General features: G+C 41.4%; 455 protein-coding genes, 1 tRNA gene, 1 other RNA gene, 7 pseudogenes, 2 riboswitches and 1 other annotated feature (2 of these 467 running past the window's edge). Of the genes and pseudogenes, 110 read left to right on the top strand and 354 right to left on the bottom strand.

The genetic code is table 11. From position 1 onward, the window contains the following. Nucleotides 1–942 carry the 3' portion of a Gfo/Idh/MocA family oxidoreductase gene (locus NST57_RS15415; protein WP_142155857.1) on the top strand. 48 nt of this gene lie to the left of the window's left edge, so 942 of the gene's 990 nt are visible here — the last part of the coding sequence; its start codon lies off the left edge, out of view; the stop codon is at nt 940–942. 55 nt (nt 943–997) lie between these two features. Here NST57_RS15415 and NST57_RS15420 read toward each other — a convergent pair whose 3' ends face one another. The 8 genes and pseudogenes from NST57_RS15420 to NST57_RS20400 form a co-directional block, all read right to left on the bottom strand. Continuing rightward, nucleotides 998–1,522 carry a DJ-1/PfpI/YhbO family deglycase/protease gene (locus NST57_RS15420; RefSeq protein ID WP_142155858.1) on the bottom strand — a complete coding sequence of 175 codons (525 nt, stop codon included), beginning with the start codon at nt 1,520–1,522 and terminating at the stop codon, nt 998–1,000. 90 nt (nt 1,523–1,612) lie between these two features. Continuing rightward, nucleotides 1,613–3,601, bottom strand: coding sequence for a methyl-accepting chemotaxis protein TlpB (tlpB, locus tag NST57_RS15425; RefSeq protein ID WP_341298811.1), 1,989 nt, complete (start codon nt 3,599–3,601; stop codon nt 1,613–1,615). A gap of 369 nt (nt 3,602–3,970) precedes the next feature. Beyond that, nucleotides 3,971–4,918, bottom strand: coding sequence for a methyl-accepting chemotaxis protein (locus NST57_RS20375; RefSeq protein WP_445818824.1), 948 nt, complete (start codon nt 4,916–4,918; stop codon nt 3,971–3,973). Next, nucleotides 4,910–5,947 (bottom strand): annotated as a pseudogene (locus NST57_RS20380) (HAMP domain-containing protein); the annotation flags it as partial. The gene NST57_RS20375 and the pseudogene NST57_RS20380, both read right to left, overlap by 9 nt. A 376-nt stretch (nt 5,948–6,323) precedes the next feature. Next, nucleotides 6,324–7,274: a methyl-accepting chemotaxis protein gene (locus NST57_RS20385; RefSeq protein ID WP_370529239.1), complete on the bottom strand. Its 951-nt coding sequence runs from the start codon at nt 7,272–7,274 to the stop codon at nt 6,324–6,326. Then, a pseudogene (locus NST57_RS20390) lies at nt 7,269–8,312 on the bottom strand (HAMP domain-containing protein); the annotation flags it as partial. The gene NST57_RS20385 and the pseudogene NST57_RS20390, both read right to left, overlap by 6 nt. 126 nt (nt 8,313–8,438) lie before the next feature. After that, on the bottom strand, nt 8,439–9,389 hold the full coding sequence (locus tag NST57_RS20395) for a methyl-accepting chemotaxis protein (RefSeq protein ID WP_445818825.1): 951 nt from the start codon (nt 9,387–9,389) through the stop codon (nt 8,439–8,441). Next, nucleotides 9,381–10,430: pseudogene (locus NST57_RS20400) on the bottom strand (cache domain-containing protein); the annotation flags it as partial. The gene NST57_RS20395 and the pseudogene NST57_RS20400, both read right to left, overlap by 9 nt. Nucleotides 10,431–10,586: 156 nt before the next feature. On the opposite strand from NST57_RS20400, the gene NST57_RS15445 reads away from it, so the two are divergent. Further along, a complete protein-coding gene (locus tag NST57_RS15445) occupies nt 10,587–11,327 on the top strand; it encodes a protein-glutamine gamma-glutamyltransferase (protein ID WP_142155863.1) in 741 nt (246 codons plus the stop codon). A 21-nt stretch (nt 11,328–11,348) separates the two neighbouring features. On the opposite strand, the gene NST57_RS15450 is transcribed toward NST57_RS15445, so the two are convergent. The 6 genes from NST57_RS15450 to NST57_RS15475 all read right to left on the bottom strand — a co-directional run bounded on the left by NST57_RS15450 (nt 11,349) and on the right by NST57_RS15475 (nt 15,525). Further along, nucleotides 11,349–11,597, bottom strand: coding sequence for a hypothetical protein (locus tag NST57_RS15450; RefSeq protein WP_142155864.1), 249 nt, complete (start codon nt 11,595–11,597; stop codon nt 11,349–11,351). Nucleotides 11,598–11,621: 24 nt separating this feature from the next. Beyond that, nucleotides 11,622–12,653 carry an NAD(P)H-dependent flavin oxidoreductase gene (locus tag NST57_RS15455; protein WP_341298813.1) on the bottom strand — a complete coding sequence of 344 codons (1,032 nt, stop codon included), beginning with the start codon at nt 12,651–12,653 and terminating at the stop codon, nt 11,622–11,624. A gap of 14 nt (nt 12,654–12,667) precedes the next feature. After that, on the bottom strand, nt 12,668–13,069 hold the full coding sequence (locus NST57_RS15460; protein WP_008345770.1) for a secondary thiamine-phosphate synthase enzyme YjbQ: 402 nt from the start codon (nt 13,067–13,069) through the stop codon (nt 12,668–12,670). A 135-nt stretch (nt 13,070–13,204) separates the two neighbouring features. Next, nucleotides 13,205–14,497, bottom strand: a complete 1,293-nt coding sequence (locus NST57_RS15465; RefSeq protein ID WP_007500537.1) for a hemolysin family protein — start codon at nt 14,495–14,497, stop codon at nt 13,205–13,207. Nucleotides 14,498–14,545: 48 nt separating this feature from the next. Then, entirely contained in the window at nt 14,546–15,220 is a 675-nt protein-coding gene (locus NST57_RS15470; protein ID WP_024719711.1) for a zinc metallopeptidase, read from the bottom strand. Between the two features lie 80 nt (nt 15,221–15,300). Next, nucleotides 15,301–15,525, bottom strand: coding sequence for a hypothetical protein (locus NST57_RS15475; protein ID WP_008345775.1), 225 nt, complete (start codon nt 15,523–15,525; stop codon nt 15,301–15,303). Between the two features lie 126 nt (nt 15,526–15,651). Between NST57_RS15475 and NST57_RS15480 the strand changes: the two genes are divergently transcribed. Next, nucleotides 15,652–16,638 (top strand): potassium channel family protein, encoded by a 987-nt coding sequence (locus tag NST57_RS15480; RefSeq protein ID WP_019744050.1) that lies wholly within the window; start codon nt 15,652–15,654, stop codon nt 16,636–16,638. On the opposite strand, the gene NST57_RS15485 is transcribed toward NST57_RS15480, so the two are convergent. The 5 genes from NST57_RS15485 to NST57_RS15505 all read right to left on the bottom strand — a co-directional run bounded on the left by NST57_RS15485 (nt 16,635) and on the right by NST57_RS15505 (nt 21,542). Continuing rightward, nucleotides 16,635–17,036: a YugN-like family protein gene (locus NST57_RS15485; protein ID WP_024719713.1), complete on the bottom strand. Its 402-nt coding sequence runs from the start codon at nt 17,034–17,036 to the stop codon at nt 16,635–16,637. The two genes, NST57_RS15480 and NST57_RS15485, sit on opposite strands and share 4 nt — an antisense overlap. 29 nt (nt 17,037–17,065) lie before the next feature. Continuing rightward, a complete protein-coding gene (locus NST57_RS15490) occupies nt 17,066–17,284 on the bottom strand; it encodes a hypothetical protein (protein ID WP_341298814.1) in 219 nt (72 codons plus the stop codon). Between the two features lie 319 nt (nt 17,285–17,603). Further along, on the bottom strand, nt 17,604–18,959 hold the full coding sequence (locus tag NST57_RS15495) for a glucose-6-phosphate isomerase (protein ID WP_024719715.1): 1,356 nt from the start codon (nt 18,957–18,959) through the stop codon (nt 17,604–17,606). Nucleotides 18,960–19,085: 126 nt separating this feature from the next. Further along, a complete protein-coding gene (locus tag NST57_RS15500; protein ID WP_142155871.1) occupies nt 19,086–20,258 on the bottom strand; it encodes an iron-containing alcohol dehydrogenase in 1,173 nt (390 codons plus the stop codon). Nucleotides 20,259–20,378: 120 nt separating this feature from the next. Beyond that, nucleotides 20,379–21,542 carry an iron-containing alcohol dehydrogenase gene (locus tag NST57_RS15505; RefSeq protein WP_142155872.1) on the bottom strand — a complete coding sequence of 388 codons (1,164 nt, stop codon included), beginning with the start codon at nt 21,540–21,542 and terminating at the stop codon, nt 20,379–20,381. Between the two features lie 143 nt (nt 21,543–21,685). Here NST57_RS15505 and NST57_RS15510 point away from each other — a divergent pair, with 143 nt between their 5' ends. Further along, the gene (locus NST57_RS15510) at nt 21,686–21,922 is read left to right on the top strand and encodes a DUF378 domain-containing protein (protein WP_008345792.1); all 237 of its coding nucleotides are present in this window, start codon (nt 21,686–21,688) and stop codon (nt 21,920–21,922) included. Between the two features lie 66 nt (nt 21,923–21,988). On the opposite strand, the gene yugI is transcribed toward NST57_RS15510, so the two are convergent. The 3 genes from yugI to NST57_RS15525 all read right to left on the bottom strand — a co-directional run bounded on the left by yugI (nt 21,989) and on the right by NST57_RS15525 (nt 24,274). Beyond that, nucleotides 21,989–22,381, bottom strand: coding sequence for a S1 domain-containing post-transcriptional regulator GSP13 (yugI, locus tag NST57_RS15515; protein WP_008345795.1), 393 nt, complete (start codon nt 22,379–22,381; stop codon nt 21,989–21,991). Nucleotides 22,382–22,579: 198 nt separating this feature from the next. Further along, the gene (locus NST57_RS15520) at nt 22,580–23,773 is read right to left on the bottom strand and encodes an aminotransferase (protein ID WP_142155873.1); all 1,194 of its coding nucleotides are present in this window, start codon (nt 23,771–23,773) and stop codon (nt 22,580–22,582) included. After that, nucleotides 23,774–24,274 carry an Lrp/AsnC family transcriptional regulator gene (locus NST57_RS15525; RefSeq protein WP_007500517.1) on the bottom strand — a complete coding sequence of 167 codons (501 nt, stop codon included), beginning with the start codon at nt 24,272–24,274 and terminating at the stop codon, nt 23,774–23,776. Between the two features lie 178 nt (nt 24,275–24,452). On the opposite strand from NST57_RS15525, the gene NST57_RS15530 reads away from it, so the two are divergent. Continuing rightward, nucleotides 24,453–25,277, top strand: a complete 825-nt coding sequence (locus NST57_RS15530; protein WP_445818796.1) for an alpha/beta fold hydrolase — start codon at nt 24,453–24,455, stop codon at nt 25,275–25,277. Here the strand turns inward: NST57_RS15530 and NST57_RS15535 are convergent. Then, on the bottom strand, nt 25,274–25,534 hold the full coding sequence (locus NST57_RS15535; RefSeq protein ID WP_142155875.1) for a DUF1871 family protein: 261 nt from the start codon (nt 25,532–25,534) through the stop codon (nt 25,274–25,276). The two genes, NST57_RS15530 and NST57_RS15535, sit on opposite strands and share 4 nt — an antisense overlap. Nucleotides 25,535–25,617: 83 nt before the next feature. Here NST57_RS15535 and NST57_RS15540 point away from each other — a divergent pair, with 83 nt between their 5' ends. Next, the gene (locus tag NST57_RS15540) at nt 25,618–26,793 is read left to right on the top strand and encodes a MalY/PatB family protein (RefSeq protein ID WP_341298816.1); all 1,176 of its coding nucleotides are present in this window, start codon (nt 25,618–25,620) and stop codon (nt 26,791–26,793) included. 133 nt (nt 26,794–26,926) lie between these two features. Next, the gene (locus NST57_RS15545) at nt 26,927–28,219 is read left to right on the top strand and encodes a HAMP domain-containing sensor histidine kinase (protein WP_341298817.1); all 1,293 of its coding nucleotides are present in this window, start codon (nt 26,927–26,929) and stop codon (nt 28,217–28,219) included. On the opposite strand, the gene NST57_RS15550 is transcribed toward NST57_RS15545, so the two are convergent. Continuing rightward, nucleotides 28,220–28,396, bottom strand: a complete 177-nt coding sequence (locus NST57_RS15550; RefSeq protein ID WP_008345810.1) for a hypothetical protein — start codon at nt 28,394–28,396, stop codon at nt 28,220–28,222. It lies immediately after the preceding gene. A 93-nt stretch (nt 28,397–28,489) separates the two neighbouring features. Between NST57_RS15550 and NST57_RS15555 the strand changes: the two genes are divergently transcribed. Then, complete coding sequence (locus NST57_RS15555; protein ID WP_017358956.1) at nt 28,490–28,882, top strand: kinase-associated lipoprotein B; 393 nt, start codon at nt 28,490–28,492, stop codon at nt 28,880–28,882. Here NST57_RS15555 and kapD read toward each other — a convergent pair. Beyond that, entirely contained in the window at nt 28,879–29,496 is a 618-nt protein-coding gene (gene kapD / locus NST57_RS15560) for a 3'-5' exonuclease KapD (protein ID WP_008345814.1), read from the bottom strand. The genes NST57_RS15555 and kapD overlap by 4 nt on opposite strands. A gap of 218 nt (nt 29,497–29,714) precedes the next feature. On the opposite strand from kapD, the gene NST57_RS15565 reads away from it, so the two are divergent. The 3 genes from NST57_RS15565 (at nt 29,715) to NST57_RS15575 (ending at nt 33,332) form a co-directional block, all read left to right on the top strand. Beyond that, on the top strand, nt 29,715–30,893 hold the full coding sequence (locus NST57_RS15565; RefSeq protein ID WP_220482436.1) for an MFS transporter: 1,179 nt from the start codon (nt 29,715–29,717) through the stop codon (nt 30,891–30,893). A gap of 108 nt (nt 30,894–31,001) precedes the next feature. Further along, nucleotides 31,002–32,903 (top strand): transglycosylase domain-containing protein, encoded by a 1,902-nt coding sequence (locus tag NST57_RS15570; RefSeq protein ID WP_142155878.1) that lies wholly within the window; start codon nt 31,002–31,004, stop codon nt 32,901–32,903. 18 nt (nt 32,904–32,921) lie between these two features. Beyond that, complete coding sequence (locus tag NST57_RS15575) at nt 32,922–33,332, top strand: thiol-disulfide oxidoreductase DCC family protein (RefSeq protein ID WP_017358953.1); 411 nt, start codon at nt 32,922–32,924, stop codon at nt 33,330–33,332. Between the two features lie 43 nt (nt 33,333–33,375). On the opposite strand, the gene NST57_RS15580 is transcribed toward NST57_RS15575, so the two are convergent. Further along, nucleotides 33,376–33,933 (bottom strand): YufK family protein, encoded by a 558-nt coding sequence (locus tag NST57_RS15580; RefSeq protein WP_008345822.1) that lies wholly within the window; start codon nt 33,931–33,933, stop codon nt 33,376–33,378. 185 nt (nt 33,934–34,118) lie between these two features. Between NST57_RS15580 and malK the strand changes: the two genes are divergently transcribed. The 7 genes from malK (at nt 34,119) to NST57_RS15615 (ending at nt 43,105) form a co-directional block, all read left to right on the top strand. Then, nucleotides 34,119–35,720, top strand: a complete 1,602-nt coding sequence (gene malK / locus NST57_RS15585; protein ID WP_341298818.1) for a malate sensor histidine kinase MalK — start codon at nt 34,119–34,121, stop codon at nt 35,718–35,720. Further along, nucleotides 35,713–36,420, top strand: coding sequence for a response regulator (locus NST57_RS15590; protein WP_142155880.1), 708 nt, complete (start codon nt 35,713–35,715; stop codon nt 36,418–36,420). The genes malK and NST57_RS15590 overlap by 8 nt, the downstream gene beginning before the upstream one ends. Before the next feature lie 395 nt (nt 36,421–36,815). Beyond that, a complete protein-coding gene (locus tag NST57_RS15595) occupies nt 36,816–37,898 on the top strand; it encodes a BMP family lipoprotein (protein ID WP_341298819.1) in 1,083 nt (360 codons plus the stop codon). A gap of 159 nt (nt 37,899–38,057) precedes the next feature. Beyond that, on the top strand, nt 38,058–39,593 hold the full coding sequence (locus NST57_RS15600; RefSeq protein WP_341298820.1) for an ABC transporter ATP-binding protein: 1,536 nt from the start codon (nt 38,058–38,060) through the stop codon (nt 39,591–39,593). Further along, a complete protein-coding gene (locus NST57_RS15605; protein WP_025207902.1) occupies nt 39,586–40,632 on the top strand; it encodes an ABC transporter permease in 1,047 nt (348 codons plus the stop codon). The genes NST57_RS15600 and NST57_RS15605 overlap by 8 nt, the downstream gene beginning before the upstream one ends. Further along, nucleotides 40,633–41,592: an ABC transporter permease subunit gene (locus NST57_RS15610; RefSeq protein ID WP_142155882.1), complete on the top strand. Its 960-nt coding sequence runs from the start codon at nt 40,633–40,635 to the stop codon at nt 41,590–41,592. A gap of 175 nt (nt 41,593–41,767) precedes the next feature. Beyond that, nucleotides 41,768–43,105, top strand: coding sequence for a citrate:cation symporter (locus tag NST57_RS15615; RefSeq protein ID WP_142155883.1), 1,338 nt, complete (start codon nt 41,768–41,770; stop codon nt 43,103–43,105). A gap of 274 nt (nt 43,106–43,379) precedes the next feature. Here NST57_RS15615 and NST57_RS15620 read toward each other — a convergent pair whose 3' ends face one another. Then, nucleotides 43,380–43,589: a hypothetical protein gene (locus NST57_RS15620; RefSeq protein WP_019744044.1), complete on the bottom strand. Its 210-nt coding sequence runs from the start codon at nt 43,587–43,589 to the stop codon at nt 43,380–43,382. A 219-nt stretch (nt 43,590–43,808) separates the two neighbouring features. Here NST57_RS15620 and NST57_RS15625 point away from each other — a divergent pair, with 219 nt between their 5' ends. Genes NST57_RS15625 through mnhG form a run of 7 tightly spaced genes read left to right on the top strand, consistent with a single transcriptional unit; the run spans nt 43,809 to nt 49,585 of the window. Then, nucleotides 43,809–46,220: a Na+/H+ antiporter subunit A gene (locus tag NST57_RS15625; protein ID WP_341298821.1), complete on the top strand. Its 2,412-nt coding sequence runs from the start codon at nt 43,809–43,811 to the stop codon at nt 46,218–46,220. Further along, complete coding sequence (locus NST57_RS15630) at nt 46,217–46,648, top strand: Na(+)/H(+) antiporter subunit B (protein ID WP_073412601.1); 432 nt, start codon at nt 46,217–46,219, stop codon at nt 46,646–46,648. Before NST57_RS15625 ends, NST57_RS15630 begins: the two co-directional genes overlap by 4 nt. Next, the gene (locus NST57_RS15635; protein WP_003213576.1) at nt 46,648–46,989 is read left to right on the top strand and encodes a Na(+)/H(+) antiporter subunit C; all 342 of its coding nucleotides are present in this window, start codon (nt 46,648–46,650) and stop codon (nt 46,987–46,989) included. The genes NST57_RS15630 and NST57_RS15635 overlap by 1 nt, the downstream gene beginning before the upstream one ends. Further along, a complete protein-coding gene (locus NST57_RS15640) occupies nt 46,982–48,460 on the top strand; it encodes a Na+/H+ antiporter subunit D (RefSeq protein ID WP_341298822.1) in 1,479 nt (492 codons plus the stop codon). The genes NST57_RS15635 and NST57_RS15640 overlap by 8 nt, the downstream gene beginning before the upstream one ends. 6 nt (nt 48,461–48,466) lie before the next feature. Beyond that, entirely contained in the window at nt 48,467–48,946 is a 480-nt protein-coding gene (locus NST57_RS15645; protein ID WP_008345848.1) for a Na+/H+ antiporter subunit E, read from the top strand. Beyond that, nucleotides 48,946–49,227 (top strand): Na(+)/H(+) antiporter subunit F1, encoded by a 282-nt coding sequence (locus NST57_RS15650; protein ID WP_142155886.1) that lies wholly within the window; start codon nt 48,946–48,948, stop codon nt 49,225–49,227. Before NST57_RS15645 ends, NST57_RS15650 begins: the two co-directional genes overlap by 1 nt. Beyond that, complete coding sequence (gene mnhG, locus NST57_RS15655) at nt 49,211–49,585, top strand: monovalent cation/H(+) antiporter subunit G (RefSeq protein ID WP_035701201.1); 375 nt, start codon at nt 49,211–49,213, stop codon at nt 49,583–49,585. Before NST57_RS15650 ends, mnhG begins: the two co-directional genes overlap by 17 nt. Before the next feature lie 90 nt (nt 49,586–49,675). Here the strand turns inward: mnhG and NST57_RS15660 are convergent, their stop codons facing one another. The 6 genes from NST57_RS15660 to degQ all read right to left on the bottom strand — a co-directional run bounded on the left by NST57_RS15660 (nt 49,676) and on the right by degQ (nt 54,483). After that, nucleotides 49,676–50,065, bottom strand: coding sequence for a hotdog fold thioesterase (locus NST57_RS15660; protein ID WP_017358943.1), 390 nt, complete (start codon nt 50,063–50,065; stop codon nt 49,676–49,678). A 23-nt stretch (nt 50,066–50,088) separates the two neighbouring features. Then, nucleotides 50,089–50,730, bottom strand: coding sequence for a response regulator transcription factor (locus NST57_RS15665; protein WP_007500477.1), 642 nt, complete (start codon nt 50,728–50,730; stop codon nt 50,089–50,091). Between the two features lie 80 nt (nt 50,731–50,810). After that, the gene (locus NST57_RS15670; RefSeq protein WP_142155887.1) at nt 50,811–53,102 is read right to left on the bottom strand and encodes an ATP-binding protein; all 2,292 of its coding nucleotides are present in this window, start codon (nt 53,100–53,102) and stop codon (nt 50,811–50,813) included. 13 nt (nt 53,103–53,115) lie between these two features. Beyond that, nucleotides 53,116–53,289, bottom strand: coding sequence for a competence pheromone ComX (comX, locus tag NST57_RS15675; protein ID WP_142155888.1), 174 nt, complete (start codon nt 53,287–53,289; stop codon nt 53,116–53,118). Continuing rightward, the gene (locus NST57_RS15680; RefSeq protein WP_142155889.1) at nt 53,267–54,190 is read right to left on the bottom strand and encodes a polyprenyl synthetase family protein; all 924 of its coding nucleotides are present in this window, start codon (nt 54,188–54,190) and stop codon (nt 53,267–53,269) included. Before NST57_RS15680 ends, comX begins: the two co-directional genes overlap by 23 nt. A 152-nt stretch (nt 54,191–54,342) precedes the next feature. After that, nucleotides 54,343–54,483, bottom strand: coding sequence for a degradation enzyme regulation protein DegQ (gene degQ / locus NST57_RS15685; RefSeq protein WP_003213123.1), 141 nt, complete (start codon nt 54,481–54,483; stop codon nt 54,343–54,345). Between the two features lie 505 nt (nt 54,484–54,988). On the opposite strand from degQ, the gene NST57_RS15690 reads away from it, so the two are divergent. Then, nucleotides 54,989–55,342, top strand: a complete 354-nt coding sequence (locus NST57_RS15690) for an inner spore coat protein (protein WP_142155890.1) — start codon at nt 54,989–54,991, stop codon at nt 55,340–55,342. Nucleotides 55,343–55,378: 36 nt separating this feature from the next. Here the strand turns inward: NST57_RS15690 and NST57_RS15695 are convergent, their stop codons facing one another. From NST57_RS15695 to NST57_RS15735, 9 genes are all read right to left on the bottom strand, one after another. Next, a complete protein-coding gene (locus NST57_RS15695) occupies nt 55,379–56,605 on the bottom strand; it encodes an HDOD domain-containing protein (protein ID WP_142156192.1) in 1,227 nt (408 codons plus the stop codon). A 140-nt stretch (nt 56,606–56,745) separates the two neighbouring features. Further along, a complete protein-coding gene (locus NST57_RS15700) occupies nt 56,746–58,215 on the bottom strand; it encodes a nicotinate phosphoribosyltransferase (protein ID WP_007500472.1) in 1,470 nt (489 codons plus the stop codon). A 17-nt stretch (nt 58,216–58,232) separates the two neighbouring features. Next, nucleotides 58,233–58,784 (bottom strand): cysteine hydrolase family protein, encoded by a 552-nt coding sequence (locus NST57_RS15705; RefSeq protein WP_025207909.1) that lies wholly within the window; start codon nt 58,782–58,784, stop codon nt 58,233–58,235. Nucleotides 58,785–58,844: 60 nt separating this feature from the next. Continuing rightward, nucleotides 58,845–59,252 (bottom strand): DUF1694 domain-containing protein, encoded by a 408-nt coding sequence (locus NST57_RS15710; RefSeq protein ID WP_142155891.1) that lies wholly within the window; start codon nt 59,250–59,252, stop codon nt 58,845–58,847. Nucleotides 59,253–59,279: 27 nt separating this feature from the next. Continuing rightward, the gene (locus tag NST57_RS15715; RefSeq protein WP_142155892.1) at nt 59,280–59,528 is read right to left on the bottom strand and encodes a YueH family protein; all 249 of its coding nucleotides are present in this window, start codon (nt 59,526–59,528) and stop codon (nt 59,280–59,282) included. A 93-nt stretch (nt 59,529–59,621) separates the two neighbouring features. Continuing rightward, nucleotides 59,622–59,843 carry a spore germination protein gene (locus NST57_RS15720; RefSeq protein ID WP_008345878.1) on the bottom strand — a complete coding sequence of 74 codons (222 nt, stop codon included), beginning with the start codon at nt 59,841–59,843 and terminating at the stop codon, nt 59,622–59,624. A 102-nt stretch (nt 59,844–59,945) separates the two neighbouring features. Beyond that, nucleotides 59,946–60,167 (bottom strand): spore germination protein, encoded by a 222-nt coding sequence (locus NST57_RS15725; RefSeq protein ID WP_142156193.1) that lies wholly within the window; start codon nt 60,165–60,167, stop codon nt 59,946–59,948. A gap of 68 nt (nt 60,168–60,235) precedes the next feature. Further along, nucleotides 60,236–61,339 carry an AI-2E family transporter gene (locus tag NST57_RS15730; RefSeq protein ID WP_142155893.1) on the bottom strand — a complete coding sequence of 368 codons (1,104 nt, stop codon included), beginning with the start codon at nt 61,337–61,339 and terminating at the stop codon, nt 60,236–60,238. Between the two features lie 184 nt (nt 61,340–61,523). Beyond that, nucleotides 61,524–61,760, bottom strand: a complete 237-nt coding sequence (locus NST57_RS15735; RefSeq protein ID WP_003213721.1) for a YuzF family protein — start codon at nt 61,758–61,760, stop codon at nt 61,524–61,526. A gap of 180 nt (nt 61,761–61,940) precedes the next feature. Between NST57_RS15735 and NST57_RS15740 the strand changes: the two genes are divergently transcribed. Continuing rightward, nucleotides 61,941–63,425, top strand: coding sequence for a PGAP1-like alpha/beta domain-containing protein (locus tag NST57_RS15740; protein ID WP_142155894.1), 1,485 nt, complete (start codon nt 61,941–61,943; stop codon nt 63,423–63,425). On the opposite strand, the gene NST57_RS15745 is transcribed toward NST57_RS15740, so the two are convergent. The 8 genes from NST57_RS15745 to NST57_RS15780 form a co-directional block, all read right to left on the bottom strand. Continuing rightward, nucleotides 63,422–63,955, bottom strand: coding sequence for an HD domain-containing protein (locus NST57_RS15745; RefSeq protein ID WP_007500462.1), 534 nt, complete (start codon nt 63,953–63,955; stop codon nt 63,422–63,424). The genes NST57_RS15740 and NST57_RS15745 overlap by 4 nt on opposite strands. A 144-nt stretch (nt 63,956–64,099) precedes the next feature. Beyond that, on the bottom strand, nt 64,100–64,843 hold the full coding sequence (locus NST57_RS15750) for a (S)-benzoin forming benzil reductase (protein WP_341299230.1): 744 nt from the start codon (nt 64,841–64,843) through the stop codon (nt 64,100–64,102). Between the two features lie 97 nt (nt 64,844–64,940). After that, a complete protein-coding gene (essA, locus tag NST57_RS15755) occupies nt 64,941–65,438 on the bottom strand; it encodes a type VII secretion protein EssA (protein WP_341298823.1) in 498 nt (165 codons plus the stop codon). Next, nucleotides 65,419–68,316 (bottom strand): type VII secretion protein EsaA, encoded by a 2,898-nt coding sequence (gene esaA / locus NST57_RS15760; protein ID WP_341298824.1) that lies wholly within the window; start codon nt 68,314–68,316, stop codon nt 65,419–65,421. Before esaA ends, essA begins: the two co-directional genes overlap by 20 nt. Further along, nucleotides 68,313–72,788 (bottom strand): type VII secretion protein EssC, encoded by a 4,476-nt coding sequence (essC, locus tag NST57_RS15765; protein WP_341298825.1) that lies wholly within the window; start codon nt 72,786–72,788, stop codon nt 68,313–68,315. Before essC ends, esaA begins: the two co-directional genes overlap by 4 nt. Before the next feature lie 51 nt (nt 72,789–72,839). Beyond that, complete coding sequence (essB, locus tag NST57_RS15770; RefSeq protein WP_142155899.1) at nt 72,840–74,153, bottom strand: type VII secretion protein EssB; 1,314 nt, start codon at nt 74,151–74,153, stop codon at nt 72,840–72,842. Nucleotides 74,154–74,167: 14 nt separating this feature from the next. Beyond that, on the bottom strand, nt 74,168–74,407 hold the full coding sequence (locus NST57_RS15775) for an EsaB/YukD family protein (protein ID WP_341298826.1): 240 nt from the start codon (nt 74,405–74,407) through the stop codon (nt 74,168–74,170). A gap of 95 nt (nt 74,408–74,502) precedes the next feature. Next, nucleotides 74,503–74,796 carry a WXG100 family type VII secretion target gene (locus NST57_RS15780; RefSeq protein ID WP_003213769.1) on the bottom strand — a complete coding sequence of 98 codons (294 nt, stop codon included), beginning with the start codon at nt 74,794–74,796 and terminating at the stop codon, nt 74,503–74,505. A gap of 405 nt (nt 74,797–75,201) precedes the next feature. On the opposite strand from NST57_RS15780, the gene NST57_RS15785 reads away from it, so the two are divergent. From NST57_RS15785 to NST57_RS15795, 3 genes are all read left to right on the top strand, one after another. Then, nucleotides 75,202–76,431: a PucR family transcriptional regulator gene (locus NST57_RS15785; RefSeq protein ID WP_341298827.1), complete on the top strand. Its 1,230-nt coding sequence runs from the start codon at nt 75,202–75,204 to the stop codon at nt 76,429–76,431. 110 nt (nt 76,432–76,541) lie between these two features. Next, on the top strand, nt 76,542–77,678 hold the full coding sequence (gene ald / locus NST57_RS15790; RefSeq protein WP_341298828.1) for an alanine dehydrogenase: 1,137 nt from the start codon (nt 76,542–76,544) through the stop codon (nt 77,676–77,678). A gap of 116 nt (nt 77,679–77,794) precedes the next feature. Then, the gene (locus NST57_RS15795; RefSeq protein WP_341298829.1) at nt 77,795–78,391 is read left to right on the top strand and encodes a biotin transporter BioY; all 597 of its coding nucleotides are present in this window, start codon (nt 77,795–77,797) and stop codon (nt 78,389–78,391) included. A gap of 258 nt (nt 78,392–78,649) precedes the next feature. On the opposite strand, the gene NST57_RS15800 is transcribed toward NST57_RS15795, so the two are convergent. The 3 genes from NST57_RS15800 to NST57_RS15810 all read right to left on the bottom strand — a co-directional run bounded on the left by NST57_RS15800 (nt 78,650) and on the right by NST57_RS15810 (nt 82,053). Further along, nucleotides 78,650–79,978, bottom strand: coding sequence for a Na+/H+ antiporter family protein (locus tag NST57_RS15800; RefSeq protein ID WP_341298830.1), 1,329 nt, complete (start codon nt 79,976–79,978; stop codon nt 78,650–78,652). 336 nt (nt 79,979–80,314) lie between these two features. Beyond that, the gene (locus NST57_RS15805) at nt 80,315–81,805 is read right to left on the bottom strand and encodes a leucyl aminopeptidase (RefSeq protein ID WP_341298831.1); all 1,491 of its coding nucleotides are present in this window, start codon (nt 81,803–81,805) and stop codon (nt 80,315–80,317) included. 56 nt (nt 81,806–81,861) lie between these two features. Continuing rightward, on the bottom strand, nt 81,862–82,053 hold the full coding sequence (locus tag NST57_RS15810; RefSeq protein ID WP_341298832.1) for a hypothetical protein: 192 nt from the start codon (nt 82,051–82,053) through the stop codon (nt 81,862–81,864). A gap of 78 nt (nt 82,054–82,131) precedes the next feature. On the opposite strand from NST57_RS15810, the gene NST57_RS15815 reads away from it, so the two are divergent. Next, entirely contained in the window at nt 82,132–82,608 is a 477-nt protein-coding gene (locus NST57_RS15815; protein ID WP_142155905.1) for a divergent PAP2 family protein, read from the top strand. 40 nt (nt 82,609–82,648) lie between these two features. Here the strand turns inward: NST57_RS15815 and NST57_RS15820 are convergent, their stop codons facing one another. The 4 genes from NST57_RS15820 to NST57_RS15835 all read right to left on the bottom strand — a co-directional run bounded on the left by NST57_RS15820 (nt 82,649) and on the right by NST57_RS15835 (nt 85,273). Further along, nucleotides 82,649–83,293: a 3D domain-containing protein gene (locus tag NST57_RS15820; RefSeq protein WP_142155906.1), complete on the bottom strand. Its 645-nt coding sequence runs from the start codon at nt 83,291–83,293 to the stop codon at nt 82,649–82,651. Nucleotides 83,294–83,392: 99 nt separating this feature from the next. Then, nucleotides 83,393–83,713: a YuiB family protein gene (locus NST57_RS15825; protein WP_003212933.1), complete on the bottom strand. Its 321-nt coding sequence runs from the start codon at nt 83,711–83,713 to the stop codon at nt 83,393–83,395. Nucleotides 83,714–83,794: 81 nt separating this feature from the next. Continuing rightward, the gene (locus tag NST57_RS15830; protein ID WP_008346797.1) at nt 83,795–83,920 is read right to left on the bottom strand and encodes a YuiA family protein; all 126 of its coding nucleotides are present in this window, start codon (nt 83,918–83,920) and stop codon (nt 83,795–83,797) included. 135 nt (nt 83,921–84,055) lie between these two features. Next, nucleotides 84,056–85,273, bottom strand: coding sequence for an NAD(P)/FAD-dependent oxidoreductase (locus NST57_RS15835; RefSeq protein WP_162149727.1), 1,218 nt, complete (start codon nt 85,271–85,273; stop codon nt 84,056–84,058). Nucleotides 85,274–85,663: 390 nt separating this feature from the next. On the opposite strand from NST57_RS15835, the gene yumC reads away from it, so the two are divergent. Continuing rightward, entirely contained in the window at nt 85,664–86,662 is a 999-nt protein-coding gene (gene yumC / locus NST57_RS15840) for a ferredoxin--NADP reductase 2 (protein ID WP_039181175.1), read from the top strand. Nucleotides 86,663–86,708: 46 nt separating this feature from the next. Here the strand turns inward: yumC and NST57_RS15845 are convergent, their stop codons facing one another. Next, nucleotides 86,709–86,915 carry a hypothetical protein gene (locus tag NST57_RS15845; protein WP_008346803.1) on the bottom strand — a complete coding sequence of 69 codons (207 nt, stop codon included), beginning with the start codon at nt 86,913–86,915 and terminating at the stop codon, nt 86,709–86,711. 197 nt (nt 86,916–87,112) lie between these two features. Between NST57_RS15845 and NST57_RS15850 the strand changes: the two genes are divergently transcribed. Next, complete coding sequence (locus NST57_RS15850) at nt 87,113–87,529, top strand: hypothetical protein (RefSeq protein WP_341298833.1); 417 nt, start codon at nt 87,113–87,115, stop codon at nt 87,527–87,529. A 124-nt stretch (nt 87,530–87,653) separates the two neighbouring features. Here NST57_RS15850 and NST57_RS15855 read toward each other — a convergent pair. The 34 genes and pseudogenes from NST57_RS15855 to NST57_RS16015 form a co-directional block, all read right to left on the bottom strand. Further along, nucleotides 87,654–87,752 (bottom strand): annotated as a pseudogene (locus tag NST57_RS15855) (iron-sulfur cluster assembly accessory protein); the annotation flags it as partial. 198 nt (nt 87,753–87,950) lie between these two features. After that, nucleotides 87,951–88,286, bottom strand: coding sequence for a hypothetical protein (locus NST57_RS15860; protein ID WP_341298834.1), 336 nt, complete (start codon nt 88,284–88,286; stop codon nt 87,951–87,953). Nucleotides 88,287–88,380: 94 nt separating this feature from the next. Next, nucleotides 88,381–88,620 (bottom strand): phage holin, encoded by a 240-nt coding sequence (locus NST57_RS15865; RefSeq protein WP_224563052.1) that lies wholly within the window; start codon nt 88,618–88,620, stop codon nt 88,381–88,383. After that, complete coding sequence (locus NST57_RS15870; protein WP_341298835.1) at nt 88,617–89,459, bottom strand: peptidoglycan recognition protein family protein; 843 nt, start codon at nt 89,457–89,459, stop codon at nt 88,617–88,619. Before NST57_RS15870 ends, NST57_RS15865 begins: the two co-directional genes overlap by 4 nt. A gap of 72 nt (nt 89,460–89,531) precedes the next feature. After that, nucleotides 89,532–89,735 carry a BhlA/UviB family holin-like peptide gene (locus tag NST57_RS15875; RefSeq protein ID WP_033881227.1) on the bottom strand — a complete coding sequence of 68 codons (204 nt, stop codon included), beginning with the start codon at nt 89,733–89,735 and terminating at the stop codon, nt 89,532–89,534. Between the two features lie 3 nt (nt 89,736–89,738). Continuing rightward, complete coding sequence (locus NST57_RS15880) at nt 89,739–89,927, bottom strand: XkdX family protein (protein WP_341298836.1); 189 nt, start codon at nt 89,925–89,927, stop codon at nt 89,739–89,741. Continuing rightward, nucleotides 89,927–90,214 (bottom strand): hypothetical protein, encoded by a 288-nt coding sequence (locus NST57_RS15885; RefSeq protein WP_341298837.1) that lies wholly within the window; start codon nt 90,212–90,214, stop codon nt 89,927–89,929. Before NST57_RS15885 ends, NST57_RS15880 begins: the two co-directional genes overlap by 1 nt. A gap of 13 nt (nt 90,215–90,227) precedes the next feature. After that, nucleotides 90,228–91,688, bottom strand: a complete 1,461-nt coding sequence (locus NST57_RS15890) for a phage baseplate upper protein (protein ID WP_341298838.1) — start codon at nt 91,686–91,688, stop codon at nt 90,228–90,230. Between the two features lie 12 nt (nt 91,689–91,700). After that, nucleotides 91,701–93,584, bottom strand: coding sequence for a right-handed parallel beta-helix repeat-containing protein (locus NST57_RS15895; protein ID WP_341298839.1), 1,884 nt, complete (start codon nt 93,582–93,584; stop codon nt 91,701–91,703). 17 nt (nt 93,585–93,601) lie between these two features. After that, nucleotides 93,602–95,107 carry a phage tail protein gene (locus NST57_RS15900; protein WP_341298840.1) on the bottom strand — a complete coding sequence of 502 codons (1,506 nt, stop codon included), beginning with the start codon at nt 95,105–95,107 and terminating at the stop codon, nt 93,602–93,604. Nucleotides 95,108–95,112: 5 nt separating this feature from the next. After that, the gene (locus tag NST57_RS15905) at nt 95,113–95,940 is read right to left on the bottom strand and encodes a phage tail family protein (RefSeq protein ID WP_341298841.1); all 828 of its coding nucleotides are present in this window, start codon (nt 95,938–95,940) and stop codon (nt 95,113–95,115) included. A gap of 4 nt (nt 95,941–95,944) precedes the next feature. Continuing rightward, entirely contained in the window at nt 95,945–101,224 is a 5,280-nt protein-coding gene (locus tag NST57_RS15910) for a phage tail tape measure protein (protein ID WP_341298842.1), read from the bottom strand. A gap of 248 nt (nt 101,225–101,472) precedes the next feature. After that, nucleotides 101,473–101,781 carry a phage tail assembly chaperone G gene (gene gpG / locus NST57_RS15915; protein ID WP_341298843.1) on the bottom strand — a complete coding sequence of 103 codons (309 nt, stop codon included), beginning with the start codon at nt 101,779–101,781 and terminating at the stop codon, nt 101,473–101,475. Nucleotides 101,782–101,933: 152 nt separating this feature from the next. Next, nucleotides 101,934–102,509, bottom strand: coding sequence for a major tail protein (locus tag NST57_RS15920; protein WP_341298844.1), 576 nt, complete (start codon nt 102,507–102,509; stop codon nt 101,934–101,936). 12 nt (nt 102,510–102,521) lie between these two features. After that, nucleotides 102,522–102,860, bottom strand: coding sequence for a hypothetical protein (locus NST57_RS15925; RefSeq protein WP_341298845.1), 339 nt, complete (start codon nt 102,858–102,860; stop codon nt 102,522–102,524). After that, complete coding sequence (locus tag NST57_RS15930; protein ID WP_341298846.1) at nt 102,860–103,279, bottom strand: HK97-gp10 family putative phage morphogenesis protein; 420 nt, start codon at nt 103,277–103,279, stop codon at nt 102,860–102,862. Before NST57_RS15930 ends, NST57_RS15925 begins: the two co-directional genes overlap by 1 nt. Next, nucleotides 103,279–103,620 (bottom strand): phage head closure protein, encoded by a 342-nt coding sequence (locus NST57_RS15935; protein ID WP_341298847.1) that lies wholly within the window; start codon nt 103,618–103,620, stop codon nt 103,279–103,281. The genes NST57_RS15930 and NST57_RS15935 overlap by 1 nt, the downstream gene beginning before the upstream one ends. A gap of 10 nt (nt 103,621–103,630) precedes the next feature. Then, a complete protein-coding gene (locus NST57_RS15940; protein ID WP_341298848.1) occupies nt 103,631–103,888 on the bottom strand; it encodes a head-tail connector protein in 258 nt (85 codons plus the stop codon). Nucleotides 103,889–103,890: 2 nt separating this feature from the next. Beyond that, a complete protein-coding gene (locus tag NST57_RS15945) occupies nt 103,891–104,181 on the bottom strand; it encodes a fibronectin type III domain-containing protein (protein ID WP_341298849.1) in 291 nt (96 codons plus the stop codon). After that, nucleotides 104,165–105,292: a phage major capsid protein gene (locus NST57_RS15950; RefSeq protein WP_341298850.1), complete on the bottom strand. Its 1,128-nt coding sequence runs from the start codon at nt 105,290–105,292 to the stop codon at nt 104,165–104,167. The genes NST57_RS15945 and NST57_RS15950 overlap by 17 nt, the downstream gene beginning before the upstream one ends. Before the next feature lie 2 nt (nt 105,293–105,294). Next, nucleotides 105,295–106,047 (bottom strand): head maturation protease, ClpP-related, encoded by a 753-nt coding sequence (locus NST57_RS15955; protein ID WP_341298851.1) that lies wholly within the window; start codon nt 106,045–106,047, stop codon nt 105,295–105,297. Continuing rightward, nucleotides 106,034–107,266 carry a phage portal protein gene (locus tag NST57_RS15960; protein WP_341299231.1) on the bottom strand — a complete coding sequence of 411 codons (1,233 nt, stop codon included), beginning with the start codon at nt 107,264–107,266 and terminating at the stop codon, nt 106,034–106,036. Before NST57_RS15960 ends, NST57_RS15955 begins: the two co-directional genes overlap by 14 nt. Nucleotides 107,267–107,287: 21 nt before the next feature. Further along, entirely contained in the window at nt 107,288–109,075 is a 1,788-nt protein-coding gene (locus NST57_RS15965) for a terminase large subunit (RefSeq protein WP_341298852.1), read from the bottom strand. Continuing rightward, nucleotides 109,050–109,373 carry a P27 family phage terminase small subunit gene (locus tag NST57_RS15970; RefSeq protein WP_341298853.1) on the bottom strand — a complete coding sequence of 108 codons (324 nt, stop codon included), beginning with the start codon at nt 109,371–109,373 and terminating at the stop codon, nt 109,050–109,052. The genes NST57_RS15965 and NST57_RS15970 overlap by 26 nt, the downstream gene beginning before the upstream one ends. Before the next feature lie 101 nt (nt 109,374–109,474). Next, complete coding sequence (locus tag NST57_RS15975) at nt 109,475–109,831, bottom strand: HNH endonuclease (protein WP_341298854.1); 357 nt, start codon at nt 109,829–109,831, stop codon at nt 109,475–109,477. 786 nt (nt 109,832–110,617) lie between these two features. Then, nucleotides 110,618–111,085 (bottom strand): hypothetical protein, encoded by a 468-nt coding sequence (locus NST57_RS15980; protein ID WP_341298855.1) that lies wholly within the window; start codon nt 111,083–111,085, stop codon nt 110,618–110,620. Between the two features lie 219 nt (nt 111,086–111,304). Then, nucleotides 111,305–111,535: a hypothetical protein gene (locus NST57_RS15985; protein ID WP_341298856.1), complete on the bottom strand. Its 231-nt coding sequence runs from the start codon at nt 111,533–111,535 to the stop codon at nt 111,305–111,307. A gap of 599 nt (nt 111,536–112,134) precedes the next feature. Further along, nucleotides 112,135–112,887: a hypothetical protein gene (locus NST57_RS15990; protein WP_341298857.1), complete on the bottom strand. Its 753-nt coding sequence runs from the start codon at nt 112,885–112,887 to the stop codon at nt 112,135–112,137. Nucleotides 112,888–112,916: 29 nt separating this feature from the next. After that, nucleotides 112,917–113,186: a sigma-70 family RNA polymerase sigma factor gene (locus tag NST57_RS15995; protein ID WP_341298858.1), complete on the bottom strand. Its 270-nt coding sequence runs from the start codon at nt 113,184–113,186 to the stop codon at nt 112,917–112,919. Between the two features lie 114 nt (nt 113,187–113,300). Next, entirely contained in the window at nt 113,301–113,495 is a 195-nt protein-coding gene (locus NST57_RS20405; RefSeq protein WP_445818826.1) for a helix-turn-helix domain-containing protein, read from the bottom strand. A 390-nt stretch (nt 113,496–113,885) separates the two neighbouring features. After that, complete coding sequence (locus NST57_RS16000) at nt 113,886–114,422, bottom strand: hypothetical protein (protein ID WP_341298859.1); 537 nt, start codon at nt 114,420–114,422, stop codon at nt 113,886–113,888. Nucleotides 114,423–114,439: 17 nt separating this feature from the next. Further along, nucleotides 114,440–114,985 carry a hypothetical protein gene (locus NST57_RS16005; protein ID WP_341298860.1) on the bottom strand — a complete coding sequence of 182 codons (546 nt, stop codon included), beginning with the start codon at nt 114,983–114,985 and terminating at the stop codon, nt 114,440–114,442. A 223-nt stretch (nt 114,986–115,208) separates the two neighbouring features. Further along, nucleotides 115,209–115,688 carry a hypothetical protein gene (locus tag NST57_RS16010; RefSeq protein ID WP_341298861.1) on the bottom strand — a complete coding sequence of 160 codons (480 nt, stop codon included), beginning with the start codon at nt 115,686–115,688 and terminating at the stop codon, nt 115,209–115,211. 296 nt (nt 115,689–115,984) lie between these two features. Next, the gene (locus tag NST57_RS16015; RefSeq protein WP_341298862.1) at nt 115,985–117,157 is read right to left on the bottom strand and encodes an AimR family lysis-lysogeny pheromone receptor; all 1,173 of its coding nucleotides are present in this window, start codon (nt 117,155–117,157) and stop codon (nt 115,985–115,987) included. Between the two features lie 92 nt (nt 117,158–117,249). Between NST57_RS16015 and NST57_RS16020 the strand changes: the two genes are divergently transcribed. Beyond that, nucleotides 117,250–117,477 (top strand): helix-turn-helix domain-containing protein, encoded by a 228-nt coding sequence (locus tag NST57_RS16020; protein ID WP_341298863.1) that lies wholly within the window; start codon nt 117,250–117,252, stop codon nt 117,475–117,477. A gap of 200 nt (nt 117,478–117,677) precedes the next feature. Here the strand turns inward: NST57_RS16020 and NST57_RS16025 are convergent, their stop codons facing one another. After that, nucleotides 117,678–117,989 carry a hypothetical protein gene (locus NST57_RS16025; protein ID WP_341298864.1) on the bottom strand — a complete coding sequence of 104 codons (312 nt, stop codon included), beginning with the start codon at nt 117,987–117,989 and terminating at the stop codon, nt 117,678–117,680. Between the two features lie 531 nt (nt 117,990–118,520). Between NST57_RS16025 and NST57_RS16030 the strand changes: the two genes are divergently transcribed. Then, a complete protein-coding gene (locus NST57_RS16030) occupies nt 118,521–118,769 on the top strand; it encodes a helix-turn-helix domain-containing protein (protein ID WP_341298865.1) in 249 nt (82 codons plus the stop codon). A gap of 16 nt (nt 118,770–118,785) precedes the next feature. Here NST57_RS16030 and NST57_RS16035 read toward each other — a convergent pair whose 3' ends face one another. From NST57_RS16035 to NST57_RS16055, 5 genes are all read right to left on the bottom strand, one after another. Then, nucleotides 118,786–119,517: a helix-turn-helix domain-containing protein gene (locus NST57_RS16035; protein ID WP_341298866.1), complete on the bottom strand. Its 732-nt coding sequence runs from the start codon at nt 119,515–119,517 to the stop codon at nt 118,786–118,788. A 162-nt stretch (nt 119,518–119,679) separates the two neighbouring features. Next, nucleotides 119,680–120,708 carry a tyrosine-type recombinase/integrase gene (locus NST57_RS16040; protein ID WP_341298867.1) on the bottom strand — a complete coding sequence of 343 codons (1,029 nt, stop codon included), beginning with the start codon at nt 120,706–120,708 and terminating at the stop codon, nt 119,680–119,682. Between the two features lie 231 nt (nt 120,709–120,939). Beyond that, entirely contained in the window at nt 120,940–121,302 is a 363-nt protein-coding gene (erpA, locus tag NST57_RS16045; protein WP_341298868.1) for an iron-sulfur cluster insertion protein ErpA, read from the bottom strand. Nucleotides 121,303–121,375: 73 nt separating this feature from the next. Then, nucleotides 121,376–122,230, bottom strand: a complete 855-nt coding sequence (dapF, locus tag NST57_RS16050) for a diaminopimelate epimerase (protein ID WP_142155909.1) — start codon at nt 122,228–122,230, stop codon at nt 121,376–121,378. Nucleotides 122,231–122,500: 270 nt separating this feature from the next. Beyond that, a complete protein-coding gene (locus NST57_RS16055; RefSeq protein WP_008346813.1) occupies nt 122,501–122,737 on the bottom strand; it encodes a YuzB family protein in 237 nt (78 codons plus the stop codon). A 255-nt stretch (nt 122,738–122,992) separates the two neighbouring features. On the opposite strand from NST57_RS16055, the gene NST57_RS16060 reads away from it, so the two are divergent. Beyond that, the gene (locus tag NST57_RS16060) at nt 122,993–124,060 is read left to right on the top strand and encodes an NAD(P)/FAD-dependent oxidoreductase (protein WP_057079128.1); all 1,068 of its coding nucleotides are present in this window, start codon (nt 122,993–122,995) and stop codon (nt 124,058–124,060) included. 48 nt (nt 124,061–124,108) lie between these two features. Here NST57_RS16060 and NST57_RS16065 read toward each other — a convergent pair whose 3' ends face one another. Next, complete coding sequence (locus NST57_RS16065) at nt 124,109–124,339, bottom strand: WYL domain-containing protein (RefSeq protein WP_057079127.1); 231 nt, start codon at nt 124,337–124,339, stop codon at nt 124,109–124,111. A 100-nt stretch (nt 124,340–124,439) separates the two neighbouring features. Further along, nucleotides 124,440–124,769: a YuzD family protein gene (locus NST57_RS16070; RefSeq protein WP_008346819.1), complete on the bottom strand. Its 330-nt coding sequence runs from the start codon at nt 124,767–124,769 to the stop codon at nt 124,440–124,442. A gap of 121 nt (nt 124,770–124,890) precedes the next feature. Between NST57_RS16070 and NST57_RS16075 the strand changes: the two are divergent. Then, nucleotides 124,891–125,190: pseudogene (locus NST57_RS16075) on the top strand (NifU family protein). A gap of 219 nt (nt 125,191–125,409) precedes the next feature. Here NST57_RS16075 and NST57_RS16080 read toward each other — a convergent pair. The 6 genes from NST57_RS16080 to yutH all read right to left on the bottom strand — a co-directional run bounded on the left by NST57_RS16080 (nt 125,410) and on the right by yutH (nt 133,080). Further along, nucleotides 125,410–127,380: a S9 family peptidase gene (locus tag NST57_RS16080; RefSeq protein ID WP_341298869.1), complete on the bottom strand. Its 1,971-nt coding sequence runs from the start codon at nt 127,378–127,380 to the stop codon at nt 125,410–125,412. A 102-nt stretch (nt 127,381–127,482) separates the two neighbouring features. Next, complete coding sequence (thrB, locus tag NST57_RS16085; protein WP_142155913.1) at nt 127,483–128,415, bottom strand: homoserine kinase; 933 nt, start codon at nt 128,413–128,415, stop codon at nt 127,483–127,485. Further along, a complete protein-coding gene (gene thrC, locus NST57_RS16090) occupies nt 128,412–129,473 on the bottom strand; it encodes a threonine synthase (protein WP_048002236.1) in 1,062 nt (353 codons plus the stop codon). Before thrC ends, thrB begins: the two co-directional genes overlap by 4 nt. After that, nucleotides 129,473–130,774 (bottom strand): homoserine dehydrogenase, encoded by a 1,302-nt coding sequence (locus NST57_RS16095; protein WP_341298870.1) that lies wholly within the window; start codon nt 130,772–130,774, stop codon nt 129,473–129,475. Before NST57_RS16095 ends, thrC begins: the two co-directional genes overlap by 1 nt. 222 nt (nt 130,775–130,996) lie before the next feature. Next, nucleotides 130,997–131,965, bottom strand: coding sequence for a 2-hydroxyacid dehydrogenase (locus NST57_RS16100; RefSeq protein ID WP_025207920.1), 969 nt, complete (start codon nt 131,963–131,965; stop codon nt 130,997–130,999). Between the two features lie 74 nt (nt 131,966–132,039). Beyond that, on the bottom strand, nt 132,040–133,080 hold the full coding sequence (gene yutH, locus NST57_RS16105) for a spore coat putative kinase YutH (protein WP_007500419.1): 1,041 nt from the start codon (nt 133,078–133,080) through the stop codon (nt 132,040–132,042). Between the two features lie 113 nt (nt 133,081–133,193). Here yutH and NST57_RS16110 point away from each other — a divergent pair, with 113 nt between their 5' ends. Next, nucleotides 133,194–133,694 carry a phosphatidylglycerophosphatase A family protein gene (locus tag NST57_RS16110; protein WP_029575457.1) on the top strand — a complete coding sequence of 167 codons (501 nt, stop codon included), beginning with the start codon at nt 133,194–133,196 and terminating at the stop codon, nt 133,692–133,694. Nucleotides 133,695–133,736: 42 nt separating this feature from the next. On the opposite strand, the gene NST57_RS16115 is transcribed toward NST57_RS16110, so the two are convergent. The 3 genes from NST57_RS16115 to NST57_RS16125 are packed head-to-tail and all read right to left on the bottom strand — an operon-like array spanning nt 133,737 to nt 135,258. Then, nucleotides 133,737–134,507: a TIGR01457 family HAD-type hydrolase gene (locus tag NST57_RS16115; RefSeq protein ID WP_142155916.1), complete on the bottom strand. Its 771-nt coding sequence runs from the start codon at nt 134,505–134,507 to the stop codon at nt 133,737–133,739. A gap of 21 nt (nt 134,508–134,528) precedes the next feature. Continuing rightward, a complete protein-coding gene (locus NST57_RS16120) occupies nt 134,529–134,963 on the bottom strand; it encodes a HepT-like ribonuclease domain-containing protein (protein ID WP_142155917.1) in 435 nt (144 codons plus the stop codon). A 19-nt stretch (nt 134,964–134,982) separates the two neighbouring features. Then, entirely contained in the window at nt 134,983–135,258 is a 276-nt protein-coding gene (locus tag NST57_RS16125) for a YutD family protein (RefSeq protein WP_008346837.1), read from the bottom strand. A gap of 120 nt (nt 135,259–135,378) precedes the next feature. Here NST57_RS16125 and NST57_RS16130 point away from each other — a divergent pair, with 120 nt between their 5' ends. Next, the gene (locus tag NST57_RS16130; RefSeq protein ID WP_007500413.1) at nt 135,379–136,014 is read left to right on the top strand and encodes a YhcN/YlaJ family sporulation lipoprotein; all 636 of its coding nucleotides are present in this window, start codon (nt 135,379–135,381) and stop codon (nt 136,012–136,014) included. Nucleotides 136,015–136,053: 39 nt separating this feature from the next. On the opposite strand, the gene lipA is transcribed toward NST57_RS16130, so the two are convergent. Then, complete coding sequence (gene lipA, locus NST57_RS16135; protein WP_008360456.1) at nt 136,054–136,950, bottom strand: lipoyl synthase; 897 nt, start codon at nt 136,948–136,950, stop codon at nt 136,054–136,056. A 324-nt stretch (nt 136,951–137,274) separates the two neighbouring features. On the opposite strand from lipA, the gene NST57_RS16140 reads away from it, so the two are divergent. Further along, nucleotides 137,275–138,219, top strand: coding sequence for a M23 family metallopeptidase (locus NST57_RS16140; RefSeq protein ID WP_341299232.1), 945 nt, complete (start codon nt 137,275–137,277; stop codon nt 138,217–138,219). A gap of 70 nt (nt 138,220–138,289) precedes the next feature. On the opposite strand, the gene NST57_RS16145 is transcribed toward NST57_RS16140, so the two are convergent. After that, nucleotides 138,290–138,520 carry a hypothetical protein gene (locus NST57_RS16145; RefSeq protein ID WP_142155919.1) on the bottom strand — a complete coding sequence of 77 codons (231 nt, stop codon included), beginning with the start codon at nt 138,518–138,520 and terminating at the stop codon, nt 138,290–138,292. A gap of 190 nt (nt 138,521–138,710) precedes the next feature. Between NST57_RS16145 and NST57_RS16150 the strand changes: the two genes are divergently transcribed. Further along, nucleotides 138,711–139,175, top strand: coding sequence for a DUF2691 family protein (locus tag NST57_RS16150; protein ID WP_142155920.1), 465 nt, complete (start codon nt 138,711–138,713; stop codon nt 139,173–139,175). Nucleotides 139,176–139,253: 78 nt separating this feature from the next. Here the strand turns inward: NST57_RS16150 and yunB are convergent, their stop codons facing one another. From yunB to NST57_RS16170, 4 genes are all read right to left on the bottom strand, one after another. Continuing rightward, a complete protein-coding gene (gene yunB, locus NST57_RS16155; protein ID WP_007500406.1) occupies nt 139,254–140,024 on the bottom strand; it encodes a sporulation protein YunB in 771 nt (256 codons plus the stop codon). A 69-nt stretch (nt 140,025–140,093) separates the two neighbouring features. Further along, a complete protein-coding gene (locus NST57_RS16160) occupies nt 140,094–140,399 on the bottom strand; it encodes a YunC family protein (protein WP_007500404.1) in 306 nt (101 codons plus the stop codon). Nucleotides 140,400–140,466: 67 nt separating this feature from the next. Beyond that, nucleotides 140,467–141,840, bottom strand: coding sequence for a bifunctional metallophosphatase/5'-nucleotidase (locus NST57_RS16165; protein ID WP_341298871.1), 1,374 nt, complete (start codon nt 141,838–141,840; stop codon nt 140,467–140,469). Between the two features lie 63 nt (nt 141,841–141,903). Then, nucleotides 141,904–142,755, bottom strand: a complete 852-nt coding sequence (locus NST57_RS16170) for a DUF72 domain-containing protein (RefSeq protein ID WP_008346854.1) — start codon at nt 142,753–142,755, stop codon at nt 141,904–141,906. A 317-nt stretch (nt 142,756–143,072) separates the two neighbouring features. On the opposite strand from NST57_RS16170, the gene NST57_RS16175 reads away from it, so the two are divergent. Together NST57_RS16175 and NST57_RS16180 are read left to right on the top strand one after the other, a co-directional pair. Beyond that, the gene (locus tag NST57_RS16175) at nt 143,073–144,245 is read left to right on the top strand and encodes a helix-turn-helix domain-containing protein (protein WP_142155922.1); all 1,173 of its coding nucleotides are present in this window, start codon (nt 143,073–143,075) and stop codon (nt 144,243–144,245) included. A 64-nt stretch (nt 144,246–144,309) separates the two neighbouring features. Next, nucleotides 144,310–145,456, top strand: a pseudogene (locus NST57_RS16180) (oxalate decarboxylase family bicupin). 48 nt (nt 145,457–145,504) lie between these two features. On the opposite strand, the gene NST57_RS16185 reads toward NST57_RS16180, so the two are convergent. Together NST57_RS16185 and NST57_RS16190 are read right to left on the bottom strand one after the other, a co-directional pair. Next, nucleotides 145,505–146,698 (bottom strand): MFS transporter, encoded by a 1,194-nt coding sequence (locus tag NST57_RS16185; protein WP_142155923.1) that lies wholly within the window; start codon nt 146,696–146,698, stop codon nt 145,505–145,507. 163 nt (nt 146,699–146,861) lie between these two features. Further along, nucleotides 146,862–148,097, bottom strand: a complete 1,236-nt coding sequence (locus NST57_RS16190) for a pyridoxal-phosphate-dependent aminotransferase family protein (protein ID WP_341298872.1) — start codon at nt 148,095–148,097, stop codon at nt 146,862–146,864. A 173-nt stretch (nt 148,098–148,270) separates the two neighbouring features. On the opposite strand from NST57_RS16190, the gene NST57_RS16195 reads away from it, so the two are divergent. Beyond that, the gene (locus tag NST57_RS16195; RefSeq protein ID WP_142155925.1) at nt 148,271–149,149 is read left to right on the top strand and encodes an endonuclease; all 879 of its coding nucleotides are present in this window, start codon (nt 148,271–148,273) and stop codon (nt 149,147–149,149) included. 15 nt (nt 149,150–149,164) lie between these two features. Here NST57_RS16195 and NST57_RS16200 read toward each other — a convergent pair whose 3' ends face one another. From NST57_RS16200 to NST57_RS16215, 4 genes are all read right to left on the bottom strand, one after another. After that, nucleotides 149,165–149,908, bottom strand: coding sequence for an IucA/IucC family C-terminal-domain containing protein (locus tag NST57_RS16200; protein ID WP_341298873.1), 744 nt, complete (start codon nt 149,906–149,908; stop codon nt 149,165–149,167). Nucleotides 149,909–149,929: 21 nt separating this feature from the next. Beyond that, on the bottom strand, nt 149,930–150,967 hold the full coding sequence (locus NST57_RS16205; protein ID WP_341298874.1) for a FecCD family ABC transporter permease: 1,038 nt from the start codon (nt 150,965–150,967) through the stop codon (nt 149,930–149,932). Then, a complete protein-coding gene (locus NST57_RS16210) occupies nt 150,960–151,976 on the bottom strand; it encodes an iron chelate uptake ABC transporter family permease subunit (protein ID WP_142155928.1) in 1,017 nt (338 codons plus the stop codon). Before NST57_RS16210 ends, NST57_RS16205 begins: the two co-directional genes overlap by 8 nt. 72 nt (nt 151,977–152,048) lie before the next feature. Further along, nucleotides 152,049–153,002 (bottom strand): ABC transporter substrate-binding protein, encoded by a 954-nt coding sequence (locus tag NST57_RS16215; RefSeq protein ID WP_025207929.1) that lies wholly within the window; start codon nt 153,000–153,002, stop codon nt 152,049–152,051. A 243-nt stretch (nt 153,003–153,245) separates the two neighbouring features. On the opposite strand from NST57_RS16215, the gene NST57_RS16220 reads away from it, so the two are divergent. Then, on the top strand, nt 153,246–153,548 hold the full coding sequence (locus NST57_RS16220) for an LCI fold-containing protein (RefSeq protein ID WP_142155929.1): 303 nt from the start codon (nt 153,246–153,248) through the stop codon (nt 153,546–153,548). Nucleotides 153,549–153,724: 176 nt separating this feature from the next. On the opposite strand, the gene psiE is transcribed toward NST57_RS16220, so the two are convergent. Genes psiE through NST57_RS16235 form a run of 3 tightly spaced genes read right to left on the bottom strand, consistent with a single transcriptional unit; the run spans nt 153,725 to nt 156,181 of the window. After that, nucleotides 153,725–154,153, bottom strand: coding sequence for a phosphate-starvation-inducible protein PsiE (gene psiE, locus NST57_RS16225; protein ID WP_142155930.1), 429 nt, complete (start codon nt 154,151–154,153; stop codon nt 153,725–153,727). 38 nt (nt 154,154–154,191) lie between these two features. Further along, on the bottom strand, nt 154,192–155,499 hold the full coding sequence (locus tag NST57_RS16230; protein WP_341298875.1) for a HAMP domain-containing sensor histidine kinase: 1,308 nt from the start codon (nt 155,497–155,499) through the stop codon (nt 154,192–154,194). Further along, nucleotides 155,486–156,181 carry a response regulator transcription factor gene (locus tag NST57_RS16235; RefSeq protein WP_341298876.1) on the bottom strand — a complete coding sequence of 232 codons (696 nt, stop codon included), beginning with the start codon at nt 156,179–156,181 and terminating at the stop codon, nt 155,486–155,488. Before NST57_RS16235 ends, NST57_RS16230 begins: the two co-directional genes overlap by 14 nt. 237 nt (nt 156,182–156,418) lie before the next feature. Here NST57_RS16235 and NST57_RS16240 point away from each other — a divergent pair, with 237 nt between their 5' ends. Continuing rightward, nucleotides 156,419–157,624, top strand: coding sequence for a DUF418 domain-containing protein (locus NST57_RS16240; protein WP_142155933.1), 1,206 nt, complete (start codon nt 156,419–156,421; stop codon nt 157,622–157,624). An 86-nt stretch (nt 157,625–157,710) separates the two neighbouring features. Here NST57_RS16240 and NST57_RS16245 read toward each other — a convergent pair whose 3' ends face one another. Next, on the bottom strand, nt 157,711–158,643 hold the full coding sequence (locus NST57_RS16245) for a helix-turn-helix transcriptional regulator (RefSeq protein WP_341298877.1): 933 nt from the start codon (nt 158,641–158,643) through the stop codon (nt 157,711–157,713). A gap of 83 nt (nt 158,644–158,726) precedes the next feature. On the opposite strand from NST57_RS16245, the gene NST57_RS16250 reads away from it, so the two are divergent. Then, entirely contained in the window at nt 158,727–159,371 is a 645-nt protein-coding gene (locus tag NST57_RS16250) for an FMN-dependent NADH-azoreductase (protein WP_341298878.1), read from the top strand. Nucleotides 159,372–159,449: 78 nt separating this feature from the next. Here the strand turns inward: NST57_RS16250 and NST57_RS16255 are convergent, their stop codons facing one another. Further along, a complete protein-coding gene (locus NST57_RS16255; RefSeq protein WP_341298879.1) occupies nt 159,450–161,306 on the bottom strand; it encodes an alpha/beta fold hydrolase in 1,857 nt (618 codons plus the stop codon). Between the two features lie 57 nt (nt 161,307–161,363). Then, nucleotides 161,364–161,930: a TetR/AcrR family transcriptional regulator gene (locus tag NST57_RS16260; protein ID WP_341298880.1), complete on the bottom strand. Its 567-nt coding sequence runs from the start codon at nt 161,928–161,930 to the stop codon at nt 161,364–161,366. Between the two features lie 403 nt (nt 161,931–162,333). Between NST57_RS16260 and NST57_RS16265 the strand changes: the two genes are divergently transcribed. After that, complete coding sequence (locus NST57_RS16265) at nt 162,334–162,762, top strand: hypothetical protein (RefSeq protein WP_341298881.1); 429 nt, start codon at nt 162,334–162,336, stop codon at nt 162,760–162,762. A 972-nt stretch (nt 162,763–163,734) separates the two neighbouring features. Here the strand turns inward: NST57_RS16265 and sufB are convergent. From sufB to NST57_RS16360, 19 genes are all read right to left on the bottom strand, one after another. Next, nucleotides 163,735–165,132 carry a Fe-S cluster assembly protein SufB gene (gene sufB, locus NST57_RS16270; protein WP_007500362.1) on the bottom strand — a complete coding sequence of 466 codons (1,398 nt, stop codon included), beginning with the start codon at nt 165,130–165,132 and terminating at the stop codon, nt 163,735–163,737. A gap of 17 nt (nt 165,133–165,149) precedes the next feature. Then, nucleotides 165,150–165,596, bottom strand: a complete 447-nt coding sequence (gene sufU, locus NST57_RS16275) for a Fe-S cluster assembly sulfur transfer protein SufU (RefSeq protein WP_003212941.1) — start codon at nt 165,594–165,596, stop codon at nt 165,150–165,152. Continuing rightward, nucleotides 165,586–166,806: a cysteine desulfurase gene (locus NST57_RS16280; protein WP_008347019.1), complete on the bottom strand. Its 1,221-nt coding sequence runs from the start codon at nt 166,804–166,806 to the stop codon at nt 165,586–165,588. The genes sufU and NST57_RS16280 overlap by 11 nt, the downstream gene beginning before the upstream one ends. Continuing rightward, on the bottom strand, nt 166,806–168,119 hold the full coding sequence (gene sufD / locus NST57_RS16285) for a Fe-S cluster assembly protein SufD (RefSeq protein ID WP_341298882.1): 1,314 nt from the start codon (nt 168,117–168,119) through the stop codon (nt 166,806–166,808). The genes NST57_RS16280 and sufD overlap by 1 nt, the downstream gene beginning before the upstream one ends. A gap of 18 nt (nt 168,120–168,137) precedes the next feature. Continuing rightward, nucleotides 168,138–168,923 (bottom strand): Fe-S cluster assembly ATPase SufC, encoded by a 786-nt coding sequence (sufC, locus tag NST57_RS16290; protein WP_341298883.1) that lies wholly within the window; start codon nt 168,921–168,923, stop codon nt 168,138–168,140. Between the two features lie 211 nt (nt 168,924–169,134). Continuing rightward, nucleotides 169,135–169,272, bottom strand: coding sequence for a hypothetical protein (locus NST57_RS16295; protein WP_162835676.1), 138 nt, complete (start codon nt 169,270–169,272; stop codon nt 169,135–169,137). Between the two features lie 215 nt (nt 169,273–169,487). Next, on the bottom strand, nt 169,488–169,856 hold the full coding sequence (locus NST57_RS16300) for a carboxymuconolactone decarboxylase family protein (protein WP_003212803.1): 369 nt from the start codon (nt 169,854–169,856) through the stop codon (nt 169,488–169,490). Between the two features lie 152 nt (nt 169,857–170,008). Beyond that, complete coding sequence (gene metQ, locus NST57_RS16305; protein ID WP_341298884.1) at nt 170,009–170,830, bottom strand: methionine ABC transporter substrate-binding lipoprotein MetQ; 822 nt, start codon at nt 170,828–170,830, stop codon at nt 170,009–170,011. Between the two features lie 14 nt (nt 170,831–170,844). Continuing rightward, on the bottom strand, nt 170,845–171,513 hold the full coding sequence (locus NST57_RS16310) for an ABC transporter permease subunit (protein WP_142155941.1): 669 nt from the start codon (nt 171,511–171,513) through the stop codon (nt 170,845–170,847). After that, the gene (locus NST57_RS16315) at nt 171,506–172,531 is read right to left on the bottom strand and encodes a methionine ABC transporter ATP-binding protein (protein ID WP_024719778.1); all 1,026 of its coding nucleotides are present in this window, start codon (nt 172,529–172,531) and stop codon (nt 171,506–171,508) included. Before NST57_RS16315 ends, NST57_RS16310 begins: the two co-directional genes overlap by 8 nt. Nucleotides 172,532–172,686: 155 nt before the next feature. Next, nucleotides 172,687–172,795: riboswitch (SAM riboswitch) on the bottom strand. Nucleotides 172,796–172,897: 102 nt separating this feature from the next. After that, nucleotides 172,898–173,239, bottom strand: a complete 342-nt coding sequence (locus tag NST57_RS16320) for an SCP2 sterol-binding domain-containing protein (RefSeq protein WP_017368016.1) — start codon at nt 173,237–173,239, stop codon at nt 172,898–172,900. A 120-nt stretch (nt 173,240–173,359) separates the two neighbouring features. Next, complete coding sequence (locus tag NST57_RS16325) at nt 173,360–173,662, bottom strand: thioredoxin family protein (protein WP_007500346.1); 303 nt, start codon at nt 173,660–173,662, stop codon at nt 173,360–173,362. Nucleotides 173,663–173,673: 11 nt separating this feature from the next. Then, the gene (locus NST57_RS16330) at nt 173,674–174,018 is read right to left on the bottom strand and encodes a toprim domain-containing protein (RefSeq protein ID WP_008347035.1); all 345 of its coding nucleotides are present in this window, start codon (nt 174,016–174,018) and stop codon (nt 173,674–173,676) included. A 127-nt stretch (nt 174,019–174,145) separates the two neighbouring features. After that, entirely contained in the window at nt 174,146–174,382 is a 237-nt protein-coding gene (locus tag NST57_RS16335) for a YusG family protein (protein ID WP_008347037.1), read from the bottom strand. 44 nt (nt 174,383–174,426) lie between these two features. After that, entirely contained in the window at nt 174,427–174,810 is a 384-nt protein-coding gene (gene gcvH, locus NST57_RS16340) for a glycine cleavage system protein GcvH (RefSeq protein ID WP_341298885.1), read from the bottom strand. 66 nt (nt 174,811–174,876) lie between these two features. Beyond that, entirely contained in the window at nt 174,877–175,233 is a 357-nt protein-coding gene (locus tag NST57_RS16345; protein WP_341072023.1) for an arsenate reductase family protein, read from the bottom strand. Nucleotides 175,234–175,343: 110 nt separating this feature from the next. Continuing rightward, nucleotides 175,344–177,125, bottom strand: coding sequence for an acyl-CoA dehydrogenase family protein (locus tag NST57_RS16350; protein ID WP_341298886.1), 1,782 nt, complete (start codon nt 177,123–177,125; stop codon nt 175,344–175,346). A gap of 14 nt (nt 177,126–177,139) precedes the next feature. After that, nucleotides 177,140–178,315: an acetyl-CoA C-acetyltransferase gene (locus NST57_RS16355; RefSeq protein WP_142155944.1), complete on the bottom strand. Its 1,176-nt coding sequence runs from the start codon at nt 178,313–178,315 to the stop codon at nt 177,140–177,142. A gap of 12 nt (nt 178,316–178,327) precedes the next feature. Next, nucleotides 178,328–180,715, bottom strand: a complete 2,388-nt coding sequence (locus NST57_RS16360) for a 3-hydroxyacyl-CoA dehydrogenase NAD-binding domain-containing protein (protein WP_341298887.1) — start codon at nt 180,713–180,715, stop codon at nt 178,328–178,330. Nucleotides 180,716–180,914: 199 nt separating this feature from the next. Here NST57_RS16360 and NST57_RS16365 point away from each other — a divergent pair, with 199 nt between their 5' ends. The 3 genes from NST57_RS16365 to NST57_RS16375 are packed head-to-tail and all read left to right on the top strand — an operon-like array spanning nt 180,915 to nt 181,674. Beyond that, the gene (locus NST57_RS16365; protein WP_008347049.1) at nt 180,915–181,052 is read left to right on the top strand and encodes a YuzL family protein; all 138 of its coding nucleotides are present in this window, start codon (nt 180,915–180,917) and stop codon (nt 181,050–181,052) included. A 10-nt stretch (nt 181,053–181,062) separates the two neighbouring features. Next, the gene (locus NST57_RS16370) at nt 181,063–181,314 is read left to right on the top strand and encodes a hypothetical protein (protein ID WP_060698253.1); all 252 of its coding nucleotides are present in this window, start codon (nt 181,063–181,065) and stop codon (nt 181,312–181,314) included. Nucleotides 181,315–181,326: 12 nt separating this feature from the next. Continuing rightward, complete coding sequence (locus NST57_RS16375) at nt 181,327–181,674, top strand: spore coat protein (protein ID WP_007500333.1); 348 nt, start codon at nt 181,327–181,329, stop codon at nt 181,672–181,674. Nucleotides 181,675–181,906: 232 nt separating this feature from the next. Here NST57_RS16375 and NST57_RS16380 read toward each other — a convergent pair whose 3' ends face one another. The 3 genes from NST57_RS16380 to NST57_RS16390 all read right to left on the bottom strand — a co-directional run bounded on the left by NST57_RS16380 (nt 181,907) and on the right by NST57_RS16390 (nt 183,653). Continuing rightward, complete coding sequence (locus tag NST57_RS16380; protein WP_142155946.1) at nt 181,907–182,158, bottom strand: DUF2573 family protein; 252 nt, start codon at nt 182,156–182,158, stop codon at nt 181,907–181,909. Nucleotides 182,159–182,230: 72 nt separating this feature from the next. After that, nucleotides 182,231–183,061, bottom strand: coding sequence for an ABC transporter ATP-binding protein (locus NST57_RS16385; RefSeq protein WP_008347057.1), 831 nt, complete (start codon nt 183,059–183,061; stop codon nt 182,231–182,233). Between the two features lie 145 nt (nt 183,062–183,206). Continuing rightward, complete coding sequence (locus tag NST57_RS16390) at nt 183,207–183,653, bottom strand: YusW family protein (protein ID WP_196297682.1); 447 nt, start codon at nt 183,651–183,653, stop codon at nt 183,207–183,209. Nucleotides 183,654–183,766: 113 nt separating this feature from the next. Here NST57_RS16390 and NST57_RS16395 point away from each other — a divergent pair, with 113 nt between their 5' ends. Next, nucleotides 183,767–184,609 (top strand): SDR family oxidoreductase, encoded by an 843-nt coding sequence (locus tag NST57_RS16395; RefSeq protein WP_142155947.1) that lies wholly within the window; start codon nt 183,767–183,769, stop codon nt 184,607–184,609. A gap of 244 nt (nt 184,610–184,853) precedes the next feature. On the opposite strand, the gene NST57_RS16400 is transcribed toward NST57_RS16395, so the two are convergent. Further along, nucleotides 184,854–186,224 carry a S1C family serine protease gene (locus NST57_RS16400; RefSeq protein ID WP_341298888.1) on the bottom strand — a complete coding sequence of 457 codons (1,371 nt, stop codon included), beginning with the start codon at nt 186,222–186,224 and terminating at the stop codon, nt 184,854–184,856. 337 nt (nt 186,225–186,561) lie between these two features. Between NST57_RS16400 and NST57_RS16405 the strand changes: the two genes are divergently transcribed. Next, entirely contained in the window at nt 186,562–187,236 is a 675-nt protein-coding gene (locus NST57_RS16405) for a response regulator transcription factor (RefSeq protein ID WP_341298889.1), read from the top strand. Then, entirely contained in the window at nt 187,233–188,564 is a 1,332-nt protein-coding gene (locus NST57_RS16410; protein WP_142155950.1) for an ATP-binding protein, read from the top strand. The genes NST57_RS16405 and NST57_RS16410 overlap by 4 nt, the downstream gene beginning before the upstream one ends. Nucleotides 188,565–188,584: 20 nt before the next feature. On the opposite strand, the gene spxO is transcribed toward NST57_RS16410, so the two are convergent. Continuing rightward, on the bottom strand, nt 188,585–188,749 hold the full coding sequence (gene spxO, locus NST57_RS16415; RefSeq protein WP_008347070.1) for an anti-adapter protein SpxO: 165 nt from the start codon (nt 188,747–188,749) through the stop codon (nt 188,585–188,587). A 192-nt stretch (nt 188,750–188,941) separates the two neighbouring features. Here spxO and NST57_RS16420 point away from each other — a divergent pair, with 192 nt between their 5' ends. Continuing rightward, nucleotides 188,942–189,820, top strand: coding sequence for a TetR family transcriptional regulator (locus tag NST57_RS16420; RefSeq protein WP_142155951.1), 879 nt, complete (start codon nt 188,942–188,944; stop codon nt 189,818–189,820). Between the two features lie 117 nt (nt 189,821–189,937). Here the strand turns inward: NST57_RS16420 and fumC are convergent, their stop codons facing one another. After that, entirely contained in the window at nt 189,938–191,332 is a 1,395-nt protein-coding gene (gene fumC, locus NST57_RS16425; protein ID WP_142155952.1) for a class II fumarate hydratase, read from the bottom strand. 87 nt (nt 191,333–191,419) lie between these two features. Next, nucleotides 191,420–191,587, bottom strand: coding sequence for a YvzF family protein (locus NST57_RS16430; RefSeq protein WP_003213147.1), 168 nt, complete (start codon nt 191,585–191,587; stop codon nt 191,420–191,422). A gap of 113 nt (nt 191,588–191,700) precedes the next feature. Here NST57_RS16430 and NST57_RS16435 point away from each other — a divergent pair, with 113 nt between their 5' ends. Genes NST57_RS16435 through NST57_RS16450 form a run of 4 tightly spaced genes read left to right on the top strand, consistent with a single transcriptional unit; the run spans nt 191,701 to nt 195,730 of the window. Continuing rightward, entirely contained in the window at nt 191,701–193,125 is a 1,425-nt protein-coding gene (locus NST57_RS16435) for a spore germination protein (RefSeq protein WP_142155953.1), read from the top strand. Next, entirely contained in the window at nt 193,112–194,206 is a 1,095-nt protein-coding gene (locus NST57_RS16440) for an endospore germination permease (protein ID WP_142155954.1), read from the top strand. The genes NST57_RS16435 and NST57_RS16440 overlap by 14 nt, the downstream gene beginning before the upstream one ends. After that, on the top strand, nt 194,203–195,324 hold the full coding sequence (locus tag NST57_RS16445; protein WP_142155955.1) for a Ger(x)C family spore germination protein: 1,122 nt from the start codon (nt 194,203–194,205) through the stop codon (nt 195,322–195,324). The genes NST57_RS16440 and NST57_RS16445 overlap by 4 nt, the downstream gene beginning before the upstream one ends. 37 nt (nt 195,325–195,361) lie before the next feature. Further along, a complete protein-coding gene (locus NST57_RS16450; protein WP_007500307.1) occupies nt 195,362–195,730 on the top strand; it encodes a hypothetical protein in 369 nt (122 codons plus the stop codon). A 42-nt stretch (nt 195,731–195,772) separates the two neighbouring features. On the opposite strand, the gene NST57_RS16455 is transcribed toward NST57_RS16450, so the two are convergent. From NST57_RS16455 to NST57_RS16480, 6 genes are all read right to left on the bottom strand, one after another. Then, nucleotides 195,773–196,408, bottom strand: coding sequence for a response regulator (locus NST57_RS16455; protein ID WP_142155956.1), 636 nt, complete (start codon nt 196,406–196,408; stop codon nt 195,773–195,775). Continuing rightward, entirely contained in the window at nt 196,405–197,469 is a 1,065-nt protein-coding gene (gene liaS, locus NST57_RS16460; RefSeq protein WP_142155957.1) for a two-component system sensor histidine kinase LiaS, read from the bottom strand. Before liaS ends, NST57_RS16455 begins: the two co-directional genes overlap by 4 nt. Next, the gene (gene liaF / locus NST57_RS16465) at nt 197,466–198,230 is read right to left on the bottom strand and encodes a cell wall-active antibiotics response protein LiaF (RefSeq protein ID WP_341299233.1); all 765 of its coding nucleotides are present in this window, start codon (nt 198,228–198,230) and stop codon (nt 197,466–197,468) included. The genes liaS and liaF overlap by 4 nt, the downstream gene beginning before the upstream one ends. Nucleotides 198,231–198,260: 30 nt before the next feature. Next, the gene (gene liaG, locus NST57_RS16470; RefSeq protein WP_445818797.1) at nt 198,261–199,139 is read right to left on the bottom strand and encodes a LiaG family protein; all 879 of its coding nucleotides are present in this window, start codon (nt 199,137–199,139) and stop codon (nt 198,261–198,263) included. A 102-nt stretch (nt 199,140–199,241) separates the two neighbouring features. Then, nucleotides 199,242–199,907, bottom strand: coding sequence for a stress responsive protein LiaH (liaH, locus tag NST57_RS16475; RefSeq protein WP_341298891.1), 666 nt, complete (start codon nt 199,905–199,907; stop codon nt 199,242–199,244). 15 nt (nt 199,908–199,922) lie between these two features. Then, nucleotides 199,923–200,318 (bottom strand): hypothetical protein, encoded by a 396-nt coding sequence (locus NST57_RS16480; RefSeq protein WP_341298892.1) that lies wholly within the window; start codon nt 200,316–200,318, stop codon nt 199,923–199,925. Nucleotides 200,319–200,595: 277 nt separating this feature from the next. On the opposite strand from NST57_RS16480, the gene NST57_RS16485 reads away from it, so the two are divergent. The 4 genes from NST57_RS16485 (at nt 200,596) to NST57_RS16500 (ending at nt 205,149) form a co-directional block, all read left to right on the top strand. Next, the gene (locus NST57_RS16485) at nt 200,596–201,390 is read left to right on the top strand and encodes a helix-turn-helix domain-containing protein (protein WP_142155962.1); all 795 of its coding nucleotides are present in this window, start codon (nt 200,596–200,598) and stop codon (nt 201,388–201,390) included. 274 nt (nt 201,391–201,664) lie between these two features. Beyond that, entirely contained in the window at nt 201,665–202,969 is a 1,305-nt protein-coding gene (locus tag NST57_RS16490; protein ID WP_142155963.1) for an NtaA/DmoA family FMN-dependent monooxygenase, read from the top strand. A 41-nt stretch (nt 202,970–203,010) separates the two neighbouring features. Then, nucleotides 203,011–203,997 (top strand): ABC transporter substrate-binding protein, encoded by a 987-nt coding sequence (locus NST57_RS16495; RefSeq protein ID WP_341298893.1) that lies wholly within the window; start codon nt 203,011–203,013, stop codon nt 203,995–203,997. Nucleotides 203,998–204,099: 102 nt separating this feature from the next. Then, the gene (locus NST57_RS16500) at nt 204,100–205,149 is read left to right on the top strand and encodes an FAD-dependent oxidoreductase (protein WP_142155964.1); all 1,050 of its coding nucleotides are present in this window, start codon (nt 204,100–204,102) and stop codon (nt 205,147–205,149) included. A 299-nt stretch (nt 205,150–205,448) separates the two neighbouring features. Here NST57_RS16500 and NST57_RS16505 read toward each other — a convergent pair whose 3' ends face one another. The 11 genes from NST57_RS16505 to NST57_RS16555 all read right to left on the bottom strand — a co-directional run bounded on the left by NST57_RS16505 (nt 205,449) and on the right by NST57_RS16555 (nt 219,125). Beyond that, a complete protein-coding gene (locus NST57_RS16505) occupies nt 205,449–206,018 on the bottom strand; it encodes a cob(I)yrinic acid a,c-diamide adenosyltransferase (protein ID WP_142155965.1) in 570 nt (189 codons plus the stop codon). Nucleotides 206,019–206,152: 134 nt separating this feature from the next. Next, a complete protein-coding gene (locus tag NST57_RS16510; RefSeq protein ID WP_341298894.1) occupies nt 206,153–207,439 on the bottom strand; it encodes a heme ABC transporter ATP-binding protein in 1,287 nt (428 codons plus the stop codon). After that, nucleotides 207,436–208,494, bottom strand: a complete 1,059-nt coding sequence (locus tag NST57_RS16515) for an iron chelate uptake ABC transporter family permease subunit (RefSeq protein WP_142155967.1) — start codon at nt 208,492–208,494, stop codon at nt 207,436–207,438. The genes NST57_RS16510 and NST57_RS16515 overlap by 4 nt, the downstream gene beginning before the upstream one ends. Then, nucleotides 208,460–209,410 (bottom strand): ABC transporter substrate-binding protein, encoded by a 951-nt coding sequence (locus tag NST57_RS16520; protein ID WP_341298895.1) that lies wholly within the window; start codon nt 209,408–209,410, stop codon nt 208,460–208,462. The genes NST57_RS16515 and NST57_RS16520 overlap by 35 nt, the downstream gene beginning before the upstream one ends. 171 nt (nt 209,411–209,581) lie before the next feature. Then, nucleotides 209,582–210,973, bottom strand: coding sequence for a glycoside hydrolase family 28 protein (locus NST57_RS16525; RefSeq protein ID WP_341298896.1), 1,392 nt, complete (start codon nt 210,971–210,973; stop codon nt 209,582–209,584). Nucleotides 210,974–210,993: 20 nt separating this feature from the next. After that, on the bottom strand, nt 210,994–212,487 hold the full coding sequence (locus NST57_RS16530; RefSeq protein WP_341298897.1) for a UxaA family hydrolase: 1,494 nt from the start codon (nt 212,485–212,487) through the stop codon (nt 210,994–210,996). After that, complete coding sequence (locus NST57_RS16535) at nt 212,484–213,935, bottom strand: tagaturonate reductase (RefSeq protein WP_341298898.1); 1,452 nt, start codon at nt 213,933–213,935, stop codon at nt 212,484–212,486. The genes NST57_RS16530 and NST57_RS16535 overlap by 4 nt, the downstream gene beginning before the upstream one ends. A gap of 58 nt (nt 213,936–213,993) precedes the next feature. Further along, nucleotides 213,994–215,004: a LacI family DNA-binding transcriptional regulator gene (locus NST57_RS16540; protein ID WP_341298899.1), complete on the bottom strand. Its 1,011-nt coding sequence runs from the start codon at nt 215,002–215,004 to the stop codon at nt 213,994–213,996. Nucleotides 215,005–215,071: 67 nt separating this feature from the next. Further along, on the bottom strand, nt 215,072–216,508 hold the full coding sequence (gene uxaC, locus NST57_RS16545) for a glucuronate isomerase (RefSeq protein ID WP_142155973.1): 1,437 nt from the start codon (nt 216,506–216,508) through the stop codon (nt 215,072–215,074). 136 nt (nt 216,509–216,644) lie between these two features. After that, on the bottom strand, nt 216,645–218,399 hold the full coding sequence (locus NST57_RS16550; protein ID WP_142155974.1) for an ATP-binding protein: 1,755 nt from the start codon (nt 218,397–218,399) through the stop codon (nt 216,645–216,647). A gap of 3 nt (nt 218,400–218,402) precedes the next feature. Beyond that, entirely contained in the window at nt 218,403–219,125 is a 723-nt protein-coding gene (locus NST57_RS16555; protein WP_142155975.1) for a response regulator, read from the bottom strand. 241 nt (nt 219,126–219,366) lie between these two features. On the opposite strand from NST57_RS16555, the gene NST57_RS16560 reads away from it, so the two are divergent. Next, nucleotides 219,367–220,529 (top strand): IS3 family transposase gene (locus NST57_RS16560; RefSeq protein WP_341298083.1). Its coding sequence is split into 2 segments (ribosomal slippage): nt 219,367–219,643 and nt 219,643–220,529, totalling 1,164 coding nucleotides; the frame shifts between segments, so codons are not numbered across the junction. Nucleotides 220,530–220,595: 66 nt separating this feature from the next. On the opposite strand, the gene NST57_RS16565 is transcribed toward NST57_RS16560, so the two are convergent. The 3 genes from NST57_RS16565 to NST57_RS16575 are packed head-to-tail and all read right to left on the bottom strand — an operon-like array spanning nt 220,596 to nt 223,508. Then, a complete protein-coding gene (locus NST57_RS16565) occupies nt 220,596–221,411 on the bottom strand; it encodes an ABC transporter ATP-binding protein (protein WP_017359249.1) in 816 nt (271 codons plus the stop codon). A 21-nt stretch (nt 221,412–221,432) separates the two neighbouring features. Then, nucleotides 221,433–222,455: a FecCD family ABC transporter permease gene (locus NST57_RS16570; protein ID WP_142155976.1), complete on the bottom strand. Its 1,023-nt coding sequence runs from the start codon at nt 222,453–222,455 to the stop codon at nt 221,433–221,435. Further along, complete coding sequence (locus NST57_RS16575; RefSeq protein WP_142155977.1) at nt 222,456–223,508, bottom strand: iron chelate uptake ABC transporter family permease subunit; 1,053 nt, start codon at nt 223,506–223,508, stop codon at nt 222,456–222,458. Nucleotides 223,509–223,767: 259 nt separating this feature from the next. Here NST57_RS16575 and NST57_RS16580 point away from each other — a divergent pair, with 259 nt between their 5' ends. Continuing rightward, nucleotides 223,768–224,706 carry an ABC transporter substrate-binding protein gene (locus tag NST57_RS16580; protein WP_142155978.1) on the top strand — a complete coding sequence of 313 codons (939 nt, stop codon included), beginning with the start codon at nt 223,768–223,770 and terminating at the stop codon, nt 224,704–224,706. A gap of 86 nt (nt 224,707–224,792) precedes the next feature. Here NST57_RS16580 and NST57_RS16585 read toward each other — a convergent pair whose 3' ends face one another. From NST57_RS16585 to NST57_RS16595, 3 genes are all read right to left on the bottom strand, one after another. Continuing rightward, entirely contained in the window at nt 224,793–226,196 is a 1,404-nt protein-coding gene (locus NST57_RS16585; RefSeq protein ID WP_142155979.1) for an amino acid permease, read from the bottom strand. Between the two features lie 192 nt (nt 226,197–226,388). Next, nucleotides 226,389–226,567: riboswitch (Lysine riboswitch) on the bottom strand. A gap of 122 nt (nt 226,568–226,689) precedes the next feature. Then, entirely contained in the window at nt 226,690–226,833 is a 144-nt protein-coding gene (sspJ, locus tag NST57_RS16590; RefSeq protein ID WP_008347117.1) for a small acid-soluble spore protein SspJ, read from the bottom strand. Nucleotides 226,834–226,915: 82 nt separating this feature from the next. Further along, nucleotides 226,916–227,344 carry a MarR family transcriptional regulator gene (locus NST57_RS16595; RefSeq protein WP_142155980.1) on the bottom strand — a complete coding sequence of 143 codons (429 nt, stop codon included), beginning with the start codon at nt 227,342–227,344 and terminating at the stop codon, nt 226,916–226,918. Nucleotides 227,345–227,515: 171 nt separating this feature from the next. On the opposite strand from NST57_RS16595, the gene NST57_RS16600 reads away from it, so the two are divergent. The 4 genes from NST57_RS16600 to modB all read left to right on the top strand — a co-directional run bounded on the left by NST57_RS16600 (nt 227,516) and on the right by modB (nt 231,538). Beyond that, nucleotides 227,516–228,007: a metal-dependent hydrolase gene (locus NST57_RS16600; RefSeq protein WP_142155981.1), complete on the top strand. Its 492-nt coding sequence runs from the start codon at nt 227,516–227,518 to the stop codon at nt 228,005–228,007. Nucleotides 228,008–228,130: 123 nt separating this feature from the next. After that, complete coding sequence (locus tag NST57_RS16605; RefSeq protein WP_341298900.1) at nt 228,131–229,981, top strand: LTA synthase family protein; 1,851 nt, start codon at nt 228,131–228,133, stop codon at nt 229,979–229,981. A gap of 115 nt (nt 229,982–230,096) precedes the next feature. Continuing rightward, on the top strand, nt 230,097–230,873 hold the full coding sequence (modA, locus tag NST57_RS16610) for a molybdate ABC transporter substrate-binding protein (protein ID WP_341298901.1): 777 nt from the start codon (nt 230,097–230,099) through the stop codon (nt 230,871–230,873). Continuing rightward, nucleotides 230,873–231,538 carry a molybdate ABC transporter permease subunit gene (gene modB / locus NST57_RS16615; protein ID WP_058213607.1) on the top strand — a complete coding sequence of 222 codons (666 nt, stop codon included), beginning with the start codon at nt 230,873–230,875 and terminating at the stop codon, nt 231,536–231,538. The genes modA and modB overlap by 1 nt, the downstream gene beginning before the upstream one ends. A gap of 222 nt (nt 231,539–231,760) precedes the next feature. On the opposite strand, the gene NST57_RS16620 is transcribed toward modB, so the two are convergent. From NST57_RS16620 to NST57_RS16650, 7 genes are all read right to left on the bottom strand, one after another. Continuing rightward, nucleotides 231,761–232,606: an aldo/keto reductase gene (locus tag NST57_RS16620; protein ID WP_017359243.1), complete on the bottom strand. Its 846-nt coding sequence runs from the start codon at nt 232,604–232,606 to the stop codon at nt 231,761–231,763. A gap of 68 nt (nt 232,607–232,674) precedes the next feature. Next, nucleotides 232,675–233,544, bottom strand: a complete 870-nt coding sequence (locus tag NST57_RS16625; protein WP_341298902.1) for an ROK family protein — start codon at nt 233,542–233,544, stop codon at nt 232,675–232,677. Between the two features lie 63 nt (nt 233,545–233,607). Beyond that, entirely contained in the window at nt 233,608–235,623 is a 2,016-nt protein-coding gene (locus NST57_RS16630) for a Na+/H+ antiporter (protein ID WP_142155987.1), read from the bottom strand. A 321-nt stretch (nt 235,624–235,944) separates the two neighbouring features. Next, entirely contained in the window at nt 235,945–236,556 is a 612-nt protein-coding gene (locus NST57_RS16635; protein WP_142155988.1) for a TRIC cation channel family protein, read from the bottom strand. Between the two features lie 148 nt (nt 236,557–236,704). Beyond that, entirely contained in the window at nt 236,705–237,118 is a 414-nt protein-coding gene (locus NST57_RS16640; protein ID WP_007500241.1) for a disulfide oxidoreductase, read from the bottom strand. Continuing rightward, complete coding sequence (locus tag NST57_RS16645) at nt 237,115–237,801, bottom strand: DsbA family protein (protein WP_445818798.1); 687 nt, start codon at nt 237,799–237,801, stop codon at nt 237,115–237,117. The genes NST57_RS16640 and NST57_RS16645 overlap by 4 nt, the downstream gene beginning before the upstream one ends. Nucleotides 237,802–237,948: 147 nt before the next feature. Continuing rightward, nucleotides 237,949–240,048 carry a heavy metal translocating P-type ATPase gene (locus tag NST57_RS16650; protein WP_341298904.1) on the bottom strand — a complete coding sequence of 700 codons (2,100 nt, stop codon included), beginning with the start codon at nt 240,046–240,048 and terminating at the stop codon, nt 237,949–237,951. 423 nt (nt 240,049–240,471) lie between these two features. Between NST57_RS16650 and NST57_RS16655 the strand changes: the two genes are divergently transcribed. Genes NST57_RS16655 through NST57_RS16665 form a run of 3 tightly spaced genes read left to right on the top strand, consistent with a single transcriptional unit; the run spans nt 240,472 to nt 243,039 of the window. Beyond that, nucleotides 240,472–241,215 (top strand): metal ABC transporter ATP-binding protein, encoded by a 744-nt coding sequence (locus NST57_RS16655; protein WP_341298905.1) that lies wholly within the window; start codon nt 240,472–240,474, stop codon nt 241,213–241,215. Continuing rightward, entirely contained in the window at nt 241,215–242,087 is an 873-nt protein-coding gene (locus tag NST57_RS16660) for a metal ABC transporter permease (protein ID WP_007500236.1), read from the top strand. The genes NST57_RS16655 and NST57_RS16660 overlap by 1 nt, the downstream gene beginning before the upstream one ends. A gap of 13 nt (nt 242,088–242,100) precedes the next feature. Next, on the top strand, nt 242,101–243,039 hold the full coding sequence (locus tag NST57_RS16665) for a metal ABC transporter substrate-binding protein (RefSeq protein WP_341298906.1): 939 nt from the start codon (nt 242,101–242,103) through the stop codon (nt 243,037–243,039). 39 nt (nt 243,040–243,078) lie between these two features. Here the strand turns inward: NST57_RS16665 and NST57_RS16670 are convergent, their stop codons facing one another. Next, entirely contained in the window at nt 243,079–243,627 is a 549-nt protein-coding gene (locus tag NST57_RS16670; RefSeq protein ID WP_142155993.1) for a hypothetical protein, read from the bottom strand. An 88-nt stretch (nt 243,628–243,715) separates the two neighbouring features. On the opposite strand from NST57_RS16670, the gene NST57_RS16675 reads away from it, so the two are divergent. Beyond that, nucleotides 243,716–244,324 (top strand): TetR/AcrR family transcriptional regulator, encoded by a 609-nt coding sequence (locus tag NST57_RS16675; protein ID WP_056702737.1) that lies wholly within the window; start codon nt 243,716–243,718, stop codon nt 244,322–244,324. Here the strand turns inward: NST57_RS16675 and NST57_RS20410 are convergent. The 12 genes from NST57_RS20410 to NST57_RS16730 all read right to left on the bottom strand — a co-directional run bounded on the left by NST57_RS20410 (nt 244,319) and on the right by NST57_RS16730 (nt 256,435). Beyond that, nucleotides 244,319–244,468, bottom strand: a complete 150-nt coding sequence (locus NST57_RS20410) for an IS3 family transposase (protein ID WP_445818827.1) — start codon at nt 244,466–244,468, stop codon at nt 244,319–244,321. The genes NST57_RS16675 and NST57_RS20410 overlap by 6 nt on opposite strands. A gap of 558 nt (nt 244,469–245,026) precedes the next feature. After that, complete coding sequence (locus tag NST57_RS16680) at nt 245,027–245,305, bottom strand: hypothetical protein (RefSeq protein ID WP_142155994.1); 279 nt, start codon at nt 245,303–245,305, stop codon at nt 245,027–245,029. A gap of 183 nt (nt 245,306–245,488) precedes the next feature. After that, nucleotides 245,489–246,424 carry a response regulator gene (locus NST57_RS16685; RefSeq protein ID WP_142155995.1) on the bottom strand — a complete coding sequence of 312 codons (936 nt, stop codon included), beginning with the start codon at nt 246,422–246,424 and terminating at the stop codon, nt 245,489–245,491. Continuing rightward, nucleotides 246,421–247,737, bottom strand: coding sequence for an ATP-binding protein (locus NST57_RS16690; RefSeq protein WP_142155996.1), 1,317 nt, complete (start codon nt 247,735–247,737; stop codon nt 246,421–246,423). The genes NST57_RS16685 and NST57_RS16690 overlap by 4 nt, the downstream gene beginning before the upstream one ends. A 117-nt stretch (nt 247,738–247,854) precedes the next feature. Then, the gene (gene aspA, locus NST57_RS16695) at nt 247,855–249,300 is read right to left on the bottom strand and encodes an aspartate ammonia-lyase (RefSeq protein ID WP_142155997.1); all 1,446 of its coding nucleotides are present in this window, start codon (nt 249,298–249,300) and stop codon (nt 247,855–247,857) included. 16 nt (nt 249,301–249,316) lie between these two features. Beyond that, a complete protein-coding gene (locus tag NST57_RS16700) occupies nt 249,317–250,594 on the bottom strand; it encodes a cation:dicarboxylate symporter family transporter (RefSeq protein ID WP_142155998.1) in 1,278 nt (425 codons plus the stop codon). Nucleotides 250,595–250,711: 117 nt separating this feature from the next. Then, nucleotides 250,712–250,900 (bottom strand): hypothetical protein, encoded by a 189-nt coding sequence (locus NST57_RS16705; protein WP_142155999.1) that lies wholly within the window; start codon nt 250,898–250,900, stop codon nt 250,712–250,714. Next, nucleotides 250,897–253,332: a heavy metal translocating P-type ATPase gene (locus NST57_RS16710; protein WP_341298907.1), complete on the bottom strand. Its 2,436-nt coding sequence runs from the start codon at nt 253,330–253,332 to the stop codon at nt 250,897–250,899. Before NST57_RS16710 ends, NST57_RS16705 begins: the two co-directional genes overlap by 4 nt. Nucleotides 253,333–253,416: 84 nt before the next feature. After that, nucleotides 253,417–253,623: a copper chaperone CopZ gene (copZ, locus tag NST57_RS16715; RefSeq protein WP_142156001.1), complete on the bottom strand. Its 207-nt coding sequence runs from the start codon at nt 253,621–253,623 to the stop codon at nt 253,417–253,419. A gap of 83 nt (nt 253,624–253,706) precedes the next feature. Further along, nucleotides 253,707–254,012 carry a metal-sensing transcriptional repressor gene (locus tag NST57_RS16720; protein ID WP_065461079.1) on the bottom strand — a complete coding sequence of 102 codons (306 nt, stop codon included), beginning with the start codon at nt 254,010–254,012 and terminating at the stop codon, nt 253,707–253,709. Nucleotides 254,013–254,109: 97 nt separating this feature from the next. Then, nucleotides 254,110–254,565, bottom strand: a complete 456-nt coding sequence (locus NST57_RS16725; RefSeq protein ID WP_341298908.1) for a DUF6376 family protein — start codon at nt 254,563–254,565, stop codon at nt 254,110–254,112. 277 nt (nt 254,566–254,842) lie between these two features. Next, nucleotides 254,843–256,435, bottom strand: coding sequence for a histidine kinase N-terminal 7TM domain-containing diguanylate cyclase (locus NST57_RS16730; protein WP_341298909.1), 1,593 nt, complete (start codon nt 256,433–256,435; stop codon nt 254,843–254,845). A gap of 247 nt (nt 256,436–256,682) precedes the next feature. On the opposite strand from NST57_RS16730, the gene NST57_RS16735 reads away from it, so the two are divergent. Together NST57_RS16735 and NST57_RS16740 are read left to right on the top strand one after the other, a co-directional pair. After that, nucleotides 256,683–256,922 (top strand): hypothetical protein, encoded by a 240-nt coding sequence (locus NST57_RS16735; protein ID WP_341298910.1) that lies wholly within the window; start codon nt 256,683–256,685, stop codon nt 256,920–256,922. A 228-nt stretch (nt 256,923–257,150) separates the two neighbouring features. Next, nucleotides 257,151–258,506: pseudogene (locus NST57_RS16740) on the top strand (IS1182 family transposase). Between the two features lie 285 nt (nt 258,507–258,791). Here the strand turns inward: NST57_RS16740 and NST57_RS16745 are convergent. From NST57_RS16745 to NST57_RS16780, 8 genes are all read right to left on the bottom strand, one after another. Then, the gene (locus NST57_RS16745) at nt 258,792–259,625 is read right to left on the bottom strand and encodes a hypothetical protein (RefSeq protein WP_341298911.1); all 834 of its coding nucleotides are present in this window, start codon (nt 259,623–259,625) and stop codon (nt 258,792–258,794) included. Between the two features lie 340 nt (nt 259,626–259,965). Further along, nucleotides 259,966–260,328, bottom strand: a transfer-messenger RNA (tmRNA) gene (gene ssrA / locus NST57_RS16750). A 181-nt stretch (nt 260,329–260,509) separates the two neighbouring features. Beyond that, nucleotides 260,510–260,980: an SsrA-binding protein SmpB gene (gene smpB, locus NST57_RS16755; protein WP_157292082.1), complete on the bottom strand. Its 471-nt coding sequence runs from the start codon at nt 260,978–260,980 to the stop codon at nt 260,510–260,512. 139 nt (nt 260,981–261,119) lie between these two features. Beyond that, nucleotides 261,120–263,459, bottom strand: coding sequence for a ribonuclease R (rnr, locus tag NST57_RS16760; RefSeq protein ID WP_148942830.1), 2,340 nt, complete (start codon nt 263,457–263,459; stop codon nt 261,120–261,122). Between the two features lie 19 nt (nt 263,460–263,478). Beyond that, on the bottom strand, nt 263,479–264,225 hold the full coding sequence (locus tag NST57_RS16765; protein WP_142156010.1) for an alpha/beta hydrolase: 747 nt from the start codon (nt 264,223–264,225) through the stop codon (nt 263,479–263,481). Nucleotides 264,226–264,349: 124 nt separating this feature from the next. After that, a complete protein-coding gene (gene secG / locus NST57_RS16770; RefSeq protein ID WP_003212746.1) occupies nt 264,350–264,583 on the bottom strand; it encodes a preprotein translocase subunit SecG in 234 nt (77 codons plus the stop codon). Nucleotides 264,584–264,770: 187 nt separating this feature from the next. Further along, nucleotides 264,771–265,061 (bottom strand): AbrB/MazE/SpoVT family DNA-binding domain-containing protein, encoded by a 291-nt coding sequence (locus NST57_RS16775; protein WP_056702767.1) that lies wholly within the window; start codon nt 265,059–265,061, stop codon nt 264,771–264,773. Nucleotides 265,062–265,098: 37 nt separating this feature from the next. Beyond that, on the bottom strand, nt 265,099–265,332 hold the full coding sequence (locus NST57_RS16780) for a helix-turn-helix domain-containing protein (protein ID WP_008347669.1): 234 nt from the start codon (nt 265,330–265,332) through the stop codon (nt 265,099–265,101). 154 nt (nt 265,333–265,486) lie between these two features. On the opposite strand from NST57_RS16780, the gene NST57_RS16785 reads away from it, so the two are divergent. From NST57_RS16785 to NST57_RS16795, 3 genes are all read left to right on the top strand, one after another. Next, a complete protein-coding gene (locus NST57_RS16785) occupies nt 265,487–265,891 on the top strand; it encodes a helix-turn-helix domain-containing protein (protein ID WP_007500204.1) in 405 nt (134 codons plus the stop codon). A gap of 130 nt (nt 265,892–266,021) precedes the next feature. After that, a complete protein-coding gene (locus NST57_RS16790) occupies nt 266,022–266,423 on the top strand; it encodes a helix-turn-helix domain-containing protein (RefSeq protein WP_142156011.1) in 402 nt (133 codons plus the stop codon). Nucleotides 266,424–266,505: 82 nt separating this feature from the next. Then, entirely contained in the window at nt 266,506–266,826 is a 321-nt protein-coding gene (locus tag NST57_RS16795; RefSeq protein ID WP_007500199.1) for a winged helix-turn-helix transcriptional regulator, read from the top strand. 252 nt (nt 266,827–267,078) lie between these two features. Here the strand turns inward: NST57_RS16795 and NST57_RS16800 are convergent, their stop codons facing one another. From NST57_RS16800 to NST57_RS16815, 4 genes are read right to left on the bottom strand one after another with little or no spacing between them, the layout of a single operon-like run. Continuing rightward, nucleotides 267,079–267,768 carry an ABC transporter permease gene (locus tag NST57_RS16800; protein WP_142156012.1) on the bottom strand — a complete coding sequence of 230 codons (690 nt, stop codon included), beginning with the start codon at nt 267,766–267,768 and terminating at the stop codon, nt 267,079–267,081. Nucleotides 267,769–267,789: 21 nt separating this feature from the next. After that, nucleotides 267,790–268,707, bottom strand: coding sequence for an osmoprotectant ABC transporter substrate-binding protein (locus NST57_RS16805; RefSeq protein ID WP_060781422.1), 918 nt, complete (start codon nt 268,705–268,707; stop codon nt 267,790–267,792). A 13-nt stretch (nt 268,708–268,720) separates the two neighbouring features. Further along, a complete protein-coding gene (locus tag NST57_RS16810) occupies nt 268,721–269,374 on the bottom strand; it encodes an ABC transporter permease (RefSeq protein ID WP_008347681.1) in 654 nt (217 codons plus the stop codon). A gap of 13 nt (nt 269,375–269,387) precedes the next feature. Then, complete coding sequence (locus NST57_RS16815) at nt 269,388–270,536, bottom strand: betaine/proline/choline family ABC transporter ATP-binding protein (protein WP_017359222.1); 1,149 nt, start codon at nt 270,534–270,536, stop codon at nt 269,388–269,390. A gap of 269 nt (nt 270,537–270,805) precedes the next feature. Here NST57_RS16815 and NST57_RS16820 point away from each other — a divergent pair, with 269 nt between their 5' ends. Then, nucleotides 270,806–271,342, top strand: coding sequence for a MarR family transcriptional regulator (locus NST57_RS16820; RefSeq protein WP_142156013.1), 537 nt, complete (start codon nt 270,806–270,808; stop codon nt 271,340–271,342). A gap of 54 nt (nt 271,343–271,396) precedes the next feature. On the opposite strand, the gene NST57_RS16825 is transcribed toward NST57_RS16820, so the two are convergent. Continuing rightward, entirely contained in the window at nt 271,397–272,032 is a 636-nt protein-coding gene (locus tag NST57_RS16825) for a MarC family protein (RefSeq protein WP_142156014.1), read from the bottom strand. A gap of 117 nt (nt 272,033–272,149) precedes the next feature. Here NST57_RS16825 and NST57_RS16830 point away from each other — a divergent pair, with 117 nt between their 5' ends. Then, nucleotides 272,150–272,614: a hypothetical protein gene (locus NST57_RS16830; protein ID WP_142156015.1), complete on the top strand. Its 465-nt coding sequence runs from the start codon at nt 272,150–272,152 to the stop codon at nt 272,612–272,614. 16 nt (nt 272,615–272,630) lie between these two features. Beyond that, a complete protein-coding gene (locus NST57_RS16835) occupies nt 272,631–273,095 on the top strand; it encodes a GNAT family N-acetyltransferase (protein WP_142156016.1) in 465 nt (154 codons plus the stop codon). 19 nt (nt 273,096–273,114) lie between these two features. Here the strand turns inward: NST57_RS16835 and NST57_RS16840 are convergent, their stop codons facing one another. The 13 genes from NST57_RS16840 to NST57_RS16900 all read right to left on the bottom strand — a co-directional run bounded on the left by NST57_RS16840 (nt 273,115) and on the right by NST57_RS16900 (nt 286,821). Beyond that, nucleotides 273,115–273,396, bottom strand: coding sequence for a hypothetical protein (locus tag NST57_RS16840; RefSeq protein ID WP_142156017.1), 282 nt, complete (start codon nt 273,394–273,396; stop codon nt 273,115–273,117). Then, nucleotides 273,397–273,762, bottom strand: a complete 366-nt coding sequence (locus NST57_RS16845) for a hypothetical protein (protein ID WP_142156018.1) — start codon at nt 273,760–273,762, stop codon at nt 273,397–273,399. It lies immediately after the preceding gene. Beyond that, entirely contained in the window at nt 273,759–275,156 is a 1,398-nt protein-coding gene (locus tag NST57_RS16850; protein WP_341298912.1) for a hypothetical protein, read from the bottom strand. Before NST57_RS16850 ends, NST57_RS16845 begins: the two co-directional genes overlap by 4 nt. Next, on the bottom strand, nt 275,128–275,895 hold the full coding sequence (locus tag NST57_RS16855; protein WP_341298913.1) for an ABC transporter ATP-binding protein: 768 nt from the start codon (nt 275,893–275,895) through the stop codon (nt 275,128–275,130). The genes NST57_RS16850 and NST57_RS16855 overlap by 29 nt, the downstream gene beginning before the upstream one ends. Nucleotides 275,896–275,954: 59 nt before the next feature. Further along, nucleotides 275,955–276,224, bottom strand: coding sequence for a hypothetical protein (locus NST57_RS16860; RefSeq protein WP_034316726.1), 270 nt, complete (start codon nt 276,222–276,224; stop codon nt 275,955–275,957). Nucleotides 276,225–276,504: 280 nt separating this feature from the next. Then, a complete protein-coding gene (eno, locus tag NST57_RS16865; RefSeq protein ID WP_003212752.1) occupies nt 276,505–277,797 on the bottom strand; it encodes a phosphopyruvate hydratase in 1,293 nt (430 codons plus the stop codon). 29 nt (nt 277,798–277,826) lie between these two features. Then, complete coding sequence (gpmI, locus tag NST57_RS16870; RefSeq protein ID WP_341298914.1) at nt 277,827–279,362, bottom strand: 2,3-bisphosphoglycerate-independent phosphoglycerate mutase; 1,536 nt, start codon at nt 279,360–279,362, stop codon at nt 277,827–277,829. Then, nucleotides 279,355–280,116 carry a triose-phosphate isomerase gene (gene tpiA / locus NST57_RS16875; protein WP_341298915.1) on the bottom strand — a complete coding sequence of 254 codons (762 nt, stop codon included), beginning with the start codon at nt 280,114–280,116 and terminating at the stop codon, nt 279,355–279,357. Before tpiA ends, gpmI begins: the two co-directional genes overlap by 8 nt. Before the next feature lie 30 nt (nt 280,117–280,146). Then, nucleotides 280,147–281,331: a phosphoglycerate kinase gene (locus tag NST57_RS16880; protein WP_034660025.1), complete on the bottom strand. Its 1,185-nt coding sequence runs from the start codon at nt 281,329–281,331 to the stop codon at nt 280,147–280,149. 213 nt (nt 281,332–281,544) lie between these two features. Next, nucleotides 281,545–282,552, bottom strand: a complete 1,008-nt coding sequence (gene gap / locus NST57_RS16885) for a type I glyceraldehyde-3-phosphate dehydrogenase (RefSeq protein ID WP_012011304.1) — start codon at nt 282,550–282,552, stop codon at nt 281,545–281,547. A 31-nt stretch (nt 282,553–282,583) separates the two neighbouring features. Beyond that, nucleotides 282,584–283,621 (bottom strand): sugar-binding transcriptional regulator, encoded by a 1,038-nt coding sequence (locus tag NST57_RS16890; protein ID WP_008347711.1) that lies wholly within the window; start codon nt 283,619–283,621, stop codon nt 282,584–282,586. A gap of 483 nt (nt 283,622–284,104) precedes the next feature. Then, nucleotides 284,105–285,490, bottom strand: coding sequence for an amino acid permease (locus tag NST57_RS16895; protein WP_341299234.1), 1,386 nt, complete (start codon nt 285,488–285,490; stop codon nt 284,105–284,107). Between the two features lie 137 nt (nt 285,491–285,627). Continuing rightward, nucleotides 285,628–286,821 carry an ornithine--oxo-acid transaminase gene (locus tag NST57_RS16900; protein WP_341298916.1) on the bottom strand — a complete coding sequence of 398 codons (1,194 nt, stop codon included), beginning with the start codon at nt 286,819–286,821 and terminating at the stop codon, nt 285,628–285,630. Between the two features lie 209 nt (nt 286,822–287,030). Here NST57_RS16900 and NST57_RS16905 point away from each other — a divergent pair, with 209 nt between their 5' ends. After that, entirely contained in the window at nt 287,031–288,470 is a 1,440-nt protein-coding gene (locus NST57_RS16905) for a sigma-54 interaction domain-containing protein (RefSeq protein ID WP_341298917.1), read from the top strand. A 30-nt stretch (nt 288,471–288,500) separates the two neighbouring features. Here NST57_RS16905 and NST57_RS16910 read toward each other — a convergent pair whose 3' ends face one another. Further along, nucleotides 288,501–289,238, bottom strand: a complete 738-nt coding sequence (locus NST57_RS16910; protein ID WP_341298918.1) for a FadR/GntR family transcriptional regulator — start codon at nt 289,236–289,238, stop codon at nt 288,501–288,503. Nucleotides 289,239–289,411: 173 nt separating this feature from the next. Then, entirely contained in the window at nt 289,412–290,710 is a 1,299-nt protein-coding gene (gene rpoN / locus NST57_RS16915) for an RNA polymerase factor sigma-54 (protein ID WP_341298919.1), read from the bottom strand. A gap of 70 nt (nt 290,711–290,780) precedes the next feature. Here rpoN and yvfG point away from each other — a divergent pair, with 70 nt between their 5' ends. Then, nucleotides 290,781–290,996: a protein YvfG gene (gene yvfG / locus NST57_RS16920; RefSeq protein WP_017359206.1), complete on the top strand. Its 216-nt coding sequence runs from the start codon at nt 290,781–290,783 to the stop codon at nt 290,994–290,996. Nucleotides 290,997–291,020: 24 nt separating this feature from the next. Here the strand turns inward: yvfG and NST57_RS16925 are convergent, their stop codons facing one another. The 19 genes from NST57_RS16925 to NST57_RS17015 form a co-directional block, all read right to left on the bottom strand. Further along, nucleotides 291,021–292,346 (bottom strand): MATE family efflux transporter, encoded by a 1,326-nt coding sequence (locus tag NST57_RS16925; RefSeq protein WP_142156028.1) that lies wholly within the window; start codon nt 292,344–292,346, stop codon nt 291,021–291,023. Between the two features lie 63 nt (nt 292,347–292,409). Then, entirely contained in the window at nt 292,410–293,225 is an 816-nt protein-coding gene (locus NST57_RS16930; protein WP_142156029.1) for an ATP-binding cassette domain-containing protein, read from the bottom strand. Nucleotides 293,226–293,238: 13 nt separating this feature from the next. Further along, nucleotides 293,239–294,054, bottom strand: a complete 816-nt coding sequence (gene nikD, locus NST57_RS16935) for a nickel import ATP-binding protein NikD (protein ID WP_200831242.1) — start codon at nt 294,052–294,054, stop codon at nt 293,239–293,241. A 4-nt stretch (nt 294,055–294,058) separates the two neighbouring features. Next, nucleotides 294,059–294,892, bottom strand: coding sequence for a nickel ABC transporter permease subunit NikC (gene nikC, locus NST57_RS16940; RefSeq protein WP_142156031.1), 834 nt, complete (start codon nt 294,890–294,892; stop codon nt 294,059–294,061). Then, entirely contained in the window at nt 294,889–295,833 is a 945-nt protein-coding gene (gene nikB / locus NST57_RS16945; RefSeq protein WP_341298920.1) for a nickel ABC transporter permease subunit NikB, read from the bottom strand. The genes nikC and nikB overlap by 4 nt, the downstream gene beginning before the upstream one ends. An 18-nt stretch (nt 295,834–295,851) precedes the next feature. Continuing rightward, entirely contained in the window at nt 295,852–297,471 is a 1,620-nt protein-coding gene (gene nikA, locus NST57_RS16950) for a nickel ABC transporter substrate-binding protein (RefSeq protein ID WP_341298921.1), read from the bottom strand. 164 nt (nt 297,472–297,635) lie between these two features. Then, the gene (locus tag NST57_RS16955) at nt 297,636–298,799 is read right to left on the bottom strand and encodes a DegT/DnrJ/EryC1/StrS family aminotransferase (protein WP_341298922.1); all 1,164 of its coding nucleotides are present in this window, start codon (nt 298,797–298,799) and stop codon (nt 297,636–297,638) included. Next, nucleotides 298,796–299,485, bottom strand: a complete 690-nt coding sequence (locus NST57_RS16960) for a NeuD/PglB/VioB family sugar acetyltransferase (RefSeq protein WP_142156035.1) — start codon at nt 299,483–299,485, stop codon at nt 298,796–298,798. The genes NST57_RS16955 and NST57_RS16960 overlap by 4 nt, the downstream gene beginning before the upstream one ends. Continuing rightward, a complete protein-coding gene (locus NST57_RS16965) occupies nt 299,448–300,041 on the bottom strand; it encodes a sugar transferase (RefSeq protein WP_142156036.1) in 594 nt (197 codons plus the stop codon). Before NST57_RS16965 ends, NST57_RS16960 begins: the two co-directional genes overlap by 38 nt. A 20-nt stretch (nt 300,042–300,061) precedes the next feature. After that, nucleotides 300,062–301,591: an oligosaccharide flippase family protein gene (locus NST57_RS16970; protein WP_142156037.1), complete on the bottom strand. Its 1,530-nt coding sequence runs from the start codon at nt 301,589–301,591 to the stop codon at nt 300,062–300,064. A gap of 28 nt (nt 301,592–301,619) precedes the next feature. Further along, entirely contained in the window at nt 301,620–302,648 is a 1,029-nt protein-coding gene (locus NST57_RS16975) for a polysaccharide pyruvyl transferase family protein (protein WP_341298923.1), read from the bottom strand. Continuing rightward, nucleotides 302,648–303,676, bottom strand: a complete 1,029-nt coding sequence (locus NST57_RS16980) for a glycosyltransferase (protein WP_142156039.1) — start codon at nt 303,674–303,676, stop codon at nt 302,648–302,650. Before NST57_RS16980 ends, NST57_RS16975 begins: the two co-directional genes overlap by 1 nt. Before the next feature lie 27 nt (nt 303,677–303,703). Next, nucleotides 303,704–304,807, bottom strand: a complete 1,104-nt coding sequence (locus tag NST57_RS16985; protein ID WP_341298924.1) for an EpsG family protein — start codon at nt 304,805–304,807, stop codon at nt 303,704–303,706. Between the two features lie 14 nt (nt 304,808–304,821). Then, nucleotides 304,822–305,952: a glycosyltransferase family 1 protein gene (locus NST57_RS16990; protein ID WP_341298925.1), complete on the bottom strand. Its 1,131-nt coding sequence runs from the start codon at nt 305,950–305,952 to the stop codon at nt 304,822–304,824. After that, the gene (locus tag NST57_RS16995; protein WP_341298926.1) at nt 305,945–306,784 is read right to left on the bottom strand and encodes a glycosyltransferase family 2 protein; all 840 of its coding nucleotides are present in this window, start codon (nt 306,782–306,784) and stop codon (nt 305,945–305,947) included. The genes NST57_RS16990 and NST57_RS16995 overlap by 8 nt, the downstream gene beginning before the upstream one ends. Nucleotides 306,785–306,786: 2 nt before the next feature. Further along, on the bottom strand, nt 306,787–307,926 hold the full coding sequence (locus NST57_RS17000; RefSeq protein WP_341298927.1) for a glycosyltransferase family 4 protein: 1,140 nt from the start codon (nt 307,924–307,926) through the stop codon (nt 306,787–306,789). Further along, nucleotides 307,892–309,766: a polysaccharide biosynthesis protein gene (locus NST57_RS17005; RefSeq protein ID WP_341298928.1), complete on the bottom strand. Its 1,875-nt coding sequence runs from the start codon at nt 309,764–309,766 to the stop codon at nt 307,892–307,894. Before NST57_RS17005 ends, NST57_RS17000 begins: the two co-directional genes overlap by 35 nt. Nucleotides 309,767–309,931: 165 nt before the next feature. Then, entirely contained in the window at nt 309,932–310,615 is a 684-nt protein-coding gene (locus NST57_RS17010) for a polysaccharide biosynthesis tyrosine autokinase (protein ID WP_142156045.1), read from the bottom strand. Continuing rightward, nucleotides 310,605–311,336, bottom strand: a complete 732-nt coding sequence (locus NST57_RS17015) for a Wzz/FepE/Etk N-terminal domain-containing protein (RefSeq protein WP_142156046.1) — start codon at nt 311,334–311,336, stop codon at nt 310,605–310,607. The genes NST57_RS17010 and NST57_RS17015 overlap by 11 nt, the downstream gene beginning before the upstream one ends. A gap of 257 nt (nt 311,337–311,593) precedes the next feature. On the opposite strand from NST57_RS17015, the gene slrR reads away from it, so the two are divergent. Next, a complete protein-coding gene (gene slrR / locus NST57_RS17020; protein WP_142156047.1) occupies nt 311,594–312,064 on the top strand; it encodes an HTH-type transcriptional regulator SlrR in 471 nt (156 codons plus the stop codon). Between the two features lie 283 nt (nt 312,065–312,347). On the opposite strand, the gene NST57_RS17025 is transcribed toward slrR, so the two are convergent. The 4 genes from NST57_RS17025 to NST57_RS17040 form a co-directional block, all read right to left on the bottom strand. Beyond that, nucleotides 312,348–312,572 carry a phage holin gene (locus NST57_RS17025; protein WP_008347764.1) on the bottom strand — a complete coding sequence of 75 codons (225 nt, stop codon included), beginning with the start codon at nt 312,570–312,572 and terminating at the stop codon, nt 312,348–312,350. A gap of 144 nt (nt 312,573–312,716) precedes the next feature. Further along, the gene (locus NST57_RS17030) at nt 312,717–313,613 is read right to left on the bottom strand and encodes an ABC transporter substrate-binding protein (RefSeq protein ID WP_142156048.1); all 897 of its coding nucleotides are present in this window, start codon (nt 313,611–313,613) and stop codon (nt 312,717–312,719) included. A 16-nt stretch (nt 313,614–313,629) separates the two neighbouring features. Next, nucleotides 313,630–314,631 (bottom strand): iron chelate uptake ABC transporter family permease subunit, encoded by a 1,002-nt coding sequence (locus NST57_RS17035; protein ID WP_142156049.1) that lies wholly within the window; start codon nt 314,629–314,631, stop codon nt 313,630–313,632. After that, nucleotides 314,628–315,680: an iron ABC transporter permease gene (locus NST57_RS17040; RefSeq protein WP_142156050.1), complete on the bottom strand. Its 1,053-nt coding sequence runs from the start codon at nt 315,678–315,680 to the stop codon at nt 314,628–314,630. The genes NST57_RS17035 and NST57_RS17040 overlap by 4 nt, the downstream gene beginning before the upstream one ends. A 309-nt stretch (nt 315,681–315,989) precedes the next feature. On the opposite strand from NST57_RS17040, the gene NST57_RS17045 reads away from it, so the two are divergent. Continuing rightward, the gene (locus tag NST57_RS17045) at nt 315,990–317,399 is read left to right on the top strand and encodes a polysaccharide deacetylase family protein (protein WP_048001963.1); all 1,410 of its coding nucleotides are present in this window, start codon (nt 315,990–315,992) and stop codon (nt 317,397–317,399) included. 15 nt (nt 317,400–317,414) lie between these two features. On the opposite strand, the gene abc-f is transcribed toward NST57_RS17045, so the two are convergent. The 9 genes from abc-f to NST57_RS17090 form a co-directional block, all read right to left on the bottom strand. After that, nucleotides 317,415–318,974 carry a ribosomal protection-like ABC-F family protein gene (gene abc-f / locus NST57_RS17050; protein WP_341298929.1) on the bottom strand — a complete coding sequence of 520 codons (1,560 nt, stop codon included), beginning with the start codon at nt 318,972–318,974 and terminating at the stop codon, nt 317,415–317,417. 334 nt (nt 318,975–319,308) lie between these two features. Continuing rightward, nucleotides 319,309–320,079: an ABC transporter ATP-binding protein gene (locus tag NST57_RS17055; RefSeq protein ID WP_341298930.1), complete on the bottom strand. Its 771-nt coding sequence runs from the start codon at nt 320,077–320,079 to the stop codon at nt 319,309–319,311. Beyond that, entirely contained in the window at nt 320,073–320,888 is an 816-nt protein-coding gene (locus NST57_RS17060; RefSeq protein WP_341298931.1) for an ABC transporter ATP-binding protein, read from the bottom strand. The genes NST57_RS17055 and NST57_RS17060 overlap by 7 nt, the downstream gene beginning before the upstream one ends. Further along, nucleotides 320,851–321,738, bottom strand: a complete 888-nt coding sequence (opp1C, locus tag NST57_RS17065) for a nickel/cobalt ABC transporter permease (protein ID WP_341298932.1) — start codon at nt 321,736–321,738, stop codon at nt 320,851–320,853. Before opp1C ends, NST57_RS17060 begins: the two co-directional genes overlap by 38 nt. A gap of 5 nt (nt 321,739–321,743) precedes the next feature. Then, nucleotides 321,744–322,673 carry a nickel/cobalt ABC transporter permease gene (opp1B, locus tag NST57_RS17070; RefSeq protein ID WP_142156056.1) on the bottom strand — a complete coding sequence of 310 codons (930 nt, stop codon included), beginning with the start codon at nt 322,671–322,673 and terminating at the stop codon, nt 321,744–321,746. 15 nt (nt 322,674–322,688) lie between these two features. Next, nucleotides 322,689–324,332: a nickel ABC transporter substrate-binding protein gene (nikA, locus tag NST57_RS17075; RefSeq protein ID WP_142156057.1), complete on the bottom strand. Its 1,644-nt coding sequence runs from the start codon at nt 324,330–324,332 to the stop codon at nt 322,689–322,691. Between the two features lie 322 nt (nt 324,333–324,654). Next, nucleotides 324,655–325,824: a macrolide family glycosyltransferase gene (locus tag NST57_RS17080; protein ID WP_142156058.1), complete on the bottom strand. Its 1,170-nt coding sequence runs from the start codon at nt 325,822–325,824 to the stop codon at nt 324,655–324,657. A gap of 362 nt (nt 325,825–326,186) precedes the next feature. After that, complete coding sequence (locus tag NST57_RS17085) at nt 326,187–326,651, bottom strand: DinB family protein (RefSeq protein ID WP_341298933.1); 465 nt, start codon at nt 326,649–326,651, stop codon at nt 326,187–326,189. Nucleotides 326,652–326,951: 300 nt separating this feature from the next. After that, nucleotides 326,952–327,027 (bottom strand) — tRNA-Arg (locus NST57_RS17090). A 253-nt stretch (nt 327,028–327,280) separates the two neighbouring features. Here NST57_RS17090 and clpP point away from each other — a divergent pair. Then, nucleotides 327,281–327,877 carry an ATP-dependent Clp endopeptidase proteolytic subunit ClpP gene (gene clpP / locus NST57_RS17095; protein ID WP_024719872.1) on the top strand — a complete coding sequence of 199 codons (597 nt, stop codon included), beginning with the start codon at nt 327,281–327,283 and terminating at the stop codon, nt 327,875–327,877. Between the two features lie 55 nt (nt 327,878–327,932). Here the strand turns inward: clpP and NST57_RS17100 are convergent, their stop codons facing one another. Continuing rightward, nucleotides 327,933–328,511, bottom strand: a complete 579-nt coding sequence (locus NST57_RS17100; protein ID WP_341298934.1) for an LOG family protein — start codon at nt 328,509–328,511, stop codon at nt 327,933–327,935. 136 nt (nt 328,512–328,647) lie between these two features. Here NST57_RS17100 and NST57_RS17105 point away from each other — a divergent pair, with 136 nt between their 5' ends. Further along, nucleotides 328,648–328,989 carry a MazG nucleotide pyrophosphohydrolase domain-containing protein gene (locus tag NST57_RS17105; RefSeq protein WP_142156061.1) on the top strand — a complete coding sequence of 114 codons (342 nt, stop codon included), beginning with the start codon at nt 328,648–328,650 and terminating at the stop codon, nt 328,987–328,989. A gap of 29 nt (nt 328,990–329,018) precedes the next feature. On the opposite strand, the gene NST57_RS17110 is transcribed toward NST57_RS17105, so the two are convergent. Next, nucleotides 329,019–330,641, bottom strand: a complete 1,623-nt coding sequence (locus tag NST57_RS17110; protein WP_341298935.1) for a SulP family inorganic anion transporter — start codon at nt 330,639–330,641, stop codon at nt 329,019–329,021. A gap of 37 nt (nt 330,642–330,678) precedes the next feature. Continuing rightward, a complete protein-coding gene (locus NST57_RS17115) occupies nt 330,679–331,260 on the bottom strand; it encodes a beta-class carbonic anhydrase (protein ID WP_341298936.1) in 582 nt (193 codons plus the stop codon). A 563-nt stretch (nt 331,261–331,823) separates the two neighbouring features. On the opposite strand from NST57_RS17115, the gene NST57_RS17120 reads away from it, so the two are divergent. Both NST57_RS17120 and NST57_RS17125 read left to right on the top strand, forming a co-directional pair. After that, complete coding sequence (locus tag NST57_RS17120; protein ID WP_341298937.1) at nt 331,824–332,801, top strand: 2-hydroxyacid dehydrogenase; 978 nt, start codon at nt 331,824–331,826, stop codon at nt 332,799–332,801. A 230-nt stretch (nt 332,802–333,031) separates the two neighbouring features. Beyond that, complete coding sequence (locus NST57_RS17125) at nt 333,032–333,472, top strand: ribonuclease (RefSeq protein WP_445818828.1); 441 nt, start codon at nt 333,032–333,034, stop codon at nt 333,470–333,472. A 167-nt stretch (nt 333,473–333,639) separates the two neighbouring features. Here the strand turns inward: NST57_RS17125 and NST57_RS17130 are convergent, their stop codons facing one another. The 20 genes from NST57_RS17130 to NST57_RS17225 all read right to left on the bottom strand — a co-directional run bounded on the left by NST57_RS17130 (nt 333,640) and on the right by NST57_RS17225 (nt 353,634). Then, nucleotides 333,640–334,881, bottom strand: a complete 1,242-nt coding sequence (locus tag NST57_RS17130; RefSeq protein ID WP_341298938.1) for a dicarboxylate/amino acid:cation symporter — start codon at nt 334,879–334,881, stop codon at nt 333,640–333,642. Between the two features lie 13 nt (nt 334,882–334,894). Further along, the gene (locus tag NST57_RS17135) at nt 334,895–336,205 is read right to left on the bottom strand and encodes an aminotransferase class V-fold PLP-dependent enzyme (protein WP_341298939.1); all 1,311 of its coding nucleotides are present in this window, start codon (nt 336,203–336,205) and stop codon (nt 334,895–334,897) included. Between the two features lie 601 nt (nt 336,206–336,806). Continuing rightward, nucleotides 336,807–337,679 (bottom strand): SIS domain-containing protein, encoded by an 873-nt coding sequence (locus tag NST57_RS17140; RefSeq protein ID WP_160141251.1) that lies wholly within the window; start codon nt 337,677–337,679, stop codon nt 336,807–336,809. A 248-nt stretch (nt 337,680–337,927) separates the two neighbouring features. Then, nucleotides 337,928–338,680 (bottom strand): arylamine N-acetyltransferase family protein, encoded by a 753-nt coding sequence (locus NST57_RS17145; RefSeq protein ID WP_341298940.1) that lies wholly within the window; start codon nt 338,678–338,680, stop codon nt 337,928–337,930. A 39-nt stretch (nt 338,681–338,719) separates the two neighbouring features. After that, entirely contained in the window at nt 338,720–338,977 is a 258-nt protein-coding gene (locus tag NST57_RS17150) for an HPr family phosphocarrier protein (RefSeq protein WP_008348124.1), read from the bottom strand. 26 nt (nt 338,978–339,003) lie between these two features. After that, complete coding sequence (gene whiA / locus NST57_RS17155) at nt 339,004–339,954, bottom strand: DNA-binding protein WhiA (protein ID WP_008348125.1); 951 nt, start codon at nt 339,952–339,954, stop codon at nt 339,004–339,006. A 17-nt stretch (nt 339,955–339,971) separates the two neighbouring features. After that, nucleotides 339,972–340,931, bottom strand: a complete 960-nt coding sequence (locus tag NST57_RS17160) for a gluconeogenesis factor YvcK family protein (RefSeq protein ID WP_341298941.1) — start codon at nt 340,929–340,931, stop codon at nt 339,972–339,974. Next, on the bottom strand, nt 340,932–341,819 hold the full coding sequence (gene rapZ / locus NST57_RS17165) for an RNase adapter RapZ (RefSeq protein ID WP_187442216.1): 888 nt from the start codon (nt 341,817–341,819) through the stop codon (nt 340,932–340,934). Nucleotides 341,820–341,858: 39 nt separating this feature from the next. Continuing rightward, entirely contained in the window at nt 341,859–342,323 is a 465-nt protein-coding gene (locus tag NST57_RS17170) for an 8-oxo-dGTP diphosphatase (protein WP_341298942.1), read from the bottom strand. A 359-nt stretch (nt 342,324–342,682) separates the two neighbouring features. Next, nucleotides 342,683–343,633, bottom strand: a complete 951-nt coding sequence (gene trxB, locus NST57_RS17175; RefSeq protein WP_142156072.1) for a thioredoxin-disulfide reductase — start codon at nt 343,631–343,633, stop codon at nt 342,683–342,685. 234 nt (nt 343,634–343,867) lie between these two features. Next, nucleotides 343,868–345,244 carry an NlpC/P60 family protein gene (locus NST57_RS17180; protein WP_142156073.1) on the bottom strand — a complete coding sequence of 459 codons (1,377 nt, stop codon included), beginning with the start codon at nt 345,242–345,244 and terminating at the stop codon, nt 343,868–343,870. A 363-nt stretch (nt 345,245–345,607) separates the two neighbouring features. After that, nucleotides 345,608–347,068, bottom strand: a complete 1,461-nt coding sequence (locus NST57_RS17185) for a tetratricopeptide repeat protein (RefSeq protein ID WP_341298943.1) — start codon at nt 347,066–347,068, stop codon at nt 345,608–345,610. A gap of 130 nt (nt 347,069–347,198) precedes the next feature. Continuing rightward, nucleotides 347,199–347,828, bottom strand: coding sequence for a bifunctional phosphoribosyl-AMP cyclohydrolase/phosphoribosyl-ATP diphosphatase HisIE (gene hisIE / locus NST57_RS17190; RefSeq protein ID WP_142156075.1), 630 nt, complete (start codon nt 347,826–347,828; stop codon nt 347,199–347,201). Further along, nucleotides 347,825–348,583 (bottom strand): imidazole glycerol phosphate synthase subunit HisF, encoded by a 759-nt coding sequence (hisF, locus tag NST57_RS17195; RefSeq protein ID WP_142156076.1) that lies wholly within the window; start codon nt 348,581–348,583, stop codon nt 347,825–347,827. Before hisF ends, hisIE begins: the two co-directional genes overlap by 4 nt. Next, complete coding sequence (gene hisA, locus NST57_RS17200) at nt 348,580–349,317, bottom strand: 1-(5-phosphoribosyl)-5-[(5-phosphoribosylamino)methylideneamino]imidazole-4-carboxamide isomerase (protein ID WP_142156077.1); 738 nt, start codon at nt 349,315–349,317, stop codon at nt 348,580–348,582. Before hisA ends, hisF begins: the two co-directional genes overlap by 4 nt. Continuing rightward, nucleotides 349,314–349,952: an imidazole glycerol phosphate synthase subunit HisH gene (gene hisH / locus NST57_RS17205; RefSeq protein WP_142156078.1), complete on the bottom strand. Its 639-nt coding sequence runs from the start codon at nt 349,950–349,952 to the stop codon at nt 349,314–349,316. Before hisH ends, hisA begins: the two co-directional genes overlap by 4 nt. Beyond that, nucleotides 349,952–350,536, bottom strand: a complete 585-nt coding sequence (gene hisB, locus NST57_RS17210; protein ID WP_017368110.1) for an imidazoleglycerol-phosphate dehydratase HisB — start codon at nt 350,534–350,536, stop codon at nt 349,952–349,954. The genes hisH and hisB overlap by 1 nt, the downstream gene beginning before the upstream one ends. After that, nucleotides 350,533–351,822, bottom strand: coding sequence for a histidinol dehydrogenase (gene hisD / locus NST57_RS17215; RefSeq protein ID WP_341298944.1), 1,290 nt, complete (start codon nt 351,820–351,822; stop codon nt 350,533–350,535). Before hisD ends, hisB begins: the two co-directional genes overlap by 4 nt. Further along, nucleotides 351,819–352,466: an ATP phosphoribosyltransferase gene (gene hisG / locus NST57_RS17220; protein ID WP_007500071.1), complete on the bottom strand. Its 648-nt coding sequence runs from the start codon at nt 352,464–352,466 to the stop codon at nt 351,819–351,821. Before hisG ends, hisD begins: the two co-directional genes overlap by 4 nt. A 1-nt stretch (nt 352,467) precedes the next feature. Beyond that, complete coding sequence (locus tag NST57_RS17225) at nt 352,468–353,634, bottom strand: ATP phosphoribosyltransferase regulatory subunit (protein ID WP_142156080.1); 1,167 nt, start codon at nt 353,632–353,634, stop codon at nt 352,468–352,470. A gap of 233 nt (nt 353,635–353,867) precedes the next feature. Between NST57_RS17225 and NST57_RS17230 the strand changes: the two genes are divergently transcribed. Beyond that, the gene (locus NST57_RS17230; protein WP_142156081.1) at nt 353,868–354,659 is read left to right on the top strand and encodes a C39 family peptidase; all 792 of its coding nucleotides are present in this window, start codon (nt 353,868–353,870) and stop codon (nt 354,657–354,659) included. A 29-nt stretch (nt 354,660–354,688) separates the two neighbouring features. Here the strand turns inward: NST57_RS17230 and NST57_RS17235 are convergent, their stop codons facing one another. The 7 genes from NST57_RS17235 to hprK all read right to left on the bottom strand — a co-directional run bounded on the left by NST57_RS17235 (nt 354,689) and on the right by hprK (nt 359,812). Further along, nucleotides 354,689–355,330 (bottom strand): NAD(P)-dependent oxidoreductase, encoded by a 642-nt coding sequence (locus NST57_RS17235; protein WP_341298945.1) that lies wholly within the window; start codon nt 355,328–355,330, stop codon nt 354,689–354,691. Between the two features lie 87 nt (nt 355,331–355,417). After that, nucleotides 355,418–355,846, bottom strand: a complete 429-nt coding sequence (locus tag NST57_RS17240) for an Rrf2 family transcriptional regulator (protein WP_341298946.1) — start codon at nt 355,844–355,846, stop codon at nt 355,418–355,420. 69 nt (nt 355,847–355,915) lie between these two features. Beyond that, nucleotides 355,916–356,434 carry a DapH/DapD/GlmU-related protein gene (locus tag NST57_RS17245; protein ID WP_142156083.1) on the bottom strand — a complete coding sequence of 173 codons (519 nt, stop codon included), beginning with the start codon at nt 356,432–356,434 and terminating at the stop codon, nt 355,916–355,918. Between the two features lies 1 nt (nt 356,435). Further along, complete coding sequence (gene ppaX, locus NST57_RS17250) at nt 356,436–357,086, bottom strand: pyrophosphatase PpaX (protein ID WP_142156084.1); 651 nt, start codon at nt 357,084–357,086, stop codon at nt 356,436–356,438. Further along, nucleotides 357,083–358,027: a nucleoside recognition domain-containing protein gene (locus NST57_RS17255; RefSeq protein WP_056702882.1), complete on the bottom strand. Its 945-nt coding sequence runs from the start codon at nt 358,025–358,027 to the stop codon at nt 357,083–357,085. Before NST57_RS17255 ends, ppaX begins: the two co-directional genes overlap by 4 nt. Before the next feature lie 16 nt (nt 358,028–358,043). After that, nucleotides 358,044–358,868: a prolipoprotein diacylglyceryl transferase gene (gene lgt, locus NST57_RS17260; protein WP_035701537.1), complete on the bottom strand. Its 825-nt coding sequence runs from the start codon at nt 358,866–358,868 to the stop codon at nt 358,044–358,046. Nucleotides 358,869–358,879: 11 nt separating this feature from the next. Next, nucleotides 358,880–359,812: an HPr(Ser) kinase/phosphatase gene (hprK, locus tag NST57_RS17265; protein ID WP_142156086.1), complete on the bottom strand. Its 933-nt coding sequence runs from the start codon at nt 359,810–359,812 to the stop codon at nt 358,880–358,882. A 175-nt stretch (nt 359,813–359,987) separates the two neighbouring features. Between hprK and nagA the strand changes: the two genes are divergently transcribed. The 3 genes from nagA to NST57_RS17280 are packed head-to-tail and all read left to right on the top strand — an operon-like array spanning nt 359,988 to nt 362,647. Further along, on the top strand, nt 359,988–361,178 hold the full coding sequence (nagA, locus tag NST57_RS17270) for an N-acetylglucosamine-6-phosphate deacetylase (RefSeq protein ID WP_341298947.1): 1,191 nt from the start codon (nt 359,988–359,990) through the stop codon (nt 361,176–361,178). Then, a complete protein-coding gene (gene nagB, locus NST57_RS17275) occupies nt 361,178–361,903 on the top strand; it encodes a glucosamine-6-phosphate deaminase (protein ID WP_142156088.1) in 726 nt (241 codons plus the stop codon). Before nagA ends, nagB begins: the two co-directional genes overlap by 1 nt. 18 nt (nt 361,904–361,921) lie before the next feature. Beyond that, nucleotides 361,922–362,647, top strand: coding sequence for a GntR family transcriptional regulator (locus NST57_RS17280; protein ID WP_341298948.1), 726 nt, complete (start codon nt 361,922–361,924; stop codon nt 362,645–362,647). A gap of 226 nt (nt 362,648–362,873) precedes the next feature. On the opposite strand, the gene NST57_RS17285 is transcribed toward NST57_RS17280, so the two are convergent. From NST57_RS17285 to NST57_RS17305, 5 genes are all read right to left on the bottom strand, one after another. Then, nucleotides 362,874–366,728: a metallophosphoesterase gene (locus tag NST57_RS17285; RefSeq protein WP_341298949.1), complete on the bottom strand. Its 3,855-nt coding sequence runs from the start codon at nt 366,726–366,728 to the stop codon at nt 362,874–362,876. 94 nt (nt 366,729–366,822) lie between these two features. Next, nucleotides 366,823–367,209, bottom strand: a complete 387-nt coding sequence (locus NST57_RS17290; protein WP_341298950.1) for a phage holin family protein — start codon at nt 367,207–367,209, stop codon at nt 366,823–366,825. Then, nucleotides 367,210–367,404 carry a PspC domain-containing protein gene (locus NST57_RS17295; protein WP_008348183.1) on the bottom strand — a complete coding sequence of 65 codons (195 nt, stop codon included), beginning with the start codon at nt 367,402–367,404 and terminating at the stop codon, nt 367,210–367,212. A gap of 6 nt (nt 367,405–367,410) precedes the next feature. Continuing rightward, nucleotides 367,411–368,502 carry a DUF4097 family beta strand repeat-containing protein gene (locus NST57_RS17300; RefSeq protein ID WP_341298951.1) on the bottom strand — a complete coding sequence of 364 codons (1,092 nt, stop codon included), beginning with the start codon at nt 368,500–368,502 and terminating at the stop codon, nt 367,411–367,413. 11 nt (nt 368,503–368,513) lie between these two features. Further along, nucleotides 368,514–368,849 carry a hypothetical protein gene (locus NST57_RS17305; RefSeq protein ID WP_008348186.1) on the bottom strand — a complete coding sequence of 112 codons (336 nt, stop codon included), beginning with the start codon at nt 368,847–368,849 and terminating at the stop codon, nt 368,514–368,516. 197 nt (nt 368,850–369,046) lie between these two features. On the opposite strand from NST57_RS17305, the gene NST57_RS17310 reads away from it, so the two are divergent. Beyond that, complete coding sequence (locus tag NST57_RS17310) at nt 369,047–369,277, top strand: hypothetical protein (RefSeq protein ID WP_008348188.1); 231 nt, start codon at nt 369,047–369,049, stop codon at nt 369,275–369,277. Between the two features lie 230 nt (nt 369,278–369,507). Here the strand turns inward: NST57_RS17310 and uvrA are convergent, their stop codons facing one another. From uvrA to NST57_RS17325, 3 genes are all read right to left on the bottom strand, one after another. Beyond that, nucleotides 369,508–372,384, bottom strand: a complete 2,877-nt coding sequence (gene uvrA, locus NST57_RS17315) for an excinuclease ABC subunit UvrA (protein WP_142156093.1) — start codon at nt 372,382–372,384, stop codon at nt 369,508–369,510. A gap of 7 nt (nt 372,385–372,391) precedes the next feature. After that, a complete protein-coding gene (uvrB, locus tag NST57_RS17320) occupies nt 372,392–374,377 on the bottom strand; it encodes an excinuclease ABC subunit UvrB (protein WP_142156094.1) in 1,986 nt (661 codons plus the stop codon). Between the two features lie 289 nt (nt 374,378–374,666). Continuing rightward, entirely contained in the window at nt 374,667–374,912 is a 246-nt protein-coding gene (locus tag NST57_RS17325; protein WP_008348197.1) for a CsbA family protein, read from the bottom strand. Between the two features lie 285 nt (nt 374,913–375,197). Between NST57_RS17325 and NST57_RS17330 the strand changes: the two genes are divergently transcribed. The 6 genes from NST57_RS17330 to NST57_RS17355 all read left to right on the top strand — a co-directional run bounded on the left by NST57_RS17330 (nt 375,198) and on the right by NST57_RS17355 (nt 383,111). Beyond that, complete coding sequence (locus NST57_RS17330; protein ID WP_341298952.1) at nt 375,198–377,723, top strand: PEP/pyruvate-binding domain-containing protein; 2,526 nt, start codon at nt 375,198–375,200, stop codon at nt 377,721–377,723. A 90-nt stretch (nt 377,724–377,813) separates the two neighbouring features. Beyond that, on the top strand, nt 377,814–378,386 hold the full coding sequence (locus NST57_RS17335; RefSeq protein ID WP_341298953.1) for a TetR/AcrR family transcriptional regulator: 573 nt from the start codon (nt 377,814–377,816) through the stop codon (nt 378,384–378,386). Between the two features lie 40 nt (nt 378,387–378,426). Continuing rightward, nucleotides 378,427–379,761 (top strand): MFS transporter, encoded by a 1,335-nt coding sequence (locus NST57_RS17340; protein ID WP_341298954.1) that lies wholly within the window; start codon nt 378,427–378,429, stop codon nt 379,759–379,761. A 268-nt stretch (nt 379,762–380,029) separates the two neighbouring features. After that, nucleotides 380,030–381,013, top strand: a complete 984-nt coding sequence (locus NST57_RS17345) for a YncE family protein (RefSeq protein ID WP_142156098.1) — start codon at nt 380,030–380,032, stop codon at nt 381,011–381,013. After that, nucleotides 381,010–381,696 (top strand): response regulator, encoded by a 687-nt coding sequence (locus tag NST57_RS17350; RefSeq protein WP_142156099.1) that lies wholly within the window; start codon nt 381,010–381,012, stop codon nt 381,694–381,696. The genes NST57_RS17345 and NST57_RS17350 overlap by 4 nt, the downstream gene beginning before the upstream one ends. Continuing rightward, nucleotides 381,693–383,111 carry an ATP-binding protein gene (locus tag NST57_RS17355; protein ID WP_142156100.1) on the top strand — a complete coding sequence of 473 codons (1,419 nt, stop codon included), beginning with the start codon at nt 381,693–381,695 and terminating at the stop codon, nt 383,109–383,111. Before NST57_RS17350 ends, NST57_RS17355 begins: the two co-directional genes overlap by 4 nt. 137 nt (nt 383,112–383,248) lie before the next feature. On the opposite strand, the gene NST57_RS17360 is transcribed toward NST57_RS17355, so the two are convergent. Beyond that, complete coding sequence (locus NST57_RS17360) at nt 383,249–384,601, bottom strand: IS1182 family transposase (protein ID WP_142154584.1); 1,353 nt, start codon at nt 384,599–384,601, stop codon at nt 383,249–383,251. A gap of 225 nt (nt 384,602–384,826) precedes the next feature. Here NST57_RS17360 and NST57_RS17365 point away from each other — a divergent pair, with 225 nt between their 5' ends. Both NST57_RS17365 and NST57_RS17370 read left to right on the top strand, forming a co-directional pair. Further along, entirely contained in the window at nt 384,827–386,962 is a 2,136-nt protein-coding gene (locus NST57_RS17365) for an ArnT family glycosyltransferase (protein WP_341298955.1), read from the top strand. Nucleotides 386,963–386,993: 31 nt separating this feature from the next. Continuing rightward, nucleotides 386,994–387,986, top strand: coding sequence for a glycosyltransferase (locus NST57_RS17370; protein ID WP_142156102.1), 993 nt, complete (start codon nt 386,994–386,996; stop codon nt 387,984–387,986). A gap of 45 nt (nt 387,987–388,031) precedes the next feature. On the opposite strand, the gene NST57_RS17375 is transcribed toward NST57_RS17370, so the two are convergent. Together NST57_RS17375 and NST57_RS17380 are read right to left on the bottom strand one after the other, a co-directional pair. Beyond that, the gene (locus NST57_RS17375; RefSeq protein WP_341298956.1) at nt 388,032–389,381 is read right to left on the bottom strand and encodes an amino acid permease; all 1,350 of its coding nucleotides are present in this window, start codon (nt 389,379–389,381) and stop codon (nt 388,032–388,034) included. 75 nt (nt 389,382–389,456) lie between these two features. Beyond that, nucleotides 389,457–389,681 (bottom strand) — a binding site (T-box leader). A gap of 91 nt (nt 389,682–389,772) precedes the next feature. Next, complete coding sequence (locus tag NST57_RS17380) at nt 389,773–390,447, bottom strand: NAD(P)H-dependent oxidoreductase (RefSeq protein WP_341298957.1); 675 nt, start codon at nt 390,445–390,447, stop codon at nt 389,773–389,775. Nucleotides 390,448–390,668: 221 nt separating this feature from the next. On the opposite strand from NST57_RS17380, the gene NST57_RS17385 reads away from it, so the two are divergent. After that, nucleotides 390,669–391,034 (top strand): winged helix-turn-helix transcriptional regulator, encoded by a 366-nt coding sequence (locus NST57_RS17385; protein WP_142156105.1) that lies wholly within the window; start codon nt 390,669–390,671, stop codon nt 391,032–391,034. Nucleotides 391,035–391,042: 8 nt separating this feature from the next. Here the strand turns inward: NST57_RS17385 and NST57_RS17390 are convergent, their stop codons facing one another. The 3 genes from NST57_RS17390 to ctpB all read right to left on the bottom strand — a co-directional run bounded on the left by NST57_RS17390 (nt 391,043) and on the right by ctpB (nt 394,445). Further along, nucleotides 391,043–392,230: a PDZ domain-containing protein gene (locus NST57_RS17390; RefSeq protein ID WP_445818799.1), complete on the bottom strand. Its 1,188-nt coding sequence runs from the start codon at nt 392,228–392,230 to the stop codon at nt 391,043–391,045. A gap of 68 nt (nt 392,231–392,298) precedes the next feature. Beyond that, a complete protein-coding gene (locus NST57_RS17395) occupies nt 392,299–392,652 on the bottom strand; it encodes a swarming motility protein SwrAA (RefSeq protein ID WP_007500014.1) in 354 nt (117 codons plus the stop codon). Between the two features lie 344 nt (nt 392,653–392,996). Continuing rightward, entirely contained in the window at nt 392,997–394,445 is a 1,449-nt protein-coding gene (gene ctpB, locus NST57_RS17400; RefSeq protein WP_060832689.1) for a carboxy-terminal processing protease CtpB, read from the bottom strand. A gap of 153 nt (nt 394,446–394,598) precedes the next feature. Here ctpB and NST57_RS17405 point away from each other — a divergent pair, with 153 nt between their 5' ends. Continuing rightward, nucleotides 394,599–395,339 (top strand): sulfite exporter TauE/SafE family protein, encoded by a 741-nt coding sequence (locus NST57_RS17405; protein WP_017368130.1) that lies wholly within the window; start codon nt 394,599–394,601, stop codon nt 395,337–395,339. A gap of 47 nt (nt 395,340–395,386) precedes the next feature. Here NST57_RS17405 and NST57_RS17410 read toward each other — a convergent pair whose 3' ends face one another. From NST57_RS17410 to NST57_RS17430, 5 genes are all read right to left on the bottom strand, one after another. Continuing rightward, on the bottom strand, nt 395,387–396,649 hold the full coding sequence (locus NST57_RS17410) for a murein hydrolase activator EnvC family protein (protein ID WP_341298958.1): 1,263 nt from the start codon (nt 396,647–396,649) through the stop codon (nt 395,387–395,389). 114 nt (nt 396,650–396,763) lie between these two features. After that, nucleotides 396,764–397,654 (bottom strand): permease-like cell division protein FtsX, encoded by an 891-nt coding sequence (gene ftsX / locus NST57_RS17415; protein WP_025208057.1) that lies wholly within the window; start codon nt 397,652–397,654, stop codon nt 396,764–396,766. Beyond that, nucleotides 397,647–398,333, bottom strand: coding sequence for a cell division ATP-binding protein FtsE (gene ftsE, locus NST57_RS17420; RefSeq protein ID WP_008348229.1), 687 nt, complete (start codon nt 398,331–398,333; stop codon nt 397,647–397,649). The genes ftsX and ftsE overlap by 8 nt, the downstream gene beginning before the upstream one ends. Nucleotides 398,334–398,715: 382 nt before the next feature. After that, entirely contained in the window at nt 398,716–399,045 is a 330-nt protein-coding gene (gene cccB, locus NST57_RS17425) for a cytochrome c551 (protein WP_007500002.1), read from the bottom strand. 48 nt (nt 399,046–399,093) lie between these two features. After that, the gene (locus tag NST57_RS17430) at nt 399,094–399,942 is read right to left on the bottom strand and encodes a YitT family protein (protein ID WP_035389657.1); all 849 of its coding nucleotides are present in this window, start codon (nt 399,940–399,942) and stop codon (nt 399,094–399,096) included. Nucleotides 399,943–400,131: 189 nt separating this feature from the next. On the opposite strand from NST57_RS17430, the gene NST57_RS17435 reads away from it, so the two are divergent. Then, a complete protein-coding gene (locus tag NST57_RS17435; protein WP_039169771.1) occupies nt 400,132–400,866 on the top strand; it encodes an alpha/beta family hydrolase in 735 nt (244 codons plus the stop codon). A gap of 214 nt (nt 400,867–401,080) precedes the next feature. Here the strand turns inward: NST57_RS17435 and NST57_RS17440 are convergent, their stop codons facing one another. The 24 genes from NST57_RS17440 to NST57_RS17555 form a co-directional block, all read right to left on the bottom strand. Beyond that, on the bottom strand, nt 401,081–402,874 hold the full coding sequence (locus NST57_RS17440; RefSeq protein WP_058336977.1) for a M3 family oligoendopeptidase: 1,794 nt from the start codon (nt 402,872–402,874) through the stop codon (nt 401,081–401,083). A gap of 124 nt (nt 402,875–402,998) precedes the next feature. Further along, nucleotides 402,999–404,100, bottom strand: a protein-coding gene (gene prfB, locus NST57_RS17445) for a peptide chain release factor 2 (protein WP_096881918.1) whose coding sequence is annotated in 2 segments (ribosomal slippage) — nt 402,999–404,027 and nt 404,029–404,100 — 1,101 coding nt in all. Because the reading frame shifts where the segments join, the coding sequence is not laid out codon by codon here. Nucleotides 404,101–404,167: 67 nt separating this feature from the next. Further along, nucleotides 404,168–406,693, bottom strand: coding sequence for a preprotein translocase subunit SecA (gene secA, locus NST57_RS17450; protein WP_008348240.1), 2,526 nt, complete (start codon nt 406,691–406,693; stop codon nt 404,168–404,170). A 198-nt stretch (nt 406,694–406,891) separates the two neighbouring features. After that, nucleotides 406,892–407,455 (bottom strand): ribosome hibernation-promoting factor, HPF/YfiA family, encoded by a 564-nt coding sequence (gene hpf / locus NST57_RS17455; RefSeq protein ID WP_138279058.1) that lies wholly within the window; start codon nt 407,453–407,455, stop codon nt 406,892–406,894. A gap of 189 nt (nt 407,456–407,644) precedes the next feature. After that, a complete protein-coding gene (locus NST57_RS17460; protein WP_341298959.1) occupies nt 407,645–409,330 on the bottom strand; it encodes a methyl-accepting chemotaxis protein in 1,686 nt (561 codons plus the stop codon). Nucleotides 409,331–409,363: 33 nt separating this feature from the next. After that, nucleotides 409,364–409,744, bottom strand: a complete 381-nt coding sequence (locus tag NST57_RS17465; protein WP_142156118.1) for a hypothetical protein — start codon at nt 409,742–409,744, stop codon at nt 409,364–409,366. Nucleotides 409,745–409,757: 13 nt separating this feature from the next. Then, on the bottom strand, nt 409,758–410,099 hold the full coding sequence (locus tag NST57_RS17470) for a flagellar protein FliT (RefSeq protein ID WP_142156119.1): 342 nt from the start codon (nt 410,097–410,099) through the stop codon (nt 409,758–409,760). Further along, on the bottom strand, nt 410,096–410,500 hold the full coding sequence (fliS, locus tag NST57_RS17475; RefSeq protein ID WP_008348247.1) for a flagellar export chaperone FliS: 405 nt from the start codon (nt 410,498–410,500) through the stop codon (nt 410,096–410,098). Before fliS ends, NST57_RS17470 begins: the two co-directional genes overlap by 4 nt. Before the next feature lie 17 nt (nt 410,501–410,517). Continuing rightward, a complete protein-coding gene (locus tag NST57_RS17480; protein ID WP_341298960.1) occupies nt 410,518–412,044 on the bottom strand; it encodes a flagellar hook-associated protein 2 in 1,527 nt (508 codons plus the stop codon). A gap of 20 nt (nt 412,045–412,064) precedes the next feature. After that, on the bottom strand, nt 412,065–412,406 hold the full coding sequence (gene flaG / locus NST57_RS17485) for a flagellar protein FlaG (protein WP_007499987.1): 342 nt from the start codon (nt 412,404–412,406) through the stop codon (nt 412,065–412,067). 163 nt (nt 412,407–412,569) lie between these two features. Beyond that, on the bottom strand, nt 412,570–412,794 hold the full coding sequence (csrA, locus tag NST57_RS17490) for a carbon storage regulator CsrA (RefSeq protein ID WP_008348252.1): 225 nt from the start codon (nt 412,792–412,794) through the stop codon (nt 412,570–412,572). Then, entirely contained in the window at nt 412,788–413,222 is a 435-nt protein-coding gene (gene fliW, locus NST57_RS17495) for a flagellar assembly protein FliW (RefSeq protein ID WP_309174552.1), read from the bottom strand. The genes csrA and fliW overlap by 7 nt, the downstream gene beginning before the upstream one ends. A 28-nt stretch (nt 413,223–413,250) precedes the next feature. Then, complete coding sequence (locus NST57_RS17500) at nt 413,251–413,829, bottom strand: DUF6470 family protein (RefSeq protein WP_341298961.1); 579 nt, start codon at nt 413,827–413,829, stop codon at nt 413,251–413,253. Between the two features lie 46 nt (nt 413,830–413,875). Further along, nucleotides 413,876–414,787, bottom strand: coding sequence for a flagellar hook-associated protein FlgL (gene flgL / locus NST57_RS17505; RefSeq protein WP_142152800.1), 912 nt, complete (start codon nt 414,785–414,787; stop codon nt 413,876–413,878). A gap of 8 nt (nt 414,788–414,795) precedes the next feature. Next, nucleotides 414,796–416,316 (bottom strand): flagellar hook-associated protein FlgK, encoded by a 1,521-nt coding sequence (flgK, locus tag NST57_RS17510; RefSeq protein ID WP_142152802.1) that lies wholly within the window; start codon nt 416,314–416,316, stop codon nt 414,796–414,798. Nucleotides 416,317–416,331: 15 nt separating this feature from the next. Beyond that, entirely contained in the window at nt 416,332–416,814 is a 483-nt protein-coding gene (locus tag NST57_RS17515) for a flagellar export chaperone FlgN (protein ID WP_142152804.1), read from the bottom strand. 18 nt (nt 416,815–416,832) lie between these two features. Further along, nucleotides 416,833–417,096: a flagellar biosynthesis anti-sigma factor FlgM gene (gene flgM, locus NST57_RS17520; RefSeq protein WP_003213252.1), complete on the bottom strand. Its 264-nt coding sequence runs from the start codon at nt 417,094–417,096 to the stop codon at nt 416,833–416,835. Nucleotides 417,097–417,175: 79 nt separating this feature from the next. Continuing rightward, on the bottom strand, nt 417,176–417,595 hold the full coding sequence (locus tag NST57_RS17525) for a TIGR03826 family flagellar region protein (protein ID WP_148942909.1): 420 nt from the start codon (nt 417,593–417,595) through the stop codon (nt 417,176–417,178). A 56-nt stretch (nt 417,596–417,651) separates the two neighbouring features. Continuing rightward, complete coding sequence (locus NST57_RS17530; RefSeq protein ID WP_341298962.1) at nt 417,652–418,233, bottom strand: ComF family protein; 582 nt, start codon at nt 418,231–418,233, stop codon at nt 417,652–417,654. Nucleotides 418,234–418,334: 101 nt separating this feature from the next. Next, a complete protein-coding gene (locus tag NST57_RS17535) occupies nt 418,335–418,628 on the bottom strand; it encodes a late competence development ComFB family protein (protein ID WP_035701582.1) in 294 nt (97 codons plus the stop codon). Nucleotides 418,629–418,692: 64 nt separating this feature from the next. Next, nucleotides 418,693–420,072, bottom strand: a complete 1,380-nt coding sequence (locus NST57_RS17540) for a DEAD/DEAH box helicase (protein ID WP_445818800.1) — start codon at nt 420,070–420,072, stop codon at nt 418,693–418,695. 119 nt (nt 420,073–420,191) lie between these two features. Then, a complete protein-coding gene (locus tag NST57_RS17545; protein ID WP_142152810.1) occupies nt 420,192–421,034 on the bottom strand; it encodes a DegV family protein in 843 nt (280 codons plus the stop codon). Between the two features lie 209 nt (nt 421,035–421,243). After that, nucleotides 421,244–421,933, bottom strand: a complete 690-nt coding sequence (gene degU / locus NST57_RS17550; RefSeq protein ID WP_008348273.1) for a two-component system response regulator DegU — start codon at nt 421,931–421,933, stop codon at nt 421,244–421,246. A gap of 64 nt (nt 421,934–421,997) precedes the next feature. After that, nucleotides 421,998–423,173 carry a histidine kinase gene (locus NST57_RS17555; RefSeq protein WP_142152812.1) on the bottom strand — a complete coding sequence of 392 codons (1,176 nt, stop codon included), beginning with the start codon at nt 423,171–423,173 and terminating at the stop codon, nt 421,998–422,000. Nucleotides 423,174–423,394: 221 nt separating this feature from the next. Here NST57_RS17555 and NST57_RS17560 point away from each other — a divergent pair, with 221 nt between their 5' ends. Next, nucleotides 423,395–424,063 carry a YigZ family protein gene (locus NST57_RS17560; RefSeq protein WP_017357860.1) on the top strand — a complete coding sequence of 223 codons (669 nt, stop codon included), beginning with the start codon at nt 423,395–423,397 and terminating at the stop codon, nt 424,061–424,063. Then, nucleotides 424,048–425,145 carry an LCP family protein gene (locus NST57_RS17565; RefSeq protein WP_007499958.1) on the top strand — a complete coding sequence of 366 codons (1,098 nt, stop codon included), beginning with the start codon at nt 424,048–424,050 and terminating at the stop codon, nt 425,143–425,145. Before NST57_RS17560 ends, NST57_RS17565 begins: the two co-directional genes overlap by 16 nt. A gap of 38 nt (nt 425,146–425,183) precedes the next feature. On the opposite strand, the gene NST57_RS17570 is transcribed toward NST57_RS17565, so the two are convergent. The 15 genes from NST57_RS17570 to NST57_RS17640 all read right to left on the bottom strand — a co-directional run bounded on the left by NST57_RS17570 (nt 425,184) and on the right by NST57_RS17640 (nt 442,810). Beyond that, the gene (locus NST57_RS17570; RefSeq protein WP_007499956.1) at nt 425,184–426,251 is read right to left on the bottom strand and encodes a glycosyltransferase family 4 protein; all 1,068 of its coding nucleotides are present in this window, start codon (nt 426,249–426,251) and stop codon (nt 425,184–425,186) included. 134 nt (nt 426,252–426,385) lie between these two features. Next, entirely contained in the window at nt 426,386–427,582 is a 1,197-nt protein-coding gene (gene tuaH / locus NST57_RS17575) for a teichuronic acid biosynthesis protein TuaH (protein WP_341299236.1), read from the bottom strand. 19 nt (nt 427,583–427,601) lie between these two features. After that, nucleotides 427,602–428,357 (bottom strand): teichuronic acid biosynthesis protein TuaG, encoded by a 756-nt coding sequence (gene tuaG / locus NST57_RS17580; RefSeq protein WP_008348281.1) that lies wholly within the window; start codon nt 428,355–428,357, stop codon nt 427,602–427,604. A gap of 24 nt (nt 428,358–428,381) precedes the next feature. Then, entirely contained in the window at nt 428,382–429,059 is a 678-nt protein-coding gene (gene tuaF, locus NST57_RS17585; RefSeq protein WP_341298964.1) for a teichuronic acid biosynthesis protein TuaF, read from the bottom strand. A 61-nt stretch (nt 429,060–429,120) separates the two neighbouring features. Further along, nucleotides 429,121–430,587: a teichuronic acid biosynthesis protein TuaE gene (tuaE, locus tag NST57_RS17590; RefSeq protein ID WP_142152820.1), complete on the bottom strand. Its 1,467-nt coding sequence runs from the start codon at nt 430,585–430,587 to the stop codon at nt 429,121–429,123. 39 nt (nt 430,588–430,626) lie between these two features. Beyond that, nucleotides 430,627–431,556, bottom strand: a complete 930-nt coding sequence (locus NST57_RS17595) for an NAD-dependent epimerase/dehydratase family protein (protein ID WP_341298965.1) — start codon at nt 431,554–431,556, stop codon at nt 430,627–430,629. A gap of 14 nt (nt 431,557–431,570) precedes the next feature. Next, on the bottom strand, nt 431,571–432,908 hold the full coding sequence (gene tuaD, locus NST57_RS17600) for a UDP-glucose 6-dehydrogenase TuaD (RefSeq protein ID WP_017368147.1): 1,338 nt from the start codon (nt 432,906–432,908) through the stop codon (nt 431,571–431,573). Between the two features lie 75 nt (nt 432,909–432,983). Next, nucleotides 432,984–434,168 carry a teichuronic acid biosynthesis protein TuaC gene (gene tuaC / locus NST57_RS17605; RefSeq protein WP_341298966.1) on the bottom strand — a complete coding sequence of 395 codons (1,185 nt, stop codon included), beginning with the start codon at nt 434,166–434,168 and terminating at the stop codon, nt 432,984–432,986. After that, the gene (gene tuaB / locus NST57_RS17610) at nt 434,165–435,616 is read right to left on the bottom strand and encodes a teichuronic acid biosynthesis protein TuaB (RefSeq protein ID WP_341298967.1); all 1,452 of its coding nucleotides are present in this window, start codon (nt 435,614–435,616) and stop codon (nt 434,165–434,167) included. The genes tuaC and tuaB overlap by 4 nt, the downstream gene beginning before the upstream one ends. 18 nt (nt 435,617–435,634) lie before the next feature. Further along, nucleotides 435,635–436,294 (bottom strand): sugar transferase, encoded by a 660-nt coding sequence (locus tag NST57_RS17615; protein WP_008348294.1) that lies wholly within the window; start codon nt 436,292–436,294, stop codon nt 435,635–435,637. Nucleotides 436,295–436,491: 197 nt separating this feature from the next. After that, nucleotides 436,492–437,064 carry a hypothetical protein gene (locus NST57_RS17620; protein ID WP_200831194.1) on the bottom strand — a complete coding sequence of 191 codons (573 nt, stop codon included), beginning with the start codon at nt 437,062–437,064 and terminating at the stop codon, nt 436,492–436,494. 144 nt (nt 437,065–437,208) lie between these two features. Then, entirely contained in the window at nt 437,209–438,699 is a 1,491-nt protein-coding gene (locus NST57_RS17625) for an N-acetylmuramoyl-L-alanine amidase (RefSeq protein WP_341298968.1), read from the bottom strand. A 140-nt stretch (nt 438,700–438,839) separates the two neighbouring features. Beyond that, on the bottom strand, nt 438,840–440,330 hold the full coding sequence (locus NST57_RS17630) for an N-acetylmuramoyl-L-alanine amidase (protein ID WP_341298969.1): 1,491 nt from the start codon (nt 440,328–440,330) through the stop codon (nt 438,840–438,842). A 22-nt stretch (nt 440,331–440,352) separates the two neighbouring features. Further along, nucleotides 440,353–442,461 (bottom strand): SpoIID/LytB domain-containing protein, encoded by a 2,109-nt coding sequence (locus NST57_RS17635; RefSeq protein WP_341298970.1) that lies wholly within the window; start codon nt 442,459–442,461, stop codon nt 440,353–440,355. A gap of 25 nt (nt 442,462–442,486) precedes the next feature. After that, a complete protein-coding gene (locus tag NST57_RS17640; protein WP_035701604.1) occupies nt 442,487–442,810 on the bottom strand; it encodes a hypothetical protein in 324 nt (107 codons plus the stop codon). A gap of 182 nt (nt 442,811–442,992) precedes the next feature. Between NST57_RS17640 and tagU the strand changes: the two genes are divergently transcribed. Beyond that, a complete protein-coding gene (gene tagU, locus NST57_RS17645) occupies nt 442,993–443,916 on the top strand; it encodes a polyisoprenyl-teichoic acid--peptidoglycan teichoic acid transferase TagU (RefSeq protein ID WP_341298971.1) in 924 nt (307 codons plus the stop codon). 58 nt (nt 443,917–443,974) lie between these two features. On the opposite strand, the gene NST57_RS17650 is transcribed toward tagU, so the two are convergent. The 6 genes from NST57_RS17650 to wecB all read right to left on the bottom strand — a co-directional run bounded on the left by NST57_RS17650 (nt 443,975) and on the right by wecB (nt 451,308). Next, nucleotides 443,975–445,125, bottom strand: a protein-coding gene (locus NST57_RS17650) for an IS3 family transposase (RefSeq protein ID WP_341298972.1) whose coding sequence is annotated in 2 segments (ribosomal slippage) — nt 443,975–444,852 and nt 444,852–445,125 — 1,152 coding nt in all. Because the reading frame shifts where the segments join, the coding sequence is not laid out codon by codon here. Between the two features lie 130 nt (nt 445,126–445,255). Next, on the bottom strand, nt 445,256–447,085 hold the full coding sequence (locus NST57_RS17655; RefSeq protein ID WP_341298973.1) for a CDP-glycerol glycerophosphotransferase family protein: 1,830 nt from the start codon (nt 447,083–447,085) through the stop codon (nt 445,256–445,258). After that, on the bottom strand, nt 447,075–448,238 hold the full coding sequence (locus NST57_RS17660) for a CDP-glycerol glycerophosphotransferase family protein (RefSeq protein ID WP_341298974.1): 1,164 nt from the start codon (nt 448,236–448,238) through the stop codon (nt 447,075–447,077). The genes NST57_RS17655 and NST57_RS17660 overlap by 11 nt, the downstream gene beginning before the upstream one ends. A 4-nt stretch (nt 448,239–448,242) precedes the next feature. Further along, entirely contained in the window at nt 448,243–449,268 is a 1,026-nt protein-coding gene (locus tag NST57_RS17665; protein WP_135009624.1) for a ribitol-5-phosphate dehydrogenase, read from the bottom strand. Continuing rightward, nucleotides 449,261–449,977, bottom strand: coding sequence for an IspD/TarI family cytidylyltransferase (locus NST57_RS17670; RefSeq protein WP_341298975.1), 717 nt, complete (start codon nt 449,975–449,977; stop codon nt 449,261–449,263). The genes NST57_RS17665 and NST57_RS17670 overlap by 8 nt, the downstream gene beginning before the upstream one ends. Nucleotides 449,978–450,174: 197 nt before the next feature. Then, nucleotides 450,175–451,308: a non-hydrolyzing UDP-N-acetylglucosamine 2-epimerase gene (wecB, locus tag NST57_RS17675; protein ID WP_341298976.1), complete on the bottom strand. Its 1,134-nt coding sequence runs from the start codon at nt 451,306–451,308 to the stop codon at nt 450,175–450,177. A 268-nt stretch (nt 451,309–451,576) separates the two neighbouring features. Between wecB and galU the strand changes: the two genes are divergently transcribed. Then, the gene (galU, locus tag NST57_RS17680) at nt 451,577–452,458 is read left to right on the top strand and encodes a UTP--glucose-1-phosphate uridylyltransferase GalU (RefSeq protein WP_008343198.1); all 882 of its coding nucleotides are present in this window, start codon (nt 451,577–451,579) and stop codon (nt 452,456–452,458) included. 216 nt (nt 452,459–452,674) lie between these two features. On the opposite strand, the gene tagH is transcribed toward galU, so the two are convergent. Together tagH and NST57_RS17690 are read right to left on the bottom strand one after the other, a co-directional pair. Beyond that, nucleotides 452,675–454,279 (bottom strand): teichoic acids export ABC transporter ATP-binding subunit TagH, encoded by a 1,605-nt coding sequence (gene tagH, locus NST57_RS17685; RefSeq protein WP_341298977.1) that lies wholly within the window; start codon nt 454,277–454,279, stop codon nt 452,675–452,677. Between the two features lie 19 nt (nt 454,280–454,298). Beyond that, on the bottom strand, nt 454,299–455,126 hold the full coding sequence (locus tag NST57_RS17690) for an ABC transporter permease (RefSeq protein ID WP_341298978.1): 828 nt from the start codon (nt 455,124–455,126) through the stop codon (nt 454,299–454,301). A gap of 292 nt (nt 455,127–455,418) precedes the next feature. On the opposite strand from NST57_RS17690, the gene NST57_RS17695 reads away from it, so the two are divergent. Beyond that, nucleotides 455,419–458,034: a bifunctional glycosyltransferase/CDP-glycerol:glycerophosphate glycerophosphotransferase gene (locus tag NST57_RS17695; RefSeq protein ID WP_341298979.1), complete on the top strand. Its 2,616-nt coding sequence runs from the start codon at nt 455,419–455,421 to the stop codon at nt 458,032–458,034. A gap of 50 nt (nt 458,035–458,084) precedes the next feature. Here the strand turns inward: NST57_RS17695 and NST57_RS17700 are convergent, their stop codons facing one another. Then, a complete protein-coding gene (locus NST57_RS17700; protein ID WP_249670020.1) occupies nt 458,085–460,358 on the bottom strand; it encodes a CDP-glycerol glycerophosphotransferase family protein in 2,274 nt (757 codons plus the stop codon). Between the two features lie 47 nt (nt 460,359–460,405). Continuing rightward, nucleotides 460,406–461,373 carry the 3' portion of an alpha-glucosyltransferase N-terminal domain-containing protein gene (locus NST57_RS17705; RefSeq protein ID WP_341298980.1) on the bottom strand. It continues 499 nt past the right edge of the window, so only the last 968 of its 1,467 coding nucleotides appear in the window; the start codon falls outside the window, past its right edge — the gene reads right to left on this strand; the stop codon is at nt 460,406–460,408.

The following is a 461,373-nucleotide window of genomic DNA, read 5'->3' on the forward strand; positions in this document are numbered from 1 at the left end:
TTACAGGCTGGTGAAGGAGTGGCGGATTTTACATGTACGGCCGTCTATTCTCGGTCTGCTGAAAAAGGACAGGCATTTGCAGGCAAGTACGGCATTGATACCGTCTTTACTAATTTACAGCAAATGGCGGCAAGTGATGCGTTTGATGCTGTGTATATCGCAAGTCCAAACGCCCTTCACAAAGAGCAAGCGATGCTGATGATGGCGCATCAAAAACATGTATTATGTGAAAAACCATTGGCCTCTCACCGTAAAGAGGCTGAAGAAATGATTGCTGCTGCGAAAAAATATCAGGTGTGCTTAATGGAAGCGATGAAGACCACATTTCTGCCGAATTTTCTTCAAATCAAGCAGCATCTTGATCAACTAGGCCCCATTCGGCAAGTGATCGCTCATTACTGTAAATATTCCTCAAGATACGATGCCTACCGAAACGGTGAGATTCCAAACGCTTTTAAGCCAGAATTATCCAATGGCTCCTTAATGGACATCGGCGTGTATCTTGTTTTTCCCATCATTAATTTATTCGGACTGCCAAATCAAATGACAGCGAGAGGTTATACACTTTCTTCTGGAGTAGATGGGAGCGGTTCATTACTTTTACAATATGAAGGACATCAAGCACTTCTTTTCCATTCAAAAATCTCAACATCTCATGTATCTGCTGAAATTCAAGGGGAGGATGCTACGATGGTCATTGATCAATTCCATCGCCCTTCTCGTATCATCATCCATGATCGAAATGGACAGCAAACCGATATTTCTCTCAAAGATAATCAACCTGCTATGTATTATGAAATCGATCACTTCATTCAATGCATCAAGCAAAAAAAGGGGCAGTCGCCAGTCAATACATTTGCCTTATCTGTTCAAACCATGTCCATCATGGACGAGGCGAGAAGACAAATGGGCATTATCTATCCAGCCGACAGACAAATGTAATGAGGCATATAATGAACAAAGGGCGTTTCACAGCCCTTTGTTTGTTCATGTGAATCTAGTTTGTCGCTAATACATCGGCAAATGCTTTCACATATGGCGGAAGATCCGGCGGGCGTCTGCTTGATACAATATGACCATCTGTCACAACGGCTTCATCGAACCATTCCGCTCCAGCATTCGTCATATCATCTTTAATACCAGGTGTACTCGTTACTTTTTTACCTTTCAGGATACCAGCTGAAATGAGCACCCAGCCGGCATGACAGATTTGTCCGATCGGTTTGCTCTTTGCATCAAACGTACGGACAATGTCTAATACTTCTGGGTATCTACGCAGTTTATCAGGCGCCCATCCCCCAGGAACAAGAACCGCATCATAATCGTCTGCTTGAATGGAATAGAAGTCTGCATCTGATACAGCCGGCACCCCGTACTTCCCGATATATTCATGATTTGCTTTTTCGCCTACGAGATGGACGGTTGCCCCCTCTTCTCTTAATCGCAAAACGGGATACCATAGCTCTAAATCTTCAAAATCATCACTGACTAACGCAATGACCTTCTTATTTGATAAACGCATAACATCTCTCCTTTTCTTCGGATTTCCTCTATTGTACGAGATCATCTCTTAAAAAGAAAAGCGGTTCCCCTTGAGGAGAACCACTTTCCATTATTCACTGATCTTGAATTTTTTAATTAAGTCACGTAATTCTTCCGCCATTTGGGAAAGCGTCGTCGAAGAAGAACTAATCTCCTCCATTGAAGCCAGCTGCTCTTCTGCTGATGCCGCGATATCTTGAATACTTGCGGAACTCTCTCTCGATACGTCTGCAATTTCATTCACTGCTTTAGAAATTTGCTCAGATCCTTTTGAAAGCTCACGAACTGTCGTATTCATTTCATTGATTCTTGTCGCAATTTCTGCCGTTTGCTGGTTGATTTGTGAGAAGCTTTCTTTTGTTTGGTCTGTAATTGATAGACCATTTTTCACTTCTTCATTCACAGATTTGAACATATTTTGAGACGTTTCAATTTCAGAGACAATTTCTTTGACGAGTTTTTCAATCTCTTTTGCAGAATCTGATGATTGAACTGCTAGTTTACGGACTTCTTCCGCTACAACCGAGAAACCTCTGCCTGACTCGCCCGCACGTGCTGCTTCAATGGCTGCATTCAGTGCAAGTAAATTCGTTTGATCTGCTATACCGTTAATGACACCTAAAATGTTAGTGATATCTTTTGATTTATGCTCTAATCCGTTGATCACACTTTCAGCTTCTTTCACTGAATGGTCAATCGTTTTCATTTGGCCAACTGTCTGTTCAACAAGCTGTCCGCCTGTTTCTGCGACTGTTTTTGATTGAACCGATGATTGTGTAATGACATCAGACGTTTGTGCAACTTCATTTAGCCCTTCGTTCATTTGTTTCAAGTGGGCTGCACTTTGTTCCACCATTTCGCTTTGATTTTCGTTTCCGTTCGAGAATGTTTCAATGGATGATGTAATATGTTCGGTTGCTTTGGTCGTTTGACCTGCACTTGCCGTCAATTCTTCCGACGATGACGCCACGTTCTCAACAGATGTCTGTACAGCTTGGATGACATCTCTGAGCGACTCACTCATTTCATTAAAACTTGTACCGAGCTGACCAATCTCATCCTTTGACTGGACATCGATTTTCTCTGTTAAATCTCCTTCGCTGATCTTCTTAGAAGAGGAGACAAGCATGGAAAGTGGTTTTGTAATGGAACGGATGATAAAGAATATGAGAATACCGCCAATGATGAGCGCACCAGCTAATATAATGGCCGCCATGTTGAAGACTGGCTGCGCCGCTTCTTCTACTTCACTGACAAACATTGTACCGGCAATTTTCCAACCAGTCGCTTTATTTGTCGTGAACGCCATTTGCTTTTCTTTTCCTTCAAACAGATAACTCATTGAACCTTTGTCTTGTGTATAAAGCTTGTCTACCCACTCACCTGTTATTTTTGTTCCTGCTTTTTTCGTTGGATGTGCCACATATGTACGATCTGGGCTTCCGATAAAAGCATGACCTTCTTTACCAATATTGATACTATTAGACTCTTTGACTAGATCCGCAATGTCCAGGTTCATTGCAATAACACCTGAACCGTCCTCTAGTTTTTTAGAAATCGTCACAACAAGCGTACCAGTTGATGCGGTTGGATATGGAGCGGAAACAGACAGCTCACCGTTTTTCGCCCAACCATCTTTGTACCAATCCCGCTCAGTTGCGACATAATCAGCGGGCATTTTTTGATTAGGATATCTTGAGAACACTTTTCCATCACTTGAAGCAACAAAGATGCCTTCTGTGTCATCATTCATGCTCATGAACTGCTCAAAGCGCCCTTGAATATCAGTCGTTCCTTTTTGCCTCAGCTTTTTCTCCGTAATCCATTTGCTAAAGAAATCGGCTGCGTCTGTTTTTACTTTCACAACCTTCGTAATGTTTTTGTCCAGCTGTTCTACATTTTCCTTTGCACTTTGCATAATTTGATCATTTAATGAGGTACTCGCCGTATGATATGAAGAGAATGCCAATACGATAATTGGGCATAAAAGAATAAATAAGAAAGAGAAAACGAGCTTTTTTGATATAGATGGTTTTTTGAAATACTGTATGAAATTCATAAAAAAGAAAACTCCTTTTAATAAGATAGTATATATATCGGAAGCACTACTATGTTCTTTACTTTTTTAACTTATTAAAGTCTAGATAAGTCCAAAATACCCAAATTATGTGCAAAGAACGGAAAAACACCTGACGTCAAACGTCAGGTGTTCCAGATTATTGACAAAGGGCTAAAATGAACTTGATTTTAGCCCTTTGTCTTCTTTTCAGCGTGATAGAAAACCTTTGCAGCCCTAGGAAAGACGAGTACTGGCGCGGAGCGAATTTCACATTCGTGAGCACCAGCACGCAGGACTGACAAAGAATGCGAGGGTTTGTCTACACGCTGAAACACCTGACGGCAAACGTCAGGTGTTCCACTATGACTCTTATATTTTAAATTGTTTGATAAGCTCTCTCAGTTCTTCTGCCATTTGGGATAAAGTGGCGGAAGATGAGCTGATTTCTTCCATTGATGCCAGCTGTTCTTCTGCTGAAGCCGCAATATCTTGGAAGCCTGCGGAGCTTTCACGTGAAAGCTCTTTGATTTGATTGACTGCTTGTGAAATATCGTTTGAGCCATGAGAAAGTTCTTGGGCTGATCCGTTCATTTGTTTCATTTGTTCTGTCATTTCTGATGTCTTATCGGTGATTTTCTCAAAACTCACTTTCGTTTCATCTGTAATGTTTAATCCAGATTGAACTTCACCTGCTACTTGTTTAAACATCTTCTGAGACTTTTCAATTTCATCTACGATTTCGTTCGTCAGGCTTTCAATTTCTTTTGAAGAGCTGCCCGATTGCTCTGCAAGCTTGCGAACTTCTTCTGCGACCACAGAGAAGCCTCTTCCTGCCTCACCTGCACGCGCTGCTTCTATCGCTGCATTTAAAGCGAGGAGGTTTGTCTGGTCTGCAATGCCGTTGATGACTCCAAGAATGCTTGTAATGTCCTTAGATTTCTGTTCTAGCCCTGCAATCACAAGCTCTGCTTCTTTCACTGCTTGTTCAATCGTTTGCATTTGACCTGCTGTTTTTTGAACGAGCTCTCCACCAGCCTGAGCGGTTTTGCTAGACTCGATAGATGATTCCATCATATGAGAAGTCGTGTTGACCATATGTGATAAGCTGCGATCCATGTCGTTTAGCTGGACAGAGCTTTTTTCGATCATCTCATTTTGATGTTCATTGCTGTTTGAGAACTGTTCAATAGATGAGGTAATATGCTCAGTCGCTTGGGCTGTCTGTCCTGCACTAGCCGTTAATTCTTCAGATGAAGCAGCAACATTTTCAATTGAATTCTGTACGGCTTGAATGACTTGTTTCAGCTTTGCCGACATATCGTTAAAGCTCTGTGCAAGCTTGCCGATTTCATCGTGTGTGCGCACCTCGATATGTTGGGTGAGATCCCCCTGACTGATTTTCTCAGCCGATTCAGAGAGCTCTATGAGTGGTTTTCGGATCGATTTAATAATAAAATAAATCGCGATTCCACCGATGACAATCGCAGCAGCCAAGATGATCATGGTTAAGTCAAGCACTGGCTGTGCGGCTTCTTTTACTTCGTTGACATACATTGTTCCCGCGAGCTTCCAGCCTGTTGCTTCATTTGTGTCATAAAACATTTGCTTCGGCTGTCCGTTGAATTCATATTCGAAACTGCCTTTTTTATTGTGATACATCTTTTCGATGAAATCGCCTGTCAGTTTCGTCCCGGCCTTTTCCGTTTTATGAGCAATGTAACGTTGATCTGAGGTAGCGACAAACGCATAACCTTCTTGACCAATTTTGATGCTGTTTGTATCTTTCACAATCGTGTTCAATTGTACATTTATACCAATGACACCAGAACCATCTGCTAACTGTTCTGATATTGTGATGAGCAGGTCATCTGATGACTTGTCTGTAAAAGGATCTGAAATGATGAGTTTGTCATCTCCCATTGATTGTTGAAACCATGGTTCATTTTTTGCGCTTTTGGCACTGCCTTTATGAATCTCGGAATATTCAGTTAGTTTACCATTCTGATCTGCAACAAATACTTCTACGACATCGTCGTCTGTTTCCGATAGTTGCTCTAATTTCACCTTAAGTAAATCCTTATTTTTAGAGGCCAATTCCTTTTTTTTCACCGATTTAGATAAATATGAAACAATATCAATTTTAGGCTGGACATCTTTATTGATCAGTTCATTTAATTGATTCACACCATTTGCAGCGCTAGACATAATCTCATCATTGAGAGACTTAGATGCCACTTCATAGGAAAATGCGGCCAACACAAGAATGGGCACTAGGAGAATCGCTAAGAATGCAGTAATTAGTTTCTTTGACATCGTAAAGTGCTTAAAAAAGTTGATTTTTTTCATGATTCTACTCCTTTTGGTTTATGATTTGGGATCATCCCCCTCTATTCTTAGGTAATACGGATTATTTTTCAAGGTGTAATGTTCAAAAAACCACCAAAATAAGCATATTTACCTATTTCCTTCGTTATATTCAGTTCAAAAAAGAACCCCCTAGCCGGAGGTTCTTCAGATTGTTGACAAAGGGCTAAAATGAACTTGATTTTAGCCCTTTGTCTTCTTTTCAGCGTGATAGAAAACCTTTGCAGTCTAGGAAGGACGAGCACTGGAGCGGAGCGAATTTGACATTCGTGAGCACCAGAGCGCAGGACTGACAAAGAATGCGAGGGTTTGTCTACACGCTGAAGAACCCCCTAGCTGGAGGTTCTTTTCATTTTGTTTATTCGACTTTAAATTTGCTAATCAAATCACGTAATTCTTCTGCCATTGAAGAAAGGGTGGCAGAGGATGAGCTGATCTCTTCCATTGATGCCAGCTGTTCTTCAGCTGAAGCGGCAATGTCTTGAATATTGGCGGAGCTTTCACGTGATACGTCTGCAATTTCACGGACAGCCTCAGAAACATGTGCAGATCCTTTTGACAGCTGGACAACTGTTCGATTCATTGTTTGGAGCTGATCTGAGATTTCTTTGGTCATGTCGAAAATATTGTGGAAGCTGACTTTCGTTTGTTCAGTAAAGCTTAAGCCTGATTGAACTTCTTGATTTACTGCTGTGAATACTTCTTGTGATACATCAATATCTTGAACGATTTCTTTGATTAAGTTCTCAATTTCTTTTGCTGAATTGGCAGATTGAACAGCAAGTTTTCTTACTTCTTCTGCTACAACGGAGAAGCCTCGACCAGATTCGCCAGCTCTTGCTGCCTCAATCGCTGCATTCAGCGCAAGTAAATTCGTTTGATCTGCGATGCCATTAATGACACCAAGAATCTGGGTGATATCTTTTGATTTGCTTTCCAGCGCACTGATGACATTCTCTGCTTTTTTCACTGATTGATCAATCACGTTCATTTGAGAGGCGGTTTTTTCTACTAGCTGTCCGCCTTCTCCTGCAATCTCTGTTGATTTGATGGATGAAGCGGTAATCGATTCAGCCGACTCATTCATGTGCTGAAGGCCTCTGTTCATTTCTTCTAACTCTTCTGAGCTTGATTCCACTTTATCATTCTGGCTTTCGTTACCAGTAGAGAATTGTTCAATGGCTAATGTAATATGCTCTGTTGCTTTACTTGTTTGTCCTGCGCTTGCGGTCAGTTCTTCTGATGAAGAAGCGACATTTTCAACAGAGGTTTGGACGGCGCCAATGAGGGATCTTAATGAGTCAATCATCGTATTAAAGCCTTTACCAACTTGTCCTATTTCATCATCTGATTGAATCTGAAGTTTATCACGTAAATCACCATCGCTGACCTTTTTCGAGAAACGGGCAAGATTGGATAATCTACTTGAAATAGAGCGGACAATAAAGAAGATGAGGGTTCCTGCTACGATCAGTGTCACACTGAACACAATAATGGCTGTATTGAAAACGGGTTTAGCTGCATCCTCTACTTCTGATACGAGCATCGTTCCGCCGATTTTCCAGCCGGTTAGTTCATTGGTGACATACGCCACCTTTTTATCTGTTCCATTGAGTGTATAGCTGCCGTTTCCTTGTTTGTTTTTAAAAATAATGTTCGCCAAATTCTCATTGACTTTGCTTCCTGGCTTTTGGGTTGGATCTGCTAGCACGGTTTTATCCTGCTCCATGATGAAAGCATATCCTTTTTGACCTATTTTGATTTCTTTTAGCTTTTGAATGAGGCTGTCAATTTCCATATCAAGACCAATCACTCCTGAGCCATCTTTCGTTTTTTGGGCAATGGTGATCACCATTTTACCTGTAGATGCTGCGACATATGGCTTCGTGATAACTTGTTTACCATCAGCACTCATGGCCTCTTGATACCATGGACGCTCTCTCGGATCATAGCCTTCAGGCATTTTTTGAACTGGGTATTGCATGAACAAGCCCTTTTCTGAACCTGCATAAATGGCCGAGACATCTTTTTCATTAATTTTTCCATATTGCTGCAATTCTTTAATGGTAGCTTTTCTATTTTTTTCTTGAAGATTAGCCGCTTTGAAATCATCTGTAAACAGAGTCACAGCCTCTGCCTTGTTCCCAATATTCTCATCGATTAAGGTATCAAATGCATTGACCTGACTCATCGCACTGCCCATAATCTGTTTGTCCAGCTCTGTCTTTGATGTGAAAAACGCACTAATGGTCAGTGCAACAGTTGGCAGTATGAGGACAACCAAAAAGGCAATAACTAATTTTTTAGAAATGGATGGTTTTTTGAACCATTGGATCATTTTTCCCATTTTCTCTTTCCCCCTTTACTTCTCTAAAGTTATTATCGGATGAAAGGTTTATTTTTAGAGGGATGGAAATGATGTTTAAAAATAAAAAAAATACCCAGACAATTCTGGATATTTTTTCATCGTTTTTTAATCAATTTTAAATTGACTTGTCAGTTCTTTTAGTTCCTCAGCCATATTGGCAAGTGTTACAGAAGAGGACGAAATTTCTTCCATAGATGCCAATTGTTCTTCAGCAGATGCCGCAATATCCTGAATGTTCGCCGCACTTTCTCTTGAAACTTGACGCATCTCCTGCATGGCTTGTGACACAAGTTTTGATCCGCTTGATAGGTCAACCGCTGTATCATTTAATTGGGTGAGCTTTTTCGACATACCTTCTGCCGCCTCATAAATGTTCTGGAAGCTTTCTTTTGCTTCTTCTGTCATCCCAAGCCCTGCATTTACTTCTCGGTTAACAGCTTTGAACATCTCTTGAGATTTGGAAATTTCCAACACAATTTCTTGGATCAGCTTTTCAATTTCTTTCGCTGAATCTGCGGATTGGACCGCTAGTTTTCTGACTTCCTCTGCTACGACAGAGAAGCCGCGCCCTGATTCACCTGCTCTTGCTGCTTCAATGGCTGCATTGAGTGCAAGTAAATTCGTTTGATCTGCGATGCCATTAATGACATTTAAAATGCTCGTAATATCTTTAGATTTGTATTCTAATTCTTTCATGACTTGTTCTGCTTCTTGTACAGATGTGTCGATATGTTTCATTTGATTCGCTGTGCTTTCAACGATACGTCCGCCTTGTCCGGCCGCTTCTGTCGATTGAATGGAGACAGCAGTCACTTCTGATGAAGTTTGTGACATACCTTGTAATCCTTCATTCATCGTGACAAGCTGATTCGTGCTAGATTCGACTTTCTCATTTTGTGCTTCATTCCCATTTGAGAATTGTTCAATCGACATTGTGATATGCTCTGTCGCCTGACTCGTTTGGCTGGCACTAGCGGTCAGCTCTTCTGAAGCTGAAGCCACATTGTCAACAGAATGCTGGACCGCTCGAATGACTTCACGTAAAGATTCACTCATCTTGCTAAAGCTTCTTGTGAGGTCTCCTATTTCATCCTTCGATTTGGTTTCAAGGGTTTCCGTTAGATCCCCTTCACTCACCTTTTCTGAGAAATCAACAAGCCTTCTAAGTCCAATTGTGATGGAACGAACGATAAAGAAGATAGCGATGCCGCCAAGGATAAAAGAAGAAATTAAAAGAATAATGGCAGAATTCCAAACTGGCTGTGCTGCTTCTTCTGTTTCTGATACAAACATCGTTCCAGCAATTTTCCAACCTGTTAAATCATTTGTCACAAAAACGAGACGTTTTTGCTCTCCTTTATTCTCATAAGTTGATGTTCCTTCTTTGCCGCTGTAAAGGATTGATGAAATATTTCCTGTAACTGCAGATCCTGATTTTTCTTCTGGATGAGCTACAATTTGTTTATTTTTATTCGCAATAATTGGATATCCTTCTCGTCCAATTTTAATGTCTTTGATTTTATCGACAATGTCTTGAACTTCAATGTCGATTCCTATTGCTCCAGACCCGTCCTTCAAGCGTTGGGCAATTGTGACAACCATGCTGTCTGTTGTGGCTGAGACGTATGGATTGGTGACAACAGGTTCACCTGTTTCGTCCTGCATCGCCGCTTTGTACCAGTCACGAGTTGTTGGGTCATAGTCCTTTGGCATATCCACTTTAGGATACTGAATAAAATCACGATTTTTACTTGCTGCATAAAATCCAACCACATCATCTTCATTGATTTTACTGTATATCTCAAAATGCTCATACAGTTCGTCCTGGTTTTTCTTTTTAAAGTCTGCAGCAGTGGATGTTGCGGTAAACAGTTTGACTGCGTTCTCCTTATTCAAAAGCTTTTGCTCGATCATGTCATTCAGCTCATTGACTCTTGCGTTTGCTCCGTACATGATTTCATGATCTAATTCTTCTTTGGCAATCTGATATGAAATCGTACTGAGTGTAATGATTGGCAAAACGAGAACAAGTGTGAATGAAATAATCAGCCTTTTAGAAATCGATGGTTTTTTCAACCATTTTATGATACTTTTCATGTTTTTCCTCCTTTTAAACGTTATGTTTTATATCGGACATCTTTATATTATTTTCATGTTTTTCAAATAAAAAGGATTCCTTTTTGTTTATTTTCACAAATTGATTCCTTGCCCAAGCATCCCGCATACGCTAATACAAAAGGGGGCGCTTTTCATATGATTATCCTTTCAGGACAGCCAGTGACAAATGAGCAGCTGGCAGCATTTCAGCTAGAAGGACAAAAACGGATCATTTTGATGCAGTTACAAGCCTCAAATGATACGTTTCGTTATAGGCAGGCATCTGATTTGTTATTTGAGGTGACTTTACGATCGAATATCATGAATGCAGCAAGAGATTTGAATAAGAGCGGTGCCTCATTTGCTATCTTTCAAAGGTCCCGTGCGAATGACGCCTATTGGCGTGTATCAGAGGCCGGAGCGTTAGAACTGCGCTATCAAGTCGAGCCATCTACGGGGATTAAAGACATCTTTGAAAATGGCTCAAAATATGCCTTTGAATGTGCCACAGCGATTGTCATTGTGTTTTATATGGGAGTCTTGCAAACGGTAGGAGACGAGAAGTTCAATCGAAGACTTAGAAGTTTAACACTGTATGACTGGCACTATGATACATTGTCCATTTATACAGAGCGCGGAAATGATTTTATTTATGGGGATTGCCTATATTTCGAGAATCCAGAGTTTAGCTATCAACAGTCTCAATGGCGCGGAGAAAATGTGATTTACTTAGGGGAAGATCAATATTATGGGCATGGGCTTGGGATCTTAACAGCTGCAGAGATTATCGATAAATTAAATGCCAGAAGACGGCCAGGGGCTGTTCAGTCCGCTTATTTACTGCCGCAGACCACTAGGATGGATGTTATTTATCTCAGGCAAATGTTTGGCAGCTAAAAAAGGCCTCTTGTCTATAGGTTATGACAAGGGGCCTTTGTATGCCTTACGTTTGCGGTAATCATGGAGCGTACCAAGCATTGTGTTTGCTAGAATTTCCATTTCTTCTAGATCGTTTCTTGTGACTGGAGGGTCGTGCTGATTCCATTTCACGTAACGAATGAAATAGTAATGACGAATGGGGGTAAGGACGGCAGGGGAGTGCGGAAAATCATCAAATAGAAATTCTATTTGTCCTTTTTTCCGATATGAATGTTTTAAGATTTCCATCCTGTCACACCACCCATCATCAAATTATATGTGCGTGAGTTCATGCATGATATCTTCAACGGTTAAAATCGAATGAATGCGGCCAACCCCCTGACCTGCCCAAAGAGCCATTTGTTCTGGGTTTCCTGCAGCAGCTGCCGCTTTTCGCATCGGTGTTGTCCATACATGCTGTATGGGATAGGGAAGAACCCGGTCTTCATTTCGTCTTTCTTCTTCCATCCACTGATTAACAATACCTCTGGCTTTTTTTCCAGAGAAAAGCCGTGTCATCGCTGTTTCATTGCCTTCTGCCTGTAACAGAGCCTTTTTGTACACATCTGCGGCAGCACTTTCTTGACTCGCTAAAAATCGTGTCCCTATTTGAACCGCATCTGCTCCAAGTGCTCGTGCTGCTTTCATAGTGGCCCTGTCTGTGATACCTCCAGCGGCAATCAATGGGAGATGACAGACAGATCTGACATCACTGAACAGGCTGAAAAGTCCCTGCAGAGCATCTCCCTTTGAAGGTAAAAAGGTGCCTCGGTGCCCTCCTGCTTCACTTCCCTGCAGGACAACGGCATCCATTCCTTTTTCTTCTAAAAGTAGTGCTTCTTCTTTTGTTGTAGCTGTTCCGATGAGAAAGATCCCCTTTTGTTTCAGGTGATGAATTGTTTGTTCGTTTGGACAGGCAAATGTAAACGATACAGCTGGGACTTCTTCTTCTTGAAGAATCTTGATTTTTTGTTCATAGTCCTTCCATAATTCTTCTTCGTTAGGGATCATCTGTGCTTCTGGTATGACAGGCAGCCGATCTCTCCAAAATGATACATCTTCTGTTTTCGTTTCTGAAATGGGTTCAGGGACAAACACATTCACTTGAAATGGACGAGATGTCAGCTGTTTGACCTGCCGGATTTGCTGTCTCATCTTTTCTGGCTGCACATAACCACTTGCTAAGCTGCCGAGACCGCCATATTGTGAAACAGCGGCGACAAGCTGCGGCGTCACCGCTCCTCCTGCCATTGGTGCTTGGATGATGCCATGTTCAATTTGAAGTAACGCTGTGAATTCTCCCATCTTCTCCCCGCTCCTTACTCGTTAGTTGACACCTGTATATAAAAGTGACGATGTCTCGGTCCGTCAAACTCACAAAAATAGATTCCCTGCCACGTTCCAAGCACTAGATCACCATGATGGACAAGAACGTGCTGAGATGCCCCCACATAACTAGCTTTCATGTGTGCTGCTGTGTTGCCTTCCATATGACGATCTTTTGGATGTTCCCACGGAAAGACTTCGTCAAGCCGGCGCAGCATATCTCGTTTGACGTCTGGGTCGGCATTTTCATTAATGGTGATTCCAGCCGTCGTATGTGGACAATAGACCATAACCGTTCCGTTTTGAATCCCAGTTTCCCGGACATATTGCTGAACTTCATGGGTAATGTCTATCATGTCATCGTGTTTGTCTGTTTGTACGTTGATTTTTTTCATTTCTCTGCTCCTTTTGATCATGTCTATAAAACCATACCCTTTTTATGTGAAACCAATCACTGCCGGTTGGCAGAAACAAATCTTCTTACCTAAAGTTTACCAAGCAAAAAAACCTCGTCAATAGCTCCGAGGTTTTTAGGAAAAGTGAACCTTTTTTACTTCTATGGTTCGAATATGATGATCTTCTGCATCGACAATTTTAAATTCACAGCCTTCTGCTTCAATGATATCTCCAATGTCAAAATCAATTTTATGCGTCATCATCCACCCTGCAATTGTATCAACATCATCATTTTCAATCGCTAAATCCAATAAATCATTCACTTCATCGATCAAGGCTTTCCCATCCATTACATAATGAAAGTCACCTTTTTTCACAATATGAGGGGTTTCATCTTGATCATATTCGTCCCTAATCTCCCCCACAATTTCTTCTAATATGTCTTCAACTGTGACGAGACCTGCTGTTCCGCCGTATTCATCTACAAGCACCGACATATGAATCCGTTCCTTTTGCATCAAAATCAGCAGTTCTTGAACCGGTGTACTTTCAATGACACGAATAACAGGGCGCATTAAGTCTTCAATGGACACCTCTTGATTGAGAAAACTTGCTTTAAATACGTCTTTGCTATTGATCACACCAATGACATGATCTTTATCTTCTTTAATGACAGGATAACGTGTATACCTTTCGTTCAGCATATAATGCGTCACGTCTTCCAAGCTCTGTTCAATTTCAATGGCAGAGATTTCTGTGCGCGGGATCATGATCTCTCTCGCCACTCGGTTATCAAATTCAAATATTTTATTGACATATTTGTATTCAGATTGGTTGATCTCGCCCTTTTCGTAGCTTTCAGACAGGATGAGACGCAATTCTTCCTCACTGATCGCCACTTCATGTTCTTTGACAGAATGAAAACCAAATAATTTCACAATGCCTCGTGCAGCCCCATTTAATGCTTTAATAAATGGGTACATGACTTTATAGAAAAAAATAAGAGGTTTTGCCGTCACAAGACTGACGGCTTCTGCCTTTTGAATGGCAATCGTTTTGGGAGCAAGTTCCCCAACGACAACATGCAAAAACGTAATGATTACAAAGGCAATGATAAACGATATGATGTCTGTCAAAGCGGAATGAAGCCCTGCCTTTTCAAAAAGCGGATGCAGGAAATGTTCCACTGTTGGCTCCCCTAACCATCCTAAGCCTAATGCCGTGATGGTAATGCCAAGCTGACAGGCAGATAAATATTCATCAAGGTTGGTTGTCAGTTTTTGAACATGAATGGCTCTCTTATCACCGCTTTCAATCAGCTGATTGATTTTTGAGCCTCTAATTTTCACAATCGCAAATTCAGTGACAACAAAAAATGCTGTCGCAGCAATGAGTAATAGGACTAAAAATACGTTTAAAATATACAAAAAAACCCTTACCTAACACGGGTAAGGGCTCACCTCCTCTGGCGTCAATTAATCATTACGGCCATTTAGGAAGATCATTACAAAACGGAGCAATTCAAACAGGGAGACAAGGGCCGCTGCTACGTACGTAAGAGCTGCGGCATTTAACACCTTGTTCACGCCTCTTTCTTCACTGCTTCTAATGATTCCTTCTGAAACAATGATATTCTTTGCACGAGAACTTGCGTTAAACTCAACAGGCAATGTCACTAGCTGAAAGAACACAGCAGCTGAGAACAGAACGATCCCAAGCCCGATTAAGTTAAGGCTGCCGAGCAATAATCCACCTAGGAAAAGAAGCGGGGCAACACCAGATGCAAAGTTCACGACAGGGAAGATCTTATGTCTCAAGACAAGCGCACCATAGGATTCCTGATGCTGCAAGGCATGTCCAACCTCGTGTGATGCGACTGAAATGGCCGAAATGGAATGGCCATAATACACTGGTTCAGATAAACGAACCACACGCTGCGTCGGGTCGTAATGATCAGTCAAAGTTCCTCTTACCGGTTCAACGGGTACGTCGTATAACCCGTTGCGATCTAAAATATATCGAGCGGTTTCAGCACCTGTTTTCATACTGGCAGCTTCAACCTTTGAATACTTTTCAAAATTATTCTTTACTTTAAATTGTGCCCAAAAAGACAATCCCAATGCGGCAAATGTTAAAAAATAAAAAAACAGCATGCTCATCAGCTTCCTTTTATTTTATATATTTATTTACAATTTTAATGACTTTTATGTAACGTGTACAGCAAAAAGCACTAGGTCTTTTTAAGTGGAATCACTACACCAATGAAAAAGAAGAACATTCCGATGCATGCTGTATAAAATGTCACCGTTCCATATAGGTCTTGAAAAAAACGAAGCCACGAGAAATCATTCATGAAATGGTTCACCGCATTTAAATCAAACACGAGTAAAATCACCGCAGATGATAAAAAGTGGGCGCCGATAAAAAGAAGTACGGTCTTTTGAACAAACGACATTCGCATTCCCTCCTTCTTCTCTCTTATTTTAAGATATGGGTTCTATTTCAATACATGACGATGATGAAAAATTGTTTCCTAATCGGGCATACTGACATTAGCAGTCTCCCTGAAAGGACGAGTTCGATGAAATCAAACCGTATCTTTATTGCCTGGCTAAGATGGCCTCTTTACGTTCGCATTGCGATCATCATCTGTTTCTTGCTTCTCTTTTTTGGACAATTAATCGTCATACTTGAACCAAAGCAGTATCATACGATCTTTGATGGGATCTGGTGGGCGCTCATTACAGTTTCTACTGTGGGATACGGTGATTTTGTGCCGCAAACCATGCCTGGGCAAGTAGCAGGGATGGCGCTCATTTTGATCGGCGCCAGCTTTGTCACTGCATATTTCGCCACGCTTGCTGCCGCTGTATTTAGCAAACAGCACCATTATGTAGAAGGAAAGGTGACTTTCAAGGGGAAAGGGCATCTCATCATTGTCGGCTGGAATGAGAAAACGAACAAACTGCTTCAATCGTTTCAAACCATTGATCCCGCCATGCCGATTGTACTCATTGATGATTCCTTAAAGGAAGGACCTCTTTTAGAGAATGTCCATTTTATTAAAGGCCATGGTACAGAGGATGCCACACTTCGCAGAGCAAATATTATGAGTGCTGATACATTGATGATTACCGCCGACCAGCATGAAAATGAAGTGACGGCTGACATGCAGAGTGTCTTAACCTTGCTTGCGGCAAAAGGATTAAATCCTTCGTTATATTGTTTAATTGAAATTTTAACCGATCGCTATGTGAAAAATGCTGAGCGGGCTGGAGCCAATCAAGTCATCCATACTTCTGATGCCGTGAATCATTTAATGGTGGAGCATTTTCTTTTAAAAGAACAGCTCATGGCGTTAAAAATAAAAAGAAACATGACCCTCCATAAACAGATCACCATCATTCCAGTACCGGCTTCATTAGCTGGAGAGACATTCTTAACGGCACTTCATCATTTTCTAGAGCATCATGTGATCATTGTAGGCGTACAAAAAAAAGAAGGACCCATGATGAATCCTCCTTTTGGGTATGAGCTTCATCCAGAGGATGAGCTGATCAGCTTTTAAAGCAGTACATCTTCTAATTCTTTGACGAGTGAAAAGCCAATTTCGGCATAAGCCTTTGACACATCTCCATCTTTCTCTTTCGGTTCTTGGAATTGGTTAAAAGATGCCCCTACATTTCCAACCATCGCATGGTCATCTAATTTATCTTGATAGACATGCTTTAAGAGAAATGGATGTCCCATTTTCACCACAACGCCTGGCTGATCCAGCTGTCCTTTCTCGGCTGTAAACGGAACTCTGAGAAAGGTATAGCCGTCACGGTTGTCAATTTTATAATCAAAATATCCATGATCATAATCCCAGTTGCCATTAATGACATATCCGAGCGGCTTCATGTTTTCTTCTAAATGGTACAGTGAAAAGCTTTCACCAGTCAGCCTAGATGGTACATGAATCATACAGAACCCTCCTTTTTATATAGGGTTCGTTAAAGAGAGGAATTCATACATTTGCCTTTCGTGATTTGCACATTGTTTGTAAAAGCAGCATCAAATAAGCTTTGGCTGGATGATGCATTTGTCTCGTTCACACTGCCCGCTCCAGATGTGTCCTTTACAGCACCCATTGGACAAATCCGCCCAACATTCCCAAAGTTAACGATGGCCTGCCCGGAAATGTCATGGATATAAATATGATTTGTTCTCATCGCTTCATCAACCTCCTCCATTGATTATTCTATGTATAGAGCTTAGGGAGGCTTGCACTGACACCATGAGAACATAAAAAAAGGCACACCTTATGACAAGATGTGCCTTCAGCGTGTAGACAAACCCTCGCATTCTTTGTCAGTCCTGCGTGCTGGTGCTCACGAATGCCAAATTCGCTCCGCGCCAGTACTCGTCCTTCCTAGACTTCAAAGGTTTTCTATCACGCTAAAAAGAAGACAAAGGGCTAAAATAAAGTACATTTTAGCCCTTTGTCAACAGTCTGAGGGCACACCTTATGACAAGATGTGCCTTTTATTCTTATGATTGTTTGAGACGGCTCTCTAGTTCTGCCTTTTTCTCTTCAAAGCCCGGTTTTCCTAATAAAGCAAACATGTTCACTTTATACGCTTCTACTCCAGGCTGGTCGAATGGATTGACGCCTAGTAAATACCCAGACATCGCACATGCTTTTTCAAAGAAGTACACGAGATATCCGAATGTATAAGCATCCATTTCAGGAATCGTCACAATCAGGTTCGGTACTTTTCCATCAGTATGAGCTAGCATTGTGCCTTCAAATGCTTTTTTATTGACGAAATCAACCGTTTTTCCTGCAAGATAGTTTAACCCATCAAGGTCTTGTTCTTCTGCTTCGATGACAAGTTCATGTCGTGGCTTGTCTACATTTACGATAGTTTCAAACAAGTCTCTTCTTCCTTCTTGTACATATTGACCAAGTGAATGAAGATCCGTTGAGAAGTTGGCAGATGAAGGATAGATTCCTTTTTCATCTTTCCCTTCACTTTCGCCAAATAACTGCTTCCACCATTCTGCAAAGTACTGTAAGCCTGGCTCATAGTTAATCAGCATTTCAATTGTCCGGCCTTTATTGTAAAGAACATTACGGACAACCGCATATTGATAAGCTGCATTTTCTGAGAGCTCAGATGAAGCAAAGTCTTCACTTGCTTTCGCAGCACCTTCCATCATTTGATCAATGTCTGCACCACTTACAGCGATTGGTAATAGACCAACTGCTGTCAAGACGGAATAACGTCCGCCGACATCATCAGGGATGATAAACGATTCATAGCCTTCTTCGGTAGCTAACGTTTTGAGTGCCCCGCGTGCCTTATCAGTTGTCGCATAGATCCGTTTTTTCGCTTCTTCAGCACCATATTTTTCGATAAGGAGCTTTTTAAAGATACGGAACGCAATGGCTGGCTCTGTTGTTGTACCAGATTTTGAAATCACATTAATGGAGAAATCGGCATCTTCTAGCAGATCCATTACATCTGTTAAATAAGATGAACTGATATTGTTTCCAATAAAGATGATTTGCGGTGTTTTGCGTTTGCCTTTTGGCAAACTATTATAGAAAGAATGGTTTAAAAACTCAATGGCCGCACGTGCGCCAAGATAAGAACCACCAATTCCAACAACGAGTAATACATCAGAATCAGATTTAATCTTTTCTGCACTTTTTTTAATGCGGGCAAATTCTTCGCGATCATATTGCTTCGGTAAGTCAACCCAGCCTAAATAATCACTGCCAGTACCCGTTTGTTCATGAATATTATGATGGGCCACCTTCACAAAATCTTTTAAATATGTAAGCTCATGTTCTTGAAAGAAAGGTAACGCTTTCGAGTAGTCAAATTGAATATGTGTCATCGCTTGTAAGCCCTCCATTACGTTAGTTCTGTCCCTTTCACTTTAGCGGAACTAGCTATTGAAATCAAGTGATCGTCATTGGTACAGCAAAAAGCCGCTCCTCATGAAGAGAAGCGGCCATCCAAATTATAGAGAAGCTTTTAAAATCGCTAAAATGTCATCACGGCCAAGTTTCATAAAGTTACCAAAACCGCCATATTCCATTTCTTTTGCTGCAATGTCAGCAATTTTGTCCAGTTGATCTTCACCAATATCATAATCAGCTAAACGACTTGGTGCACCGAGGCTTGTCCAGAAGGCTGACAGCTTGTCGATTCCTTCCAATGCGATGTCACGATCCGATTTTCCTTCTGTCTCAATGTCAAACATGTTCAGCATGAGGTTTTTAAAACGTTCGACATTATGATCGAGTGTATGACGCATCCAGTTTGGGAAGAGGATCGCAAGTCCGCCTGCATGCGGAATGTCATAGACAGCTGATACTGCATGCTCAATCGTATGAGATGCCCAGTCGCCAAAATAGCCCATTTGCAGCGTGCCATTTAAAGCAATCGTACCTGCATAAAGAATGGTTTCACGGTGCTCATAGTTTTGTAAGTCTTCAAGAAGCTTTGGTGCTGTCTCAATGACTGTTTGAAGAACGGCGAAACACATCCGGTCTTGTAGAGGCGTATTTTTGACATTATGGAAGTATTGTTCAAATACATGGCTCATCATATCAACCATGCCATACACCGTCTGATTCTCTGGCACAGAATATGTGTGCTCAGGATCTAAAATTGAAAAAGTAGGGTGCGTGACTGAACTGCCCCACACGTACTTTTCATTTGTTTCCCAGTTCGTGATCACAGAATCCGGGTTCATTTCTGAGCCTGTCGCTGCAAGTGTCAATACTGTACCAAATGGCAGTGCTTTTTGAGCGGTCGTTTTCTTTGAAATAATATCCCAAACATTCCCGTCATATTCAGCTCCAGCTGCAATGGCTTTTGTACAGTCGATGACACTTCCCCCACCAACTGCTAATAAGAAATCAATGTTCTCATTTTGGCAAATGTCGATCCCTTTTTGCACTGTTGTGAGGCGAGGATTCGGTTCAACTCCTGACAGTTCAAATACGTCAGCCTCTGCTTCATTTAAAGCGCTGATGACCTTATCATAAAGACCATTTTTCTTAATACTGCCTCCACCATATACAAGAAGCACTCGCTTTCCATAACGAGCGAGTTCGCTTTTCAGTCCGTCTAGTTGTCCTTTTCCAAACATTAATTTCGTTGGATTATAGTAAATAAAGTTCTCCATCTGTTCTACATCTCCTTAAAACATTTATATCCAAAAACATGAAAGACTACTGTAACATATGTACATGCAGAACTCAAAAAAAGATAACTGCTTAAAAGCAGCTATCTTTTCCATGTTCGATTATAAAGAAGCGTTTAAAATAGCTAGAACATCTTCTTTGTTCAGCTTTTTAAATTGGCCAAATTCACCACGTGCCATTGCACGGTCTGCAATCAGATCAATTTTCTCATCGTTGATGTCATAGTCAGCTAAACGGTTTGGTGCGCCTAGACTTGTCCAGAAAGCAGAAAGTTTTTCGATCCCTTCTAAGCCAACTTCTTCGTCTGTTTTGCCCGCAGGGTCAATATCGAATACACGCACTGCTAATTGCTTGAAGCGACCTGGGTTTTCTTGAATGACATGCTTCATCCAGTTCGGGAACAAGATCGCAAGACCACCTGCATGAGGGATGTCATACACAGCGGATACCGCATGCTCAATATTGTGAGATGCCCAGTCTCCGCGTGCGCCCATTGAAAGCATTCCATTCAGTGCAATGGTGCCTGTGAATAAAATCGTTTCACGAAGCTCATAGTTTTCCAAATCATTGATGAGCTTTGGTGCTGTTTCAATGACCGTACGAAGAAGTCCTTCACACATACGATCTTGGTAAGGTGTATTCTCCGTGTGATGGAAATATTGTTCAAACACGTGAGACATCATGTCAACCATGCCATAAATTGTATGGTTTTTTGGCACAGTAAATGTATTGACTGGGTCAAGAATAGAGAATTTAGGGAAGACAGCTGGACTGCCCCATCCGTATTTCTCATTTGTTTCCCAGTTCGTGATGACGGAGCCAGAGTTCATTTCAGAACCTGTCGCGGCAAGTGTTAACACTGTACCAAATGGGATGGCTTCCATAGGGACATGCTTACGAGTGACGATATCCCAAGCATCTCCATCGTATTTCGCACCAGCTGCGATCGCTTTGGTTGCGTCAATGACGCTACCGCCGCCGACTGCCAAAATAAAATCAACTTGGTTCTCTTTGCAAAGCTCAACCCCTTTTCTAACCGTTGTTAAGCGCGGGTTTGGCTCAACACCAGCAAGCTCAGTAATTGCAGCTCCTGATTCTTTTAAAATGCTGACAACTTGGTCATAAAGGCCATTTCGTTTAATGCTGCCTCCACCATATACAAGCAATACGTTTTTTCCGTAGTGTTTTAGTTCATCTGAAAGGGCTGATACTTCTCCCTTTCCAAAGATTAATTTCGTTGGGTTCCAATAAGTAAATCGATCCATGTGATCTCCTCCTCGCGCTACATTATGCGCCTCTTTCATTCCAAAATAAAGTAATTTGCTTTCATCCATTTTCTTACGCATAGTTTAGCTAAAAATCTGCAAAATATAAATGTATTGATACTGTAGCGAAAGGAGGAATCACGATGAGTGCTATTCAGCGTATTGCCCTCGTGCTCACGATTATCGGTGCTATTAACTGGGGACTAATCGGCTTTTTTCAATTTGACTTAGTAGCAGCGATCTTTGGCGGTCAAGGTGCTGCATTATCACGTATTATTTATGGTCTTGTTGGAATAGCAGGCCTTGTCAATCTTGGTCTGTTGTTCAAACCTAGTGAAGAAGCTGTCCGCCGTGACGAGCCAAATCCAGAGGTCCGCTAATGCAAAAGACATAAAAAAAGACTGCCTACGTGGCAGTCTAAGGCACCGTTTGAAGCGGTGCTTTTTTTATTTCTTGATAAGGTCTTTACGGTTTGATTGCTCAATCCACTCTTCAAGTTTATCTTTCAGTGTATTGAAACCTTGTGGTGCAGCAGCTTCTTCTTTCACTTGCTGTGGTCTTTGTTTCTTTGGTTTGCTTTCTTTTCTTTCAGGTGCTTCTTGTGTTGCACGGATAGAAAGGCTGATTTTACCAGCATTTTCATCAACAGAAAGAACTTTTACTTGTACTTCGTCACCAATTGAAAGGTGTTCGTTGATGTCTTTTACAAAACCATGAGTTACTTCAGAAATGTGCACAAGTCCTTGAGTTTCTTCATCTAATGCAACAAACGCACCATACGCTTGTAATCCTGTTACTTTACCAGTGTAAACACTGCCTACTTCAAACTTTGTCGCCATGATAACAACTCCTAAATAAATGTTTTAATATTCGTTTATACGCAATTAAAAACTATATCACAGAACGGTCTTTTACGCAAAATATTTTTTAATTGGGTTTAGATCAGTTTAAAAGGGGGAATACCTGAAAACAAGAATGCTTTCTAGTATTCCCCCCTAATTTGAGAGGCATGAGTCCAGATGGATTGATGCCTTTTTTTATTTTAAGATAGCAGGTGCCTCTTCTTTCACTTGTCTATTTTGCAAAAAACGCTGGATTCTTGAAAGTGATTCCTGCAAGTGATCGAGTGATGACGCATATGAACAGCGAATATGACCTTCACCACTTGGACCGAATACATTCCCAGGGACAACTGCTACTTTCTCGCTAAGCAGCAACTCCTCAGCAAATTGTTCTGAAGTCATACCTGTGCTTTTAATGGACGGGAAAGCGTAAAACGCTCCGTTTGGCTGGTGGCAAGTGAGTCCAAGTTCATTGAGAGAGCCGACAAACAAATTACGGCGCCTTCTGTAGCTTTTCTTCATTTTCTCCACATCTTCAAGTCCATTTTTTAATGCTTCTTCTGCGGCATATTGTGCCATAGCTGGTGCACACATCATAGAATATTGATGTATTTTCAGCATGGCATCACGGAGGACTGGCGGTGCTGCCACATAGCCTAAGCGCCAGCCCGTCATAGCAAACCCTTTGGAAAAGCCTGAAATCAAAATCGTTCTTTCCTTCATATCTTGAATCGCCGCTACGCTCGTAAAAGCTTCATCGTACGTCAGCTCTGCATAAATCTCATCTGTGATGATTAAAAGATCATGCTCCTTTGCAAACTGAGCAATAACTTCAAGCTCTTCTTTCGAGTAAACAGACCCTGTTGGGTTTGATGGAGAGCATAGCAAGATGGCTTTTGTTTTCGGCGTCAGCTTCGTACGAAGATCTGCAGAATCGGCTTTAAAATCTTTTTCAGCCGATGTACTTAAGTAAACCGGTACACCGCCCGCAAGTGTCGTTAGTGCCCCGTATGCGACGAAACACGGCTCTGGGATGATCACTTCGTCCCCGCTGTTTAAAATGGCGCGAAAGGCCAAATCAAGCGCCTGGCTGCCGCCAACGGTAATAATGAGTTCTTCTTCAGGACTGTACTCAATGTGAAACCGCTTATATAAATAATGGCTCAATTCTTTTCGCAAAGAGAGCAGCCCAGCATTTGCTGTATAAGAAGTCAGTCCTTGTTCTAAAGACATAATACTGGCTTCTCTCACATTCCATGCTGTCACGAAATCCGGTTCGCCGACCCCGAGGGAGATAACCCCTTCCATTGTGGCTGCCAAATCAAAGAATTTCCGAATACCTGACGGCTGAATGCTTTGTACCGTTTCAGATAAATAAGACTTTTTCATTTAAGGAGACACCACGATTCTTTTGTCATCGTCCCCTGTTTCAAAGACTTTCCCATCATGCTTATATCTTTTCAAAATAAAGTGGGTAGTGGTTGAAACAACAGAATCAAGTGTCGATAATTTTTCAGATACGAAGCGGGCGATATCAGACATGGATCTTCCTCTGATCACAACAGATAAATCATACACACCTGACATTAAATACACGGACTCCACTTCCTGGAACCTGTAAATGCGTTCAGCAATTTCATCAAAACCGACGCCTCTTTTTGGGGTCACTTTCACATCAATCATTGCTGTAACGCCTTCGTGTCCGTCTACTTTTCGCCAGTCAATCATGGTCGAATAATCAATAATGACTTTTTGATCTTCGAGCTTTTGAATAATGGCTTCTGCTTCTTCTGATGTCACACCTGCCATTTTTGCAATTGTATTTAAATCGGCGCGGCTGTTTTCATCTAAAATCTCTAATATTTCAGTTTCTTTTTCGGTTAGTTTCATTGATTTCACACCTCTGATTGTAAAAAGCTAGTTTTAAAAAATCTTCTGAACATTATAGCACGTTTTTCCCATTATGCTAAGCAGGGAAAAGATTCTAATCGTAGCTTAAAATCCACTTTTTAGGGTACAATACAGTCACCTAACAGAGAGTGAGTATCAAATATCGGAGTTGATGAGTGTGGACATTGTACAGCCAGCCTATATGAAAAGTAAATTCGGTTTAGATATCTATTACGAACACTATCCAAATGAAGGTAAGAAGACATTGATTTTAATTCACGGCCTCTTCTCATCTACCTTCAGCTATCGAAAGCTCATCCCGCTTCTGAAACAAGACTTCAATTTAATTGCGATTGATCTGCCTCCATTCGGGCAGTCCGAAAAATCGAATACGTTCATTTACAGCTATCGCAACATGGCAAAAATCATTATTGAACTAGCTCGTTATTTGCAGATTCAGCATGCGATCCTCGTGGGGCATTCCATGGGGGGACAAATTGCTTTATATGCTGCATCTGAGCGCCCCGACCTATTTGAAAAAGCCGTTCTTTTATGCAGTTCAGGGTATATGAATAAGTCCAAAAAGTCCCTTGTTTACAGCACATATATTCCTTATTTTTATCTCTATTTAAAAAGAAAGTTGTTCAAGCAAGGTATTATGAAAAATTTAACCGCTGTTGTGCATGATCATTCGATTATTGATCAAGAGATGGTGGACGGATATTTAAAGCCTTTTTCAGATGACCAAATTTTCAGAGGTATTTTTCGTTTGATTCGGCACAGGGAAGGCGATTTAGCGTCAGATGTCTTAAAGAAAATGGAGACACCTGTTCTGCTGATTTGGGGGGAGGAAGACCGGATCGTTCCTATTCAAATTGGCGAAAGACTGCACAAGGATCTGCCGCATTCAACCTTACACGCATTAAAAAAAACCGGTCACCTCATCCCTGAGGAAAATCCGGTCTTTGTGTCTGATCAAATTGGTGATTTCAGCCTGTCTTAAAGCGAGCAGGAGCTGCCTTCCCTTATGACAAAAAGCTGATTTGCGATAAGTTGGCAGCTTTCCATTGGAAGAAGCTGCTCAAATGAGTGATGGTAAATGGCTTGAATGTCTTTCGCGAAAGATAACGGGTCTTCTGCGTCGTATAAGGCACTGATGACGTCAGCAGGCTCCGTTTCGTAAAAGTCCTCTCCATACTGAAAAGGGTCCCATGCCTTAATGATTTGAATCATCTCTTCTACAGCTTGACTATCTTTCATGGGTATCACCGCTTATAATAAATTTTGTGATGTTTATTTTAGCACAACCAAGAATGGTTGAAAAACGGCTAGAGGTGGGTTTCATGAATTTCGACGAACAGATCATACGTAAAGGTTCAAAATCAGTCAAATGGGATCAAGCAGAGTCTTTGTTCCTGACAACAGATGCGCTGCCAATGTGGGTAGCAGATATGGATTTTAAAGCGCCCCAAGTCGTGCTTGATGCTTTAAAAGAACGATTAGATCACGGCGTATTCGGCTATGCATTTCAGGATCAGGATACGCAGCAAGCAGTAGCTGACTGGCTCAAAAGAAGACACGGTTGGACGATACAAACAGAGGCCGTCACCTTCACACCAGGTATCGTGACAGCACTTAGTTTTGCGGTACAAGCCTTTACAGCTCCGAATGATGAAGTGGTCATTCAGTCACCGGTGTATACGCCCTTCTATCAAATGATTGAAAGAAACGGACGTATCGTCTCAACCAATCCTTTAAAAATAGAAAACAACCGCTACATGATGGATTTTGATGATTTAGAGAAGAAATTAAGTAGACCAGAGGCGAAGCTGATGTTTCTTTGTCATCCGCATAATCCTTCAGGGAGAGCTTGGTCAAAAGAGGAATTAAAGCGTGTAGGAGAACTATGTGTACAGTACGGTGTCACCGTCGTGTCAGATGAAATTCATTCGGATCTGATGCTTTACGGGCAGCCGCATGTGCCTTTTGCCAGCCTTTCTGATGACATAGCTAACATCACGGTAACATGTATTGCACCGAGTAAAACATTTAACTTAGCTGGTCTTCAGGCATCTGCCATTATCATTTCTGATGAAGAAAAAAGAACCCTTTTCACCAATGAAGGGCAAAGAAATGGATTGTCCAAACTGAATGCCTTTGCGATTCCTGCCATGGAGGCGGCCTATCGCTACGGAGATGAGTGGCTTGATTCACTTGTTCTTTATCTCGAAAAGAATATGAAGATCGCAATGGATTATATTGACGAATATCTGCCGAGCATGCGTTATATGAAACCAGATGCTTCTTATTTATTATGGCTGGATATTCGTGATTATGAGCTCACTCAAGCAGAATTGAAACGTAATCTGCTGAAAAAGGGCAAGGTCATACTAGAGCTCGGACACGTTTATGGGCACGAAGGAGACGGCTTTATACGAATGAATCTAGGCTGTCCTGCCGGAACGGTGAAAGAAGGTCTGAAGCGCCTTCAACAAGCATTCACTCTATCATCCGAATAAAACCATTTCTATCAAAAGAACATCCTAGCGGGTGTTCTTTTTAAAGAAAAAAACCCTCCTATTATCATATCTACTTTGTACATGAAATGATATAATGAGAGGAATTACAATTATTTACGAGGAGAGCATTTAAATGGAAATGTTCAAGGATTTTCTGCTCCATGTATCTTTTATTCTATTTCCAATCTTTTTATATCATGCACTATGGCTAAGCCGGACCCCTGCTCATTTCCCTAAAACGAATAAACTGCTCATCACCATATTTGCATCCATTTCATCAGCACTATGTATTATGTATCCAGTTGGTTCGATTTTAGATTTGCAGACTGGGCTTCAATCGATTCCCCTTGTACTGGCTATTTTATACGGGGGATATACCGCAGGAATCGTCGCTATCTTGTTTAGTTCAACCGTAAAGTTCGTGATGTATGGCTCTTTTTTATGGATTGGATTGATTGTTGTACCGATTTACTTTTTCATCCCTTTCCTGCTTTACCGGAAATGGCGCCAATATTCTAAGCAGAGAAAGCTGTTATACGGAGTCCTGATTGCGTTATCAAAAGGGATATTTATTTACATTGGACTGCTTGTGTTTAGCTTAATAGAGTACAGCCCTGCATTCATTATGCAGCAAAAGCTGCTTGAATTATTTTTCTCAACTCTTTACTACATATTCTTTCTTGTGCTGAGTATTTATTCCATTGAGTTTGTGAAAGAGAATGCGCAAATGAGAACACAGCTTGTCCAATCAGAGAAACTAACGATTGTGAGTGAACTGGCAGCAAGTGTCGCCCATGAAGTCCGCAATCCACTGACGGTGGTGAGAGGATTTATCCAACTGCTCTTTTCAAGTGACAATACGAAAGAGCCGTCAACCAATAAAGATTATAAAAATCTCGTTTTATCTGAACTTGACCGTGCGCAGGATATTATTACGAGCTATCTTGATATTGCGAAACAAAATTATTATCAAATTGAGTCTCTCAATTTATCTAAATTACTTGAAGAGTGTGCATCGCTGATGACATCCTATGCGAATTTTAAGTCGGTCACGATTCATCAATCGATTGAACCAGACTTATACATCCAAGGTGATGAAACGAAAATCAAACAAGTCATGATTAATTTAATCAAAAATGCAATCGAAGCAGCGCCCGAACACGAAGGAAAAATCGAACTGTTTGCTTCAAAAGAAAATCATCGAATCTGCCTTTATTTCATTGATAACGGTGTAGGCATGTCAGAAAGCCAAATGAAAAAGCTTGGTGAACCCTATTACACATTGAAAAATAAAGGAACAGGGCTTGGGCTGACAGTGACATTTTCCATCATTGAAAATCATCATGGAACCATTCGTTTCAAAAGCTCATTGCAGTCTGGTACAACAGTCACCGTGAAGTTTCCTGAAGATACAAGAAGAAAATGATTAATCCATTTTTTTTGTCCTTTTTTCATCGATCTGCTCCTGCTTCTTAGAAGCACGAACGATCAGACGAAAGCAAATAAATGCAGCAGCAAAGAAAAGCACCGTCGTGATTGCCGCAGGGATATACTCCCTTTTATCTTCAGGAAAATACAGTAGAAAGAATATGATGAACGACATGATTCGCTCTTCCCCCTTTTGCTCGTTTACTTCACTATATTGGCTAAAAGAAAGGAAATACCTTCTTATGCGAAGGAAATGGAGGAATTTCATATGACAGACATTCAGATTGGACAAATCGTGAAAGGTTTTTACAAAACAGGTGTTTACATTGGGGAAGTGACAGCCGTTAAACCATCTACTTATCTCGTTCAAGTAAAAGCAGTTTTAACACACCCCACTCAAGGTGACCTGCATCATCCAAAAGAAGCGGACGTACCTTTTTTTCAGGAAAGACGGGCTTTGGCCTTTAGGGAACAGACGAATATCCCTCATCATATGGTCAAGCCTTATGATGGCGACATACCTGATTATCAAGTATCGCTGAAAGACGCCGTAGACAAATTGAAAAAAGGGCTCAGTGCGGATGATTCCAAGTGGGCTGAAAAATCAAGAGCGTGCCTCTCTTCTCTTGAAAAAGATTATTTTCCAGAAGACGCCCGCTAATCTGCCGAATCAAAAAAGTGAGAGAAGTCAATGAGTTCACCAATTTTGGTTGTTTGCGGATTTTCCACATAGGATCGATCTTTTTCAAAAAGGGTGAACAGCTGATAAGTGGTCATGGCATCATCGAGTGCTTTATGATGCTTACCAGCTCCTTCACTGCCGTACTCCTTAGCTGCTTTCCGAAGTCCTGTGAGTGTTCTATCCCCAAAAAAGGTCTTATATTCAAAAGCCAGATCCCTTTGATTCCCCTTAAAAGGAAAACCAATATGATTGAGCATACAGTTTTGCTTCAGTACCTTCATGTCCATATTTCCCCATGTGATAATCTCACAGTCTTCTCCCCCATCGAGTGACACGAGCTTCTCGATAAACGCCTCAAAAGAAATCCCGCTTTCTACATCCTGCTGCGTAATGCCAAGGAACGATTTACAGCGCTTTGTCAGCTTCGGGAACTTTTTCGGTTTGACATAGCTTGAGAATGTGTCTATGATCGTTTCATTTGATGCTTTGACGACACCGGCTTCAATGATTTCCGGGAAAAAATTTTGCGGATGATATTTCCCATCAGGCATCGTAAATTCAAAATCGACCACAAGCAGCGTCTTCTGTTCCATCAGTCTCACCCCACTTTCTCGTCTGTTTTCCATTCTGCTACTATTATATTAAGACGGACTTTGAAATCACTTCATTTTCGTGAAAATAATGCAGATTCACTATGCCCAACCTATTCATCAGATGAAAGATCGTTTATTTTCCTTTATAATTATTAAGGAACACGAAATAAATAAAGAAGGTGGTCTTTATCACAAACAGGAAGAAAAACTTGTACATCATGTGGTTTGTGAACTTTTTTGTATCTGCCAGCATTACAATGATCGTCCCTTTTTTATCACTTTACATAGAGTCTCTTGATAGCAGTTATTCGAATGAATTTGTTCAAAGATGGAGCGGCTATGTCTTTGGGGTTACGTTTTTAACAGCCTTTCTCATTTCTCCAATTTGGGGACGGATTGGTGACCGGCATGGCTATAAAAAGATTTTGCTCATTAACGGTATTGGGATTGCAACAAGTATTTTATTAATGGGGCTTGTTCAAACCGTTTATCAACTATTTGCGTTAAGGCTTTTCATGGGGCTTGTGACAGGCTTTATTTCGACTTCGATGGCACTGATTTCTGCACAGACCGAAAAGGCAACAGCCGGTAAGACCCTTGGTACGATGCAGATGAGTAATGTCGCCGGAGGATTATTCGGTCCATTAATGGGTGGATTTATGGCAGACAGTGTCGGATTCATTTATACATTTTTCTTAACAGCTGCTGTCATATATGTGTCAGCGATTGTCATTATCTTCGGTGTGAAAGAACAGCCGATCCGTTCAAAAGAAGCAAAACGGGTTTCTTACTCACGGAAGGACGTCCTTGTCCATATTTTCAAACAGCCTTTACTTGTCGTCACAATGCTACTCACATTTATTACGCAAGTCGGGAACTTTAGTATTCAGCCGCTTTTAGCCTTGTACATTCATGATTTACACGGCCCCGTCAATCTTGCCTTTTATGCAGGGCTGGCGTTTTCTGCAACGGGGCTTGGCAATTTGCTGTTTACACGGAAATGGGGAGACCTTGGAGATCGTATTGGTCACGATAAGGTGCTGCTGGCCCTTCTCATCCTCTCCTCCATCTTATTCATCCCGCAAGCGATGGCAGATTCCTACGGGATGTTAGTGATCTTCCGTTTCTTATACGGGATGGCACTAGGCGGCATCATTCCTTGTACGACAGCCTATATTCGAATCAAAGCACCTGCCTCTATGCAAGGGGAAGTACTTGGTTACAATGTGAGCTTCCGCTTTCTTGGAAATGTCGTCGGACCCGTCATAGGAGGCATTGTGGCGAGTCATTACGGAATACCAGCTGTCTTTTATGTCACCGCCGGTATTTTCCTTTTCGGGGCATTATTTTTATGGGCGGTCCGCTCACAATCAAAGACAAAAGAGAGGAGTGTCTGATCCATTATCAGATACTCTTTTCTTCTGTCTAAATGCCTTGTTTACTAGACTTCACGTCTATTCTTTTCTAAAAATAACCTTCTCGTAATCGCAAAAGAATGGTACGATATGGCTAGAAATCCGAAGAAAGTGAGTGACCTCATGTTTCGTGCAATCATTGGTTGGTTATTACTTGCTGCCCTCATCCCATTATTTGTTCTGACTTTTTATCTATCAAAGGAAGAAGCCGCAAGTGTAAAACCTGTTAACGAAGTGCTTGATCAAAAAATCAAGCTGGAAAAGGTAGACTTTTCCCAAAACAGTTATATGTATGATCGAGATGGTTCTCTTATCTCTGAGATCGTATCAAACGATGAGAACCGTGTTTTCGTGAAGTACGATAAAATTCCTGATTCCGTAAAGGAGCTGTTCCTCCGATCAGAGGACCGCAACTTTTATGACCATAAAGGCATTGACTTTATGGGCGTGATTCGTGCCCTTGCCGCAAATGTGAAAAACCATGGCATTAGCCAAGGCGCCAGCACCATCACACAACAGTTATCCCGTAATTTATATTTAAGTCATGAACGTTCATTCAGCCGAAAGTTTACAGAACTGCTCTATTCCTATGAGCTCGAGCGAAAATTTACAAAAGAAGAAATTCTCGAAAGCTATTTAAATACGATTTATTTCAGTAACGGGGTTTACGGTGTCGGTTCTGCGGCTAATTACTATTTTGATAAGCCGCTTAGCTCTTTGACGCTTGCACAGATGGCATTTATTTCTGCGATTCCTAACAACCCTACGCTGTATGACCCATTGAAACAATTCAAACATACAAAAAAACGCCAGGAACGGCTGCTTGGTATTTTAGAAAAAGATGGTGTCATTACTAAGAAACAATATAAAAAAGCGGTGAAAGAAAAAATCAGCTTGTCCTTAAGTGAAAAGAAAAATCTTTATCCTGACTATGTGACTTACGCCAATGAGGAATTTACCGACCTGGTGTCTGATCAGGAAGGCTTTACAAAACGATTGAAAAAAGCCAAAACAGAAGGCGCAAAAAAAGCAATTCAAAAAGAATTATCAGAAAAGGTCAGTGCATTGCTTCAAGATGGTGTGAAGATTTATACAGCACTAGACCCTTCCTTACAGCAAAGAGCGGTCTATCAGCTCAATGCACAATTGCCTTATCAAGGTGTGGAAGGCGGTTCAGCAGTGATTAACCACCAAACCCATCAAATCGTCGCACTTGCTGGCGGGAAGAATTATAAAAAGTTTGATTTCAACTACGCCTATCAAGCGCAAAGACAACCAGGTTCTGCGATTAAACCGCTGTTAGATTATGGCCCTTATATTGATCAAACCGGTGCCACGGCATCAAGTAAAATTAGTGCCGGCAAGTTTTGCAGCAGCGGATACTGCCCGCAAAACTATAGTCATAAAACATATGGAACTGTGACGCTTGAAACAGCCTTTAAAAATTCTTACAATACACCAGCAATACGTATGCTTGATACAGTCGGTGTGAAAAAAGGCTTCAGCTATTTAGAAAAGTTCTCATTCGAACATATTGTCGCAGATGATTACCGCCTTCCTTCTGCACTTGGAGGATTTACAAAAGGCTTCTCGCCGCTAGAAATGACCGATGCATATACCGTGTTTGGCAATCAAGGTGCCTATACGAGAAATCACTCCATTACAAAGGTCACAGACTTAAACGGCAAAACCCTTTACAAGTGGAAAGAGTCGCCGAAGCAAATCTATTCTCAGCGTACAAATGAAACAATGCGCAAGCTGCTTGCCTCTGTTGTGAAAAGTGGAACAGGGAAAAAGGCAAATTTCAATTCTCCTTACATTGGGGGAAAAACAGGGACATCCAATGACTACAAAGACATTTGGTTTGTTGGCCTGACAGATCAATACACAATGGGTGTATGGGTCGGAAGAGATAGAGGAACCGTTGAATCGATTTATAGTTCAAGCCCGCACTTACGTATTTGGAAACAAACCATGCAATATGCTAGATAAACAGGAGGTTTGATTGCGATGCATTCAACACAACCCTCTCACTTCATTTTATTTGATGGTGTCTGCAATGTGTGCAGTGGTGCTGTTCAGTTTATCATCAAGCGTGATCCGAATGAGCGGATGATGTTTGCTTCTTTACAATCAGATACAGGGCAGCGTATTTTAAAAGAAAACGGCTTGCCTTTAGATGAGTTCAATTCATTCATTTATATTGAAAATGGAACCCTTTATATGAAGTCAACAGGCATCTTAAAAGCCGCGCGGCATTTAAAAGGGATATACAGATGGAGCTATTTACTCCTCGCGATCCCTCGTCCAATCCGTGACTGGTTTTATCAGCTCATTGCAAAGAATCGCTATAAATGGTTTGGTCAAAAAACATCCTGTATGATGCCTACACCTGATATTCAGAAGCGGTTTCTTCCATAAAAAAAGCATCCTCCATCATCGGAGGATGCTTTCTTTCGTCTGATTAAGCTGGCAGACTCGCCATCACACTGTTATAAAGCTTAATAAATAAGTACAAAATACCGATCAAAAACGTGGCCCAAAACAGCAGAATAAACATCATAAACCCAATTAAATTCAGCATGGAAAGTGATTGATAAATGCGTACCACAACCCAGATAAAATAGACGAGACTTGCTAAAACAAAAAGCCCAACAAGCAAAATGAGCTGCTGCGTCAAAAGAAATGCAAGTAAGCTGGCAAACAAATAGACAACCGATGCAATCCGAATTTTCTTTAAGTTCTCCCCTTCAGGGTCCTTTGCAAAAAAGAGCAGCGCCAATTCTAACACCGTATCTGCAATGAGTTTTAAAGCAGATAAAATCATAAAATAAACAAGTGCAAATGCGGCAAATAAAGCAAGACGAATGCCCTGTTCAGAGAAAAACTCCAGCATTCCTTTTAAAATCCCTGCTTGGGTCAAGAAGTCAGTCGTGATACCTACTGTAAAAATAGAAAAAGCAGAGCTGAATAGCAAAATCGAAATCAGCGGAAAATATCCAGTCAAATATGTATTTTTCATAAATAGATCCTTTCTCATAAGCTCATTTTTATTATGGCTCACTTAAAACGGATTGACAAGATGCTTTCCAAGTAAACTGGAATCTAAATCAAATTTGTGATTTTGCACGTACATTCCTTCACAAACTTACATTTTCCCGTTAAAGTATTACTATTACGAAAAAATTGCGCGTTAGGGGTATACTCGTGAAAAAAACTTTAAGACTGCAAACACGGCTGACGATCTTTGTCTGTATTGTTGTCCTGATCTCCCTCTGTATCACATTCTTTACGATCTGGTCAGAAACAGCCAAAAATATTCATCAGCAGGAACGTGATATCGCCCTCTCCACTGCCAAAATGGTCGCAGAGGCTCCGATCACAGCAAAATCATTGGAAAAAGATCAATCATATACAGCACTGCGAAAATATACAACAAATGTTCAGCGGATTACCAAAACCGAATTCGTTGTCGTCATGGATATGAACGGTATCCGCAAAACACATCCGAATCCGCAAAAGATTGGGAAGCGATTTGCTGGCGGTGATGAAAAACCAGCATTACAGGGTAAAGAACATATTAGTACGGCATCTGGAACACTTGGCAGGTCCATGCGTGCCTTTGTTCCTGTTTATAACCAAGATGGCAAGCAGCTCGGGGCTGTGGCAGTTGGGATTACATTAAAGGAAATTGATTTAATTATTCATCAAAGCCTGCTCCCGCTCTATTTTGTCACATCGCTTAGCCTTTTATCTGGGATTATCGGTGCACTTATTGTGGCACGCAAAGTGAAAAAGATTATGTTTGGACTAGAGCCAGATGAAATTGCCACATTATTAAAAGAACGAAGTGCCATGTTAGAGTCAACAAAAGAAGGCATTCTTGCCGTCGATCAGCACGGTAAAATAAAGCTGGCAAATGCAGAAGCTAAACGTCTTTTTCATAATATGGGCATGATGGTTGATCCTAGTGAACAAGATGTACAGGCCCTTCTTCCTTCAAGCGGCTTAAAGCAAGTAATCGAAACACGGAAACCGCTGCTTGATCGCGATGTCAGAATGAACGGACTGGAGCTGGTCTTTAATGAGGTGCCGATTACGGTAAAAGGAGAAATTGTAGGGGCAATCGCAACCTTCCGTGACAAAACAGAAGTCAAACACCTGGCTGAGCAGCTGAGCGGGGTGAAGATGTATGCCAATGCGCTTCGTGCCCAGTCACATGAATTTATGAACAAGCTTCATGTCATTTTAGGATTGGTCCAGCTAAAGAACTATGATGACCTTGGCACCTATATTAAAGATATTGCGATTTATCAGCAGACAGAAACAAATGAAATCATCAACCATGTGAAAAACTCAGTCTTAGCAGGTTTTTTACTAGGAAAACAAAGCTACATTAGAGAACAAGGAGCAGCTTTAGAAGTCAATTGCAGTACACAGGTACCAAACTCTGAGGACCCAGCAGTCACACATGACCTTATTACGGTCATCGGTAATCTGTTAAATAACGCACTCGATGCCGTTTCCCATACAGAGAACAAAAATATCTCCATCTCATTCAGATATGTCCATGAGCAGCTTCATATTGAAATTACAGACACAGGTGTCGGCCTGACAAAAGAAGAACAGGACATCATGTTTGATCAAGGCTTTTCAACAAAAGGAGAAGACAGAGGATTTGGCCTCTATTTTGTTGACCAAAGCATCAAAAAACTGAACGGACATATGATCGTCACAAGCGAAAGAGGAGAAGGAACGACCTTTAGTCTCCGTATTCCATATAAACAAAAGGAGGATTCACATGATTAATGTGTTGATCGTAGAAGATGATCCAATGGTCGGGGAGCTGAATAAACGCTACTTGACCCAAATAGAAGGTTTTGAATTAAAAGGGATTGCCACCTCATTTCAGAAGGCACTAGATATCTTAAAATCAGAAATCATTCACCTTGTATTGCTTGATATTTATATGCCTGGACAAAATGGGCTCGCCCTATTATCAGAAATTCGTAAGCAAAATCATTCCGTTGACGTCATCGTCATTTCAGCTGCAAATGAAGTGGATGTCGTGCAGCAAACGATGCGAAACGGAGCTGTCGACTATTTAATCAAACCTTTTGAGTTTGAACGCTTCCAATCAGCACTGGCAGAATATAAAAGAAAACATGCCCTATACCAAACGATGAACAGCATCTCTCAAAATGATTTAGACGCGAAACTTTTTCATAAAAAAGCAGAGGCGGAAAAAGTCCTTCTGCCAAAAGGCTTAACGAAGAGCACACTCAAACTCATATGGACAAGCATTCAATCATTCGGTCAGCAGGATTTCACGACCGAAGACCTAGCCAATCATACAGAAATCTCCCAAGTTTCGATTAGAAAATACTTGAAATTTCTTGAGGATATCGAAGTGGTTGATGTGGAAATGGCATACGGGACAATCGGCCGCCCTGTTTTCCAATATAAACTGAATACAAGCAACATGAATTTGATTCAGCAATATCTTTAATTTGGCACATCTGACCTTTCACAAAGGCCAGATGTTTTTTTATGGCCTACGATGTCACAAACCCCTTGATATCAGCGGTTTCACTGTAGTAGAGCACATCATAAAAGCGGCATTATATCATATTTCGGCACATAAAAAGACATCGAATTTAGCCTTTTAACATTTTTTTAAAAATAAAACAAATTTCTATTTATTTATTCGATGGGAAATGATAAATTATGATTGATTAGTTCAACGAGATATAAGTCTGATGTCTTACATCTTCTCTCCTGTTTCCATCAATTTCAAAAGAATGCAGGATAAAATACCCTTTTCAGAAGGATAGGAGAAGGCAAGAGTCGGTCTTTTTTCGCGAGACTTTTCTGAAACTTTTAAATTTTATAGGGGGTTATGTTTTGAAGAAGCGCAAAATTGGACTTGCATTGTCCTTAGTCGTAGCAGCAGGAACCATCCTTGGAGCATGCGGCAACTCTGGCTCAAACAGCGGTGAAAACAAAAAAGATAAAGATCAATTCACTGTTGCAATGGTAACTGATGTCGGTGGTGTCGATGACAAATCGTTTAACCAATCTGCTTGGGAAGGTTTACAAGCATTTGGGAAAGACAACAATTTAACAAAAGGCAAAAACGGCTTTGATTACTTACAATCCAAAACGGATGCAGATTATCCAACAAATTTAAATACACTTGTAAGACAAAAATTCAACCTCATTTATGGTATCGGCTATAAAATGGAGAGTGCCATTTCTAAAATAGCTGATCAGCGAAAAGATTCCAAATTTGCAATTGTGGATGCAGTTGTTGATAAGAAGAACGTAGCTAGTATTACATTTAACGAAAACGAAGGCTCATTCCTTGTAGGTGTTGCAGCGGCTCTTTCTACAAAATCAAACAAAATTGGTTTTGTTGGCGGCGTTGACTCTGAATTAATCAGAAAGTTCGAAGTTGGTTTCCGTGCAGGCGTTGAAGCAGCTAACCCAAAAGCAAAAGTTGAAGTGAAATATGCTGGTGCATTTGATAAAGCAGACATCGGTAAAGCAACAGCTGAAAGTATGTACAAATCTGGCGTAGACATTATTTATCATGCAGCTGGAGGTACTGGAACGGGTGTCTTTACAGAAGCAACCAATTTAAAAAAGGCAGATCCAAATCGAAATGTTTGGGTCATCGGTGTTGATAAAGACCAGTATGACGAAGGTAAAGTACCTGGAACAAAACAAAGTGTCACTCTTACTTCTATGATTAAGAAAGTAGACACAGCGGTACAAGACTTAACAACAAAAGCAAAAGAAGGTAAGTTCACTGGTGGCGAAGTGATCACGTACGGTCTGAAAGAAGGCGGCGTTGACATCTCTCCATCTCAAGAGAATCTTGATAAAAATGTATTGAAGAAGATCGAAGAATGGAAACAAAAAATCATCAAGGGTGAAGTGAAAATCCCTGCAACACGTGATGAACTCAAAGATTTTAAAGCTTAATTTGTGCATCGGGATAAGCGCGCCTTATCCCCTTGCCTCTCCTTTACCCCCTCTTTATTCGTAAAAGGTGGTAAAAGAAAAGCTGCAGCCTTGTTTTGCAGCTTTTCTTTTGCTAGTTTTTATCTTCATCAGCACCCTAAAAAAGGAGCGGTTAAACCTGTGGATTATGTCATTGAAATGTTGAATATACGCAAAGAATTCCCTGGCATTGTAGCAAATGATAACATTACGCTGCAGCTAAAAAAGGGCGAAATTCATGCGCTGCTTGGTGAAAACGGCGCTGGAAAATCAACGCTCATGAACGTGCTTTTCGGACTGTATCAGCCTGAAAAAGGTGAAATCAAGGTACACGGAAAACCGGTTACAATCTCAAGTCCAAATGATGCAAGTGATTTAGGCATTGGAATGGTCCATCAGCATTTTATGCTAGTTGATACATTTACTGTGGCTGAAAACATCATTTTAGGAAAAGAGCCAAAGAAATTTGGAAAGATTGACAAAGAACAAGCCATTCAGCAAGTGCAGGAACTTTCTGACCGTTATGGACTGAAAATAGACCCTGCCGCTAAAGTATCTGACATCTCAGTCGGTATGCAGCAGCGAGCAGAAATCTTAAAAACACTATACCGCGGCGCTGACATCTTGATCTTCGACGAACCAACAGCCGTCTTAACACCTCAAGAAATAAAAGAACTCATACAAATTATGAAAAACTTAATCAATGAAGGCAAATCCATTATTTTAATTACCCACAAGCTAAAAGAAATTATGGATGCCTGTCATCGCGTGACCATTATCCGAAAAGGTCAAGGTATTCGGACACTTGATGTGGAACACACAAACAAAGACGAGCTTGCCAGCTTAATGGTCGGCCGCGAAGTCTCATTTAAAACAGACAAAAAAGCAGCCTCCCCTGCTAAAGAAGTCTTGCAAATTCAAGATCTCACTGTCAAAGATGCACGAGGAATTGAAGCCGTGAAACAACTCAACTTATCAGTGAAAGCTGGTGAGATTGTCGGAATTGCGGGTGTAGACGGAAATGGTCAATCTGAATTAATTGAAGCCATTACAGGTCTGAAAAAATCCGAATCTGGCACGATCATGCTAAACGGGAAAGCCATTCAAAATCTCCCGCCTCGTAAGGTCACAGAATCTGGTATCGGACATATACCTCAAGACCGTCATAAGCACGGACTTGTCCTTGATTTTTCAATTGGAGAAAATATTTCCTTACAAACGTATTATCAGCGTCCATATTCGAAGTTTGGCTTGATGAATATGAAAAACATTTATCAAAAAGCAAAACGAATCATTTCTGAATACGACGTACGGACACCTAGTGAATATACAGAAGCACGTGCGCTATCAGGCGGTAACCAGCAAAAAGCCATTATTGGCCGTGAAGTGGACCGAAATCCTGATTTATTAATTGCCGCACAACCGACACGTGGACTTGATGTCGGAGCCATTGAGTTTGTTCATAAGCGCCTGATTGAACAAAGGGATTCAGGCAAAGCCGTTCTGCTCATCTCCTTTGAGCTTGATGAAATTATCAATGTCAGTGATAAGATTGCTGTTATTTTCGAAGGCAGCATTATTGCCATTGTGGATCCAAAAGAAACAACAGAGCAAGAACTTGGTCTGTTAATGGCTGGAAGTACGCAACAGGAAGTGGGGAAAGAAGCAAATGTCTAATCGCTTAACAAATCTGCTGATTCCGCTTATAGCCATTGTACTTGGTCTTTTCGTTGGGGCCATCATTATGCTGGCAAGCGGATATAGTGTCATCGAGGGCTATAGCGCCCTTTGGAATGGTGTATTCGGTGAAACGTATTATATGGGAGAAACCATCCGACAAGTCACACCTTATATTTTATCAGGACTTGCTGTTGCCTTTGCATTTCGGACAGGCCTCTTTAATATCGGGGTAGAAGGTCAACTTCTCATTGGCTGGATTGCATCTGTATGGATAGGAACAACCGTCCATGCACCTGCCTATATCCATCTGCCTCTTGCACTGATCACCGCAGCAGCAGCTGGTGCATTATGGGGCTTTATTCCTGGTTTTTTAAAAGCCCGTTTTTATGTTCATGAAGTGATTGTCACTATTATGATGAACTACATTGCACTTCATGTGACTAATTTTATTATTACAAATGTTCTTACAGATCATAAAGATAAAACAGATAATATCAATTCCACTGCCTCATTACACTCTGATTTTTTTGAAAAAATCACTGATTTTTCAAGCATGCATAACGGAATCATTGTAGCTGTCTTATCTGCCGTTATTATGTGGATCATTATCCAAAAAACCTCTAAAGGGTTTGAATTGCGTGCTGTTGGTATGAATCAGCACGCATCCCAATATGCTGGAATGAATGTGAGAAAAAACATTATATATTCCATGCTAATTTCAGGTGCTTTTGCAGGTTTAGCCGGGGCAATGGAAGGTTTGGGAACCTTTGAATATGCATCAATAAAAGATGCCTTCACTGGCGTTGGTTTTGATGGAATCGCTGTTGCCTTATTAGGCGGAAATACAGCTATTGGTGTCGTCTTAGCGGCATTATTGCTTGGTGGATTGAAAGTCGGTGCTTTAAACATGCCGCTTGAATCTGGCGTACCGACTGAGGTCGTTGATATTGTGATTGCTATCATTATTCTTTTCGTTGCCTCAAGCTATATCATCCGTCTTGTCATTCAACAATTGAAGAAAAAGGGGGGAAAATAAGTGGGATTTCTGCAAATTCTTGAAATCATCGTCCCGGCTACACTCGTTTATGCTGCACCACTTATTTTAACCGCTCTTGGAGGCGTCTTTTCAGAAAGATCAGGTGTCGTCAATATCGGTCTTGAAGGTTTGATGGTCGTCGGAGCATTTTCTAGTATTATCTTTAACTTAATGTTTGCTGATACGTTTGGTGCCTTGACCCCGTGGCTCGGTCTTCTTGTTGGTATGGCCATTGGCGGCTTGTTCTCACTCATTCACGCTGTTGCCACTATTACGTTCAGAGCAGATCAAACGGTCAGTGGTGTTGCGATTAACATGCTTGCCCTTGGTGCTACGCTGTTTGTTGTCAAACTGATTTATGGCAAAGCACAAACAGATAAAATTACAGAACCTTTCTATAAAGGAGATATTCCCCTTTTAAGTGACATTCCGATCATTGGTGATATTTTCTTTAAAGATGTGTATTATACGTCCATTCTCGCATTAGTTCTTGCCGTTGTCGCTTGGTTTGTCTTATTTAAAATGCCATTTGGCTTACGACTTCGTGCAGTCGGAGAGCATCCAATGGCAGCTGATACAATGGGAATCAAGGTATACCGGATGCGCTATATCGGCGTCTTCATTAGTGGTCTATTTGGCGGCCTTGGCGGAGCTGTGTATGCATCGACCATCGCTCTTGACTTCTCACACGCCACCATTACAGGTCAAGGCTTCATTGCGTTAGCCGCCCTTGTTTTCGGGAAATGGCATCCATTTGGCGCCATGGGCGCTGCTTTATTCTTTGGATTTGCACAAAGCTTAAGCATTATTGGCTCTCTGCTTCCACTGTTTCAAGATATCCCGAACGTGTACATGCTCATTGCACCATATGTGCTGACGATCCTAGCTCTTACTGGCTTCATTGGACGAGCAGACGCACCAAAAGCACTTGGTACCCCTTATTTAAAAGGGAAACGATAAATACCATGTATGATCAATCCCCTGAAGGACAAACTACCTTCAGGGGATTTTTGTATGATAAAAACGACAAAACCCCTGTTTATTTTACTTTTATTACACTTAATTTAGTTTAATAAATAGATGAGTGTCACAGAATCTTCTACAATTGAGACAAATAGCATTTGGGGGTGTTTATGTGGCTAATACACAACAATTGAAATCGATTACAAACGATTCTGACAATAATAAAAGCGTTTTCCGAAAAATTCTTTCTTGGAAAATTGGTGTTATTGATCTACCTGTGTATATAGTACTTGCAGCGATTATTTTAACTGCCGCTTATTTCAATAAAATTCCAGCAAATATGCTTGGTGGTTTCGCTGTTATTATGATTTTAGGGATTTTCCTAGGAGATGTAGGACAACGTATTCCAATCTTAAAAGATATTGGTGGACCGGCGATTCTTTCTTTATTCGTACCATCGTTCCTGGTCTTTTTTCATGTTCTGAATCCAAACTCATTGGAAGCGGTTACGTCTCTGATGAAAACATCGAACTTCCTATACTTCTATATATCTGCTCTTGTCGTAGGTAGTATTCTTGGGATGCAACGAACTGTTTTAGTACAAGGCCTTATTCGTATGTTTGTTCCTCTTGTTGCAGGTACAATTACAGCTGTAGGTGCTGGAATTCTAGTGGGTCTTCTAGTTGGTTACACACCGCATCATTCGTTCTTCTTTATCATTGTACCGATTATTGCAGGTGGTGTCGGTGAAGGAATATTGCCATTATCAATTGCTTATTCACAAATTCTTGGTGTATCAGCAGAGTCATTAATTTCTCAATTGATTCCGGCTGCTGTTATTGGGAACGTCATTGCCATCATTTGTGCTGGCGCAATGAAAAAGCTTGGTGAAAAACGTCCTGAACTAAACGGGAATGGACGACTTGTTAAATCAAAAGAAGCAAATGAAATCTTTGAACAGCCTGAAATGGATACAAAAGTTGACTTCAGCTTAATGGGCGCAGGTGTGCTTGTTGCTTGTACAACCTTTATCTTTGGCGGCTTATTAGAAAGTTTTGTTCATATTCCAGGTCCAATCTTAATGATTGTTCTTGCTGCATTAATCAAATACTTAAACGTGATGCCTCAGCATTTGCAAAACGGCTCACAGCAGTTCTACAAGTTTGTATCTAAAAGCTTTACATGGCCTCTAATGGTTGGTTTAGGAATTCTATACATTCCACTTGATGATGTGGCCACTGTTATTTCTATTCCTTTCGTATGTGTATGTATTGCTGTTGTTCTAGGCATGGTTGGTTCTGGTTACTTTGTTGGTAAATTCATGAACATGTATCCAGTTGAATCTGCGATTGTGACTGGCTGTCACAGTGGATTAGGCGGTACTGGTGACGTTGCGATTCTTTCAGCATCTGGAAGAATGGGCCTTATGCCTTTCGCTCAAGTCTCTACACGTCTTGGCGGAGCAGCAACTGTTATTTGCGCAACAATCTTACTTAGAATGTTTACTTAAAAAAGAAACAAAAAGCATGTCCTTTTCATAAGGGACATGCTCAGATAATTGACAAAGGGCTAAAATGTTGTTTATTTTAGCCCTTTGTCTTCTTTTCAGCGTGATAGAAAACCTTTGTAGTCTAGGAAGGACGAGCACCGGAGCAGAGCGAATTTGACATTCGTGAGCACCGGAGCGCAGGACTGCGGGCGAATGCGAGGGTTTGTCTACACGCTGAGCATGTCCTTTTCGTAAGGGACATGCTTTTTTTATATTTCTTTTCTCCCATACATCCTCATTCATCAGCTAATACAATTCGTATATATTCCCGAGGCTGAAAAGGATACTGTTTCGCCTGAGGATAGGTCATATGGAGGAGTTGTTCGGAAAATAGCGGCCATTCACTCCCGGCCTGCCACCTTTTTTGATCATTTCGTTCAATCAAGAATGCTCCTCCTAAAATCGTGCAGAATATGCTTAAGCTGATGGCGATCTTTCGTTTCATTTGATCAGCTCCTTTAAGAAAAGCATGTACGAAATACAAAACAATATACAACGAGTTTCATTTTTGATAAAATATTTTTTGTGGTCAAAAGAACTCGAAACAAATTCAATTTGCCGTAAATCAGTTCAATCCAATGCACTATGTCTGTATTTACGATATAATTTTAATTACCAGTTCTTTAGAACGTGAATTTATATTGATCAAAGGAGGTTCATTTTCTTGCAGCTTATTCACTTCGCCATCCTATCACCTTTTTTACTTGCCTTTGTCGTCCCTTTTCTCTTTAAATACGTAAGGCGTATACATACAGGATGGTTTGTTCTCATCTTGCCTATTCTTTTATTCACCTATTTCATCCAAATGCTCCAGATCACCTCGAATGGACGTACGTTGTTCTCACAGGCTGAATGGATTCCTTCTCTAGGGATGAATTTCACTGTGTATGTAGATGGTCTCAGCCTGTTATTTGCTTTACTCATCACAGGTATTGGTGCACTTGTGGTACTGTACAGTATTTTCTACTTATCAAAGGAAAAAGAACAGCTTGGCTCTTTCTATACGTATTTATTAATGTTTATGACCGCTATGCTTGGTGTTGTTCTCTCTGACAACATGGTCGTACTTTATTTGTTCTGGGAGCTAACGAGTATCTCTTCCTTCCTCTTAATTGGGTATTGGTATAAGCGTGAGCGTTCTCGTTACGGAGCAACCAAATCACTGCTTATCACGGTGTTTGGCGGATTAGCTATGCTTGGCGGCTTCATCCTCATTTACCTGATCACTGATTCATTCAGTATTCGCGAAGCAGTCAATCAGCTTCAGCTTATTATGGCATCACCTTATTTCATCCCTGCGATGGTGCTCATTTTACTAGGGGCCTTCACGAAATCAGCGCAGTTCCCATTTTATATTTGGCTGCCTGATGCTATGGAAGCACCAACCCCTGTAAGCAGTTATCTACATTCTGCTACTATGGTCAAAGCCGGTATTTATCTGGTTGCCCGCTTTAGTCCGATTTTTGCTATATCAGAGGTGTGGTTTTGGACCATTTCGATTGTCGGACTTATCACACTATTCTGGGGATCTTTCCACGCCGTTCGGCAAAATGATTTGAAAGCCATTCTGGCCTTCTCGACAGTGAGTCAACTCGGTATGATTATGCTCATGCTAGGAGTAGGCGCAGCTGCCATTCATGAAAACAAACCTGCCTTTTTTGGCGCAGCCGTTCTTGCTGCTATTTTTCATCTCATTAACCACGCGACCTTTAAAGGTAGTCTCTTTATGGCAGCAGGGATTATCGATCACGAAACAGGTACACGTGATATTCGCAAATTAGGTGGATTAATGACCATCATGCCAATTACCTTTACAATTACGTTAATTGGTACATTCTCGATGGCTGGACTCCCGCCATTTAATGGATTTTTAAGTAAAGAGCTATTTTTCACAAGTATGATCCGGATTTCTGACATCAGCTTTACGGATGTTTCAACATGGGGGGCTGTCTTCCCTGCTATCGCTTGGCTCGCTAGTGTGTTTACGTTCATCTACAGTATGATGATCGTCTTCAAAACATTTAGAGGCCGTCTGAATGTCGATCAATTGGAGAAAAAACCGCATGAAGCACCGATTGGTATGCTGATCCCGCCAATTATTTTAGCTGCACTTGTGGTCACGTTCTTCTTTTTCCCTAATATTCTTGCCTATTCAGTCATTGAACCTGCCATTCAAGCGATCATTCCTGAAGCCATTCAAACAGGAAGCCGCTTTGCCGTAAAAATTGAAGCGTGGCATGGATTCAAGCCAGAGCTTTACATGACAATTGGTGTAGTTGCGCTCGGCACGCTCGGCTATTTGACGTTGTCAAAATGGCGTCCAATGTACAACATATTCAAGGAAAAATGGTCATTTAACGCTTTATATGACCGTTCGCTTATAGGTGTAGAAAAAGGGTCATACCGCCTGACAAACAGCTATATGACAGGATTCCTTCGTGACTATCTTGTCTATGTATTTGGGTTCATGATTATCGTGCTTGGCAGCGTGATGTTCTACAAGCAAGCCTTCTCATTTCAAACTGAGCATGCTGCATCAATCGGCACGTACGAAGCCATCCTTTCACTTGTGATGGTCGCAGCGACAGTCACGACTGTATTTGCTCGTTCACGCTTAACAGCTATTATTGCGCTAGGTGTTATGGGCTACACGCTGTCACTATTCTTCGTGATTTTCAGAGCACCTGACCTTGCGCTGACACAGCTCATTATTGAAACCATTTCTGTCGCGCTGTTTTTACTTTGCTTCTATCATTTACCAAAGCTGAGTCTGAAGCAAAAAACACGAAGATTCAAACTAACAAATTTGATGATCTCATTAGGTGTTGGAGTTGTTGTCACCTGTCTTGCTTTCGCTTCAACAAGCCAGCAGTCTCTTGACACGATTTCAACGTACTTCATTGAAAACAGCTACAAACTGGCTGGTGGAGACAATATTGTCAATGTCATTCTTGTCGATTTCAGGGGATTTGATACACTCTTTGAAATTACAGTGCTGGCCATTGCGGCACTCGGTATTTATGGATTATTAAAGGTGAAAGCACAAGGAAAACGGAAGAGAGGCGTACGGCGATGAGAAAGATTGATACGAATGATATGCTCTTACAAGTCACAACAAAAATCACAGCATTCATCATCTTGCTTTTCTCACTTCACCTATTTCTTGCAGGACATAACAATCCTGGCGGAGGATTCATTGGCGGTTTGATGAGTGCTGGTGCTGTCGTCCTTCTGCTTTTAGCCTATGATCTTAAAACAGTCAGACGCATTTTACCATTTGACTTTATTTATGTGGCTGGTGTCGGTTTGCTCGTTGCCATCCTAACAGGTATGGGATCTTTTCTGTTCGGAGCACCTTTTCTATCCCATGCATTTGGTTATTTCCAGCTGCCGTTTCTAGGGAAAACAGAACTGGCGACAGCCGTCCTGTTTGATATCGGTGTGTATTTAGTTGTTGTTGGTGTCACCATGACCATTATTCAAACGATTGGAGAGAAGGAATAATGGAATTTCTAATGTCTATTATCGTCGGAATCATTTTTATGGCAGCGACCTATTTAATGCTTTCAAAAAGCCTTCTGCGGGTCATCGTCGGTACTGCCGTTTTAAGTCACGGCGTCCATTTGCTTCTATTAACAATGGGCGGCTTAAAAAAGGGAGCACCTCCTATTTTGAAAGAGGGGCTCACATCCTATGTAGATCCATTGCCACAAGCATTAATTTTAACAGCCATTGTCATTGCTTTTGGTGTGACATCCTTTTTACTCGTGATGGCCTTCCGTGCCTTCCAAGAGCTGAGAACAGATGACATGGATCAAATGAGAGGAAATGATCAGCATGAATAATCTCGTGATCCTGCCTATATTAATACCATTACTAGCTGCTACATTATTGATTTTTATGAATAAAAACACCATGCTGTCGAGAGGCTTTAGTGTGCTTGCATCTCTTTTAGCCATTATCTGTAATGTCTATTTGGTCCAAACGATTTTCACAAACGGCATACAAACCCTTTATTTGGGCGGCTGGAAAGCACCGTTTGGCATTGCCCTTGTAGCTGATCAGTTTGCTGCACTTCTTGTGCTGACCGCTTCCATTGTTGGACTAGTTACAGTTCTTTTTTCCTTTCAAACGATTGGGAAAGAAAGAGAGCGGCTGTTCTATTATTCTGGCGTCCAGTTCTTGTTAGCTGGTGTCAGCGGTGCCTTTTTAACGGGAGATATTTTCAACCTGTTTGTCTTCTTTGAATTGTTGCTGATGGCATCATATATGCTCATTGTTCTGGGTGGTTCAAAGCCCCAGCTTCGTGAATCACTGAAATACATTGTGTTTAACATTATCTCATCGGCTTTATTTATTGTTGGCGTAGCGTGTTTATATGCAGTCACAGGCACACTGAACATGGCTGATTTAAGTGTAAAAATAGCCGAATCTGGGCAAACAGGGTTAATCACCGTGATTGCCATTCTGTTCCTGATCGTATTTGGCTTAAAAGCTGGGGTCTTCCCGCTTTATTTCTGGCTGCCAGGGTCTTATCATGCACCGCCGGCAGCGATTTCAGCTTTGTTTGGCGCACTGCTGACAAAGGTCGGGCTATATGCGATTGCCAGGGTCTTTACGCTCATCTTTATACATGATACAGGTTTTACACATACAATTATGGCCTGGCTAGCCGCTCTAACGGTTATATTCGGTGTCATTGGCTCTATCGCCTATTCTGATGTGCAAAAAATTGTGATTTATAACATTGTCACAGCTGTTGGTGTCATTTTGTTTGGGATTGCGGCCAATACACCGGCATCACTCCAAGGCGCCATTTATTACCTCATTCACGATATGGTGATCAAAGGAGCTCTATTTATGCTTGCAGGGGCACTGTTTGTGTATGCTGGAACCAATCATCTGAAAAAAATGGGTGGGCTGATTCAATCCCAGCCTCTACTCGGCTGGATGTTCTTCATATCGGCTTTATCACTTGCGGGTATTCCTCCGCTAAGTGGATTTGTTGGCAAGCTGAAAATTGTTGAAGGTGGGTTTTCTGCTGGGTACATGACGTTCTCTATCCTTGTTTTACTGTCCAGTCTTCTTGTCCTTTATTCTGTTATGAGGATTTTCATGCTCGCGTTTTGGGGAGAGGAACAGGATATGCGAAGAAGAAAGCCATCCATTAGAGGAATGGTGTATCCTGGGGTACTGCTTGTTGTCTTATCGCTTGCGATTGGATTAGGCACAGAATTCATTGCACCTTATATCAATCAAGCTGCGGAAATGCTTTCAACACCAGAAAAATATATTCAAGCTGTGCTGAAGGAGTAGATGAACATGGCCTTTCAAATATTATTAAACGCTCTCCTCGCCTTTACATGGATGTTTATGAATGATACATACAGAGCTGCAGACTTTGTATCAGGCTTTGCATTAGGGATGATCGCCATTTTTATGCTGCGGCGATTCTTCCCGCAACGTTTTTACGGCTATGCCCTTTATGCGATTTTCAAACTCGTCATCATTTTTATCAGAGAACTACTTCTTGCTAATTTGAGTGTACTCAAGACGGTGTTATCTCCAAAGCTTAAAATCAAGCCTGGTATTTTCGCCTTTCGTACAGATTTAAAAACAGATTGGGAAATCACCATACTGGCCAATATGATTACTTTAACACCTGGTACACTGGTCATCGATATTTCGGATGATCGTTCGATTTTATACATTCATGCGATGGATATTGAAGATGCTGAAAAAGCCATCCACGATATTCGGGTATCATTTGAAAAAGCGATTCAGGAGGTGAGCGGTAAGTAATGGAACTGATCTTGCAAATGTCACTTGGGATTCTTGCGCTGTCTACTTTGCTTTTTGTGATACGGGTCATCAAAGGACCCTCTATTCCTGATCGTGTCAGTGCGCTTGATGCGATAGGAATCAATTTAATTGGGATGACAGCCATCGTGTCTATCTTACTGAAAACTACTATGTTCTTTGAAATTATTTTACTGCTCGGTATTCTTGCCTTTATCGGCACTGTCGCTTTTTCCAAATTCCTTGAGAAAGGGGAAGTGATTGAAAATGATCGTCATCGCTAAAGCTATCGTGATTTTCTTTATTCTGCTTGGCGCCATCCTTTGTCTGGTCTCAGCCATTGGGGTTCTTCGCCTGCCGGATGTTTACACACGTATGCATGCTGCATCAAAAGCATCGACACTTGGCGTTGTCCTTATTTTAGTTGGTGTGTTCTTTCATGAATGGTTTCTTGCAGGGATCATCTCTGCGAAAATCCTGCTTGGGATTGTCTTTATCTTTCTGACCGCACCAGTCGGCGCACATTTGATCGGAAGAGCCGCTTACAACACTGGTGTGAAAATGGACAAACGAAGTGTCCAAGATGATTATGGCGGTTTCCGTAACTTTGTCATTAAGCGAAAAGAAGACTCTTATTTATAAAGGAAGAACCTGATATACAGGTCCTGTTCACTTTACATGCATGTTCATAAAAGAGTATTAAAAAAAGCTTCCGCTGCACCGGGAGCTTTTTTATATGCGATCAATGACAGCAAGTGTACATCTTGACGTACAGATATGACGGTCTCGATCATCTTTTATATCGATTTGGAATACCATTGTACGCCGTCCCACATGTACAGGAACAGCTGTAGCTGTCACCACTCCATCACGTACAGATTTTAAATGATTGGCATTGATTTCAATACCTGAACAAACCTGCTTCGTTAAATCCAAATGAGCAGCAGCACCCATGCTTGCCACTGTTTCTGCTAGAGCAGCTGATGCTCCTCCGTGCAGTAATCCAAATGGCTGTTTTGTTCGGTGATCGACTGGCATTGTCGCCACGCATCGTGACGTATTGCATTCCACAATCTCAATCCCCAGTGCCTCAAGCAGTGTATTGGAACCACTCACATCCATCAAGGCCCTCTCCCTTCACACGTTTACAGCACACTTTCCGATTTTGCAATTAACACCGCTTCTGTTCGAGATCCAACATTCAGCTTATTGAAGATGGAGGTCAAACTGTATTCAATCGAGCGTTTGCTCAAATGAAGCACATCGGCGATCTCTTGGTTTGTGTACCCTTTTTCCACTTCTCTTAAGATTAAACATTCACGCTCTGTTAACAGCTCATGATCCGTCTGCTGCGCCTGTTCTGGCTTCTCTTGCTGCTGTGAAATTAATTTCTTTAAATAGGATAGCTGAATGACAACTTCTCCTTGCAATGTGCGGTGTATGTATTCAATAATTTTGTCTTTTGTCTCTGTTTTACTTATTGCACCATGCAATCCAGCTCGAATGGCCTCTTCAAAATAATCATCTACTTCATATCCTGTATAAATGATAATTTTGACTTGTTGATTCGTTTCTAGAATTTGTTTGGCAATGTCCATTCCATTGATATCCCCGAGATTTAAATCCATCAAGATCACATCATAGATGGAAAAGTCATGCGTCTTTAAAAAGGCGCCTTCTGCATCAGGACTTAAACAATCGACTGATAGCTGCTGATCTGATTCTAATATGCTTTTTGTCCCTTCCATGACAGCCGGATGATCATCAATGACCAATATCTTCTTCATGTCTTCCTCCCTTTAAATCACTCACTTCCATTTTATATAAAAGACTTGGCAGATGCCAAGTCTTATTCCTTAAGAAATCGTTACAATTCCATTTCAATTTTCACCTTGAGCCCTTTTTCAGGTGCTGTGTGAATTTGAAGCTTTCCATTTAGAGCTTTGACTCGCTCCCTTATGCCAGAAAGACCCATGCTCATCGTGTGCTGATCAAGCTGGCTTGCATCAAATCCGACTCCATCGTCCTCATAATGGAGAACAACTTGATCTTTAATACAAATGAGCATCACTAAGACTTGGCTAGCCTTAGAATGCTTCAACGCATTGGATAACAGCTCCTGCACAATCCGGTAAATATTCAGCTGTGAGTCAATATCAATGTCCAGTTCTTTATCAAAGCGGGTTGTATTCAGCCTAATATGAAATGGCGCTTCCTCTTGAATTTGCGAAGTCAGCTTCGAAATTGCCTTCACTAACCCCAAATCATAGAGGAGCTGCGGCCGAAGTTCATGACATGTTTCTCTTGTGGTTTGAATCACCTTAGACATTTGTTCATTCCATGAGATCAATGAATTTTCAATAGATGTTGGGCATTGGTTGTTTTGGAAATTCGTTAGAAACATCTCTGATTGCCTTTTTAACGATATCAAGTCCTGCAGCACGGAATCATGAAGATCTCTCGCTAAATCTGAACGCTGCTTTTCTTCCATCGCAAACATGATTTTCTTCAGCCAGGCAGGATTGGCCTCACGCTGTTTCAAATCGTCAAGATGCTCCATCAACTCTTCGATTTTGACGACATTTTCTAAACTGACACTTGTATAAAAGGCCAATGTTTTCAGCCAAGAAATCTCATCGCGCGACAATTTCGGTGTCCGTAAATTAGATAAACAGCAAATCACAAACGAGTGACCGCCCCGCTCACCAATTTTCATCATGAATCCTTTATCAAGCGCAATGATTTTTCCAACTTCACCTAATAATTCATGAAATTGGTCTACATACTTTTTCCATAGCTTACTGTCCTCTGTCGATTCATCAATCTCTTCAACCTGTCCATCTGCCTTCACTTCAAGCACAAAGGCTTTGTTCACAACAAGTACTTCTAAAATGGTGTATTTTAAATGATAGAACACTTGGTGAAGTGATGACGCCTCACGAATGAGCTGCGTGAATTTAAACACGCTATCTTGGTAATTATGCTTCTCTGAAAAACGCTTCAGACGAAAACGGAAGTCGATGATTTCTTTAAAATAGAAGACAGTGAGCATAAGAATATACGTGATAATCGTAAATTTCATTGTATAAAAGTTAGCACTTGGCTTCTGAATGAAATCAAATATAACGACTACCACTATAGTAGGTGTGATGGCTAAAAGACTATAATATTTGATTCTCCCCAAAAAGAAATCAACATTATATAATTTATTTGTCATAAATTGATAGACTAAGAAAAACGGAATCAATAAAGCGAACGATGCTAGGATATAAGGTGAAATAAAATATTTATGAAATAAATAAGGAATAATAAAAAATAGCATAAATGGACTGAATGATGAGATCAAAATAAGTGCAAAGGCACTAAGGACATTTCCGATTTCAGTCCCTTTCAACTTTTTAGCAGCCCTTAATGTGATAATAATCGTAATAAATGCAAGTGCAAAGAATGAAAGTAAGTTAAAAGCAGCTAAAACCATATTTTTAAACAGAATTTCTAATACAATATTTATAAAAGGGACGGCATACAAACAAAGAAGTACACGCCAACTAATAATTACCGTTCCTAATTCCTTTAAATATTGATACATAAAGTGCATATATAACGACGGTACACTAGTCATCGTAAAAATTACGACAAAGCTGCTAATATATTCCCCTTTACCAGAGCCACCAGAGCTTACATAGGCTACAGCAACAGCTAGCAAAAAGAGAGATAGAATATATGCAGACTCTTTTTTCCTAGATTTATTGATTTTTAAAATCATAAATATACAGAATAGACAGATCGAATAAAAAATGATAGGTATTATATAAATAAACAGATTTTCTTGACTCAATAAGCTTACATTCTCTATTTCAATTTCATCACCATGTCTATCAACAACTAAACTCTTGACATTCGCTAAATAACCTCGTCTTACTTCTTCGGTTGGTTCTTTGTTACCGTTCACTTCAAGGATGATATCGCCTTTCCTAACACCAGCATAATAGCTGTCTGTAAAATCAACAACATCCTCTATTTCAAGTTGGCCGTCACTATTCACCGAAACGACTGCTCCTACAAAAATATTAAACACATTGATGTAGGAAATATAAATCACATAAATAAAGCTAAGGATCAATAATATAACAGTTAATTTCGAGTAAAATTTTTGCATAGACCCTTTATACTCACCCAGCATCTTTCCATTTTTTTGATCTAATGGTGTCTTCTTTTTTAAAACCTTCAACAATAATGCTTGCAGTCACTTGATCAACGTGAAGTAACGATGCATTTCCATTTGCAACTTGCTTTAATGCCGAGGGATTCCCCACTAGATAACTAACTAGTTTCTGAATGTTCATCTTCTCCATCTCCAATTAAAAAAAGTATTAGCTTTTCCTTTTTAGAAGCCTCTAAATGTAGTATTTCGAATGCTTCTTTAAACTTATTTCTGAGAAGGTTTCTCATAATAAATACATATTGTTGAACGCCAGATTCTTTTAATTTATCCTTTAATTCTTCAGAGCCAATACTCTTATCCTCTGATTGATAATAACTGAGCAAGTCAGAACTGGATGGATTAAATTCATTTTTTAAATATACTAGCGGTAATGTTTGCATTCTTTTAAAATCAATATTCTTTTTATTAAAAAGAGCCACATAGTCATTTTCAAGCTGCTCTGCCATGCCTAGATAATAAGCATATTCTTCTACATTTTTTTCAAATGAACCTGTTGCCAAGATAACCCCTATCATACAGGGTAACACAAACAGTGATCCTGCCTTTAACTTCATGATATTTAAACAATCCTTCTCATTCTCCGGCTCCAGTGTCATATCCAAATGCTGTCCTTGCATTGACTGAATGGAATAGGAGTATACACTGTTTAAAAGCTCCGGTGCATGATCAAGCTTTGAAAAGACTTCAAAGCTCAATACAAAAAGAACATTTGCTGCATTCATCGCAATTCCGCTCTGACACTTCATCCAAGGATACGAATCTTTGTCCTGATCTTCAATATCATCTAATATATCGGCAGATAAGATGAGAAGTTCAATCCCTGCTGCCAGTTTTGTAATCGCTTGCTTGTCTTGTCCGCCAAATGCCTCATAATGTTGGTAAGCCAATTGCCCAAAAGGAAATTCATTCTTTATATCTGTAAATTCGAGAAGCATTTTTTGTAAATCGTTTTGCCTGACTGCATGTTGAATAAAACCAGACATTTTCTGCTTGATTTTTGTATTCTCTAGATAGTTTAGCATACTCGATCTTGATCCTCACCCTCTCGCCTCTTATTTTACTAAAAAGAAAGAAGCAAATGTCCACTGACATCACTATTTAACAATTATATAATAATATATCCTTTTTTTGTATGTATTTGGATAAAAAAAAAGACTTGATGGTTATCAAGTCTTTAAGAAATTTTCACATATTCATATTTGTCGTATTGATCAATGCTTTTGTTAATGTTATGAAGAGAAGCCGTTGTTTCTCTAATTTCATTTTCAAGTTTCCATAATAGTTGTTTAAGTTCTTCGATTTCATACTTTTCCATCGATTCCACTCTCCTTTTTTGGAAGATCAATGTATTTGTGTATGTTGATTGGGTCATAAGTATTTGATCTGTTACTAACAGTGTAAATGCTATTGAGTATTTTTTCACCGAAAAGTATGCACAAAATGTGTGCGTGATGCCGCAAAATTCAATAGGTCTTTTTTCATCATTTTCAGACTTTTCAAATGATACTTTTATCTCAATTTCAAAGGAAATGCGTCATTTCCGCGACAAGAATAGGCATCATTCGTCACAATTCTTACGCAACAGAACATACGATCCCTTCTGTTTCCTCGGTTTTTCATGTTATAGGTCAGACGACAGGCTCTACTGTAGACACCGCAATTTTTTGGTGACATTCACCGAAATTGACCGCAAAAGTACCTATTTTTATGATGAATATGCAAAGGTAGAAAGATCATTTTGATTCTTTATTCGGATTTTCTTCATACATTTAGAACAGATATCCGTCCAAATTCACTTCATTGAGAGAAGAGGTGACCATGTGTTTTACTATGTTCCTTATCTACCTTTGCAGGTTCCCGCAATGGGGAACGCATACCTGCGAACACCTATGACTTTTCCTCCAGTAGATGCTCATGCGTTTCAAAAGGCTGCAAAGGAATCAACCCGTCTCGTTGCTGATGCATCCCTCATTACACAGCAGATTTCCAGTTCGCTTTCGTTTGGACAGCGAATCATGGAAGCTGCTGAACGTGCTGACACCGCAAGTGTGATTCGAATGCTGAAGCAGATTGGGGTGAAAAGCAATATCGATATCCGCTTTAGTCCCGAAGGCATCCGCATCTACTTATCCCTCTCTTCAAGCAGGCTTTTTCTACTTTTACAGTGGGGATAACAAAGAAAGAAGCCGCTCTAGTGTGAGCGGCTTTTCTTAAGATTCAAACATTTTGTGACACCATTCAATGGCTTCTATATAACAGCCGTAGGCTTCCTTCTTAGGGAGACTTCCACCTAACATCTCATCATCCCATTCATTTCGCTCAATACGTTTAGCAACGTCTAACACAAAGAAATAGTCATTTTCATAGCCAAGCAGTGCCTCACCCACTTCATCCGAAAGCGGCAGTTCTTTCACAAGTTCGGTAATGTCCGCCCTGACAAGCGTATCAATGAGTGAAAACATACCTGTTAGCATATAAGAAGCGGGATGCTCTCGTCCAGTCCGATCGGCAATGAGTTCACACGTTTTGGCACGAATGAACGACATTTTGATGATTTCCTTTTGGCTTGAGTTGGCTTGGACATTCAGCTCTTTAAATGAAAGGATAAAGATCCATCGCCTTATTTCATTAAACCCAAGCAAGATAATCGCCTGACGAATACTCTTGATTTGATAAAGACGTCTCATGCCGCCAGAATTCAGCATTTTTAATAATTGATATGAAAGGGAAAGATCACTTTCTATGAAGTGCGTCACGGTCTGAATATTCGGCTGCTCCTTGCTCAGCTCATTCAATAGCTGATGGTATGCGTGGAAGCTAGTCGATAAGGCTCGTCCCGAAATGACGTGCGGCTCACTAAAGAAATATCCTTGAAACAAATGGAAGCCAGCTTCTAACGCTTCTTCATATTCTTTTCGCGTTTCTACCTTTTCTGCAAGGAATCGAAGTCGATACTTTTTATATGTATGTAAAATGTCTCTTCGTTCTTCACATGTTGTTTTCAGAAAATCAATTTTTAAAATATCAATGCAATAGAGGAGTTCATCGAGTAACTTGTCTTGAAAATGTGTTCCGCTCAGGAAGAAATCATCGAGCGCAATCGTGTATCCCCACTTTTTTAATTGCTTACATCTCATAATAAGTGCCGGGGTAATCGGTACATTTTCTAATATTTCGATCACAAGCTGATGTGGATCAAAATAAGTGAGCAGATCAGACGAAAGCAAGCTTTCAGTGAAATTGATGTAGCATCGTTTTCCTTCTGTCAGTGTTTCGATGCCAATGTTTAAAAAACTATTGATAATGAGGTCCGTTGTCGCTTGATCACCATCTTCAGCGCTATATGTATTGGTTTCACTATCTCTATAAAGCAGCTCGTATGATACGACTTGTTCTTTTCTGTTAAAAATAGGCTGCCTTGCAACAAACACCCTCAACTGCTCCATTCCTCCTTTATGCAACGACAAACAAGATGTGCTTTCAGTATACCAAATGATTGCCCATAAGGTTCATTTTGAATCGTCCAACATCAAAAAAAAGAGACCATCTGGCTTGATGATCTCCTTTCCCGGGGTAATCAGCTTTCATAAAGCTCTTTTTTGATTTTATTTTTCACATCATGGATAAACTGCATCTTATTATCCCAGCATTTTTGACTCAAATCGACTGGGTATTCTTCTGGTTTGCTGATTCGTTTGTATTCCTCCCAGAAGAGGCCAAGACTGTCCTGCACATATGCTTGAATCGTTTGGATATCTGGATTATCATACACCAGCTTCCCTTGTTCAAAAATTGGGACATGAAGGTCCTTTGCCACAAAATTTGTCACAAATTTGCTGATAAATGTATGAACTGGATGGAACATTTTCAGCTTATCTTCACTTTGAACATCTTCTTCTTCAAGGGCAATGTAGTCTCCCTCAGAGTGATGATTCAATTGATTGATAATGCGATACACTCGTTTACGGCCTGGTGTTGTCACTTTCTCTGGATTAGAAGAAATTTTGATCGTGTCATTCATCTGACCGTTTTCTTCAATCGATACAAGCTTATATACAGCACCAAGAGCTGGCTGATCGAACGCGGTAATCAGTTTCGTTCCAACACCCCATACATCAATTTTTGCACCTTGTGCTTTTAAGTTCATAATGGTGTGTTCATCAAGATCGCTTGATGCAATGACTTTAGCGTCATGGAATCCAGCTTCATCCAGCATCGTTCTCGCCTTTTTAGACAAGTAGGCAAGGTCTCCGCTATCAAGTCTGACTCCAATAAAGTTGATTTTATCACCGAATTCTTTCGCTACCTTAATCGCATTTGGAATACCTGATCTGACCGTATCGTATGTATCCACTAAAAAGACACAGTCTGTATGTGTTTCAGCATATTTTCTAAATGCGGTATATTCGTCGCGATATGCTTGTACAAGAGCATGGGCATGTGTGCCTGATACGGGAATATTGAAGCGTTTCCCTGCACGGACATTACTTGTTGCCTGAAATCCGCCGATCAGTGCTGCTCTTGCTCCCCACATGGCTGCATCCATTTCATGCGCACGTCTTGTTCCGAATTCTAATGCTGTCTCATCTTCAATGATTCCTTTAATACGAGCCGCCTTTGTTGCAATTAGAGTCTGGAAGTTCACGATGTTGAGCAGTGCCGTTTCAATTAGCTGAGCTTCAACAAGCGTTGCCTCGATGCGCATAATAGGTTCATTCGCAAAGACAATTTCTCCCTCTCTCATTGAATGAAGTGTCCCTGTAAAAGACAATCCGCTTAAGTATTCAATGAAATCGCTTTTATAACCGAGTTCATCTTTTAAATATGCAAGGTCGCTCTCTGTGAAGGAGAAGTCCGATAAATATTCAATCGCTTTCTCTAAACCAGCAAATACAGCGAAGCCGTTGTCAAATGGAAGCTTTCTAAAGAAGAGTTCGAAGACTGCCTTCTTCTCATGAATGCCGTCTCTCCAATACGTTTCTGCCATGTTAATTTGATAAAGATCTGTATGTAGTGATAAACTGTCGTCAATAAACCGATGCTCCAACTTCCATTCTCCTTCCCTTACTTAACCACTTTCGCACCAAGCGTATGCTCAAAGTGAGAAAGTGCCCACTCGTGCCCCGCTTCATTAAAACTCGCCACGGCATTCTCATGAATCACAAGTTCAAAGCCTTTATTGTATGCATCAACAGCTGTATGAAGTACACAAATATCGGTACACACTCCGGCTAGGTGAAGTTCAGTGATGCCACGCTCGCGCAGTTTCATTTCTAATTGAGTGCCTGCAAAAGCAGAGTATCTTGTTTTTTCCATATAATAGACATGTTTTAAATGTGTTGACGTGTGAAATAGTGAACTTAGTTTTCCGTAAAGTTCAATTCCTTCTGTCCCGCGAATATTATGGGGCGGAAATAACTTTGTCTCTGGATGATATGGATCTTGCTCTTCATGATGATCGACGGCAAAAACAACAAAGTGTCCTTCATCAATAAATGAAGAAGTGATCTCTGTGATCTTTGACTCAATCGCCTGTCCAGGCTTTCCGCACGTCAGTTTTCCATCGTCTGCAACAAAATCAACTGTATAATCAATACAAATCAATGCTTTGCCCATCCGCACCTCTCCCATATGCTCTTTTGAATCATTATAGCTTATTCATTTCACTAGGGAAACCTATTCAACAGATTCGCGAGAAAAAGCTTTTTGAAAAAGCTCATCTTCTATATAGATATGCTCTTGATTAATCGCATGCGGCACCTCTATGACAAGCCCAATTGGTGAATGTGACTCGTGATGGTTGACCACTTTAAAAGAACGACCAGCGGCATTTGCCATTTTGACATATGGAGAATAAGAAGCATAAGACAATTCACCATTTAAAAGAACAGTGGCCTCTCGGTATGCCTTCAATACTTGCTCTACCTCTTGATACGGTTTATGTCTCGATACTTGCCCTTTTGTCAGAGCGAGAAGAGCACGTTCTCTTAATGAACCGAGAAACATTCTTCGTTCATCGGGTTTTGTTTCAGCATGTCCAAATATCCCTTGCTGCAAATAAAAGTCTACGGATTCTTCTTTCATTGCTGTTTTCACTCCTGGTTTGTGAATTTACATTTCTGTGACCCAGTGCACAATTTTTTGCGCGAGTTCACGGGCTTCGTCTATTTCTACTCTTTTGTTTAAAGATTGTTCTAGTGTTTGCTCAAGTTGCGTTTTTTCGTCTTCATACGCGATAGAAATACTCCATTCCATATCAGGTACAGCGACAAGCGTTTTATATTCTTTTTTATTTTCATGCAAATATACATTGTAGGTTGTTGGCTGCCCGCTTGTCAGATGTGCTTTTCTTATTTTCATTTAATTTGTTTCTCCCCCTTTTCTTCTTCCTTCTTCTATCCATTGTACCATAAAAAAAGACAGCTTCTGAAAAGGAGACCCTTTCAAAGCTGGCTATGCGTTAAAGCTCTTTTGCTGGCTGATCAGGTTTGAATCCCAAACAAATGTGACGTTTGGATTGTTGAAAAATTGAACAAAGTCTCCTGCATTATAGGTGCCTGAACCACCAGCGGAGTGATCCACACTTTTTGGCGAAATGGCAAACACATCGCCGAAATGTGCAGAACCGTTTCCAATGACACGGTCAATATGAATGGGTCCAACAATTGCTGGCATCTTTCCACCACCTTTACTACCCTCATCATATGCCTAGCAGAACAATACGTGTATATCCAACATAAAAAAGACAGCTGATATGTCGTATGATCAGCTGTCTTTCTATGCATTAAATGATTGAGGCTGGCCAAACAGTGTAAAGTCCCAAAGCATGGTGGCATTCGGATCGCTTGTCAGGGACATATAATCACCTGAATTAAAAGCTCCCGCTCCTCCGGCTGAGTGATCTACAGCCAAAGGGGCAATGGCTAGTACATCACCAAATGTAGCCGCGCCGTTCCCGCCTAAAGACTCAATATGAATGGGTCCAACAATCGCAGGCATCATCCTTCTCCTCCCTATTCTCTTATGTGAGTTATGTTATGCAAAAAGGGAAAAGTTGTGCATCTGCCCTAAACGTTTAAATGCTGTTCTTTTCTAGAGCGCTGACGCAGCTGAACCAATCTGACAATATTGAGTGTGATGGCTTTAAGCAGCGCATAGACAGGGACGGCAAAAATCATGCCAAGGATTCCGCCAAAACTTCCTGCCCCAATTAATAGCAAGATAATTGTTAACGGATGTGTGTTGAGACGTTTTCCAATGATCAATGGAGAAATGACGTTTCCATCAATCTGCTGAACAACAAGAATGACAATAACAGTCACAACCGCTTTTCCAGGTGAATCAAGAAAAGCAATGAGCACAGCTGGTGCCGCGCCAAGATATGGCCCAAGATATGGAATCACGTTTGTCACCGCAATAATGATGCCGAGAATGAGCGCATATTTCACACCAATTAATAAGTATCCGATAAAACAAGCAACTCCGACAAATAAACAAACAACGATTTGCCCTTGTATGTAAGCAGCAAGCGTATCATTTAATTCTTTAAAAATCTTCAATCCTTCCTTACGGTAAGGCATTGGCAAAAATTGAACGAGCTTGTCCGGAAACTTATGCCCGTCTTTTAGCATGTAAAATAAAATGAATGGAACGGTAATGACAGCGAGGGCAATATTCGCAATCACGCCAAACACCGCCGACATACTTGAAGCAATATTTTCCGGTAAATCTTTTAATGTCGAAACGATCGACTGTTCAAACTTTGAAACAGACACATAATCTTGGTTCATCATCCACGTAAATGTTTTAGAATGCGAGAAGTCGTTGATAAATTTCTGCATGTCCGTGACATACCCTGGGAAGCTTTTGACAAGTCCACCCACCTGCGTGACAATGACAGGTCCAGCAGCATTGAAAATAAACGTGATAAGCCCGATGAAGAGAAGATAAATAATCAGAATGGCGAGCGTCCTAGGAATCTTCTTCGACAAAAATCGAACAATTGGATTAAAGATGAAAAAGAGAATACCTGCCAGTAAGATAGGAACAAACAACGTTGAAGCAAATAAAATGATCGGCTGAAATAAAAACGAAACTTTTGTTGATACATACACAATCAGTAAAACCAGTAATATTTGGAATGTCCAAAAATGAACTTTAGATTTTAACAAAGATGCTCCTCCTGTTACGTATTGACCTTATTAAAAAACTACTATTCAACCCACCTTCTGTCAACTGCTTCTTGTTTTAGAACCATATTTTTTGAAAAAAAAAGAACAATTGGTATATCATGCACTTTTTCCAGATATACATTCTGTAAGCATTGAAAAAAGCAGACACCTATGCGTCTGCTTGTTACACTCTTTCACTGTGATCAGGCATCACCGACACGATTTGCTGGATCCGCACATAAAACACTGATTTTGCCCCCGCCTCAATCACAATATGATCCGGCATCACTTCCTTCAATTTTCCACGTACTGTATCTTTCACTGTTTGAACAATCAATCTCATACCGACTACTTTCTGCAATGTTTGATAAACATATGGATCAACTAATGAAACAAGCTGTGGACTTCCTTGTTGTGCCATGCTACCTGCCCCTTTACTTGTGTATTTACCCACAGCGTATGCAATGACCCATGTGAGTGTCACTCAGCAAACCCACAACATTATTACCGTATTTTTACATCCCATATTTTTTTACAATTTTTAGAAGTATAATAGATTGGTGCTGCCAACATCTTAAATTATTTGAAGAGGTGAATGATCTTGAAAAAATTAATCTGTATCGTTGCTGTCATGCTCTTACTATCCTCTGCAAGTTATGCGCACGCAGGCACAATTGGAGATGCACCCGGTACACCAGGGAAGTGGTTTAAAGGAGAAGAGCCGGTACAAAAAGACCTGTCAAAACCCCCACTTGTTTTTGTTCATGGCATAAACAGTTCTTCCTCCACATGGTCTGATCGAAACGATATGGCAAAACAAGCTGTTCTGAACGGATACGAAAGCGCGTTCATAGATTTATATCCAGATCAGGACATGAAAAAGAATGGGAAACTATTAGCAGAAAAGTTAAAAGAAATCTATGACGTTTTCGGCAGAAAACTGATAGTGATCGGTCATAGTAAAGGCGGGGTGGATACGCAGGCTGCACTCGTGTATTACAACGCTCATCCATATGTAGAGAAAGTCATCACACTCGGCTCTCCACATTATGGGACGCCACTTGCAGATTTAGCCTATAGCAAAGGCGGGAGCTGGCTTGCCCAAATCCTTGGACAAAAGAGCGATGCGCTCTATTCTCTGCAAACCGGGATGATGGCAGCTTTTCGAAGTGAAACCGATCAGCTGGAAACGTTTCCTCATAAATATGTAACCTATTCTGGTTCAGACTGGGGAACCTTTGGCGGAGTGCTTTATTTAGGCGGCATCTATTTAAAAAGCTTTGGTGCAAACGATGGCGCTGTGACGGTCAGCAGCACAAAGCTAGCATATGCAAACAATATTTTAACAGGAAAGTGGGATCACTTTTCGATCAAAAACGGCACAAGCATGTTCCCCGTATTTCAGGCACAGCTGCGTGCAAATACCGCGAGCACTGAAAGTGAAGACGAACAAGAGCAAGAACCAGTCTCTTCAGAGCTAAATACAAACGTTTATGTAAAAGGCGGAGAAAGTGAAAAGGATAAAACAGAAGCGTTCTATGTAGAGGAAGGAACGAATGGCCTATCGATTCAGTGGTTAAATGAGAGACAGGAAGCCAATCCGGAAATCGTTGCGCCAAATGGTGATGTCTTAACCAATTTGACGACATCCGAAGCATCATTCCCATATGAAGGCGCCTATTCACACCATGTTCAAATCAATAAACCCGTTCCAGGAAAATGGACGATTCGATCAAATTCAGGAAAAAAGGATCCTTATTTACTACTTGTATCCTTTGATTCACCATTAAATGAAGAAATCAAAATCGCTGCAGCGAAATCAGGAGATGCATCGACACATTCGAGCAAGCTGATTAAACGATTAAGCAAAACTGTAGAGACCATTTATTTTAAAGATGCCGAGAAGGATCATCCAATGAAAACGAGCTCTTCATCAGCCGTTCAATTGAAAAAAGAAGGTGCTTATTCCGTCACGGTTCATTACACAGGTCTCACTGCGTCAGGGACATCGGCATTTAACCGTACTGTGATTCGCACATTGTATGTGGATCAGCACGGAACGATTCATGGAGATATTCCGTATTAAACAGAGCGTTTCATGGGCTGAAGCGCCTGCTGCACCTTCTCATCCAAATCAGCAATTTTTTTGAGCGCAAGTGATTCATCTATTTGTCTGTAATGATGGTGTCCACCAGGCTCTTCGTCCATTTCATCTGCTTTCTTCACAATTTGCTGGAGTGTGTCCTTATGCAGGTCGCCCTCTGGCAAATATGAATCTGTGTGAAGCAAAATCGCAAGGGCAATCTCTTTGGCTGCTTTTGGTTCCTCGCCGAGCCGTATGAGCAGTTTATGTGCCCGCTCTGCCCCTTTAATGGCATGAATATCATTCCGTCTATATGTCTCGTAATCCCATTCTCCGCCTGCTGTATACCATTCATAGTGGCCGATGTCATGCAAGAGTGCTGCTTTCACAGCAAGATCCGGGTTAATCCCCGCCTGCATCGCCAGTTTGAATGCGTGATAAGCACAAGCAATGGCATGGGCTTTTCCTGAACGATTTAAATATTTTTGAGCGACTGGATGGGTGTAAACATCCATTAATGTAACCTTTCTCATGGAAACCCCTCCTTATCTATATTTTTAGCATCCTAACATATTCTGAAAAGAAACTCAAATGTTCTGTCATATTTCCGATGAGTCTCAAAATTAGCTTATGCTCGATAAGCTGTCTTTGCTTGTACAATACGAAAAAAGCAGCCGTTATGACTGCTTTTTTTCATACTCACGGGCATCGTATACACAACCGCCAGCTGGGTCATCTGCTAGAAGGTCTAGTAAAATACCGGCCACTTCATCTGGGCTCTTTAGCGTACCTGTTTCATGTAATTGCTGAAACCGTTCAATTTGTTCAAAGTCCTGTTTGGAGGATTTCCGAATCTCTCCCTGCATATCCGTATCAATCGTACCGGGTGAAAAGGAAAACGTGATGACAGGATAAGCTTCGTCCTGCTGTTCCTCATGTAAAGTCCTCATAAACATATCAAGCCCTGCTTTTGAGCTGCAATAGGCACTCCATCCTTTGTACGGATTTTTAGCTGCTCCAGAAGAAAGATGCACGATGGTTTTCTTCCCCTCAAAGGATTGTGTCTCTCTCACAAACACATGACTGAGCAAAACAGGGACGACAAGGTTCAGCATATAATGCTGATGAAGCGTATCCTCTCCGCCTTGCCCTGCACGCTTGATAGGAGTCACCATTCCTGCATTATTGACAAGCAAGACGTCATCAGCGTCTGCGAGAGTTTGCGAGGACAAGATGCTCTGAAGCCATTTTGCAGCCGATTCCTCCTCTGTGAGATCGACCTGTGAATGCGTGAGGTGTGGATGCGATAGTGGCGACTCACTTCTTGCAGCGGTGTACACGTTATCCCCGCGTGAAAGTAGCTGTTTGACAAGTGCTAAACCAAATCCTTTTGATCCGCCTGTGACGATTGAAATTCGAATGACAATCTCCTCCCTTAATAATACTATTTTAAATAGTGAATCGGTATCACATCAAGCAATCTGCATAAAGAAAAGCCTGCCCTTTTCAAAAGGCAGGCTATTTCTTTTCCGTCTTCACATTCACCTTTGGAATCAGGATGATCATGACAATGATGCCAAAGGCGATCAAGATGCCGAAAATGATCGGCAGAAGCGCTGATCTCTGCTTTTCATGATCATCGCCAGAAGGAGTTGATACAGCCGAATCGCTGAAAGAGATATTCATCTCTTTCATCATACGAGCTGGCGTTTTAGGCGGATTTTCCTTCAGATCACTAAAAATTTGCTCCGAAAGTTGACCACCAGAGGTCTTAGGCGGGTCAGCAAAGTGAATGTCCGTTTTAACTTTAGATGTTGTTTTGCTTTGTTCGTATTTCGTTTGATCCCTCAATATACTCGAATTAATATTGAGGTTCTTTTCTTGATATTCATTCGGCTTGACATTCGTATCCGTATCTTCACCTGTAGCAGCAAAAGCAGCAGGACTGAGGAGAAAAAGGGATATGACACCAAGTGCCATCCCTTTGACGAATAGATTAAGCCTCATGAGTGACATCACGTTCCTCTGTTTTGTCTTTCCATAGCTTCTTCACTAGTGGAATGACCATGAACAATATCGTTAAAATCAGTAGCCCTGTGATGCCCATACCGAAGTTGTCTCCATTTCCATATTGGATGGACAGATACACGTCTGTCACTGGATTTGTAAAATGGAAGTTTGGCATGACCAAATCAATTAACGGTGCAACAAAGAAGAAAATAAGCGCCGTTGCTGCCATCCATCCGGCAATTGAACCGAAAAGGAAAGCTGTGCGAATAAAGGCAGAGCATGCCACTAGCAGCAAAATCGTAAAGATCGACCATTGAATGGCTTGGTCATCAGCTAGTTTGTAAATGTTGAGTCCAAACAGGCTGATCATGAGCCCGACTAGCAGATTTAAAATACCAAACAATGCACCTTTGACCAGCATTGGCGCTGACGCATAGTACGAGCTAAAAAAGCCAATCAACAAACTGCTGATCATGACAATAACCAAAATGACTACTGGGGGTACAGTCTGCGTTTTTTCTTCTGGCACATCGCCGCTAATTTTCAGCGGATTGGCTAAATGGTTATACACATAGTTGCTGTTGCCTTGATCGTCTAAAGTGTTTCCTAAAATACCCTTTAAATCTTGTTGAACAAGCTTCGTAGAATTGACATTCTTGCTCCAGTTTTCATTCAGCGTATCCGCTTTTTCTTGAACGGTTGTGACACTTTCTTCAATATTATTCGTATAATCTGCCACCCCTTTTTGGCGGTCGGTTAACGAGCTCATATTTTCAGAAAGACGAAGCACTTCCTGACCAATTGAATCCTGTGCACTCACAACAATCGAACTGCCCGCAAGGTCTGCCGTATACACCGCATCTCCTTGATCAGCCATTTGTTCAGCTACATTGTCCGCACTTTCAGAAATGGCATTTAATTCCTGTTCCATGCTTGCCTGCTGAGTCGTAATGTATTCTGCGTAGCCATCTGAGAATTTTTGCATCTCATCAATAAAGGTAGACACATCATCATTTGACGTCAGCATTTGATTTTTGAGTGTATCCCAGTTTTCCGTTTCTTCTTTTTTGATGGAAAGGATGGACTGGATTTCATTTCCTTTTGTGTCTAGTAGAGATGAATTGTTTGTTGGTTGGTATAGATTCCCAAGCATCATCTCTAGCTGAGACAGTTGATTGGAGTATTCCATTAACTTTTTGGTGCTTGTTGAATTTGTTTTAAACTCTTGATCAAATATTTTCGTATTCAAAGTGTTGCCAATCGGCGAGTTTACTCGTTTCAGCTCTTGCACTTTGTTTAAAATAGAGGATTCCTGATTTTTGATTTCATTCGGAATGACGTTATATCGATCTTGTAACCTTAGAATTATCTTTTCAAGCTTCTCTACTTTTTTCGTGAGGCTTTCAAGCTCCTTACTCATTTGACTTACTTTGTCTTGCAATTGGTCGTTATGAGCGGCCGCTTTTTCTTGAATCTTCTTTTTCACTTCTTCTAAACGATTAGACAGTGCTTTTAGGTCATCTTTTGATTGATTCGTGCCGCTGTTATCTGGCTGAACAGCATCCTGACCGTTTTCACCCTCTTTATCATCTTCATTAGCAGGAGGTGCAGTCTGATCTTCTAATTGATCAGCTAGATCGTTCATTTCTGATGAAATTTGCGAGAGTTCATTTGTTTCATCATCTAAGTTAATGCCAATCTCTTCTGGGTTCTCATTATCTTGATCTGATTGCCCGTCATCATTATCATCTTCTGGCGGCTTAGGTGCGTTGATTAGCTCTTGCCTTTTTGCCTCTAGCTTATTCTGCAAGGCGATGATCTTACTTTTATAGGCCTCTAAGTATTGACCTTCATAATTCTTCAGCAGTTCTTCTTGAGACGCCTTCACAAGGTCCGTTAATCCTGACGATTGCTTAGGAATTACGTCTTCTCTTGCCCTTTGAACAGATTGAATCGCACTGTCTGTTGTTTTGAGCTGACTTTGGACCCCATTGATGTCGGTTTTTAGTCCGCCCATTTGATCGCTAAAGCTGCGGGCATTTTGGTTTTGGATCTCCGCAAGCTGTTTGAGTCCTTGCTGGATTTGTTTTTTACTTGTCGATTGCGCTTTGATCAAGAGATCCTTTTGTTTGTCTTGATACTGCTGATATTGATCGACTACTTTTACGAAATCCTTCAGCTGGCTTTTCGCTTCTTCTGTTGTACTTAAACCTTCTTTATACTGCTTTTGTGAATCAGCCATCGCATTTTTTAGTTCTTCTATTTGTTTCTTCTGCTGCTGGACGGCATCAGATAGTTTGTTTGAATTTGGCTTATAGAAGTTGTACATCGTGTTTTGGAATTCGACCTCTTTGCCAACAATATGCTCAAACTCTTCTCTGACATTGCCGATTTCCTGTGATACAAAACTCCAATATAAAGTCGACATTTGTTCATTCATTTTCTTTTGAGCATTTTCTAGCTCTCTTTGTACTTTTTCTTTATTCACTGCATTGAGCTGATCTTGGATTGAGAATTGGATAGATGCCTTCTCAGGATGATCCTTATCATAGCTCAGCACATTTTTAGAGAAGTCAGATGGAATATAGAGAACTGCATCGTACTTTCTATTTTTCAGTCCATTTTCTGCCGCACTTCGATTGACGACTGTCCATGTGTAATCTGGACGCTCTGATAATGCCGCCACCACATCCTGTCCGAAACGAGCGGTATTTTCACTTTCGCTCGCCCCCATATCCTCATTGACCACGGCAATGTTACGTGTGGCATTCTTTTTCTGTTTTGCCGGATCATCCCCAATGAGATGGAAAAATAGAACCGGCAAGACGAGAATCAGTATCATGGTCGACACGATTTTGATGGAGCTTTTTTGCTGCTCTGTCATTGAACACTCTTCCTTTCTACCGCACATAAAGGAACCTGGATTTTCTTCTCTTTCCCGTTTTCAACCAAATACCCAAAGCCTGGCTGAATCTCTGGTTCTTGTCTTGCATACGGAAGCGGTATGATGTTTTGCTCTGATTTTTTCATCAGTAACATGGCATGACGAACCTGTTTGATTTCGTTTGTGAGTGCATCATAGCCTTTACTGAATTCGGTATGATTCCCTGATGCGATCAAGCTGAAGCCTAAGTGTGCATATGACTTCATGAAATCAGCCAATTGATCTTGAAGACGCGGGTCGATTGTCTGCTGAAAACGCGTAATGCCATCAATCACAAGCACAATTTGAGAGAACGACAACTGATCAGTCTCTCCCCGGCGCACAGCTTCGACGTACATCTCTTCACGCACCTTGAATAAACGATCTATTTCCTCTGCCCATTCTGTGATATCATCCTTTGTTTCAAGGTAATCAATGTTCTCTTCTTTTGCATAATGAGAGAGCCCCCGATCAATCGAATCAAAGACGGCCAGCTTCTCAGGTTTTGCTACTAATAGCTGATCAAGCATCAGTTTGGTCACATTTGTTTTCCCTCGCTGCGTTTGACCGATGATGAGGCAGTGTTTATTCTTCTTCAAGTCAAAGTAAACAGGTGCCACAGATTCCTCATCTAGTCCGACTGGAATGTCATACGGCTGTTTTTGTTCTTCTAAGCGACTCTCTAGCTCCCAAATGGTCAGTTTATCAGGAAGCATTGGTACAGGTTTTGGTTTTTCAGCTGATTCAAAGCGAGCATCTAGAAGCTGGATCTCTTGTTTTAAATGCTCAAACAATTCGAGATCGTTCTCTCCTTCAACTGGCAGGAACATTTGGGCAAAATAAAGCTCTTCTTTGTTGATAATGACTCGTCCTGGAATTGGCTCTAAGCTGAATTTCGGTCTGCCAATAATGGAGTATGCCTCTCCTTGATCCATTAAGTAATGGACAATCTTTGTTTTCAAGTTGTTCATAAGCGATTGACGGACTGCGTTGACACGAGTCGCTGTGATTAAGAAATAAATGCCTAACGATTGTCCATCACGGCTTAACTGAATAAATTCAGATTCGAGTTCATGCATTTCGTCTTTCACAATGTCAAAGTTGTCAATCACGATAAATATGAATGGAAGCTTTTTCTCATTCAACGCATTATACATTTTGATATGACTCATTTCCTGCTGTCTAAATAAACGCTTGCGATATTCAACCTCTTCACGCAGACGCTTCATCGACTTTTGAATCTTTCTCATTTGATCCATTAAGAAATAATCAGCCGTATGCGGAAGTTTGGCAAGCGGTAGCAAGGTGCCGTTACCGAAGTCATAAATATATGCATGCCATTCTTCAGGTGAATATCTTTCTGCGAAGCTCATAAGCAGTGTGGTTGCAGCAAGTGATTTGCCATAGCCGGATGAACCGAAGATGCCAATATTTCCATCCTCCATCATTTGATAAGAAAGTGGATGCTGGCTTTGCTGATCTGGCTCATCGACAAGAGCGAAATGGAAGACGTGCTCTTCACTTGATGCATAACGTGTTTTTGGAATCCGCTCTTCAAGCGGTGGAAGCCATGGACTCGGAAGCTTTTCAATTCCAAGCTCCTGCTGCATACGTTCAATTTCATCCACAACAGCGGAAATTTCCGTCACTGTCTCTTTTTTCACAGCCGGCTCTGTACTTACCCCTGATAATGGGATTAGTCCAGTGTCCGTTACAATGGCGATGTCATCTTCTGATCCGTAGCCATCTTCCATATACGGTGCACCGCTCCAAGCCGATTGGAATAACTCATAGATTTCATTGTTCCCCACTTGTAAATATCCACGACCTGTCACGGTAATCGACGCGGCATCACTATTTTTCAAAATTTCCTTACTGTCTGATGCATCTTGTACCTTTAATGCGACCTTAAAGCGGGAGTTACTCCAAATTTGATCATCAATGACCCCGCCGGGCTTTTGTGTCGCCAAAATGAGATGGACACCGAGACTTCGTCCAATCCGCGCGGCACTGACAAGCTCTCTAATAAAATCTGGCTCTTCACTTTTTAATTCAGCAAACTCATCAGAGATTAAGAACAAATGAGGCATCGCCTGTTCCGCCTTTTTCTCTTTATAGAGTTTCGTATAGTCATTGATATGATTCACATGATACTGATCAAACAAGCGCTGTCTTTTCTTCAGTTCACTTTTAATAGAGGCAAGCGCTCTTTCACTAAAGTTTTTGCTACCTTCAATGTTTGTGATCGTACCAAGTAAGTGCGGAATATTTCGGAACGGCTGCGCCATTCCGCCTCCTTTGTAATCAATAAGCAGGAACGCCACTTCATGCGGGTGAAAGTGTACAGCCAAGGATAAAATATACGTCTGTAAAAACTCACTTTTTCCTGATCCCGTTGTTCCCGCTAACAGACCATGTGGGCCATGTGCTTTTTCATGCAGATTCAGATCGACAATATCGTTTTTTCCTTTATAACCGATAGGCACAGATAATGACTTTGCTGTTTCAGATGTCAGCCATTTTTCACGAATGCCAATGTCATCTACCTGTTTGGCATGAAACAGGTCAAGGAAGGAAACCGTTTCTGGAATCGAGTTGGTCATCCCGACTTGATGATCTAATGTTCTTAAGGTTCTGGCAAACAGCTCATTGTCCGCTCGCTCATGTGCATCCAGCTGAAATGGAATTCGTACGGCCTTCTTATGCTGAATGAGAATATCTCCTTCTTCTTCGTTAATGTAACGAACAAGCGTTGAAATATTTTCAGCCAAGCTTTCCTTTGTTTCTGCCGCAAAGATAATTGAGATGCCTAAATCCGTCCGGCTGCCTTCTAGGTATTCTAAAATCACATGTTCCGCAATGAGTTCATGGTTTGTCACGATAAACACAAAGTGAGGCGTAAAGATTTTTTTCTCTTTTTCCTCTTCCAGATCACGCTCTCGCAATATTTCATAAATAGAAGACAAGAGCTGATCACGTGTTTGTTCGTTGTAAATAAACCCTTTTCCGTATGTATGAGGCAACTGAAAGTGCGGCAGCCATTTCATCCATTCCCAGTTCTCATACTCCTGTTCATTAAAGATAAAAACAAATCTCAAATCATGATAGCTGTGCGAGAAAGCAAGCTGGCCGACAAGCTGGTGAAGCTCATTTTTGACAATTGCTGGTTTTCCTATTAATCCGGTTGGACCGTCCGCAAGACCGAACGTAATCGGTACATCTTTTACCTCGCGATAGACGTTTTGCATATGCTGGGTTTGTTCCATTAAGTCATCGATGTCACGATTGGCCATATCGCCGCCGCTCGTCGATAATTCATAACTTGAAGGAACTGCACCTGTCCCTAGACGCAGCTGTAAAAAATCATCACTGACAAGCGTCTTTTCCCAAATACGCCCGCTGATTTCTGACGTCAAATATTTCATTTGTTCAAATGATGGATAATGATACGTTAAAATAAATTGTTGACGGTCATACAGCTCTTGTAACTCTTTCCGCTTATTTTCTAAGTAAAGAGAGTAAACGCGTTGCCGCTTCTCTTCTCGTCTTTTGCGCTGGGATTTCTCTTTAAAGTATTGAACGGACGATGTAATTAACGTCATAATAAACATTGCCATCGACACGACAATAAAGATACCTCGCGGCTGTACAAGGGCAACGATCCCCATGACAATCAGCATGACAAGCGGCGGGAGAACTACAAGCCAAAGTCCTCTGCCGTTATTTTCACTCTCCTGTGAAGGAAAGCTGAAAGACACCCGGTCATCTGGCAGATCGTAAATCAAACGCGGTGTTCGTCTGTATAAAGGATATTTTTGTTTCGTTTCGGTACTCGGCGGCCTTGTTTTTTCTAAACGTGTTTGAAATGGTTCAAATGCTGTTACTTGCAATAAATCATCATCTTTCAATGACAGCGTCAAAAAGTTATAAAATAGCTCATCTCCTGCAAGAAGCTGCTGTGGACCGTGCAGCTGTTTCCCGTTCACATAGATCGTTTCATCTTGGGGAATCACATACCAAGTGCCTTCTATTTTTTCCAACGTGAAGGATTTGGCATCTTGAAACATTGAATGGGCTTCTTCTTTCCACACATCCGCTTCATCTATTTCTTCCCTTGAAATAGTCACTTCGACTCTATTTCCTAGGTAATAAATGGATTGATCATGATGTGAATCCATCAATATGAGTGTGAGTGAACCAACCTGACATGGTTCATGCGGAAGTAATTGACCTTTCTTTTTTTCGCCCTGATAAAGAGAAAAGCCGTCATTCGTTTCATCTGGAGATAAACGAATCAATCCTTTATCAAACGAAAGGGAAGGAATCGTTACTGTATGCTCTATTTCAGGTCCAATCACAGCTTCCCGGTTGAACTGCTCATCTAAACGGACGGTTTGATAATCTTCCTCATAAAAAACCCATAGAAGACTCAAACGCTCCACCTCCTCATCGGACAGCACCAACTGTCAGTTGTATCGAAAGAATTATTTTTTCTCATCTTTTTTCGTCTGAGAGGTTTTCTTTTTTGCATCAGATTCTTTCTCTTTTTTCTCCTGATCGGCTTTTGACTGCTCTTTTTGTTCAGCTGTTTCATCTGTTTGGCTTGCATCTGAGGAGTCATTGGTGCTCGTCTCCGTTGTTTCTTTTTCTTCATACTTCGCCATTTCCTTAATGATTGGATCTAGCTGTTTTTGTTTTTCTTCAGCAGATAGGCTGTCGTCATTTTGAATTTCATTGCGGTAGGCGACGAGCGCTGTGAATATGTATCGGTCGTCCCCGAGCACCCTTGCAATATCCAGAGCTTCCTTGCTATTGCCTTGTCCAATATGAATCCAGAACAGGAAGTATTGCGGGTCTGTCTGCAATGTGTACGTATCCGTGATTTCTTTTTTGTGCTGGTCAAGCAATAGATTTCCTTGATTCGTTTGCACATACGAAATGGCCAGTTCATATTGAAGAGAGACTGGCATTTGATCGGCTTTGTATTTTTCGAGCGTATCCACCACTTGGCTGTACTGTTTATTGAGATAATATTTGTTCGCTTCCACATACGCTTCTTGTTTCGGCATGGCGAAAAAGAACGTGTAAATGGTATACACCAATGCAGGAATCAAAAGAACAAGGAGACCCAGTCCAATGTATCGTTCAATCTTCCATTTCTTTTTTGGAATGGTTAAGAGCGTCTTTTCTTTTGCTTCGATGGCTTCTATTTTTTGTTGAATCAAAGCAGACAATTCTTCCAGTGACTGTGTATCACTTATTTCCTTTGCCCGCTCAGATAATTTCAATGTATCATGATAAGCCAAATATTCTTGAAACTGATATTCATGGTCCACCACTCGAAGAATGACGGCTTTGACCTCTTTTAACAGACGGTGTTGGTCGGTTTCATATGGCGGGATGCTTTCTTTAACCCCGTAATGCAAAAATGCAGGCGCTAAGCCTTGATGAAAAACAATGTTTTCAGGAGAAACAATAGGGTGCAGCCGCTTCACGTCGTGTTTGCACACTGCATCGACAAGCTGGTATGAAAAAATCCATTTGCTTTTTTCATCCTTTGCATGGATGAATCGAAATTCCTGATAGGCAGGAGGCGGTTGAATCGAAATGATGACCTCACCTTCGGTTAATTGGATCTCTTTTTTAAATGAAGGATTGATGTCTTTAATCGGTGCCGCTTCTAAACCGTCTAAGAGTTTAATTGTCTCTCTTTGAAAAATGAAGGTGTAAGTACCTTCCTCTTTTTTCATGACTGCTTCTAATTGTTCTTCTAAATAGGAACTCTTTTTATCTGCCATTTATAAAAGTCCTTTCATAGTATTTCCAGCCTGTCTCCTGTGGTGATTCCACAGTCTAACAGCTTATATTCGCCTGAAAACACAGCTTTCTTATTGACTACACGCACCCATCCGCCATCTCGTTTAGGTAGTGAGATTTGTTTTGCCTGCCAGGCGATATGGATGACTTGTTTAATATGTAAATAATTTGATAGTCTCAAATCAAACACACTGCCATCATAGTTTTTTAAGTCGATGGTAATATCGATATACACAAATTTCCACCTCACAAAATAGAAAGAGCGCCGGCATCAACTGACAGACTCGGCGCTTTTTCTGCTTTTCACACTTAGAAAGGAAATCCCTTTGATTAGCCGCGGATTTGGCTAGCGATGTCTTGGTCAGTGCTTTCAAGTGTATTTGCAGTTTGATCAAGCTGATTGCTGACATCTGTTAATAGATCAGACATTTTGATGAATGAAGGTTTAAGCTGTTCGTATTGATCAGCGAATGCTTCACTAGAAGCACCTTCCCACATTCCTTTTAGGTCAGAGATCATTCTATTTAGACGATCAACTTGGTTTAACACTTCTTGACTTTCAACACCATATTGCTTAGCGGTCGCTCTTAGTTCTTCTGGGGTTACGCGAATAATTCCTGACATATTCCTCATTACCTCCCGTGCATAGCCGCCATATAATGGGCTAATCCACTTATTTTTTGACGTTATTATTATAAAAACAGAAATGATACACAGTCAAACAAATCTGTTTTTATTTTACAAAATGAGTCTATAGAATTACTGTTTTTTCGCTCTTTATCTAGTATTTAACATTTTTTTGGTCATATATTCTTAATAAAAGGGCGTGCACTCCGATGAATCTTTCCGCCTATTGATTTCTTACTACATTATTATTGTACTATTTCTTTTTATGATCAACGCATGACGAATGTGTTCTATTCTCAAGCTTTTTGTTTTTTATGATTATGGCATTTTTCTATTGATTTACCTACCTGATTCTCTTCATAATGTAAGTACGTGAAATATTCGAAAAAGCAGGGGTTTTTTATGACAAAAAAGACAGATCCATTTAAGTATAGCCTTGATCGTTTAGAGGATGTGGCAGACCAAATTAGTGATGTGCTCAATTGCCCTATTACTATAGAAGATACTCATCATCGATTATTAGCCTATAGCACACATAATGATTTCACTGATCCCGCCAGAACTTCAACCATTATCTCCCGCCGTGTACCGGAAAAAGTCATTAATCGGCTTTGGAAAGACGGTATCATTCCTACACTCCTTAAAACAGATGAACCGCTTCGCGTACCTCAAATTGCAGAAGTCGGTCTATCCAGCAGGGTTGCCATTTCCATATGGAAAGACAAAGAGGTGCTCGGCTTTATCTGGGCGATTGAATCCACGCAGCCTTTTTCAGATGAAGAAATGGACCTTCTCAAGATGGCAGCACATGCCGTGAAAAACAAATTACTCAATTTACAAATTAGAAAAACGAAAACAGAAGGACGCAATCAGGAGCTATTTTGGAAGATGCTCACAGGACATATTCATGAAAAGGATGAGATGCTTGATCTCTTCTTGAGGCTTGGGATGAGATGTCCAGACACGTATGCCATTATTATCTTTCGCCTTCGTGATGAACTCACAGAAGATACGGAAAAGAAGCTCTCCTATCTGCTTGAAACAACGCAGCAAGTGCAGGTGCTGTTAACGACTGTTGATTTTAACGAATTCATTATTCTTGTCTCGCCAAAAACAGAACACCCGCTTCAAGATATTAAACAATTCACAAGCGGCATGCTAAAGCAGCTGTCTGATCGGTATCAGATCCATCACGTTCAGGCGGCCATTGGTGGAATTTACGATCACATTACTCATATTCAGCCATCCTATAAAGAAGCACTGGCCGTCTTAAAAACAAAAGAACGCTTTCCTGTGGAAACAGAACGTTTAAACAGCTTTTCAGAACTGGGTATTTATCAATATTTAGATGTGCTTGCTGAAAAACGAAAGGGCTCGTCTTATTCCAGTTACTCTTTATCAAAGCTTGAGGATTACGACCTCAGGCATCATTCCAACCTCGTCGAGACCCTTGAACGGTTTATTGATTGTGACAGCAACGCCAATATCGCCGCAAAGCAGTTAAATATTCATATCAACACACTGAATTATAGACTGAAGCGGATTACAGACATTGCAGAAATTGATTTAAAAAACATGAATGAGAAAATGACCATTTATCTTGATATGAAGCTAAAAAACGTCCATTTGTGAAATTTCACAAAGAGGCGTTTTTTAATTTTTTCATTCAACCGAAGAATTTTCTAAACTTTCAGGATACACTAGACATACAATATCAATAGATAAGCATAGGAGGAATTGACATGATCATCGGCATTCCGAAAGAAATTAAGAACAATGAAAACCGGGTCGCATTAACACCAGGAGCAGCTTCTCAATTACTTTCAGCTGGACACCAGATTTTAATTGAAACGAACGCTGGTTTTGGAAGCGGATTCACTGATGACGATTATGTATCTGTTGGTGCAGAGATCCTTGATCAAGCGAAAGATGTGTGGGCATCTTCTGATATGATTATGAAGGTAAAAGAACCATTACCAGAAGAATATGCTTATTTCAGAGAAGGCCTGATCTTATTTACGTACCTGCATCTTGCAGCAGAGCCCTCCTTGGCTGAAGCATTAAAACAAAAAGGTGTGACAGCCATTGCTTATGAAACGGTAACGGACGGAAAATCACTGCCTCTATTAACGCCAATGTCTGAAGTTGCAGGTAGAATGGCTGCTCAGATTGGTGCTCAATTTTTAGAAAAGCCAAAAGGCGGAAAAGGCATTTTGCTCGCAGGCGTGCCAGGAGTATCGAGAGGGAAAGTCACCATTATTGGCGGCGGTGTCGTTGGAACAAATGCAGCGAAAATGGCGATTGGACTTGGCGCAGATGTCACCCTTATTGATTTAAATGCGGAACGATTACGTCAGCTGGACGATCAGTTTGGTCATCAAATGAAAACGCTAATGTCTAATCCTGTTAACATTGCAGATTCAGTGTGTGAGGCAGACCTGCTCATTTGTGCGGTTCTCATCCCAGGTGCTAAAGCTCCGACCCTCGTCACAGAAGAAATGGTGAAACAAATGAAGACTGGTTCTGTGATTGTCGATGTAGCCATTGACCAAGGCGGGATTGTGGAAACAATTGATCATATCACAACACATGATCAGCCTACTTATGAAAAGCACGGCATTTTACATTATGCTGTTGCCAATATGCCAGGAGCGGTTCCGAGAACATCGACAGTTGCTTTAACAAATGTCACGGTCCCATACGCACTGCAAATTGCAAATAAAGGCGCTGCCAAAGCGATCAAAGAAAACAAGGCAATTGCTGAAGGCGTCAATGTAATGAACGGACATATCACCTATGAAGCCGTCGCTCGTGATCTCGGCTATGATTTTGTGCCTGTTAGTAAAGCCCTTGAAACCTCTTCCATGACCGAAGCTTAATATCCAGCCCGCCCTTTTTAGGGGCGGGCTTTATTGTTAACCTAAAATAAAAATGAGTTGACAAAAGAACATCTTCCCCTTAATCTATTTGTACAGATAAGACAGGGGGAAACATCATGCAAAAGAAGACAAGAACAGCTGACTTTGTGCTCGTCGGAATGTTTGCTGCACTCATGGCTATCGGAGCCAATATCACATCCATTGTGCCATTTTTACAGGTCGGCGGAATTCCACTTACGATGCAGCCATTTTTTTGTGTGCTTGCTGGTCTTTTGCTGGGCAGACGACTTGGCGCATTGGCCATGATTGTCTATGCTCTTGTTGGGATCGCTGGTGCACCTGTATTCGCACAGTTCTCGGCGGGTTTCGGCGTCATTTTAGGTAAAAGCGGTGGCTTTGTGTTATCATACATTCCTGCTGCATGGCTTGCCGGATTCATTCTTGAAAAAAGACAAGCCCCTGGTTTTGGCCGCTTTTTATTTGCAGCCATTGCAGGAACGACCGTGATGTATATGATCGGGACAACTTATACATACATCGCATTAAATGTATGGCTGAACGCACCAATCTCTTATCAAACCACATGGTTCTTCATGATGTGGTTTATGGTAAAAGACTACGCGCTGACCATCCTCCTTGCGATGCTGGCACCTAAAATTTATCGATCGGTTTCAAAAGCCACATCCTTTCGAAAAGAACAAACAGCTTCCTAATATCAGAAAAGGTTCCTCTACTCTATGAGTAAGGAACCTTGAGATTGTTGACAAAGGGCTAAAATAAACTTGATTTTAGCCCTTTGTCTTCTTTTTTCAGCGTGATAGAAAACCTTTACAGCCCTAGGAAGGACGAGTACTGGCGCGGAGCGAATGTCACATTCGTGAGCACCAGCACGCAGGACTGACAAAGAATGCGAGGGTTTGTCTACACGCTGAAGGTTCCTCTACTCTATAAGTAAGGAACCTTTTTTTATTTTATAAAATAATTGTCGCAAGCCAGCCGAACAGGACAAGCGGAATATTATAAAAAACGAATGTCGGGACACATGTACCCCAAATGTGGTGATGCTGTCCATCCATATTGAGTCCAGATGTTGGTCCGAGTGTACTGTCACTTGCAGGTGAACCTGCATCTCCTACAGCCGCAGCTGAACCAATAATCGCAATAGTCGCCATCGGGCTGAATCCTAAGTGTAAACAAAGCGGAACAAAGATCGTTGTAATAATCGGAATCGTTGCAAATGATGAACCAATGCCCATTGTCACTAGCAGACCCACCAATAGCATGAGAATAGCCGCTAAGCTTTGGTTGTTTCCGATTAATTGGGATGATGCCTTGACGAGAGATTCAATATCTCCCGTTTTCGTTAAAACATTGGCAAATCCAGCAGCAACAAGCATGACAAATCCGATAAATGCCATCATGTTCATTCCAGATGTAATCAGCTTATCTGCTTCATCTCGTTTCATCATTCCCGTTACAAACAAGACAAGCAAGCCTGCAAGCGCACCGAAGATCATCCCTTCGACTCCAAGGCTTTGAGAGAGATATAACTGAACGATAAGTGATACAAGGATCGCAAGCCCAGCAAAGAACAAGCTTTTTTTCGTATAAGCCGATTTTTCTACATCCGTAATGTCACGATTCTCATATGTTCTTGGCTTACGGTATACAAAGAGTGAAACGATTAAGCCAAGAACCATGCCGCCTACAGGAATCAGCATCGCATACGGAATGTCTGCTAAATTCACTGTTAAACCTGCATCTTTCATGTTGTCACGAAGCATTCCGTGAAAAATCTGTCCAAAACCGACCGGAAGTAAAATATATGGTGCAGTAAGTCCGAAAGTCATCACACATGCTAGCAGTCTGCGGTCAATTTGAAGCTCGTTAAACACCTTTAATAATGGCGGGATTAAGACCGGAATAAAGGCAATATGAACAGGAACAACGTTTTGAGAAAAACAAGATACGATCAAAATGACCAGAATAATGAGCACTTTTGATAATGTTTTTCTTCTTGAATCGCCTTCTTTTCCAAGAAGCTTCACAGCTCCTTCGACCATGGCATCAGGAAGACCCGTTTTCGTCAGTGCGGCTGCGAATGCACCTAATAGTGCATAACTAATCGCCACTGTGGCATTTCCGCCAAGACCGTCAGTGAAAGCTTGAACTGTTCCCCCTAGACCTAATCCACCTGCAAGTCCGCCCGCTAAAGCGCCAAGTGCCAGCGCAATCACGACATTGACCCGCAGCAAGCTTAATATCAACATTAAAACAACCGCTAAAACAACTGCATTCATGGTGAAACCTCCGAAATCCTTTAGTTTACTAATGTAGTAGATAATTAAAGTACCAACGTATGTTACCATAGAAAATTTACTTCGTCAAATGGCGTATGTCCTACATAAAAAGCTCTGCCAGTTGGCAGAGCTCAGATTGTTGGCAAAGGGCTAAAATGAATTTTATTTTAGCCCTTTGTCTTCTTTTCAGCGTGATAGAAAACCTTTGCAGTCTAGGAAGGACGAGCATCGGCGCGGAGCGAATTTGACATTCGTGAGCACCGAAGCGCAGGACTGACACCGAATGCGAGGGTTTGTCTACACGCTGAGCTCTGCCAGTTGGCAGAGCTTCCGTCGTTATTTCTTCGGTTCAAATCGTTCCACAAATGTCGCTAATGATCTGACCATCACACCTGTTGCTCCTGTTGGTCCATAGCATGAAGGTTTTTCTGTCGTGGCTGTTCCTGCAATATCTAAGTGAACCCAAGGGGTTTCTTCAGCGAATTCCCCAATGAATGCACCTGCCATGATCGCATGACCATCACGACCTGGTGAGTTATTCAGATCAGCCATTTTGCTGTTTCTTACTCGTTTTTTATCTTTTTCGGTGATTGGCAGCTGCCAAATCATTTCCCCGCATTCTTCTGATGCCTCTTTAAACTGGGCATACAGTTCATCGTTATTTGTCATGACGCCTGTTGTCTCATTCCCAAGTGCCACAATGACACCGCCTGTTAATGTCGCAACATCCACAAGCACAGAGGCACCATGCTGCTTCGCATAGGTCACACCATCTGCTAAAACAAGACGACCTTCTGCATCCGTGTTAAGCACTTCGATTGTTTTGCCACTTAGTGAGACAATGACGTCATCTGGCTTCATCGCATCTGCTGAGACCATATTATCTGTTGAGGCGATGACCGCAATGACATTCTGCTCTGGACGAAGTTCACCGATGATTTCCATTGCGCCTAAAACAGAGGCTGAGCCGCCCATATCTGTTTTCATCCCCACCATACTTGCTCTTGGCTTTAAGGAATACCCACCTGTATCATACGTAATACCTTTACCGACAAGGCCGATGACGTCTGTCCATTCTTCCTTGCCTTGATATTTCAATACAATCAGCTTTGGTGGTTCTGTTGAGCCTCTATTAACGGCTAGAATACCGCCCATTCCGAGCTCTTCCATTTGTTCTTTATCTAAAATTTCAATCTCGAATTCATATTTATAAGCAAGCTCAGCCGCATAGGAAGCAAGATCAGAGGACGTGAGCATGTTCGGCGGCATATTCACAAGTGTACGAGCCGAATTGACCGATTGTCCGTAGACTTCGCCCACTTTCAGACTTGCCTGAATTTCAGCTGCATCATGATCCGTCGTTGCATAAACAAATTCGATAAAGCGATCCGGTTCATTCGTTTTATGTTTAAAATCTTGTAATTCATATGTAGCTAAAAGGCAGCTTTCAGAAAGGGCATGGGCTGCATCTTGAACAGGCAGATCCTTTCCTGTGAATGTATCAAGCAAAACCGAAACTGCTTGCTTTTTATCTTGATGAAGCTTTTTAAATAAATGCGCAAGCACTTCCTTTGCCTCTTCAAACGTGTAATCTGACTCCTTCCCAAGCCCGACAAAATAAATGCGTTTAATACCGGTTTCAGGGGATGGGAAAAATTTCGAAAGCTGATTTCGTTTAGATGAAATATCGCCTTCTTTTAATAATTCAGTGATTCTTCCTCCATGTAACTCATCCATTTCTTTTGCTTTTCCTGATAATTGGCTCTTTTGAAAAAGTCCGATGGCCAGTGTATCTTTATGTTGCAACTCATTTGTCGAGAAAAACATATTTATCACACGCTCCTTCAATGAACTCCATATTTCACATTGGAACTTCTATTATATCAAAATTTATGTGCTGATACGATCATTGCCAGCCTGTCTTCTCTTGAAGAACATTTATATTTTGGCACGCGGAAGGGCATCATGAAAAAGCGGCAGTGATCCATAGCAGCCTGTCCATGGTCTCCTCGTTCCACATCTACTTTCTTTAATGTTATAATGAACATGGACTTGGCAACAGTTCTTACTGCCATCATTTTTTTATCTTACTAGGGTAAATACTCCATCATTTTGCACGTTATTTTTTCTTAAAGAGAGGATGTTTCTTGTTCATGAGCGTACTGACGAATTTTCCGCTGCTTGCCAGCCTTGCAGCCATCTTTTTTGCACAATTTGTAAAAGTACCGATTCAATTTATCTTTTCTAGACGACTAGATTGGTCGCTCATTACAAGCACAGGCGGAATGCCAAGTTCACACTCCGCAGCAGTAACAGCACTCTCAACAGCAGTTGCTTTAGAGCACGGGCTAGGAACATCTATTTTTGCCATTTCCGCCATCTTTGCCATTATTACAATGTTTGATGCGACAGGTGTTCGCAGACAGGCAGGAGAACAGGCAACTGTCCTAAACAAACTGGTCACGGATTTTAACCGGTTTGTTGCCGAGGCAAAGAACTTCCCAAATGCGGAAGAAAAAGAGAAGCAAAAGAAATTGAAAGAGCTTCTTGGGCATAAGCCGATTGAAGTCTTCTTCGGCGGCTTAACAGGAATTTTGCTCACACTCATCTTAGATTATTACTTCATGTAGAAGCGAAAAAGCTTTGGACCTTTTGAGATCCAAAGCTTTTTTATTCTTTATTGGCTTGAAACTGCTGCCGGAACACTTGCATCGACTCCGCTTCATTCAACTGATTTAAGTCTTTTTCTGTGAGTGTTCCTTCACCCTTTTTAATCACATAAACGTCCAGCACTTTTTTACCCCATTCTCTATACACATCATCAACCGTTTCATAATATAAATCAAGCTTATGACCTTTAATCGCTTTCCCAGTATCTGCGACTACACCATAGCCATAATTGGGGATAAACAGGACAGTTCCAATCGGAAAGACAGATGGGTCCGCTGCCACGGTTGAATATAAATCACGTTTTACTTTGACGCCTGAATATGTAATGCCATATGCATGATGTTCTTTCGTCTTGCCTGTTGATTCTACACCTGCTGTATAACCTGTGGCGACAACCTTTTGCTTCGGATAATCGTTCCAATTAAATGCTTCTTCGAGAGAAACAGCTCGCAAATCGTCACTTTTCACCGCCATCGTCTGCCTTTTTGGATGCTTAAAAAAAGAAGATACGTGCTTACCGGCATCGGTCTCTTTCACCCATTCAGCTAAATCACTTGGCTCTACGCCAGATATGCCCGTAAAGCTTGTCATCAAGGCAAGCATAAACAGAACTGTCATGAACAATCGTTTCATCCATGTTTTCATTTCTATTTGTCACTCCTCTACCCATCTATTTGTTTCCAAACAAAATGGAAACTATGCAAAGGAGAAACAAAAAAACCCACTTGCGTATAGACAAGTGAGTTAAAACATTTGATAGCCTCTTTTACGAAGGGCATTAATGACAAAACCTGAGGCAATGGCACCAATTAGACCACTTAATAAAATGATGATATCTGCCGCAGCAAGAGAAACGATGCGGTCTCCTATCCCAGAAAAAGCAATACCTGGTTCTCTTACATAAGCGATCATCTTTTGATTATTGATAATAAAAAGGCATACAATTGGATATAAAATTGCCATAATCCATGACATTCTCAGCAGCATATTCAGCAAAAAGCCAATGCCGAAGAATAACACGAAAAATAAAATAACTGAAATGATAACGACTGGTAAACTGATCACTTCATCTCCACCCCCAAATATCCCATCATTAGTTTAACTTGGAAATAGAGATGAAGTCAATCAATGGAAAAAGCCGTAAGATTAATGCTTCTTTCCTGTCCCTTTACATTCCTCACATGTTTCTGATCCGCCTAGCAATAACTGAAAATATCCTTTTCCTGAACAATACTGACAAGTTGACTTTTTTTCTTTCGTTTGTGCATTCATATTGCTCACTCCTTAATCTAAATTTTCTGATAATTCATCATAACATATTTTTATGTCCAGTACCAAGTGAGAAAATATTCCGTCAAACATGAAAAAACGTGTACCACAAGGATACACGTTTTTGTCTATATCGGTTTAGAAGAACTTGAATTTTCCTTTTTTCAGAACAAGTCCTGGTCCGCCAACCATGAATAATGAACGGTTGTCGATGATTTTTTTCATTGCAGAAGCTTTTGTTCCTTGAAGTTTTTTACCAAACGCAACACCTACAGCGTCGTGTTCACCAAGAGAAGCAACTGTTCCTTTGATGTCTGGCTTAAAGCTTTCAAGCGTGCCACCTTTTACTAGTGCTGCAAGGTTTTTCGCTACTGTTTCACCTTGCTGCATCGCAATTTGTGCAGTAGGTGGGTATGGACGATTAATTTCTTCATTGATGATTAATGAGCAGTCACCGATGATGAATACATCTTCATTTTCTGGTACACGAAGATCTGGAGACACTTTTACGCGGCCGCGCATGTTTTCAAATCCAGCTTCTTCAACGATTGGGTTACCACGTACACCAGCAGCCCAAACAACTGTTTCTGCTTTGATTTCTTCTGTATCATCGTCTTTTCCAACAATGATGCCTTCAGGCGTACATTCTTTGATCGCTGTACCGATTTTGAACTCAACACCTTTACCTTGAAGGTAGTTCATCGCATAGTCGATCAATTCAGGATCGAATCCTGGAAGAGCTGTTGGTGCAGCTTCTACACAGATAATACGCACGTCTTTTTGATCAATATCATACTCTTTGCAAAGCTCAGGTACACGGTTTCCAAGCTCACCAAGGAACTCAATACCTGTGAAGCCTGCACCGCCGACAACGATTGTCAGACGCTCTGGACGCTTTTCAGCATCTGTATTATAAGTCGCAAATTGAAGTTCAATGTGCTCACGAAGCTGACGAGCAGAGTTGATGTTAGAGATTGAGAATGCATATTCTTTCAGTCCTGCAATACCAAATGTTTCAGGAACAGCACCAAGCGCAACAACAAGGTAGTCATAAGAAAGTTCGCCATCTGATGTCACAACTTTCTTCTCTTCCTTATTAATGCTTTCAACTGTTGCTTGTACAAAGTTGACACGGGAACTGTTAATCACATCTTTGATTTGATAACGACAACGGTCATGATGAAGAGTACCTGCACTTGCTTCATGTAACCATGTTGTTTCGTAATGATAATTATGCTTGTTCACAAGAGTAATGTCCGCATCATTTGTGCCAAGCTGTTTTGTTAATCTTGTTACAGTCATTAATCCGCCATAACCTGCACCTAATACAACGATTTTCGGTTTATTCACTGGAATCACATCCACCTTTTTTAAATTTGCTGTAAAACGGATAAAGAATTACATATCGTTATTCTCAACCGCTTTGCGGCATTTTATGAAATTTAAACAAAAAAATAAGTATGTGAAAATCTGAACTTTCACCTACAAAAAACGAAAGCATTTGACCGTATCCGACAAAAATTCATAAAAAATTAATATTTAGTTCCCTTAACAATAATAGCGAGTTCTGCTCCTTTTTTCAAGGCTTTAAACTGAAAATCCTTAGGATAAACGGTCTTTCTCTCTTTTTTCCCCTTTTCACAGCATCGGCATCAAAAAACGACAAGTTTTTCAAAACAAGTCAAACGACGATATGTGGTATGATATGATATAGTGATAACAATTTTCATTTGGGAGGATTAAGGAATGCAAGAAGATTCTAAGGTATATGACATTACCGTTATCGGGGGCGGCCCAGTCGGATTGTTTACTGCGTTTTACGGAGGCATGAGACAGGCAAGTGTGAAAATCATTGAGAGCCTTCCTCAGCTCGGCGGTCAACTATCCGCTCTTTACCCTGAAAAATACATTTATGATGTGGCTGGTTTCCCAAAAATCCGCGCACAAGAATTAGTTGATAATTTAAAGGAACAAATGGATAAATTTGACCAAACCATTTGCTTAGAGCAAGCTGTGGAAACGGTTGAAAAACAAGCAGACGGTATCTTCAAACTCGTTACGAATCAAGAGGTTCATTATTCAAAAACAATCATCATTACAGCTGGTAACGGTGCATTCCAACCGAGAAAGCTTGAGCTAGATACAGCAGAATCATTTGAAGGAAGCAACCTGCATTACTTCATCAATGACTTGAACCAATTCGCTGGCAGACGTGTTGCTGTTCTTGGTGGCGGAGACTCTGCGGTCGACTGGGCACTGATGCTTGAGCCAATCGCAAAAGAAGTATCGATTATTCACCGTCGTGATAAATTCCGTGCACATGAGCACAGTGTAGAAAACTTGCACAACTCGAAAGTCAATGTGCTGACACCATTTGTCCCAACGGAGCTCATTGGGGAAGACCGCATTGAACAAATTGTGCTTGAAGAAGTCAAAGGCGATAAAAAGCAAGTACTAGATGTGGACGACGTGATCGTCAACTTCGGTTTTGTTTCCTCCCTTGGACCAATCAAACAATGGGGCCTTGAAATCGAAAAGAACTCTATCGTGGTCAAATCCACGATGGAAACAAACATCGAAGGCTTCTATGCGGCAGGAGACATCTGTACGTATGAAGGAAAAGTCAAATTAATCGCAAGCGGATTTGGTGAAGCACCAACTGCTGTGAACAACGCGAAAGCCTACATGGACCCGAAAGCCCGTGTACAGCCGCTTCATTCCACAAGCTTATTTGAAAACAAATAAGAACGGATCAAAAAAAAGAGTTCCATCTGCGGAACTCCTTTTTTGTTTATTTAAAAATCCCAATATAGGCATTCGCCATTCCAAGTACCATTGCAGCAAGTAGCACCACAACAATTCCTGCCACAACCAAAATCACCCGATCCTTCACACGTTCCTTTTTCGGAAGCGGCTTGTCTATCCCGCAAGATGGACATGTTTTCGAACGATACGGAATCAGTTCATGACAGTTCCTGCAATTGATTTGTTCACTCAAACCTCAGCAACCTCTTTTCTGATGACAGTATATGTTTGGTTCTCATGATACTCTTTTCGAGTGGAAATAGCCAGTTGTGAGGACAAGCTGTAACAAAATTGAGCGATTTATCAATTGTTGAAGAGAGAATGAAGGTTTCATCTGTTCGACCGATATATAGGAAGTGAAGATGATGTTCATAAAGGAGCGATAGAAAGATGTTCAAGCGTTTAATAATCAGTTTGAGCTTGTTACTGATGATCAGCAGCTCAGTTGAACTGTTTGCAAAAGACTATAACAAACATTATGCTCAGTTCGCAGCAGGATTGAATATGGATGTTGATCAACTAGAACCTTTTTTAAAGCGTGTATCCACTTCGGTTTTGGATTCTGGTTTGAGTGATCAAGAAATCAAACAGATACTCTACAAAGTTCAAAAGATGAATAAAAACAATGAAACGAAAAAAATGGGCACTTTTGAAGTGGTGTACCATGAAAAAACAGCAAAGATTAAAATTGAAATTGAAGTCCACGTGGAAGATGGCAATAAAGAAGTCGTGATCTATATGTTTAGCACCCAAGAGTTGGTGGATGTCTTGGATAAAGAACTATTGAAAATAGAAGAAGCTATATGAGACAGAGACGCGGAATGAGTGTCTCTTTTTTATAGTTTATTTTCCTCAATAAAAAAGCCTCCTCGATCGTGTTGTTTACAAAAACAAACGAATAAGGAGACTTATCTTAATTCACGATCAGTTGTTAGCACTCTTCCGGCGTACCGGTATTCGTGGCTGTTCTGAACGAAGAACCGCATCCGCATGATGCGATCGCGTTCGGATTGTCAATCGTGAAACCGCCGGACGGTGAGCGTTAGGTGAAAAGAGCGTCATATCAACGTTTATATGAGTTAGTAACGATTGTTTTTGTTCGGAATGATTGTTAATTGCGCTATGTAGTAGCGATTAATCTCGTTATTATCATAATACCTAAGTAAGCGGAGATAAACAAGCATTATTCGCAACTATTTTACGGCATAAAAAAAAGCGCCCCGCCCAATTAAGGACGAGGCTTCTCGTATATCCAACTTATTTTAACCGGCTTTTCGCACCGTTTGCATTTAAAATCTTCGCTACGTTCTCGAACCATATTCGACTTATCGCAGTAGGGGCACTGTACTGTCTGCGCTACTCCACCGATAACGAGCAGCGTCATACCCGCAATAAATAACGGTATACCAATGATTGCAAGAAACAACGTCAAACTTAACGCAATACCAACGGCCGTCATAATCATTCCTACCGGATATAAAATAAAACGTTTCAGTCCGTAAGGTAATAACGGCTTTTTCATACGTTTTTCAACTGTAGGTATATCAACTCGCAAATCTTCCACGATGCACCTCCGATCCCATTCGTTACTAAAATTATAGCCGTAGTTGCGCAGATACGCAATATGTAAAGGACGCCGTAGGGCGCCCCGTTATCGTCTACTTCTTGCCGACTTCATCTAACGCTTTTCTTTCTCGCGCCTTCTTAGACACATCGTTATCTTTCCAGTATGCCAACAGCGCCGTAAAGCCGAGGAACAACAACGCAATAAAGTCGGATACTGCCGCTTCGTCTACCGGTATCGTCTGAACGCCAAACATCGTCAGCCCGCTATTTACGAGAGCCAACGCAAGCAAAATAAATCGAGTCACCGTTCCTACGCTAATATTCGTCTTCATACGCTATACCCCGCTTTCTTTAGTGCCGCCACCAGTTTGGCGCGTGTTGCTGGCCCGTAGATGCCGTCGTTTGCGATACCGGCCTGCGTCGACTGGAATCGCTTGACTGCGTTAGCCGTTTTCGGACCGTAAATGCCGTCGATTCCGTTATTCTTCGCCCCTTTGTTCGGGTAGAAATATACGGCAGCCAATGCGTTTTGAAGTTGAGTGACGGCAGTCCCGCGAGCACCTTGACGGATCACGCCGGTCGGTACCGCTAGTTTTTTGGACGGCGCTTTCGGTTTAGACGTCTTCGGTGCGCTCGTTTTCACTGGCTTAGTCGCTGCGCCCGTTTTGCTTCCGTTTAGCGTTGCGAGCTCTTTCGCAATTGCCGCTTTAACCGCGCCCCAACGACCTTCGTCTAACACGCGATGCGGACAATGCTTTCCGCTCCAATCTTCGTGCTTTTTGACGCGATCGACGCCCCATCCGCGCTCTTTTAGAAGCTGCGCAATGAATTTAATCGCCAGTGCTTCCGCCTTTTTATAACGCTCGCCCCCGGATTTTGAATAACACACCTCAACGCCGATTGATGTTCTGTTTCCGCTATTAGAGCCGGAACCATCACCGCAGTGCCACGCGTTTCTATTCGTTTCAATCCCTTGAACAACCTCTTTATCGTCGACTGCGTAATGGAACGATACTGATGCGTTGTTATTTCGCATATAACTAATTTCATTTTCGGCAGGCGCATCGTTCGCCGTATTGTGAAACGTAATGTATTTCGCACTCATAGAATACGGGCATTTAATTGATTTTTTCGCTGAAGATACGAGCATTTTACGTACTTTAATCGTCATATTATCGTCTCCCTTTTCGTAAATTTTTCGTATATAAAACCCGCCGGACTCTCACCTGACGGGCGTGCTACGTTATTCCCTTCCGCGAAACTTCTCCTCGAGTCGATCAATCTTATCGATGATAACGTCGTACTTATCGCTAAACTTATCGAGTAGATCCTGAAGCCGCGATTCGCGTTCACGGTTCGACTTCATAACGTAAATTAGAAGCCACGTAAAAAGGACCGCGAAGGGCCCCTGCGTTAAAAAATATTTAATTACGTCGAGCTCGCCCAATGACTACGCCTCCTGTTCGCTATTAGTTACAGACTCATCCTCGCTTGGTGGCGCATCATCTACGTAAGGCTCACCCGTAATTTCTTCGTACTGTTCCGGCGTAATTTTCTTCATGACGACCGCGGCTGCGACTTGTTCCTTCGTCCAATCTCCGTCTGCATAAAACTTCTTGATGATCGCGAACCAATTCATTAAATCACCCCTCCCATCATTAGCGTAAAAACCAACTCAGCGTGCTGCTGACGTAGAACTTCGATTTCGGACGGCTGGAACTCCGGTTGTAAGTCGTCGATATACTCCTGTGTAGCCGATTCGTACCATTCCTCTTTTTCCGGGTCAAACTTGGCTATATAAAGACCATTTTGCGGCTGTATTGACGTGTATCCCTCCGGAACTTCTTCGCCGTTATCTAAATCTACGAGTAGTTCTTCACCTGGCTGCCATACGAATTCTTCATCGTATTTATAAATCCATATCATGTACATGCACCTCCTATGCGGATTTGAAACGGAATCCAAACGTAATAAACTCAGTCGGGTTTGACGAGTTAGATGACGATTGAATACAAACGCGACCGTCAATGCCTATAAAAGTTCGATGATATTGCGGTACTCCTGACGTACCTACACTCGAAGCAACTCCAATAAAATGCGTAGATTGAAGAGGACGATACCCAGCCGGCAGGGTGAACGCTACCACATCATTACCGAGCGTTCCTCCGTAGATTGAACCGATTATTTCAACTACGCCCATAGCATCTTTGCTATATCGCAATGTGTGCGGAAAACCGTCAGGTGATACGTATTGGTTCCAGCCATTTGATAGCGTAGGAGACGCCCAAGAGACGTTCGCATCAGCGCTGGAAATTACCTTACGCCAACCCTGCCAACCTAAGTTTCCATCGCGATAATTTGTATAAAGGTTGTTTCGGTAGTCGAAGGTCATCGCCCATCCGAAAGTCCCCTTACCTTCGCTATCTAACGACGTAAAATGGAACTGGCCTCTATTACTAATAGAAACGGGCGAATTTAAAGCACCTCCTGCGGCGTAGAACGTCCCGAATCGAACGCCAACCGACGTAATTTTCTCTAACACGTCCTCCCCATTTGCTACGTTAACTAGAGTATTTCCGTTATCCGCCGTGATCTTGACCGATTGATTTCCGTTCCATTTCGTTCTATCACTTTCGGATACGTGAAGAGACGTCTTCGCTTCGTGAAGGTCTACTTTCTGTTGCGCCCCTGATGTAGTTTCCTTCGAGTTCCAGGTCGATCTCTCTTCGTTAGTTACGTGCTTTACTGAATCGTTTGCGTGTGTAGTCACTTTCGCCTGGGAACCGACTGTCGTTTCTTTCGCATCCCATTCCGTTTTCTTCTGAGCCGTGACGTGAACGTCTTTGTTTCCCGCATGCGCGTCTACTTTAGCCTGGGCGCCCTCTTTCGTTTCTATCGAATCCAAGTCTTCGAATTTTGCTTTTATCGCATCTAAGAGTTCGATAGAGTCGTCGTACAGCTCCGTCACGATCGCTTTTAAGGATTCGAAATCATCGATATAATACTCCGCAACCGGAACGATGTCTTGATCGATAAGCGCTTGTTCTATGTTGAACCCGAATTTATGAACGGACATAGACCGGTTGTTATTGTAGTAAACGTATAACTCTGCGGACACATTACCGTAATGCGTTACTTCTTCGTCTGATAGCACGTATGCAGCGCGCCCCTCAACTTTGTCTAGTAGCTCGACGTTGCGTACGAACTTACTTCCGTCCGCCATCTGAAGCGCTAGTTTTACAGTCGCAGCAGAAAGAGGCAAAGGCGCCCCATCTTTAGTAAGTGAGAATAATAGTTGCGCCGTTCCTTTATCCTGCGTGCTGAACTGAATACTCGCCTTAATCGTTCTTTTCGTATTCGCATTAATATCGAATTTTAAAGAACCTGTTTTGCTTGTCATTTTACAACCTCCTTATACAACGTCAGCCGCGTTGGTAACTGGATTTATACTATTATCATTAAGCGACGCAACGGCTCCCGAACCTTTAAGCCAGTTTCCGTAATGCATCAAGTCAGAACATAGACTCGTTAAATACATCCCGTAGCGCATCGTCTTTCCAGTGATGTCATTACCTACGATAGTTGACCGCTTTACGCCGTCCATGAAGATGATTCCGTCATATCCATCGGTGCTATTTGTCCGAAGTCCAGCGTTGTCGATAATGTTTCGATTTACTATGATTCTCAAAGAGTCTCCCGAAACAGAAATGCCGGAGAATCCTATGTCTTTTAGTACATTGTCCGCGATAGATACGTTCAAGCATCCGTCTTCCTCGACACGAATTCCGTTTCCGTCAATCGTGCGTGCAACGTTCCCCGAAACCGAGCCGTATTTACTTCTCGTCACGAGTATTCCGTGATGATTAATGTCATCTAAAACGTTACTAGAAATCGAAAAGTTATTGACGTCCGATACGTGGATTCCATGACGTTCCGTTACGCGGCTGATAGTATTCGAGCTTATGACAACATCGTCTATAGTTTGATAGCCTCTACGCCCGTATACTTGGATCGCATGATCGACCGTAATATTATCGAAAGAGTTCCCGGAGATAATGTGCCGTTTTGTCTTGTTTACACGTCCGGTCGGGTTGCCGTTTTTATCGTGAGTGTACACGCTATCCGGACCCGGCAGTAAGATACGAACACCGCCTGCGCAATTTCTGAAATAGTTACCCGTGATATGAACGTCTTGCCACTTATTTCCGGATACGGCCCATTCTGCGGTATCCTCGACCGTGTTGCCTTGAAAAGTAATTCCGGAATATAAATAACCATCGGTACTTGTATGCGAATCGATGGCTCTCGCCCATCCGCCTAGCTTCATAGATTTTCCGAAGAAGCAGTTACGAACCGTGATATTTCTCGTTGGCGTGTGGTCATATGATCCGAATGCACCGAAGTTACTAGAATCGCGCATTAGATCGACTTGAATTGCAGCCGAGAACCAACGATCTCCTACGTAGTCAGCGTAGCCTTTGAACTTTACATTTTCGATCACTACGTTTTGGTTTCCGGCGCAATCGAACGCATGGCCTCCGCAAACGTCTAGGATCGTCAGGTCCTTAATCATCACACCGTCCGCATGGCCGAAGCTGAATACGGAACATTGTTCCTTAAACTCGGCGCCTAAACTGTCAATCGTTCCGCCGCCTTCGATCACGATATTTCCGTGACCGTTATATAAGGCGCTGCTATCCGTAGAATCTCCGTTGACAAACATAGACCCGACGAAGCCTCGCTTAATATAAACTCCCTCCGACACAAGCACGCGGGTATTGCGGTAGATTCTTAATGTTCTTTGTGAGGTATAAGTGCCAGGCGGAATATAAATTGTGACCGCTTTTGTCTTCGATATATTTAGCGCTGCTTGCATCGCGTCCGTAAAATTGCCGTGCTTATTTAGAAACGGCTGCAAAGATACGTATACGGCTGCGTCACTGATCTTTTGATCAATTATCGCGAACTCATAGTCGAAACGGTCTTTCGCTGTTAAATGTGTACTCGCATCTAAGGCGACCCGAAGATCGACGACTTCTTTAACGTCTTCGCCATCATGATTGACGACGAGATTCGCAAAGCGCGCTCCGTAGTTATCTAACCGATTAGCGACGGTAAATACGCCGTGAGTAATTTGGTTTGACGAGTGCGCTTTACTGTCGATCTTATGTGAAGCTAATGATCTATCTAGTGCCAACAGATCGTCCGAAACTTCGTGAAAGTTGACATTAAGATCTGAAATGAATTTTCTATCGAATCCCGTAGTTCTGAAGTTTTTATAAATATATTTAGGCAAGTACATTCACCTCCGTATTATTTGAATTGAAGAGCTAATGAAATGAAACTGCTCGGCGACGGGTTGTTGCTGCTTTCGATACAAACGTCACCATTTGCCTTTATGACCGCGTTAAACGTATAAGGTGTGGTGCCGGATGTCCCTGCGTATCCATTGAAATAGATCGGGTATGCCGGTCGTTTATCCTTCGGTAGATTAAATACAGGCGCGTTAAGACCGATAGTCCCGTTCTTGATAACTCCGCGAATGTAAGTTGTTCCCGTCACGTCTTTTCCGAACTGGATAGGCGCAGCCGCATCAGTCACCCAACCGTTGCCAATCGATGGCGCTGACCAATCGACCGCAGTTAAATCGGAGACTTTGCCCGCTGCATTGTTCCACGTCGTTTTCTCGGAAGAAGTTACGTGGATAGAAGCGTTTCCGGTATGTGCGGATAAGTCTTGCGATGTGGCCGCTCCAGCCTTCGTTATGGCCGAAGATTTTAGAACGCCCTTTTTCGAATCGATAACCTTTGCGACACCTTTCCGCGTTGCCTCTAAACCCGCAACCAAAGAAGACGCCTTTTTCTTTACTTTTCCGAACGTAAAAACGGCCGATTGATTCGGGTTTGAGTAATCTTCCCGGCTAACCGCCCGCAACTGCACATCTAATCCGAGGGGATCGATGATGCACCATATATAATCGCCCTTACGAATGTCCGAAAAGCCAGCCCCTTGTAATTCCACAGCGGAGAAACTTACGGAAAGCTCCAAATGATCAGTTAGTTTTTTCTTCATTACTTCTAGCAGTTTGACCTTATCCGTGATACTGTCCTCGCGAACCGGTTCAGCTTCTTTTTTACCGTAGTAGGCTGCGAGAGGACTCGTATACTCTTCCTGTATTGTGAAGCTACCGTCTTCGTTTTGCTTTCCGAACCCTCGGATATACGTCTTAAACTCGGTCGTGTCGATCTCATTTTTTGGATCGTTAATGTTATACCTGAATCTAAAGGTCGGTTCTTCTAACTTTCGTCCGATTTCTTTCGCGATTAGAATATGCGTACCGGAATAGTCGAACTCCGCTTCGAATTGCTCCAAAGCGTCACGCAAAAGATCGTATGATGTTTGCCATCCGAAGCTATCGACGGCCACTTTATCTTTAAGGCCTGCGGTAATCACCTCGAACGTGTATCCTGTACCTTTTAAAGCGAACGTCACCATGTCTTTAAGAGTCATGTCTCCCTTTTTTTCTTCGGCGACGTATCGGTCTTTTAAGTCTTCGAATATACGATGAATGGCCGTTACTTCCTTAGATGGCCGACCGCTGTTTGCAGTTTCGCTAGACGTCTTTACGATGTACTCTTCATCGCGATAGATTAATGTAGTTTGGTTGGTGAGTTTGTCGTATCCATATTGATTAAATGACGTACGAACACCGACCGCGCTGATCGACTTCTCCCCGTCTTCCCCGTTATTTCTAGTCACGAAAAAACCGGACAACGGCTCCTCTACTCCGCTCATGTCTCTTACCGTTAATAGATGCACTTATGTCACCCCCTGTAGAAGAAATGAAAATCGAAACTGATGGTAAAAGTACCGCTAGTACCGGACAGCTCGAAGTCATTCCAACCAGGTGCTAACGAAATGTATTTGCGGTTTGTTTGACTGAATACTGAGCTATCGTTTTTCAGAATTCGCAATTCTTTGAACTTCATCGTGTCCGCCGCATTCGTTGTTCCGCTGAAAGAAACCGTGTTTTTAGTAGTTTTGTTCGTTAATTTAAGACCCGAGGACGCCCCTTTATACGTTATTAGTAACGGCATGTCTTGCGCAGGATCTATAGTCACGTCGCCAGCATTGTAAATCTTGAATTTCGTTGTGCTAAACGAGTAAGCTACGTCGTCCGCTGGTAGTAGTCCTTGCCCTAGCTGCCACTTATCCGCATCGAATGTACGTGGATCTAGCGATGATCCTAACGAATAGGCAAACGGAAGGGCTGACGTAAATTCAATGTCGAACTTTCCTGTAGAAGTACCTACCATCTCCGGCGTAAACGCGCTAGTAACCTTTACGCGCCAAACCTTGCCGGGAAATCTTGAATTAACTATCTCGATATCCGTATCTGTCGCAAATAGCCCATAAACTTCAGCGACACGCATTCCGTAGTCGACTACGTCCTGTCCTGATATCGAAAATGAAGCCGATATTTTCCGCTCACTGAAGGTCGTCCCGTTGTCAATAACGCCGTGCCTTCCCGATACTTCTTGATAGTCTGTACGCGAAGAAAGAGACTCCGGCAAAAATGCCAAGAGCCTCAAACCGTAATCGCGTGTATTAACCCACGAACCACCTTTATTTACTAATAAAAAGCTATGCACTCGATCACCCCTTCATAAGTCCTTCCATCGCAGCCGAAGCCGCTTGACGTCGATCAACCTGTGACGTTATTTCGTTTATAGGAATAGCGACGGTATTATCCTTCGCGACAAGTCTAGTAAGCAAGCTGATTTCTTGCTGCTGTAAATCGATCTGACGCTGAAGCAATGCCGTATTATCCACGCTTGATGCCGCTTGGTTTGTTCCAGCTAGTTCATGCGTTTTCTTGTTAGGATAAACGCGACTACCGCCGGGAAGTCTAACCAACTCTGGCCCCTGCTCTCCTACGAACGCCCATCGATCCGACTGCGGGCTTCCACCGTTTTTATAACCGATGTACGGGCCGCCACGCGCCATAGATTTAAGACCCGGGTGATTGTAGATTCCGCCGTATCTTTTGTTTAAATAATTAATCGCAGCTACGACTTGGTGAATCGGATTCGTGATGTCTTTGAACCCTTTTTTCGAGTAGGCAGCGAATGTCGTCGGGATGAATTGCATAAGCCCTTGTGACGGATGACCCGCCCGAGCGTTACTGTCCCATCGGTTAACTAAGGTCGGATTTCCGCTTGATTCCTTCATCGCGATAGTTTCGAGCGCTTTCGCATATGACGGCGATATTCCCGTGATTTTAATTGCTTGCGCTACCCAACTCTTAACGTTTCCGGTAACCTTTCCGCCTCCAACACCGCCGCCTCCGAAGTCCATCATTCCGCCTAGATGTTTTTTGACGAACGACAAAAAAGCGTCTTTGATGATTTTCGTAACGCCTTGACCTAGATCCGAAAGACCTCCGCCGAAATCGATACTACCGACGCCGAGCATGTCTAATACTTTATTGAAGAGGGCCTTCGGATTACCGATCATGCCCCAAACGTCAAACGCTGAATCTTTTAACTTCGATAAAGCGCCCTTCGCCCCACCTATTAAGTTTTTTGCGCCGTCGACAACGCCATTTAAAAGGCCCGTGCCGTTTTTGTATCGGTAAGAATCGCGCATTAACTTACGCGTGTTCAGGCCTGATATAACTTGCGTGCCTCGCGGTAGGTTCGGTATGAACGTATCTGTACTAGGGCTCATGAACGTTTTACCGTTCGGAAGGATGACCGCTTCAGACATTCCGCCATCGCCGACGATAGCCGGTCCGCCTGGATGTCCGTCAGTTCCTTTTGCGTACTCCGGCGCCCATAACGGAAGTTTCTTGTCTCCTAGTCCAACTTTGCCTAAGACCCAGTTCACTCCGCCAATGACTCCGTTTACCACGTTAACCATAGTTTTCATCATTCGTTTTCCAAGCGTTTTAATGCCGTCAACTGCTTTAAACGCCATACTCACGATTCCGCGTCCAATACGACCCGGAAGTTTTTTCGCGCCTCCGACGATATCATCGAACTTTTCTTTTATCTTCGTCCACATTCCCGTTGCAAATATCGCCGCTCTATTCTTGATAGCTTCCCACTTGCCCGGTAGAGACGTGACTAAATCGCTGACATACGCTTTGACCTTCTCGACGCCTTTCCAAAACTTATCTTTAATTTTGTTCCACATTGTTTGCGCAGTTGTACTCATTTTCCCCTTCAGGCCGTCCCACCCAATAGTGAGTAGGTTAGATCCGCCAGTGAAAATCGAAGCTATAATATCCCAAGCATTCCCGAAGATGCCAACGATCGCGTCCCAAGCTCCGGACCAATCACCTTGCAATATAGATGTGAAAAATTTAAAGATATTCGTAATAATTCCTATCGCGCCCTTTATGATACTGACGATCACAGGGAAAACGATTTTGATGATTTCAAGGATACCCTTTATTACCGGAACGACAATTGTTTCTATTACCCAAGCTAATCCGTTTAGAAGCGCGACTATTCCTTGAATGCCGTATTTAAAAATTTCCGTAATTATAGGCATGATAAGTTTCACGACCTCAAGTAACAACGGTAAAATAACCTTGATTACTTCGCCTAGTACTTTTATTAAATTGACGACTATTGACGCGATAATAGGGAAAGTTGCCTTAATCACATCGAAAAATGCCGGCAGTACAGTCCGGATAATCTCTAAAATCGCAGGGCCGAGTAGACTTAACAACTCTTTTATTACGATTGTGATAGTTTTTACAGCCTGAACGACACTTGGTGCGATCGCTTTTAAGGTAGAAGCCAACAACGGTAATGCGTCTTTTACGATGCCTAGTACCAACTTAATTACTTCGGTATTCAACGTTAAGAAGTTCTTTAATACGGCCGTTATGAATTTTGAAAGGACCGGCACGACGTTGGTTACAAACTTCTCTACTACATCCGTAATCGCTTTGAAATCAATCATAGATGTAACAGTACTCCAAAGGTCTTTGAAAGCTGTTTTAAGGTCTTCAAACGCAGGCTTAAGCGTTTCTACGGATTCCTTAAGAACTGTCATAGTATCCGCGAAAGACGGGCCTAGCTCTTTGGATATATCTGCGAACATTTGACTAAAGGCTGCAATTATCGGTGTTAGTGCTTTAATCGCTCCGGAGACAGCCGATTTAATTGACTCCCACGAAGAATCAACGTTCTTTTTGAAATTATCATTCGACTTATATAAACGGTATAAAAAGCTCGTTAAACTCACTATCGCAGTAATCGCAATGCCAACCGGTCCCGAGACGCCTGCAAGCGCAAGACCAATCGCAGTTAGTGTCGGCGCTACTAATGACGCAGCGCCACCGAGACTTGAAAACGCGACTTTTAGTTGTGCGAAAAACGTTTCAGATATACCCTTAACTTTCGATAGGAGGCCGTCTGAAAAATTGTTAGCGACTTTCTCGCCCGTCTTCTTAAAGAATTTACCGACTGTTGAAGAAACTTTCTTAAACGTTGTCTGCAAACCTTTCGCAGCTTTAGTTAGACCGCTTGTAAGACCGTTCCATGCCTTAGTAAATGTTTTGCTAATGAAGGCAGCCGTGATTCCCGCGGCTTTCTTAACGCCTTGTAGCGACTTATCTACTACTTTGCGGAACGTCTCTGACTTCTTATACGCTACCGTAAACGCGATCACAATTGCCGAGATCCCTAACGTGATTAAACCGATAGGGCCCGTGAGTGCTGCGAAAGCGATCTGAAGTCCGGCCAGCAACTTTCCACTTTGTGCTAATTTAGCCACGACGGTACTCATCGCCCCGACACCTGTTATAAATTGACCAACGCCCATCATTACGAAACCGAAAGCCGCGATAATTCCGAACAAAGCCGTTACTACGGCCGCAGATATTGCGATAATCGATTTCATACGATCAGAGAGTCCGTTGAACCAATCCGTCGCAGATTGAAGAACATCGACCAATTTAGAGATCGCAGGTGTTAAGGCATCGCCAAAACTGATCTGCGCCGTCTCTGCCGCACCGGAAAGTTCCTCGATTTTACCTTTGAGGTTATCCATCTTCTGTTCCGCAACTTTGTCCGCTTTGATCTTATCCATAGCGCCCGCCATTGCGTCGAAGCCTTTTTTTCCTTCTTTTCCGAGGATTAATGCACCGCGAATCGCGTCAGATCCGAAAATCTTGTATAGCGCTTCTTGGCGATCCTTTGCCGATAGCCCGTCTAATGACTTCGCTAACTCTCCGGAAATATCGGCCATGCTTTTCAAGTTTCCGTTAGTGTCGAAGAATTTATTATCCATTAGTCCGAGCGACTTCGCCGCTTCGTCCCATGCCTTTTCGAACTTACCGGTACCTTTTTTCAGACCTGTCGTGCTGATGACGTATTTATCAACGGCTTTCACGATGTCTTCTAAGTCCATGCTCGCAGGCTTAAAGCCTTCTTTACCTAACGTGTCGAAAGCCCTTTTCGTATTAAGCGTTACGAGTCCGAGGTCTTCCATCGTTTCCATCGCCGGCTTTGTCATCGGAACTAAACGCGCTAACATCGTTTTGAGTGACGTACCGGCGTCCGAACCTTTAAGACCGTTCTGCGCAAATACTGCGAGCGCCGTCGCGGTATCTTTAAATGACGCGCCCATGCCCGCTGATACTGCGGATGACATCTGCAAACCATAGCGTAATTCTTCGACCGTGGTTGCTGATGATACTGCGGCTCCCGATAAGATATCAGCCGCTTTTGCGACCGTAAGGTTATCGGCTTTAAACGCGTTCAACGCAGTCGACGCGATTTCTGCTGCGGCTGCTAGGTCTAATTCGCCCGCCGTCGCCAACGAAAGTGCGCCGGATAGTCCGCCGTTAATCGTGTCTTTGATGCTTACGCCAGCTTTAATGATCTCTTCCATACCTTGACCGGCTTCTAGTGCGCTGTACTTCGTATCGGCTCCGAGTGTGATCGCGAGCTGTTTAAGCTGTTTCTGATACTTCTTTACCTCTGCCGGATCCATGACCGCATATACGGACGACATTTGCTGTTCAAAATCCGCCGCTTTTTTCGTAGATAAGACTAGACCGCCGCCCACTGCTGCCGTCATTATACCGAATGAAGTCGCAATTTCTGCGCCCGTTGATTGAAGTCGGTTACCTACGTCCCGCAAGCGTTCGCCGGTACGGTCTAATGTCGTACTGAACCGACCCCATCGCGTTGACTGTGTTTGAATCGCACGGTTTGTCGTATCTAACTGTCGTTCCGTCAGACGCATTTCTCGCGTTGCTTCACTTAACCGAATACTTAGTCGCTGCGTTTCGTCCGCGTCTGCTCCTTTGGCTCGCTTGGATTCGAGATAAAGTCGACGTAAGTCTTTTATTCGCTGCTGCTGAAGCTGCATAGATTGTGTAAGATGCTGTTGTTTTTGGCGAAGTTGGTCCGAAGTACGTCCGAAGTTACTTACGCCCGCCGTTACCGCATCGAAAGAGGCATCTAGGGCGCGTAGTCGTGTGGTCATAGAATTTACGCTTGCGTTTAACTTAGAGCTTAATTTGCCGTATCCGGTACTCTGTTCAGCTAAGCGTCTATTTACTAGCTGGAGTTGGTCTTCCGTTTTCTTCATGGCCGCATAGGCTTTGTTGTATTGTATAAGCATTTTTTGAGCTTCAGCGCTGTCTTTACCTTTCGCCTGGGCGCTTTGCTCATACTGACGACGCAACTCTTTCAGTTTAGAGCTTTGCGTTTGAAGCGTACGTGACAGTACGTCAGATTTCGATTTTAGAGAATCGATACTGTTATCGAATTTGCCAGCGCCTGCTGTCAGCGCTTTAAATTCGCTGTCAAGGGCCTTAATCCGCCTGTTGACCGCCTGTATCCCGCTTGTAAACGCCGAACTATTCAGCCCTATGTCTACGCGCAACGATCCTAGATTTTCATTACTCATACGTTAACCTCCTTTCTATAGGATTTGATCGATAAACCCTTTAGGCGCACTAGATTTTCGACGTTTCTTAGGTGAGTTTTGGAAATGGATGATACGGAATAAAAGCTCGGCCGACATTTCGTCTATTTGAGCCGCCGCAGCATACCCTCTTTCTTCCGCCTCTTTTATATAGAGTCCCATGATCTCGTCTAGTTGCGCCCGGGCGAATTCTTGGGTTGTGAGACTTTCATGTTCGAAAGCCCCTTCCGTTATTTTTTTTCGTCACCCTCAACAACTTCGGAAGCGCCCTCGGCTCGCACGCCGCCTACTGCATTCATAACATCTGTTAATGTGTCGTTAAGTTTGTCAGCTTCCAGTCCGTCATATAGGTCGTCTGCTGTGAACTGCTTACCGAATGCAACCGCCGTGAATTCTAGTAATTTATCTAGTGTATCGACCGTCATTTTTTCCAAGTCGTTTTCACTTTGAAGCTCTAGCGCTTTACGCAGCAATCTTGTTTTAACCGTCGGCATTTCAAATACTTTGTTTTCTCCATTAATTTCAAGTGTGATTTTCATACAAAAACATCTCCATTCAATTTTTTTTAAGTATTAAAAAGAAGAGGTTTTTACGCCTCTTCTTCGGGTGTCTCTTCTACTGGTTCTTCATTGACAATAGGTTCCGGATTTTCTTCTTCCGGTGCCGGTTCTTCTACTTCTTCCTTACCCTTTCAGCCGTTCGTAGCTGGCTCGTAGACTTCTGTAAACCACGCATCGACAACCGCTTGATTAACCGTCTCGCCGCCTGTGTATACTGAACGCTCCCAAACGTCATCGAAATCGCGTCGTAAGAACGTTGCTGAAATCGTATCCGTTTGGAACTCTGGGCTATCGTTTTTAGTCGTATGATTACGCTCCGGTAGTTTGAATTTACCTTTATATAGCGTGTATAGCTTCGATTTTCCGTCTGAAGTAGCTGATTCGAACAGCAACGCGACGTAAGGTGCTTGATCGCCTGCTTTTTTCTCTAAGACGCCGTCGCTATTGATTTTGTGTCCAAGAAGCTTTGCTTGAATTTCGTCTGAAATAGCGTCTAATCCTAGTTCTACTTCGATCGCGCCCATTTGTGTCGCAACTTCTGAAGGGCCATCATCTGCGAAAAGCGTTTCTTCATTTGCGTTAGGGGAAATACTAGCTTCGATCGCTTTCGCCAGTTTGAATGGTGCCTCATATTTAACACCCGTTACATCGTCTTTCACTAAAATAGCTGCATGAATATTGTTTAATCCAACTCGTACTGCACTCACATTACCCACTCCTTAGTTTTTAATTGAAATATAAAAACGGGCCACCTTGTGATAGATGCCCGTCTCTTGTTCGTATTGATCGAATTGGCTTCGTCGAGTAAACCCCGCAGCCTTCATTCGTTCTTTTATTTCGGTTTCAAGTCTTCCGTAATCCTCCGGACTCTTCGTCCAAAGGTCTACTTGTATATATGTGCCGGTCATGGCTTCTTCGTCGTCGCTATTTAACGACGCGGTTTCGCTATAACTGAAGAACGTTATATACGTATTTTCCGGCTTTCCGTCGTAAAACATAAAGCGTACAGGTACGCCGGTCGGTGTCAATGTGCTTGTGACTAGCTTTCGTACACTCATTACGTCAAGTACCTCCGTAAATAGTCCGCCATCGCTTTGACTGCTTCGCCTTTCTTATCGATGAAAGATGGTTCAATGAATGGTTGCGGTCGTTGTCCCGGGTGATCAATAGTTTTGCCGTACAACTTAGCACCATCGGACATTATCTTCCGATTCTTGATTTCGATTAAGTGACGACTCGTACCGAATTCGAAGAAATGCGCAGTAAAAAACCCGTAAGAAGGTCCAATTTCAACCGTATCGGGGCGTTGCTGCTGCGAAACGATTTTATGTTGGCTGCTCGGGTTTCTCCGCTCCATCTCTTTTTTTATGACTTCGGCACCGGCGTTGGTGGCTCCCGATTTCACTTGATCATTCATTTTTCCTAACTGTTCTATTTTTCTCATCAAAGCACTTATGCCGTTTACGTTAACGCCCATTATACGTCGACCTCTTTCGTCACGATAGTAAATGTCGCGTTTTGTTCGTTATCGTTGACAACGCTTTGTATATCGAATATACGGCCGTCAAACTGGATTCGAAGGTCCGTTCCGCGATTATAAAGCAAGTCTTTCGCTTTTTTGGAGTATCGGACGACGAATCGGGCGGTACGTTCCGCTTGAATGGCGGCTGCTTGGTTATATTCGCGGCCCTGCAATGTTTTTACTGCCGCCCAAACCGATAGCACGCTTTTCCATTCCTTTTTCGGGAACCCTTCTTCATCTACGTTTTCAGTGAACTTTGATAGTTCTATTCTTTTATCGAAGTCTCTCGCCTTCACGTCATCCCTCCTATTTTAATTGTAAGATTATACTCTGAAGCGAAAAATAAAGTTTATGAGATACAGGGTTTACGCCTCGGTTATCAAACCATTCCTGTACAAGTAACTTGACTGCAAGGCCGTACAAGGCGCTTTGTTTATACGCCTCTTTAACGCCTGCATTTTCGAGATATTCCGCCGCGGAAGCAATGAGTTCTTCGATCAGTACGTCGTCCTCGTCGCCATCTACCCGCAAGAAATGCTTTACTTTCTCTAAGTCAATCGACATGCTTACTCGCCTTCTTCCGCTGCGGCTTTAGTAACAACGGTCACACTTTGAGATAGATCGGACGTGCTGCCGTTAGTCGAAACCGCCTTGACTGCGTATGAATACGTTGTATCCGGCGTTAGCCCGCTTTCACTGAACGAAGTACCGACGCGTTTTGCGACATAACTTCCGTTTCTGTAAATCTCGTATTCTTTAATTCCCCCGACATAATCAACGGCCTCCCACGATAAAGACACCGAAGTATCAGTCGGGGAAGCCGTCAAACCGCGGGGCGCGTTAGGGAGTAACGTCAACCTTTGCGATACGGAATGCGGATTTTAATTTAAGCTGGTGATCAAAATGCGCAGTCAAGACGAATAGGTTCATGCCAGTTCTGATGTCTTTATCTGTTTCGTAGGCTGTAGCAGGGTCGTAGTTAAATTGCGAGTATTGGAAGTCACCAACAACCGGGTCTACAGCTGCGTCAGAAAATTCAACCGGCTTACCTAGAACTTGCTCCGGCGGCGCCATGAATAGAGTAGAATTTCCGTTCGCTAATTTTTCAACGATGTCAAGATAATCAGAATATCGCATAACGATCTTAGCGTTTGCGCGGAAATCTTCATGAAGGTCTGCAATAGCCTTTTTAATAGCCTCATACATAGAAGCGCCAGTTACTTCCTTAACTTCGCCACTATAGAACGACATATGCTTTTCTTTATCTTTAGGCGCTTTAGCGAAGGCGACGCTTCTCTCTTTCTTTGCAAGGCCGTCCTGTAAGGCTCTTTCTACATGAGCAACTAGATCGGTATCAGTAGCAGCTAGGATCGTTTCGGATACAGATACTAGAACTTTCGATTTAAAACGACCGAATGTAACTAGTGAGCCTTCCACTTCCATTTCTTTAGCCGTTTCTCCATCCGCAATAAAGTCGTCATCATCTAAAGTGAAGTCGATTCGCGGAATTTCTAAGTTTGTAACGCCGCTGTAAACTGATAGGTTTCTAAGTGGATTTCTTACGCCCGGTTCACGAATTAGTTGATCCGATACTGTTTTCGGAAGTAGTTTTTCGCCGCCCGTTCCGTTATCGTCTCCGAGTGCTGCGCGCACCTCCGAAGTTACTGGTCTGTTATTGATAGCACTTCTGATAAGTGTTGCCTTTGCTTGTAATGCATCCATTTGTTGTGTTCCTCCCTCATTTTTTTGAGAACTACCTAAGCGCATTGAAGCGCCTCTCTCTAACTCTTCTTTTTGAGCATTAAGAAGCTCATATCTTTCTTGCAAGGCTTTTTGTGCCTTATCTAAAGACTGAAGTTCCTCTTGTGGCGTCGACTCATCGATAGCCTTTGCGGAAATTTCTTCAGCACCTTTTGTGATTTTTGTCCCTAGTTCTTGAAGTGATGCTTTAATAGTTTGAATATCCATTGTCATTCCTCCATATTTTTAAATTTTGCGATTTGAGCCTCTGCGTCAGCTAGTAATTGCTTTCTAAAAGCTCGTTCTGAATCTGTCAACTTCGGCTCTTCGTCCTGCTTATCAACTGGCTGAAGAAACTTCCCTGGTGTGTTTTGGTACTTGGCAAATAACTTTGTATCCGCGCAAGCTGCCATTGTTTGTGTTTCTTCTACGACGTCCGCAAGCCCGTAAGCTACGCACTCGGTCGCGGTAAGCCACGTCTCCGCATCCAATAGTTCAATTAGATTAGAACGCTCGATCTTACCGTTTGCCTTAGATAAGTACGCCTCGACTAAACTTTCGCGAATACGGTCCATATCATCCGCCTGCTTACGTAGTTCAGAAGCATTTCCGGCAGTCATTACCCACGGATTATGAATCATCATCATCGCGTTTTTAGGCATAAAAATAGTGTCACCGGCCATTGCGATAACACTTGCGATTGACGCTGCGACGCCGTCAATATGAACATTAACGTGCGCTTTATGGCGTTTTATGATGTTGTAAATCGAGTTACCTTCGAAAACCGACCCACCTGGCGAATTAATATAGATGTTTAATGTCTGAAGATCGCCCATCGCTTCTAAATCTTCCTTGAAGGTTGTCGCGGTAGTCTCGTCACCCCAAAATTGTTCTGAACTGATTTCGCTATAAATATAAATTTCACCCGCTGAAGGAGTGCTCGCGGAAGGTTTCATATTCCAAAACTTTTTAATTGTTCTCACCCCCTTCACTTAATGTCGGCGCGGTTGGCGCATCTGCTCCGCCGATTCTTTGCGCAGCTACTTGATCGATTGGGAATAGGTCCTTACTCAAAAATAGTTGATCGCCGCCTTCTGCGGGCGGTAAGTCTTCCCACGCCCTTACCTCATTTGGCGTATAAAACCCGTTGCGGATGCCCTTCTGATAAAATTCCCCTCGCGCCTGCACATCGGCTCTAAGTAGCGCGGCTAAGTTGAACTTAAAGTAAATTCCACTTTTCCGCTCTTTCTCTGTGAGAAGTTTTCTATTAAACTCCGTCTCATACTGTGTAACGATCGGTGTAAGCGTTCCTTGAACGTAATCTAAATAAAGTTGCTCCATATTACTAGTAGATACTTGGCCGGCACCCTCGCCGATCATGTATAACGGTAGGTTGTAAACGGATGCAACGCGTGCGCGAGTAACTTTGTCGACGTCGAATACTTTCGAATCAATAAACTTCGAATCTAGTCGCTCGATCTTTGTTCCGGCTTCCTCAATCAGAACCCCTCCATTATCGCGATAAAACTGTCCGAATGATTGAAGCATTTCCATCTTTTTATCGTCACTAACGTTTGTTTCTAACTTTAGAATAAAAGACGCTTTTGCTCCGTCCATTTGCACCACGCTAAACTCACGTACACCCGTGTCGAAGTCTAAAGTTCCCTGCAACACGCTTATTGGCGATATACCTTTTATGCCGCTATGTCCGATATGTTTTAAATGGATCATAGACGTATTATGGACGTAAGTAGTTCCGTTATCTCCCATGACTTGGTAATAGACTTCTTTCGTTTCGGAATCGATAACCGGGTCGACTCTATTGGGATCGAGGACATTTAACGCCTTTATTTGTGCGCGATTATCATACTCCAACATCGCGTAGGCATTCCCGTAAATATTCCGATGAGTTTCTAGTAAACTAATGAAGGCCGTCGTAGTCATATTGTTGTTAGGCTGATACGTCAACAAGTGAGAGAATGATGATTCGACCGGTGTGTATTCCTTACGTACTTTAATAGGTAAACTAGATACGGAATTAGATAACCTAGAAGCTGCGGCGAAAATAATTTCGCTTGTAACTAGCGCACTCTCGCTTCGATTGGAAAAGAGACTACCTCTGGGCGCAAACCACGTTGAAAAAGCCCGGCTAGATGTGGTGCTTGCAGGCTTCCGCGTGAGGGCAGCCTTTATCCTGCTCATAAAACTCAAAATATCACCTCCTTATCTCCCGATATTCATAAGATCCGAAATAGACATGTGCGTGATTGTTCCGGAAGGCTTCGGCTTATTCATGTTGCTTAACGCATAAGTATGCGCATTTAAGAACGCCGCAAAGCCGTCTATCTTTCGATAGCGTGTTTGTTTAGTCGGTAGAAGATTCCCGTTCCTATCAGCCACAGTTTTTACGTTGTTTAAGTACCATATAAACATTTTATTACCGTTAAAAACGACTTTACCGTCTAATAGGAGTTCGCGAATATCCTTTAGAGGCGCACTTAGAGTCGTCGTCCCTTGTCGAATTGGTTCGTTCTTAAACCCGTACATTTCGAGTGCTTCCGCTAGTTTAAATGCGTTGTAAGGATCATACGCGATAGTCTCGATACTGTATTTCTTTCCTTGCTCTACAAACCATTCGTAGACATATTCGTGCTTGACATACTCGCCCGGTATGATTGTTAGATAACCGGCTTCTTCCCATGCTTTATATGGAATTTTTTCGTTATCTTGTTTTACTTTTGCTTCAGGTACCCACGAATGGGATAGCACAAAGACGTTCCCGTCTTCTAAAGGAAACTCTAAACAAGCGCTTGTTAAATCCTCTGTTTGTGAGAGATCGTAGCCTCCTACACATCTTTTACCTGCTAAATCTGCAACATCTATTTCGCGCTTATTGCGTTTAATAACATCTATACCGACAAAAGATTCCTTATCGTTGTCCGCGAAAATATTGAATTGTTTCGTAATCCAATTGTTTCGTTCCTGTGGTACATGTTTGTCTGAATTATAGTCACGTACTAAGTTCACTAGATCCATAGTTACGCCCATATTAGGATTTGCCTTGACCCATTCAGCAGGTGATTCTACTTCCTCAACACTATCTAGTTCCGCGATATAAAAGAATTTATGTTCGTTCTCTATTGTTCCGTTTAATATGTCTACAGCTTGGTCGTAGTAATCTACTAACGGCCCATTTAATTGATAGCCGGCTGTTGTAATATAAATGATTAGAGGCTGTTTCCTCGCCGCTCTGGCTTGTTTAATAGCGCTGATTAAATCGTATTTTGTAAACTCGTGTATCTCATCAAATATTCCTAGATGGACGTTCAAGCCATCTAGTTTTGTACTGTCTGAAGCGCGCGACTCGATCTTACTGGAAGATTTATCGTGAAAAATTCCTTTTTGATTTTCTCGCAAGTATTTTGAGAGAATAGGAGACGATTGCACCATTTTTCGTGACTCTTCAAATAAGATATTAGCTTGTTCTTTCGCGTTAGCTAAAACGTACGCATACGCACCGTTTTCTCCGTCTTTACTGATTGCGTAAGTAGCAAGTCCGCTAATTTTCGTCGTTTTCCCATTCTTACGCCCAACAAAGTCGAGTCCTTCAGTGAATCGGCGGTATCCTGTATCCTGATGCACCCACCCGTACAATGATCCGATGACATAATGCTGCCACGGCTGCATAACTAGGCTTTTGTACGATCCTTTTGACGGCTTGCAGTATTTTTCGATAAATCGTATAGGACGATGCGCCTTCTCTTCGTCAAAAACGTAAGGGAAATCTTCAGTACCGGCGCGTTTAAGATCGTTTAAGTGTCGTTGGCACGATAAAATGTTTTTCTGACTCGCCTTGATGTTTCCGTTAACAACATTTTCGGCATAGAACGTAGTCAATGATCTATCGGAAGGTTTTTCTAAGATAAATCCGTCTCTTTTTTGCTCTTTTAGCCACTTTTTGTACCAATTTTCAAGCTCTTTTGGACTAGAATCGGTCGAAATCGTCGTCATTTCCGTCACCGCCCGATGTCGCCTCGCGTCTTTGAGCCGGCGTAAGTCCTAGTGATTTCAAAAGCGTATTTAACATCGCAATTGTTTTTGTTAATTCGACCACAGCTTGGTTTTTAACCAAGTTTTTAGCGCCTGCTTTGTTTACGTGTTCTACCATTAAAGGCGCATTATCGACCTCTTTCTTCAGCTTTCTATATAGCTTGTGAGTGTCGATATAAAGAGCGATCAGCTCTTCGTCAGATTCTTTATAACTCGTACCTAGATATTCCCGTAATTTACTTGCTGTCGGGTTTGCCATGTACTTAACTCCTTCCTGGGTGTTACCCCCCTTTAATAAAAAAGTGCTCGCGGTACAAACGAAGCGCCCGCTCGGTACTGCTTTTTTCGTTCGTTCTGATTCTAGGGTAGGGGGCCTATGTCTTCGTTTGGTTGCGCCCTCACAACGGTTATTCTCCGTTGCTTTTTCGGCGCGTCTTTCTTCTTCGGTCCTTTTTCCGGATGTCTTTTGTTGTGACAAGAATTACAAAGACTTATTAAATTATCGATACTTAACGCAATATCAGGTCGATCGGTAAGCTCCTCGATGTGATGTACCGTCTCGGCTGCCGTTATCCTGTCCGCAGCTAGACAGTCTTGACAAAGGTAGTGATCTCTTCGTAATACTTCCTCGCGACAAAGGCGCCATGCTCTCGATCTATAAAACTTCGCCGACGTTTTGTTTCGCTGGTGCTTGTCGTAGTATTGCTGTCTATTCATTCGCCGCGTACTCCTTCAGCTTCTTGTGAGTGCGATAGGCTTCCGGTATTGCCAGCACGTCTTTCACCATAGCGATAGGGAACAGGAAGGCACGAAAGAAGGATGAGTCCCTAACGAACAATCGTAGCGATCTCTTCTGCTCCCGCACTTCCTCCCAATGATCGTATGAACCGCTATACATCGTGTGAAGCTGCTCGTCGTCATAGTATTTTGATAGTATCCGAAGTCTACTGAACTCTAACGTCATTAAAGAATAAAACCTTCCCACAGTTAAATAAGCGACTACTCCTAGTAGAAGCAACATAATAAGCACCCCTTCATTAGTTGAAATACAAACAAAATAAGCGGCCGAATTCGTTGCCCTTGTGTTGGGTTTACGAGTCCGTTACCGCTTCTAATTCCGTTCTATTTTGCTTTATATTCTTCGAGAACAACGCAAAGGTAGGCGTCGACTCCGTTGGTGGATTCCCTACTGATGCGGTCTTCGTAATCAACTCTCGCATCATCTTCGTTGTCATATATCGATTGCCCGGCGTCACAGTAGTCACTAAAGACTGCGTACTTCAATTGCAATCCCCTCCTATTTTGTAAGTCACTCACGAGTGATTAACAGCCTCGTTTGTTCTTGTTTATCTCTAAAGATTTCACGCAATCAATGAACTAAGAAGAACCTATTATCTCGAAGCGTATGAGCGCAGCGAATAGGTTCGTAATCTTTTGTTTGTTATTATTACGTTAGTTATTATTAAGTTCGTTATTATTACCGTCACCCACGGAATACTTAGCTTAATCACTGACGAGTGACTTAGCTCGATCACTCGTGGACGATTTACTATATAACTCACGTAGATTAGTCCGCATTTCTTCCGGTGTTAAAGCGCTGTAATATTGCGGGTAATACAACTTGTTCCGCTTCCCTCCGCCATAATTGTACGCAGTTTCGAGAAGACCGACCGCTTCTAAGACTTTCGATAAATGGTTGATGCGATTTTTCCCGATCATTAAGTCGGTTGCTATCTTATCGACGGAAGTGAACGCGGCCATGTACCAATCGTTTTCTTTCTGACCATTCGTGTGCGCTAATAAGTACGAATATAATGCGCCTATGTGTACGTTCTTCTTATCGAAATCACGCGCGATGGGTACGATAGTTCTCCATAAGTCATGGATTACCGGAGCGCTTCCCGTAAGGTCATTACCTTTTTTAAGTACATATGCTTTTTTCTGTTCGGCTTTGCTTGCTTTTTCGTTCATTATTACCGCCCTCTCTCATTCAATAAGGCGCCCTATTAGAGCGCTTTTTCTTTCGATGCAGCCTTACGCGCATCATACTCAGCAAGTAGTTCGGTCAGTCTTTCATCGCGGTTAAATACCCACATGCGATTATTCGTCCGACGGTGTCTCGTTACATACTCGTATCGGATTGCGTTTGCTTTAAGGAAATGCATTAGTGTCGTTGAGTAACAGAAAAATTTATCGTTCATTATCGATTCCCTCCCATTGATCGCGCATGACATAAAGACCTCGGATGACTTGGCGTTTAAGTCTGTCGCTTTCTTGTCTGTAGCCTTTGAACCAAGCGAGCATACGACGAATAAGTTTTCGTACATCTGCGTTGTTCATTCGGCTTAATTCGCTAGGGCTGATGTCCTCATGTGTAAGCCACATGCTTAAAGTGTCGAACTGCGTTTTATTTAACAACACGTCTTCGCCTCCTTGATTAATATTCGTTGGCCCTCAAGCCATATAAGTAAATCAGGAACGACCGGCAGCAGGTCGATCGTCCCTATTTAATTACATAGGAGGACTTTCATGTCTGTGATTGTTTCCGCAACCACAAAGAAGAGTAACCAGCGGGTGAGACCTATTACTCTTCGTTCTGATTACGGTTATTTACGGAAAGTGTGAAGAAGCTCTGTCGGTCGCAACTCCGACTTTAAATCTATTGCCCTGACTGTGGAACGTATAGCAATGACTGTTGATACCTTCATAATACATAGATAACTAAAGCCCCAAAACGTGTATAGTTACTACCTCTTTTAAGAAAGCGTACGAGCGCTTAACGCAAGTAAAATCACCCTCTCATAACATATAGCCAACTAAGACCATAAAATGTGTATAGTTACTACTACTTTCTATAAAGTAAGACAGCATATGAGCAAGTAGCACAAGTAACTTCCTTCATAATGTATGACAGCATATACAGTAATTTCGTGTATACCGCCCCTACATAATATAGGATACATTTCGGGTATTTTTGTGTATATTGATTTAAGAAGGCGGCAGTTAAGCCGCCAAGTTGATCAAAGCCAATGGGTATTTCTTGGGTGTTCTGAGCGTGCATCAACCGTGTGAGGGGTCAGAACCTTAATAGCATTGATGAACCGCGCCAAATCCACTCCACAAAGAGCTAGTGTAATCGACGCGAGCTCGATTAATCTTTGAGAGGTTTCCGGGTCATATCTAAATGGCGTGGTCACATGCACCCACTCCCCGTATGTCTCTAAAAGGTGTACGAAATCATCCCTATGAGTCGAAAAGGCGTGTTCATCATTAGCTACTTGGCGCTGAATTTTCGGAAAAATACCCAATCCAACCCCTCCAATCGGCCTTAAAACGTCATCCAAGATTTCGCTTAATTCCGAGACAACATAGGCATCGGTAAGTTCCGGTGCGAGCTGAACGAGCGTATCGTACAATTCTCCCAACGCGACCGACCGATCACTCTCGAACTCATTTATATATTGCGTCAGTTTCTTCATCTCTTCTACATCTGGAAGGCTGAAGCTATTATCGTCGAGAATAACCTCTATCATGTCGACGACTGCGCCCAAATTAATATCGTGTTCGAATGCGTTAAAAATAAAGTCTCCAATGTAGTCGCTATATCGTCCGTTTAGAAGGATCGCTTCAAGTTCGAATCGTCTGCCGTGAGAGAGATCGATAGATGCCCCGCCCCCAAATGCATTTTCTAACGCCTTACCCGTTTTATATTCGTTTTTCATAGAATCTAAATTCGCCTCGATAAGTTTGCGTTCAAGATTAGTAAATTCCATAAGTAATTCCTCCAGTAATTTATATTTTTTTAGATTGAGTATCCGCCAATTCGATCTAATTTCGACCAATGAGCGTACACCTTCGTTATCTTCTTTTCCGCAGCTAACAAGTGCCGAGAGACTACGGACCTCTCGATCCCCAACTGCACCCCAATCTCCCGTTGTTTGTACCCATATACGTAATGAAGTTGAAGTACATCCCGCTGTTTGTCGGTAAGCTTTGCAAGTCTTATCGCCTCCTTTAAGTCGATGATCAGATCGGACGCAGCTTCATCACCGGTATACCTACGAGTCTCCAAGCGCAAGAAGTCGTCCAAGATACTCCGAACGCCTTCTAAATCGTCTAATTTATACGCAAACTCATACTTCAAATGCTGATCAGGTTTATTTGACGCCGCTCCCACTGCATCGCCTCATTTCGTAAGTAATTTCGCCTTCTCGTACTTATCGAGAAACGCGATTAACGCTTCGTCAAAGTCTACGTTAGATATGACTGCGTGCTGCGTTTTCTTAGTAATACGCCTATCTCCGCATTCAATAGCCGCGACGGACGACTTACTGATGCCGAGAAACGCCCCGTACTCTGCTTGCGTCATGCCCTTCGCCATTCTTATAAGTCCGAATATTTCAGATGAGATAACCACCGAAATGACCTCCTTTTTTCTTTTAGTTACCGAAAGTCCACAACAAGTCCACAAAAGATTATACCCACGTCATTTGAAAACCGCGCAGAATTCACGAAATCCTTTCTGCCTTCATAAATAACTGCGTAATGACTTTTGAAACGGACATTCCATGTAGAACCTCGGCAACTTTTTCACCTTTCAATATTACAGTCGCATACGACCCCGCAAAAAACGGGACATTTTTCGATCGGAATGAGTCTATACACCTACATAAAATAGACAAAACTCCACAAAATTAGGTCTTATTAACCACTCTAAGGTGTTAAGCCCCGACCGCTCCCAAAACGTCTAATTTCGTGCAATTTCATTGCTTTAAAGATAAGGAACGAAGGCGCGTTCCAATTCGATCAGTTCACGATGCAACTTACTTCTTTCTTTATGGCGCTTGCTATTCTCGAAACAAAGGTCCGACAACTTCTTAGCATTTTGAATCAAGATCACGTCGTCCGTTTCGCCGATCTGCGCACGTTTAGTCATAGCAATTTCGAGACTCGTTTGCGCGAAAGTTACTTCGACGTCCATCCACTGGCTGTAAAGGCGATCGTACTCCTCTTTCAGTCCGCGAAGAATAGTCGATCTCACTAATTCGCACGCGCTGCGGTTGCTCCCAGGTAGTTTTCCGATTTCATAAACGCCGATGATTGCGCCATTTGTTGCGATGATAAGACGCGTGTTTGTCGGGTAGTGGTCGTAAACTGCTTCAGATCGGTTCGTCGAATCAAACGTATATACTTTGACGGCTTGGTGTGCGCGACCGATTAGTACGTTAGCTGCGGTCTCTTTCGATAGTCCAAAAATTCGTGCTGCCTCTGCGATTGTTTTCTTAGTTACGTTATAAATTGTTTTCATGGTTATCCCTCCGAATTTTATGCGAGTAGAAGCTCGCGATTTTTAGTCGTATCTAGTCGTTTAAGAATGCGTGTTACACTCCATCTATTTACGCCTGTCAGTCTACTTATTTCCGTGTAAGACGGCTTGTCGAGCTGCAAAAACGTTTCAACTATCTTCAATGTTATTTCGTCTTCTATCCTGTCTTTAAAAATCCGCATGGTATCAGATTCAATAAAGGCTACTTCCGACATCATGCCTGCGGTTTTATCCACTCCTACATCCTGCGGATCGACGATAGTTTCTTTATCGCGGCGTACCGATTGATTCCTATATACGTTCGCGCGCGCCCTTTTCATGCTGAATTTGTACAAGTGTTCAAACGGACGGACGCCGTCCCATTTTTCAACGCACTTCATCAATATGTCTTCGTATAGCGCAATCACGTCAGCTTCATTTGAATTGATAGATCGTGCAATTGTGGAAAAATTTTTTCTTTGTTTGTCGATAAGTTGCCGGTATATCTCATTAAATACAAGTTCGTTTTTGGTTTTGCGATATTCGATAACAAGTGCGTCAATCATTTGAATCGCCTCGTTCTTCCATTACGATTGACCAATACATGCCCCCGATTATTACCGCGGCTATGCTTCCGATAAAACTGCCGAACATTGCGAAGTCTGATATGATTTCATTCATTTGTTGCCCTCCCGTATTTGCATACGAGGGCGTTCGCATTTCGTTCGCTTGTTAACCGTATTGAAAACGGTTATCATAAACATGACGAAGCCCTCGCGGTTTAGTTGATTAGGACGCCAGTTCCCGCTGGCATTTTAATCGGAAACGTTGGATGTACTTTCGATTACCTTCGATATTGCCACCAAAGTGCTGCGCTAACAGCATGGCGATTTCGGTGTTATTCGTGCATCCCCGTGACCAGTTCTTTAATATCATTTCTTTACGAAGATCGCCTTGCGCTAACAGGGCGGTCTTTTCTTTTAAGAGAATCGCGCCTTCAACGTCCGCTAAAATGTCTTTCGGCTCCCACGAGACATTACCGTCATCTCGCATTCCTTCTATTGATAATGCCGCTGCTCGTTTCGTTTGTTTCAAATACGTAATACTTTCGCGTTTGATAATTCGCTGTATCAGCGCTCTTTTGTCGCGCCCGTTTTCCATATACCGGTCTAGCCAGTAACCAACCGATAGTAATGTTCGTTGTTCAAACGATGTTTGGTCGGGTACACTTCCCGCGATTCTCTCAGATTCATGATGTATATACGGCATTGCGCCGGATTCCATCGCTAACGTTAGTAGATACGCCTTTCTTTCGTCCACTTCCTCGCCTCCGAATTAGTAATGTTTTCTTCTGTAAGTAAATAGTAGCATGGGAAGTGCGAAAGATTCTGAAAACTACACAAACATAGAAAAAAGAATTTTTATGTAATTAATGAAAATTATTGAAATAAAAAAAGCCGCTAGAATTAATCTAGCGACATCACTATTAGGGGCATTAACCGCCCGGTTTTACTTCTGCCGTACTGATCCCTTTATCGTGGTTGAAAGCGGATTGGGTACCTCCATTAAGCACCAACCCCATCGATGCAACTCCAATAACTAAAGCTGTTAGCATAATTTTTTTCAAAATCAATCTCCCCTTTTTTAATGTAGTTTATTGATTTAAGCGCATTTATTTGCCGCTGATCGACTCCGAAAGCTGCTAAATCTTCCACAATCAAACCCGCAAACAAGAAGTTCGCGCTTTCTATGAAGTGAGAAAACCCTTCATATATAGCTTCTAAATCATTCTTTAACCTGAAACTAAAGTACCTCGCAAAATCCGAGCTATCTTTCAGACGCATTGAGTTGACCAGATCACTCACATCTTTAAGTACGCCTTCTTCACGAATTGTGAAGTACGTTTCCGCCAATGCAAGGTTATTTTCAGCCTCCTTTACCAATCTCGCCTCTCCTACAGTCTCCATGAGTTTTAGACTTATTGCAAGATTTTTTAGGCACTTGTCTTTATCATCTAGTAAATAAGACATGCCTATATAGTAATATGCGTCAGACATTGTTTTTGAACTAATTTTCGAATTAATTATTACTTTGCAGAACTTCCGAGCCTCTTCATAATGAGAAAAGTACAAGTTGACAGGCATCATGATTTCTGAAAGTCGGTATAAATAACACTCTTTAAAAAAATGCTTTCTTTCGTTATTAAGGCCTTCAATGCATTCGAATATTTTAAAGGATTCAGTAGAGATAGTCGTAAAGTCTTTTTCAAAGTATAGCTGATAACACTTGAAGATGTTGACGAGAATTTTCAAGTCTTTATCCTTACCGAGCTTTATCGCGTGTAAAGAAGGAAATAGATCATTGAAAGCGATATCGTCGTTCATATAATCTAATATAACGCCATATACGCCGCTGTACGCATCAAGATAGTTGTCACCCTCTGCGCTATCAAGTAAATTTTTAAGTAAGTCTGTATCCCGTTTAATCGCTGCGTATTCGAACGCATGTTTAATAGCTTCAGTTGACGGAAGTAGCAAGCACCATTCCCGCATCTTATCGTGATAGTCTTTTCCATAAAGTAATTGCGCCAATTTTAGCAACGATCGGAACCCGATAGAACCGCTCTTTTTAAAGTTGTAAAGCGAATTAACATGAATTTCAAGAATCGAAGCTGCCGTCTCTAAACTTAAATCACGATCTTCCATTGTATTAAACACATCATCGCGAATACTAAACAAATGAATCCCCCTCTTTTTGGCATCTCTCTTTTATATTTGGTCTTTTATAAGGTATAATTTGAACCGTATAGCCCGATATAAGCTATGCGGAGGTGTTTGTCACGGTTAAGTATCGTCGAGGTGGATGTTTACTTAGCGACCGACTCCGTGAGCGTGGCTATACTCAAACGCAACTAGCCGATAAAACCGGTTACGATAAGTCCATCATTTCGAAGTACGTCAATGGCACGCGTGGCATGAATTTCGATACCGCGAAAACCATTGCCGCTGCGATTAATTGCACCATTGACGACCTTTACGAATGGATTGAGTATGATTAGATGTCGGTCGCTGGCGGGGCAAGCACGCCCGTCACCCGAAAGTTGTACGTTTGTACAACAATTTTGACGATATTCCCGTGACAAAGGGAACCTCCGTTCTATTTTGTTCTCTATAATACACTAATCACATCGCCATTATCGTCGTTATTTGTCGAATAAGTCTAAAAATTTATGTGTAATTTATGGCAAGGCTTCCGTATTCAGTGAGAAACCGTGCGGCGCGCTGCCATTACCATAAAATCGACAACCGACATTTGCGCGATTTCCTCGATAGAACGACCTGCGATCGCTTCGTTTTCGTCGTCGATTCGGAACAATACCTCGTCTTGGTCGCCGATTTCCCATGCGCCGGGGACGCCCGCCATCTTATAAAGCGCAAGACCGTTGCCTTCTTCGTACCCTATCGCGAAACCATCCCCTAAGTGGACTAAATCTTTTTCCTTCCGAAAATGTGCGCCCTGCCCGTAAAAATCATAGAAAACAAGTTCAGCCTTGATCGATTCTTTTTTCATTTTCATTTCCTCCCTTTAATCACCTTCATAATAAGTAGTGATGCGTATAGTGATGTGGTTGCAATAATTATTTGGTCAAGCGTAGATATTTTTCTGAAGGTCATTGATGCGATCAAAAAGCCAAGCGCGAGAAGTATCAAGTAATCAAAAGTATAGAGTTTCTTCATATGTGGTATAATTGATTGAACCGGGGCTTAGCGCCCCGTCCGTTTACTTGCGACGTTTCTTCTTGGAGGGAGACCGTCGCTTTTTCTTTTTCTTTTTTCTCATTGCGATTAGCTCTAATGAAATCTTGATAATTCCGAGCCATGCGCCTATGAGTACGGATATTTTTGTTGCCAGTTCAATCAATTATTTTTTCACCTCTCTTCTTAATCAAACAATTTGTTCGACTTGTTAAACATAGTATACCACCATATTTAAGTTCAGTCAATATAAAAACGAATAAATTATTCGACTTATCGAATTTAATTTTCGATTTGTGTGTGATATAATAAGGACAAGCACAACGAGTATAAGGAGAGTGTTCGCATGAAAAGAAAAGAAAAGATTATAAACTTAAAGCCATCCTATATCCCGCTAGAAGTAACCTTAGTAAAACGTCGTAAAAATAAAACCGACATAAGAAACGATCTGAAAATATCTTCATCCACTTTAGCAAAAATCTCCGCAGGCGAATTTGTTGCTATGACCGTTATCGCGCAGCTTTGCGATTATCTTGATTGCCGCATCGAAGACATAGTCGAATTTGTTCCGAATGATACCGATGATCAGTCGTAGTGGCTGGTCTTTTTTTTTATTCACACAACGCTTTAAGTTCTTCGGCATACACTTCGTCTAACATGCGGTTGAGAGTGCCGCTATAATATCCGACAAGGTTGCGGATAGGTCTATTCTTGATCGTTCTAAACACAACACGAAGCGCATTCAAGCCGATTTCATCTAGCAAAGACTTATCATATACGGATTTAAGGGCGGACGTCTGCGCCAAGTACACGCCATATAGACGGCTTGTTAGACGACGATCGGTTACAAAACAATCCATGACGTTTTTGAACGCAGCATACGTATTACTTAGTAAATGATTTTTGCTTTTAATAATAACGGCTTCGTCTTCGGATTTTGGACGATCCGTCTTAGTCTCCGTAGGCTTGGCCGCATCTTGGCGGGGTTGCATTTGCGGAGTAGCACTAGAAGACGCAGGCGCTAGGATGATGTACATATTTGCGCCATTGCCTCCGCTAACAGGACGGTATTTTATTTCTTTACGAATAATGCCGAGGGTTTCTAAGCGCTTGATCGCGCGTATAATTGTAGTACGGTGCTTGCCGATTAGTGACGCTATGGAATCGATCTTCAGCCACGCAACGCCTGGCGTTTTAACTGCGTGACGCGATAGCACCTTCAAGACGTCTATTGCTGATTGTGATAGGTTGGATTTATTGCGGTAGATGTGTGTGCGGATGGCGCCATTCAGCTCGTCAATTGAACGGAATTGGGCCATTTTTGCGGATTCTTTCGTGTACATGTTCGTCTCTCCCTTTGAGAGAACGCAGACCATTTCGAAATTAAGGCGCACTTAAATAAGCGTTGACTCGTACGCTTTTTTCCGATATAATGGAAGCAGGCTTAGGGCGTTCCACTTACCGGATTTTATTCGGCTGGTGAGCGTTCTTTTTTTTGTGTATTTTTATATTCGTTTCTTTTTAATGTGATTTAACGGTGAAAAGTCGTCATGACTCCGTCTCATTTCTTTCGTATCCATTTGAATATATCTACGCATTGTTCTAATGTCTGCCCATCCCCCGATTTTCTGAAGCGTGAAAGGATCACAACCGTTTAGAACCATCGTTTTCGCCCATGTATGGCGATAGACGTGCGCGGTAACTTTCTTTCCTTCTATACCCGCCTTTTCCGCGTAAAATTTCAAACGCTTATTAAAATGATTAGGCGACAACGGTTCACCGTAACAAGATAAAAAGATTCTGTCGGTAACGAAATGCGCCTTGTTCTCCGAGATGAGTTGCAACAAGAGCTTTACGGTATGGTTAGAAATCGGAACTAATCGATGCTTTCTGTTCTTGCTCACTTCGGAAGATACCGTTATGAAACGACTTGAAAAATCGATGTCTTTTTGTCGCAGGCTTAGAACTTCTTGAATACGCATACCGGAATCGAGAAGCAAGCATATCCCTACATAATCGCGAAATCCTACGTAGTCTTTTTGATTCGGCTGACGCAATATCTCTTTAACTTCATCTTCCGTAAAACAATTCGTAAGATCGACGTCCTGCTTAATCAATTTAACGCGATCCGCTGGATTGACTTCGATTAACTCTTCGCGTTCAAGGTAATTTAGTAGCGCCTTAATAGTTCGTAAATTAATATTGATCGTTGTATCGGATAGACCGACCTTGCTTTCGTCCTCTTTGATAAACTTGTGCCCGGAGTAAAGCAGTTTGTCGTGTTTCATGTACGATATGTAATTCCGAACTACTTCCGTCGTAATTTCTCCCACGGAATCGATATCGTAATTATCGTTTATCCATGACGTGAAGTAGCCCCACATTTTCGTGTAGTCTCTCAGTGTTCGGCTACTGATACCTTCGAGCCTTTTACCCGCGACTACAATATTCAACGCCTCGTCGAACGGAATTTTCGGGTAATCTTTTTTATCGGTAGATAATACCGCCCGTTTCTTCTTTCTCTTTAAAGCCATACAAAAACGCCTCCCCTAACGAAATATTCGTGAGAATAATCGCTAAGAAAGACGTTATTAACAATCTAAAACCGCCCTATTTAGGGTTGTTTTTATTCCGATGAAGGGTCGATATTCGCGGATTATTTAATGTTATCCGCAATCTCCTTCGTTTTGGTGATCGTCTAGGTGATCGTTACATATCATCGGGCGTCTTTCGCCCTAATACGTTGATATACCGGGCTTTTCCGATTAGCACTCTTCCGGCGTACCGGTATTCGTGGCTGTTCTGAACGAAGAACCGCATCCGCATGATGCGATCGCGTTCGGATTGTCAATCGTGAAACCGCCGCCCATTAGTGATTGTTTGAAATCAATGATGGTGCCGTTCATGATGTCAAGGCTTTCGGAGTCGACAAGAACCTTGATGCCGTGCTGTTCGAACTGCGTATCTTTCTCTGAGACTTCATGGTCAAAGCCCATTCCGTATGAAAGACCGCTGCAGCCGCCGCCTTTTACGCCCACTCGCAGGAACGCATTTTCTTCTTCACGTTCTTTCATCATATCTTTAATCTGCAATGCAGCAGCTTCTGTAATCGTTACTGGTGTACTCACGATCATCCCTCCTTTTGACTGGATGTTTCTTTTCAATTATAAACGTGATGATGCCTTTTCTCAAATAAATGGTTTAGAGATAGAATGTGCCGTCACAAATTGTTTCAGCAGGTCCTGTCATCAGCACATGGTCATTGTCTTTCCAGCGAATGATGAGGTCTCCGCCAGCTAGATGAACGGTCATATCCGTTTCTTTTTTCGCATGTCCATTCACAATCGTTGATACAGCCGCAGCACATGCTCCTGTTCCGCACGCTTGCGTAATCCCTGATCCTCTTTCCCACACGCGAAAATGCAGTTCCGTTTCACTGACACGTTCCACAAATTCTACATTGACGCCTTCTGGAAACATGTCATGCTTTTCAATGATTGGCCCAAGCGAATCGAGCGGCGCCTGTTCAATGTCTTCTAAATAGAAAACGATATGGGGATTCCCCATTGAAACAGCCGTGCCATGTAATGTCGCCTTTCCAAAATCAAGTGCCTCATTAATCGTTGTACTGGCCGGTTCACCAAGCATTGGCATCGCTTCTTTTTCAAAACGAGGTTTTCCCATATCTACTGTCACTAAATGCACGTGACCATCCTGCACATGAACGGTCGCTTCAACGAGTCCTGACAATGTCTCAATCTGGAACGTTGTGTCTGTTACGATTTGATGCTCATACACATATTTTGCAACGCAACGCAGACCGTTACCGCAGTTTTTCCCCTCTGATCCATCATTATTGAAAATGCGCATCTTCACAGGCGCAACATCTGATGGACAAATGAGGATCATTCCGTCTGAACCGATACCTGTATAAACAGAAGAAACGCGAATCGCTATCTCTGACAGCTGCTCTTCTAGAAGCTGTTCCTTCATCTGATTGACGTATATATAATTGTTTCCTAGTCCGTGCATTTTCGTGAATTGAAATGATGTCATGAGCGTCCTCCCAAAATGTTGTTTCTTTATAGTATAAAAGGAGTCGATTCAGGAGACAATCTTATCATCCCCCGTTTTTCATACATAGAAGCTCTTTGCTGCCATGGCAAAGGGCTTTTATTATGCATATGCCTCTTTTTCTCTCGTGTGATGCTTCATTTTGATGATATTTTATTAGCATAACATATTGGATACGCTTTCTACATTTTCTCCTAAAAAACGGAAACTGAATATATGAAAAAAATGCACCTCATGACCCATGTGGTGCATTTAAAACATGTCGTTTTCCTCTATAAAAGCATAAATACGCTCGACTAGCTGCTCTGCATTTTCTCCTGAAACAAATTCTCCATTCACAAGCGCAAATGGGGAGTCCATACATTTGCCGCAGTAGCTTAAACAGCCGTATTCCATTACATCTAAGTTTGGGTCTTTTTCAAGTTTCTCTTTTGCTTCTTGAGACCCTTGTGCAAGATTACTTACACAAAATTCGATCAGTGGAAACACTGTGCTTCACCTCACATTTGCCTTACTATCCTACCGAAATTCCTTCTATTAGTCAAAACATGAGCTTCAATAAATCGTTACGCCTATTCCCCGTAAAATGTTTTACTATTTAGGACTAAGTAATGAATATGTAGGTTATTTTGAAACAATTATTGTGGTTTCACAGTAAATTCGATATAATTTTATTTGGTATTTTAACTTAAAGTTTTTTAGTATAAGTGTTTTTCAATGTCTAGGGGGAAAAGGAGAATCGTCATGAAAAATTTAGTCTTGATCGGCGGAGGTTACGGGAATATGCGGGTTCTCCACCGCTTATTGCCAAATCAATTACCTGATGATGTTACTATCACATTAATTGATCGAAATCCTTACCACTGTTTAAAAACAGAATATTATGCACTTGCTGCTGGAACGATCTCTGATCATCACATTCGAGTATCTTTTCCAGAGCATCCGAAGCTGGATATTCAATACGGGGAAGTAGAAAAAATTGATATTGAAAACAAACAGATCTTATTTAGCGACCGTGAACCTATTCCATATGATGATACGGTAATCGGACTCGGCTGTGAGGACAAGTATCACAATGTCCCTGGGGCGAAAGAACATACATACAGCATTCAAACCATTGATCAGTCAAGACACGCGTATAACAAATTAAACAATTTGAGCGCAGGTGCAACAGTTGGCATTGTCGGTGCTGGACTTAGCGGGGTAGAGCTAGCCAGTGAACTGCGTGAAAGCCGCTCTGATTTAAACATCATTCTTTTTGACCGCGGAGAACTGATTCTTTCCAGTTTCCCAAAAAGATTAAGTTTATATGTACAAAAATGGTTTGAAGAAAACGATGTAAAGATCATTAACTGCGCCAATATTACGAAGGTTGAAGAAGGAGTTGTTTACAACCATGACGATGCCATTGAAGCAGATGTCATCGTGTGGACAGCAGGAATTCAGCCAAGTAAAGTCGTGCGAGATATGGATGTTGAAAAAGATGCACAAGGCCGTGTCGTCTTAACTCCTCATCACAATCTCCCTGGAGATGAGCATGTCTATGTCGTAGGTGACTGCGCAAGCTTGCCTCATGCACCAAGTGCACAGCTTGCCGAGGCACAGGCAGAGCAAATTGTGCAATCTCTACAGAAACGCTGGAAAAATGAGCCACTTCCTGAGGCTTACCCGCAGTTTAAGTTAAAAGGCGTACTCGGCTCTTTAGGGAAAAAAGCCGGCTTTGGCTTAGTGGCGGATCGTCCGCTTGTTGGTCGTGTTCCAAGACTCTTAAAATCTGGACTTCTTTGGATGTACAAGCATCACAATGGATAAAATGATGTGAATTTTTTCTCAAAGCTCCTTCTAATGAAGGAGCTTTTATTATGAAACGGCATGTACCGATGGATGGTTCACTTTGATAGGAGCAAGCGCAAGGATGCAGTCTTTACGAAACGTTCTGATCGTCTTCTTCGATAAACAATACGCTTGTATGAACTGTTCAGTTTGACGATGTACAATGATTTTTCGTTTCGAGCACTCTCCAGTTTTCTTCATATAAATCATATCAATCGGTATTTGTTGATGAAGAGATTGTTTTAGTAAATAATTCATGATGCTCACGCTCCTTTCATCTCATTATAACCGAACAAATGTTCTAAATCAACCTAAAAAGGAACGTTTGTTCTGTTTATTTTCCTAAAAAAAGAACAGCTCATTCACTGCTCTCTTCGTACCCGTATTTCTCCATTTCTTGATAAATATCTTTTAATTTCGGATTGCCCTCTCCAACAATCTGATCCTCAACAAGGACAAGCGGATAAAAGAATTCATCATCAAGAATTCGTTCAGATAATTCTTTTTGGCGTTCGTTTTCAGGTGGGTGCTCAATATCGATATATGTGATGCGAAACGGCTGATTTGGATATTTTCGTTTTAATGCTGCATCTAACCACTCAAATGTATCTTTTGAAGAAGGCAGATTCACGCAGCTAGCGCACAGGACATCTCTTCCATATACATAAAGATCAACGGTTTTGTTCATTTGACAAGCCCCCTATTCTTTCTTTATTTTAGCTGAATTTTCTGTATGAAAAAAGTCAAAATCACTTTTTGTTTCAAGATGAGATTGTGCTATAATGAGAAGGAAACTTTGAAACCAATCAATAGATTTTTATCGTCCAGATGAATATAATGGTGATATGTTGTGAAAGGAGCGATTATATCTAATGACTGAAGTCGAAATGAAAGACCAAGTACAGGAAGTACTGGACAAACTTCGTCCATTTCTATTACGTGATGGTGGAGACTGTGAGCTTGTAGACATTGAAGATGGCATTGTGAAATTACGCCTTCTTGGTGCATGCGGCAGCTGCCCAAGTTCAACCATTACATTGAAAGCCGGTATTGAGCGCGCATTATTAGAAGAAGTACCTGGCGTTGTAGAAGTTGAACAGGTTTTCTAATTCATATATGACATGAAAACGACCCAATCAGGGTCGTTTTTTAATTGTTGACAAAGGGCTAATTTTAGCCCTTTGTCTTGTTTTCAGCGTGATAGAAAACCAAGGACGAGCACTGAAGCGGAGCGAATTCGACATTCGTGAGCACCGGAACGCAGGACTGACACCGAATGCGAGGGTTTGTCTACACGCTGAAACGACCCAATCAAGGCCGTTTTTTGATTAGGATAACTTCTCTCTAAACCATTCCTTAATAAAGGTCAGTCTTTGAATACGCTGCCCAGGGTGGCCGCTTCTCGATAAATCATGAGAAGCCTTTGGGAACTTGACTAATCTCGTGTCTTTTCCAAGCTCCTTCAATGCCACAAAAAGCTGCTCTCCTTGATCGACTGGGCAGCGGTAGTCTTCATCACTGTGCAGGATGAGGAGCGGTGTGTTCACCTGTTTTACATACTTTAGCGGCGAACGATCCCATAGCTTATCAACCGAATCATAAATATCCCCATCCACCTGCCATTTTGTAAAGAAATAGCCGATATCACTGATGCCATAAAAGCTAATCCAGTTTGAGATGGAACGCTGTGTAACAGCTGCACGGAAACGGTCTGTCTGTCCGACAATCCAGTTGGTCATAAAACCGCCATAGCTGCCGCCTGTTACGCCAAGCCTTGTTTCATCGATAAAGTCATACGCTTCGAGCACATGATCAACAGCTAGCATGACATCCTCATAATCAACATCACCATAGCTACCTCTTACCCGGTTCGTAAACATCTGTCCGTATCCATGACTGCCATGAGGATTGATGTACACAATGGCATACCCTTCAGCGGCAAGCATTTGAAATTCATGAAAATACGTATGACCATACATCGCATGCGGCCCGCCATGAATTTCTAAGATAAGTGGATATGTCTTCCCCTCTTCCATCTGAGCAGGCTTCATAAACCAGCCATGTACAATGTCTCCTTCTTTTGACTGGAAAGAAATTGGTTCAGGTTCGGATATGACATGTTCCTTTAGAAAGTCATCATGCTCAAACGTGATTTGCTTGAGTGAGGATTCCCCTAAAGTCAGCTCATACAGCTCACTAGGCGTGACAGGTGAAAGACGGCTGATCAGCATTTTTGATTCGTCTGGATGAAGACTGAAATTCGTCACATGTTCTGCCTCTAAACGAACGGGATAGGCTAAACCTTCAATAGAGAAATAATAAATTCCGGTACTCCCTTGATCAGAAACAAGCGCATAAAATCCCTGACTATCCTTCGTCCATTGCGGAAGCTGATTGGCTTCACCCATGACACTATCCCCTGCCATACAGTTACCAACGTACATATCAAGCATTTCTGACAGTTGAACGGTCTTTTTCTCCTTCAGATCATACAGCCACAATGATGGGAAGGTTGCATTTTGGAATTCACGCTCGTGTCCAATGTACAAAAGGCTTTCTCCATTTGGAGAAAATGATACGGTCGAGTAAGCGCCTGTTGATTGGGTGATTTTCTTGGATGTACCGTCCTCTAATGACAGGAGACAGATATCACTTATGTAAAACGTCTGCGGGTTGGATTGAATATAGGCGAGCCACTTCCCGCAAGGAGAGACGACATGATTCACATGATGCTGCTGCTCACTCGTAACCGTCTCTACCTCCCCTGAGCAGACATCGATTTGTACAATTTGCGTCAGATGCCCGTCTAAAAAACCTCTGCCATCTGCTTTATAGGTCAAATCATCATATACTGCCGGAGCAAAGTCATCGCACTCTTCCTTTTTTTCATCATGAACAGATTCTTCTTGTTTTAATGAGACCGCTGCATAAATGAACGCTCCATCCGGTGAAAATACAGGATGTGATACGCCATAAGGAATATTCGTTAAAGTACGAATACCGCCGCCATCGCTCTGAATGAGTGCGAGCTGAGGGACTTCCTTTGGCTTCTGCAAAATAAACGCAAGCTGCTTCCCGTCATTTGACCACACTGGCTGATGATGCTTTCCATCATCGAATGTCCATTGTGACAGCTCCCCTGTCCCTTCATCTCGAACCCATAAATGAATATTGTAATCATCCTTTTTTTCATTCACCGATACTTTTGTAAAAACAGCCTTTTTTCCATCTGGTGAATAGACTGGATGAGAAACAGACACGATTTGTGTTAAATCCTCTGCTGTTATCAATTTCTTCATCAATAGATCTCCCCCTTTTATGTACCAAAAATAGTTCGCTTCTCTAAATAATAATCCCTGCTTTTGTTATGAAAAACAAGGATAAAAAAAGAACGTGCGTCTTCACAGCACGTTCTTTACTTGATTCACAGAATGATGCTCGACGATGACACCTTCTACCGGCACCGTCAGCACATCTACTTCACAATGCGGGAAATTTTGGGCAAGCTGCTTTTTCAGCGCTTCTCCCTTCCCTTTTTCCACTAAGGTCAAAATGGTCGGCCCAGCACCGCTTAATGCTGTTCCATACGCGCCTTTTAATGAAGCAACGTGCTCCACCTTTGATAGCTCTGGGACAAGCATCGTGCGGTATGGCTGATGAAATAAATCTTTATTCATCATTTCCCCTACAAGCGGCCAGTTCTGCGTCATTAAGGCGGCGACAAGGACGTTACTCACTGCACTCGCGCTCACGGCCTGTTTATAGGAAAAATCCTCTGGCAGGACATCACGGGCATCCTTTGTGAGTACTTCATAAAAAGGAATCACGACGACGACATCTACATCCACATGCTGCACTTTAACGGCATGTGTCTTGTCTTCTTCATGAAGACCGATGAGTAAACCACCGAATAAAGAGGCACCCGCATTATCTGGATGACCTTCTACCTCACTTGCAAAAAAGAGCTTCTGATCATCGGTCATCTTTAATTCAAGCAGCTGATTGGCGAGCTCAATAGCGGCGACAATGGCAGCAGCGCTGCTGCCCAGCCCCCTTGCTAATGGAATATCACTCCACACTTTGACATGAACAGGCGGGAGTGTTTTTCCAAAGTCATCTGCGACCTTTTTAGCTGTTTGGTAGATCAGGTTATCGGTGCCTGATGGAATACCAGACACGACATCTGTTTCTGCTTCAAACAGCCAGCTATCATGGTCATAGACCGATAGCTTTAAATAGCGGCTGAGCGCCATTCCGACTGAGTCAAAGCCTGGTCCTAAGTTGGCAGTGCTTCCCGGTACTGTGATTGAAAAAAGCATGGAGGCGTTACTCATACGCGTGCGGCCTTTTCTAAATGTTCCAGAATTTGATCTTCATCTGCATCCAGTGTGACCGGTTTGATGTGCGAAATATCAATCGCCGTGTTTGGATCTTTTAATCCGTTTCCTGTCAGTACAGCGACGACTTTACTGCCTGGCTTAATTTCTCCAGATTTCACTTGTTTGAGTACACCTGCAATTGATGCACAAGAGCCTGGCTCTGCAAACACACCTTCTTCACGTGCGATCAATTGATAGGCATGAAGAATTTCTTCATCTGTCACTTCATCAATTTTCCCGTTTGATTCATCTGCCGCTGCTACAGCTTGCTTCCAGCTTGCAGGGTTTCCGATGCGAATGGCTGTTGCGACTGTTTCTGGCTGCTCAATGACTTCATTTCGAACGATGGCTGCAGCACCTTCTGCTTCAAAACCACGCATGACTGGCAGTCCAGTGCCTTTTTTCTCATGATATTCTTTGAAACCTTTCCAGTACGCTGTAATATTCCCCGCATTTCCAACAGGAATCGCCAGTACGTCAGGAGCCGAGCCTAGCTGCTCACAGATTTCAAATGCCGCTGTTTTTTGTCCTTCAATTCGGTATGGATTGACGGAGTTAACAAGTGCAATCGGTGCTTTTTCGCAGATGCTGCGGACAATTTTCAGCGCATCATCAAAGTTGCCGTCAATGGCAATGATTTCTGCTCCGTACATGACAGCCTGAGCCAGCTTACCGAAGGCAATTTTTCCATCTGGGATGATGACAATACATTTCATATCTGCGCGCGCCGCATAAGCTGCTGCTGCCGCAGACGTATTCCCTGTCGATGCACACATGATCGTATCATTGCCTTCTTCTTTTGCCTTTGCGACGGCCATGACCATCCCGCGATCCTTAAAAGAACCTGTAGGGTTGACGCCTTCTGTTTTCACATGAAGTTCAATCCCCAGTTTTTCGGAAAGCTTTGCGAGATGAATCAGCGGTGTGTTTCCTTCATTTAATGTTAGTTTAGGTGTGTGTTCGTTTACTGGTAAGAATTCTTGAAATTCTTCAATGAGTCCATTCCACTTCATCAGCTTAAACCGTTCCCTTCTACTCGGTACGTGCTCTTCACTTGAACCACCACGTCGAGATCGTTTAATGTTTGCAGGATATTTGAGAAATCTTCTTCTGATGTTTGATGTGTAATAATCACAATTTCAGCCAGCTCATCATGCCCTTTGACAGGAAGCTGAAGGATCTTTTCAAAGCTGATGCCTCTTTCAGAAAAGATTGATGTAATGCGGGAGAAAGCTCCGACTTGATCTCTCACATGTATTCTTAAAAATTGCTGAGCAAATACTTCGGATGATGATTTGATTTTCTTCTCAAATTGCGGTGCAATAAATCCACTGCCATTCACACCAAGACGCATGTTTTTCATAACAGCGACTAAATCTGAGACTACAGCTGTTGCCGTTGGCAGGCTGCCTGCTCCAGGTCCGTAAAACATCGTTTCTCCGACAGCACTTCCGTAAACATAGACAGCATTAAATTCATTGTTGACGGAAGATAACGGGTGATGATCAGGAAGTAAAGTTGGCTGTACGCTGACCTCCACTTTCTCTCCGTCCCTTTGGGCAATTCCAATCAGCTTCATTGTATAGCCAAAACGTTTACTGAAATTAATGTCCTCATCCGAGATGTCCGAGATGCCTTTTACTTTCACATCCTCTAAATCTACATTCATGGAAAAGCCGAGTCTTGCCAGGATGGCCATCTTTCTTGCCGCATCTAGCCCTTCTACATCCGCCGTCGGATCTGCTTCTGCAAAGCCAAGATCCTGCGCTTCTTTTAATACATCTTCATACGCGCTTTTATCGACATTCATTTTTGTTAAAATAAAGTTCGTTGTCCCGTTCACGATTCCCATCATTTTTGTGATCCGGTCAGAGGCTAAACCTTCCTCTAGTGTACGCAAAATCGGAATCCCACCTGCGACACTTGCTTCATAGTAAAGGTCACAGCCGTTTTCTTTTGCTACATGTAAAAGCTCTGAGCCATATAGCGCCATTAAATCCTTATTGGCTGTAATGACATGCTTCTTCTCATTTAATGCATCTATTAAATATTGTTTTGTCTCTTCAATGCCGCCCATCACTTCAATAATGACGTCGACCTCTGGATCTCGAATCACATCGTATACTTCAGTTGTGAAGACCTTTCTTGCCACATCCACATCTCTTTTTTTATCGGGATTGCTCACAAGCACTTTTTTTATTAATACCGGACAGCCGATCTGGTGCATTAATTTATCCTGATGATCTTGAATAATCTTAACGACACCGCTCCCCACTGTTCCTAATCCTAGTAGTCCAACTCGAATTGCCTTCACCTGAAATTCCACCTTTCTCCGTAAATGTCCTCTCTAAAAAGACATTTGTTAACCTAACACAGACATTCAATGTACACACATTATAAAGGGGTATCCTCATTTTGACAAGGTAATAAAATAAGAGAATATGAGAATGAAACCGCTTAACAGCTATTTATATCAAGATTCTATATTTTCAAAATATTTTTGTGAGAAAAGCTCCCGAAGCCGGGAAGCTTGAGATTACGCCTGAACTGGCGTTTTGGCTTGCTGATCTTGCAGGACAAGCGCAATATTTTCAGCACATAAATGCATCATGTTTTTTCTCGTTTCAACACTCGCACTTCCGATATGAGGAAGCACTGTCACATTTGGTAATGTCGTTAACGGGTGATCCGGACTGACAGGCTCCCTGCTAAATACATCCAGACCTGCTCCTGCAATTTTTCCTGTCGTGACAGCATCATATAAAGCATCTTCGTCTACCGTCTGCCCTCTGGAAACGTTGATGAAGTAAGCCGTGTTCTTCATCTGCTCAAATGCTTTCTTATTAAACATTTCTTTCGTTTCAGGCGTTAAAGGCGTCAAACAAACGATGAAATCAGACTGCGTAAGCAGCTCATCAAATGCGGCATAGGTCACACCTAGCTGCGCTTCTGCTTCTGGCTTTCTTGAACGATTATGATAAAGAACATTCATATCAAAACCTTTTGCCCGCTTGGCAAGTGCGGTTCCAATACTGCCCATTCCGACAATCCCTAACGTTTTATGATGCACATCCGCACCGGCTAGAAGAAGCGGCCCCCAGCCTGTCCAGTTCCCATCCTTAATCCAATCACTCGCTTCGACAATTCGTCTTGCTGACGCCATCAAAAGCGCAAAGGCTAAATCAGCCGTCGATTCTGTTAAGACGTCCGGTGTATGACATACCGTGATCCCGTGCTTTTTAGCTGCCTTTAGATCAATATTGTCATAGCCGACCGCGAGATTCGCGACCACTTTTAGATTTGGAGCATTTGATAAAAGTGCCTCATCTACTTGATCTGACAGCATCGTGAGCAGCCCATCTGCTTGAGCCGCTTGTTTTTCTAACTCTTCTCTTGGACACGGCTCATCCTCGCTCGTCCACATGTCAATATGAGCGACTTCTTTTAATGGTGTAAGTGTTGTTTCATCAAGCTTTCTTGTGATATAGACATACGGTTTCGTCAAGAAGAACACTCCTTTGATTGATTTCTTTAAGCATAACGAAAAACGTCTCAAGAGAAAAGAGACGTTTCGTCTGTTCACTGAAACTTCAAATCAGCGGATTGATGAATCCATCCAACAGGAGGAATGAGATGCCCACCGCTGCGCATGGCACTCAATTCTTGAAACACCTTGAGAAAATATTCGTAGCGGTTCGCATCATTTAAAACGTAATCTAATCGTTCTTCATAATAAGATTTTTCATTTTCTCCTGACATATAATAACCTTCGACAATTTCAAAATAATGAAGCGGAAACAGAAGACGGCTGTACAGCAGACGCTTTGAAAATGATGAAAGAGGCGTAACCTGCTCATATTGCTGCAAAAAGGAAAATCCCTCTTCAATTAAATCCTCCTTATGCTGGACAAAGGTTTCTCTTAAATATTCCGCGATATCTCTTGTTGGATGGTCAAATACCCAGTCAACAGGTAAACGAAGCGGCTGCTCATGTGGCCAGGTCATACGTGAAAATCGCTGATGACAAACAGTACCTGAATCACATTCTTTTGGTTCATCATCAAGCTCTGTATCCACTAAATATTGAATGGCATTTTCCGTTAATCCAAGATAATACGGAAAGGATTCAATGAATTTCTTTTCAAATCGTTCAAGTGGTTTTTGATGCATTTGCTGCATCCAAAAGCCTTCCAGCTGGTCTAACCGTTTTGCCCATAATTCCTTCCAAGCTCCGACACGTTTTGTTTCAGACACCTCATAAGGAAATCCTCTCCCCCTGACGTGAAAGGCCGCCAGCTCTGGTGCGTGCTGAAATGAGCGGCTTGTGACCCGTGGTGCTGCCTTTAATAGAGCGTACAGTTCTTTTCCATGGGTAAAGGTCGGTTTCTCTTCGTTTGTTAATTCAAACACGGCAACGTATGGGTCACCGTCATTCAGTAAATACTGACTGATATGATAAAGCTCTGTGAGTTCTTCTTCTCGCAAATGAGACACGGGAACAATGATGAAGAGAGCTTTCGCCGTTTGAAAGCTCTGATAACTGCCATATGGCATAAATTGACGCACATCAATACCAAATGTGTGATAAATGGTTTCTTTCATGATTTCACCTGCGTTCATAAAATCAGTCTCTTATCATATCGTAGTCGCAGGTTGAGGGATTTATGAATACTATTTACTATCCGAAGCTTTTTCACACGTTGTGGACAAATTACGAGGATTGGGTGAGGAACATGCCGCATCATCATGAGATGAACGAAGTAGAAAAAACAGCAAGACGCCGTTTACAAGAACGAGGCGTAACCATTCAAGATATAGCAGACCTTGTCTTCTTTTTACAGGAAAAATATCATCCTGGCTTAGACATGACAGAGTGCATCCACAATGTGGAACGTGTCATCGCAAAACGTGAAGTCCAAAATGCCATCTTAACAGGCGTTGAACTAGACGTTCTCGCCGAGCAAAAAAAGCTGACAGAACCGCTGCAATCCATTCTTGAAACAGATGAAAGTTTATATGGAGTGGATGAAATTTTATCCTTTGCCATCGTTAATATTTATGGCTCCATCGGCTTTACAAATTACGGATATATCGATAAAGAAAAACCAGGGATTCTTGGGAAACTCAACGATAAATCCACAGGCGAATGCCACACCTTTTTAGATGACATTGTCGGTGCTATTGCTGCGGCAGCATCAAGCAGACTGGCACATAGTGCGAGAAATGCAGAATAAAACACAAAAGAGGACGTGCGTCTCACGCTTGTCCTCTTTTCATTAAGATAATCGTTCAATCCACTCAGATAATGAATCAATGACATAGGTTGGCTGTTTGTCATATTTCCGAAGCAGCTCTTTTGTCGTGACGCCTGTATGGACAAGCAGTGTATCCATCCCTGCGTTCATCCCTGCCATAATATCAGTATCATAGTTATCGCCCACCATGAGCGTCTCTGACAAATCTGTCCCGAGCACCCGCATGGCCTGTTCCATAATGATAGACTCTGGCTTTCCGATAAATGTTGGCTGCACTGTTGTCGTTACCGTCAGCACAGATGTTAACGATCCATTTCCAGGTAACAGCCCTCTTTCTGTCGGAATGGCAATATCCCCATTTGTTGAAACAAATTGTGCACCTTGACGGATCGCAATGGCTCCTACCGCTAGTTTTTCATATGTAATACCGCGGTCTATTCCAACGACAACGAAATCAGCGTCTTCTTGACCAAACGACAAGCCTTTTTCTTCAATGGCCTGCTGAATGCCTTCTTCTCCAATCACATACACCGAGGCATCTTTCTTTTGTTCTGCGATATAGTTTGCCGTCGCCATACTTGTTGTAAAGACTTGTTCTTCCGTTGCTGGAATATCGAATGAAACGAGTTTCTCTGCTACTTGCTTCGGTGTGCGCGAAGAGTTATTCGTGACAAACAAATAAGGGATGTTCAACTCATTTAACTTGTGAACAAATTGCCCCGCCTCTTCGATCTTTTCTGTTCCTTTATACATCGTCCCGTCTAAATCAATTAAATAGCCTTTGTATTTCATGCTGCTTACAACTCCAATGGTTTATTTAAACGCTGATACTGGTCCAAGCTCCTGCTCCAAGTAAGTGCGAATTCGATTCGGGAAGACTTGCAGCGCCTGTTCTACCTCACTGATGACCTGCAACAAATCGTGATGAACCACTTCTTGGTATTGCTGAACAAGTGTTTTACGGCACGAGACCAGTTTTTTCAGGTGAGTGCCTTCTTCTGTTGGTACAACTTTTTCGTCCACAAGAATATCCATGATGTCGTTATAGCTTCCTGGGTCCCGCATGATAAAGCCGTCAATCATATCATTTCCTGTATCAAGAATACATTCGACGAGCAAATGAACAATTCGTTCTAGCGCTTTTTTTTCTAAAGGACTTGACCATGTTTGATGGCTGCGCATCAAATTATATTGCTCCTCAAAAAAACGTAATGTCTCTTCAATCTTCTTTCTGTCTACGAAATACATCACGACGCTCCCCTTTGCGTTATTTTCTAATCCGCTTTAAGACAAAATAGGCACAGCCAAAATTACAGTATTCATAAATGTATTCATCGAGTGTACTGATTTTTGTATCGAATGTGGCCTTTTGGTTTTGGTCATCAAAAAACCCCTTCAGCCTAAGCTGGTTGTAGCCCCAATCCCCCACAATATAATCATACTTATTTAAAATATCTGAGTACCTTGCTTTAAACGCTTCCTCATCAAAGCCGTCTTTGATTTCTCTGACAAGATCAAAGGTAGCATTCTGAATGACGATCATCTTCTCACCTCTTTTTAAACGATCCACCTTTAATGATAATTCATTGGAACAACTCCATCAATTGCTAAAGCATGTTTTTTCCGATTTAGCCGAAGCTAAAGAAAAAAGGAGGTCACATTTATGATGAAACAACTGACAGCCACTATTCTCCTATGCATGCTTTTAGGCGGGTGCGGCTTTCAATCAGGCATGAACCGGCAAGTAGATGAAGATTCTTCCAGCAAGACAATCCGCCTGTCTGATCGTCATGAAGGAAATAATTCCAACATGCCAGAAGCAGATACGAATCGAGCAGGCTATGTTCGTTATCAGCGCCAGCAAGTAACCGATCAGAAGGAAAGAACCCCTGCTTTAAATCGTGAGCACCTTGCCCACGTGATTACAAGTTTAGCCATCCAGCTGCCAAATATAAAGGATGCAGCAACACTTGTCACAGACGAGGATGCCCTCATTGTGTATCGAACAGGCAACAAAAACCGAGATGAATCAGCCGATCAAGTGAAAAAAACAGCGGTTTCTGTTCTCCCTCGTTATTATCATGTGTACGTCTCTGATAACCCAGAGCACTTTCAATCCATTGCCAATTTTTCACGTCTTCAAACCAATTCACGTGATTTTGATCAAATTTTAACGAAAACGATTCAACAAATGAAATACTCTCCTCAAGGCGGAGATATTTCAACGAAAGAAGATGCCAATGGCATGACGAATTCCGATCGGACCATGAGACGAAACGCACCTTACGGCCAAAATTAATACGAGAAAAAACGCCAGAGAGCTCTGGCGTTTTCTTTGTTATGCTTGCGCCTGACGCTTCTTAGACGCTTCGTTTACTTGTTCGTCTGCATGGTAAGAAGAACGGACAAGCGGTCCAGCTTCACAGTGGCTAAAGCCTTTTGACATGGCAATTTCCTTCAGCTCTGCAAACTCATCTGGATGGTAGTATTTTTGCACTTTCAAATGCTTTTTCGACGGTTGTAAGTACTGACCAATTGCCATGATGTCCACGTTATTGGCAAGAAGATCATCCATGACTTCAATGATTTCTTCCTTCGTTTCACCGAGTCCAATCATAATGCTTGATTTCGTTGGAATGTCAGGCTGCATTTCTTTTGCACGACGCAAGAATTCCAATGAACGATCGTATGTAGCCCGTGCACGAACTCTTGGTGTTAACCTGCGTACTGTTTCAATATTGTGATTTAAAATATCAGGGCGTGTATCCATTAACGTTTTCAAATTATCATAATTGCCACCCATGTCTGAAGGGAGAACTTCAATTGTTGTGAATGGACTTTTTCTTCTAATGGCACGAACAGTTTCAGCAAATACACCTGCTCCGCCATCTTTTTGGTCATCCCTTGCAACCGCTGTTATAACAGCGTGCTTTAAATTCATCAAAGCCACTGAATCTGCCACGCGTTCTGGCTCTTGCAAGTCTAACTCAGTAGGAAGTCCGGTTTTCACCGCACAGAAACGGCATGCGCGCGTACAAACAGATCCGAGGATCATAAATGTAGCAGTTCTTCTCACTGCCCAGCATTCGTGAATATTCGGACATTTCGCTTCCTCACAAACGGTATGTAGGTTGTTTTCCCGCATCATTTTTTTCAAACCGGTATAGTTTTCATTCGTATTCAGCTTAATTTTAAGCCAGTCCGGTTTTCTTACGTGCTCTTCCTTCTTTGCCAATTCCATCATCTCCATATGAATTCGTTAAAGGTGCATATACAATCATCTTCCTGCTATATACGATGGATGCAGCTGTTGCCGCAAAAAAATGAATCTTCGGCCTAAGGCCTTTTCTTTAGACACTTTAACATAGTACAGATTGAACAACAAGGGAATGAGCTGCAAAAATACCCAAAAGACTCCTAAAAGAACAGAAGAAAATTACTAACATTTTCTTCTTATGAAATAACGTGATCAAACCACACTAAACGGTAGAAGAGATTGTTCGATGAAAGGAGATGGACGTTTGTGAAAGTGGTTTTAGCGATCATCATCGCTCTTTCAATGATTCCCGCACCAGTCCATGCACAAGGGGCAAACAAACAGCCTGATGAATTAAAACAGCGAATGGCACTGTATGAAAAGATAGCCATCACCACACAGGTTCCGTGGTATGTACTTGCTGCAGTTGATCAGTATGAACACAATATACGCAAAAGCAGAAGAGATTTACCAAAACAAACAGGTGTGATTGGTATCTACATTCCCCGGGAAATGTGGATGGGGCCAGAAAATCCAAATAAGCAGGATACCTCTCCATTAAGTATTAAAGTGTTCGACGGTATTGGGCTTGATGGAAATGGGGATGGAAAAGCGGAAATTGATAACGATGAAGATGTCCTGTTCACGTTTGCTCAGTATTTGCTCCATTACGGCAGCAGCATCGATCAATTAAAAATTGGGCTGTGGGATTATTATGGACGTGATCAAACCGTTGGAATTATTTCATCTTTTATGAAGCTCTATCAGCATTACGGCCATCTTGACCTTGGAAAGCATGCGTTTCCTCTTCCGGTTGGCGCTGACTACAGCTACAGGAGTACATGGGGTGATGCGAGAGGCTTTGGAGGCAGAAGAATTCATGAGGGCACTGATCTTTTTGCTCATTACGGTCTTCCTGTTCGTGCGACATCGTACGGCGTGATTGAAATGAAAGGCTGGAACCGCTTTGGCGGCTGGCGGATCGGCATTCGAGATATTCATAATCATTATCATTATTTTGCTCACTTAAATGGCTTTGCAAAAGGACTCAAAGCTGGGCAGATTGTAGAACCTGGTCAAGTCATCGGATCAGTCGGAAGCTCCGGTTACGGTCCACCTGGCACAGCAGGAAAATTCCCACCACACCTTCATTACGGCATGTATAAAGACAATGGACGAACTGAATGGTCGTTTGATCCTTACCCTCATTTAAGGGCATGGGAAAGAGCCGAGCGGAAACGTCGTTAAATAAAAGGAGAAGTTTAGCGATTCCGCTTGCTTCTCCTTTTGATATGTATCAACATTTCCTTGTCTACTGTTACTGCTTATGCTTCTCTTTCAATCCTAAAATTAAAAAAAGAATACCCATAATGAAAAAAAGGAGATACACCACTGTTACTTCTAGTGGAATCATGTCAAACATCCCTCTAAATAAGTCGACACTCAAACTGTCACTCCCAGCTAATAATATCGATGCTGACATATATTTAGCACTAAATACAATGGCAAATACTAAAAAACAAAATCCGCTTACATGAATTTTCTTCATATCAATCAAATCCTCCTCTCACTTTCATAACAGACGATCGTGAAAAATCAGCCTTCAGGATAGCTACACTATTCAAAAAAGGAAAACAATGAACATTTATCATGGCACGTGATCCGTATGGAATCAAGTGGTTAATTAGGATATGATGAGCCAATGAAAGACTACTTCACAAAGAGTTAGGGGGGGTTTTTTGAAAAGAGGAATGACCTTTACCATTCCAAATGAATATGGAGTCTTCCTTGGAGAAGTGCTAAAACCAATTGACATCACCGAATTCAGCTGGCGAATCGATACCGAAGACTCGAATATATTAGTTGATGGCAAAAAAGATGAAGAACTTTTTCCTGAAGGTAAAGCAGAAATAGAGGGTATAGAATTCAAACACCTCATTGAAAACAAGACATATTATACGATTTCCGCCGGTTTACAAGCGTATCCAAAAGGGACACTGTCTCATATTGAGTCCTATGAAGAATTTATTGAAAGCCAATGCGAGCTTGTTCTTTTAGTGGCTGATTGCTCCTATGTCACGATCTATTGCAAACATAAGGGAACACTTGAATGGCTATACAAGAATGCAGTTGAATGTGGATTTGAAGACGTGACCTATATCACCGATGAAAATGATGCAAGGACAAGACTGTCTGTTTCGTAACAACAAAACGTTCATCACAAAAACACTATATGCAATCACAGCGTATGAAAAAAACAGCCCAATTCGTCCATTGGGCTGTTATTCTTTCTTCTCCTTTTTCTCTGGCAGAACAATCGATGGAGCGCCTGAATTTGTTCCGCTGCCATTATAATAATCTGGGACGTCTCCTTGAACGGCTTGGATGGAGACAGGCACGGAATTTTTGACGACGATGGTTTCTGAGGCGAATGGGATGATGACTCTCACCTTCACCTCAATGAGCACACTAATATCAATCAAGGCATTGTTAATGCCATATGGCTTGATGTTTTTTTCAACGTCTGTATGCGGGTCACCAATGACACTAAATCGTACAGGTACTTTTGGTCCTAGGTTGGCGATAAGTGCATTTCCGGACGCTTGCCCAAGCGGAATGTTATATATAATGCCGTCATGTCCATCTGTTTGATCCTTTAATGCTTCTTTTGCCTCTTTTTGAAAATTCCCCTTTTCAATGTCCTCTAGATTTTTTTGAAGGTGACGTGACAGGTCAGCCATTGCTTTCGATGTTGCTTGCGCATTGAAGTCGATGGTTGTCACTTTTCCGTTCTCACTTGTATTCATCACAACCATATCTTTCATATTCTCCTGATCATCTGCAAAATCCTGAACAGAATATTGGATGAGATGATTGGCGATTCGTTCTGTTTCTAGTTCAGCAATGTGAATCAAAGTCGGTTTAATGGAACGATTGATGAAGAATAGGCTAATGACAGTTGAGAGCACAAAAAATAATATGGCAAGCAGCATGACATAACGAAATGGCAGAGGGCCCTTTTTATAGGGGCGATAACGGCGGTTCAATCTCAATAAAAAATCCCCCCTTCTCCATTACAAGTGTATGCAGACAGGCGGGGGGATAGGAATCATCTGTTCATTTTATTTCACCATTTTTAATAATGCATCTCTTCCAATTGTGCCAGCATGAATGCCGAGCGACTCAGCGGCATATGTCACAGATTCTAAAGGTGCATCCAGCAATTGCTCGATGGTTCTTACACCGACTGCTCTTCCTGCGATGATTCCTCTATCTGCAAGCTTTTCATTTAGGAGCCCGACATCAAGTGCACCGCACATAATATAACCATGCTCATTTGTCACTGCCATGAAATTGGTCTTTGGCAGTTTGACGGTGACGGCTGTAAAGGAATGGCCATCAATTGTAATAGGTGTTAAATTCACCATATCCCTTCACTCCCTTCAACACAATCTATGTGAAGGGAGGGCAAGTGTTGTTAGGCTGGAGCGGATTTCACTTTGCGTCCTTCAATCGCCAGCTCAGGACATCACGTAAAAATTCCGGCATGAAATATTCAATGTGATCATGGTCACGTATAGGAGGAAAAAGAGAACCAAGTGTATACATATCCACTGTGCCAACTGTATAGGAATCATCTTCTTTGACGAGCTGATCGTTTATATAGACCTCTTTTACTCGTTTGGCTTCGCCCTCTTCTAATGAATAAGTCAGACCGCTGTATAGCATTTTCCCCATCAATTCTCCTCTAAAGCCAAAACCTTTGATCCGCAGCTGTTCCATTTTTTCTTCACAGCCACGAGACACTGTTTCGATCAATTGCTTCCCAGTAAGCGTCACCCGGATTGGATTAATTGGATGCGGGCATATCCGATGAATGTCTTCTCTTGTGACGATGCCAGCCTCTAATGAATCAAGCACCATCCCTGCATTCATCATGCCAATATCTGCATCGCACCATTCTTTAATGGCATCTGTTAAAAGCTGCGGAAGCTGGGAGTCATCAAACCACTTTGTTTCGAGCTTCGATTCAATAGATGTCACTTTTTCCTGCATGAGTGACTTCGCTCTTTTTTCTGCTTTCTGTAAAGTCGTGATCGCTTCATCGGATTCACTGATCAGCTGGTCAACTGATTGCACCGTCGCTTTTTTCTCGATCAGCTCGCTACTCGCTGTATCAATGGTCAGCTCGACACAGCCAATATAATGCCCATACTTTTCAGCACATGCAAGAAGAACTCCATTATCCATCTCGCCCTGTTCTAAAAGATGATGCGTATGTGAGCCTAAGATGATGTCGATTTCCGGGAAGTCATGGGCTACCTCTCGATCATGGATGATGCCTAGATGGGAAAGAAGAACAATGACATCGGCTTGTCCTTTCACTTCTTGCAGCATCTCCCGTATGCTCTCAAATGGGTCTGTAATGTCCCAGCCCAGCTTTTCATAGACAGGTGTATACGCAATGGTGACCCCTAAGACGGCAATCTTCAGGCCATTTTTCAACATGATCACTTCATAAGGCTTTGCCCACGATGGTCTTTTGCCTTTTTCAAATAAATTAGATAAGATCACCGAAAATTGTGCGTCTTCGTACAAGCGGTCGAGCTGCTCATGAGGCAGCGTAATGCCTTCATTATTACCAATTGTGACTCCATCATAGCCAAGCTGATTGAGGAGTTTGACATTCACTTTTCCATAATCAGCTTCTGATACAAGATTTACTCGATCCATATGATCGCCAATATCAAATAAGAGCATCTGATCGTGAACTTGACGCTTTTCTTCAATATAAGCTGCAATTTTCGGCCAATTTTCAAAGTGGCTGTGCAAGTCGTTTGTATGATATAACCATAGCTTCTGCAGCATGTTGATCTCTCCCTCAAGTTGTCACTGAACCGTCTCGTTCAGGTTGAAAGCCGCAGCTCTCGTTTAACTAAATAAATCTAACTGCTTCGGAGATAAGCTTGAATACGTCAAATCCAGCAAATCAATCATTTGCTGGCCATTCGCTGCCGCATCTCCGCCTGAGTTATTATTAAATACGACATATACATCTTTCGACTGCTGATGCAGGATGTCGAGGTTCTTTTTCCATTCCTTTAGTTCAGCTTCATTATATAAATATAAGTAACGAACTTCACGCCAGTTCTCATGATCTGCCGGGTGAAGCCAGCCTTGTTTATTTCTTCCGTGGAAACGGACTAATGTTTTGTCACGGTGTGTGGCTTTTATGACTGGCGGTATAGAACCTTCTCCGACTTGCGGTTCATCACAGACGGAATGAATCCACCCTTCTTTCTCCATAAAGGATAAGGTTTGTTCATAAAACTCGTCTGAAAACCAAGTCCGGTTTCGGAATTCAAGTGCACAAGGAATGTCCCCCATCTTTTCCTTACACCATCTTAAATAGTGGACGTGCTCCTTTTTGCAATCGAACCATGGTGGAAATTGAAACAAAACCATCGCCAGTTTCCCTGCACGAATGAGAGGAGTCAGTGAAAGAATAAATGCGTCAAACATTTCTTCCTTTGAAGCAAACGGGATCTCGCCTCTTTGATGCCCGGTCATTCCTTGATATGCTTTCACGACAAATTGAAAGGCGTCTGGCGTATCTTTTATCCATTTTTCATGGTTGCGCTCAGGCTGAACAGCATAAAAGCTTGCATCCAGTTCCACAATGGGAAACGTTGATGCGTAGTGAAACAGCTTTTGAGAGCTGCCGATTCTCGGCGGGTACAGACTGTCATGATCTCCCCAGCCAGTTAATCCGATATAAATCATCTATCTCACCTCTTGCCACTTGCTTGTCTAAACGGGTTTTCCCATTGAAAGTTTTTGTTTCTTGGGATACCCATCTTTCTGAAAGAAATTCTTCTGTCTACAACATATCATATTTACCCATTTTTCTGAATGAAGATGACTGATGTGACGTGATTTTGCCCTGCCATCTTTTTTGTGATATTACATCACAACTTTCTATCTAAATTGAATGGAGCTGATAACATAACATTTATATCAGAGACTTTGACAGCGATTGTCCATTTTTTTATTCATCTTCACCAAAGGCTTCAGCTCTAAAAAAAGGAGAATGAGTGGATATGAACATTGTCGATCATCATGTTGAAGTATTGCAAAAAGTGGCCCAAAGAATTCATCAGCCTGTCTATTTGATCAATCAGTATGGACGTATTCTTTTCACCTCACCCCAAGGTATGACAAACCCAGATTGGATACAAATGCTCCGCTTGTTTCACAGTACGCAGCAGCATTATTTTTCTATGGTTCATTCAAAAGAAAGCGTTTCTGTTTTTCCTATCTATATACACGAACAAACTTGTGATTATTTAGTCGTTCCCGCCTTCATTCATCCTCAAGACGACATGGGGCTATATTTGACAATTGAACAAGCTGTCAATGCACTGTCCATTTCATGCATCAAACAACATGCCATCAAGCAATCTACAGAGCGAGCCAAAAATGAATGGTTTCGCAAATGGATGGAGGGCACGATTTCCTCAGAGCAAGATGTCGCCTGCCTGGCACGCATGTTTGGATTAAACACAACGATTTCCTATCTATGTATCGTCTGTCAGCTCGATCAGAGCAATCATTTCACTTGTTTCCTTAAGCAGCAAAGCCTTGTAGATGATGTGTTTGCTTTACTTGAAAGCACCCTTTCGCACTGTCCATATCCCGCCTTTCTTTTTATCAAAGGAGATATCGGCATCTTCCTTATAGAAGAGACTGGCGGGTGGCAGGGAATGAACAAATCGATCTGCTCTTTTTTAAAACAAATGCAGATCCTTATTAAACACCATGTGAATACCACGATTTCCTTTGGTGTGAGCTTAAGCAGTTGTCTCATCACCGATCTACCGAAAGGATTCCGTGAAGCTGCCCATGCTCTGCAATCAGGCCAGCTCTCATTACGAGCTGAATATATTCAGTTCTATCAAGCAAAGGATGTGTCAGATTTACTGAAGCTCATCCCACCAAAAGATTTAACAACATTCTATGAGCTGTATCTCCACCCTTTATATGAACAACCACAAGCCGATCCAAGCCTTCTCCACACCTTATCTGTTTATGTCGAAACACATTGCCACATTTCAGAAACAGCCAAACGTTTATCTGTTCATCGCAACACTGTGATTTATCGACTGGAGAAATGTGAAGAACTGCTTCAAATCAGCCTAAAAGATTCTGACGCAACATTGCGGCTGCGCTTAGCCTTGCGGATTCAAAAGCACCTTTCAGCCGATTCCGATTGAATCTTTTTTTCTCACGCCTCATATATTTTGGAGGAGAAAAGTGAATGACAAGGAGTGGTGTCAAATGGATGAGGAACTTCGTCACATCCCGCAGCCGATTCGAGAAGATGGGGCCGGTGCAACCGATTTAGGCCCGCGAGACGTTCTGCGCGATATGGAGAACCCAGATATGTTTGTTCCTCCTAAAACGGATGCGGGGACGATTCCTAATTTGAAATTTTCATATTCTGATACACATATGCACTTGAATCATGGCGGCTGGTCGAGGGAAATTACCGAGCGAGAGCTGCCTGTTTCAACAACTGTTGCTGGTGTGAACATGCGGCTTACGCGCGGAGGGATTCGTGAGCTTCATTGGCATAAGCAGGCGGAATGGGCGTATATGATTTTAGGCAAAGCCCGTATCACATCTGTAGATGCAGAAGGACGGAATATGATCGCTGATGTAGAAGAAGGAGACTTGTGGTATTTCCCGCCCGGTATTCCGCACTCCATTCAAGGTCTTGAGGATGGCTGTGAGTTTCTTCTTGTGTTTGATGATGGTGCTTTTTCTGAATTTGATACGTTCACCATCACAGACTGGTTTGCTCATACACCAAAAGATATTCTTTCTGCTAATTTCGGCGTGCCAATCAAGCTGTTTGACCGCATTCCACATAAACAGCGCTATATGTTTCAAGGGTCTTCACCGGCAGCCATTGAAAGCCAAACAGTCTCTGATCCATACGGCGGCATCAAACCGCCTTTCACCCATCAGCTCCTGCGTCAAAAGCCCATTGTGACCTCTGGCGGAACCGTGCGAATCGTCGACTCACGCAATTTTCCAGTATCTAAAACCATTGCTGCTGCACTTGTGGAGGTCAAACCTGGCGGGATGAGAGAAATGCACTGGCACCCGAATAATGATGAGTGGCAATACTATTTAACCGGCACAGCCAAAATGACGGTGTTTGGAGCAGGCGGGACAGCTCGTACCTTTAATTACAGAGCAGGTGATGTTGGTTATGTTCCTTTCGGGATGGGACATTACATACAAAATATTGGGCAAACGAGCCTTTGGTTTCTAGAAATGTTTAAAAGCGATCGATTTGCAGATATTTTGGATGGCCTTAACCCCTCCTCAATTAGTGAAGGAGCATTTGCATGTAGACGATGCATTGATTCATGCGCTGCATAAAGAAAAATCACCAGTCGTGAAGTATGAGCGATGACGAAAAAAACCGATCGATTTGTGCTGATCGGTTTTTTCTATGCTGCCTTTACGATACGGCATGGGAATGTTGGTGAGCTTTTTTCGCCCATAAAATAGAAGCAATGAAACTAATACAAAGCACCAGCGTTCCAAACATAAATGGCAGCTCAATATTCACATCAAATAAAATACCCGCAAGACTTGGCCCGACGATATTCGCAAGGCTCATAAAGGAGGTATTGAGGCCGCCTGCTACCCCCTGCTGATTCCCTGCCATTTTAGAAAGTAATGTATTGAGAGCTGGACGAACAAACGAGGTGGCTGATAAAAATAAAATGGAGCCCGTAAAAATTAGCCAAAAGGAAGGGGCAAAGCGGCAGGCGATCAGCATAAATGCCGCCGCTAAAAGGGCATAACGGACGACACGCATTTCGCCAAATCGTTTCACAAAGGTATTTACTAAAGCACCTTGAACAATGACACCGGCAAGTCCAGCTACCGTAATGACAAATGCAATATCCTTCGGTGTAAAGCCATGTTTTTGGTCCACATATAAGCCAAAGATCGATTCAAAATGAATGATTCCAAAATTTAGAACAAAGGCCAAGATAAACAAAAAACCGTATGGTGTTTTTAAAGCCTGAATCATCTGCGTAAAAGGATTGAAATGAAGCTCTTTATTCAATCGTGCTTCTTCCTGTTTTTCCTTTGTTAAGGTTTCAGGTAAGAACAAGAAAGACAACAGCGTCGACAGGGCTGCAAAAGAACCAGCGATGAGGAAAGGAAAAGCAATCCCAAACTCAACCAAATAACCGCCCACACCCGGTCCAATGACAAAACCAAGTGTCATCGCAGCACTAAAAAGACCCATCCCTTTCCCTCGGTCCTTTTCACTTGTGATATCAGCAATGTAGGCAAACATGGCGGGCATCAGCAGCGCACCAGCAGCTCCGCCTAAAAACCGAGACACAAACAGCATCCAAAGCTGATCGGCAAATGCAAAAATAAATTGAGCCATCGTAAAGCCGGCAATCCCGGCAATGATCAATTTTCTGCGTCCAAATCGATCAGTCAGCGCTCCGGCAACGGGTGATAAGGCAAATTGTGTGAGGCCAGTTGCAGCGACGAGAAAACCAAGTGTTTTCCCAGTTGCACCAAAGGCTTCAATATAACTTGGCATGACAGGAACGATCAGACCAAATCCAAGCATGGCAATAAAAATATTGAGCATTAGAATGTACAACCTGCCCATTTTTTTCATATCAAAACCTCTTTCTTCAAGATAAATGAAAATGATGACAAAAATGATAAGAACTTCTTCAGTATAGCGATATCGCTCTCTATAAGTCTAGTTTTTCAAAAAACAGCGTTTTTTCCCAAATAAAAAATACCCGCTGGTGGCGAGTATTTTGAGTATCCCTTTTTTATTCAGCTTGTTCATAGATGGAAAGAGCCGCCTGTAACCCGGCACCACAATTTATGGCTGCACCGTATTTCATCAAGATGGCTTCAAGGCCTGCTAAAACAAATAGAATATTTTCCTTTCGGCAGCTATAGCCCATTGAGCCAATTCTCCATATCCGTCCTGCAAGCGGCCCAAATGAACTCGCAATTTCAATTCCAAAATGATGAAGAAGATCAGCACGGACCGCTTCTCCGTCGATATCACTTGGAATGACGATACACGTCACGACCGGCATTTTGCAATCTGGATCACCAAATAATTCAAGCCCCATCGCTTCAAGGCCTGCCATTAAAGCCTTTTCATGAAACAAGTGGCGCTGAAAACGTTCCTCCAGACCTTCTTCTAGCACAAGTCGCACCCCTTCTCTCAGTGCATAAAGCATCGTTGTCGCTTCTGTATGATGATTTAACCGCCTCGGGCTCCAATAATCTTGCAGCTGGCTTAGATCAAAGTAATTGCTTTTGATTGGAGAAATGTCTACCTGTTTTTGCAGTTCGTCCTGTGTTGCAATCCCTTTTTCTACTTTCTTTCTCGATTGTACGACGTCTGCCACTCGTTCATTATATGTGATCGGTGACATCCCTGATGGAACAGACAAGCATTTCTGCGAGCCCCCAATCGCCGCATCAATTTTCCATTCATCTACCTTGACCTCGACACCGCCAATTGTCGCCACAGCGTCTACAATAAAAAGCATATCAAGCGCTCGGCATGCTTCACCAATTTTCTCAAGCGGCTGTAATCTTCCAGTAGATGTTTCACCGTGAACCATCGCAACAATTTTCGGCTTGACTTGATGCATCTCTGCGATGATGTCGTCTTGCTTAAAAACCGTTCCCCATTCACATTCCATCGTATGTACCTCAGCACCATAGCGCTGTCCAATTTCAATCAGCAAATGACCGAAGCGTCCAAAGACCGGAACGAGCATCACATCTCCGGGTTCGATCACACTGGCAAGCACAGCTTCAAGTCCTGAGCGGGACGTCCCATCAATTGGATAAGCCCATTCATTTTCTGTTTGAAAAAGTGATCGCAATAAGGTCATCGTTTCATTCATGATTTCTGTAAATGCAGGATCAAATTGACCAAGAATTGGTGTACTCATCACCCGAAGGACTCTCGGATCTACTTCGACAGGTCCTGGTGTCATAATGGTTCTAGTAGGTGTATGTAGTTCTTTCACGTTATCCATCCTCTCCCTTGCTGTGTCCATCCTTATATGCCCACTTATACAGCAATGCTGATAAAATAGCAATCTCTTTTCTGACGAATTGGTTACATAAAATTTACGATAAATCCATTTATTTCTTTATGGCAATATGATAGAACTAAAGAGTATACATTCCCTATGAAGGAGGAAATAGAATGAAAAGATCTTTATTTGGAACTGTGGCCGCCGGAATGATGATTTTCGGTACATTTGCCGCTCCGCTGCCTCCCGCTGCAAATGCTCAAGGCTTTACTCTGAATGAACCGAGTCAAACCATCACCTTTTCCCCGTTACAGCTACAAGCCGAAACATCTGCTCAACATGCGAAAACAACCGCTTCAAGTCAAATGGATTCCTATTACCAATCTGCTGCGGGCAAATCTGGGCCTGCTCTTAAGAAAGCATTACACGATATTATTGATGATCATACGCAGCTATCCTACAGCCAGGTTTGGGACGCATTAAAGAAAACGGATGAAGATCCAAAAAATCCAAGCAATGTGCTCTTGCTCTATAGCGGTATCTCTAGGTCAAAGCAAGCAAATGGAGGAAACGTGGGACAGTGGAACCGGGAGCATGTGTGGGCTAAATCTCACGGCAATTTTGGGACGAGCCAGGGACCTGGTACAGATCTCCATCACCTTCGGGCAACAGACGTACAAACGAATAGCACACGAGGAAATTTAGATTTTGATATAGGCGGAAATGAATACAAGGGAGCGCCGGGCAACTTCTACGACAGCGACTCATTTGAACCTCATAGCCGGGTGAAAGGAGATGTAGCAAGAATGCTCTTTTATATGGCCGTCCGATATGAAGGCGATGACCGTTTCCCAGATTTAGAATTAAACAACAAAGTGAATAATGGAAGCGCCCCTCTTCACGGCAAAATGTCTGTCCTCTTGAAATGGCACAAGCAAGATCCAGTCGATCAAATCGAACGGAATCGTAATGAGATCATCTATCAAACGTACCAGCACAATCGCAATCCTTTTGTTGATCACCCTGAATGGGTAAGCGAAATTTGGGAGTAAAACGAAATGGCACTGCTATGAACAAGCAGTGCCTTTCTTTTTTTCAAGCGGACAGACGAGACAATAATCAAGACTTTCCGATTTTTTCTCAAGCTTATAATACATGCAGCAAGTCTTTCGATTTGATGTGTCTAGCAAACTTTCATCTAAATTTAAGCTGTGCTGAAATGGATTTTGCTTCACTCCGAAAAGATCACCCGACGCCTTCTTCAGAAACAAATAATCCTCCCGTACGCGCTCTTTCATTTCAGGCTCTTCCGTTTCTCGCATCATGCTACGGTAAAGAGAATTGATACGTACCGCTACATTTTCCCATAAAATTGCATACGGAAGTCTCGAGGTATGCTTCAATACATCTAAAAGAGGTGTGATACACTGCGTAAATAGCGCGCGGACGACCTGTTCTCTCCACTCATGACGATCTCCTTCTAACTGAACAAATGAACAGAGCGTTTCATCTAGCTCAATTTTACGATCTTCTCTAAATACACACGCCTCTGGTGAAAACCGATAGATGCCGTCATACATCGTCATCAAGTACAAAGTAGAACTAACAGCTAAATAGGCATAGCGCTTTGAAAACATGGATGCCGCCACTGCTATATTCGGGGCATGCATCGCTTCCTTTTCAGCTTCTAATAAACGTCTGATAGATGCTTCTGAAAAAAGCGCAGCAAGTGTGCGATCAGATGTCATTGGTCCATTTGTGATGTGTACCCCGAAATCAAGTAATTCTCTCTCAACCCACTCTGGCCGCATATCAAAACCCCCATCTCTCGTTTAGCGATTTCGCTGTTGATATAACAAATAGATAAAGAACGGTGCACCGATTGCCGCTGTAAAAACACCTGCCGGGACATCTAACGGGAGAAAAGCCGTTCTCGCCACTAGGTCTGCCAGCATCACTAAAATACTTCCAACAAGCGCAGATGCTGGAACAAGCGCAATAAAGGAACGGCCGATGATCATCCTTGCCACATGTGGTGCCATCAGTCCGACAAATTCAATCCCGCCTGCGAATGCAACAGCAATACCGGCTAATGTCACACTCATCAGCAGAAAGAATAACCGCTTCGCCTGAACCTTGACCCCAAGACCTGTTGCAAGATCATCTCCAAGCTCCTTCACATTCATCGTTCTTGCCAGCACCATCACAATCGGTAAAATCATCATCACCCAAGGAAGCATTGCGGTGACGTCCTTCATTGTAGAACCATATAAACTGCCCGTCAGCCAGATGTATGACTTGGTCGTGGTCATCGTATCACTGAGCACAAGAGTAAACGTCACACACGCCTTCATAATGGCGGAAATTCCAATCCCCATCAAGACGAGCGTGATCGGCTTAACACCTTTTTTCCATGAAAGCAAATAAATCAGGCATGATACCGCAAAAGCACCTGCAATGGCCCACAACGACTGATAAGCAATAGGCACAGTGCCCATCCAAAAGACGATGAACATAATGGCGCCAAACGACGCACCGCTCGTAATTCCTATGATGTCAGGCGATGCAAGCGGATTACGGATCAATCCTTGTAAAATAAGCCCTGATACCGCAAGTGCCGCTCCCACTAAAACCGCAAGCAGGGTCCTTGGAATCCTCAGCGTATTTAATACAAACGTATTTCCCTCGCCTTGTCCGAAGATATGCAGCAGCAAATCCGTAGGCGGAATAAAACGGCTGCCCATACAAAGGCTCAGAATAAATAAACCAAAGGCAATACCTGTCAATAATAGTAAAATCAAAAACGTCCGCTTTGAAAATTGAAATGAAATGCGTCCGCCCTTTGAACGCACTGTATATGTTTTAGCCACCTGTCTTCAACCCCTTGCGCACGAGATAAACAAATAGAGGCGCTCCTGCTACCGCCGTCATGACACCAATCGGTACTTCCTGCGGCATGATCAGAAAACGAGCGGCAAGGTCTGCGACAAGTAAAAGCGATGCCCCTACAACGGCACAATACGGCAGTACCCAGCGGTGGTCAGGTCCAACGAGCTTTTTCACAATATGCGGCACAAGAAAACCAACAAATCCAATGGATCCTGCGACAGCGACGGAACCACCCGCTAAAAAGACGACGAGTACCCCCATCGTCATCTTCAAAAGCAGCGTACGCTGGCCAAGCCCTTTCGCAATATCATCACCCGATAAAAGGACATTGATCGAGCGGCCAAGAAGCAGCGCCACAACAGTCGCCCCTAGAATATAAGGCAACACAGGCAGCAGCATATCTATACTTCTTCCTGACACTGAACCAGCCATCCAGAACAGGATGCTTTGAATGGACTGTTCATTCACGATTAAAAGTCCTTGAGTAAAGGACGCAAACAGAGCAGATATCGCAGCACCTGCGAGCACAATTTTGACCGGTGTCAGTCCGTCTCTTCCAATGGAGCCTAGAAGAAAGACGAGCATACCTGCAATGGCAGCGCCTAAAAAGGCCGTCCACATATAACCTGTTAACGACTCTGTAGAAAAGAAAACAATCGAAATCACAATAAAAAAGAGTCCACCTGCATTAATACCTAAAAGATCTGGTGCAGCCAGCGGATTTCTCGTCAATGCCTGCATGAGTGCACCTGAAATCGCTAGACTTGATCCAACGACCGTTGCAATTAAAGCTCTTGATAATCTGGATGTCATGACAATCACACTGTTTGGATCTGACTCATCAAACTGAAGAAACGCATGGATGGTGGCTTTGAAGGGAATGGAGGTTTGCCCAAGAGAAATACTGAGCATAAAAAAGACCAACATCAACACGATGAATCCAGCAAAAAGCAGTGCCTTGCTTGAATCCTTTTTTAATAAACTTCTCATCTGATTCCCGCTTTCAATCTGTTATGGAAAAAAGGAGAAAATGGTATGTTCACATTTTCTCCTCCGTTCTACTTATTGATCAATTCCTAGACGATCATAAATATCATCAAGCATCATGTTTGCAGCAATGATTCCACCTGCCATGTTCCAAGTGATTTCATCCACTTTATGCACTTCTTTCGCTTTGACTGCGTCAAGCTGTTTCCATAAAGGATGACTTGTCCACTCTTTATATGTTTTTTCAGCAGCCTTGTCTTGTTCACCGATGAAATAGTAGATCACATCCGCATTCATTTGTGGAATGCTTTCCTTATCTGTTAATTGGACAACATCTAGTTTTTTATCTTTAATATTCTTAGGTCCTTCAAACCCTAGCTCTGTTAAAATGGAACCTGCGAATCCCGTTTGGTAGATTCGTGTATGATCCGCACGGAAATTAACAACTGCGACATTCAATGGCCAGTTTTTAATGTCCTTTTTCGCCTTTTCTTTGAAATCTGCGACACGGTCATCCCACTTCGTCAGCAATTCTTTTGATTTATCTTGCTGATCTAGCGCTTCACCCATCAACTTCACTGTATCTTTAAAAGTATACACTGTGTCAGTTGCAACAGTTGGAGCGATTTCTTTCAGCTGATCAAATATTTCTTCGTGGCGAATCTTTGATGCAAAGATGACATCTGGCTTCAGCTTTTCAATTTCTTCTAAGTTTGGTTGTGTTTCCTGCCCAACAATTTTGACACCCTTTAAATCATCTCTTAAATATTTATACGTAGGTGCTTCAAGCCATGATTCTACAACACCCACTGGTTTAATGCCCATAGCGACGGCTGCATCCGTTGCTCCTTGGTACAGCGTCACCACACGTTTAGGCGATCCTTTAATTTCAGTTGAACCGATAGCGCTTTCAACGGTTCTTGTTTTCTCATTACTATCTGACTTGCCTTCACTGCTATTACTGCCACAAGCCGCAAGTAATACGATGGAGAGCACAACTAATAGCGACCAAAAAGATTTTTTGAACATGTACCTCACCTATCCATTCTATATGTAGTCATATCGTTTGATAACGATTCTCATTATCACAATTTGATTTTATCATAGAAAAAGATGGTGTCAATGTAAAATATAAAAATAATAGATGATCATCTCCTAATCACAAATAGAATATTATGGAAAATATAATTCTTTCGTCTCTTTTTAGACGACATCTATTTTCCTATAATGAAGTTGTAAGTAAATACAGATTTTGGAAAGGGAATGATCTTAATGAAATGGAAAAAAACTATGACTGGTGTCGCTCTTTCTTTTGGGTTACTTCTTTCTTCGTATGTTCCAGCAGCTAGCGCTATTTCATCTTCACAAACAGACAGTACAGATCTCGTTGCTCGTACAAGTGCAACTATCACACCCTGCCCTGAAGAGATCTTAAGGAAATTCCGAAAGTCAAACAAACCTTACTTATGTATGTACTCCGCCACAGCTATTTTTGCCAACTCTTTCACAGATGCAAATGGCGTGAAATGGTATTTTCACGGAAGCTCTGGACTCTATGCTTATTATGAGGGCTAACATATAATCCGAAAAAGGAAACACCGATAAGGAGATGTTGTGATCTTCAGCAACGTTTCTTTTATCGGTGTTTTTTTACATTCACAATGAATCGATATCACGTAAAGGGAACGTCTTACTCTCAATTCATTTAAACACAAAAAAGACGAATGTTGACCACTCGTCCTTCTTCTTCCTCACTTCACGTCATCATGCTCATGAGCAGTTTGCCTTTTGTTCGCGATAAAGAGTGCACAGGTCATCGCAAGAATGGCCAGTGCCCACCAGAATGTCGATACAGCCTGTTCGTGATCAATAATAATCAAACGGATGACAGCTGTAATGCCAATATAAATGAAATAGCGAAGCGGAAAATGAAAATTCGATTTAAAGTATTTAATAATTAAGGCAATAAACTCAAAATACATAAAGAAGATCAGCAGCTCGCCAAGCATGCCATAATAGCTTTCACCTTTGTTAAACAATGTTTTATAGACGAATTGCACGATATACCATGTTTCACTAATTAAGAGTACGCTTAAAGCAATTGCTAGGAAAAACAGGCAGATATTCAGAAGGGCTTGCAGAAGATCAGGTATCTTTTGGAAATTATTGAATCGTTTCATCAGATTGTTTCCCCATTCCATGATGTTGTTTTTGCTCTCTACATTTTGGTATTCCAAAATCGCAGTACGATGTAGTAGGTATCGTGTTTTTCTACACTTTCAAACTGTCCATGCATTCGGGACATCATCCGCTTAATGCTTCGTTCCCCGAGTCCATTGCTTTCCGGGATGATGTCTGTCTTTTTTATCGCATTGCTCACATGGATTTCAAAGACATCTTGGTCGGATAAAAAAGTGATCTGAATGTCCTTTTCAGGATCTGCGTATTTACGTAAGTTAGACATCACATTATCAAATATTCTGCCAAGCTCCTCGACATTCACATTGATATAGCTATCCGGCATTTCGCCTAAAATATGGACCTTGAAATTCTCCTGATGCAGCAGAGCGACCTGATCTGATAGAAGATCATAAATCACTTCTTTGACTGCAACGGTTTCAAGCTCTGACTCGTGCTCTTTATCTAGCAGGAAATAGGCAAATAGATGATCAGACAGGTTCTTTAATTGCAGTGCTTTTCCATATGCACTCGCTATATATTGCTCCTTGCGTGTATCCGCTAGAGCCTCCTCTTTTTTCGCAAATTCCAGATTCATGATGAGTGATGTCAGCGGGGTTCTCATATCATGCGACATTTCGGTCACCAAGCTGCGGCTCTCTTCCTGCAGTTCATCAATGGCCTGAAGCTTGTCCAAAAAGGCTGTTCTTAAATCCTCAATGCTTTTTGCAATCATGGCCAATTCATCATGCCCTTTCACTGTCATCTCATAATCGAGCTCACCGCCTTCAAGAATATGAATCTCTTCACGGATCGTTTGCAAGTAACGCAGACTTCGGCGAATGCCAACAAGCACAATCAGGAGAAAAATGAGTGTTGCACCAAGTAGTTCTAGTGTAAAGGCGAGATCGTGATATCGAGATGAGTAAAACCCGTCTACCATAACCCGCCCTTCTCCGTCGCTAAATTGAACCGGGTAAGAATGACGCTTTGCGTAGTCGGTCACCTTTTCTTTCCCATAGGCCGACTGGTCAGCGGCAGAGTAAATCGAGTCATATTGAAGCACTTCATCTTTGTAAACAGTGAGATTAATATAATCTTCTTTTTTCACCCACTCACCAAACGCTTGTCGATCCGTTGAAGTCAGCTCATGTTCTAAAACGTAGCGGCTGAATGTTTGAATGTACCTGGCTGATTCTTCCTTATAGTACTCATCCGAACTTAAATATCCTTCAATCAGGTGATCGGTGATCTTTTGCAGTGTCAAAAAGACAACACCACTTACAATGGCAGCGACCAAAATGAGCAGTGACAGCTTTTGGGTCAGCGTATATTTACGATGTGCCAAACCGGTATCCTCTCCCCCATTCTGTTTTGATATACACGGGATGAGCCGGGTCATCCTCAATTTTGGCACGCAGCTTTCGGATATGCACCATGACCGTATTGTTTGAACAATAAAAATAAGGCTGGCCCCACACGCTTTCATAAATATTTTGAGCAGAAAATATTTTGTTTCGCTTGTTCATGAGCAGTTTTAATATCCGATATTCTAAATCAGACAACTTGATTTGCTGCCCACCTTTCCACACTTCATTAAATTCTTCACTCACCTTCAGGCTACCGCCAACTAAATAGGTTTCTTCCTGTTCCTTTTTTTCCTGATAGATGGTATATCTGCGCAATTGCGCCATGACCCTAGCGTGAAGCTCCTCTTCTGAAAAAGGTTTTGTCATATAATCATCTCCGCCAGCGAGTAATCCTTCTGTTTTATCCAATGTACTTGATCTGGCGGTCAAAAATAAAATCGGCACATTTGAGGAGGCTCTTATTTGCTGACATGTTTCTATTCCAGAAATACCTGGCATCATGACATCCAAAATCACCAAATCGAGCGAATCATCTACAACATGCAATGCCTGCTTGCCATTCATGGCTCTCAGCACCTCATACCCTGTACGTGTCAGAGATTCCTGCAACAGGTCACCAATATCCTGATCATCCTCTACAACTAATATTCGATGGGTCATATCTCTCTCACCTCATCCTTCATGATGTTCATTCTTATATATTATTACTATATATCATCTAGCTATGTGAAAAGATACACCATAAATCTTAAGTGTTTATGAATATGATCAATTGCCATCAAGTTGTCACATTTATTTTCAAAAAATTGGATCTTCATAAATGATTAAGAATTGGCCTGTATATTGATTCATTGAAGGATCTATCTTTAGATCCAATACACGAAAAGGAGCATTGATATGAATGTAAGCAAGGTAGAACACGGACAACCAATGAGTCTCAAAGAACGGGTTCATTTCTTGGACATCGTACGAGGATTCGCCTTAATGGGGATTATTTTGGTCAACTATTTTTTGATTGTGGATTCGGTCAAGGGATTTGAGATGGAGTCTAATGATGTATTTCACCATATCGTGAATTGGTTTGCCTCGGGGAAATTCATTACGTTATTTTCTTTTCTATTCGGGGTTGGTTTTATGATTTTTATGGATCGAGCCGCTCAAAAGGTGGACAGCCCGAACAAGCTGTTTGCACGCAGATTAGCGATTCTCTTAGGAATTGGTCTTCTGCATGTCACGTTTGTATGGATTGGAGATATTTTGACCTATTATGCTGTCGCAGGCTTTTTACTGCTTTTCTTTTACAAACGCACAGCCAAAACCATCCAGTACTGGCTGATCACACTCTTTGTGATTCAATTGCTCACGCCTTTTTTCACAATGCTGCTCAATACCATCAGTACAGGATCATCAGGCAAGCCGGATTTTGCCGATTTTGAATTGACCAGTCACAACAGTCTGACTTATTTAGCATCTATAGGTGACCGGTGGATGGATATGGTCACGATGGCTTCGAGCTCATTTTCCACCGTCTATTCGATGTTCTTCATGTTTTTACTTGGTGTGTATTTTGTGAAAATGTCATTTTTCAAAAACATGGAGACGAAAAAAGCGATTTGGAATCGTATTTGGATGATTTGTACAATCGCTTTTCTCATCACACAAGGCAGTACGATTATGACAGCGGTCACCCCTTTTGAACATACGCCATGGATGAACATTGTCTCTGCTCTTGAGCAAAACGGGGGATTAACTGGCAGTATGTTTTATATGAGTTCACTTGCGATGCTGTTTCTGCACGTTCCTCAGCTGCGAGGTGCTTTGATGGTTTTTACCAAAGTCGGACGGATGTCCCTAACCTGTTATTTGCTTCACTCGATCATTGGAACAATGCTGTTTCTGAAATATGGAGCTGGACTGGCCGATCATCTTCAACCCGCTGGTACGTTCTTCATTGGCATTGGCGTGTATGCCTTCCTTGTCCTTTTCAGTACGTTATGGTTAAAGCGATTTAAGTCTGGACCGATGGAATTTATCTGGCGTCAGCTGACGTATGGGAAGGTCAATGACAAATCGAAAACAAAAACATTTCAGGCGGCGAAGTAGAAGTAATAGAAAAAAGGCGAATTACGATAGTTCGCCTTTTTTTAATGTGTTAAGTTTTTTGTGATTGAGATACAATCCGTTCATTTTTAATATTGATCCATCATTTCTTGCAATTGAGTCAAATAACTCTCTTTTAATTCATCGGGGTATTCAATTTTCACATGTTTTCCAAATGAGATCAAATAGTGAGTCATATACGATAATTCTTCTTGGTTGTATCCCCCTACAATATAAGGCGTATCATCAATGATCTCCAATCTCATATTCGGATAATGATTCTTCAAAAACTTTTCTTTTCCTTGTTCCGTTAATCGACATTTAAAAGAGATATCATGATAGGTTTTTTCGTATTCAAGCTGCAGTGCTTTTAATTCTTCCTTCGTAAAAGTATCTTTCGTTTCTTCTTCGATCATCATGTCCGTCATACAATCACATCTGTAGATGCCCCACTTTTTATTCTGAACATCATATGCTTCGGTGAACCAAATCCCATTTCGATAAAACAACTCAAGAAATTGTAGCCTGATCCTTTTATGTTCATATTGAGTGTATGTCATCTTCACGATTTGATCTTCCATCATTGCCTGCAATATCAAATCCAAATGATTTTGTTCACTCACTGGTGCGACATGATAGTAATGAATCACATCCAAAATCTCCGTGATCCGATGTTTTCTCTCATCAGACATTGTAGCAAACAGTTTTTGGCGAATCTGTGAGTAAGACTTTTTAAACGGTGTTGCTGACAACAGATCTAAGGCTTTAAGAGCGAAAAAAATGGCTTGAACTTCATCTATTTGAAAATAGATAGGTACCAATGGAGATTGATTCACGAGCCGATATCCCCCATGTCTGCCATTTTCAACATAAAAAGCTAAGCCCATGGACTCTAGCTCTTCCATATCTCTTAAAGCCGTACGTTTAGAAATGCCAAATTCAGTTTCTAAATCTTTTAATTGAAATGAATATTTATCACTTAAAAAAATAAGCTCTTGGTTTAATCGTTCTGATTTTTTCATTTGATTTTCCTTCTGAAAAAGGTGACATGTTTTGTCACCTTTATATTTTATACTCAGTTTATCAAAAGAAAAGGAGCATGTATATGAAAACATTCATCATTAACGCGCACCCTAATTTCACTCATCAAGAAAGTTATTCAAACAAACTGCAAACACTATTTTTAGAACAGTTCAAAGAAAGATTTCCTTATGAGGAGCCTACCATTTTACATTTATATGAAACTGAAATTCCCCGTATCGAAAAAGAACAGCTGCTAGGTATTTGGGAAAAGCAAGCATCTGAACAAACATTAACAGCTGCGGAGGAAAAAATCGCTGCTTCTTCCTCTGCTTTATTGGCTCAATTCAAAGCACATCATCGAATCGTGATTGTATCACCTGTTCATAATTTCAATGTGACGTCACGTATGAAAGATTATATAGATAATATCTTTATTGCTAGAGAAACGTTCAAATATACAGAAGATGGTTCAGTTGGACTGATGATAGACGATTATCGTGTACTTTTGCTTCAAGCAAGTGGCTCAATTTTCACAAATAACGATCGGTACACACCACTGGAATTTTCATATTATTATCTAAAGGAAATATTCCAAAACTTGATGGGCTTTCAACAATTTCATATTGTCCGGGCACAAGGAACAGCGATTTTAGATCAAAGTACTATCTTACAATCTGCATCTGATGATATGACGAAAATCTTAGATGAGTTTTATGCACCTCGTTAACCTCTATTTTTTCAAGACCCAGAACGAAAAATTTTGCTCACTTGTCATCATTCTCATTTTTTCGTTTTGGGGTGACTCTTATCTGCTAGTACAAATCTTATTGATGACTAATGCTGCCGTTTCACTCGGATGGCTAAGAGGAAAATGATGGCCATACGGAACAAAATCAACCTCCCCAAGATGCGATGGCGCAGAATAGCCTCTGTCATACTCCCCCCAAATAATGTGTAGGTTATCCTTTGTGACTTCTTTAAAGTCACCTTGATCGGTTTTCAGTAGTAAATGGTTAAGCTGAACCGTCGTATTTAAAATTCTAGGAGAAGTAAAACTGTTTCTGATTTTTTCAATATAATGTTTAGGGATGCTCTCCGTGCTTTCAAACAACCCATTTCTTAATGCATAACGCTCTATCAAATGAGTCGTTGCCAATCTTAATGTCCATTTGTTTAGAAATTGAGGAACATGTAGTGATTTTGCCTTTTGTTTAGCAACAGGCGGCTGCAGTAAAGTGATTGAATACTTCTTATCGATGTATTCTTGTCCCAATGCTTCCAAAAGAATATACGCACCGAATGAATGGCCGATTAGATGTGCACCATTCGTCGCTTTCACTATTACTTTTTTCACTACATTTAAATAGATATCTAGAAGATGTTTCCCTCGTTTAAAAGGAGAACGCCCCAAACCAGGAAGATCCAAGATCCATACAGATTGACCTGTTTTCTCATGAAGCTCTTGTGCTAAAGGAAATAAATCTTCTCCATCACTCAATAAACCATGCAATAAAATAAACGGCTTCCCCTCTCCTTGTAATTTGTAAAGGGTGTTATTATCGCATAATGTTCGTTTAAATAAATGATGCTGCTCACCATGTTGATCCATCATTCGATAATCTAGATCCGCTACTACAGCAGGAAAAAATGTCATGACACTCGTCTTCTTAAACCAATCTTCTCCCATTATTTTTTTCGCTGAAACATTTGAAAACGTTCGTTTTGTCATAAAATTCAGTCCGTCAGAAGGAATGTTTGTGAGTTTACTTACACCACTATTCATGATAGCTTTCATCAGTGGCATTGGGACAGAGATGTTTGGCGCCTTCATATTCATGCTTTCTGACATAACACTTAATAGTCCAGCAATGTTCTGATCGTGCTCTTTGTCATCAACAAGTGTATATGTTTGAATTGCTGGCTGCTCCAACTTGAAAACCTGTACAATAAACTTCGCAAACCCATCGTTTGAAATAAGTGGTAAACGATAGTCCTTACCTCCAGGAATCACTGGCATGAGCCCTCTTCGCATACTCTTCACAAGCAAACCCAATCCTGCAATTTGCTCTGTACTCCCTGTTTGACTACTACCAACGACAGTTGGCGGATTAATGACAGAAAGCGGATAACCTACTGCTGATGCCTGTTGACGAATATAAAGATCTGCTAAAAACTTTGTTCTCTCATAAGGATTTTTTATTTTCAAGTAATCGTTTCCTTCTTCAAACACGTCGATGGCAATCTTGCTATTTTGATCATCAAAGGGACTCATATAACCAACAACATGGATAAATTGCTGCAAGCCCTTCAATTGATGAATACTTTTAGCTAAGTCACTTATATGTTTGGCGCCATTTAAAAAGACAGAAGCTGCCTCTTTACTGGTTGCTTGAATATCCATGGGTCCTCCTGCGTGAATGATCACATCCGTTTTCAATACCCTCTCCTGATCTTCAGCACTTAGACCCAAATCTACTTTCGTCAAATCACCTTCAACAAAGTGCATCACTGACTCTTTTAAAATACCTCTTTCTTGAAAAGTGTGTGTTGCTTTACTTTTTGACCTCACTAAAAGAAGAATGCTCACATCCTCTTTGACTAATTCTTCTACTAATTGCTTTCCGATAAAGCCTGTACCACCCGTTAAAAATACTGTTTTCATGTGAAATCTCCTTTTTAGTACTAATCAGTACTAATTTGATGTAAAAAAAATGCTTCTTTATCGAAGCAAGTTAAATAAATGATCTGCTGTTTTTGTGATGACAGTTGCATCCTTCAATGTTTCTGAAATAAATAACGCTCCTTCAAGATTCGTCATAAAAAGTGATGCCACCTCATCAATCTGAATCGTATGTCTGAATTCCCCATTCTCTACCCCTTGTTTCAGTAATAGAGAAACTTTCTCTTGTAATCCTGTGAAAAAAAGACCTATTTTTTCTTTTATTTGTGTGGCCTTTACAGGGCTTTGAATATAAAGAGTAATAAATGGACAGCTCCCCTTATAATCTCTAGACTGAACTCCTTGTGATAATTGCTTTAAAAACAATTGAATTCGATCTTCAACTGAAAATTGGGTCTGAGACAGTACGTCATCCATTGCAGATTGATACATGTCAATCCAATAATCAACGACCCCTTCTAATAATTCTTCCTTATTAGAAAAGTGATAATACACATTAGACTTTGACACTTTGCTTACACGTACCAATTCATCCATACTTGTATAAGCAAACCCTTTTTCTAAAAATAAAGTTGCAGCTACTTCAAGCACACGTTTTTGATTCATTAATTTTACCTTTGTCATAAGTAGAACTATACAGTACTAAATTATATGTTGCAAGTATTTATGATCATTTAGAAAAAATGACTATCATAAGCAATTCTATATAAAGGGTAATGTTATTTTTCAAGAGGTTTTAAACGTAATGATAGAGAAAATAGAGAAACTCGAAACACTACACAAGAAATATAGACGATATGACGAATAAACAAAAAAGGACCAGGTTCTCTCTTTCATGAGCGTCTGGTTATTTATTTTGATGACTAATCAACAATACCTATAACTGTATCTATGAAGTTTCATTGGAATATATACCTATTAAATAAAACTAATAATTGTTTTGATAACCAAAAATATCTATGTTATCATAATAATGTAATATATTTCTAACTCTAGGAGGTTTTTCTTTATGAAAAAATTATTACTCGTCCCCATTATTTCCCTTGGATTATTTGGTGGAATAACTGATGATATATCTGCTGCTGAAACAAAAAACTACAATCAAAATCAAAATGGTTCTACTATCATGAAGACATCTAGCAGTATTCATGATAAAGCTTTTGAACTAAAAAATGGAGGTATAGGTAATTCTTATACGGGCAAGTATAACCCCATTAAATATTATAAATTTTATTTTGATGGTTATGAGGGCGTCTCTGTAATATTTGATAGTAAGGGATCTCATAAAATAAGTATATTAAATGGGAATTTTTTTGAAGTTGGAACAGACATTGCATTTTTTCCGGACATAACTTTAGGTTGGAATTATATTGAAGTAGTAGATACAAGACCTAGTCTTGGCGCATCATACTTTGATTTAAAAATACAATGGAATTAATTTGTTAGTACATATTTAGGAATTGTTTATTTAAATTTGAGATTATAAGACCCAGACGGCAATTAAAAGCTATCTAGGTCTTACTTTATTTATTATGTCATTGTTGAATTGCAATATACAATTCTACTAAACGGTCATTTCAGATTGTTCAAATTGTATATACTTTAAGTTTGAATTAGAAATTATAGTCTTTTTAATATCCATTATAATTATATCTTCATTTATTTACTCTGCTCTGCAATTAAAGATCATTTTAAGTCCCTCAAAATCACCATATGTCATAATGCTATTATGAATTTCTCCGATCAAATTTATCAATCATCTTGGTTGTCTCATAGTATCACCATCCTCTTCAAGTTGTTATTATGATTCATTTGATTCCATAGATTAATACGTTTAAACAATAGAAAGGTGATTCCCTTTTTTTAAAGCGTTAGGATCTACCTACCTCCACCTTCCCCACAGTGCCAAGCATTTCGATTAAAATGTATTGCTTGAGTAATCTCATTATCATTTACTACAACGTGATAATAGACTTGCATTATGCTGATAATGAGCTAGATATACTAGAAAAAGTCCATCTGATAGATGATAGGGTTACAGTGAAAGATAATCAGATATGCTTACGTACTTTTTGAGAGAAACAGACTTGCTTATAAGCGGAGCGTTAATTTTAAAGTGGTCGGGGATCTTGAAGAAATAAAGTGAATGTTGAAAAATAGGTTAGATGGGATAACAACAATATAAAGTAACTTTAACAACCTTAAAGAACATATCATCATCTTATCGCATGATTAAATGGTGCGGTATCAGAAGAACTTAAAAAATTCAAGTTGAAACAGAATGAATTGAGATTACTGAGAAAATAGAAAAAGACGAACTAAAAAGTTCGCCTCCTATGCAAAAGATAATATCTAATTCGGCACCGCCGATCTCATTATTCTTACAATACCTCTAGGCTTTTCAGGATTATTAACCAATAGAACCTTCCATTTCAAACTTAATCAAGCGGTTCATTTCAACGGCGTATTCCATTGGCAATTCTTTTGTGAATGGTTCGATGAAGCCCATGACGATCATTTCTGTTGCTTCTTCTTCAGAAATTCCGCGGCTCATCAAGTAGAATAGTTGCTCTTCTGATACTTTTGATACCTTCGCTTCGTGCTCTAATGAAATGTTGTCGTTTAAGATTTCATTGTAAGGGATCGTATCAGATGTTGATTTGTTATCCATGATGAGTGTGTCACACTCGATGTTTGAGCGTGCACCCTCTGCTTTGCGTCCGAAGTGAACGATTCCACGGTATGTGACTTTACCGCCTTGTTTCGAAATCGATTTCGATACGATCGTTGAAGATGTGTTTGGTGCAAGGTGAATCATTTTTGCACCTGCATCTTGGTGCTGACCTTTACCTGCTAGGGCAATACTTAATGTCATACCACGAGCGCCTTCACCTTTTAGGATGACCGCTGGGTATTTCATTGTCAGCTTAGAACCGATGTTTCCATCAATCCATTCCATTGTTGCATTCTCTTCACATACTGTACGTTTTGTCACAAGGTTGAAGACGTTGTTTGCCCAGTTTTGAATCGTCGTATAACGGCAGTAGCCGCCTTTTTTGACGATGATTTCAACAACCGCACTATGAAGTGAGTTTGTTGTGTAAACTGGAGCTGTACAGCCTTCTACGTAATGCACATGTGCGCCTTCATCAACGATGATCAGTGTACGCTCGAACTGACCCATGTTCTCAGAGTTGATTCGGAAGTATGCTTGAAGTGGTGTATCTACTTTTACGCCTTTTGGTACGTAGATGAATGAACCACCAGACCATACAGCCGAGTTAAGCGCAGCAAATTTGTTGTCAGTCGGAGGAATGACTTTTGCCCAGTGCTCACGGAAGATGTCTTCATTCTCTTTTAATGCACTGTCTGTATCTTTAAACACAATGCCTAGATCTTCAAGATCTTGCTTCATGTTGTGATACACAACTTCAGATTCATACTGAGCAGATACACCTGCTAAGTATTTTTGCTCTGCTTCAGGGATTCCAAGCTTATCAAAGGTTTGTTTGATTTCTTCTGGTACTTCATCCCAAGAACGCTCAGAGCGTTCTGATGGTTTTACGTAGTACGTAATTTCATCAAAGTTTAATGCATTTAAATCTCCGCCCCATTGTGGCATCGGCATGTTGTAAAAGTGCTCAAGAGATTTCAAACGGAAGTCGAGCATCCACTGAGGCTCTTCTTTCATACGAGAAATTTCTTCAACGATCTCTTTTGTCAGTCCGCGCTCTGAACGGAAAATGGAAACGTCTTTATCAGAAAAGCCGTATTTATATTCACCAACATCTGGCATTTTTTTAGCCATCCATTTTCACTCCAATCTTATGATTTGCCGTTATCTTCGGCAGATGCGCCTTTTTCAAGCGCCTTCCACGATAATGTTGCACATTTGATGCGTGCCGGGAATTTTGCGACTCCCTGCAGCGCCTCAATGTCACCAAGATCAATGGAATCGTCGTATTCTTTTCCTAGCATCATATCGGAGAAAATCTGAGACATTTTCAAAGCTGTTTCAATATCTTTCCCTTTAATCGCCTGCGTCATCATAGAGGCAGATGCCATCGAAATCGAGCATCCTTCTCCTTCAAATTTCGCATCCATGACTTTTTCGTCTTCGATTTTCATCGTGAGACGAATGCGGTCACCGCACGTAGGGTTGTTCATATCGACGACAATGCTGTCGTTTAACACACCTTTGTTTCTCGGATTTTTATAATGATCCATAATCACTTGTCTGTACAGTGTGTCTAAGTTTACATTAAAAGACATTCGTAAAATACTCCTTTGTCTTACGGAGCGCTGCCATGAGCTCGTCAATCTCCTCTTCTGTATTGTACAGATAGAAGCTTGCTCTTGCAGTCGCTGATACACCAAGCCATTTCATGAGCGGCTGTGCACAGTGATGTCCAGCACGAATGGCGACACCTTCCGTATCTAAAACAGTTGAGGCATCATGAGGATGAACGTCGTCTAAGTTAAACGTCACAAGCCCAGCCCGGTGCTGCGGTCCGTAAACCGTGGCTCCTTCAAGCTCCTTAAAGCGCTCAAGTGCGTAAGTTGCAAGCTGATGCTCGTAACGGCTGACTTCCTCCATTCCGATGTCATTTAAGAAATCAATCGCTTTTCCGAGCCCAATTGCTCCTGCAATAATCGGTGTTCCCGCTTCAAATTTCCACGGCAGCTCTTTCCATGTAGAATCATATAGATCCACAAAGTCGATCATTTCACCGCCAAACTCAGCAGGCTCCATATTATTCAAAAGGTCCTTCTTCCCGTAAAGAACACCGATGCCAGTCGGTCCACACATTTTATGCCCAGAGAAAGCGAAAAAGTCGCAATCCAAGTCCTGAACATCAATTTGCATGTGCGGGGTGCTCTGGGCACCATCGACGACGATAATTGCACCGTGATCGTGGGCAATCTTTGCGATGTCTTTAATTGGGTTGATGGTTCCTAATACGTTTGAGACATGTGTGACAGCAACGATTTTCGTTTGATGTGTGATGGTTTGCTTCACATCTTCAAGCGACAGCGTGCCGTCTTCCTGTAACGGAATATATTTCAATGTGGCGCCAGTTGCTTTTGCTGCCTGCTGCCAAGGGATGATATTCGCATGATGCTCCATATGCGTAATGACGATCTCATCGCCTTCTTTGAGGTTTGCTCTTGCATAGCTGATTGCCACTGTGTTTAGTGCGGTTGTTGTACCTCTAGTAAAAATAATCTCCTGGACAGAAGAAGCACCAATGAATGCTCGAACTTTCTCTCTTGCACCCTCGTATGCGTCCGTTGCTTTTGTGCCAAGGGTATGAACACCCCGGTGGACGTTCGAGTTGTAAGACCGGTAATACTCATTCATTGCATCAATGACAACTCGTGGTTTTTGAGATGTCGCTGCACTGTCCAAATACACCAAATCATGTCCGTTCACTTGCTGATGAAGGATTGGAAACTGCTCACGAACGTCTTTGATATTCATTATTTTACTTTCCTTTCAATCACAGAAACGAGCTGCTTTTTAACTCCTTCAATCGGCAGTTCTTTGACGACTGGATTTAAGAAGCCATAAATGACAAGTCTTTCTGCATCTTCTTTGGAAATCCCGCGGCTCATGAGGTAATAGAGTTGAATTGGATCAACACGCCCAACAGACGCAGCGTGCCCTGCTGTGACATCATCTTCATCAATTAAGAGAATTGGGTTAGCGTCACCGCGTGCTTTCTCACTCAGCATGAGAACACGAGATTCTTGCTCTGCATTTGACTTCGTTGCGCCATGCTCAATTTTACCGATTCCGTTAAAGATAGAAGATGCCTGATCCTTCATGACACCATGCTTCAAGATATACCCTTCAGAGTTTTTACCGAAGTGAATGATGCTTGTTGTGAAGTTTTCCGTTTGATTCCCGCGGCCAACAACAACTGATTTCGTATCTCCGAATGTACCGTCGCCCATAAGCTTCGTGATGTTTTCAGACACGACGTCTCCATCATTCATCAGGCCAAGCGCCCATTCGATTTTACTGTCACGGCCATTTGCCATACCACGTCTATTCACATAGACTGTCACACCTTCTGCAAGGTTATCCACTGCACCGTAAGTGACACGTGCATTTGCACCCGTGAATACTTCAGACACGATATTGAAGATCGCTTCTTCTGGTGCTGCCGTACTGATGTAGTTTTCGACATATGTCACAGCACTATGATCATCTGCTACAACGATGACATGGTTGAACAACGTTGTTTCGTCATTTTCATGAAGATAAACGGCTTGAATTGGTGCGTCAAGCTCTACGTTTTTCGGTACATAGAGGAAAGCTCCGCCATTCACTAAAGCAGCATGTAAAGCTGTTAGTTTGTGCTCATCCACTTTCACTGCATCAGTCATGAAATATTTCTTCACTAGATCGCCATGTTCGCGAATCGCTGTATGGATATCAGTGAAGATCACGCCTTTGTCTTTTGCTTCAGTAGAAAGAGACAAGTATGCTGGCGTTTGATCACGCTGAATATAGACTGTCTTATCTGTGTCCTCTAAATCAATAAGAGACTTCACTTCTTCAGGAAGCTCTTCTAAAGATCCAAATGGCGCACTTTCGACTGTATGCTGTTTGAAATTGGTTAAATTCCATTTAGAAATATTCGTTTTGTCAGGCTTTGGCATTGGAAGGTCTTCTGCTTTTTCAAGAGCCTGTAAGCGAAGGGAGCTCATCCATGCCGGTTCCTGATGCTTCTCGGAGAAGCTTTTGACATAATCTTGACCTACTGATAATTTCGTTTCTAATGTCATCAATAATCCTCCTAACGCTTACGCTTCTTGACCAACAGTTTCGTCTTCAATTCCTAACTCTTTTTTAATCCAGTCATAGCCTTCTGCTTCTAGACGCTGCGCGAGTTCTGGACCGCCAGATTTCACAATACGACCTTGCATCATGACATGAACGTGATCTGGTGTGATGTAGTTCAGTAGACGCTGATAGTGAGTGATCATTAAGCAGCCGAAGCTTTCGCCGCGCATTTTGTTAATTCCTTTAGAAACAACTTTCAGCGCATCGATATCAAGACCAGAATCGATTTCGTCAAGGATGGCGATTTTTGGTTCAATCGTCATTAATTGAAGAATTTCGTTACGTTTTTTCTCCCCGCCTGAGAAACCTTCGTTTAGGTAGCGCTGCGCCATATCTGGGTCCATTTCAAGGAACTCCATGTTTTCGTCCATTTTGCGGATGAATTTCATGAGAGAGATTTCATCGCCTTCTTCTCTGCGTGCGTTAATAGCCGAACGAAGGAAGTCCGCATTTGTCACACCACTAATTTCAGATGGGTATTGCATTGCAAGGAAAAGACCCGCTTGAGCACGCTCATCTACTTCCATTTCAAGTACATCTTCGCCATCAAGCAAAATGCTACCTTTTGTTACTTCATATTTAGGGTGACCCATAATTGCAGCAGATAAAGTAGATTTACCTGTACCGTTTGGTCCCATTACTGCGTGGAATTCTCCACCTTTTATCTCGAGGTTTACACCCTTTAAGATTTCTTTCCCTTCAATCTCAACGTGCAAGTCCTTAATTGTTAATGTCGAAGCAGTCATATATCGATACCTCCAAAATAATCATTATTCTCAATTTATTCTCATTCTAATTTTATAACAAATTAAAAGTGAATACAACACATTCACGACAAGCGTAAGAAGATGCTCTCAAAATTCTAACAAAAAATACAGGTAGATAAAAGGATTTATGTCGAAAAGACTGTTTTCATAAAGAAAGGACGGGAAACTGTTCTCCCCGTCCCTTAGCTATTTAATAGCCTTGTATATTCATTTTTGCGAGCTGCCTTTTCTCATCTCGATAGGACTGCTCTCGTTTATATTCCACTTTCATCCTTAAGTCATGGTCTCTTTCGTACTCTGCATAGCTCATGCCGTGAGCTTTATGCATGGCCTTTTCCATCTCGGCGGTATAATCCAATCCCAGTGTACTATGGTCCGAACAAATAATAAACCATTCCCTTCTTTGAGTGTAGCTTCATTGTATCAAAGGCACGCGGCTTCACTCAAAAGGGATATAACACGCTATGCTGGCATATTTTCTCACACAACCGGCTGAGAACGACTCAACTCCCTGATATGGAAAAATACCATCTTATCCTTCCCTTAATGCGTCTGTCCTCCAAATTCATCAATACATTGCTGAACAACTGTGATGCCTTGACTTAGCGCAGCACCGCCGCCAAACGCTGCCGCCACACTGACGACTTCCAGCAAATTCTCTTCTGTTGCGCCTTGGTCCAGTGCTCCCTTTGTATGATAAATCATGCAATATTCATCCTGTGCATGAATGCTGATGCCAAGGGCAATCATTTGTTTTTCTTTTTGCGTTAATGAATCGCTCTGGAAGCACTGCTCCGTAAATTCATTAAATTTCTTGCCAAACACCGGCATTTTCTTCTGGAATTCGCCCATCGCTGTTTTATAATCCGTCAGTGACTGCTGCATGGATCCGCTCATATGCTGTTCATTCATCTTCATTCCATCCCTTCAGGTCATTTGTTCGTTTTTATTATGAGCGAGATTTGAAAAAATACACAAAAAACCTCGCTTTGATGAAAGCGAGGTTGCAGATTATTGACAAAGGGCTAAAATGATCTTTATTTTAGCCCTTTGTCTTCTTTTTGTTATTCAGATACAGGCAATACTGCACCATCATACTTTTTGTCGATGAATTCTTTGATTTTATCAGAGTGAAGAACTTCCATTAATACCTTGATCTTCTCTGATTTTTCGTCACCTTTGCGAACAGCCACGATGTTTGCATACGGGTTGTTTTTCGTTTGCTCAAGTTCAATTGAATCTTTTTTCGGATTCAATTTATTTTGGATGGCATAGTTGACGTTAATAAATACTGCATCGCCTTCACTGTTTTCATAAGCTTTTGCTGTTAGTTCAGGAGCGATTTTTTTGAATTTTAGGTTCTTCGGGTTTTCTTTGATGTTTTTGACTGTTGCGTTGATTGTATCTACTTTTGGATCAAGCTTGATCACACCAGCATTTTGTAATAGAGCAAGCATACGTCCTTGCTCAGCTACGTTGTTTGTCATGATGATCGTGCCGCCGTTTGGAATATCTTTTACTGATTTGTATTTCTTAGAGTAGATACCGAAAGGCTCAAGGTGAACGGCACCAGCACTCACTAAGTTGTAATCTTTGTTTGATTTATTTTCTTCGTTCAAGTAAGGGATATGTTGGAAAAAGTTCGCATCCACTTCTTTTTCAGCTAATGCTTTGTTGTACATTTTATAATCGCTCAGTACTTTCACTTTTAGATCGTAGCCTTTTTCTTTTAGAAGTGGTTTTGCTTCTTCAAGAATCTCGGCATGTGGTGTTTTTGAAGCGGCAACCGTGATGGTTTTGCTATCGCTTGCGTTATTTGATGAACCGCAAGCAGCTAAAATGCCTGCAAATGCTAGAAATAGTGCACTTAAAATCAATTTCTTCATGAATAAATCCTCCCTTAACGTTTATCAATTTTATTTGTAATCAAATCACCGATTATTTGAATGATAAAGACGATGATCAGAATAAACACAGTAGCTACAAGTGTGACATCGGTATTACCAGATTGGTATCCTTCTACATAAGCAAGGTCACCCAGTCCGCCTGCTCCAATTGCTCCTGCAATCGCAGTAGAGCCAATCAGAGCAATCGCTGTTACAGTAATTCCTGAAATAAGGGCTGGCAGTGATTCTGGCAGCAATACTTTGAAAATGATGGTCGTCGTTTTTGCTCCCATAGATCGTGCTGCTTCAATGACCCCTTTGTCTACTTCACGCAGTGCAATTTCAACAAGACGTGCGTAGAAAGGAGCTGAGCCAATGACAAGGGCTGGTAATGCTGCATTTGGGCCTAAAATTGTATGCATTAAGAATTTCGTAAACCCTAGTAATAGAATAATTAAAATGATAAAAGGAATCGATCTGAAAATGTTAACGACTGCGCCGATGACAGCATTGATCGGTTTATTTTCCCAAAGACCGCCTTTTCCTGTAAGGAAGAGCAGCAGGCCAAGAATAATACCGATCACAAAGGCAAATGCCAATGAAATGAGTGTCATATACACCGTTTCACCCGTCGCGTCCCAAATGACATCTAGATCAACGTTCGAAAACCATTTCTCAAACATGTGTCATCACCTCGATTTCAACCTGTTTGCTTTGGATATAGGCGATGGCTTTTTCAACTTCGTTCTCGTCTCCATTAATATGGATAAAGAGTGTTCCAAACGCGCCTTCCTGCGTTTGAGAAATCTTTCCTTGCAGGATGTTCACATCGACCTTGAAGGATCGAATGATTTCCGTGATCAGCGGCTGTTCGGCAGAATCTCCGATAAAGGACAACCGGACGACCTGACCTTCTTTTACTCTCTCTAGGACGTGCTCAATTGTTTCTTTTGCTTCTTCTGGTTCAGCAAGCTGTTTCACGAATCGTTTCGTCATTTCTTCTTTCGGCTGTCTGAAGACACGTAATACTTCGCCTTCTTCGACAATACGGCCATTCTCCATCACCGCCACACGGTGACAAATTTTGCGAATGACGTGCATTTCGTGTGTGATCAATACAATGGTGAGTCCTAGTCGTTTATTAATATCGGCTAAAAGCTCAAGGATGGAATCTGTTGTTTGTGGATCAAGCGCAGATGTAGCTTCGTCACATAGCAGAACTTTTGGGTCATTCGCTAATGCTCTCGCAATCCCTACACGCTGCTTTTGCCCACCGCTGAGCTGAGAAGGATATGCATTTTCTTTTCCTTCTAAACCGACCAATTTAATCAGTTCGTTTGCACGAGCTCTCCGTTTTGATGTTGGTACACCTGCAATCTCGAGCGGGAACATAATATTTTGTCTCACTGTTCTTGACCAGAGCAAGTTAAAGTGCTGGAAAATCATACTGATTTCTTGTCTTGCTTTCCGAAGTTTCGCATTCGATACTTCATTGATCCGGTTGCCTGCCACTTCCACGATTCCTTCTGTTGGCAGCTCCAGACCGTTTAATAGGCGAATTAGGGAGCTTTTCCCCGCGCCGCTATACCCGATAATTCCGAATATTTCACCTTTATCGATATCTAAGTTGACGTCTTTCACGGCATCAACATTTCCGCTTTTTGAATGATACGTTTTTGATACATTCTGTAAATGGATCACAGTCTGTTCACCTGCTTTCTTGCTGAATCTATAGGTTGCCATCACATACGTTCATTTATTCTCCCGACTGTTATGACGCTAGCCTGACGCCAGGTCAGTAAAAAAGACCTAACTGCAACGCAAGCAGAAAGGCCTTTTATATCAAATACGCCTTTCTCTCATCTTTCAAAGCATTGCGGCTTTGAGTGAATTGGCACCAATTTCAGCTATGCTGACGGTTGCCGGGTTTCATAGGGCACGTCCCTCCACCTCTCTTAATAAGAGAAAATATGTTGTTTTATGTGATGTTCATGTTTTTACTAACGTAGAATATCATGCTATCTGAGATATGTCAACGCTGTAAATCGCTAATTTCCAAGTAAACGACTACGTTATCATTTTTCGAAAAAAACCGTTCGTCAGCCAAAGTACTGCTTCTAGTCGAAGAAGCGCTCGAAATGATCCTTTCACTTTCACATGTCCTCTGCTGATCAGCTGCTGTAAGGACATGTCTCCATCTAATAATTGCAAAATTTCTTTTCTCTCACCATAAAAGATGAGATCCGATAACTCAATTGCAGGTAGTTTCTTCACTTCACCACGTTCATCCACAATCAATGTACAAGAGTCCGTTTCCGCCTCAAATGTAATCTTCAAGGATGATGATGAGAGGAGCGGTTTTAACAATAATCGCTGCCCTGCACTTCCATGGGCTTTCACATTTTCCACATGTATAACCTCCCTGTCATTTGGTTATACATAACATTTCTCTACAAACATCGGCTTGTCCTTTATAAATAGCTCGACAAATTTTCAAATGAATTGCTTGAAATATGACAAAAAACCGCTTTATTTAGCGGTTTCAATCATTTCGTGAAGATATGGAACGGAGTGAAAGGCATAGCCTTTTTGCACGATTTCACCCTTTTTAAACAGGAGAAAGCAAGGGACACTTTCGATCTCAAATGCTTTCGCAAAACTTGGCGAGTAATTTAAGTTATTCTCATAAAAAGGAACTTCCGGCTGCATGGCATCAACCACTGCCAGCATCTTCTTTGCCAGCTGACATGTTCCGCAAAATGGTGTATATAAGTACAAAAGAAATAAATCGTCCTCTATCTCCTTGAATTCATGCTCTTCAATCTCTTTCATATACGTCACCCTTATAAATATTTCGAATGAACATCAATGTTTGCAGCTAATAGAATAGATGCAATGTGGGCTGACGGTGAAGCGGCCACTTCGCGGTACGTTCTGTCGACAAAAAGATGCAGTGCTTCAGGGAATTCTTTTCGAAATTGCTTCCGCAGTTTGTCGCCAGCATCGTCACTATCTGCTAATATGTAAACGTCTTTCCCGAATAAATCGTCCACAAGCTGATCCAGCTTCGATGTACTGATCGTGCCATTGGTGCAAATGATGGTAACAGGTTCACTTATGACTTCTTTTAGCTTCTGCTTATCTGATTTACCTTCTACAATGATGACCTTTTCTATCTCGACATTCATCACGATCACCCGGCCCTTTTGACGTTGATTCACTTCTTCCTTAGATTACAATCTTTCATTCAGGTTGTAAAGATTGGGCAATTGATCAACAAAAAGACTGCAGCACTCACTGCAGCCTTATCTGTGATCAGCACCAGCCATTTTCATCGTCACAGTCTACATATTTTTCAGTCCCATGGGTCAATGTATCTGACAGACGATAAAAACGGTTTTGATCGTAGGAATAACCTGATTTTAATTCATATTGATTTTCACTAATCATCGTGCCAATCTCTTCGTTTTGATGGTAAAGCACCATGCCGCTCTCTTTGAATCGTCCAGTGACATGCTCTGTTATATCCACCTGTTCTTTTTGAAAAGACAAATTGGACACCCCCCATAAAGGTAGAGTGTCCAATTTCACATGAATTAGTCTTCTTTTGTCATTTCTTCATATTGCTCAGCTGTCATTAAGTTCTCGATTTCAGATGTATCCGCTGGCTCTACTACGATCATCCAAGCTTTTTCGTATGGAGAGTCGTTGACGAACTCTGGGCTGTCATCAAGCTCATCGTTTACTTCAACGATTGTGCCGTTAATCGGTGCGTATAGTTCAGAAACTGTTTTGACTGATTCTACACTTCCGAAAGGCTCGTCCGCTGAGATTTTGTCTCCTACTTCAGGAAGCTCAACGAACACGATATCCCCTAGCTCAGATTGAGCAAAATGCGTAATACCGATACGCACCTTATCTCCTTCTACTTTGACCCATTCGTGTTCTTCTGAATAACGTAAATCTTTTGGTGTGCTCATTTCATACCCCTCCAGTCTTTTCTTACAATCTATATTGAAGATACCACAATCTGAATGAAAGTTACATCATTTCCAGACGCTTTTAAATGTATCTTCATTAAATCCAACTGTCACTCGTTTGCCGTCTGTTGTAATTGGACGCTTGATTAGCATTCCGTTAGACGCAAGTAATTCAAGCTGCTCGTCCTCTGACATTGCAGGAAGTTTATCTTTCAGCTGCAGCTCTCTGTATTTCTGACCGCTCGTATTAAAAAATTTCTTCAGCTCTAAACCGCTTTTTTCGTAAAGGGCTTTTAATGTGTCTTTATCAGGCGTCTTTTCGACGATATGTATGCTGTTGATGTCTTTATTGTGTTCTTCCAGCCATTTCTTTGCTTTTCGGCATGTACCACAAGATGGGTATTCATAAAAATCTAAAGCCACCATTTTCACCTCCTGCAAATAGTGACAACATTTTATCACAAAACATGTTGAAAACCTAAATGTATGCTTACAAAAAGGTGCGGAATGATATCCGCACCTTTTAAGCCGTCTTATACAATATATTTCTCTGCTTCAAAGATTCGTTTTGCCACTTCGCGCTTTTTGGCGATGACATTGATCGGGGTGAATCTCGTCAGTTTGCGAAGAGCTGACAGACTCATGCGGAGTGCATCTCCTTCTTCCATCGCGATCAAGGATTCTTTTGCATGGGCTTCAATTTTTAAGAAGGCTTCCTGCGTGAAAATTTGTGTATACGCAAGCTTTTGTGCATTTTTTTCTGCGCCTGATGCAGCGATTGCTTTTTCCGTACGCAAGACCGCCGACTCAGCAGCAAAGAGTTCATTGACGATATCTGCTATATTCACAAGGATTTCTTGCTCTTTGTCTAATGCTTTTCCATACTTCATCGCCGCCATTCCAGATACCATTAAGGCGATCTTTTTCGCATGGGCAAGCAAATATTTTTCTTGATCAAGCGGCTGATCACCCGGCTCTTCCGGCATCATCATCATGAGCTCTTCCTGCAGGGTTTGCGCTTTTTGAAGAAGCGGAAGCTCTCCTTTCATCGCTTTCTTCAAGAATGTGCCTGGCACAAGCAGCCGGTTAATCTCGTTCGTTCCTTCAAAAATACGGTTAATTCGTGAGTCACGATAGGCTCTTTCGACTTCGTATTCTTGCATGAAACCATATCCGCCGTGAATCTGCACACCTTCATCCACAATGTAATCGAGCGTTTCAGAGCCAAGCACTTTACAAAGAGAGCATTCAATCGCATATTCGGCAATGGATTGCGCAATTTGTTTCCCATCCTTTTGCTCCTCGTCACTCAATAAACCCATTCTCTGTTCAAATAACCCGACTGTGCGGTATACAGCACTTTCCATGGCATAAAGCTTTGCCGACATGTTGGCTGCTTTTTCGCCAATTAAGCTAAATTGAGAAATCGGTGTTTTAAACTGCTTACGCTGATTTGCATACTCTGCCGATAATTGAATGACTCGTTTTGATGCACCGATTGTCCCTACGGCCAGCTTATAGCGTCCAATGTTTAAAATGTTAAAGGCAATGACATGACCTCTGCCTGCTTCACCAAGCAAATTCTCCTTTGGCACTTCGGCATCTTCAAGGATTAACGTTCTCGTCGAGGACCCTTTAATGCCCATCTTTTTCTCTTCAGGTCCTGTTTTGACTCCAGGAAAATCCTTTTCTACGATGAAAGCAGAGAAGTGTTCACCATCAATCTTCGCATACACGACAAACACATCGGCAAATGCGGAGTTTGTGATCCATTGTTTTTCCCCATTGAGGACATAATGTGTTCCAGCTTCATTAAGGACTGCCGTTGTTTTCGCACCTAGCGCATCAGAACCTGACCCTGGCTCTGTTAGGGCATAGGCCGCAATTGTTTCTCCAGAGGCGAGTCTTGGCAGGTACTTTTCCTTTTGCGCTTGATTGCCAAACAGCACGATCGGCAAAGAACCGATCCCGACATGGGCGCCGTAAGAAAGAGAGAAGCTGCCTGCTCTTGCAAATTTTTCAGTAATGATGGCTGAGCTGATTTTATCTAGCCCAAGCCCGCCAAATTCCTCAGGAACATCAGCACCAAGCAGGCCAAGCTCTCCAGCCTTTTTCAAGAGACGAACAGAATGCTCGAATTCATGATTTTCAATTTGATCGATGTGCGGAACGACATCTTGTAAAATGTAATCTTCCGTTGTTTTCCCGATCATTTGATGTTCATCAGAGAAATCCTCTGGCGTAAAGATATGCTCATAATTCGTCTCATCAATTAAGAAACTGCCACCCTTTTTTACATCTTCCATTGCTTTCATCCTGTTTTCCCCCTTTAGATCAATTCAAAAATGCCTGCCGCTCCCATGCCCCCGCCGATACACATCGTCACAATACCAAATTGTTCATTTCGCCGTTTCATTTCATGTATGAGTGACAGCGTGAGTTTCGTTCCTGTACAGCCTAGCGGATGTCCTAATGCAATGGCGCCGCCGTTGACATTCACCTTCTCTTCATCGATCCCTAAATGACGAATGACTTGAATCGCCTGAGAAGCAAATGCTTCATTTAATTCAAACAATCCGATGTCCTTCAGCTCTAGACCAGCAATTTTCAGTGCACGCGGAATGGCTTCAACCGGCCCAATTCCCATGACTTCAGGTGGTACACCACCAACTGCAAACGCCCTGAACTTGGCGAGCGGCTGAAGTGAAAGAGAAGATGCTTTTTCGCGATCCATCATCATGACACATGCCGCTCCATCACTCGTCTGCGAAGAGTTTCCTGCAGTCACTGTGCCTTTAGTTGAGAAGGCAGGTCGTAACGTTGAGAGAACCTCCTCTGTTGTGCCCGCTCTGACACCTTCATCTTGTGAGAACGTAAATTGGCGTTCTTCTAGTTGATACTGGTCTCCTACCCGTCTTTCTGTCACATCAACGGGAACAATTTCATCTGAAAATTTCCCTTCTTGAAGTGCCTTTGCTGCCTTTTGATGGCTCCTCACCGCAAAAGCATCTTGATCTTGTCGTGTGACCTGATACTTTTGCGCCACTTGCTCCGCTGTGTGGCCCATGCTCATATAGTATTCAGGCGCTTGCTCTGCCAAAAGAGCGTTTGGACGAATGGAGTGACCCATCATTGGGACTTGCGACATCGATTCGACGCCTCCGGCCAAAATGGTTTCTGCCTGCCCAAGCATAATTCGTTCACCTGCATAAGCAATTGACTGCAGACCAGAAGAGCAATAGCGGTTAATGGTGATAGCAGGTACTGTATATGGCAAACCTGCTAATGCCCCAATATTCCGGGCCACATTTAGTCCTTGCTCTGCTTCTGGTGTCGCACATCCGATGATTAAATCATCGATTGTTGCATCATAATCACCGGCACGCTTTAGCGTTTCTTTTACACACAATGCGCCCATATCATCAGGTCTGACATGTTTTAATGATCCCTTTTTGGCTTTCCCTACTGGTGTTCTTGCGCCAGCTACAATCACTGCTTCTCTCATTTTGACTCCCCCCTAGTTACGTAAAGGTTTTCCTTTAACGAGCATGTGCTGCATGCGTGCCTGAGATTTGACTTCCCCGACAAGACTTAAAAAGGCTTCTCTTTCAAGCTCTAATAAGTATTGTTCATCCACCTCTGTACCAAATGGCAATTTGCCGCCAGAAATGACATGCGCTAGTTTTTTCGCAATGGTCATGTCATGGTCTGAAATGTATCCAGACAATCTCATGTTTTCAGCAGCCAGCACCATTGCTGCGTAGCCTGTTTCCCCCATCACGGGCACCTTTCGCTTCAGAGGTGCACGATAACCCGCTTCATCAAGAGAAAGAACGAGTTGTTTCGCATCATGGATTAAATGATCACCATTCATGCTGATCCGGTCATTCACTCGAAGCATCTTCATATCACGCGCTTCCTCTGCTGATGTAGATACCTTTGCCATCGCAATGGCTTCAAAGGTTTGTAGCGTAGCACCTTGGATCGCAGTTGCTGATGGCTTTTCCGCTCCTTGCAGATGGCGAATATAGAGTTCTTTGTTTCCGCCTCCACCCGGTATGAGTCCGACCCCCGCTTCGACAAGCCCCATATACGTTTCACTGGACGCTTGGATAGCGGCTGCTGGTAGACAAAGCTCCGTCCCTCCGCCAAGTGTCATACCAAATGGTGCAGCCACAACTGGACGGTCACTATACTTCACCTTCATCATCGCCTGCTGGAACCTGCGAATGACAAAATCAATTTCAAAGAAGTTGTCGTCCTGTGCTTCCATTAAAATTAAGGCGAGATTCGCACCAACACAGAAGTTCTTTCCTTGGTTACCGATGACCAGCCCTTTATAATTCTTTTCCGTTTCATCTACAGCACGATTGATCATATCAATGACATCAAGCCCAATGGCATTACTTTTCGAATGAAATTCAAGCAAGGCAATATCATCCCCGATATCGATCAAGCTTGCACCCGTATTTTTAAAAATGACATCGTGTTTCTTTTTCAATCTAGCTAACGAAATATTCTTGTCGTTTCCCTTTTCCTGTTCATAAGCACCATTCTGATAAAATGCACGGTCTCCTTCGGTATTTTCTTGATAGAACGTGTCATGTCCTTCTGAAAGCATATCTTGCACCCACGACGGGATGCTGTGCCCTTCCGCTTCCATTCGACTGACGGCTTTTTTCACGCCAATCGCATCCCACAGCTCGAACGGGCCATGCTGCCAGCCAAATCCCCATTTCATGGCGTTATCGATGGACTGAATATCATCCGCAATGTCGCCTTTTAGATGAGCTGAATAAAGAAGAACAGGTGCGGTCATATTCCAAAGCAATTGCCCAGCACGGCCGTCTTGATAAATAAGCGCTTTCAATTTCGCTTTTGTCCCCTTTTGCTGCTTGGCAATGTCAATGCCCGGATCCTTTAGCTTTGTCCGTTCTCCGTATGTGAGTGTGACAGGATCAAGCTCTAAAATGGTCTTTCCGTTTTTTTGATAAAATCCTTGCCCTGCTTTGCTGCCGATCCACCCTTTTTCGAGCATTCTTTCCATAAACTCAGGCAGCTGAAAAATATCTTTTTCCTTTCCTTCTACCTGTTCATACACATTGCGGGCTACATGAGAAAATGTGTCGAGCCCCACCACATCAAGTGTGCGGAAGGTCGCACTTTTCGGTCTGCCAATGAGTGGACCTGTAACAGAATCGACCTCTCCGATCGTGTATTTGTTCTCAAGCATTTCACGCACTGTGACAAGAAGCCCATAAGTGCCAATTCGGTTGGCAATAAAGTTCGGTGTATCTTTTGCTTCGACCACACCCTTGCCAAGTACATCTTCACCAAATGTTTTCATATATGAGAGTACGTCTGGATCTGTTTCTTGAATAGGAATTACTTCTAACAGCTTTAAATAACGAGCTGGGTTAAAAAAGTGAGTGCCTAAAAAGTGGCGTTTAAAATCAGCTGATCGGCCTTCTGCCATTTTTTCAACAGAAATACCGGATGTATTGCTGGATACGATGCTGCCTTCTTTGCGGTGTTCGTCGATGAGAGAGAATACGTGTTGTTTAATGCTGAGCTTTTCAGTGACAACTTCGATGATCCAGTCAGCATCTTTTAATAAGGAAAGGTGATCTGTGAGATTTCCGGGTGTGATGTATGATAGGTTTTTGGCTGAAGTAAGAGGTGCTGGCTTTTGCTTTAACAATTTTTTCATTGCGTCTTGGCTTAATCTATTCCGAACACTAGGGTGATCAATCGTTAGCTTTTTTGCCGTTTCTTCCTTTGTCAGTTCATTTGGCACAATATCTAGCAATGTTACTGGTATCCCGATATTGGCTAGATGTGCAGCAATGCCTGAGCCCATGACACCTGAACCAATGACAGCCGCCTTGCGAATATGTTTGCCCATAAATATCCCCCTAAACATTTTGAATGAACAGTCATTCATTTTTTGTCCAAAAAAAAGCAATGCCTCTTTCTTTATCTTAAAAGATTTTCCGAAACAGTTCAATAGCAGATTTCAAAAATGTACACATTCTCATGCGCCTTTCTTTACAGCGTATGAATTAAAGATGAGGGGGAATTGTAAGAATGGAGGTGATGTCCACATGTCTCGTTTGCAAAAGAACCCATCAAAAGCAGGCGTAAGTGCTGCAAGTGTGAAAGGAAACGCAGGTCCATCACAAGAAGCAGACCTAGGCGGTAAAAAGACCAGTCAAAATCAGCAATATAAAAAGAAATCGTAAGGAGGAACACATCTTGAACAACCAGCAAATGAATATGCCCCCACAAGTGATTTCAGTAAAGGATTCCTTGTACCTAGAGGATATGCTGAACTGGAATTTGATCGCGATGAAAAAGGCCCACTTTATGGCCGAGCATTGTCAGGATCAAACATTAAAACAAGAACTCAATCAAGTTGGTCAAATGCACCATCAGCATTACACACAAATACTTCAACATTTAGGCAGCTCAGGGCAAGGCCAGTCTTCTGGCTTTATGCAATAGGAGGTAACAGACATGGAACAGCAAAACCAACAAAAAATCGGGAATCCACAAACGCCGGTTCCAACAACGACAAACATGAACGATCGCGACTTTGTCACAGACCTTTTGTCGACTGAAAAATATATGACAAGCGGATATAACACAGCGCTCAATGAATTCAGCCATGAATCTCTTTACCAAGATATTCAGCGAATTGCGCTAGAAACACAAAAAACGCAAAGACATTTATATGATGTCATGTTCAAATATGGCTGGTACTCTGTCGAAGCCGCTGACCAGCAGAAGCTCCAGCAGGCACATCAAAAGTTCCAGCAAACACTGACAGATCAATCACCGTACGGATCATCACCCATGTCATAAAGAAAAACTGCCAGCTCGTACCGGCAGTTTCAGCGTGTAGACAAACCCTCGCATTCGGTGTCAGTCCTGCGCTTCGGTGCTCACGAATGTCAAATTCGCTCCGCACCGATGCTCGTCCTTCCTAAACTGCAAAGGTTTTCTATCATGCTAAAAAGAAGACAAAGGGCTAAAATGAACTTTATTTTAGCCCTTTGTCAACAATCTGATACTGCCAGCTCATACTGGCAGTTTTTTAACGGTCTTTATTGGCACGATGAGCTTCATTTAATTGCTTGATCCGCTGAATGGTTTCTTTGATGTCTTCTTTTGTCTCTGGATAGGTGTCATTAAAATGCTTGGCTAAAGGCGGCATGCTTTTGGCAATATGAGAATAGATGATCCACTGCGAGACATCTCTTTTCAGTTCCTCATTCGTTTCACCAAGCAGCAGCTCTGTATATTTATCAAGCAGGCCTTCGAGCTTTTCATCTAATTCATTTCCCATTGGTATTCCGCTCCTTTTTTCAGAAAAAAACCTGACTCTGCGTGTAACAGATGTCAGGCTTTTCACATACGATTATCTTGCAGCAAGAAATGTTTCAGCTTGTGCCTGTTGGACAATACAGCGTCCTCTGCCGTGTGGAATACATAACGGTGTTCCGAATAAAGGATCTGTTGTGACTTGGCAGTTCATATCAAAAACATTTTTCACAAGATCACAGTTAATGACAGTTTCCGGTCTTCCTTCTGCATAAATCGACTTGTCTTTAATGGCCACAAGGTGATGCGCATATCTGCAAGCGAGATTGAGGTCATGCAGAACCATGACAATCGTGCGCTGCTCTTTTTCATTTAAATCAAAAAGAAGATCCAGGATTTCAATTTGGTGCGTCATGTCTAAATACGTTGTTGGCTCATCTAATAGAATAATATCCGTCTCCTGTGCCAATGTCATCGCAATCCATGCACGCTGCCTTTGTCCACCTGATAATGAATCAACCGTTCGATCAGCAAGGTCTTCCATCTTCGTTGACTTCAGTGCGCGATTAACTGCTTCTTCATCTTGCTTTGACCATTGCTTCAGCCAATTTTGATAAGGATATCGCCCTTGCTTGACGAGTTGATGTACTGTTAATCCTTCCGGCGCTTCTGGTCCTTGCGGAAGAATAGCGAGCTGTTTCGCCACTTCCTTTGTTGGTAATTTGGCAATGGAATGACCTTCAAGCAGGACAGAACCACCCATTGGCTTCATGAGACGCGCCAAAGAGCGAAGTAGCGTGGATTTACCGCATCCATTGCTGCCAATAAATACTGTGATTTCACCCTTAGGGATTGACACATTTAGTTCGTCGATGATCATTGTTTCTCCGTAACCTAAGCTTAAACCTTCAGTAGAAATGGCACTCATTCCGCTCAAACGCTCCTTTTCTCATCCAAATTTTTTATATTGAATATCGTCTATGTAGACGTCAAAGATCACTTATCTCAATTTAGTGTATCAGATTTAAGTGATTTTGAAAATCATTTTCAATTAAAAAATGAGAAAATCTCGTTTACTTTTTCTTTTCGAACGCACGTTTTGTCCCATCTTCGAGCTTCATATCGACTCGTATCCGCTGATAATCATCATCTAAATTAAAAGCAGATAATAATTCATTGACATACGTCTCATTCAGCTTTTCACTTGGAATAGACATATCATTTAGCTTCATCTTCATTTCACGTAAAGCTTCTTCCCCTTCATAGCGGACACCATTCATATGATCTCGAATCAGTGCTTCCTCTCTTCCACCGGCTTGACGATAGGTAGCTTCATATAATTCACTTTTTTGTCCATATTGTACGTGCAATTGCAAATGCTGAAATGGCAGTTCCTTCATTTGAACAGCTGACAGACTTTCAGCTTCGGCTTCATGTGGATGTTGTATTGGTTCGATTGAACGACAGCCAGACAGCATAAAGAACAGCACTCCTAGCAGTCCCGCCTTCTTCCAGCACATCATGTGTTTCCTCCTATTTCATAGCATCGTTTTTTATTCTTCTCCAAGCTTCTTTTCGTTATTCAATAAAACAGCAGACTATGGTAGATTAAAACAAAAAGGAGAACCGGATGATGAATAAAACAGCTATTGTGACTGGTGCTAACAGCGGTTTCGGAAAGCTCATCACACTGCGCCTCGCTCGGCAAGGGTACACTGTGATTGCTGGTGTAAGACAGGAGGCCAATGCGAAAAAGCTTGCCGAAGAAGTAAAGAACGCTGCTTTATCCGAATCGATACATATTGAAGCATTAGATGTGACAGATACACAGTCCATTCAAGCATTTCAGAAAAGGCTTAATGCCTATGCTCCCATTCACCTGCTTGTGAACAATGCGGGAACGGCCTATGCTGGTTTTGCTGAAGAAGTGCCTGTTGATCAGTACCGCGAGCAATTTGAAGTCAATGTCTTTGGTGTGATGGAAATGACACAAGCAGTCCTTCCGTTGATGACGAGCGGTGCAAAAATATTCAATATGAGCAGTATCAGCGGACTCATGGGAATGCCCGCACTCTCTCCATATGTATCGTCAAAGTTTGCGCTAGAGGGCTATACAGAGAGTTTGCGAATTGAGCTGGCTACGTTCGGCATTCAAGCCGCTTTAATTGAGCCGGGTTCTTTCCAAACGAACATTTGGAACACCTCCATGAATGAGCAAATGACACCGCCTGCTGAAGGTTCTAAATACACAGCTATTTATCAAAAGATGATGTCCTATATAGAGGCGCAAAAAAACAACTATGGAGATCCCGGTGAAGTTGCAGAGCTTGTGGTTTCGCTTGCAGAGAAGAAGCGACTAAAGAAGCTAAGGTATCTTGTGGGGAAAGGTGTTCGGCTTTCATTCATAGCAAAGCAGCTCCTGCCTTGGAATGTATGGGAAAACATTATTTTACGGACACTATCCTCAAAAAAATAGGCACAAAAAAACAGGTGGATCGTTTATCCACCTGTCAGCGTGTAGACAAACCCTCGCATTCTTTGTCAGTCCTGCGCGCTGGTGCTCACGAATGACAAATTCGCTCCGCGCTAGTACTCGTCCTTCCTAGGGCTGCAAAGGTTTTCTATCACGCTGAAAAAAAGAAGACAAAGGGCTAAATAAAGTTCATTTTAGCCCTTTGTCAACAATCTAACAGGTGGATCATTTATCCACCTGTTTTCTTTTATTCGTTATCAGACTGCCCAAGGGTAATATCAAGATTTTTGTTCTTTCCATCACGGATGACAGTCATTGTCGTTTTATCGCCAATTTTTGTTTCTTTATAAAGGATTTCTTTCAGTTGTGAGCTGTTCGCTACATCTTTCCCTTTGAACTTGATGATGACATCGCCAGACTTCAAGCCTGCTTTTTGTGCAGGAGAGCCTTTTGAAACATCTTTTACATAGATGCCTTTACCGATTTGTTTATCAAATAGGCCAAGCGTATTTTCCTGATACGTTTCAGGGACTTGCTCAAGGTCAATCATTTGTACGCCAAGGTAAGGACGTTCGACTTTTCCATTTTTCAATAGCTGATCGACGATCGGTTTTACATCATTACTTGGGATCGCAAATCCAAGTGATTCTACTCCACTTTCGCTAATTTTCAAGCTGTTGATGCCGATGACTTGACCGTCTGTATTGATCAGCGGACCACCGCTGTTTCCAGGGTTAATGGCTGCATCTGTTTGAAGCACATTCATCTCAACGGTTCCAGATGATGTACTTGCTTCAACGGTACGATCGAGACCACTAATAATCCCTTCTGTTACTGTACCAGAGAACTGTGCACCGAGCGGGTTCCCGATTGCGATGACTTTGTCCCCAGCCCGAAGCTTAGAAGAATCTCCAAAGCTTGCAACTTTATCAATGCCGTCAGCGTTTATTTCTACGACAGCTAAATCTGTCATTACGTCACTGCCAACAAGCTTCGCATCTTTTGTTTTTCCATCGTATAGTGTGACCTTTAATTTATTGGCACCCTCGACTACATGGTTATTTGTGATAATGTATGCTTTTTTGCCATCTTTTTTGAAGATGACACCAGAACCCGTTCCAGCTTCTGCTTCAGTTGAATCACCGCTAAGACCGAACGAGTTTTGTGTAGATTGATAGTTTGAAACCCCTACAATCGTCGGCTCTAAATCTTCTACCATATCAGCAACATTCGTCGCATTGGTGATTTGTTTTGTTGAGAAATTTTCAGATGAAGCCGGTTCGCTTGATGCTGTTTGGGTTTGAGTGTTTGCCGCTGTATCTTGTGACTGCGGTAAAAGCGGTGTAATGCCAAGCACAAGACCGCCGCCAATAATCCCTCCTAGAATCGGGCTCAGCCATGCAGCCTTCCGTTTTTTCTCCTTTTTAGACGAACGGTCATCAATCACTTGAGGAGATCCGTTTGTCATTCTCTCTTGAGAGGCAGATGCTTCGTTTTCATGATGGTGAAAAACGAGTTCTTTCTCTTTTTCTGGTTCTTCTATTTGTTTCTCATTCTCTTGATGTGTGTTTTCTTGATCATTCATCTTTTTCTCTTCATCTTCTCTTCGGAAATCCATCGCTTGCACTCCTTTGCATCATTTTCATGAAATGCTTCATTCATATGTCTAGACAGGACGCATGTCCCCTTAATGGTAACGTCATTGAAAAATTCTTTATGACAATATGTCAAATTATATAATACTTATTCATAGAAAAAAAGCAAGGTGTGCACATTGGTGAAAAGCACCTATTCATTAGCCTTTTGTCTATGCCCTTTTTTCCCTTGAGCTTATCATAAACAAACATTATGGGATAATGATGAGAAGAATATGTGAAATTGTGAAAAAAGCGTGTGATTGTTGACATGCCGCCTTTGTATCCCGTTATAATGACGATGAGAGGATGTGGAAGACTTTGTCGTACACCATTTATTTAGTTGAAGATGAGCAGAATTTAAATGAATTGTTGACCAAATATTTAGAGAGTGAAAATTGGAATGTTTCCTCTTTTTTAACCGGGGAAGCGGCACGCGAGGCAATGAACAAGCCGCCGCATCTATGGATTTTAGATATTATGCTGCCTGATACAGACGGCTACACACTCATTAAAGAAATCAAAGCAGCCTCGCCTGACGTACCGGTCATTTTTATTTCGGCACGTGATGCAGATATTGATCGTGTGCTTGGCTTAGAACTCGGAAGTAGTGATTATATTGCGAAACCCTTTCTTCCTCGCGAGCTAATTATCCGCGTGCAAAAGCTGCTGGAGCTTGTATATAAAAACAGTGACACACCGCAGCAAAGCGTCACACCCGTTTCTTCCTATATCATCCATGAGGACGTAAGAGAGGTGTATGAAGGAGATCAGCTGATTAACTTAACGTCTAAGGAATTTGATTTGCTGCTTTTATTTACCCATCATCAAGGGCATGCCTTTTATCGGGAAGATATCCTCGTCAAGATCTGGGGGCACGATTACTTCGGGACAGATCGTGTGGTCGATGATCTTGTCAGACGGCTGCGCAAAAAAATGCCTGACTTAAAAGTCGAGACCATTTATGGATTTGGTTATAGGATGCTAAAGGGATGAAGAACAAACCGCTCGCTTTTCAAATTTGGGTTGTGATCTCTGGCATTTTGCTCACAATCTCAATTGTCCTGATCATTCTATTTTCCAATACATTACGTAATTTCTTCACAGATGAAATTTATAAAAATATCGAAAATGAACAGCAAGTGTTAACAGAATACCCTCTGAATCGAGACGGCTCACCAAAGTCGACACCGGAAAACCGCTCAGTTCAGCACATTCTGATTCCGTCAGATGAATTAAATCAAATGGCTCAGTTTTTCCCGCATGCTTTTATTGAAAAAGTGCAGTCCTTTGTTAAAAAACAAAAAAGCGCAACAAAACGCTATTCGGAAGAAGTGAATGGCCAGCACATCTTTTTTGTGATCAAAAAAGTCTCAACAGGTAATACACAATATATTCTCTTGTCATATGCACCAGATTCTTATCGAGATGATTTGTCCTTTACGCTGTTTAAACAGCTGATATTCATCTTAGGATCGGTTATTTTACTAAGCTGGATTCCGTCAATTTGGCTCGCCCGCTACTTATCACGTCCAATCGTCGCATTTGAAAAGCACGTCAAGCGCATTGCACAAGAAGACTGGGACGATCCTGTGATTGTTGACCGGCAAGATGAAATCGGCAAACTGGGGCATACGATTGAAGAAATGAGACAACAGCTCATTCAAAAGGATGAAACAGAACGAACGCTTTTGCAAAATATATCACATGACTTAAAAACACCTGTGATGGTCATCCGCGGTTATACGCAGTCCATTAAAGATGGAATTTTTCCTAAAGGAGATCTTGAACAAACGGTGGAAGTCATTGAAGGCGAAGCGGAAAAGCTTGAGAAGAAAATCAAAGATTTGCTGTATTTAACAAAGCTTGATTATTTATCAAAACAACATCCGGCGCATTCTCCCTTCCTTGTGAGTAATACAATGCTGGAAGTGGTTGACCGTTTACGCTGGTCAAAAAATGAATTGCAGTGGAACGTGGACTTAGATGATGAGGCTACACTTGAAGGCGATCCAGAACAATGGAGCAAATTATTTGAAAATGTATTAGAAAATCAACTTCGCTACGCAAAAAGTAAAATTGATATTCATATGAAGCAGGAAGAGGATCAAATTCGCATCGTCATTCGTAATGACGGTCCTCCAATTGAAGAACACATGCTATCCAGCCTATACGAACCTTTTAGTAAGGGAAAAAAGGGCGAATTCGGCATTGGATTAAGCATTGTCAAACGAATTCTTTCAATGCATCAAGCGTCTATATCAATTGAAAATGATGAACTAGGTGTACGCTATACGATCACTGTTCCAAAGAAGAGGCTGTAGGTTTTAAACCGCAGTCTTTTTTAGATGAATGAATACCCATTAAAATCACGGTATGTGGCTTTGATCTTCTTGCCAGCTTGATACATCCATTTCTTTTCAATGGTTGTCTCTTTCGGCATTTTGACTTTTTCTACTTGAATTCCTTTTGCTTTCAAGCGTCTAATCATATCATCGATTTCTCTCATGGAACATCATCCTTTCACATATTTTGACCAGTTGGTCACCTTACTTTATAATATAAAGAATTACACTGTAAAAAACAAGTTACAATCTGATTAATTTTTGAAAACTTTTGTCGTTTATGACCGATAAGTCACATCTCTTTGCGCACGTTTCCTAAGACATTTGTCGCTCGGTAAGAAAGGATGACATTCATATTGAAAAAGAAAGAAAAAATGATCATTGAGGCTGGTATGAAGTTATTTGCCAGCAAAGGCTATAATACAACGTCTGTTCAGGAAATTGCGGATGAATGCCACATGTCAAAGGGTGCGTTTTACCTTTATTTCAAATCGAAGGAAGCACTGCTTATTTCGATCTTGCATTACTATTACGATAAGGTATTTACCCGGATTCATGAGGTTCAAACAGAAGGCGGAACACCAAAAGAAGCCTACCGGAAACAGCTCACTGTCTATTACGATAATATTTTGCAGCAAAAAGATTTTATTAAAATGCAGCTAAGCGACAGGGCGCTCCCATTGAATGAAGAAACGCAGCAGCTCGCAAAGCAAATTCGACTTGCGACGATTCAGCTGCACATTGATAACATGAAGCAAGTGTATGGAGATGCAGCCATTCCTTATATGGCTGATCTATGTTTAACGATCGAGGGCATGAGTCACGTTTACTTTGAGCTGGCCATTTTATATGATTTTCAGCTCGAAGCAGAGGAGCTTGCCGCAACAATGATTCACCGTATCGATGATCTAATGGGCGGTATGACGAAGCGCAATGACCCTCCGCTCATTTCTGTGGACCAAGCAAGCGACTGGTTCGGTCCTATTTATGAACGGTCATTTGACCCGCTCACAGACTCTCTATTAAAAGAATTAAGAGAGCTGGCAGAAGATCATTATGAAGTGAAAGACGAGCCAGATTTATTTGAAGCGCTTGGCATTTTAGAAAACGAGTTAAACAAACAAAAACCAAGACAAGTCATCGTCAAAGGCATGCTTTACCAATTGAAATTATACACACCGCTTCAGCCAGTCTCCAGCTCCTTATTACGCATTCTAAAAGAAGATCATTTATAAAACCTAGGGCGAGCCCTGGGTTTATTATTGTGACAAAAACAAACAATCAAACTTCTTTTCTGTGATTTCAAGGGAGTTTCCATTAAAAAAACCAGAGGCACAGAGGCCTCTGGTGTCTTATTTTGCTTTTGGTGTCACCATTTCTTCTGGTTTCACAAACTCTTCAAACTGCTCTTCTGTTAATAGTTCTAATTGAAGTGCAGCTTCTTTTAGCGTTAATCCTTCTTTGTGCGCAAGCTTTGCAATTTTCGCTGCATTTTCATATCCGATGTGCGGGTTGAGTGCCGTCACAAGCATCAATGAATTGTTTAGGTTTTTCTCGATCGTTTCTAGGTTTGGTTCAATTCCAATGGCACACTTGTCATGGAATGAGTTCATACCGTCAGCAAGCAATTCAACTGACTGCAAGAAGTTATAGATGATGACCGGCTTAAATACATTCAGCTCAAAGTTTCCTTGGCTGGCAGCAAAACCGATCGTTGCATCATTCCCCATGATTTGTGCGGCAACCATTGTTAAAGCTTCACTTTGAGTTGGGTTGACTTTTCCTGGCATAATGGAGCTGCCTGGCTCATTTTCAGGAATGATCAATTCACCAATTCCGCAGCGAGGACCACTTGCAAGCCATCTCACATCATTGGCAATTTTCATTAAGTCCGCTGCAAGTGCTTTAAGTGCACCGTGTGCATATGTGATTTCATCATGGCTTGTCAGCGCATGGAATTTGTTTGGTGAAGAATTGAAAGTTTGACCTGTTAACTGGCTGATTTCTTCTGCCACGTATTTGCCAAACTCAGGATGTGCGTTGATTCCTGTACCAACAGCTGTTCCGCCAATTGCAAGTTCTCTCATTTTTTCAGTAGATTCTAAAATCATTTCTTTTGAACGATCAAGCATGTACACCCAGCCGCTAATCTCTTGGCCCACTGTAAGTGGTGTTGCATCTTGCAAATGCGTACGGCCAATTTTCACGATCTCTTGGTATGCTTTTGCTTTCTCATCAAGAGTCGCTCTTAACTGATCAATCGCAGGCAATAGCTTTTTGTACACAGCTAATACAGCTGCCACATGCATAGCCGTTGGGAATGTATCATTTGAACTTTGGCTGCGGTTGACATCATCATTCGGGTGAATGCTGAATTCACTATTTTTATCTTTCAAGTAAGCAGTTGCTCTATTTGCAACGACTTCGTTCATGTTCATGTTACTTTGTGTTCCACTTCCTGTTTGCCATACAACAAGCGGGAAATGCTCGTCATATTTTCCACTGATGATGTCATCACATACAGCAGCAATCGCTTCTGCTTTTTCACTTTCTAAGTTGCCAAGACGTTCGTTGGCAATCGCTGTGCTACGTTTCAAAATTGCAAACGCATTCACAACTTCCTTTGGCATTTTCTCAGAACCGATTTTGAAATTTTCTTTGCTTCGTTGTGTTTGTGCACCCCAGAACTTGTCCTGTGGCACCTTGATTTCGCCCATTGTATCTTTTTCGATTCTAAATTCTGTCATTATGTATCCCTCCATAGCTTCATCACTCATCTCTATTCTATACAAAAAACGAAAATCCTTTAAGCGTTTTCAATTAAAATTTTATCTTTATTTTAATTTTAGTTCAATATAAACACGAACATCTTTGGAATATTTGTATTTCGGATTGGTTTTTCCGTAATCTTTTGACGTATAAGTCACCTCATAATGCTTGTCAAACGACTGTAGAATACGGTCGATCTCCTCTTTTGTTCCTGCTAAACGAATTTGCGCCATCTTCTTTCCTCCAACACCGTGATTCTTTCATATACCACAAAATAATGTAACACAGAATATTGTTTTTTCAAGCAGGTAATGCTAAGAAAAAGAAATTGAGGCGGGTGATCCATTTGAATCAAACTCCATTGAAAGAGCACTTATACGATAATCTCTCTGTCATTCTCCCTCAGTTAAAGGACATGGATGATTTGATCCATGATAAAAAAACATTACCTCATGGTCAGGTTGTTTATTATTTATATATTAAAGAAATGAACGAAGCGATGCAGATTCAAACCTTCTTAAAGCTACTATTGCAAGATCATGCCTCTCTAACAAAAGAGAAGCTAGAATCCAATTTATCGATGATGACTACCCGTACGGTAAAAACCTCTGAAGAGCTAGTAGATGCTATTTTCCAAGGACATTGTGTCGTACTGATTAACGGATTTCAGCATGCTTATATTTTAGAAACACACGGAACGAAGAAACGCAGTTTAGGAGATGCTACATCTGAAACCGTCGCAAGGGGGCCAAAAATTGGCTTCATTGAAGATTTAAACACGAACTTGGCTCTCGTCAGACAACGTTTGAAAAACCCTGATCTCAAAACAGTAGATATGAAAATCGGCGAAAAGAAATACACCCAGGTATCCATCATGTACATTGACGGTATCGTTGAGCCCCCTGTTTTAAAAGAGGTAAAAAAGCGTCTCAAACAAGTCACGATTGATGATATTCAAGACTCTGGCGTTCTTGAGGAGCTCATTGAAGACAATGTGTATTCTCCTTTTCCGCAAATTCAAAACACAGAACGGCCTGATAAAGTGGCATCTGCTTTAAACAATGGACGTGTCGCCATATTTGTCGATCATTCGCCTTTTATCTTAATTGTGCCTGCTTCCCTAGCAACGATTATGCAGTCACCTGATGATTATTATGAAAGGTGGATCGCTGCCTCTCTTATTCGTTTGCTACGTTTTACGTCCATCTTTCTCACATTGTTTTTATCAGCCATTTATATTGCCCTTGTGTCCTTCCATCAAGGTCTTTTGCCCACAACTTTAGCTATTTCCATCTCAAGCACACGAGAGAATGTCCCCTTTCCTCCTATTGTGGAAGCACTCATCATGGAAATGACCATTGAGCTGCTGCGAGAGGCTGGGTTAAGGCTTCCTAATCCACTTGGACAAACAATCGGACTTGTGGGCGGTGTTGTCATTGGGCAGGCAGCCGTACAAGCCCATATCGTCAGCTCCATTATGGTCATTATTGTCAGCGTCATTGCACTTGCATCCTTTACCTTTCCTCAATATGGAATGGGGATATCATTTCGTGTCCTTCGCTTTGTATCCATGTTTACTGCAGCTGCATTCGGTTTATATGGACTTGTCCTGTTTATGCTCGTCTTACTCACTCATTTGACAAGACAAAAAAGCTTTGGCACTCCATATTTTTCACCAGATTTTGTGTTCAGTTATAAAAATGAGGACAATTCCATCATCAGATTGCCTTTGAAAAATCAAAAGAAAGGGGAACGACATGGTCAATCATAAAGAGTCGATCACAAGCTATCAGGCAAGTGCCATTATCGCCAATACCACGCTAGGCGCAAGTATGATGATTCTGCCAAGATCAATGGCTCAAACTGCGCCTACACCTGACGGCTGGATTGCACTCTTACTCATGAGTGTGATATACATTGTGTTCATTTTTGTCAATGTGCTCATGATGAAAAAGGTCTCCTTTTCTTCCTACTATGACTATACAAAAGAAGGACTTGGGAAATGGATTGGCTCACTTGCCAACCTGTTGATTATTATTTACTTTCTCGGCGTTGCCAGCTATGAAGTACGAGCCATGTCTGAGATGGTAAAATTCTTTCTACTTCAAAACACACCTGTAGCCGTGACGATGATCAGCTTTATTTTGGTTGGTTTTTACCTTGTGATTGGGGGGATTGGTGATTTTGCCCGGCTGTGCCCTTTTTTTCTGATTGTCACACTCATCATCTTATTTGTAGCCTACGGACTTAGTGTACAAGAGTTTAAGCTCGATAACCTACGGCCAGTTTTAGGAGAGGGCTTTTCCCCTGTTTTCAATTCCTTGAATGCTTCGGCCATTTCGTTTGTCGGCATTGAAATGATGCTTTTCATGCCTGCCTATATGAATACGCAAAAACACACTTTTGCATATGGCTCCATCGGCTTTTTGATTCCTGCGATCATCTATATTTTCACCTATATTCTTGTGGTTGGTGCGCTCACGGTGAAAGAAACGGCGACTCTGACGTGGCCGACCATTGCCTTATTTCAATCATTTGATATTCAGGGGATTTTTATTGAACGGATTGAATCCTTTTTGCTGATTGTTTGGCTTGTCCAGCTTTATACGAGCTTTGTAGGATATACGTTTTTTGCGGCAGTGGGGGTCATCAAATTGACTAAATTCCCAAAAAAAATCGCACTTGCCTTGATGGGCATTGTGATCTTCTTTGCCGCTCTTTTCCCAAAAGATGTTGATACGGTCCGAGACTATTTAACCTACGTAAACAACTTGTTCTTTCTTCTATTTGGTATACTCCCGTTTCTTTTATTTATCATCGTATTTTTCAAAAGGAGGCGGAAAACAGCATGAAAAAGAAAGCGGTTCTTGCGCTCTTCTCACTGATTCTATTATGCGGGTGCTGGGATAGTACAAATATCGAGGAGCTCAACATGGCAATTGGATTTGCTGTAGATAAAGGAGATAACGGACATAAATTGAAGCTGTCTATGCAGGTGCTCGTTCCGCAAAAAATTGAGCAAGAATCAAGCGTGAAAGATCCGACGAAGATTATTGAAACAAGCGGTGATTCCATACACCAAATTTTTCGTACGACGGCCCTAAAAACACACCGCATTTTTGCTCAGCAGCTGAGGGTTTATTTGTTTTCTCAAGACCTTATCAATGAAAATAATTTCGATTTGGTCATCAATCAATTCATTCGAGACAATGAAACACGAAGAGGAAGCCTTGTCTTTATGGCTTCTGAGAAGCCTGGAGATATGCTGAAAATCAATGACGACGGGCAGCCTGCGGCTTCCACCTTATACGATATTTCTTCGAATACAAAAACGACCATTCGTATGTTAAAGCCCGTTTCATTAGGAGATATTTCTTCTGCTATGCAAAACAATGTATCTTTTGCTGTTCCGAAAGTCAGTGTAGATCAAGGGAAATTAATGCTCGACGGTGCCTCTATTATTAAAAACAAACGATTTCTCACCAACATCTCTCCGTTAGCCGTGCAGTCATACAATCTATTAACTGGGGACGGAAAAGGCGGAGTCGTTGATTTTAAATATGCTCACAGCATCTATTCTTTTGAGATATTTAAACTAAAACACAACATTGAAACGAATAAAACAGCCAGCGGAAGATATCAATTTAATGTGTCAGTGAAGCTTGATGGAAGATTGTCTGAGGATTGGAATGAGCGGGAGAACGCATTTAATGAAAAGTATCTTCAAGAAATTGAGCGTGCAGTGGAGCGTCGATTAGAGAAAGATACAAAAGATTTCATTGAGGAATTACAGCACGAGATCAAAGCAGATATTTGCGGGTTTTCTCAAAAAGCAAGCATTGCATATCCGAAGGACTTTCGAAAAGAAGCGAAACATTGGGATGACATCTTTAGTGAATCGGATATTCGTTACAAGGTAAATGTGAAAATCCGTGACTTCGGGACTAAGGGCGCAACACAATCCTTATAGAGTATGTTAAAATAGTAAGAAAAAAAGGGTGTCAATCATGAAACGAGCTTTACTTTCGGCCGGCATTCTATTTTTGATTCTAGGAATACTTCTGTTAGTCGTGGTATTCATGCAATCAAAAGAAGATTTCTTCATTGAAGCCGACAGCTTTTCAAGCACATTTTTGATCGTGATTTATTATGGACAAACCCCTGCGCTCCTTCTGATTGGAGGCGGTTTATTTGTTGGACTTTCACAGATCATTGATTTGCAAGAGAAAAAAGCGGCAGTGGCAAAGGAAAGCGTCAAACTGCTTTCCGAGATGAAGAAAACCCTAGAAGACAAATCGGCCGAGGAGCAGGAGGCTTTTCCAGTTCCTGAGCTCCATCAACTATCCGAACGTCCGATCACAGGACAGAAGGACTAACTTTGCGCATGTTCTAGCAGCTTTCATTTGAAAGCTGTTTTTTTATTGAATCAGCTTATGGCGGTGTGCATACACGGCTGCTTGTGTGCGGTCTTCTACATCAAGCTTGGAAAGAATGTTGGTAATGTGCGTCTTGACTGTTTTGATGGTAATAAACAATTCCTCAGCAATGACCTTATTCGACTTCCCATCTGCAATCAGCTTTAATATTTCCATTTCTCTTGCGGTTAACGAATCGTGCAGAATGGACCCATTTGATGAATGGCGGAGTTTGTTCATGACCTTTCCAGCTACTTTTGATTCAAGCCTTGGTTCGCCGATACTCGCAGACCGAATGGCATCAGCAATTTCTCCTGCCTTTGATGTTTTTAAAAGATAACTTAAGGCACCAGCCTCAATCACTGGATAGACTTTATCATCATCAATGAAGCTTGTCAGTACAATAATCCGGGCATCCTCCATTTCCTGACAAATTCTTTTCGTTGCTTCGATGCCATCCATTCCTTCCATGACAAGATCCATTAAAATCACGTCTGGCTTTAATTCAATCGCTAGTTCTACACCTTTTTGTCCATCTGACGCTTCACCGATGACTTCAATATCCGCCTGTGCCTCTAAAAAAGCAGCAAGACCCATTCTCACCATTTCGTGATCGTCAATTAAAAGCACTCGAATCATCGAACGTTCTCTCCTTTTCCTTCATCAAAAATGGGAACCTTCACATCAATTTGTGTGCCTTTTCCCTCAAATGACATAATCTCTGCGACACCGCCTACTTCACTTGTTCTTTCTCGTATCGATTCAAGTCCGTAGGAAGCAGTCTTCACATGATCTGTTTGAAAACCGATCCCGTTGTCGATAATTTTCAGCTGAACTTGACGATTTCGAATGAGCAGACGCACTGTCACCTTTGTTGCCTTCGCATGCCTAAACACATTGGAAAGAGCTTCTTGCACAATTCGGAACAGATGGTCCTCCACCCCTTTAGACAGCGGCGCATCATCTTCTATTTCCCAATCAATATCAATTGGCTGCTTTGCCTGAAATTCATTGAGCAGCTCAATCAAGCCTTTTTTCAAGTCTTTTCCTTCAAGGGTGATCGGTCTTAAATGCAGAAGGAGTGCACGCATCTCATTTTGTGCATCGCCAGCCATTCGTTCCACAAGACGCATTTGCTTTAAAATCTTTTCATCCTTTTCCTTCATACCTTCAAGAATCGCGGACGTCATCATCGAAATGGCGAATAGCTGCTGGCTGACTGCATCATGCAGCTCACGTGCTAGACGCTGACGCTCTTCAGAGACAACCGATTTTTTCATTTGAACCTGCCATTCAGCTCGCTCATTTGAGAGCTTTTGTAAAGAGGCTACTTGCCCTTCTACTCGTTTCGCCATTTCATTTAATTGATCTGCCGCCAAACCAATTTCATCATCACCTAAAGAAGGCAGTCTATACGCAAAATTTCCATTTTCAAATTTCAAAATCGACTCCACAAGCTGATCCAGCCGCTTCTTATGCTGATAGCCAAACACGTGCCCTGCTGATACACCAATGGCAAGACTAATAATGAGTAAAATACAAAAAAACGGGATGCCGAACCACCGCGTAGACAGCAAAATCATGGGATCAAGCTGGTAATACAAAAACATCGGGAGTGTCGTCATGATGACAACACCAAGCGAGATACCGACTGCCAGACGAACAGATTGCCACTGGATGCCTAAATGCAGTTTTCTCATAAGTACCTCACATCCACATCCCCAATCAATAGAGAAATGGAGATTTTCACTTTTCGCTTGCTCTCATCATAATCATTTGTCATGACATACACTTTACTGCCGAACCCGCTTCTTTTTTCATCAATGATTTTCATATCACCAATTGCAGCCGAAGCACTCACACACACTTCAATATCCTGCGGTACGTAAATATCGACATCTCCGATGAGCCCGCTAATGACGATGGTGCTTTCTTCCTCTGCAATGATGGCCTTTGATAAGTCAATTTTGACGTCGCCAATAAAACCTGAAATGGTCAAATCACTTAATTGAAATGGCTTTTTCATCAGCCTGACTTCACCGATAAAGAAATCATGCTCTTTGCGCGGCTTTGTCTGGCTTTTTGTTTTCTTCTGATCGCCCTCTTTTTCAAGATTGACTTTCAATGAAGACTTCCCATCGTCTGAGGTTTCCTTTTTATCCACATCAAAAACAGGTTTGTTTTTCAATAAACGATAACCCGCATAGATCAAAAAGGCAGCAAATAAATACCCAGTCAAACTAAACGTGATATTTAGCAGAAACTTCAAGAAGAGAAAGCCGGCAAAAATATAGGATACCGAACCGAGCCAACGTTTGGATCGTGAGTGCAGCCAATAACCAGCTAGAGCAAAAAACACTGGCCAAAATAGGTCTGCCCCAATCCCAATAATTTTGAGAAAAAGATTAATACCGAAAATCACCACAATGATGCCTAAAATTTGATTTCTAGAAAAACGCAGTTGACTCGCCTCCTTCCTTTTTACGTTTGTTTACCGCAATTTTAAGTTTCCGCTTGTCATCTCAATATCGACTAAGTGTGTCCCTTTCCCATGCGTGCCTGTAAAACCTCGGCCTTCACTATCCGCTTGGTCAAAATCATACGAATGATCAATACGTCCACTCGTTTTTTTCACTTGGACTTTGAAATCTCCCTCATCTGGCAAGTTAAATTTCGCACTGCCTGATGTCATGTGAAAGTCGACTGGCGCCTCAATTGTATCAAAGCTTGCTGTCATCCTGCCGCTTGTCATGCCTAATTGCAGCTTTCCTTTTACATCTTGAATATCAGCACGACCAGAAGTGGCACCAATATCACTTTCCTTCGCATCAATATGAGACACTGAAAGTCTGCCAGAAGTCGCTTTGATTTCCACACGATTTGCTGAGAAATTCTCAGCTGTGAGGTTTCCGCTCGTTGATTTGAGCGTCACATCTTGAAGTGACAGCTTTCCTTCGCCATTTACTTCGCTCACACCGACTCCACCTGTTATTTTCACATTTTTATGATAATCTGTTGGAATTTTGACTAAGAGCTCTCCTTTTTCAAATGCAGAGAAAAACAAAAATCCTTTATTTTCAGCACGGACTTTGAATGTTCCGCCTGTTTGTTCCGCATACATTTTCCCTTTTCCATTCACAACCATCACAGAAATATCCGAACGATCTTCCGGCTTCACCTTGATGCGAAATCCAGAAAGAGAGATATCTAATTGTTCAACCTCATCCTTTTTCGCTGAAGCTGTTGTGACCGCTTTATCACGAGAAAAGCTCAAATGAAAAAGATCTCCATTTTTGAAAAGCATCCCAATCATCAAAAAAACACCAACAATTATACAAATTAGACCAATGAACCGTTTCATCATTATCATCCCTTTATCCTTTGACCTTTTTATTATAAGGAAAAGCGAAACAGAAAGAAATCAAATAACGGAAGAAAAATCCTGTTTTTCTTCCGATTTGACACATTTCCATTAGTTTGCCGTCTGTTTCTCAGGCTGCTTTGATCGTTTAAGCTTTTGCCATTCCTTTTCAACCTCATCGGCGTAATCAAGATGAGCATAAGCACCCTGATCGGCAAATTGTGCATAGCTGCCCGCCTTTGTCTCCATTTCCTCTATACGGTTCTCCATGCGTAGAAATTCTTTATAAGCACTTTCACTATCAACCTTATTCATAGATTCATTCATATGCTGCTTTGCCTGTGCGGCATTGGCTCTTGCAATCAGCGCTTGCTTCTTGTCTTTAACATCACGCAGCTTTGTTTCTAGATGCTGCAACTGTTCTTTCAGCTCTTTCAGCTGTTTAACAGACTGCTGATAGGCTTCATGATATTCGTTGTGCTTTTCTTCAAAATACTTCATTTCAGTCAGTGCTTTCCGTGCAAGTTCTTCTTCTCCTGCATCAAACGCCAGCTCCGCCTGTTTCTTTCGCTTATCAGCAAATTCTTCTGTTTCTTCTGCTTTTCTCAAGAAACCTTGCTGAATGGTTTGCTGTTTGATGATCGCATGCTTCGCTTTAGCAATATCGTCTTCCATATCACGAACATATTGATTCAGCATGACACGCGGATTCTCCAATTTATCTAAACCTTCATTGACTGTTGCAACAAACATATCACGTACTCTTCTTAATACCATTTCATATTCCTCCCTTTATTTTTTCTTTAAAAAGTCTTCCCATTCTTGATCAAATGTCGTGTGCATAGATTCTTCCATGTTCGGTGCCGTGTTTGGCTTCATATAGGATGATCTGCCTGATGATTCCTTTGCAGATTCACCATTGATCATCTTCCAGCCAAAGTAGAGAAGTACTCCAGCAAATGCGATTCCGAGTAAAAATGGCAGCGACTGCACGACGAACAATACACCGATAACAGAGAGAATGACCCCTGTTGTTTTACTGCCTTTATCATATTTTTTGACACCTACATAAATGAGCCACGCCCCAATCAAAATCGGGATCAGCCCGCCCAATGAACCACCAAAGAAGATGGATAAACCGATAAACATCAGGATTGAACCAATGATGGTTTTACTTGTGATTTTCATCATCATGCCTCCTTTCTTGCTCCTTGCTTTAACTATAGTCAAAAAAGGAAGCCGGCAAAACGTGTCGCAGATTGATCTTTGATTGCGACCAGAGTCGTAACATGGCTCAGACTGACTGGTTGAATCAAACAAAAAACACTCTTCGAAAAGAAGAACATCACCATGAAGACAAAGCCGCTCACTTATTTACCATTTCTAGCTCTTGTGAGTGCTAAACGTATGGTAAAATCACAAAATAAGTAGTATATAGATTAAATCAATAGGCAGGTGTCGTACATTGATCAATAGAGATCAACTAGCTGATCTATTTGCTAGTCATTCTTTTCACATACAAGAAATCTATCGTTTAGTCATCCAGCCCCATAGTACATTAAGTGAATTTAAGACAGAAAGTGCTGGCTTTCTTTTCAGCATTCGCGGAGAAGCTAGACTGAATATCAATGGAAAAAGCTACGATTTGCAGCCAGGATCTGTCATGCATGTAACCCCAGGATGCCAGCTTGCCTTGCAGGTAATCAGTCAATCAGAATACGAATACCATTCACTTTTTTATCATTTGAATTGTGATAAGAGATCTGACTGTGACAATGCTTTCAAGCTGGAAACGGGAGCAAATCCGAGAATCATAGAAATACTCACCATGCTCCATCAAAATATCCATACACCTGGTGGGATGGGAAAACTTCGAGTCAAAGAATTATTTTTGCGTCTCCTATATCAAATTCTAATGGGCTGTAAGCAGAAAGATAGCTCTCCTAATGAAAGGGTCATCTATGAAGCTGTCGCTTATATTAGAGGACAATATATGAATCCATTAACACTTCAGGATCTCGCTGAATTGTGCGATATGAATCCCAAAAGCTTCTCATACTTTTTTCACAAATATACCGGACTTCACCCAATTGACTATGTGATCCAGTATCGTATGGAAAGAGCGCGTGAAATACTGAAGACAGGCAATATTCCGATAAGTGATGTTGCTATGACTGTCGGTTACCCTAATCCGCTCTATTTTAGCAGAGTATTTAAAAAGAAATTCGGAGTGCCACCTAGCGCATATACCTTTAAATAAATCTGTCGTATTTCTTCTCAAAACGATGGATGTCAGCCTCATTCCTTAGAGGGCTTTTACAGCTCTCTATGAAACAACCAGCCTAACTGCCTCAGAAATTGAAGTCGATCAAGAGCATCTCTCTTCTGTCAGCCTGATTAGATAATAATGCATGTGATATTCGTTATTTGTGTATTCGCATTTCACGAGGTCCTTGCTATACTATCAAGTGATAATGATTATCAATATCAATTATTGTTGAGTGATATTCAGCAACGACAGGGAGGCAGATGATGTGAACAAAAAAAGGCAGCTTTGTATCGGATTGTCCTTGTCAGCGACCTGGCTGAAGGGAAAAGGCTGGCAGCATCCAAACAGCATGGTAGAACACTTATTCTCAACCAACTTCTACGTCGAGCTTGCAAAGAGAGCAGAGATGGCCAAGCTTGACTTTCTTTTTAAGCCGGATGCGTTGGTCCTCCACATAGAGTCATTGGATCACTCCCCTGGCTTTGGAGGTCTTGATCCAACGGTTCTACTTGCTTCGCTTGCACAGGAGACGAATCAAATTGGACTTGTTTCAACCGCTTCGACTACGTTCAATCCTCCATATGTAGTCGCAAGACAAATTCAATCCTTGCACTCGATCAGCAATGGACGTGCCGGCTGGAATATTGTCACTTCGATCGACGGAGCCGATAATTTTAGCCATTCACCCATGCCATCATCAGAGGAACGATATAAGAAGGCGATGGAATTTACGGATGTTGTACGCAAGCTTTGGGAGAGCTATCCAAACGAGGCGCTACTCATCAATCGAACGACAGGACAATTTGCTGACAAGAAGAGAATTTCTTCTATTCAACATGAGGGGCATTTCTTTCATATTAAGGGTCCGCTCAATGTGCCGGCCCATCCGTCAGGAACCATTCCTTTGTTTCAGGCAGGCGCTTCGGAAAAGGGGCGTGATTTCGCCGCTTCAACTGCAGATGCGATGTTTGCATCCACCCCTGATATGACCTCAGCTATTCAATTACGGAAAGACTTGAGGAGAAGAGCATGCAAGCATGGCCGCCAGCCGGATGACATCCGTGTGCTGCCTGGCTTGTACTTTTTTTTAGGAAAAACACGTGATGAGGCGCATGAAATGTATAGAGAGGCGCATTCCCATCTAAGCACTGCACAAGGTTATGCAGCCATTCAATCGATTCTAGGTCTCGATATTCGCCATCTCCCTTTAGATCAACCCGTTCCTGCCAATATGCTGCAAGGATTGGATGAGCAGGTACGCAGTCAGACCCATGCTGATTTGCTGCGCAGGTTGATTGTACAAACGCAGCCTACCGTAAGAGAACTACTCTCTAGGCCTGAGGTCATTGGATCGGCACACTGGTTAATCGTGGGAACAGCTGAGGATGCACAGAAAGAAATAACCAGATGGTTTGAAACAGGTGCTTTAGACGGATTCATTGCACTTCCGGGCTCAGTACAATCACTAGAATTATTTTTTGACGAATTGGTCCCTTTACTTGTCCAACATGGCTTGTTTAGGAGTGAATATACAGGATCCACCTTGCGTGAACATATGGGGATGAAGTAAAGCACGACCACAATAGACAGTTTGAGAGGAGTTTTGAAAAGATGAATAAAAAATTAATGATCATCGGCTTCATTTCCTTATTGATGCTGATCATGGCGGCTTGCGGTGGCGGAGACAAACCTAAGCAATCAACTACGGCCTCCGGAAGCAAAAATACCGGAATTGAAGATTCAGGAGACGCTGCTACAAAAACAATAGAGTATCTTGGGAAAACGTATACCATCCCGAAAAAAACCGAAAAAATCGTCATTACTGGGGCGATGGAAGCGATGGAAGATGCACTTGTACTTGATGTTCATCCAACAGGGGCAATATCAGTAGGAGGAAAGTTTCCGAAACTATTTGCTTCGATCACAGGCGAGTCTGAATCAATTGGTGAAAAACAGCAGCCAAATTTTGAGAAAATATTAAAATTGAAACCTGACGTTATTTTAGGTTCCTCTAAATTTCAACAAGCCGTACTAAACAAGTTAGAGAAAATTGCTCCGACCATTCCAATATCCCATATCGCGACAAATTGGGAGGCTAATTTAGAGCTAATGGCCGATTTAACAGGGAAACAGACGAAAGCAGACAAAATCCTCACTCAATACAAAACAGATGTCAAAGACGCAAAAGCCTCGTTAAAGGAGAAGCTCAAGAATAAAAAAGTAGCCATCATTCGAATTCGGGGAGCACAAGCCTTCGTATATCCAGAAGATGTGTATTTCAATCCTGTCTTGTATAACGAATTGGGCCTTGCCGTTCCTCAACCGATTAAGTTGGCAAAGACGCAAGAAGCAATCTCTGTCGAGCAACTAGGGGAAATGAATCCAGATTATCTATTTGTACAATTTTCTACAGATGAAAATCAAGAGGCACAACAGGCATTTGATGATATGAAAAAAAATCCTGTTATTCAAAACATGACCGCCTTTAAAAAGGATCAGGTTTATATCAATGTAGTGAATCCACTTCTTGAAGGAGGACCTGCTTATAGCCGCATCCATTTTTTAGAAGTCTTGCAGCAGCAATTAGAAAATAAATGAGACTGCATCATAGGAATTCAAAGCATTTGGCTAGGGCATGGATCAGGTATGAAATCATGACTGTGTCATTTTTAAAGCAAAAGAAGCGAGGCGACGTGTGCGATGAAAGACATGGAAGTATATGATGTAACAATTATTGGCGGTGGACCTGCTGGATTGTTTTCCGCCTTTTATAGTGGATTGCGTGAAATGAAAACGAAGTTGATTGAATTCCAGCCAGTCCTCGGGGGAAAGGTTCATGTTTATCCAGAAAAAATGATCTGGGATATAGGAGGATTAACGCCTGTTCCAGGCTCACAGCTAATTGAACAGATTGTTACTCAAGGACTGACCTTTGAACCTAAGGTCGTACTCGGAGAAAAGGTTACCTCTATTTCTCAAGATGAAACAGGTCACTTTGTTCTCCACACTGCCTCCAATCAAAAACATTACTCCAAAACCGTCATTTTAGCTGTTGGAGGAGGGATCCTCAAGCCGATTAAATTAGATATTGAGGGTGCAGAACGATTCGAGGTTCAAAATTTGCATTATACGGTCAAATCCCTTGAACGTTTTAAAGATAAAACCGTGTTGATCTCAGGAGGTGGTAATTCAGCCATTGATTGGGCAAATGAGCTGGAGCCAATTGCCAAACAAGTGTATTTAACCTATCGGAAAGATGCCTTGAAAGGACATGAAGCTGAAATATCGCGCCTGAAAAACAGCTCTGTCCAATGTCTGCTTCATACCTCGATTGAAAAGCTCATTGCAGCAGACGATCATGAGCGGATTGAAACGGTTGTCCTCAGAGATCATCAGGACGAGGCCTTATTTGAGCTAGCAACAGATGAAGTCATTATTAATCATGGATACGAGCGAGACAAAGAATTACTTGCGAATAGTTCCATTAAGCTAGAACAGAAGGATTATTGGATTGCAGGAACTTCACTGAGTGAGACGTCAGTTCAGGGCATTTATGCAGCAGGCGATATTTTGCATCATGAAGGAAAATTGCATTTGATTGCTGGGGCTTTTCAGGATGCCGCAAATGCGGTAAACCAAGCCAAACAATACGTAATGCCCGATGCAGGTGCTCATGGGATGGTATCTTCGCACAATGACATATTTATTCAAAAAAATAAAGAGCTGATGAAGCATTTGTATACGAAATAAAGTGTTCATTGAACAAACGTGACTTGGAATTCCTTCTCTGCTAACAGAAGGAGGACGTTTAGCACTCTTCCATTTGAAGAGTGCTCAGATTGTTGACAAAGGGCTAAAATGAACTTTATTTTAGCCCTTTGTCTTCTTTTTTTCAGCGTGATAGAAAACCTTTGCAGTCTAAGTCTAGGAAGGAAGAGTACTGGCGCGGAGCGAATTTGACATTCGTGAGCACCAGCACGCAGGACTGCGGGCGAATGCGAGGGTTTGTCTACACGCTGAGCCCTCTTCCATTTGAAGAGGGTTTTTCCTCATTTAGACCGAAACACATGCGCACTTCGTTCATATTCAACATCTGCTTCACCGAGCCGTTGATTCACAATACGGGCGGCAGCAAATAAATAGTCGGATAGACGGTTCACATATATGAGCGTAACTGCTGGAATCTCCTCCTGCTTCGCAAGTGTCACAATATGCCGCTCGGCTCTCCTGACAACTGTTCGAGCCACATGTAAGAGGGCAGCGCCTTCCTGACCGCCAGGTAAAATAAATTTAGTCAGCGGTGCGGCTTCTTCTACATACACATCCATTCGCTTTTCAAGGACTGTCACAGATTCCTCTGTTAACTTGCCTTCTTTCGGTGGTTTCACCGCAGCCAAATCACCGCCGCAGTCAAACAGTTCATGCTGAATGACCATCAGCTCAGACAGAATATCTTGAAACAATTCGCCATGCTGCCTCAAGTTCGCCTGAGCAAGTCCAATCAAACTATTCGCCTCATCTAATGTACCGTACGCTTCTACTCTTGCGTCATCTTTATCAGCCCGCCCGCCAATCAAGCCTGTTTGACCTTGATCTCCGGTTTTTGTATAAAGTTTCATTGAGGTTCCCCCTTATCCATTGCTTGTTCCTTTTAGTATACCCTGAAGTGAATAGGATGTATTTATTTTACTAAAACCACTGTAATCTAAATGTAAATCATGAATCCCTAAACAAAAAAAGTGAACCAGCCGGTTCACTTTTTCATTGCATTCAATGTATGAAGAAGATGCTTCACTTTCAGTCTGACTCTTTCATGTAAATGTGCAGTATGCTCCTTTTCTTCTGCATTGGCAGCAGCGATACAAATATGATGTACCTGGATACTTGTCTCTTGTTTAATGAAGTGCATCAGCTCGCCCATTAGCTGGACAGACGCACCATCTGATATCGTTCCTTTCAGCACAAGCCAAACAGACAGCTCTCCTTCTTGATGCATCCCATAAAGAAGGACATCTTCATCATCATCTTCAGCGGCGTATTGCTTTGGCCCATCAGATTGACCAAGAAATAAATTCCCTTCCCCATCATCCAGCATGTCATGGAGTGCTTCAGTTCCCGTGCCAAGGGACCGTGTCCAAAAGAACCCCCCGCTTTTCTCATGTGATGAAAGGATGCGCAATGGCTGATGAGTAGAAAATGTCATTCCGTTTGCGCCATATGTTTTCCACCCATCCGCTAAGTTCAACCTTGAATGTTCAGAGATGGACGCAGGTTCAATCACCAGCTGAGGGTTTGCCCGCAGTGGATGTTGGAGAGGTGTTACATCTGTTTCATACACCCGGTTCACCCGTTCGGTGGTCAACACATGATGCGGCTCTCCCAGCATGTCCGTCTTTCCTTCATTCAGCAAAAGCAGACGGTCACAATACAAACTGGCAATGTTCACATCATGAAACACACCGATCACCGTTAAGTTAGAGGAAGCGGTCTCTTGTTTAATCAAATCGAGTAACTCTTTTTGATAGGCTAAATCAAGAAAACTGGTTGGTTCATCCAGCAATAAATAGTCAGGGCACTGAGCCAGTGCTTGAGCTAAGTAAACCCGCTGCTGTTCTCCACCGCTTAACTCATGGATGGATTGATCCTTAAATTGAGCAATATCTGTTTGGTCCATCACCTTGCTGACAATCTCGATATCTTCTTTCGTAACAGATTGCAGCCACCCTTTCTGATAAGGATAACGCCCAAACTGAACCGTTTCTTCCACAGTAAATGAAAAGGCCTGATCGGTCTTCTGTGGAAGAACCGCCAATTTTTGCGCAAGTGCCTTTGGCCGGTAGGATTGAACTGGATGGCCGCTTAGTGTTACTTGGCCGCTCTCAGGTGCTAAAATCCCTGCGATCATTTTAAGTAGCGTCGTCTTACCGCTCCCATTCGGACCAAGGATGCCGAGGAATTCCCCTTGCTCCATTTCAAAACTCACGCCGTGAATGACCTCTTTTTCACCATATCCTCCTCTAACTTCCTTCACTTGAATCATAGATGCGTCCCTCCTCTATATCTGCGGATGAGGATGATGCCAAAGACAGGTGCACCAATTAACGCCGTAATGATGCCAATTGGCAATTCAGTCGGTTCAATGATCGTACGGGAGAGCACATCTGCTAAAACGAGAAAGGAAGCACCATTCAGCATCGACAAAGGCAGCAAATGACGATGATCCGTAATGGATAAAAGACGGATAAAATGCGGAATCACCAGTCCTACAAATCCGATCGTTCCTGACACAGCCACCGCACTTCCAGTCAGAATCGAACCAGCAAGCAGCACCACATATTTGCTCCGTTTCACATGAACCCCTAACAGTTTTGCCTTTTCTTCGCCATATGTCATCACATTTAAATCTCTTCCCATCAGGATGAGTGCAAATGTACCAATGAGGAAAAAAGGAAGGAAAAGAGCAATATATCGCCAACCTCTCATAGACACACTGCCTAGAAGCCAATGAATAATCTCTTTTAAATCATCACCTGTTAACGCAATCATTAATGAAATGAGCGCTCCTAAAAAAGAGCTGAAGATGACCCCCGTCAAAATTAAAGAAGAAATGCTCATTCCTCTGTGAACCAGACGGGCAAAAAAGAGGACGAGACATAGTGTGACAAGCGCTGTTGTCATACTCAAAAAAGGCAGTGTAAAACTGCCAAGCAAAGGAAACTGCAAACTGAAAAACAATGTGGCTACAGCCCCCACAGAGGCCCCTTGAGATACTCCAAGTGTATAAGGATCAGCGAGGGGATTTTTTAATAAACCTTGAAAGGCTGCACCAGATAACGCCAGAGCTGCTCCGACTAACGCCGCTAATATCACTCTCGGCAGCCGGATATTCATCATAATATTGCGGTCAATTGCATCAATGGTTCCGGCCTCGATTCCAAATACTTCATGAACAAAGATCCGGAGTATAGAAGGAATGGGAATCTCTAAGCTGCCAAATGAGATTCCCATTCCAATACTCACCACAAGAAGTAAAACACTTGCTGTGTATGCGATGATGATTTTATTTGAACGTGTCAGGATAGATGCTTTTCGCAAGAGCCTCCACTCCTTCAACCAATCGCGGTCCCGGTCGTGATGCCAGATCCGTATTCAATTGAAAGACTTGTTTTTCTTTGACTGCTTTGATCGCCTTCCAGCCGTCTCTTTTTTTCAAATCATCTAAGCTTGCGCCATCAATCGTAACGATGGCATCAGGATTTCGTTTAATAATTGATTCTTCCGTCATTTGCACCCAGCCTGTTTGGTCGCCAGCGGCATTTTTTGCATGAATGACAGACAGCATTTCGTCCATAAACGTTTGTTTACCTGTTGTATAAATTTCAGGCGCACCTGATACTTCGACAAAAACTGTTTTTTGTTTGTCTTTGGAGATGGATTTTGCTTGTTTTTTGATGTCATTCAGTTTTGATTTCATCTCGTCTACAAGCTTCGTTGATGCTTCTTTTACGCCGGCTGCTTCACCAATCATATGGATAGACTTATACACATCTTTGAAGGAAGCCGCATCATTGACAGTCAGCACTTGAATACCTGCATCTTCAAGCTGTTTAAATCCGTCTTTTGAGCTCATTTGTGATGCATGTGCTAAGACAAGATCAGGCTTTAAGGAAATAACCTTCTCTACATTGAAATCAAGACCGCCAATCTTCTCTACCTTTTCTACTTCCTTTGGATAGTTGTCAAAGTCTGATCTACCAACAATTTTATCTCCAAGGCCAAGGGCATAGGCAACCTCTGTATTACTTGGAATTAACGAAACAATTCGTTTAGGCTGTTCTTTGATTTCAACTGTTTTACCAGCTGCATCTTTTATTGATACAGGAAATGCCGCAGCCGCTGTCTCTTTAGGCTTTGAACTGTTTGTTTTTTGGTCCGTTTCCGCACCTGCACACCCTGCTAAAACACCGATCACTAGTAACAATGATAGCCAAATACCAGTTAACTTCTTCATCAATAAACCCCCTGCTTTATGTACTGCTTGACGTCATCTCTTTCGTCAATTCTTTTCTAATTTCGGGAATATTATACTACAGTGCAGATAGGTTGTATATGTGATTCCGAATACGTCTTATCTGTCCTTATAAAAGAAAAACAGCCTTTGACGTGGCTGTTTTCACTTCCGCTATTGGTTCATATGTTCACCGTTAATGACAACTTTCTGAAATGAAGGAGATACTGCATGTTCTAATGAAAGAGGGTACGTGACATCGTCAATGACACAGTCTTTCATTTTAAAGTGTGTGACTGGGGAATGTGAGTATGCGGCGATCTTGACACCATATCGCCCTCCGCTGCTTTTTAACCCCTCTACTTCAATATGACGGACTACAGGCCTATGCGGACCGGCATCCCCTTCCTCATACATCATGTCGATACAGACCACCTCATGCTTTAAGCTTTTCACTAGATTGTTTTTAAAATAAATGTGTTCAATGGTACCGCCTCTGACAGAGTTGGTCTTAATGCGCAATGCCCTGTCTAGGTTTGGACTGTCCATGACATTATCCTCTGCATATACATGCTTGACGCCTCCAGAAATTTCACTCCCGATCGTTACTCCGCCATGACCATCACGCATCGTATTTCTACGAATGACGATGTTTTCAGATGGAACACCGATTCTCCGGCCGTCCTCATTTCTGCCCGATTTAATGGCAATACAATCATCGCCATTATCAAAATAGCAATCTTCAATGAGTACATGCCGGCACGACTCTGGATTCACACCATCTGTATTTGGGCCATGACCGATGATATTCACCCCGCGGACGATGACGTTTTCACTTAACACCGGATGAATTTGCCACATCGGCGAATCCTTTACGGTTACTCCTTCAATGAGAATGTTTTGGCAATTGTATGGCTGGATAAAGCTTGATCTTAAATAATGTCCTTCGCCAAACACCCTTTCTTCCACTGGTATTCTTTTTTCAGCCATTTCAAAAAGAAGCTGACGATCCCGGTCCTGAGAGGGCTGACCATTTGTTCCATACTTCCAAGGCCACCAGTGGTGTTCATCCCCTCTCCCGTCCAGCGTGCCTGCTCCTGTAATCGCAATATTTTCTGCATGATGGGCATAAATAAGTGGTGAATAATTATAAAGCTCAATTCCTTCATATCTTGTTAGGACAAGCGGAAGATAATGACGTGTATCTTGGCTGAAGGTCACATAGGCATTTTCATGAAGATGAAGCTCTACATTGCTTTTCATTTCAAGAGCGCCTGTCAAAAATGTCCCTTCAGGAATCAGCACACGCCCTCCTTTCAAACGATGTGCATCATCGATGGCAGACTGAATAGCATTTGTCGAAAGCTCTATCCCTTTGTTATCCGCACCATAATGAATCACATTGAATTCACGATCTGGGAACTTTGGCGCTTTTATCTGCTTTAACACATGATCTATGCCATTTGTTTCTTTGTCTTTTTTCCCTTGCTTTGCTAAACGTGCGAGTCCAATTCCTGTTAGTACTGTTCCTGCTGTCACATACATCAAATTTCGTTTTTTAGACATTTCATCATCCCCCAGACGCCTTAAAGTGTCACACCTGTTTTAAAAATAGCCAACTCTCTAAAATTGTTTTTTTCATGATTTAACAGCTTTCCACTCGCCACATCAATCACCGTGGCAATGAATTTCTCTAGCACCACATCTTCTGGTACATCCTCAAGCAATTCCCCCGCATTAAAGTCAATCCAATGTTTTTTTGTTTCGTATAACGCGGTATTGGTCGATACCTTCATCGTTGGAACAAATGTGCCAAACGGTGTGCCTCTGCCTGTTGTAAAGAGGACGAGCTGACAGCCAGACGCTGCGAGAGCAGATGAAGCAACCAAATCATTCCCAGGCGCACTTAATAAATTCAATCCTTTTCGTTTTAGCAGCTCCCCGTATGTTAAAACATCCTTTATAACGGAAGTACCCGCTTTTTGTGTACAGCCGAGAGATTTATCTTCTAATGTCGAAATTCCTCCTGCTTTATTTCCCGGGGAAGGATTTTCATATACTGGCTGTCGATGATCCATAAAGTATTGTTTAAAATCATTGATCATCTGCACAATATTGTCGAATGTCGCTTTTGATTCCGCTCTCTCCATTAAGATCGTTTCAGCTCCAAACATTTCCGGCACTTCTGTTAATACGGTGGTTCCGCCTTGAGCCACAATGAAATCGGACAGTCTGCCTAAAAGTGGATTTGCGGTAATGCCTGAAAACCCATCTGATCCTCCGCATTTCAAGCCAATTTTCAACTCAGATAACGGAATGTCTTCACGCTGATCTTCTTTCGCTGCGTCATAAATTTCCTTGAGCAAAGCGACACCCGTCTCAATCTCATCCCCTACTTCTTGGCTTCTTAAAAATTTCACCCTCGCCTGGTCATACTCCCCTAATGTTGCCTGAAAATCCTCAATGTCATTGTTTTCACAGCCAAGACCTAGAACGAGAACCCCTCCAGCATTTGGGTGCTTTACGGCATTTTGAAGAATGGTTTTTGTGTTTTCATGATCATCCCCAAGCTGTGAGCACCCATAATTGTGCTTTAATACGAGAGCCGTTTCAAAAGGATGGATGTCTCCACCCATTTCAGCGGTAAATATTTGAATGATTTGATCGGCAATGCCATTGACACACCCAACTGTTGGGACAATCCAAAGCTCATTTCGTATACCACTTGCACCATTTTTTCGTTTATACCCTTTGAATGTCAGATTCGTTTTTTCATAGGGGTTTTCTGTTAAAGAAGGTCGGTATTCGTAATCGAGCTTACCTGATAGATTCGTTTTGATATTGTGCGTATGCACCCATTCTCCAGTCGAAATCGCAGTGGATGCATGACCAATGGGGTAGCCATATTTGATGATATTCTCTTTTTCTTTGATCTCAGCCAATGCAAATTTATGACCTTTAGCAACGGTTTCTTTTAAAATGATTGTATGACCTTGGTGCTGAAGCTCTTCGCCTTGCTCAAGCACTTTTAAAGCGATACCAACATTATCTGAAGGATGAATCACAACAAAGTCCCTCATGCCTTCTCCCCCTGACTTTCATATTGAAGAATTTGGTGAACAGCAGCTCTCATGCCATTTTCATGTATGAAGGTGAGCTGCTCGGCTACTGCATCCTTCAGCCCTGCGATCCTCGTCAAATCCATCCCCCATAAAACTTCGTTTGAAAGAAGTTGATCGACCATTAATTCATAGGAATGGTCCACTTCCTCCCATGCTTCCTTCATGAATGTCATCACAGACTCATCATCCTTTATCTGATCTGCATGGACTTGATAAAAATAAATCAAACTGCTCAGTGAGAACATAAGCTTCGTAGGCAACTGTTTTTTTAGCTCTATATAATCTAGAAGAGACGGGAGAATACGCGCCCGAAATTTAGATACACCATTTAAGGCAATATCGAGTAATTGATGTTTGACAAAAGGGTTGCAGAATCGATCCCACACGGATTGTGTATAAAGAAGAAGCTCTTCTTCAGGAAGTGGCAAACCTGGCAGCACTTCCTCCTCAAGCATGCGGCGAATGAACACACCAACATGCTCATCATCCACCGCTTTTTTGACAGTATCCAAGCCACATGAATATGCAATCGGCACCATCGCTGTATGCGCACCGTTTAAAATGCGAACCTTGCTCATACGATAGGGAGCGATATCTTCCACAAAAAGTACGTTTAACCCTGCTTCTTGAAAAGGAAGCTCTTTTTGAACAAACGCAGGTGCTTCAATGACAAACAGGTGATAATATTCTGCTGTGACAAGCAATTCATCAATATACCCCTCTTCTTTTTGAACAGTCTCCGCTGCTTCCTGAGAAAATCCTGGGACAATTCGATCAACTAACGTATTACAGAACGTGTTGGCTTCCTTGACCCAAGCTACAAAATCAGGCGGAAGATTCCACTCAGCTGCCATTGTGATCACATATTCTCTTAATCGATCACCGTTTTGTTCAATCAATTCACAAGGTAAAATGATCAAGCCCTTTTTCTCATCTCCAGAAAAAGCTTTAAAGCGGTGATACAAGAAGGCTGTCAGCTTTCCTGGAAAACTTGCTTGCGGCCGATCTTCTAATCGGTCCTCTTTTCTTAACACAAGTCCTGCCTCTGTTGTATTAGAAAAGACAAAGCGCACATCAGGACTTTCCGCTACATGTAAAAAGGCTTCATAATCTGTATATGTGCTGATTCCCTTGCTGATGGATTGAATGACGATCCGTTCGTTCATTTCTTTTTGGTCATGAAACCCTTGAATACATAAAGTGTATAAACCGTCTTGTTCATTTAGAGCGGTCACTGATCCTTTTCGAGGAGGAACAACCACTGCTCTTCCTTTAAAATCTGTACAGTCGTTTAGCTTCTGGATCTGCCAATTCATAAATCCTCGCATAAAGTTCCCTTCGCCAATTTGTAGAATGGTTTCAGGATATTCAGCCACTGGGTACACATCTTTGGATAATCGTCTCAAACGCTTTTCCTCCCCGCATTTTTTGCACACGTGAACATTTTTATTTAAAAGATGCTGATTACTGCACCTTTTTTACTGAATCTCTAATCATCAGCTCTGTGTGGACATACACTTTTTCCAGATGATCGTCTTCTTGCTTTTCACCGTTGATGACTGAAAGGATAGCTTCTGCTCCAAGCGCACACATTTTTTCAATCGGCTTTTTGACTGTTGTAAGGGCAGGCGTTGTATAAGATGAAAATGAAATATCATCAAAACCGATAATAGAGAGATCATCAGGACACCTTTTACCTTTTGCAAACAATGCATTCATCGCACCAATCGCCATGTCATCGTTTGAGCAAAAAAGGGCAGTTGGCGGATCATCAAGAGTGAGTAAGGCTCCCATTGATTCATAGCCGCTCTTCATATGATAGTCGCCTGTGATCATGTATTCTTTCTTCATGGGTACATGATGGTCAATGAGTGCTTGCAGAAAACCAGCTTTTCTTTCCTGTGTGGATTTAAATCCTTCTTTCCCTTCAATAATGGCAATTTGTTTATGCCCCTGCTGAATGAAATAGTGTGCAGCTTGGTATGCCCCTTCACCATCATCCGCTAATATATTCATCACTTGATTACTTTCTACACGGCGATTCAGTACAATAATGGGAATGCCCTGTTTTTTCACATGATGGATAAACGCTTCATCATGCTCGCTTTGGCTCATGAGCAATATACCATCATACCGCTGTTTATGAATGGTTGTGTAATCGTGAAAATCGTCAATTCCTCTTACAACCAAATGATAGTTTTCTGTTATCACACTGTTGACACCTTTTAATGCATCAACAAAGAAACTTGAGGATGTGCCTTCTGTTAAACTCGTAAAAAACAGACCAATTGTAAATGATTTTTGGGAGACAAGGCCTCTGGCATGGACATTCGGTGAGTAATTCAGCTGTTTTGCAATCGACAAGATGTTTTGTTTTGTTTTCTCTTTAATAAAAGGACTGTTATTCAAAGCCCTTGAAACTGTAGTATGAGAAACGTTTGCCAATTTTGCTATATCTTTGATTGTGACTGTCATGCTATTCCGCCTTTTATGATTTTTTATCATCTTATCATAAAAACGCTTTCATATTCTTGCTTTTTGTTCATATCATCTTGCTTTTATGCGGAAGCTCATTTGCCCGTTCAAATTGAAAATACTGCTTGGCATTTTCATAGCTGATTCCTTTCACCATGCCCCCTAGCAATTTGAGATCATTAGGCGCTTCTCCTTTTTCCACCCAATCTCCAATCATGTCACATAACAGTCTGCGGAAATATTCATGTCTTGTGTACGACAGGAAGCTCCGAGAATCTGTCAGCATCCCAATAAATCGGCTGATCAGTCCGATACTGGAGAGTGCCATCATCTGCTCTGTCATTCCCTGCTTTGTATCATTAAACCACCAGGCAGTTCCATGCTGCATTTTCCCAGGAGTCTTTCCATCTTGAAAACTTCCAGCTATCGTTGAAATCACCACATTGTCCCTTGGATTCAAGGAATAGAGGATGGTTTTTGGCAATGCATGTGCTTGTTCTAACCGATCTAATATGCGGCAAAGAGGTTTTGCAATGTCTTCATCATTCATTGCATCATATCCGGTATCTGGTCCAAGCCGCTCAAACATTTTCGAGTTATTGTTTCTGAGCGCATTGATATGAAGCTGCATCGCCCATCCCCGCTGACCATATGCCTGACCTAGTTCAATGAATGTGTGCGTTTTAAATTGAACCTTCTCCTTTTCCGTCAATGGATGTCCAGACATTCTTTTATGAAAAATGATCGCAGCTTCTTCTTCCGTCGTGTCTTCGTACGTCATTTCATTGATGGCATGATCTGAGATCAAACAGCCCTGTTCATGAAAGAAATCGATACGCATATGAAGTGCTTTTATGAAGTCTTGATAGGATTCGATCGGGATAGATGAAACCTCCGCCAACTGATCAACATATTCGATAAACAAGTCATTCGTGATATCTAATGCCTTATCTGGCCGAAACCCTGGCAGCACTTGCACAGAAAATCCTTCTTCCCGCAGTTGTTGGTGATAAATCAGCGAATCAACCGGATCGTCTGTCGTCACAACCGTTTCAACATTTGATTTCACAATGAAATCTCTCGCACCAAATCCGTCTCCTTGCAGCTTGTCATTTACTTTTTTCCAGATGATATCTGCGCTATCTTCATTCAAAAGTTCTTCTACATCAAAATATCGTCTTAGCTCTAGATGGGTCCAGTGATAGAGGGGATTTCCAATCGTCATCGGAACGGTTTTCGCCCATGCTAAAAATTTCTCATAATCTGAGGCATCTCCTGTGATATGTGTTTCAGGTATCCCATTTGCTCTCATAGCGCGCCATTTGTAATGATCTCCGTAAAGCCATGCTTCGGTTATATTTTGGAACGTTTTATTTTCATAGATTTCTTTTGGACTTAAATGACAATGGTAATCAATAATCGGAAGGTTCTTTGCAAACTCATGGTATAGTTTTTCCGCCGTTTGATTGTTTAATAAAAACTGCTCATCTAAAAAGGCTTTCATCAAACTCCCCCATCTCTTATAATGATGAAAATGATTTTGTTCACGTTAACAATTTTATTGTAATCGTTTACAAAATCGATTTCAATCCTAAAACAAGAAAAAACGATCTCCTTTAGAAAAGAAAATCGTTTTTTGGCTATTTTACAGATGGTGTTTTCTTTAGGATAATCGCAATAGTTGTTCCTTGACCTAATTCACTTTCTACTTGAATATCGCCATCGTGCAGTAAGACAAGCTCTTTTGCAATCGCCAGTCCTAGTCCTGTTCCATTTGTTGGATCATTCGTATTTGTCCCTCTATAGTAACGATTAAATAAATGATCCACCGTTTCTTGCGCCATTCCGCGTCCGTTATCTTGCATTTCGATCCGAACTTCATCATTTGTTTCAGATAGAACAGCTTGAATAAGAGTACCTTTCTGGTTATGCTTCACTGCGTTTGCCAGCAGGTTCTCAATGACTCGTCTAAACCAGGCTTTATCGATCTCAAACATGACACCCTCTGTTTGGTCTTCAAAGGATGACATATAATCTTCAGAAAGCGTGCTTCTTGAAAACTCGTCCATAATGGAGGCTAAAAATTCACCAAGCTCGACAGGTTTTCGATTAATAGGCAATGCACCATTTTTCAATCGATACGTGAGGTTTAAATCCTCAATCAAGGTCGACATGTATTCTGATTTCTCACGAATGACTTGTCCCATTTCCATGACTTCTTCCTTGGACCATTGGTATTGATCTGATTCTAGCATTAATCCATAGCCGTAAATCGTGCTAAGAGGCGTTTTTAGATCATGAGACAGCCCTGCGATCCATTCTTCCCTTGTGGTTTGAATTTTTCTTCGGTTTGCTTCATTCTCTTTTAACGTATTGGTGAGCTGATCCATTGTTTTGAGGATATCCTCAAACAGCCGGTACTCCCGCTTAATACGGCCCTTTTTATTTTTACTTACTGGAATACCTTTTCTATTTGTTGGCTCCTGCAATTTATTTCTTGATAAGAAAATCAGCCAGCGGATAATGTGATAGATCGGTAGCCCATAGCGATACGAGTACCATAATGTCATAACGATAATAATCGTAAGCGCAAGACCTGCAATCAAAAGCGTTGTATATTGGTTTAAAGCCTCTGTCTCTTTATCATAAAGCTCGTCTGGGCTGTATACTTTGTTTGGCACCGAAACAATCATATACAGATCCTTATTCACTTTGATATAAGACAGGTCGCTTCTAAACTCCCAAGGCTTCGATTGATACTTGAGCAGTTCAACATCCGTTACGTTATCTTTCAAATTACTTTTGGCCCGGATACCTTTTAAGTATTTTCCTTCTTCATTAAACAGATGCACCGATCCATTCATTCTTTTCAAAAATTCTTTTGTTTCAACCGAATATAGAGACAATGCAGCCAGATTTTTCTCATGCTGCTTGAGATAATTGGCTACCTTTGTGCTGTTCGTTTTAAATCCATATAAGACGATAAAGCTTTCTTGATCAATCTCAATTGGCCAGAAGTACATCTTGTAATCTTTAAATTGTCTTTTTTCAAAGATTTTGATCATTTCATCCTTTTGATAGGATGTTGGAATGTTTTTAGGGAGTTGATAGCTATAGACGTTGTGTTTTTTAGAATCAATCACTTGCAGCCAGCCATCACGTTTTTTCACTGCTTGTTTGAGCTGATCATCGGCTTCCATTTTTCCATCCTCGTTAAAATAAAGCCAGCTCATGAGTATATCTCCATCAGCCTTCGTTAAACCAGTTTCAGTCATATTTTCATAGCGTTTTTGAAAATAAAGATTTTCAGAGAATGTTTGCCCGATCGTCAGAATGACGATGACAATAAACATTTGTCCGACAAAGTGAAAGAAAAGTTTTGCTCGTAAATTCATAAACTATTGAAAAACCTTCACTGGTTGCGGAATGAACTTATAGCCCATACCACGGATCGTCACAATGTATTCAGGCTGACTTGGATCTAACTCTATTTTTTCTCTCAGCTTTCGGATATGAACCATGACGGTGTTGTTGTCACCATATGACGGAACACCCCATACTTTCTCATAGATTTGATCTTTTGAAAGTACCACATTCGGATGATCACAAAAATACTTCAGCAAGGACAAAAGCTGAGCTGAGCAAGCCGTCACCTCTCCCCTTACTTTCAACTCGGCTGCATGAGGATGGTACGAGAAATGAGCATATTCATATTGACTGTGAGCTTCTTCCTGCTCCTCCTGTAAGGAGATATATGTTCGGTTTAAGTGCGCCTTAATTCTAGCTACTAGCTCTAACGGATTAAATGGCTTTGTGATGTAATCGTCTGCACCTTGTGCAAATCCAGTCAATTTGTCTACATCAGACGTTCTTGCTGTTAAATAGAAAATCGGTGCCTTCGTCATTTTCCTGATGTCAGGCAGAACATCAAAGCCAGACTTACCGGGCATCATCACATCTAGAAGTAAGAGGTGGATGTCCTCGTTTTTGACAATATCTAATGCTTCATCTGCATGATAGGCTTTATAAATATGTTGGAACCCTTCTTTTTTTAATACGCGTTCAACCATTTTTACAATTGCTTCTTCGTCATCTGCAATCAATATTTTTGCTGTTTCCACGCATCTCTTTCCTTTCTAGCTATGATCTCTAACCGTATATTACCATTGTCTAAAGTAAAAAAGTACCTCTTTTCTGCATAAAAGCGAAAAAAGATCGACTGGAGAAAATGGCATAACAAGGTAATACCAGAAGATGCAAAAAAACCCGGTCATATATTAGACTGACCTAGTCAAATGGGACATAAAAAAACACCCTTCAAGTGATACACTTAAACTAAGTGATAATTTGGAGGGTATTTTTATGAAAAAAAACAGATATTCAGCTGAAACAAAATGGGCGGTTGTGAAAGATAAATTAAGCGGGCAGTTTACCAATCAACAAATTATGGATAAATATCATATAAAGAATGTATCTCAGATTAAAACATGGATGAAGTGGTATCGAGAAAATCAGTTACATCGATTCGATCAGCCAATTGGAAAACAATATAGCTTCGGACATGGACCTGACAATGTATCCAAAGAGGAAAAAGTAAATAGGCAGATTGAACACCTTAAGATGGAGAATGAAATTCTAAAAAAGTATTTGGAGATCGTAGAGGAGTTGAAAAAGGAGTAGCCTTGTATTTGATCGAGAGATTACGGAAGAACTATACAGTAACGTCTGTCTTAAGTATTTTGCAGATCGCCAGATCGACCTATTATCGCTGGGTATCCGAAGGAATACGTGAAAAATCACAAGTGGAGAAGGCTGTTATTTCCTTATGTACCGAAACGTCGTTCCGGTACGGCCACCGTAAGATCCGAAAGCTGCTTCAGCGCCAATATGATATCAAACGAAACCGAAATACTGTACAGCGCATCATGCAAAAACACCATCTTCAATGTCGTGTGAAGCGTAAAAGGAAATGGAAATCACAAGGGGAATCTGTCATCATTGCCCCAAATATATTAAATCGGAACTTCACCGCAATACACCCGAATTTAAAATGGGTAACCGATATTACTTATATTCAGTATGGACCGAGAACGCTCTATCTTTCGACCATGATGGATTTATACAACAACGAAGTTGTTGCCTATACCCTAGATGATCACCAACAGACATCACTCATATTGGACACATTGAGGGCAGCTTTAGAGAAAAGGAATTCACCTAAAGGTGTACTTGTGCATTCAGATCAAGGAAGTGTATACAGTTCGTATGCATATCAAAAGGAGCTAGGGGTAAGGAACCTCACAAGCAGTATGTCTAGACGAGGCAACTGTTGGGATAACGCAGTGATTGAATCATTCCATTCTAGCTTAAAATCAGAGGAATTTATGTTTACAAAGTTCAACTCTATATCAGAAAAAGATGTCAGGCAACGAATCGATCGTTACATCAAGTATTATAATGAAGAGCGTATCCAAGAAAAATTAGGCTACCACGCACCAAAAACATTTGGTAGCATGTCAGCCTAATAAGGGTGTTTTATTCGTGTCTCATTCTCCTATGTCAGTCTAATATACCGAGTTTTTGTCCATCTATTATCCGTTCACAGCTTCAAGCTTTCTTTCATGATTCATTAAGTCATATGTTAAACAGATTGGCTTATTCGTTCTCGGATCAAGAACAATTTCTGCATCGATGTGGAACACCTGACTGAGTACCTCTTTTGTCATGACCTCATGAGGCGTACCCTCTTTAATGACTTTCCCTTGATTGAGGGCAATCATGTAATGTGAAAAGCGTGCAGCATGATTGAGGTCATGAATCACCATCAGCACCGTTCTGCCCTGCTCTCTGTTTAAGCGTTCTAACAGCTGAAGTATCTCCAGCTGATGAGCAAGATCTAAATACGTCGTTGGTTCGTCTAATAAAAGCAGCTCTGTTTCCTGAGCGAGTGCCATCGCAATCCATACCCGCTGACGCTGTCCACCGGAGAGTGCTTCAATTGGCCGGTCATGAAATGCAATCATTCCCGTCTCCTCAAGTGCCCATCTGATGATTCGTTTGTCCTCATTTGATAAACGGCCAAATCCATTTTGATGCGGGAAACGTCCATATGACACAAGCTCATAAACGGTCAGACCACTTGGTGCTTCAGGCGTCTGCGGTAAGATGGCCATTTGTTTTGAAATTTCTTTTGTTGGTGTTTGATGGATAGCCTGGCCATTTAAATAAACAGCACCTTGATGGGACTTCATAATACGAGACATTGTTTTTAAAATCGTTGACTTCCCGCACCCATTCGGCCCAATTAATGTGGTCACCTTGCCTTTTGGGATGCTGATATTTAAATCGTCTACAATCAAACGGTCATGATAGCCAATACAAAGTTTTTCTGTTTCAAGTGATTTCATCTGTTGTACTCTCCTTCCTCATTAGTTCGTTTTCATCAATAAGTAAATGAAGTAAGGTGCGCCTAAAGCAGAAACGACAAGTCCAACGGGCACCTCTGATGGAGCAAGTATGACACGCCCAAGTGTATCTGCAAGTAATAACAGCAGTGCACCAATCATAGCGGACGCCGGTATCATTCCTTGATGTTTCGGTCCAACTAGCTTTCTTGCGAGGTGTGGTGCCGCTAACCCTAGGAACGATATACTCCCTGCAACAGCGACACTTGCACCTGCTAATGCAACTGCAATCAGCATGAGAAAACTTCTTTCTTTATGAACTGAAATCCCTAAGCCATAAGATATTTGGTCACCCAAATTCATGATATTTAAGTAGCGTGCCCTCACCATCGCTAATACAAGGAAAATCAGCATCCATGGCACGACTGATAAGACATATGTCCAGCTTGAGCCCCAAATACTTCCTGACAGCCATACAATGGCTTGGTTAAAATCATTTGGGCTCATCTTTAATTGAATAACCACAATCGCTGCCGAAAATGCAGCATTGATCCCAATACCAGTTAAAATCAATCGAACAGGTGTAATGCCCTTTTTCCACGCTAGCACATAAATGAGAAATGCAGCAAAGGCGGCACCTACGAAAGCGAAAAGCGGCAGTACAAATATCGAAAAATCACCTAAGTTCGACATCGAGCCCTGAAAGGCAAAGATAAACAAAACCACCGCAAAGCCTGCACCCGCATTTACACCTAGAATGCCGGGATCAGCTAAACCATTTTGAGAAACACCTTGCCAAATGGCACCTGATACAGCGATAGAAGCGCCAACAAGTAAAGCGATGACCATCCTTGGAAGTCTGAACTCGAATAATACAAGCTCATCCATTTCACTTCCGAGTCCAAAAAATGTTTTGAATGTATCCATCGGAGAAATCCGAATCTCTCCGGTATTTAAACTGATCATGAACACAGCCACGATCGCTAAAAAGATCATGAGCATCGTTCGTTTGTATTTCTTTTTCTTTGCCTGCTGCACCATTTCCATTTAAATTCCGCTCCTTTCACGTCTCGCCAAATATAAGAAGAAAGGAACGCCTATAATGGCTGTAATGGCACCAACTGGCGTTTCAAACGGCGCATTGACAAGCCTTGCCGCAATGTCTGCATAAATGAGCAAAATAGCCCCTAAAATAGCTGAGCAAGGGATAATCCAGCGATAGTCAACGCCGACCAAGAAACGCGTAACATGAGGAATCACAAGCCCGATAAAACCAATAGAACCTGCAACTGACACGGCTGCACCTGTTAAAAGGATCACGACCAATATGCCAAGTACCTTGACCGTTCGTGTGTATTGTCCAAGCCCTTTTGCTAATTCATCGCCCAAGCTTAAAACCGTGATGGAGCGGGCAAGAACCATAGCGATGATCAGTCCTACAGCCGCAACTGGGATGATGATCTTAATATTGCTCCAATTTACCCCAGCCACACCGCCTGCGTACCAAAAACTCATATCTTGCGCGACGTCAAATCGAATGGCAATCGCTGAGGAGATTGAGCTTAAAAGTGCGCCAACAGCCGTACCGGCTAATGCGAGCTTCACTGGAGTAAGCCCCCCTTTTGAAAGGGTTCCAACCCCAAATACAATAGAGGCGCCAAGTGCTGCACCCAAGAATGACCAAAGAATTAATGTAAAAGAAGATTGGCCTGGGAAAAAAGCAAATGCAATGGCAATCGCAAATGCAGAGCCATTTGTCACACCCATGATTTCAGGAGACGCAAGTGCATTTCTTGTCATGCCTTGCATGATGGCACCCGATACTGCTAAAAAGGCACCAACAAGTGCGGCACCAACTGTACGCGGCAGCCTCAGTTCCCTAATGATTTGATGTGAGGTTTGTTGTGAATCAAAATGAAAGACGGCTTCCCATACCGTGTGTAAATGAATGTTTGCCGCTCCTAGCGATACTGATAAAAAAAGACCAAATGCTAAAGCAATGATTCCTATGATGACAACAGCTGCTGTACCAAAAGGCTTTGTCACAATATCTATCGCATCATCTTTAGCTGACAGCTGTTTATTCGATTGTGAGCCCAAAACCAGTCTCTTCCTTTCCGTTCATATCTATTCGTTATTAGTGATAATGATTATCAATCTCGGAGTCTAGTATATCACTTTCTTCACGTTTTGAAATCCTTGTTCTAATAAATTTCTTTATTTTCATCAAAAAACCGGGAGAATTTCACCATTTTCATTTCGGTTCTAAAATAGACAATGCATTTTTTCTTCCATCATGATAAGATATGATTGCAAATGATAATCATTATCATAAACGATTGAATAGGAGCGAACTTTTGTGAAAAAACGAACTGGACTTCTTTTGATTTCCCTCATTACCCTTATGATTTTTACTGCTGCTTGCGGCAGCACTTCCAATAAAGAATCGGGAGCCAAAAAAAATGACACGATCACCTATCAAGATGTAAAGGGTGAAGTGAAACTCCCTCAAAACCCGAAACGAATTGTGCTTTTGGCGGAAAGTTATTACGGGGATCTCGTCACACTTGGCAAAACCCCAATTGCTGCCACTGCGCCCATCTTTAAAAACCCTTTCTATAAAGGAAAAACAGATGGAGTGAAAAATCTCGGAAAATCCCCCTCTGTTGAGAAAGTAGCTTCTTTGAAGCCGGATATGATCATTGCTTGGGGAGAAGATGAGAAATTTGATCAATACAAAAAAATTGCACCTACAGTTGCCATTCAATATAATCAATATTCGTTTAAAGACCAGCTAAAAGAATTCGGTAAAATGACCGGCACATCAAAAAAAGCAGCGGATTGGATCACAAAATGGGATGCCAAAATTGCTGAAGTGAAACCAAAAGTAACAAAAGCTGTAGGAAACAAAACCGTTTCGATCGTATCACCATTCGATAAGGGCATTTACATTTTCGGTAACACTTTTGCACGCGGTGGTGAAATCATTTATGACGAGCTGAAATTAAAAGCTCCGAAGGCCGTCCAAAAAGAAGCCATCGACAGTGGTGTCGGTTATGCAAACATTTCTCTTGAAAAGCTTCCAGAATTTGCAGGCGATTATATTTTCACAAGCCCATGGAGCGGTTCAAAAAGTAATGGCGATCAAGTGTATGAAAGCAGCATTTGGGCATCACTTCCTGCTGTCCAAAACAAACGCGTATTTGAAACAGATACAGTCGGTTACTTCTTTAATGACCCTGTGTCACTAGAAGGTCAGCTCGAATTTATTGTGGATCGATTAACATCTGCATCATAAAAAAACGTTTCTCCAATGCTGGAGAAACGTTTCAGATTGTTGACAAATGGCTAAAATGAACTTGTTTTTAGCCATTTGTCTTCTTTTTAGCGTGATAGAAAACCTTTGGACATGAATGGATAGAGTAAAATGCCAACTAAGAACAGTCCAATACCAAGACCAAATGTTTTTAAATCAGCTGTGCCTGAAATAATGACCCAAGCGGAATACCCCATGGCCACAAGCGCAATGATCCCGTCTCTTGTCCGGTTTCCTTTTTGGAGCTCATATGTGTCACCTTGCATGATGACCTTAAAGCTGTAGATCGACGACACGATATACGGAATGAGATACGCAAGTGTCGCTGATGTTGTTAAGAAAGTAAAGGCTTCATTAATCGTACGAGACATGACTGAGAAAATAAACAGCTGTGACATGATATTTGTGACAGTCAAAGCAAAGACAGGGCTTCCCTTTTTGTTTGTTTTCGCAAACACTGCTGGGAAATCGCCAGCTTTTGCTGCTTGATAAGGGACTTCAGAACCAAGCAAAATCCAGCCAAGCATCGAACCAAATAAACAAATGATCGCAAGAAGTGCCATGACAATGCCGCCAGCCGGCCCGATAATTAGCTGAAGCACGTCTACGAATGGTTTATCAGAACCTTGCAATTGATCATGTGGCAGAACGCCCATTGTAATCAAAGTAATAATCATATAAATAGACAGTGCAATTAAAAGTCCTGTAATCGTCGCACGTTTGACATCACGCTGCGAGGAGGCTCTTCCTGATAAAATGACAGCAGATTCGATGCCGATAAATGCCCATAACGTAGAAATGGCCGCATGGTGAATTTGGCCTCCAAGTCCAAGCACTCCTTCACCACCTGCTGCTTCAACAGGGAAGTAATAATGTTCAAATAATGCTGTTTGGAAGGCAAATAAGCCTGCGACAATAAAAAGGACGAATCCAAGCACCTTTGAAAAGGTCGTAATAAAGTTCAGCTTACTTGCTGCGCTTAAGCTTGTAATTAAAATCGTATGAGTCCCCCATAGTAGGATTGTACATACGATAAACGTTGTGAGCTGACCAAGTGTGATCGCTTCTTTTCCAAAAGTAAAGATCTCCGTTTTCACGGTTAAAATTGGGAAAAAGGTTGTTAAATAACCGGCTAGGCTTGTGATAATGGCGACATTACTAATCCAGCTTGCCACCCAATATCCCCAAACCATTGTAAAACCGGCTGCTTTTCCTTTTTTCGGATCTTTAAAAAGCGCTCTTGCATAGCTTTGTGGTCCAGCTGTCAGTTGCGGTTTATGAATGGACAAATGTCCGAACACAAAGGCAATCATCAGTACGCCGCCACCTGTGACAAGCCATGCCATCGTCACACCTAAAGGACTTGCATGCTGGGCAAGTGTACTAGGCAGCATAAAGATGCCTGAACCTACCATATTTCCGACGACAAAAGCCGTCAATAACCAAAAACCCCATTTTTTTGTCTGTTCCATTTTCGTACCTCCGTTATATTCACTTTGGACCAGACCCGGCAGTATCTTCATTGATATATTTGTGAAGCAATGACTTGCATTCTTTATGTTCATGTTGGGTCACTTTCTTTCCAGCATACCCTTTTCTTAGGCAATCAGAACATAAAAAAAAGCCTGAACAAAAGTCCATGCTTTTCAAAACATACACCTTGATCTCCGGATAGCCCTCCACGCTTCAAAGACGTGGCAGTCCTGCATTTGTTCAATGCAGACCCAGCATAAAGAAAGTTGGAGCTCTCTCTACACTTCGGCGCTGATGCCTTTTTTCTCATGATCAACGATTCCATCTCTCCTATGAGTGACTCATCATCCGCGCAACCTCTACCTCACTGAGACATAGCGTGAGGATTTCTATTCATTTTTACTACACGAAGGTTATCAAACATTCTCATATCTGTCAAAGGGAAAAACATAGAAAAAAGGCAGAGAAATGATTCTCCGCCTTTTTGTCAGCTTATTGATGGTTGTTTTTCTTCTTTTGGACAGCTTCCTGAAGCGGATCGCCTGCTAGTTCTTTACTTGCTTCTTCTAACAGCTGATCTACCTGCTGATGGTCTTTCTCGCTTTTCGCCTTTTTATCCTTTTGGAAAAATGACATCGCTATTTCCCCCCTTTTCATAAAATGCCTTTGCCTGTTTAATTTGTGCTACAGCGCTCAGCATTATACAAAGAGGAACGGTTCATTCATCGTGAAAGGTCTGTCTCATTTTTTGCAAATACGTTAGAAAGGTCTTTAAGTCTTCCTCTGTGAAGTCTGACATCATATGCTGAATCACCTTTCCAAAAAGACGTGTATGCTTTTCGTAAATAGCCAGCCCTTTTGCCGTGGCTTCTAGCCGGACAAGAGAATGATCGTCCTTGTCCCTTTCTCTCTGAATGTAGCCTTGCTCACATAATTTATTGAGGGCAATGGAAGCGGCACCTGGATTGAGAGAGAGTCTTTGTTTGAGCTCTTCAGCATGTGATACTTTTCCTTGTATCAATATAGAAAGAGCATATATCTGTGGAGGCGTGATGTCTTTTTCTAACTCAAGTAACTTGCGGTTTAATTTACGGCTGACTTCATAATGTACAAGAACAATTTCTTTTAAAATGTCTGCATTACTCATCCGAATCGCATCCTTATCGTTAGTGTCAACATAACTTCCTTCTTATTATAGAATGTTTTTCAAAACAACCAACTATTCTATCCCATTTTTCTTTAGAAATAAGCCTTGATGAATGGATTCACCCTTGATATAGTGAGTACTTGAACGAAAAACAGAACAGGAGTACGCATCATGACAGGAAAAACACATATTATGGGCGGCATTGCCGCCTCCACAGCCGTTGCCTATTATTACGGATTTGAACCAGTGACGATGGCTGCTGCTGGATCAGTAGGTGCCCTCATCCCAGATCTATGTCATACGAAAAGCAAAATCGGCAGGAAATTCCCGCTGCTTTCCACACTGATCAGTAGTGTGTTCGGGCACCGCACCTTTACACACAGTTTATTATTTCTGCTGATCATTTATTTTATTGCGACAACATACATTCCAAATGACAGTCTCAGTACCGGGTTACTAGTTGGGATGGCAAGCCACCTCATCCTTGATGCAGGAACGGTGAACGGCATTAAATTTTTATTTCCAGCTACCATTAAAGTGCGTCTTCCCTTTTATGTCAAAACCGGCAGCACAGGAGAACAAGTTGTACTAGTTGCTCTGACCATTGTCACCTGCTATTACATGGCTGTCATTTGCGGATTATCCATCCCATTGCCGTTTTAGAAAAAGAACAAAGAGTTTTGCAAAAAAGCATGATATGAATTGATCATTCCTCATTTTTTTAGTAGTTTTAAGATAAGTGTTTTTGCCTTGCAGCTGAATACAGAATGGTGAGGAGATACATAAATGAAAGCGTTTTTCAAAAATCACTGGTTTTTAGTGTACTCCATCCTCTTTATGTGGATGAAAACATATATCATTTATCAATTCGGATTTCATATACGAACGGCCAATCTGTTTCACGAATGGCTGCTTTTGATCAATCCACTTAGCTTTTTGCTCCCTTTGTTTGGGATTGCTCTTTTCTTAAATGAAACGAAACAAAAGGTCTTTTTATTGACCACCAATTTTATTTTGACAGTCATTTTGATATCAAATACGATCTTTTACGGTTTTTATATTGATTTCATTACCATCCCTGTCCTATTTCAAGCAAAGAATATGGGAGATATGGGCAGCAGTATGACTGAATTGTTTCATCCGCTATTTATACTCATGCTGATTGATTTTGTGGTGCTGGCATGGCTCTTAAAACGGAAACCGTTATCACCAAAAGCGTCTTTTAAGACGATCAAAACATACTATGTGGTTTGCTGCAGTTTTCTATTGTTCCATGTCAGCTCAGCCATGATGGATCACCCTCGATTTTTGACAAGCTCGTATGATCGAGAAGTCATTGTACGCAACCTTGGGCTGTTTCAATTCCATTTGTATGACGGTGCCGCTCAAACAGCACGTATTGGACAAAAAGCCTTTGCTGACGAAGATACACTTTCAACAGTGGCAAACTACACAAAGGCTGATTACAGTGCACCGAATGAAGACTACTTTGGACTTGCTAAAGGTAAAAATGTCGTGTTCATTTCACTTGAATCAACGCAGCAATTTGTCATGAATCAAAAGGTGAATGGACAATACATCACACCATTTTTAAATCAACTTGCCAAAAAAAGCTTCTATTTTGATGAATTTTATCAGCAGACAGAGCAAGGCAAGACGTCGGACTCAGAGTTTATCGTCGCAAACTCCCTCTATCCATCTAGCAGTGGCGCTGTCTTTTTCACAGCGAGTGACAACGAATATGACACACTGTACAAGCAATTGAAAAAAGAGAATTATCAATCCGTCCAATTTCATGCGAATAATAAAACGTTTTGGAATCGTGATGTGATGTATGAATCTCTAGGGATTGACCGCTTTTATGATGTCGATTCATTTGATGTCAATGAACAGAATTCGACTGGCTGGGGCTTAAAGGATATCGACTTTTTTGACCAATCCATTGATTATTTAAAAAAGCTGAAGGCGCCTTATTACAGCACGTTTATTACCTTAACCAATCACTTCCCATTTGAAATTGATCCAAAGGATCAGTTCATTGATGAATACGATTCGACTAGCACCATTTTAAACCGCTATGTGACCACCGTCCGCTACCAAGATGAAGCCATCAAAAGGTTCTTTGAACGAATGAAAGAAGAAGGACTATATGAAAATACAATGTTTGTCCTAATGGGGGACCATTATGGCATTTCAGAAGCACATCATGAGGCAATGGCAGAGCTGCTGAAGCAGGATGAAATCACGCCGTTTGATGCAGTTAAATTGCAGCGGGTCCCTTTTTTAATTTACATTCCAGGCTTGACAGACGAGGCCCCTCAAACCATTTCTGAAACAGCCGGTCAAATGGATGTCAAACCGACACTTCTTCATTTACTCGGCATTGAATCAAAAGATTCTATTCAATTTGGGAATGATCTTTTCTCCAATGAGCGTACACCGTTCGCTGTGCTGAGAAATGGAAACTTTATTACAGATGATTATCTTTATACAAAGAACACGTGCTATGATCAAAAAACAAAACAACCTGTTGAAGAAGATGAAGTATGCCAGCCTTATATAGAAAAAGCCAATAAAGAGCTGTCTCTATCAGATAAAGTAATCAACGGGAACTTACTGCGTTTTTATCAGCATTAAAAGCTGCCCTCTGGCGGCTTTTTCTTTTCTCTTTTCCTGAAAGCCTATGAATGGTCAAATAAGTTTGATTATAATAAAGGATACACATGATGTTGAATGATAAAGAGGTGTGATCATGAAATATTTATTCTTAACCTACGTCACCATCTGTTTGCTCCTGACTGGGTGTCAAACGGAGTCGACGTCATCAGATCAAAGCAAAAAAACAGAACTTGTGATTTCAGCGGCGGCAAGCCTGCAGGATGCTTTGAAAGAGATTGAATCTACCTATGAAGATGATCATCCAAACGTGACACTCACGAATAATTTCGGGTCATCCGGCGCATTGAAACAGCAAATCGCTCAAGGAGCAAAAGCGGATCTCTTCTTCTCAGCAGCTGAAGAGCCTTTTGATGACCTTGTTCAATCTGGCGACATTGATCAGGATCATGCAAAGGATGTCATACAAAATGAGCTTGTCCTCATCGTGCCAAAAGAAGGTTCCTCTTCTATCAAAACCTTTCGCGATGTTGATCACATAAAAGGAAAGATAGCGCTTGGCACACCTGAATCTGTTCCTGCTGGTACATATGCTAAAGAGATTTTCACAAAACTAAATATATGGGATCAAGTGAAACAAAACGCTGTCTATGGCAAGGATGTTCGTCAAGTATTAAACTATGTCGAAACAGGTAATGTGGAAGCTGGTGTCGTGTATAAGACGGACGCGCTCGTTTCTCGCAAAGTAAAGATAGTAGATGAGGCAAATCAGGACATGCATTCCCCCATCATTTATCCAGTTGGCATTGTCAAACAGACCGAACATATGAAGGAAGCGAAAGCATTTTTTCAATATCTCCAATCAGATCCAGCCGCATCGATTTTTAAAAAGTACGGCTTTCAAGTGAAATAATGCCGATGCTGACCGAAGATTTTCTTTCACCTATCTGGCTGTCCGTACAAGTGGCTGCTTTCAGCGGGTTATTGGCTGTCGTTTTAGGAACGTCCATTGGTTTTTGGATGGCGCGTACATCTTTCAAAGGAAAAATGATCGTGGAAACGCTCCTCATGATGCCGCTTGTCCTTCCGCCAACGGTCGTAGGATTTCTGCTGCTCGTCGTGTTCGGGAAGCACAGTGTGATTGGACAAGCCATTGAATGGATTTTCCATCAGCCTGTCATCTTCACTTATTGGGCAGCGGTCATTGCATCGACAGTTGTCGCATTCCCGCTCATGTATCAATCAGCGAAAGCTGGTTTTTCTACGATTGAGTCAGACATTGAAGGTGCTGCAAAAGTTGATGGTGCGCATTCTTTTCAGGTTTTTGCCTATATTACCGTCCCACTCGCACTGCCATCTCTTCTCTCTGGTGCAGTCCTAAGCTTTGCAAGAGCCCTAGGAGAATTTGGAGCAACTTTAATGTTCGCAGGCAACATTCCTGGGAAAACACAAACCCTCCCAACCGCCATCTATGTGGCGATTGATTCTGGACGAATGGAACTTGCGTGGGCTTGGACCATTTGTATTGTGATCCTGTCTTTTCTCATGCTGTTGGCTGTGCGTCGAAGCAGGAATTAAAAAATCCCCTTTCTCTTTTTGAGAAAGGGGGATTCAACTTGTTGACCAAGGGCTAAAATGAACTTGATTTTAGCCCTTGGTCTTCTTTTCAGCGTGATAGAAAACCTTTGCAGTCTAGGCAGGACGAGTACTGGCGCGGAGCGAATTTGACATTCGTGAACACCAGCACACAGGACTGACAAAGAATGCGAGGGTTTGTCTCACACTGAGGGGATTTTTTATTTATTCAAACCCAACCGTCATCGTTTCTGGATTAGAGCCGACGCGTTCGTTATTATTAAGTGCATTGATTTTTTCCATGTCTTCTTGTGAAAGCTCGAAGTCAAAAATGTCGGCATTTTGTTTAATGCGTTCTTCATTGATTGATTTTGGAATGGTGACAACACCGCTCTGTAGATCCCAGCGCAAGATCACTTGAGCCACAGATTTGTTGTATTGAGCTGCAATTTCCTTTAATACGTCATGATCCAATAGCTTTCCTTGCATCAGCGGAGACCATGCTTCAATTTGAATGCCTTTTTCTTTCGCATATTGTCGTAATTCTACAAGTGTCAGTTTTGGATGAAACTCCACTTGGTTCACCGCTGGAACAACCTCCGCATCTTTTAACAGCTCTTCTAAATGCTGCACGTAGAAGTTGCTAACACCAATCGCTCTTACTTTTCCATCTTTATAAAGCTTCTCAAGCGCACGCCATGTCTCTTTAAACGTATCTGCATTTGGTCCAGGCCAATGAATCAAATAGAGGTCTAAGTAATCAAGACCGAGCCGGTTTAAGCTTGCGTCGAATGCAGCGAGTGCTTTGTCATATCCTTGATCTGTGTTCCATACTTTTGACGTAATGAACAATTCTTCTCTTTTGACGCCAGATTCTTTAATGGCTTTACCTACGCCTGTCTCATTTTTATAAACGGCAGCCGTATCAATGCTGCGATAACCGTTTCGTATGGCTGCTTTAACGGCATCAACCACTTGGTTGCCGTCCTCCACTTTGAATACACCTAAACCAAACCATGGCATTTCTACTCCGTTATTTAGTGTTACGGTATCATTCAAGCTTTTGACCATGTTAACAACCACCTTTTCATAGATTCCATCTTTTTCATTATCTCATGTTGCGTTTGAAAACTCTATTATCAGGCGTTTCTCTTCGTTTCAATCGCTAACAGCAAAGCACCTGTCATACCTGCCTTGTCCTCAAGTCCAGGTGAGACAATGTATGTATCAAGCGTCGGCATCTCGACATAATCATTGACATACGCAGACAGCTTCTCTCGAATGAGCGGAAATAACTGCTTCTGCTTCATAACGCCTCCACCCATTATGATACGCTCCGGGCTTAATATCAGCGTGTATTGCATTAATGCCTGTGCTAAATAATCTGCTTCAAGAGACCAAACGGCTTCTTCTTCGGTAAGCTCTTTAGCCGGCTTTCCCCACCTTGCCTCAATAGCTGGTCCTGCTGCCAGTCCTTCTAAGCAAGTACCATGCGCTGGGCAGACACCCGCAAACTGATCTGATTCATGCTGCCTGACAAGGATGTGTCCCATTTCTGGATGTGAGTGACCGTGAAGAAGCTCATTTTTCACAACAGCCCCTGCACCGATCCCCGTACCGACCGTGATATACAGACAGCTGCTTAGCCCTTTGGCGGCACCTTTTGTCAGTTCACCTAATGCTGCGGCATTGACATCTGTCGTAAAGGACACCGGTACGCCTAATTGTTTCTCCAGCTCAGGTATAAACGGGTAATGCTTCCATTCAACTTTCGGCGTATTCATGATGTAACCGTAGGAAGGATCATCTTTCTGGACACAAATCGGCCCAAAGGAACCAACCCCTAATGCTGCAATTTCATGTTGCTGAAAAAATGGAATAAGTGATTGGATGGTTTTTTCTGGGTGCTCTGTTGGAATGGTTAATTCCTCTATAATATCCCCATGCTCATTGCCAATGGCACAGCAGAACTTTGTCCCCCCAGCTTCAATCGCTCCGTAATATGTCATCCTGCATCTCCCCCTGCTCGTCTCTTTTTCCCATCATAAAACATAGGGGAGAAAATGACAACATCATGTATTGGTCAGTAAGACTGCTTCCATGTCATTGATATACTCCCTTAAATGATGGGCAATATCACGATTGATTTCGCCATTTTCATATAAGGTTTGGATTTCATTGCGAATCGTCTGTACGGCTTGGAAGTTAAGCTCTTTCTTCTTCCGATCAAACGTACGATCCTTTTGCTGAAAGAAAGAAGGGCCATGTTCACAGCGGAAAATGACTTGATTGTAAAACCCAATGACTTGATGACACGTTTGTTGATTATCTTCAGTCATATGATGCTTAATAGAATCCACAGCAGCTTCAGCCGTTTTCTTACGGATTTGTTTATACGATTCCTCGTTTTCTAATATGCCGCTCGAAATACGCTGATTCGGACGCCACAATTGAAGCCATTGTAGTAAGCGCAGAAACTTCACTTTTGAAAAACGAATTTTAAAGGAGTTGGAATAGAGCATTTCCAGCTCATGAAATCTCTCTTGCAGCTCATACGAATCTTCTTTGTCGATTTTCTCTTCCTCAATGAGCTGTTGGAGTTTCATCTGTTCTGCTTTAATGCCGTGCAATCTGATTTTTCTCTCTTGTTTTCTCATACCAAACTGGTACGGTTCCCGCTGAATATTTCGCAGCTTCATTCGGTAATCATTGATGAGTGCAAGGGATACTTCTCGATTGTCTTCATTCATTCCTTCTTTTAACGTTTTAATGGCACTTCTCAGCAGCTTCCGTTTCGCGTGCTGAATCTTTGTATCTAAGTCCACAGCCACTTGCTTATCTTTTTTCTCCGATAAAATAGGCAGCAGCACACTCGCTAAAATGAGTGTACATAAAATGACGCCTGCTGCGAGGAAAATAATTAAATGACGCTCAGGAAATGGCGATCCGTCTGCAAGCGTAAACGGGATGGAGAAAGCACCCGCTAATGTAACAGCACCACGAACACCAGAGAATGTCATCAGCATGGAAGCACGCAATTTCGGTTTTTTCGCGTTCTTCTTTTTCGATACACTCCAGTTCCCTGCCCAGAACAGCCATACCCATAGGAATCTGAGAATCATCAGACAGCATGTAATGATTAAAATGTAACTGATGACCTGCATATTATTAAAGGCTTCATCTTGGAAAATGACGGTCGATACATCAGGAATTTGTAACCCAAGTAAAACGAAAACAAGGCCATTTAAGATAAATAAAATAATATTCCACGTGTTTGAAGAAGCAATTTGCAGTTTTGCTAAATTTGCTTCCATTCGGTCTTGCTCGATGGCATGTGTCACACCACCGGCAACAACAGCTAAAATGCCGGATACGCCAATTTCTTCTGCTGCTAAATAAATCACAAACGGCGTGAGGATTTGCAGGATGATGTGCATTGTGACATCGTCCATGCCTAAACGGCGGAGAAAATAACGGAAACGAATGATAAAAAATGACAGAATAAATCCGGTCAATAAGCCGCCAGCAGCAATAAGGACAAAGCTAAAAGATGCCTCTGCAATGGAAAATGCCCCTGTAACCGTTGCTGCAATAGCAAATTTAAAGGCAACAAGTCCTGACGCATCGTTCATCAGCCCTTCGCCTTCCAGCAGTCTCATGATTCCCTTTGGCATATTCACACGGCTGGAAAGTGCACTTACTGCAACCACATCTGTCGGTGATAAAATTGCTGCAAGCGCAAATGCAGCTGGAAGTGGTATGCTTGGAATCATCCAATGGATGGTATACCCTGCGACAATGACTGTCGCAAATACTAACCCCAAAGCTAATAGGAGAATGGGCGCTCTTAATTTCCACAGCTCGTCCCTTGGGGTACGCTTCCCATCATTAAATAACAACGGTGCAATGAATAAAACGAAGAATAGCTCAGGATTTAAAGAAATATGTAAACCTGAGGGAAAAGCTGCGACCAATATCCCTAAACCCACTTGGATTAATGGAACTGGAATAAAGGGCAGAAAACGATTGATAATATTAGATGATGCAATGAGTGCTAGTAGTACGAGCACTGCCAAAAAAATCTCCACTAGTACATGTCCCTCCCATTTCATTTTTTCCGTCATGTTTTGCTTACATGCAAAGATGTGTTCATTTCTTTCTGATCCATCCGTTCGATCATGAGCGTTTTTTTAGTATCCCGCAAAAAGCGAAACCAACACATAACAATCCATCTAGGCAAAAAAAGACTGAATCTACATATTCAGTCAAATGACAATATTTTCATCTCGTGTATTGTTTCATTGATGAATAAAGAACCTACTTTTATTTTACACGAAAACAGCATGACCTGCTGACATCAAGCTCGAATAAAACATAAAAAAAAAGAGCGACATCGCCCTCTTTTCGTTTTACCCTTTATTTAAAAAATAAGACCTAGCGGGAAGCCGCCATTTGAATAAGTAGGAACAAACCCTGCATATGACGAGGATGACAAACAGCAGATATAAAGCAAGCTCTCCTTGCGCTAACCCAAGTCCGACAAGTAAGCCGCCAAGGGCTGCCCATACTGCGTAAATCTCTGCTTTTAGCACAAGCGGCTTTCGTCCTGCTAATAAATCACGCACAATGCCACCGCCGCTTCCAGTCAAAATAGCTGCCACAATGACCGCACTGAGCGGGAGCTCTCTTTGTACAGCAAATAATGCACCTTGAATCGCAAATGCTGCTAAACCGATCGCATCCGAGAAATTCCCCCACGTGCTCCAGTGCTTGAGCAAAAGCTTTGGAAATAGAAACACGATCGTAATGGATATAAGGGCAATGGTAAACATTTTGCCCTGTGACCATAAAGCAGACACCGGAAGACCAATTAATAGATTCCGAATCGCTCCCCCGCCAAATGCTGTGACAATCCCTAAAATGTACACACCAAGAATATCGTACTCTTCTTCCATTGCGACAATCGCACCACTAATGGCGAATGCCACAATGCCAATAATACTTAAGACTTCCCATGCCATTTTCCGCTTATCTCCTTACCATTGTCTGATCATCTAACACTCTCCCCTTAATGTATATCTGACACAAATGAAAAGCAATACAAATTTTCTTTAAATTTTATCTTTTTGCAAAAATAAAAAATAGCCTGCTTAAAAGCAGGCTATCTCCTCAATCTTCTTTTGCATTTAAGAGCAGCATACTAATGATGATCAGAATAAATGCAATGAGAGCCAAAAGTGGAATGGTGATAAAACCAAACCAGTTCAGATAATCAACGGAACAAGGAATACCACTTAGACAAGGACGAATCGATGCAAAGCCTGGAATCTTTTGTTCCATATAATGATAGATGGAAAAGCACGCACCAATCCCGGCCAAAGGGAGAACGTAGTACTTCACTTTGACATCGCCACGGAATGTAGCAATTCCAAGTAAAAGCACAAGCGGATACATGAAAATGCGCTGAAACCAGCACATATCGCATGGGATAAACTTCTTTACTTCACTTAAATACAGACTGCTCATCGTCGCCACAATCGAGACGATCCAAGCGCTGTATAAGTAAATCAGTTTATTCTTCATGATTTTTTCCCTTTCAGCTCTTGATCAATTAATTCTTTGATTTCATCATAGTCATAAAAGTTTTGGACTTGTTTATTGTTAATAAAAATAGTTGGTGTTGCGTTTACTTTGTATTGATTCACCAGCTGATCATCTGTGTTCAGCTGCGGCTGATATGTTTTCTTTGATAGGTTATCTTTCAGCTTGTCCGTATCAATTTTCGTTGTCTTTTTCGCCAATTCAGTGAGCTTTGCTGGCGTTACCCATTCTGCTTCACTATCTGGCTGTGCGTTGTAGACAGCTTCATGAAATGCCCAGAAGTTTTTCGGATCTTCTTTCCACACTTCTTCAGAAGCCAGTGCTGCTAATACCGCACCGTCCCCATGAACAGGCAGAGGGAAGTTAATAAATGAGAAGGATACATCGCCATTATCTATGTAGTCTGCTTTCAATTTTGGGAAAATGTCAGTGTCAAATGATTTACATGATGGACATTTGTAATCCCCAAACTCGACAACTTGCACTTTTGCCTTTTGATCTCCCATGACAGGCTGTCCTTTAATAGACGGCTTACTGTCGACTGTTTGTGCTTCTTGGCTGTTGTTGTTACCGATCACAACGAAAATACCGATGAGAAGAGCTGCAATGATGGTTAATATAACTGCAAACTTGATGGATGAAGATTGATTATTTTTTTTACTCACAAAAGCACCTACCTTATCTTTTTCATTCATTCCTTCATAAAAGAAAAAGGATAATAGCGCAGAAAAATGCCATTATCCAACTTCTTCTATTTTAACAAGAGGGGGTCTATTATGAAAGACGCTATTCATGAATTTTTCCTTACAATTTTATTTCATGACCCTCATCGCATTTAAAACAGCCAGTACAGTGACACCAACATCCGAGAAGACGGCTTCCCACATTGTTGCAATACCGAATGCACCAAGTATGAGAAAGACGGCCTTCACCCCAAGAGCAAACGCAATATTCTGCCATACGATGGCTCTCGTTCTTTTAGCGACAGCAATGGCTTCCGCTACCTTCGATGGCTGATCTGTCATAATCACAATATCAGCCGCTTCAACTGCTGCATCTGAACCAAGTCCACCCATAGCAATACCTATATCCGCTCTTGCCAAAACCGGCGTATCGTTTATGCCGTCACCAACAAACAATAATTTGTCTTGAGATGCTTTTTTCTCATACATGTCTTCGATTTTGGCGACTTTATCCTGTGGCAATAATTCAGTGTGAACTTCGTCAATGCCGATCTGCTGTGCGACTGCATTTCCTACTTGCGAAGCATCCCCTGTAAGCATTACGGTTTGAATGCCCGCAGCTTTTAGAGAAGATATCGCTTCAACTGCATCGTCTTTTACTTCATCTGCAATCAAGATAGATCCCGCAAACTCACCGTCTATTGCTAAATACACAACCGTTCCACTTCGTTTTTCTTTTTCAAAAGAAATGCCCTCTCGTTCCATCAGGCGATGGTTACCTGCCAATACATGGGCTCCGCGAATTGTCGCTTTGATCCCATGACCCGCAATATCCTCGTAAGATTCGATTTGACTCTCATCAAGAGACGCTCCGTAGGCCGCTTTAATCGATTCTGCAATCGGATGCGAAGAATGCGCTTCTGCCAGTGCCGCAAAAGAAAGCAATTCTTTTTCAGACCATTTCTCATGAGCTGCTTTGATATGAGTGACTGTAAAGTTTCCTTTTGTCAAAGTACCTGTTTTATCAAACACCGCATAGCGGACAGAGTTCAAGGCTTCTAAGTAGTTACTGCCTTTCACTAAAATGCCTCGTTTTGATGCGGCACCAATCCCGCCAAAGAAACCTAATGGAATGGATACAACGAGAGCACACGGACACGAAATGACAAGAAAGACAAGTGCTCGGTACACCCAATCAGACAATTGAGCTGATGGGATGAGAAGCGGTGGTACAAAGGCAAGCAATAAAGCTAGCACGACCACAGCAGGTGTATAATATTTAGCGAACTTTGTGATAAAGTTTTCTGTCTGCGCTTTACGGCTGCTTGCATTCTCAACCAAATCCAAAATCTTCGTAACCGCTGACTCACTGAGCTCTTTTTGCACTTCAATTTCAAGAATGCCGTTTTGGTTCACGAAACCAGCAAGCACTTCTTTTCCTGCTTCCACATCTCTTGGAACAGACTCCCCAGTTAGTGCAGAGGTATCCACAAGAGAATAACCGTCTATCACGCGTCCATCCAAAGGAATTTTTTCACCTGGTTTGACGACAATACGGTCACCAGTTTTGACTTCTTCCGGCTTTACCTTTTTTGTTTCTTGCCCCACTTTGAGGTTTGCGTATTCTGGGCGGATATTCATTAATTCACTAATTGATTTTCTAGAGCGGTTCACTGCCGCCCCTTGGAATAGCTCTCCAATTTGGTAAAACAGCATGACTGCCAGTGCCTCAGGATACTGCTGAATCACAAAAGCACCCACTGTGGCGATGGTCATTAAGAAGTTTTCATCAAATACTTGGCCGCGCACAATATTTTTCAGCGCTTTCAAGACAACATCTCCGCCAACTAGTAAATACGCTGCGAAAAACATGATGAACTTCAGTAAGCCATTATCAGGTATAAAATAAGCCGCCGTTCCAATGACTGCACCGCCGATTAGTTTCAGCACAATCGTTTTTAAATTCTTTGTTCCATGATCGTGATCGTGGTGATGCCCTTCTTCTTTTGGTGATACACTCACATGAGGTTCAATGGACTGAACGGTTTTTTCAATACGCTTTGACATCGCTTCTTGTGCATCAGCATGTGTCACAGTTAATGTACCCGTCGCAAAATTAATTGAGCAGGCTTCCACTCCTTCTAGTTTGCTGACACCTGTTTCAATTTTACGTGCACAGTTTCCACAATCGAGACCGCTTAATACGTATTCATCCTTCATCTTTTTCATGTTCTCACCTTTTTTCTATATAAGTAGCCTTCCCTGATTCAATCAAACCTATCAGCTGCTGTAGATATTATATATGAGCACATATTCATATATTGAATTACCCTTATTATATGAGGAGTTCTTATAAACTGTCAATCATTTATAAGCAAATGTTTGAGATTTTTCGCATTCAAGGATGTCACGTGAATTTTCAATAATCCATGCTCATGTCCCCTCTTCGGTGCATATCATAAAAACGATCGTTTAATGGGAATATTCAGCATTTCTCTTTACAAAAGAAGGACATACGATTAGAATAAGATAAAAGTTTCCTTAAGGAAACAAATTAGCGTTAGAGAATCATTTCATCCTTTAGTCAAAATTATTAAATGTATGCATATATTTTTAGGAAACGCAATTGATGATCGAAAGGGGCCTTAAGAGATGTCATATGCTTTAACAATCGACCGCCTGTATGTCTCATACCACGGACAGGATGCACTAGAAAACGTCTCTCTTTCCATACAGGAAGGAACGATGACTGGAATCATTGGTCCAAATGGTGCTGGTAAATCGACTTTATTGAAAGCATGTTTGGATTTAATTGAAAAGGATCAAGGGGATATTCGCTTTTTTGAACAACCCTTTAAACAAGTGAGAAAACAGATCGCCTATGTACCACAAAGAAATGATCTAGACTGGACGTTTCCTATCCATGTGCTAGATACCGTACTGCTTGGCACATACCCAAAGCTCGGACCAATCAAACGACCGAAAAAAGAAGACCGAGCCTATGCGTACCATTGCTTAGAAAAGGTCGGGATGCAGGACTTTGCCAAAAGACAGATCGGGGAATTATCCGGCGGTCAGCAGCAACGTGTCTTCCTTGCACGAGCACTTGCTCAAAACGCACAGCTTTTTTGTTTAGATGAACCGTTTGTCGGAATTGATATGGCAAGTGAAGAAACGATGATCCGCATTTTGAAGGAGTTACGAGATGAAGGAAAAACCATTCTGGTCGTCCACCATGACTTAAGTAAAGCCGATGATTACTTCAGCCATCTCGTTCTTCTAAATAAGAAGCTGGTCAAAGCAGGGCCTGTACATGATATTCTTCGTCCAGAGGTCATGCTTAAAGCATACGAAACACAGCTGCCATTTTTAAAATCAGCAGGAGGAGACGCATAATGGAATTCTTAACCGGACTTTTTGAATATGCGTTTTTACAAAAAGCACTATTTACATCCGTTATGGTAGGGATCATCTGCGGCGTCATCGGCTGCTTTATCATTTTACGGGGAATGGCATTGATGGGAGATGCGATTTCACACGCCGTACTGCCAGGTGTCGCCATCTCTTATATGCTCGGCATTAACTTTTTCTTTGGTGCCGTTCTCACTGGTGTACTGACAGCCATCGGCATCGGATATGTCAGTCAAAACAGCCGCATTAAAAATGATTCTGCCATCGGGATCGTATTCACTGCTTTTTTTTCCATTGGGATCATTTTGATTACATTTTTGAAAAGTTCCAGCGATTTATATCATATCTTATTTGGAAACGTACTAGCCGTTCGTTCATCTGATATGTGGATCACGCTTGGCATCGGTATTTTCATTTTGCTGGCTGTCATTGTTTTCTACAAAGAACTGCTCATTAGTTCATTTGATCCAGTGATTTCTTCGGTATACGGTTTACCGAATCGCATGATCCATTATTTCCTCATGACCTTATTGACCTTAGTGACCGTGGCGTCCCTGCAAACTGTAGGTATTATTCTTGTTGTTGCAATGCTTATTACACCAGCTGCCACCGCTTATTTACTGACAGACCGGCTATGGATCATGATTTATTTATCTGCTTTTTTTGGAGCAGTTTCAGCCGTCGTAGGACTTGGGCTCAGCTTTACGTATAACTTGTCGTCTGGTGCTTCCATTGTGCTGGTCGCGACCATATTATTCGGCAGTGCCTTTATCTTTTCACCGAAACAAGGGATATTGTGGAGATCCTTAAAATCGAAGCGAAAACGAACACAGTTAAAAAAGGAAGCGTCTATGTAAAAGGAGGACATATATGAAGAAGGTATTAGCAATCCGTTTGACCGCAGTATGTATTGCCCTTTTGGTCATCGCAGGCTGTTCTACTCAGCAAAAAAGTTCCGGAAAAGATGACGGTAAATTAAAAGTTGTCACGACCTACTCCATTCTTTATGACATTGTGAAGGAAGTAGGAGGACAGCATGTCTCTATTCACAGCATTGTTCCCATTGGTACAGACCCACATGAATTTGACCCACTGCCAAAGGATGTTCAATATACGACGGATGCAGACCTTGTTCTATCTAATGGCTTGAACCTTGAAACAGGGAATGGCTGGTTTCAAAAACTGCTTGAATCGAGCGGCAAGAACGGGGATGATGCACCTGTAGCCGAGCTGAGTAAAGGCGTCAAAGTGAAGCATTTGTCTTCAAAAGGGCTTGAAAGCCAGCAGGACCCACACGCATGGCTGAATGTCGAGAATGGGATTCTTTATGCGCAAAATGCCAGAGATGCGCTCATTCAAGCAGATCCTGAGCATAAAGAGGATTACGAGAAAAATGCTGAAACCTATATTAAAAAGCTTCAAACGCTTCACGATGAAGCAAAAGACAAGTTTGATCAACTGCCAAAAGACAAAAAACTCCTTGTCACAAGCGAAGGGGCATTCAAATATTTTGCGGATGCGTATGGACTGAAAGCCGGCTACATTTGGGAGATCAACACAGAAAGTGAAGGAACACCTGGACAAATGAAACGCATCATTCATTTTGTCAAAGACCATCGAGTTCCTGCTCTCTTTTTGGAAACAAGTGTCGATAAACGCAGCCTTGAAAGCCTCTCTGAGGAAACCGGGGTTCCGATTAAAGGGAAAGTCTTTACGGACTCTATTGGCAAAGAAGGTGAAGATGGGGGCAGCTACTATCACATGATGAAATGGAATATTGATACGATTTATAAAGGGTTATCCTCATAGCAAAAAGACAGGTGGAATGAGTCCGCCTGTCTTTTTTTGTCAGCCTGCTATATTTTCTGGGTGTTTTTTCGGCCAAATGACGTAGCTGATGCTAATGACGAAATCAATGGCTAAGACCATCCCCCACACACTGACAAGCTGCATCAGAGATTCCGTTCGTTCTGGTGCTTGGATGAGATAGGTCAATCCATATAACAGCCCCGCTCCGATGACGTAAGAGATGAAATGACGCGTCCAGCCCACCATTTCATACAAAGACCGCTCCTTCCCGTACTTTGGTTTCCCCTTCGGCTTAGGGCCTCCTGCAAAACGATAAGCAAACTTAGCATCCGCCCATTTCACCATTTGATGTCCAAAGGCCAGACTCACACCAATATAAACAGCCGCAAGCCCATGAATGACGCTCGCCACAGCCCCTTGCTTTAAATCTATATAAGTAGCCGCAAGAAGGATGAGATCTAAAATCGGCGTACAGACAAGAAAGAAAGCACCCCATTTTTTCTGTTTAAACACATAACGCAGTGTTAAGCCCATTAGAATAAACAGCCAAAAACCAATTTCACATGCCACAATCAATAAACCGACCAATTTCCCCACATCCTTTTTAATACGATTGTATTAAATAAAAAATAGCACAACTGTGTTAAAAAAACAATAGCTGTGCTAAAATCAATGTATGCCAAAAATCGTCGATCACCATAAACAAAAACAAAAGGTCGCTCAAGCTGCCATGAGAGTGATTAAACAAGAGGGATTGGAAAGCGCTTCTGTACGAAAAATAGCAGTTGAAGCTGGCATCTCAGCCGGCTCTATGCGTCATTATTTTTCCACACAGCAAGAATTATTTCTATTCTCCATGAATTTAATTCAAGAAAGAGTGAAGGAGCGAATTGCTAGGCTTCCATTAAACGGTTCAACAGAGGAAAATGTATTCACTTTATTGGAGCAGGTTCTTCCACTAGACGAAGAACGAATATTTGAAATGGAGGTGTGGCAGGCTTTTACAGTCAAAGCACTGACTGAACCAGATCTACAGCCACTCAATGCAAAGATGTATGACGAGCTTTTTCAAACGGTTCAATTTTGCTTAATGAAATTGAAAGAGGATGAACTACTGCTAGATCATATCGATCTTTTATTAGAAACTGAGCGGCTTTATGCGGTCATCAATGGGCTTGCATTGAATGGAATCGTACAGCCCCATCGTTTACCGCCTCAGCTCATGCGCTCCGTGCTGCAGATGCATCTTCAATCCATCACAAAAAAAGACATGCCCTCCTTATAAGAATGTGGTCTTCCCCTGAAGTAGGCAAATATAAAAAGCCTCTGCCAGTATGTGACGGTATTCTACCGGCGCAAACTGGTTTAATTTTTTAATGAATCCATCGTGATTATAGAATTGAATGTAATCTTCCGTGCTTTTATGCAGCTATTCTTCCATTTAACATGAAGGCGTTCTCTGTTTTGAACTGAATGATTTGATACAAGCATTATTCGGGCAACTTCCCCGTCGGAAATGAGTGTCCTTAAAACCTCTCGTTCTTTAAAATCCGTCCGTGTAGATTAGGATAACGCTTTTTTAAGTATTCTACCTGTGCCTTTAAATAATCTCTTTCTTCTTCCCACTTTTAAACATGAACTTAGGACAAGCAGTCAAAGGATTTTCTGCTTTGGTATGTTTTCCTTTTTGATCTTCAAAATATTGTCCCTCTCGAAATTTTCTGATTCAATTTTTTAACTAAGTTGAGCTTCTGATAACTAACTCTTCAGATAATGATGAATACTATTGCTTCCTTCTTCGTACATTTTGATTTTGACAACTTTTATCTTAAATTCTTTCTAATAGTGTCTCGTCATAAAAAATCCCCTCCAAGTATAGTGTAACAGCCAAGATATGTTCTTGGACTTTTTACACTGTCTACTTAGAGGGGAGGAATACCTGTTCAATAAAAAAAGAAAGGCCTATATTTTTTATATAGAATATCTTTTATTCTAATCCTTTTGGGTCTTCTAAGAATAAACGTTCTTCAATATCTTCAATATAATCACCGGTATCGTCAGCATTTAGAATGTGATCAAAGACAATTTGAACTTGGCATCTATTATTTATAACTTCAGATATTTTATTAGTAGAGTTAACTTTCACTAATTCATTTTCATAATCTCGTTGATAACGTCTCATTTCTTCTGCTAATTCATTTAAATCAGTTTTTAACCAATTATTTATATCTACAACAACCTTGGATTGATAACGGTCTACTCTCATATATCAACCTCCTTATTTAGGATTAAAATAAAGCGGACATTGTTAAGTTAACCCTCTTAATTTTTCACATCAATATCTTTACCATACTGTGATGCGTTGCTTGTAGACTTCTTCTCAGAACCTTTATAACCATGATTTTTATAAGAATGTTCTGAGAGATTAATAATTGAAAGCATGTCTTTTTTAATCTTCCATAAAAATGCGTTTCGCCTCGTAATAGAGCACCTGTACAAATTTTTTCACATTGATACGGGTATGTTCTTCTCTTCCACTTGTCTCTTTTGTGAGTTCACTCATTTTCTTACGCACAATGGTAAAATCGAAAAATTTTGATGCATAGTTTTCAAAGGTTGGGTGAGAAAAATCGGTTAACCCGAGCGAGGCGATGTGTTTCAATGATTGGTTGATCGCACGTCTTACCCGCTGTTCCGCTGCTTTTGCTTCTCTTGCGATGTCTGCTGATGTAAAAGGTTCGTTTAATTTATCCTCTGTGATGCCAGTGAAAATCACTTTTAATGAAGGAAAAGAGTCGTGCTGATCGGCATGTACCGCTAAATACTGATCTGTGAAAAGAATCATATCTAGTAAATCCTTAGACCCCTTTTCGCCGACAATCCCAAGCTCCGCCAGCAAAAACTGACCTGCCTCTGCAAGACTTTTCCCACGCTGCTTCGTTTTCGTGGTCTGTCCGCGCTGCTGGAACTGCATGACCGATTTGAGCGAATGCTGAATATTTTCAATCGAGTGCTCTAAATGCAGACGTTCAATCATGAGGTGGAGCACACTTAAGACCTCTACCCGATTGATCGGCTTTGTCACATAATACTCGACACCGAGTGTATATGCCTGGCCGATGAGTTCCTTTGTTTCTACCTGTGACAGCATTAAATATTTCCCATGAAATTCATCCTTGATCGCTCGAATCGTCTCAAGTCCGTCCCTTTCCGGCATCAAAAGATCAATACACAAGATATCAATGTGCAAATCATTTAAGTAGCTCGCTGTTACTTCAGCACCATCCTCTGCTTCCCCTGCCACAATGCCAAGCTCTTCATCTTCAATGAGCTGTGCCAGTGAAGAACGAACAGCTTCATCATCATCAACAATAAAAAATCTCATCTCCCATTCCCCTCTTTTCTGCTGACTTGATCAATTGGTATCGTTAAAGTGAACTTCGTTTGTTGATTTGGGACACTCTTCATTTCAACACTTCCGCCAAGCTTCTCGGCTGTGTCTTTCACATAGGAAAGACCGATGCCGCTTGATGGGTTACCGGCTTGGTCGTATTTTAAAGTGAAGCCCGGTTTAAAGATCACATGATGGTTACGCTCTTTAATGCCTGGACCGTTGTCACTGATTTGAAAAATCACATCATTCTCTTTTCGCGAAATGGATAGTGATACTTCTCCATTTACTGGAATCGCTTCAACGGCATTGGATACAATGTTATTTAATAAAGATAGAATGGTATACACATGATAAGCAGGGTGCTGTCCTTCTTCATCATAATGAAAAACGATGTGTTTTTTAAGAGATTCCGCATAATTTTCATGGATACGGATCACAAGTCCAGCGATATGAGCAGGACTTGCATACTCCTGAAAGTTTTCCTCATGAATCAGCTTTGATAAAGCAGAAAAAATCCGCTGATTATCCTTTTTGATTTCGTGTACCTCACCTGCAATTTGCAGGGCTGTTTTTCCGAGTTTTTTCAAATCTAATGATTCCGTATCCTTTGCATGATGCAGAGATTGATACAATTGATATGAAGTAGCTGTAATGTGCTCAGCATGTGCAAGGGTTTTATAAAAATATGTAGATTCCGTATAAAGATTTGACAGCAGCATCAGCAGATGTTCCTTTTCCTTTTTCATTTGGCGTTCTCTCGCCTGTTCTTCGTATAATCGAATCATCGTGTAACAAGCCAATACGAAAAAGCTTCTGAAAATCGCCAATACAAATAGTTGAAACAGCGTTCTCACTGTTAAAATTTCATCAATGGCTCCCCTGAGTGTAATCATTTCAACTACACTTGCGCATAGTTCCATGATGATCCCTGTCGCCCCAATGAGCCAAGGTTTATCACGGAAACGTCTGACCTGTAATACATAAAAAAGCGTACCATAGACGACGTAATACAGCAGGGAAGGAAACCTTAAAGAAACGGCCTCTTCCAGCGCTAGGTTGCCTGTCACAGCGGTATCAAAAAGCACCCGAAATGCAAACACTGATCCCCCCGCAATGATGCCGCTTGCCCATGCCGGGAATTTTTTCATTTGAAGCAGGATAAAGAAAAAGACAACGGTTCCAAAGCTGACACGAAAGCTATCCTCAAATGGATAAAATTTCAGCTCCCCGCCAATCGGTGTCAGTACAATGAGCATCACAATTAAATAAGGCTCTGTATTCAGCCATTTTTTCAGTAGATTCAAACGCAGTCACATCCCTAATAATTGACGATAGTATACTATGTGCGCTTCAGAAAAACAAACAGTCCATGAAAAAACGCACACCGGACATTTGTCGGTGTGCGTTTCTCATGATGCCGCTTAATCTTCTAAACGATCCTTTTCTAAAAGTGATGCGCCAGCAATACCTGGTTTCGTCATTTCAAAAGGATTTAAGATGATATCAAGCTCTTCCTCTGATAACACATCATTTTGCAGACAAAGCTCACGTACAGATACGCCTGTAAGAATTGCTTCTCTGGCAATTCGTGCAGCAGCTTCATAACCAATATGCGGATTGACCGCAGTCATGACACCAGCACTCTTTTCTACATATTCTTTTAATCTAGATTCATCTGCTTTTAGGTCACGCAAGCAGTTGTCTACGAAGGACTCAAATACATTCTTCATAATGCTGAGAGATTGAAGCAGGTTGAACACAAGGACTGGTTCCATCACGTTCAGCTCAAGCTGACCAGCCTCTGATGCAAGGCAGATCGTGTGATCATTACCGATGACTTGGAACGCCACTTGGTTCATCACCTCGGGCATCACTGGGTTGACTTTCCCTGGCATGATGGATGAACCTGGCTGTCTAGGCTGCAAATGAAGCTCACCAAAGCCTGCTCTAGGACCTGAAGCCATCAAACGAATATCGTTTGCCATTTTGGACATATTCATCATACATACTTTAAGTGCAGCTGATACTTCTGTATAAGCATCTGTATTTTGCGTAGCATCGACCAAATCTTCTGCTCCAACTAACGGTAAACCGCTAATGTCAGATAGATAGCCAACCACCTGGCGAATATATTTAGGATCAGCATTCAAGCCTGTTCCGACTGCTGTTGCGCCCATATTGACTTCATATAAATGCTGTCTAGACTGCTTGATCCGTTTAATATCACGAGCAAGAACCTTTGCATAGGCACTAAATTCTTGACCAAGTCTGATTGGAACAGCGTCCTGAAGATGCGTACGTCCCATTTTGATGACATGATCGAATTCTTGCGCTTTTTCTGTCATGACTTGATGCATGTTTTCCATCGTATAAAGTAGTTTTTCAATCATATTCAATGTTGAAATATGAATCGCTGTTGGGAAAACGTCGTTTGTTGACTGCGACATGTTCACATGCGTGTTTGGACTTAGCTCAGTATAAGCGCCTTTTTCCTTTCCTAGTAGTTCAAGCGCTCTGTTTGCAATGACTTCATTGGCATTCATATTCATTGAAGTGCCAGCCCCGCCTTGAATTGGATCGACAATAAATTGATTATTCCATTTTCCTTCAATCACTTCATCTGCGGCTTGAACAATTTTTTCTCCAAGACCAGCATATAGTCGCTGTGTATCCATATTTGCAAGTGCGGCTGCCTTTTTGACAATCCCTAGTGCTTTGATGAGTTCCTCATGAACATGGTAGCCTGTAATTGGAAAGTTCTCTACTGCACGTAATGTCTGAATTCCATAATACGCTTGAGTGTCTACTTCCTTTTCACCTAGAAAGTCTCGTTCGATTCGAACTTGCTTGTCCTGTAGCTTCGTCATTTGAAAAGATCTCCTTTTACGCTGCTTTTGTTTGTTGTTTTAATTCCTCAATATACTTCTTCGATTTCTCTTGATCAAACACTTTTTCCCACTTAGACATGACAATGGCTGCAAGTGAGTTACCAAATACGTTAACAGTTGTACGAACCATGTCAAGGATACGGTCGATCCCAACGATGAAGGCAAGTCCTTCAAGCGGAAGTCCCATTGCTCCAAGTGTTGTGATCACAACAACGATCGATGCACCTGGTACACCAGCCATTCCTTTTGATGTGAGCATTAAAATTAATAGTAACGTAATTTGCTCATAGATGGAAAGAGGCATGCCGTACATTTGTGCAACAAATATGGCGGCAATGGATTGATAGATGGCACTTCCATCTAAGTTAAAGGTATAGCCTGTTGGGATAACGAACGACGTGATCGCTTTCGGGCATCCGAACTTCTCCATCTTGTCCATTAATCTAGGCAATACAGCTTCTGAACTTGCTGTTGAGAATGCAAGAATGATTTCTTCTTTTAAGACTTTAAATAGTGTAAAGACGCTTGTTCCAGCTAATTTAGCGATAATGCCAAGTACAACAATAACGAAGAATGCCATAGTGCCGTAAACGACAAGTACCAGTTTACCTAGCGGGAGAAGCGCTCCGACCCCGAATTTGATCACCGTCACACTGATGAGCGCGAATACACCAAATGGTGCAAACTTCATCACTTTATTGGTCACCCAGAACATCGCTTCGAGTATCCCCTCAAAGAATCCTAACACTGGTTTTCCTTTGTCTCCAACTGCGGCAATACCTAATCCGAATAAGACCGTAAAGAAGATCGTTGGTAATAGATCACCTTCTGCAATGGATTGGAACACGTTTGTTGGCACAAGATGCACAATCGTTTCAGAGAAACTAGCTTTTTCGGCAGAAGATTTAGATGTCTCTTCATATTTAGAGATATCGCCTTTCTCCATGTTGCTCATATCAATTCCTGTACCAGGATGGAAAACGTTTGCTGCAAGCAGTCCAACTGCTAATGCAATCGTTGTCACAATTTCAAAGTAAAGAATTGTTTTCCCACCGAGTCTTCCGATGGTTTTCATATCGCCTACACCTGCAACGGCTACAATCAATGCAGCAATAACAATTGGAAGAACGATCATTTTAATTAAGTGGATGAATATATCGCCAATCGGCGTTAACACATTAATAACGGTTTCATTTTGATAAAACAGTGCTCCTACGACAACACCCAAAACAAGTGCGATGAGTATTTGAGAAGCTAACCCTAACTTTTTCATACGTGGACCCCCTTTTTTTGATAACGCTTTCTTTGTTGCCTAATCGCATCTTAACGATGAACCTACAAAAAACGACAAAAAGGAACAAAAAGAAGTGAATTTTTTATGAAAAATCTTTTAAAAGGTGGGTTTTTCCACAAAAATGTTAAAAAAAGACTTCGCTTTTGGCGAAGTCTCATGTTGCATATGTTCAGCTGGCGGCTCTTGAATTGGAGAAAGTTCGACATAAATCGCATAGCCTATCAGTACAAAGGCTACATAAATCACAGCACTCAACGTCCACACCCATTTGACATTCAGCTTCATTTTGCCACACCCTCTCTGACAGGCTTCAATCGCTGTAATCTTAGTGCGTTCAGCACAACCGAGACAGAACTAAAGGCCATTGCCGCTCCTGCAAGCCATGGCGCCAGGAACCCAAATGCGGCGACTGGTATGCCAATACAATTGTAAGCAAGCGCCCAAAATAGATTCTGTTTAATGTTTCTCATCGTTTTTCTGCTAAATTCAAGTGCATCTGCAATGGCATGGAGATCTCCTGTCATGAGCGTAATATCTGCCGCTTCCATGGCAACATCTGTACCTGTTCCAACGGCCATCCCGATATTTGCTGTTGCAAGGGCAGGGGCATCATTGATGCCGTCTCCAACCATCGCCACTTTTTTTCCTTGTTTCTGAAGCGTTGCAATATGAGCCGCTTTTTCCTCAGGAAGAACTTCAGCGATGACATGATCTATGCCTGCCTCACTCGCAATCGCTTCTGCTGTGCGTTTGTTATCTCCTGTCATCATCACGACGTGAATCCCTTGCTCTTTGAGACGAGCGACTGCTTGAGAAGAAGACGATTTGATCGTATCGGCAACGGCGACAATACCTGCTGGCTCGCGGTCAATGGCAATGAGCATCGCCGTTTTTCCTTGTTCTTCAAGCTCAGTAACAACAGCTTCTAGTGCTTCGCAGCTGATATGATGTTTCTTTAGGAGCTTCCGTGTGCCAATCAAAAGCTCATGCCCTTTAGCTCTTGCTTCAATTCCATGACCAGGATCTGCTTGAAAAGCTTCTACCTCTACCGCTTGGAGCCCCCGGTTCTTCATGCCTTCTGTAATCGCTCTGGCAAGTGGATGCTCTGACTGCTGTTCTGCCGATCCTGCTAACTGTAGTAGCGTATCTTCTGTCCAATTGGCAGACGCGATCACATCTGTAAGACTCGGCTCCCCTTTTGTCACAGTCCCTGTTTTATCTAGCACTACTGTATCTAGTGATTGTGTTACCTCTAAGTGTTCCCCGCCTTTAAACAGAATACCTGATTCAGCTGCCCGGCCGCTGCCTGCCATAATAGAGGTCGGTGTAGCAAGACCAAGCGCACAAGGACATGCAATGACGATCACCGCTATAAAGGTCTCAAGTGCGGCTGTCACATTTCCTGGGTCAACAAAGAAAAACCAAATCAGAAAAGTGAGCACAGCTATTCCTACAACAATGGGGACAAATATCCCTGAAATTTGATCTGCCATTCTTTGAATTGGTGCTTTTGAGCCTTGCGCTTGTTCAACGACCCGAATGATTTGTGAAAGAGCCGTTTCTTTACCTACTTTTGTTGCTTTCACTTTCACAAATCCATTTTTATTGATGGTTGCCCCGATGACTGCATCTCCTGCGGTTTTATCAACTGGCAGACTTTCTCCTGTAATCATCGATTCGTCGATCGCTGTTGTTCCTTCGATGATTTCTCCGTCTACCGGGACTTTTTCACCCGGCTTGACGAACACAAGATCATTCACTTTCACTTCAGAAATAGGAACGGTCATTTCTTTCCCATCTCGCTCTATCACAGCTTCTTTCGCTTGTAAGCCCATCAGTTTTTGAATCGCTTCTGATGATCTCCCTTTAGCTCTTGCTTCCATTAACTTTCCGAGCACAATCAACGTAATCAGCACGGCACTCGTTTCATAATAGAGGGCCGCTTCATGTGTGCCTTGAACCGTTGACTGAATACTTTCATATAAACTATAGAAAAAAGCAGCCGATGTCCCTAGTGCCACAAGAACATCCATATTGGCACTTTTATTTTTCAACGCTTTATAAGCACCTACATAAAAAGGCCAACCGACAATGAACTGGACGGGCGCTGCTAATGCGAGCTGAACCCATGGATTCATAAGCGCTTCTGGCAGCCAAATAAACGATGTGAAAGAAAAATGGCTGACCATTGCCCAAAGAAGAGGCAATGACAAGATCATCGAGAACAAAAAGCGTGCCGTTTGTTTCTCAATCGCTGCTTGACGATGGTCTTTTTTCCCTTCCTCTACATGCTCTTCGGCTGGTTCGATTAATGAATACCCAATGGATGTCACAGCTTCTTTTATATCACTTGGAGATATTTGCCCAGGATGATACGTCACCTGAAGTGTCTCAAGCGCAAAGTTCACTGACCCTTGATCAATACCATCCATCCGGTTAACTTTTTTCTCAATTCGGTTTGCACAAGCCGCACACGTCATTCCCTCTATATCAAATTCGGCTTGCTCCATTACCACATCGTAGCCAATAGATTGAATTTTTTGTTTCAGATCATCTGCTGTTAGTTGCTCTGTTTCATAAACAATATGGGATGTTTCAAGTGCTAAGTTCACACTGGCGTCGTCCACACCTTCCAGCCTGTTCAAGCCCTTTTCAATACGGCCTGCACAAGCGGCGCATGTCATCCCTGTAATTTGAAAGTCAATTTCTTTTTTCATTTATCTCACCTCTCCTTATACTCCACGGGGGTATTGTTATTGTTAAAAAAATACGTGCTGTCTTATGCAGCACGTCTGTTCATTTTATACGACATCATATCCCTGTTCTTCAATGACATCAGAGATCCGGTGTAACGTGATTTGATCTGGGTGAAAGGAAACCTCCACCTGACCCTTATCTAAATGGACTTTCACAGATTCAACACCTGCTAATTCTCCTACATTTCCTTCGACTGCTTTCACGCAATGTCCGCAAGACATGCCTTGCACTTGTAGTGTTGCTTGTTCCACTTCTCATCGCCTCCATCAATCATTTTCTATTCTTACTATACCCTAGTAGGGTATCAATGTAAACATAAATGATCCGCTTTTTGCTAAGATTTTGTCAGCTTCGTAAAGACATTCATTAACTCCTCAATGGCTTCATCCCCATTACCGCTCTTAATGGCATCCGCTACACAATGATGTGTATGCTTTTCCATTAATTGAAGACTCACTTTTTTTAAAGCTGCATTGACAGCAGAAATTTGATTCACGACATCTATACAGTAACGATCGTTTTCAATCATTTGCTGAATCCCTCGCACTTGACCTTCCACTCGTTTTAAGCGGTTGATTAATTGATCTTTTTCCTTCTCGGCTCTAGGCGAAGCGATATGTCTTTCTTCTTGTTCTGTCATCTGATCACCTTTTTTCTATCATACTTGTCTTACATTCAATTAAAGCATATCTTCACCTGAAAAGGCAAAGATATGCTGAGACCACTGTTTGTTTATCCTAGTTTGTTAACTGTTCAATATCTTGCAAAAGGTGGACGGATTGCTGAAGCTGCTTCATGAGGCCTTGCTGATCCTCTAAAATAGCTGCAGCATCGAAGTTGTCCATTTTTAATTGCTGTAAATAGGTTTGAATGTCATCTGACAGCACTTTATTTTTCTCCATGATTTGTGCATGCAGGTCTTTTGCTATTGATGGTGCTGTGAGTTCATTAAATTCTTGAATGTCTGCTTTCAATGATTCAAGCTGCTGCGTCAAATCTGCTCTTTTGGCAGCATCTTGTACAGCTTCTTCTGCAAGCTGTGGAAATTCCTCTGTGAATTGCTGAATATCCGTCACATACTCATTTGCCTCTGTGACATATGTCGTTGTATCGTTCACTTGATCTAGCAGTCCAGAACATCCACTTAACAAAAACGTACCGGTAAATAGAAACGCCATCACATATTGTTTCAAGATCCATCATCCTTTCATCTGCTACGTTGAAATCCCTCATTTGTCCAGCTCCCAACCACACAGATGCAAAAAGACCTTAAAAAAAGCCAGACCTTTGCCTCAAGTGTGATAGGCAAAGGTCTGGCTAACATGTTCATGCCGGAATGGCCGAGAAACAACGGATGTTTCTGTAATGACGACCAAACCGTAAAAGCTACTCCCCTTTAGGAAACCGTTCAAATGTTATGTTTATCATATCGAATGTCAGGACAACCGTCAATGAAAAGCTAGCGGCAAGTCAATTCTTCTCTTCATAAAGCATATAGTCTGCTCCAGTTGACGCATAAATCCGGTTGCGTCCTTGGCGTTTTGACATATACAAGGCTTGGTCCGCTTCAAATAGAAGAGTTTCTAATACATTTGGATCATAAGCTGTGTGAGCAATTCCAAAGCTCGCTGTCACTCGCACTTTTTCCTCATCATTCTCAAAGAAACTCATCTCAAACGAATGTCTAATTCGCTCCGCAATATGACATGCCTCTTCAAAAGAATGATGCGGTAGACAAATAGCAAACTCTTCTCCGCCATATCGTCCGAATAAATCGTCCATTTGTAAATGCTGCTGACAAATGGTGACAACATGACGCAGTGCCTCGTCACCAATATGATGTCCGTGCGTGTCATTGATTTGTTTAAAGAAATCAATATCAAACAGCATAACAGCCGTATCCTGCGCATCCTCTTCTAGGATCATCTGCGTTCGTTCAATGAATGAAGACCGATTGAAGATATTCGTCAATCCATCAATATATGCACGGCGCTCCAGCTCTTCCTGCAATAAACGCTGCTCTGTTACATCACTGATCACAATTTGCCTGCCCTCAATCTCTCCTCTTCTATTAAATAGGGACGATGCGGTCAAGTGATAATAGCTGGAATGATCTTTTTCATTTTTCAACATTAGATCATATTGCGAATGATCCTGCGGAGAACGCAGCCATTGAATGAAGTCATTATCTTTGATGATCCCTGAGAATATATCGTCTATTTTAAAACCAATCCCCTTTTTATTAGAAAGGGCTGGAATGATCGATGCAGCAGCGGGGTTGTAATCGATGAGTGTTCGGTACCGATCTAAAATGAGAACCCCTTCAGACATATGCTCAAACACACGCTCCATCGCAATGGGAGAGAGCTTAAAGAGCTGGAACGACATAATCGCCCATAAGTAGAGCGCATTGGTTAAAAACATCACCACAGGGACCGGGTCAATATGAAGAGGTGTCACACCTAATAAATAGATAAAAGATGTCGTAATTGGCAGTAACATGCCCACTAGCAAAATAAGGATCTGCTTTAGATATTCCTTTTTTGTGACACGCAAAAACCAAACCAGCATAAAAATAGCGAGCATCGAACAGCCAAATGTATAGACGCCATGAATGATATACCAATAGCCAATCGTAAAGTCAGCCAATAAAAATCCGTCTACTGGATTCATCGTAATGCTTCGATAAAAGAGTGAATGAAAAGAGTTGGTGAACACCATAATGGTGGTGAGAGTTGGAATCAGTAAGATGAGAAGCACGCGGCGCTTTGTGAAATATTGATGGAATCCCGTAAATTGCAGCACAATCATCAGACTGAATGGCGCGATGAACGGAAGGCCTATGTATTGAAAACAAACCCAGAACATAATCTCCCTAGGTGTACTTGCCAATAATTCAAACGTGTGCCCAAAGATATAAATCGCAGTTGCTCCAGACATGTACATAAACAATTGACAGCCAATATACCGGTGGCGGTTCGCATGAGCAATGATTGATAATATCACGGACAGAATGCCAGAAACACTCATGATCACAATAAAATGTAAAACAATCGAATCCATGTAAACGCCCCAATTTCAGTTATTTAGAACTAGTCTAATCTTACTATATATGAGGAAGTCACAAATGGGAAGATGTGATTTTGAATTGGTTGGGGGTTTTTTGTAAAGTTTCGGTCAACTTTTGTCCAAGAGACCTTATATTTCCGCTACTTTTTGCTTAATTTGAGGGAGAGATATGTTGCGTTCGGAGAAATATCTGTACAATGTGGGGATTGGGAAATCAATGAAGAGGAGGCTTGCAAGGTATATGACTTTTTTGATTATAATGGCGGGGCTGTTTATGCTGATTCTTTTGGAGAAGCCTTTTGAGAAGAGAGCATCTGGATTGATATTTTTGGTGAGTTATTTACTGCTGATTGCGATTTATGTGATTCAGACAACGTTTGTGGAACTTGTGCCGGATGGATTTTTGATGTTGATTGCCGTGATTGTCGTTTTTCCTTTGTTTGTTCGGTTGGTGGTGCCTTCTCAAAAGACACGTTCTTGAAAACTATACAAAATTGAGAATATGTTAGTACTTATTTTGTCAGTTTAATTATAAGTTGAATAGAAAGCTAATTAATATTTAAATGTAAAAGATCACTTAAATTATATTCAATTGAATTACCTTACAAAAAAATAAGCAAGCAGAAGCTTGCTTATTTCAGCTTGTAGACAAAGTCTACAGGCTTTTTTGTATAATAAGGGTAATAACACTAATCTGTGGGGGATAAATATGTTATCGAAACGTGAAGAAGAAAGACGAAATCAATTAGAAGTAGTGGCTTTAGATGAATTAGTGCCTCAAGATCATCTTGTACGGAAAATAGATCAAGCAATCGATTTTGACTTCATTTATGATCTTGTCAAAGATCATTATAGTTCCGACAATGGTAGACCAAGTGTTGATCCTGTTGTTCTCATTAAGATGGTCTTAATCCAATATCTATTTGGTATTCGCTCTATGCGTCAAACCATTAAAGAAATTGAAACTAACGTGGCTTATCGTTGGTTTATTGGATATGGGTTTTCGGAGAAAATCCCGCACTTTTCTACCTTCGGTAAAAACTACGTGAGACGCTTCCATAATACAGATTTATTTGAACAAATTTTTTATCGAATCTTAAGAGAAGCGATGAAAAAAGGGTTCGTTGACCCTTCAATTGCCTTCATTGATTCCACTCATGTCAAGGCGAATGCCAATAAGAAGAGACTTGAAAAGAAAGTCGTTCGAGTAGAGACGAGAAGTTATCAAAATCAGCTCCATGAGGAGATCAATATTGATCGTGAAGAACATGGAAAAAAGCCCTTACCCCTACAGAATAAAGAAGAAACAAAAGAAGTTAAAGTTAGCACGACTGACCCAGAAAGTGGCTACTATGTAAAGGATGAACGTGAAAAGTCATTTGCTTATTCATTTCATACAGCTTGTGATTCAAAAGGATTTATTTTAGGCTCGTTGGTCACAGGCGGAAATGTTCATGATAGTCGTATGTTGGATTCACTCGTATCAGAGGTATCAGAGAAAGTCGGAAAACCAAATGTAGTCGCAGTAGATGCGGGATATAAAACACCTTATCTCGCTAAGTTTTTAATGGATCAAGAGATAAGACCTGTCATGCCTTACACTCGTCCATGAACAAAAGCTGGTTATTTGAAAAAGAGTGAATACGTATATGATGCATATTTTGATTGTTACATTTGCCCCAACGGGCAAATTCTCTCCTATCGTACAACGACTAGAGAAGGCTATAAGCAATATGCGTCTGATTCAGAGATATGTAAGTCCTGCTCGTATTTAGATAACTGTACACAAAGTCAAAAACACACCAAACAAATTCATCGGCATATTTGGCAGGACTATCTAGATGAAGCAGACCATCTGAGACTGACACAAATGAATAAAGACATTTATGCAAAACGGAAAGAAACAATAGAACGCGTTTTTGCGGATGCAAAAGAAAAGCATGGTATGCGTTGGACGAAACTTCGTGGACTCAAAAAAGTTTCAATGCAGGCGATGCTTACTTTCGCTGCCATGAATCTCAAAAAGCTAGCAAACTGGACATGGAAAGGACCATGTCCAGCCTAAGACAACAGATAAATTTTATCAAAATCAGTGAAAACCCCACTTTTACTTTAAGTAAAAGTGGGGTTTGTCTACGGTCTGAAATAAGCAAGCAGAAGCTTGCTTATTTTTCATAATCACTTATTAGTAAATAACTTATCAATAATGTTAATAGCAATAAGACAAATAGGAAGTGCAATGATAATGTACAAAAAGTTTTTTGGTACAAACATATTGTAATAATAGAAAAATACACTGATAAAGAGAATCATAACAGCATACTTCATTATACTTTTCACAAAATTCCTCCTAATAAATATCCACCCAACCATTATTAGGGCGTTTATCCCTTTTATCCAATTGTTTAGCAATTTGGGTTCCAATATCCAAATAATTTAGTGCAATTGCGACAGCAACACCAATAGAAACCGCTAATTTTTTAGCTCCCCACGCCTTTAATCTACTTGTTACGGTTTTAGTGAATATTCTTTTAGCTTCTGCTTTGCCTTTTTTAATAATAAATGATTGTATAACACCAACGCCACCCCCGACAGCAAAACCAATTACAGCATTGAAAACTGCACCTGCAAACCTAACAGATACACCAACCTTTATACCTGATAATTTTTTCTTTTTAGCAGCTTCAACTTCTTTAACGCCAAATGAAGAAGCAAATACCTCTTTAGCAAATGCTAAATTCTCATTTTCAAATAGAGTTGAATCATTTATTTCTTCCACTAACTCTTCTTGTGCTGCTGACAAATCATTATATGTATCAGATTCTTTATCGAAGAAATTTGTTAATTCTTTTTTAAATATTTCCCTCTCACTAACATTTGCAAGCTCTGTTTGTTCTTCTACTATTTTATCAAAAAGTTGCCTCTCATCTTTCGTCATTTCATCTATCGAAGGCATATTTCTAACCTCTTCTTCAAGGTCGAACTCTTCAGATAAAACTTCCCTACTCAATTTAACATCATTTGAATTTATACCCTCTACTGTTTCACCTACTAGAACCCCCTCTAACACAGGTTGTTCCTCATTATCTGACTCTGCAAAACTAGTTAGAGTAGATAATGAACTAATCGTAAAGATAATTACTGTCAAAATTGATACTCTCTTAAAAAATACATTCATCGACACCTTTACAAATACCTCCTATAAAAGTTAAATTAAAACACATAAAGTTTATTTTAACATAAAAATGACAAAAAATAGTATAATATTCTCTAGATAAATAAATATTTAATAAATATAATCGAATTTCCAATTCTAAATACCTGCAAAAATGCCAAATAATAATTTAGGTTATAATACTACGGAATAAAAAAAAGACGCTTAAAATAGCGTCTTTTTTATTCTTAAAGTTTTTAATAAAATCCTTTTGTGTTAACCAATCGTTTAGAACACCATGTTGCCAAAATGTTGCCAGTCCCGTATCAAGGGCTTTCAAACCCTTGATGCGACTGCATTCTAAAAGTTTTGATGGAGACGGTGGGAGTCGAACCCACGTCCAGAGACATCGATTACTTAAGCGTCTACGAGCGTAGTCAACATATTTCGTGTTCACTCATCCTCATGCCTGCTGACGGGCGCTTGGAGAGCTAGTCTGATGGATCTCTTCTTACGTCCTCAGACGAAAACGTAAGCGTAGCCTACTTCATTGGGCTCCTCACAGACACATAGGCGATGTCAGGAAGAGCTCGCTGCGCTTATTAGGCAGCTAGTGCTAAGTTTTGGTTAAAACTTTTAGTTTTGCCAGTTACATTTAGGTGCGTGTTAACGAGATCGCCTCTCGGCTCGCAGCCTAAGCTCGAACCATCCCTGTCGAATCCGTAACGTCCCCTTGTAAAAGGGATATACGGGATGGAAACGTTCTTTCGCTTAACTGCTTCCGTATATGACTATTATAACAATCTCATCGCTCGAAACAACTGGTGGTTTCTGTAAAAAAACGACGATGATTGTTTACTGCATAACATATTGTAGCATAATGCTTCCGCTCTCAGCAAGCCATCTGCATGCTTCTAGAATTGCTTTTGCCGGTCACGGAAAGCACGTTCGATTTCACGTTTCGCATCTTTTTTCTTCAGATCTTCACGTTTATCATATTTCTTCTTCCCTTTACCGACTCCAATTAGCACTTTGGCAAAGCCATTTTTCAAATAGAGTTTAATGGGAACAAGTGAGTAGCCCTCTTCCTTTGTCGCACCAACCAACTTGCTGATTTGCTTGCGATGAAGCAGCAGCTTTCTCGTTCTGAGTGGATCATGGTTATAACGGTTCCCCTGCTCGTATGGGCTCACGTGCATGTTGTGAAGAAACACTTCTCCTCTCTCGATTTTGGCAAAGGAATCTTTTAAATTCACTTTTCCTGCTCGAATGGATTTGATTTCAGTTCCTTGTAATACAAGGCCGGCTTCGTATGTTTCTTCTATAAAATAATCATGATTAGCTTTTTTGTTTTGGGAAACAACCTTTCCCTCTCCCTTTGGCATTGGCGTACACCCTCCTTTTGACACAGACACGGTCCAAATCGTACGGATTATTTTATCAAACAATCCAGCTTTCGACAATGCTGATGCCACGTGGTCAAAAAGCAAATAGAGCGTGATGCCCTATTTGCTTTTTGTCACGTTACTTTTTCTTTTTGCGCTTTTGTTTCGGTGCGTTATCAAATACGCGTTTTTTCTTTTTCTTCTTTTTACGACCTGTGAACCAGTCGCCGCCTTTATCATCTTTTGCCTTATCCCCAGACGAATTTTGACCTCCTCGTCCTTTTTTGGCTGGTGGATCTGTCCGTTTTTTGAACTTGAAGTCTTTTGGTGATTTACGGCGAGTGCCTTTCATCCCGACGATTTCAAAATCAATGGAATGCTCATCTTTATTCACACTCACCACTTTGACAGTGATTTCGTCACCGATGCGATATACATTCCCTGTCCGCTCACCGATCATGGCAAAGTGCTGTTCATCAAAACGATAGTAATCGTCTGTCATGTAGCTCACATGGACAAGGCCTTCTATCGTATTCGGCAGTTCAACGAATAGTCCGAAATTCGTGACAGAACTAATCATTCCATCAAACTCTTCACCGATTTTATCAAGCATAAACTCTGCCTTTTTCAGGTCATCTGTTTCGCGCTCAGCATCAACAGAGCGGCGCTCCATTGTAGATGCATGATCTGCGATTTCTGGCAGCAACTGCCCCCACTTTTCAAGGGTCGCTTCGTCTGTCTTTTTCTGAATCAAATAGGTTCTAATCAGTCTATGCACGATTAAATCCGGGTAACGGCGGATCGGCGATGTGAAGTGTGTATAGAATTCCGTTGATAATCCAAAATGGCCAATGCTTTCTGGATCATACTTCGCCTGTTTCATCGAGCGAAGCATCACAGTTTGAATCACGACTTCTTCCGGCTGATCACGGACGGCATCAAGTACACTTTGAAGTGCACGCGGGTGAATATTCGTTGACGTTCCTTTGACAATGTAACCAAATGTCGTCACGAACTCTAAAAAGCGCTGAAGCTTCTCAGGATTTGGTTCTTCGTGAATTCGGTAAATGAACGGAACATTCATCCAGTGGAAATGCTCGGCAACTGTTTCGTTTGCAACCAGCATGAATTCTTCAATTAACTTTTCGGCAACGGAACGTTCACGAATGACTACGTCTTTCGCTGCTCCTTCATCATCTACAAGCACTTTTGCTTCCTTGAAGTCAAAGTCGACTGCTCCACGCTCCATTCGCTTGTCACGCAGAATTTCTGCAAGCTTCTCCATCTCTTGGAACATTGGTACTAACGGCTCGTATTTGTCTAAAAGCTCTTCGTCTTGGTCAACTAAAATCTTATTTACATCGGAATAGGTCATTCTTTCCGTCGTTTTGATCACGCTTTGGAAAATTTCGTGTTTGACGACCTTCCCATTTCGATCAATGATCATTTCACAAGAGAGTGTGAGACGATCAACCTTCGGATTCAATGAGCAAATGCCATTTGACAGGCGATGAGGAATCATTGGAATAACACGGTCGACAAGATACACACTCGTTCCGCGCTCATAGGCTTCCTGATCAATTGGAGAGTTTTCCGTTACATAATGAGAGACATCCGCAATATGCACACCTAGTTTGTATTTACCGTCATCCAGCTTTTGCACAGTAACCGCATCGTCCAAGTCCTTTGCGTCTGCACCATCAATGGTCACAATCGTTTCGTTGCGCAGATCACGTCTGCCCTCTAAGTCTTTTTCATCGATCGTTTCAGGTGTGTCTACTGCTTGCTGGAGCGCTTCTTCTGGAAACTCCCCTGGTAGACCGTGTTTATGAATAATCGACAAAATATCGATGCCAGGGTCATTTTTGTGACCAAGGATTTCCGTCACTTCACCTTCTGCGCTCATTCTACCTTCTGGATAACTTGTCAGTGTGACAACGACTTTATGACCTTCAACCGCTCCGTTTTTAGCGGATTTTGGAATGAAGATATCGTTTGTGATTTTTTTATCATCAGGAATGACAAAACCAAAACTTTTCGTTTCTGTATAGGTACCGACAACCGTCTGAGTATTACGCTCCAGAATACGGATGACCGTTCCTTCTTTTTTGGTGCCATTTGATTTGTGGCTGACACGAACCATGACGGTGTCGCCATTCATTGCTGTGCCTAGCTCATTTGGCGGAATGAAAATATCATCCTGTCCAAACTCTTCTGGTGTCACAAATGCAAATCCTTTTGCATGAGCAGACAGCTTCCCTTTTACCAAGTTCATTTTTTCCGGTACACCATAGCGGTCGCTGCGGGTACGGACGATAAGCCCCTGATCCTCTAATATCACAAGTGCTTTGACGAGCTCTTTATAATCATCTGGATTGGTAATTTCCATCATGACTTCTAATTCCTGTACCGTTAATGGTTTGTACGCCTCTTCTTGCATAAACGCAAGTAATTCATCCATAAATTCTTCTTTTTGCACACTCTAACCCCCTATATATTTAAATTGACCAATCGAGTGATTCTAAGAATGCATATACATCCTGATGAACCTTCTCCCGCTCTTTATCAAGCGTGATGACATGGCCCGATTCTTCATACCACTTTAAATGTTTTTCATCTGTCTCTACTTCGTTATAAATAATGTTTGCACTGTCTGTATTAATCATATGATCATGACGTGCCTGAACAACAAAAGTAGGTGAATAAATCATATCAACATTGTTTCTGACATCTGCAATGAGTTCTTGCAGGCCTTTGAGCGTACCCATCGGTGTTTTCTTGAATTCTTCCATCTCTTGCTCAATTTGATCCTCTGACTTACCCTCGAATTTTTTATAGTTACGGGCATAATCTAGTACACCCTGGTACATGACTTCTTCACTTTTTATGTACATAGGTGCACACATAGGTACAATTCCCTTTACAGGTACAGTGTAACCTAATTTTAATGAAAAAACTCCTCCGAGGGATAGTCCGCAGACTGCAATTTCCTCATAACCTTCGTCTTTTAAAAATTGATAGCCTTCTTCTACATCCTTCCACCAATCTGCCGGACCTGTATGAACAAGCTCCTCTGGCGGCACACCGTGTCCTTTATATTGAGGTGCATGGCATGTATAGCCTCTTTCATTCAAATAGCGTCCAAGCATGCGAACATCGGCTGTATTCCCAGTAAAACCGTGAAGAAGAAGCACCGCCTTTTCTCCACCTTTAAACGTAAATGGTTTTGGTGTAACAACTTTCATGATGTGACTTCCTTTCCTTCTGATATGGTTTATATTTTCCACTTGTATGTATGAAACAAACACAAAAGAGTGCTGATAATAAAAAAAGGTCTGAAAAAAGATCAGACCTTCTGTTACTCGCGCCTTACACGCCTAAATATGCCAATGCAAGTGTTAAGATGAAGAAAAGCACTGACAAAATGACAGTTAATCGGTGAAGAATCAAGTCAAGACCTCTCGCTTTTTGCTTACCGAAAAGCTGCTCGGCTCCACCTGAAATAGCGCCTGACAGTCCTGCACTTTTACTTGATTGTAATAATACAACGATGATAAGTGCGATACTGACAATTACGAGTAATGTGATAACAAATGCGTGCATGAAAACACCTCCAGACAAACTGGTACACATAACTTTATTTTACATGAAAACAAGGTGCATGTCACGAAACATCAAAATAAAGATTTCCTATATATTGTCGACTTTATTTGTCATTTTGATTCAATTTCGCTCCAAGGGATTGTATGCAGCATTTTTTATATGCAATTTTTGAGGTTAAAAAACGTTTTTAGCGAGTTGCTTCTTCTTTTAAGAGCTGTTTTAATTCTACTAACAGCCGTTCAGCTCCTTCAGGACTCAGCACGACGTTGCCATTTCCATAGCTTTTGTTGAATTTCGTTATCTTGCCAGTTAATAAGCAGCTCTTATCTGCATCATATTTTTTCAGCATAATGGTTTGATCTTCAATGAAAATTTCTAATAGCTGCTCTTCTTTTATATTGAGTACCTTTCGCATTTCTGAAGGCAGAACAATTCTGCCAAGCGAATCAATGTGTCTTACCATTCCAGTTCTTTTCAATGAAGCCGCCTCCTTTATGATGATACGATGATTTCATTCATTGACTTTTGTCAACATCTTCATAGTAAAATAAATCTTCAAATTTTTTATCAAAGTAATGAATCATTTTGCCAATGACAAGCTGTCCTGGTTTCCGGTGACCATTCAATACCCTGCTGAGTGTGGCAGGAGAAATGCCAATTTCATCTGCGAGCTGATTTAAAGACATATCGTTTTCGATCATATACTGCATCACAAAAGCCCGCCTAATCTGAATCTTTTCGACCATCATCACAACCTCCTATAGGATCAATATGTACAACATGTAGGACTCTCACATCTCCCAGATCCATTAACTTATGTCAACACTTTTACGCCCTTTCTATTTCCTTTGGTCAATGATCATACTAAAATAAGTCATATACTGAAATGTGAGGTTCGATGACATGAATCACTTTGGTGAACAATTACGCATTTTAAGAGAGAATAGAAAGATGTCTGTCAATCAACTCGCCATGTATTCAGGCGTAAGCGCTGCCGGTATTTCTCGGATTGAGAATGGAAAGCGTGGTGTGCCAAAGCCTTTAACCATAAAAAAATTAGCACGCGCTTTGAAGGTGCCTTATGAGGATTTAATGCTGCTTGCCGGTTATATTGAACAGGAAAAAGTGCATGAAATGAAACCGAAATATGAATCCATATTAAAAATCTATCAAACGGCGCTTCAAAAGGATGTAGAACATCTCCCTATTTTCGATGGAGACCAATGGGAAACACTCACCGCACAAGACATCAGCCAGCTGAATCAATACTTTCTCACGCTCATTAACCAAAAAAAGGCGAACAAATAGCGGGGCATAAACATAAGATACATCCACCATTAACTAATGTCAATATTTTCATGGTGCACTTATTGCCAATAGTCAACGAATCAGGTACACTAGAGATAACTAATCTTTAACCATGTGAGGTTTTGAGTTGATGAACTTCGGTGCATATTTAAGAGCATTACGTGAGAAAAAGAAACTATCGGTGAACCAATTAGCGATGTATTCAGAGGTCAGCGCTGCTGGTATTTCTCGGATTGAAAACGGGAAACGTGGCATTCCGAAACCTTCTACAATTAAAAAACTAGCAGGTGCATTAAAGGTACCTTATGAGGACATGATGCAGGCTGCAGGGTATATTGAAGAAGTATCTTCTGCCCATGTCATAAAGGAAGAAGAAACGGCTTTTACCCAAATAAAAAAAGCAGCAGAGCAATATGAACTTGATGATCTTGAAATATTTAATGGGGACATATGGTCCACCCTCTCTAAACATGAAATAGAGGATTTAAACCGCTATTTGTTATTTCTACTAAACAGCCGTTCATCATCGTAAAATGTTTTGATCATTGACAAGCTTTTTGCGCCGATTTTTGACAGAATTACGGTATAATGGGTTCAGATTGGAGTGAAGAAAGATGAATCAATCTGATATGTGCCCGCGGTTTGAAAAAGCAGTTGAGTTATTAAGTAAACGCTGGGTGGCACTGATTGTTTTTCAGCTTCTCTCAGGTTCGCAGCGCTTTAGTGAAATCGAAGCAGCTCTGACCAATTTAAGCGGAAGGGTTTTATCTGAGAGATTAAAAGAGCTGGAAGCAGCAGGCATTGTAAAACGGGAGGTTTTTGCTGAAACACCCGTGCGTATTGAGTATTCATTAACTGATATGGGGCGCTCACTTGCACCCGTTTTTGAGGAAATTGCGAAGTGGTCCTCTGAATGGATCACACTTGAATCATAAATGTCTCCTGATGTAAGCTGCCTAATCATGATAAAAAAAACCTCCCCTACAGATGTAGAGGAGGTTTTAGCGTGTAGACATCCGCCCGCAGTCCTGCGCGCTGGTGCTCACGAATGTCAAATTCGCTCCGCAAAAGTAGCTGTTCTTCCTAGACTGCAAAGGTTTTCTATCACGCTAAAAAGAAGACAAAAGACTAAAATAAAGTTCATTTTAGCCCTTTGTCAACAATCTGTTTTTTGTCTTTTCAAGCATTTATGCGGATGTCATGTTTTTTTCAGCTAACGCCTTGCTTTCTTTTTTCTTGTTGGTTGGGCTTAAATAGCGTTCAAGCCAGCCCATGACAAGGTCGGCAATAATGGCCATGAGCGCAGTTGGAATAGCACCTGCTAAAATAATGGCTGTTCCGTTTGTCGCGTTTGATCCTCTGATGATGATATCACCAAGTCCTCCAGCACCAACAAATGTCCCAATCGCTGTAATACCGATTGCGATCACAAGTGCGGTTCTTAAACCAGCCATAATGACAGATAAAGCAAGCGGTAATTCAACCATTCTCAGCACTTGCCATTTCGTCATGCCCATCGCTTTTCCCGATTCTAAATAGGCATGCTCAATATTGACAATACCTGTGTATGTGTTACGGATAATCGGTAGAAGCGAATACAAAAAGAGTGATAGGATGACTGTATTTGCGCCAAGTCCTAATACAAGCATCAACACAGAAAGCATCGCTAACGCTGGAATGGTTTGAATGACATTGGTTATCGCGAACACCCAATTGCTCAGTTTGCGGTAATGCGCCACAAAGATGCCGACTGGTATTCCGACAATTGCCGCAAACAATACTCCATACGCTGACATGAGGAAATGCCGGTAAAATTCTTCTAACACATATGAACCGTTCTGTTGATAATACGCCCATAATTGCTGCAGTGTGTCCATCAGCTCTGACACCTCCCAATCTTACTCAAAGTAATTGTGTTTCTTTAGAAAATCTCTCGCAACGGTCGCTGGTTCTTTTAGTTCTCCATCGACTTGATAATTGAGCTCTTGCATTTGTTCGGTATCGATTTTTCCAATCAGCCTGTTGATCACCTTGTCCAGTCCTGGATTTTCTTTTAATACTTTCTCAGGGACAACTGGTGATGCATCATATGGTGGGAAGAATCGTTTATCATCTTTTAAGATTTTGAGATTATACGCTTTGATCCGGCCATCTGTTGAATAGGCAAGCACAATATCCATTTTTTCATTCTTCAATGCGTCATAGACTAGACCGATCTGCATCGGAAAAGTGCTTCCAAATTCAATTCCGTATGTTTTCACAAACCCTTCATAACCGTCGCCTTTCTTTTTCAGCCAAATATTATCCACACCGAAGCGATAATTTTTGGCATTCTTTTTTAAATCAGAGACTGTTTCTAGGTTGTTTTCCTTCGCCATCTTCTGCGTCACAGCAAAGGCATACGTATTATCAAACCCATAGGAATCAAACCATTTGTAATCATAGCGTTTTTTGAATTCCTTCTGTACGATTTCCATTGCACGCTTTGGATCTTTTTCTGCATCCATTCCAAGCGTACTTGTTAAATCCGTGCCTGTATATCGTGTTGCCGAAATGTCGACATCACCGTTTTCCATTGCTTTCTGCTGGACCGTATTTGAGCCTAAATTCTTCACAATGGTTGTCTTTTTATCTGTGTAATGCTCAATGATGTCTCCCACCATATAGGCCATAATTTCTGATTCTGTAAAGTTTTGTGCACCGATTCGCAGCGTGCCCCCTGAGGAGCCGGCTAGTCCAGGAAGTGAACAGCCACTTATGAATAGCAAGCATCCGGCAAGCAGTGCACTGATCCATTTTGTTTTTCGATTCTTCACATGAGCCAACTCCTTATGAAACTTCCTTCAATCCTTTTAAGCCTTCTGGTGTTACTTTTTTCTCAAGCTTCATCAATGTAAGGTCAATGATGACCGCTAAAATAGTGACAGGGATCGCACCCGCAATAATGTATTCCGGCTGGTAAAGCTGAAGCCCAATTAAAATGTAGTCACCAAGACCGCCTCCACCGATAAAAGCAGCAAGTGTTGTCCACCCAATTAAATAAATCGTTGAGGTTCTGACCCCTGCCATAATGACCGGAACAGCAAGCGGCAGTTCAACAAGACGAATTTGTTCCCATGTCGTCATACCGATTCCTTTACCAGATTCAAGCAAGTTTTTGTTCACACCTTGAACACCGGCATACGTATTTCTTAAAATAGGCAAAACGGAATAGAAAAATAGAGCAACGATCGCAGGTATTTTTCCAACTCCCAAAATAGGAATAAAAAATGCAAGAATCGCTAAACTAGGGAGTGTTTGAAAGATATTCACAACGCCGATGACAAAACCTGCGCCTCTTTTCATTCGTGTGAGAATCACACCTAAAGGAACGGCCACGATAATGCCTAACACAACGGCAATTAAAGAAATGTATAAATGCTCCCACATTTTTGTGAGGAGTTCCCCACCATTTTTCTCAAGAAAATCGATGATTTGATCCATGTGTACACCTCCCTTAGTTCATTTCAGTGACAGCCTCCGGGGTATCTTCTCCCCAAATAGAGTCATATACGACATCTACAAGACTTGCACGTGTGACGATCCCTTTTAAGTGACCTTTTGCATCGACAACCGGTACATATTTAATGCCGCGTATTAAGATCTTTCGGACAGTATCTCTAAGAAGCGCACCTTCTTGTACTGTATAAAATTCTGTATTTAAAATATCGCCAACGAAGGCTGCTTTTCTGCGGTTTGCATCGATGGTTTCAATGTCGATATAGCCTTTCAGTACATGATTTTCATCAACGACAAGCAGGGAATCAACCCGCTTTTCTCTCATAATAAAGATGGCATCTGTCAATGTTTTTTCGACGGTAATTGTGACTGGAGACGTGTTCATCATTTGTTCCACACGTTCCATATTCGGGTTTGACTGAAGCAGACGTTCTTTCCCGATGAATTCTTCTACGAATTCGTTCACAGGGTTACGTAAAATATCATCAGGCGTGCCCACTTGGACAATCTCTCCATCTTTTAAAATGACAATGCGGTCTGCAAGTTTAATTGCTTCATCCATGTCATGTGTGACGAATACGATTGTTTTATTTAACGTTTTTTGCAGTTTCTTAAATTCTTCCTGCAATGAATCTCTTGTAATCGGGTCAAGTGCTCCAAATGGTTCATCCATCAGGATTAAAGGGGGTTCTGCTGCGAGTGCGCGAAGAACGCCGATACGCTGCTGCTGTCCTCCACTGAGTTCATGCGGGTAACGCTCTAAGTATTCCGGCCCCATGTCGACGAGTTTGAGCAATTCTCGCGCGCGTTCTTTTCGTTTTTCTTCCGGCCACTTTAGCAGCTTCGGCACAAGGGAAATGTTTTGCGCGATGGTCATATGGGGGAAAAGTCCAATTTGCTGAATCACATAACCAATTTCTCTTCTTAATTGGACTGGATCTTTTTTCATAATGTTTTCTCCCTCGATCAATATGTTTCCTGAGGAAGGTTCAATCAGTCGGTTAATCATCTTCATGGTTGTCGTTTTTCCACAGCCACTCGGTCCAATAAAACAAATAAATTCTCCTTTTGCTATTTCTAAATCAATATTTTTGACAGCTTTTTTTCCGCCTTTATACGTCTTAGATACATTCTCTAGTTTCAGCAAATGAGACACCTCCAATTAGTCGGATATATATTTTCAGAAAATTTACACCTTATTTATTATAGTGCAAACTTTATAAAATAAAAAGTTTACGATGTGTTTGTATTGCATAAGATTTATTTAAAATTTTCAGTTAACGGCCTGATATGTACCGATCCCTCCTTTTTCCTCCAACTTACGAGCAAATACTCAATATTTATTGTTTTCATCAACAAACAGGTATATGATATATTGTGTTACAAATTGTCAGTCGTGAAGGGATGAAGCGGGGAATGGACAAGCAAGCGTTAGGCGCCATTCAAAAAGCACAGGATCATTATATTGAAAAAGCTGCCGAGAACATGAATGCCTTTGGTCTTTCTGCCACAGTGGGCAGAGTGCTTGGTATCATTCATATGAACCGTAAACCAATGACGCTCGGTGAGCTCTCAGAGGCGACCGGCATGAGCAAAACAAGAATGAGTCAAGTCGTTCGAGAAATGCTTGATCTGAATATTGCTGAAAAGGTTTATGAAAAAGGAATACGCAAAGATTTATATGACGTTGAGCAAGATCATTACCAAACCTTTATTTCATTGTTTGCAGCCAATTGGTCACGTGTTGTCAGCAAAAATCGCAAGGCACATAAGAAGACATGCAAGGAATTACTGGAGCTGCTTGAACAAGATGACTTACCAGTAGAAACAGAGGATAAAATCAATCTTCTTCTTTCAGAAATCAAGGAAAGTCTCGATTATTATGACTGGATTAGCCGTTTAATTGAGTTCTTTGAAAGCGAAGAAGTATTTCAACATGTGCCAAAACCTTAAAAAAGCTGTTTTATTTTACAATTTTGTAGAAAAAAACAGCTTTTTTATATACACTTATGACATCAGCATTGGAAACATCCCTTTGATCCCTGCACCAATCATCTCTACTGCCACAACAGCTAGAATCAATCCCATTAGTCGTGTCACGACATTCATCTCTGTTTTCCCCATTTTTCGCATAATAAAACTTGAATAATGAAATGCATAATAGGTCATAGCAAGTACGACCACAATGCCAATAAGAATCGCAAGCAGATGAAGCGTTACTTGGTGGCTTCCTGGCGTTAAGCTCATGACGGTCGCAATTGTACCAGGTCCGGCAATGATCGGAATGGCGAGCGGGGTCACCGAAACATCATCCTTCTCTTTGCTTTCTGCCTTTTCATCCGAATGAGGGTTTTGAACATGTGACTCTTTTGCATTTAGTAAATTGTAAGCGATACCAAAAATAAAAATACCTCCGGCGATACGGAGTGCATGGATATCGATGCCAAACAATTTGAAAATGAGCCTGCCTGCCAAAAGAAAGGCAATCAAAATCATAAAAGACACAACAATCGCTTTTTTGGCCGTCTGGGAGCGTTCTTGTTCTGAGTAGCCTTCTGTTAAAGTGATAAAAAGAGGCACGTTTCCAATGGGATTTGAGACAGCGAATAGTGACACAATGACATGAATCATAAAGGAAATCAACAGATCCCCTCCTTTTTCATAGTGTCTGCCAATCTGATGTAAATATTCCCTTGTTCTGTTAAAACCCTCTTTACTTTAACCGATGATAATAGAGGTTTGACGAAAGGGGAATAGAGTATGAAAAAAAACATCACGATCATTGTCCTGTCTATGATCATTTTAGGCGCAGCTGGCTGGATTGTGTGGCAGCAGCAGTCACTCACCACAGCAGAGAAAAAACACCAACAAGAAATGAGAACGAATGATGAGCAGCTGACACAATTAAAGTCAGAAGGAACGGATATGAAAGATGAAATGGATGGTCAAAAAAAAGAATTGTCCACCGTCACAAAAAAGCTGAAGAAAGAAAAGAAAGCTCATCAAAAAGAAATCAAACAACGTAAAGCGCTTGAGTTAAAAATAGACCAGCTTCAAAAAGAGCTGGCATCAACGAAAGCAACGGCCCAAGCAAATAAGCAGGCAGCACAAACGACTAGGAAAGCAACTGTCAAAAAGGACCCAAATGTCACCCATCATCCTCCTTCTCAATGGGTGCAGGATCAATATGATTGGGGTGTTAAACAAGGGTATATCAAAGAATAGAGAGGATGAAAATGATATGATACAGATTCGGCCATTGTCTCATGATCAATCTGTTCCTATGGATCTTTTACTATTAGCCGATCCTTCAACTGAAAAAGTCCTTGCCTATGTACAATCTGGTTCTTGTTATGTTGCTTTTCATAAACAGGACATGATTGGTGTGTATGTTTTGACACCTTTGTCTCAGCAGACAGTGGAAATCATGAATGTCGCCGTGAAGGAGTCATGGCAAGGAAGAGGAATTGGGAAGCAGCTGATCCGCCATGCTATTTCAGCAGCCAAAGCAGCTGGCTTTCATACAATTGAAATTGGCACAGGCAACTCTAGTATTCATCAGCTCGCCCTTTATCAAAAATGCGGTTTTCGCATGGCATCCATCGATCACGATTTCTTTCTGAAGCACTATGATGAACCAATTTATGAGAACGGTATTCAGTGTATGGATATGGTGCGGTTGTCAATCGTTCTTCAAGCAGACTGACTTCATTCAGCCTGCTTTTTTATGTTCTGCTCTTTTTCACTGCATGAATCACATATTGAATCAAGAAGTAGAGAGCGGCGCCCGCTAAAAAACAGACCACGCAACCAAAGAGCGTTGCCTCTGAGCTGAATTGATACTGTTCAATTTTCATGATATAAAATGGCATACCAAATAGCGTTGGACTTGATTCAACATGATGAACCTCTAGCAGCAATAAAAATACTGGCGTCATAAACACAGCAAACACATAAAGCATCGCAAGCGTTAAGCCGCTAGAAAACGAATGAAATACTTTAACCATTTAGTTCTCTCCTTTCATCTCTTTTAAACTGGCTATGATATTTTTCCCGTCTGGGCAAGCTGGATGCAGCATCACTGTATTTAATAAAGAAAAAAGCAGCAATGGATGCGTCACTGGATGCCTCCACATGAAGAAAAGCACACCCGAGCAGATCACTGGAAACACAGGACCTGCAAGTGCCACCATCACATTAAAACCCGGCCGTGAAAATTTCTCATGGACAATCGACACGTGCTTCCAATCGATCATCACCACATAATCAAAGATGGGTCTTTTTTCGATTTTGTTGCACACCATCACCATCACGATATGACCGAGTTCATGAATGAGCACAACTGCTAGTAAACAAAATAAAAGCGTCATCATCGCAAGACCGGCCTCTTTAGCATGACAACATATATGAAGATGAAGAATGCGGCTGAACAAGCCATATAGGCAGTTGAAAGAAGCTGGGTATTTGCTGAAAGCCACTGGACTAAAAGCATATCCAACATACTGAACACAGCAATCATCATCACGATCACAAACAGTTTATTAAACTCACTAATCTTCACGACAAACCCAACACATGCCGCCATGACAGTAATCAATAAAATGGACAAGCTTGCCAAACCGTGCCCTTCACTTTCAACCCCAATCATGAAATAAGCAAGCCCGATATAGACAAAATAAATCAATATATTCATTGTGTAATAAAATAAAATTCTTGATAATAAATAGGCACCCTTTGATGTATTTAACATAAAAATGGCTCGCTGATTAAGATGATATTCCCTGCCAATCATGAGCGGTAGCATAATAAGGATTTCCTTTAACGCAAACTGCACAATAAAAGCATACAGCCAGCCAGTTTCTGCCGGAGTGAAGATCCATGGGAGACCTATTGTGAGACAGACAAGAAACAGGAACAAAATACCTTGTTCTTTAAAAACAGCTGATCGGCTGAAATAAACGAGTTCCTGCCGCAGATGTGTGAAAAATGAAGAATGCGATCTGATTTTTTGGTAAGAAAACGACTTTACCTCTACTTTTAGCTGCAAAAACATCCGATTGACATAGCAAGCCGCTAATCCCTTCAGCCAAAACCACCCCGCACATAGGAAGATCATAAGAAATATAAGATAGATAGACGGCCATACATGAATCATCTCAGCCGCTTTTTGAAAAAGGAGAAACACGAAAGCTCCGAGCGTCACAAATCCGAGCGTTTGCAGCAGTAAATGCTCTTTTGTTTTTGATATAAAATGGCTCACACCAATTCGTATCAGCATCCAAGAAGCGAGCGTATACAGCGCCAAGACACAGCAAGTGACCCCTACCACAATGATCCAATAAAAAGATAGTGTAACGCCGCTAATAATAAGCCCTAGTAGGATGGGTAAAAAAAGCAGGCCAAGCATGATGAAACAAAACAGCACCGGAAAGAAATACACACAAAGGACAAATGAGACACTTTGCATCGCACTATTCAAAAAGAAGAACTGATACTCTTGACGCTTCATTTTATGACGGGAAAAGACAATACCTGCTCCCAAAAGCAGCAGGGTCATTTTGACAAATTGAAGGTATAAAGCAACTGGTTTGTTCTCCCCTACTTGCATAAAAAAACGCAGGCTCATGACAACGTATATGGCATAGATCAGCAACATAAAAACGGCTACGGCGAGAAGCTGCAAAGGATATTTTTTGCTGAGCTGCTTGATTTTCGTTGTGAGCATGCCCCATTCTATTTTATGAAGAACGTGTCGTGTCCAAGTCATTGAGCAACCTCTCCACCTGCATATAGTAATCTTGATTCACTTCTTTATAAATATCCTCAAGTGCTTGATGAGGAAATGTTTTGTTTGTTTCTTGGCGAGACATGTTCAGTTTGATATCGCCGTTTCTTAAGATCATGAGGTGATCATACAATGTCTCACCAAAGCTCAAATGATGGGTTGAAATGAGGATACCTGCCCCTTGATCTCTCAGCCTCATGAGCACCTTTTTTAAGATGATCATCATATCTGGATCAAGTCCATTTGTCGGCTCGTCGAATACATAATAATCACAAGGCCTAAGGAGCTGTGAAATGATTTGGGTTTTCTTTTGATTGCCATGAGACAGCTGGGCAATTGGCTGATCCATATAAGGTCTCAGCTCAAAAAGATCGACGAATGTCTCTTCTCGAGGTCCATTTAATTTATCTGGAAGCTGGAGTAAATGGAAATATTCTCTCGGCGTTAAATAATCAAACAAAGCATGATGATCAGGAATATAGGAAACATGTTCTTTCAAAAAGGAGATATGTGCTGAGGATTGAAAATTCAGCTGTTTACCATGTAAAGAGACAGACCCCGTAAATGGTGTTAGTCCAAACATAGACTGAATCATCGTGGTCTTTCCTGCACCATTATGCCCTAAAAGCAGAAGCATACATCCTTTCTCCACATTTAACTGAATATTGCGGAGAGAAAAGGTGCGGCTATACGTTTTTTCTGTTAATTGTAATGTCAGCATCATGTCCCTCCATTTATTTCAGATAGAACAGATGACCCCGCATCTGTTCTCATCATCTGTTAGAAACCGCATTTGATTTTAATGTACATCCCTAAAAATTTGAACTCACCTAAAAACTTAGAGCCCTTTCCAAAGGTCCTGCATGCCCAAATTAATGCTGCCACTGTCACAATACCTAAGATAGCGGCAAGGACATAAATCCAAAATGCATTTTTCTGTACGTTCTTAGAAGTTAGAATTCGTTGCTTCCTTTCATCATATGCCGCCAGTAAGTGAAGGACATACATATACACACCTACTGGAAAACGAAGGCTAAAAGGATTCAGCATCTCATCACCCCCTAATATATGTAAAATGATACCACCCCCATGCAAATAGCATAAGTTCAATTCAGATCATATTTTTAGTAGAGTTTTCATGATTTATTGCTTATAAATCGTCAAGCTCATCGTTTCTCCTCTGACTGAAGGATGATTTTTTACAAAAATAGGATATGACAAAGGAAGCAGAGCTAATTCGCTTGAGCCAGCTTTGCGTCTTTATTTCAACATAAAAAAAGCGCTGCGATACGCTCTTTTCAAAAGAGCGCACGCAGCGCGTTGCTTTACATTACTTATTCAAGTTGTAGAATGTAGCAATGCCGTGGTATTGAGCTGTTTCAGCCAATTGATCTTCGATGCGAAGTAATTGGTTGTATTTCGCCACACGGTCCGTACGAGACGGAGCACCTGTTTTGATTTGTCCAGCGTTTGTTGCAACTGCAATGTCTGCAATTGTGCTGTCTTCTGTTTCACCAGAACGGTGAGAGATAACAGCTGTATAGCCTGCACGTTTCGCCATTTCGATTGCATCAAATGTTTCAGTTAATGTACCGATTTGGTTTACTTTGATGAGGATGGAGTTACCAACGCCGTTTTTGATTCCTTCAGAAAGCTTCTTCGTATTTGTTACGAACAAGTCGTCTCCTACTAGCTGAACCTTGCTACCAAGGCGCTCAGTTAATAGTTTGTGACCTTCCCAGTCGTTTTCATCAAGGCCGTCTTCGATTGAGATGATTGGGTATTTCGATACCATATCTTCATACCAGTCAACCATTTCAGCAGATGTTTTCACAACACCTTCGCCTGATAAATGATATTTACCGTCTTCTTTGTTGTAGAACTCAGAAGATGCAGCATCCATCGCAAGTTTCACTTCTTCACCTGGTTTGAAACCAGCTTTTTCAATCGCTTCTACGATTGTTTGAAGTGCTTCTTCGTTAGAACCAAGGTTTGGAGCAAATCCACCTTCGTCACCTACAGCTGTGTTTAAGCCTTTTGCACTTAATACAGATTTCAGGCTATGGAAGATTTGTGCGCCCATGCGAAGTGCTTCACGGAAATTCGGTGCACCTACAGGCATAATCATGAATTCTTGAATGTCTACGTTGTTATCCGCATGCTCTCCGCCGTTGACGATGTTCATCATTGGTACTGGAAGCGTTTTGGAGTTGAATCCACCAAGGTATTGGTAAAGTGGAATTTGTAAGAAATCAGCAGCCGCACGTGCTACAGCGATAGATACGCCAAGGATTGCGTTTGCGCCTAATTTCCCTTTGTTTTCTGTTCCATCAAGTTCGATTAACATTTTGTCAATTGCTACTTGTTCAGTGACATCAAAGCCTAAAAGCTCTGGTGCAATGATTTCGTTTACGTTGTTTACAGCTGTTAGAACACCTTTTCCAAGGTAACGGTCTTTGTCTCCGTCACGTAGTTCTACTGCTTCATATTCACCAGTAGATGCACCACTTGGTACTAGTGCACGGCCAAAGCCGCCAGATTCTGTGTAAACTTCTACTTCAACTGTTGGGTTACCGCGAGAGTCTAATACTTCGCGTGCATATACGTCAACAATGTATGGCATCGTTATTTCTCTCCTTTTGAATCAATTTTTTATTTCTGAATTAATGATGTTCCTGTCATCTCTTTTGGTTTTTCAAGACCAAGTAAGTCTAAAAGCGTTGGAGATAGATCGGCTAAAATGCCGCCTTCTCTAAGCGTCGCACCTTTTTTCGTCACGATCACTGGAACAGGGTTTGTCGTATGTGCAGTATGCGGCTTTCCTTCTTCGGTAATGAGCACGTCTGCGTTACCGTGGTCTGCCGTGATGATGGCATGTCCGCCTTTTGCCAGGATTGCGTCGACTACAGCTCCTAAGCACTCATCTACTGCTTCAATGGCTTTGATTGTTGGCTCGAGCATACCTGAATGACCAACCATATCCGGGTTAGCAAAGTTCAGGATGATCGCATCATGCTTGTCAGCATTGATGTCTGTAACAAGTGCATCCTTTACCTCATAAGCGCTCATTTCCGGTTTGAGGTCATAGGTTGCGACATCTGGCGAATTGATTAAGATGCGGTCTTCACCAGGAAATTCTTCTTCACGTCCACCACTCATAAAGAACGTCACGTGAGGATATTTCTCTGTTTCAGCAATCCGCAGCTGTTTCAATCCATTTTGCGCTAGCACTTCTCCTACTGTGTTATCCAAATTCACTGGTTTGAAGGCAACATAGCCATCAACTGTTTCACTGAAGTGTGTGAAGCAGACGAAGTGTAAATCCTTCGGATGTGCTTCCCCGCGGTCAAACGAGCGGAAATCTTCATTTGTGAATGTGTTTGAAATTTGAATCGCACGGTCTGGACGGAAGTTATAGAAAATCACAGAGTCGCCGTCGTTTACTTTTGCAACCGGCTCACCATTTTCTCTCGTAATGACAGATGGAATAACGAACTCATCGTAGATTTCATTTTCATAGGAGTCATCAACGACATCATAAATGTTTTGATAACTTGGGCCTTCACCATACGCCATCGCGCGATATGCTTTCTCCACACGATCCCAGCGCTTGTCACGGTCCATTGAGTAATAGCGTCCAGAAAGTGTTGCCACTTCTCCGACACCGATTTCTTTGATTTGTTCTTCAAGCTGTTTTAAGTACACTTTCGCTGTCTTCTGACCAACATCACGTCCGTCTAAGAAGCCGTGAATGTATACTTTTGTTAAGCCTTCTTTTTTCGCTAGTTTCAGCAAGGCAAAAAGATGCTGGATGTGGCTGTGCACACCGCCGTCTGACAAGAGACCGAATAAATGAAGCGCCTTGTCATTTTCTTTTGCATAAGTCATTGCATCTAGGAACGTTTCGTTTTTCTCAAATTCCCCATCACGAATGGCAACATTCACTCTTGTTAAGCTTTGGTACACGATGCGTCCTGCACCGATGTTCAAATGCCCAACTTCAGAGTTCCCCATTTGACCTTGCGGGAGACCCACTGCCTCACCTGAAGCCGTTAAGGTTTGATGCGGAAATTCGTTCCAGTAGCGGTCAAAGTTCGGTTTCTTTGCTTGGGCAACAGCGTTACCGACTGTTTCGCCTCTTAAACCGAACCCGTCTAAGATGATTAATGCAGCTGGTTTCTTACTCATATTGACCTTCCTCCAATAATTGAACGAAAGACTGAGGTTCTAAGCTTGCGCCGCCTACCAAAGCACCGTCAATATCGGATTCTGCCATATATTCTTTGATATTCGCAGGTTTCACGCTTCCGCCATACTGAATGCGAAGGCTGTCTGCCGCTTCTTGACCAAATTCGCTTGCAACCGTTTGGCGAATGTGCACACAAACATCGTTTGCATCTTTCGCTGTAGAAGATTTACCTGTACCGATCGCCCAGATTGGCTCATAGGCAATGACAGATTCAGCAACTTGCTGCTTCGTTAAACCAGCTAGTGCTTTCTTCACTTGATCAGCGACAAGTTCATTTGTTTTGCCTGCTTCACGCTCTTCAAGCGTTTCACCTACACAGATGATTGGAACGATGCCATGCTTGAATGCAGCATGTGCTTTTTTGTTCACTGTTTCATCTGTTTCAGCGAAGAATTCACGGCGCTCTGAATGACCGATCACTGAGTAGCCGATGCCAAGATCTTTAAGCGCAGCAGGGCTGATTTCGCCAGTGAATGCACCATTTTCTTCAAAGTGCATGTTTTGCGCACCAATTTTAAGGTCTGTTCCGTTAGAAAGGCTGTTCAGCTTTTCAAGGAAAAGGGCTGGTGCACAGACAATAGATTCCACTTTGTCAGGAGATGGAATAGATGACTTGACTTCTTCAACGAAGCTTACAGCTTCGCCAAGTGTTTTGTTCATCTTCCAGTTCCCAGCTATAATTGGTTTTCTCATGATTGACACTTCCTTATAGCAGTTTTGGTCTTATTTATCGTTTAATGCAGTCACACCTGGAAGTTCTTTGCCTTCCATAAATTCAAGTGAAGCGCCGCCGCCTGTAGATATATGGCTCATCTGATCGGCAAGACCAAATTTCTCAACAGCTGCTGCTGAATCTCCACCGCCAATGACAGAATATGTATCTTTCGCTTCTGCCAGTGCTTCTGCGATTGCTTTTGTTCCTTTAGCGAATGCATCGATTTCAAATACACCCATTGGTCCGTTCCAGACAACAAGTTTGCTGTTTTTAATGACATCAGCATACTTCTCTCTTGTCTCTGTTCCAATATCAAGTGCTTCTAGATCACTTGGAATTTCAGAGATTGGCACAATGCTTGTATTCGCATCATTTGAAAAGTCGTCGGCTACCAGAACATCTGTTGGAATCAGGAAGTTCACGCCTTTTTCTTTTGCACGGTCCATAAAGGATTTCGCTAAATCTACTTTGTCTTCTTCTAACAGAGATTTCCCTACTTCGTGGCCAAGTGCTTTTACAAATGTATAAGCCAGTCCGCCGCCGATGATGAGGTTGTCCACTTTATCAAGAAGACTTTCAATCACACCGATTTTATCCTTTACTTTTGCGCCACCGATAATCGCTGTAAATGGGCGATCAGGGTTTGAAATGGCTTTTCCTAGAACCTCAAGCTCTTTTTGCATGAGGAAGCCTGAAACAGCCGGAAGATACGCTGCAATACCAGCTGTGGATGCATGTGCACGGTGTGCAGCACCGAACGCATCATTGACATACACATCGGCTAAATCAGCAAACGCTTTTGATAATTCAGGATCGTTCTTTTCTTCACCAGGATAGAAACGAACGTTTTCAAGCACTAGCACATCTCCTTCTTTTAAGTCAGAGATTTGCTTTTTCACGTTGTCGCCGTAAGCTTCATCTGCTTTTTTCACTTCTTGTCCAAGAAGCTCTTGCAGACGTTTCGCTACAGGTGTCAGACGCAATTCTTCAGTAACTTGACCTTTCGGACGACCCAAATGACTAGCTAGTAGTACCTTTGCGCCTTGTCCTGTTAAATACTCAATCGTTGGTAATGCTGCGCGAATACGAGTATCATCCGTCACTTCTCCGTCTTTCATTGGAACGTTAAAATCTACGCGGCAGAACACAACTTTACCTTTTACGTCAATGTCTTTTACTGATTTCTTATTCATGCTCGTCAGGAGATCCTCCTTTATTCTGGTTTCCTTACGCATTGGACAAGTCTCTCTTTATCCTTTTCCCATTTTGCCCTCATCAAAACGAGAAATCGTGCAGAACGGATAAATACAGAGAAAAAGGGAAAGGGATGCTTCCCCTTCCCTTGTCCGTCTTCATTATATCGTGTCTCTAGGAAAGAACCAAGTGAGTTCCTTCAGTGTGACAAATTAAAGACCTTGTTTTGCAATGTAAGCTGCAAGGTCAACAACGCGGTGAGAATATCCACTCTCGTTATCGTACCAAGAAATGACTTTCACCATGCTGCCTTCCATTACCATTGTAGAAAGAGCATCGATTGTTGAAGAGTTTGCATTACCATTGTAGTCACCAGATACTAATGGCTCTTCGCTGTAGCCAAGGATTCCATTAAGTTCTCCTTCAGCTGCTTCTTTAAGTGCTGCATTTACGTCTTCAGCTGTCACATCTTGATTTAATTCAGCAACAAGATCAACTAAAGAAACGTTAGGTGTTGGAACACGCATAGCGCCACCGTTTAATTTACCTTTAAGTTCAGGCAATACAAGTGAAACAGCTTTCGCAGCACCTGTAGAAGTTGGGATGATGTTTTCCGCAGCTGCACGAGCACGACGGTAGTCTTTGTGCGGAAGATCAAGAATTTGTTGGTCATTTGTGTATGAGTGAACAGTTGTCATCATACCGCGTTTGATACCAAATTTATCGTTAAGTACTTTTGCAAATGGAGCTAAGCAGTTTGTTGTACAAGATGCATTAGAGATGACATCGTGGCTAGCTGCATCGTATTTGTCTTCGTTTACACCCATAACGATTGTGATATCTTCTTCGTTAGCAGGAGCAGAGATGATGACTTTTTTAGCGCCAGCTTCTAAGTGTTTAGCAGCGTCTGCACGTTTTGTGAAGAATCCAGTAGATTCAACAACGATTTCTACGCCTTGTTTACCCCAGCTTAATTTCGCAGGGTCACGCTCAGCTGATACTTCGATTGTTTTACCGTTCACTACTAAGTTCGTACCGTCTACAGAAACCTCTGCATCTAGTTTTCCGTGAACAGAGTCATATTGTAAAAGGTGTGCAAGCATGTTAGCGTCTGTTAGATCGTTAACCGCTACTACCTCAACTTCAGGATTGTTTAATGCTGCACGAAATACGTTACGTCCAATACGTCCAAATCCGTTAATACCGACTTTTACTGCCATGATGTTTCCTCCTTTTATAGGTCACAATGTTTTATATTGAGGGATCTATTGACTCCCTTAATAACTCTTTTGCAGCTCCTTCGTCTGTGACGAGAACCGTTCGGCGGGGTTTTTTGAAATAAGCTTCAATGGCCCCTGCCTTTGATGATCCACCTGCAACAGCAATGATGTGTGGAATGCTTTCGAGATCGTCTAGCTGCATGCCGACGGAGTGCACTTTGTGTACGACCTCACCATCACGATTAAAGTAATAGCCAAAGGCCTCTGTCACTGCGTCATGCTCATCAATCTTTTTTAAATCTTCAGCTGGTGTGTTTCGTCTCATCGCCATTGTTTTTGCTTCACCGATTCCATGAATAAGCATCGTGGATGATTTAATCGTTTGAAGCACTTCTTTGACGGACGGCTCTTCAATAATGGAAGAGTAAGCACCTTCTGACAGCTGTCCTGGAACAAACAGCAGTTTGTAAGTACCGGAAGCTTTTTCAGCCATGTGGGCACAAATGGTGTTTGCCTGATTTTTTACATTCTCCCCAAGACCGCCTCTCGCAGGGACAAACATCATGTCGCGATTTTTGGCATCAGGGGTCATCATTTCGGCAACGGCTTCCATCGTCGTTCCGCCAGTGACGGCGACGATATTATTTCCAGTAAACCTTTTTTTCATACACTGGACAGCAGCTCTTCCCATTTCTTGCTTCACCCACGGGGATTCATCGCTGTCACCAGAAACAATGATGACTTCTTCCAGGCCTAATTTCCTCTTTAATGTATTTTCCAAAAAGGTTAAACCTAAAACGTCCTTCATCATTCCTTCAAGCATTTCAAGCAAAGCATGACCTTCAGTCGTCAGCATCATACCGCTCGTTTTGACATCCAGCAGATTTTGTTCCTTTAAGAACTGAACCTCAGCTCTTAAGATACGTTCACTCAGACCAAGACTTGTCGCAAGACTTCTGCGACCAATTGGTTCAGCTAATCTGATGTACTGCAAAATGTCGTAGCGCTTTTGCATAACTGTGAGAAGATCTGGTAATAATTTTTTTTGAGCTTCCAATAAACGATTCATGGCTAACGACCCTTTCTTTTCACGTTGGACTAAAAACGTCCCACTGTGACAAAAAACGTCCCGCCACAGCCAAAAAAAATCAATCCCTGCTTTCTTTAATTATTTTAACAGGATCATCTTGCATTTTCAACTCTTACAAACACATTTAGACAAAAAATAGACACATTTTCACCGATAACCTGCTTGTCACCTAACTTCTCGCTATTTTTATTTCTTTCAAAATATTTATTTTCTTCTATATTAAATGAATTCATCAATGAAAAGGTGCAGGCTGATTTCTTCAGCCTCATATTGTTGACAAAGGGCTAAAATGACCTTTATTTTAGCCTTTTGTCTTCTTTTCAGCGTGATAGAAAACCTTTATAGTCTAGGAAGGACGAGTACTGGCGCGGAGCGAATGTCACATTCGTGAGCACCAGCACGCAGGACTGACAAAGAATGCGAGGGTTTGTCTACACGCTGAGGCTGATTTCATCAGCCTGCTTATGTTTTCGGTACAGTTCCTTCTTCTTCAGCTAACCGCTTTGCCTCTTCCTTCGGTTTAATCTTGAGGTAATAAATGATGTAGCAGGCGGCCATAAATGGAACTCCACAATAAAGACCAATCCGCTGATCCTCAATAAAGAATAAACTGATAAGAACAATGCCAAATGCGATAAAGCCTGCCAATGGCACAAATGGATAGAAAGGCGTTCGGAAGACCAGATCCTTTACATCTCCGCCCTCTTTTATGAATTGTCTTCTAAAGAAGTATTGGGATAAACAAATAGACATCCAAACCACGACAAGCACCATACCCGAAATGGATATGAGCCAGACATATACCGTTTTTGGTGCTACAACACTCGTGAGCAGTGATAGAGCGGATACACCCATTGTCACCAATAAGGCATTGATCGGGATTTTACGCTTGGATAATTTTTTCGTGAAAACAGGACCTTTCCCGTCTTTTGAAAGTGCCCATAGCATACGTGATGATGCATATAATCCAGAGTTCGCTACAGATAAGACGGCTGTAATGATAATAAAATTCATGATATCTGCGGCGTATGGTATGCCGACCTTGTCCAATACCACAACAAACGGACTATCCACTGCGCCGGCTGTCTGCCATGGAAGAAGCGCTGCAAGAACCGCAATCGATAAAACAAAAAAGACCATCGTCCGCCAAATAATATTCCGAATAGAACGCGGGAGTGTTTTTTCCGGACTTTCACTTTCACCTGCTGCAATCCCTACAAGCTCTGTTCCTTGAAAGGAGAAATTGACTGTGACCATGGTTAATAAAATCGCCAAAAGACCATTAGGAAAAAGGCCGCCATGATCCGTCAAATGACGAAATAGTGGGGCAGGTTCCCCGCCTTTCAAGTAAATAATTCCGAAAATTGCGCCAATTCCAATGATAATAAACAATAAGATCGCAGCCACCTTGATGGCCGAAAACCAAAACTCTGTTTCAGCGAAACTGCGTGCCGAGATGGCATTAATAGCAAATAAGATGACGCTAAAGGCAAGACACCAAAGCCAAACAGGGATATCTGGGAACCACCTTTGGAGTAGAATACCTGCTGATGTAAACTCAAGTCCAATCGTACACGCCCAGCTAAACCAATAGAGCCAGCCGATCATAAAGCCCGTGGATGGACCAATATACTTCGTAGCATACTCCTGAAAAGAACCAGCTGTCGGCATCGCCACTGCTAATTCACCAAGACAGAGCATCACCAAATACATGAGCAATCCGCCAATGATAAACGAAAGAATGGCTCCCCCTGGGCCTGCCTGATGAATAATGAGTCCTGACCCAAGGAAAAGGCCTGTTCCAATGACCCCACCTAAGGCAATCATAAAGAGATGTCTGCTTTTCATGGAACGCTCTAGTTCATTATGCTGTTCTGGCTTCAAATCCGTTTCCCCACTTTCACTCTTCTATTCATCAACCTTTGACAAAATTCGCCGTTCATTGAAAGAGAAAGGGAGAATTTGAAGGCTTCTCCCTTGATCATTTATGCTTGAAATAACGCTTCGATATGAGCAATTGCCCAATCCAAGTCTTCTTTTGAAATGGTGAGCGGCGGTGCAAATCGAATCACTGTCTCATGGGTTTCTTTGCATAACAGCCCGGCTTGCTTGAGCTTCTCGCAATAGGGTCTAGCTGCCTCAGTCAGCTCCATCCCAATAAATAGTCCACGCCCGCGTACTTCCTTAATGACAGGACTTTGAATGCGTGACAGTTTGTCTTTGAAATATTGCCCAAGCTCCAATGAGCGCTCGGCAAGCTTCTCGTCGATTAAAACATCTAGTGCAGCAAGTGACACTGCACACGCAAGAGGATTCCCGCCGAAGGTAGACCCGTGAGACCCTGGATTAAATACACCTAAAATATCACGGTTTGCTACAACACATGAGATCGGGAATACCCCGCCGCCAAGTGCTTTACCAAGAATCAGCATATCAGGCTCAATGTCTTCCCAGTCGCATGCAAACATCTTGCCAGTCCGCGCTAATCCCACTTGAATTTCATCTGCGATCAATAACACATGTTCCTTTTCACAGATCGCTTTTGCCTCTTTTATAAAGCCCTCAGGCGGCATGACAATGCCCGCTTCTCCTTGAATTGGTTCGATGAGAAAAGCGGCTGTTTGCGGAGTGATCGCTTCGCGTAACGCCTCAATATCTCCATAAGGTATAAGCTTTATGCCCGGAAGCATCGGACCGAAACCTCTCTGATATTCTGCTTCCGAAGAAAGTGACACAGCCGTCATTGTACGACCATGAAAATTACCGGTACATGCAATGATTTCTGCGCGATTCTCTTCGATCCCCTTGACATCATAGCCCCACCTTCTCGCTGCCTTTACAGCCGTTTCCACAGCCTCGGCACCTGTATTCATCGGCAATGCCATCTCTTTATTCGTTAATTTGCAAATCTTCTCATACCATGGACCAAGCTGATCATTATGGAAGGCCCTTGATGTGAGTGTCACGCGGTCAGCTTGTGTTTTGAGTGCTTCAATAATGCGGGGATGGCGGTGTCCTTGGTTGACTGCGGAATATGCACTGAGCATATCCATGTATCGGTTGCCCTCAGGATCCGTCACCCACACTCCCTCAGCCTCTGAAATCACAATTGGCAACGGATGATAGTTCGCCGCACCGTATTGTTCTGTTTGATGAATTAATGCTTTTGTCTGTGTCATCGTGTATTCCTCCTTCTGTAAGCTTGCCTCTTTTTATGGGGTTCATCTTCACTCTTATGTTATGCAAGGATCATGCCAACTTAGTGATCGCTCTGTGCCTAGGATTGTTCTCGCCTTTAACGCAAAATAATTTTGCGCATGCAAATTTTTTTAGAGGAAACCGCAAAATTTTTCATGTAAAATAGAGGTAATGTCTGGAGGTGGCATAAGTGAAAAAAGATCAGCATACCGCAAAGCTCGAAAATGAGATTGATCTGTATAAACAAATGCTTGATTTAATTGATGTTGGGGTTCACGCCATTGACGAAAATGGGAATACCATTGTTTATAATAAAAAAATGATGGAGATCGAATCTTTAAAACGCTCTGATGTCCTTTATAAAAATGTCTTAGACCTCTTTGTGTTTCAAGATGAAATGCACAGCACACTTGTCCAAGCGCTACGAACCGGAAAACAAACGGTTCATGCAAAGCAGACGTATCACAACTACAATGGAAAAGAAATCACAACGATTAACCATACATACCCGCTCGTTCGAGACGGTTTGATTCAAGGGGCAGTTGAAATTTCAAATGATGTCACGAAACTGGAACGGCTCATTCATCACAATATGAAGAAAAAAGGAAACACACGCTTTACATTTGATTTAATCATTGGGGAAAGTCCTGCCTTTTTAGAAGTAATTGAACATGCGAAACGAGCCACACGTACCTCTTCTTATGTGCTGATTGTTGGTGAAACAGGGACGGGGAAAGAGCTATTTGCACAAAGCATTCATAATGGCAGCAGCCGTTCATCTGGACCATTTATTTCGCAAAATTGTGCAGCGCTGCCTGATAACCTGATTGAAAGTCTGCTTTTTGGAACACAAAAGGGGGCTTTTACAGGGGCAACAGATCAGCCCGGTCTATTCGAACAAGCACAAGGTGGTACACTGCTTTTAGATGAGATCAACTCATTACACCCGGCTCTTCAAGCAAAACTATTGCGCGTCTTGCAGGAGAAGCGCGTGAGAAGGTTAGGCAGTACAAAGGAAATCGCCATTGATGTGAGAGTGATTGCTAATATGAACGAGGACCCTGTGGATGCGATCGCAGGTGGACGGATGCGAAAGGATTTATTTTACCGGCTTGGCATTGTCACCTTATTTATCCCGCCACTTTCTGAGCGAAAAGAAGACATTCCGACATTTGTCATGCATTTCATTCAAAAATATAATGAACTGTTTCAAATGAATGTGAAAGCGGCTGATGAAGAGGTACTTGCCCTGTTTCAAACTTATCATTGGCCGGGCAATGTAAGAGAGCTGGAGCATGTGATTGAGGCTGGAATGAATATGATGATGGACGAAACATACTTAAGCTTGCATCACCTTCCTTACCATTTCCGGTTCAAGCAAGGAGAAGGTCATCCTAGTGAACACATGCAGATGAGTCCGCTTAATCTAGCAGCTGCAGCTGATACGTTTGTCTACACGAGCTCCGATCATACAACTGACTTCCAAACCCAAATGGATCGATTTGAAAAACAATACATCGTCCATTACTTAAATAAAATGGACGACAATATTTCACAGACTGCAAAGATATTAGGCATGAGCAGGCAAAGTCTGCAATATCGAATGAAAAAACTGCATATTTCTCGTTAATAATAGAGCTGTGCCGTTTTTCGGCACAGCTTATTGAATATCTAGCTCTTCTTCCTGTTCTTTCAGCACACCGCCAAGAAGTTGTTCTACTTTTTCCAAATGTGTAAGCATCGCCCTCTCCGCTTCTTCTGGCTGCTTGTCCATGACAGCGTGATAAATACGTTCATGGTCTTTGTAAAACTGACGGATGGACGCTTTTTTTGAAAATAACACGATTTTTCTCGTTTCCCGCATCGTTTCAATTAACAAGGATGAGACCTGATTCATTAATGCCGCCAGTAAATGATTCTTTGAGGCTTTAGCGATGGCAAGATGAAATGTAAGGTCTGCCTCTTCACCAATTTCTTCATGCGCTTCTGCACGCTTCATTTGTTCAAGTGCATCACGCAGTCGATGGAGGTCATCGTCTGTCCGCAGCAATGCTGCCTTTTTGACAGCACCTGCTTCAATAATTGATCTCACTTCAAGAAGCTGCGTGATATCCTGCTGCTTCATCAAAAAAGCAGGAGATAAACAAAATGTGAGCTGCTCAGGATCGAACTGCTTCACATATGTGCCTTCTCCTTGCTTCATCTCTATTAATCCGATTGCTTTTAGAGCGGACAGCGCCTCTCTCACAGCGGAACGGCTGACTTGAAAGTTTTCAGAAAGTGCTTGAACCGAGTCTAATTTTTCCCCCGGAAGAAGCTCCCCCGTCCGAATGGATTCGATTAATGCATCCGCTATTTCTTCATATATTTTTTTCGTTTTGATTTGTTTATATTTCAATTGGTCTCACCTCATCACTGTTGTCTACCTATCGGCTCATGCCCTATCTTATACTTTACCCCAAAATTTCAAATCACACGTCTCCCCTTTTCTCAATTCTCAAGAAATCTGCAATCACTCTTCTACTCATCAAAAAAGAAGCACGTGCCATTGTTTCTGGCATGTGCTTCTTTTTAATCATAGCGCTTCCGCAGCGTGGAAGACGGAAGGTTCATTTGCTCACGATATTTGGCAATAGTCCTGCGAGAGACACGGATACCAAAGGTTTGCTGTAGCTGCGTCATGATTTGCTGATCCGAATACGGTTTTTTCTTATTTTCTGATTGAATCAGCTCTGAAATGTGCGTCTTCACTGTGTAGCTGGATGCTTCTTCTAGCGAATGCCCTTCTAGTTTCGCTTGAAAAAACTGTTTCATTTCCATTAACCCATAAGGGGTCTGCACCATTTTTCCTTTGACTGTTCGGCTCACTGTCGACTCATGCACTTGTAATATATCTGCAATCCGCTTCATCGTAAGCGGTTTCATTTTATGCTTCCCGGTCAGGAAAAAATCAGTCTGTTGTAAGATAATCTCACGAACGACATTTGTCATCGTTTGTTTTCTCTGCTTCAGCGCTTGAACAAGCCAATTGTACTGCTGATGCTTTTCCTTTAAATATGCATATGCTTCATGCCGCTTTTGATCTTGAATCATAGCGAAATACCCTTCATTCATTTCAATATCCGGAAAAGCACGCTGGTTCAGCTCGAATGTGATGTGACCTCCCGCAGCTGTAATCAACACATCTGGTTCTATATACACATCCTCTTCTTCATAAGAGAAATGAAGGCCTGGTCTTGGTTCGAGAAGCGACACCTCATCTTGTATGGCTTGCAGGGTTTTCAACGGCATACCTGTTTTAGCTGCGATTTCCTTCCAAGCCTTCCTTGCGAACAGAAAGAAATGCCCTTCGATGATCAGCTCTGCTTCATACCAGCGATCCTTTTTTCGTCTAAGCTGGAGCAGGATGCATTCTTGCAATGATCTAGCGCCAATACCGGCAGGCTCTAATGATTGAAGCTGATGAAGAACGGCCTCTACTTCTTCTGCCGAAGCCTGTAACACAGCGGCCATTTGGTCAACCGGTTCATTTAAATAGCCATTGGAATCAATGGACTCAATCATGAAGTGAAAAATCCTTTGATTCTTTTCACTTAAATTCAAATCTATGGCCTGTCTCTTTAAATACATTTGCAGGCTTTCTTTTTGATGCGTACGATACGGCTCTGTCATTCGATCTTGCGTTCTTTTATGATAAACTGGTTGATAGCTGTCCGTGTCTTTCCGCTCAATCAGAGGGTTCTCAAGCGCTAACTGATCAAGATACTCACCCAGCTCTGCACAATTCAGTTGCAGCAGCGTAATCGCCTGCCTGAGTTCTTGTGTGAGTACCTGCTTTAATACTAGTTCTTGTTGCAGTTTAAGGCTCATTGTCTCCCCTCCCTCTCATCATTTTACATGAAGATTGACGGACCGTATATACGAAATAGGAGTGATTTCCATGTCTGAACTTTTTTCCGTTCCATACTTTATCGACAACTTGAAACAACATATTGCCATGAATCAACATGAAGACAAGATTCATGCCATGAACGCTTATTATCGTTCGGTGGTTTCTACACTTGTGCAGGACCAATTGACGAAAAATGCTGTTGTCTTGAAGCGCATTCAGCATCTTGATGAAGCATACCAAAAGGTGAAAAAAGAAAGCGAATAAATGGACGAAAAACAACACCCTTTGTCACGATTGCAAAGGGTGTTTTTCATGCAGGAAAAGCTTTTGATCCAGCTTCGATTTGTACATCATCAAAAAGCCGGACCGCCCTATAGTATAAATGATAAAGGCAAACCATAGTCCGTGATTGTGCCATATCGGAATGACTGCCGCTTGAACAGCCACAAACAAAATCATCGCAAAGAGCATTGAATTCCTCACAGGAGCAATTTCTGTCGCACCTGTGAATACACCATAAATCACCAAACCAAAACAAGCAGCAAACGGATAAAGAACGAGCCAATTGGCATATTGCAGTGTCACATCAAGAAGCTGAGGCAAATTTGTAAACAGGCTCAAAATTGGTACTTTAAAGAAAAAGTAACCTGCCGCAATGACACATGCCATCACAACTGCCCATTGTCTCGAAAGGGTTAATGTTTTATCATAGAGCGCTCGGTCGTTCGCCCCTACTGATCTGCCGACAAGAATACTGGATGCATTGGCAAATCCATCGAACAGATAGGCCATGATGTAGTGAACTTGAAATAAAATGGCATTCGCCGCCAATTGCTCCGTTCCGAAAGAAGCTCCCTTTGCTGTAAACATGTTGATCACGACAAGCAGACAAATCGTTCGGATAAACAAGTCTTTATTCACATGAAACATTTTCTTTACTGCACGTGTGTCCATCACCTGCCGGAGAGACGGCATCCGAAAACCGTTTGACGTATGCTTCAAGATGATCCAGGCCCCTAACACAAAAGCAGTGAGTTCAGAGATTAATGTCGCCGCTGCCACACCTTTGACAGCAAAAGAAAACACATGAACTAAGATCAATGCCAAGATCATATTCATGACATTGATCAAAATTTGTAAAGAAAGGGCTTCTTTCATTTTTGCCATCCCCATCAGCCAGCCGAGTATGACGTAATTCATCAAGGTAAATGGCGCTCCCCAGATCCGAATATGAAAATAGTCCGCTGCATGTTGGCGCACATCAGCAGCAGGAGAGATGATCCATAATGCGGATTGAATAATAGGCCATTGAAGAGAAATAAAACAAAGCCCGACGATAATAGCCAGCAAAAAAGGCCTTAGAAAAGCAAGAACACCCTGCTCCTCGTTTTGCGCTCCGTTTGCTTGGGCGGCAAAAGCAGATGTACTTACCCGCAGAAAACCAAACAGCCAGTACAATGTACTAAAAATGAGACTGCCGACTGCGACGCCTCCTATATAAGCGGGATTGGCAAGCTGTCCGACAACTGCTGTATCGACAGCTCCAAGTAATGGCGTGGTCATCGTTGAAATGGTTAAAGGGATTGCCAAGGCTAAATATGCTCGATGGTTCACGATGCCACCTGCCTTTCATGAAAAATAGCCTCTCCTAAAAGAGGCATTGAGGGAATGAAAAAGTTAACGAACCGGTCTGCCAATCGTTCGAGACAAAGGGTGGCTGGCGAGCGTTGCCTCCTTCATTTTCAGCACAGCTTCGTGCTCTGATATAAAGAAATCATCCTTCGATTGAAACTGAGCCACAAGCTCACCCTGATCAAGAATCGCTAATTGATCACTTAAATGATAGGCCGCTGTCAAATCATGTGTGATAAATAAGTATGCAAGCTTCAGCTCTTTCTTTAATTCGACTAACAAATCTAAAATGACTGCCTGCGTAACCATATCTAAGCTGCTGACTGATTCATCCAGCACAATGAGCTTTGGCTGAAGCACCAGTGCTCTGGCGATGTTGATCCGCTGTAGCTGGCCGCCGCTAAATTGGTATGGGTACTTGGACAAATCCTGCTCACTGAGCCCTACTCTTTCTAACCAGTGAATGAGTGTATGCTGACGTTTTTTTCGGGTCATTGGTTCATAGTTTTCAAGCGGCTCAGATAAGATTTGTTCCACTGTCCATCTTGGATTCACCGCTGAATATGAATCTTGAAATACCGCTTGTACATGCCGGCGGAAATGCTGATGTGTCTGTTGATCTGCACGAATGATATCCTGACCTTCAAAAAGAACTTGTCCGGTACTCGGCTTCTCTAGTCCAAGGATGATGCGGCCGAGTGTACTTTTCCCTGCGCCACTTTGACCTAATAACCCAAGACAAGTGCCTTCTTCAATGGTCAAATGGACGTTTTTCAGGACAGGGGCTCTCTCTTTTGTCCTCATCAGAAACGATCGGCTGCCATATGAATGACTAACTGCTTTCACTTCTATTAAATGCAACGGTCTTCTCACCTCAAATCGGGCAAACAGCTGGAATGGATGGACGAGCTGCTAAAAGTTTCTTTGTATAATCATGCTTCGGGTGTTCAAAAAGCTCAAGAACTTCAGCCTTTTCAACGATTTTTCCTTGTTTCATCACCACGACCTCGTCTGCCATTTCTGCAATCACACTAAGATCGTGGGTAATGAGCAAAATCGCCGTTCCGTATTCATGACGAATTTGATTCAAGTGCTCAAGCACCAGCTTTTGATTGTGTACATCTAATGCGGTTGTCGGTTCATCTGCGATGATCAGAGGCGGATGCATACAGGCAGCCATAGCAATCATGACACGCTGGAGCATCCCCCCGCTTAATTCAAAAGGGTATTTACTCAGTAATTGATCTGGATGCGGCAGGTTCATTTTCTCTAAGGCTTCAATTGCCTGGACCCGTGCCTGCCTTTTACTGACAGCTGTATGCCGGCGGATTGTTTCAATCAATTGATGTCCAATCGTCCATACAGGCGTAAAGCTATTCATTGGATTTTGCATGATATATGAGAGATCTTTGCCACGAATAGACCGCATATGCTGTTCACTCAAACCGATCAGTTCTCGACCTTGTAGAGTGATACTGCCAGTCACTTCCGTTGTTTTTCGATCAAGCATGTTTAAGATCGACATACTTGTCACCGTTTTTCCGCATCCACTCTCACCAATTAATCCAACAATTTGACCGCGCTTGACCTCAAATGCTATTTCCTGAACGAGAGAAATGGTTCCTTGCGGCGTTTTCGTATGCACATGCAGGTTCTCTATATTTAAAATAGACTCTTCCAACTGACTCATTCCTTTACACACGACGTTTGATGCCATATTTCTCTGAAAGGGCTTCTCCCAGTAAGTTGAATAGAATGACCACAGCCATAATCACAAGGCCCGGATAAAGCATCAGCTGAGGATTTGTTTGAATATAAGATTTTCCTTCATGGATCATCGCTCCCCATTCAGGCGTAGGCGGCTGAACCCCTAAGCCTAGAAAAGACATGGCTGAAATGTCCATAATCGCCCAACCCATTTCAAGTGTGCCCACAACTGCGAGTGGCGGCAGTACATTCGGAATCATATGCTTTCTCATGATATTCCAATGGGAAGTACCGCTAATCTTCGCAGCTGCAATAAAGTTTTGTTCCTTTAAACTAAGGACCATCCCTCGAAAGACGCGGGCGTAATACACCCACTGCACAAGCATCAAAGCCAGCACCACTTGAGAAAGCCCCGGTCCAAAAATACCGACTAGTCCAAGGATCAGTACCAAATTCGGAAATGCCATGACCCCGTCGCACAATCTCATCAATACGTGATCGAGCCAGCCACCTTTATATCCAGATATCAGCCCTACGATTAAACCGATAGATAGAGAGGAAACAAAGATTAACAACGCACAGCCTAGTGAAATACGAGCACCATATAGAATACGAGATAAATTGCATCTTCCCAATTGGTCGGTGCCTAGAGGATACTCCCATGAAGAACCCTTTAGCTTCATTGCAAGATTGACAGCCGCTGGGTCATGCGGAGCGATCCATGGTGCACATATCGTCACAAGAAGCAGGAGACCGAGCAGCACCACACAGATCGAGATCATCTTTTGATGATAGAAAAGATGTTTTACTTTTGTCATCATGGCTGGCGGCCTACCTTTCTAGAAATACGGGGGTCAATGATCAGCTGAAGGAGATCCACTATCAAGCTGCTTAAGATAAAGATACACGCCGCCATCAACACATAAAATTGAATGACCGGCAGATCCCGGTTAAAGATCGCTTCAATAAAAAACCGTCCAAATCCAGGCCATGAAAAAACAGCCTCTACAATAATAGTCCCTGTCAGTAGCTTGCCAAGATTCACGCCAAGTCCTGTCAGCATCGGTGATACCGCCATTCTGAAGACATGCTTGAACATAATCGATTGTTCCTTTAACCCTCTCATTCTCGCATATTGAACAAAAGGCTCGTGAAGCGTCTCACTCACACTCGCTCGCAATAATCTCGTATACATCGCAATTAACGGCACAGCTAGTGTAATGGATGGCAGCACAAGATGTTCCCATGTACCAACACCTTCAACAGGTAAAAGATCGAGTTTCACTGAAAAAAAGAAGATGAGCAAATACCCCAAAACAAAGGTCGGGATAGATGCTCCTAGGAAAGAAATCATCCGGCTCACATGATCTACAACGCCGTTTTTTCTCAACCCGCTGAAAAAGCCCAGTGGAATACTGACACAAATTGCGATCAGCAGACTAGTGAACGCCAATTGAATCGTCGCAGGTATTCGATAGATCACCTCATCAAGCACAGGCTGATTGGTCATATACGACCGCCCAAAATCAAGACGGACGACTTTTTCAATCGTATGAAGGTACTGCATGTAAAAAGGTTCATCTAAACCGAATTCACTTCGTTTTTGGGCTAATACCTCATCAGTAGGCTGAATATGAGCCGCTGCTAAATATGCCTCCGCTGGATCAACTGGTGACAGATGAATCATGCCAGTTGTGAACAGTGTGGCTAGTAGAAATACAGGAATGATGGATAACATTCGTTTGATGATATAGCGGCTCATTTGCTTACCTTCCTTCTGTTACTTCAGCTTGATGCCTGTGAAAGGATGTTCATCTCGATTCGCAGGGAAATCAAAGTCCTTCACATCTTTTTGATAAACAGCTGTCTTTTTAAAATAAGAGATTGGCACAATCGCCCCTTGATCTTGCAAGGAAGATAAGACGGACGAATAAAGTGCTTTGCGTTTGTTTTCATTTGTTGTCGATGGAATCTCCGTCATTTCTTTGATCAGCTTATCTTTATTCGGATACGCTGAGATCGCCTCTTTGAATCCAAAACCATCTGATGAGACAACGTTCATAAATGTATGCGGATCATACGGCGCTCCGTAATTGCTAAAGAAGTTCATATCAAATTTGTTCGCTTTAAACCGCTGAACCTGCGTCGCCAGCTCGACACCTTCAAGTTTGACGCTAACGCCAATGGCTGCCCATTCTGCCTGCAGTGTTTCAGCCATTGTTTTTTGAATCGATTCTGCTGAGTCATACATCATACTAAACTCAAGCGTTTTTCCGTCTTTTTCGCGTATGGTTTTTCCTTTCGGAAGCGTCCAGCCTGCTTCATCCAGTAAAGCCTTCGCTTTGTCCACATCATATTGGAAAGATTTCACCCGGATGCCTGACGTATATGGCATGTTTGTTGGCAAGATGTGATCTGCTACATCCTCTAAGCCAGAGGTCACACCTTCCACCAATGATGTTTTATTGATCGCATACTGAAGGGCGTGACGCACTTTCTCATCTGACAGCTGATCGACTTTTGTGTTCATGACAAGCTGTCTTGTGGCTACAGGCTCTGACATCTTCGTTTCATACTTGCCGCTCGCCTCTAGTTGTTTAAAAGCATCAAGGCTAATCGTTCCTTCTCCGTAAAGTAGATCTACATCGCCTTTTTCAAATGCCATCACTCTTGTTTCGGCATCTGGAATGACCTTCACTTTGATTTCTTTGACCTTTGGTTTCTCTCCCCAGTAGTGGTCATTTCGTTCAAAAATCGCGTAATCATCTTTTTTGTAAGTCTTTAATACCCAAGGACCTGTACCCACTGGTTTTTCGATTCCTTTTGATGTATCTCCGTTTTTCGGAAAACCTGCTTCGCCTAGGAAACGAACGGGGCGCACAACAGCTAACTCTTGAACAGTTGGATAATAAGGCTCAGTTAATGTGAGTTTAAACGTTTGCTTGTCCACTGCTTCTGTCTTTTTGATTTTCTTTATGACACCTAACCAGCTATGTACTTCTTTGTTTTTTAAAATCGTATCAAAATTCTTTTTCACAATGTTCGCATTAAATTTAGATCCATCTGAGAATTTCACATTGTCTCTAAGATGGAACGTATACACCTTACCATCCTTTGAAACATCCCATGATTTTGCTAATTCAGGTTTAAGCTTTCCATTTTTTTGATAGCTCACCAATGGTTCGTAAATCATGGATTGGGCAAACAATTGTGATGGATTGTATATGTGTGGATTCATTTCGCCAATATCTCTTGGCCATGCCATGGTGATCATATCGGGATGATCCTTGTCTCCACCTGCTCCATTATTTGCTTGAGAACAGCCTACTAGTAAGAAGATCAGTAGGATAGGTAATATTGTATTTATTTTAATTTTCGGAAAATTGCTCCAGATAGACATAAGTTGCTCCTCCTAATTGATGCTGATAATCATTTTCATTTTAAGGAGGAAGGACTCTGTTGTCAATATCATATTCGAAACGAAATGACAATATATATTCCTTATTATTCCATAAATTAAGGGATTTGTTAAAAAGAGAGGCAGGCTGCTGATGAACGAGCAGCCTATGAGGAGGGTAATGCTTTCTTTTGCAAGACGTTGTGCAGTGTATCAATGACAAGCTCCTGTTCCGCGTCTGTCATGCTTGTACCAGATGGCAGGCAAAGACCTGTCTCAAATAACAACTCGGATGAAGGGACTTCATCGGCTGTTGTATAAAAAGGACAGCCATGAAAGAGCGGCTGCTGGTGCAACGGCTTCCATACACGCCTTGCTTCGATCTGCTTTTGTTCTAAAGCATCTATCATCTCTACTGGAGACATCTGTGCATGATGATCAATGGTGAATGTGGTCAGCCAGCGGTTTGATGTGGTTTCTTGATATTCTGGCATAAATTGAAGGCCTTCAATATCGGCTAAAGCATCTTGATAACGCTCGAAAATGCGGCGTTTTTGCTGAACACGCTCCTCTAACACTTCCATTTGTGCAATTCCTACACCTGCGAGCAGGTTGCTCATCCGATAGTTATATCCCTCCTCTTGATGCTCATAGTGTAGGGCATGTTCTCTTGCCTGTGACGCGAGAAATCGGCAGCGGTCGATGGCTGCTTCATCATCACTGACAAGCATTCCGCCTCCTGATGTTGTAATGATTTTATTTCCGTTAAAAGAGTAAACACCGAACCTGCCCATTGAACCGCTTTTTCTTCCTTTATATATACTGCCTAACGATTCAGCCGCATCTTCAATGATTGGCACATCATATGCCTCACACACCGCTATAATTTCGTCCATCTTCGCACTTTGTCCGTATAAATGAACGACAATGACCGCACGGGGTCTTTTCCCAAGTCGTTTTGTTTCAACAAAGGCTTTCTCTAACGCCAGCGGACACATATTCCAAGTCTCTTTTTCTGAATCAATAAAAACAGGCGTCGCTTGTTCATATAAAATAGGATTTGCACTGGCAACAAATGTGAGAGTGGAACAAAAGACAACATCTCCCTTTTGAACGCCAATAAGTTTTAAGGCAAGGTGAATGGCTGCTGTACCTGAAGATAATGCTGCCCCCCTCTTCACGCCTGCATAATCTGCAACTACTTGCTCAAATTCATTCACAAGCGGTCCTAATGGTGCAATCCAATTGCTCTTAAATGCCTCCTCTATTTTCTTCTGTTCTTTTCCACTCATATGAGGAGGAGATAAGTAGATTCGTTTCCTGTCTCTCATGATTTCCCACCTTCTCTTCGATCTTTGATCTCAATTGCAGGAACGCCTATGGCGACTTTCTGATCATGTATATCTCGGGTCACTGCCGCTCCTGCGCCGATCACTGCCCAGCTTCCAATGGTTCTGCCAGGTATGACAGCAGCCCCAGCTCCAATATGAGCACCCTCTCGCACAGAGACACAGCCGGTGAGCACGGCTCCCGGAGAAAGGTGCGTAAAAGATTCGAGAAAGCAGTCATGCTCCACGATGGAACCGGTGTTGATAATGGCATGCGCACCAATTACTGCATCTGCTTGCACAACAGCCCTTGCCATCACAACCGTTCCTCGGCCAATCTTCGTTGACGAGCTCACAGCTGCCTCTGGATGAATCAGTGTGGCAAATGCCCTCTCTTCAAATGCGAGACGTTCTTTAATCCTCTGTCTGATTTCGTTTTGCCCAATGGCAATCAGCCATTGCATATCAGATATTTCATCTCTTACCTTTTGACTCATAGAAATCGGACCATACAGAATGCCGGTTCGAGTGTCAGCCTCCTCAAATCGATCGTCTAATACAGCGCACAATGAGTAATCAGGATGCAAAAAAATCAACTCTTGAATGACCTTGCTGTGTCCGCCAGCCCCTATTAAGCCAATGGGCTGCTCTTTACATATCGGTTCCTTTGAATTTTTCAGCTGTTGCATGATTTGGCTGCTGCACCCCTTCTGTTTTGATGACTTTCAGTAAGGTCATCCATAAGATTTTCATATCGAGCCAAAACGATTGGTTCTCCACATACCAGAGGTCATAGGTGAATTTCTCCTCCCAGGAGAGAGTATTTCTTCCATTCACCTGGGCCCATCCCGTGATACCAGGCTTCACAAGATGACGCTTCGCTTGCTCCTCTGTGTACATTTGTAAATACTCCATTAAAAGCGGTCTTGGCCCAACGAGACTGATTTCCCCTTTGAGTACATTGACAAGCTGCGGCAATTCATCAAGACTGAGCTTGCGAATGAAGGCTCCGGTTTTTGTTAATCGAAGATGGTCTGGAAGCAGTACGCCATGTTCATCGCGTTCCTCGGTCATCGTCCGAAATTTATAAAGCATAAACGGCTGTCCATACAGACCAGGCCGTTCTTGTCGAAACACCACAGGAGCTCCGATTTTCCACCTAATGAGTCCATAAATGAGAAGGAAAAGAGGGCTGCCTGCGATGAGCAGGGTCAGTGCCACGGCCACATCTATTATTCTTTTCATCAGTGCATCTCCTTTCCACACTAGCGGGAGACAGCTCGTTCAATAGCAGCTTGTTTCACCTTACGCATGAGCTGTATCCGCTCTTGTTTTGTTCCTGCAAATTGATACAAATAGCCTAAGTAGAGAACGAAACATATTCCGCCAATACAAAATAGCTCCCACCATCTCGTCACATCATACACAGCCTGAATGCCAGCACAGATCCCCCATATGAATAGAGCCCCAAACAGCGGAACGACTGTATGTTTGTAAAAGATGGTGCTTTTCTGTTTCGTGATCTTGGCTGTATACAATGGGAGAAAGACGATATTTTTCACCAATAAAACAACGGCCCCTGCTGATGCAATGCCATATAACCCAAGCTGAAGCAGGTGAGTCAGTCCATAGGCGAACAGGACATTGGAACCGCCTAATATGAGCGTCACAATCGCCGGCACTTTAAATCGATTAAAGGCAGTCGGTACATAGGTCAGTGGTAAAAACATCAACGTGAAACACAAATAAGCCGCATGAATCATCAGCAGCCATTTCAGCTCCTCAAAGGCTGGTCCAAGCCATAAAAGCATGAGCGGGCCGGCAAGACCTCCTAACAGAGCTGCGGGAAATGCCACAAATAAACCACTCCATTTCATGGCGTTGGCGGCGTATTGAATGAGCCCCTGTTCATCTTGGTTTGAATATAATTTTGTAATCGTTGGCGCAAACACAACCGCAAGTGTCCCTGCAAGTGTGCGCAATAATAATGGAAATTGTAAAATGGCGGCATACTGTCCAGTCGCTTCTGCCCCAATCAGTAAGTTGGTCATCAATAAATCGATTTGTAAAAACAACAAAATGCCCATTTGCTCAAATGAATGCCACACCCCTGATCGAACCAGCGTGAGACTTGAAGATAAAGAAACGTACCGCCACTTAAACGAAAACCAAGGAATGAGTTTCTTAAAATAATAGAGACCCATTCCCAAAGCGGCGAAACTCCCCATAACGGCTGCAAGCGGAATATGCCAAATGGCTGGTGTCGTCACGGTAAATAACAGCACAATCACAAGCGCCCTACCAAACATCTGAATGGCCTGTCCAACACTCAATACATATAATTTGTTCGCATAAAACGGTGCCGCCCCAATACCAGACATGACGAAATTGAGCATAAATAAAAGACCCCCTAACACAAAGGCGATCTGTGTATCTTTTGCAAGATGAGCAGGCACATGGAGCCAGTCTACCAGCTGCTGAGACATGAATAGACAAAGTAAAAAAAGACAGATGGATAAAAAAAGAGAACTGACAAAATAGGAAGCGAGATAGCGCTGCGCTTGTTCCATCTCTCCTTTATGAGCCGCAACAGAAAAAAAACGCACCACCACTGCACTTAATGAAGCCGTAATGACCGATAAATAGTTGATCATATTTTGCGTCAGATGAATCAGACCAAACGCTTCCACTCCAAGTGTATGAACAATGTAAGGCGTTAAACAAACAGACATCAGCATCATCAAGATAAACGTCATCACATTTGCACTGACATTGTAAAGAAACGCACGGTTCATGGTGATTTCACGCAGTGTTTAAGGGCCTTCATCCAGCTTCCTCTCCCTTTTGTCCGCTTGTTTTCATATGCTGATGAATGGCCTTTTTCACCGCTTCCTCCGTTGGTTCCTTCAAAAGGGTCATAAACGGCAGATGCGCTACCCATTCATATCCTTCCATGACTTTATGATCAAACGACCTGATGACAACACACGGTGTATGTGTGATCGCACAAAAGATCATGCCATGCAGTCGATCTGTCACGACGACTTGTGCCTGTCTCAACTGCGTCCAAAACGTGGATAATTCCTCTAAACGAGTCGTTCGATTCACTCGCTTACCAATGGTCGTTGTGATAAAACCAACTTGATCATACGTTTCTTTGATATGCTGCTGAAGCTGTTCACGTTTCTCATTCGTAAGATAAGCTTCCTTATCCTCACGCATACAAAGCAGCACGCCTTTACGGGTTTGACCCTTTGATGTTTTGTCTAATGACAGGACCATATCAGGCTGTTTCCACACCTCTTTAGTAGGAAAATGCTTTTTCATCCATTGATAGGTAGTTTGATCTCTTGCCATCAAGAGAAGCCTCGGGTGTTGCTGATACGTCTGAATAGCGCGGCGTTCTTCTCTTTTCCCTCTCTTTGTTTCTGTAAAATGAGCAGTAGCGGGCAGCTGAATAATAGGATAGGACTTAAAGGCGTTCATGATAAATTGTCTTGTCCATTCTTCATATCGATATAAATCGCCCATGTTGCCTCCGCCGATGATACAGACAATGTCCTCTGGGTGCCGCGCGTGCTTCAGCGGACGTGCTAGACGATACATCTCCTGCATGTCTACTTCTATGATTTGATAGTCTGGAAAGTGCTTTTGTAAAAAGCAGCAGCTGGCATAGGCAATCGCATGATCACCTAAGTTGTCATGTGCCGGTAGCAGCGTGAGAATGATTTTCTTCTGATGACTCAGCTCTGGTAGTCTTTGGTGGCTTAACCTATATTGAAGCGGATACTTGACCTTTAAGAGCAGCCACTCTGCGGCATGTGCTTTTAATTGCTGCAATGTCACATTCATCACCCCGATTTTCTCGTTTGATATTCAATCCATTTTTGATAGCTTGAAGCTGCGGCAGAGAGCGGATACACCCACTGCAGCCTAGCAAGGAATAAGATCATTCGCTTGCGCACAGTCAGCTTCGATGGTTCCACTTGTTTCACAGCCTTCTGAAAAGCTTCATGTGTCACCATTTCACGCATATGACCAAGCTTTTTTTGAAAGGAAAGGGAATTTTGGCTCTTCCATTCATTGAGCATACAATGCAGCGTATGATTCACGATAAAAAAATAAAAAGCCTTCTCATATGGTGTCAGCTCATCATGCTCTTTTAAAAACAAACGCTGCGCGTCATAAAATGCCAGTCCGTGCTGAAAATACTGCTTTTGATATCGCTGGACAATGGATGACAAATGAACCCGGTAATAATACAGCGGCTCATGAACAAAGGCAATAACACGTGATAAAGAAAAACAGCGCAGTGTGACATATTGATCTTCAATATTCTCAAGCTCACCTCTTAACGGAAAACGGATATGATGCTTTTCAATAAACGCCCGCCGATACAGCTTATTCCATGAGAATCCCGTGATCTCACCATGTAATAACGATTCTATTAAACTTGTCTTATCGGCTTCCTGCTGAGCTAACAGCGTCGTCGGTATGATCCGTTTTGACTGTTCAAATTGAATCCAATATTCACTGACAACAAGATCGGCACCGGTGTTTTCGGCTTCTTGATATAAAGCCTCACAGTATTGAGGAGCGAGAACATCATCTGAATCAACAAAGGCAAGATACGTTCCTGCTGCTTCTTCTATGCCCCTGTTCCTCACCGCTCCCAGCCCTTGATTGGTTTGGTGAATCACCCGAAATCGCTCATCACGCGCAGCAAACGCTTCAAGGATGTCTCCACTGTGATCCGTAGATCCATCGTTAATGAGGATGACCTCTATATCTGAAAAGCTTTGGTCTACAATCGATTGAAGACACTGCTCCACATATTGACTAGTGTTATAGACTGCGACCAATAGACTGATAGCTGGCATGACAGCAAGCCCCACCTTTCTTCAAATCTACTTTGTAAAAATCGTTCGGTACGGTAAAACAGAAGAATCAAACGGCATCAGCATAATGCTGTACAAAATATAGCAAACCGCAATTCCGATATACATAAAGAAATTGGTTCGCTGATCAAAAATCCGTGTGAAATAAGGCAGTAAAATGAGCTGATACAGCCCAAAGTAAATATGAAATCTTGCATAAATAACATCTTTCGTTGCAAGGATGCCAAACAAAAATCCAAGCAAGCAAAAATTCACAATATAATCACTCTCTGGGGTCAGCTCACGAAGTCGTTTTCGACAAAAGAACGCAAGCAATAACGGCAAAATCAAGACACCAATTTTCGTCACATTCATTCCATTTGTATTCGTTGTCAGCCACTCCTCGTAATGCCCATATGAACTGCCTTGCAGCATCACGACAAACACGGAAACAAAGCGGTCATAAAGAGCGGTTAACCCTAAGAAAATCATGCATAAGACAAGCATCATCCATGACCACGATTTAGTTCTCACGATAAAATACACAGGAATCATGATAAGAGCCGATGAATGAAACAATGAACATACGAGGACAAGCGGAAAATACAATTTCCACTGACCATTGATCACAAGACGGATGGCATAAAAAAGAACCGCCGCCACCATATACTGCCGCATACCATTAAACGAAGCGTAATAATGAAAGGTGCCGAGAAAAAGCAGCATACTTAGCTCAAAAGGACGGCCATATTGAATGAGCGTCTTGATGATAAAAAAATAGGTGATCGCCCCAACCGAGATATACATGATTTGCGGATCACGGGACAGTTGATTGAGCATCCATAAAATAAACGTAAATCCTGGGTCAGTGGCCGCCTTATCCACACCAAATCCGAAAATATGCCAAGGTTTGTCATAGTTGACGGAGAACTCATACATTTGTCCATAGGTCACGAAATCAGTTCCTACTTTGTATCGTATGCCCGCCACAATACAAAGAAATAAAAATGGAAAAAACACCAGAAGCTTGTTCGGCCGCCAGCCGCTTTGTATGGTATCATCACGTCTACCATAAAATGCGGCAAAGCTCGACCATAAATAGACCATGATCATGTTCACCAAATAAACCGCCATCTGCCAATCCTTCCTTACAATCCATACACATTCATTACACGGGTGATGTTCTGTTTCACATCAAATCCTCTAAGGCCAAGCTGAGAAATAATCGTCTCCTGAACAGGAGGGTCTGCATGGTATGCTTCTAGTATGGCTTTCATCCACTCATGTGCTGAATCTTGCAGGGATTTCCGTTTTACAAGCCCGCACCCTAGATCGACTTCCTTTGTGATATGATCCGAAATCACACAAGGAAGTCCAGATGCCTGCGCTTCCACTAATACGAGCGGAAGCCCTTCAAACAAAGACGGCATCACAAACACATCAAATGCTTTCATATAATGCGGAACCTCCGAGACAACGCCTGTAAATACAATGTCTTCCTTTAATCCTGCTTTCTCTGCATACGATTCAACCACCGGCCGGAGCGGTCCATCTCCTATGAGAACTAACTGAAAGGAGACACCTTGTTTTTTTAGCGTCTGCGCTAATTCGATGAAAAAAACATGGTTTTTCTGCTCATGAAATCGGCCAATATGCCCTATGATCAGTTTTCTCTCTTGAAGTTGTAGGTTTTTTTTCATCTTCAGCTTTGCTTCTGGCTCCAACTGAAAAAAAAGGTCCAAATCAATCCCATTTGGCAAAATGTCCACTCGTCCATCGTGCATTCTTTTTTGTCCAAATAAAAAGCCACCGGCATCTTCACCGCATGCCACGAGCTGCGTAGAAAAGGCAAAGATCAGCTGACGAAATCCTTTGAGCATCAAATGATCAACCCAGCTTGGAGACTGTTTCCAAGCGGTATTATGTGAATGGCAAATGCGTATCTTCACATCTGCCAGTTTCGCAGCAAGGGCAGAAAATCCCGTTTGAAAATCTGTATGTGCATGCACCGCCTGATAAGGTCCCGTTTGCTTGATCGTCTTCGTCAACGTTTTGACAAACGTCCATGGAGAGGACGCTCCAATACTTGGGACATAAAAAATTCGCCCGCCAAGCTGACGAATTTCCTCATCGTAATCACAGACATCCTCCCGGTGGGTAATGAAATCAAATTGAAGAACATTCCGGTCGATTGCACGATAGATATTCATAATCATCGTTTCTGCTCCGCCTCTGTTCATTCCGCCCACAACATGAAGTACACGCTTTGGCTCACTCATCCCGAATCGTCCTCCTTTTCACCATAGATCCTCCAAGTTTCCGCTGATGATAAAACCTCATGATCTTTGGTGACATACAGGCACGGATGACAGGCTTAAGCGCAAAGAGATAATCAAACGGCGACAATTTTAATTGCTTGCATGCTTTTAAAACAAGCCAGGCATTGTCCATTGAATATCGGAATTTCCGGCGCTGAAAGGCCGCTTCATCCTCCCTTACAAGGTATAAGGGCTCTTGCAAATTAAAGCCTTTTCTCCCCGCAGCAAAAAAACGAATCCAAAGATCGATATCTTCCATCCGTCTTGTTGTTTTCACAGAACGATAGCCATTTAAAGCCTTGTAGACAGACGCTCTCATCATAATCGTCCCATGACAAAAAGGCGTTCCTCTTGCCAGCACCCTTCGATCAGGCTCTGAGACAAGTGCCCGAACGCCCTTCGTCCCTGACTCATCAAACACCGTCATCGCCGTACCAACCACATCATACTCCGGATGTGCTTCAAGGAAATGAACCTGTTTTTCTAATCGTGTAGACACTGATATATCGTCGCCATCCTGTCTTGCAATCAGTTCTCCCTTAGCTTCAGTGAGACAACGATTTAAACTGGCGGCAAGTCTTTGATTGTGTTCATTTCGGATCAGGCGAATTCTATCGGGTTCACGCATGGTATAGTGCAGCACTTTTTCATAGGTGCCATCTGTTGATGCATCATCACATATGATGAGCTCCCAGTTTTCATAGGTTTGATGAAGAATCGATTCAATGCTTTCTTCTACTGTCTCTTGGCAGTTGTAAACACCCATGATAATCGATACTTTCGGCTGACGCATGCTCACATCACCTTCTCTGTTTGATCCATATACGTTGTGTAAATTTCCTCCATTGCACTCACCGTCTGCTCCTGTGCAAATGCGTGAGCCATAGAACGTCCCGCTTTCCCCATCAGGTGAAGCTGGTCCTTTTTATGATAGAGCTGCTGTAAATAAACGGCTAAACCATTCACATCATGCGGTTTGACTAAAAAGCCGTTCACTCCATGTTTGACGAGCTCACAATGCCCTCTATTTTCTGTTGCAATCACCGGCTTTTCAGCAGACATCGCTTCAAGAAGATTCATCCCAAGTCCTTCTCTCAAGCTGGTTGATACACATACATCGCTCATATGCATCCAATCTTCGATGTGTTTGCAAAATCCGGCAAACTGTACATGTTCCTCAAGATTCAGCTGACAGACCAGTTTATCGTAGAACGAACGACTTGTCCCTTCTCCAGCAAATACAATCTTTACTTGTGGTATATTCCGATACAGCCGCGCGCAAGCTTTGATGAGCATTCCTTGATTTTTATTGTCATTCAATTCACCAGCACACAGCACGATAAAATCTTGTGTGGTAAAACCATATGCTTTGCGAAGGCGGTCTTTTTCTGCGTCATCAACTGGTGCAAATCGCTGCATATCAACACCCATACCGGGAACATAGTGCACAGCCGCCTTCTCTTTTGACAGACGATCTGCTCTTTCATAGTCTTCTCCATTAATGGTGATGAGCGCATCTGTATATTGAACGAGCCATCTCTCAACTGGGTAATAAAGCAGCCAGTTTTGAAGCGGTGCCCCCTTCCAAAAGTGAAACCCATGCGCTGTGTAAAGAACTTTCGTCCCTTTTTTGCGTGTTGTTTTGGCCGCTAGCCTGCCAATGACACTCCCCATCGGTGTGTGACAATGGATGAACTGATAATGCTCTTTTTCTAACAGTTTTTTCAGCTCCACATAAGCAAGCCGGTTGTGCAGATGAAAAGGGGAACGCTGAATCGGAATGGAATGCGCTTGATCCACATGCGGCAGTTCCAGCTGGCCATTTGCCGCTGTATGCACTTCCCATCCTTGTTCCTGAAACCACCTGAAATACGGGAGATGGAACGCCTTAAAATGATAATCAACCGTTGCGCAAAACAAGACTTTTTTCTTCATTAGCAAGTGGCTCCTCCTCTCGTTGCATCGTTTCAGACAATACATCATGCGACTCAATGGCGGCAAACAAGGCCTGTCTTAATTGATCGTCACTCATCATGTTAAATTCGTGAATAAAGCGGTTCAGCACATACGGATCACCATCCAAGGCATGGCCGATATGGATTTTCGGGAAAATTTGTTCCTGTGCTTTTTCATGCTGGTTGAGTAACTCCTCGTACATTTTCTCTCCGGGACGAATACCCGTAAATGTGATTGGAACCTGGTCTGTGGTGTAGCCTGAGAGATGAATGAGGTTTTCTGCGAGGTCGACAATTTTGACTGGCTCCCCCATATCTAAAACAAAAATCTGCCTTCCTTCTGCTAGTGCACCAGCTTGAATAACAAGCCTTGATGCTTCTGGTATCGTCATAAAATATCTTGTCATGGCTGGGTGCGTGACGGTCACTGGCCCGCCTTTTTCAATTTGTTTTTTAAAGATCGGAATGACGCTCCCCCTGCTTCCGAGTACATTCCCAAACCGGACGGCGACAAATTTCGTTTCACTGCTTGCCCCCATTTGCATAATCACCATTTCAGCAAACCGCTTTGTGGCTCCCATCACATTGGCAGGGTTGACCGCTTTGTCAGATGAGATGAGGACAAATGTTTCAACTCCGTGCTCATGTGCAGCTTCTGCCACATTTTTTGTCCCGATAATATTGTTTTTCACCGCTTCTTTCGGGCTAATTTCCATGAGCGGGACATGTTTATGCGCGGCGGCATGATAAATCATATCCGGCTGAAAATGACCAACGATTTCACTCATTTTTTGTTTATCTTGAATATCCGCAATTTGTGGATATAGGCTAATGCTATCTCCATACAATTCTTTCAGCTCTAGTAAAATAGAATGAATGCTAAATTCCCCATGTCCCACAAGCACGATCGCCCGAGGGGCAAATACACAAATTTGACGACAGATTTCTGACCCGATAGACCCTCCAGCTCCTGTCACCATAATCGTTTTTCCTTTTAGGTGAACGGAGAGACGGCTTGTATCTAATTGAATCGGCTCTCTTCCAAGCAAATCCTCTGGCTGTACATCCCGCAATTGATTCAGTGCATGGGTTCCTTTTAAAATCTGTTCCATTTCCGGCATAATCTGTGTTTTGATTCCAGTCGCTACACATTCCTTATACAGTCCTTTTAATGTGTGACTGCTTTTGGATGGAATGGCGATAATGATTTTTTGAATATCCATCATCACAACAGCCGTTTGAATATGTTCTTTTCCCCCAAGAACAGGCAGCCCCATAATTTCAAGCTTATGCTTTGTTTTGTCATCATCAATGAAAGCGACCGGCTCAATATGTACATCAATTGACTGCTGAAGCTGCCGAACGATAATGGTCCCGGCTGATCCAGCACCAATGATTAGTGCCCGCTCCTTTTCAACTTGATAACGCTTCGCACCATCATGAAACAGCCTGGATGCCATACGAGATGCACCGATGAATAACACATGAAAAAGCCAGACAATAAATAAAAAGCGAAATGGCCATGTCTGCACAAAAATGTACAGCATCGTCATGGAAAATAAAAATGAACACGCGAAGGTCTTCATTAAAGAAAATAGCTCTCTAACCCCTGTATAGGCCCATACTTGCTTGTACACGTGAAAAATATACGAAAACAAATGGTGCCCGATCAGTAGACTGAGCGAAGAAATGACGAGCATTTCAAATGTATATACGGTTAACGCTGCCTCTTGGACAAATTGAAAGCCAAAAAAGACGGCAACTAAAATGAGATATGAATCTAGTGCCACGATGATTGATAATCTTTGGGCGTAAGTCAACGCTCCTCCCCCTTTTTAAAGCATCACTATTCTTACATAAAATGGGCATCAAACCCGTCCTCACATCCCACTACCGATGACGAGCATCTAAGGCATATGTCATGCCCACAGCAGGATCGAGTGCCTCCGTTGTTAAAGATTAGGAGACATCACCTATCAATCTCTTTAATACATATAGTGCCTTCCCTTTTTCACTTTCTTGCCATTTAGCATCGCTCCAAGCAGTTTCCCTGTCGTACCCTCTAATACTTCTTTTGATTTCTTCACAGCGGCAATCTTCGTTTTACCGCTTAAAACCACAAGAATGCTTCCATCCGTCCGATTCGCTAATATTTTGGCATCGGCTACAGGCAGAAGCGGTGTGGAATCCACAATCACCATGTCATACTGCTGTTCAATCTCGTAAAATAGCTGCTTCATCACAGAGGAGGAAAGCAGCTCAGCTGGATTCGGCGGAATGGTCCCACTTGGAAGCAGCTCTAAATACTCAATCGGTGTAGGTAAAATGGCTTCCTCCAAACTGCAATTATTTAATAACACATTGGTCAACCCGGTGTGCGGACTGAGATCAAAATATTCATGAATGGCTGGTTTACGTAAATCAGCATCCACGAGCAAGACCCGTTTTTTCTGCTGTGCAAAAACAGCTGCCAAGTTTGCAGCCGTGAATGATTTTCCTTCCTTCGGCAAGGAGGATGTGACCAATATCGATTTCAGCCTCGTTTGAATAGATGTGAATTCGATGTTCGTTCGGATCGTTCGGAATTGTTCCGCAATGACAGAGTGAGGATTTAATACAGAAATACAGGATAAATCTCTTTTTTCTCGTTTTTTCCTCTTAAAAATCAATGTTCTGTCCTCCCGTTATGACGGACTGCTTGTCTTTTTTTGCCCTCCTGTCTGCATGCATCTGATAGACACTGCCGAGCGACGGCAATCCGATCTCTTCTCTTATTTGATGTGTTCGTTTCACCGTATCATCGAGTAAATTCATTAAGAAAATGAGTGTCATTCCCCCTAATGCAGAGGCGCCTAGTGCCAGAACGATGTGAACGAATTTACGTGAGTTCATCAGGATCGTGTTGGACAGCTTGGCTTCAGACAAAACATTAATGCGATCCATATTCATGGTTTTTTTGATTTCTTCTTGCAGCACCTCTGTGGCTGTATTCGCAATGGCTACTGCCTTCGCGCGGTCCTCATCTTGTACAGAAATATTTATGACCTCTGACTCATTTTCTGTACTTGTGGCAATTTTGTGTTTTAATCCTTCTGCCGATTCTGTAAGATTGAGTGTTTCTTTTACTTTTTCAATGACGATTGGACTTTTTAATAGGACTTGAAAGGTACGTGTATATTGAAGGTTCATCTGAATATCGTTTAAATTCGCTTGTGCATCACTGCTTCGTTTATGAACAAGAATTTGAGTGGTTGCCTGATATACAGGAGTCGAGACATAGAACTGATAGTAGGCTGAAATGCCCGTTACGATCAGGACAATCAGGATCAGAAGGGCCATTTTCTCTTTTATGACAGAAAACAGCTGCTTAAAACCTATATTCTCATTCATAGATACCTCCCGATTTCATCATAAAAAGGTTATATATGGTTTCTTTTTGTTAATGATTGGATTATAAAAGATAATACCCGCAAAGAAAAATGTCATAATAGGTCTTGTAGTTCTTTTTAAAGAACGAAATCGTTCGTTTTCTTTTATTTACTTCCTGTTTCTTACGTTTCTGAATTTTATAAAGAACAATTTATTTCTTATAATGAACGAAAAGGTCGCAGTACGATTCGCCGGGGAGAAGGGAGATCATATATCGAATGATAGGAAAGGTGATACGCATTTACCGAAAGAGGAAAGGATACTCAATCCAGCAGCTGGCTGAAGATGCTCATGTCTCTAAATCGTATTTAAGTAAAATTGAGCGTGGTGTCCACCAAAATCCGTCTGTCCAGTTTTTAAAAAAGGTATCCTCATCACTAGAAATTGATTTACAAGAGCTGTTTGATGCAGAAACGATGATGTTTCATTACGCTGAGGGCGGTGAACAGGAGTGGCGGGATCATATCGTTCATGCCGTCCAATCCGGCATGCCTAAAGAAGAGCTGTATCAGCTGCTCCAAACCTACAGAAAAGAGCAGGAAGGAAAGACGTTGCATGTCAATCAGAGAAAGCTGACCGACTCAAATATGTCAGAATGGAAGCGTCTCATGAGTGAAGCAAAGGCCATTGGCTTAACCATCGAGGAAGTGAAAGCGTTTCTTACCAATATGGGAGAACACCGAGCGTAAGCCACTGAGATAAAACCAATTTGCGGGGAGAAGCGCTTGTCGCTTCGATGAATGAGAGCCTTTTTATATGAAAAGGCTCTGTTCAGTTTATGGACAAAAGGCTAAAAATGAACTTTATTTTAGCCCTTTGTCTTCTTTTCAGCGTGATAGCAGTCTAGGAAGGACAGCTACTTTCGCGGAGCGAATTTGACATTCGTGAGTACCTGCGCGCAGGACTGACACCGAATGCGAGGGTTTGTCTACACGCTGAGAGCCTTTTTGCATGAAAAGGCTCTGTTTTCTGTTATTCTTCTTTTTTGGTTCGTGCTTTTTTCGTAATATCATTGTTCTTCCAATAGGCCCATAGTGATGTGATGCCAAGAAAGGCTAACGTAATGAATTGCTGCACACCTTCTTCATCAATTGGAATTGGGCTTTTTCCTGCAGCAGTGAGAGCGCTGTTCACAAGTGCCAATAAAAGCAGCACAAGCCTCGCAATAGTGCCTGCACTAATTTTTTGAACCTTCAACTGTCATCCCTCCCCTTTCCCTTCATACTGACGGTACGGCTCGTTCCCTCTCATATGTATGCAAAAAGCGAATGAATAGAAGGATGAATCAAAAAAAGAGACATCATTCCTAAATGCGGAATGATGCCTTGATTTATGTGCTGATTATTTAGAGAACATCTTTTTTGCTTCATCCATTGCCATTTTGTTGCCTAGAGCTGAATAATCTAGCCATGGCTGATCGGCAATCGGATACACTTGGTTTTTCTTCACGGCTTTTAGGCCTTTCCAAATCGGCGTCTGCTCTAACTGTTTGAATGCCTGCTTCGCCTTATCATCACGGTTCACGACGACAAAAATAGCATCTGCATCAAAGTCAGGAAGCACTTCTTGAGAAATGACTTCAAATGGACGTTTGCTGTCCAGTTTTTTCACACCATCTACAGGTGTCAGTCCTAAATCATCGTATAAAATTGGCCCCATCGGACGTTTCATACTAAATACTCGAAGCTCTTTTGCTGTTACACGAATCGCCATCACTTTTCCATTTCCAATCTTTTTCTGGATGAGTGATTTGACTTCTTTTGCTTCTTGATTGTAGTCCTTAATATATTGATCAGCTTCTTTTTCTTTATTGACGAGTTTGCCGATTTTTTTCAAATGATCACGCCATGTACCATCATTTAAATTAAACACTTCGGTTTTGGCGATTTTCTTGTATTTTGATAAGTCTTGTCCAGCCAGTTCTTCATCGATGTAAATGACATCTGGTTTTAAAGCAAGCAATGACTCCATATCAGGATCTGCTGCGATGCCCAGCTTTTTTGTTTGGCTAAGCTGCTTTTTCGCATGTGGAAGGAAATCTTTTAAGTCTCCCCCTACAACAGAGCCAGCAGGTTTTATACCGAGTGCTAATAAGTCATTTGTTAAATGAATCGACAAGGATGCAATCTTAGGTGTTCCGTTTTCATCTTGATTTGTTGTCTTCTTTGTTTCCTGTTGACCACAAGCGGCAAGAATCAAGAAACAGAGCGTTAAACCAAACACAAGTACTTTTTTCATGATGAGTTCCTCTTTCTTATTTTGTTTTTGTTAGTAAATAGAGAAAATAAGGTGCTCCGATAAAAGCCACAACCACACCCGCTGGGATGGCATTTGGGGCAAATATGGAACGTCCGATTGTATCAGCACTGACCAAAATCAACAATCCAAGCAAGGCGCTCACTGGTAAAAAATATTGGTGCAGTGAGCCGACAAGACGCCTCGCCAAATGAGGTGCAACAAGGCCAATAAAACCAATACCGCCTGTCATCGATACACTTGCACTCGCTAGACCAACAGCTAAGGTGAGCAGAAAAAGTCGTTTGCGCTCTACACGTACTCCGACACTTGAGGCGACGGCATCACCTAATGTTAACGCATTGAGTGTGCTGGACTGCATGAGCGTAAGCGGGACAAGACATACGATCCAAGGCAGGAGCGCAAGCACATGAATCCAGTCTCTCCCCCATACATTTCCCACAAGCCACCTTGAAGCGAAGGTGTATGTATCTTCATCCAGTTTCAATGACAAATATAAAGTCAATGCACTAAACCCCGCAGCTACGGCAATTCCAACAAGGATCAGCCGGATAGGAACAAGCCCTTCATGCCTGTCATACGCAAGAAGAACGATGACTGACGCAGCAAGTAGACCTCCACCGAATGTAAAGAGCGGAATGAGTAAAGATGGATTTCCTTCTAGTACGTGAAAATACGTCACAAAGATGATTAAGCCGAATGCGGCTCCTGCATTCAGACCAATAATTCCAGGATCAGCCAGTGGATTGCGGGATAAACTCTGCAAAATGCCACCTGCGATGCCTAGACCTATTCCAGCTAGTATCGTCACGACGATTCGAGGCAGACGATAATCAAACAGCACCGTCTCACTTTGGAAATCTCCAAAGCCAAATAACGTTTTGATGACAACGAGAGGGCTGAGTTTCAGCGTGCCGGTATTTAAACTATACAGCACGACAGCCGCACTCAGACAGAGCAAAACAGCTGTCACGACAAGAGCACGCCGTTTCTCTTTCATGACAGGTTCCTCCCTTCTTTTCTGGCAATATATAAGAAGAAAGGAACACCAACAAGTGCCACCATGACGCCGATGGCAAGCTCTCTTGGCGGATTTACTGTTCGGCTGGCAAGATCAGCGAAAACGAGAAGCATTGCGCCTAAAATCGCTGACATCGGAATGACGAAGCGATAATTGACCCCGACCAGCTTTCGTGCAATATGCGGAATGACAAGCCCGACAAACCCAATAGACCCAACCGCCGATACAGACACGCCTGCCAGCAGAACCGCAGCTGCCATACCTAGTATTCGCACTTGCCGGGTTTTCACCCCTAAATTCGCAGCTACATCTTCACCAAGTGATAATAATGAGAGGGATCGTCCTAATAACATCGCCCAAACGATGACAATGAGAATGACTGGTGCAAGGATCATCAGCTGCGGCCATTTGACACCTGCCACACCCCCTGCATACCAAAAAGCCAGATCCTGACTGAGATCAAAGTAAATGGCGATACCCGAGCTTAGCGCATGCAGCAAAGCTGCAACAACAGCTCCAGCTACAGTGAGCCGAAGCGGGGTCAGCATGCCGCCAGCCGCCCCAATGGCAAAGATCAGCAGTGTACTGAGAACAGCACCAAAAAAAGAAAAAAACATCAATGCGGAATAAGGCATTCCTGGAAAAAAAGCAAAACAAAGAGCGACCACAAACATCGCACCGCCGTTAATGCCTAATATCCCGGCATCTGCCAGCGGATTTCTTGTAATGCCTTGCATAAGCGCACCTGCCACAGCAAAGGCCGCTCCAACAAGTGCAGCTCCTAGCACACGAGGAAGCCTTAATTCATGAATGATCTGCTGCTCTGTCACATGAGACTGATAGTCAAACACAGCTGTCCAGACCGTTTGCAAAGACAATGACTTTGCACCGTATGAAACAGCCAAAAACATAGCCGCCACTAAACCAATGACAGCGAGAAAAAACAATAAAAAGAACAAAATAGGTGATGATCGTTTTTGTTGAGATGTTCGCTTATCCGGCAAAATCGGTGTCATCCTTTTCTTCATTAAAAGTCAGTTTGAAAATGAGAATCATAATCATCAAAATTATAGCCGTCACCCTCTGAAAAATCAATGTACGGCTCATTTTTTTAATTATTGAAGGTACGAATGGACAGCAAAGCAGCGAATTCTCCCATTCTGCTTTTCTCATTCTGAAAAACCTATCTTTTTTTACGGTAATTTAATAGGAAACTAGTTGACATTCCGCATGAAAATCCCCTAAAATTACAAAAGTAAGTCAATTGTTATAAAAATATTACAAACAGATGTCAAAGGAATAAAGAATGACCCGTCATGAGAGGAGAATTGAAAGTTGTGTCAGTAAAGGGAAAATGGAGTATCATCCTATTTGCGCTTGCCATCGTCATTGGAGCAGTTGCATTCTTTCAAAATCAGCAAGCAAGCGGTACAGAGAAGAAAAATGTGAAGCAGGATACGAATTATAAAAATGTTGAAATTGTCACCCTTGTAAATGACGGGAAGTTTATGAGATATGCGGTGAACTATCCACTTTTTCATCAAAAAAAGCTAGATGACAAGATTCAAAGCTATGCGAATTCAGCATTAGAGCATTTCAAAAAGACATTTAGTGAAGCAAAGGACATTGATGAAAACAAACGGTTTGAACTGAATATTGACTATGACATGGTGCACTATGCAAAACAATCTGCGGCCATTTATTTTACGACCTACACATATACAGGTCAGCAAAATGGAACCACTCATCACGTCACAATCAATTTCGATTTTCAGAAAAAAGACTTTCTTGACACAAAAGATTTATTTCAACCAAAAAAGGACTATTTGAAAAAATTATCCTATATTACATACACGGAGCTTAAAAAAGATAAAACCTTGTCTAAGGATCTATCACTCCTTCAAAAAGGAACAGCCCCTACCGATCAAAACTTCAGTCAATTCGCCTTAAAAGAGAAATATATAGAGTTCTATTTCCCAGCTTCTCAAGTAGCCGCAAAGGATTTAGGTCCGCAAACGCTGGCGATCAAAAAGACGCTGCTAAAAGATATCTTGAAGCCGGAATATATGAATAAGACCAAAAATCAGAATGAAATCAAAGAACCGAATCCAAAAAGAAAAGCCGTCAAACTGCCGCAAAAGCCAAAGCTTGATCCGAATAAAAAAGCCATCGCACTCACATTTGATGATGGTCCAAACCCAGCTACAACTTCAACCATTTTAGCAGCGCTGAAGGAAAATAAAGGACACGCCACCTTTTTCGTATTAGGCAGCAGGGTTCAGTATTATCCTGGGATGCTTGCCGACATTTTAAAGGGCGGAAATGAGATCGGAAACCATTCATATAACCATCCTTTATTAACGAGACTCCCTCTAAAAGAAGCGGTCAAACAAGTAAAAGACACGCAGAAGCTGATTAAAAAGGCCAGCGGTTATACTCCTACGCACTTTAGACCGCCATATGGAGGAACAAATCCCGACATCAATCAAGCGGTTGGCATGAACGTTTCATTGTGGGATGTCGATCCTGAGGACTGGAAAATTCGCAACAGCCAGCAGATCACAAACCATGTTCTCTCACATGCAGCAGATGGCAAAACTGTACTCATGCACGATATTTATGATAGCTCTGCACGAGCGGCAGTGAAGATCATACATGAGCTGACCAAACAAGGCTACCAGCTTGTCACAGTCAGCGAACTTGAACAATTGAAAAAAGAACGAAACGAACAGACCCCTGTGCAGTAAACACAGGGGCTTTTTTTATGACTCTAACGACTTCTTTCTTTTCAATAATGCTTGAAACGTCTCTTCAAGCTCCCGAGAAGGCTCGATGCTTAAACGGCTGAGCACTTCAGATAGCTGCATATCAATCAGCAGGAGCTCTTCTTCTTTCTTTGTAACAACTGGTTTTTCTTCCTGTTGTTTATATTCTTCATAGGTGCCATCAAATTGTTCAATGGTTCCCTCGTGCACATGAAGAATACGAGTAGCCACCTGCTCAATGAGCCGCCTGTCGTGAGAGACAAACACGACTGTGCCCGGGTAATCTTTTAAAAGTCCTTCAAGCGCTTCTACTGCCGCAAGATCTAAAAAGTTCGTCGGTTCATCAAGCATCAGAACATTGGCATCACTGACGAGCAGCTTGGCAAGCATCGTCTTCACCCGTTCCCCGCCGCTTAATACGTTCATCAGCTTGTACACATCGTCTCCCCGAAACCCAAGTCTCGCTAAAACGGTGCGAACGACAGTCTCATCTTGAATCGCCTGTTCCAGTGCATTTTGTAAGATCGATTCATCTAGATTCAGTCCTGAAAGATCTTGGCTGAAATAACCGATCTTCACGGCTTCTGAACGAAAAATCCCGGGATGTCCGTTTACAAGCATTCGGAGAAATGTCGTTTTACCGCTCCCATTCTTCCCAATGATCGCAACTTTGTCTCCGCCTCTCACTTCTACATTCGCCTTTTTCCAAAGGATTTTATCTCCTGCCATACCATCTACATGTTCCACACGAAAAATGGTGCGGCTTGCCACTTCCTTCATGGTATGCTGCGTCATTTGAAGAGGCTGGGCTTCCTTTACCTTCTCCACCTTTTCTAATTTCTCCATTCTTGTTTCAATAGATTTGGCTGTTTTTTGAAGCTTTTTTTGCTTGTTTGCATAGTAAGGCTTTGCAATTTTAGGCCCCGAGGATTTCAGCTTTGGAGATGGCTTTGTCGCTTTGTCGGCTTTTTTCATTTTCTTTTGCAGTGCATGTTCTAACTGTTTTTTCTTCTGGGTATACGCCTCGTACGCCTCCACTTGCTGACGATGTTCGAGTTCTTTTTGCCGGGCAAAATCGCTGTAGTTGCCTTTGTATGGTTTGAGTTTCCCATCCTCCAATTCCCAAATGTCTGTACATAACGCATCTAAAAAAGCACGGTCATGCGAGACGACAATCAGAGCACCTTGATGATAACGAAGCTTTTCTTCTAGCCACTCAATATGCTCCGTATCTAAGTGAGTCGTGGGTTCATCGGCTAATAAAAGGGCAGAAGGCCGGCTTAAAGCTCTCTCAATATAAGCTTGAGTCATCTCTCCGCCACTTTGTCTGCCATCTCCTGTCTTTAGTTGAGGAAGCAGCGTACAAGTTGTAGTGTGTGCAAATGTGCCGCTGTCTGGTTTTTCCCTACCCGCCAGTACATGGAGCAATGTCGTTTTCCCACTGCCATTCGTTCCCACAAGGCCGATTCGGTCCCCTTGATGAATGGCCAGCTCCTCTATATCAAATAACAAGCGATCCTTTCTAAATACTTTTAATTGGTGGGCTCTCAGTAACATCCAACCCTCTCCTTTCGTATCAGGAGACATGAAAAAGCCTCCCATTCTCAGAATAGGAGGCAAAATGGTGTACAAAAATAAGCGTATCGATACAGAATGACATGCGGTTCATCAAATGAGCACACATATCCCCCGTATCCATCACTTCAATCTTTGATTCCCAAGCTGTACCATCCTATTCCGAAGCTAAAAAATGAAAACGCAGCAAACATAGCAACACATATCGTTTGCTCACTGCCTTCGTTCTTTCATTTTGCTTACAGGTCATAGGATTAGTACTTCATTGCATTGGGTCACCCTTCCGTCGTTTGTTACGTATACGATAAAAGATTGGTTATTTTTTGTCAAGCTGAAAAGGCATGAGTGAGTCTATTAGCTTGAGCGTAAATGGATGAGTCGATTCTAACAGCTGGTCACTTTTACATTCTTCCACAAGTCTTCCCTCATGTAAAAATAGAAGTCGATCACATAAAAAAACGGCTGCCTCTAGATCATGGGTAATCATGAGAATGGTCATATCTAACTCTTGCTTTAATGTTTCAAGAAGCTCCAATATTTGAACTTGGACAGAAACGTCAAGTGAGCTAAGGACCTCATCTAAGATGAGAATGGCTGGATTCGTCGATATGGCCCTTGCTATGCATACACGCTGGAGCTGACCGCCGCTTAGTTGGTGAGCATATTGATTTAGCAAAGACGATGGAAGTCTTACTTGCTTGAGCAGGGACAACACTTTTTGGTTCACATCCATGTTTCGCTTTATTATTTGCATGGGTTCTGCTATGATCTCTTTCACTGTAAAGGAAGGATGGACAGAAGATAAATAATCCTGAAAAACAACACTCATTTTCCCCCGGTTCATCTTACGCCATGTATGAGCTGGCCATCTATCTATCTTTATCTCTCCGCCGTCTAATGTTTCTAAACCAAGCAGCGTACGTGCTATTGTACTTTTACCACTGCCGCTCTCACCGACTAACCCGACACATTCACCCTCTCCAATATGAAATGAAACCTGAGCTATGCGTGCTATGGATTCCTCTTTATGAAAAAAGCGCCCTTTATCTTCTCCATGTTTAAGTAGTTGATTTGCTGTGATCAGCATGGGAATGCCCTCACTCTCTTCTGCCTCAGTGCTTCAAGGGGGGCCGATAAGCGAAGCCTCGTTTCTAGTAAATGCCTCGTTTGAGGATGCTCAGGTGATGTAAATATCTCTTTTGCATGACGATGCTCAAGCATCTTCCCTTGGTGCATCACCAACAATTCATCAGCGATTGCCTGAACGACGCCTAAATCATGCGAAATGATGATCAAGGCAGCTCCGGTTTCTTCTTTCAGCGTCTGTAATTGCGTGATGACTTCACGCCGGTTATATGCATCTAATGATGCTGTAGGCTCATCGGCAATGATCACGTCAGGAGAAAGCATGATCGTAATGGCAATCATGACACGTTGAAGCATCCCTCCCGACAGCTCATGAGGATATTTTTTCATTAACATATGCGGATTGTTTAAATGGACACGTTCTAGCCCAGTGATCGCATGTGCTGTTCCTTCTTTGCCACGTAAGCCCAAATGCCGCTGGAACGTTTCAAGTATTTGATGACCAATTGTTTCAATTGGATTGAACGCATTCATGACATCTTGTGAAATGAAGCCAATTCGCTTTCCTCTCCAACGCTGTGCAGCCTGACTTGTCAATTTTTCACCGTCAAACAAAATGGTCCCAATCATCTCTAGCGAAGGAGGGATGAGATCAATTAATGCTTTTGCAACGGTTGATTTTCCGCTTCCACTTTCTCCAATAACGCCTAAACAACGTTGTCTATGTAATGTAAACGTGATATTTGCCACTAAATCCTTTTGTTGAATCGGATCATGTACGGACAGATTTTTTATCTCGATGAAAGGCAAACCGTCTCCCCCCTTTTTTGTTGGTAAGGTGCATGGCAGGGTTCATGACCTGCTGAAGACTGTCTCCTAAAAAATTCAGTGCCATGACCACAAATAAGATCGCAAGTCCAGGCGGGAGCATGTGAGCCGGGTGCGTCACCATGACATTCTTCGCCTCGTTGAGCATCATGCCCCATTCTGGTGTAGGTGCACTCACACCTAATCCAAGAAAAGACAGAGCAGAAATATTTAAAATGACCCAGCCTGCGTCAAGTGTAGCAAAGACAGCAATCTCTCCTGAGATGCGAGGAAATAGATGTTTTCGAAGGATATAAAAAGGTGAACCCCCAGATACTTTCGCAAACTGAACAGATGGTTCATTCGTATATTGCAGGACTGACGAACGAATCATCCTTGTATACCAAGCCCACTTTGCAAGGACATTGGCCAAAATAATATTGAAAAGCCCAGGTCCCATAATGCCTACAACAGCCAAAATCATCACCTCTGCTGGAAATGACAGCATGACATCACATATTCTCATCAACACTCCATCAACTTTCCCTCTAAAAAAGCCAGCTACGAGTCCAAGTATCGTGCCAATGAGCATCGTGATACACATAGTCAGCACGGCAGCAAGCATCGTTGTCCGAATACCATATAAGAGCCGGGACAATACGCATCTCCCCAGCTGATCGGTTCCGAGGGGATATGTTAGACTCACACCAGCATATTTTTGAAGAATGTTCGTGTCAGTTGGGTCATGCGGCGCTAGAAACGGTGCAAACAGCCCAGCTAATGTGACAAGTACCAAAAGCCAGATAGACAGAATAGCCATTCGATCTTTTCTTAATTGATTCCATACGATCAAATTTTTTAGACCTCCTTTCTTAACTGCGGGTTCATGATCATTTGTATGACATCAGCAACGAGGTTGCACACAACGAACAGGCATCCCATCACAAACAAATAGGCTTGAATCATAGGGAAATCGGCGTGAAAAATAGCTGTTACACACAAACGGCCAACCCCTGGCCAAGCAAAGAGATTTTCAATAATGACGGTTCCTGCAATGAGCTTTGGTACTGACATACCGAGTGCTGTTACTGCTAGTTGAAGGGCATGTCTCATCACCTTCAATTGAATGGTTCGTTCCTTTAAACCACGAGCTCTTGCATAAAAAACAAAGGGCTCGTGCTGAAACTTTAGGATTTGATTTCGAATGAGTCTCACATAGGTCGATAAGTAACCAAGTGATAAAGTCATCGCTGGCAAAAGAATCGATTTAAATCCTTCCATTCCACTCGTGTTGACCCAGTTAAATTTGACTGAAAAAAGCCAAATAAACAAAATGCCCAACCAAAAACTAGGCATGGAAGCTGCAATAAACACAAATGCTCTCACGATTCGATCCAACCATGTATGTGCCGCATATGCACACACCATTCCGAATAACAAACTCAGCACAATAATAAACAAAAGGGACATCCCTGCAAGCTGTAAAGTCGCAGGAAGTGCCTCCATCATCAGGTCAAGTATAGGCTCATGTGTGACATAACTACTGCCAAAATCACCTGTTAATCCGTCTTTAAGCCATGTGACATAGCGTATGAAAAACGGTTGATCTAAGCCTAGCTCTTGACGCATAGATTCAATCATCTCTTCTGTTGGGGTTACTTGGTTCACACGTAGAGCGACCTCTGCTGGATCACTCGCACGCATCGCAAGTAGCACAAAAGCAAAAAACGTAATGAATACAATGAGCGGAAAAAGAAGCAATAATCGTTTTATGATATAGCGTGTCATGTCTCAGCCTCCGATTTATGACGAAAAATACATTCGATCAAAGGGAATTTCATACTGAGATACATGAAAATCTACACCTTTGAGGCGCTTATTATAAACGGCCTTTGTCACAGAATAGGAAATAGGGATATACACATTTTCATCATGAATATACGTCAAAATATCTCGGTACATTTGTGTCCTCTTTTGCTCATCCGGCTCCACCAATACTTTCGTAATGGTCTCATCCAGCCACTTTTTCTTTTTCAATCCTAACTGAGCTTGATAATCAGCATGGGATGCAACACGGAATGAAGAGACGTATGTTTGAGGGTCATAAGGAAGTCCCCAAGATAGAGAGTACATAAGATCAAACTTTCCTGTTTTTTGACGATCTAAAAATGCCTGTTTTTCTTCTCCTCTAATATCCAGCTTGATTCCAACCTGCTTGAAGTCCTGCTGAATCGATTCACTAATCGTTCTTTCACCTGCATTATCCGAATTATAATAAATGGTCACGCTGAGCGGCTTGTCTTTTTGATAGCGATAGCCGTCTTCTTTTAGCTTCCAGCCTGCCTCATCTAATAATGCCTCTGCTTTCTTTTTTTGATAGGTTTTCTTTTTAAGCGGAATATCTGCGTAAGGGACTGATGGGGCGAGCAGTGTATGTGCCACCTGTTCAGTTCCATTTAAAATTCCTTCTGTAATCATCTCTTTTTGAATGGCATATTGAAATGCTTCTCTTACTTTTGGATCTTGTGTTATTGGTTGATTGGAGTTGATCACAATAGATCTTGATCCAACAGGAGGACTCACGGTTACCCCATATTGACCAGCTTCTTTTAAAGCCTGAAATGAATCTCCGTCGATCATGTCACCATCTGCTCCAAATAAGAGGTCGATCTCCCCTTTTTGCAGAGCGAGTAAAATCGTTTGGTGATCCGGCATGACCTTCCATTTCACCGTTGAAATCTTTGGCTTCTTTCCCCAATAACGATTGTTCACTTCAAAAATGGCATATTGATTTTTCTTATGTTCCTTTAACACATAAGGGCCTGTACCTGCATAACCTTTGACACCTTTTGATGTGGTGCCATCAATAAAGCTTTTGGGAGAAATAAAACGGAATGGACGTGTTAAACCAAGTTCTTCTAATGTTGGATAATAGGGCTCCTTCAATGTGAGAACAAATGTATGTTCATCTACAGCCTTTGTGGATTTAATTTCTGACACGAGATTGAGCCAAGCATTTTTTTCAATATTTTTGACAACTGCATCCATATTCATTTTGACAGCCTTCGCATTAAATGGCTCACCATCTGAAAAAGTCACGTTTTCTCGAAGATGAAATGTGTAGGTTTTTCCATCTTTAGAAATATCCCAGCTTTGGGCCAGGGCAGGTTGAATGCCTTTTTCCGTATTCACAACAAGCGATTCAAACACCATATTTTGAGCGGCCATCTCCCCGCCATATAGATGGGGATTAATGTCTCTTATATCTTTTGTACTTGCATACACCAGTTCATCATCTTCTCTTCCACTTAAACTGGAAGAGGTCTTATTTTCAGAACAAGATGCCAATAGAAAACAAGCCATGACTGAAAACAGCATCAAGGTATATGTCACAAAGGACTGCTTTTTCTCGTCCTTTTTCTTTATGTAAACAGGTTGATGATTCATATGTACTTCCCCCAAATGTTCATTTTATCGTAATCATTACGATTATCAATCGAAATGATTACGAATTGAATATTAGCATACAGATCTGGGAAATACAATGTCTTTTTTCACCGAAAAAACAGACTCATGATTGAGTCTGTCAGATTGTTGACAAAGGACTAAAATGTACTTTTTTAGCCCTTTGTCTTCTTTTCAGCGTGATAGAAAACCTTTGCAGCCCTAGGAAGGACGAGTACTGGCGCGGAGCGAATTTGACATTCGTGAGCACCGGCACGCAGGACTGACAAAGAATGAAAGGGTTTGTCTACACGCTGAAACAGACTCATGATTGAGTCTGTTTCGCTTGCATAAACTGATCAATGACACGTAATGCTTTTTCTGTTCCACCTGCTGTTTGGAAACTTTCTTCAATCTTTTCAATCCCAACACGGTACGTGTCACTTCCCAGTACACTCTCTACAGTATCTCTCAGCTGTTTTGATGTCAGTTGGTCTTTATCGAGTGCACGAGCAGCAGAGAGATCCGTCAGTCTTTTTGCCACCATCGGCTGATCTTTGTCAACCGGAATGACAACCATCGGAACATGATAATGAATGCCTTCATTGACACTGTTCATTCCCCCGTGAGTCACAAATACATCTGTCAGTTCAAGGACTTCAAGCTGCGGCACATAAGGCTCAATGATAAAATGAGATGGTGCTTCTTTTAGGAGAGACATGTCGATTTTTTCACCAGTTGCGAGGATCACTTTTCCATCAAAGTCAGCAAAAGCATCAATACACATATTAAAGAATGCTTCAGTATCTCCTAGAACCGTCCCCATTGAAATAAAGACGACCTTCTCCCGCTCAAGCGCTTCTAATGGGAAATCGTGCTGGTCAGCACGTTTTAGAAAGCTGGGTCCAATGAAAACAAACGAATCATCCAATGCATCAACAGACGGCTGAAAATATTCACTTGTATACACCATATTCAGTTCTCCGCGGTTTTTCATGAATTGCATCAAATGTGTTGGCTGAACGCCAAAACGTTCATGTATTTCTTCTAACAGATGAGCCGCCTTCTCATCTTTTCTGTATAGAGGTGTATCAAAATGTGCCTCTTGCAGCACAAAAGAAGGATTCGAACCGATGCCTGGAATCTGTAAGTAATCCCGCACAAGCTCACCTGCTCCAAACATATCAAAATAGACCAAATCAAATGAATGCTGTTGAGAAAGAGTTTCCACCACTTCTAAAATGTCTAATGACGTTTGTAGCATGGCATGAAAAAATGGCTGCATGGATTCCAAATCGTCTTCTTCCACACTTAATGTCCGAATATAATCTGGATGTATATGTATGTGAGCGCCTAAGCGTTTGATCCGCTTTTGATAATGTTCAGTTGTGACCACATGCACTTCATCACCTCGATCAACAAATGCACTGATCATTCCTAACATTGGGTTCACATGTCCTTCAGCTGGGAACGTAATCATTAAAACCTTCGCCACAAGAATCCTCTCCTTATTGTCAATTCTCTTCCATGTTAATCTTATACAGTGATCAGGCTCAACAAATACGCCTGAAAAGGGCAGAAATGAGTCTTATGGCTAGTATTTTAAGAGGATAGCAGAAAAAAAGACAAAGCCTCCTGTTTAAGTGCTTTGTCTTTTTTCTATTAATTTTTGAGCAGCATTTGTTTAAACGCAGCAGACTGTTTTTCAATTGAGATCGGATCAGCATAGATAAATTCATTGTTTGAATAGGATAAAACATGTCCTTGTTTCACTGCTTTATTCTTCTTCCATACACCGCTGCCTGTGATATCAGGATTCGACGCTTCATACGAAAAACACCCTTTAGTCGAAGAACATCATTCAAACATTAAAATTTTGGGGTCTTGATTGTAACAGTGAACAAGCATAGCATGTAATTGTCCCCTATGGTGATAAACATGTGCTAATATCTCTAACAACCATTCATACCTTGTATATGTCACACCCCAATAGGAAGTGGTACGAGACAGTAGTTCTGTGTCCGATAATTTCATATAATTATTTTTTAATGAATGGAAATTAGTCATTAAACCATTTTCTATCGATTTTATAGTTTTATATGATACATTAGCATAAAATATTTCCATCTCTTCTTGGGTCGCCTCATTAGAAATACGCCAGTCAGCTTCACAAATGATCGCAATGTGTTCCAACAACTCTCCGATAGACTGCTTATGAGGTGTTGGTCTTTTTTGTAAATCAGCTTCTTCTAATTGACTTACTATTTTTATTAATGTTTTAACAGCTACTTCAATTTGATGTAAAACACTTTCACAATTCATTAGTGCCTCCTTATTAAGGAATTCTGCCCTTTTCGTTGAACAAGCTTTGAGAATATTGATGCACTGACTTTATACTCCAATAATAGATTAAGTTTACTTGATTGCTATCATAAAGAAAATTTGTCTTTTTAACAATTTTAATCTGTGCTTTTCGATACAAAATGAACTCTCTAATAAATAGTGAAGTTCCTCTCAATTTACTCACACAATACCACTCATAAAAAACAAAAAAACCCTTTAATTCAAAGGGTTTTCAGCTTTTTCACAAATTATAAATCCAATCCTATCGGATACTATAGACGCGCTCGGAGGGATTCGAACCCCCGGCAGACGTGGTACCGGAAACCACCGCTCTATCCAACTGAGCTACGAGCGCACGATATGTTTTTTAAACGTCAGCATATCAAATTATAAGGGAAATGCTGCAAGAAAGCAATGATTAATCGCCAGCCCTGTCGATGTATTTTCTTCATTCCCATACATATAATCATATGATGGTTTGAAGTGAAAGGATTTTGGGGAAAATGGATAGGGGTATTTGATTTTAGGTCAGCATTTTGTTTGACCTTTATTGACCAAAAATGTATCATTGAATTACATACTTACCTAAAAGGTGAAGGAGGAACATTATGAATTTAATACCTACAGTCATTGAGCAAACAAATCGTGGGGAAAGAGCTTACGACATTTATTCTCGTCTTTTAAAAGACCGTATTATCATGCTTGGTTCTGCGATCGATGACAATGTTGCCAACTCCATCGTATCACAGCTTCTCTTCTTAGAAGCCGAAGATCCAGAAAAAGATATCTCTATCTACATTAACAGCCCTGGCGGTTCGATCACAGCTGGTATGGCCATTTACGATACGATGCAATTTATTAAACCAAAGGTATCAACTATTTGTATTGGTATGGCTGCATCTATGGGTGCGTTCCTGCTTGCTGCTGGTGAAAAAGGTAAGCGTTATGCCCTTCCAAATAGTGAAGTGATGATTCACCAACCACTAGGTGGTGCGCAAGGTCAAGCAACAGAAATTGAAATTGCGGCAAAACGAATCCTTTCTTTACGCGATAAACTGAACCAAGTACTTGCTGAACGTACTGGTCAGCCAATTGAAGTCATTGAGCGCGATACAGATCGTGACAACTTCAAAACAGCGGAAGAAGCACTTCAATACGGACTCATTGACAAAGTCTTGACCCGTAATTCAGAAGAACAAAAATAATCACAAAACAAACCGTCTGCTCTTTGAACAGACGGTTTTTTGTTATGCATCTGTTTTAAGATAGCTCCGTCCATTTCTGCTGAAGAGACGGTGTTTGATAGGAAGCCATCTGTGCAATCAATTCTTCCGGTTCTCCAGAGGCATGCAGCAATTGAAGATGTGATTCATTTGAAAAACCTTCCTGTACACTGAACGTGACCATGTCGAGGAGCGGTTTGAAATAGTCATTCACTTGATACAATCCGATTGGCTTTTGGTGAATGCCAATTTGCGCCCAGCAAAGCACCTCAAATAATTCTTCATATGTACCAAAACCACCTGGCATGGCAATAAATCCATCGGCCAGTTCGCTCATTTTCGCTTTACGTTCATGCATCCCTTTGACTTCAATCAATTCGGTTAGCTCTTGATGCACAACCTCTCCTCTAAAAAGCCCTTTTGGCATAACTCCAATCACTTGCCCGCCGTTTTTCAATACCTCATCCGCAATAGCTCCCATTAAGCCAATTCGTGAGCCACCGTATACAAGGCGGATTCCTTGCTCTGCCATATAAGCCCCTAGCTCGACAGCTTTTTGTTTGTAGATGTCATTCACACCTGGATTCGAACCAGCAAACACACAAATCGTTTTCATCAAAACAGCTCCATCTCTCTCTATGATTTCTTCACCCACTCATTCTACTATAATTCATTGTAAAGAAACAGCCGCTCCATCTATATATAGTGTAAAATCAGAAGATGAACACCATATAAGGAGCTGTATAAAGAGAATGCAAACAACTGAAATGGAAAAATGGATCAAAGATTTCTACAAAATGAGAAATTGGACAGAATACGGGCCGTTTATCAGGTTAGGTTTCCTGATGGAAGAAACAGGTGAACTCGCTCGCGCAGTCAGGGCGGTCGAAATTGGACGCGATCGACCTGATGAGAAAACACAGGAGGGCGCCGCGTTAAGAAAGGACCTTATTGAAGAAATGGGAGATGTCTTAGGAAATCTACTTGTTCTAGCTGATCTCTATGATGTAACAGTAGAAGAGGTCTTCTCTTCCCATCAACAGAAACTTACACAACGGTTTTCTAGTGAAAAAGAGCAGGTAAAAAGCACGTGACCGACATGTCACGTGCTTTTTTTGTCCTTTTATAGCTGCTGTGGTGAAATATCATCCGTTCGTTCAAAGAAATGCTGCTTTCCAATGTGATGGAAAAGACCGGTACGATGCAAAAGCTCTTTTGGCTGTGATTGAAGCCCTACAATCATCAATTTTCCATTGTGATGCTTTAAACGATTGGAAATGTTCATCAGAACCGCCTCTGCTGAGGTATCCATATAATTCACTTTGTTCATAAGCAAAATGAGTGTTTTCGGCTTTGTCTGAACATGATCCAAAATCGAATTTTCCAATGAATCGGTTGTACCAAAAAAGAGTGGCCCTTCAATCGAATACATACTAATCTCTTTCTGATCGGTCTCCCTTTCTAAGGCAACCGCCGTTTCGATTTGAGGAACAGCGACATTTGTGTGGATATTTGTTGTCTGGCTCATTTTTTTGATAAAGGCGATAAACGCTAATATGAGACCTGCGGTTACCCCAATAATCAAATCACCGATGACCGTTAGCAGGAAGGTCACGACAAGCACAAGGGAATCCGCATTTTTGACTTTGACAATATTGATAAACTCTTTTTTCTCACTCATATTCCACGCCACAAACATCAAAATCGGTGCCATGGCAGCAAGTGGAATCATCGATGCATATGGTGCAAACAACATTAAGATGAGCAAGACGACGACACCATGCACGACTCCTGAAATGGGGCTTGCTCCACCATTTTTAATGTTTGTTGCCGTACGAGCAATCGCTCCAGTCGCTGGGATCCCTCCGAAAAGCGGTGCTGCCATATTGGCAATTCCTTGCCCGACAAGCTCCTTGTTGCTGTCATGCTTTGAGCCTTTCATATGATCAGCAACCATAGCTGACAAGATCGACTCCACGCCGCCCAAAAGCGCAATGACAATAGCCGGCGGCAGCAGATAAATCATTTTTTCAATCGTCAATTCAGGAAAAGCGAAAGTTGGCAGCTGACGAGGAATTTCGCCATATGCAGAGCCGATGGTTTCAACTTGTCCTTGAAAAAAGAGAACAGCTATAAATGTTGAAACAAGTAGACCTAATAGAGCGCCAGGTATTTTGGGAATGTATTTTTGTGCCGCCAAAATCACGATGAGCCCAACAATCGCTGTGAGAATGGCGAAACTGTTTGCGGTACCAAGATGGACCACGATTTCTCTCATATTGAGGAAAAAGCTTTCATGCTTTTCAACACCCTTTAATCCGAGGAAGTTGGCAATCTGTCCTGAAAAAATAATGACAGCAATGCCGGCAGTAAAGCCGATGATAACCGGACGAGGAATAAATTTCATGAGCTTCCCTAGTTTGAATATTCCGAATAATACAAGCATACAGCCTGCCATAAAACCAGCAATGAGTAAGTTTTCAATACCGTACTGACTGACGATCCCGAATAAAATTGGAACAAATGCCCCGGTCGGTCCGCCGATCTGATACGTTGAACCACCAAACAATGAAATCAAAATGCCGGCAACGATGACTGTGTATAATCCGTATTCTGGTCCGACACCAGATGCAATGGCAAAAGCCATGCCTAAAGGAATTGCCACAACGCCCACGACAAGCCCAGCGATTAAATCGCGTCTAAACTTTGATGAATCATAACCTTCAAATCTTCCATAAAAACGCATGGTATGTGTTGGCCTCCTTCAAGTATGTGTAGATGATTTAGGTATACTGTGGGTCGATCTGTTTATCTTTTATAACGACATCCAGCTTTCCTGTTGCCGGATGAATCACTAGTCCATGAACAGCTACATCACTTGGCATGAGCGGGTGCTCTTTGACTAATTTCACACTTTGGGATACGCTCTCTTCCACTGAATCAAAGCCTGTCAGCCAGCCCTTTAAATCGACACCTGCGCTTTTCACAATGCTCAAACACTTTTCCTCAATTCCCCGTGCTTTTGCCTTTTCAAGTAAAGGGTCTGCCGCAAGGCCTGCCATTCCGCATTCATGATGGCCGACAATGCATACTTCCTCTGCTTTCAGCTCATAAATGGCTAGTAAAATACTCCGCATGACACTGCCAAATGGATGTGTGACGATGGCTCCTGCATTTTTAATGATCTTCGCATCACCATTACGAAGCCCCATGGATTGCGGTAATAATTCCAACAGGCGTGTATCCATACAAGTTAATATAACCAATTTCTTCTCAGGAAATTTTCCCGCCTTGAAAGGCTCATACTGTCTCTCTTTCACAAAGTCTGCATTGTGCTGAAGAATCTGTTCTAATTTTGATCCCATCCTGTCATCTCCTATCTTTTTTAAGTGATTGTAACGCCTTACCTGGCCTCCTTTTCCCTTGTGTGTTCTCAAGCATAGAGAAGAAAAATGATAGAAAAAAAAGAAAAAAATGAGAAAACGATGAGAGAATATGTAAGCATTTTCTCTATTTTGCTCTTTGTTCCGCTTCAGCACAGAGGATATGCGGCTTTTGCTTTCAAACAATGGCTTTCATTTCACCAAAAGACGATGAAAAGGTTTAGTAGAAAATGACGATCCCGTTTAATACACTGCAAATATAATAAATTTTCTATCAAAAAGTCTCGATCTATTTTCCAGTTTGTCAGATTATCTCTCGAAACATCTAGCATTTTTCTATGACTCATCTACTAATCACTCGTTTTTCTACATCGTAAAAAGACATCAGATGGCCATGTCATTTACTCTTTCACTATAAAAATCTCTCCTTTTCCGTTATTTCAGTATATTAAATATTGAGCAGCTCATATTCAAACGTGTACTGCCAAAATGGTTGCTTTATAATAAAAAGAGAAAGATGACCATGTGAAAGGAGCGAGTTGATGATGAAACCACATATTTTTGTCGCCAAACCCTTACCTGCCTCTTTTGAAGACATGCTAAAGGAACATTGTACATACGAGGTATGGCAGTCAAAGGACCCGATCGCAAGAGATCTGTTATTTGAGAAGTTGCAGAAGGCTGATGGCCTTTTAACATCTGGTACGAAAATTGATCAAGATTTATTAGATCACGCCCCCCAACTCAAGGTGGTGAGCAATAATTCAGTCGGCTATGACAATTTTGATCTAGAAGCCATGAGACAAAGAGGCGTGATTGGTACGCACACGCCTTATACACTCGATCATACCGTTGCTGATCTTGCCTTTTCGCTCATTCTCTCTTCTGCGAGGAGAATTGCCGAGCTTGATCGTTTTATCCGCAAGGGAAAATGGACAAAATTTGTTCAAGAGGAAGATATATTCGGCCTTGATGTCCATCATCAAACGCTTGGGATCATTGGGATGGGACGAATCGGTGAGCAAGTAGCCAAACGAGCCGCTCATGGTTTTGATATGAACGTCCTCTATCACAATCGGAGCCGAAACGAGAAAGCCGAATCGGCATATGGCGCTGTATATTGCGCATTGGATGACTTGCTCAAGCAAGCTGATATCATTGTGTTAATCACACCGCTGACTGATGAGACGTACCATATGATAGGAGAGCGGGAATTGAAATTAATGAAGCCAACAGCTTTATTCGTGAACATCTCCCGCGGAAAAACCGTCGATGAGAAAAGCCTCATTCAAGCACTGCAGGATGGGTGGATCAAAGGAGCCGGTCTGGATGTGTATGAGCAAGAACCGCTTCAGGAAGATCATCCTTTCAAAGAGATGGACAATGTCACGCTTGCCCCGCATATCGGTTCCGCTACTGAAACGACAAGAGATCTTATGCTTAAACGAGCCATTCATAATGTGCTTCATGGAATTGACGGCAAAGCCCCTGTTGATATTGTGAAGGAGCTTGCCTCCTCTTAATCAAAACAAGGCGCAGGGAACTGCGTCTTTTTGTTTACGTCATCTGGAGAGGCACTCGGGAAAAAAGCCTCATTTTCGCTAATCTCCTGATTCTTTACATTCTCTTCATATGCCGGTGCTATAATATGAGGTAGACAAGCATCAAGAGGACGGCATCCCATTTCCTTTTGAGGAGGATCAAGATGAAAAAAATAAGTTCGGTTTTTACTCTATTCGCTCTGATTGCTGCCATTCTGTTTTCTGGATTTATCCCGCAGCAAGTCCATGCAGAAACACCACTTACACCAACAGCCACAAATGAAACTGCTTCCGTGCAGGTTGCACCAGACCTTCGTACCCTTGCCGTTATTAATACCTTTGATGGTGTAGCAGATTACTTAATCCGTTATAAACGACTACCTGATAATTACATCACCAAATCACAAGCGAGCGCCCTCGGATGGGTTGCATCAAAAGGAAATTTAGCTGAAGTCGCACCGGGCAAAAGCATCGGTGGAGACATATTCTCTAATCGGGAGGGACGCCTTCCATCAGCTAGCGGCCGAACATGGCGTGAAGCCGACATCAACTACGTCTCCGGCTTCCGTAACGCCGACCGCCTAGTATATTCAAGTGACTGGCTCATTTATAAAACAACCGATCACTATGCGACATTTACGAGGATTCGTTAATCATTATAAAAAGACAGCCCTTTGATGAGCTGTCTTTTTTATGATGTTTGCTTGCGGGCTGCAAACGTTGTGTCAATTGATATTGCTACATGAGATTTATCACTAGGCAATCATGTTATTTACAATAGACAGAATATTAAGTTAATTATACCTTTACATCAACTCGTTTAATATTTTATATCGTTTATTTTATTCACATTTAGTTGTTCATCTTCAATCATATTTTCACTACGCGCAATACACAGTGTACTGACTACGTCACCTGTCACGTTAAGTGAGGTGTGTCCCATATCGATGATTCTATAGATCCCAGCAATCATTCCAACTATCTCCATAGGGAGTCCTAATGTAGTTAACAGCATAATGGTCATAACGATACCACCTCCAGGAATGCCGGGCGATCCAACTGATATTAAAGTTGTCATTAATATGACTAGTAATTGCTGGCTAATTGGCATGTCAATCCCATATATTTGCGATACAAATATGATGGCAGCAGAGTAATACACAACGGCACCATTCATGTTCATCGTTGCTCCAATAGGAAGGGTAAATTGCGCTAGTTCCTCTTTCACCTTAAAATCTTCTTTCGTCACAGAAATAGTAACAGGTAAAGTTCCAGAACTGCTTGTCGTACTCGCAGTCACTACCCAAATTTTACCGATTGACTTAAAGAATTTGGATAAAGGAATTTTCGCTATGAATTTTAACATAAACAAGTACATCAAAATGATGACAGAAATCAAACCTATATAATCAACTAAAATAAATTTGCCCAAAGGCCCAAATATTTTCAAACCATATTCCCCAATCGTACAAGCCATTAAAGCAGCCACACCTATAGGTGAAAATGCCATGATGATTCCTGTCATTTTATACATTACCTGTGTACCTTCTTCAAAAAAATGTCTAAGGGTAACTGATTTATTTCCTACTAAAACGATGGATATCCCCAAGAAAATAGAAAAGATGATAATTTGCATGAGATTTCCTTCTGCTAGAGCCTGAACAGGATTTGATGGAAATAGACCTAATATCGTCTCTCCAAAAGTAGGAATATTGGCAGCTTTATATTCAGACGATGTCTTGATACTATCAATATCGATTCCATTCCCCGGTTTAAATATATGCGCAACCAAAAGACCGATTCCACCTGCTATTAAAGTCGTTCCAATATAATAAATCAACGTCTTTGTTCCGATTTTCTTTAATTTTTGAACATCACCAATACTAAAGATTCCAGAAGTGATGGATAAAAAAATGAGCGGAACCACGATCATTTTAATGAGTGTTAAGAATATATCCCCAATAGGTTTAATGATTAATATTTTTTCTTTAAAGATTAAACCTAGCAATATACCGATGACAAACCCAATAAATACTTTTGTACCGAGACCTAATTTCTTCATTAGTAGTTCCCCCCTAGTTGATGAGTTTGCTCATTCTCTTCGTTTCAGATAACTCTTTTGTTACACATAAAAATTGATCGATGTCCTCTTCTGTATGACAATGGAACGGCGAAACCCTTATCGCACCAGTTAATCCAATGGCTTCGAGTATACGTTTTGAGTAGACACTAGTATTCACTCGTTCATAAACGGTAATGCCTCGATCTTGATAATCCTTTCTTAGTTGTTCATCCTCTATCCCCTGAATTCCCATCGCAACGATAAGATCTCTTTTCGTTAAATCAGGGTCATCCGCAAAAACTTTTACGTTCTCCATGTATCTCAATCCCTCGATCTTATCACTGCCTTCAAGAAGTCTATGGAGGAGTGCTCTTTCGTGAAGAACTATTTTTTTCATACCCTTTAGATACTGCTCTCTCCTAGACATTTCTCCAATACTGTCGTATGAACCAAGCCAGCATACATAGTCGATAACAGCTGACATAGATGCAAATAGCGAAGGTGTTGGTGAACCAAGTTCCCATTCACGATCATCCTTTGCTATTAATTTTTGATGTGGAAGTTTCGATAATCTGTCTGAAACATAGGCGAATCCAATACCTCTTGACGCCATAAATTTATATGGTGCAAAGTTTGCTCCATCTATACCAAGCTTTTCTACATGAAGAGTCCCATGCGGCATATGCTGGACTGCATCAACAATAATATATAAATCTGGTTTTTTCTTTCTAGCAGCTTTTATCATTCCTTCAAGATCCATGATATTTCCCGAAATATTACTGGAAGCAATGACGCTTAACAAAATCGTATTCTCGTCAATTTTATCAGCGATCGCTTCGGGATCAACAAAGCCTGTATTCACATTTGCTTGAGCAACTCTAAATTCTTTATTGTTCTTTTGACAGTAAAATTCTAATGAATCATACGCAGAAGGATGTTCAATATTAGTCGTGACGGCATTCGTTCCCTCAACATTCTCAATAATAGTTGATACCATTTTAAACATGGCTTGAGATGCTGTTAAATCTGTTATTAAAGAACCAGACTCCGCTCCGAACATGACACTCAATACATCATTCTTACATTTGTCCATCATATCATTCAGATCTGTTGCTCTTTGATGGTACCTTTCTGGACAATCCGGTAACAAATCAATCTTTTCTTTCACCTTGATGGCTTCCTTTAACCTTAAAGAGCCTCCTGAATTATCAAAAAAAAGTCTTTCCCCATAGTCTGGGTCAAAGGATAGAAACGAAAATTTTTCACGTAATTCCTTTAATAGCTGCTGATCCATTAATTTCCCTACTTTATAATCATTCAACATACTTCCTCCTCTACAACACAGAAAATGTTTTTTAAAATTCTTTAAAATAATATAAATGAATAAATTTCTTCAATATTATGATGATATAAGCTTCTTTTTCTGTCAGTTATCTTGTTAAAAAACATGACGGTTTTTTTTCATACTAAATATTTCTTCCAAATCACTTAAATTAATACACTTTATAGAAATCACCATGAAGAACCAGTCACACAAGCAAGCGTTTTCATTTATTCTTTTTTAAAAAAATATGAAGAATTTATTTCATTTTGATTTTATCATATACATTTTGTTAATAACAATATTTTTTTGAAATTTTCAAAAAAATATAAGTTTATCATTTCCTAGTCCTGTTCCATTTTTTATCTTCTCAACACATGCACAGTTTCTCAGAATTTCTCCATTAGTCATTTAAAGTAAACAAACAATAACCCACCAATTAGAAAAACTGGTGGGTCGTTTTTTCTTAAAATTAAGTGCCGTTCTGTGCCAATTTACTTTATTGGAGTCATACATGATTGTAGTAATACAAGCTTGACCTCCCTTAAAGAATTCAAATACACCTGCAAAGGTCAGATCATATTTATATCAACTATACTTTTTATTAATACATACCAAACTGGCTAATATGTTTATTAATTCTTTCTAATTTTTCCTCACTATGAGCGACTGTCGCTCGACTGACATGTGTACATATTAACTCAGCTAAAAATAATACAGGTGTGTAAGAATTGAAGAATGCATTACTATCCACTGAAACTAAAAGTAGGACATCAGCAAAATGTGCTATAGGTGCTGTGGCTTTATCAGTAATGATGACAACTTTCGCATTGATTTCTTTTGCCATTTTGGCTGCTGCAAAGTCTACTTCAGAGTATCTTGGGAATGAAAAAATAAGGACACAATCATCCTGACTACATGAAGCTAAGGAATCAAACGGAGTAAACGATTGTTGACTATTAATCACTACATGATCAATGATCTGATTTAGGAAAACTCCCATTATTTCTGTTAAACCAACTCTAGCTCTACTGCCTAAAATATAAACTCTTCTAGCGTCAATGATATAATTGATTGCCTTGTTAAACTCTTCAGATGAATTTTTCTCTGAAATAGAATATATATTTTTTTCAAGAATTTTTAAATTGTCATTCAGTAAATCTGACTGTATCACTTTATCATAACTTAATTTTAATCTTTCAGAGGGAATGGTCACATCATCAGAAATGGCTAAGCTTTTGTCATAGTACTGTTCTCTAAGATATTTTTGAAAGTCACTATATCCAGAAAAGCCTAACTTTTTCGGGAATCGAACAACTGTAGCATTACTCACTTTTAATCTATGGGCTAGTTCTATTGAAGTGACAAGACATGCTTCTCTTACATTATTTAAAATGTATTCCGCTATATCTTCTTCCTTTTTTGTTAGTTTCGTGTTGCTTATCATTGTTTTCAACGATTTTTGCGATACATCCATTTGGCATCCCTCCATGTTCACTTATATTGATTCATTATATTAGGGGAATAGAATGATGAAAAGCACTTGATAAAGTACGATACTAACCCCGGCCTTTTTGACAGCAATTATGAGCGGTGAGTCATACGCCTAAAGGGGGATGAGCGATTCAGCTAGGCAAGCCGGGGTGCACATTTAACATTCGTGAGTGAGGCAGTGGGTACAAGAGTATGTCTATCCGCAAAGACAGCCATTCAAGCAAACTGTCTCTATGATTTAGGTGCAAGATGTGTTTGTACATATACTTCAAACGGTTGTGAGAGTGGTTTCTTCGATACTTCTTCCTGTTCATGTATCGTGACATGATCTTCTGTCACGATCACACGACCTGTTGGTGTCAGTTTGGATGCAAGCGGCCTTTTGTTAAAAGGAGAGGCTTCATTTTCATAAATCTCATGCCGCAATTGCACAAGTGTATCTTCACCGACTTCTTTTAATGTGAAAGCATAACCTGTTTCAGCACCCGCTCCCCTATCCAATTGGAGTAGATGGGTTCCTTTTTCTGTTTCTTCTGCGTTCACGCGAAAACGAAGGGACGGTGCTTCCACCCATTCACCTGTAAAAGGGACGGGCTGAAGGGGTAAATTCACACCAAATCCTGCATCAATGAGGTAGCGCTCATGGTGATGTTGAAGGACGATGGCTACATGTGTCCCATCCAGTGCCCACTTCTCTGCTTCTTTGTTATATACGGTCCCTTGAACGAGCTGTACAGCGAGACCTGCCTCTTTTAAGACATAATATAAGAGCGGATTGAGGTCATAGCAAAGCCCACCTCTGCTGCCTTCCAGAAGATGATGCTTCAAACCTTCTTGATCCAAAGCATAGGCGTGTTTACCCACCACAGATCTATTTTCAAAAGGAAAGGTATAAGCCATCTTCCTTAGTAAATCAGGCAATTGATCAAACGTAATGGACACGGCTTCGCATCCAATTTTCTGTAAAAAGGCTGATTGAATCACAACTTTCCCTCCTAAAAAAACTGAGCCCTTGAAAGAGACTCAGTTTTCTTGATTGATAAAATCCGTTAACGCATCGATGGCTTCTTGTTCATCTGCTCCATCAGCTATTAGTTTGACGGTGACCCCAGAGCTGATCGCAAGACTCATCAGTCCCATAATACTCTTCGCATTGACCTTTTTCCCATCTTTCTCTAGAAAAATATCAGCACCAAAACGATTGGCTTCTTGAACGAACAAAGCAGCCGGACGTGCCTGCAAACCCGTTTTCAGCTGAATTGTGACCGTTTTTTCCACCATATGATCTGCCTCCCTTTTTTATTTCCCTATTTGAGTGTAACAGCTTGTCCGTTTCTTAATTGTTCTGCAATTTGATCTAGCTTTCTTAAACGGTGATTAATGCCTGATTTGCTGATCTTGCCGCTTTCCACCATTTCGCCAAGTTCCTTTAGTGTGACTTCTTGGTAGTCAATACGCAGTTGCGCAATTTCACGCAGCTTATCTGGCAGGGCGTCTAGTCCAATCTTTTCGTCAATGAATTGAATATTTTCAACCTGGCGCAGTGAGGCACCGATCGTTTTATTCAAGTTTGCTGTTTCACAATTGACGAGCCGGTTCACAGAATTTCTCATATCTCGGACGATGCGCACGTCTTCAAAACGAAGCAATGAGTTATGAGCACCCACAACACTTAAGAATTCCGTAATTTTCTCCGCTTCCTTCATGTATGTGATAAAGCCTTTTTTGCGTTCAAGTGTTTTACTGTTAAGATGGAATTGATTCATGAGCTCACAAAGGGCATCATTATGTTCTTTGTATAGTGAAAAAATCTCAAGGTGATACGAAGAGGTTTCTGGGTTATTCACAGAACCTCCTGCTAAAAAAGCACCTCTCATATAGGAACGCTTGCAGCACCTTTTCTTCACAAGTTCTTCTGAAATGTTGCGTTCAAATACAAATTGTTCACCTAATATTTTCAGGTCCTCTAAAATGGTTTTCGCTCGTTCTACCAGTCTGACAATATACACATTATTCTTTTTTAATCTCATTTTTTTACGAACGAGCAGCTCGACGGTCACATCGTATTTCTTTTTCAAAAGGGTATAAATACGTCTTGCAATGGCTGCGTTCTCTGTCTGGATATCTAAAATCAATTTTCGATTAGAAAAAGATAATGAACCGTTCATACGGATGAGGGCAGAAAGCTCTGCTTTTGTGCAGCAGTCCTTCACTTCCAGATTAGTCAGCTCTTTTTTTGTTTCGGATGCAAATGACATCCTTGCCACCCCCATTCCTATTTTTTCTGATGCAGCAAATCGACGAGCAGCGAAGCTACTTTCAGCGTGTCATGACGAATCACATGTTGGTCATATGTAATAATTTCTCCTGGGATGACTTCTAGTCCCATGGCTTTGAGTACATCTGTGTCGAATTGTACAGGCTGCGCCTGTTCTTCTGCATATTTTGCTTTGATTTCTTCTGGAATTTCTTTATTGTTCACAAATATCGTATCGATAAATGGCCGGTCCATATGATCGTTTAGTGCCTGCACATGATCAGCTGCACTGTAGGAAAGCGTTTCCCCTGGCTGTGTCATGACATTGCAAATATAGACTTTGTTCGCCTTAGATCGAATCACTTCTTCTCCAATATGCGGTACAAGCAGGTTGGGCAAAATACTGGTATACAAGCTGCCAGGTCCAATGACGATCAAATCAGCCTCACGAATGACTTGAATGGATTCTGGGAGCGGCTCAATCGTATCGGGTGTAAGAAAGACTCGTTTAATCCTTTCACCGTAGGTCGGGATCTTTGATTCTCCTGTCACCACTTGCCCGTTTTCTAATTCCGCATGAAGAACAACACTTGAATTCGCTGCTGGCAATACTTTTCCTCTCACATTTAAGACCTTGCTCATTTCTGTGACGGCATGAAAAAAATCACCGGTTATATTCGTCATAGCCGCAAGAATGAGATTGCCGAGAGAGTGGCCTGTTAAGTCATTCCCTTTATTAAAACGGTGCTGAAATAAATCTTCTACAAGCGGTTCCACATCAGAGAGTGCCGCAAGTACATTTCGAATATCGCCTGGAGGCGGAATATTCAAATCATGGCGCAGTCTGCCTGAGCTGCCTCCATCATCAGCTACCGTCACAATGGCGGTAATGTCCACTGGCTTTGTTTTTAACCCTCTGAGTAAAACAGATAAGCCAGTGCCTCCGCCAAGAATGACAACCTTTGGAAGTGTCGTCATCTATTTTCTGCTTCTCTTTTCAATGTCCCGGTGAGTGACATGAGTATAGTAGTCATTTTTAAAATACTCCGATAAGTAGTTCGCTAGCGTCACTGATCGGTGCTGTCCGCCTGTACAGCCAATAGCGATCACCAGCTGACTTTTCCCTTCTCGTTTATAGGACGGAAGCATAAAGCTGAGAAGGTCAATTAGTTTCTCTGTGAATTTTTGTGTCTCGCTCCATTTCATGACATAGGAGCGTACTTCTTCATCGTTTCCAGTCTGTGGACGCATGCTCTCAATATAGTAAGGATTCGGCAGAAATCTCACATCAAATACAAGATCAGCATCAATCGGCAGACCGTATTTAAAACCGAAGGACATCACATTCACTGTAAACACCTGCCCTTGGCTCGTGGCAAAGTGTGCGACAATTTTTTCTCGAAGCTGTTTGGGTTTTAAATCCGATGTATCAAAAATCATTTGAGCCCGGCCTTTTAACTCTTCTAACAGATCGCGTTCCATCTCAATTCCTTCAAGCGGCAAACCTGTTGTCGCAAGGGGATGAGAACGTCTCGTTTCTTTATATCTTGAGACAAGCACCTTATCGTTTGCATCTAAAAATAGAATCCTTGGTGTGATCCAGCCGATATCACTCATCTCATCTAAGGCAGCAATTAAGCTATCAAAGAATTCGCGTCCGCGCAAATCCATCACAAGGGCCACCTTGCTCATCTTCGAATTCGAATCCTTCATGAGTTCTAGAAACTTCGGTAAAAGTGATGGCGGTAAGTTATCCACACAAAAGTAACCTAAATCTTCAAAGCTTTGGATGGCAACGGTTTTCCCCGCACCTGACATCCCTGTAATAATCACAAGCTGAATATCATCTTGTTTGTGCGTATTCATGCCTGCTCCCTCTCCTTCTTTATGAAAACGGTTCATTTATTAGTCTCCTTGAGGATCTAATCGATAAGCAATCAGCTCAAAGTCTGGTGTATACGTAAAAGTTCCGTGGAGAAGTCCTTTCCCTTTCAACATGAAGTCAAGAATATGGGAATCTCCTGGAACCATCGGCAAGCTGGGCACATCTTTTACATCATGCCATTTTAAAATGCCTTCCTCCGACTCTGATACGTTTTTTCCTGTAAAGGAATCTGCCATAAAGGTGAACATCATCCACTCTTGAACGATTTGATCGCCTTCTTTTATGATAAAGGTAAACACGCCTTTTAGCTGCGGATTTAAAATATAAATACCTGTTTCTTCTCTAAATTCTCGAACGACTGAATCCTTGACCGATTCTCCGCTCTCCATTTTGCCGCCAGGTGCTACCCACCAGCCTCGTCTTGGCTTTTGCAGCAAGAGAACTTGATCATCGTGATGCAGCACACAATTGGTTACTCGTTGCATCAGCTGTCACCTACTCTTTTATATCTTTTTCTTATTATACAGGTTCATCATGACTCCCACAATGAACATGCCCGTTCTTCACTGAAAACAGACAGGTTTTCGTATGAATATGGTGACGGGCACTTTCTCTATTCTTTATTTTACAACATCTAACGGTTCTCCATGCGTCATTTGTGAACATCTCGTGAATTTCTGATTTTAAGCAAAAAAAAAAGGACACGGATTCACATCCGTGCCAAACATGTATTCCTTATAAAAGGGGGTCAATTACTAGTTTCATCATAACGGATAATTGTTTCACCCGTGTTACATTCCAGTTAAAAGCCCGTGACGCAATATTAAGGATTTACGACAGCTGTTTATTTCATTGCTTTTAGCTTTTCAGCAAGCTCTTCTACATAATGCTGTGCACTCTGTGCTGCAATACTTCCATCACCTGTTGCTGTGACGATTTGACGAAGGGTTTTTTCACGAATGTCGCCAGCTGCGAAGATTCCTTCAACTTTTGTTTCCATTCTTTCGTTTGTCTCAATGTAGCCCTCTGCATTTGTAATTCCCAGATTTTCAAATGGTTTAGACAGCGGCAGCATACCGATGTAGATAAAGACGCCATCTGTTTTGAAGTCTTCTTCCTCACCTGTCACGGTATCAATTAATGTCACACTGCCGACTTTTCCGTTTTCTTCATTAATTTCTTTAATGGTTTTGTTCCACATAAAGTCGATTTTTTCATTATCAAATGCACGTGCTTGCAAGATGCTTTGGGCACGAAGTTTGTCGCGTCTATGGACAATTGTGACTTTAGATGCAAAGCGAGTGAGGTAAACACCCTCTTCTACTGCTGAATCTCCTCCGCCAATCACGACAAGCTCTTTGTTTTTAAAGAAGGCACCGTCACATACAGCGCAGTATGATACGCCGCGGCCGCCAAGTTCTTTTTCGCCTGGTGCACCGATTTTTTTGTATTCAGCACCTGCCGCAATAATGACAGAGCGTCCTTTGTATTCTTTTGAACCAGCTTTGACGATTTTGTACTCTTCACCATCTACAATTTCTTTAATATCGCCATACGCATACTCGGCACCGAATTTCTTTGCATGCTCAAACATTTTATTTGAAAGTTCCGGCCCTAAGATGCTTTCAAAGCCCGGATAGTTCTCGACATCTTCCGTATTCGCCATTTGGCCGCCTGGAATTCCTCTTTCAATCATCAGTGTTGAAAGATTTCCCCGTGATGTATAAACAGCGGCTGTCATTCCGGCAGGACCCGCTCCAATGATGATCGTATCGTAGATTTTTTCTTCTGACACAACTGTCACTCCCTCTTCAATTGCTACTGGCATTTCTTATTAGAATACCCTTGGGTGATGCTTCCATTCATGACAGAGAGCATCAATTCCACTCTTAGCTTTTATTCCTTACCCATATCCTATTAAATCTGCGGATAATAAGCGAATCATTTGCTCATATCTTCAAAAAAAGAAAAAGCTTCCTTAAACTGCTGTTTAAGGAAGCCTGTTTACGGTTATATAGTAAGTAATGATTTATTCAACGACTCTTCTTACAACGCCTTTGAATGCTTTTTTCCAGTAAACGTTGCTCATTGAGTCAACTGAAACACCGCGAGAGCTGTTATCGTTCAGGAATGTACCGTTTCCTAAGTAAATACCAACGTGGCCATTTACTTTGTACGTATCAAAGAACACAAGGTCTCCACGTTTCATGTCAGATGCACTTACAGCTCTTCCTTTACCTACAAGCGTATCTGTTGTCGTACCGCCAACTGGTCCAAGGTTGATGCCTGCTGATGCAAATGCCCAGCGAACGAATGAAGAACAGTCAAAACGACGTGCGTTAATATCGGCTTGTGATCTGCCGCCGCCCCATTTATATGGAGATTGTCCTACAATGGTAGAACCTGTGCTGATCGCACCTTCGATTCCGCCTACGTTATTGCTGACAGGTGATCCACCGCCAGAAGATGGCTTTTTGCTTGGTGAACTGCTGTTGTTGTTATTATTTGAAGATCCACTGTTATTTGAAGAAGAACCGCTATCGTTATTAGAGCTGTTGTCTTCTGCTTGAACACTAGCTTGACGCTGCTGTTGTCTTTGTGCTTTTTCTTCTTTTGCTTTTTGAGCAGCTTCTCTTGCTTCTTTTTCAGCTTGTTTTTGAGCAGCAATTGTTGCGTCTTTTTCAGATGCAATGCTGTTTGCCTCAGTGTTTAACTCGCTGATTTGAGAAGAAGCACTTCCTTTTTGCTTTTTCACTTGCTTGAATAGCTTGTCTTTCTCATCAAGCTGCTTATTTAAGTCTGTTTGAAGTGTTTCAAGCTTTGCAAGTGTGTTTTGCACATTTTCAAGCTTTGTGTTTAATTCGTTTTCAGACTTTTGTAATTCTGCTTTGTCTTTTTCCTGCTCTTTAATGATTTCACTGTCTGCGTTGATCAGTGTAGAAACTGCACCTGCACGGCTGATGAAATCGCTAAAGCTTTTTGCTCCTAGTAATACATCTATGTATTTTGTAGAACCGCCGCTCTCTTGGAGTGCACGTACACGCTTTTTCAAGAATTTGTTTCTATCTTCGATACGTTTTTCTGTATCAGCAATTTCTTTTTTCAGTGCTTTGATTTCTTTTTTTGTTTTTTCGTTTTCTTTTTGTTTTTCTTCGATTTGATCACTTGTTTTTAAAGCTTTTTCGTCAATTTCTTTTAGCTTTAGCGCAAGTGCCTCTTGTTTTGCCTCAAGCTTTGAAAGCTCATCTTTTTTCTTTTGAAGATTCTTGTTTACCTCTGACTGCTTGCTGTCTAGTTCTTGTTTCTTTTGTTCAAAGTTCTGTGCATTTGCTTCATGAGTAAATGGAATAAATAAACCGCTCGCTCCAATCACCGAAGCTAAACCGAAAGTAATAAACTTTTTCACGTATAGTTCCTCCTTTGACAATTTCCCAAGCGACATGAGAAAGCAGCAAATTCTCTGCGACCAATCTGTGCTTCCTGTGTCTTTCTTCCTGATGAATCAGTCAGATGTTGACCAGATTGTTTCTATCACTAGGTGTTGCATTATGTATAGTAAAATATTTAAATATATGTCTTTGTTTTAATCCACGATTTTCATTATACATGACACATCGACAAAATGAGCTAATATTTTTATTACATTTATGTTTCAAATAGATGTCGAGATTGTCATACTTCGCCAAATCCTAGCAAATCACACCTTTTTATCCAAGAAAAAAGCATGACCTTTTTGGCCATGCTGCTGTTATCTGAATCTATTTACCTATTAAACCATGAACGCACAAATAACATTCTCATATTTTGACAGCGTTTGAACGCTGATTTGAAAAGAGGCTGCGATTTCTTTTTTGCTGACAGTTGATTCTTCTTGTTCATTCATCCATAGATAATAAGAAGCTGCTGCCCATGCAATGGCATTTTTCTTCTCTACGCCTGAAGCGCGAGCTTGCTGAATAATATGGAATAACCAAAAATATGGCATGTGGCTATCAGGCTGCACCGCTTCTTCCAAAGCAGATGCTGCCTGTTTTGCGAAGACCGCATCTTCTGAAAACGATCGTTCTTCCATTTGATCTTCATATAAAAGTAACTCAATAAACTGCTGTTCAAAGGCCGTTTTCGCAGCGCGGGAATCAAGAACAGATTGCAAGACGTCACGTTCACCTTTTTGTTTGCTGACATAGTAGGCAGTGAGCCGTTCCTCAATTGAAACCATTGGCTCAGATTCCTCTGGTTTGTCTTGCCACGGCTTGATTTCATCTGCATCAATATCTTCTTCCACCATCTTATCCCAGACGGTTTGCGCCAGCGTTTTGTGGCCCGTATAATAGGCTGCACTTGCCAGCCAGTATAAAAACGTACTATCACCTTGGAAACCTGTTTTATACAAAGAATAAAGCCATTTAAATGCCCATTCAAATTCTCCAACAAGGGCAAATGTCGCGCCAAGCTTATAACGCTGTTCACTTAATATTGGATACACGTGCGTTAATTGCTTCGCTAACAGATTGACCTTTTCTTCTTCTTTTTCATAATGATAGAAAACAAGCTGATTACAAAGGGCATGCAGATTACCGGGATTTTCATGAAGAACCCGGTTCAACATTTCTTTTGCCTGATCGATTTGACCAGAATAAAAATAGGCCAAAGCGAGATTATTATACGCTGACCAAAACTCTGGATACTCAACTATCATCTGTTCTAGCATCTCGATTGCTTCATCCAGCCTGCCGCTTTCTAGCAAATGATTGGCTTGATCCTGTTTTACAATCAGATCATCCTGATCATAAGGAAAATCTTCATCAACATCGTCACTCATATCAAGCAGATCGAGGAGATCGTCATTTTCATCTGCAAATTCCCCGTCTTCTTCCAGCGCAGCATAAGCAGTGGCGCATCTATATGCCTCTTGAAACAAACCGAGATTCGCATAATTATTGGCTTTAAAGTAGTGACACTCTGACATATTCTCATCCAAGTGTTCAAGGATAAAATCAAGCAGTTCATTTGATTGTTGGTAATGACCCATTTCAGTATAAATAATGGCAAGCTGCGACAGCATTTCTACATTTTCAGGCTCAAGTACGATGGCCCGCTGTATCAGCTTACTTGCCCTAGACAGATTTCTTTCTCTATATGCTTTTAGACCTTTATGAAAAAAGTAATGCCCATCTTGGAATAGTTGGACGACTTGTGTGTGATTATTTTGAGAAGTGTATTTACTCACCGATACCCTCCATTTCGAACAGTGTACCGTGTGTAGTATAACATACTTCATGAGTCGTCACATAGAACAAAAGGAAAGGAAGGATTTGTTTTTCATTTAAAAGCAAAAAGCCGGGGGTACCCCCAGCTTTTCATTCCCCTTGATGGCGCTTTTTGAGTACCTTTAATACATCATCAAGAGGCAGCTGCTGTTCACGTAATAACACAAGAAGGTGATACAGAAGATCTGCTGTTTCCCATTTCAATTCTTCTTGATCACGGTTCTTCGCTGCAATGATGACTTCAGAAGCTTCTTCCCCTACCTTTTTCAGGATTTTGTCGACTCCTTTTTCAAAGAGATAGGTTGTATAAGCTCCTTCTGGCATTTCCGTCTGCCGCTTCGCAATGACCTGTTCCAGTTCATTTAAAATGGCAAAGCGGTCTTGTTCTCCCTTTTGCTGTTTCACGCCTTCTTCTGAAAAACAGCTATAGCTGCCTGTATGGCAGGCTGGACCGCTTGGTGTCACTAGAACAAGCAGGGCATCTTGATCACAGTCATAGCGAATAGATATGACACGCTGGGTGTGTCCAGATGTGGCTCCTTTGTGCCAAAGCTCATTTCTCGATCTGCTAAAAAACCATGTTTCCCCTGTCTCTAATGTTTTTTCATAGGATTCTTGATTCATATACGCCAAAGTAAGAACTTCCTTGCTTTGAGCATCCTGTACAATGGCAGGAATGAAACCTGCATCATTAAAGGTTAATTCGTTTGCCTGTTTCATCTTACCTTCACCCCGTGTTCTCTCAAATATGTCTTCACCTCTTGAATGGAGGTTTCTTTATAATGGAAAATAGAGGCTGCGAGTGCGGCATCAGCTTCACCTTTTGTAAAAGCCTCCAACATATGCTGCGCATTGCCAGCACCTCCTGAAGCAATGACTGGCACTGTGACTGCTTCTGATACAAGCTTCGTCAAACGATGCTCAAAGCCCGTTTTCTCACCATCGGCATCCATGCTAGTCAGCAAGATCTCGCCTGCTCCTCTTCGCACGGCTTCTTTCGCCCATTCACTCACTTCTAAATCCGTTTGACGGCGTCCTCCGTGCGTATAGACCATGTATGCTTGTTTCTCTTCATCGTATTTCGCATCAATCGCAACAACTATGCACTGTGAACCAAAAAAGTCGGCTCCTTCTGTTATTAGCTCCGGTCTTAAAACAGCCGCTGTATTCACAGACACCTTGTCTGCCCCTGCTCTTAATATACGCTTCATGTCATCAAGGTGGTTAATCCCGCCGCCCACCGTGAACGGGATAGCGAGAGTAGATGCAACTTGTTTGACCACATCCACCATCGTTTTTCGGCCTTCATGAGAGGCAGATATATCAAGAAAGACGAGTTCATCCGCACCTTCCTCGTCATAGATCTGCGCTAATTCTACCGGATCACCAGCATCCTTCAACCCCATAAATTGGATACCTTTGACCACACGCCCTTCCTTTACATCAAGACATGGAATAATTCGTTTTGTCATCATATGCTGTCAAGCCCTTCAAACGCTTCAGCTAAAGTAAATTGCTTTGTGTACAGCGCCTTGCCAATGATGGCACCAGACACACCTGTCTGCTTTTGTGCTGACAGCTTTTGCAGATCACTCACTGCACTGACACCACCTGAGGCAATGACTTGTTTGCCAGTTGCTTCTGCTAATCGAACCGTACTTTCCACATTTGGACCAGACAGCATGCCGTCCATTTGAATATCAGTGAAAATAAAGACCTCTGCGCCTTCCTTTGCCAGTTCCTTACCAAGTTCCTCCGCCTTCACTTCCGACGTTTCAAGCCAGCCTTCAGTCGATACAAAACCGTTTCGTGCATCAATGCCAATGGCTATTTTCTCTCCATATTGCGCCAGCATTTTTTTCACAAAAACCGGGTTCGACACCGCTGAACTGCCAAGAATGACTCTCGATACGCCATTGTTTAAATAAAATGCAACATCTTCTTCTGTCCGAATGCCGCCGCCAATTTGGACATTCACATCCAAGGAGGAAGCAATCGCCAGCACATGCTCGTGATTCACGCGTTTTCCTGCTTTTGCGCCATCTAAATCAACGAGATGTATCCATTTTGCTCCTTCACTTGCAAACAGTCTCGCCATGTCTAACGGTGAATCTCCATAAATGGTTTCTTGGTCATAGTCTCCTTGCACAAGTCGTACACATTTGCCATTTCTCATATCAATTGCTGGATATAATGTAAATTCACTCATTTGCTCACCCTCTGTTCGTTTGCTAATTGAATAAACTGTTTCAGCAGCGCCATTCCTGTTGTACTGCTTTTTTCAGGGTGAAACTGCGTTCCAAACACATTCCCCTTCCCAACAACGGCAGGTACTTGCACACCATAGGGTGCACTTGCCAATAGGTCTTCTGGATTCATGCCGCTCACATAATAAGAGTGAACAAAGTATGCAAATCCTTCTGGCACACCTTCAAACAATGGAGAGGGCTGATGAAATGTGAGCTCATTCCAGCCCATATGAGGTACCTTCAGCCTTTGTCCATCCTGATCACGATCCTTCAAAAGAACAACACGTCCTTTTAAAAGGCCTAACCCTTTTGTTTTTCCTGCTTCTTCACTTTCTTCAAACAACAACTGCATGCCAAGGCAAATGCCAAATAACAGCTTTCCTTCCTGCACGACTTGGTGGATAAACGCCTCAAGTCCTGTCTGTCTTAACAGCTGCATCGCATCACGAAACGAACCGACTCCTGGCAAAATGTACGCATCTGCCTTTTTCAGCTCCTCTGCTTCAGAGGACACGATATAAGACCCTCCTGCTCGTTCCAGTGCTTTTGATACGCTAAATAAATTTCCCATTCCATAGTCGATCACTCCGATCATTAGAGCATCCCCTTTGTCGACGGAATCCCTTTCACACGCGGATCAATGGTGGTTGCTTCATCTAAGGCGCGTGCCATCGCTTTAAAAATGGCTTCAATCATATGGTGGGTATTGGTTCCATAGTGAACGATCACATGCAGATTGATTCGTGCTTCAAGGGCAAATTTCCAAAGAAACTCATGAACCAGCTCCGTATCAAAGGTGCCGACCTTCTGACTAGGGAAATCGGCTCTCATTTCCAAATGAGGACGATTGCTTAAATCAACGACTACTTGAGCAAGTGTTTCATCCATTGGAACAAAACTAGAGCCGTAGCGCTTGATTCCTTTTTTATCACCGAGCGCTTCTTTAAACATCTGCCCAAGCACGATGCCAATATCTTCTGTTGTGTGGTGATCATCGACATCTGTGTCTCCTTTTGCATCTACAGTTAAGTTAAAATGTCCATGCTTTGTGAATAAGTCGAGCATGTGCGTCATAAAAGGGACATCTGTCTGAATATCTGCTTTTCCTTCGCCATCAATCTCTAGCGCTAACGAAATGTTCGTTTCATTTGTCTGTCTCGCTGTTTCCGCCTGTCTCATTTTGATTCCTCCCGCTTTCTCGCTTCAATCGACCTTGCATGTGCTTCAAGCCCTTCTAATCTTGCAAAAGCTGCAATGCTTTCCCTATTTGTTTCAAAGGCTTCTTTGCTATATGAAATGATGCTCGTTTTCTTTTGGAAATCCGTGACGCCAAGCGGACTGGAAAATCTTGCCGTCCCGTTTGTTGGCAGCACATGATTCGGTCCTGCGAAGTAATCCCCTACCGGCTCTGGGCTGTAACGCCCTAAGAAAATTGCTCCAGCATGCTTGATTTGACCAAGTAGTGATTCTGGATATGCCGTCAGTACTTCTAAATGCTCTGGGGCTAACTGGTTCACGATATCCACTGCACGATCTAAGGATTCTGTCACGTAAATGTGGCCATGGTCTTGAATGGATCGTGCTGCGATTGATTTTCTTGGCAAAGTGTCCAGCTGTGCTTGCACCTCTGCTTGCACTCTTTCAGCCAGTACCTTAGATGGTGTCACCAAAATACTAGATGCCAATACATCATGCTCTGCCTGTGAAAGCAAATCAGCTGCCACCTCATGTGCAGCTGCCGTTTCATCTGCTAAGACAGCAATTTCACTTGGGCCCGCAATCATATCAATGTCTACTTGACCAAATACTTCCCGTTTGGCAAGTGCTACATAAATATTTCCTGGACCGGTGATTTTATCAACAGGCTGAATACTTTCTGTTCCATATGCAAGAGCGGCTATCGCCTGAGCACCACCCATTTTGTACATTTCTGAAATGCCCAGCTCCTTCGCAGCTACTAGTACAGCGTCAGACAGACGGCCGTCATTTCCTGGTGGTGTCACAAGGACAATTCGCTCAACGCCGGCAACAAGTGCTGGAATCACATTCATTAAAACAGATGATGGATAGGCGGCAGTTCCGCCTGGGACATATACACCGACCGCATCAAGCGGTGTTACTTTCTGACCAAGCATTGAGCCGTCCTTTTGGTGATAAAACCAAGAGGATGTCAGTTGACGCTCGTGGTATGTTCGAATATTCCGGATCGCCGTTTGAATGATTTGGATCATCTCCTGATCCAAACGTTCGTAGGCCTTTGTCTTTTCATGCTCCGTCACAAGTGGCTGTTCAATTGAGACACCGTCAAATTGCTTCGTAAAAGACCGTACGGCTTCGTCACCATTTTTTCTCACTTCTTCGATAATTCGCTGAACAGCCAATCGTTGCTCTTCCGTTCCTGTATCTAGAGAACGCTTGAGTGAGAGAGTGTCTGTCTCACCTTTTTGTATGTAGGTGATATTCATGATGTTTCCTCCCCTTCTCCTTCGATGATTCTTGCCAGACGCTGCGCCATTTCATCGATTACCGCATCCTTCATTCGATAGCTCACCGGATTGACAATAAAACGTGACGTAATGTCACAAATATGTTCCGTTTCAACAAGTCCATTTTCCTTAAGCGTTTGACCTGTGGAGACAATGTCAACAATTCGATCGGCAAGTCCGATGAGCGGTGCTAATTCAATGGAACCATTCAGCTTAATGATCTCCACCTGCTCACCTTGTTCTCTAAAATAAGAAGAAGCGACATTTGGGTACTTTGTGGCCACACGCGGCGCGACCCCGCCCCAACTGGCTCCCGGCAAGCCCGCTACAGCTAAATGACACTTGCTAATGTTTAAATCGAGCACTTCGTACACATCACGTGCTTCTTCAAGCATGACATCCTTCCCTGCAATGCCCACATCTGCTACACCGTGCTCTACATATGTCGTCACATCCATTGGCTTCGCTAAAATAAAGCGGAGATTTTCTTCCGGCACATCAATGATTAATTTTCTTGAATCTTCGAATTCCTCCGGCAGCTGATATCCAGCCTGTCTTAATAGCCCTGCTGCTTCTTCAAATATCCGCCCCTTCGGCATTGCCATTGTCAACACTTTACCCATTTTACTCCTCCTTTCTAGCGCCGATAAAATAAGTCACTTGCTCAAACGCCTTGGTCATGGCATCGATATTTTCAATACCTGCTAAGTCTTGGAGAACAATCCTTTTGCCCTTTGTCCGCTCTTTTTCTGCAAAAGCAAATGCTTCAAGCCGCTGTTCTTTACTAAAAATCACAGCCTCTTGGGGCTCACTTATTTCTTTTGCGTCGAGCGCCTCAAGAAGACGGTCTAATCGAAGTCCGAATCCTGTAGCGGGTGCGGGTGCATTAAAGTGAGCAAGCAATTGATCATACCTTCCTCCACTTCCGATCACAGACCCAACATGGTCTGCAAATACTTCAAACAAAATCCCAGTATAGTAGCTCATATGACTGACCATACTTAAATCCAAACGGATATATTCTGTACAGCCGTAATCTTCAAGTGTCTCCCACAGCGCCTTTAACTCCGCCAGCACTTCTTTGCCCTCTTGTGACACCACAATTTCTTCAGCCTGCTGGGTCACTTCTTGACCGCCGCGCAGCTCCAAAAGCTGGAGCAGCCTTGTTTTATCGATGGATGAGAGCGGCAATTGTTTGACATGCTGCCTGTATCCCACATAATTCTTTTCATATAAAAATCGGCGCAGTACATTCGCCCGCTCTGTATTCCCTAGTACATCTAAAAACAAGGTCTCAGCCAAAGCCACATGCCCGATCGCAATTTTGAAGGATTGAAGTCCGGCATTTTTTAATGCAAACACGACAAGCGCTATGACTTCAGCATCTGCACTAATCGAGCCATCACCAATCAATTCAATACCGACCTGCTCAAATTCAGAAGGTCTTCCGCCTTCTCTTTCCTGTGCCCGAAACACATTGGCTGCATATCCGACTCGAAGCGGATACGCCTGTTCGTGAAGCTTTGAAGCCGCCACTCTCGCAATCGGTCCCGTCATATCAGGTCTAAGCACAAGGGTTTGACCATTTTGATCAAGAAGCTTAAACAGCTGCGTATCTGTAATCGCCGATTGAACACCGACTGTATCGTAAAATTCAAGCGTTGGCGTTTCCATTAAACGATAACCCCAACCATTCATGACCTCTGTTAAAGAATGCCTGACTCTTTTCTTCGTCTCATACAATCCTGGTAATGAATCTCTCATACCATATGGTTTTTCAAACATGAACATGTTCTTCCGCACCTCCAACTCATTAAAACAAAAAATTCCGAATCCTTTAGTTCGCTAATATGATAATATGCTAACAAAATAAAGTGATTAAATCAATCATTTTTATTTTCCCCTTTTTTTCCTTAATCATTTGTTCATATATTACATTAAAATGACACCTGATCCTTTTTGATCTCTTTACTTTAGGAACATGCTATAATACTTAAAAATATTGAATAACACAGGAGATTACAGTGAAATTCATCCAGACATTAATCTTAACTTTGTTGTGCGCATGTCTTGTTTATTTCGGCTTTATTTACATTTCACAATTCGACCAAGTCAAGAAAACAACATCGCCGCAAGAAGCCAAAGAAAAAGAAAATGATACCGCACTAGCAGCAGAAGAAACACGTTCTACGAAAAAGGCAGAAACGACACATTCTAGTTTAAAAGGAAATAAAAAAGCCATGGACGTCATCCTCTTTAATCAAATGGATGCACCAAAGCTTTATAACGGATGCGAAGTCACGAGCTTAGCCATGATTCTTCATTACAGCGGCTATGAGAAAATAACGAAAAACGCATTGGCAAACGAGATTAAGCGTGTCCCGCTCAATTATGAGAATGGCTTAAAAGGGGACCCTCATGACGGGTTTGTAGGCGATATGGAGAATGGGCCAGGCCTTGGTGTGTACCACGAACCCATTTATCAGCTTGCGAAAAAATATGCAGGTAATCAAGCCGTAGACTTAACTGGTAAGCCAGTCAAAAAGGCCATCTATCAATCACTTGAAAAAGGCTATCCTGTCTGGGTTATTACAACATCAACTTTCGCAAAAACAAATAACATTGAAACATGGAGTACACCAAATGGAAAAATAGATATCAGCTTTAAAATGCATAGCGTCGTCATTACTGGCTATGATAAGGATCACGTCTACTTAAATAACCCATACGGAGAAAAGAATCAAAAAGTCGATCGTGAACAGTTTGAGGATTCTTGGAAACAGATGGGCAGCCAAGCGATTATCATTAAAGCATAAACCCCCGCTATTTAGCGGGGGTTCTTTTCTTATTCAGCTTCAGATACAACCGTAAATCGTTCACCAACATGGACAGCCTGTTCTATTTCATCGACAAGGGCAATGGCGTAGTCAGCATAACTCACATAGCTGTCACCTTTTGAATTGACAATGACATGGTCTTTACCTTTCACATAAGCACCTGTCCGTTTGCCTGCCGGATCAAAGAAGGCAGCTGGACTAAGAAATGTCCATTTTAATCCTTCGGTCTTTTGAAGATCTTTTAAGTTCTCTCCTTGCTGTGAAGCAGTTGCAAAGTATTCCTTTGGAAACTCTGGTGTGTCCATCAGTCTAGTTGTTTTGGCCTCATCTACAAATAAACTTCCAGCACCTCCCACAACGATTAAACGCGTTTCTGGTGTCTCTTTCAAGAGATGAATGAGTTTTTTCCCTGCTTCTACATGAAGGTGCTCTTGTCCTGCTGGCGCACCAAATGCGTTTACGATCACATCAAAACCTTTGGCGTCTCCTGCCTCTAAGTGAAAAACATCCTTTTCTAAAACAGCTGCTGATGAATTAGTCACTTTTTGTGCATCTCGAACAATTGCCGTTACTTCGTGCCCTCTCGATTGAGCTTCTTTTAAAATGTGTTGTCCTGCTTTACCTGTTGCACCAATGATTCCAATGTTCATGTAAATTCCTCCTACAATATATTGTTATTTTGATCACTTAAGATGTAACCATGATAGTTACAACAGAGGTAAAAAAAATTGAATAGATCATCCAATTTTTTTGATTAAAACCTGCGTTAGTTCACTTAATTTGATCTCAGCAAGCACTTGCTCCATCGCTCTTTGAGCACGGCACAAAATTAATTCTAATACAGCTTGAATATTTGCACCGATCGGACAGTCAGGATTTGGGCTTTCATGAATTTGAAACAACTCTCCCTCATCCACAACTTCAACCGCCTTATACACATCGAGCAGTGTCATGTCATCTTCACTGCGATTCAATTGAGAACCGCCTTTGCCAAGACTCGTTGAGATTAGGCCTGCTTTTTTGAGCTTACTCATGATACGGCGAATCACCACTGGATTTGTATTGACACTTCCTGCGATATCCTCCGATGTCTGTAATGATCCTTTTTCAAGTGAAAGCAAGGCCAGAATATGGACAGCGACAGTAAATCTGCTGCTGATTTTCATGTTTTCTCACCTCTGTTGTAATCATTATAGTTACACCATGTTACAATGTCAACAAAAAAGTCTGCCGAGCTACTCAGCAGACATAGATTGACGTGCTTCGATTTCCTCTTTCGTATAAATCATCCGCATTGGGTTACCTCCAACAAAGGAGCCTGCCGGAACATCTTTGTTCACAAGAGTTCCCGCCGAAACAATCGCACCATCACCAATTGTCACTCCAGGTAGAATCGTTGAATTTGCCCCAATTAAGACTTCATCACCAATATAGACTTCCCCAAGCCTATACTCTTTAATCAAATACTCATGGGACAAAATGGTCGTGTTATAACCAATCACACTATTTCGACCGACAGTGATTTTCTCAGGAAACATGAGATCGACCATCACCATTAAAGCAAACGCCGTATCCTCCCCGACTTTCATCCGAAGGAAGGTGCGATAAATCCAATTTTTCATTCCCATAAAAGGCGTATAACGCGCCAGTTGAATAAAGATAAAGTTTTTCACAACCTTGAGAAAGGGGACCGTCCGATAGACTTGTCTAAGCGAATTGACCCCTTTGACAGGATAACGATCTGTTTTTCTCAACTTAATCAGCTCCAACAATCGCCAAGAGATCACTCATTTTCTGCAGCATATAATCTGGGCGATGCTTTAACAGGGCTTCTTCTCCCTTAATAGACCAAGCAACACCTGCTGTTTTCGTCCCTGCCGCTTGACCAGATAAAATGTCGTGATAATTATCACCAACCATGATCGCCTCATGCGGATCGCTGCCGAGCTTGGATAATGCCAGTTGAACTGGTTCTGGATGCGGCTTTTCATTTTGTACATCATCAAGTGTGACAATGACCTCAAAAAATGGCTCCAATCCAGTCAGCTTTAATCCCATTAAGACCGTATCACGGATTTTTGTTGTCACAATTCCGAGCTTAAATCCCTGATCCTGAAGAATTTTCAACGTGTCTAACACCGTCTCATACTCCGTCACAAGCAGATCATGCTGTTCATGATTAAACGTTCGATACATCTGGATCATATCATTTGTCAGATTCGGATCCATTGCAGAGAATGTATCAAATAATGATGGACCAATGAAATGAAGGATATTCTCTCGGCTGTATTGACCAGGGTAATAATGATCAAGCGTATGCTGAAATGAAGCAATAATTAATTCATTTGTATTGATTAATGTGCCATCTAAATCAAATAGCACTGTGTTAATAGTTGATTGGTTCATATAGCTTCCTTTCTAACAGCTGCATGTTCCCGCCTCCGCCAAATATAGCTGATGGCAGCTGTCAATAAAATAGCAGAAATAAGGCGAATAAGAAGAAGCGGCCAGACTGGAATACCTAATGGAATGAAAATCAGTGTATCTTCGACCACCGCATGGCACGCCACAAGGAAAATGAAAGCAAGGGTTAAATCCTTTTTGCTGACACCATCCTCTTCCACTGCCTTCATCATGACACCTGCCCCGTAGGCAAGACCAATGGTTAAACCAGCCACCATCGTCATAGACGTATTTTCTTTCATTCCAAGCATTCTCGTAAAAGGAGACAGCCACTTAGACAGCGTATGGAGCCACCCTAAGTCTCTCATGAATTGAATGATGATCATGAGAGGAATGACAATACAAGCCAGCTGCAGCACACCAAGAACAGCTTTCTGTAAAGCAAGAAGTACGATCATATACCAGCTAGAAGGCACATCAGCCGACTGAGCAGCTGTCAGCAAACCATATTGCGCCGGCTCCTCGCCTCCCTGCCAAACGAGGTGAATGACAATTGCTGACACGACGGCAAGACTGATTCTGACCAGCAAAATGACAGACACCCGCAGCCCAACCTTCGCCGCCACTGTTGATTCGATGATCAAGTTGTGACAAAAGGAGAGCATGACCGCTAAAATGAACACTTCCTTCACAGGCAGCTCTAATGTCAAGATGGCTGCAATACCCGCATACAAGTTCAGCATATTTCCTAAAACAAGCGGAATGGCCGCTTCCCCTGAAAGACCAAACAGGCCCATAAAAGGACGGATGAATTGTATCATCCAATCCATCACAGGTGTATGCTGCAAGATACTAACGAGAATGGTAACCGGAAAAATGACTTTTCCAAGTGTCCAAGTTGTCGATAACCCTGCTTTCAAGCCGTTTTTCCATGTCTCCCCCATCTCTTATCCCCCTTGCTTAATTTGATGAGTTGTTCTCTTTATACGGTATAGATGCATATCCCTTGATTCTTCTAAACACAATCAGCAAAACAGCCACTGCAAATATGGCAATTGAAATCATCTGTGCAATTCGAAGATGCTCGGTCAGCATTAAGCTGTCTGTTCTCATTCCTTCAATGAAGAAACGACCGATTGAATACCAGATTAAATACGACAAGAACATTTCCCCTCGACGCAATGATGTTCTACGTAATAAGATTAAGATCAAAACGCCTGCGATATTCCATAATGATTCATATAAGAACGTAGGGTGATAGTAGGTCCCGTCAATGTACATCTGATTAATAATAAACTCAGGTAGGTGCAAATTTTCTAAAAAGGCTCTTGAAACAGCCTCACCATGCGCTTCCTGATTAATAAAGTTCCCCCAGCGCCCGATGGCTTGCCCTAGTAAAATACTAGGCGCTGCGACATCGGCGATTTTCCAAAAGGACACCTTTCTCACTTTAGTAAAGACAATCGCTGTCAGCACCGCCCCTATCAGTCCGCCATGTATGGCAATTCCGCCATTCCAAATCTTGATGATTTCATTTGGGTGTTGCTGATAATAATCCCACTCAAAAGATACATAATAAATTCGTGCACAAATAATGGCGATAGGAATGGCAAATAAGATGAGATCAATAAACATATCTTTATTGATGCCTCTTTTTTCACACTCCCTTAATGCGAGCCAGAGTCCAAGCAGGGCTCCGACCCCAATAATCACACCATACCAATGAACCGAAATAGGTCCGAGCTGAAAAGCAATCGGATCAATTGGTTGAATTGCTTCATTCATATAGACAGCTCCTATTCATCCTGGCCATTGTCTTCAATGACATCGGCAAGTTTACTTGTAAATTGTTCTGCTGCATTATGTCCCATTCGTTTCAACCTGAAGTTCATTGCAGCTACCTCGATGATGACCGCTAAATTTCGTCCCGGACGTACAGGAATGGTCAGCTTTGGTACATCTGTATCGATGATCCGCATTTTTTCTTCCTCAAGCCCTAAACGGTCATACTGTTTGCCTTGTTCCCAAAGCTCAAGGTTCATGACAATCGTAATTCTCTTATAGCTTCTGACAGCGCCCGCTCCAAATAAGGTCATCACATTAATAATGCCTAATCCGCGGATTTCTAAAAGGTGCTCAATCAGCTCTGGTGCGCTTCCAACTAACGTATCCTGATCCTCTTGCCGGATTTCTACGCAATCGTCAGCAACCAGCCTGTGTCCTCTTTTCACTAATTCTAAAGCCGTTTCACTTTTTCCTACGCCACTTTTTCCAATTAACAGCACACCTACACCATATACGTCTACGAGTACACCATGAATCGCAGTCGTTGGTGCAAGCTTGCTTTCTAAAAAGTTCGTCAATCGACTCGAAAGTCTTGTCGTTTTTAAGCTTGAGCGTAAAACCGGCACTCCATTTTCATTTGAAGCTTCGATCAATTCCTTTGGCACTTCACGATCTCGTGACAAAATGACAGCAGGGGTAATATCTGTACAAAGAGACATCATTCTCTGCTTTCGTTCGCGTTCTGGGAGCTGTTCAAAAAAAGAAAGCTCTGTCTTCCCTAAAAGTTGAACTCTTTCTTTTGGGTAATATGTAAAATATCCAGCCATTTCAATACCTGGTCTGGAAAGATCACTGATTGTAATGGGACGATTAATCCCTTCTTCCCCACTTACCAGTTCAAGATGAAATTGTTCCATTATGTCCTTCGTACGAACTTTCGGCACGCTTCTTCCTCCTTTTATCACAGGCGTTTCAGAAATACAGCTCTATTTTATCACTTTCAATGATGAACCCAAAACAGTATTTTATCCTGATCTGTTTCATCACTTTTACTGGTATAGACAACTATACTTAAAAAAGGTAAACTAAATGAAACGACGAGAATAAGGGGGCACAAACATGAGCAGTTCATTATTGCTCTCCAATATTCATATTGTGACAAAGACAGAAATCATTAAAAATGGTTTTGTCGGTTTACGCGATGGCAAGATCGACTATATTTCAACATCACCGCCGACAGGAAATTATGAAAAAGTATATATTTCCCGGGAAAACTTTTATTTACTCCCCGGAATGATTGATATTCACATCCATGGGGGATATGGTGCAGATATGATGGATGCGACACCAGAAGCCATGAATACACTTGCTGATCACTTACCCGCAGAAGGAACGACAAGCTTTTTAGCAACAACCATTACACAAAACCATCAAGAGATTGAGCAAGCACTTAAAAATGTCGCACAGTGGAGACCCTATAATGAAAAGCAGACAGGAAGTCAGGCACAATGTTTAGGCATTCATCTAGAAGGTCCTTTTATTTCTAAAGATAAAGCTGGGGCACAGCCTGCTCAATGGATTACACAGGCTAACCTTCCTCTTTTTGAGAAGTGGCTGAGTGCATCTGATCAGCTGATTCAAATTGTCACTTTTGCACCTGAGGAAGATGATGATTTTGCATTTCTTTCCCTGTTAAAAGAAAAAAACATCATCCCTTCTATTGGACATACAAATGCTCCTCATGACATGATTGAACTAGCAGCAAAGCACGGTGCGCGTCATGTCACGCATCTTTATAATGCGATGAGTTCATTTCAGCATCGTGAGCCAAATGTTGCAGGGGCTGCGCTTACAAACGAAAAGCTTTTAACTGAGCTGATTACAGATGGCATTCATTCACATCCTCTTTCCGTAAAGCTTGCGTATTTGGCAAAGGGAAGTGAACGTTTGATCATGATTACAGACTCAATGCGTGCAAAAGGACTTGGAGAGGGAACCTACGAATTTGGCGGACAGACTGTGACAGTCAGCGGTGAAAAAGCATTGCTAGCAGATGGAACACTTGCAGGATCGATTTTACAAATGAAAGATGGGGTCAAACGTATGAGACAGATCACACAATGTGGATGGACAGAAATTGCTCAAATGACCTCAACAAATGCAGCCACTCAGCTCGGGATCGATCATCAGCTCGGTTCGATCGAAGTTGGAAAACTGGCAGACTTGGTCATTTGGGATGAATCTGGCGAACTCATGATGACGATCTGCCATGGACAAATCGTTTATGAAAAAAAGGAGGCCACACACTGATGAACATCATCGAATTTGCAGATAAAGATCAATTAGGAAAAGCAGCAGCTGCTTTCATTGCACGTACCATTGAATCAAAAACAGATGCGGTTCTCGGTCTGGCAACTGGCGGTACACCAATTGACACTTATAAAGAGTTAATTCAGTTGCATCAAACAGAACAATTGTCTTTCAAACAAGCAAGAACAGTGAATCTGGATGAGTACGTGGGAATTGATCCAAATCATGAAAATAGTTATATGACTTACATGAAGCGTCATTTATTCGACCATATTGATCTCCCATCAGATCAATATTTCCTCCCCAATGGTGCTGCTTCTCACTTGAAAGAAGAGTGCTTAAGGTATGATCAGCTTATTGAAGATTTAGGGGGAATTGATCTTCAGCTACTTGGCATCGGACAAAATGGACATATCGGGTTTAATGAACCTGGTACTCCCTTCGACTCAAAGACGCATGTCGTCCAATTAGATGAACACACTCGCCAAGCCAATGCAAGATACTTTTCTTCTATTGATGAAGTCCCAACACATGCCATTACAATGGGAATTGCAAGCATTCTTTCAAGTAAAAAAATTCTCCTTCTCGCATCAGGAAAATCAAAAGCGGACGTGATACAATATTTAGAACGAACAGAGATTCACCCAGACTTCCCTGCATCTGCTCTGAAACTTCATGAAGATGTGACGATTTTTATTGATCGAGAAGCTGGTTCACTACGCTAAACACGAGAGGATTTTCACATGTTTATTGATAAGCAGTCACCTATCCCCATGTACCATCAGATTATGGAGAACTTGAAAAAGCAGATTGAGGATGGAACGTTAGCACCTGATACACTCATTCCTTCTGAAAGAGAATATGCCGAACGCTTTGGTATTAGCCGAATGACTGTCAGACAAGCCTTATCGAACCTTGTGAACGAAGGATATTTATACCGGCAAAAAGGAAAAGGAACATTTGTTAGCCGAAAGAAATTTGAACAACCGCTTCAAGGCTTAACAAGCTTTACAGAAGATATGCGTCAACGTGGGCTCAAAGCTTCAAGTCAGTTGATTGATTTCAAAAAAGTCGCATGCCCAGAGCATTTGCTGCAATCATTACAGCTGTCGAACAGTGAAGATGTCTATGAATTAAAACGAATCCGCCTTGCAAACGATGAACCAATGGCTATTGAAACGAGTTATATACCTGAAAAATTTGCTGGCGAGCTCACAAAGGACCATTTAACTGGATCTTTATATGAATATATAGAAACGAACACAGGTCTAACCATTGCCCATGCCAAGCAGGAGCTTGAAGCCAATGTTGCTTCAAAGGAAGAAGTTGACCTGCTGTCTATTTCATCAGGGGACCCTGTCCTCTCCATTGTAAGAACAACTTATTTTCAAAATGACCTTCCATTCGAGTATGTCATGTCCGTTTATAGAGGGGATCGATACAAACTCACTCACACAATGGAAAGATAAAACTGTGCTCCTGAAAGCACAGTTCAGCGTGTAGACAAACCCTCGCATTCGGTGTCAGTCCTGCGTGCCGGTGCTCACGAATGCCAAATTCGCTCCGCGCCGGTACTCGTCCTTCCTAGACTTCAAAGGTTTTCTATCACGCTGAAAAGAAGACAAAGGGCTAAAATCAAGTTCATTTTAGCCCTTTGTCAACAATCTGAACTGTGCTCCTGAAAGCACAGTTTTTTTATTTCCTAAGAAATGTTGATTGATCATCATTTTTTGTATGAATTTTCCATATAGGCGAAATCGCTTTCCCTTCGAAACGGTCTTTTGCGACAGTGTACCAATAATATTCTTGATTTGGCTTTAATCCTTTCCATTCAAAGCTTGCTTTTTTACCACTTTTCACACCTTTGACTTCTCCAAGAAGAACGTTTGTGTAGACATTCAATTCAAAATAATTGGTTTTAACGGATTTCATTTTAGGTGTCAAATCCACATCAATTGAAAATTCATCTTGATCTCCATACGTTTTTGGATCATAGAAATGTTCTTGATTCAAGTAGGGTGAGTATGTGGTGAAATGAAGCTGATTTTTTTCTTGATCCGCAGTGATCAGCCGCATAAAACCTTGACCGCCTTCAGGACCTGACTGGTAATCTGCAAGGATTTGATATACTTTCCTGTCTGCTTTTCCATCATGATCATCGTCAATCTCATCTACTTTTCGGCTGGCTCCGTGGTAGTGGCCGCTAAATACTGCAACAATATTCGGGTGACGCTTTACCACTTGATGGAAGATCAAATCTCCAATCGGACTTCGATTGCCGCTTACTAACAAATACTCATGGAAATTTAAAATGACAATTCGATCTGGATGTTCAGAAATGACTCGATTTAACCAGTCAATCTCATTTTGCTTGATCCCCCAGCCCATATACACCATCATATAATCATTGCCACCAGCAGAGATAAGATCATAATGACCTCGATTGTTTTGATAGGATTCACCGTAATACGGCTTGTCTTCAAAGCGTTTCTCTCCAAAATATCTCCCATATTCCCTATAATGGCCGTCTTTGTGCCTGACATCATGATTACCAGCTAATACACCGTAAGGAATCTGATGCTGATCTAACACACGCATAAATGTATCGGCACGATTCCATTGCTTATCCTTTGAATCATCCACAATATCACCTGTATGGAACACATATTGAATATTTAATGGGCCCCTTTGGTCTCTGATCCACTCGACCATTTTTTTGAAGATATGAGGATAACTTCTGGCATAATATTGAGTATCAGACATCCACACCATCTTATAAGGCTTTAACGTCTTACTGATTTCATCTTGTACAAGTAAATCAAATGTTTGATTTTTCATATACTGTCTGACTGACAGCAGCCCTTTCAGGTAAAATTCCTTTTCATCCTTGGCAAAGTGATGAGTGATTTTATCCCACTTTTCTTGCTGATGATTCCAAGCGTACATCGTTACCTTTCTCCCTGATAATGAGCTTCCTTTCCATACAGCTTCGACAACATCCTTTTCACGTACATCGTGATGAACCTTGATTTGAAAGCGATGATAAGGAAAATGCTGTAGATCTTTCGTTTCCACTGATTTACCATCAGCAAATGCAATGCGATTTCTTTCTCGATCAGAAAAAATCATTTCCCCTGTTTCATTTAAATGTTTTGGCGGCTCTGTTTCCGCTGCATATTTGAAAATCTTCATGGACGGATGCAGCGATGTATATTGATAGGCACGATAAAAGGAGTAATCTAACTGATCATTAGTAGGATCATTGGTTAGCACTGTTTGCTTAGATGATTCCATTTTTGTCCTATCTGACACTCTCTCTGGCGTCTCAGGGTGTTCATGTACCGTCTTAAAAACCTTTTTCAAAGTTGATTTGTTTCCAGCGGCATCTTTTGCTTTTACCTTCAATGTGTGCTCCCCAGGTTCTAATTCGCTAGAGGACGTCTGATAAGGCAAAGAGATCCGTTTTCCATCTAAATATGCCTTCATCTCCACTATGTCACTCCAACGATCCGTCACCTTTGCCTTTAACGTGAAGACGCCTTTATATTGGTCATTTGCCTGTATATTACTCTTGATTTTCGGACCCGTGTTATCGACTTTCACACGTACAGATTGAGATTCGTCTGCGGTTTTAGCCTGAACAAAGTGTACTCCTTCTTTCAGCCTTCTTGTATCCCATTGAATATAGCTTGAAGCATATGCTTGCTTCGGGATTTGAAACTGAAATGCTCTTACCTTCTTAGCGCTGCCACCATCGCCCATCTTCCATTCCTCTTGCCGGCCCGCATTTAGAGGCATAATTTGAGTTCCATTCGATAAAATCATCTGGACATTTTTCAATTCAAAATCATCGTGATTTTCTCTAGGAAATCGGTCAAACGGAGATGACTTCGTCCCAGCATGGAATGATATCGTTTGTGGACCTGCCTTTTCTAAGTGTTTTTCTGGTATTGGTATTGTATAGGTGCGATACACTTTTGTCGAATCATCAAAAATGGAAAGTAAGTGCTTACCTATCGACACACCATTCTTAAAATATAAATTTGTCCCTTTGACATCAAAAGTAAGATATGGATCTGCTTCAAGTGCAGGAAATACTTGTCGAATCGGTTTTCCATCTATCATTAATTGTATGCTTTTTTTCTGATCTGCTGTTGCTTTTAAGTTAAATACGCCGGAAACCGTAGCTCCTTCGTCTACATTCAATCGTAGTCCGTGAGCTTTGCTTACCTGTTCCACATCAATTGTTTTTTTCATTGTCATTGCTTGATTTTCGCCGTCAGACGCTTCAATCTGATATTCCAATCGATCTTTACCGATAAGCTCAGGTGAATAAATAATATAGTGAAACAGCCGATCATTATGATCCTTTTGAAGTAGCACCTCTTTAAAATCTTCATGAAGATTGGTTCGATATCGCAATTTGACCGTTTTGACGGACTGATCATCCTGCACATCTGCTTTCATTTCAATGCCTTCAGTTGGTTTTATCGGTTGATTGTCTGTCATATCTTCGATCACAGGTTTATGAACATCTTGTGATATTTCTTTTTTTTCAGTTGGAATTTGTGCTTTTAACACTTTTCCAGGTGTTGGCTTTTCCTCCACTTTCGAGATCAGTTTCATTTGTGTCGTACCATCCATTGGATACTTGAACAGTAACGATCTGTGCTCGCTAAACAATGAAGGCTTTAAACGATAGGATGCCGACGATACCTCTTCTCCTATATTTGTTGTGATAGAAACAAGACGAGATTTAGAATTGGACAATCCTTTACTCTCAATGACCGATAGATGCTCGCCCTCTTTTAAATGACTTTTGTACATCGCATTAAAGTCCGCTACCGTTAAATGCTCCTGCCCTTTTTTTCTAAGCCAAAATACGTACGGTTTTCCAGGAGAAATGGTGATAGGACTTGTGTGGAATGAATATATATCATCCATCTCCACGCCTTGTGCTGGATTGCGATAGCGAAGCTGGTAATGTCGAAGTGAAATGGGTGCATGTGTTGTGTTATACACCTCGATGAATTCAAAAGCATCCTTGCCTTTGCGGTTTTTTGAATTCACGACGATTTCTGTCATCAATAGATCAGGAATTTGTGAGAGATCCTCTTCAAATCCGTTTAAGTGAACTGCTTGTTCAGTTGTTTTGATGACAGACTTCTGCGTCAGGAATTCTGTATAGTAATGAACTGTTGGATTCCACAATTGATCTGTCGGGATTTTCGCTGTAAATTCTGGTTTCATCCCCGGCAACCGTTCCATTGGGACCAATCGATATCCCAGTTCATCACTCTGTTTATAGTACAAGTTTGCAGACAAAATTTGCTCTGACTGACTAATAGATGCCCGAAATTGAAGATCACGGTTTTTTCCTTGAACCGGACGGACATCTACTTGAAATTGATCAAAGATAAAAGGTGAAAAGGGCTTATTTCGTATGTTCACTTGTGTTTGTGTCAAAGATCCTGCTGAAGCAGGCTGACTGACACAAAAAAGAATACTCAAAAAAAGCAAAAGAATGATTTGTCTGCTCACATTCACCATCGTGCACCGCCTCCCTTCGGATATTGTGTCTCCTGAAGACGGTTTTTATGACAGATGAAACGGGGAAACGATATAAATTCACACAAAAAAACCGTTAGCTTTTTTTCGCTAACGGTTCCACGATTCCTTTTTGTATGAGCAGATGGAAAATGGATAAAATGACAGCCATCCAAATGGCCGTTCCAAACCCATCAATGTTAAAACTATCTCCCATAAAGCTTGAGGTCATCATCAGTGTGATGGCATTAATGACAAAGAGGAACAATCCTAGTGAAAGTACTGTCACTGGCAGCGTTAAAATGATCAAAAACGGCTTCACTAAAATATTGAGCAAGGACAAAATGATACTTGCTACAATCGCTGCGCCAAAACCTTCAATATACACACTACCGAGGCCTGGCAGAATGCCTGAATCAAAATATCCAGCAATGACGATTAAAAGTAATGCATTGACGAAAATACTAACGATCCATCTAAACATTTAGTTAGTGCCTTCTTCCGGAACAACAAAATACCAGATGAAGTAGATCAAGAATATCGGCATAAATGCTGTCATAAATCCGATGATCACCGTTAAAATGCGAAGCAGGGATGCATCGACACTTAAGTATTCAGCAAGTCCACCAACAACACCCGCTATTTTTTTATCTGTCGCTGAACGATAAAGCTTCTTCATGTAGAATCACTCCTTGTCTGATTGGTGCTTTACTTGGATTGAGCCTGTTTTTGTTTCTGCAAAAATGGATATACTGTGCTCCGCCTGTTGATTGGCTTTGATCATTTTCTCTTTTTGCAGCGTTTCATTTTTCTCTTTAATCATATTTGCATCAAGCAGTTCATGAGAAATCGATCCGAGATTGCTTTTCAGCTCCGCAGTCACTGCACAAGCACGCGGAATTTGAACATCCACACTGCCTGTTGTCGTTTTTGCATAGACCGAACGGCATTTCTCATCTGACAGCTGAACAACAATGTTGCCATTAAAGCTCTGTGCGTCTATTGATTCACTTTTCCCACGCAGGTCAATGAGCCCATTAATGGTTTCTACTTCAATCATATCACACTCGTGATCAGCCAGTTTGATTTGTCCATTTGCTGTTTCAATTCCGACTTTTTCCGCTTGTAAAGAGGCAAAAGAGACGACGCCATTTGTTGTTTTTGCAGCCAGTTCTTTTGTCTTTAGCTTTTCCCCGCGAATCGGTCCATTAAACAGTTTGACTTTGATCTTATCGTATTGGATACGTGGTACATACAGGGTGACATTGACCTTCATTGTCTTCTTTTCAGTTCGGATAAAAAATTTGTCCCCTTCAAGCCCACAATCCAGATGTTGAAGAAATTGCTGTCTGGCCTGCTCTCCATCCTCTGCACGGTAAATTTTCGCATGACACTCTGCCCGAACATCCCCATCATCCCAAGGCATCAAATTGAGACTGCCGTTTGCCAATTGAATATCTAAATGGGACAGTGCCGCGTCTTTGAATTGAAAAATGTGTTCAACGTCGACGGACTGTCCAAAGTTCAAATCAAGATCTACATCTTTGACCTTTTTCACCGCCGAATCTAACCATCCAAACAGCTTTGCACCGAGGTTTTCAGTACCAGTTCCTTTATTCTCTGTGCCAGCTTTTTCTTCATGAAAGGTATGATCAGCCGTTGATTTCTCTAGTGAAACAGACTGATTTTCTTCTAGTTTTTCAAGCAACGTAATCGCTTCTTTTGCAGATAATGTCCCGTCTTCTACTAATTTTAAAATGCGTTCTTTTTCATTCATACAAAGCCCTCCTACGATTTAATGGATTGAAGCACTTTAATACCTTGAATGATATTCCAAATGACAGAGATCAAAAAGCCAATGGCGACTAAAAAGGACAAGATAAGTACGGTGAACACTGGAACGAGTGAGTCGCTTGCCTGTGTCGTCAATAAAAAGGGGATAGCTCCAAAAACCAGCAGCACACACGCTGCGACTGGCAAAACATGTGACCACAATGCACGCAGCGAATGCCGTTTCGTTTCCTTTTGATCCACTACAAAATATGCCACGATCGGTACAATAAACGGCATGAAAAATACACTAAAATAACAAATAGATGCAATGATCGACTGATCTCTGTTCATATATATTCGCTCCTTCATGATGAAAATTCCTTTCTAACTCATACGTTTATGGCGTATAAAAAGTTTCAAACTCATTCGATTTACATATGACCTTAGACACAAATTATTTCTTTTTGCACCTAAGTGTAGATTCTTCATGATTTACCCTTTAAAATATGTTGAAAAGATGGTGATTATCATTATAGGGGGTAATTATTTTGACAGATCATCATAATGCAAACCACACGGCACAAACGCTTTTAGACCTAATACAGAAACAGAAAAGCATGAACAGCGATATGATCAAGGAGCTAGAGGCCATTCATCCGTCTCATCCGAAATATGGTGATATCCGTTATTTAAAAGTACTGCTCGATAGCAGCAGCACTCATATTTTAAAGGATTTAACGCACCTCAGTAACTTAATGCCAAAGGAAGATGTGCAATAAAAGGAAAACCCCTCTTTCCGAGGGGTTTCAGCGTGTAGACAAACCCTCGCATTCGGTGTCAGTCCTGCGTGCCGGTGCTCACGAATGTCAAATTCACTCCGCGCCGGTACTCGTCCTTCCTAGAATTCAAAGGTTTTCTATCACGCTGAAAAGAAGACAAAGGGCTAAAATAAAGTACATTTTAGCCCTTTGTCAACAATCTGAAACCCCTCTTTCCGAGGGGTTTTTCTTTATGAAGACGTCACACTTTCTGTTTCTTTGACTAACTGTTTCATTCGCTCACGATCACGCTCTAAAATCGGTTTTAAGTAACGACCGGTGTAAGAAGCTTCTTCTTTAGCAATGTGTTCAGGTGTTCCTGAAGCAATAATCGTTCCTCCACCAGCACCGCCTTCTGGTCCTAGATCAACAAGGTAATCGGCAGCCTTAATAATATCAAGGTTGTGCTCAATGACCAATACTGTATCCCCGTTTTCGACCAAGCGCTGGAGCACTTTTAACAACCTAGCAATATCATCCACATGAAGACCCGTCGTCGGTTCGTCTAAAATATACAAGGATCTTCCGTTTGAACGGCGGTGAAGCTCAGATGCCAATTTCACGCGCTGCGCCTCTCCACCAGACAATGTCGTGGCAGGCTGCCCAAGTGTAATGTATCCTAATCCAACATCAAAGATCGTTTGCAGCTTCCGCTTAATTTTCGGGATATTCTCGAAAAATTGAAGTGCGTCCTCTACCGTCATTTCAAGAACATCGGAAATGTTTTTCCCTTTATACGTGACCTCTAGCGTCTCACGGTTATAACGTTTCCCATGACACACTTCACAAGGCACATAAACATCAGGTAAAAAATGCATTTCAATTTTAATAATGCCATCTCCACGACATGCTTCGCAGCGTCCACCTTTCACGTTAAAGCTGAATCGCCCTTTTTTATAGCCTCGTACCTTTGCTTCATTGGTTTGCGCAAAAACATCCCGCACGTCATCAAATACACCTGTATACGTAGCCGGATTGGATCTTGGCGTACGGCCAATTGGAGATTGATCAATATCAATGACTTTGTCTAAGTGATCCATTCCTTTGATTTCTTTGTGCTGTCCTGGCTTCGCTTTTGCTCTGTGTAGTTTTTGGGCAAGGGATTTCAATAAAATTTCATTCACAAGTGTACTTTTCCCTGAGCCTGACACACCCGTCACAGCAGTAAAGACACCTAAAGGAAACTTCGCATTCACGTTTTTAAGGTTGTTTTCTTTTGCCCCTTTAATTTCAATGAAGCGGCCGTCAGGCTTTCTTCTCTCAATCGGAAGCGGGATAAATTTGTCACCAGATAAATATTGCCCAGTCAACGATTTTGGGTCCTTCATGACTTCTTCTGGCGTTCCAGCTGAAATCACTTCTCCTCCATGTACCCCTGCTCCTGGTCCAATATCAATGAGATAATCAGCGGCAAGCATCGTATCTTCATCATGTTCTACGACAATCAGTGTGTTTCCGATATCACGCATGTTTTTCAATGTCCCAATCAACCGGTCATTATCCCGTTGGTGCAGACCAATCGATGGTTCATCTAAAATATAAAGAACGCCTGTCAGTCTTGATCCGATTTGTGTCGCCAAACGAATCCGCTGCGCCTCCCCGCCTGATAATGTGCCAGCAGACCGGCTTAATGTCAGATAATCTAACCCCACATTATTTAAGAAGGATAAGCGCTCTTTGATTTCACGTAAAATAAGCTGGGCAATCTGCAAATCTTTCTCAGACAACTCAATTTTCTCATAGAAATCAAGGGCATCAGATACAGACAAATCGGTCATTTCTCCAATATGTTTGCCATTGATGAGAACCGCAAGCGTTTCTTTTTTCAGGCGATATCCTTTACAGGTCGGGCATGGCTGATTGGCCATATATTTTTCCATTTGCTCCCGAATATAATCGGAGCTCGTTTCCTTATAACGCCGTTCAATGTTACGAAGCACACCTTCAAACTCAATTTCATTTTCACGTACCTGGCCAAAATCATTTTCATATTTAAAATAAATCAGCTCAGAGCCGCTGCCATATAAAATTTTATCAAATAAATGCGGCGGGATATCTTTTACCGGAATGTCCATGTCAATTCCATAGTGTGTACATACCGCCTCAAGAAGCTGCGGGTAATATTGTGAGCTTTGAGGCTCCCATGGGACAATGGCATGCTGACGTAAAGTCAAATCCTTATTAGGAATCACAAGCTCTGGATCTACTTCTAGTTTAGAACCAAGCCCATCACAGCTTGGGCAGGCACCGAAAGGACTATTAAACGAGAACATTCTTGGCTCAAGTTCCCCAATAGAGAATCCGCAGTGCGGACAAGCATGATGCTCACTAAATAACAGCTCCTCTTGTCCAATCACATCAATCATCACGCGGCCTTCACCAAGTCGAAGTGCCGTTTCAAGAGAATCAGACAACCGTGCAGCCACACCTTCTTTTACGACAATTCGATCAATCACCACTTCAATGGAATGCTTTTTATTCTTTTCAAGCTCGATCTCTTCTGACAGGTCCTCCATCTCGCCATCAACTCTGACTCGAACGTAGCCCTGCTTCCGAATTTGATCAAGTACTTTCACGTGTGTTCCCTTACGTCCAGATACGATCGGAGCAAGCACTTGTAGTTTCGTTCGTTCTGGATACTCTAAAATGCGGTCTGTCATTTGCTCAATCGTCTGTGAGGTAATTTCGATTCCATGAATAGGACAAATCGGTTTTCCGACTCGAGCATATAATAGACGCAAGTAATCATAAATTTCTGTAACAGTCCCAACGGTTGATCGAGGGTTCCTGCTTGTCGTTTTCTGGTCAATACTAATCGCTGGAGAAAGCCCTTCAATCGCATCTACATCTGGTTTGTCCATTTGACCGAGAAATTGACGTGCATAGGCTGACAGTGATTCAACATACCTACGCTGACCTTCTGCATAAATGGTATCGAAGGCAAGCGACGATTTTCCCGAACCAGATAAACCCGTAATGACCACTAGCTGATCGCGCGGGATATTGACATCAATATTTTTAAGGTTGTGGGCTCTTGCCCCTTTCACCTCTATTCGTTCCATAGCCATCAGGCATTCATCCTTCCGCTTTTAGCTCTAGCAATAGATCTCTTAATTCTGCTGCTTTTTCAAAATCAAGCGCTTTTGCTGCATCTTTCATTTCCATCTCGATGTTTTCGATCACTTTTTCTCGTTCTTTTTTGCTCATTTTTGACAACTTTGGTGCTGCTTTTGTTTCGTATTCCTCCGAATCCTCATGTACTTTTGTTGCCTTGATCACATCTCGAATCTTCTTATGGATCGTTTGCGGAGTGATACCAAATTTCTCATTATACGCTTCTTGCTGCTCACGTCTCCGCTTTGTTTCTTGTATGGCAATGTCCATTGATTTCGTCATATTGTCTGCATACATAATAACCCGGCCTTCTGCATTCCTTGCAGCACGGCCAATCGTCTGGATGAGGGATCTTTCTGAACGTAAAAAGCCTTCTTTATCCGCATCTAAAATCGTCACGAGGGACACCTCTGGAATATCCAAACCTTCTCGAAGAAGGTTGATCCCAACAAGCACATCATATTTTCCGAGACGTAAATCACGAATAATCTCAATCCGCTCTAGTGTCTTAATTTCTGAGTGCAGATAATTGACCTTGATTCCGATTTCTTTCAGATAATCTGTCAGATCCTCAGACATTTTCTTCGTTAAAGTCGTCACAAGCACACGCTCATTTTTCTCAACCCTTGCATGAATTTCCCCAATTAAGTCATCGATTTGTCCTTCAATCGGGCGGACTTCAATGATTGGATCAAGCAAACCGGTTGGACGAATAATTTGTTCCACAACCTCTGGCGTTTTCTCAAGCTCGTATGGGCCAGGTGTTGCGGATACATGCACAATATGGTTAATGTGCTTTTCAAACTCATCAAATGTGAGTGGTCTATTATCAAGTGCTGACGGCAGACGGAACCCATGATCAACAAGCACTTGTTTTCTTGCCTGGTCCCCATTGTACATGGCGCGAATTTGCGGGATGGTCACGTGTGACTCATCGACAACAATCATAAAATCATCCGGGAAATAATCAAGCAATGTGTAAGGTGTTGAACCAGGCGGACGTAGGGTGAGATGTCTCGAGTAGTTCTCAATCCCTGAACAAAAGCCCATCTCTCTCATCATCTCAAGGTCATACCTTGTCCGCTGCTCAAGACGCTGTGCTTCAAGCAGTTTTCCGTTTTCACGAAGCTTTTCCAACTGTTCCTCAAGCTCTTTTTCAATATTAATAATCGCTTTTTCCATCTTTTCTTCTCTTGTGACGAAGTGAGATGCTGGGAAAATAGCGACGTGGTCACGATCACCGAGAATTTCTCCAGTGAGAGCATCTACTTCACGAATACGTTCGATTTCATCACCGAAAAACTCCACTCTGATACAATGCTCATCTCGTGAAGCAGGAAAAATTTCAACGACGTCTCCTCGAACTCTGAAGGTTCCGCGCTGAAAATCTATATCATTACGAGAATACTGAATATCCACAAGCTTACGCAGCAGCTGGTTGCGTTCAATTTCCATTTCAGTCCGTAAAGACAGCACAAGCTCTCTGTATTCTTCGGGAGAACCTAAGCCATAAATACAGGACACACTGGCAATGATGATGACATCTCTCCGCTCAAATAATGAGGATGTGGCGGAGTGCCTTAGCTTATCGATCTCATCATTAATGCTGGCATCCTTTTCAATAAATGTATCAGTTTGAGGCACATATGCCTCAGGCTGGTAATAATCATAATAACTCACAAAATATTCGACAGCATTATTCGGAAAGAATTCCTTAAACTCGCTGTATAATTGTCCGGCAAGTGTCTTGTTATGCGCAATGACAAGTGTTGGTTTATTCACTTCTTTGATCAGGTTGGATACAGTAAAGGTCTTTCCCGTACCTGTAGCACCTAACAGCGTTTGATGCTGTTTCCCCTGATGGATGCCCTCCACAAGCTTTTCAATGGCTTTTGGCTGATCCCCTTGGGGCTGATAGTTAGAAACTAATTCAAAGCGGTCACTCACATCAAAGCCTCCGTTTCGTTACGAAATCTATCTAATGAATATATTATCATAAAAGAACACAAAAATACGAACTAAAGTTCGTGTCTGACTTCATTTTTATTTCCAATACAACCATACCCTCTCTGCCGTGGCTCATAACCATCTAAAGAAACCTTCCTTTCAGTATGGAACATTTTGGAGCGAGATATTCGATCAGCAGAAAAACCACAAAAAGAAAGCTGCACTCACTAGAAATCGTAAGCACAGCTCCTGTGTCAAAAATATTTTCTTTTCATCAAGAGAGATCACCTCAATGATGTTTTTCAGCCTTCTCTCTTTTTTCGACTTCTTTCTTGGCCATAAACAATGCCCCGGCCACTAAAGAAATAATATCTAATCCTACGATAAAGTAGGTTTCTGTATAGCCTTTCATATACGAGGCAAATAAAAGCGCTGCTGTTAATGCAATGCCAACGTAATGATTATAAGTAACCTTTGAAAATAAAATAACGAGCAAGAAAGGAAAAACAAGTGCAAATATGGCTTTTGTAATCACAAAAACCCTCCCTCTACATGGTCTACTCCTTTGATTATAGTAAAGATTGGCATAATGAACAATTCACAGTTTTCAATTTCAGCTTTTTTTCTTCTCGGGTGAAGACTTTTGATATAGATGAGGAGGAAAATTAGTGAGAACGTCCCCTTTCTAAAGATAGGTCTTTACGTCTTTGACAGTTACATCCAATAAATTTTATGATGAAAATGATAGTGCGCACTATCATTTTAAAAAACAAAAAGAGACAAATGAAACCATTGGCTATTTGGATAAGGGGGCATTCCCATGTATTCAGTATTATTTCATGCGGCTGAAGAATCCGCATCACTCGCAGGGGCAAAAGGCGTGAATTTAATTAAATTAAACAATCACGGACTGCCAGTTCCAGATGGATTTATTATTAAAACGAATAGCTTTGCAAGCTTTCTTGCACATCACAATTTCCATCCAACTGACCCAAACCTTGCCCGAAAAATCACAGAAGTTTCGTTTCCTTCACAAATGGAGACAGAATTACTTTCAACTTTTCAATCATTGTTGAAAACATATCCATCTGTTGCAGTGCGATCCTCTTCTGTTGCGGAAGATCTCGAAGGCGCCTCCTTTGCAGGACAATACGAGACCTATTTAAATATCAAGACAAATGAAGAATTCTTGCAAGCGGTCAAAGAATGCTGGTCGTCTTACTTTGCAGCAAGAGTCACAGAATATAAGGAAGAGATGATGGAGAACGAGGAAGAGCTGCCGCTCATGGCTGTTGTCGTACAAGGATTGATCCATTCTGACATCTCTGGTGTCATCTTTAGTGAGAATCCTGTATCAGGAAAAACAAACGAAGTCATGATAACTGCAAGCTATGGACTAGGAGAAGCCATCGTCTCCGGTCTTGTGACACCAGATACATTTATTGTAAACAAAGAAACGTACTCTATTGAAAAATCACTAGGAACAAAAGAAGTGCAAATTGTCCCCTGTCAAGAGGGCGTCATTGAACAGCCCGTAGATGAGGAGATGGCTGGCCAATTTTGTCTTCAAGATGATCAATTGATCCAAATCACAGAAATAACAAAACAAGTAGAAGCACTTTATGGACATGGGGTAGATATCGAATTCGGTATGTCAGATGGTACTTTTTATTTACTTCAAGCAAGGCCTATTACTGCTACTTTTTCCAATACAGCAAATGACTCCTCAGGTGCAGTCTTTCAAATGAAGCCTGAAGAGTTGCAAGACTTCTGGATCTCAATGGACGATCATATGCCTGGACCCACAAGTCCTCTTTTTTCAAGCCTGATCATACCTGCTTTAAAAAACGGGATGAAGAAAAACGGTGAAAAGTATCAAGTACCAGACCTTAATATTAAAGATATCAAGCTTTATAGAGGACATCTGTATTCTTCGCCGTCTATGCCAGAAGCGTCAGCTGAACCAGTTATTGACGAGAGTCTATTCGAACTGTTTCCTCGTTTAAGCGAAAGAATGTATCGCATTTTAGAGCAAAACTTGTTCCCATTATACGAAAAACTTGATCGGCAAATCTCTCAACCGCTAACAATTGATGAAGCCATCAGTGGCTTGCAAGAATTAAAGGAGATTTATCTAAGAGCGTATGACGACCATTTTGATATTGTCATACCTCAAGTCATTCTATCAACGATCATTGAAGACATGCTTGTCACATATACTGGTGATCAAACACAAGTCGTTCTGCTGCATGAAATGATGATAGGTGTGATGAACAAGTCTCTTGAAACAGATCAAAAGCTATCTCACTTGGCAAAAGACGTCCTTCAAGATTCAGAGCTTCTTCAGGCATTTAAAAATCATTCCACGAATGCTGAACTATTATATGCCCTCAACCACACAGATAAAGGAAAAAACTTCATTTCCAACGTAGAAGCTTTTCTCCAAGTCTATGGTTGGCGGTCTGTTAAAAGCCATGATTTCACAGAGGAAACATGGGTAGAAAACCCTGAATATGTATTGGACATCATTAGAAACAACATTCGGTACCAATCTGATTTTGATGTAGAATTTGCACAAGCCGTGATCAAAAGGCAAGAAACTTATGAACAGTTTATCAGTCAAGTGACAGATGAAGCGTTTAAAACAAAATTTGAGGAACTTTATCATTTTGCGCTCCATGCAGCCAATATTCGAGATGATCATCACTTTTACATTGATGCCATGTTAGATGCAAAAGCGAGACTCTATCTCTTAAAAATTGGTGAACTTCTTGTCCAAAAAGGAGCGATCCCTCATCAAGAAGACCTTTGGTATCTTTACGATGATGAAGTACTCAATGCGCTCACAACTTCGACCACATACGATTCGATCATTCAGCAAAGAAAAATTGAAATGAAGGAAAATGAATCCATACAACCACCAGCTTATACAGGAACGCCTTCTGACGCTGAATTGCAGCAAGTAGAAAGAATGCTCGGTTCGCTAAGGGAAAATGCAAACAACACAGACGATGCAATCTATGGAATTGGTGCATCTAGCGGCATTACTTCTGGAAGAGTCAGAGTCATTACATCTGCTGATGAATTCTCACAATTTGAAAAAGATGACATTTTAGTTTGTAAAACAACGACACCTTTATGGACCAGCTTATTTAAAGACGCCAAAGCAGTCATCACCGATTCTGGCGGCATTTTGTCCCATTCCGCTATTATCGCTAGAGAATATATGATACCGGCTGTCTTAGGTACACGGATCGCAACTGAAAAACTAAAATCCGGTGACCTCGTGACAGTAGATGGAGCCAATGGGCGTATCCAGTTATTAAATCAGCATTCACGGGCATAGTCGTCACTGTTTGGATCATATTGGCGGTCACAGATTTTATCGGTATACTTACTTTGTTGCAAACACATTCATAACCTGAGGTGAGTATGCTTGTTAAAATCAACAAATCAACGGATCATTCGCGCAACAATGGAATTATTGTCTGAAAAGGGCTATCAAAAAACAACGACAAAAGAAATTGCGACAAAAGCGAATGTAAGTGAAGCGACAATTTTTCGTAACTTTAAAAACAAACGCGGCGTGATTGCTGCCATTATGAAAATGAAATCAACACCGACCAAAACCCTTGAAGAAGAATTTAAAGACGATTTATACACCGATTTAAAATTTCTCGGTAGCTATTTCCTTGAAGATTTGACTTCAAAAAAAGAATTTATCTATATTAGCATGAGAGAACCCGCTATGTTTAAAGATTTAACAGACCATGAAAAAATTTATCCTCAAGAATTGAGAGACATGCTGATTCATTATTTCAAAAAAATGAGTGCTCAGCATCGTGTATTAGAAGGAAAAGAAAACATCTATGCAGATATATTTATTAGCACGTATTTTGGCTTTTTCATTCAACAGCTAGAGCAAGACATTCAGCTGGTTTTAACACAAAAAGAAGATTTTATTGAGACATGCACACACATTTTCATGAGAGGAATTTCCCCCACTTAATTGGGTGAAATTCTTCTTTTTTACAAAGGTGGTAAACACATTGAATCTTAAAAAAGAGAACTTGATCATTTATTCTTTGCTGCTTGGAGCTATTTTAGTTCCAGTCAATTCAACCATGATCGCAGTCGCTCTATCATCCATATCAACTTATTACGATCAATCTATATCAAACATTACTTGGGTGGTCACGATTTATCTAATTGTCATGGCAGTCACTCAACCTATTGCGGGTAAGCTGGGAGATATATACGGCCACCGCAGCATGTATTTAGCTGGTGTGATACTCTTTTTGATTGGCTCCATTGGATGTGCTTTCGCACCTAATCTTGCTTTTCTTATTAGCTTCCGATCAATTCAAGCGGCAGGCGGAGCTATATTAACACCGAACAGCATTGCTTTAATTCGAGCAACAGTATCACATGAAAAGCTTTCTAAAACTATGGGTTTTTTCGGTTTTGGAGCGGGAATTGGTGCCGCACTTGGACCTTTTGTCGGCTCTATTCTCATTCAGAGCTTTGACTGGCATTCCATTTTCCTAGTGAATATACCATTTTTGATTCTCACACTTGTGACAGGCGTTTTTATGATTCCGAAGATGAAACATACACGTTTACAAGCCAATGTAGATATCATCGGTTCGTTATACTTAACAATCGGGATCGCCACACTCATTTTGTTTACTAAAAGCCAAGTATTAAACGAATACATGATCTATGGCGTTATAGCGGTCATTTCCATTCCTTTATTTTTCAAACACGTACGGAAAGTTACAAATCCCATCATTGATTTGGCACTATTTAAAAACAGTACTTTTACGAACGCTAACCTTTCTATCATGCTTAGTAATTTTGTGATGTACGCGATTCTTCTCATTATGCCGCTGTTTATGGAGCAAAAACTCGCGCTTTCTCATACACAAAGCGGAATTTTCCTTTCGATCTTTTCACTCTGTATGTCTATTAGTGGATTACTCGGGGCAAAGCTCCATCCAATAAAAGGTGCCAAAAAAATGATTGGATTTTCATTTCTCTGTCTTACTTTATCAGGTGTTATGCTGATCACACTAAGCAGCTACCCAAATTTACCACTCCTTATCATCACATTAGTCGCTGGGGGGATCTCATCAGGTATTGGCATGACTAGCATGCAGATGGCTTCTTTAACATCTGTTGATCAGAACTTATCCGGCTCTGCATCTGGGATTTTTTCTACCTTTAGATATTTCGGAAGTATCATTTCATCTACTTTAATTGGTATATTAAGTGGTTTTCAATCTTTATTTATCGTATTAATGGGCGCAGGTATTCTTGGTTTCCTCCTCTCTCATCGTCTAAAAACGAAACCCACTTCTCATTCATCTGAACACTCTGCTTAATGACTCCCTTCGCTCTATTTAGGGCGGGGGAGCTATGATTATTTGTTACTGTAACCGATTATGGATACAATGATCAAACTGTGAAAATGATCTTTTACTCATGAAAAAATGTCATATAAATAGTCGAAAAAGAAATTTCAGCTTTCATTTACCTCTACTTCCCCACCTAAAAACTTCTTTTCATATCTTCCAGCATTCATAACTTCGATTTTTTTTCACAATTTTTGTGTTATGCTTTTTGAAAATAGAGCACCAAAGGAGCAGAAGGATGAAACGAGTGAAATATTTTTTAATATGCTTGTCAGCTCTACTATTTTTCCTAGCAGGCTGCGGAAAAGACCAGCAATTTACGCCCCCTGGCAGCTCTCAATCAATTGCTGTCATTTCTCAACTAAAAAAAGCCTCCTTTTCAATCGTTGATTTACAAAAAAATAAAATTGTCTCTTCCGTTGATTTAAAACATCCTCTCACTGACCTTGTTCACATCAACAAAGACGTGATCATTGCATCAAGTAAGGAAGGACAATCTCTTATAGAAATCAATTTAAAAAAAGGAACAGCAGCAGACTATATGGATATGAATAAAGGTCTGACTTCACTTGCGTATGATGCGGATACCAACACTTTACTTGTGACCGATTCAGAGAAAAATGTCGTTTATTTTATCGATACAGTGCACAAGAAAATAAAAGCAACTGTGAAGACCGGGACATTACCCTCTTCTATGGCGTTGTCTTCTTCTGGAACGTTGTTTGTTTTAAATGCAAAAAGTCATTCTGTTTCAGTCATTGATATTGAAAAGAAAAAAAAGATACGAACGATTTCCGTCCTAGAACGGCCATCTGGCATTCATTTTGATGGGCATTCCATTTGGGTTGGAGGACACGGTAAACCTGGCACATTAAATAAGAGCATTTTTTCTTACGACCCTAAAACAGGTAAACAACAGCGAGAAATCAAACTAGGTGTTATGCCAGTCGCATTTTTTCCAGAAAAAAACTCTTCTACTTTATATGTATTATGTCATGGAGACCATACACTATATAAAGTAAATACCGAGAAAAACAAACTGCTTTCCTCTGTTGAAACCGGTCAAAATCCGAATTATATCACTGCTGATTCCTCATCTATATATGTCAGTAACTTAGATGACAATTCAGTATCCGTCATTGATAAACATACATTCATGTTGAAGAACCGACTGAATATCCCAGCAGGACCTTATGCTATCGTGTTGGAGGAAAAGAAATGAAAGAACAGATGAATATTTTAATAGTAGATGATGAATTAGATATGCTTGAGTTAATCGGATGCTTTTTGCAGAAACAAGGCTTTCACGTGATAACTGCAAATAATGGCACGAGCGCCTTACATCAGCTCGAAAAAGAGACTATTGACCTTGTTGTATTGGATATTATGATGCCAGATATGGATGGATTCGAAGTCTGCCAGCGCATCAGGCAAACCTCTCAAATCCCCATTTTATTTTTAACAGCTAGAAGTTATGAGGAGGATCGAATTAAGGGACTGGAAATAGGAGCAGATGACTACATCATAAAGCCTTTTAGTCTACGTGAGCTTGCAGCTAGAATCGAAACGACATTAAGACGAATTAGAGGTCTTTCTTTAAAGCGCAGCCGAATCATGATTGGTGACATGGAGATTGATCAAGATGGCAGACAAGTCTACCTCAAGCAAGAGCCCATCAATTTAACAAGAAGAGAATTTGATTTACTCATGTTTCTTCTGCACCATCAAGGCCAAGTCTTTTCCCGTGAACAGCTTTACCAAAAATTGTGGGAATCACACTCACCTAGTGGTTCTTTAAGAACAGTCGATACACATGTTAAAACACTAAGATTGAAATTAAAGGAAGCGGAACGGTATATTAAAACCGTTTGGGGTGTCGGCTATAAGTTTGAGGAGGACAAATGAAGCCATTATCTATTAAAAGGAAAGGGCTTTTCTTAATTCTTTCCGTTATAGGTATCGTTGCTGCCTCAGCTCTTGCCCTGACTTATTACTTATACCAGCACTTATATATAGATAAACAGATTGACTCTTTAAGTTTACAAGGAAAGAAGCTGGCAGAAATCTATCACAAACACGGGAAAGACACATATTTTACTGACAGAATGAAATGGGCAAATGACTCAAGTCAGGCAAGTGTTATTTTTACTGATGATCCTATGGAGCTTTCAAGCGGTATTCCTTTCGATACGAATACAAACGATAACCTCATTACGTTTAAAGAACGCCAAAAGCTTCTACAGGGGGAAACAGTTGTGTTAATTAGAGAACACCCCCAGTTCCATCAAGATATTCTCGGGATTGCCATCCCTGTGTTCTCTAACAAAAATGATTTATCAGGAACCATTTTCCTCTCTATGCCTTTATCTGATGTGTATGAACCGTTTGTTCAAATTCGATTAACGCTTGGCATCTCCATTTTAATTATCCTGCTTTTGATTTTCTTTATTGGATATAAAAGTTCTAATAAAGTCGTAAGGACAATCAATCAAATGAAAGAAATTGCAATGGAAATGGAATCTGGTGATTTTTCAAAGCGCATGGCTGTGACCAAAAAAGGTGATGAGCTAAATCAGTTGAGCCGTTCCTTTAATAAACTGTCCTCTACATTAGAAAAAGTTGAACAGCATCGCAGAGAGTTCCTTGCCAATGTCTCTCACGAACTGAGAACGCCTTTAAGTTATATGAAAGGCTATGCTGAAGGAATTGAAGAAGGCATTATTGATCAAAAGAAAGGCATGCAGATTATTCAAGACGAATCCACACGATTAAGCCGGCTCGTACATGACCTTCTTGATCTCGCACAGTTAGAGGGGGAATCTTACCCACTAACGATGGAGCCGATCGTCTTTGCACAGCTTATTCATGATGTTCTTGATCAAATGACATTCATTGCTAGTCAAAAGGGTATCTCGTTCAACCGATCACTCGAAGAGGATTGTATTATTTATGGTGATAGCGATCGACTTGAGCAAGTCGTTCGGAATTTATTGGACAATGCCATCCATTACACGCCATCAGGAAAATCGATTTCGATTGACTTATCCGTTCACCAACACACTGCTGAATTGAGAATCACAGATGAAGGCAGCGGAATTCCAGAAAGAGATCTCCCTCATGTTTCTGAGCGTTTTTATCGAGTGAATAAAGCCCGCACAAGAAAAGATGGCGGCTCTGGTCTTGGACTAGCCATTGTTTATCAAATTATTAAAAAACATCGTGGCACGTTCGTTCTTCAATCTGAACAAGGTATAGGCACGACCGCTATTATACAATTACCAAGTGCTGAGAGCACTGAAATTCCGCCTGTCTCCTCATAAAATAAGATGACATCTTAAACAAAACAGCTCTTTTCTAGAGCTTCAGATTGTAGAGAAACTCATGTTTTTCTACAATCTTTTTTATTTTCATCGTCATGATGATGGAAGAGATTTAATGAAAAAGGTCTCCCACACACCTAGCCTAGCTTCGCTAGGTGTGTGGCAATCTTCTTCATGTTCTGGCAGGCAGCTGTGAGAAGCACTTGCTCACTCACATTTTGTTTTCCCCTCAACCGGCAGTAGCGAAGCCCATGCAGTTGTTTTGAATCTGCAAAGCTTCGCTCTATTTTTTCTTTTCTTTTTTTATATAGCTCTTTTCCAGCGGCAGACAGACGATTTTGCCTGATCTTTTCTTTATGTTCCTCCCACACATGTCTTGAGATGACCTTTTGATGATTTTTAGATCTTGTGCAGTTTTCAAGGAAAGGACACGATGTACATTTTTTAGGATCTGATTTGTAGAACCTATAACCTTTTCGATCAGTGGTGGTATATAAAAGCTTTTCACCATTCGGGCATATGTATTGATCGTGTTCAGAATCATACTGGAATTTCCACTTCTCGAATAATCCTCTTGTTGGATGAAAACGTCTATGTGCGATGACACCAAAAATATGGCGATCAGATAAACCTTTACAGATTGGGGTGGTCAAATAACCAGAATCAAGGGCAACTGCGTCTACTTGAAAACCAAATCGTGCGATTTGGTGATCCAATCGTTCAAGATACGGAACGGAATCATGGACATTACCAGGCGTGACATGGGCATCTGTGATGATATTGTACTTCATATCCGTTGTACGGTGGTCTAGGTAGAAAAAGCCTTCCGGTTTGTTTTCACGATAAAGATATCCACTTTCAGGATCAGTCGTACTTTGACGAATGTCTTTTTCCGTTTTCACCTCCTCTTTTACCTTTAAGGGCTTTTTTCCGTGTGCCACCCGATCTTCTTGGATCGCTTCTTCTAATTCATTTATATAGTTCTGGGTATCTTGTTCAATCGTTTTTCTCGTATATTTATGTTTATTGGCATTGGCTTTAAGATGAGTGGAGTCAGTAAAAAGAACGCGCCCTCCAACCATATCGTGATTGATGGCTTGAAGAACAATTTCATCGAAAATATCTTGAAAAATGGTTGTATCTTTAAATCGAGTACGACGATTCCAGCTAATGGTCGAGTGATGGGGAACGGGGTCATTGATGTTTAATCCTAAGAACCATCTATACGCCATGTTATAGTAGATTTCTTTTTCAAGTTGCCTTTCAGAACGGATACCATACAGGTATCCAATAAACATCATTTTAAACAGAATAAGTGGATCAAGTGAGGGACGACCTTTATTCTCACTATAATATGGTTTTACTTTGTCTATGATAAATGAAAAATCAATGTATTGATCAATTTTACGAAGCAGGTGATCCTCTTCGACCAGTTGATCTAGCAATACAAATTCGGCTTCGTGCTGAGAAGAATTTCTAGTGTGGAACATGAGAAAAACACCTTCCTTTAGTATGCTTTTCTCTATTATAAAATGGGATGGTGGAAAATTTAAGGGAAAAATAAAGCTGTCGAGATTTTCTCGACAGCCTGCAGCTCTTTTCTAGAGCTTTTTTTATTCAACAGAAAAATAAAGAATTGGCCTTTTTTTATTAACAATTTATTCATATTTGCTTGTTACACTTTTTTCAAGTTAAGAAAAAGGAGTGACAAGCTTTTGATTAGACGCTTTCAGAAATTTGATCTTTATTTAATTTTCATATTGATTTTATCTGCCATTTTAAACATTTATAACATTTGGAACGACGATACGGTGAACGCTTATTATACAGCGGCGGTCACAAGTATGATGCAAAGCTGGCATAATTTCTTCTTTGCTTCGTTCGATCCCTCAGGTTATGTCACGGTGGATAAACCACCGCTCGCCTTCTGGCTGCAAACGATCAGTGCCAAAATTTTCGGCTTGCATGGCTGGAGTGTGATCTTACCCCAAGCTTTAGCTGGCATTGGATCTGTTTATTTAATCTACCGCCTAGTCAAACCTACATTTGGCCTGGTTGCTGCAAGAGTGTCAGCACTCATTATGGCGTGTACACCAATCGCAGTTGCTGTATCTCGTACAAATAACATTGACAGCTTGCTCGTCTTTATTCTTTTACTCGCAACAGCCATGATGTTCAAGGCAGTGAAACAGCAGAAGGTGCTTTGGGCGATTGCTTCTTTTGCAATGGTCGGTGTCGGTTTTAATACAAAAATGCTGCAAGCGTATATGATTGTACCGGCTCTCGTCCTGTTTTACATCATTGCCTATCGAACAACATGGAAGAAAAAATTGTTAACACTGATGATTTCAATGATTGTTCTTTTAGGTGTATCTGCTTCTTGGTCTATAGCGGTTGATCTCACTTCAAAAGACAATCGTCCTTATATGGGATCAAGTGAATCGAACTCAGCATTAGAATTAGCCTTTGGTTACAACGGACTTCAGCGGTTGACTGGTCAACAGTCTGGCGGGGGAGGCGGCACAAATCAGGGTGAGGGGCAGCCACCTTCACAGCAAAATGATCAGCAGGGTGATCAACAAAATGACAATGATTCATCCACCATGCCTCAGCCGCCATCTAATGGAAATCAAAGCAACTCAGACAGTTCAAACCAATCATCCAGTCAGGAACAGCCTTCAATGCAAGGACCACCAAGCAGTGCAAACGGCACAACACCACCTGATATGCCTTCAGGCGGTAATGGTGATGGACCACCAAATGGTGGGGGAGGAAAAATGGGAAGTGGTTCTGGCATGTTTGGAACAGGAACAAAAGGACCATTACGGCTGTTCCAATCTGAACTGTCCGATCAAATCAGCTGGCTGCTTCCATTTGCGCTCTTCGGTGCGATTGGTATCTTCTTCTCGACAGCCTTTGAAAGAAGACGTCTCAATACAAAACAAAAAGAAACACTATTTTGGTTAGCTTGGCTTATACCCGTTGCTGCATTTTTCAGTATAGCAGGATTTTTCCATCACTATTATTTAATCATGCTGGCACCGCCAATTGCTGTATTAGCAGGAGCCGGATGGGTTTCTATGACTCAATTGTTCCAAACAGGAACTGGCTTTAAAAAATGGCTGCTTCCAATTGCGATATTCGTCACAACCGCATTTGAAATCTTTATCCTATCCACATTTACAAGCACGATCGGTCTTGGATTAAGCATTGCAGTCGGTATCATTGGTATTGGAACAATCCTTTCTCTACTTTTGATAAAAGGAAAAGAAAAACTAAAACAATTCGTGTCTCTCATCGCCATCCTTGGCATGCTGATTGCACCACTATACTGGGCAAGCACACCTCTTCTTTATGGAGGAAACAGTATGCTTCCAGAGGCTGGTCCTCAGCTTGCAACTTCAAGTGGCAGCATGAGTTCACAAGTCAATGAAAAATTGATCAGCTATCTTGAAAAAAACAATACGGGAGAAGAATTCCTATTCGGAACAACAGATGCAACCACTGCTTCGCCTTACATTATTAAAACAGGAAAAGCTGTTATGGCATTAGGTGGATTTAGTGGATCTGATAACATTCTCACGCTAAATGAATTCAAACAGCTCGTTAAAGACGGCAAAATCAAATACTTCTATCTTTCTGGTATGAGAGGCGGCAGCTCTGACATTCTCACTTGGATTCAAAAAAATGGAAAAGAAGTATCTACTTCTAAATGGCAGAACAGCTCTACATCCAAAACGAATCAGCAAACAGACAGCTCAGACAGCCAACAATCAGAACAAAGTGATCAGTCAAATGGACGAATGGGCGGAATGGAGAGCGGCACTCTTTATGAACTATCCGTTGATTAATTCATCTATTATAAGGGAGGAACGATGACTGATGGAAAAGAACATACAATATTCTATTGTAGTCCCAGTGTATAATGAAGAACTTGTGATCCATGAATCATATCAGCGCCTTAAGACCGTCATGGATTCGACGGGAGAAGCATATGAGCTTCTCTTCGTCAATGACGGCAGTATGGATCGAACAGCTGAACTGATTAAAGGGTACTGCCAGAACGATCCGAATGTGAGACTCGTTGATTTTTCTCGTAACTTTGGGCATCAAATTGCCATTACAGCGGGAATGGATTATGCAAAGGGAGAAGCTGTCGTAGTGATTGATGCGGATTTACAAGATCCACCTGAATTAATTTTAGACATGATTGAAAAATGGAAGGAAGGCTATGAGGTCGTATATGCGGTTCGCACGCAACGAAAAGGCGAAACAGTTTTCAAAAAGTACACCGCTTCCCTTTTCTACCGAGTGCTACGTCAAATCACCGAAGTAGATATTCCTATTGACACCGGCGACTTTAGATTGATGGATCGTAAAGTGTGTCATGAAATGAGAAAAATACGCGAGAAAAACCCATTTGTCCGCGGATTAGTGAGCTGGGTCGGCTTCAAACAGGTTGCTGTAGAATATGTTCGGGATGAGCGGCTGGCAGGAGAAACAAAGTACCCTCTCAAAAAGATGCTCAAGCTCTCGATGGATGGGATCACATCTTTTTCTTACAAACCTTTAAAGCTAGCCAGCGTGGCAGGTATTGCCCTTTCAGCTATTGGCTTCATTTCGATGTTTCTAGTTTTATATTTAAAGCTTTTTACAAACAGCACCATCACCGGCTGGAGTTCATTAATTGTCATTCAGCTTTTCTTTAGCGGGATTATCCTCTTTATGTTAGGCATGATCGGAGAGTATATCGGCCGAATCTACGATGAAGCCAAGGACCGGCCGCTTTATATCGTCAGGGAGAGTTACGGCCTTCAGGCAAAGCCACATCCAGTTCAATCCCCTGTTCATTTCAAGCAATATAAACAGCATTAAAAAAAGCGTGCGAGACCCTTCAGAAGGTCCTGCACGCTTTTTACATTAGACGGCTGTTTCAAACCGTTTTCTGTTGATAAAGAAAGAAAGTGTAATGATTAAATAAATGCCCATTGTGACCAGCGTTTGGACAATTGGTGTATTTAATACAACGCCGATAAAAATGGCCACGATCGCAATGACGGAAAACCACGTTGTGAAAGGATACAGCTTCACGCGATATCCACCTGGCTGTGCGACGCTTCGAGATTTCAAATGACCGACAGCAATAATAAACCAGATGAATAGAACTGTGTAACTTAAAGAGCCCATCAAGTAATTAAACGTTTGACTTCCTACAAAAAGAGAAATCAATACAGCTGCATATAAGGTAGATGTACATACAAGGATTGCTCGAACAGGCACCTGCTGTTTTGACAGCTTGGAGAATCCTTTCCATACACGGCCATCCATCGCCTGTGTATAAAGCACCCGTGATGAAGCATACAAGCCAGAGTTCATAGAAGACAAAATCGCTAGTAAAATAATGCCGTTCATGATGTCACTGGCATACGGTACTCCGATCGTTGCAAAAACTGTCACAAATGGACTTACTTGCTCATTGTTTACTTGATTCCAAGGGATTAAGCTGACAATGATAAAGAACGGCAGTACATAAAAACCGATGATGCGTACAAACGTACTTTGAATGGCCTTTGGGATGATTTTTTCAGGGTTTTTTGTTTCTGCTAAAGTGACCCCAATCATCTCCGTCCCGCCATATGAATACACGACAACCAGCATTGCTGCAATCAATCCGCCAGTACCATTTGGGAAAAATCCACCGTGATCCGTTAAGTTAGACAACCCAGGTGCTGCATGCTGTCCGAATGAGACAAACAGCATCGTTAACCCAATAATAATAAATAAGATAATGACTGCAATTTTAATAGATGCTAACCAATACTCTGTCTCAGCAAACATTTTGACTGAGCAAACATTAATGATTGTGACTACAAGTGAAATGATTAACACAAGCATCCAGATTGGCACTTGTGGGAACCAGTACTGAATAAAGATGGCCGACACAATCGCTTCTGCTGCAATGTTCAGTACCCACATCTTCCAATAGATCCAGTCTAAGAAATAGGCCGGATATTTTCCTAACACAGGTTCAATCAAGTCACGGAATGTTCTTGCTCCAGGTCGTGCAACGGTCATTTCGGCAAGTCCTTGCATAATAAATAATAAAATAAGACCACCAATCATGTATGCCAAAATGACAGCAGGACCCGCAATATCAATGGCAGAACTGCTTCCTTTAAACAGACCAGCACCGATGGCACCGCCAAGCGCAAGCATCATAATATGCCTTGATGTCATTGTTCGTTTTAACTGCACATGTTCCTTTTCCATTTTCTATAGCTCCTTTAAATTTGAATCTTCAGACAAATATTAGATAAAAGCATATAAAAAGGCCAGCCATCTCCTGGAAGAGACGACTGACCTTGCAACCGCGTTACCACTCTTATTGATTCAGCCATGGCTGAATCCAACTTAAAACCCGATAACGGAGGTCACACGTAAAGACTTACTATTCATTCAGTCTTACCGCTCTTTGAGCGAGTTCAATGATTCGTTTTACTGCGTTGCACCGACCCGCAGCTCTCTTAAAAAACGGATATTCATTTACTATTCTCAAGTCAAAGCGTTTATAGTCAAATTTGTATATTCGTCAAAGATTTTATTTTTTAAATATACTGACTAACCACGCAATTGTCAACAGCCTTTTTCAGACAAACAGCGATTAACGAATCCAAACAGCTACTTCATCCATCGGGCGACGTGTTTTGCCGCGTTTTGGCTCAGTGATACGATAACCAAAGGCTGCCATGACAGAGATGTCGTATTGACCATCCTCCAGCAACCCTTCTTCTTCTAAGATACGATGGATGTGATCGTAGCTAAATCCTTCAACTGGGCATGAATCAATGCCGATCTGTGCCGCAGCTGTCATCATGTTGCCTAAGGCAATATACGTTTGTTTTGAAGCCCAATCAAATAATGTACGGTTATTTTCTAGCAGATGAAGATCGTTCTCTTGGAATTCTCTGTAGCGCCCCTTGACCATTTCAAACGTTTCGTCTGTCATTCCTTTGATTTGCTTGTTGATGTATTCTGCATATGCTGAATCATAGCGGGCATCTGTTCTTGCCAAGATGATCACAAAATGACTGGCAGTTGGAAGCTGCTTTTGCGCCCCCCATGTATACTCTTTTAATTTTTCTCTGAATGCTTCATTTTGAACAACGAGGAACTTCCAAGGCTCAAACCCTACAGAGCTTGGAGAAAGTCTTCCTGTTTCTAAAATAAATGCAAAATCATCCTCTGGAATCTTTTTCGCTGGGTCAAACTCCTTTGTCGCATGACGGAACTCATACGCCTCAATGATTTCTTTTTTTAATTGCTCTTTGTCTCGCATTTTATTCATCCTTTCTAATGAACAGGTGTGTTCTCACAATCCAATTTCTTTCCATTCCCTCATAGAAATTGTTATGATAGGAAAACAAACAACCCGAATGTGTGATGTCCTATCTCTATGGTAAAAGAAAAGCTTCCATTGATTCAAGTACGCACATTTTTGTTCGTTAGGCACAAACATGTTCGTTTATGACCATTTTCGTTTAAGAAAGGAGTGTTGAGATGAGCGCACCATCCAATCCAGTCAGTATTGTGAATCATGGCTGTCCTGTGTCTATCACTACAAGTGTCATCGGAGGGAAATGGAAAGGCGTTATCCTTTATCATTTAACTTGTGGTCCAAAGCGTTACAACGAATTACGCCGGCTTCTGCCAAGAATTTCGCAGCGTGTCCTGACGTTGCAATTACGAGAACTTGAACAAGACGGGATTGTTCACCGTGAAGTTTATGAGGAAGTTCCTCCTCGTGTCGAGTATTCACTGACTTCTCTTGGAAATACGTTAAAGCCCATTATCTTTGCCATGCGTGAATGGGGCGAATCCTATGGGAGAGAAACGCGCCCAAAAGAAAAAAGCTGCCATCTCTAGCAGCTTTTTTAAGATGAAATCGCCGTTGGCTCTTGCTGTGGATCGTCCTTCACAAACAAGATACCAAGCTGGTGATGCTCCCCTTCGTAAGAGGCGCGTTTCTCAAACCTTGTCTGACCATTGAGACCAATGATCTCGAGCTTTGTCAGAGCACGATTGGTTTGTAGTGCTTCATAAAATTCTGAAACGGTTTTGATCTCGATTCCATTGACCTTTGTAATCATTTCTCCGATCTCAAGCTTTAAATCAGCCGCAGGGGTATTCGGAATGATACCAAGCACCATAAGCCCTTGATTCCGCTTAGAGAAAAAGAATGGTGCAGCGTTGTCATTCGCCCTCTGCTTCCATGATAAAAAGGCTCTTCCTGCAATCGCTAGAACAACAGCTCCCCACGCAATCGGCTCAAACCAAATACTTGCCGCACCTACTACAGCTACAGCTAGACCGAGCATCATAATACGGCGTGACGTAATTTGAATACTCACAATTGGCAGCGATCCTTGAATACGCTGGCCAAAGCCGATGATGTAAGGGATCACAATAAATGAAAAGCTTTGATCGTGCACTTGAAGCACAGGCCACCATGGCAGAGAAGAAGTCCATTCACCTGCCGGCACCAGCAAAACAAGTGGTAGAAGCCACAGACGGTTTGCTCGCTGCTGACCGATCAAAAGTCCTCTCGCACTCATCACCATTGCAGGCGATGTACGTAAATGCGCCGTTCGATAGGCTAAGATGCCTTCGGTCATTAACAGTAGCCCTAACAGGATCACAACGGCTGATGCATTCATCATTGAAAGCTGCGGCAGCCAGGAATGGCTCACTTGAACAGACATCAATCCAAATGCCGCAATAAAACTGAAACCGAGTGTGTATGCAGACGAAAGCGCACTCGCCTTAAAGAATAAAGAGAAAACGATGGTCATCGCTGCAATCAGCACGATGAATCCAGGCGGAAGTGAAATCCCTAAGCCTACAGATATGATCGATAGACAAATTCCTGGAACCCATCCCTTTGAATATGTAAATTTCAGTTCATCGTAAACATCTTCTATTCTTGTTTGAAACGCTTTTCTCTCCCGCTTTACGCGGATGTAGCCATATAATAGGCTGATTAATATCATAAAATAAAAAAGAGGATGGATTAAAAACAGACCGACCGCTTTTAATCCGGCTCCCATCCACTCCGAGCTCATTATCGTTCACCGCCCAAGTCAAGCATTTTCTCTTATTCTATCAAATAAATCGATGCTTGACATCAGGTTTATTTCTCCTGATTCATCCAAAGTGTGACATTCGACAGTGAAAAATCTTTTAAATAGTGATTTACATCTACATCTAGTATGCCGCCGAGAAGCTGCATGGACCTCTTGATGTCGGTTAAGTTTATACCAAGTCTCTTATGATTATCCATTAAATAATTGAAGTATATCTCAGCACAGTCTTCATCGATCTCGTCGACTGATTCTACCGTTGTGTAATTGACCAAGTACCTGCTTAACAGCATGAGTAGACTTAATGCCTTTGTAGCCGAAAACGTCACATCTTTCGTACGACTCTTAAGCTCCTCTACCAACTCGTAATATTTTTTCTCTCTCACAATACTTGCCCTTTTCAATTGTGTACCCCCATTTACTAGTTCTTTTAAGAAAAGCGCAAACCTCGGTACAGCTCAATGCTTAAGCTGAATATCCGCAAAAAATAAAATATTTAAAATGAGTGCTACTTTTTATTGTAAGAATTATTTATGTAACATACAACTTTCAAAAGTTTCATTTTCATGACATGTTTAAATCAACAGAAAGTCTCTTATATAAATATGTTATCGGGTAAATTCGAAGGAATGTTATGTTTTTTGTAAAATAAATGAATATATTTCTCGATATAATATATTTTTAAGAATAAATTATTACATGTTCGTAACACTTATGAACCAAAAAAAAGAGGCATTTATTCGCCTCTTTATTTTTTGAGATATAGTGCTTTTAGTGCAGTTTGCAGCTGAAGATCATTCTTTTCATAAGATTTCACTTCATCTACCATCTTGTTCATCATTTTCGCTGTCTTTAAATCAATCACACCTGATTTATCGAGATTGTATGTGCTTTGAAATGCGAGTACAGCTTTTTTCGTTTCTTCGTCAAAATATCCATCTACTCTGCCAGGGTCAAATGATAACCCTTTTAACAATGTCTGTGCTTGTCTGACTTCTTCATTGTTCATATCAAGCTGAAGCGGTTCTTTCAGCTGGAGCGGGCCAACGGTGAAGTAATCTGGTTGATGAATCGCAATGGTCGGCACAACGCCTTTTTTGTGAATCCAATTCCCTTTCGGTGTCAGCCACTTATACAGCGTTAATTTAATGTTACTTCCATCTCCCATTGGTACCGCCTGCTGCACAGTTCCTTTACCAAAGGAAACGTCACCTACCACTTCATACTTCCCTGCTTCTTTCATGGCACCAGCCAGAATTTCAGAAGCGGATGCACTTCCTTTATCAATTAAGACATTGACCGGGTATGGTTTTTGTTCTTTTCGTTTTGAAAAATATCGTTTTCGATCGCCATTCCGTTCTGCAATTTGAATATATGGCTGATCCTTTGTGATAAAATGTTTCAAAATATCTTCCACACTTTGTAGATAGCCGCCAGGATTTCCTCTCACGTCCAGCACAAGGCCTTCCATGCCCTTTTTCTCGAGCTTATTCAAGCTTGCCGTGAAATCCTTCGCCGTATCTTCAGAGAAGCTAGAGATTGCGATATAGCCTGTTTTATGACCATTGACCTCTTTCATTGAAGCCGTTACGGTTTCAAGCGGGATTTCTTCTCGTTTGATATGGAATGTTAGCTCTTTTTCAATTCCATTTCGTCTGATTTTCAAGGCGACAGACGTTCCTTTTTTTCCTCTTATTTTCAGTACAGCATCGTTTAGGCTTTTTTCTTTCATCGTCTCACCGTCAATGCTGATGATTTCATCTTTCGGTTTCAGACCCGCCTTTGCTGCAGGGGATTTTTTAAAGGCAGAGACAATGATAATCTTTCCTTCATCCATTCCAACTTCTGCCCCAATTCCTTCAAATGAGGAATCAAGTGAATCCGAAAATTGCTTTGCGGTTTGCTTGTCCATGTATACTGAATACGGATCATTTAAGGTTGAAAGCATTCCTTGAATGGCACCTTCAAGCAGCTTTTGACGATCCACTTCCTCTACATATTCATTCGAAATGAGGTCATAGGCTTTCTCAATTTTCTCCATTCCGTTTTCCTTCGCTCGATCACTTGATTGAGCTTGTCCAGCCACTGCAGCAGCCGCTTTCGGTGACTCCGCCTGAGTCGCCTCTTTATGCGTCACAACCCCTGCACTGATGATGAGAATGACACTTGCCATGATGGATGCGATTTGTTTTTTCATATTTGGCCTCCTTCTTCAACTCTTCCTGATGACCTGAGTTATTATATGCCAGAAGAAGGGATTTCATGTAAAGACATTCTCCTAGGGAGGCTTGACTAATCATTTCATTAGGTGTAATTTTTATTTTGTTACGATCGAGAAGGAGTCATCGCTATGTATATTATATTGACTATGCTTTTATTAGGAATTTTACTAGGGTTTGTAGGAGCTGGCGGGGCTGGTTTTGTCATCGCATTGCTGACGTTAATCTTTGATGTACCAATCCATACTGCACTTGGGACATCTTTAGCTGCTATGGCATTTACGACTTTATCTGGTGCATACAGCCACTACCGAGAAGGAAATATCCAGCTCAAATCAGGTTTGATTGTCGGTGCACTAGCTTGTATTGCTTCATTTGCCGGAGCAAAAGTGGCTCCTTTTATTCCAGAGGATAGCCTGCACTATTTAACAGCTGGTATGCTCTTTTTATCTGCTGTTTTTATGATGATCAAATTGTTTGTCCTAAAAGAAGATGCTGAGCAGCAGCCGCTTTCTTCACGCCAATTGCTGATCAGGGGCATTATATTAGGCCTTGTATCAGGGATGCTTTCAGGGATGTTCGGTATCGGATCAGCACCATTTATTCAAGTGGGGCTTTTGATTTTGCTGAAGCTGTCTATTAGACAAGCTGTTGGCACAACGATGCTAGTGATTATTCCAATCTCTATTGGCGGTGGAATTGGTTATATTTCAGAAGGCTATGTTGACTTTATCCTGCTCGTTCAGATCTTAATCGGTACCGTATTAGGGGCTTTTATTGGGGCAAAATTTACCCGCCTTGCGCCGAAACCTCTCTTAAAATCCGCTGTGCTTTTAACACCTATTATTGCCGGATTACTGCTGTTATTTTAATTTCATCTACATGAAAAAGCCGATAACATGCTGTTATCGGCTTTTTGTTAGCGGATATATTGCGCTGGATTGACTGCATTTGATTTCGCGCCATTCCATAATCCTTTATGAATTTCAAAATGAAGATGCTGGCCATAAGACTGACCTGTGTTGCCCATATATCCAAGGAATTGACCTTGCTCGACTCTTTGACCTGTTGACACACTTCTTGTTGAAAGATGAGCGTATACCGTTTGATACGTTTGGCCATTGATGTTATGTGTAATGAACACCACGTTCCCATAACTCGACGAGTAGCTTGAGTTCGTGACTATTCCAGATGCGGCTGCAACGACAGATACAGTGCCTTTTGCAGCGATATCTAATCCGTAATGCTGTCCGCCAGAACGTCCGCCAAAGCCTGATGAAAAACGGCCTGCAGCTGGCTTAATGAAACCTGAGCTACTTGCTGGTGTATCTGACACTTGATCAGATCCTCCACTTGGTGCAGGTGCACTTTTTTCAGCAGCTGCTTGTTCTGCTTTCTTCGCTTCTTCTTTTTGACGGCGTGCTTCTTCAGACTTTACCGCCGCTTTCTGATTCGCTAGAATTTCTTGTTCATTTTCGAGATTGCCCAGCTCATCATGTGCATGTTTCTTTTTATCTGTCACATCACCTAGGATTTTCTCTTTTTCCTTATACTTCTTAGATAGGTCCTTTTTCAACGTTTCAAGCTCTTTCAAAGATGTTTCAAGTCCACTTAGCTGTTTATTTAGCTCTGCTTCTTTTTGCTCTACTAGCTCCAAATCATTTTCGTGTTCTGTAATCATGTCTTTATCTGCTTCGACGATGGTTGTAACAGCTCCCACACGACTGACAAAATCACTAAAGCTACGAGCACCTAGCAGCACATCTAAATAGTTGATTGTACCGCCACTTTTTTGCATAGAACGAATTCTATCTTTGAAAATCGCTTTCCTCTTTTCAATTCGCTCGTTGATGACTTCAATCTCTTTTTTTAGTTTTTTGATCTCTTGTTTCGTCTGTTTGACCTCTTTTTCTTTTTCAGCGACTTTTTCAGTTGCGGCACTTACTTTTTGGTCAATTTTTTCAATTTCTTGCTTTAGCTTTGATTCTTTCTTTTCAAGCTTTGCCAGTTCTGATTTCTTTTTCTTCAAGGTTGATTCAGTCTTCGATGTTTTCTCTTCAATTTGTTGACGTTTTTGATCTAGGTCTTCGTATGCGAATGCACGATTTTCGTTCCCTGGAATGTATAGCCACGTTGTTCCAATAAACGCTGCCATTCCAGCCATCATCAGCTTTCTTTTCAAAACGATATTCCCCTCCCATGACAACTGCCTGCATAAAGAGTCGACCGGATGAATTGGATCAACCGGTCACACCTTCTATAGAATCTTCGAGTGCTGCCATCAATATAAATAGATTTATACTTTCAAGAATTTACGGATGGACGTTAAACTTCCCCACACACCGATAATGGCACCGATCAATAGAAGGATCAGTGATACTTGATAGACAAACGGATTGTATGGAAGCATTGAAATAAATGAACCTTGTACCCTTGGCGCCACCCAGCCGACAGCATAATGATATGTGCCAAGCAATACAGCGATTGGTATAATCGAGCCAAATACACCAAGTAGTAATCCTTCGATGAAGAACGGCCAGCGGATAAACCAGTTCGTTGCACCTACTAGTTTCATAATCTCAATTTCTTTACGTCTAGCAAAAATCGTAATTTTGATCGTATTGGAAATCAAGAACATCGCTGTAAATAAAAGCCCAATAATAAGTGCGATGCCGACATTACGCGCCACTCCGACAACATTAAAGAGTCGGCTGACCTCTTCTTTTCCATAAGTGACTTTATACGTCCCTTTTAGGTTTTCTAATTTCTTCGCTACTTTTGGTGTATCGTGGGGATCTGTTGTTTTCACAATAAACGCATCATTCAATGGATTTTCTTGATCAACCAATCCCATAGATTGTCCATTTTCACCAAAGCTTTTAATCAGTGCTTTTAGTTCATCATCCTTGGATGAGTATTTCACATCACTGATTTCAGGAATCTTCTCAATTTCTGCTTTTAATTCATCCTGCTGCTTTTGATTCGCAGTTAAATCGATGAGAACTTTTACTTCTACTTCTTTCTCAGCGTTCGATGCCATGTTATTCAAGTTGAGCATAATGACAAGAAAAACCCCAACTAAAATCAATGTGACAGTGACCGCACTAATTGATGCAAATGTCATCCACGTGTTTCTTCCAAGTGAACGGAAGCTCTCACGTAAATGCCGCGAGAGAGTTTTAATCATAAATTCCGTACTCCCCTCTTGCTTCGTCACGTACAATCATTCCATCTTCGATTGCGATGACGCGTTTCTTCATGCTGTTTACAATCTCTTTGTTGTGTGTCGCCATGACGACTGTTGTTCCGCGGTTATTAATCTCTTCGAGTGTCTTCATAATTTCCCATGAAGTATCTGGATCAAGGTTTCCTGTCGGTTCGTCTGCAATGACAACCTCAGGATGATTGACGATCGAACGAGCGATCGATACACGCTGCTGTTCACCGCCGGAAAGCTGATCTGGAAATTGACGAGCTTTGTGCTTTAATTGCACCAAATCAAGTACCTCAAGCACTTTTTTCTTAATAATACTTGGCTGTTCACCAATGACTTCAAGAGCAAATGCCACGTTCTCAAAGACCGTGAGACTTGGAAGCAGTTTGAAATCTTGGAATACTACGCCGATTTCTCTTCTCACATAAGGAATTTCTTTTTCCTTCATCGAGCCTAAATCTTTGTTATTAATTAAGATTTTCCCTTTGGTTGGCTTCTCTTCACGATACATCATTTTAATGAACGTGGATTTACCAGCGCCACTGGGACCAACAACATACACAAACTCTCCTGGATGGATAGAGACATTGATTCCATTGATCGCCTTTACACCATTAGGATAGATCTTATAGACTTCCTTCATTTCAATCATGTAATCACCTAATCTTTTCTTATTCGCTGTCAAACAGCTTATCATGATGTTCTGACACTTCTCGTCAAAAAACGTTATGTATGGTCACGCACATACCCTTCGATACGCACAAGCAATTTATGTCCTTTTCATCCAAAAAGATGAAAAAATTGAATCGTCTAAATTTCAACAACTCCAATTATACGTCATGAATCGACTCAATGGTATTACATTTATATTTCAAAACTTATAAATAAAAGGTAAATAGAGCAATCAAAACCGAAAAACGTGTCTTTTTACCCTTATTTTTTAAATAAAATTTAATATAATACGTTTTCATACTATTCAAAAGTCTTTTTCTACAAATAGAAAATAAAAAAACCTTGTCGATTAGACAAAGGTTTTATTTTTTCTCTGCAAGCCATTTGGCAACTTCTTTTGCTTGTTTTTCATCTACCATTCCGCTTGGCATAGATCCTTTACCGTTCTGGGCAATATCTGCAATTTGGCTTTCATTATATTTCTTTCCGACTTCTTTCAAGCTTGGGCCGCCTCCGCCGGATAAGTCTTTTCCATGACAGCCAATACAGTTTTGCTGATAAATCTCTTCACCACTGCTCACATTTGAAGCACTTTTACTGCCTTCTTTGTCACTGCTGCTTGAATTTCCTCCACAGGCCGCAAGTACAAAAAGCATAGCGACAAAAAGAAGCGTTAATCCGCTCTTTTTCATGTATTTCCCTCCCTTACAATCATTTGGTCAACGTTATTATATCCTTGTTTACGCCCTTTTAAAACCCTCACCAAGCACCTCTTTTGCATCCATGACGATGACAAACGCTGATGCATCGATCGCTTTTACCACTTGTTTCAACTTTGTGAATTGTGACTGCCCTACCACACACATTAAAATAGGCCGGTCATGGTCGGTGTACCCACCTACTGCTGAGATCTTCGTTACACCACGATCAATTTGATCAAACACCGCCTGTCTGACCTCATCCTCATGGCCCGTAATAATCATGGCCATCTTCGAGTGACTAAAGCCAGCCTGCACGACATCAATCGTCTTACTAGAAATGAACACTCCGATCACAGCGTACAGCCCTTCTTCGATCCCAAAAACAGTCATGGCCGCCAAAACAATCAAACCGTCCATCATCGCTAAACAAGTACCTAACGTCAGCCCTGTATATTTATTGATGATTTTGGCCGCAAGTGCCGTTCCTCCCGTTGAACCATTGCCGAGGAAAACGAGCCCAATTCCGATCCCAATCACTACACCACCAAATATTGCGGCGAGCAGTGCTTCATGGGTGACAGGAGCAATGTGTCTTGTTAAGAACACCATTAAAGGTAAAAAGACAGAACCAACGAGCGTTTTTACCCCAAATGTTCCACCTAATAAATAAAAGCCTGCGATAAAGAGCGGAATATTGAGACCCCATTGTACATATGCAGCTTCAAAACCGAATGACTGCATAATGGTACTGATTCCACTCACCCCGCCAGCAGCAATCTGATTTGGTAATAATAACGTATTAAAGCCAACCGCCACGATGGCTGATCCTATTAAAATGAGTACATAATTTTTCACTTCAATCCAAAGTTGAGAATGTTCCTGCTTCATGTCTTTCTTCCTCCGTTACTTCTGAATGCACACCTATTTTAAGCCCTCTCATTCAGATTGTAAATAACAGCCAAATGCAGTGCTAATGGATTAATACTTTATCACACAGCCGGATCAGCGTACTTGCCGTTTGGCAGAAGAGTAAATGATGGTATATTTAATATGTACATGAGAAAGAAGGGACATACGATGAAGAAAATACTGAAGATCACCGGTATTACATTACTTGCACTCATCATCTTAGCTTTTGGTGCTTTCTATACATGGAGCCGCTTTACATATGGACCATCGGAAGCGTTAAAAAAGCAGATGAAGATTGAGCAGGTCGATCATAAAAATGGGGTATATTCATTTGAAGCATCAAAAAGCGATACTGGCATCATTCTATATCCTGGGGCAAAAGTTGAACCTCTTGCGTATGCCTATCTAGGGAATGCGCTGATGAAGAAAGGCTATTCGGTCTTTATCCCAGACATGCCATTTTCCTTCGCGATTTTTAATACGAAGAAGGCAGAGGATATCCTCAAAAGTCATCCAGCCATCAAGCATTGGTACATTGGCGGACATTCGCTAGGCGGGACAGCTGCCGCTATGTATGCAGAGAAAAATCAAAGCAAGCTGGACGGCCTCTTTTTCCTTGCCTCCTATCCTGCATCAGATGATTTGAAACAGGCTTCCTTGCAAGTATTATCTATTTCAGGCGAAAAAGATGGGCTGGCGACACAAGAAAAAATCAAAAAATCGAAAAAGCAGCTACCTTCTCAAACGGTGTACCATGAGATAAAAGGCGGTAATCATGCTCAATTTGGCATGTATGGCAAACAAAAAGGGGATCAGCCTGCAGACATTCCAGTCCTCACGCAACAAAAAGACATCGTTCAGACGATGCTGGAATGGTTAAAACCAGCAAAAAAGCTCCCGTAATGGGAGCTGCCAGATTGTTGACAAAGGGCTAAAATGAACTTGATTTTAGCCCTTTGTCTTCTTTTCAGCGTGATAGAAAACCTTTGCAGTCTAGGAAGGACGAGCATCGGCGCGGAGCGAATTTGACATTCGTGAGCACCGAAGCGCAGGACTGACAACGAATGCGAGGGTTTGTCTACACGCTGAAGCTCCCGTAATGGGAGCTTTTCATTTTTTATGCTTTCGTCGCTTCTAAAAACTCTTCAGCATCTGCCACAGCCAGTGAAATGGCCTCTTCCCAAAATGCTTTTTGAGTCAGGTCGACACCTAGGTGCTTATATGCCAAATCTTCTACAGTCATTGACGCTGTATCTTTTAATAGCGCAATATATTTCTCTTCAAATGATGCCCCGGCTTGCAATGCTTTCGCGTAAATACCTAGAGAGAACATGTACCCGAAGGTGTAAGGGAAGTTATAAAACGGGACACCTGTAATATGGAAATGCAGTTTAGACGCCCAGAAATGCGGATGGTATTCATCTAAAGAGTCACCAAAGGCTTCCTTCTGTGCTTCTACCATCAACTCATTCAAGCGGTCAGCTGGCACTTCTCCTTGTTTGCGCTCTTCATAAAAGCGTTGTTCAAATAAGAAGCGTGATTGAATATTCATAAAGAATGCCACACTGCGCTGCAGCTTATCCTCTAGCAAACTGAGACGCTCTTCTTCATTGGCCGCCTCTTTTAATGAAGCATCTGCCACAATCATTTCTGCGAATGTCGACGCAGTTTCAGCTACATTCATCGCATATTTACGATTCAACATCCGAACATCCTGCATGACTTCCTGATGGAACGAATGACCAAGCTCATGTGCTAGTGTCGCTACATTGGATGGAGTCCCTGAGAAGGTCATAAAAATACGTGATTCTCCGCTATCAGGGAAATTCGTACAAAAACCGCCCACTCGTTTGTTTGGGCGATTCTCAGCTTCTACCCAGCGTTCATTAAAAGCTTTTTCAGTAAAAGCAGCAAGCTCTTTTCCAAACCCTGCGAAATGCTTGATAATAAAAGCGGCTGCATCTTGATAAGAATAGGTTTTTGTCTCACTTCCAATAGGCGCTCCCACATCAAACCAGCTTAGTTTATCAACCCCAAGCATGTCAGCTTTACGTTGTAAATAATCAATGAATGGCTGTTTATGTTCATCAATGACAGACCACATTGTATCGAGCGTCTCTTGTTTCATCCGGCAAATATCAAGGGGCTCTTTTAATATATGATCCCATCCCCTTGCTTCATATACTTGTAAACGAAAACCAGCGAGATGATTGAGTGTGCTTGCAAACAAATGTTCATCCTGTGTCCATGCATGTTCTAAATTATGATACACGGCTTTTCTCACTTCACGGTCTGAATCATCCATCGCATTTTCTGCTTGGCCTACAGAAATCATTTGTGTTTCACCATTTTGCTCAAATGGAATGGTAATTTTGTTCACCAAGCTAGAATAAAGTTCATCCCACGCATGATACCCATCTACTGCTAGTTTTTGAATGAGTGTTTCCTGTTCAACAGGCAGTTGATCTTTCACATGTTCTCTTCGTTCATTTAATATGTAACGAACATCTGAGAAAGCGGCTGAATCCATTAATTCTTCCCACTGGCTAGTAGGAATCTCAGCAAGTGATTGATCAAACCCTGCTAGAATGGTTCCTAATTCAGCTTCCAGCTTGGCAATAGACCCCCGGAGACTGCCCGCCTTCATATCCTTTGTATTTTGAGATTGTAGACAGGATACAAATGAACCTGCTTGCGCTAGTTTTTTATATGTGATTTCATACGTTTCAAGGACAGCTGTTAACTTTTTTTCAATTTGTGTATCTTCTTTTGAAAAGGCATCTACCTTTTGTCGTAACTCATCTAATAGCTGCTGTATGTGCTGTAAGTATGTGATAAATTCTGATGAAGAACTGCCTCCTTTAAAAAAGGCATCTAAATCCCACGTCTCTTGTAATGGTTTTAATCCCAAATTATTTCCCCCTTTAATTGCTAATTTCATCATACAAAGGATATAGAGTCAGTATGGCATATGTATTCCTTTATATTCATTATATTTTCTCACAATTAAAAAAACCCGGCAAGAAGCCGAGTTTTTATGATAATTTTGAACGTAAATACGCATCGATAAAGGAATCTAAATCTCCATCCATCACCGCTTGAACATTTCCCATCTCCGTGTTGGTACGATGGTCTTTCACAAGAGAATATGGGTGGAAAACATACGAGCGAATTTGGCTTCCCCAGCCAATTTCTTTCTGTTCTCCTCTGATTTCATCCAATTCCGCCTGCTGTTCTTCGATCCGTTTTTGATAAAGCTTAGATTTCAGCATTTTCATTGCACGTTCTCTGTTTTTGATTTGGGATCTTTCCGTTTGGCACGTCACGACGACATTTGTTGGGATGTGTGTGATACGAACCGCAGAGTCCGTCGTATTGACGTGCTGACCCCCTGCACCACTTGCACGATACGTATCCACCTTAATATCCTCTGTACGAATATCGATATCAATTTCTTCATTAAATTCTGGCATGACATCGCAGGAAACGAAAGATGTGTGTCTACGGCCAGATGAATCAAATGGAGAAATACGGACTAAACGATGGACACCTTTTTCTGCTTTTAAGTAACCGTAAGCGTTATGTCCTTTAATCAGTAATGTCACAGACTTAATTCCGGCTTCATCCCCTGGAAGATAATCAAGGGTTTCAACCTTAAAGCCTCTGCGCTCTGCCCAGCGGGTATACATTCTGAGGAGCATCGATCCCCAGTCCTGTGATTCCGTTCCACCTGCACCTGGGTGAAGCTCAAGAATGGCATTGTTTTTGTCATAAGGTTCGCTTAAAAGAAGCTGTAGCTCAAATTCATTAAACTGCTTCGTTAAGTTCTTCAGCTCTTTTTCAAGCTCTGCATGAAGCTCCTCGTCATAATCTTCCTTTAATAAGTCATGTGTCATTTGTAGTTCTTCATGCGATTCACTGAGTTCATGATAGGAGTTCACAGAATCCTTTAGTGCATTGGCTTCATTGATTACCCCCTGAGCCTTTTGCTGATCGTTCCAAAAATCAGCCTCTGACATCGTCGCTTCAAGCTCTGCGATTTTGACTTCTTTTGTTTCTAGGTCAAAGAGACCCCCTAAAATCAGCTAGCCTGCTAGCCATATTTTCAAGCTCTTGTCTAATTTCTACTAATTCCATATCCTTCACCTCATAGATGTATGGGGGCTGACATGAATAGAAAGAGGTTTTCACCTCTTTCCATTACTTATTCTGTCTTCCCATGACAATTTTTATATTTCTTGCCGCTTCCGCAGTGACACGGTGAGTTTCTTCCGATATCCACCACTTTACGCACCGGCTTTTTCTTCACGGTTTTCTCCTCATCGCCTTCTTGAGGCTGATGAGCAGTTGTTTGTCCTTGAACGACTTCTTCACGTTCTAGGTTGTTTTGGATTTCTGATTTTAGCACATATTTAGCGACGTCATCTTCAATTGAAGCGACCATATGCTCAAACATCGCAAATCCTTCCATTTGATACTCACGAAGCGGATTGGTTTGTGCATATGCACGTAAATGGATTCCTTGACGCAGCTGATCCATTGCATCGATATGATCCATCCACTTCGAATCTACTGCACGAAGAACGATGACTTTTTCAAATTCACGCATTTGTTCATCGCCAAATGTCTCTTCTTTTGCATCATATTTCTCTTTAATCCGCTCCATGATGAATTCGGTGATCTCATCTGCTTCTTTACCGAAGATATCTTTGACCGAAATGGCACCTTCATCTAAATAGTTCGTGTTGATTAATTCAACAAGACCATCTAGTTTCCATTCTTCTGGAAGTTCTTCTTTCGGCGTGTAAGATCCAACAGCCCGCTCAATAGATGATTGAATCATATTGATCACAATCGATTTCAAGTTATCAGAATCGATGACTTCAAAACGCTGTTTGTAAATGACTTCACGCTGTTGACGAAGAACATCATCATATTGCAGAAGCTGCTTACGGGAATCAAAGTTATTCCCCTCAACACGTTTTTGAGAAGATTCAACAGCTTTTGAGACCATTTTACTTTGAATTGGAGTAGAGTCATCCATACCGAAACGATCAAGCATCGCCATTGTCCGCTCTGCACCAAATCGGCGCATCAATTCATCTTCCATTGAGAGATAGAATTGAGTAATCCCTGGGTCTCCTTGACGACCAGAACGACCACGGAGCTGGTTATCGATACGGCGTGATTCATGACGCTCTGTCCCAATAACAGCAAGACCGCCTAGTTCTTTCACACCTTCGCCAAGCTTGATGTCTGTTCCACGTCCCGCCATGTTTGTCGCAATTGTGACGGCACCTTTTTGTCCAGCTTCCTCAATAATTTGTGCTTCACGCTCATGGTTTTTTGCGTTTAACACTTGATGAGGGATGCCTTTATTTTTAAGCAGTTTTGAAATCAATTCAGATGTCTCAACCGCAACAGTTCCGACAAGAACCGGCTGTCCTGTCATATAACGCTGTGCGACGTCTTCAGCTACTGCTTTAAATTTGCCATCCATTGTACGGTAAATTAAATCAGGTCTGTCATCACGCACAACCGGTTTATTGGTTGGGATTGTGACAACCTGCATATTGTAAATGTTACGGAATTCCTCTTCTTCCGTTTTCGCTGTACCTGTCATACCAGATAGCTTTTCATACATACGGAAGTAGTTCTGGAACGTAATGGTTGCAAGTGTCATGCTTTCATTCTGCACTTCAAGACCTTCTTTTGCTTCAATGGCTTGATGCAGACCTTCACTATAGCGACGTCCTTTCATTAAACGTCCTGTGAAGGAGTCAACGATGACGACTTGACCATCTTCCACAACATAATCAACGTCTTTTTGCATCGCAACATGCGCCTTAAGAGCCTGCGCGATATGGTGGTTAAGAGCAACATGTTTGACATCAAACAAGTTCTCGATGCCAAATGCTTTTTCCGCCTTCGTCATTCCGCTTTCAGTCAGCTGTACACTTTTTGTTTTAATATCATAAGTGAAATCGTCTTCTATTTTTAACGTACGAACAAAGGCATTTGCTTGTACGTAAAGTTTCGTCGATTTTGCAGCTTGTCCAGAAATAATAAGAGGTGTTCTCGCTTCATCAATTAAGATGGAGTCAACTTCATCGATGACGGCATAATGAAGTGGTCTTTGAACCATTTGCTCTTTATACAGCACCATGTTATCTCGTAAATAATCAAAGCCAAGCTCATTGTTTGTTGAATACGTGATATCAGCAGCGTACGCTTCTCTTTTTTCATCTTTGTCTAGACTGTTTAAGTTCAAGCCAACCGTTAAGCCAAGAAATTCAAAAATCTTGCCCATTTCCTGTGCATCACGGCTTGCCAAATATTCGTTGACTGTTACAATGTGGACGCCTTTTCCAGAAAGAGCATTCAAATAAACAGGCATCGTTGATGTCAACGTTTTACCTTCACCTGTTTTCATCTCAGAGATATTCCCTTCATGTAGGGCAATCCCCCCCATGAGCTGCACCTTAAATGGGAACATTCCTGTCACGCGGCGGGAAGCCTCACGAACCGTTGCAAATGCTTCAACCAAAAGGTCGTCTACAGATTGTCCTTTTTCAAGTTTTTCTTTAAATTCAATCGTTTTATTTCGTAAAGCCTCGTCAGATAATTTTTCAAAATCTTGAGCGAGAGCTTCGATTTCATTTGCCTTTTTTTCATATCGGCTGATCGTACGTTTCGTAGGATCAAACACTTTGTTTAAGATTCCAAGCATATAATAACGCTCCTCTATTTCATGCAATTTTTCGGCATGTCCAAAAGTTTGACAGGTCCATATTTACCTGCATTTATCATACCATACCTTCCTTGATTTCCAAAGAATTTGCAATGATTTCGCACAAAAAACCCGCCCCTAATGAAGGGAGCGGGTTTACTTTTTTTAGGTCATTTTCGGATCAAAAGGAACGAATGATTAAGCGTTCGGCTCAATGAGTCCATATTTACCGTCATTTCGGCGGTATACCACATTGGTCAAATTTGTCTCAGCATTTGTGAAGACAAAGAAACTGTGACCTAACATGTTCATTTGGAGAATGGCCTCTTCGCTATCCATTGGTTTTAAATTGAAACGTTTTTGTCTGACGATTTCTGTTTCATCAATTTCTTCGTCATCTTGAACTGCTACTTCGGATGTACCGTTTCCTCCAGCAAATAAATGCTTTTTCGCACCTTGCTCACGGAATTTACGGTTCACTTTCGTTTTATGTTTTCTAATTTGACGTTCTAATTTACTGGTTGCTAGGTCTACTGCATTGTACATATCCTCATTATGCACCTCTGCTCGAAGTGCTAGATCAGTCATTGGAATGGTAACCTCAACTTTAGATTCTTGATCGTTGTAAAACTTCAAGTTCACGTTGACTGAAGCATCAACATCTGACTCAAAATAACGCTCCAGCTTTCCAATTTTTTTCTCGACATGATCTCTTAGTGCAGGTGTTACTTCGATGTTTTCTCCTCGGACATTGTAATTCATGTAAAGAACGCCTCCTTTAAAATTAAGGATATGTAAACTTATTTCTACTTTTCCCTCCTTTTCTCCTGCTCAAACGTAAAAAAAATGTGAATTTTTATTGAAATTTGTCGAATCCTGCGATGCTTCAGCTTTTAATTGATAGGTGATCAATATATATTCGATTGATTGTTGAAAAAGACCATGGCGCTGTTAAATCTTGAAAGATGAAATAGATGTTTTCAGTGATTGAGACAAAGATTTTAAATCTTCCGCTGCTGCTTTCATTTCCTCATTCGCTGCTAGTGATTCTTCAACAGCCGCCGACATGTACTCTGTTTCCTCAGAATTCCGCTTGGCACCTTCTTCAATAACACCAATTGTTTGAGAAATTTCTTCTGTACTAGCTGAGATTTGCTCTGTCGTGGCTGAAAGCTCCTCTGCTTTCATCGAGATATCACGAATGGCTGCCAGAATTTCTTGAAAGCTCTGTTCAGACAATTGCGATACTTTCACACCTTCTGCTACATCTCGTTCCACTTTCGTCATAGATTGAGACGATCTTTCAGTATCTTTGTTCACGTTGGCGACTAACTGACTAATTTGATCAGTCAGCTGACTTGATTCTTCCGCCAGCTTTCTGACTTCATCTGCAACAACCGCAAAACCTCGTCCATGTTCCCCAGCCCTTGCTGCTTCAATGGCTGCGTTTAAAGCAAGTAAATTTGTCTGATCTGCAATGGCATGAATATTCCCCAGCAGGCCTTGAATGCCGGTAAACTGTACTTGTACATTGGCCATTGTAGAATGATGTTCATTTACAGATTCCTTAATAGAACTCATTTGTTTCACAAATTGTTGAATGAGAGAAGCACCCTCTTCAGCCTTTTCAGTCACTGAAATTGAGTGACCCGAAACATCAGACGTGTGTTCAGCCGCATTATGCATACCAGTCGAGACTTCTTGAATCGCAGAAGCTACTTTTCCTACTGCGTCCGATTGTTCACGTGAAGCTTCACTAACCTGTTCAATCGAGCTAGACGTCTGTTCACTAGCCGAAATGGTTTGACTGATGGTTTCTTCAAACTGAGCAGCAGAATCGGCTAATTGCCTTGACCCATTTTGCACCTGTAGGATGAGCTGACGCAAATGAGCTGTCATTTGGTTAAAAGCCGTACCGAGCTGGCCAATTTCATTTTTAGAGATTACTTCAATCTCTTCAAGTGTAAGGTCACCATCAGCCATTCTTCTTGCTGCATGTGTGACAGAAACAATCGGTTTTGTCATTCGATGAACAAACCTTGTGCCAATGACTAAAAAGCCGACTATAATCGCTGCGCTAACGAGAATAAGTGTCAGCAATAATTGGTTACTTTCTTCATTGAGCTGACTGATTTTTTGATCCCGCTGTTTCAATTGTGTTTGAGCAAATTCTTTTGTAAAGGTATGTATTTCTTGTTCGATAGGTTGTAATTCTTGACTGAGGCGGGTGTTGAATTCTTTTTGATTTTGCATATTCAATGAATTAAATAATCGATTTGTTGAGGTGTAGTAAAGATAATTTTTTTCGGAAATTTGATCTAACAGATTTTTTGCTTGTTTAACGGTGCTCATTTTTGATGCTTCAGCTGTTTTCTTATTGATTTCTTCATATGTTTGCTCAATCTTCTGTAAATTTTCAGCATCTTGAACAACCACATACGTTTTGATTTGTGCTTCCTGCTTTTGCAGCAGTGCCTCTAATTCCAGTGAGGTCTGGTACAGCTTTACTTCTTTGGTGAGGAGTGCTTTATACGATTGATCTGTTTTGTAATAGATAAAGCTAGAAAATCCTAAAATACTGACAAACAATACACATATGACAATAAGCCCAAATAAAAATTGATTTTTTAGTCTCATAAATTCCTCCGAATGGTCTGAATTGAACAAAAATTAATGAATGACATACGGCCTCATACAGGCATGTATTTCATCCATCCACTTTCTATATTCAGGTATAAAATATGATGTAAGGAATGACTGGAAGTGATTTGAAGGGAATGTATAGAAAGCTAGTATATCGAAACTTAAAAAAATTTGATCAAACGATCGAATCGTCTTGGCAAAGTGCTCACTTTCAATAATTGAAAGCAGAAGCGGGTGTGTTGTCTCTAAATGAAAGAAGGCATGGATCAGATCATTAAAGATCCGATCCCCTTCTGTTTTAGCGAAATCCTTCTCAATTTCATCTAAATATTTTAGACTCTCCTCTATCGTATATAGAAGGTCATAATATGTGGTTAATAAAATATAGTCATCTGAACGATACGCCACAGGTCTCACCTATTTATTTCCGTTTATCGTAGTATACGCCGTCACTTGTCATGGGCTGATACGGATTTTGATAATTCAGCTGTTTTGTTTTCTTACGTTGAATGGCTTGAATATCTGCCTTGATCCCATTTTGAATCTCCGTTAATTGCTTGGCCATTATTTGATCTGTTTGAATGATTTCTTTGATTTTCTCTTTTTCTTGAACAGAAAGCTCATGTTGAATGTCTCTCATTAGCTCGTCTCTCTCAACTAAAAAAGCATCAAAGTCTTCAACGAGTGTCTCACTTTGTGGGTTGGCCTCTATTTCCGCTGCCATTTTTAACGTTTGGTCGTGCAGTTGGTCCACAATACTCATAGAGATCCTCCAATAGAGTGATGACGCCCTTTTCGATCGGTTTGAATGACTTCCTTCCAAGCATCTCGGAAATCAGTCACATATTGCTCTACTTCATTCAGGATTTCTTCATCATTTTGTAGATTGGCCTCAATCAGTCTTCGATAGATGTAGTCATACATACTTGCCATACTCTTTGATACATCATACGTACGATTTAAGGTGACATTTAATTCTTGGATGATGTTTTGAGCCTTTTTCAGGTTCAAGTTTCTCATTTCAGCATCTTCTTTTTGAATGCCGTGCTTTGCTAGTCTAATAAACTTTAAGCATCCTTCATAAAGCATAAGCGTTAACTCGGCCGGTGTTGCGGTCTCAATAGAATTTTTCTGATAGGCGGCATAAGGGTTCTGAATTGCCATATGTTATAAACCTCCAATTATTGTCCAAGCAGTTGAGAAAGATAGCCAGATTGGTTGTTTAGCTTTTGAATCGCACTATCCATGGCGTTAAACTTTTTGTAGTAACGAGCTTCCACCATTTTTAAACGATCTTGGAATGTATCCATTCGTTTTGTCAAAGAATCTAAATCCTTACCAAGTCCATATTCTTTTAGCTCCATTGTTGTACTACCAGCTTTTGTTTGAATACTCTTCGTGAAGGCTGATAAGGAATTTTTGACGCGATAGATGATTCCTTGTTCTTTATATTGCTGCTGTGCTTTGTCTTTGTCTTTAGAATCAACATTTAAAGAACCAGAGATAAACATTTGTCTTACCTTTTCTGGGTCTTCTTCAATGGCTTTTTTTAATTTCTCTACTCCATTAATATTAATTAATTCAAGCTTCCCGCCATCTTTATACGAGGATGAAGTAGAAATACCGATTTGTGTCATGTGAATTTTATTCCCATCACTTGTCGTAATATCAGCATAAAAATCACTTCTTATTTTAGAGGCACCAGCTCGTAAAATAGAATCACTTCTCAGTAAGCCAGACTTAGCGGTTGTTTCCCATAACTCAATTTCTTTTTCAGACATGGCTTTTTTCTCTTCAGCCGTTAATGGTTGATAGTCTCTATTTCGCTTTTCATTCACTTTACCATTGACCAGTTCAACGAGTTCGTTGTATTTATCAACAAATTGTTTAATTTTATCAAAGATGGCATCGACATCTGTTGAAACGTTCAAGCTGACAGGCTTATCTGTTGTTCCTTTCAGCTCATATGTGATACCAGCCTGCGTGAAGGTATTATTGTTATTTTCCATTTTGAGACCATTAATTTCGTATTGCGCTTTCTGCCCTTGAGTAGTCGCAAGTAACTTATTATCTCCATCCACTTGGAAGCCTAATTGCGTTAAAAATGAAGCGGAATTGCCATCCGCTGCCTTAATACTGACACCTTCACCAGTCGTACGCGAAGTCAGAGCGATCGTATCTACGTAGTTGGTTCCATCAAAGATCTGGCCTTTATAAGCCGTGACACCAAGTTGAGAGCTGTTCAATTTTGTCACGATTGTATCAAGGGTATCTGTATCAGTGGTATTAATGGTCACTGTTTTTGGTGTTGTAGAATCTGGTGTCGTCACCTCAAACGTAAACGTACCGTTTGAAGCAGTAAATCCAGATGGACTAGAAGATTTGAATACGGATGCTGTCGCTAGTTGGGTCACATTAATTGAGCCAGAGGCAGCATTTGTTGAGCCAGTTGCTGTGACAGCAGATTCGTTTGAGCTTGTCACCTTTTTTGCGCCATAAGTACTGGGTAATGTTAAATTTAGTTTGGCAATGAGATCATCTAATTCTTTGACCTTTGAATTGACCTCGCGGTAGCTGTCTCTTTGCCATTCAAGTGTTTGTTTCTGACGTGTCATTTTATCAAGTGGTGCTTGCTCAGTTTTCATTAGCTTTGAGACGATTTCATCAATATCAAATACATTTGAAAATCCAGTAATTCGATTAACCATTGTTTATGTTCTCCCTTCAATTACATTCTTTTATCGACAAATAAACCGACAATCTCTGTCATTGCTGCATAAAAATCAAGCCATTCTTTGGAAGGAATCTCTCTAATGACTTCTTCGGTTTGGTTATCTACGACTTTGACATAATATTCATTGAGTTTTTCATGCAATTCAAATTGAAGATGAAATTGAGTAGGTTCAATCAGCTTATTTGCTCCTTGAAGCGTTTTCTCAATTTCTTCTTTTGAAACGACTTTTCCATTTGCTTGTAAATCAGTGTTTGCATTGTCATTTTGATGATTCGTAACACGGGTTTGAAATGCATCAATCAGTGGCTCTAGCGAAGTCAACTTACCAACAGACATAGTTATTCAGCTCCTGTGCTTTAATCTATCTTTTATATCGGCTTTGAATTATTAAATTAAATATAGATGGACCGATTTGTTAAAGTTTCATATAGATGGTGTCATCCCCTACATAGAAATAATTTCACACGGAGGTTTAAAGACGAATTGGATAAAAAAATCCTCACTTTTTTTGTGAGGATAATTGAGAAAGTAGATCGAAGGACAAGCTAGCAGCACGGCTGTTTTCTTCTTGAATAGACAGGTATACTTCCTTCCTGTGAATATCAATATGCTTAGGAGCCTCAATTCCGACTTTTACTTGGTCGCCTTCAATCGCAATAATTTTAACTTCAATATCGTCGCCTATTTGAATCGATTGATTTAATTTACGAGATAGAACTAACATGAGGAAGCCACCTCTAACAAATGTTTTGTATGATAGGCTGAATCATGCAAAATGACCTGCTTGGCTTTCATGTTCTTCCGATTCACAATAATAGGCGCTCTTAAATTGGCTGTCGTTTTTTCAATAGAAGATCCCATTGTTAAAATAACCATGACTTCCACATCATCGGCATCTTCTACTTCAAGAATGTCTACAACCGATTCTTCTAAGTCAAATTCATATTGATTGAAGAACAAAAATGGGCTGCTGACAATAAAGCCCAGTTCTGCATTTTTCAAAGATTGGAGAACTAAAAATGGGGATTCTTCTGATAAAGGTAAAATGACGAATTGTTTTTGATCCAGAAATCCTGGTATCCCATTAGAGAAGTGAATGATTTGCTCCTCTTTAATCGTCACTTCGCCATGGTATTTTGTTTGAATGATCATAATTCACGACCTTTTTCATTTTTCTTAACTATACCTTATCACCATTTTGACCTGTTTCGTCAACTTCTATTTTTAATTCTGGGTATTGTAACATATCAATATGAACTTTACCTTGCTTGTAGTTAACAATTGGTTTATGAGGTGTTGCCTCTATAATAGCTTTTTGCGGCTCCACATCAATTTTAAGTTCAGATGGCTGATAGTGAATTTTCACACTAAAAAATGAAGGAATCACACCGATGTTGAATTGTTTTGCTGGAGGACTGCCGTTGATTTTCGCAAACTCAGCAATCACATTCCCACCATTCTCGATCTTGATGAGTTCACTTCCTTCTTCCGCTCTACGCCCCATTCCTTCTCCAATCGCACGTTTCCCCTCAGCAGCCCATTCCTCTGAACGTCTAAAAATCGACTTAATATCCATATCGGCAAATGCCTCGGTTTGATCTATGGTTAATTTCGACGGTGTATTTGTGATATTCATGACAGCTCTTGGCTGCTGAATCTCAAGCTCAGCTCTTGGCTGCTCTACTTCTTGCCTGGAAGGGGTTGTCGACATTTGCAGCTTTGCATAAGTTTGCTCCATTAACAATCTAGGGATTTGCATAGGTTCACCTCCATGATGCAAAAAAGCACCCAACGGATGCTTTTTCTTATCTTAAGAAATCGACAAGGGATGGCTGAATCACTTTAGCTGTCGTCGCTAAAGCAGCTCTATTCACAGTCTCTTGTTGCAGAAGATCAAGAATGGCTTTCTCACTTTCTACATCTTCGGCATCTGATTTAGCCTTTTTCAGCACTTCAAATTGCGAAGTCAAACGGCTTCCGACTAAATCAATACGATTGGATCTAGCCCCAAGATCTGAACGCTCAGCACTCATCACTTCTTTAAACTGATCGATATCCCCTAATGCATCATCAGAATTTGCAAACGTTCCATTTTTTAATGAGTTTTCTAAATCAGTTAGCATTTCAATGACATTTTGACCACTGGCAGATTGCCCACCAAAAGCTGAAAGAGGATTTGAATTCACATTTAATGTGATTCCATCAGAAATGTTCGATTGAACCACGTTTGCATCTGTATAGTTTGCAAAGTTAAATGTAAACGTACCATCTGCATTCTCTACAACTGGTTTAACATTTGTATTCGTCCCATTAAAAACAAACTTACCTAACATCTGTGTGTTCATTGCATCAATGATTTGATTCTTCATCTGACCAATTTCCACTCCGATAGCAGCTAAATCTTCTGGCTGTTTTGTTCCATTGGCCGCATCAAGTACTTTATCTCGTATATTTGACATGATATCAATTATTTCAGTGACACTTGTTTCAGATGTATCGATCCAGTTTCGTGCCTCATTTAAATTAGTTTGGTATTGCTCATTTCGAAACATGGCTGTACTATACTGAAGACTTTTCACTGCTGCCACAGGATCATCAGACGTTTTTGTGAAACGTTTTCCAGACTGTGCCTGCTCATTAATTTTAGAGAGTTTTTCATAACTTTTACTAATATTTCGAAGTGAATTTTGAGAAATCATACTTTGCGTGACTCGCATCAGTTACCCTACCTTCCTACGACACCCATGCCGTTTATTATTTTATCTAATACTTCGTCTTGTAGCGTCATAATTCTTGCAGCTGCATTATACGCATGCTGAAATTGGATCATATTCGTCATTTCTTCATCAAGAGATACAGCACTAGTTGACATCCTGCGTTCATTGGCTGAATTCACAAGAGCTGCTGAACTGCTTTCAAGGGTCATGTTCTTTTTAGCTTGTATCCCCATTTCGGCAATGACATTCTGATAGTAATCCTGAATCGTTGTGGTATTTCCGCCGATTGGCAGCTTTAAGTTTTGGATATTGGCTAATTGCGTAGCATTCGAACCATCACCTTGCGTTTGATTAAGAGATGCAGCAATGTTATCTGTCGATGCTAAAATCACGTCACTCACTTTGATACGGGCTGCCAAGCCTTTATTCAAATCATTGTTATTCTCAATATCGAAAAAGTCTTGTCCACTTGTGCCATTTAACGTGTATCCTTGTTTATGGACGTCGTTAAAAGCATCCATAAATACTTTTGCTACTTCATCCAGCTCAGCAAGCATATCCGGGTACATGCCTTTTTCATCTCCATTAGACATGTAGCCATACGCCTCAACAAGTGCTTTTACTTTACCATTCACTTGTAATTGATCAGCTGCGATGGTTGTCGTTCCAAATTGGAGTGAGTTAACAAGTCCTGTCGTATTATCATAGGAAAGTTGCAATTCAGATTTTTCATTGGTAATGCCATTTAAAATTGTTCCAGCAGATTGTCCATTTGCACCGATAATATCGATGTTAACGGTTCCTTCAGCAATTTCCAGAGCATTTCCTCCAGAAGGGTTGTAGCTCACTTTAATATCAACAAGTGAGGAAAGCTCATCTATAAGAGCGTCGCGCGTATCATAAAGATCGTTTGGAAGATAACCATTTGGCTCAACTGTTGCAATCTGTTTATTCACTTCATCAATTTGAGTTAACAGGGTGTTCACATTTTTTGCCGTTGAATCAAGTTCAGTTTTTAAATTCTTTTGTATCGTTGTTAAAGAAGAATTTAGCAGACGGAATTGATCTACTAAAGCCTGAGCACTTGTCTTAACAACCGTACGGGCTGAAGCAGTATCAGCATTTTTCGATTCTGATAAGACTTGTAATGATTTCCAGAGATTATCAAAGGCTCTATTCAAGCCTTCATCTGTCAAATCATTCATCACTCCTTCCATTTGTGAAAGAGCATCAGACTTCGTCGCATAATAAGACAAATTATTGTTATGATCTCTATACTGAAGATCTAAAAAGCTGTCTCGAATTCTTTCAACAGTTCCAACTTGGACACCTGTACCCATTTGGCCATATGTCTTGCCATCATAAACAGAAATCACTGGGTAAGGATTCTCTGCTTTAAAGGTAACTCTCTGTCTTGAGTAGCCATCTGTATTTGCATTGGATACGTTGTTTGATGTGACATAAAGCCCTGCGCGCTGGGCTGTGATTCCTCGTTTTGCCGTTTCTAGTCCCATGAATGTAGAACCCATAGATATCCTCCTTGTTTACGCCTTTGAATCAAACAAAGCCCTATGCTGTTTAGGCTTTGAACTCTCAAGACCATTTTGTCCGTAATTCATATTTTCTTTGTTAGGATTCACAAGATCGAATGTCAGTGAAATAAATTGAAGTGACTGCTGAATAAGCTGTTTGTTCAGTTCGTTTACATCTTTCAATTCCACCATGATGTCATTCAGCTCCTCATATAACGAAATAAGCTCTTCTTGATCCGTTCCTTCAGCTTTTTCGATACATGCAGTGATTGTCGGCGATTGATCACTTTGTAAAAATTGAACTGCTGCTTCAATCCGCTTTTCTTCTAATTGTGAAATGGCCTGAATATATTTTTGCTCAAGGTTCAGAACCTCTGAAAGAGCATCGATCTCATTATTTTTCAGCATTTCTGTTTTATTCTTAGACAGCTTTAGAAGCTGTTCATGTAATCCGTAGAGACGGTGCAGTTCTTCAATCATTATTTTTACTGACATTCACGCTGCTCCCTTTTGTTATTGTTGTTTATAAAAATTTAGCATTTTATCTGCAATGCCTTTTGTATCTACTTGATATGTTCCGGCTTCAATGCTTTTTTTAATTTGGTCTATTTTATCTTGACGTTCTTTCATGATATTCGGCACCTTTTGCATTTCGATTGCCTTTTTAGAAATTTCGACTTTGTCAGTTGATTTTGCTTGATTCGATTGCAACGTTTGTTTCTCATATGTTTTCTTGTAAGGATTTACTGGTTGTGTTCCATATCGATTAATTTTCACGGGATTCCTCTCGCTTTCCGTTACAGTCTGTCTTGATTCTATCCATTTTATCGACCAAACTGCAACTTAGTTTAGGGAATCAGTCGTTTTTAGGATTAATGGCATAATAGGTGTCTTTTTTCCTAGATTCAATCTCCCTTTTACGCTCTTCTTCTTGGTCCATTTGGCTGATTTGTGTCTTTATATCCTTTTCACAATGGCTGCACAGCTTGTTTTTCCTGATCGGTTGGCCGCATCTTTCACAAGGATAGTTGATATTCGGGAATTGACTAATTTGAAGTCTTTTCAAACGGATAAATTTCAGGATTAATTCTTCATCAACTTCTGTTGCGTCTACTATTTCAGCAATGGTTGATTGTCTATTACTTTGCTTACGCAAGAATTTATAAACGATATCAAAAGAACGTTCTTCTTCTTCAAAGCATTTGTTACAAACCGTTTGGATGGCGGTTTTTAAAAATAACTGATTACATTGTGGACAGTTTGCCAATTGATTCATAACCAAAACCCCTTACGTTATTTTCTTTTCTTAATATCGGTTGATTGTCATGATTTTTAACTACGAATCAACGTAAAAGAGGAAACACTTTTGGCGCCTGCGTCTTTTAAAATTTTTGCTGCATGATAGACTGTCGCCCCAGTTGTATAAATATCATCGATTAATATGACATCCTTTAGAACGATCGGGTCTGGCTGCCTTAATTGGAATAAATCCTGTTGATGTAAACGTTCATTTTTTCTTTTCTTAGACTGCTTACTTTGATGTACTTTTATGAGTGGCTCCATTATAGGTCCCCCAATCATGGAAGCAAGCATCATGGACTGATTGAATCCTCTTTCCTTTAATCTCTCTTTACTCAAAGGAATTGGGACAAGCACCGGTTCTTTGATTGAAAAAGAACGTTTAAACGCTGACTGTACATCTTTTTTAAATAGATCAGCTAAAGCCGTATCACCTCGAAATTTAAATCGAGCTAGAATATCTTTCATAAAGTCGTTGTAAGCATAAACAGATCGATTCATCACAAGGATCTCAGCAAAATCCCGTCGTTTATTCCATCTTGAACAATCCTGACACAATTGATCATTTGATTGCACTCTTCCGCATTTGGGACAAGTAGGACCTTGAATCTTCATCAGGTGGTCCTTACATGCTACACATAAACGATCTTCATTTAATAGAAGGAATGATTTCCATGTAAAAGCAGCCACAAAATAGCTCTCACAAATTGGACAAATCAACGATTTTCTTTGTTCAACGGCAAATGATTTTCGCACCTTGGATATGTTGTGACCGTTGAAGCAGCTTCTGTCAGAATGACGAGCATCGCCGTATTTTTCTGTTTATCCACCATCTCAGATTTACTGTAGGAGATTTTATCGATATCTGTTATATATTGTGGTTTCACTTGATTTAGAGAAATGGCTAATACATCTTCTATACATTTTTCACAATGACAAATCATGTTTAATTGGTTGAGATATTGGTAGAGGATTTCTTTGAGTAATATTTCTTTTGCGTTGAGTAACATATTTTGTCTCTCCTGCCATTTGTGTTTTGTGAATATAATGTACCATGATTTAGTTGAACCCACACTATTTTTCAGAAAACTCTTTTTCAGCTGTATTATTCATTTTTACGATATGTTTCTTTGCTTGTTTCATACTTCTCGTTAAACCAAAATGAAAAAAGTACACGTCACCGTTAAAAAAATCGGGATGTCTCCCTGCTCTTCCAGAAATTTGGACAAGTGCACTTTCTGTAAAAATAGGAGATTCCGCACCTAATACGCCCACCTGAACATCTTGAATGGTAACGCCTCTTTCTAGAATAGTTGTTGTAACCAATACATCGTATCTATGATCTCTGAAATGCTGGACTTTTTGTTTTCTTTCTTGATCATCGGCAGAAACACCTTGTACATTTACATATTGAACTTGAAGAATATGAGTTACCTTCTTCATAGTAGAAATAGAAGGAACAAAGAGTAACACTCTTTTTTTCTTTGTGATATGTTCATGCAGCCAGTTCATTGTAGATGCTGGAAGCCGATTTCTTTTTAATTTCTTTTTCCAATCTCCAACCCATTGAAATGTTGGGACAGGCAACGGTTTTTGGTGGAAGCGCAGAGGAATTTTTATTGCTTCTAATTGTCCACGAGCAACATCCTTTTGCATTTTTTTAGATGGTGTGGCACTTAAGTAAATTCTAACTCCTGTTTTTTTCAATGACTTTAAAACAGCAAACTGAAGCCGTTCATCGATTGAATAAGGAAAAGCATCGACTTCGTCTACAATCAGGACATCAAAAGCGTTTTTATATCTCATTAGCTGATGAGTTGTGGCGATCATAAGCGGCGCTATTTGAAACCTTTGAGAGCTCCCGCCATAAAGTGCAACTATATTTAGTCTTTGAAATGCCTTCCTCATTCGAGGTTCAAGCTCAAGTACAACATCGGTTCTAGGCGTCGCAATACAAACACTCATTCCGTTATTTAGCGCATATTTTATTCCATGAAAAAGCACCTCCGTTTTTCCTGCACCACAAACAGCCCAAATGAGCAGATCAAATTTGTTTTGAATTGCTTCTACTAGTCTATCGGACGCTCTCTTTTGCTCTTTAGAAAGCTCTCCCTGCCATGTTAATTCAACTTGTATTGTTTCTTTCTTTTGCGGACCCGTCCATTCATAGAGAAAGCCACATTCACTTACTTTTCCCAGCATGATGCAGGATCTACAATATACACAGTCTTTTTTACATGTTTCACAAGGAGAGAGGGCAAAGTATCGCTTGTTTGATACACCACACCGGCAACAGATGAAACCACTCAACACCCTATAGACACCAGGCGTTCTATTGATGAATCCTTGATTCTCCAGCCACTCTAATTCAGACTGTGTACATTGACATTCAATAGGAAGAAGGTGCCTTGATTGCAGCTTGTGACTGAGTTCCATTGCTTTTTCCAGATTCAATTTCACGCACTACCTTTCAATTCATGTTGACCCATTATGTACAAAGAGAAGGTCTTTCGTCTAATTGTAAAAATAGAAAAACAAATCCCCTTTTCCATGAGAAAAGGGGATTTTGATATCTACCTGATGATCCAACCAAGTGCTAAAGAGCCTTCGCCTAGATGAGTGCCAATCACAGCACCAAAGTAGCTTTTATAAAATTCAACATGAGGATACTTTTCTAATAAGTGCGCAATTAATTCATCTGCTTCTTCTTCTCTATTACCATGTATCAGAGTTGCTCTCATCGGGACACCACGTGATGCATCTTCATCAAATAATTCAAAAATACGTGAAATGGCTTTTTTGCGTGTACGAATCTTCTCAAAAGGGACAATTAGCTTGTTGTCAAAATGTAAGATAGGCTTTACCTTTAAGAGGCTTCCAATAAAAGCCTGAGCACCATTTAATCTGCCGCCACGTTGTAAATGAGTTAAATCGTCTACCATAAAATAAGCTCTTTGATTTTCTTTTAGATAATTGAGATGGGAGATTACTTCTTCTGGAGAAGCACCACCTTGGATTTTTTCAGCAGCTTCTAACACATAAAAGCCTTGCGCCATACAGCTAGTCTCTGTATCAAACGGATAAATGTCGATTCCGTCAACTAGTTCATTCGCTGAGGCCGCACTATTGTATGTTCCACTAATTCCGCTTGACAGATGTATACTAATCACAGCATCATATGTTTCATTAAGTTTTTCATATAATTCTATAAGTTCACCGAAAGCAGGCTGAGAGGTTGTTGGAAGATCTTTATGTTTCTTGACTTCTTCATAATATGTCTTCCAATCCATTTCTACTTCTTCACGGTATGATTCAGTACCAAAGATGACATTCAGAGGGATCATATGAATATGATGTTTATCACGTAGATCTTGTGGTATATAAGCAGTACTGTCTGTTACAACGGCTATTTTCATTCTTAAATACCTTCCTTATCCGTTAAGTTGCTTTTAAAAAAGAATGCTCATTGTCTTTCACTAGATTTATAATACTAATCAAAAAAGCCTGCCTAATCAATAGGCAAGCCCGCTATATCCGAAAAAGACTCCTTACCTGCCTATCATTTCTCTCTAACTTGAATGTGAGAGAACTAAAACAGGCGAAAAAGGAGTACTTGTCCGGAGCATTATCTCATTTCTACCCAGCCGTTTTTAATTGCTACAACAACAGCTTGAGTACGGTCGTTTACATTCATTTTTTGCAAGATGTTACTCACGTGGTTTTTGACTGTTTTCTCACTAATAAAGAGCGACTCACCAATACCTCTGTTGCTCTTTCCGTCAGCTAACATTTGAAGAACTTCACATTCACGTCTTGTTAAGATATGAAGTGGTCTGCGAATTTCAGGATATACCTCGTGCTGTGGATGTGCTGAAACGCCGCTTGTTGCTAAGCGTCGGAATTCATTTACTAAGTTATGAGTGACTTTCGGATGTAAATAAGAGCCTCCGTCAGCTACTACTTTTACTGCTTCAATGAGGGTATCTGCATCCATTTCTTTTAACAAGTAGCCTCTTGCTCCTGTTTTTAATGCATGTGTCACATAGTTTTCATCGTCATGAATAGATAGGATAATGACTTTTGATTCGGGATAAAGCTCTACTAGCTGTTTTGTAGCCTCCACACCATTTACATTCGGCATATTAATGTCCATAATGACAACATCCGGATGATAGTGTTCTACGATACGTGCAGCTTCGTCACCGTCGTCTCCTTCTGCAACTACTTCAAAAGTAGGTTCAAAATCTAAAATCCGTTTGACACCTTCACGGAATAATTGGTGGTCATCGATAATTACAATATTTACTTTAGTCACAAGCTACGCCTCCCCATATTTATTGTTCTACACCTGAACTTTATGGTCAATATGTCTTTTGTCTCTATTTTACAATTTTATTTTGTAATGTTAACGGTACTCTAATCATGATGAATGTCCCTAGACCTATTTTTGAGTCTATGGTCATTTTACCTTCTAGTAAATCTACGCGCTCTTTCATACCAAGTAACCCAAAGGATTTGTTTTTATTTGTTTTAACATCCTTCATATCAAAGCCTCTTCCATCGTCTTTGATAATTAAGGTGACAAAGTCTTTCGTCACTTCGACCTTCACAGAGATTTCTTCAGCTTCAGAATGCTTTAAAGAATTTGTGACAGCTTCTTGAGCTAGTCTAAATAGTGCCACTTCAAATTGAGAAGCAATTCTTTCGCTTTCTGTATCTCCAATGCACTGGAACGTAATCTTGGTTTTTCCATCATATTCTTCAATTGTGTTTAAGTATTTTCTAAGTGTCGGAATCAGGCCCAAATCATCTAAAGCCATCGGTCTTAAATCATAAATGATTCTTCTCACTTCGTACAGTGCATTTCGCACATTCTGTCTTAGACTTCTAATTTCTTTAAAGCCTTCTTCTGTTCCACGGTCTCTAAAAATCCGTTCAATTAGCTCTGAACGCATCATCACGTTTGCCAGCATCTGAGCAGGTCCATCATGGATTTCTCGTGATACCCTTTTGCGCTCTTCTTCCTGGGCTTCAATAATTCTTAGTCCAAAATCTTGTTTTGCCTGAGCATCTTCAAGTAAAACACCGACCTGACGTAAATCTTGGTTCAAGTAGTTGAGGACGACCGTGATCTGGCTCACAAGCGTTTCTGAACGTTCAATGACGTCTTGTAAGCTTAACAATCGTCTTTCGAGATCATCTCTTCTTTCCCTCAGCTGTTTTTCACGCTGCTGGATCATGGTCAATTCTACTTGCAGGTTATGTGCTTTTTCATAGGCTTCTCGTATTTCTTCTTCGCTGAATTTGTTGAAGTTTCTGCTGACCTCAGATAATCGATTTCTAGCATGTCTCGTATGTACTTCTAGTTTATCCCCAAAATCAATTACTTCGTTGACTTGCTGTTTGATTTGCTTAAGCTCTTCTACCAAGCTTTCATATTGTTGACGGGACTGTTCGCCGATTCTAAATACTTCGTCCTTACTGCCATCAACTGTACTTAGCATTTTCATGATGATTGAATCCAATAACTTCGGATCCATTTTAGGTGTTGTCATGGCTTTTCCCTCCCGTAACAGTGATGTCATCTTTTTTTATTATAAATGTCATTGATCTGCATTTTATGTCGAATTATAATGGAAGAATGCGTATAAATCATGAAATTTTTATGACGACCCTTTTTCCGCTCCTATCATCATAACAAAATACGCTATAAAATTCTAAAACCAATGCAAATTTTCTCTAGCCTTACAATTTGCTTGTCAGGAGGGTATGTCTTTTGCTGAACCGCTATCTCACAGTAAAAAGCCGTGGCGAGCATGAGATCGTCATTGAAAAATCACGTTTTATTTGTCATATACAACGTGCTGTCTCAGAAGAAGAAGCACAAGCCTTTATACAATCCATTAAAAAACAACATTGGAACGCCACTCATAATTGTTCAGCCTATTTGATCGGCGAACATGATCTGATTCAAAAAGCAAATGATGATGGTGAACCAAGCGGTACGGCAGGGGTACCAATGCTTGAAGTGCTAAAAAAACGCAAGCTGAAAGATACAGTTGTTGTCGTCACTCGTTATTTCGGCGGTATTAAGCTAGGTGCCGGTGGATTAATTCGCGCGTACGGAAAATCTGTGTCTGAAGCAATCAATCATGTTGGTATGGTAGAACGCTGTTTAATGCGTACGATGCACACAACAATAGATTATACATGGCTTGGAAAGGTAGAGAATGAGCTTAGAGCCTCATCTTTTCAGCTAAAAGACATCCATTATGCAGAAGATGTGATTTTTGAAACGTATGTAGAAGAAACACAAACGGAGCAGTTCATTGAATGGATGACTGAGCTGACTAATGGAAAGAGTGTTACAAAAGAAGGCGAATTGATTTATTTAGAAAAGGACGTTGGTCCGATAAAGGAGACAGATGAATGGCACAACGAGTAAAAGTGCGTGTACGAAAGAAAAAGAGCAAGAAGAAAAAGATTTTCAAACGGATTCTGGTCTTATTTTTACTTCTCTTCATCTGCATGGGCGGATTTGCAGTGTATAAGATTGTGAATACACTCCAGGCTGCTGACAAAACTTATGATGAATTAGAGCGCGGGGAGAAATCGAAACTCCGTGATGCTGTCATTGATATAAAGAAAAAACCTTTCTCTGTCCTATTTGTTGGTATAGAGGATTACGCCACAAATGGTGATCACGGCCGTTCAGATTCACTCATCGTCGCAACGATTAACCCTCAGGATAAAACGATGAAAATGGTCAGTATCCCCCGTGACACACGAGTACAGCTTGCTAGTGACACAACGGGAAATAAAGTAAAGATCAATGCGGCATTTGCTAAAGGCGGTAAAGACGAAACGATTGAAACTGTCGAACAATTCTTGCATATCCCAATCGACAAATATGCAACAGTGGACTTTGACGGTTTTAAGGATGTCATTGATGAAGTTGGGGGAATCGATATAGACGTTCCATTTGACTTCAATGAAAAAAGTGACGTCAAAAAATCGAAAAAGATTTACTTTAAAAAAGGGAATATGCATTTAAACGGGGAAGAGGCACTTGCTTATGCGCGAATGAGAAAACAAGATCCACGTGGTGATTTCGGGCGTAACGATCGTCAGAAACAAATCTTACGTGCCATGATTGATCAAATGGCGAAACCTCATAACATTGCAAACGTGGATAATATCGCAAAAGAAGTAAGTGATCATATTACAACCAACTTCCGCATCACAGAAGGACTTGCTCTACAGCAAATTTACAGTGGTTTCAAAGGAGACGATACTGAAACACTATCTATTAAAGGATCAGACCTTTATTTAGGACCAAATCGAACATACTTCTTTGAGCCAGATCAAACCAACTTGGCTGAGGTGCAAAATGAGTTAAGGACACATTTAAAGCTTCCTGCTGAGTCATCGTCCTCAACTGAAACAAATACACAAACCGATTCATCTTCTGATGCAACAGGGTCAGCCGATACACAGGCCCCTTCGACCAGCACATCAGGACAATAATAGGAAAACAGCCCGTTCCTTGGAAGCGGGCTGTTTTTTTATTGTCTTTTGACCATACGTTTGTAGAATTTCGTAAATGGTTTAAACTCTTCGTTCACCAAACCAGTGACTTCAGCAATGACTTGCATAAACATGACCAGTAAAAAGATGATGATTAATGACAGCCAAATGGTGGCACTTGTCAGCAAAATTGCGCTTAAGCTAAAGACTAAGCCAATCATGTAAATCACAATCACTGCCATTCGATGTGATAAGCCAAAGGCCATCAGTCGATGATGGATGTGTGATTTGTCAGGTGCTGAGATAGGCTGTTTATTCAATATTCGTCTGATGATCGCAAAGGTCGTATCAAAAATAGGCACACCTAAAATAATCACAGGGACAACAACACTAAACAAAGTAACACTTTTATACAATCCTAAAAGTGACAGGACCGAGATCATATAGCCTAAAAATAACGAACCTGTATCACCCATAAATATTTTTGCTGGATGGAAGTTATAAAAAAGAAAACCGATGGTACTGCCAATAACGACAAGAGATAACGAAAGAATCAGGATCTTGTCCGCAGAAAATGCCATAACGGCAATCGTGGTTAAACCAATAACCGAAATACCGGCAGCCAGTCCATCTAATCCATCAATTAAATTGATCGCATTTGTAATCCCAACAATCCATAGTACAGTCAGGGGATATGCCATCCATCCTAACTCAAGTCGATCTGTTAAGAAAGGAACAGAGAAAAAGTCCATTTTTAAGCCCGTGCTCACGATTAAGCAAGCAACGAGAACTTGCACAAGAAATTTAAATTTTGCACTTAAATTATATTTATCATCAAATATACCTAAAATGACGATGAGTACAGCGCCAACTGATATAGCTGTAATTTTATTATGTAGAAACAGCCCGCCTGCTAGTGCTCCAGCGGCTACCCCAATAAAAATCGCCAACCCGCCCATTCGAGGCATTACTCTATCATGAACTTTTCGTTTATTCGGCTGGTCCACTGCACCAATCTTAATTGCAAACTTTTTGACGATTGGTGTCACAATTAAAACTGTAGCCAGAGAGACAAAAAACGCTAATAAGGCGCGTTCGTAATCCATAGGTCAGTCTCCTTCTAAATTGAAATCTGTATTTTGTATATTGGCCGCTCTTTCCATTATACAATTGAATATAGGATGATCACAAGCTCCCCCTAAGAAGAAGAAACAAATAAAAACGCACAATCCTGAATGAATTATGCGTTTTCTTTAATATTCGTTAATTCCACCATGTTTGTGAACAGTGCGTGCCAATCTTTTTTCTTTGCCCGGCTTTGTCTTAGATGTCTGCATTTCATGTCATCTTTTTTGCTGATCACTTTCTGGCAGGCTTCGACGAAGAGAGCTGGATTGTCGCCCTCTACATATTCATACACATCATTCTCTTTTAGCCTTTCCGTTGATGGAAGATTTAAACCAACAACAGGGATTCCTGCAGCTAAAAATTCATACAGCTTGAGCGGGAAAACCGCCTGATTGTAAGGAGACTGTTTGTATGGCATCATCCCTACATCAATTAATTTCATATAGGCAGGCACTTCTTCTGGTGCGACTGCTCCTGTCCATAGGACATTGGGCAGTTTGAGTGCATGCTGAAAAGATGGATCTCCATTCGTTCCATCCGGACCGACAAATAAAAATGTCCAATCTGGCTGCATGCGAGCAGCTTGTGCGATCATGTCAAAATCGAGCTTCGGCTTGATTCCACCTATAAAGCCAAGAACCGTTCCCTCTCTTCCCTCTAGCACGTCTTCCCTGCTAGGGAGGTTACTTTTTGCAAACACATCATACTCAACGCCATTTTCCACTGTAAAGACATCTTTCGGTTCACCCATGAGCCTTTTTTTGATTTGATCATGTAAGTATTGTGAAGAGCACGTAATGCTGTGTGCATATTTAATAATGCGGTTTTCTGCTTTTACAATGACTCGCTGTCTCATATATGAGAGAATGTTGTTTTTTCCGCTGATGGGCTCTCCCCACAGGTCACTACAATCATACACAATATGTTTCCATTCAAATAAAGAAGATAAGAGCGGAAATCCAGGAAACGTATACCATAAACAGACGGCTATGCCCTGCTTTTCTTCTTGCCGCAAATGCTCAAGAAGAGGAGATAATTTACGGAAATAAAACATATCTTGATAACGGCCAAAGCGAAAAAACTTGCTCTTGAGCACATCAGGAATGGTCATTTGCTTCATTCGATCCGTTATAGGCTGAAAGGGAGCTGAATGACGAGTGGCAGATGGACATACCCAGATGACCTCTTTCGTTTCTGGATCAGATGCAAGAAATTCCGCCAGTCGATGCCGTCTGTACCTTAGGCCATCGTGGCCCCATTCTCCCGTTGCGACAATCACATGTATGATCGAGTCTGCTTTCACCTTTATCACCTTTTTTCCCTTCTGTTTATAAGCGTTTCTTTACAGCATTTGTGGCATAGTGCATAAAACACCAAGATGCTTTCACAAAATGAAGCTGCTCAATTTCTCTGTAGACAAACCATGTTTTTTTCGCTGCTTTCCACTTGTTACTAGAAATCGAGTTTCCCACGATGCGATATTCACTGAGCGGCTCACTCATTCCATAGGCAGTAAATCCTTTTTTTAAAATAGAGAGCCATGTGGCTAGGTCCTGCCTTGTTCGAATGTTTGGCATTTCCACGTGTCCTACCTGTTGAAGGTCGAGCATCACCGTCAAACAGCCGATAATCGTATTTTTTAGAGCTTCATTGTAGTTCAACTGAGCCGGCGCTGTGACAGTTTTTTGTAATGGCTCTCCATTTTCTGAAATGATGTCATATGCCGTGAATGTAAAGGCATGATCATTTTCTAACATAAACTTGACCTGCTTTTCGAGCTTTGTCTGTTTCCACATATCATCGCTGTCCAAAAAAGCGATAAAGCGGCCTTTTGCCTGTTTGATGGCTGTGTTTCTAGCAATTGCGGCTCCCCCGTTTTCCTCTAAATAAATGACGTTGATTCTGTCGTCCGTCTGACTTAATTCCCCTAACAGCTTCCTTGTGCCATCTGTTGAGCAATCATCTGCTATGATTAGCTCCCAGTTGGAATAGGTTTGGGCAAGGACGGAATGAACTGTATCCGTTAAATAACGTTCCGCATTATACGCCGGTGTAATAATTGATACTAACGGTTGATTGTTCACCTAAGACTCATCTCCAGTTCATCATTAAGATTCTTTGAACACTTCAGGTAACACCACAAACATAAGAGAGATGCTAAAGCCAATGACAAGTCCAAGCAGTGCTCGTTTTTTCGCTGACATGCCTTTTCCTGCTTCATCGAGCACTTGAGCAGGATCGACAATCTTTGCCTGCTTCATCCCGAGCTTTGTCGATTCCAATTCATATAAGAATCGTTCTTTATCGACCTTGGAATCATTGCTGACAGATTCATCTTCAAGAGCGGATAATCTCCTTTCAATGACCTGCTGTCTTTTCGTAAATAAGGCTTTGTCCTGCTTTAAAAATGTATCTGACACTTGTTTCACTACCGCCAAAGCTCGAGCTTGATCAGCATCTGTAAACGACAACTGCAATTGTGTATCGGACTGGTTAGTGAGAATCAAACGATTTTTCACATCTAGCCTTTCTTCTTCCTTTACATCTCGGAGTGCTTGATTCAGAAATGCATCGCTTTTTAATAGAGATGTCACTTCTGCCACATTGTTATACACACCGTCGTCATATTTCCCAAGTGTTAAGGTAACAGCAGCTGTGTAACTAGACTGTTCTACTGTCCCTTTGGCAAAAAAGAAACCAAAAGCAGCTAATACGACAGGCAGCAGCACAAGCCAGACGATATATTTTTTCATACGCTTCCCTATTCTTAACATAAAACCAGACATGCTCATTCTCCCAACATTGACGTATTTGCTTTTTCACTAGTGCAGCCATACAAATTCAGCATCACACGTTTGCCCGCAGCTTGAAGCATTGTTTATTTTTCATGATATTGACCGCTGCGATCACCAGCCCTAGAAACACCCAGTGGAAATATAAATTCGAGACAGAACTAGGACTGATACTTGAGACGAGAAAGCTCAGCATGGCAGCAAATAGACCTTCGATGATCATCTTGGCTGATCTCGTGTCAGCCAATTGGTATTGTTTGTACAGTGAGAACATGAGATAGGCATACACTGAGATATAACCTAGCATGACGGCAAACCCAAAATTCGTCATCACCTCAAGCAGCCAATTGTGAACTTCAACGACCTGATCTGTATCAAAGATAGAAAAGTGAGCTAAGTAATAAGACACATTACCCGCTCCGACTCCAAAACCGTATGAATTCGTAAAGAAATGCCAGGCGTTTTTGATTAAATTCGCCCGAGCAATGTTGGACGGAAGTGGTTCGCTAAAAGAATGAGCGACCTGAGAAGCGAGAAACAAGTCATAAAAGATAGAATAGATTTTGGCTGAAAAAATGGCGATACAGATGATTCCAAGTCCGCCTGCTGCCATGATGGACCACTTTTTTAAAAAGCGAGGCATCAGCAGCCATACATAGATTACCGCTCCGGCTAATATGCCAAGCAAGCTGGCGCGCGATTCTGTTAACAAAATGAGATACAGCGCTAAGATGGCTCCTATTAATCCGAACGCTTTGATATAACCATTTTTCATTTGGCGCATGCACGCCACATATAAGAAAAAGCTAATAGATAAAAACGTCGCAAAGTCATTTTGGTTAAAGAAGACAGCTGTAGGATAGTGCTGTTTGTACGCTGGTCCAAGATACAATGAGGTATTCGGTAAATGATTCAAGGTCAAGTGATTATAGAACCCGATTCCCATTACAAATACGGTCATGACTAGCCAAATACTATAAAAAGTCACGATTTGATCCATTCGCTGAATGTACATGACCACAAGAAAGACGAAGCCCATTCCCATCGCAAGAAGAGACATATATTTCAGGCCGTCTGTGACCGAATGAGCCCAAAGCAGTGAGACGAGACCGTAAAGAAACCATGCAGCGAAAAAACCAAGAATGCCTTTAACACGAATTTGCTGCCACTGAGATATGTACGTTCCTTTGTCTCTTATCCGCCATATGAATAAAGCAAAGACAGCCAAGAGCATGATGCGGTAGAGAAAGAGACTAAAGAACCCGGCACTAAAAGAGAAGAAAGCGTTATTGAGAAATGTTAATGCAATTAAAAGGTAAATGGCTGACATGAATATGTGCTCACCATTCATGTAGAGCTTCATACATATAGCAGCCGTCATTAGCACCACAAGCAAAACCGGAATGACCACCATCTTCTTTAACCCGATAGGCTGCGCGGATGCCATTTGTACAAGCCCTATACCTGCTGCTAATAACATACCTCCAATTATGATTTGCCATGCTGTTTGTTTCACACTCATACCCATTTTCCTCCTAAGCAACCCATCCGATTTGAAGGATTAAGCCTTTACTTCCTGTTCATAGTAGGAAATGGTACGAGCCAAACCTTCTTGTAAAGTCACAACAGGCTCCCATGTTAAGACTTGTTTCGTTTCCTCATTTGCCAATGTACTATGCACAATATCTCCTGCACGCTGAGGCTTGTAAATCGGTTCAAGATCTGATCTCGTGACTCGCTTCATCGTTTGAAACAGCTCATTCACCGTGATGGAATGACCACATGAGATATTTAAACAAACGTTTGATTGAGCGGTTAAAGCTGCAACATTCGCTGCGGCTAGATCGCCTACATAGATGAAATCTCTTGTTTGTTCCCCGTTTCCGAAGATGAAAGGTGCCTCATGTTTTGCAAACTTATCAGAAAAAATTGAGACCACTCCGCCTTCACCAAGTGCGTCTTGGCGCGGACCATATACATTGCTGTACCGCATAATACAATAGTCCACATCATAGAGTGATTTTGCCATCTGTAAGTATCGTTCAACTGTCAGTTTCGACAAGCCATAAGGTGAACCAGGCTGTAGCGGATGAGCTGTGTCGACCGGCAGATAGACTGGGTCTCCATAGACTGCTGCCGATGAGGCAAACACCACTTTCTCCACCCCGGCTTCAGCTGCTGCTTTGATCACATGCAGCGAGCCTTTAATATTGACCTCTTCGTCATAGATGAAATGTTCAACCGAAACGGCTACACTCACTTGCGCTGCAAGATGAATGATATAATCTGGTGCAATGTGTTTGATCAAATCGACCGTTTCTGATTTTGTGACATCTGCTTCAATGCATTGTACGGATAGATGAGCGATATTTTCTTTAGATCCAGTTGAAAAGTTATCAAGAACGATGGGCTCATAACCTTTCTCTAATAAAGCCTCTACCGTATGAGATCCTATAAATCCACTTCCCCCAGTTACCAATACTTTCTTCATCCAAGTTCCCCCTATTATTGTGCCTTCGATACCAATTCTGTTTCCCATACGCCTGGGCGGCCGATGGACTGGTAAATAAATCCTCTCTCTTTCATTTCTGCTGGATCAAACAAATTCCTTCCATCAATTAAAATGGGAGAACGAAGTAGCTGCTTGATCTGATCCTTATCCATCTTCTGTACGTCATCCCATTCCGTTAAGATGAGACAAGCATCTGTATCTTTCACTGTTTCATAGAGATCATTGCTGAAGACCGCCTGCGGGCCAAGCTCTCTTTCTGCTTCTACATAAGCAATTGGATCATAGGCTTTGACAAAAGCTCCGAGCTCTCTCAGCATTGGGATAATATCTAGTGCTGGCGCTGAACGCATATCGTTTGTATTTGGTTTAAATGCGAGCCCTAAAACGGAGATCGTTTTTCCTTTAATATCACCGAACACACTCATCAGTTTGCTGACAAGATGGGCTCTTTGGTGGTTGTTTGTTTCAATGACAGATTCGATCAGCTTGAACCGGTAACCAGCTGTTTCGGCAATTTTGAGAAGAGCCATCGTATCTTTTGGGAAACAAGAACCGCCAAATCCAATGCCTGCTTTTAAAAATTTATGCCCGATACGGCTGTCTAACCCAACGCCTTCGCTGACTTTTTCCACATCAGCGCCAACTCTCTCGCAAATGTTCGCAATGTCATTGATGAATGAGATTTTTGTGGCGAGCATGGCATTTGCCGCATACTTAATCATTTCTGCACTTTCTAAATTGGTCTCAACCACTTCTGTTTGAAACGGATCATGCAATTTTTTAATGATCGTGGATGCATGTGCGCTTGTAGAGCCAATCACCGCTCTCTCCATATTCATCGTATCTTGAATAGCTGAACCTTCCCGCAGAAACTCTGGATTGGAGACGACGTCAAATGGATATTTACTGCGTGAAGCCTTTTGAACAATGGCTTGAACAAGACGTCCTGTTCCAACTGGCACTGTGCTCTTATTAACGATGATTTTGTAGCCATTCAGGTGTTCTCCAACCGTTTGAGCCACAGCTTTCACGAATGTTAAATCCGCTTCCCCTTGAGGTGTCATGGGTGTACCTACAGCAATATAAATAATCTCTGATTCTCGAATTGCAGCGGGAATATTGGTTGTAAAGCACAATCTTCCTTCTTCTGTATTTTTCTCAATCAATTCCTTTAAGCCCGGTTCATAAATTGGAACGAGACCGCTTTTTAAGCTGTTGATTTTTGATTCGTCGATGTCACAACAAATGACGCGATTTCCGATATCAGCAAAACAAGTACCCGATACTAATCCGACATATCCTGTTCCAATCACAGCAATTTTCTTCAACATGTTTCATCCTCTCAGTAAAAGCATATTGGTCGTTCCAAACTGTTTATCTATCAGTCTTTGCACATTTCATCTTGTTTAAACGGTGGATGTTGATTGATTCAGCACCTTTTCATATTGCTGAATCAGGAGCGTAGCATTATGTGATGATGAATAATCTGTATGAACGATGTGGTGAAGATCGTTCTTCACTTGCTCGTTCCATCTGTTTTCATAAAGATAAGCGTGAATTGCTTCTTTTAGCTGACTCGTTGAACGTGGTTCAATGAGCAGATGTTGATAGGTAGAAAATAGTGATGGGAGACCACCAACCTGTGTTGCAATGACAGGCAGTTTTAAAGCGAGCGCCTCAAGGACGACAGTCGGCATTCCTTCACTGTAGGATGGAAGGGCAAACAGGTCAGCTGCCATTAAATAATGTTTGACTTGTTCATTCGGCACCTGCCCTGGGAGGATAATGGATTCTCCCGCCCGTTCGGCCAGCTCCTTTGCGAGGGGTCCTTTTCCGACAATGACGGCTTTCACACCCTCCATCCCGCTGACAGCTTTCGCTAATTCAAGCAAACCTTTCTCTTTGACTAAACGGCCGACAAAAATGACGAGCTTGTCGTGAAGCGGTAAACCGATCTGCTTTCTGATGGCTGTTTGATCCCCTGGTGTTCTAGAAAATGACTTGAGCGGAATTCCAAGCGGGAGACATTGTGCATCCACCTCTGTCATGTCATGTGTTTTCTTTGCCAGCTCCTCACTCACTGTGAGAACAGCAGACGCCTGTTTTACTGTTGCTTTAAAGGCTGCAAGCGCTCCTTTGCTATAGTTTGGATAGACGTTAACATCACTGCCGTGTAAGGTCAGAAGATAAGGGATGTTTGTTTCCTTTTTGATCACAGCTGCTGCGCCGCCAGACGGCATGGCAAAGTGCGCATGGATGAAATCCGGTGACAGATCATAACGCTCCATTGTGCGCAGGACAGAAGCTGCGATTCGTTTACTCGGCTGAGCCCATTTCAGCTGTCCAGGCAGCGCTGTATAGGGCGGTCTGTAAACTGGCACGCCGCACCTCACTTCCTGCTGGGGAAGATCTTTTCTCTGACGATAGGAAGCTTTAAGCATCCGTAAGATGGGCGGATTGACAGGGGTAGGACACATCACACTCACTTCTACGCCTTTTTTGACCAGCTCCTGCACTTGTGTTTCATGGAAGACGCCTTCACTTGGATGTTTTTCACTAGGATATACACTTGTCAGCCATAGCACCTTCATGACGAACGACCTCTTCTCCATAATTTCCCTGTCATTTGCGGATACATTTTGACAAGCAGCAAGCTATATAAAGCCGCACTTAAACAAATCGTCAGTAGTAATTGAAGCAGTATATCCGCTGATGTCAGCTTCATCCCTTGATGAACAGCTACTGCGCAGCCGGCCATTAACAGCGTCATGACAGCAGGCTTTACGAGTGATTTTATATACATCTTCATATCTAGCTGAATGACGTAAGCCATCAGCCACCTGCCGACAATGAAGTTCAGCAGGCTGACCCCTGAGTAGACCCAAGCTACAGTCAATAGACTGCCGGTATGGACTCCTGCATATAATGCGCATCCATATACGATGAGCATGCCTGTATCCCAATAAAAAGCTAAGTCCGCTCTCCCTTTTGCAAGAAGGATGGAACCATTTGGATTCATCAGCACACGGAGTAGACCAACAATGCACAAAATATTCAAAACCGGTACCGCCACTAGCCATTTCTCTCCAAACACCACTTCTATAAAGCTATCTGATACGGCAGCAAGACCGATGATTAGTGGAAAACTAATGAGTGCGAGCATATTCGTCATACTGAGGAAGCCCTCACGCAGCCTAGAGTGATCACGCTGACTTTTTGCGAAAACTGGGAAAGCCACTCTCGTCACAATCGGGTTAATTTTCAGCACCGGGATTGTGACGATTTGATAAGCCAGGCTGTAAATCCCTAATGCCTCTGCTCCAAGAAACCGTCCAATTAAAATCATGTCGATATTTGAGCCTGCCCGATTGACGAGCCTTGACGCAAGCTGGAAAGCCCCGAAGGAGAAAAACTCTTTCACTTCCCCTAATGCGAAAACGGGTGCTGGGCGCCACTTCTTCCAATAAGCAGCTGCATACATGAGACCTTTTCCTGATTGAAGCAGCACTTGAGAGACCACATAGGCCACAATTGGATTGATAAAAAAGGCTAGGATAAGTAGAACAATCAGCGAAATGATCGTCGCTATCGTCTCAATCGTACTTAAGGTTTTAAAGGCTAAATCTTTCTGCATCATATATTGGTATTGCTGACCAATTGGTGCAATGAGAAACATGATTGATAATAACTTGAGCAAGCCTTCCAGCTCAGGTCTGGCATAAAAGGCGGCAATCAAGGGACTTGCGAGGATCAATACACAAAACAAGAGAATTCCCGTCAGCAAGTTGATCCAATATAATGTAGATAATTGACGTTCCGTCGTTTGTTCCTTTTGAATGATCGCAGCACCGATGCCTAGATCAAGTAAAATCTGTGTAAATATTGTGACAGTTGTGATCATGCCAACGAGTCCAAATTCTTTCAGTGACATTACGTTCCCTAAAAAGGCGAACTGTGCAATTTGGATGATGGTAATGATCAATGCGGACAAGCTTGTCCATTTTACTCCGCCCAGCAGGCGATTTTTCATACTTGCCATTTCTCTTCCCTACTTTACTTATCTGGCTCCGTCACCAGTCACGATGACTTTTAACGTTTTTACCATAATCTTCGTGTCGAGAGAAAATGTCAAGTTTTGAATATACTGTAAGTCATGTGATAATTTCTCACTTGGACTCATTTCATATCCCCCATTTACTTGAGCAAGACCAGTCAGCCCTGGCTTCACTGTCAGTCTTTTTGTAAAGCCTGGAATCGTCCGATTAAATTCGGCAGTAAACATTGGTCTTTCAGGACGTGGACCTACAATACTCATTTCTCCTTTTAACACGTTGATAAATTGCGGCAGTTCATCAATTCTTGTTTTTCTGATGAATGCCCCCACTTTGGTGATACGAGGGTCATTTTTTTGCGCCCATTTCGCTCCTCCGCTTTCTGCGTTGGTTCTCATCGATCTGAGCTTCCATAATTTAAAGTAGACACCGTCTTTTCCGACCCTTTCCTGCATATAAAAGGCTGGCCCTGGTGTTTCTAGCTTGATTAAAAGGGCAAACAGTAAAATGATTGGCGTACTCAACATCAATCCGATGAACGAGAACACGACATCTATGAAACGTTTTGCAAATAAATATCGAACCATATGTTCTGTTAAAGCAAAAGAGTGGTTTCGTCTCACTTCATATTCTCTGTAAAGGTTCATCGCTTTCTCTGCGCTCACTGACCTGCACCTCACCATTCAAAGTAGTTGTTGTGTAAAGAGATGTTCTATGAAAGTCAGTTTAGCAGAGCAACATTAAGCAAATGTAAATGGGCTGTTAAGTCTTGTAAAAGTGTGTTAAGAATGTGCCCTTATATCAAGTTATGCCCTTTTAAACGTAAAAAAGACCCGCAATTCTGCGGGTCTACGTGTCTTTTTTATTTTGCCTTTACGGATTCGATCGTCTTCAGTCTAAGCGTTCCGTTTGCATCTTTTGTATAAGTTACTTTCACTTTTGATTCTTCTTTTAGGCTGTTCACTTGTTTAGAAAATGTATTTCCGAATTGAATGGCTACTTCTTTTCCATCAATGTTGACAGCAATTGTATGTCCATCAGCCAAACCGACATATGTGCCTTCTTTGGTGACTTCATTTTTCTTCGTTGTAGATTCTTTTTTTGTTTTAGATTCAGCTTTTGACTGATCATTTGTCGTTTCTTCTTTTGTGATTTCCTTACTTGAGCTTTCTTTTGCATCTTCATCAGATTGACCTGCTTGGTCTTCTGTTTGAGCAGCTGTTTCTTTGCTTTCATCATCTGCTTTTTCACTTGCAGACTTGTCTTCCGTCTTTTCGTCTGTTGCATTTTCTTTCTTTTGATCTGCTGCTTCAGTTGTTTCTTTTTTGCTGTTATCCGTATTGTTGTTATCGTTTGACTGATTTGATGTGCCGCATGCTGTGAGCATTACACCTAGAAGTAAGACTAAAAACGGCATTGTGATTAATTTTTTCAAGATCGTCACCTCTTCATGATTTGTCGATTTGCTGTCATTGGAAGGCAAATACGTGAAAAATCCACCCTCTATGTTTCGATTATAACAAATATAACCTGAAATGAAATGTATTTTTAACTTGACATATCATTCATCCGATCTATTTTATTCAAAATATTGAGATACACCTGCTGCGATTCCTGAAGCCAGCCGCTCCTTAGCAGTCGTTGATTTTAATATACTGGCATCAATCGGACTGGTTACGAACCCTGTTTCAAGCAAGATGCTGGGCATTTTTGAATACTTGATCACATAGAACCCTGCTGTTTTCACACCACGATCCCTTGTGCCAAGGGCTTTCACCATCTGGGGCTGTACCTTTTGTGCCAGCTTTAAACTATTGGCCAAAGCATACGTCGCATCATAATACGTTTCTGTTCCATTTGCACCGCTATGATCATTTGCATTGGCATGGATGCTGATGAACACATCCGCACCAGCCTGTGATCCTTTGCTTACACGTGTTTGCAAGGAATCAAATGTATCAGATGTTCTAGACATGACCGTCAGCGCACCCGCTTGTTTGAGCCTTGCTTGCAGTTTTAACGCGACATCCAGATTGACATTTTTTTCAAACAACCCATTTCCTACCGCTCCAGCATCCTGCGCACCATGACCTGGATCAATAAAGATGGTTTCACCTAACACATGATTTTTCAGCTGTGTGATCACACTGGTTCGTATGGTTGATGTTCCGCCTAACACTGTAAATGTTGAAATCTTTTTAGTCCCAATGACACGACGAATCGCATCTGGCACTGATTGAGCGTCTGTAAGAAGAAGGGTTTGCCCTTGCTTGGCTGCCGTACTTGCCGCAGCTGCCGCATCGGCATATGCATAGCCGTTACTCATATACGTTTGGGTTGTCTTCATCGGGTATGTGTTCGCAATTCGGGCTGCCACTTCATACCGATTGGCCCCGCTGATTCTCACGGGTGATGGCAGTTTTTGATAGGCTGCTTGATTGACACTTGTTTCCCCGCCAATCACAATCGTCCGTTTCACCGCTTTGCTTTTTAATAGATTGGCTGTTTCCTGCCGCAGCCCTTTTGCATCGGTTAATAAAATAGGGAAGCCCTGTTTTGCAGCATACGGAGCAATTGCCACAGCGTCTGCATAAGCAGAACCATTCACAATCACAGCTGTATCAGCACTCTTCATTTGCTTAGCAACGTTTGCCGCCAATTCATATCGATTCTTCCCTTGTATTCGCGATACGGATAGATTCATTGCTTTTAACTGCGCTACGACTTTTTGAGAAATGCTTGCGGTTCCGCCAAGAATGATGACACGCTTCGTTTTCAACTGCTGAAGACCTGACTTAGTTGCACCTGAAAGACTGCTAGTATTCGTTAAAAGCACTGGGGCTCCTTGCTGAAAGGCATACGGCACAGCACTCAGCGCATCTGCATAAGCTTCACCGCCTACTAAAACAACTGTAGGTGCTGTCGACCAGCCTCGTTTTGCAGCGTTAACTGCCACCTCATATCGATTACTTCCCTCAATCTTCGATACATTGTGCTGCGCAAATGCAGATGGTGCATACAAACATAGTGAAACCACAATCAAAACAAAACAATTGATATAAGAACGCATGAAGTCAACCTCCTTGGTTTTGAACCCTTCACCCTGGAACCCAGGAAACACTTCATGTACTTTTGAAAAAAGGCTGCCGAGAGTCGTTTCTCGAGCAGCCTAAGAGGTGTATTTTAGGCACCCCTCATCTGTATGTCTTCTTATCTAAAATAGCCTGAAACACCGCTTGAAATACCCGACGCTAATCGATCTTTATAAGTAGCGGATTTCAAAATATTTGAATCAACTGGACTGGAAACAAAACCAGTTTCTAAGAGAACACTTGGCATCTTAGAATATTTAATCACATAGAAACCAGCTGTCTTCACGCCACGGTCTCTTGTGCCTAATGCACTGACCATTTTAGGCTGAATATTTTGCGCGAGCTTCAAGCTGTTTGTTGCCGCATATGTTTTGTCATAATACGTTTCAGTTCCATTTGCACTGCTGTTATCATTTGAGTTCGCATGGACACTGATGAAGATATCTGCATTTGCTGACGCACCTTTGCTCACCCGTGTTTGAAGACTGTCGAATGTGTCTGATGTTCTTGACATCGTCACAAGTGCACCTGCGTTGTTTAACTTTGTATTTAGACGTTTGGCTACATCTAAGTTTAAGTTCTTCTCATATAATCCGTAGCCTACCGCTCCTGAATCATGAGCGCCATGACCTGGGTCAATGAATACTTTTTTGCCAACAACAGGGTTTTTTAATTGATTCACGACAGTTTGTGTCACTGTATTTGTACTGCCAACGACAGTAAATTTGGTGATTTTTTTGCTGCTAATCGTCGCTCTTGTTACCTTTGGCAACGTCTTTTCATTCGTTAGAAGCAATGCTTTGTTTTGCTTCGCTGCAATTCCTGCCGCAGAAGATGAAGTGGCATAGCCAAACCCTCTTCCTACATAGGTATTATTTGTGCTCATATTGTATTTTTTCACAATATTCGCAGCCACGTCATAACGAGTAGATCCTTTGATTCGCGTTGGAGATTTTAATTGATTATAAGCTGCTTTTGTGACGTAATTCTCTCCGCCTACGACAATGGTTTGTTTCACATTGCTTGCTTTTGCAACAGAAGCGATTTCAGAACGAAGGCCCTTTTTATCTGTATATAGAATTGGGAACCCTTTTTGTGCCGCTACAGGTGCAATGGCAATTCCATGTGCATAGAATGACCCTTCAACCACAACGACGCCAGCTGGCGTTTTCATTTTTTTCGCGATATTTGCCGATAGCTCATATCGGTTTTTTCCTGAAATACGTTGTGTAGAGATGCCCATTTTCTTTACTTGATTGACCACGTTGTTTGACACGCTTGATGTGCTGCCTAAAACAATAACTGTCTTCGTTTTTAAAGCCGTTAAGGCTTTTTTTGTATCTCCAGAAAGGCTTGTACTATTTGTGTAAAGAACTGGTCCATTTTTTTGATGTGCCAGTGGAATTCCTGCTGTTGCATCTGCATATGCAGTTTTCCCCACTAAAACAACTGTACTTGCTGTTCCCCATCCTTTTTTCGCTACGTTTGCTGCTACAGCATACCGGCTCCCACCATCAATTCGGGAGACCGAGTTATCTGCTGAAGCTGTTGGAACAATAACAAAAATGGCGATGAGGCTGAGGATGGCTGTTTTGATCATTGAGCGCATCTTCTAAGTCCTCCTTTTATTCTTAATAGTTTGTTAGTTTTGTACCTGGATAGTAGAACGAAAGTATGGAAGAATACGAGTTTCCAGATTCAGCTCTAGCTTTGGCGCCGTATTGACTCATACCAATGCCGTGACCATAGCCTTTTCCTGAAATCGTGAAGTCATTTGTGTTATTCTTTACTGACGCAAACGTACTTTTCACCTTTGTTGCGCCCATGACTGTTCTAAACTCTGTCATTTTCATACTTGCCGTTGTACTTTTGTTCACTGTATACGTACCTGTTTTGTTTTTCAGATGGTAATTCAGCTTGATTGAAACGGTCTTCGCACGCTGACCTTTTGTTTTTCCTGAGAATGTCAGGCTTGAAATAGATGCAATTCTCATGTCAGATGCAGCTGTTTCTTTATTTTTCAACAGCCATGATTTTAGACCAGCAAGGTCGGCAGCATTGGCTTCTTTTGCCTTAGACCACTCAGAAGCTGCTGTACTTGCAGTCAACGTAGTGCCTAATTGCTTTTTAGACAACTTCAGTGTCCACGCATTGACAGGATCTTTTGTGTCCTTCTTGGCGACTAAGTATGGCAGTGCATTTCCCCATACTTCTTCACTCGCCTCAGTGTATCCGCCATTACTAGAATAATAGGTGGCTGAAATAAGTTGATTGTTGTATTTCAGAACCTTGCCTTTTGTGGCATCAACAGCTTTTGTTGAATTTGTGTACCAGTTATATCCTCCATATACTTGGAAGGCTGTTGTATCAGGTACGACTTTTCCAATACTTTTCACTGAATACGTTCTAGCGGCAACCGCTTGTGCTTTTAATGCCTCAACATGCCAGCTTGCAGGCATTTCATTTGGCACAACACCTTTTAGATAGTCTTCAAATGGAATACTTTCATTAGTCGGCCTGATATATCCTGATTCAATAGCAAAGTTGACGTTACCTAAGTAAGGCTTCCCTGCGATTTTAAGGACATTTTTGGTTGAATATTTCTCAGGAACAACTCTTAATGTGTTATACGTCTTAATGCCTTTTAATGAAATTTTTCCGTTAGAAATATTCAATTGGTAGTTTTGATTTTTTTTCAGATAGACTTGTTTGGCTAAAGAATTTTTTAAGCTATCTGTAATCGCACTTGTGCTACCAGCAAGATGGTAAGCATATGTACCTTTTTCTTTCAGCAATGCTTTTAATGACGCTGTGACAGAATCCGGCTTCACATACACAACGGTACTGTTAGATTTTGCAGCCAATTGCGACAAAGGCATTGCATAAATATAGCTAGAGGCTTTTGCCAAGTACACTTTATCTGCATTAATGTTTAATTTTTTAATGATATTCACAGATAATTCGTAGCGATTGGCACCGCTGATTCGTGTCACCTGTGAGGTTTTCTTGATTTGATTTTCTACTTTTTGTCCCGTACTTTTTGTACTACCGATGATAATGACTTTACTTGGCATTTTATAAGACGGAATGGAATCTTTTTTTGTTAATAGGATTGGGTATCCTTTTCTCGATGCATAGGATGCAATTGCAATCCCATTCATGAATGAGTTCCCGCCGACAACAATTGCTTGCTTATAGTTACCCATTTCTTTGGCGATTTTTTGGGAAATTTCAAATTTGTCTTTCCCACTAATGCGTCTCACTTTTCCATACTTTTTGATTGATTTCTCAGCAGCTGTTGAAATACTTTTCGTATTCCCGACAATTAAGATGTTATCAGGATTCATCTTTTTCAACTGATTTTCGGTTGTCTTCGTTAGCTTTTCAATGTTCGTGTACAAAATTGGGGCGCCTAATTTGTATGCTAACGGCGATACAGAAATGGCATGATCAAAGGCATCTCGGCTCACAATCACAACGGTTGAAGGATTTTTCCATCCTGCAGAAGCAATACTATTGGCTACTTCGTAACGATTTTTGCCGTCGTATCTTTTCGTCACAGCGACATTTGATCCTGATAGTTTGTATTCCCCCGTTGTTGAGAAATCCATGCTGTTTTTGTTTCCGATATAGTTAGACAGTTTTACTGAAATTGTCGAGCTGGCCATGGCAGACTGAAAAGGTGCAATTAGTAGTGTCAGTGTCATGAGAACGATAAGTGTAATGCCTGTTTTCTTCAATTTTGTTCATCCCGCCCATCTTTTTTTACTTCTGTTTTTCAATCTTCTGAATTTCTTTTTGACCACTGTCATTGATAAAGTAAGAGATTTCTACTTTGTCACCTGGTTTAAATTCATTTAATACATCTTTAAAATTATCCGTAAATTCATAGCTTAAGGTCGTATTCACTTTTTTCACTTCGACTGTATGTGCATCAGCCATTCCAATAAATTCAGCTTTTTCTTCCAGCACCTGAGGAGTTGAACTGCTTGTCTTGTTTTCTCCTGAGGATTGCTCAGCCGTTCCACATGCTGTGAGCACGATGCCTAGTAGTAGTATTAAGAACGGTAAAACGACGATTTTCTTCATTTTTTTCACCTCATGTCTTTGTATCGTCTTATAACTTAATATTTTAAGGTAAATTTAAGGTTTTTTGAAACCTTTTTTTTGTTACAACGTCTATATCTAGGTTCAGAGTAAAAAAATAACTTGTTTATCAAGATTCGTAAACCTATAATCATGGAAGAATCATAGAAAAGGTGAGGGACATTATGAGAGCTGAAAGAAAAAGAAAGAAGAAAAAGGTTCTTTGGATTGTTTTATCGATTATTGGCTTATTCGTATTAGCCACTGGCGGATACGCGTATCATCTTTGGAATACAGCCGCATCCACTGTCGCAGGCATTCAAGAGAACTTAAAGAAGTCAGATAAGCGTGACAAAGATGTCGATTTAAGTAAAAAAGACCCGATCTCCATTTTAGTCATGGGTGTCGATGAAAGAAAGAATGACCGAGGCCGTGCAGATACATTAATATACATGACTGTGAATCCGAAAACGAAAACAACTGAGATGGTGAGTATCCCCCGTGATACGTATACAAAAATTGTCGGAAAAGGCACAATGGATAAAATTAACCACTCTTATGCTTTCGGTGGTACACAAATGGCTGCAGATACAGTAGAGGAACTGCTTGATGTACCTGTGGATTACTTTGTAAAAGTCAATATGGAAAGTTTTAAAGACATTGTGGATACACTTGGCGGAATTACAGTGAACAGCACGTTTGCTTTCAGCTATGATGGCCATTCATTTGGTACAGGAGAGATTAACCTGAACGGCGATCAAGCACTTGCCTATACAAGAATGAGAAAGCAAGACCCTAAAGGTGACTTCGGCCGTCAGCAAAGACAGCGACAAGTCATTGAAGGCATCATTGCAAAAGGCGCTAACATTTCCTCTATTACGAAATTCGGCGATATGTTCAAAGTCGTTGAAAACAACATGAAAACCAATATGTCCTTTGACGACATGTGGACGATGATGAATGATTATCGTGATGCAAGACAAAATGTGAAACAGCACGAGCTAAAGGGAACAGGCACACGAATCAATAATATTTATTACTATCAGCTTGATGACAGCAGTTTAGCGAAAGTGAAGAAGGAATTGAAGGATAGTTTGGAAGCTTCGTAAATAAAAAACACCTTTCTTGGGACTGACCCCCGTTTTTGAGACAGGAATCAAAACACCTTTATACAGCCAATTGCCGATAGTTTATCGGTGATTGGTTGTTTAGTTTCGCTTGAATACGAATGTTGTTATAATAATAAATGTATTCTTTGACAGTGCGTTCTACGATGGTGGTCGTAGTGCGATCAATTCTGTTAAGATAGAACGTTTCAGACTTTAGTGAGGAATGAAACGATTCGATGGAGGCATTATCAGCGGGTGTCCCTTTACGGGACATGCTCATGGTAATGCCTTTTATATGAACAGCTTTCTGATACTCGTAAGATGTATACACAGAACCTTGATCGCTATGTAACACGCAATTCTCAGGCAGTGCTGGGAGCTGATTAAGTGTGTTTAAGATAAAGTCTGTGTCCTGCTTATCACCAATCGTAAAAGCAATCACTTCTCCATTATATAAATCCAATATACTGGAAAGGTACAATTGTTTCTGTCCATAAGGCAAATACGTGATGTCCGTTACTAGTTTTTCAAGAGGGCGATCAGACTGAAAATTCCGATCCAGTATATTACCGGCTACGGCATAAGGCTGCCCATTCTTCTTACGCTTTTTCATTTTAACCCGGCATTGCCACTGGTTTTTCTGCATGATACGTTGAACAGTTTTATGGTTAATACGCATTCTCCTTTTTAGTATGGCTGTGATTTTTCGATAACCATATCGATATTTGTGCTTTCGGCACAACGTGCCGATTTGTTTCTCTAGTTGTCTTTTAGAATGATTCTGAGTCAGATCCTTTTTCCATCTATAGTACGAAGTGCGTGAGATGCCTAAATGGACACAGATGTCCTGTACTGTCATCGTTTTGCACAATTCTTCTACCAGTTTGATTGACGTTTCCTTATCAACTTCCTTTCCAATTCGTTGTACTTTTTTAAAACTTCATTCTGTTGACTCAAATAGCGATTTTCTGCCTGCAGTCTCTCTAATTCGGAAGAGTACTCGGGACCCTTTCCATAGGTATATTGTTTTCCAACAGGCTGTTCGAACCGGTGTGTATCCCCAGCCTTATGCCACCTCACCCATGTCTGAACCTGCGTCTTATTCTTGATATTCAATTTCTGCATGATCTCTTTCATAGGTACGCCTGCCAATCTCATTTCCACAGCCTTCTGTTTGACTTCAACCGGATAACTCACTCTTGTCCCCATAGAAAAAACACCTCCATGTTTTATTTCGGTTCACAACGATCCGTTTTCAAACTTGAAGGTGTTTTTTATTTGTCTCATCTTATGGGGTCAGTCCCCTTTGAGATTGGTGTTTTTTTATTTATGAAAGAAGTTATCCTTGTTTTTCATCGCCTTCTTTTTGCTCTAAGAAGATCGCATCCACTACTCTTTTACTCGATTGACCATCCAATTCATCGAAGAAATACTGTACAAATGAATCTAACTTTTCGAATTCATACTGATTGTTCTTAACAATTGAAACGAGTTCACGACAAGTTCTAGCTAGTGGGCCTGGGATAAATGAGAAGTACTCATAATAAAAATCACGTGTTCGAATATACTCGTCCACATCATAACTAAAAAAGATCATTGGCTTTTGTAGCAAAGCAAATTCAAAACAAACAGATGAATAGTCAGTGATCAGAACGTCTGCAATTAACAACAGTTCATTGATCTCTCTAAAATCTGAAAAATCATAGAAAAATTCACTATATTGATATGGAATATTAATTTGATTTTTAACAAATGGATGAATTTTAAACAAGAAAATATATTCGTTATTCAGCTCTTGATAAAGCTGATCATAATTTAATACTTCGAACGGATAATGAGCAGACTGCTGGCCATTTCCTCTAAAAGTCGGGGCAAATAAAATCACCTTTTTCCCTTTTAGAAAAGGATATTCTTCATATAAACTTGATCTAACTTCAGCTTTTTTCGCTTCATCGAAAAAGAAGTCTGTTCTAGGAATTCCTGTGGCAATGACATTTTCAATATCTACACCAAATCCCTCTGCATAATGCTTACGGATATGATCAGAACTGACAATGACCTTCGTATAGTTCCTATGATTTTTAGATGTCGGCGATGGACCTCCTGGTAAACCTATACGGCTATAACCAAATGTCTTAAATGCCCCCACAGCATGCCATAATTGAACAAGATCAGCATTTTTTCGGATCTTTAATGGATAGATGATTGGATAAAAATCATCTATTAAAATTTGTCGACTTGTAGCAAAATGATAGGCCATTTGCACATATTCTGCGATACTTTTTTTCGTATTAATACTCTCTTTTAAGAAAAACTGAAAATCAAACGTTTCGTCTCTATTAAGAAGCTCTTGATAGACAAATTCAAAGTTTCCTGATAAATCAGTACGACTGTCTGATGCGAAAGTGATTTTATTCTGTTTTACTGGCAGGATACAAAATAGTTGATATAGAATTTGAAACATAACACGCTTCATTTTACGAATTATACGATTTTCATTTTTCATAGTCGTCTCTATTAACCCTTGGTCAATTTCTTGGAGTTTGTGTGATGATACATAAGCTGTTTTTTCCTCTTCATCGTATGTAACAATGAAATTATACTTCAATCTTTTCTTTCCTGAAAAATGTTCCATTTTGGTTGCATAGATATCCTGCTTCAGGAATTGATTTATATTTCCTAACGTATGAGTCTCATGGTATTTTATATTTTGTTCATCTAGTACTTCTAACTCTAAATATAAATGAAAATTCCCGTGCGGTAACGGCTTGCCTCCATTTACCTTTGAAAAGTTAATTTCTTGATAAAAACCAGCCCATTCGTACTCTTCAGAAAACCCCAGCCACTGTCTTTCTGATTCGTCCAAACGTTGATTTTTCAGAGGAATGGATTGTACGACATCCCCTTTTTGAACGATTAACAACTTTTTTCTTACAGTGTCTTCTCTCAGCAAGGGAATACCATCAATATACATATACCCCTCAATTGTTAAGAATGATTCATACCAGTTAAATTTTGTTATCACTCTTATAGGTATATTCTTATTGGTGATGACATCTTCTGCTTTATCGAATAGTGAGAATAACTTTTCTTCACTTATTTCATCTACATGATTAAGATTTTTTTGAACACTCCTTTTCCTGAATAGTGTCCCTAGTTTAAATTTCAAAAACTCTCTCTCCTTCATTCAGTAAGCTTAGTATAAGTGAAACAACACGTTCTGTAGAATGTCCATCACAACGATTCATGAACCGCTTTGAAAATGAACGAAAGTCTGTTTGTGTTTTATCCAAACTTACATTTTTCAAATCCTCTATTAAAGGCTCCATTTTCGTTCTAATAGGTCCTGGTGCAAACTCATGAAATGGATAATAAAAGTCTCTCTCTTGCACATAGTTCTCTAGATCGGGACAATAGAAAAACATTGGCTTATTTAATAGACTATATTCAAATATAACTGATGAGTAATCTGTCACCAACACATCAGAAACAATCATCAACTCATATAAAGTAAACTTCTCAGATATATCTGCTTCTCCAAATGAACTTTTTCGCATATAAGGGTGCACATTAATGAGCAGTTCATAATGCTGTGGATCTAAATGTCTAAAAAGAGTTTCCTGATTCAAAAGAAGTTGCTCCCCATGCTGCTTATTAACTCCTCCTCTATAAGTTGGAGCATATAGCACTTTCACTTTATTCTTCAATTCTGGGTATTCCTCATGAAACCTCTTTTTCACTTCATGAATATGCTCTTCTGAATAAAAAAAGTCTGTTCTTGGAACTCCTGTCGCTAATATTTTTTGCTTAGGCATATTAAACGCTTCAGAAAACGGACCAATTGCTTCTTCTGAACTCACTATTGCAACATCATAATTTGAATGAACAGGCACAACTTTTAAATAAGCAGAAGAAGGACCTCCCGGCTTATCCTTAATACTGTGACCAAATTTTTTAAAAGCACCACAAGCATGCCAAATTTGAACAACCTTTGTTTCTGAGCGCTTTTTAATTAAATAAAGTGGATAATAGTAATCATCTAATAAGAGCACCTTACAAGTAGCAATATGATACAACGTTCTTAATAAATAATTCATATAGAAAAACTTCCCTAGGAACCCGCTTTCTGTTTTTCTGAATAATAGAACAATTTTTAAATGGGGTTGTTTTATCAATTCATCATATACGTTCTTGAAATTTTCATTTATATTATTATCTCTATAGGAAGCAATCACAATTTTTTGATGATTTACCGGAATTAATTTAGAAAAGACTGTGTAGACTATTTGAAAAAAAACTTTCACAATTTTTGTCATATACATTGTGTTAGATTTCCCATTTCATGATAGTTTTCCCCCATGAAGAAGTCAAATCTTCTTCAAATGCCTTTCCAATATCCTCTATACTTCTCACAGTATGGACTGCTCCAATTAATGTCTCCAAATAATCTACAATCTCAGGAAATTCATTTAGTAGATTAACAGTATTAACAAAGTCTTTACTGCCACTTCTACTGCTTCCAATGAAAATAATCCCTTTTTCGAGAATCATTCTTGTTGCTACCTTCACAGGGTATTCTGACACACCTAATAAAGCCACAGATGCCTCTGGCTGAGTATAATCAATGATTTGTTCTATTGCACTTTCACTGCCACGTCCACCGACACATTCAAATGCATGATCGACTCGAAGGTCTTTTGGTATATCATTAATTTGATAAACTTCATCGACAAAAGAGAAATGTTCTAATTTATATTGGTTCTTTCCAAAAACGTATACTTTACAAGAAGGATAACGTTTTTTGAGTATTAAGGAGGTGATAAATCCGAGATTCCCATCCCCCCAAACACCAAATGTATCTCGTTTTTGGTGAGCCACTCTTTCAAACCTACTCATTGCATGAACAGCAATTGTAATTAATTCAATAAAAGCGGCTACATGAAGGTTCATTTGCTCTGGAAGGGCAACAAGGCGATCCGGATTCATGAACATATAATCTTGCATGAACCCATCATATCCACTTGACCTGAAATAGCTTGAGCGCAGGTAGTTCTCCGCAATAAATTCATTTTCTTCATTTGGAATATTTGGGACCATCACCACATGTGTCCCTACTTTGAACGTTCCTGTAGGATCATACATCACTTTCCCTACACCCTCATGAATAAGCGCCATAGGAAGCTTTTTATCCATTGCTTCCTTACCTCTAGTACCTGTAAAGTAACGCTGATCAGCCGCACATATTGACAAGTGGGTTGGTCTAACAACGACTTGACCAGAAGTAAATTCCTTATCCTTATAAGTCACTTCAAATTGTCTAGCAGAAACCAATCGATATGTTTGATTAATCATTTTTTATGTTCTCCTGTAAAATAGCATTCGCAACTTTTAGATCGTATGGTGTCGTTACTTTTATATTAAATACCTCGCCTCGGACTAAATTCACTTTTTGTCCTGCTAAAATACAAATTTTACACGCATCTGACAACACCTTTTTCTGTTCTTCTGTTAGTTCGCCATAAAGTCTTTTTAAGAGAGAGATCTTAAAACTTTGAGGTGTTTGGCCTTGATACATGTTGTCACGTACAGGAATATCAGTAATATTTGATCCATCTTCTGATGTCACAATTGTATCTATAGCAGGGATAACAGTATCGACAGCATCATGTTCTAAAACGGCATTAATATTTTCTTCAATAATTCTATGAGTTAAAAAAGGTCTTACTGAATCATGTGTAACAATGACATCATCATCATTTAGCCCATATTCTTTTTCAATAAAACGAACTCCACTCATGATCGATTCGTTCCGATCTGTTCCGCCCTCAATTACTACTAATCTATCATCAGCATGTATGTATTTTTCCAGTATATTCTTCGTATGGTTGATCCATTCTTTAGGAGTTACAATGATAATCTTCTCAAAACGATCATTTAATAGAAATTTTTCAACAGTGTGAATAATGATAGGGCGATTATTTAACGGTAAGAACTGTTTTGGCATATTAACATTACCCATTCTAGAACCTTTCCCACCAGCTAATATTTCTGCATAAATCATACTTAATACCCCTCTCAATCATATCAAATAAAAAATGGCAATATTTCAACACGAATAGATTGTAAAATATATTACAAAAAAACCATTCATATCTTAATATATGCCATTATAATACCACATTTTTATATTTTTTTAATTATTGATTTAGAATTTGTAACATGTATCGACAAATTTTTCTAACATATGAATGGTCATTTTCAAAATGACTGCGGCTTGACATCCGTTAATCCATAGTGATAAAGAAGCATTTCAACAATTCGTTTCGACGCTTGTCCATCACCATAAGGGTTAGAAGCCTTCGACATGTTATCGTACTCTTGCTGGTCTTCTAACAGCTCTTTTGCCATCTGATAAATGGTTTCTTCATCCGTTCCTGCAAGCTTAAGCGTACCAGCTTTCACGCCTTCAGGACGTTCTGTTGTATCACGCAGCACTAATACTGGCTTTCCTAAAGAGGGAGCTTCCTCCTGCACACCGCCTGAATCCGTTAAAATAAAGTGCGACGCAGCAGCGAAGTTATGGAAATCAACCACTTCAAGCGGCTCAATTAAGTGCACACGATCAAGATCACTGAATTCCGTCTGTGCCGCATCACGAACAGCAGGATTTAAATGGACAGGGTATACGACTTGAACATCTTTAAATTCTTCGACAACACGGCGAATCGCTCTAAACATGTTCTTCATCGGCTGACCAAGATTTTCTCTGCGATGAGCCGTTAATAAGATCATTTTATCTGTGCCTATTTTCTCTAAAATAGGGTGTTGATACTGCTCTGTAACCGTTGTTTGCAATGCATCAATTGCTGTATTTCCTGTTACAAAGATGGTCTCTTCTTTTTTATTTTCAACTAAAAGATTCTGCTTTGCCTCATGTGTCGGCGCAAAATGAATATCGGCTATATTTCCTGTCATTTGACGGTTCAATTCTTCTGGAAACGGTGAGTATTTATTATGTGTTCTTAACCCCGCTTCAACATGACCTACTGAAATTTGGTGATAAAACGCAGCCAAACTTCCTGCAAAGGTTGTTGTTGTGTCTCCATGTACAAGCACAATATCAGGTTTTTCCTGTTGGAATAATTGATCTAATTTCAACAGTGCATTTGATGTGATTTCAGATAATGTTTGACGTTCTTTCATAATATTTAAATCGTGATCGGGCGTAATATCAAAAGCTTTCAGCACTTGATCAAGCATTTGTCGATGTTGAGCCGTCACAGTAACTGAAGATTTAATTTGTGGATGTTTTTTTAGCTCAAGGACAAGGGGTGCCATTTTAATCGCTTCAGGCCTCGTCCCGAATACAGTCATTACATGTAATGTTCTCAATAGTCGATGCCTCTTTTCTTCTCAATTATTGTATGTTGTTCATTATACAAAAGAATAAGAACGAATCCTAATCATTCTATTCTTAATCTTTACATCACCTTTACTCTTTTCAACATGAATATTTACACAAGTTCTTTACAATTGGTTTTAAATCTTTCTCGTAAATCATTTGTCATTTCTATCATTTGTAAGTTACACTTTATGAAAGATGAAAAATGAAGGTCATGTCACATCATTTTTTCTATATGTAAGGAAGGTGCAAAGTTCATTGAAAAAAGTACGTAAAGCCATAATACCAGCAGCAGGTCTCGGAACACGTTTCCTCCCTGCCACAAAGGCTATGCCTAAAGAAATGCTGCCAATCGTTGATAAACCAACCATTCAATATATTATTGAAGAAGCTGTTGAATCAGGAATTGAAGACATTATTATTGTCACTGGAAAAGGGAAAAGAGCCATTGAGGATCATTTTGATTTTGCGCCAGAGCTTGAGCGTAACCTTGAGGAAAAAGGGAAAAGTGAACTTTTAGAAAAAGTGAGAAAGTCCTCTAATATTGCTGATATTCATTACATCCGCCAAAAGGAACCTAAAGGACTCGGACATGCCGTTTGGTGCGCACGCAACTTTATCGGTGATGAACCCTTTGCTGTTTTATTAGGTGATGATATTGTCCAAGCCGAAACACCTGGACTTCGCCAGCTGATGGATGAATATGAAAAAACCCTTTCGTCCGTGATCGGCGTTCAGCAGGTAGCGGACAGCGATACGCATCGCTATGGAATCATTGATCCTCTTACCCAAGAAGGGCGCCGCTACCAAGTGAAAAACTTTGTTGAAAAGCCGCCGCAAGGAACCGCACCATCCAATTTAGCCATTTTAGGGCGCTACATTTTCACGCCAGAGATCTTTATGTACCTTGATCAACAAGAAATTGGTGCAGGCGGAGAAATTCAGCTGACAGATGCCATCCAAAAGCTCAATGACATCCAGCGTGTATTTGCCTATGATTTTGAAGGAAAACGATATGATGTTGGAGAGAAGCAAGGTTTCATTGAAACGACGCTAGAGTTTGCCCTTCAAGATGAAGAGCTCAAGAAAAAACTCATTCCATTTATGAAACAACTTCTTGAAAAAGAAGAAGTGAATTAAAAAAAGCTGCCGGCACCGGCAGCTTCAGGCTGTCGAGAAAACCTCGACAGTTTTTTTGTAGTTTTAAATACACCGTATATTGAATAAATCCCAAATGAAAAACACCATATATCGTTTCTCGGACAGTTCAAAAGACAAAAATGAGGGTTTTGTGGACATCTTGTCTTAAAAACCCTCACTTTCTCTTCACGCTGGCTACCGGCATCGGCAGCTTTTTTATTTGGTCACTGAAACGGTCAGCGTATGCTGTTCATTATCAATGACAAACAGGTTATGTTCGCCCTTTACTGCGAACTTCGTTTGTTTCTCATTCATCCAGACATTCTGTTCTGTCAGTCCAAGTGTTGAAGGAGAGATAGGCATGATCTCGCGGAACACCATCGTATTCGCCAGATCATTTTGAATCACATAATCGGTTTTCTCAGTGGTCAGGCGCTCAATGGTATCGCCTTGCTCACTTTTGACCGAGCTAAGTGTTTGCATTCTTTGCTTCAGCACAGACTCTTCTTTTCCAAGGAAAGAAAGTAAGTACTCATACGAACCCGCAGATGCGGGTGATACGTAGGAATTGAACTGTGCTGGTCCGATGGATAATGGTTTCAATTCATCTGCGTTTTGTAGCGCATCAGCTTGCACATAATACGTCTCTGATGCTGTTTTGATTTGAACGACTTGTTTATTTTTAGCCACAGCCTTTACTTCTTGTCCAAACGATAATGTGACGTCTGCCTTTTTTTTCATGGCCCTGTCTGTATAAACCGTCATTGGATCTGCTGTGACTAAGACCTGTTGATCAATCTTTTTCATATCATCATGAGCACCTTTCGTCTCATGATTCGTTGACTGGGGCGCCTCTGTTTTACCTGAAGGAATTGCACCAAATGTCGCCAGTGTACGCAGCGGACGATCCGAAAACATAGAAAGGGCAAGTAAGATGGTTAAAACAGCTATTATGGTGACTTGAAACGCCGGTCCGAAAAAGGAACGTCGTTTTCCAGTGTCATTATACCTCGTGACCTTCTCTGTCGTTTGTAGGCCTTTTCGACCTTCCTTCTGTTCTGATTGATATTTTTGTTTCTCTTTCTTGGAAAGCTTGTTAAACCAATCAACAAACTCCTTATACTCTTTCACAACCTTTTTCGTATCATCAAACATACGAAGTTCACCATAATGCATCCAAGCAACCCGATCACAGATTTTTTGGATTTGACTAATGGAGTGACTGACAAAAAAGATCGTCTTTCCTTGTTCTTTGAATTCGGTGATACGATCTACACATTTTTGATAGAAGGTTTGGTCTCCTACAGACAGTGCTTCATCAATAATGAGAATATCTGGATCAATATGTGCAGAAATAGCAAAACCAAGTCGAGATTTCATTCCACTTGAATAGCTCTTTACAGGCTGTTCAATAAAATCTCCAATATCAGCAAACTCTACGATTTGTTCATAAAGATCGTCTATTTCTTTATTCGTCAACCCCATCATTAAGCATTTTAAACGAATGTTGTCTTTACCGCTTAACTGATTGTTCAGTCCTGCTGCAATGGCAATTAACGAGGGCTGACCATCCATCTCTACTTCACCGCTTGTTGGGGGAATGATTTTCGCTAGAAGGTTCGACATCGTGGATTTCCCAGACCCGTTGATCCCTACAAAACCAATCGTCTCTCCTTCATAGACATCAAAAGACACATCACGAACGGCAAAGAAACCTTTTTCATTTTTATTAGGAAAAAACAGCCCTTTAATCTTGTCAGACTGCTTTTTATATAAGACGTATTGCTTGGATACGTTTCGAAACGAAACCTTTAGTTTCATCGTATAATCTCCTTACTTTTTAAAGAAAATCGACAAATTTATCCCTAAATTTCATATGAAGCAATGAACCGACTGTTAAAAAAAGAAGCGTAATCAGCCAGAAATAAAGCGTATATTTCACATCGTGGAAGAACCATTCTCCCTTTAACAAGCTATTTCTGAAACCATCAATAATGTAGAAAAGAGGATTTAGTCTTAAAATATCTCCTATCCATGCTTTGTCTCCAGTGAGCTTCTCTGAGATATTCCAAAAAATCGGCAGCAAAAAGAAAAGTAAACGTGTCACTGATTGTAAAAGAAATTGATAGTCCCTTACGAGAACACTAATTGTTGAATTAAACAAACTAAACGAAAACATAAACGCGATCATACATATAAGGTAGTAAATATATTGTAGCCAATGTGCGTCAGGATATATGCCATAAGAAATCAGCACAATGAGATAGACACCCATCATGACAAAATAGCTGAACAAATTGGACATGATGACCACAGACGGCAGCGCACTAATTGGAAAATTCATTTTTGATACCATATTAATGCGTTTAAACACACTGTTTGATCCATCAAGGATCGTCGGACTAATGAAGAACCACGGTATTAATCCAGCAAGCATCCAGATGATAAATGGAATCTCTATGCCTCCAATGACAATTGGCTGTCCTCCACGAATGCCTAAACCAAAAACAAACCAGTAAGCCAGCATTTGAATCAATGGATTTAAAAACTGCCATAAAACACCTAAATAATTCATCTGATATTTTGATTTTGTTTCATAAACAGCAAGTCGCATAATCAGCGAAAATGAGCTGATTTGCTCCTTTAATATCGTCAACATTGCGTTCATTCTAATCTTCCTTAGATATAAGTTTTTGGAATTACTTTTTTAAAAAGCACCGCTCATAATTGTACCAGAAGTTGATGAAGATTTCACTGATTAACAAACCCTTTAAACGTTTTTTCCTAAATGTATAAGTAATAAAGTTCACTGATTTAAATTCTACAATACTAATGATCTGTTCATTCATTCTAATTTGTTGTAATCTATTTATAGGATATTCATCACTTTTAAGATAATATCTACTCAATATTCAATTAAATTGATTTGTCCATTTATTAATTCAAAAGTGAGGAAGAAGATGAACTTTAACTACGATATGACTATTATTATTCCTTTGTTTAATTCAGAGGATTATGTAGAAGATACCATTAAATCAATTATGAAACAGACACATGATTTCACAAAAATACAGGTTATTTTTGTGGATGATGGTTCAACAGACGGCAGTTTTGAAATTTGCAGCGAATATGTTAAACAATACAAGAACATGGAGATTTATTCACAAGAAAACCTTGGCGTTTCAGCAGCTAGAAACTTTGGATTAAAACAAGCAACAGGCAAATATATTCTTTTCTTAGATTCAGACGATTTAATTGGAAGTCATACAATTCATGAATTATTTAACTACTTTAATCAAGTTGAAGATGAAGTTTCAATTGTTGCATACCCTCTCTATTCTTTAGTCAACGGAAAAGTAAAAGATCATCCTAGGACCAAGAACTATTCAACAACCGGCGTTTATGATGTATCTGTTTATCCAAATATAAATCAAACAACAATCAACGTTTGTGTGAAGAATTTACCCGCTAATGAACGTATTTATTTTGACACAGATCTCGCGTATGCTGAAGATGCAACTTTTAATACAGCCTACATCATGAGAACAGGAAGAATTGGAATTTGTTCAAACGGAAAATATATATACCGAACTCACCAATCTTCAACAGTTATGAAGTATAGAAGTCCCGTACACTCATACAATATGCTTCTCTTGTACTTTGAAAAAATGATGGATTCATACTCTTATCATAATAATGTTCATCCTTATGTCCAAAGTATGATTTTATACGAATTGAATTGGAGATTTAAGTCAAAATCTTTAATACCATTTCATCTCGATCAAGATGAATTTTCAAGTTGGAAAAAACGCATGTTTAATATCATAGAAAAACTTGAGGATAAAATCATTTTAAATCACGATTTTATTGATATATATCATAAAGCATCTTTACTAAGTTTGAAACAACCTAAACCTACGATAAAATACGATTCACAAGGTATCTATATTTATCGCAATAATGAACTGCTGTTTAAACAGCAACGAATTGAAATAGTCATGACCCAATTTACTATTAAAGGTAATCAATTATTAGTAGCTGGTTTTATTAAAAGTCCACTTAATGAGTTCTTAGATTTAAATTTACAGATTGATGTTAACGGACAATCTTTTGCACCTAGACTCTCTTTGTCTAATCATAGCTATTACAAAACAAGAATGAAAACAAATAACTTTTATAGATTTAGTTGGAAAAAGGAACTTGATGAGCAAACATTACATTTGAAGTTCAATATCAATTATAAAAACTACGATTATCCCGTTTCTTTCTATTTTATCAATGACGTTGTATTTCAGAGCTTTATGAAACATAAGGCATTCAAAAATGGCTATGGTTTAAAATTTTTGCCTAAACAACAAAAAATCATTGTCGAAAAAGCTACTAAAGGTGAGGCAGATTCATATACAAAAGAATTTGATAAAATAGTCAGAAAGCATGACAAAAAGCTATTTTTAGCTAGAAAGCTAATAAACAAAAAAAGAAAAGACGTTTGGCTATATAATGATAGAAAGAACATTATAGATAATGGATATTATCAGTTTAAACATGATTTCCACAAAAAAGACGGTGTAAAAAGATACTATATTTACGATGGTGATAGCATTGATCTAGAAAACATGTTTAATCAAGAAGAAAGGAAACATGTGATTAAATTCAGGTCTCGACAGCATAAATATCTATTTCTAAATGCTACTAAGATTTTGACCTCATTTAGGACTGTTCAAGAATATAGTGCATTTTCTGAAAAAAGAATGAAATTTATTAATGACCGTTTAGACTTTGAGTTAATTTACTTACAGCATGGGATCCTACATGCGCACACGCCTTGGATATACTCTAGTGAAAAGAATAAAATAGATAAATTTGTAGTCTCCAGTAATTTCGAAAAACAGAATTTAATTGAGAATTACAACTACAGACCAGAAAACATAATTGAAACTGGAATGGCACGCTTTGATTTTGTCAAAAGTCATACACCTACCAGCAATAAAATTATTTTTGCACCTTCTTGGAGAGTCTCACTAGTTAATTCCTCTAAAGGTGGAGAGTGGGCTATAAAAGAAGAAGCTTTTAAAAATTCTTCTTATTATAACGAAATAAACCATTTGATTTCTTCAAAAGAATTTACTGATTTACTTGAAAAAGAGGATTTATATTTTGAATTAAAGTTACATCCTATTTTTAATTCTGTTATAAATGAATTCAAAGCAGATCATCCAAGAATTAATTTTGTTACCAAAGATATAAATCTTAGTGATTATAAATTATTCATTACTGACTTCTCATCATTTGTATTTGATTTTGCATTTTTGAATAGAGCCGTTTTGTTCTTTATACCCGATTATGCAGAGTTTATTTGTGGAAACCACTTATATAACAAATTAGATATGGATCTAAAAGACAGCTTCGGTAAGCTTGTTACAAATAGCTCTTCAGTTATTAAAGAAATCTCTAACATAGTGAAAAACGATTTCCAAATGGAAGATACTCACAAAGAAAGAATGAATGATTTCTTCTACCAACATAAAAGCTATCGCGAAGCATTGTACCAAAAATTAACAAATGAAGAAAATTAAAAAGCTGTCGAGCTATAGGAATGATCCTATAATCTCGACAGCTTTTCATGTTATTGCTCTTTCTTGATAAAGACTTCCACCACACGCTTCGATGACTCTCCGCTCTCTAGGTAGCAGAATTTTTCATAAAACGGCGTAAATGAAGGTGGTAATGTAAATGTCGGCTGTTCTGTTTCTCTTACCCATTCAATCACGCGTGATGTTTCTTTTACAAGTGGTCCTGGTGCTTCTTGTTCAAAGTCAAAATAGAAGCCTCTCAGTTTGTCACGATATGTTTCGATGTCTGGTACATAGAACAGCATCGGACGTTTAAGGTTTGCATAATCAAAGAACACGGAAGAGTAATCTGTAATGAGTAGGTCAGAAATCATATAAAGGTCTCGAATGTCTTCGTAATGAGAGAAATCATAGGCAAAGCCTTCATATGGTCCGAGATCAAAGTTTTCCGCTACTAAATAGTGCATACGAAGGATGATGATATATTCTTCTCCGATAGATGCTCGTAGCTCATGCAGATCAAGATCTAAATCAAATTTGTACTGCCCTTTTTTATAAAATTGATCGTCTCTCCATGTCGGTGCATATAAAATCAATTTTTTATCAAGTGGCAAGTTCATTTTTTGTTTGAGCGCTCTCATTGTTTCTTCATTGTTTTGATTGTGAAGGAAATCATTTCTCGGATATCCTGACTCAATCATGGTCTTTTGGAATTGGAACGCACGGGTAAAGATTTCGGTCGAGTATGCATTAGGAGAAATCAGATAATCCCAATTCGATGCTTCTTTCGTGAAATTCTTTTTGTACTTCTTCGTGTTTGTTCCAGGCATATGCACTTCGTCCATGTCCATCGCCAGTCGTTTTAATGGCGTGCCGTGCCATGTTTGTAAGTATTGGGTGTGTTCTGGTTTTGGAACCCATAGCGGCAAACGACTGTTTACGACCCAATACTCAGCTCTTGCCATTGCAAAAATCCATTTCAATGACAGACGATTGATATAGTAGATGCCCTTTTCTTTAAATGGTGCTTCATGCCCTTTTTTAACACTCCAGATCAGCGTATATTCAGGGTGATTTTCTTTCATATATTCATAAATAGCACGCGGGTTACAGCTGAATTGTTTTCCATTAAAGCTTTCAAACACAACAGTTTTCTTTTTGACGGACAGCTTACTCGCCAGCTTAAAGGTTGTTTTAAAGGTTCTTGTTACAAGACGATTTCGAATTTTTTTGATTTTCCCAAATTGCTTTTTGAATTTCTTCCACTTGCTTTTCACGTAGTACTTAGCACGTGTCTTCATGGTGTAATCATTAATTCGAATACCAAGGGTTTGTCTTTTTTTCTTTCTGTACACTTCATAACGAATTGGTACGTCGTCTCTTTTATGAATTTGAACAAGCCCTTTGAGTTTGTTCGAACGATCTCCAAGTACCAAAGAAGCAGTTGTTAATGTTTCCTCCACTCCGTTGACGTCGCAAATAAATTCTAGATAAAAGCGGTATATAAGACGTTTATTTAAAGAATAAGTTAACTCCTCTAAAGGAACTTCTGCTGAAAATTGATACAGTTGTGGTGTTTGATGGTCGTCACGATATTGAATGACTTCATCTTTTTTATGTGTCATCTTGACAGGAAAACGATGCTCAACTGGTTCCTCACCATTTTTCTTCAATAGAAGCTTTACTTCTTTGATCTGATAAGGATGCTCTGCACTTAGAACGCCTGCATACCCAGATAAAGATAGCGTGCATTCTTTGTTGAGCTCGATATGATGGAATTTCACAACTTTGAGCTCCCGTTTGATTTTCAATGAAGCATTGCCTTTGTCTGTACGATATGGAATAACATACAACAGCGCTTCTTTATTTTCTAAAAATGTCAGCTCTGGCGTTTCAATTTCCATTTTCAAACGACGTTTATAATATGGTGTTTTTTCTTCTATTTCGGAAGTTGCGCTGGTATCCGCTTCTTTTGCGTCTTCATCCTCTTCTTCCGAATCAGAATCATAGGCTGAGTCTTCAAGCTCGTCTTCGTCCTCTTCTTTGTTTGCGCTCAGATAGTCCGTGACATATAAGTTGTATGTTTGGCCTTGCTCTAACGCAAGCGGAAGCGATGCTTCACTCAGTACCAATTTGAATAGATTCTCTTCTTGATGAACAAGCGGGAGGAATAGTTCTTGTTTTGAGACCCTTTCCCTCATAAACAGATAAAACTCTCTATCTGCTAATGGCATGTCATCGTAGATGCGAACGAGCATTTCCAATTTTTCATGATGATTTTTTAAACCTTCAACGACACTCTTCTTATGGATTCCCTCTTCAATCATTAATCGTTAATCTCCTCTGTTCAAAAATCTTACCGTTATTTGTATCATTATTTTACTTTCCAAGAATAGTTCCCCTGTTTCGTTTGATACGACCAACCATCAATTGAAGATGGTTTATTGGTAAGGAGCTCTCCCTCTACTTCTAGACGTTGCAAAACTTCTTGAAGTTCTTCTGTTTTAAAGCGGATGTAAAAATCCACAAATTTTGTTTGGTTGGTTTCGATGTTTTTCTTTGTTTGAAAATGACCAATTGGGAAACTGACTTGATCATTCTCATCAATTGTTTGAGAAATGATTTCAGCTCCATTCACTCGATCATATCCTGCAAAATCAATTTCCACATGATCCGCTTGGCTCATTTCGTCTGTCATCTTAAGCTGAAGATGAAGAACATGGTGTTCAGAGCTAAGATCATGCAGCACCCATTTCGTGCGATCCACGATCTTTCTCAGCTCATCTTTACGTATACGGTTTTCCAGCATCTGATGAAGTACTGTTTTCCAAGCTGACATTTCATCAGAAGGCACATGGTAGAAATAAGTTTGTTCTCCTAAAACCTTCTCAACATCTTCTTTATGCTTAGTATCGCCAAAGAAGACGGCATCCACTTGCTGTTTTCTTATTTGTTTAAATAATTCTCCATATTGAGAATAGATATGGTGCGGATTTTCCTCATAATGGGCTTCATGCACAAAGGCAGCATAATAAGTTGATTCCGGTTGATCTATTTTAAACAAGTGGCGGTCCTGATCCCGGTCCTCTGTGACCATCAGTTTTAACCGGTCATTTTGTAATTGAATGCTGGATAGCCATTGTTGTTTTATATCCGTCTTCTTTGTAAATGTTTGAATTCCTGTTTTTTTATACCAATTAATGTGACGGACTGAATTCTTTTTTGCATCACCAGCATAGATGATCTCCATAAAAATGCTGCCATCGTCCTTGATCAATTCTTCTAAATAGAGAGCACCTGTATGAGGAACAAAGCTTTGAACTCTGCGTAAAGCTCCCTGCC

The sequence above is a fragment of the Bacillus sp. FSL M8-0077 genome (genome assembly GCF_038050255.1).
Classification (GTDB): Bacteria; Bacillota; Bacilli; order Bacillales; family Bacillaceae; genus Bacillus; species Bacillus altitudinis.

Bases quoted from the DNA above. Each gene is read 5' to 3' on its own strand.
- NST57_RS15420 (WP_142155858.1), bottom strand. From the start codon at position 1,522: ATGCGTTTATCAAATAAGAAGGTCATTGCGTTAGTCAGTGATGATTTT.
- tlpB (WP_341298811.1), bottom strand. From the start codon at position 3,601: ATGAATTTCATACAGTATTTCAAAAAACCATCTATATCAAAAAAGCTC.
- NST57_RS20375 (WP_445818824.1), bottom strand. From the start codon at position 4,918: ATGTCGGCAAAGCTGAAACAAGTCATTCAAGCCGTACAGAATTCAATT.
- NST57_RS20385 (WP_370529239.1), bottom strand. From the start codon at position 7,274: ATGATTGACTCATTAAGATCCCTCATTGGCGCCGTCCAAACCTCTGTT.
- NST57_RS20395 (WP_445818825.1), bottom strand. From the start codon at position 9,389: ATGAGTGAATCTTTACGTGAAGTCATTCGAGCGGTCCAGCATTCTGTT.
- NST57_RS15445 (WP_142155863.1), top strand. From the start codon at position 10,587: ATGATTATCCTTTCAGGACAGCCAGTGACAAATGAGCAGCTGGCAGCA.
- NST57_RS15450 (WP_142155864.1), bottom strand. From the start codon at position 11,597: ATGGAAATCTTAAAACATTCATATCGGAAAAAAGGACAAATAGAATTT.
- NST57_RS15455 (WP_341298813.1), bottom strand. From the start codon at position 12,653: ATGGGAGAATTCACAGCGTTACTTCAAATTGAACATGGCATCATCCAA.
- NST57_RS15460 (WP_008345770.1), bottom strand. From the start codon at position 13,069: ATGAAAAAAATCAACGTACAAACAGACAAACACGATGACATGATAGAC.
- NST57_RS15475 (WP_008345775.1), bottom strand. From the start codon at position 15,525: ATGTCGTTTGTTCAAAAGACCGTACTTCTTTTTATCGGCGCCCACTTT.
- NST57_RS15480 (WP_019744050.1), top strand. From the start codon at position 15,652: ATGAAATCAAACCGTATCTTTATTGCCTGGCTAAGATGGCCTCTTTAC.
- NST57_RS15485 (WP_024719713.1), bottom strand. From the start codon at position 17,036: ATGATTCATGTACCATCTAGGCTGACTGGTGAAAGCTTTTCACTGTAC.
- NST57_RS15490 (WP_341298814.1), bottom strand. From the start codon at position 17,284: ATGAGAACAAATCATATTTATATCCATGACATTTCCGGGCAGGCCATC.
- NST57_RS15495 (WP_024719715.1), bottom strand. From the start codon at position 18,959: ATGACACATATTCAATTTGACTACTCGAAAGCGTTACCTTTCTTTCAA.
- NST57_RS15500 (WP_142155871.1), bottom strand. From the start codon at position 20,258: ATGGAGAACTTTATTTACTATAATCCAACGAAATTAATGTTTGGAAAA.
- NST57_RS15505 (WP_142155872.1), bottom strand. From the start codon at position 21,542: ATGGATCGATTTACTTATTGGAACCCAACGAAATTAATCTTTGGAAAG.
- NST57_RS15510 (WP_008345792.1), top strand. From the start codon at position 21,686: ATGAGTGCTATTCAGCGTATTGCCCTCGTGCTCACGATTATCGGTGCT.
- yugI (WP_008345795.1), bottom strand. From the start codon at position 22,381: ATGGCGACAAAGTTTGAAGTAGGCAGTGTTTACACTGGTAAAGTAACA.
- NST57_RS15520 (WP_142155873.1), bottom strand. From the start codon at position 23,773: ATGAAAAAGTCTTATTTATCTGAAACGGTACAAAGCATTCAGCCGTCA.
- NST57_RS15525 (WP_007500517.1), bottom strand. From the start codon at position 24,274: ATGAAACTAACCGAAAAAGAAACTGAAATATTAGAGATTTTAGATGAA.
- NST57_RS15535 (WP_142155875.1), bottom strand. From the start codon at position 25,534: ATGAAAGATAGTCAAGCTGTAGAAGAGATGATTCAAATCATTAAGGCA.
- NST57_RS15540 (WP_341298816.1), top strand. From the start codon at position 25,618: ATGAATTTCGACGAACAGATCATACGTAAAGGTTCAAAATCAGTCAAA.
- NST57_RS15545 (WP_341298817.1), top strand. From the start codon at position 26,927: ATGGAAATGTTCAAGGATTTTCTGCTCCATGTATCTTTTATTCTATTT.
- NST57_RS15550 (WP_008345810.1), bottom strand. From the start codon at position 28,396: ATGTCGTTCATCATATTCTTTCTACTGTATTTTCCTGAAGATAAAAGG.
- NST57_RS15555 (WP_017358956.1), top strand. From the start codon at position 28,490: ATGACAGACATTCAGATTGGACAAATCGTGAAAGGTTTTTACAAAACA.
- kapD (WP_008345814.1), bottom strand. From the start codon at position 29,496: ATGGAACAGAAGACGCTGCTTGTGGTCGATTTTGAATTTACGATGCCT.
- NST57_RS15565 (WP_220482436.1), top strand. From the start codon at position 29,715: ATGTGGTTTGTGAACTTTTTTGTATCTGCCAGCATTACAATGATCGTC.
- NST57_RS15570 (WP_142155878.1), top strand. From the start codon at position 31,002: ATGGCTAGAAATCCGAAGAAAGTGAGTGACCTCATGTTTCGTGCAATC.
- NST57_RS15575 (WP_017358953.1), top strand. From the start codon at position 32,922: ATGCATTCAACACAACCCTCTCACTTCATTTTATTTGATGGTGTCTGC.
- NST57_RS15580 (WP_008345822.1), bottom strand. From the start codon at position 33,933: ATGAAAAATACATATTTGACTGGATATTTTCCGCTGATTTCGATTTTG.
- NST57_RS15590 (WP_142155880.1), top strand. From the start codon at position 35,713: ATGATTAATGTGTTGATCGTAGAAGATGATCCAATGGTCGGGGAGCTG.
- NST57_RS15605 (WP_025207902.1), top strand. From the start codon at position 39,586: ATGTCTAATCGCTTAACAAATCTGCTGATTCCGCTTATAGCCATTGTA.
- NST57_RS15620 (WP_019744044.1), bottom strand. From the start codon at position 43,589: ATGAAACGAAAGATCGCCATCAGCTTAAGCATATTCTGCACGATTTTA.
- NST57_RS15630 (WP_073412601.1), top strand. From the start codon at position 46,217: ATGAGAAAGATTGATACGAATGATATGCTCTTACAAGTCACAACAAAA.
- NST57_RS15635 (WP_003213576.1), top strand. From the start codon at position 46,648: ATGGAATTTCTAATGTCTATTATCGTCGGAATCATTTTTATGGCAGCG.
- NST57_RS15640 (WP_341298822.1), top strand. From the start codon at position 46,982: ATGAATAATCTCGTGATCCTGCCTATATTAATACCATTACTAGCTGCT.
- NST57_RS15645 (WP_008345848.1), top strand. From the start codon at position 48,467: ATGGCCTTTCAAATATTATTAAACGCTCTCCTCGCCTTTACATGGATG.
- NST57_RS15650 (WP_142155886.1), top strand. From the start codon at position 48,946: ATGGAACTGATCTTGCAAATGTCACTTGGGATTCTTGCGCTGTCTACT.
- mnhG (WP_035701201.1), top strand. From the start codon at position 49,211: ATGATCGTCATCGCTAAAGCTATCGTGATTTTCTTTATTCTGCTTGGC.
- NST57_RS15660 (WP_017358943.1), bottom strand. From the start codon at position 50,065: ATGGATGTGAGTGGTTCCAATACACTGCTTGAGGCACTGGGGATTGAG.
- NST57_RS15665 (WP_007500477.1), bottom strand. From the start codon at position 50,730: ATGAAGAAGATATTGGTCATTGATGATCATCCGGCTGTCATGGAAGGG.
- NST57_RS15670 (WP_142155887.1), bottom strand. From the start codon at position 53,102: ATGCAAAAATTTTACTCGAAATTAACTGTTATATTATTGATCCTTAGC.
- comX (WP_142155888.1), bottom strand. From the start codon at position 53,289: ATGAACATTCAGAAACTAGTTAGTTATCTAGTGGGGAATCCCTCGGCA.
- NST57_RS15680 (WP_142155889.1), bottom strand. From the start codon at position 54,190: ATGCTAAACTATCTAGAGAATACAAAAATCAAGCAGAAAATGTCTGGT.
- degQ (WP_003213123.1), bottom strand. From the start codon at position 54,483: ATGGAAAAGTATGAAATCGAAGAACTTAAACAACTATTATGGAAACTT.
- NST57_RS15705 (WP_025207909.1), bottom strand. From the start codon at position 58,784: ATGGGCAAAGCATTGATTTGTATTGATTATACAGTTGATTTTGTTGCA.
- NST57_RS15710 (WP_142155891.1), bottom strand. From the start codon at position 59,252: ATGAAAGAAGAATCCGTAGACTTTTATTTGCAGCAAGGGATATTTGGA.
- NST57_RS15715 (WP_142155892.1), bottom strand. From the start codon at position 59,528: ATGAAAATAAGAAAAGCACATCTGACAAGCGGGCAGCCAACAACCTAC.
- NST57_RS15720 (WP_008345878.1), bottom strand. From the start codon at position 59,843: ATGCCAGCAATTGTTGGACCCATTCATATTGACCGTGTCATTGGAAAC.
- NST57_RS15725 (WP_142156193.1), bottom strand. From the start codon at position 60,167: ATGCCTGCGATTGTTGGACCCATTCATATTGAGTCTTTAGGCGGGAAC.
- NST57_RS15735 (WP_003213721.1), bottom strand. From the start codon at position 61,760: ATGGCACAACAAGGAAGTCCACAGCTTGTTTCATTAGTTGATCCATAT.
- NST57_RS15745 (WP_007500462.1), bottom strand. From the start codon at position 63,955: ATGAGAAAGGTTACATTAATGGATGTTTACACCCATCCAGTCGCTCAA.
- essA (WP_341298823.1), bottom strand. From the start codon at position 65,438: ATGTCACTCATGAGGCTTAATCTATTCGTCAAAGGGATGGCACTTGGT.
- esaA (WP_341298824.1), bottom strand. From the start codon at position 68,316: ATGACAGAGCAGCAAAAAAGCTCCATCAAAATCGTGTCGACCATGATA.
- essB (WP_142155899.1), bottom strand. From the start codon at position 74,153: ATGGCAGATAAAAAGAGTTCCTATTTAGAAGAACAATTAGAAGCAGTC.
- NST57_RS15780 (WP_003213769.1), bottom strand. From the start codon at position 74,796: ATGTCAGGAATTATTCGCGTAACCCCAGAAGAACTAAGAGCGACCGCT.
- NST57_RS15785 (WP_341298827.1), top strand. From the start codon at position 75,202: ATGACAAAAAAGACAGATCCATTTAAGTATAGCCTTGATCGTTTAGAG.
- ald (WP_341298828.1), top strand. From the start codon at position 76,542: ATGATCATCGGCATTCCGAAAGAAATTAAGAACAATGAAAACCGGGTC.
- NST57_RS15795 (WP_341298829.1), top strand. From the start codon at position 77,795: ATGCAAAAGAAGACAAGAACAGCTGACTTTGTGCTCGTCGGAATGTTT.
- NST57_RS15800 (WP_341298830.1), bottom strand. From the start codon at position 79,978: ATGAATGCAGTTGTTTTAGCGGTTGTTTTAATGTTGATATTAAGCTTG.
- NST57_RS15805 (WP_341298831.1), bottom strand. From the start codon at position 81,805: ATGTTTTTCTCGACAAATGAGTTGCAACATAAAGATACACTGGCCATC.
- NST57_RS15810 (WP_341298832.1), bottom strand. From the start codon at position 82,053: ATGGCAGTAAGAACTGTTGCCAAGTCCATGTTCATTATAACATTAAAG.
- NST57_RS15815 (WP_142155905.1), top strand. From the start codon at position 82,132: ATGAGCGTACTGACGAATTTTCCGCTGCTTGCCAGCCTTGCAGCCATC.
- NST57_RS15820 (WP_142155906.1), bottom strand. From the start codon at position 83,293: ATGAAAACATGGATGAAACGATTGTTCATGACAGTTCTGTTTATGCTT.
- NST57_RS15830 (WP_008346797.1), bottom strand. From the start codon at position 83,920: ATGAATGCACAAACGAAAGAAAAAAAGTCAACTTGTCAGTATTGTTCA.
- yumC (WP_039181175.1), top strand. From the start codon at position 85,664: ATGCAAGAAGATTCTAAGGTATATGACATTACCGTTATCGGGGGCGGC.
- NST57_RS15850 (WP_341298833.1), top strand. From the start codon at position 87,113: ATGTTCAAGCGTTTAATAATCAGTTTGAGCTTGTTACTGATGATCAGC.
- NST57_RS15865 (WP_224563052.1), bottom strand. From the start codon at position 88,620: ATGAAGACGAATATTAGCGTAGGAACGGTGACTCGATTTATTTTGCTT.
- NST57_RS15870 (WP_341298835.1), bottom strand. From the start codon at position 89,459: ATGACGATTAAAGTACGTAAAATGCTCGTATCTTCAGCGAAAAAATCA.
- NST57_RS15880 (WP_341298836.1), bottom strand. From the start codon at position 89,927: ATGAATTGGTTCGCGATCATCAAGAAGTTTTATGCAGACGGAGATTGG.
- NST57_RS15885 (WP_341298837.1), bottom strand. From the start codon at position 90,214: ATGATATGGATTTATAAATACGATGAAGAATTCGTATGGCAGCCAGGT.
- NST57_RS15890 (WP_341298838.1), bottom strand. From the start codon at position 91,688: ATGACAAGCAAAACAGGTTCTTTAAAATTCGATATTAATGCGAATACG.
- NST57_RS15910 (WP_341298842.1), bottom strand. From the start codon at position 101,224: ATGAGTAATGAAAATCTAGGATCGTTGCGCGTAGACATAGGGCTGAAT.
- gpG (WP_341298843.1), bottom strand. From the start codon at position 101,781: ATGAAAATCACACTTGAAATTAATGGAGAAAACAAAGTATTTGAAATG.
- NST57_RS15925 (WP_341298845.1), bottom strand. From the start codon at position 102,860: ATGAGTGTACGAAAGCTAGTCACAAGCACATTGACACCGACCGGCGTA.
- NST57_RS15930 (WP_341298846.1), bottom strand. From the start codon at position 103,279: ATGGGCGTTAACGTAAACGGCATAAGTGCTTTGATGAGAAAAATAGAA.
- NST57_RS15940 (WP_341298848.1), bottom strand. From the start codon at position 103,888: ATGTCGATTGACTTAGAGAAAGTAAAGCATTTCTTGCGGGTAGATGGC.
- NST57_RS15950 (WP_341298850.1), bottom strand. From the start codon at position 105,292: ATGGATATTCAAACTATTAAAGCATCACTTCAAGAACTAGGGACAAAA.
- NST57_RS15960 (WP_341299231.1), bottom strand. From the start codon at position 107,266: ATGAGCAGGATAAAGGCTGCCCTCACGCGGAAGCCTGCAAGCACCACA.
- NST57_RS15965 (WP_341298852.1), bottom strand. From the start codon at position 109,075: ATGACGACGATTTCGACCGATTCTAGTCCAAAAGAGCTTGAAAATTGG.
- NST57_RS15970 (WP_341298853.1), bottom strand. From the start codon at position 109,373: ATGGCAAACCCGACAGCAAGTAAATTACGGGAATATCTAGGTACGAGT.
- NST57_RS15975 (WP_341298854.1), bottom strand. From the start codon at position 109,831: ATGAATAGACAGCAATACTACGACAAGCACCAGCGAAACAAAACGTCG.
- NST57_RS15980 (WP_341298855.1), bottom strand. From the start codon at position 111,085: ATGAACGAAAAAGCAAGCAAAGCCGAACAGAAAAAAGCATATGTACTT.
- NST57_RS15990 (WP_341298857.1), bottom strand. From the start codon at position 112,887: ATGGAATTTACTAATCTTGAACGCAAACTTATCGAGGCGAATTTAGAT.
- NST57_RS20405 (WP_445818826.1), bottom strand. From the start codon at position 113,495: ATGGCGAAGGGCATGACGCAAGCAGAGTACGGGGCGTTTCTCGGCATC.
- NST57_RS16000 (WP_341298859.1), bottom strand. From the start codon at position 114,422: ATGAAAACAATTTATAACGTAACTAAGAAAACAATCGCAGAGGCAGCA.
- NST57_RS16005 (WP_341298860.1), bottom strand. From the start codon at position 114,985: ATGATTGACGCACTTGTTATCGAATATCGCAAAACCAAAAACGAACTT.
- NST57_RS16010 (WP_341298861.1), bottom strand. From the start codon at position 115,688: ATGCCGTATATACATCATGAATCTGAGAGAATCGCGGGAAGTGTACCC.
- NST57_RS16025 (WP_341298864.1), bottom strand. From the start codon at position 117,989: ATGAAAAAAGAATCGATCAAGGCTGAACTTGTTTTCTATGATTTTTAC.
- NST57_RS16030 (WP_341298865.1), top strand. From the start codon at position 118,521: ATGAAAAGAAAAGAAAAGATTATAAACTTAAAGCCATCCTATATCCCG.
- NST57_RS16035 (WP_341298866.1), bottom strand. From the start codon at position 119,517: ATGTACACGAAAGAATCCGCAAAAATGGCCCAATTCCGTTCAATTGAC.
- NST57_RS16040 (WP_341298867.1), bottom strand. From the start codon at position 120,708: ATGGCTTTAAAGAGAAAGAAGAAACGGGCGGTATTATCTACCGATAAA.
- dapF (WP_142155909.1), bottom strand. From the start codon at position 122,230: ATGACATCATTTCAATTCACGAAAATGCACGGACTAGGAAACAATTAT.
- NST57_RS16060 (WP_057079128.1), top strand. From the start codon at position 122,993: ATGAAAAATTTAGTCTTGATCGGCGGAGGTTACGGGAATATGCGGGTT.
- NST57_RS16065 (WP_057079127.1), bottom strand. From the start codon at position 124,339: ATGAATTATTTACTAAAACAATCTCTTCATCAACAAATACCGATTGAT.
- NST57_RS16070 (WP_008346819.1), bottom strand. From the start codon at position 124,769: ATGAACAAAACCGTTGATCTTTATGTATATGGAAGAGATGTCCTGTGC.
- NST57_RS16080 (WP_341298869.1), bottom strand. From the start codon at position 127,380: ATGAAGAAATTGATAACAGCAGAGGATTTAACACAAATCGTGTCTGTT.
- thrB (WP_142155913.1), bottom strand. From the start codon at position 128,415: ATGAGTAACGCCTCCATGCTTTTTTCAATCACAGTACCGGGAAGCACT.
- thrC (WP_048002236.1), bottom strand. From the start codon at position 129,473: ATGAAGTGGAATGGACTCATTGAAGAATTTCAAGAATTCTTACCAGTA.
- yutH (WP_007500419.1), bottom strand. From the start codon at position 133,080: ATGAACGCAGGTGAAATCATGAAAGAAACCATTTATCACACATTTGGT.
- NST57_RS16110 (WP_029575457.1), top strand. From the start codon at position 133,194: ATGCCGCATCATCATGAGATGAACGAAGTAGAAAAAACAGCAAGACGC.
- NST57_RS16115 (WP_142155916.1), bottom strand. From the start codon at position 134,507: ATGAAATACAAAGGCTATTTAATTGATTTAGACGGGACGATGTATAAA.
- NST57_RS16120 (WP_142155917.1), bottom strand. From the start codon at position 134,963: ATGTATTTCGTAGACAGAAAGAAGATTGAAGAGACATTACGTTTTTTT.
- NST57_RS16125 (WP_008346837.1), bottom strand. From the start codon at position 135,258: ATGATCGTCATTCAGAATGCTACCTTTGATCTTGTCAGAGAAATCAAA.
- NST57_RS16130 (WP_007500413.1), top strand. From the start codon at position 135,379: ATGATGAAACAACTGACAGCCACTATTCTCCTATGCATGCTTTTAGGC.
- NST57_RS16140 (WP_341299232.1), top strand. From the start codon at position 137,275: ATGATTCCCGCACCAGTCCATGCACAAGGGGCAAACAAACAGCCTGAT.
- NST57_RS16145 (WP_142155919.1), bottom strand. From the start codon at position 138,520: ATGAAGAAAATTCATGTAAGCGGATTTTGTTTTTTAGTATTTGCCATT.
- NST57_RS16160 (WP_007500404.1), bottom strand. From the start codon at position 140,399: ATGGTGAATTTAACACCTATTACAATTGATGGCCATTCCTTTACAGCC.
- NST57_RS16165 (WP_341298871.1), bottom strand. From the start codon at position 141,840: ATGCTGCAGAAGCTATGGTTATATCATACAAACGACTTGCACAGCCAC.
- NST57_RS16170 (WP_008346854.1), bottom strand. From the start codon at position 142,755: ATGATTTATATCGGATTAACTGGCTGGGGAGATCATGACAGTCTGTAC.
- NST57_RS16175 (WP_142155922.1), top strand. From the start codon at position 143,073: ATGAACATTGTCGATCATCATGTTGAAGTATTGCAAAAAGTGGCCCAA.
- NST57_RS16185 (WP_142155923.1), bottom strand. From the start codon at position 146,698: ATGAAAAAAATGGGCAGGTTGTACATTCTAATGCTCAATATTTTTATT.
- NST57_RS16190 (WP_341298872.1), bottom strand. From the start codon at position 148,097: ATGGATAACGTGAAAGAACTACATACACCTACTAGAACCATTATGACA.
- NST57_RS16195 (WP_142155925.1), top strand. From the start codon at position 148,271: ATGAAAAGATCTTTATTTGGAACTGTGGCCGCCGGAATGATGATTTTC.
- NST57_RS16200 (WP_341298873.1), bottom strand. From the start codon at position 149,908: ATGCGGCCAGAGTGGGTTGAGAGAGAATTACTTGATTTCGGGGTACAC.
- NST57_RS16210 (WP_142155928.1), bottom strand. From the start codon at position 151,976: ATGAGAAGTTTATTAAAAAAGGATTCAAGCAAGGCACTGCTTTTTGCT.
- NST57_RS16215 (WP_025207929.1), bottom strand. From the start codon at position 153,002: ATGTTCAAAAAATCTTTTTGGTCGCTATTAGTTGTGCTCTCCATCGTA.
- NST57_RS16220 (WP_142155929.1), top strand. From the start codon at position 153,246: ATGAAATGGAAAAAAACTATGACTGGTGTCGCTCTTTCTTTTGGGTTA.
- psiE (WP_142155930.1), bottom strand. From the start codon at position 154,153: ATGAAACGATTCAATAATTTCCAAAAGATACCTGATCTTCTGCAAGCC.
- NST57_RS16235 (WP_341298876.1), bottom strand. From the start codon at position 156,181: ATGACCCATCGAATATTAGTTGTAGAGGATGATCAGGATATTGGTGAC.
- NST57_RS16240 (WP_142155933.1), top strand. From the start codon at position 156,419: ATGAATGTAAGCAAGGTAGAACACGGACAACCAATGAGTCTCAAAGAA.
- NST57_RS16245 (WP_341298877.1), bottom strand. From the start codon at position 158,643: ATGAAAAAATCAGAACGATTAAACCAAGAGCTTATTTTTTTAAGTGAT.
- NST57_RS16250 (WP_341298878.1), top strand. From the start codon at position 158,727: ATGAAAACATTCATCATTAACGCGCACCCTAATTTCACTCATCAAGAA.
- NST57_RS16255 (WP_341298879.1), bottom strand. From the start codon at position 161,306: ATGAAAACAGTATTTTTAACGGGTGGTACAGGCTTTATCGGAAAGCAA.
- NST57_RS16260 (WP_341298880.1), bottom strand. From the start codon at position 161,930: ATGAATCAAAAACGTGTGCTTGAAGTAGCTGCAACTTTATTTTTAGAA.
- NST57_RS16265 (WP_341298881.1), top strand. From the start codon at position 162,334: ATGAAAAAATTATTACTCGTCCCCATTATTTCCCTTGGATTATTTGGT.
- sufB (WP_007500362.1), bottom strand. From the start codon at position 165,132: ATGGCTAAAAAAATGCCAGATGTTGGTGAATATAAATACGGCTTTTCT.
- sufU (WP_003212941.1), bottom strand. From the start codon at position 165,596: ATGTCTTTTAATGTAAACTTAGACACACTGTACAGACAAGTGATTATG.
- NST57_RS16280 (WP_008347019.1), bottom strand. From the start codon at position 166,806: ATGAATATCAAAGACGTTCGTGAGCAGTTTCCAATCCTTCATCAGCAA.
- sufD (WP_341298882.1), bottom strand. From the start codon at position 168,119: ATGACATTAGAAACGAAATTATCAGTAGGTCAAGATTATGTCAAAAGC.
- sufC (WP_341298883.1), bottom strand. From the start codon at position 168,923: ATGACTGCTTCGACATTAACAATTAAGGACTTGCACGTTGAGATTGAA.
- NST57_RS16295 (WP_162835676.1), bottom strand. From the start codon at position 169,272: ATGCATAAAGCTCACGGCATGAGCTATGCAGAGTACGAAAGAGACCAT.
- NST57_RS16300 (WP_003212803.1), bottom strand. From the start codon at position 169,856: ATGAATGAACAGCATATGAGCGGATCCATGCAGCAGTCACTGACGGAT.
- metQ (WP_341298884.1), bottom strand. From the start codon at position 170,830: ATGAAGAAATTGATTTTAAGTGCACTATTTCTAGCATTTGCAGGCATT.
- NST57_RS16310 (WP_142155941.1), bottom strand. From the start codon at position 171,513: ATGTTTGAGAAATGGTTTTCGAACGTTGATCTAGATGTCATTTGGGAC.
- NST57_RS16325 (WP_007500346.1), bottom strand. From the start codon at position 173,662: ATGAAAGAGATTGAAGAGCATGAATTCAAGGAGATAGAGGACGATTTA.
- NST57_RS16330 (WP_008347035.1), bottom strand. From the start codon at position 174,018: ATGAATGTCGAGATAGAAAAGGTCATCATTGTAGAAGGTAAATCAGAT.
- gcvH (WP_341298885.1), bottom strand. From the start codon at position 174,810: ATGAGCACACCAAAAGATTTACGTTATTCAGAAGAACACGAATGGGTC.
- NST57_RS16350 (WP_341298886.1), bottom strand. From the start codon at position 177,125: ATGAAAGCAATGGAAGATGTAAAAAAGGGTGGCAGTTTCTTAATTGAT.
- NST57_RS16355 (WP_142155944.1), bottom strand. From the start codon at position 178,315: ATGAGAGAAGCAGTGATTGTAGCTGGCGCAAGAACACCAGTAGGGAAA.
- NST57_RS16360 (WP_341298887.1), bottom strand. From the start codon at position 180,715: ATGGGCAAACATATTCGCAAGGCGGCTGTCATTGGTTCAGGTGTCATG.
- NST57_RS16365 (WP_008347049.1), top strand. From the start codon at position 180,915: ATGTCTCGTTTGCAAAAGAACCCATCAAAAGCAGGCGTAAGTGCTGCA.
- NST57_RS16375 (WP_007500333.1), top strand. From the start codon at position 181,327: ATGGAACAGCAAAACCAACAAAAAATCGGGAATCCACAAACGCCGGTT.
- NST57_RS16380 (WP_142155946.1), bottom strand. From the start codon at position 182,158: ATGGGAAATGAATTAGATGAAAAGCTCGAAGGCCTGCTTGATAAATAT.
- NST57_RS16385 (WP_008347057.1), bottom strand. From the start codon at position 183,061: ATGAGTGCCATTTCTACTGAAGGTTTAAGCTTAGGTTACGGAGAAACA.
- NST57_RS16390 (WP_196297682.1), bottom strand. From the start codon at position 183,653: ATGTGCTGGAAGAAGGCGGGACTGCTAGGAGTGCTGTTCTTTATGCTG.
- NST57_RS16395 (WP_142155947.1), top strand. From the start codon at position 183,767: ATGAATAAAACAGCTATTGTGACTGGTGCTAACAGCGGTTTCGGAAAG.
- NST57_RS16400 (WP_341298888.1), bottom strand. From the start codon at position 186,224: ATGGATTTCCGAAGAGAAGATGAAGAGAAAAAGATGAATGATCAAGAA.
- NST57_RS16410 (WP_142155950.1), top strand. From the start codon at position 187,233: ATGAAGAACAAACCGCTCGCTTTTCAAATTTGGGTTGTGATCTCTGGC.
- spxO (WP_008347070.1), bottom strand. From the start codon at position 188,749: ATGAGAGAAATCGATGATATGATTAGACGCTTGAAAGCAAAAGGAATT.
- fumC (WP_142155952.1), bottom strand. From the start codon at position 191,332: ATGACAGAATTTAGAATCGAAAAAGATACAATGGGCGAAATCAAGGTG.
- NST57_RS16430 (WP_003213147.1), bottom strand. From the start codon at position 191,587: ATGGCGCAAATTCGTTTAGCAGGAACAAAAGAGGAGATCGACCGTATT.
- NST57_RS16440 (WP_142155954.1), top strand. From the start codon at position 193,112: ATGGTCAATCATAAAGAGTCGATCACAAGCTATCAGGCAAGTGCCATT.
- NST57_RS16445 (WP_142155955.1), top strand. From the start codon at position 194,203: ATGAAAAAGAAAGCGGTTCTTGCGCTCTTCTCACTGATTCTATTATGC.
- NST57_RS16450 (WP_007500307.1), top strand. From the start codon at position 195,362: ATGAAACGAGCTTTACTTTCGGCCGGCATTCTATTTTTGATTCTAGGA.
- NST57_RS16455 (WP_142155956.1), bottom strand. From the start codon at position 196,408: ATGATTCGAGTGCTTTTAATTGACGATCACGAAATGGTGAGAATGGGT.
- liaS (WP_142155957.1), bottom strand. From the start codon at position 197,469: ATGAGAAAACTGCATTTAGGCATCCAGTGGCAATCTGTTCGTCTGGCA.
- liaG (WP_445818797.1), bottom strand. From the start codon at position 199,139: ATGATAATGATGAAACGGTTCATTGGTCTAATTTGTATAATTGTTGGT.
- liaH (WP_341298891.1), bottom strand. From the start codon at position 199,907: ATGGTATTAAGAAGAGTACGTGATATGTTTGTTGCAACAGTCAATGAA.
- NST57_RS16480 (WP_341298892.1), bottom strand. From the start codon at position 200,318: ATGAAAATCACAAGTAAAACCATCATTGGTTCAATCCTGATGTTTATC.
- NST57_RS16495 (WP_341298893.1), top strand. From the start codon at position 203,011: ATGAATAAAAAATTAATGATCATCGGCTTCATTTCCTTATTGATGCTG.
- NST57_RS16500 (WP_142155964.1), top strand. From the start codon at position 204,100: ATGAAAGACATGGAAGTATATGATGTAACAATTATTGGCGGTGGACCT.
- NST57_RS16505 (WP_142155965.1), bottom strand. From the start codon at position 206,018: ATGAAACTTTATACAAAAACCGGAGATCAAGGTCAAACAGGCTTGATT.
- NST57_RS16510 (WP_341298894.1), bottom strand. From the start codon at position 207,439: ATGATTCAAGTGAAGGAAGTTAGAGGAGGATATGGTGAAAAAGAGGTC.
- NST57_RS16520 (WP_341298895.1), bottom strand. From the start codon at position 209,410: ATGAAGAAGTTAACTGGTATTTGGCTATCATTGTTACTAGTGATCGGT.
- NST57_RS16525 (WP_341298896.1), bottom strand. From the start codon at position 210,973: ATGTCTAAAAAACGAAATTTGATGTATGTGACAGCAGGAACAGTACTA.
- NST57_RS16530 (WP_341298897.1), bottom strand. From the start codon at position 212,487: ATGAGGGACTTTGTTGTGATTCATCCTTCAGATAATGTTGGTATCGCT.
- NST57_RS16540 (WP_341298899.1), bottom strand. From the start codon at position 215,004: ATGACAGTCACAATCAAAGATATAGCAAAATTGGCAAACGTTTCTCAT.
- uxaC (WP_142155973.1), bottom strand. From the start codon at position 216,508: ATGAAAGCCTTTTTAGATGAGCAGTTTTTATTAAACAATCAAACGGCG.
- NST57_RS16550 (WP_142155974.1), bottom strand. From the start codon at position 218,399: ATGAATTTACGAGCAAAACTTTTCTTTCACTTTGTCGGACAAATGTTT.
- NST57_RS16565 (WP_017359249.1), bottom strand. From the start codon at position 221,411: ATGAAATCACTTGAAACAGAAAAACTTTGTATTGGCTATCATGACCGT.
- NST57_RS16570 (WP_142155976.1), bottom strand. From the start codon at position 222,455: ATGGAAATGGTGCAGCAGGCAAAGAAAAAGAAATACAAACGAACGATG.
- NST57_RS16585 (WP_142155979.1), bottom strand. From the start codon at position 226,196: ATGGAACAGACAAAAAAATGGGGTTTTTGGTTATTGACGGCTTTTGTC.
- sspJ (WP_008347117.1), bottom strand. From the start codon at position 226,833: ATGTCATTTTTCCAAAAGGATAAAAAGGCGAAAAGCGAGAAAGACCAT.
- NST57_RS16595 (WP_142155980.1), bottom strand. From the start codon at position 227,344: ATGAGTAATGCAGACATTTTAAAAGAAATTGTTCTTGTACATTATGAA.
- NST57_RS16600 (WP_142155981.1), top strand. From the start codon at position 227,516: ATGACAGGAAAAACACATATTATGGGCGGCATTGCCGCCTCCACAGCC.
- NST57_RS16605 (WP_341298900.1), top strand. From the start codon at position 228,131: ATGAAAGCGTTTTTCAAAAATCACTGGTTTTTAGTGTACTCCATCCTC.
- modA (WP_341298901.1), top strand. From the start codon at position 230,097: ATGAAATATTTATTCTTAACCTACGTCACCATCTGTTTGCTCCTGACT.
- modB (WP_058213607.1), top strand. From the start codon at position 230,873: ATGCCGATGCTGACCGAAGATTTTCTTTCACCTATCTGGCTGTCCGTA.
- NST57_RS16620 (WP_017359243.1), bottom strand. From the start codon at position 232,606: ATGGTCAAAAGCTTGAATGATACCGTAACACTAAATAACGGAGTAGAA.
- NST57_RS16625 (WP_341298902.1), bottom strand. From the start codon at position 233,544: ATGACATATTACGGAGCGATTGAAGCTGGGGGGACAAAGTTCTGCTGT.
- NST57_RS16635 (WP_142155988.1), bottom strand. From the start codon at position 236,556: ATGGCATGGGAAGTCTTAAGTATTATTGGCATTGTGGCATTCGCCATT.
- NST57_RS16640 (WP_007500241.1), bottom strand. From the start codon at position 237,118: ATGAAGAATAAACTGATTTACTTATACAGCGCTTGGATCGTCTCGATT.
- NST57_RS16650 (WP_341298904.1), bottom strand. From the start codon at position 240,048: ATGAAAAAGATGAAGGATGAATACGTATTAAGCGGTCTCGATTGTGGA.
- NST57_RS16655 (WP_341298905.1), top strand. From the start codon at position 240,472: ATGTCATATGCTTTAACAATCGACCGCCTGTATGTCTCATACCACGGA.
- NST57_RS16660 (WP_007500236.1), top strand. From the start codon at position 241,215: ATGGAATTCTTAACCGGACTTTTTGAATATGCGTTTTTACAAAAAGCA.
- NST57_RS16665 (WP_341298906.1), top strand. From the start codon at position 242,101: ATGAAGAAGGTATTAGCAATCCGTTTGACCGCAGTATGTATTGCCCTT.
- NST57_RS16675 (WP_056702737.1), top strand. From the start codon at position 243,716: ATGCCAAAAATCGTCGATCACCATAAACAAAAACAAAAGGTCGCTCAA.
- NST57_RS16680 (WP_142155994.1), bottom strand. From the start codon at position 245,305: ATGAGAGTAGACCGTTATCAATCCAAGGTTGTTGTAGATATAAATAAT.
- NST57_RS16685 (WP_142155995.1), bottom strand. From the start codon at position 246,424: ATGAGATTTTTTATTGTTGATGATGATGAAGCTGTTCGTTCTTCACTG.
- aspA (WP_142155997.1), bottom strand. From the start codon at position 249,300: ATGACGAAGCTACAGGACAAGCAAGTTCGAATCGAACGAGACTTTCTA.
- NST57_RS16700 (WP_142155998.1), bottom strand. From the start codon at position 250,594: ATGAAAAAGTTAGGGTTAGCTTCTCAAATACTCATCGCACTTGTTTTG.
- NST57_RS16705 (WP_142155999.1), bottom strand. From the start codon at position 250,900: ATGAAGCTGAATGTCAAATGGGTGTGGACGTTGAGTGCTGTGATTTAT.
- NST57_RS16710 (WP_341298907.1), bottom strand. From the start codon at position 253,332: ATGAAAAAAGAAATTGACTTTCAAATTACAGGGATGACATGCGCCGCT.
- NST57_RS16720 (WP_065461079.1), bottom strand. From the start codon at position 254,012: ATGACAGAACAAGAAGAAAGACATATCGCTTCGCCTAGAGCCGAGAAG.
- NST57_RS16730 (WP_341298909.1), bottom strand. From the start codon at position 256,435: ATGGATTCGATTGTTTTACATTTTATTGTGATCATGAGTGTTTCTGGC.
- NST57_RS16735 (WP_341298910.1), top strand. From the start codon at position 256,683: ATGACTTTTTTGATTATAATGGCGGGGCTGTTTATGCTGATTCTTTTG.
- smpB (WP_157292082.1), bottom strand. From the start codon at position 260,980: ATGCCAAAGGGAGAGGGAAAGGTTGTTTCCCAAAACAAAAAAGCTAAT.
- NST57_RS16765 (WP_142156010.1), bottom strand. From the start codon at position 264,225: ATGAAAGTTGTTACACCAAAACCATTTACGTTTAAAGGTGGAGAAAAG.
- secG (WP_003212746.1), bottom strand. From the start codon at position 264,583: ATGCACGCATTTGTTATCACATTACTCGTAATTGTCAGTATCGCACTT.
- NST57_RS16780 (WP_008347669.1), bottom strand. From the start codon at position 265,332: ATGATGGTCGAAAAGATTCAGATTAGGCGGGCTTTTGTGATGCAGTAT.
- NST57_RS16785 (WP_007500204.1), top strand. From the start codon at position 265,487: ATGAATCACTTTGGTGAACAATTACGCATTTTAAGAGAGAATAGAAAG.
- NST57_RS16790 (WP_142156011.1), top strand. From the start codon at position 266,022: ATGAACTTCGGTGCATATTTAAGAGCATTACGTGAGAAAAAGAAACTA.
- NST57_RS16795 (WP_007500199.1), top strand. From the start codon at position 266,506: ATGAATCAATCTGATATGTGCCCGCGGTTTGAAAAAGCAGTTGAGTTA.
- NST57_RS16800 (WP_142156012.1), bottom strand. From the start codon at position 267,768: ATGGACACACTGCAGCAATTATGGGCGTATTATCAACAGAACGGTTCA.
- NST57_RS16810 (WP_008347681.1), bottom strand. From the start codon at position 269,374: ATGGATCAAATCATCGATTTTCTTGAGAAAAATGGTGGGGAACTCCTC.
- NST57_RS16820 (WP_142156013.1), top strand. From the start codon at position 270,806: ATGGACAAGCAAGCGTTAGGCGCCATTCAAAAAGCACAGGATCATTAT.
- NST57_RS16830 (WP_142156015.1), top strand. From the start codon at position 272,150: ATGAAAAAAAACATCACGATCATTGTCCTGTCTATGATCATTTTAGGC.
- NST57_RS16835 (WP_142156016.1), top strand. From the start codon at position 272,631: ATGATACAGATTCGGCCATTGTCTCATGATCAATCTGTTCCTATGGAT.
- NST57_RS16840 (WP_142156017.1), bottom strand. From the start codon at position 273,396: ATGGTTAAAGTATTTCATTCGTTTTCTAGCGGCTTAACGCTTGCGATG.
- NST57_RS16845 (WP_142156018.1), bottom strand. From the start codon at position 273,762: ATGATGACGCTTTTATTTTGTTTACTAGCAGTTGTGCTCATTCATGAA.
- NST57_RS16850 (WP_341298912.1), bottom strand. From the start codon at position 275,156: ATGACTTGGACACGACACGTTCTTCATAAAATAGAATGGGGCATGCTC.
- NST57_RS16855 (WP_341298913.1), bottom strand. From the start codon at position 275,895: ATGCTGACATTACAATTAACAGAAAAAACGTATAGCCGCACCTTTTCT.
- NST57_RS16860 (WP_034316726.1), bottom strand. From the start codon at position 276,224: ATGCTGAATCCTTTTAGCCTTCGTTTTCCAGTAGGTGTGTATATGTAT.
- eno (WP_003212752.1), bottom strand. From the start codon at position 277,797: ATGCCATACATTGTTGACGTATATGCACGCGAAGTATTAGACTCTCGC.
- gpmI (WP_341298914.1), bottom strand. From the start codon at position 279,362: ATGAGTAAGAAACCAGCTGCATTAATCATCTTAGACGGGTTCGGTTTA.
- tpiA (WP_341298915.1), bottom strand. From the start codon at position 280,116: ATGAGAAAACCAATTATAGCTGGGAACTGGAAGATGAACAAAACACTT.
- NST57_RS16880 (WP_034660025.1), bottom strand. From the start codon at position 281,331: ATGAATAAGAAATCAGTAAAAGACATTGACGTAAAAGGTAAAGTTGTG.
- gap (WP_012011304.1), bottom strand. From the start codon at position 282,552: ATGGCAGTAAAAGTCGGTATTAACGGATTTGGACGTATTGGACGTAAC.
- NST57_RS16890 (WP_008347711.1), bottom strand. From the start codon at position 283,621: ATGAATCGTTTATTGGAAGCTCAAAAAAAATTATTACCAGATCTTCTC.
- NST57_RS16895 (WP_341299234.1), bottom strand. From the start codon at position 285,490: ATGAAAAGCAGACATCTCTTTATGATTGCCTTAGGTGGGGTCATTGGA.
- NST57_RS16900 (WP_341298916.1), bottom strand. From the start codon at position 286,821: ATGACACAGACAAAAGCATTAATTCATCAAACAGAACAATACGGTGCG.
- rpoN (WP_341298919.1), bottom strand. From the start codon at position 290,710: ATGAGCCTTAAACTGCAACAAGAACTAGTATTAAAGCAGGTACTCACA.
- yvfG (WP_017359206.1), top strand. From the start codon at position 290,781: ATGTCTGAACTTTTTTCCGTTCCATACTTTATCGACAACTTGAAACAA.
- nikD (WP_200831242.1), bottom strand. From the start codon at position 294,054: ATGAGTCAGTTGGAAGAGTCTATTTTAAATATAGAGAACCTGCATGTG.
- nikC (WP_142156031.1), bottom strand. From the start codon at position 294,892: ATGATGACAAAAGTAAAACATCTTTTCTATCATCAAAAGATGATCTCG.
- nikB (WP_341298920.1), bottom strand. From the start codon at position 295,833: ATGAGCCGCTATATCATCAAACGAATGTTATCCATCATTCCTGTATTT.
- nikA (WP_341298921.1), bottom strand. From the start codon at position 297,471: ATGTCTATCTGGAGCAATTTTCCGAAAATTAAAATAAATACAATATTA.
- NST57_RS16955 (WP_341298922.1), bottom strand. From the start codon at position 298,799: ATGAGAGACAGGAAACGAATCTACTTATCTCCTCCTCATATGAGTGGA.
- NST57_RS16960 (WP_142156035.1), bottom strand. From the start codon at position 299,485: ATGCAACAGCTGAAAAATTCAAAGGAACCGATATGTAAAGAGCAGCCC.
- NST57_RS16965 (WP_142156036.1), bottom strand. From the start codon at position 300,041: ATGAAAAGAATAATAGATGTGGCCGTGGCACTGACCCTGCTCATCGCA.
- NST57_RS16970 (WP_142156037.1), bottom strand. From the start codon at position 301,591: ATGAACCGTGCGTTTCTTTACAATGTCAGTGCAAATGTGATGACGTTT.
- NST57_RS16975 (WP_341298923.1), bottom strand. From the start codon at position 302,648: ATGAATGTGACATTGCAGCAATTAAAAGCACATGCCGCAGAGTGGCTG.
- NST57_RS16980 (WP_142156039.1), bottom strand. From the start codon at position 303,676: ATGCCAGCTATCAGTCTATTGGTCGCAGTCTATAACACTAGTCAATAT.
- NST57_RS16985 (WP_341298924.1), bottom strand. From the start codon at position 304,807: ATGGCGGTTTATTTGGTGAACATGATCATGGTCTATTTATGGTCGAGC.
- NST57_RS16990 (WP_341298925.1), bottom strand. From the start codon at position 305,952: ATGAGTGAGCCAAAGCGTGTACTTCATGTTGTGGGCGGAATGAACAGA.
- NST57_RS16995 (WP_341298926.1), bottom strand. From the start codon at position 306,784: ATGCGTCAGCCGAAAGTATCGATTATCATGGGTGTTTACAACTGCCAA.
- NST57_RS17000 (WP_341298927.1), bottom strand. From the start codon at position 307,926: ATGAAGAAAAAAGTCTTGTTTTGCGCAACGGTTGATTATCATTTTAAG.
- NST57_RS17015 (WP_142156046.1), bottom strand. From the start codon at position 311,336: ATGAATGAGAATATAGGTTTTAAGCAGCTGTTTTCTGTCATAAAAGAG.
- slrR (WP_142156047.1), top strand. From the start codon at position 311,594: ATGATAGGAAAGGTGATACGCATTTACCGAAAGAGGAAAGGATACTCA.
- NST57_RS17030 (WP_142156048.1), bottom strand. From the start codon at position 313,613: ATGAAAAAAGTACTTGTGTTTGGTTTAACGCTCTGTTTCTTGATTCTT.
- NST57_RS17035 (WP_142156049.1), bottom strand. From the start codon at position 314,631: ATGAAAGAGAAACGGCGTGCTCTTGTCGTGACAGCTGTTTTGCTCTGT.
- NST57_RS17040 (WP_142156050.1), bottom strand. From the start codon at position 315,680: ATGAAGAAAAGGATGACACCGATTTTGCCGGATAAGCGAACATCTCAA.
- abc-f (WP_341298929.1), bottom strand. From the start codon at position 318,974: ATGTTACTGAGAGCCCACCAATTAAAAGTATTTAGAAAGGATCGCTTG.
- NST57_RS17055 (WP_341298930.1), bottom strand. From the start codon at position 320,079: ATGCTGATCACAGCAAATCAACTACTTAAACATGGAGAAGATAAAGGG.
- opp1B (WP_142156056.1), bottom strand. From the start codon at position 322,673: ATGACACGCTATATCATAAAACGATTATTGCTTCTTTTTCCGCTCATT.
- nikA (WP_142156057.1), bottom strand. From the start codon at position 324,332: ATGAATCATCAACCTGTTTACATAAAGAAAAAGGACGAGAAAAAGCAG.
- NST57_RS17085 (WP_341298933.1), bottom strand. From the start codon at position 326,651: ATGAATTGTGAAAGTGTTTTACATCAAATTGAAGTAGCTGTTAAAACA.
- clpP (WP_024719872.1), top strand. From the start codon at position 327,281: ATGAATTTAATACCTACAGTCATTGAGCAAACAAATCGTGGGGAAAGA.
- NST57_RS17100 (WP_341298934.1), bottom strand. From the start codon at position 328,511: ATGAAAACGATTTGTGTGTTTGCTGGTTCGAATCCAGGTGTGAATGAC.
- NST57_RS17105 (WP_142156061.1), top strand. From the start codon at position 328,648: ATGCAAACAACTGAAATGGAAAAATGGATCAAAGATTTCTACAAAATG.
- NST57_RS17110 (WP_341298935.1), bottom strand. From the start codon at position 330,641: ATGCGTTTTTATGGAAGATTTGAAGGTTATGATTCATCAAAGTTTAGA.
- NST57_RS17115 (WP_341298936.1), bottom strand. From the start codon at position 331,260: ATGGGATCAAAATTAGAACAGATTCTTCAGCACAATGCAGACTTTGTG.
- NST57_RS17120 (WP_341298937.1), top strand. From the start codon at position 331,824: ATGAAACCACATATTTTTGTCGCCAAACCCTTACCTGCCTCTTTTGAA.
- NST57_RS17130 (WP_341298938.1), bottom strand. From the start codon at position 334,881: ATGAAGAAATTAGGTCTCGGTACAAAAGTATTTATTGGGTTTGTCATC.
- NST57_RS17135 (WP_341298939.1), bottom strand. From the start codon at position 336,205: ATGTTGAATGATTATAAAGTAGGGAAATTAATGGATCAGCAGCTATTA.
- NST57_RS17140 (WP_160141251.1), bottom strand. From the start codon at position 337,679: ATGGATGTATCGCAAAAATCGTTGAAAACAATGATAAGCAACACGAAA.
- NST57_RS17150 (WP_008348124.1), bottom strand. From the start codon at position 338,977: ATGGTGGAAAAAACGGTCACAATTCAGCTGAAAACGGGTTTGCAGGCA.
- whiA (WP_008348125.1), bottom strand. From the start codon at position 339,954: ATGTCATTTGCATCCGAAACAAAAAAAGAGCTGACTAATCTGGAAGTG.
- NST57_RS17160 (WP_341298941.1), bottom strand. From the start codon at position 340,931: ATGACGACACTTCCAAAGGTTGTCATTCTTGGCGGAGGCACTGGCTTA.
- rapZ (WP_187442216.1), bottom strand. From the start codon at position 341,819: ATGAATACGCACAAACAAGATGATATTCAGCTTGTGATTATTACAGGG.
- NST57_RS17170 (WP_341298942.1), bottom strand. From the start codon at position 342,323: ATGCAACGAGTAACCAATTGTGTGCTGCATCACGATGATCAAGTTCTC.
- hisIE (WP_142156075.1), bottom strand. From the start codon at position 347,828: ATGAAACAGGCAAACGAATTAACCTTTAATGATGCAGGTTTCATTCCT.
- hisF (WP_142156076.1), bottom strand. From the start codon at position 348,583: ATGATGACAAAACGAATTATTCCATGTCTTGATGTAAAGGAAGGGCGT.
- hisA (WP_142156077.1), bottom strand. From the start codon at position 349,317: ATGAGTGAATTTACATTATATCCAGCAATTGATATGAGAAATGGCAAA.
- hisH (WP_142156078.1), bottom strand. From the start codon at position 349,952: ATGATCGGAGTGATCGACTATGGAATGGGAAATTTATTTAGCGTATCA.
- hisB (WP_017368110.1), bottom strand. From the start codon at position 350,536: ATGAGACAGGCGGAAACAGCGAGACAGACAAATGAAACGAACATTTCG.
- hisD (WP_341298944.1), bottom strand. From the start codon at position 351,822: ATGAATATCACCTACATACAAAAAGGTGAGACAGACACTCTCTCACTC.
- hisG (WP_007500071.1), bottom strand. From the start codon at position 352,466: ATGGGTAAAGTGTTGACAATGGCAATGCCGAAGGGGCGGATATTTGAA.
- NST57_RS17225 (WP_142156080.1), bottom strand. From the start codon at position 353,634: ATGTTCATGTTTGAAAAACCATATGGTATGAGAGATTCATTACCAGGA.
- NST57_RS17235 (WP_341298945.1), bottom strand. From the start codon at position 355,330: ATGAACATTGGAATCATTGGTGCAACAGGTAAAGCAGGACAACACATT.
- NST57_RS17240 (WP_341298946.1), bottom strand. From the start codon at position 355,846: ATGAAAATCAGCAGCAGATTTACTGTCGCTGTCCATATTCTGGCCTTG.
- ppaX (WP_142156084.1), bottom strand. From the start codon at position 357,086: ATGAACCAATCAACTATTAACACAGTGCTATTTGATTTAGATGGCACA.
- NST57_RS17255 (WP_056702882.1), bottom strand. From the start codon at position 358,027: ATGGGGGAGACATGGAAAAACGGCTTGAAAGCAGGGTTATCGACAACT.
- lgt (WP_035701537.1), bottom strand. From the start codon at position 358,868: ATGAATGAAGCAATTCAACCAATTGATCCGATTGCTTTTCAGCTCGGA.
- nagA (WP_341298947.1), top strand. From the start codon at position 359,988: ATGAGCAGTTCATTATTGCTCTCCAATATTCATATTGTGACAAAGACA.
- nagB (WP_142156088.1), top strand. From the start codon at position 361,178: ATGAACATCATCGAATTTGCAGATAAAGATCAATTAGGAAAAGCAGCA.
- NST57_RS17280 (WP_341298948.1), top strand. From the start codon at position 361,922: ATGTTTATTGATAAGCAGTCACCTATCCCCATGTACCATCAGATTATG.
- NST57_RS17285 (WP_341298949.1), bottom strand. From the start codon at position 366,728: ATGGTGAATGTGAGCAGACAAATCATTCTTTTGCTTTTTTTGAGTATT.
- NST57_RS17290 (WP_341298950.1), bottom strand. From the start codon at position 367,209: ATGTTTAGATGGATCGTTAGTATTTTCGTCAATGCATTACTTTTAATC.
- NST57_RS17295 (WP_008348183.1), bottom strand. From the start codon at position 367,404: ATGAAGAAGCTTTATCGTTCAGCGACAGATAAAAAAATAGCGGGTGTT.
- NST57_RS17300 (WP_341298951.1), bottom strand. From the start codon at position 368,502: ATGAATGAAAAAGAACGCATTTTAAAATTAGTAGAAGACGGGACATTA.
- NST57_RS17305 (WP_008348186.1), bottom strand. From the start codon at position 368,849: ATGAACAGAGATCAGTCGATCATTGCATCTATTTGTTATTTTAGTGTA.
- uvrA (WP_142156093.1), bottom strand. From the start codon at position 372,384: ATGGCTATGGAACGAATAGAGGTGAAAGGGGCAAGAGCCCACAACCTT.
- NST57_RS17330 (WP_341298952.1), top strand. From the start codon at position 375,198: ATGTATTCAGTATTATTTCATGCGGCTGAAGAATCCGCATCACTCGCA.
- NST57_RS17345 (WP_142156098.1), top strand. From the start codon at position 380,030: ATGAAACGAGTGAAATATTTTTTAATATGCTTGTCAGCTCTACTATTT.
- NST57_RS17350 (WP_142156099.1), top strand. From the start codon at position 381,010: ATGAAAGAACAGATGAATATTTTAATAGTAGATGATGAATTAGATATG.
- NST57_RS17355 (WP_142156100.1), top strand. From the start codon at position 381,693: ATGAAGCCATTATCTATTAAAAGGAAAGGGCTTTTCTTAATTCTTTCC.
- NST57_RS17360 (WP_142154584.1), bottom strand. From the start codon at position 384,601: ATGTTCCACACTAGAAATTCTTCTCAGCACGAAGCCGAATTTGTATTG.
- NST57_RS17370 (WP_142156102.1), top strand. From the start codon at position 386,994: ATGGAAAAGAACATACAATATTCTATTGTAGTCCCAGTGTATAATGAA.
- NST57_RS17375 (WP_341298956.1), bottom strand. From the start codon at position 389,381: ATGGAAAAGGAACATGTGCAGTTAAAACGAACAATGACATCAAGGCAT.
- NST57_RS17380 (WP_341298957.1), bottom strand. From the start codon at position 390,447: ATGCGAGACAAAGAGCAATTAAAAAAAGAAATCATTGAGGCGTATGAG.
- NST57_RS17385 (WP_142156105.1), top strand. From the start codon at position 390,669: ATGAGCGCACCATCCAATCCAGTCAGTATTGTGAATCATGGCTGTCCT.
- NST57_RS17390 (WP_445818799.1), bottom strand. From the start codon at position 392,230: ATGAGCTCGGAGTGGATGGGAGCCGGATTAAAAGCGGTCGGTCTGTTT.
- ctpB (WP_060832689.1), bottom strand. From the start codon at position 394,445: ATGAAAAAACAAATCGCATCCATCATGGCAAGTGTCATTCTCATCATC.
- NST57_RS17405 (WP_017368130.1), top strand. From the start codon at position 394,599: ATGTATATTATATTGACTATGCTTTTATTAGGAATTTTACTAGGGTTT.
- ftsX (WP_025208057.1), bottom strand. From the start codon at position 397,654: ATGATTAAAACTCTCTCGCGGCATTTACGTGAGAGCTTCCGTTCACTT.
- ftsE (WP_008348229.1), bottom strand. From the start codon at position 398,333: ATGATTGAAATGAAGGAAGTCTATAAGATCTATCCTAATGGTGTAAAG.
- cccB (WP_007500002.1), bottom strand. From the start codon at position 399,045: ATGAAAAAGAGCGGATTAACGCTTCTTTTTGTCGCTATGCTTTTTGTA.
- NST57_RS17430 (WP_035389657.1), bottom strand. From the start codon at position 399,942: ATGAAGCAGGAACATTCTCAACTTTGGATTGAAGTGAAAAATTATGTA.
- NST57_RS17435 (WP_039169771.1), top strand. From the start codon at position 400,132: ATGAAGAAAATACTGAAGATCACCGGTATTACATTACTTGCACTCATC.
- secA (WP_008348240.1), bottom strand. From the start codon at position 406,693: ATGCTTGGAATCTTAAACAAAGTGTTTGATCCTACGAAACGTACGATC.
- hpf (WP_138279058.1), bottom strand. From the start codon at position 407,455: ATGAATTACAATGTCCGAGGAGAAAACATCGAAGTAACACCTGCACTA.
- NST57_RS17460 (WP_341298959.1), bottom strand. From the start codon at position 409,330: ATGAGACTAAAAAATCAATTTTTATTTGGGCTTATTGTCATATGTGTA.
- NST57_RS17470 (WP_142156119.1), bottom strand. From the start codon at position 410,099: ATGAGTATTGTGGACCAACTGCACGACCAAACGTTAAAAATGGCAGCG.
- fliS (WP_008348247.1), bottom strand. From the start codon at position 410,500: ATGGCAATTCAGAACCCTTATGCCGCCTATCAGAAAAATTCTATTGAG.
- NST57_RS17480 (WP_341298960.1), bottom strand. From the start codon at position 412,044: ATGGTTAATCGAATTACTGGATTTTCAAATGTATTTGATATTGATGAA.
- flaG (WP_007499987.1), bottom strand. From the start codon at position 412,406: ATGTCTGTTGGTAAGTTGACTTCGCTAGAGCCACTGATTGATGCATTT.
- csrA (WP_008348252.1), bottom strand. From the start codon at position 412,794: ATGTTAGTTCTATCTCGTAAATTAAATCAATCGATTCAAATAGGCGAC.
- fliW (WP_309174552.1), bottom strand. From the start codon at position 413,222: ATGATCATTCAAACAAAATACCATGGCGAAGTGACGATTAAAGAGGAG.
- NST57_RS17500 (WP_341298961.1), bottom strand. From the start codon at position 413,829: ATGCAAATCCCTAGATTGTTAATGGAGCAAACTTATGCAAAGCTGCAA.
- flgL (WP_142152800.1), bottom strand. From the start codon at position 414,787: ATGCGAGTCACGCAAAGTATGATTTCTCAAAATTCACTTCGAAATATT.
- flgK (WP_142152802.1), bottom strand. From the start codon at position 416,316: ATGGGTTCTACATTCATGGGACTAGAAACGGCAAAACGAGGAATCACA.
- NST57_RS17515 (WP_142152804.1), bottom strand. From the start codon at position 416,814: ATGTCAGTAAAAATAATGATTGAAGAACTGCACCGTCTCTACGGATTA.
- NST57_RS17525 (WP_148942909.1), bottom strand. From the start codon at position 417,595: ATGAATCAATTGGCAAACTGTCCACAATGTAATCAGTTATTTTTAAAA.
- NST57_RS17530 (WP_341298962.1), bottom strand. From the start codon at position 418,233: ATGAAGATTCAAGGTCCTACTTGTCCCAAATGCGGAAGAGTGCAATCA.
- NST57_RS17535 (WP_035701582.1), bottom strand. From the start codon at position 418,628: ATGTTACTCAACGCAAAAGAAATATTACTCAAAGAAATCCTCTACCAA.
- NST57_RS17545 (WP_142152810.1), bottom strand. From the start codon at position 421,034: ATGAAAATAGCCGTTGTAACAGACAGTACTGCTTATATACCACAAGAT.
- NST57_RS17555 (WP_142152812.1), bottom strand. From the start codon at position 423,173: ATGACAACACCTAAAATGGATCCGAAGTTATTGGATTCAATCATCATG.
- NST57_RS17565 (WP_007499958.1), top strand. From the start codon at position 424,048: ATGGCACAACGAGTAAAAGTGCGTGTACGAAAGAAAAAGAGCAAGAAG.
- NST57_RS17570 (WP_007499956.1), bottom strand. From the start codon at position 426,251: ATGGATTACGAACGCGCCTTATTAGCGTTTTTTGTCTCTCTGGCTACA.
- tuaF (WP_341298964.1), bottom strand. From the start codon at position 429,059: ATGTCTGGTTTTATGTTAAGAATAGGGAAGCGTATGAAAAAATATATC.
- tuaE (WP_142152820.1), bottom strand. From the start codon at position 430,587: ATGAGTGTGAAACAAACAGCATGGCAAATCATAATTGGAGGTATGTTA.
- NST57_RS17595 (WP_341298965.1), bottom strand. From the start codon at position 431,556: ATGAAGAAAGTATTGGTAACTGGGGGAAGTGGATTTATAGGATCTCAT.
- tuaD (WP_017368147.1), bottom strand. From the start codon at position 432,908: ATGTTGAAGAAAATTGCTGTGATTGGAACAGGATATGTCGGATTAGTA.
- tuaC (WP_341298966.1), bottom strand. From the start codon at position 434,168: ATGAAGGTGCTATGGCTGACAAGTGTATATCCTAGTGAAAAACATCCA.
- tuaB (WP_341298967.1), bottom strand. From the start codon at position 435,616: ATGGCAAGTATGAAAAATCGCCTGCTGGGCGGAGTAAAATGGACAAGC.
- NST57_RS17625 (WP_341298968.1), bottom strand. From the start codon at position 438,699: ATGCGTTCTTATATCAATTGTTTTGTTTTGATTGTGGTTTCACTATGT.
- NST57_RS17630 (WP_341298969.1), bottom strand. From the start codon at position 440,330: ATGCGCTCAATGATCAAAACAGCCATCCTCAGCCTCATCGCCATTTTT.
- NST57_RS17640 (WP_035701604.1), bottom strand. From the start codon at position 442,810: ATGAAGAAAATCGTCGTTTTACCGTTCTTAATACTACTACTAGGCATC.
- tagU (WP_341298971.1), top strand. From the start codon at position 442,993: ATGAGAGCTGAAAGAAAAAGAAAGAAGAAAAAGGTTCTTTGGATTGTT.
- NST57_RS17660 (WP_341298974.1), bottom strand. From the start codon at position 448,238: ATGTATATGACAAAAATTGTGAAAGTTTTTTTTCAAATAGTCTACACA.
- NST57_RS17665 (WP_135009624.1), bottom strand. From the start codon at position 449,268: ATGATTAATCAAACATATCGATTGGTTTCTGCTAGACAATTTGAAGTG.
- NST57_RS17670 (WP_341298975.1), bottom strand. From the start codon at position 449,977: ATGATTTATGCAGAAATATTAGCTGGTGGGAAAGGTTCTAGAATGGGT.
- tagH (WP_341298977.1), bottom strand. From the start codon at position 454,279: ATGAAACTAAAGGTTTCGTTTCGAAACGTATCCAAGCAATACGTCTTA.
- NST57_RS17690 (WP_341298978.1), bottom strand. From the start codon at position 455,126: ATGAACGCAATGTTGACGATATTAAAGGAGCAAATCAGCTCATTTTCG.
- NST57_RS17695 (WP_341298979.1), top strand. From the start codon at position 455,419: ATGAACTTTAACTACGATATGACTATTATTATTCCTTTGTTTAATTCA.
- NST57_RS17700 (WP_249670020.1), bottom strand. From the start codon at position 460,358: ATGATTGAAGAGGGAATCCATAAGAAGAGTGTCGTTGAAGGTTTAAAA.